376 protein-coding genes, 3 tRNA genes and 23 pseudogenes (2 of these 402 only partly in view) are annotated in these 461,373 nt (G+C 70.9%); 228 read left to right on the forward strand and 174 right to left on the reverse strand.

Annotated features, from left to right (window positions below; translation table 11 throughout):
• From OG272_RS26075 to OG272_RS26085, 3 genes are all read right to left on the reverse strand, one after another.
• Positions 1–11,296, reverse strand: the 5' portion of a protein-coding gene (locus tag OG272_RS26075; RefSeq protein ID WP_405894997.1) for an amino acid adenylation domain-containing protein. It extends 2,237 nt beyond the left edge of the window; 11,296 of the gene's 13,533 nt are visible here — the first part of the coding sequence; its start codon is at positions 11,294–11,296; its stop codon lies beyond the left edge, outside the window.
• A gap of 261 nt (positions 11,297–11,557) precedes the next feature.
• Positions 11,558–12,130 (reverse strand): hypothetical protein, encoded by a 573-nt coding sequence (locus tag OG272_RS26080; protein WP_327728657.1) that lies wholly within the window; start codon positions 12,128–12,130, stop codon positions 11,558–11,560.
• 145 nt (positions 12,131–12,275) lie between these two features.
• Positions 12,276–13,013 (reverse strand): hypothetical protein, encoded by a 738-nt coding sequence (locus tag OG272_RS26085; protein ID WP_326580245.1) that lies wholly within the window; start codon positions 13,011–13,013, stop codon positions 12,276–12,278.
• A 482-nt stretch (positions 13,014–13,495) separates the two neighbouring features.
• Between OG272_RS26085 and OG272_RS26090 the strand changes: the two genes are divergently transcribed.
• Complete coding sequence (locus OG272_RS26090) at positions 13,496–16,477, forward strand: SpoIIE family protein phosphatase (protein ID WP_405895000.1); 2,982 nt, start codon at positions 13,496–13,498, stop codon at positions 16,475–16,477.
• A 179-nt stretch (positions 16,478–16,656) separates the two neighbouring features.
• On the opposite strand, the gene OG272_RS26095 is transcribed toward OG272_RS26090, so the two are convergent.
• Complete coding sequence (locus OG272_RS26095; protein ID WP_405895002.1) at positions 16,657–18,315, reverse strand: alpha/beta hydrolase; 1,659 nt, start codon at positions 18,313–18,315, stop codon at positions 16,657–16,659.
• Positions 18,316–18,564: 249 nt separating this feature from the next.
• On the opposite strand from OG272_RS26095, the gene OG272_RS26100 reads away from it, so the two are divergent.
• From OG272_RS26100 to OG272_RS26115, 4 genes are all read left to right on the forward strand, one after another.
• Positions 18,565–19,068, forward strand: a complete 504-nt coding sequence (locus OG272_RS26100; RefSeq protein ID WP_405895003.1) for a signal peptide protein — start codon at positions 18,565–18,567, stop codon at positions 19,066–19,068.
• Between the two features lie 161 nt (positions 19,069–19,229).
• Positions 19,230–19,760 (forward strand): sigma-70 family RNA polymerase sigma factor, encoded by a 531-nt coding sequence (locus OG272_RS26105; RefSeq protein WP_327728653.1) that lies wholly within the window; start codon positions 19,230–19,232, stop codon positions 19,758–19,760.
• Positions 19,761–19,773: 13 nt separating this feature from the next.
• Positions 19,774–20,619 (forward strand): hypothetical protein, encoded by an 846-nt coding sequence (locus OG272_RS26110; protein ID WP_405895005.1) that lies wholly within the window; start codon positions 19,774–19,776, stop codon positions 20,617–20,619.
• A 253-nt stretch (positions 20,620–20,872) separates the two neighbouring features.
• Positions 20,873–21,346, forward strand: coding sequence for a carboxymuconolactone decarboxylase family protein (locus tag OG272_RS26115; protein ID WP_326580232.1), 474 nt, complete (start codon positions 20,873–20,875; stop codon positions 21,344–21,346).
• A gap of 84 nt (positions 21,347–21,430) precedes the next feature.
• Here the strand turns inward: OG272_RS26115 and OG272_RS26120 are convergent, their stop codons facing one another.
• The 6 genes from OG272_RS26120 to OG272_RS26145 form a co-directional block, all read right to left on the reverse strand.
• Positions 21,431–23,833, reverse strand: a complete 2,403-nt coding sequence (locus OG272_RS26120) for a lamin tail domain-containing protein (protein ID WP_405896077.1) — start codon at positions 23,831–23,833, stop codon at positions 21,431–21,433.
• A 249-nt stretch (positions 23,834–24,082) separates the two neighbouring features.
• Positions 24,083–24,439: a hypothetical protein gene (locus OG272_RS26125; RefSeq protein ID WP_327728651.1), complete on the reverse strand. Its 357-nt coding sequence runs from the start codon at positions 24,437–24,439 to the stop codon at positions 24,083–24,085.
• A gap of 100 nt (positions 24,440–24,539) precedes the next feature.
• On the reverse strand, positions 24,540–25,634 hold the full coding sequence (locus OG272_RS26130; RefSeq protein WP_327728650.1) for a Rieske 2Fe-2S domain-containing protein: 1,095 nt from the start codon (positions 25,632–25,634) through the stop codon (positions 24,540–24,542).
• A gap of 82 nt (positions 25,635–25,716) precedes the next feature.
• Complete coding sequence (locus OG272_RS26135; protein ID WP_327728649.1) at positions 25,717–27,000, reverse strand: serine hydrolase domain-containing protein; 1,284 nt, start codon at positions 26,998–27,000, stop codon at positions 25,717–25,719.
• Between the two features lie 87 nt (positions 27,001–27,087).
• Positions 27,088–28,095 (reverse strand): response regulator, encoded by a 1,008-nt coding sequence (locus OG272_RS26140; protein ID WP_405895007.1) that lies wholly within the window; start codon positions 28,093–28,095, stop codon positions 27,088–27,090.
• A complete protein-coding gene (locus OG272_RS26145) occupies positions 28,092–29,327 on the reverse strand; it encodes a sensor histidine kinase (RefSeq protein WP_405895008.1) in 1,236 nt (411 codons plus the stop codon). The genes OG272_RS26140 and OG272_RS26145 overlap by 4 nt, the downstream gene beginning before the upstream one ends.
• 169 nt (positions 29,328–29,496) lie before the next feature.
• Between OG272_RS26145 and OG272_RS26150 the strand changes: the two genes are divergently transcribed.
• From OG272_RS26150 to OG272_RS26160, 3 genes are all read left to right on the forward strand, one after another.
• Positions 29,497–29,895 carry an effector-associated constant component EACC1 gene (locus OG272_RS26150; protein ID WP_327728646.1) on the forward strand — a complete coding sequence of 133 codons (399 nt, stop codon included), beginning with the start codon at positions 29,497–29,499 and terminating at the stop codon, positions 29,893–29,895.
• On the forward strand, positions 29,892–32,357 hold the full coding sequence (locus OG272_RS26155; RefSeq protein ID WP_405895011.1) for a caspase family protein: 2,466 nt from the start codon (positions 29,892–29,894) through the stop codon (positions 32,355–32,357). The genes OG272_RS26150 and OG272_RS26155 overlap by 4 nt, the downstream gene beginning before the upstream one ends.
• Positions 32,358–32,498: 141 nt before the next feature.
• Positions 32,499–32,735, forward strand: coding sequence for a hypothetical protein (locus tag OG272_RS26160; RefSeq protein ID WP_405895012.1), 237 nt, complete (start codon positions 32,499–32,501; stop codon positions 32,733–32,735).
• A 4-nt stretch (positions 32,736–32,739) separates the two neighbouring features.
• On the opposite strand, the gene OG272_RS26165 is transcribed toward OG272_RS26160, so the two are convergent.
• Positions 32,740–33,852 (reverse strand): LacI family DNA-binding transcriptional regulator, encoded by a 1,113-nt coding sequence (locus tag OG272_RS26165; protein ID WP_327728643.1) that lies wholly within the window; start codon positions 33,850–33,852, stop codon positions 32,740–32,742.
• Positions 33,853–34,242: 390 nt separating this feature from the next.
• On the opposite strand from OG272_RS26165, the gene OG272_RS26170 reads away from it, so the two are divergent.
• Positions 34,243–36,324 carry an RICIN domain-containing protein gene (locus tag OG272_RS26170; RefSeq protein WP_327728642.1) on the forward strand — a complete coding sequence of 694 codons (2,082 nt, stop codon included), beginning with the start codon at positions 34,243–34,245 and terminating at the stop codon, positions 36,322–36,324.
• A gap of 121 nt (positions 36,325–36,445) precedes the next feature.
• On the opposite strand, the gene OG272_RS26175 is transcribed toward OG272_RS26170, so the two are convergent.
• Positions 36,446–36,727, reverse strand: coding sequence for a hypothetical protein (locus OG272_RS26175; RefSeq protein ID WP_327728641.1), 282 nt, complete (start codon positions 36,725–36,727; stop codon positions 36,446–36,448).
• Positions 36,728–37,224: 497 nt separating this feature from the next.
• Between OG272_RS26175 and OG272_RS26180 the strand changes: the two genes are divergently transcribed.
• Both OG272_RS26180 and OG272_RS26185 read left to right on the forward strand, forming a co-directional pair.
• On the forward strand, positions 37,225–37,755 hold the full coding sequence (locus OG272_RS26180) for a hypothetical protein (RefSeq protein ID WP_327728640.1): 531 nt from the start codon (positions 37,225–37,227) through the stop codon (positions 37,753–37,755).
• 282 nt (positions 37,756–38,037) lie between these two features.
• A pseudogene (locus OG272_RS26185) lies at positions 38,038–38,235 on the forward strand (DNA-binding protein); the annotation flags it as partial.
• A 149-nt stretch (positions 38,236–38,384) separates the two neighbouring features.
• Here the strand turns inward: OG272_RS26185 and OG272_RS26190 are convergent.
• Positions 38,385–38,645 carry a hypothetical protein gene (locus tag OG272_RS26190; RefSeq protein ID WP_327728639.1) on the reverse strand — a complete coding sequence of 87 codons (261 nt, stop codon included), beginning with the start codon at positions 38,643–38,645 and terminating at the stop codon, positions 38,385–38,387.
• On the reverse strand, positions 38,642–38,848 hold the full coding sequence (locus tag OG272_RS26195; RefSeq protein ID WP_327728638.1) for a hypothetical protein: 207 nt from the start codon (positions 38,846–38,848) through the stop codon (positions 38,642–38,644). The genes OG272_RS26190 and OG272_RS26195 overlap by 4 nt, the downstream gene beginning before the upstream one ends.
• A 576-nt stretch (positions 38,849–39,424) precedes the next feature.
• Between OG272_RS26195 and OG272_RS26200 the strand changes: the two genes are divergently transcribed.
• The 4 genes from OG272_RS26200 to OG272_RS26215 all read left to right on the forward strand — a co-directional run bounded on the left by OG272_RS26200 (position 39,425) and on the right by OG272_RS26215 (position 42,527).
• On the forward strand, positions 39,425–40,663 hold the full coding sequence (locus OG272_RS26200) for a hypothetical protein (protein ID WP_405895015.1): 1,239 nt from the start codon (positions 39,425–39,427) through the stop codon (positions 40,661–40,663).
• Positions 40,660–41,160, forward strand: a complete 501-nt coding sequence (locus OG272_RS26205; RefSeq protein WP_328223654.1) for a GNAT family N-acetyltransferase — start codon at positions 40,660–40,662, stop codon at positions 41,158–41,160. The genes OG272_RS26200 and OG272_RS26205 overlap by 4 nt, the downstream gene beginning before the upstream one ends.
• Before the next feature lie 463 nt (positions 41,161–41,623).
• Positions 41,624–41,893, forward strand: coding sequence for a hypothetical protein (locus tag OG272_RS26210; protein WP_327728635.1), 270 nt, complete (start codon positions 41,624–41,626; stop codon positions 41,891–41,893).
• 67 nt (positions 41,894–41,960) lie between these two features.
• Positions 41,961–42,527 carry a hypothetical protein gene (locus OG272_RS26215; RefSeq protein ID WP_326580200.1) on the forward strand — a complete coding sequence of 189 codons (567 nt, stop codon included), beginning with the start codon at positions 41,961–41,963 and terminating at the stop codon, positions 42,525–42,527.
• 127 nt (positions 42,528–42,654) lie between these two features.
• Here OG272_RS26215 and OG272_RS26220 read toward each other — a convergent pair whose 3' ends face one another.
• Together OG272_RS26220 and OG272_RS26225 are read right to left on the reverse strand one after the other, a co-directional pair.
• On the reverse strand, positions 42,655–43,149 hold the full coding sequence (locus tag OG272_RS26220) for a hypothetical protein (RefSeq protein ID WP_328223655.1): 495 nt from the start codon (positions 43,147–43,149) through the stop codon (positions 42,655–42,657).
• A 54-nt stretch (positions 43,150–43,203) separates the two neighbouring features.
• Positions 43,204–43,680 carry a hypothetical protein gene (locus OG272_RS26225; RefSeq protein WP_327728632.1) on the reverse strand — a complete coding sequence of 159 codons (477 nt, stop codon included), beginning with the start codon at positions 43,678–43,680 and terminating at the stop codon, positions 43,204–43,206.
• A 210-nt stretch (positions 43,681–43,890) separates the two neighbouring features.
• On the opposite strand from OG272_RS26225, the gene OG272_RS26230 reads away from it, so the two are divergent.
• Both OG272_RS26230 and OG272_RS26235 read left to right on the forward strand, forming a co-directional pair.
• On the forward strand, positions 43,891–44,382 hold the full coding sequence (locus OG272_RS26230; protein ID WP_327728631.1) for a hypothetical protein: 492 nt from the start codon (positions 43,891–43,893) through the stop codon (positions 44,380–44,382).
• Positions 44,383–44,604: 222 nt separating this feature from the next.
• A complete protein-coding gene (locus tag OG272_RS26235) occupies positions 44,605–44,808 on the forward strand; it encodes a hypothetical protein (protein WP_327728630.1) in 204 nt (67 codons plus the stop codon).
• Positions 44,809–44,926: 118 nt separating this feature from the next.
• Here OG272_RS26235 and helR read toward each other — a convergent pair whose 3' ends face one another.
• A complete protein-coding gene (gene helR / locus OG272_RS26240) occupies positions 44,927–47,167 on the reverse strand; it encodes an RNA polymerase recycling motor ATPase HelR (protein WP_405895016.1) in 2,241 nt (746 codons plus the stop codon).
• A gap of 258 nt (positions 47,168–47,425) precedes the next feature.
• The gene (locus OG272_RS26245; RefSeq protein WP_405895018.1) at positions 47,426–49,003 is read right to left on the reverse strand and encodes a glycosyltransferase; all 1,578 of its coding nucleotides are present in this window, start codon (positions 49,001–49,003) and stop codon (positions 47,426–47,428) included.
• 434 nt (positions 49,004–49,437) lie between these two features.
• On the opposite strand from OG272_RS26245, the gene OG272_RS26250 reads away from it, so the two are divergent.
• Complete coding sequence (locus tag OG272_RS26250; RefSeq protein ID WP_327728627.1) at positions 49,438–51,015, forward strand: carbohydrate-binding protein; 1,578 nt, start codon at positions 49,438–49,440, stop codon at positions 51,013–51,015.
• A 75-nt stretch (positions 51,016–51,090) separates the two neighbouring features.
• On the opposite strand, the gene OG272_RS26255 is transcribed toward OG272_RS26250, so the two are convergent.
• Positions 51,091–51,504 carry a VOC family protein gene (locus tag OG272_RS26255; protein ID WP_326580186.1) on the reverse strand — a complete coding sequence of 138 codons (414 nt, stop codon included), beginning with the start codon at positions 51,502–51,504 and terminating at the stop codon, positions 51,091–51,093.
• A 232-nt stretch (positions 51,505–51,736) separates the two neighbouring features.
• Here OG272_RS26255 and dacB point away from each other — a divergent pair, with 232 nt between their 5' ends.
• On the forward strand, positions 51,737–53,101 hold the full coding sequence (dacB, locus tag OG272_RS26260) for a D-alanyl-D-alanine carboxypeptidase/D-alanyl-D-alanine-endopeptidase (RefSeq protein WP_405895020.1): 1,365 nt from the start codon (positions 51,737–51,739) through the stop codon (positions 53,099–53,101).
• Between the two features lie 346 nt (positions 53,102–53,447).
• Here dacB and OG272_RS26265 read toward each other — a convergent pair whose 3' ends face one another.
• The 4 genes from OG272_RS26265 to OG272_RS26280 form a co-directional block, all read right to left on the reverse strand.
• Positions 53,448–54,032, reverse strand: a complete 585-nt coding sequence (locus OG272_RS26265) for a TerB family tellurite resistance protein (RefSeq protein ID WP_327728625.1) — start codon at positions 54,030–54,032, stop codon at positions 53,448–53,450.
• A 668-nt stretch (positions 54,033–54,700) separates the two neighbouring features.
• Positions 54,701–56,326 carry a DEAD/DEAH box helicase gene (locus OG272_RS26270; protein WP_327728624.1) on the reverse strand — a complete coding sequence of 542 codons (1,626 nt, stop codon included), beginning with the start codon at positions 56,324–56,326 and terminating at the stop codon, positions 54,701–54,703.
• Between the two features lie 93 nt (positions 56,327–56,419).
• On the reverse strand, positions 56,420–56,623 hold the full coding sequence (locus OG272_RS26275) for a cold-shock protein (RefSeq protein WP_005483357.1): 204 nt from the start codon (positions 56,621–56,623) through the stop codon (positions 56,420–56,422).
• A 236-nt stretch (positions 56,624–56,859) separates the two neighbouring features.
• Entirely contained in the window at positions 56,860–57,618 is a 759-nt protein-coding gene (locus OG272_RS26280) for a hypothetical protein (protein ID WP_405895023.1), read from the reverse strand.
• A 175-nt stretch (positions 57,619–57,793) separates the two neighbouring features.
• On the opposite strand from OG272_RS26280, the gene OG272_RS26285 reads away from it, so the two are divergent.
• Positions 57,794–58,741: a hypothetical protein gene (locus OG272_RS26285; protein WP_327728622.1), complete on the forward strand. Its 948-nt coding sequence runs from the start codon at positions 57,794–57,796 to the stop codon at positions 58,739–58,741.
• A gap of 205 nt (positions 58,742–58,946) precedes the next feature.
• Here the strand turns inward: OG272_RS26285 and OG272_RS26290 are convergent, their stop codons facing one another.
• On the reverse strand, positions 58,947–60,383 hold the full coding sequence (locus OG272_RS26290; RefSeq protein WP_327732165.1) for an APC family permease: 1,437 nt from the start codon (positions 60,381–60,383) through the stop codon (positions 58,947–58,949).
• Positions 60,384–60,588: 205 nt separating this feature from the next.
• Here OG272_RS26290 and OG272_RS26295 point away from each other — a divergent pair, with 205 nt between their 5' ends.
• Together OG272_RS26295 and OG272_RS26300 are read left to right on the forward strand one after the other, a co-directional pair.
• The gene (locus OG272_RS26295; RefSeq protein WP_405895025.1) at positions 60,589–60,795 is read left to right on the forward strand and encodes a hypothetical protein; all 207 of its coding nucleotides are present in this window, start codon (positions 60,589–60,591) and stop codon (positions 60,793–60,795) included.
• Positions 60,796–60,990: 195 nt separating this feature from the next.
• Positions 60,991–63,708, forward strand: coding sequence for a SpoIIE family protein phosphatase (locus OG272_RS26300; RefSeq protein ID WP_327728620.1), 2,718 nt, complete (start codon positions 60,991–60,993; stop codon positions 63,706–63,708).
• 1 nt (position 63,709) lies between these two features.
• On the opposite strand, the gene OG272_RS26305 is transcribed toward OG272_RS26300, so the two are convergent.
• Positions 63,710–64,402 (reverse strand): DUF2637 domain-containing protein, encoded by a 693-nt coding sequence (locus OG272_RS26305; protein ID WP_326580160.1) that lies wholly within the window; start codon positions 64,400–64,402, stop codon positions 63,710–63,712.
• A gap of 261 nt (positions 64,403–64,663) precedes the next feature.
• On the opposite strand from OG272_RS26305, the pseudogene OG272_RS26310 reads away from it, so the two are divergent.
• The 5 genes and pseudogenes from OG272_RS26310 to OG272_RS26330 all read left to right on the forward strand — a co-directional run bounded on the left by OG272_RS26310 (position 64,664) and on the right by OG272_RS26330 (position 69,537).
• Positions 64,664–65,870 (forward strand): annotated as a pseudogene (locus tag OG272_RS26310) (serine hydrolase domain-containing protein).
• A gap of 54 nt (positions 65,871–65,924) precedes the next feature.
• Complete coding sequence (locus tag OG272_RS26315; protein WP_405895028.1) at positions 65,925–67,076, forward strand: YihY/virulence factor BrkB family protein; 1,152 nt, start codon at positions 65,925–65,927, stop codon at positions 67,074–67,076.
• Position 67,077: 1 nt separating this feature from the next.
• Positions 67,078–67,175, forward strand: a pseudogene (locus OG272_RS26320) (DUF4235 domain-containing protein); the annotation flags it as partial.
• Between the two features lie 157 nt (positions 67,176–67,332).
• Complete coding sequence (locus OG272_RS26325) at positions 67,333–68,397, forward strand: right-handed parallel beta-helix repeat-containing protein (RefSeq protein WP_327728618.1); 1,065 nt, start codon at positions 67,333–67,335, stop codon at positions 68,395–68,397.
• Between the two features lie 42 nt (positions 68,398–68,439).
• A complete protein-coding gene (locus tag OG272_RS26330) occupies positions 68,440–69,537 on the forward strand; it encodes a methyltransferase (RefSeq protein WP_405895030.1) in 1,098 nt (365 codons plus the stop codon).
• Between the two features lie 138 nt (positions 69,538–69,675).
• On the opposite strand, the gene OG272_RS26335 is transcribed toward OG272_RS26330, so the two are convergent.
• The 9 genes from OG272_RS26335 to OG272_RS26375 form a co-directional block, all read right to left on the reverse strand.
• Complete coding sequence (locus tag OG272_RS26335) at positions 69,676–70,008, reverse strand: TcmI family type II polyketide cyclase (protein ID WP_326580154.1); 333 nt, start codon at positions 70,006–70,008, stop codon at positions 69,676–69,678.
• A gap of 20 nt (positions 70,009–70,028) precedes the next feature.
• Positions 70,029–70,508: an SRPBCC family protein gene (locus tag OG272_RS26340; RefSeq protein ID WP_326580152.1), complete on the reverse strand. Its 480-nt coding sequence runs from the start codon at positions 70,506–70,508 to the stop codon at positions 70,029–70,031.
• Between the two features lies 1 nt (position 70,509).
• Positions 70,510–70,767 (reverse strand): acyl carrier protein, encoded by a 258-nt coding sequence (locus OG272_RS26345; RefSeq protein WP_326580150.1) that lies wholly within the window; start codon positions 70,765–70,767, stop codon positions 70,510–70,512.
• A gap of 24 nt (positions 70,768–70,791) precedes the next feature.
• Positions 70,792–72,042, reverse strand: coding sequence for a beta-ketoacyl synthase N-terminal-like domain-containing protein (locus OG272_RS26350; RefSeq protein ID WP_327728617.1), 1,251 nt, complete (start codon positions 72,040–72,042; stop codon positions 70,792–70,794).
• The gene (locus OG272_RS26355; protein ID WP_328506612.1) at positions 72,039–73,307 is read right to left on the reverse strand and encodes a beta-ketoacyl-[acyl-carrier-protein] synthase family protein; all 1,269 of its coding nucleotides are present in this window, start codon (positions 73,305–73,307) and stop codon (positions 72,039–72,041) included. Before OG272_RS26355 ends, OG272_RS26350 begins: the two co-directional genes overlap by 4 nt.
• A complete protein-coding gene (locus OG272_RS26360; protein ID WP_328506611.1) occupies positions 73,304–73,765 on the reverse strand; it encodes a cupin domain-containing protein in 462 nt (153 codons plus the stop codon). Before OG272_RS26360 ends, OG272_RS26355 begins: the two co-directional genes overlap by 4 nt.
• A 114-nt stretch (positions 73,766–73,879) precedes the next feature.
• Positions 73,880–75,034: a SchA/CurD-like domain-containing protein gene (locus OG272_RS26365; RefSeq protein WP_326580142.1), complete on the reverse strand. Its 1,155-nt coding sequence runs from the start codon at positions 75,032–75,034 to the stop codon at positions 73,880–73,882.
• A gap of 254 nt (positions 75,035–75,288) precedes the next feature.
• Positions 75,289–75,855 carry a hypothetical protein gene (locus OG272_RS26370; RefSeq protein WP_327728614.1) on the reverse strand — a complete coding sequence of 189 codons (567 nt, stop codon included), beginning with the start codon at positions 75,853–75,855 and terminating at the stop codon, positions 75,289–75,291.
• A gap of 295 nt (positions 75,856–76,150) precedes the next feature.
• Positions 76,151–77,854 carry an FAD-dependent oxidoreductase gene (locus OG272_RS26375; protein ID WP_405895034.1) on the reverse strand — a complete coding sequence of 568 codons (1,704 nt, stop codon included), beginning with the start codon at positions 77,852–77,854 and terminating at the stop codon, positions 76,151–76,153.
• 187 nt (positions 77,855–78,041) lie between these two features.
• Here OG272_RS26375 and OG272_RS26380 point away from each other — a divergent pair, with 187 nt between their 5' ends.
• Complete coding sequence (locus OG272_RS26380) at positions 78,042–78,455, forward strand: hypothetical protein (RefSeq protein ID WP_328223661.1); 414 nt, start codon at positions 78,042–78,044, stop codon at positions 78,453–78,455.
• Here the strand turns inward: OG272_RS26380 and OG272_RS26385 are convergent.
• Together OG272_RS26385 and OG272_RS26390 are read right to left on the reverse strand one after the other, a co-directional pair.
• On the reverse strand, positions 78,428–79,969 hold the full coding sequence (locus OG272_RS26385; RefSeq protein WP_328223662.1) for an NAD(P)/FAD-dependent oxidoreductase: 1,542 nt from the start codon (positions 79,967–79,969) through the stop codon (positions 78,428–78,430). The two genes, OG272_RS26380 and OG272_RS26385, sit on opposite strands and share 28 nt — an antisense overlap.
• 1 nt (position 79,970) lies before the next feature.
• The gene (locus OG272_RS26390) at positions 79,971–81,008 is read right to left on the reverse strand and encodes a patatin-like phospholipase family protein (RefSeq protein WP_405895036.1); all 1,038 of its coding nucleotides are present in this window, start codon (positions 81,006–81,008) and stop codon (positions 79,971–79,973) included.
• 235 nt (positions 81,009–81,243) lie between these two features.
• Between OG272_RS26390 and OG272_RS26395 the strand changes: the two genes are divergently transcribed.
• On the forward strand, positions 81,244–81,852 hold the full coding sequence (locus OG272_RS26395) for a TetR/AcrR family transcriptional regulator (protein ID WP_328223664.1): 609 nt from the start codon (positions 81,244–81,246) through the stop codon (positions 81,850–81,852).
• Between the two features lie 309 nt (positions 81,853–82,161).
• Here OG272_RS26395 and OG272_RS26400 read toward each other — a convergent pair whose 3' ends face one another.
• Genes OG272_RS26400 through OG272_RS26410 form a run of 3 tightly spaced genes read right to left on the reverse strand, consistent with a single transcriptional unit; the run spans position 82,162 to position 85,358 of the window.
• Positions 82,162–83,424: a sugar ABC transporter permease gene (locus OG272_RS26400; protein WP_405895037.1), complete on the reverse strand. Its 1,263-nt coding sequence runs from the start codon at positions 83,422–83,424 to the stop codon at positions 82,162–82,164.
• Complete coding sequence (locus OG272_RS26405; protein ID WP_326580130.1) at positions 83,415–84,191, reverse strand: ATP-binding cassette domain-containing protein; 777 nt, start codon at positions 84,189–84,191, stop codon at positions 83,415–83,417. Before OG272_RS26405 ends, OG272_RS26400 begins: the two co-directional genes overlap by 10 nt.
• 48 nt (positions 84,192–84,239) lie before the next feature.
• Positions 84,240–85,358 (reverse strand): sugar ABC transporter substrate-binding protein, encoded by a 1,119-nt coding sequence (locus tag OG272_RS26410; RefSeq protein ID WP_405895039.1) that lies wholly within the window; start codon positions 85,356–85,358, stop codon positions 84,240–84,242.
• 239 nt (positions 85,359–85,597) lie between these two features.
• On the opposite strand from OG272_RS26410, the gene OG272_RS26415 reads away from it, so the two are divergent.
• Positions 85,598–87,112 (forward strand): SDR family oxidoreductase, encoded by a 1,515-nt coding sequence (locus tag OG272_RS26415; RefSeq protein ID WP_405895040.1) that lies wholly within the window; start codon positions 85,598–85,600, stop codon positions 87,110–87,112.
• Between the two features lie 180 nt (positions 87,113–87,292).
• Here OG272_RS26415 and OG272_RS26420 read toward each other — a convergent pair whose 3' ends face one another.
• The gene (locus OG272_RS26420; protein ID WP_327728605.1) at positions 87,293–87,481 is read right to left on the reverse strand and encodes a hypothetical protein; all 189 of its coding nucleotides are present in this window, start codon (positions 87,479–87,481) and stop codon (positions 87,293–87,295) included.
• A gap of 710 nt (positions 87,482–88,191) precedes the next feature.
• Here OG272_RS26420 and OG272_RS26425 point away from each other — a divergent pair.
• The gene (locus tag OG272_RS26425) at positions 88,192–88,908 is read left to right on the forward strand and encodes a polysaccharide deacetylase family protein (protein ID WP_327728604.1); all 717 of its coding nucleotides are present in this window, start codon (positions 88,192–88,194) and stop codon (positions 88,906–88,908) included.
• 103 nt (positions 88,909–89,011) lie between these two features.
• On the opposite strand, the gene OG272_RS26430 is transcribed toward OG272_RS26425, so the two are convergent.
• The 6 genes from OG272_RS26430 to OG272_RS26455 all read right to left on the reverse strand — a co-directional run bounded on the left by OG272_RS26430 (position 89,012) and on the right by OG272_RS26455 (position 93,616).
• Positions 89,012–89,365, reverse strand: a complete 354-nt coding sequence (locus OG272_RS26430; RefSeq protein ID WP_326580121.1) for a helix-turn-helix domain-containing protein — start codon at positions 89,363–89,365, stop codon at positions 89,012–89,014.
• Between the two features lie 573 nt (positions 89,366–89,938).
• Positions 89,939–90,250, reverse strand: a complete 312-nt coding sequence (locus OG272_RS26435) for an SCO5918 family protein (protein WP_326580119.1) — start codon at positions 90,248–90,250, stop codon at positions 89,939–89,941.
• Positions 90,251–90,299: 49 nt separating this feature from the next.
• Positions 90,300–90,602: a hypothetical protein gene (locus tag OG272_RS26440; protein WP_327728603.1), complete on the reverse strand. Its 303-nt coding sequence runs from the start codon at positions 90,600–90,602 to the stop codon at positions 90,300–90,302.
• 136 nt (positions 90,603–90,738) lie between these two features.
• Entirely contained in the window at positions 90,739–92,292 is a 1,554-nt protein-coding gene (locus OG272_RS26445; RefSeq protein WP_326580115.1) for a DEAD/DEAH box helicase, read from the reverse strand.
• Between the two features lie 242 nt (positions 92,293–92,534).
• Complete coding sequence (locus OG272_RS26450) at positions 92,535–92,738, reverse strand: cold-shock protein (protein WP_189725621.1); 204 nt, start codon at positions 92,736–92,738, stop codon at positions 92,535–92,537.
• Positions 92,739–93,109: 371 nt separating this feature from the next.
• On the reverse strand, positions 93,110–93,616 hold the full coding sequence (locus tag OG272_RS26455) for a DUF5990 family protein (RefSeq protein ID WP_326580109.1): 507 nt from the start codon (positions 93,614–93,616) through the stop codon (positions 93,110–93,112).
• A 514-nt stretch (positions 93,617–94,130) separates the two neighbouring features.
• On the opposite strand from OG272_RS26455, the gene chvE reads away from it, so the two are divergent.
• The 3 genes and pseudogenes from chvE to OG272_RS26470 form a co-directional block, all read left to right on the forward strand.
• Positions 94,131–95,219 carry a multiple monosaccharide ABC transporter substrate-binding protein gene (gene chvE / locus OG272_RS26460; protein ID WP_327728602.1) on the forward strand — a complete coding sequence of 363 codons (1,089 nt, stop codon included), beginning with the start codon at positions 94,131–94,133 and terminating at the stop codon, positions 95,217–95,219.
• 133 nt (positions 95,220–95,352) lie between these two features.
• The gene (locus tag OG272_RS26465; protein WP_327728601.1) at positions 95,353–95,565 is read left to right on the forward strand and encodes a DUF4287 domain-containing protein; all 213 of its coding nucleotides are present in this window, start codon (positions 95,353–95,355) and stop codon (positions 95,563–95,565) included.
• 164 nt (positions 95,566–95,729) lie between these two features.
• Positions 95,730–96,191, forward strand: a pseudogene (locus OG272_RS26470) (MSMEG_6728 family protein); the annotation flags it as partial.
• A gap of 263 nt (positions 96,192–96,454) precedes the next feature.
• On the opposite strand, the pseudogene OG272_RS26475 reads toward OG272_RS26470, so the two are convergent.
• Positions 96,455–96,712: pseudogene (locus OG272_RS26475) on the reverse strand (DUF2945 domain-containing protein); the annotation flags it as partial.
• Positions 96,713–96,837: 125 nt separating this feature from the next.
• On the opposite strand from OG272_RS26475, the gene OG272_RS26480 reads away from it, so the two are divergent.
• A complete protein-coding gene (locus OG272_RS26480) occupies positions 96,838–97,542 on the forward strand; it encodes an RNA polymerase sigma factor (RefSeq protein WP_327728600.1) in 705 nt (234 codons plus the stop codon).
• Positions 97,539–98,645, forward strand: coding sequence for a CU044_5270 family protein (locus OG272_RS26485; RefSeq protein ID WP_326580096.1), 1,107 nt, complete (start codon positions 97,539–97,541; stop codon positions 98,643–98,645). The genes OG272_RS26480 and OG272_RS26485 overlap by 4 nt, the downstream gene beginning before the upstream one ends.
• Positions 98,646–98,832: 187 nt before the next feature.
• Here OG272_RS26485 and OG272_RS26490 read toward each other — a convergent pair whose 3' ends face one another.
• Together OG272_RS26490 and OG272_RS26495 are read right to left on the reverse strand one after the other, a co-directional pair.
• Entirely contained in the window at positions 98,833–100,278 is a 1,446-nt protein-coding gene (locus tag OG272_RS26490; protein WP_327728599.1) for a HAMP domain-containing sensor histidine kinase, read from the reverse strand.
• Positions 100,275–101,051 (reverse strand): response regulator transcription factor, encoded by a 777-nt coding sequence (locus OG272_RS26495; RefSeq protein WP_328223672.1) that lies wholly within the window; start codon positions 101,049–101,051, stop codon positions 100,275–100,277. Before OG272_RS26495 ends, OG272_RS26490 begins: the two co-directional genes overlap by 4 nt.
• Positions 101,052–101,174: 123 nt before the next feature.
• Here OG272_RS26495 and OG272_RS26500 point away from each other — a divergent pair, with 123 nt between their 5' ends.
• The 9 genes from OG272_RS26500 (at position 101,175) to OG272_RS26540 (ending at position 115,567) form a co-directional block, all read left to right on the forward strand.
• Positions 101,175–102,380: a DUF3500 domain-containing protein gene (locus OG272_RS26500; RefSeq protein ID WP_328223673.1), complete on the forward strand. Its 1,206-nt coding sequence runs from the start codon at positions 101,175–101,177 to the stop codon at positions 102,378–102,380.
• Positions 102,377–103,660, forward strand: coding sequence for a HupE/UreJ family protein (locus OG272_RS26505; protein WP_405895043.1), 1,284 nt, complete (start codon positions 102,377–102,379; stop codon positions 103,658–103,660). The genes OG272_RS26500 and OG272_RS26505 overlap by 4 nt, the downstream gene beginning before the upstream one ends.
• A gap of 777 nt (positions 103,661–104,437) precedes the next feature.
• Positions 104,438–105,520, forward strand: coding sequence for a PEP/pyruvate-binding domain-containing protein (locus OG272_RS26510; RefSeq protein WP_327728595.1), 1,083 nt, complete (start codon positions 104,438–104,440; stop codon positions 105,518–105,520).
• Between the two features lie 70 nt (positions 105,521–105,590).
• A complete protein-coding gene (locus tag OG272_RS26515; protein ID WP_405895045.1) occupies positions 105,591–107,444 on the forward strand; it encodes a PEP-utilizing enzyme in 1,854 nt (617 codons plus the stop codon).
• 27 nt (positions 107,445–107,471) lie between these two features.
• Positions 107,472–108,182 (forward strand): hypothetical protein, encoded by a 711-nt coding sequence (locus OG272_RS26520; protein WP_405895047.1) that lies wholly within the window; start codon positions 107,472–107,474, stop codon positions 108,180–108,182.
• A gap of 32 nt (positions 108,183–108,214) precedes the next feature.
• Positions 108,215–110,638 carry a SpoIIE family protein phosphatase gene (locus OG272_RS26525; RefSeq protein ID WP_405895049.1) on the forward strand — a complete coding sequence of 808 codons (2,424 nt, stop codon included), beginning with the start codon at positions 108,215–108,217 and terminating at the stop codon, positions 110,636–110,638.
• A gap of 560 nt (positions 110,639–111,198) precedes the next feature.
• Positions 111,199–112,866 (forward strand): serine/threonine-protein kinase, encoded by a 1,668-nt coding sequence (locus OG272_RS26530; RefSeq protein WP_327728591.1) that lies wholly within the window; start codon positions 111,199–111,201, stop codon positions 112,864–112,866.
• Positions 112,863–113,963 (forward strand): hypothetical protein, encoded by a 1,101-nt coding sequence (locus tag OG272_RS26535; RefSeq protein ID WP_328223678.1) that lies wholly within the window; start codon positions 112,863–112,865, stop codon positions 113,961–113,963. The genes OG272_RS26530 and OG272_RS26535 overlap by 4 nt, the downstream gene beginning before the upstream one ends.
• 245 nt (positions 113,964–114,208) lie before the next feature.
• Complete coding sequence (locus OG272_RS26540) at positions 114,209–115,567, forward strand: chloride channel protein (RefSeq protein WP_326580074.1); 1,359 nt, start codon at positions 114,209–114,211, stop codon at positions 115,565–115,567.
• Between the two features lie 115 nt (positions 115,568–115,682).
• Here the strand turns inward: OG272_RS26540 and OG272_RS26545 are convergent, their stop codons facing one another.
• From OG272_RS26545 to OG272_RS26555, 3 genes and pseudogenes are all read right to left on the reverse strand, one after another.
• Positions 115,683–116,507: a hypothetical protein gene (locus OG272_RS26545; RefSeq protein ID WP_327728588.1), complete on the reverse strand. Its 825-nt coding sequence runs from the start codon at positions 116,505–116,507 to the stop codon at positions 115,683–115,685.
• Positions 116,508–116,824: 317 nt separating this feature from the next.
• Positions 116,825–116,974: pseudogene (locus OG272_RS26550) on the reverse strand (sensor histidine kinase); the annotation flags it as partial.
• An 81-nt stretch (positions 116,975–117,055) separates the two neighbouring features.
• Positions 117,056–118,006 (reverse strand): transcriptional regulator, encoded by a 951-nt coding sequence (locus OG272_RS26555; protein ID WP_328223679.1) that lies wholly within the window; start codon positions 118,004–118,006, stop codon positions 117,056–117,058.
• Positions 118,007–118,077: 71 nt separating this feature from the next.
• Here OG272_RS26555 and OG272_RS26560 point away from each other — a divergent pair, with 71 nt between their 5' ends.
• The 9 genes and pseudogenes from OG272_RS26560 (at position 118,078) to OG272_RS26600 (ending at position 127,318) form a co-directional block, all read left to right on the forward strand.
• On the forward strand, positions 118,078–118,887 hold the full coding sequence (locus OG272_RS26560; RefSeq protein WP_405895050.1) for an IS607 family transposase: 810 nt from the start codon (positions 118,078–118,080) through the stop codon (positions 118,885–118,887).
• Positions 118,880–121,012, forward strand: a complete 2,133-nt coding sequence (locus tag OG272_RS26565) for a zinc ribbon domain-containing protein (protein WP_405895051.1) — start codon at positions 118,880–118,882, stop codon at positions 121,010–121,012. Before OG272_RS26560 ends, OG272_RS26565 begins: the two co-directional genes overlap by 8 nt.
• A gap of 56 nt (positions 121,013–121,068) precedes the next feature.
• Positions 121,069–121,278 carry a hypothetical protein gene (locus OG272_RS26570; RefSeq protein WP_327728584.1) on the forward strand — a complete coding sequence of 70 codons (210 nt, stop codon included), beginning with the start codon at positions 121,069–121,071 and terminating at the stop codon, positions 121,276–121,278.
• Positions 121,279–121,591: 313 nt separating this feature from the next.
• Complete coding sequence (locus OG272_RS26575) at positions 121,592–122,896, forward strand: FAD-dependent oxidoreductase (RefSeq protein ID WP_327728583.1); 1,305 nt, start codon at positions 121,592–121,594, stop codon at positions 122,894–122,896.
• Positions 122,893–123,765, forward strand: coding sequence for a DUF1365 domain-containing protein (locus OG272_RS26580; RefSeq protein WP_405895054.1), 873 nt, complete (start codon positions 122,893–122,895; stop codon positions 123,763–123,765). The genes OG272_RS26575 and OG272_RS26580 overlap by 4 nt, the downstream gene beginning before the upstream one ends.
• The gene (locus OG272_RS26585; RefSeq protein WP_405895056.1) at positions 123,762–125,153 is read left to right on the forward strand and encodes a class I SAM-dependent methyltransferase; all 1,392 of its coding nucleotides are present in this window, start codon (positions 123,762–123,764) and stop codon (positions 125,151–125,153) included. The genes OG272_RS26580 and OG272_RS26585 overlap by 4 nt, the downstream gene beginning before the upstream one ends.
• 47 nt (positions 125,154–125,200) lie before the next feature.
• Positions 125,201–125,701: pseudogene (locus OG272_RS26590) on the forward strand (class I SAM-dependent methyltransferase); the annotation flags it as partial.
• Entirely contained in the window at positions 125,698–126,498 is an 801-nt protein-coding gene (locus OG272_RS26595; protein WP_328223684.1) for a DUF1295 domain-containing protein, read from the forward strand. The pseudogene OG272_RS26590 and the gene OG272_RS26595, both read left to right, overlap by 4 nt.
• 106 nt (positions 126,499–126,604) lie before the next feature.
• Positions 126,605–127,318, forward strand: a complete 714-nt coding sequence (locus OG272_RS26600) for an alpha/beta fold hydrolase (protein WP_328506587.1) — start codon at positions 126,605–126,607, stop codon at positions 127,316–127,318.
• A gap of 81 nt (positions 127,319–127,399) precedes the next feature.
• On the opposite strand, the gene OG272_RS26605 is transcribed toward OG272_RS26600, so the two are convergent.
• From OG272_RS26605 to OG272_RS26620, 4 genes are all read right to left on the reverse strand, one after another.
• Complete coding sequence (locus tag OG272_RS26605; protein ID WP_405895058.1) at positions 127,400–128,152, reverse strand: anti-sigma factor domain-containing protein; 753 nt, start codon at positions 128,150–128,152, stop codon at positions 127,400–127,402.
• Positions 128,149–128,733 (reverse strand): sigma-70 family RNA polymerase sigma factor, encoded by a 585-nt coding sequence (locus OG272_RS26610; RefSeq protein WP_326580051.1) that lies wholly within the window; start codon positions 128,731–128,733, stop codon positions 128,149–128,151. The genes OG272_RS26605 and OG272_RS26610 overlap by 4 nt, the downstream gene beginning before the upstream one ends.
• A gap of 734 nt (positions 128,734–129,467) precedes the next feature.
• Entirely contained in the window at positions 129,468–129,959 is a 492-nt protein-coding gene (locus OG272_RS26615; RefSeq protein ID WP_328223686.1) for an FMN-binding protein, read from the reverse strand.
• 7 nt (positions 129,960–129,966) lie between these two features.
• Positions 129,967–131,319 (reverse strand): ferric reductase-like transmembrane domain-containing protein, encoded by a 1,353-nt coding sequence (locus OG272_RS26620; RefSeq protein WP_327728575.1) that lies wholly within the window; start codon positions 131,317–131,319, stop codon positions 129,967–129,969.
• A 219-nt stretch (positions 131,320–131,538) separates the two neighbouring features.
• Between OG272_RS26620 and OG272_RS26625 the strand changes: the two genes are divergently transcribed.
• Positions 131,539–132,288, forward strand: a complete 750-nt coding sequence (locus tag OG272_RS26625) for a response regulator transcription factor (RefSeq protein ID WP_326580045.1) — start codon at positions 131,539–131,541, stop codon at positions 132,286–132,288.
• 71 nt (positions 132,289–132,359) lie between these two features.
• Positions 132,360–133,862, forward strand: coding sequence for a HAMP domain-containing sensor histidine kinase (locus OG272_RS26630; RefSeq protein ID WP_328223688.1), 1,503 nt, complete (start codon positions 132,360–132,362; stop codon positions 133,860–133,862).
• Between the two features lie 256 nt (positions 133,863–134,118).
• On the opposite strand, the gene OG272_RS26635 is transcribed toward OG272_RS26630, so the two are convergent.
• The 3 genes from OG272_RS26635 to OG272_RS26645 form a co-directional block, all read right to left on the reverse strand.
• Positions 134,119–135,387, reverse strand: coding sequence for a bifunctional GNAT family N-acetyltransferase/ATP-binding protein (locus OG272_RS26635; protein ID WP_327728573.1), 1,269 nt, complete (start codon positions 135,385–135,387; stop codon positions 134,119–134,121).
• Positions 135,388–135,926: 539 nt separating this feature from the next.
• On the reverse strand, positions 135,927–136,835 hold the full coding sequence (locus OG272_RS26640) for a hypothetical protein (protein WP_405895061.1): 909 nt from the start codon (positions 136,833–136,835) through the stop codon (positions 135,927–135,929).
• Positions 136,836–136,934: 99 nt separating this feature from the next.
• Complete coding sequence (locus OG272_RS26645; protein WP_326580037.1) at positions 136,935–137,567, reverse strand: RNA polymerase sigma factor; 633 nt, start codon at positions 137,565–137,567, stop codon at positions 136,935–136,937.
• 715 nt (positions 137,568–138,282) lie between these two features.
• Between OG272_RS26645 and OG272_RS26650 the strand changes: the two genes are divergently transcribed.
• The gene (locus OG272_RS26650; RefSeq protein WP_327728571.1) at positions 138,283–138,774 is read left to right on the forward strand and encodes a DUF1877 family protein; all 492 of its coding nucleotides are present in this window, start codon (positions 138,283–138,285) and stop codon (positions 138,772–138,774) included.
• A gap of 276 nt (positions 138,775–139,050) precedes the next feature.
• Here the strand turns inward: OG272_RS26650 and OG272_RS26655 are convergent, their stop codons facing one another.
• Together OG272_RS26655 and OG272_RS26660 are read right to left on the reverse strand one after the other, a co-directional pair.
• Positions 139,051–139,338 (reverse strand): SHOCT domain-containing protein, encoded by a 288-nt coding sequence (locus tag OG272_RS26655; protein WP_326580033.1) that lies wholly within the window; start codon positions 139,336–139,338, stop codon positions 139,051–139,053.
• Positions 139,339–139,410: 72 nt separating this feature from the next.
• Positions 139,411–139,833 (reverse strand): DUF6325 family protein, encoded by a 423-nt coding sequence (locus tag OG272_RS26660; protein ID WP_327732164.1) that lies wholly within the window; start codon positions 139,831–139,833, stop codon positions 139,411–139,413.
• A 184-nt stretch (positions 139,834–140,017) separates the two neighbouring features.
• Here OG272_RS26660 and OG272_RS26665 point away from each other — a divergent pair, with 184 nt between their 5' ends.
• Positions 140,018–141,355 carry a hypothetical protein gene (locus OG272_RS26665; RefSeq protein WP_327728570.1) on the forward strand — a complete coding sequence of 446 codons (1,338 nt, stop codon included), beginning with the start codon at positions 140,018–140,020 and terminating at the stop codon, positions 141,353–141,355.
• 224 nt (positions 141,356–141,579) lie between these two features.
• Here OG272_RS26665 and OG272_RS26670 read toward each other — a convergent pair whose 3' ends face one another.
• The 4 genes from OG272_RS26670 to OG272_RS26685 all read right to left on the reverse strand — a co-directional run bounded on the left by OG272_RS26670 (position 141,580) and on the right by OG272_RS26685 (position 144,777).
• Positions 141,580–142,068 (reverse strand): hypothetical protein, encoded by a 489-nt coding sequence (locus tag OG272_RS26670; RefSeq protein ID WP_327728569.1) that lies wholly within the window; start codon positions 142,066–142,068, stop codon positions 141,580–141,582.
• A 31-nt stretch (positions 142,069–142,099) separates the two neighbouring features.
• Positions 142,100–142,567 (reverse strand): SHOCT domain-containing protein, encoded by a 468-nt coding sequence (locus OG272_RS26675; protein ID WP_327728568.1) that lies wholly within the window; start codon positions 142,565–142,567, stop codon positions 142,100–142,102.
• A gap of 340 nt (positions 142,568–142,907) precedes the next feature.
• The gene (locus OG272_RS26680) at positions 142,908–143,156 is read right to left on the reverse strand and encodes a hypothetical protein (protein WP_405895065.1); all 249 of its coding nucleotides are present in this window, start codon (positions 143,154–143,156) and stop codon (positions 142,908–142,910) included.
• A 76-nt stretch (positions 143,157–143,232) separates the two neighbouring features.
• Positions 143,233–144,777, reverse strand: coding sequence for a fused MFS/spermidine synthase (locus OG272_RS26685; protein ID WP_405895066.1), 1,545 nt, complete (start codon positions 144,775–144,777; stop codon positions 143,233–143,235).
• 95 nt (positions 144,778–144,872) lie between these two features.
• Here OG272_RS26685 and OG272_RS26690 point away from each other — a divergent pair.
• From OG272_RS26690 to OG272_RS26700, 3 genes and pseudogenes are all read left to right on the forward strand, one after another.
• A pseudogene (locus OG272_RS26690) lies at positions 144,873–145,133 on the forward strand (glycoside hydrolase); the annotation flags it as partial.
• Positions 145,134–145,489: 356 nt separating this feature from the next.
• Complete coding sequence (locus OG272_RS26695) at positions 145,490–146,824, forward strand: diacylglycerol kinase family protein (RefSeq protein WP_328223692.1); 1,335 nt, start codon at positions 145,490–145,492, stop codon at positions 146,822–146,824.
• Complete coding sequence (locus tag OG272_RS26700) at positions 146,814–147,341, forward strand: potassium channel family protein (RefSeq protein WP_327728565.1); 528 nt, start codon at positions 146,814–146,816, stop codon at positions 147,339–147,341. The genes OG272_RS26695 and OG272_RS26700 overlap by 11 nt, the downstream gene beginning before the upstream one ends.
• 121 nt (positions 147,342–147,462) lie before the next feature.
• On the opposite strand, the gene OG272_RS26705 is transcribed toward OG272_RS26700, so the two are convergent.
• Entirely contained in the window at positions 147,463–149,127 is a 1,665-nt protein-coding gene (locus OG272_RS26705) for an MFS transporter (RefSeq protein WP_328223693.1), read from the reverse strand.
• A gap of 381 nt (positions 149,128–149,508) precedes the next feature.
• On the opposite strand from OG272_RS26705, the gene OG272_RS26710 reads away from it, so the two are divergent.
• The 5 genes and pseudogenes from OG272_RS26710 (at position 149,509) to OG272_RS26730 (ending at position 154,087) form a co-directional block, all read left to right on the forward strand.
• A complete protein-coding gene (locus tag OG272_RS26710) occupies positions 149,509–149,877 on the forward strand; it encodes an amphi-Trp domain-containing protein (RefSeq protein WP_327728563.1) in 369 nt (122 codons plus the stop codon).
• A gap of 447 nt (positions 149,878–150,324) precedes the next feature.
• Positions 150,325–150,816, forward strand: a pseudogene (locus tag OG272_RS26715) (hypothetical protein); the annotation flags it as partial.
• A gap of 95 nt (positions 150,817–150,911) precedes the next feature.
• Entirely contained in the window at positions 150,912–151,586 is a 675-nt protein-coding gene (locus OG272_RS26720) for a vitamin K epoxide reductase family protein (RefSeq protein WP_328223694.1), read from the forward strand.
• Positions 151,587–151,822: 236 nt separating this feature from the next.
• The gene (gene ctaD, locus OG272_RS26725; RefSeq protein WP_326580012.1) at positions 151,823–153,523 is read left to right on the forward strand and encodes a cytochrome c oxidase subunit I; all 1,701 of its coding nucleotides are present in this window, start codon (positions 151,823–151,825) and stop codon (positions 153,521–153,523) included.
• A 3-nt stretch (positions 153,524–153,526) separates the two neighbouring features.
• Positions 153,527–154,087 (forward strand): hypothetical protein, encoded by a 561-nt coding sequence (locus OG272_RS26730; protein WP_326580010.1) that lies wholly within the window; start codon positions 153,527–153,529, stop codon positions 154,085–154,087.
• Between the two features lie 251 nt (positions 154,088–154,338).
• On the opposite strand, the gene OG272_RS26735 is transcribed toward OG272_RS26730, so the two are convergent.
• Positions 154,339–155,088 (reverse strand): hypothetical protein, encoded by a 750-nt coding sequence (locus OG272_RS26735; protein ID WP_327728560.1) that lies wholly within the window; start codon positions 155,086–155,088, stop codon positions 154,339–154,341.
• Between the two features lie 377 nt (positions 155,089–155,465).
• Between OG272_RS26735 and OG272_RS26740 the strand changes: the two genes are divergently transcribed.
• Positions 155,466–158,048 carry a SpoIIE family protein phosphatase gene (locus OG272_RS26740; RefSeq protein ID WP_405895070.1) on the forward strand — a complete coding sequence of 861 codons (2,583 nt, stop codon included), beginning with the start codon at positions 155,466–155,468 and terminating at the stop codon, positions 158,046–158,048.
• 571 nt (positions 158,049–158,619) lie between these two features.
• On the opposite strand, the gene OG272_RS26745 is transcribed toward OG272_RS26740, so the two are convergent.
• Entirely contained in the window at positions 158,620–159,462 is an 843-nt protein-coding gene (locus tag OG272_RS26745; RefSeq protein WP_405895071.1) for a helix-turn-helix transcriptional regulator, read from the reverse strand.
• A gap of 153 nt (positions 159,463–159,615) precedes the next feature.
• On the opposite strand from OG272_RS26745, the gene OG272_RS26750 reads away from it, so the two are divergent.
• The 7 genes from OG272_RS26750 to OG272_RS26780 all read left to right on the forward strand — a co-directional run bounded on the left by OG272_RS26750 (position 159,616) and on the right by OG272_RS26780 (position 166,321).
• On the forward strand, positions 159,616–160,368 hold the full coding sequence (locus tag OG272_RS26750) for an SDR family NAD(P)-dependent oxidoreductase (RefSeq protein WP_327728556.1): 753 nt from the start codon (positions 159,616–159,618) through the stop codon (positions 160,366–160,368).
• Between the two features lie 74 nt (positions 160,369–160,442).
• Positions 160,443–160,871 (forward strand): hypothetical protein, encoded by a 429-nt coding sequence (locus OG272_RS26755; protein WP_327728555.1) that lies wholly within the window; start codon positions 160,443–160,445, stop codon positions 160,869–160,871.
• 190 nt (positions 160,872–161,061) lie between these two features.
• Positions 161,062–161,241, forward strand: a complete 180-nt coding sequence (locus OG272_RS26760; protein WP_327728554.1) for a hypothetical protein — start codon at positions 161,062–161,064, stop codon at positions 161,239–161,241.
• 430 nt (positions 161,242–161,671) lie between these two features.
• Positions 161,672–161,998 carry a carboxymuconolactone decarboxylase family protein gene (locus tag OG272_RS26765; protein WP_327728553.1) on the forward strand — a complete coding sequence of 109 codons (327 nt, stop codon included), beginning with the start codon at positions 161,672–161,674 and terminating at the stop codon, positions 161,996–161,998.
• 942 nt (positions 161,999–162,940) lie between these two features.
• Entirely contained in the window at positions 162,941–164,287 is a 1,347-nt protein-coding gene (locus OG272_RS26770) for an ice-binding family protein (protein WP_405895074.1), read from the forward strand.
• A 161-nt stretch (positions 164,288–164,448) separates the two neighbouring features.
• Positions 164,449–165,141, forward strand: a complete 693-nt coding sequence (locus tag OG272_RS26775; RefSeq protein WP_327728551.1) for a DUF5819 family protein — start codon at positions 164,449–164,451, stop codon at positions 165,139–165,141.
• Positions 165,131–166,321, forward strand: a complete 1,191-nt coding sequence (locus OG272_RS26780) for an HTTM domain-containing protein (protein WP_327728550.1) — start codon at positions 165,131–165,133, stop codon at positions 166,319–166,321. Before OG272_RS26775 ends, OG272_RS26780 begins: the two co-directional genes overlap by 11 nt.
• 84 nt (positions 166,322–166,405) lie before the next feature.
• On the opposite strand, the pseudogene OG272_RS26785 reads toward OG272_RS26780, so the two are convergent.
• Positions 166,406–166,525 (reverse strand): annotated as a pseudogene (locus tag OG272_RS26785) (VapC toxin family PIN domain ribonuclease); the annotation flags it as partial.
• Positions 166,526–167,359: 834 nt separating this feature from the next.
• Here OG272_RS26785 and OG272_RS26790 point away from each other — a divergent pair.
• Positions 167,360–167,682 (forward strand): annotated as a pseudogene (locus OG272_RS26790) (MerR family DNA-binding transcriptional regulator).
• Positions 167,683–168,170: 488 nt separating this feature from the next.
• On the opposite strand, the gene OG272_RS26795 reads toward OG272_RS26790, so the two are convergent.
• From OG272_RS26795 to OG272_RS26815, 5 genes and pseudogenes are all read right to left on the reverse strand, one after another.
• Positions 168,171–169,412 (reverse strand): PP2C family protein-serine/threonine phosphatase, encoded by a 1,242-nt coding sequence (locus tag OG272_RS26795; RefSeq protein WP_405895075.1) that lies wholly within the window; start codon positions 169,410–169,412, stop codon positions 168,171–168,173.
• A gap of 422 nt (positions 169,413–169,834) precedes the next feature.
• A pseudogene (locus OG272_RS26800) lies at positions 169,835–169,918 on the reverse strand (PRC-barrel domain containing protein); the annotation flags it as partial.
• Between the two features lie 435 nt (positions 169,919–170,353).
• The gene (locus OG272_RS26805; RefSeq protein WP_405895076.1) at positions 170,354–170,716 is read right to left on the reverse strand and encodes a hypothetical protein; all 363 of its coding nucleotides are present in this window, start codon (positions 170,714–170,716) and stop codon (positions 170,354–170,356) included.
• 24 nt (positions 170,717–170,740) lie between these two features.
• Entirely contained in the window at positions 170,741–171,238 is a 498-nt protein-coding gene (locus OG272_RS26810) for a hypothetical protein (protein WP_328506570.1), read from the reverse strand.
• A 488-nt stretch (positions 171,239–171,726) separates the two neighbouring features.
• Positions 171,727–173,682 (reverse strand): amino acid transporter, encoded by a 1,956-nt coding sequence (locus OG272_RS26815; RefSeq protein ID WP_405895077.1) that lies wholly within the window; start codon positions 173,680–173,682, stop codon positions 171,727–171,729.
• Positions 173,683–174,284: 602 nt separating this feature from the next.
• Here OG272_RS26815 and OG272_RS26820 point away from each other — a divergent pair.
• The 9 genes and pseudogenes from OG272_RS26820 to OG272_RS26860 all read left to right on the forward strand — a co-directional run bounded on the left by OG272_RS26820 (position 174,285) and on the right by OG272_RS26860 (position 183,084).
• Positions 174,285–174,383: a hypothetical protein gene (locus tag OG272_RS26820; protein ID WP_326579971.1), complete on the forward strand. Its 99-nt coding sequence runs from the start codon at positions 174,285–174,287 to the stop codon at positions 174,381–174,383.
• A pseudogene (locus OG272_RS26825) lies at positions 174,365–174,645 on the forward strand (histidine kinase); the annotation flags it as partial. The gene OG272_RS26820 and the pseudogene OG272_RS26825, both read left to right, overlap by 19 nt.
• Positions 174,619–174,834, forward strand: a pseudogene (locus OG272_RS26830) (amino acid permease); the annotation flags it as partial. The pseudogenes OG272_RS26825 and OG272_RS26830, both read left to right, overlap by 27 nt.
• 258 nt (positions 174,835–175,092) lie before the next feature.
• Positions 175,093–175,182, forward strand: a complete 90-nt coding sequence (gene kdpF / locus OG272_RS26835; RefSeq protein WP_086749276.1) for a K(+)-transporting ATPase subunit F — start codon at positions 175,093–175,095, stop codon at positions 175,180–175,182.
• An 8-nt stretch (positions 175,183–175,190) separates the two neighbouring features.
• A complete protein-coding gene (kdpA, locus tag OG272_RS26840) occupies positions 175,191–176,870 on the forward strand; it encodes a potassium-transporting ATPase subunit KdpA (RefSeq protein WP_405895078.1) in 1,680 nt (559 codons plus the stop codon).
• The gene (gene kdpB / locus OG272_RS26845) at positions 176,867–178,999 is read left to right on the forward strand and encodes a potassium-transporting ATPase subunit KdpB (RefSeq protein WP_405895079.1); all 2,133 of its coding nucleotides are present in this window, start codon (positions 176,867–176,869) and stop codon (positions 178,997–178,999) included. Before kdpA ends, kdpB begins: the two co-directional genes overlap by 4 nt.
• 5 nt (positions 179,000–179,004) lie before the next feature.
• Positions 179,005–179,676, forward strand: a complete 672-nt coding sequence (locus OG272_RS26850; RefSeq protein ID WP_327728542.1) for a potassium-transporting ATPase subunit C — start codon at positions 179,005–179,007, stop codon at positions 179,674–179,676.
• A 133-nt stretch (positions 179,677–179,809) separates the two neighbouring features.
• The gene (locus tag OG272_RS26855) at positions 179,810–180,493 is read left to right on the forward strand and encodes a response regulator transcription factor (protein WP_326579960.1); all 684 of its coding nucleotides are present in this window, start codon (positions 179,810–179,812) and stop codon (positions 180,491–180,493) included.
• Between the two features lie 2 nt (positions 180,494–180,495).
• Positions 180,496–183,084: a DUF4118 domain-containing protein gene (locus tag OG272_RS26860; RefSeq protein WP_405895080.1), complete on the forward strand. Its 2,589-nt coding sequence runs from the start codon at positions 180,496–180,498 to the stop codon at positions 183,082–183,084.
• 15 nt (positions 183,085–183,099) lie between these two features.
• Here the strand turns inward: OG272_RS26860 and OG272_RS26865 are convergent, their stop codons facing one another.
• Entirely contained in the window at positions 183,100–183,810 is a 711-nt protein-coding gene (locus OG272_RS26865) for a hypothetical protein (RefSeq protein WP_326579956.1), read from the reverse strand.
• An 834-nt stretch (positions 183,811–184,644) separates the two neighbouring features.
• Between OG272_RS26865 and OG272_RS26870 the strand changes: the two are divergent.
• Positions 184,645–185,163 (forward strand): annotated as a pseudogene (locus tag OG272_RS26870) (sensor histidine kinase); the annotation flags it as partial.
• A gap of 452 nt (positions 185,164–185,615) precedes the next feature.
• Positions 185,616–187,346: a DUF4157 domain-containing protein gene (locus OG272_RS26875; protein ID WP_405895081.1), complete on the forward strand. Its 1,731-nt coding sequence runs from the start codon at positions 185,616–185,618 to the stop codon at positions 187,344–187,346.
• 177 nt (positions 187,347–187,523) lie between these two features.
• Here OG272_RS26875 and OG272_RS26880 read toward each other — a convergent pair whose 3' ends face one another.
• The gene (locus OG272_RS26880; protein WP_327728538.1) at positions 187,524–188,969 is read right to left on the reverse strand and encodes an MFS transporter; all 1,446 of its coding nucleotides are present in this window, start codon (positions 188,967–188,969) and stop codon (positions 187,524–187,526) included.
• A gap of 250 nt (positions 188,970–189,219) precedes the next feature.
• Between OG272_RS26880 and OG272_RS26885 the strand changes: the two genes are divergently transcribed.
• The gene (locus tag OG272_RS26885) at positions 189,220–190,191 is read left to right on the forward strand and encodes a helix-turn-helix transcriptional regulator (RefSeq protein WP_405896078.1); all 972 of its coding nucleotides are present in this window, start codon (positions 189,220–189,222) and stop codon (positions 190,189–190,191) included.
• On the opposite strand, the pseudogene OG272_RS26890 reads toward OG272_RS26885, so the two are convergent.
• Positions 190,188–190,634 (reverse strand): annotated as a pseudogene (locus OG272_RS26890) (transposase); the annotation flags it as partial. The gene OG272_RS26885 and the pseudogene OG272_RS26890 overlap by 4 nt on opposite strands.
• Positions 190,635–191,497: 863 nt before the next feature.
• On the opposite strand from OG272_RS26890, the gene OG272_RS26895 reads away from it, so the two are divergent.
• The 3 genes from OG272_RS26895 to OG272_RS26905 all read left to right on the forward strand — a co-directional run bounded on the left by OG272_RS26895 (position 191,498) and on the right by OG272_RS26905 (position 194,155).
• Positions 191,498–192,364 (forward strand): alpha/beta hydrolase, encoded by an 867-nt coding sequence (locus tag OG272_RS26895; RefSeq protein WP_327728537.1) that lies wholly within the window; start codon positions 191,498–191,500, stop codon positions 192,362–192,364.
• A 32-nt stretch (positions 192,365–192,396) separates the two neighbouring features.
• Positions 192,397–193,203 carry a strictosidine synthase gene (locus OG272_RS26900; RefSeq protein ID WP_405895082.1) on the forward strand — a complete coding sequence of 269 codons (807 nt, stop codon included), beginning with the start codon at positions 192,397–192,399 and terminating at the stop codon, positions 193,201–193,203.
• Positions 193,204–193,324: 121 nt separating this feature from the next.
• Positions 193,325–194,155 carry an enoyl-CoA hydratase/isomerase family protein gene (locus OG272_RS26905; protein ID WP_405895083.1) on the forward strand — a complete coding sequence of 277 codons (831 nt, stop codon included), beginning with the start codon at positions 193,325–193,327 and terminating at the stop codon, positions 194,153–194,155.
• Between the two features lie 137 nt (positions 194,156–194,292).
• Here the strand turns inward: OG272_RS26905 and OG272_RS26910 are convergent, their stop codons facing one another.
• Positions 194,293–195,267, reverse strand: coding sequence for an NmrA family NAD(P)-binding protein (locus OG272_RS26910; protein ID WP_327728534.1), 975 nt, complete (start codon positions 195,265–195,267; stop codon positions 194,293–194,295).
• A 63-nt stretch (positions 195,268–195,330) separates the two neighbouring features.
• On the reverse strand, positions 195,331–196,146 hold the full coding sequence (locus OG272_RS26915) for an oxidoreductase (RefSeq protein WP_327732162.1): 816 nt from the start codon (positions 196,144–196,146) through the stop codon (positions 195,331–195,333).
• A gap of 129 nt (positions 196,147–196,275) precedes the next feature.
• On the opposite strand from OG272_RS26915, the gene OG272_RS26920 reads away from it, so the two are divergent.
• A complete protein-coding gene (locus OG272_RS26920) occupies positions 196,276–196,461 on the forward strand; it encodes a hypothetical protein (RefSeq protein ID WP_405896079.1) in 186 nt (61 codons plus the stop codon).
• On the forward strand, positions 196,407–196,754 hold the full coding sequence (locus OG272_RS26925) for a hypothetical protein (RefSeq protein WP_405895084.1): 348 nt from the start codon (positions 196,407–196,409) through the stop codon (positions 196,752–196,754). Before OG272_RS26920 ends, OG272_RS26925 begins: the two co-directional genes overlap by 55 nt.
• Positions 196,755–196,779: 25 nt before the next feature.
• On the opposite strand, the gene OG272_RS26930 is transcribed toward OG272_RS26925, so the two are convergent.
• The 4 genes from OG272_RS26930 to OG272_RS26945 all read right to left on the reverse strand — a co-directional run bounded on the left by OG272_RS26930 (position 196,780) and on the right by OG272_RS26945 (position 200,960).
• The gene (locus OG272_RS26930; RefSeq protein WP_327728533.1) at positions 196,780–197,349 is read right to left on the reverse strand and encodes a TetR/AcrR family transcriptional regulator; all 570 of its coding nucleotides are present in this window, start codon (positions 197,347–197,349) and stop codon (positions 196,780–196,782) included.
• Between the two features lie 196 nt (positions 197,350–197,545).
• On the reverse strand, positions 197,546–198,844 hold the full coding sequence (locus OG272_RS26935) for an SNG1 family protein (protein WP_405895085.1): 1,299 nt from the start codon (positions 198,842–198,844) through the stop codon (positions 197,546–197,548).
• Positions 198,841–199,971, reverse strand: a complete 1,131-nt coding sequence (locus OG272_RS26940; protein WP_405895086.1) for a 4Fe-4S binding protein — start codon at positions 199,969–199,971, stop codon at positions 198,841–198,843. The genes OG272_RS26935 and OG272_RS26940 overlap by 4 nt, the downstream gene beginning before the upstream one ends.
• A gap of 347 nt (positions 199,972–200,318) precedes the next feature.
• The gene (locus tag OG272_RS26945; RefSeq protein WP_405895087.1) at positions 200,319–200,960 is read right to left on the reverse strand and encodes a TetR/AcrR family transcriptional regulator; all 642 of its coding nucleotides are present in this window, start codon (positions 200,958–200,960) and stop codon (positions 200,319–200,321) included.
• 152 nt (positions 200,961–201,112) lie between these two features.
• Here OG272_RS26945 and OG272_RS26950 point away from each other — a divergent pair, with 152 nt between their 5' ends.
• From OG272_RS26950 to OG272_RS26970, 5 genes are all read left to right on the forward strand, one after another.
• A complete protein-coding gene (locus OG272_RS26950; RefSeq protein WP_405895088.1) occupies positions 201,113–202,024 on the forward strand; it encodes an SDR family oxidoreductase in 912 nt (303 codons plus the stop codon).
• A gap of 4 nt (positions 202,025–202,028) precedes the next feature.
• Entirely contained in the window at positions 202,029–203,174 is a 1,146-nt protein-coding gene (locus tag OG272_RS26955; protein ID WP_326579929.1) for a hypothetical protein, read from the forward strand.
• Entirely contained in the window at positions 203,171–204,109 is a 939-nt protein-coding gene (locus tag OG272_RS26960) for an alpha/beta fold hydrolase (protein ID WP_405895089.1), read from the forward strand. Before OG272_RS26955 ends, OG272_RS26960 begins: the two co-directional genes overlap by 4 nt.
• A gap of 88 nt (positions 204,110–204,197) precedes the next feature.
• Positions 204,198–205,109: a metal-dependent hydrolase gene (locus OG272_RS26965; protein ID WP_326579925.1), complete on the forward strand. Its 912-nt coding sequence runs from the start codon at positions 204,198–204,200 to the stop codon at positions 205,107–205,109.
• 23 nt (positions 205,110–205,132) lie between these two features.
• A complete protein-coding gene (locus OG272_RS26970) occupies positions 205,133–206,260 on the forward strand; it encodes a PDR/VanB family oxidoreductase (RefSeq protein WP_405895090.1) in 1,128 nt (375 codons plus the stop codon).
• Here OG272_RS26970 and OG272_RS26975 read toward each other — a convergent pair.
• The 6 genes and pseudogenes from OG272_RS26975 to istB all read right to left on the reverse strand — a co-directional run.
• Positions 206,237–206,554: pseudogene (locus OG272_RS26975) on the reverse strand (IS1380 family transposase); the annotation flags it as partial. The gene OG272_RS26970 and the pseudogene OG272_RS26975 sit on opposite strands and share 24 nt — an antisense overlap.
• Positions 206,555–206,716: 162 nt before the next feature.
• Positions 206,717–207,235 carry a nuclear transport factor 2 family protein gene (locus OG272_RS26980; RefSeq protein WP_326579922.1) on the reverse strand — a complete coding sequence of 173 codons (519 nt, stop codon included), beginning with the start codon at positions 207,233–207,235 and terminating at the stop codon, positions 206,717–206,719.
• A 50-nt stretch (positions 207,236–207,285) separates the two neighbouring features.
• The gene (locus OG272_RS26985) at positions 207,286–207,933 is read right to left on the reverse strand and encodes an SDR family NAD(P)-dependent oxidoreductase (RefSeq protein ID WP_405895091.1); all 648 of its coding nucleotides are present in this window, start codon (positions 207,931–207,933) and stop codon (positions 207,286–207,288) included.
• A gap of 382 nt (positions 207,934–208,315) precedes the next feature.
• The gene (locus OG272_RS26990; protein WP_328223712.1) at positions 208,316–208,708 is read right to left on the reverse strand and encodes a nuclear transport factor 2 family protein; all 393 of its coding nucleotides are present in this window, start codon (positions 208,706–208,708) and stop codon (positions 208,316–208,318) included.
• 30 nt (positions 208,709–208,738) lie between these two features.
• A complete protein-coding gene (locus OG272_RS26995) occupies positions 208,739–208,879 on the reverse strand; it encodes a hypothetical protein (protein WP_328224801.1) in 141 nt (46 codons plus the stop codon).
• A 244-nt stretch (positions 208,880–209,123) separates the two neighbouring features.
• A complete protein-coding gene (gene istB, locus OG272_RS27000) occupies positions 209,124–209,714 on the reverse strand; it encodes an IS21-like element helper ATPase IstB (RefSeq protein WP_405896080.1) in 591 nt (196 codons plus the stop codon).
• Positions 209,715–210,244: 530 nt separating this feature from the next.
• On the opposite strand from istB, the gene OG272_RS27005 reads away from it, so the two are divergent.
• Both OG272_RS27005 and OG272_RS27010 read left to right on the forward strand, forming a co-directional pair.
• Complete coding sequence (locus tag OG272_RS27005) at positions 210,245–213,649, forward strand: PIN domain-containing protein (protein ID WP_405895092.1); 3,405 nt, start codon at positions 210,245–210,247, stop codon at positions 213,647–213,649.
• A gap of 125 nt (positions 213,650–213,774) precedes the next feature.
• Positions 213,775–214,326, forward strand: a complete 552-nt coding sequence (locus OG272_RS27010) for a hypothetical protein (protein ID WP_405895093.1) — start codon at positions 213,775–213,777, stop codon at positions 214,324–214,326.
• On the opposite strand, the gene OG272_RS27015 is transcribed toward OG272_RS27010, so the two are convergent.
• Together OG272_RS27015 and OG272_RS27020 are read right to left on the reverse strand one after the other, a co-directional pair.
• Entirely contained in the window at positions 214,283–215,128 is an 846-nt protein-coding gene (locus OG272_RS27015; RefSeq protein WP_405895094.1) for an IS5 family transposase, read from the reverse strand. The genes OG272_RS27010 and OG272_RS27015 overlap by 44 nt on opposite strands.
• A gap of 519 nt (positions 215,129–215,647) precedes the next feature.
• A complete protein-coding gene (locus OG272_RS27020) occupies positions 215,648–216,217 on the reverse strand; it encodes a hypothetical protein (protein ID WP_405895095.1) in 570 nt (189 codons plus the stop codon).
• A 592-nt stretch (positions 216,218–216,809) separates the two neighbouring features.
• Here OG272_RS27020 and OG272_RS27025 point away from each other — a divergent pair.
• Entirely contained in the window at positions 216,810–218,615 is a 1,806-nt protein-coding gene (locus OG272_RS27025; protein WP_405896081.1) for an IS481 family transposase, read from the forward strand.
• A 33-nt stretch (positions 218,616–218,648) separates the two neighbouring features.
• Here the strand turns inward: OG272_RS27025 and OG272_RS27030 are convergent, their stop codons facing one another.
• A complete protein-coding gene (locus OG272_RS27030) occupies positions 218,649–219,761 on the reverse strand; it encodes a DUF1152 domain-containing protein (protein WP_405895096.1) in 1,113 nt (370 codons plus the stop codon).
• Between the two features lie 92 nt (positions 219,762–219,853).
• Between OG272_RS27030 and OG272_RS27035 the strand changes: the two genes are divergently transcribed.
• The 3 genes from OG272_RS27035 (at position 219,854) to OG272_RS27045 (ending at position 222,132) form a co-directional block, all read left to right on the forward strand.
• The gene (locus OG272_RS27035) at positions 219,854–220,594 is read left to right on the forward strand and encodes a GntR family transcriptional regulator (protein ID WP_405895097.1); all 741 of its coding nucleotides are present in this window, start codon (positions 219,854–219,856) and stop codon (positions 220,592–220,594) included.
• A 279-nt stretch (positions 220,595–220,873) separates the two neighbouring features.
• Positions 220,874–221,338 carry an ATP-binding protein gene (locus tag OG272_RS27040; RefSeq protein ID WP_405895098.1) on the forward strand — a complete coding sequence of 155 codons (465 nt, stop codon included), beginning with the start codon at positions 220,874–220,876 and terminating at the stop codon, positions 221,336–221,338.
• A 65-nt stretch (positions 221,339–221,403) separates the two neighbouring features.
• A complete protein-coding gene (locus OG272_RS27045; RefSeq protein ID WP_405896082.1) occupies positions 221,404–222,132 on the forward strand; it encodes a GntR family transcriptional regulator in 729 nt (242 codons plus the stop codon).
• A gap of 46 nt (positions 222,133–222,178) precedes the next feature.
• Here the strand turns inward: OG272_RS27045 and OG272_RS27050 are convergent, their stop codons facing one another.
• Positions 222,179–222,589 (reverse strand): hypothetical protein, encoded by a 411-nt coding sequence (locus tag OG272_RS27050; protein WP_405895099.1) that lies wholly within the window; start codon positions 222,587–222,589, stop codon positions 222,179–222,181.
• 168 nt (positions 222,590–222,757) lie between these two features.
• On the opposite strand from OG272_RS27050, the gene OG272_RS27055 reads away from it, so the two are divergent.
• From OG272_RS27055 to OG272_RS27100, 10 genes are all read left to right on the forward strand, one after another.
• Positions 222,758–223,108 carry a hypothetical protein gene (locus OG272_RS27055; protein ID WP_319318709.1) on the forward strand — a complete coding sequence of 117 codons (351 nt, stop codon included), beginning with the start codon at positions 222,758–222,760 and terminating at the stop codon, positions 223,106–223,108.
• A gap of 5 nt (positions 223,109–223,113) precedes the next feature.
• Positions 223,114–224,493: an FtsK/SpoIIIE domain-containing protein gene (locus OG272_RS27060; protein WP_405895100.1), complete on the forward strand. Its 1,380-nt coding sequence runs from the start codon at positions 223,114–223,116 to the stop codon at positions 224,491–224,493.
• A gap of 83 nt (positions 224,494–224,576) precedes the next feature.
• Positions 224,577–225,236, forward strand: a complete 660-nt coding sequence (locus OG272_RS27065; RefSeq protein WP_405895101.1) for a DUF2637 domain-containing protein — start codon at positions 224,577–224,579, stop codon at positions 225,234–225,236.
• Between the two features lie 19 nt (positions 225,237–225,255).
• Positions 225,256–225,456 carry a hypothetical protein gene (locus tag OG272_RS27070; protein ID WP_316726842.1) on the forward strand — a complete coding sequence of 67 codons (201 nt, stop codon included), beginning with the start codon at positions 225,256–225,258 and terminating at the stop codon, positions 225,454–225,456.
• The gene (locus OG272_RS27075) at positions 225,456–225,647 is read left to right on the forward strand and encodes a mobile element transfer protein (RefSeq protein ID WP_033530338.1); all 192 of its coding nucleotides are present in this window, start codon (positions 225,456–225,458) and stop codon (positions 225,645–225,647) included. The genes OG272_RS27070 and OG272_RS27075 overlap by 1 nt, the downstream gene beginning before the upstream one ends.
• Positions 225,648–225,675: 28 nt before the next feature.
• Positions 225,676–225,870, forward strand: coding sequence for a hypothetical protein (locus tag OG272_RS27080; protein WP_316726841.1), 195 nt, complete (start codon positions 225,676–225,678; stop codon positions 225,868–225,870).
• A 36-nt stretch (positions 225,871–225,906) separates the two neighbouring features.
• Positions 225,907–226,170, forward strand: coding sequence for a SpdD protein (locus OG272_RS27085; RefSeq protein WP_316726840.1), 264 nt, complete (start codon positions 225,907–225,909; stop codon positions 226,168–226,170).
• Between the two features lie 131 nt (positions 226,171–226,301).
• Positions 226,302–227,603: a replication initiator gene (locus OG272_RS27090; protein WP_405895102.1), complete on the forward strand. Its 1,302-nt coding sequence runs from the start codon at positions 226,302–226,304 to the stop codon at positions 227,601–227,603.
• Positions 227,600–227,815 carry an excisionase family DNA-binding protein gene (locus OG272_RS27095; protein ID WP_319065605.1) on the forward strand — a complete coding sequence of 72 codons (216 nt, stop codon included), beginning with the start codon at positions 227,600–227,602 and terminating at the stop codon, positions 227,813–227,815. The genes OG272_RS27090 and OG272_RS27095 overlap by 4 nt, the downstream gene beginning before the upstream one ends.
• 205 nt (positions 227,816–228,020) lie before the next feature.
• Positions 228,021–228,983: a tyrosine-type recombinase/integrase gene (locus tag OG272_RS27100; protein ID WP_405895103.1), complete on the forward strand. Its 963-nt coding sequence runs from the start codon at positions 228,021–228,023 to the stop codon at positions 228,981–228,983.
• A gap of 49 nt (positions 228,984–229,032) precedes the next feature.
• Here the strand turns inward: OG272_RS27100 and OG272_RS27105 are convergent.
• Positions 229,033–229,106: transfer RNA gene (locus OG272_RS27105), tRNA-Gly, on the reverse strand.
• A 555-nt stretch (positions 229,107–229,661) separates the two neighbouring features.
• Here OG272_RS27105 and dcd point away from each other — a divergent pair.
• Positions 229,662–230,237, forward strand: a complete 576-nt coding sequence (gene dcd / locus OG272_RS27110) for a dCTP deaminase (protein ID WP_171141551.1) — start codon at positions 229,662–229,664, stop codon at positions 230,235–230,237.
• Positions 230,234–230,776: a phosphoribosyltransferase gene (locus OG272_RS27115; protein ID WP_326579908.1), complete on the forward strand. Its 543-nt coding sequence runs from the start codon at positions 230,234–230,236 to the stop codon at positions 230,774–230,776. The genes dcd and OG272_RS27115 overlap by 4 nt, the downstream gene beginning before the upstream one ends.
• Before the next feature lie 108 nt (positions 230,777–230,884).
• Here the strand turns inward: OG272_RS27115 and OG272_RS27120 are convergent, their stop codons facing one another.
• From OG272_RS27120 to OG272_RS27145, 6 genes are all read right to left on the reverse strand, one after another.
• Entirely contained in the window at positions 230,885–231,982 is a 1,098-nt protein-coding gene (locus OG272_RS27120; protein WP_405895104.1) for a hypothetical protein, read from the reverse strand.
• Between the two features lie 359 nt (positions 231,983–232,341).
• Positions 232,342–233,373 carry a Yip1 family protein gene (locus OG272_RS27125; protein WP_327728522.1) on the reverse strand — a complete coding sequence of 344 codons (1,032 nt, stop codon included), beginning with the start codon at positions 233,371–233,373 and terminating at the stop codon, positions 232,342–232,344.
• A 114-nt stretch (positions 233,374–233,487) separates the two neighbouring features.
• Positions 233,488–234,957, reverse strand: coding sequence for an integrin-like protein (locus OG272_RS27130; RefSeq protein WP_405895105.1), 1,470 nt, complete (start codon positions 234,955–234,957; stop codon positions 233,488–233,490).
• A 115-nt stretch (positions 234,958–235,072) separates the two neighbouring features.
• On the reverse strand, positions 235,073–235,468 hold the full coding sequence (locus OG272_RS27135) for a nuclear transport factor 2 family protein (protein ID WP_326579896.1): 396 nt from the start codon (positions 235,466–235,468) through the stop codon (positions 235,073–235,075).
• Positions 235,469–235,568: 100 nt separating this feature from the next.
• The gene (locus OG272_RS27140) at positions 235,569–238,934 is read right to left on the reverse strand and encodes an NACHT domain-containing protein (RefSeq protein WP_328223721.1); all 3,366 of its coding nucleotides are present in this window, start codon (positions 238,932–238,934) and stop codon (positions 235,569–235,571) included.
• 23 nt (positions 238,935–238,957) lie between these two features.
• The gene (locus OG272_RS27145) at positions 238,958–239,356 is read right to left on the reverse strand and encodes an ATP-binding protein (RefSeq protein ID WP_326579892.1); all 399 of its coding nucleotides are present in this window, start codon (positions 239,354–239,356) and stop codon (positions 238,958–238,960) included.
• A gap of 208 nt (positions 239,357–239,564) precedes the next feature.
• Here OG272_RS27145 and OG272_RS27150 point away from each other — a divergent pair, with 208 nt between their 5' ends.
• Together OG272_RS27150 and OG272_RS27155 are read left to right on the forward strand one after the other, a co-directional pair.
• Positions 239,565–240,407 carry a helix-turn-helix transcriptional regulator gene (locus tag OG272_RS27150; RefSeq protein ID WP_326579890.1) on the forward strand — a complete coding sequence of 281 codons (843 nt, stop codon included), beginning with the start codon at positions 239,565–239,567 and terminating at the stop codon, positions 240,405–240,407.
• An 11-nt stretch (positions 240,408–240,418) separates the two neighbouring features.
• Positions 240,419–240,604 (forward strand): DUF397 domain-containing protein, encoded by a 186-nt coding sequence (locus OG272_RS27155; protein ID WP_326579888.1) that lies wholly within the window; start codon positions 240,419–240,421, stop codon positions 240,602–240,604.
• Here the strand turns inward: OG272_RS27155 and OG272_RS27160 are convergent.
• The 3 genes from OG272_RS27160 to OG272_RS27170 form a co-directional block, all read right to left on the reverse strand.
• Entirely contained in the window at positions 240,598–241,986 is a 1,389-nt protein-coding gene (locus tag OG272_RS27160) for a hypothetical protein (protein WP_327728519.1), read from the reverse strand. The two genes, OG272_RS27155 and OG272_RS27160, sit on opposite strands and share 7 nt — an antisense overlap.
• A gap of 40 nt (positions 241,987–242,026) precedes the next feature.
• Positions 242,027–243,451 (reverse strand): FG-GAP-like repeat-containing protein, encoded by a 1,425-nt coding sequence (locus OG272_RS27165; RefSeq protein ID WP_327728518.1) that lies wholly within the window; start codon positions 243,449–243,451, stop codon positions 242,027–242,029.
• Positions 243,452–243,689: 238 nt separating this feature from the next.
• The gene (locus OG272_RS27170) at positions 243,690–245,165 is read right to left on the reverse strand and encodes a VCBS repeat-containing protein (RefSeq protein WP_405895106.1); all 1,476 of its coding nucleotides are present in this window, start codon (positions 245,163–245,165) and stop codon (positions 243,690–243,692) included.
• Positions 245,166–245,579: 414 nt separating this feature from the next.
• On the opposite strand from OG272_RS27170, the gene OG272_RS27175 reads away from it, so the two are divergent.
• On the forward strand, positions 245,580–246,008 hold the full coding sequence (locus OG272_RS27175) for a DUF6281 family protein (RefSeq protein WP_326579878.1): 429 nt from the start codon (positions 245,580–245,582) through the stop codon (positions 246,006–246,008).
• 44 nt (positions 246,009–246,052) lie between these two features.
• Here OG272_RS27175 and OG272_RS27180 read toward each other — a convergent pair whose 3' ends face one another.
• Complete coding sequence (locus OG272_RS27180; RefSeq protein ID WP_405895107.1) at positions 246,053–248,347, reverse strand: heterodisulfide reductase-related iron-sulfur binding cluster; 2,295 nt, start codon at positions 248,345–248,347, stop codon at positions 246,053–246,055.
• Positions 248,348–248,604: 257 nt separating this feature from the next.
• Between OG272_RS27180 and OG272_RS27185 the strand changes: the two genes are divergently transcribed.
• The 5 genes from OG272_RS27185 to OG272_RS27205 all read left to right on the forward strand — a co-directional run bounded on the left by OG272_RS27185 (position 248,605) and on the right by OG272_RS27205 (position 254,480).
• Positions 248,605–249,804: an undecaprenyl/decaprenyl-phosphate alpha-N-acetylglucosaminyl 1-phosphate transferase gene (locus OG272_RS27185; RefSeq protein ID WP_405895108.1), complete on the forward strand. Its 1,200-nt coding sequence runs from the start codon at positions 248,605–248,607 to the stop codon at positions 249,802–249,804.
• A gap of 436 nt (positions 249,805–250,240) precedes the next feature.
• Positions 250,241–252,094: a molecular chaperone DnaK gene (gene dnaK, locus OG272_RS27190; protein WP_326579872.1), complete on the forward strand. Its 1,854-nt coding sequence runs from the start codon at positions 250,241–250,243 to the stop codon at positions 252,092–252,094.
• On the forward strand, positions 252,091–252,780 hold the full coding sequence (gene grpE, locus OG272_RS27195; protein ID WP_326579870.1) for a nucleotide exchange factor GrpE: 690 nt from the start codon (positions 252,091–252,093) through the stop codon (positions 252,778–252,780). The genes dnaK and grpE overlap by 4 nt, the downstream gene beginning before the upstream one ends.
• Before the next feature lie 42 nt (positions 252,781–252,822).
• Positions 252,823–254,001, forward strand: a complete 1,179-nt coding sequence (dnaJ, locus tag OG272_RS27200; RefSeq protein ID WP_327728514.1) for a molecular chaperone DnaJ — start codon at positions 252,823–252,825, stop codon at positions 253,999–254,001.
• 5 nt (positions 254,002–254,006) lie between these two features.
• The gene (locus OG272_RS27205) at positions 254,007–254,480 is read left to right on the forward strand and encodes a heat shock protein transcriptional repressor HspR (protein WP_326585696.1); all 474 of its coding nucleotides are present in this window, start codon (positions 254,007–254,009) and stop codon (positions 254,478–254,480) included.
• An 84-nt stretch (positions 254,481–254,564) separates the two neighbouring features.
• On the opposite strand, the gene OG272_RS27210 is transcribed toward OG272_RS27205, so the two are convergent.
• Both OG272_RS27210 and OG272_RS27215 read right to left on the reverse strand, forming a co-directional pair.
• Positions 254,565–256,991, reverse strand: a complete 2,427-nt coding sequence (locus tag OG272_RS27210; protein ID WP_405895109.1) for a PA14 domain-containing protein — start codon at positions 256,989–256,991, stop codon at positions 254,565–254,567.
• A 195-nt stretch (positions 256,992–257,186) separates the two neighbouring features.
• Entirely contained in the window at positions 257,187–259,586 is a 2,400-nt protein-coding gene (locus OG272_RS27215) for a pectinesterase family protein (protein ID WP_405895110.1), read from the reverse strand.
• Positions 259,587–260,397: 811 nt separating this feature from the next.
• Between OG272_RS27215 and OG272_RS27220 the strand changes: the two genes are divergently transcribed.
• On the forward strand, positions 260,398–261,054 hold the full coding sequence (locus OG272_RS27220) for a Uma2 family endonuclease (protein ID WP_327728511.1): 657 nt from the start codon (positions 260,398–260,400) through the stop codon (positions 261,052–261,054).
• A 35-nt stretch (positions 261,055–261,089) separates the two neighbouring features.
• Here the strand turns inward: OG272_RS27220 and OG272_RS27225 are convergent, their stop codons facing one another.
• Positions 261,090–263,855, reverse strand: a complete 2,766-nt coding sequence (locus tag OG272_RS27225; protein ID WP_405895111.1) for a hypothetical protein — start codon at positions 263,853–263,855, stop codon at positions 261,090–261,092.
• A 60-nt stretch (positions 263,856–263,915) separates the two neighbouring features.
• Between OG272_RS27225 and OG272_RS27230 the strand changes: the two genes are divergently transcribed.
• Positions 263,916–264,488: a hypothetical protein gene (locus OG272_RS27230; protein ID WP_405895112.1), complete on the forward strand. Its 573-nt coding sequence runs from the start codon at positions 263,916–263,918 to the stop codon at positions 264,486–264,488.
• A gap of 82 nt (positions 264,489–264,570) precedes the next feature.
• Here OG272_RS27230 and OG272_RS27235 read toward each other — a convergent pair whose 3' ends face one another.
• Positions 264,571–264,834, reverse strand: coding sequence for a GntR family transcriptional regulator (locus tag OG272_RS27235; protein ID WP_405895113.1), 264 nt, complete (start codon positions 264,832–264,834; stop codon positions 264,571–264,573).
• Positions 264,835–265,048: 214 nt separating this feature from the next.
• On the opposite strand from OG272_RS27235, the gene OG272_RS27240 reads away from it, so the two are divergent.
• The 4 genes from OG272_RS27240 to OG272_RS27255 all read left to right on the forward strand — a co-directional run bounded on the left by OG272_RS27240 (position 265,049) and on the right by OG272_RS27255 (position 267,009).
• On the forward strand, positions 265,049–265,291 hold the full coding sequence (locus OG272_RS27240) for a hypothetical protein (protein ID WP_405895114.1): 243 nt from the start codon (positions 265,049–265,051) through the stop codon (positions 265,289–265,291).
• Positions 265,288–265,551, forward strand: coding sequence for a hypothetical protein (locus OG272_RS27245; RefSeq protein ID WP_405895115.1), 264 nt, complete (start codon positions 265,288–265,290; stop codon positions 265,549–265,551). The genes OG272_RS27240 and OG272_RS27245 overlap by 4 nt, the downstream gene beginning before the upstream one ends.
• Positions 265,552–265,836: 285 nt before the next feature.
• Positions 265,837–266,625: a hypothetical protein gene (locus OG272_RS27250; protein ID WP_326579849.1), complete on the forward strand. Its 789-nt coding sequence runs from the start codon at positions 265,837–265,839 to the stop codon at positions 266,623–266,625.
• A gap of 78 nt (positions 266,626–266,703) precedes the next feature.
• Positions 266,704–267,009 carry a DUF6406 domain-containing protein gene (locus OG272_RS27255; protein ID WP_327728507.1) on the forward strand — a complete coding sequence of 102 codons (306 nt, stop codon included), beginning with the start codon at positions 266,704–266,706 and terminating at the stop codon, positions 267,007–267,009.
• Positions 267,010–267,198: 189 nt separating this feature from the next.
• Here the strand turns inward: OG272_RS27255 and OG272_RS27260 are convergent, their stop codons facing one another.
• The 10 genes from OG272_RS27260 to OG272_RS27305 all read right to left on the reverse strand — a co-directional run bounded on the left by OG272_RS27260 (position 267,199) and on the right by OG272_RS27305 (position 279,001).
• Positions 267,199–267,480: a hypothetical protein gene (locus OG272_RS27260; protein WP_328223730.1), complete on the reverse strand. Its 282-nt coding sequence runs from the start codon at positions 267,478–267,480 to the stop codon at positions 267,199–267,201.
• A 28-nt stretch (positions 267,481–267,508) separates the two neighbouring features.
• Positions 267,509–269,110 carry a WhiB family transcriptional regulator gene (locus tag OG272_RS27265; protein ID WP_405895116.1) on the reverse strand — a complete coding sequence of 534 codons (1,602 nt, stop codon included), beginning with the start codon at positions 269,108–269,110 and terminating at the stop codon, positions 267,509–267,511.
• 127 nt (positions 269,111–269,237) lie between these two features.
• Positions 269,238–269,924: a hypothetical protein gene (locus OG272_RS27270; RefSeq protein ID WP_327728504.1), complete on the reverse strand. Its 687-nt coding sequence runs from the start codon at positions 269,922–269,924 to the stop codon at positions 269,238–269,240.
• Positions 269,921–270,337, reverse strand: coding sequence for a hypothetical protein (locus OG272_RS27275; protein ID WP_327728503.1), 417 nt, complete (start codon positions 270,335–270,337; stop codon positions 269,921–269,923). The genes OG272_RS27270 and OG272_RS27275 overlap by 4 nt, the downstream gene beginning before the upstream one ends.
• Positions 270,338–270,388: 51 nt before the next feature.
• Positions 270,389–272,593 (reverse strand): hypothetical protein, encoded by a 2,205-nt coding sequence (locus OG272_RS27280; RefSeq protein ID WP_405895117.1) that lies wholly within the window; start codon positions 272,591–272,593, stop codon positions 270,389–270,391.
• 20 nt (positions 272,594–272,613) lie between these two features.
• On the reverse strand, positions 272,614–273,228 hold the full coding sequence (locus OG272_RS27285; RefSeq protein ID WP_327728501.1) for a hypothetical protein: 615 nt from the start codon (positions 273,226–273,228) through the stop codon (positions 272,614–272,616).
• Positions 273,229–273,287: 59 nt separating this feature from the next.
• Positions 273,288–276,284 (reverse strand): ATP-binding protein, encoded by a 2,997-nt coding sequence (locus OG272_RS27290; protein ID WP_405895118.1) that lies wholly within the window; start codon positions 276,282–276,284, stop codon positions 273,288–273,290.
• Between the two features lie 108 nt (positions 276,285–276,392).
• Positions 276,393–276,875 (reverse strand): hypothetical protein, encoded by a 483-nt coding sequence (locus OG272_RS27295; protein WP_327728499.1) that lies wholly within the window; start codon positions 276,873–276,875, stop codon positions 276,393–276,395.
• A gap of 48 nt (positions 276,876–276,923) precedes the next feature.
• Positions 276,924–277,196: a TrbC/VirB2 family protein gene (locus OG272_RS27300; protein ID WP_327728498.1), complete on the reverse strand. Its 273-nt coding sequence runs from the start codon at positions 277,194–277,196 to the stop codon at positions 276,924–276,926.
• Positions 277,197–277,255: 59 nt separating this feature from the next.
• On the reverse strand, positions 277,256–279,001 hold the full coding sequence (locus tag OG272_RS27305) for a conjugal transfer protein (RefSeq protein WP_327728497.1): 1,746 nt from the start codon (positions 278,999–279,001) through the stop codon (positions 277,256–277,258).
• A gap of 322 nt (positions 279,002–279,323) precedes the next feature.
• On the opposite strand from OG272_RS27305, the gene OG272_RS27310 reads away from it, so the two are divergent.
• From OG272_RS27310 to OG272_RS27335, 6 genes are all read left to right on the forward strand, one after another.
• Positions 279,324–279,902, forward strand: coding sequence for a hypothetical protein (locus OG272_RS27310; RefSeq protein WP_328223734.1), 579 nt, complete (start codon positions 279,324–279,326; stop codon positions 279,900–279,902).
• Between the two features lie 44 nt (positions 279,903–279,946).
• On the forward strand, positions 279,947–280,309 hold the full coding sequence (locus OG272_RS27315; protein WP_327728495.1) for a DUF4913 domain-containing protein: 363 nt from the start codon (positions 279,947–279,949) through the stop codon (positions 280,307–280,309).
• A gap of 334 nt (positions 280,310–280,643) precedes the next feature.
• Positions 280,644–281,336, forward strand: a complete 693-nt coding sequence (locus OG272_RS27320) for a hypothetical protein (RefSeq protein WP_327728494.1) — start codon at positions 280,644–280,646, stop codon at positions 281,334–281,336.
• Positions 281,337–281,342: 6 nt separating this feature from the next.
• Positions 281,343–283,412, forward strand: a complete 2,070-nt coding sequence (locus OG272_RS27325; protein ID WP_328223736.1) for a peptidoglycan DD-metalloendopeptidase family protein — start codon at positions 281,343–281,345, stop codon at positions 283,410–283,412.
• A 74-nt stretch (positions 283,413–283,486) separates the two neighbouring features.
• Entirely contained in the window at positions 283,487–284,920 is a 1,434-nt protein-coding gene (locus tag OG272_RS27330) for a PQQ-binding-like beta-propeller repeat protein (RefSeq protein ID WP_327728492.1), read from the forward strand.
• An 83-nt stretch (positions 284,921–285,003) separates the two neighbouring features.
• Positions 285,004–286,734, forward strand: a complete 1,731-nt coding sequence (locus OG272_RS27335) for a TraM recognition domain-containing protein (RefSeq protein WP_327728491.1) — start codon at positions 285,004–285,006, stop codon at positions 286,732–286,734.
• Between the two features lie 166 nt (positions 286,735–286,900).
• On the opposite strand, the gene OG272_RS27340 is transcribed toward OG272_RS27335, so the two are convergent.
• Together OG272_RS27340 and OG272_RS27345 are read right to left on the reverse strand one after the other, a co-directional pair.
• Positions 286,901–288,664 carry a glycosyltransferase gene (locus tag OG272_RS27340; RefSeq protein ID WP_328223738.1) on the reverse strand — a complete coding sequence of 588 codons (1,764 nt, stop codon included), beginning with the start codon at positions 288,662–288,664 and terminating at the stop codon, positions 286,901–286,903.
• 37 nt (positions 288,665–288,701) lie between these two features.
• Positions 288,702–289,853 carry a hypothetical protein gene (locus OG272_RS27345; RefSeq protein WP_326579805.1) on the reverse strand — a complete coding sequence of 384 codons (1,152 nt, stop codon included), beginning with the start codon at positions 289,851–289,853 and terminating at the stop codon, positions 288,702–288,704.
• A 335-nt stretch (positions 289,854–290,188) separates the two neighbouring features.
• Between OG272_RS27345 and OG272_RS27350 the strand changes: the two genes are divergently transcribed.
• From OG272_RS27350 to OG272_RS27370, 5 genes are all read left to right on the forward strand, one after another.
• Positions 290,189–290,695 (forward strand): hypothetical protein, encoded by a 507-nt coding sequence (locus OG272_RS27350; protein WP_326579803.1) that lies wholly within the window; start codon positions 290,189–290,191, stop codon positions 290,693–290,695.
• Positions 290,696–290,810: 115 nt separating this feature from the next.
• Positions 290,811–291,170, forward strand: a complete 360-nt coding sequence (locus tag OG272_RS27355; protein WP_326579802.1) for a hypothetical protein — start codon at positions 290,811–290,813, stop codon at positions 291,168–291,170.
• Positions 291,167–292,489, forward strand: coding sequence for a zeta toxin family protein (locus tag OG272_RS27360; protein ID WP_405895120.1), 1,323 nt, complete (start codon positions 291,167–291,169; stop codon positions 292,487–292,489). Before OG272_RS27355 ends, OG272_RS27360 begins: the two co-directional genes overlap by 4 nt.
• Positions 292,490–293,113: 624 nt before the next feature.
• Positions 293,114–294,271, forward strand: a complete 1,158-nt coding sequence (locus tag OG272_RS27365) for a substrate-binding domain-containing protein (RefSeq protein ID WP_326579798.1) — start codon at positions 293,114–293,116, stop codon at positions 294,269–294,271.
• 535 nt (positions 294,272–294,806) lie between these two features.
• Positions 294,807–295,358 (forward strand): hypothetical protein, encoded by a 552-nt coding sequence (locus OG272_RS27370; protein ID WP_405895121.1) that lies wholly within the window; start codon positions 294,807–294,809, stop codon positions 295,356–295,358.
• 90 nt (positions 295,359–295,448) lie between these two features.
• On the opposite strand, the gene OG272_RS27375 is transcribed toward OG272_RS27370, so the two are convergent.
• The 3 genes from OG272_RS27375 to OG272_RS27385 are packed head-to-tail and all read right to left on the reverse strand — an operon-like array spanning position 295,449 to position 298,813.
• Complete coding sequence (locus OG272_RS27375; RefSeq protein WP_405895122.1) at positions 295,449–296,330, reverse strand: transglutaminase N-terminal domain-containing protein; 882 nt, start codon at positions 296,328–296,330, stop codon at positions 295,449–295,451.
• 9 nt (positions 296,331–296,339) lie between these two features.
• Positions 296,340–297,275 (reverse strand): alpha-E domain-containing protein, encoded by a 936-nt coding sequence (locus OG272_RS27380; protein ID WP_326579792.1) that lies wholly within the window; start codon positions 297,273–297,275, stop codon positions 296,340–296,342.
• Complete coding sequence (locus OG272_RS27385) at positions 297,272–298,813, reverse strand: circularly permuted type 2 ATP-grasp protein (RefSeq protein ID WP_326579790.1); 1,542 nt, start codon at positions 298,811–298,813, stop codon at positions 297,272–297,274. The genes OG272_RS27380 and OG272_RS27385 overlap by 4 nt, the downstream gene beginning before the upstream one ends.
• Positions 298,814–299,231: 418 nt before the next feature.
• On the opposite strand from OG272_RS27385, the gene OG272_RS27390 reads away from it, so the two are divergent.
• Positions 299,232–300,305 (forward strand): LuxR C-terminal-related transcriptional regulator, encoded by a 1,074-nt coding sequence (locus OG272_RS27390; protein ID WP_327728484.1) that lies wholly within the window; start codon positions 299,232–299,234, stop codon positions 300,303–300,305.
• On the opposite strand, the gene OG272_RS27395 is transcribed toward OG272_RS27390, so the two are convergent.
• Together OG272_RS27395 and OG272_RS27400 are read right to left on the reverse strand one after the other, a co-directional pair.
• Positions 300,262–301,278, reverse strand: coding sequence for a helix-turn-helix transcriptional regulator (locus OG272_RS27395; RefSeq protein WP_327728483.1), 1,017 nt, complete (start codon positions 301,276–301,278; stop codon positions 300,262–300,264). The two genes, OG272_RS27390 and OG272_RS27395, sit on opposite strands and share 44 nt — an antisense overlap.
• A gap of 5 nt (positions 301,279–301,283) precedes the next feature.
• Positions 301,284–302,291 carry a helix-turn-helix transcriptional regulator gene (locus OG272_RS27400; RefSeq protein WP_327728482.1) on the reverse strand — a complete coding sequence of 336 codons (1,008 nt, stop codon included), beginning with the start codon at positions 302,289–302,291 and terminating at the stop codon, positions 301,284–301,286.
• A 318-nt stretch (positions 302,292–302,609) separates the two neighbouring features.
• Between OG272_RS27400 and OG272_RS27405 the strand changes: the two genes are divergently transcribed.
• Positions 302,610–302,945, forward strand: coding sequence for a hypothetical protein (locus OG272_RS27405; protein WP_327728481.1), 336 nt, complete (start codon positions 302,610–302,612; stop codon positions 302,943–302,945).
• A 186-nt stretch (positions 302,946–303,131) separates the two neighbouring features.
• On the opposite strand, the gene OG272_RS27410 is transcribed toward OG272_RS27405, so the two are convergent.
• Positions 303,132–303,545 carry a TIGR03618 family F420-dependent PPOX class oxidoreductase gene (locus tag OG272_RS27410; RefSeq protein ID WP_326579776.1) on the reverse strand — a complete coding sequence of 138 codons (414 nt, stop codon included), beginning with the start codon at positions 303,543–303,545 and terminating at the stop codon, positions 303,132–303,134.
• 274 nt (positions 303,546–303,819) lie between these two features.
• Here OG272_RS27410 and clpB point away from each other — a divergent pair, with 274 nt between their 5' ends.
• Both clpB and OG272_RS27420 read left to right on the forward strand, forming a co-directional pair.
• Positions 303,820–306,477 (forward strand): ATP-dependent chaperone ClpB, encoded by a 2,658-nt coding sequence (gene clpB, locus OG272_RS27415; RefSeq protein WP_327728480.1) that lies wholly within the window; start codon positions 303,820–303,822, stop codon positions 306,475–306,477.
• 149 nt (positions 306,478–306,626) lie between these two features.
• Positions 306,627–307,166, forward strand: a complete 540-nt coding sequence (locus tag OG272_RS27420) for a YbjN domain-containing protein (protein ID WP_326579772.1) — start codon at positions 306,627–306,629, stop codon at positions 307,164–307,166.
• A gap of 252 nt (positions 307,167–307,418) precedes the next feature.
• On the opposite strand, the pseudogene OG272_RS27425 reads toward OG272_RS27420, so the two are convergent.
• Positions 307,419–307,853 (reverse strand): annotated as a pseudogene (locus OG272_RS27425) (aminotransferase class I/II-fold pyridoxal phosphate-dependent enzyme); the annotation flags it as partial.
• A gap of 172 nt (positions 307,854–308,025) precedes the next feature.
• Here OG272_RS27425 and OG272_RS27430 point away from each other — a divergent pair.
• The 3 genes from OG272_RS27430 (at position 308,026) to OG272_RS27440 (ending at position 311,862) form a co-directional block, all read left to right on the forward strand.
• Positions 308,026–308,580 carry a Uma2 family endonuclease gene (locus tag OG272_RS27430; protein WP_228968564.1) on the forward strand — a complete coding sequence of 185 codons (555 nt, stop codon included), beginning with the start codon at positions 308,026–308,028 and terminating at the stop codon, positions 308,578–308,580.
• A gap of 323 nt (positions 308,581–308,903) precedes the next feature.
• A complete protein-coding gene (locus tag OG272_RS27435; protein WP_405895123.1) occupies positions 308,904–310,997 on the forward strand; it encodes a hypothetical protein in 2,094 nt (697 codons plus the stop codon).
• A 118-nt stretch (positions 310,998–311,115) separates the two neighbouring features.
• Positions 311,116–311,862 carry a UPF0158 family protein gene (locus tag OG272_RS27440; RefSeq protein ID WP_405895124.1) on the forward strand — a complete coding sequence of 249 codons (747 nt, stop codon included), beginning with the start codon at positions 311,116–311,118 and terminating at the stop codon, positions 311,860–311,862.
• 225 nt (positions 311,863–312,087) lie between these two features.
• Here OG272_RS27440 and OG272_RS27445 read toward each other — a convergent pair.
• Positions 312,088–312,431, reverse strand: a pseudogene (locus tag OG272_RS27445) (aminotransferase class I/II-fold pyridoxal phosphate-dependent enzyme); the annotation flags it as partial.
• A gap of 477 nt (positions 312,432–312,908) precedes the next feature.
• On the reverse strand, positions 312,909–314,141 hold the full coding sequence (locus OG272_RS27450) for a pyridoxal phosphate-dependent aminotransferase (protein ID WP_328223741.1): 1,233 nt from the start codon (positions 314,139–314,141) through the stop codon (positions 312,909–312,911).
• A gap of 120 nt (positions 314,142–314,261) precedes the next feature.
• Here OG272_RS27450 and OG272_RS27455 point away from each other — a divergent pair, with 120 nt between their 5' ends.
• The 11 genes and pseudogenes from OG272_RS27455 to OG272_RS27505 form a co-directional block, all read left to right on the forward strand.
• Positions 314,262–314,489 (forward strand): hypothetical protein, encoded by a 228-nt coding sequence (locus OG272_RS27455; RefSeq protein WP_328223742.1) that lies wholly within the window; start codon positions 314,262–314,264, stop codon positions 314,487–314,489.
• A gap of 347 nt (positions 314,490–314,836) precedes the next feature.
• Positions 314,837–315,142 (forward strand): hypothetical protein, encoded by a 306-nt coding sequence (locus OG272_RS27460; RefSeq protein ID WP_327728476.1) that lies wholly within the window; start codon positions 314,837–314,839, stop codon positions 315,140–315,142.
• A gap of 168 nt (positions 315,143–315,310) precedes the next feature.
• Positions 315,311–315,697, forward strand: coding sequence for a hypothetical protein (locus OG272_RS27465; RefSeq protein ID WP_327728475.1), 387 nt, complete (start codon positions 315,311–315,313; stop codon positions 315,695–315,697).
• Between the two features lie 577 nt (positions 315,698–316,274).
• Positions 316,275–316,796, forward strand: a complete 522-nt coding sequence (locus OG272_RS27470; protein WP_326579752.1) for a DUF2617 family protein — start codon at positions 316,275–316,277, stop codon at positions 316,794–316,796.
• A 222-nt stretch (positions 316,797–317,018) separates the two neighbouring features.
• Positions 317,019–318,653, forward strand: a complete 1,635-nt coding sequence (locus tag OG272_RS27475) for a polyamine aminopropyltransferase (RefSeq protein WP_328506516.1) — start codon at positions 317,019–317,021, stop codon at positions 318,651–318,653.
• A 237-nt stretch (positions 318,654–318,890) separates the two neighbouring features.
• Positions 318,891–319,814: an SRPBCC family protein gene (locus OG272_RS27480; RefSeq protein ID WP_326579748.1), complete on the forward strand. Its 924-nt coding sequence runs from the start codon at positions 318,891–318,893 to the stop codon at positions 319,812–319,814.
• A 204-nt stretch (positions 319,815–320,018) separates the two neighbouring features.
• Positions 320,019–320,813 (forward strand): aldose 1-epimerase, encoded by a 795-nt coding sequence (locus OG272_RS27485; RefSeq protein ID WP_405895125.1) that lies wholly within the window; start codon positions 320,019–320,021, stop codon positions 320,811–320,813.
• A 91-nt stretch (positions 320,814–320,904) separates the two neighbouring features.
• The gene (pyrE, locus tag OG272_RS27490) at positions 320,905–321,459 is read left to right on the forward strand and encodes an orotate phosphoribosyltransferase (RefSeq protein WP_326579744.1); all 555 of its coding nucleotides are present in this window, start codon (positions 320,905–320,907) and stop codon (positions 321,457–321,459) included.
• Positions 321,460–321,668: 209 nt separating this feature from the next.
• On the forward strand, positions 321,669–322,691 hold the full coding sequence (fbaA, locus tag OG272_RS27495) for a class II fructose-bisphosphate aldolase (RefSeq protein ID WP_326579742.1): 1,023 nt from the start codon (positions 321,669–321,671) through the stop codon (positions 322,689–322,691).
• 208 nt (positions 322,692–322,899) lie between these two features.
• Positions 322,900–324,408 carry an MFS transporter gene (locus OG272_RS27500; protein ID WP_405895126.1) on the forward strand — a complete coding sequence of 503 codons (1,509 nt, stop codon included), beginning with the start codon at positions 322,900–322,902 and terminating at the stop codon, positions 324,406–324,408.
• Between the two features lie 118 nt (positions 324,409–324,526).
• Positions 324,527–324,601: pseudogene (locus tag OG272_RS27505) on the forward strand (DUF3151 family protein); the annotation flags it as partial.
• Positions 324,602–324,690: 89 nt separating this feature from the next.
• On the opposite strand, the gene OG272_RS27510 reads toward OG272_RS27505, so the two are convergent.
• Positions 324,691–325,110 carry a DUF3151 domain-containing protein gene (locus OG272_RS27510; RefSeq protein WP_326579737.1) on the reverse strand — a complete coding sequence of 140 codons (420 nt, stop codon included), beginning with the start codon at positions 325,108–325,110 and terminating at the stop codon, positions 324,691–324,693.
• Between the two features lie 122 nt (positions 325,111–325,232).
• On the opposite strand from OG272_RS27510, the gene OG272_RS27515 reads away from it, so the two are divergent.
• From OG272_RS27515 to OG272_RS27575, 13 genes and pseudogenes are all read left to right on the forward strand, one after another.
• Positions 325,233–326,681: a recombinase family protein gene (locus OG272_RS27515; protein WP_327728470.1), complete on the forward strand. Its 1,449-nt coding sequence runs from the start codon at positions 325,233–325,235 to the stop codon at positions 326,679–326,681.
• A gap of 21 nt (positions 326,682–326,702) precedes the next feature.
• Complete coding sequence (locus OG272_RS27520) at positions 326,703–326,984, forward strand: hypothetical protein (RefSeq protein ID WP_327728469.1); 282 nt, start codon at positions 326,703–326,705, stop codon at positions 326,982–326,984.
• A gap of 643 nt (positions 326,985–327,627) precedes the next feature.
• Positions 327,628–327,789: pseudogene (locus OG272_RS27525) on the forward strand (DUF3151 family protein); the annotation flags it as partial.
• Positions 327,790–327,948: 159 nt separating this feature from the next.
• Positions 327,949–328,794 carry a tryptophan 2,3-dioxygenase family protein gene (locus OG272_RS27530; RefSeq protein ID WP_326579733.1) on the forward strand — a complete coding sequence of 282 codons (846 nt, stop codon included), beginning with the start codon at positions 327,949–327,951 and terminating at the stop codon, positions 328,792–328,794.
• Positions 328,787–330,046 (forward strand): kynureninase, encoded by a 1,260-nt coding sequence (gene kynU / locus OG272_RS27535; protein WP_327728468.1) that lies wholly within the window; start codon positions 328,787–328,789, stop codon positions 330,044–330,046. The genes OG272_RS27530 and kynU overlap by 8 nt, the downstream gene beginning before the upstream one ends.
• A gap of 447 nt (positions 330,047–330,493) precedes the next feature.
• Positions 330,494–331,447: an alpha/beta hydrolase gene (locus tag OG272_RS27540; protein WP_327728467.1), complete on the forward strand. Its 954-nt coding sequence runs from the start codon at positions 330,494–330,496 to the stop codon at positions 331,445–331,447.
• A 406-nt stretch (positions 331,448–331,853) separates the two neighbouring features.
• On the forward strand, positions 331,854–332,756 hold the full coding sequence (locus tag OG272_RS27545) for an alpha/beta hydrolase (RefSeq protein ID WP_405896083.1): 903 nt from the start codon (positions 331,854–331,856) through the stop codon (positions 332,754–332,756).
• A gap of 274 nt (positions 332,757–333,030) precedes the next feature.
• Positions 333,031–334,278, forward strand: coding sequence for an acyltransferase (locus tag OG272_RS27550; RefSeq protein ID WP_327732160.1), 1,248 nt, complete (start codon positions 333,031–333,033; stop codon positions 334,276–334,278).
• 10 nt (positions 334,279–334,288) lie between these two features.
• A complete protein-coding gene (locus OG272_RS27555; RefSeq protein ID WP_327728466.1) occupies positions 334,289–335,725 on the forward strand; it encodes a sensor histidine kinase in 1,437 nt (478 codons plus the stop codon).
• On the forward strand, positions 335,722–336,396 hold the full coding sequence (locus OG272_RS27560; protein ID WP_327728465.1) for a response regulator transcription factor: 675 nt from the start codon (positions 335,722–335,724) through the stop codon (positions 336,394–336,396). The genes OG272_RS27555 and OG272_RS27560 overlap by 4 nt, the downstream gene beginning before the upstream one ends.
• Positions 336,397–336,520: 124 nt before the next feature.
• Positions 336,521–337,873, forward strand: coding sequence for a histidine kinase (locus OG272_RS27565; protein WP_326579724.1), 1,353 nt, complete (start codon positions 336,521–336,523; stop codon positions 337,871–337,873).
• Positions 337,870–338,535 carry a response regulator transcription factor gene (locus tag OG272_RS27570; RefSeq protein ID WP_326579722.1) on the forward strand — a complete coding sequence of 222 codons (666 nt, stop codon included), beginning with the start codon at positions 337,870–337,872 and terminating at the stop codon, positions 338,533–338,535. Before OG272_RS27565 ends, OG272_RS27570 begins: the two co-directional genes overlap by 4 nt.
• An 83-nt stretch (positions 338,536–338,618) precedes the next feature.
• Positions 338,619–339,836 (forward strand): cytochrome P450, encoded by a 1,218-nt coding sequence (locus OG272_RS27575; RefSeq protein ID WP_327728464.1) that lies wholly within the window; start codon positions 338,619–338,621, stop codon positions 339,834–339,836.
• On the opposite strand, the gene OG272_RS27580 is transcribed toward OG272_RS27575, so the two are convergent.
• From OG272_RS27580 to OG272_RS27590, 3 genes are all read right to left on the reverse strand, one after another.
• Positions 339,819–340,046: a hypothetical protein gene (locus tag OG272_RS27580; RefSeq protein WP_326579719.1), complete on the reverse strand. Its 228-nt coding sequence runs from the start codon at positions 340,044–340,046 to the stop codon at positions 339,819–339,821. The genes OG272_RS27575 and OG272_RS27580 overlap by 18 nt on opposite strands.
• Before the next feature lie 339 nt (positions 340,047–340,385).
• Positions 340,386–342,023, reverse strand: coding sequence for an ABC transporter permease (locus OG272_RS27585; protein ID WP_405895127.1), 1,638 nt, complete (start codon positions 342,021–342,023; stop codon positions 340,386–340,388).
• The gene (locus OG272_RS27590; RefSeq protein ID WP_326579716.1) at positions 342,020–342,928 is read right to left on the reverse strand and encodes an ABC transporter ATP-binding protein; all 909 of its coding nucleotides are present in this window, start codon (positions 342,926–342,928) and stop codon (positions 342,020–342,022) included. Before OG272_RS27590 ends, OG272_RS27585 begins: the two co-directional genes overlap by 4 nt.
• A gap of 124 nt (positions 342,929–343,052) precedes the next feature.
• Here OG272_RS27590 and OG272_RS27595 point away from each other — a divergent pair, with 124 nt between their 5' ends.
• Positions 343,053–343,598, forward strand: a complete 546-nt coding sequence (locus tag OG272_RS27595; RefSeq protein WP_327728461.1) for a MarR family transcriptional regulator — start codon at positions 343,053–343,055, stop codon at positions 343,596–343,598.
• Positions 343,599–343,700: 102 nt separating this feature from the next.
• Here OG272_RS27595 and OG272_RS27600 read toward each other — a convergent pair whose 3' ends face one another.
• Positions 343,701–344,186, reverse strand: a complete 486-nt coding sequence (locus tag OG272_RS27600; protein WP_327728460.1) for a DNA-binding protein — start codon at positions 344,184–344,186, stop codon at positions 343,701–343,703.
• Positions 344,187–344,315: 129 nt separating this feature from the next.
• On the opposite strand from OG272_RS27600, the gene OG272_RS27605 reads away from it, so the two are divergent.
• Positions 344,316–344,711 carry a maleylpyruvate isomerase family mycothiol-dependent enzyme gene (locus tag OG272_RS27605; protein WP_328223746.1) on the forward strand — a complete coding sequence of 132 codons (396 nt, stop codon included), beginning with the start codon at positions 344,316–344,318 and terminating at the stop codon, positions 344,709–344,711.
• Between the two features lie 202 nt (positions 344,712–344,913).
• Here the strand turns inward: OG272_RS27605 and OG272_RS27610 are convergent, their stop codons facing one another.
• On the reverse strand, positions 344,914–345,126 hold the full coding sequence (locus OG272_RS27610) for a hypothetical protein (protein WP_327728458.1): 213 nt from the start codon (positions 345,124–345,126) through the stop codon (positions 344,914–344,916).
• Between the two features lie 244 nt (positions 345,127–345,370).
• Complete coding sequence (locus tag OG272_RS27615; RefSeq protein WP_327728457.1) at positions 345,371–345,784, reverse strand: ATP-binding protein; 414 nt, start codon at positions 345,782–345,784, stop codon at positions 345,371–345,373.
• A gap of 179 nt (positions 345,785–345,963) precedes the next feature.
• Between OG272_RS27615 and OG272_RS27620 the strand changes: the two genes are divergently transcribed.
• Positions 345,964–346,833 carry a helix-turn-helix transcriptional regulator gene (locus OG272_RS27620; RefSeq protein WP_326579704.1) on the forward strand — a complete coding sequence of 290 codons (870 nt, stop codon included), beginning with the start codon at positions 345,964–345,966 and terminating at the stop codon, positions 346,831–346,833.
• Entirely contained in the window at positions 346,830–347,030 is a 201-nt protein-coding gene (locus OG272_RS27625) for a DUF397 domain-containing protein (protein WP_327728456.1), read from the forward strand. Before OG272_RS27620 ends, OG272_RS27625 begins: the two co-directional genes overlap by 4 nt.
• Before the next feature lie 119 nt (positions 347,031–347,149).
• On the opposite strand, the gene OG272_RS27630 is transcribed toward OG272_RS27625, so the two are convergent.
• Positions 347,150–347,749: a hypothetical protein gene (locus OG272_RS27630; protein WP_326579700.1), complete on the reverse strand. Its 600-nt coding sequence runs from the start codon at positions 347,747–347,749 to the stop codon at positions 347,150–347,152.
• 460 nt (positions 347,750–348,209) lie between these two features.
• Positions 348,210–349,274, reverse strand: coding sequence for a diacylglycerol kinase (locus tag OG272_RS27635; RefSeq protein WP_405895128.1), 1,065 nt, complete (start codon positions 349,272–349,274; stop codon positions 348,210–348,212).
• 197 nt (positions 349,275–349,471) lie between these two features.
• Between OG272_RS27635 and OG272_RS27640 the strand changes: the two genes are divergently transcribed.
• Both OG272_RS27640 and OG272_RS27645 read left to right on the forward strand, forming a co-directional pair.
• Positions 349,472–350,755, forward strand: a complete 1,284-nt coding sequence (locus OG272_RS27640) for an adenylosuccinate synthase (protein WP_326579696.1) — start codon at positions 349,472–349,474, stop codon at positions 350,753–350,755.
• Positions 350,756–350,953: 198 nt separating this feature from the next.
• Positions 350,954–351,247, forward strand: coding sequence for a DUF3303 family protein (locus tag OG272_RS27645; RefSeq protein ID WP_326579694.1), 294 nt, complete (start codon positions 350,954–350,956; stop codon positions 351,245–351,247).
• Positions 351,248–351,260: 13 nt separating this feature from the next.
• Here OG272_RS27645 and OG272_RS27650 read toward each other — a convergent pair whose 3' ends face one another.
• The 4 genes from OG272_RS27650 to OG272_RS27665 all read right to left on the reverse strand — a co-directional run bounded on the left by OG272_RS27650 (position 351,261) and on the right by OG272_RS27665 (position 356,741).
• Positions 351,261–351,911, reverse strand: a complete 651-nt coding sequence (locus OG272_RS27650; protein WP_326579693.1) for a hypothetical protein — start codon at positions 351,909–351,911, stop codon at positions 351,261–351,263.
• 98 nt (positions 351,912–352,009) lie between these two features.
• Complete coding sequence (locus OG272_RS27655) at positions 352,010–354,496, reverse strand: dolichyl-phosphate beta-glucosyltransferase (protein ID WP_405895129.1); 2,487 nt, start codon at positions 354,494–354,496, stop codon at positions 352,010–352,012.
• Positions 354,493–355,191 carry a GntR family transcriptional regulator gene (locus OG272_RS27660; RefSeq protein WP_326579690.1) on the reverse strand — a complete coding sequence of 233 codons (699 nt, stop codon included), beginning with the start codon at positions 355,189–355,191 and terminating at the stop codon, positions 354,493–354,495. Before OG272_RS27660 ends, OG272_RS27655 begins: the two co-directional genes overlap by 4 nt.
• A gap of 194 nt (positions 355,192–355,385) precedes the next feature.
• Positions 355,386–356,741: an aspartate aminotransferase family protein gene (locus OG272_RS27665; protein WP_327728453.1), complete on the reverse strand. Its 1,356-nt coding sequence runs from the start codon at positions 356,739–356,741 to the stop codon at positions 355,386–355,388.
• Positions 356,742–357,205: 464 nt separating this feature from the next.
• On the opposite strand from OG272_RS27665, the gene OG272_RS27670 reads away from it, so the two are divergent.
• The gene (locus OG272_RS27670; protein WP_405895130.1) at positions 357,206–359,551 is read left to right on the forward strand and encodes a serine/threonine-protein kinase; all 2,346 of its coding nucleotides are present in this window, start codon (positions 357,206–357,208) and stop codon (positions 359,549–359,551) included.
• A gap of 41 nt (positions 359,552–359,592) precedes the next feature.
• On the opposite strand, the pseudogene OG272_RS27675 reads toward OG272_RS27670, so the two are convergent.
• Positions 359,593–359,766 (reverse strand): annotated as a pseudogene (locus tag OG272_RS27675) (SGNH/GDSL hydrolase family protein); the annotation flags it as partial.
• A gap of 145 nt (positions 359,767–359,911) precedes the next feature.
• Positions 359,912–360,679: an SLATT domain-containing protein gene (locus tag OG272_RS27680; protein ID WP_327728451.1), complete on the reverse strand. Its 768-nt coding sequence runs from the start codon at positions 360,677–360,679 to the stop codon at positions 359,912–359,914.
• Positions 360,680–360,974: 295 nt separating this feature from the next.
• Between OG272_RS27680 and OG272_RS27685 the strand changes: the two genes are divergently transcribed.
• The 5 genes from OG272_RS27685 to OG272_RS27705 all read left to right on the forward strand — a co-directional run bounded on the left by OG272_RS27685 (position 360,975) and on the right by OG272_RS27705 (position 365,337).
• Entirely contained in the window at positions 360,975–361,322 is a 348-nt protein-coding gene (locus OG272_RS27685) for a YbaB/EbfC family nucleoid-associated protein (RefSeq protein WP_326579682.1), read from the forward strand.
• Between the two features lie 144 nt (positions 361,323–361,466).
• Positions 361,467–362,066 (forward strand): recombination mediator RecR, encoded by a 600-nt coding sequence (recR, locus tag OG272_RS27690; RefSeq protein WP_326579680.1) that lies wholly within the window; start codon positions 361,467–361,469, stop codon positions 362,064–362,066.
• Complete coding sequence (locus OG272_RS27695; RefSeq protein WP_327728450.1) at positions 362,059–362,721, forward strand: DUF5063 domain-containing protein; 663 nt, start codon at positions 362,059–362,061, stop codon at positions 362,719–362,721. Before recR ends, OG272_RS27695 begins: the two co-directional genes overlap by 8 nt.
• Positions 362,722–363,301: 580 nt before the next feature.
• Positions 363,302–363,877, forward strand: a complete 576-nt coding sequence (locus OG272_RS27700) for a hypothetical protein (RefSeq protein ID WP_405895131.1) — start codon at positions 363,302–363,304, stop codon at positions 363,875–363,877.
• 524 nt (positions 363,878–364,401) lie between these two features.
• The gene (locus OG272_RS27705) at positions 364,402–365,337 is read left to right on the forward strand and encodes a M56 family metallopeptidase (RefSeq protein WP_327728448.1); all 936 of its coding nucleotides are present in this window, start codon (positions 364,402–364,404) and stop codon (positions 365,335–365,337) included.
• Here the strand turns inward: OG272_RS27705 and OG272_RS27710 are convergent.
• Complete coding sequence (locus OG272_RS27710) at positions 365,334–366,176, reverse strand: alpha/beta hydrolase (RefSeq protein ID WP_327728447.1); 843 nt, start codon at positions 366,174–366,176, stop codon at positions 365,334–365,336. The genes OG272_RS27705 and OG272_RS27710 overlap by 4 nt on opposite strands.
• A 427-nt stretch (positions 366,177–366,603) precedes the next feature.
• Here OG272_RS27710 and OG272_RS27715 point away from each other — a divergent pair, with 427 nt between their 5' ends.
• Positions 366,604–368,724 carry a tetratricopeptide repeat protein gene (locus tag OG272_RS27715; RefSeq protein WP_405895133.1) on the forward strand — a complete coding sequence of 707 codons (2,121 nt, stop codon included), beginning with the start codon at positions 366,604–366,606 and terminating at the stop codon, positions 368,722–368,724.
• A gap of 158 nt (positions 368,725–368,882) precedes the next feature.
• Complete coding sequence (locus tag OG272_RS27720; RefSeq protein WP_405895134.1) at positions 368,883–369,383, forward strand: SgcJ/EcaC family oxidoreductase; 501 nt, start codon at positions 368,883–368,885, stop codon at positions 369,381–369,383.
• A 63-nt stretch (positions 369,384–369,446) separates the two neighbouring features.
• Here OG272_RS27720 and OG272_RS27725 read toward each other — a convergent pair whose 3' ends face one another.
• Positions 369,447–370,817, reverse strand: coding sequence for an ATP-binding protein (locus tag OG272_RS27725; protein WP_405895135.1), 1,371 nt, complete (start codon positions 370,815–370,817; stop codon positions 369,447–369,449).
• Positions 370,814–371,608, reverse strand: a complete 795-nt coding sequence (locus OG272_RS27730; protein ID WP_405895136.1) for a response regulator transcription factor — start codon at positions 371,606–371,608, stop codon at positions 370,814–370,816. The genes OG272_RS27725 and OG272_RS27730 overlap by 4 nt, the downstream gene beginning before the upstream one ends.
• A gap of 342 nt (positions 371,609–371,950) precedes the next feature.
• Here OG272_RS27730 and OG272_RS27735 point away from each other — a divergent pair, with 342 nt between their 5' ends.
• From OG272_RS27735 to OG272_RS27750, 4 genes are all read left to right on the forward strand, one after another.
• A complete protein-coding gene (locus OG272_RS27735; RefSeq protein ID WP_326579663.1) occupies positions 371,951–373,231 on the forward strand; it encodes an aspartate kinase in 1,281 nt (426 codons plus the stop codon).
• A 67-nt stretch (positions 373,232–373,298) separates the two neighbouring features.
• Entirely contained in the window at positions 373,299–374,381 is a 1,083-nt protein-coding gene (locus OG272_RS27740) for an aspartate-semialdehyde dehydrogenase (RefSeq protein WP_326579661.1), read from the forward strand.
• A gap of 565 nt (positions 374,382–374,946) precedes the next feature.
• Positions 374,947–375,624 (forward strand): SigE family RNA polymerase sigma factor, encoded by a 678-nt coding sequence (locus tag OG272_RS27745; protein WP_383999219.1) that lies wholly within the window; start codon positions 374,947–374,949, stop codon positions 375,622–375,624.
• A 584-nt stretch (positions 375,625–376,208) separates the two neighbouring features.
• Positions 376,209–377,285 (forward strand): hypothetical protein, encoded by a 1,077-nt coding sequence (locus OG272_RS27750; RefSeq protein WP_328223758.1) that lies wholly within the window; start codon positions 376,209–376,211, stop codon positions 377,283–377,285.
• Between the two features lie 127 nt (positions 377,286–377,412).
• On the opposite strand, the gene OG272_RS27755 is transcribed toward OG272_RS27750, so the two are convergent.
• Both OG272_RS27755 and OG272_RS27760 read right to left on the reverse strand, forming a co-directional pair.
• Positions 377,413–378,327, reverse strand: a complete 915-nt coding sequence (locus tag OG272_RS27755; RefSeq protein ID WP_326579657.1) for an SURF1 family protein — start codon at positions 378,325–378,327, stop codon at positions 377,413–377,415.
• Positions 378,328–378,402: 75 nt separating this feature from the next.
• Entirely contained in the window at positions 378,403–378,795 is a 393-nt protein-coding gene (locus OG272_RS27760; RefSeq protein WP_326579655.1) for a nuclear transport factor 2 family protein, read from the reverse strand.
• Positions 378,796–378,974: 179 nt separating this feature from the next.
• Between OG272_RS27760 and OG272_RS27765 the strand changes: the two genes are divergently transcribed.
• Complete coding sequence (locus OG272_RS27765) at positions 378,975–380,804, forward strand: prolyl oligopeptidase family serine peptidase (protein ID WP_326579653.1); 1,830 nt, start codon at positions 378,975–378,977, stop codon at positions 380,802–380,804.
• A gap of 181 nt (positions 380,805–380,985) precedes the next feature.
• Here OG272_RS27765 and OG272_RS27770 read toward each other — a convergent pair whose 3' ends face one another.
• Both OG272_RS27770 and OG272_RS27775 read right to left on the reverse strand, forming a co-directional pair.
• A complete protein-coding gene (locus OG272_RS27770; RefSeq protein ID WP_405895137.1) occupies positions 380,986–381,609 on the reverse strand; it encodes a sigma-70 family RNA polymerase sigma factor in 624 nt (207 codons plus the stop codon).
• Positions 381,610–381,896: 287 nt separating this feature from the next.
• Positions 381,897–382,628 carry a hypothetical protein gene (locus OG272_RS27775; RefSeq protein ID WP_328506490.1) on the reverse strand — a complete coding sequence of 244 codons (732 nt, stop codon included), beginning with the start codon at positions 382,626–382,628 and terminating at the stop codon, positions 381,897–381,899.
• Between the two features lie 310 nt (positions 382,629–382,938).
• Between OG272_RS27775 and OG272_RS27780 the strand changes: the two genes are divergently transcribed.
• Positions 382,939–384,888 (forward strand): NAD-binding protein, encoded by a 1,950-nt coding sequence (locus OG272_RS27780; RefSeq protein WP_327732158.1) that lies wholly within the window; start codon positions 382,939–382,941, stop codon positions 384,886–384,888.
• Positions 384,889–384,937: 49 nt separating this feature from the next.
• Here OG272_RS27780 and OG272_RS27785 read toward each other — a convergent pair whose 3' ends face one another.
• Together OG272_RS27785 and rpmF are read right to left on the reverse strand one after the other, a co-directional pair.
• The gene (locus tag OG272_RS27785) at positions 384,938–386,083 is read right to left on the reverse strand and encodes a GTP-binding protein (protein ID WP_327728438.1); all 1,146 of its coding nucleotides are present in this window, start codon (positions 386,081–386,083) and stop codon (positions 384,938–384,940) included.
• Positions 386,084–386,093: 10 nt separating this feature from the next.
• Positions 386,094–386,264 (reverse strand): 50S ribosomal protein L32, encoded by a 171-nt coding sequence (gene rpmF, locus OG272_RS27790; protein WP_326579645.1) that lies wholly within the window; start codon positions 386,262–386,264, stop codon positions 386,094–386,096.
• 176 nt (positions 386,265–386,440) lie between these two features.
• Between rpmF and OG272_RS27795 the strand changes: the two genes are divergently transcribed.
• Complete coding sequence (locus OG272_RS27795) at positions 386,441–387,424, forward strand: permease (protein WP_326579642.1); 984 nt, start codon at positions 386,441–386,443, stop codon at positions 387,422–387,424.
• Complete coding sequence (locus tag OG272_RS27800) at positions 387,421–388,146, forward strand: TIGR03943 family putative permease subunit (RefSeq protein WP_328223761.1); 726 nt, start codon at positions 387,421–387,423, stop codon at positions 388,144–388,146. The genes OG272_RS27795 and OG272_RS27800 overlap by 4 nt, the downstream gene beginning before the upstream one ends.
• Positions 388,147–388,632: 486 nt before the next feature.
• Here OG272_RS27800 and OG272_RS27805 read toward each other — a convergent pair.
• A pseudogene (locus OG272_RS27805) lies at positions 388,633–389,290 on the reverse strand (WD40 repeat domain-containing protein); the annotation flags it as partial.
• 607 nt (positions 389,291–389,897) lie between these two features.
• Between OG272_RS27805 and OG272_RS27810 the strand changes: the two are divergent.
• Positions 389,898–390,830, forward strand: coding sequence for a hypothetical protein (locus OG272_RS27810; protein WP_328223762.1), 933 nt, complete (start codon positions 389,898–389,900; stop codon positions 390,828–390,830).
• 34 nt (positions 390,831–390,864) lie between these two features.
• Here the strand turns inward: OG272_RS27810 and OG272_RS27815 are convergent, their stop codons facing one another.
• The 4 genes from OG272_RS27815 to OG272_RS27830 form a co-directional block, all read right to left on the reverse strand.
• Positions 390,865–392,151 carry a helix-turn-helix domain-containing protein gene (locus tag OG272_RS27815; protein ID WP_328223763.1) on the reverse strand — a complete coding sequence of 429 codons (1,287 nt, stop codon included), beginning with the start codon at positions 392,149–392,151 and terminating at the stop codon, positions 390,865–390,867.
• A gap of 403 nt (positions 392,152–392,554) precedes the next feature.
• Positions 392,555–392,628 (reverse strand) — tRNA-Pro (locus OG272_RS27820).
• Between the two features lie 29 nt (positions 392,629–392,657).
• On the reverse strand, positions 392,658–393,491 hold the full coding sequence (locus OG272_RS27825) for a Pr6Pr family membrane protein (RefSeq protein ID WP_327728434.1): 834 nt from the start codon (positions 393,489–393,491) through the stop codon (positions 392,658–392,660).
• A gap of 229 nt (positions 393,492–393,720) precedes the next feature.
• Complete coding sequence (locus OG272_RS27830) at positions 393,721–394,650, reverse strand: metallophosphoesterase (protein ID WP_326579632.1); 930 nt, start codon at positions 394,648–394,650, stop codon at positions 393,721–393,723.
• Positions 394,651–394,971: 321 nt separating this feature from the next.
• Between OG272_RS27830 and OG272_RS27835 the strand changes: the two genes are divergently transcribed.
• Positions 394,972–395,439 carry a GatB/YqeY domain-containing protein gene (locus OG272_RS27835; protein WP_326579630.1) on the forward strand — a complete coding sequence of 156 codons (468 nt, stop codon included), beginning with the start codon at positions 394,972–394,974 and terminating at the stop codon, positions 395,437–395,439.
• 199 nt (positions 395,440–395,638) lie between these two features.
• Here OG272_RS27835 and OG272_RS27840 read toward each other — a convergent pair whose 3' ends face one another.
• Entirely contained in the window at positions 395,639–397,927 is a 2,289-nt protein-coding gene (locus OG272_RS27840) for a transglycosylase domain-containing protein (protein ID WP_328223765.1), read from the reverse strand.
• Between the two features lie 120 nt (positions 397,928–398,047).
• Here OG272_RS27840 and OG272_RS27845 point away from each other — a divergent pair, with 120 nt between their 5' ends.
• Complete coding sequence (locus OG272_RS27845; RefSeq protein WP_326579626.1) at positions 398,048–398,371, forward strand: hypothetical protein; 324 nt, start codon at positions 398,048–398,050, stop codon at positions 398,369–398,371.
• 417 nt (positions 398,372–398,788) lie between these two features.
• Positions 398,789–399,127, forward strand: coding sequence for a transcriptional regulator WblA (gene wblA, locus OG272_RS27850; protein ID WP_326585690.1), 339 nt, complete (start codon positions 398,789–398,791; stop codon positions 399,125–399,127).
• Between the two features lie 239 nt (positions 399,128–399,366).
• Here wblA and OG272_RS27855 read toward each other — a convergent pair whose 3' ends face one another.
• Together OG272_RS27855 and OG272_RS27860 are read right to left on the reverse strand one after the other, a co-directional pair.
• The gene (locus tag OG272_RS27855; protein WP_326579624.1) at positions 399,367–400,770 is read right to left on the reverse strand and encodes an ArsA family ATPase; all 1,404 of its coding nucleotides are present in this window, start codon (positions 400,768–400,770) and stop codon (positions 399,367–399,369) included.
• On the reverse strand, positions 400,767–401,744 hold the full coding sequence (locus OG272_RS27860; RefSeq protein ID WP_326579622.1) for an ArsA-related P-loop ATPase: 978 nt from the start codon (positions 401,742–401,744) through the stop codon (positions 400,767–400,769). Before OG272_RS27860 ends, OG272_RS27855 begins: the two co-directional genes overlap by 4 nt.
• A 163-nt stretch (positions 401,745–401,907) precedes the next feature.
• Here OG272_RS27860 and OG272_RS27865 point away from each other — a divergent pair, with 163 nt between their 5' ends.
• From OG272_RS27865 to OG272_RS27880, 4 genes are all read left to right on the forward strand, one after another.
• A complete protein-coding gene (locus tag OG272_RS27865) occupies positions 401,908–402,066 on the forward strand; it encodes a DUF4177 domain-containing protein (RefSeq protein ID WP_086785308.1) in 159 nt (52 codons plus the stop codon).
• Positions 402,063–402,530 (forward strand): RidA family protein, encoded by a 468-nt coding sequence (locus tag OG272_RS27870; protein ID WP_326579615.1) that lies wholly within the window; start codon positions 402,063–402,065, stop codon positions 402,528–402,530. Before OG272_RS27865 ends, OG272_RS27870 begins: the two co-directional genes overlap by 4 nt.
• 62 nt (positions 402,531–402,592) lie before the next feature.
• Positions 402,593–403,462, forward strand: coding sequence for an NUDIX hydrolase (locus OG272_RS27875; RefSeq protein ID WP_327728430.1), 870 nt, complete (start codon positions 402,593–402,595; stop codon positions 403,460–403,462).
• 148 nt (positions 403,463–403,610) lie between these two features.
• The gene (locus OG272_RS27880) at positions 403,611–404,441 is read left to right on the forward strand and encodes an MBL fold metallo-hydrolase (RefSeq protein WP_327728429.1); all 831 of its coding nucleotides are present in this window, start codon (positions 403,611–403,613) and stop codon (positions 404,439–404,441) included.
• A gap of 216 nt (positions 404,442–404,657) precedes the next feature.
• On the opposite strand, the gene OG272_RS27885 is transcribed toward OG272_RS27880, so the two are convergent.
• Both OG272_RS27885 and OG272_RS27890 read right to left on the reverse strand, forming a co-directional pair.
• The gene (locus OG272_RS27885) at positions 404,658–405,554 is read right to left on the reverse strand and encodes a nucleotidyltransferase domain-containing protein (protein WP_328223767.1); all 897 of its coding nucleotides are present in this window, start codon (positions 405,552–405,554) and stop codon (positions 404,658–404,660) included.
• Positions 405,555–405,969: 415 nt separating this feature from the next.
• A complete protein-coding gene (locus tag OG272_RS27890) occupies positions 405,970–406,644 on the reverse strand; it encodes a Crp/Fnr family transcriptional regulator (RefSeq protein ID WP_005476003.1) in 675 nt (224 codons plus the stop codon).
• Between the two features lie 251 nt (positions 406,645–406,895).
• Between OG272_RS27890 and nth the strand changes: the two genes are divergently transcribed.
• The 3 genes from nth to OG272_RS27905 all read left to right on the forward strand — a co-directional run bounded on the left by nth (position 406,896) and on the right by OG272_RS27905 (position 410,093).
• Positions 406,896–407,879 (forward strand): endonuclease III, encoded by a 984-nt coding sequence (nth, locus tag OG272_RS27895; RefSeq protein WP_405895139.1) that lies wholly within the window; start codon positions 406,896–406,898, stop codon positions 407,877–407,879.
• A 163-nt stretch (positions 407,880–408,042) separates the two neighbouring features.
• The gene (locus OG272_RS27900) at positions 408,043–408,774 is read left to right on the forward strand and encodes a CoA pyrophosphatase (protein WP_326579603.1); all 732 of its coding nucleotides are present in this window, start codon (positions 408,043–408,045) and stop codon (positions 408,772–408,774) included.
• Positions 408,775–408,893: 119 nt separating this feature from the next.
• Entirely contained in the window at positions 408,894–410,093 is a 1,200-nt protein-coding gene (locus OG272_RS27905) for a MarP family serine protease (protein WP_326579601.1), read from the forward strand.
• A 52-nt stretch (positions 410,094–410,145) separates the two neighbouring features.
• Here the strand turns inward: OG272_RS27905 and OG272_RS27910 are convergent, their stop codons facing one another.
• The 6 genes from OG272_RS27910 to OG272_RS27935 form a co-directional block, all read right to left on the reverse strand.
• Entirely contained in the window at positions 410,146–410,325 is a 180-nt protein-coding gene (locus OG272_RS27910) for a hypothetical protein (RefSeq protein WP_326579599.1), read from the reverse strand.
• A 128-nt stretch (positions 410,326–410,453) separates the two neighbouring features.
• Positions 410,454–411,416: an alpha/beta hydrolase gene (locus tag OG272_RS27915; protein ID WP_327728425.1), complete on the reverse strand. Its 963-nt coding sequence runs from the start codon at positions 411,414–411,416 to the stop codon at positions 410,454–410,456.
• On the reverse strand, positions 411,413–411,892 hold the full coding sequence (locus tag OG272_RS27920; protein WP_326579594.1) for a phage holin family protein: 480 nt from the start codon (positions 411,890–411,892) through the stop codon (positions 411,413–411,415). The genes OG272_RS27915 and OG272_RS27920 overlap by 4 nt, the downstream gene beginning before the upstream one ends.
• A gap of 51 nt (positions 411,893–411,943) precedes the next feature.
• Positions 411,944–413,347 (reverse strand): Na+/H+ antiporter NhaA, encoded by a 1,404-nt coding sequence (gene nhaA / locus OG272_RS27925; protein ID WP_328223768.1) that lies wholly within the window; start codon positions 413,345–413,347, stop codon positions 411,944–411,946.
• Between the two features lie 156 nt (positions 413,348–413,503).
• Entirely contained in the window at positions 413,504–415,462 is a 1,959-nt protein-coding gene (gene acs, locus OG272_RS27930) for an acetate--CoA ligase (protein ID WP_326579590.1), read from the reverse strand.
• Positions 415,463–415,632: 170 nt separating this feature from the next.
• Positions 415,633–418,008, reverse strand: coding sequence for a SulP family inorganic anion transporter (locus OG272_RS27935; RefSeq protein WP_327728423.1), 2,376 nt, complete (start codon positions 418,006–418,008; stop codon positions 415,633–415,635).
• Positions 418,009–418,272: 264 nt separating this feature from the next.
• Here OG272_RS27935 and OG272_RS27940 point away from each other — a divergent pair, with 264 nt between their 5' ends.
• Positions 418,273–419,580, forward strand: coding sequence for a hypothetical protein (locus OG272_RS27940; RefSeq protein WP_327728422.1), 1,308 nt, complete (start codon positions 418,273–418,275; stop codon positions 419,578–419,580).
• 6 nt (positions 419,581–419,586) lie between these two features.
• Here OG272_RS27940 and OG272_RS27945 read toward each other — a convergent pair whose 3' ends face one another.
• Positions 419,587–420,567 carry an ATP-binding protein gene (locus tag OG272_RS27945; RefSeq protein ID WP_327728421.1) on the reverse strand — a complete coding sequence of 327 codons (981 nt, stop codon included), beginning with the start codon at positions 420,565–420,567 and terminating at the stop codon, positions 419,587–419,589.
• Between the two features lie 100 nt (positions 420,568–420,667).
• Between OG272_RS27945 and OG272_RS27950 the strand changes: the two genes are divergently transcribed.
• Positions 420,668–421,501: an oxidoreductase gene (locus OG272_RS27950; protein ID WP_326579584.1), complete on the forward strand. Its 834-nt coding sequence runs from the start codon at positions 420,668–420,670 to the stop codon at positions 421,499–421,501.
• 370 nt (positions 421,502–421,871) lie between these two features.
• Here OG272_RS27950 and OG272_RS27955 read toward each other — a convergent pair whose 3' ends face one another.
• The gene (locus tag OG272_RS27955) at positions 421,872–422,696 is read right to left on the reverse strand and encodes an HAD-IB family hydrolase (protein WP_326579582.1); all 825 of its coding nucleotides are present in this window, start codon (positions 422,694–422,696) and stop codon (positions 421,872–421,874) included.
• Positions 422,697–423,269: 573 nt separating this feature from the next.
• Between OG272_RS27955 and ssd the strand changes: the two genes are divergently transcribed.
• The 7 genes from ssd to OG272_RS27990 all read left to right on the forward strand — a co-directional run bounded on the left by ssd (position 423,270) and on the right by OG272_RS27990 (position 428,507).
• A complete protein-coding gene (ssd, locus tag OG272_RS27960; RefSeq protein ID WP_326579580.1) occupies positions 423,270–424,364 on the forward strand; it encodes a septum site-determining protein Ssd in 1,095 nt (364 codons plus the stop codon).
• An 85-nt stretch (positions 424,365–424,449) separates the two neighbouring features.
• The gene (locus tag OG272_RS27965; RefSeq protein WP_327728420.1) at positions 424,450–425,652 is read left to right on the forward strand and encodes a TadA family conjugal transfer-associated ATPase; all 1,203 of its coding nucleotides are present in this window, start codon (positions 424,450–424,452) and stop codon (positions 425,650–425,652) included.
• A 62-nt stretch (positions 425,653–425,714) separates the two neighbouring features.
• Positions 425,715–426,506, forward strand: coding sequence for a type II secretion system F family protein (locus OG272_RS27970; RefSeq protein WP_405896084.1), 792 nt, complete (start codon positions 425,715–425,717; stop codon positions 426,504–426,506).
• Positions 426,503–427,294, forward strand: a complete 792-nt coding sequence (locus tag OG272_RS27975; RefSeq protein ID WP_326579574.1) for a type II secretion system F family protein — start codon at positions 426,503–426,505, stop codon at positions 427,292–427,294. Before OG272_RS27970 ends, OG272_RS27975 begins: the two co-directional genes overlap by 4 nt.
• A 109-nt stretch (positions 427,295–427,403) precedes the next feature.
• On the forward strand, positions 427,404–427,673 hold the full coding sequence (locus tag OG272_RS27980; RefSeq protein ID WP_405895140.1) for a DUF4244 domain-containing protein: 270 nt from the start codon (positions 427,404–427,406) through the stop codon (positions 427,671–427,673).
• The gene (locus OG272_RS27985; RefSeq protein ID WP_327728418.1) at positions 427,660–428,058 is read left to right on the forward strand and encodes a TadE family type IV pilus minor pilin; all 399 of its coding nucleotides are present in this window, start codon (positions 427,660–427,662) and stop codon (positions 428,056–428,058) included. Before OG272_RS27980 ends, OG272_RS27985 begins: the two co-directional genes overlap by 14 nt.
• Positions 428,055–428,507, forward strand: coding sequence for an Rv3654c family TadE-like protein (locus tag OG272_RS27990; protein ID WP_405895141.1), 453 nt, complete (start codon positions 428,055–428,057; stop codon positions 428,505–428,507). Before OG272_RS27985 ends, OG272_RS27990 begins: the two co-directional genes overlap by 4 nt.
• 54 nt (positions 428,508–428,561) lie before the next feature.
• On the opposite strand, the gene OG272_RS27995 is transcribed toward OG272_RS27990, so the two are convergent.
• Positions 428,562–431,036: a DEAD/DEAH box helicase gene (locus OG272_RS27995; protein WP_327728417.1), complete on the reverse strand. Its 2,475-nt coding sequence runs from the start codon at positions 431,034–431,036 to the stop codon at positions 428,562–428,564.
• 83 nt (positions 431,037–431,119) lie between these two features.
• On the opposite strand from OG272_RS27995, the gene bldG reads away from it, so the two are divergent.
• The 13 genes from bldG (at position 431,120) to OG272_RS28060 (ending at position 453,860) form a co-directional block, all read left to right on the forward strand.
• The gene (bldG, locus tag OG272_RS28000) at positions 431,120–431,461 is read left to right on the forward strand and encodes an anti-sigma factor antagonist BldG (RefSeq protein WP_005475923.1); all 342 of its coding nucleotides are present in this window, start codon (positions 431,120–431,122) and stop codon (positions 431,459–431,461) included.
• Positions 431,462–431,569: 108 nt separating this feature from the next.
• Positions 431,570–432,004: an ATP-binding protein gene (locus OG272_RS28005; RefSeq protein WP_326579541.1), complete on the forward strand. Its 435-nt coding sequence runs from the start codon at positions 431,570–431,572 to the stop codon at positions 432,002–432,004.
• A gap of 312 nt (positions 432,005–432,316) precedes the next feature.
• On the forward strand, positions 432,317–434,722 hold the full coding sequence (locus OG272_RS28010; protein ID WP_405895142.1) for a sodium-translocating pyrophosphatase: 2,406 nt from the start codon (positions 432,317–432,319) through the stop codon (positions 434,720–434,722).
• A gap of 206 nt (positions 434,723–434,928) precedes the next feature.
• The gene (locus OG272_RS28015) at positions 434,929–435,540 is read left to right on the forward strand and encodes a small secreted protein (RefSeq protein WP_326579537.1); all 612 of its coding nucleotides are present in this window, start codon (positions 434,929–434,931) and stop codon (positions 435,538–435,540) included.
• Between the two features lie 139 nt (positions 435,541–435,679).
• Positions 435,680–437,212, forward strand: coding sequence for a methyltransferase (locus OG272_RS28020; protein ID WP_405895143.1), 1,533 nt, complete (start codon positions 435,680–435,682; stop codon positions 437,210–437,212).
• Between the two features lie 442 nt (positions 437,213–437,654).
• Positions 437,655–440,012 carry a protein kinase domain-containing protein gene (locus OG272_RS28025; protein WP_405895144.1) on the forward strand — a complete coding sequence of 786 codons (2,358 nt, stop codon included), beginning with the start codon at positions 437,655–437,657 and terminating at the stop codon, positions 440,010–440,012.
• 107 nt (positions 440,013–440,119) lie between these two features.
• Entirely contained in the window at positions 440,120–440,317 is a 198-nt protein-coding gene (locus tag OG272_RS28030) for a hypothetical protein (RefSeq protein ID WP_326579531.1), read from the forward strand.
• Positions 440,318–440,624: 307 nt separating this feature from the next.
• Complete coding sequence (gene topA / locus OG272_RS28035) at positions 440,625–443,471, forward strand: type I DNA topoisomerase (protein ID WP_326579529.1); 2,847 nt, start codon at positions 440,625–440,627, stop codon at positions 443,469–443,471.
• A 212-nt stretch (positions 443,472–443,683) separates the two neighbouring features.
• Positions 443,684–446,986, forward strand: a complete 3,303-nt coding sequence (tmk, locus tag OG272_RS28040; protein WP_328223775.1) for a dTMP kinase — start codon at positions 443,684–443,686, stop codon at positions 446,984–446,986.
• A gap of 777 nt (positions 446,987–447,763) precedes the next feature.
• Positions 447,764–448,969, forward strand: a complete 1,206-nt coding sequence (locus OG272_RS28045) for a DNA polymerase III subunit delta' (RefSeq protein ID WP_326579525.1) — start codon at positions 447,764–447,766, stop codon at positions 448,967–448,969.
• Positions 448,970–449,130: 161 nt separating this feature from the next.
• Complete coding sequence (locus OG272_RS28050; RefSeq protein WP_327728412.1) at positions 449,131–450,741, forward strand: alpha/beta hydrolase; 1,611 nt, start codon at positions 449,131–449,133, stop codon at positions 450,739–450,741.
• Between the two features lie 123 nt (positions 450,742–450,864).
• Positions 450,865–450,938, forward strand: a tRNA-Thr gene (locus OG272_RS28055).
• Between the two features lie 936 nt (positions 450,939–451,874).
• Positions 451,875–453,860 (forward strand): hypothetical protein, encoded by a 1,986-nt coding sequence (locus OG272_RS28060; RefSeq protein ID WP_405895146.1) that lies wholly within the window; start codon positions 451,875–451,877, stop codon positions 453,858–453,860.
• Here the strand turns inward: OG272_RS28060 and OG272_RS28065 are convergent.
• Positions 453,746–454,636, reverse strand: a complete 891-nt coding sequence (locus tag OG272_RS28065) for an IS3 family transposase (RefSeq protein ID WP_405896085.1) — start codon at positions 454,634–454,636, stop codon at positions 453,746–453,748. The two genes, OG272_RS28060 and OG272_RS28065, sit on opposite strands and share 115 nt — an antisense overlap.
• 23 nt (positions 454,637–454,659) lie before the next feature.
• Positions 454,660–454,947 carry a transposase gene (locus tag OG272_RS28070; protein WP_326584620.1) on the reverse strand — a complete coding sequence of 96 codons (288 nt, stop codon included), beginning with the start codon at positions 454,945–454,947 and terminating at the stop codon, positions 454,660–454,662.
• Between the two features lie 170 nt (positions 454,948–455,117).
• Here OG272_RS28070 and OG272_RS28075 point away from each other — a divergent pair, with 170 nt between their 5' ends.
• The gene (locus OG272_RS28075) at positions 455,118–456,797 is read left to right on the forward strand and encodes a LamG domain-containing protein (protein ID WP_405895147.1); all 1,680 of its coding nucleotides are present in this window, start codon (positions 455,118–455,120) and stop codon (positions 456,795–456,797) included.
• A gap of 171 nt (positions 456,798–456,968) precedes the next feature.
• Positions 456,969–461,373 carry the 5' portion of a polymorphic toxin-type HINT domain-containing protein gene (locus OG272_RS28080; protein ID WP_327728406.1) on the forward strand. 2,438 nt of this gene lie beyond the right edge of the window, so the window shows 4,405 of its 6,843 coding nt (coding positions 1–4,405); its start codon is at positions 456,969–456,971; its stop codon lies off the right edge, out of view.

A 461,373-nucleotide genomic window follows, 5' to 3' on the forward strand; every position in this document is an offset into this window, starting at 1 on the left:
GAGTGAAGAGGCGCAGACGCAGCAGGGGCCAGGCCCAGGGTTCGAAGCGGCGGCCCGCCTCCTCGGCGGCCCGTTCCTCCAGCAGGCCGGGGTGGGCCAGGGTCTCCGTCTCGACGGGGAGCCTTAGGGAGGCGGGGAGTTCCTGCTGCACGGGCGGGCGGGCGCCGGCCGGGAAGACCGTGCGGAGCATGGGGTGCCGGGCCATGAGGACGTCGACGGCGCGTTGGAACAGGTCGGGGTCCAGGGGGCCGCGGATACGGAAACGGGCCAGCCAGGCGGGGTTGGCACCGTGAGTGCCGTGAGTGCCGCGAGTGCCGTGAATACCGCGAGTACCGGGGACGTCGGGGGTGTTGGGGGCGTCGGGTGTACGAGGGCGGCCCGACGCGAGGGCGTCGGCGAGGAGGAAGCCCTGTTGGGAGGGCGTGAGGGGGTAGGGGGTTACGGGGTCGACCGCCTGTCGGCTCTCGGCCGGAGCGACTGCGGTGGTGTCGGCGGTGGTGTCGTCTGTGGTGGCGTCGATGGCTGCCGCCAGGGCGGTCAGGGTGCGGTGCGTGTAGACGGCGGTCGGGCGGGGCAGTGCGGGGCGTTCGTGGCGTAGGCGGGAGAACAGTTCCAGCACGGTGATGGAGTCGCCGCCGAGGGTGAAGAAGTCGTCCTGGCGGCTGATCTCGGACTCCGGCACGTCCAGCAGGGCGGACCAGGCGCGTGCCAGCAGGTGCTCGGTGGGGGTCGCGGGGGGCGTGCGCGGCGGGTCGGGGCGCGTGGCTTCGCTTCGGGGAGCGAGGCCGTTGCGGTCGATCTTGCCTGTGCCGGTCAGGGGGAGGGCCGGGAGGGAGTGGACACGGGCGGGGAGCATGTACGGGGGGAGGGTGCGGGAGAGGAAGGCGCGCACCTCGCGGGGGTCGAGCCGGCGGGGGTCGAGTCGGCGGGGGTCGGGGGTGTGCGTGCCGGTCCTGGGCTCGACGTACGCCTCCAGCCGACCGTCGCGCAGCAGGACGGCCGCGCGGGCCACGCCCGGGTGGGTGAGCAGGGCGGCCTCGATCTCGCCGAGTTCCACGCGGTGACCGCGGACCTTGACCTGGTCGTCGAGCCGTCCCAGGAACTCCAGAGTCCCGTCGGCCGTACGGCGGACGCGGTCGCCGCTGCGGTACCAGCGGCGGCCGTCCCGTTCGGTGAAGGCGGCGGCCGTGAGGTGGGGGTCGCCCAGGTAGCCGGGGGTGAGGCCGGTGCCGGCGATGAGGAGTTCGCCGGGTTCGCCCGGGGCGCGTTCGCGTCCGTCCTCGTCGACCACGGTCAGTTCCGTGCCGGAGATCGGGCGGCCGATGGGGAGGTGGCGTGCGTCGTCGCCCGGGCGGGTGTCGATGATGTGGCAGGTGGCGTTGATGGTGGCTTCGGTGGGGCCGTAGAGGTTGGCGATGCGGTGAGGACCTGGGCCGCCGCCGGTGCCGGTGCCGGTGCCGTCGAGGGTGTCCAGGAGGTCGAACCACCGGCGTACGTGGGCGGCGGGCAGGGCCTCGCCGCCCACGTGGACCCAGCGCAGGGCGGAGAGGTCGGGGGGCGTGCCGTTGTCGCGGGTGCGGTCCTCGGCGGCGGTGAGCAGGCGTTCCCACAGCGTCGGGACCGAGCTCCACACCGTGATCCGGTCCGCCACGACGCGGTCGAGCAGGGCGTCGGGGTCGCGCAGCAGGTCGCGGGAGAGGGGGTGCACCGTGGCGCCGGCCAGCAGCGGGGCCAGCAACTGCCGTACGGAGGCGTCGAAACAGACCGAGGCGGTCTGCGCGAGCCGGTCGCCGGGGCCGTAGCCGAAGGTGGTCAGCGACCAGTCGAGGTAGTTCGTCATCGACCGGTGGGTGATGGGGACGGCCTTGGGGCGGCCCGTCGAACCGGAGGTGAAGATGACGTAGGCGATGGCTTCGGGGGAGGCGGAGGGGGAGAGTTCGGGGGAGGCGGAGAGGGAGGGTTCGGGGGTGTCGATCGGTGGGGTGTCGGCCGGCTCGGACACCGGGACCGGGGTGACGCCCTCCAGACCGGTGGCCGCTTCGTGGGTCGCCGGGTCGCAGACCAGTACGCGAACTCCCGTACGGGACAACTGGTCCCGGTGCCGGGCGGTCGGGTGGGTGGCGTCCAGCGGTACCCAGCCGGCACCCGCCCGCAGGATGCCGACGACTCCGGTGACCGTGGCCGTGCCGCCCGGTTCGGTGAGGAGCCCGACCAGGTCGCCGGGGCGTACGCCGTGGGCGCGCAGCCGGGCGGCGAGGGCGGCGGAGGCGGTGTCGAGCGCGGCATAGGTGAGCGTGTTCCGGCCGCCGGCGGTGGCGACGGCGATGGACCGGGGGGTGGCGCGGAACCGGGCGCGGAGACGGTCCACGATCCCGCCGGTGCCGGTGCCGGTGCCGGTGCCGGTGGTGGTGGTGTTCGTGGAGGACGTGCTGTCCGTGCTGTCCGCGCTCTCCGCGTCCTCCGCGTCCTCCGCGTCCTCCGCGTCCTCCGTGCCGGTCGTGTCGTTCGTGTTGTTCGTGACGGAGGGCGGGGTGGCTGAGGGGACCGCGACGGTGGCGTGCAGTTCCGTGACGTACTCGTCGGCGAGGCGGCGGACGGTCTCGGGGCGGAAGAGGCGGGCGGGGTAGTTCCACGACAGGCGCAGGGCGGCGTCGGCTTCCCAGCAGAGGAGGCCGAGCCGGGTGGCGGCGGAGGCGGTGGCCGCCGCCGTCGGGGTGACGGTGACCGGCCAGTCGGGGCCGTGGACCACGGGGAAGCGGGAGAAGCTGAACCCCGCTTCGGCCGCCGTGCGGGGTGCCGGGCCGGTGGTGGCCCGTACCTCGGACAGCAGCCGGGCGACGTCGGTGCTGCTCAGGGTCGCGTGCGCCTCGGCCTCCCGCCAGATCCGGCGCAGCCGGTCGGCGAGCGCGGTGACCGGTTCCTCGGGGTCGACGTCCACGAACACCGGCAGCGTGTCGGCCAGCGGCCCCACCAGACGGTCGATGCCGGCGATCGGCGACTCCCGCCGGGCCCGCGCCACGTTGACCGCCACGGCCCGCCGCCCGCTCCACCGCGCCAGACAACGGCCGTACACCGCCAGCAACAGGTGGAACAACGAGACCCCGTGCCGCGCGGCGGTCTCGCGGAGTGCGGCGGTCAGCGCCTCGTCGATACCGGTGCGGTGGTGGGTGAGGGGCGGGGCGGGCGGTGCTTCGGGGTCGCCGTCGTACGGCAGGGAGGGGGCTGCGGCCGGGGTGGCGGGGATGTGCGCGGCCAGCCGGTCGCGCCAGTAGTTCTGGTCCTGTGCGTACGCCGGGGACCGGCGCTCGGCGGTCATCGCGGCCGCGTAGTCACCGAACTCGCCCTTGAGGAGCGGGAGTTGGGTACTTTCGTCGCCGCGTGCCAGGGACGTGTAGAGCGTCCAGAGCTCCTCGGCGAGGAGCTTGAGGCTGAAGCCGTCGGCGGCGGCGTGGTGGACGACCAGGAGCAGGTGGGCGAGGTGCGCGTCGTCACGGTCGTGGACGAGGACGGCTCGTACCGGGTCCTCCCTCGTCAGGTCGAACGGGCGGTTGCAGAGGTCGTGTTCGAGCCGGTGGAGGTCGGGGTGCTCCCGTACCTCGTACCAGCGAGGCGCCGTGTACACGGGGCCGGCGGGGGCGGCGTACTGGCGTGGGCGGGCGTCATCGTCGTCGGTGATCCGCATCCGCAGCATGGGGTGGCGGGCGGCGAGGTGGGCGAGTGCCCGGCCCAGGAGGACGGTGTCGAGGGGGCCGCTGACGCTCTGGCGTACGTAGCCGTAGGCGGTGATGCCCTCGTGGAGGGTTTCGGTGGTGTGGAAGGCGAGTTGGAGGGGGGTGAGGGGGAGTGGGAGGGGCGGGCGGTCGTCGGCTGTGGCCGTCGATGAGGGGTCGTTCGGAACGACGCTCGACGTCGGCATCGGAGTTGGAGTTTCGATCGCTGTCGGCATCGGGGTCGGTGGGGTGGTGGTGGCCAGGTGGGTGGCCAGCTCGCCGATCGTGCGGTGTTCGAAGAGGAGGGTGGCCGGGAGGGGACGGTCGAGTTCGCGTTCCAGGCGGCGGGCGAGGTCGACGGCGCTGAGGGAGTCCAGGCCGAGGGTGAGGAACTGTTCGTCGTCGCCGATGTCCTGCGGGGCACGGTGCAGGGCCTCGGCGAGGAGACGGCGTATGAGGGTGGCGACGTGGGACGTCCCGGCCGGGCCGGGAGGCCGCCGAACGACAGGCTGGGGGTGGGCCGTTGCGGGGCGGGGCGTGGCGGGGCGGGGCGTGGCGGAGTCGGCGTCCGGGGGAAGGGGCGCCGGGGCTGCGGCGCCCACGCCCGTCACCAGCACGTGCGCCGCGTCCAGGCGGAGCGCCGCGTGAAGGCCTGCCAGGGCGGCCCGTGCGGTCATGGGGGCGAGCGTGAGTGCGTGTGCGTGGGTGGGGCCGTGTGCGTGGGTGGGCCCGTGTGACCGGAGCCGGGGTTGGGGGGCTGTTCCGTGCGCGAGGCCCGTGTCGGTGACGGGGCCGAAGGCGATCGACTGCCAGGGGCGGCCGGCGGCACGTTCGGCGGTGGCGAAGGCGTCGAGGAAGGAGTTGGCGGCGGCGTAGTCGCCGAGGGCGCCGGCGAGGCCGGGCAGGACGGCGGACACGGAGGAGAAGGCGACGCGTACGGCGCCCTCCTGGCCGTGCCGGCGCAGTGCTTCGGCGAGGAGTGTCGTGCCGCGCACCTTCGCGGCGAGTACGGCCTCGATCTCGTCGTCGGGCTTGCCGCGCAGGCTGCCGGGGCGGGCCGTGCCGGCCGCGTGGAACACGGCGTCCAGGGGCGGCAGGCCGGCGACGAGTTCGTCGATGTCGGCCGCGTCGGTGACGTCGGCTGCTTGATAGCGGGCGTGGGCGCCGAGGGCGCGGAGTTCGGTGAGCAGAGCGCGGGGCGGGGTGGTCGTGCGACCGGTCAGGACGAGGGTGGGGGTGCCGCGTTCCGCGAGGTCACGGGCGAGCGCGGAGCCGAGGCCGCCCGCGCCGCCGGTGATCAGATAGGTGCCGTTCGGGGGCAGCGGGGTGAGGGAGGGGGCCGGGGCGGGGGGCACGGCCGTACGGGCGAGACGGCGGCCGGTCCGCCAGGCGACGGTACCGCCCGCGCCGGAGCCGGGAGGGGCGGTGGGGCGGGCGTCCAACTCGCGTTCCAGCGCGTCGAGTCGGGCGTCGAGGGTGTCCTGGGCGGACAGGTCGACGCTCAGGGAGGAGAGGCCCGGGTGTTCCTCGGGGAGGGCCAGGGCGAAGCCGTGGAGGAGGGCCTGCGTGGGGCGGGGGCGGTGCTGGGGGGAGGGGTCGCCGGTGACGGTGACGGTGCCGGTGTCCGTGCCTGCGCCCGTGCCCGTGCCTGCGCCCGTGCCCGTGCCCGTGCCCGTGCCCGTGCCCGTGCTTGTGCCGGTGCTGTACGCGTTCTCCGTGACGAGCAGCAGGCGGGTGGGGGACGTGCCGAGCGAGGGCAGCACCTCGCGCAGGGCGGAGACGGCCGTGCTGGTCTCCGACTCCGGGCCCGTGGTGTCATCGGCGAACCACAGCACGGCTTCCGGGGCGACCGACCGCTCCTCGGCTTCCGCCGGGGCTGCGGACGGGCCCGGCGTCGGCGTCGGTCCCAGCACGGTCACTCCGCGCCCGGTGAGCCGTTCGGCCAGGGAGCGGCGGAGTGGTGTGTCGGCCCCGGTCAGGCGCACGACGCGGGGGCCGGGGGCGGCGGTCAGCGGGGCGTCGCGCCAGAGGAGGGGCCGCGGGGTGGGTATGTCGTCGGGCGCGGGGAGTGCCGTACGCGGCGCGGTCGTCGTGACGGGCTCGGGTGCCGGGGCGAGGCGCTCCGGCCAGTGGTGGCCGCGTTGGAAGGGGTAGGTGGGGACGGGCACCCGTCGCCGTCCCGTGCTCCGGGCCGGGGCCGTCGGGGCGGTCGGGGACAGCGGTGACAGCGGTGACAGCGGTGACAGCGGTGACAGCGGGGTCCCGCGGGTCCAGAGCCGACCGACCGTTTCGAGCAGTGCCTCGGCGCCCGCGACCGGCAGCCTGATGGATTCCTCCTCCGGTCCCCTTCTCGTCCCCGTCGCCGCTCCTCTCCCGTACCCCCGGCGGTCCGAGGCGGCAGCGGCCAGCGCGGGCAGGACCTCCACCTCGGAGGGTGTGACGCCGGGATGTGCGGCGGCCACCGCGTGGATCGGGGCGGAGAGGGAGGCACCGGGGCCGAGTTCGACGAACGTGTCGTAGCCCTCGTCGAGGAGCCGGGCGACGGCGGGGCCGAAGCGGACGGGGCGGACGGCGTGGTCGCGCCAGTGGCCGGAGCCGGGAGTCAGGTCGGGGGCCCACTCGCCGGTGACGGTGCTCAGCATGGGCACGGTGGCCGGGTGCACGGTCAGGGCCTTCGCCGCGTTGTGGAGGGGGGCGAGTACGGGGTTCAGCATCGGGGAGTGGAAGGCGTGCGAGACGCGGAGGCGCCGCGCGGCCACGCCACGGGCGGTGAGCGCCGCGACCGCCCGGTCGACGGCCTCCGCCCCACCCGCCAGCACCACCTGCGTGGGCGAGTTGACGGCGGCCACGCAGAGCGTGCCGCCGGACTCGGCGACCACGGCGGCGACGGTGCCCTCGTCACCCCGTACGGCCGCCATGGCGCCCGGCGCGGCGAGCTCGCCCACCAGGCGTCCGCGTTCGGCGGCGAAGCCGACCGCCTCGGCCAGGGGCAGGGCCCCCGCGACGCACGCGGCGGCGATCTCACCGACGCTGTGCCCCACGACCGCGTCCGGCGTCACCCCCCACGCGGCCAGTTGCCCGGCCAACGCCACCGCGAACGCGACCAGCAACGGCTGCGTCACCTCCGTCCGGGCCAGGGCGGCGGGGTCGGCGTCCTCGTCCAGACACCAGGCGGCCAGGGTGCGGCCGAGTACCGGCCCCGTGAGGGACGAGGCCTCCTCCAGGACGTCACGGAACACGGGCGCCGAGCGGTACAACTCCCGCCCGAGACCGGGCCGTTGGGCTCCCTGACCGGGCAGAACGAACACCGTGCGGGGCCGGCCTCGAACAGGCCCCGTAGCCGCGCCCACGGAACCCGCCCGCCGAAGCGCATCGACCGCTCCGGCGGCAGCGGCCTCTTCCACTGCTCCGGCGGCAGCGGCCTCTTCCACCGCTCCGGCGGCAGCGGCTTCTCCCACCGCTTCGAGCCGCTCCGCGAGGTCGCCGTCCGCCACCACGGCCAGCCGGTACGGTCCCTCGTCCCGGGCGGTGTTGACGGTGGCGCACACGTCGCCCTCGTCCAGTTCGGGGTGGGCCCGCAGATGTGCGGCCAACTCGGCGGCGGCGACGCGTAGTGCGCCATCGGTACGCGCGGACAGGGTCAGGAGGTGCGGACCGTCGGTGGTACGGGGTGCCGTGGTGGCCGGTGGTGTCGCGGGCGCGTCGGCCGACGCGCGGGCGACGGCGGGCGTCGCGCTGAGCGGGACGGCGGACGTCGGCCCCGCCGCCCCGCCCCTCGCCGCCCCACCCGTCATTGCCCCACCTGTCATCGCCCCGCCTCTGGTCTCCCCGCCCCTGATCTCCCCGCCCCTGATCTCCCCGCGCCTGGTCTCCCCGCCCCAACCGCTCGGCGCCTCCTCCAGGACGGCGTGCGCGTTGGTGCCGCCGAAGCCGAAGGAGTTGACGCCGGCGGTCAGCGGGCGGCCCTCCGTGTCGGTCCAGTCCTCGGGTGCGGTGACGAGGCGGAAGCCGGGGGCGGTGTGTTCGAGGAAGGGGGCGGGTGGGGTGGTGTGGGGGGAGGGCGGGAGCCGGCGGTGGGAGAGGGCGAGGGCGACCTTGACGAGGGCGGGCATGCCGGCCGCGTTGAGGAGGTGCCCGAGGTTCGCCTTGACCGAGCCGAGCCGTCGCGGGACCCCGTCGGCGCGGGGCGGGAACGCCTGGCCGAGCGACCGGGCCTCGACGGGGTCGCCGATGGGCGTACCCGTGCCGTGCGCCTCGACGTACGACACCACGTCCGGATCGACGCCGCACTCCTCGTACGCCCGGCCGATCACCTCGCGCTGCCCGCGTGGCGTGGGGGCGAGGAGGCCGAGCGAGCGGCCGTCGTTGTTGACGGCCGTCCCGCGTACGAGGGCGAGGACCGGGTCACCGGCGGTGCGGGCGTCGGCGGGGCGGGCGAGGACGATCACCGCGCCGCCCTCCCCCGGTACGAAGCCGTCCGCGTCGGCGGCGAACGCCCGGCACCGGCCCGTCGGCGACAGCGCGCCCGTCGCTTCGAGGAGGCGGTGGCCGGTCGGGGTCAGGCCGAGGTTGACGCCGCCGACCACGGCGAGGTCGCACTCGCCGGACAGCAGGCTGCGGCGGGCCAGGTGCAGGGCGACGAGGGCGGAGGAACAGGCCGTGTCGACGGCGAGGGCGGGGCCGTTCAGGTCCAGTACCTGGGAGACGCGGGCGGCGATCAGGTTGGGGAGGTTGCCGGTGAGGGCGGCCGGGTGGCGGGCGAGGTCCCCGTCGGCGGCCTCGGCGAGGATCTCGCGGTACCCGCTGTCACCGGCCGCCGCGAAGACCCCGACCCTGCGGCCGGCCCGCCGGGGGCCCGCGTACCCGGCACGCTCCAGCGCCTCATGGGCCAGCTCCAGGAAGATCCGCGCCTGCGGGTCGGTCGCCCGTGCCTCCGCCTCGTCCATACCGAAGAAGCCGGCGTCGAAGGCCGCGGGGTCGAGGAGGAAGCCCCCGGAGCGGGAAACCGGGCGGACTCCGTTCCCCCACCGGCCCTCGGGCACCTCGCCCACCGTCTCGCCCCCGGCCACGAGCAACTCCCAGAAACCCTCAGGCGTCCCGACCCCGGGAAACCGACAGGCCACAGCCAGTACGGCGACAGCCCCGGGAGGCCCGGCGTCGGCGCGCGGGCGGGGGTGGGCCTCGGCAGCGGCACGGGGACCCGCGTGAGCAAGGTGACCAGCGTCGGTGTCGGCGTCGCCCTCGGGAGCGGCGTGACCTTGGGCACCGGCGTCGCCCTCGGGCCTGGCGGCGGCATCGGGACCGGCGGAGGCGTCGGGACCGGCGGAGGCGTCGGGACCGGCGGAGGCGTCGGGACCGGCGGAGGCGTCGGGACCGGCATCGGGTCTCGTCTTCGCCTCACCCTCGCTCAGCGAACCCGCAACCCCCTCAAGGGCCGCAGGCCCTTGAGGGGCGCGGGGCTCTGACCTGTGCGGCTCCGCCGCGTGGGCGCGACCAGCCACGACGTGCCCGCACCCGCCATCGGACAGCTCCCCCCGACCCATGAGGCGCCCACCGGCAACCGCACCCGCACCCCTCTCCCCCAACGGCCCCAACGGCCCCAACAACCCCACCACATGCCCGGCCAGCCCCACCACCGTGTCGTGGTCCCGCAGCGCGCCCGGTTCCACCGTCACCGAGAAGACGTCCTCCAACCCGGCGAGCACGGCCATCGCCTTGAGCGAGGACCCCCCGAGGTCGAAGAACCGCTCCCGGAGCCCGACTTCGGACGCGGGCACCTCAAGAACACGCGCCCACACCCCCCGTACCGCCTCCTGGACCTCACGCAGCGAACGGGGGACGACCCCTCCCACCCCGGCCGCACTCCCCACCGCCGTACGCGGGGCGTCGGCCCAGCGCCCCTCGACCGCCGCGTACTCCCCGGCCTCGAACCGCCCCCGCAGCACCCCCCGCCGCAGTTTCCCGCTGGTCGTCCGCGCGAACGCCCCCGGCGGCAACGGCAGCACCCGCACGTCGTCGTGGCCGAGAGCCTCCCGCAGCCGCCCGGCGGCGGCACGGAGCACCGGCGCGGCGACCGAGGGCTCGGGCCGCGCCCACTGCACGAACGCGACGACCCGCTCGCCCCCGCCGTCCGGATCGGTGGACCCCACGACCGCCGCCACACCCGTGGGCAGCCCCGGCGTCGCGGCGACCGTCTCCTCCAGGTCCGCCGCGTGGAACGTACGGCCGTTGACGAACACCACGTCCTTGTGGCGCCCGGTGACGCACAGCCGACCCTCCCGCAGGAAGCCGAGGTCACCGGTACGCAGCCAGCCGTCACCCCCGAACGCCTCCGCGCTCGCCCCGGGCGCCCGGTGGTACCCGCGCCCCAACTGCGGCCCCCGCACCTCCACATGGCCGACCCGCAGTTCACCCAGCACGCCCCCGGACGCACCGGTGATCCGGACCTCGCAGCCCTCCACCGGCCGCCCCAGGTCCATCAACTCCACGGCGTGCGGCCCCGGTTCGGCCTCCTCCACCCGACCCCGGCCGAGCGCCTCCCGGTCCAGCGACAGCGGCGTCGCGGTCTCGCCCAGCGGCGGTACGGTCACCGCCAGCGTCGCCTCGGCCAGCCCGTACACCGGCAGCGGCGCGCGTGGGTCCAGCCCCGCCGCGGCCGTACGGGCCGTGAACTCCCGCCAGACGCGCGGCGCGATCGGCTCGGCGCCGACGAGCAGCAGACGTACGCAGCCGAGGTCGAGGCCGCCGAGCGTGGTGGCCGGGACGCGGCGGACCGCGAGGGCGAGGGCGAAGTTCGCGGCCGAGAGGAGGGTCGCGCGGTGGCGGGCCACGGCCTCGAACCACAGCGCGGGCCGCTTGGCGAAGGACAGCGGCTCTATGCGTATCTGCTTCAGGCGCGCGGCCATGGGGACGAGGTGCGTGCCGATGAGCCCCATGTCGTGGAAGTACGGCATCCAGGTCGCGAGCACGTCGTCCGGGGTGATCGCCATCGCGGAGCGGATCTGGCGCAGGTTGGCGAGGATGCCGGCGTGGGTCAGCTCCACGCCCTTCGGGGCGCCGGTGCTGCCGGAGGAGAACTGGAGGAAGGCGATGTCGTCGGGGGAGGGGCGGGGGAGGCGCCGCGGCGGGCGCCCGCGACGGAGCTCGTCGAGCTTCAACACGCTTATGTGTCCGCCGAGTTGGGCGCTTCCTCCGATCACGCCGGTGACGACGGCGGCCGTCGACTCGTCCACCACCACGGGGGGCCTGCCGAGAAGTTCCCACACCGGGCCGATCCGGCGCGGCTCCGGGGCGAGGGGGACGGGTACGGCTCCCGCCGCCAGGGCGCCCCAGAACATCGGCTGGAAGGCGTCGCCCCGGTCGGCGACCAGCGGCAGCGGGGTGCCCGGTGTCACGCCCGCGGCGAGCAGGCCGCCCGCCACGCGCAGCGCGTCGTCGTGGAGTTCGGCGAAGGTGACCGTGTGCTCGCCGCCGTCCCCCCGGACGTGCACGACGGTCTGGCCGGGGGCCTCCCGCGCCGCCCCGAGCAGCACGTCCAGCAGCGTCGACGCCGCTCCGCCGTTCACACGTTCATTCGATCTCTCCACCGTCCGGACCCTACAAGTCGGTTCGTACGGAGCATCGTCGCCGCCGAGCGCCCGCGTGTCCGAGCCGCTGGGGTCGCCGAACTGCTGGACCACCTCGCCGAGGGGACCCGCATCCGGACGTCAGGGAGGCCGTGGAAGCGGTACGGGAGGGGGTAGTCCGCCGCGTCGGACGCACCGCGCGACCGTACGGCGTCCGCCCCCACCCCCCCGTCCGAGCCCTCAAGCCCCGAGCCCCCGAGCCTCGAACTCCCGAGCCCCCTGCTACGTCCAGCTGTGCGCCACGTCCACGACCAGGCGGTCGGGGAGTTGGAGCACCCGGAACGGCAGGCGGGCGCGGACACCGACGCCGATCTGGGTCTCGCCCTCGAAGCTGCCGGCGAAGCGGGTGTCACGGAAGGTGCGGTAGCCGGTGAGGTTCACGCCGGGCAGGGGCTTGGCCACCTTGCCCGGGTACGCGACGCCGCCGGTCTCGGGGTCGTAGCTCGGCGCGGCGATCCGGATTTCGAGGATGGCCCCGCCGGTCACCGGGATGAGCGCGCCGGAGGCGGACTGGTGGAGCTGGTCGACGTACTGGACCCAGTAGCCGAGGCTGTCCCCGCCGCCGGGGACGTCGAACACGATGCGGTCGAAGCAGTCGTGCCGGCCGGTCCTGATGTCCGACAGCGGCACCGCGCCGCTGTCGGGGCTGCCCTTGACGCCACTGCCCCAGCCCGTCGGACAGGCCGCTGCGGCACGCGCGGCGCCCCCCGGCGCGGCGCTCGCGGTGACCGCCGTCGTCGCTATCGCGGTTCCCGCGAGCGCGAGTGCCACGACCACTGCTCCGATTCGTCGCATGATGCCCCCCTTGGTGACGCAACGCTGAGGTGGCGCTGGTATCGGGTGAGACGACCGGATATGGCGGAAGGTTGTACTCCGGGGCCCGCGGAAGTGTCCCAGGGATGTAACAGCGGGCCCGGCCGCCCCACGGCTCCCGGGCCGGCTACTTCTGGGCCACGGGCGAGCCGCTGCGCTCCGGATGGCGGCGGCGGGCCGTCGGGGTGGGGGACGGGACCGTGTGGAGGAGGGGAGCGGTGGCGGGGCGTCCGGGCCCGGTGCCGGGCGGGCGGCTCACGTACTGGCTGTGCAGGCTGTCGTCGATCCGCCAGAGGATGCCCGTGGTGCGGCCCGTGGGGGCCGCCGGGTCGAGTTTGGCCGTGAAGGACGCCAGGCGGTCGTAGAGGGTCCTGGCGCGGGCCCCGGTGGCGGTGAGCTCCGAGGCCGTGGCCTCGCGGAGGGCGTCGAGCACGAGGACCAGGTTGTGGCCGGAGAGCTGGACGTCCTGCATGCCGCCGTCGGCCTTGGTGATGCGGCCCGCGGGCAGATTGGGGTCCGCCGTGAAGTGGGCCGCCCTGGTCGCGGTCGGGCCGACCCGGTCGTACGGGTCGCGGGTGCTCTGGGTCCAGCCGGGCTCCCAGACGCCGAACGCCGTGCGGGCCAGGAAGGTCCAGGTGTCCTCGTGGCAGCGCAGGGTCAGGTAGGAGACGCCGGCCGCGCGCCGGAGTGTGTCGTTGTGCTGTTCGAGGGCGACCCGGTTCGCGGCGAGGGCGGCCTGGAGGATGACGCGGTCCTCCTCCCGCCAGCGCGTCTCCTGCTCACCGCGCTGAGCCTTCAGATCTCGTTTGAGCTGCTGGTTCTTCGCGTACTGCTCGACGAACGTCTTGACCAACGTCTGGAACATGGCGCCTGCTGAGGTCGGGCCGGACATGCTGGGGTCGCGACAGCCTGGTGTCGCAGCGGCCCAACGACGGTCGGCGGATCCTGGTCACGCCGACCGCCCTGTTTATGTATCAATGGGCTTGTGTGTCAATGGGCCCGCCTTCCCGCCTCCCCGCCCGACGGGCTCGTAGGAGCCGACCGGGGGTCCCCATGGTGAAGTTGACCGCGCCCTCGGGGAGGACGAGCGTGCGGGCGGTTGAGGAGCCGTCGGCGGTGGTGTCCGGATCGGATGCGCCGGCCGTCTGCGCGAGCGCCGCGCGGTACCGCCCGTGATCCATGATCCATGATCCATGTGTCAACTGGCTCTGGAATATGCGCAGTTGACGTGCATGTCGGACCGCAGTCGACGTGCGTGTCGGACCGTGGGGGACGGGCCGGGGGAGTCGCTGTGGAATTCCTGTGGCGGTCTGCCTTACGTGTGGGTAGAACGTTAGGGTCTGCCGTATGAACGCACGGCTGGCCCTGCTCGGCACGGTGGATCCCGGCCTCGCGGAGAGCGAGGTCTTCCGGCTGGCGCTCCAGCACGCGGTCGGCGAACTCGGCGCCCTCGGGGGGATGATCCACCTGAGGGGCCCCATGTCCGCCCTGCGTCTGGTGTCGGTCACCGGCCTGCCACCCGCCCTCACCCGCCCCTGGGAGATCATCGACCAGGAGGGCCCGCTGCCCCCGGCCCGCGCCCTGCACACGGGCAGCGGAGTGTGGTCGCCGCTGGGCTCCATGGCCATCGCCTGGCCCGGCACCGGTCTCGCCGCCTTACCCGTGTCCGGCTGCGACCGCACGATAGGCGCGCTCACCGTCCTCACCGGCGACGGGGGCGAACCCACCGGCCCGCAATGGGACTTCCTGCGGGCGGTCGTCGACTGGACCCAGGAGCGCATGGCGCAGGCGCCGCCGCCGTCCCGCCCCGCGCAGACCGAGCTGAACGGCGAGCGGCTGCGGCAGGCGCTGAAGGAGGTCAGCGTCGGCTCCTGGGACTGGGACATCCGCACCGGCGACCTGATCTGGGACGAGGCCGCCCTGGAGCTCTACGGCACCCGGCCCGCCGAGTTCACCGGAAAAATCGAGAACTGGATGCGGATCGTCCACCCCGACGACCTGGCACCCACCCTGGCGGCGGCACAGCGGGCGATCCGCGACCGCACGGTGTACGAGGCGGAGTACCGCGTACGGCGCCTGGACGGCACCTGGGGCTGGACGCAGGCCCGCGGCCGGGCCACCTACGACGAGCACGGCGAACCCCACCGGATGATCGGCGTCGGCTGGGAGAGCAACGAGTCGCGGTCCGCCCGGGACGCGCTCAGCCGGGCCCTGCGGCACATGAGCGACAGCTTCCTCGCCGTGGACGACGACTGGCGGATCACCTTCGCCAACCTGGAGGCGGAACGCACCCTCGGCCTCTCCGAGGAGGAACTGTTCGGGCGGCTGCTGTGGGACCTGCCCTCCGTGCGCGAGACCCCCGGCCTGGAGAACCGCTGCCGGGAGGCCGCCGCCGAGGAGAAACCCGCCGGGTTCGACGTCTACATGCCGGGCCACGACCGCGTCTGCCACCTGCGGCTGGTCCCCGGCCCCGACGGCCGCACCATCTACTTCACCGACGTCACCGAGATACGACGGCACGAGGAGGAGCGCCGTGACGCCGAGCGCGCGGCCTCCGAACGGGCCCACCGCATCGCCGCGTTGACCACCGCGCTCGCCAAGGCGACCACCTCCGAGGACGTCGTCGACGCGGTCGCCCTGCGGGTGCTGCCGCCGTTCGCCGCCACCGGCCTCCTCGTCCAGGCCGTCGAGGGCGGCCGGCTCCACAACGTCGGCGCCGTCGGCTACTCGGCCGACTTCATCGCCCTCGTCAACCACCGCCCCAGGACCCCGTACGGCCCCGCCTGGGACGCGATCAACACCGGCACCCCGATCTTCATCTCCTCACCGCAGGAGTACGCCGCCTACGTCCCCCAGCACGCCGACCTGCCCGGCCGGGCCGGGAAACAGGCCTGGGCGTTCCTGCCGCTGACCGCGTCCGACCACACCTTCGGCGTGTGCGTCGTCTCCTTCGACCGGCCGCGCCGCCTCACCGACGAGGAACGCACACTCCTCACCGCGATCAGCGCCCTCCTCGCCCAGGCACTGGAACGCGCGCGCCTCTACGACCTCGAACACACCCGGTCCCGCGAACTCCAGCGCGCCCTGCTCCCCCAGGACCTGCCCGACCTCGCCGCCTGCGAGTCCGCCGCCCGCTACCTCCCGGCCGGGCAGGGCATGGACGTCGGCGGCGACTGGTACGACGTCATCCCGCTCTCCAGCGGCCAGGTCGCCCTCGTCGTCGGCGACGTCATGGGCCACGGCCTGTCCGAGGCCGCCACCATGGGCCGCCTCCGCACGGCCGTCCACACCCTCGCCGACCTCGAACTGCCCCCCGACGAGATCATGAGCCACCTCAACGACATCGTCGGCTCCCTGGGCGAGGACTCGTACGTCACCTGCCTCTACGCCCTCTACGACTCCACCACCCAGGTCTGCTCCATCGCCCGCGCCGGGCACCCGCCCCCCGCCCTGGTCCTCCCCGACGGCACGGTGCGCTTCCCGGAGTGGACCGCCGACCCGCCGCTCGGCGCGGCCGAGCCGCCGTTCGAGACGGTCGAGCTGTCGGTGCCCGACGGCAGCCTGCTGGTGCTCTACACCGACGGCCTGGTCGAGTCGGCGAAACGGGGCATCGACGACGGCATGGCCGATCTGGCCCGGCTGCTGCGCACCGCCCACGAGGACGGCACCGCCGCCGACCTGGAACGCCTCTGCGACACCCTCACGCACGGCCTGCTCCCCGCCGAGCTCGCGGCGGCCGACGACGCGGCCTTCCTCGTCGCCCGACTGCACGCCCTGACCGCGGACCGGATGGCCTCCTGGCCCCTCCTCGACGACCCGAAGGCCGCCGGACAGGCCCGCCGCCACGTCCGCGACCAGCTCGCCGCCTGGGGCCTGGACGACCTCGCCCCCACCACCGAACTCCTCGCCAGCGAACTCGTCGGCAACGTCGTACGCCACGCCAAGGGACCCGTCCGCCTGCGTCTCCTCCATGACTCCGCGCTGGTCTGCGAGGTCTTCGACGGCAGCCTCACCATGCCCCGCATACGCCGGGCCACCGACACCGACGAGGGCGGCCGGGGCCTCCAGCTCATCACCGCCCTCTCCCAGCGGTGGGGCACCCGCTACACCGCCACCGGCAAGTGCATCTGGACCGAACAGTCCCTCACCGGCCCCGACCTCCACCGCGCCCCGCCGGCCGACCCGCTGGAGCACCTGTTCCTGGTCCCGGAGGACTTCGACGGGGACCTGGACGCGCTCCCCTTCGACGACCTGGACATCGACCCGGACCCGGACCCGGAGAAGGACCCGGACCCGGAGAAGGAGCAGGAGCAGGAGAAGGAGCGGTGACGGAGGACGGCGTCGAGGTGGGGCGGGCCCCGTAGACGTGCCGTGGACGTGCCGCGGACGTGCGGAACCCCGGGGCGCCCGCCGTGGAGGGGCGGGCGCCCCGGGGTTCGTGTCGGTCGATCGGTTCGGCGAGCAGATCTGCTCGCCGAACCGATCTGTTCACCGAACGGGTCAGCCGGTCAGCTCACGTCGCCGATGCGGTCGACGCGCTCGTTGACGCCGTTGCGCAGTTCGCCCAGGGTCGTGCCGGGCGGCGCGACCTTCGGGGTGGAGGACGGCGGCTGGGTCTCGTCCGCGCAGGTCGCGCCGGAGGCCGGGACCTTCAGGTCGACGAGGTAGTTGATCACCGCGTCCGTCGCGCAGGCGCTGCGGCCGAACGCGGTGTGGCCCTCGGCGTCGAACGTCAGCAGCGCGGCGTTGTCGAGCTGCCGCGACAGGGCGATCGCGTCCCTGTACGGGGTGTCCGGGTCACCGGTGGTGCCGAGGACCAGGATGGGCGCCGAGCCCCTGGCCCGGAAGGAGCCGTCGTAGCGGCTGACCTTCTCGGCGGGCCACTGGACACACGCGGTGGCGTGCTGGTGGTCGTAGGTCGGCGGGCCGAACGCCATGGCCGGGCCCAGCAGCGGCGCCGCCTTCGCGTTGGCCGTGACGTTCCGCTGCAGCTTGCGCAGGCTCTTCGGGTAGTCCTTGTCGACGCACTCGACGACCACGTTCGGGCCGAGGAAGTCGAAGCTGGCCGGGGACGGCGGACGCAGCAGGAAGGAGGTGTTGTCCCGCAGCTGCGCCTTCTTCAGCGCCGCGCCCAGCGAGGGCCAGATGACCTTGCCCTCGTTGATGTTGAACATCAGCCGGTAGACCAGGGTGTAGCCGTTGGCCTTGCCGCCGCTCGCGGTCGTCACGGGGTTCGCGTCGAGGTCGCTCTTCAGCTGCTCGAACGCCCCGCGCGGGTCGCCGTCGCCGAAGCCGCAGATCGCCTGGTCGGCGGCGCACCAGTCGAGGAAGCGGCTCATCGCGCCGTCCAGCGCCAGGTACTGCGACCGGTCGTAGGCGTAGGGGCGGTTGGCGTAGTGGTCGGGGTCGTACGCCCCGTCGAGCGTCAGGGCCCGCACCCGCTTCGGGAACATCGCGGCGTAGACGGTGCCGATGTACGAGCCGAACGACCGCCCGTAGTAGGTCAGTTGCTCCTCGCCGAGGGCCTGGCGCAGCAGGTCGATGTCGCGGGCGACGTACTCGGTACCGACGTAGGGCAGCAGCGCGCCCGAGTTGGTCTGGCAGGCCTGGTCGAACTCGGCGGCCTCGCTCAGCGCCGGACCGTAGGCGTCCGGGCCCGGGACGCCCTTGGCGTCGGTGACGGCCTTGGTGTAGCGGGCGTCGTCGAAGCAGGTGAGCGCCGAACTGCGGCCGACGCCGCGGACGTCGTAGCCGAAGACGTCGAACGAGTCGCGCAGCGCGGCCGGGAGGCCCGCGTAGTTGTTGCGGACGAAGTCCACCCCGGAGTTGCCCGGTCCGCCGGGCTGCATGAAGAGCGTGCCCTTGCGCTTCGTCTGGTCGGCGGCCTTCTTGCGGACCACCGCGAGGGTGATCTTGGTGCCCTGCGGCTCCCGGTAGTCCAGCGGCACGTCGGCGTTGGCGCACTCGAAGCCGCCCTGGCAGTCGGACCAGGTGAGCGTCGGCACGGGCGGCGGCGGTGTCTTCGTCGACTGGGCCTGCCGCGTCGTGTCCGGCGCGGCCATCGCCTGCGTCGCCGTCCCCGTCGCGGCGAGGACGAGCGCGGTCAGCGCGGCCCCGGCGAGTCTGAGACGCGAGAAGCGTCTCGTCGCGTGGTGATACGTGGTCATGGGTGTTGCCCCCCTGGGCTGTTGAGTCCCCTGGACCCCACTGGTCGAGGTGGGGTCGGAGACTGTCTAGCTCAAGAGAGGGGAAATTGGCCAGGCGGGTGCCACGGTGGCCGACATTCCACGGTATCTCTCCACTACCCGACGGTAGTTACCGTCTTCGGGCATCCCTTCGTAATCTTGGAAACGTCCCCGGCCGGTGTCCAGCGATGGGGCCGGCCGGACCCCCCACCTCACGAAGGATCCGCGCACGTGTCATCAAAGAACAGCCGTCTGAGGGTCGCCTTCCTCGCCGTGGCCCTGGCGGCCGCCGGTCTCGCCCTCGCGGGCCCCGCCGCGGCGGCCACGCCGCAGGCCGCCACCACAGTCGCCATGACCCAGCAGACGTCCGCCATACCCGTCGACTTCGTCGACCTCGCCACCGGCCCGCTCGCGGCGGACGGCGAGAGCCACGAGGTCACCCTCACCTACCGCAACGACTCGGCGGCGGACCGGACCGTCGCCCCGCAGCTCCTGGTGGAGTCGCCGGACGCCGGCCCGTTCCTCGACCCGTCGGACGTCAAGGTCGAGCGCCGCACCGCCGGCGGCTGCTGGAAGGCCGTCGACCTCGGCAGCCAGACCGGCACCCTCTTCACCGACCTGACCACCGCCCGGCGCACCCTGCCGGCCGGCGCCACCCTCACCGAGGTCTACCGCGTCACCGTCACCGACCCGGCGGCCCAGGGCACCGTCCACCCGAGGATCGCCCTCTACTGACGGCCCGCCACACTCCCGCACCGCCCATGAACAGGGCCGGGCCCAGCTCCTCGGAGCGGGCCCGGCCCTTTCGCGTGGGCCGGGGCGGCTTTCGCTCGAACTCTCCTGTTGCACCTGTGGCCGTCGTGGACACGTAGGGGCAGAAGCTACGGAAGGAAGCCATGCCCATCGACACCGAGGCCCAGTTCACGGACGTGTACCGGGCCCACTACGAGGACGTGCTGAGGTTCGTGCGCCGACGCGCCCATCCCATGAACGTCGACGACATCGTCGGCGAGACGTTCCTCGCGGCGTGGCGCAGGCGCCGCGAACTCCCCGAGGACCCGCGCCCCTGGCTGTTCGGCACGGCCCGCAAGGTGATGCTGAACGCCAACCGCGGCATGCGCCGGCACACCGCGCTCGCCGTGCGCGTCCAGCAGGCCGCCGAGACCGGCGGCCACACCCGGGCCGCCGACCCGGCCGCGCTGGTGGACGGCCGGACCGACCTCGCCGCCGCCTGGCAGGCACTCGCCCCGGCCGACCAGGAAGTCCTCGCCCTGCACGTGTGGGAACAGCTCTCCGCCAAGGACGCGGCGAAGGTCCTCGGCTGCACGCGCGCCGCGTACGCCATGCGCCTGACCCGCGCCAAACGCCGTCTCGCCGCCCGCCTCGGGCCCACCGCCACCACGCCCGCCCTCGCCACGACGTTCTGACAGGAGCCCCGCGATGAACCACCACACGGCCATGAACGACGGCACCGCCAAGCCCGGAGACACCGCCACGAACGACACCCTGCTGTCCCGCCTCGCCCCCCTCGACGCCGCGCCCCGCACCGAGCCGACCGCCGCCGAACTCGACCGCGAGGAGACGCTGCTGCGCACGATCCTCGACGACACCGAGCCCGCGCGCCGTTCGGTCCGCCCCGCCTCCCGCGCCCCCCTCGTACGCCGCGTCTCCTTCACCCTGGCCGGCGCGCTCGCGGCGGGCCTCGCCGTGCTCACCGCCACGGGCGGACTGTCCGGCCTCCCCGGTGTCGGCCCCCAAGGCCCCCTGTCCTCGGCGGAGTTGGCGAGCTGGACCGGCACGCCCCGCAGCCTGGACTCCGCCGGTGCCGAGGGCTCGGCCGCCGAGAAGGCGTGCCTGGACCTGACGAAGGACTACGGCTCCGGACCCGCCGACGTCAGCAACGCGGACATCCGGGGCAGCGTCGCCTCGATGGTGGTCAGCCGCGGCGGTGACGCGGCGTACTGCCTGGCCGCCTCGGACGGAAACGGGATCACGATGTCCGTCTCCCCGGCCCTGGACCTCCCCGCCGACGGCATCGAGCTGGACACCTACGGCGCTCGGGGCGAGGGCTCCGGCCAGGTCAACTACGCCGTCGGGTCCGTCGGTTCGGACGTCGAGAAGGTCACCGTCCGCGACCGCGGCCACACCGTCCACGCCACCCTCCAGGACGGCCGCTGGACCGCCTGGTGGCCCGAGGGCGACCGCTACGGCCTGCTCACCGGCACGGTCACCCTCACCTTCACCGACGGCGCGACCCGCACGATCCAGAGCCCGGACCTGCCGTAGCCGCCCGGGACCGACCGAGCTCGGGGCCCCGCCGGACCGGGCGCTCCCGGCGCCCAGGCCCTCGAACCGCTGGGCTCCCTCCATGCGACCGTCCGGCGACGGCGACGGTGACGGTGACGGCGACGGTGACGGTGACGGCGACGGGGACGGCGACGCCAGAGGTGACGGGGGTCACACCCGCCCTCTGTCACATCCGCCCGGGGTCCTTCCGTCCTTGTGTTGTCACCGCATACGACGACACAAGGAGCCCGCCATGGAAGCGCGTCTGAACCTGCTCGCCAACCCCATCACCGGCAAGCTCGTCAAGCACCTCGTCGGGGCCGACAAGGTGATTACCGGGACGGAACTGCCCCGCTCCACACAGGAGTTGGTGAAGATTCGCGCCAGCCAGATCAATGGCTGCGGGTACTGCCTCGACATGCACACCAAGGAGGCCGCGCACGCCGGGGAGACCGCCCAGCGACTGCACATGGTGGCCGGCTGGCGGGAGGCCAAGGTCTTCACCGACGCCGAGCGCGCCGCGCTGGAGCTGACCGAGCAGGGCACCCGGATCGCCGACGCGGCGGGCGGTGTTCCCGACGAGGTCTGGGAGAACGCGGCCAAGCACTACGACGAGGACCAACTCCTCGCCCTGGTGGCGCTGATCGCCCTCATCAACACCTTCAACCGGCTGAACGTCATGGTGCAGCAGCCGGCCGGTGACTACCAGGTCGGCATGCTCGGCTGACCGGGGCCACCCACCCCTCGACGACACACGACGAACCCCCGGGCCGTTCCACGGAACGGCCCGGGGGCTCGACATCGCTGGAGGTCAGTTCCGGCGGCACCTGCCCACGTCGATCCGCACGATCTGCGGGTCGTGGTCGCTCGCCTGGTCCGCGAACTCGGCGTTGATGTGCACGACGTCGTAGTCGAAGTGCGTGACGGCCGGGCTGGTCAGGATGTGGTCCAGGGTCTGCGAGTTGCCCTCGTAGACGTAGGTGTAGCGCTCGGCGGCCGGGAGCGTGCTGATCAGCGGCTTCAGGACCTTGCCGGCGGTGAGCGCGGTCATCGTCTGCGAGAACTCGAAGTCGTTGAGGTCGCCGAGGACGACGGCCTTGGCGTTCCGGTCGGCCTTGAGCAGGGACGTGACGAAGGTGTTGACCTCGGCGGCCTGCTCGTGGCGCTTGGCCTCGGAGCCGCGGGCCGGCTCCTGGTAGCGGCCGTGCAGGGGCTGGTCGCCACCCTTGGAGCCGAAGTGGTTGGCGATGACGAAGACCTGCTCGCCGTGGAAGACGAACTCGCCGACCAGCGGCTTGCGGCTGCTGCCCCAGGCGTCGCTGGTGGGATTGATCCGGCCCGGGGAGTAGCTGAGCCGGACGCCCTTGCGGGTCTTCACGACACTCGTGGCCGTGGTCGGCGTCGCGGCGTCAGCGCCGGTCCGGTCGGTGAAGGAGACCCGCTTGGGGTTGAACAGGAAGACCTGGCGGATGTTGCCGCCGGGCTCGCCGCCGTCCTTGTTGTTCTCGGGGGCGAGGTAACGCCACTGGTAGCGGGGGCCGCCGGCCGCGCGGATGGCGTCGGTGAACCGGGTGAGCGTGGCCTCGGAGGTGACCGTGCCGTCGTTCGTCGCGCCGTTGTCGTCCTGGATCTCCTCCAGGGCGACGATGTCGGGCGAGCTGAGGCCGTCCGCGACGCCCTCGGCGAGCCGGTCGAACTTCTCCTGGGCGTCGAGCGCGTCCAGGTTCTCCACGTTGTACGTGGCGACCGCCAGCTCGTCGCCCTTCTGGCGCCGGGTCCGCTCGGCCTTCAGCCCGTTGTCGACGAGCGTGCCGAGCTGGGTGGCCTGGAGGTTGTAGCCGCCGAAGGAGGCGTAGTCGAGCGGCCCGCTGGTCGTGCCGGACAGCTCGTCACCGACGTTCGCCCGGGGGAAGGCGGTCGTCGTGTCGAGCGACATCACCTTCATCCGGCCGGTGCCCGGCATGTCGTAGGAGGAGTAGAGCGAGCCGCCGCGCACGGTCGGGCTCTCCTGCGGCTTCACCGTCACCCACACCTCGTCGTACTCCGTCGTCGCGCCGACCACCCGGGTGTCGGAGGCCTGCACCCGCGAGCCCTCCAGCGCCTCGTAGAAGTCGAGGGCGTAGACGGCCGGTTCGAGCGGCAGCGCGTCGATGCTGCCACCGCCGGCGGTGGGCACGTACGCGTCCGGCACGGTCGACGCGTCCAGCGTCACGGCCGCGGGCAGCGCGTTGCCGGCGGACAGCACGGTCGTGGTCGGCCCGGTGATCTCCGTGACCGACTGGCTGGTGCTGCTCGGGTAGTACTCGGTGACCTTGCCGCTCACCAGCACCGAGTCACCGACCGCCACGGCCGGTTCGGCCGACCCGGTGTACACGAAGACACCTTCACCGGTACGGGGATCGCTGTCGGCCTGCGGGTCCTGGATCCAGTACCCCTTCGAACCGGACTTCCGTACGCCGGTGACGATGCCGGGAACACGGGTGACCGTCTGCCCGGTGAGCGGCGACAGCCGGGTGGTGCCCTGGATGTCGTGCACGCGGAGGGGGCCGGGCTCGGTGGAGCCACCGCCGCCGTCCCCATCCCCGTCTCCGCCACCGTCGCCCGAACCGGGCGTCTGACCGGCCGAGTTGACGGGGGAGGGCGTACCGGAGGCGAGGTCGGCCGCGTTGTCGTCGGTGTCCGCGAGGGAGGCGGCGCGGGCGACGGAGGCGGTGTTGGAGGCGCCGGTGGCCGGGCCGCTGCCCTCCCGGACGAGCGCGCTGCCGTACCCGACGAGGTCGACGACCCTGCCGTCCGCCGCGCAGTCCGCCGCGGTCTTGCAGGTCAGCGGGGTGGTACCGGCGACCAGGGCGATGGTCCCGCTGCTCGCGCCCATCGCGATCGACCCGGTGGCGTCGGCGGTCGGCAGGGCCGTCGTACCGCCGGTGCCCGCCGCCTCGGCGATCAGATACCGGCCGCCGGGCGCGATCGCACCGCTGAGCGCGGTCACCTGCCACTGCGAGGACGCCGACGGCGACCCCGGCAGATACTGCACGCTGTAGCCCGACAGGTCATAGGCGCCGGCCCCGGCGTTCCCCAGCTCGACGAAGTCCCTGACCAGGGTCGCCCCCGAGTTCCCTCCGCCGCCGTACACCTCCCCGATCACCGCACTCGCCGACGGCGCGGCGAACGCGGCGGGCAGCACACCGAACGCGAGAGCGCCGGCCGCGCCCACGGATATCAGCGGATAGGCGACGCGGCGCGCACGGGCGCCGCTTCCTGCGGGTCTGTCGGACCGGTCGGATATGGACACGCTGGCGGTCTCCTCGTACGTCGGGTACGTCGAAGGGTGGTGTGGGGGAGTCGGCTCAAGTTACGCGCGTAGAGGGGGAGTCGCCAAGGGGTCGCAGGTTAAATCCCGGGAACGAAGGGGTGGGTGGGCCTGCGCGGGGTCGGCCGGGCCCGGTCGGCCCTGGGTGGTCCTCTACTCCTCCTCCCCGTCCCGCCGTGCGAACTGCAGGGAGAGGGACCGCAGGACATCGGTCGTCGTCGTATCGGGCCGCCCCTGGTCGTGCACCTCGGCAAGGTGGACGAAGGCGTAGGAGAAGCAGTTGGCGAGGCTCACGATGGCCGGTCCCAGGGCTTCCGTGATGATGCCCGCGGCTTCCTGGGCGCTTGCCTCGGCGGGCAGTTCGATCTTGGGCAGGGTCTCCGCGAGCAGCGCGGAGATGGCCCCCGTCAACGCCACTTCGGCGCCGGGGTTCTCGCGAGCCTGCCGCCGCATCTCGATCGCTTCGGTGAGGATGCCGACGACTCGCTGCATGATCTCGGATTGCTCCATGAGTGGAGCCTAGAAGGCCCATGAAGATCTTGGGCCTTCTAGGAGTGGTCGCGTCGACGGGTACGGTGAATACGCCGGGTTCGCCTGCCCGAACGGGTTCTCAGTGAGCCCGGCTCGCCTCCTCGAACCCCGCCGCCCCGGCCGCGCCCTCCGCCGGCCGTACCGACCGGGCCGGCAGCGGGACATCGCCCGTGCCCCCCGCCGGATAGAACTGCGCGTACCACCGCCGCAACGCCCTGATCCCCTTCTCGTGCGGAAGCAGCACCGGCCGTGCCTGGTGGATCTTGTGGTCCCAGATCCGGACCTCCTCGCGCACCTCACCCAGCGCCTCGGCGCGGAACACGAGCTTGAACAAGGGCGTGAGGAACGGGAGTCGGGCCGGTTTGCGGAGGTAGTACAGCATCCGCAGCTCACTCGTGCGGTCGTCGACGGGCGTGCTGAGCGCGACGGCGGTCACCGACAGCACCGGCCCATGGGCCCGGACGACCATCACCCCCGGCCCGTACATGTACGCGTCGAACGTGTTGTGGATGTCCCACCCGAACACCCGCCGGCTGATCGTCCCCCGCGCCTCGGCGAACGGCCCGTCCTCCCGCCACTCCTGGACCGGCGGTTCGCTCTGGCCGTGAATGAAGTGGAAGTGGGACTCGTCGACGATGTTCTCGCGCATCTCCTGGATGTGAATACGCGCCCGGCAGACGTCGTCGATCGGCGAGGCGAAGTCCCGGGACCCCGTCTCCTCGATCTCCGGGACCTCCCACGAGGGTTCGCCCGGCCCCACGTACACGAAGACGAGCCCGCTGTGCTCGCGCACCGGGAGGCCGCCGATCGACACCTTGGGGGTCCGGACGGCGAACGGTGCCTCCACACACCGCCCGTCCGGCCCGAACCTCCAGCCGTGGAACGGGCACTCCACCGTCCCGTCCACGACCTTCCCGCCGACGCCCAGATGCGCGCCGTAGTGCGGACAGTGCGCGTCCCGCACGGCCGCCCGCCCGTCCGTCCCGCGGAACGCGATCAGCGCCCGCCCGAAGTAGTGCAGACTGACGACCTTCCCCGCCCGCAACTCCCTGCTCCGCAGCACCGCGTACCACCCGTACGGCACGGCCGGCATCGGATACTCGTCGGCGCGTGGATCCCGTGGCGGGGCCGTCGGATCGAGGTTCCGGTTGCCATCGCGCCGTCGCATTCGCATGGCGCCGATGCTAACGGCGGCGACGATCTACGGACCCCAACGTGCTCTCATACAATGGTAGTTGGCGTGCGATTCCCACCCGTTACGACGGCAGGCCGTACGCCGCCACCATCACCTTCAGGGCCACCTTGCTCACGTCCTTGCCCTTGGCGTCAGTCGAGTTGACGCTGTAGACGAGGGTGCGGGAGCTGTCGCGGGTGGAGGCGATGACCGTGTTGTAGCCCCAGCGGCCACCCGTCTTCCCCCAGACCTCCCGCCCGCCGAGCACCTTCCTCGCGAGCCCGACGGCGTACTCGGCCGGCTTGCCCGTCGTGAAGTCCGCCACCTCCGGCACGGTGAACATCTCCTCCAGCACCGGCCCCCGCGGCACGATCCGCCCCCGGAACAGCGCGTTCGTGAACCGCTCCAGGTCCGCCGTGGTCGAGATGAGGGAACCGGCCGCCCACGCGTCCGTCGTCCCCCACACGGTCACGTCCCGCAGCCCGGTCGTCCCGTCGTCCAGCGTCATCCGCTGGTAGCCGTGGTTGTGCGGGCCGACGATCCGCGGGTCGGTCCCCGGGAAGTACGTGCCCCGCAGCCCGAGCGGCTTCAGCACCCGCCGGGCGACCTGGTCCTCGTACGCGTCCCCGGTCACCCGCTCCACCAGCAACCCGGCGATCGTGTAGCCGATGTTGAGGTAGTGCTGCTTCTCGCCCGGCGCGAACTCCGGCTCCTTCGCCGTCGCCGACCGGACCATCTCCTCCGGGTCGTGGATGCGGAAACGGTTCGCGTACGCCCCCTCGACGGTCGTCCACGGGAAGTCGGGCGCCGGGATGCCGTGCGTGTGGTTGAGCAACTGCCGCACGGTGACACCGCCGTACGATGCCGGAACCAGCTCCGGCAGGTACGAGCGGGCGCTCCGGTCGAGGTCGACCCTGCCCTCGGCGGCCAGCTGCAGCACCACGGCCGCCGTGAACACCTTGGTCACGGAACCGGCTCGGAAGCGGGCGTTCGGATCGGCGGCCCGGCCGGTGGCGAGATCGTGCACGCCCGAACTGCCGCGCCACACGCCCTCGCTCCCCCCGACTCGAACGAGGGCGGCGGTGGCGTCGGCGGAGGGCAGGCCGGCGATGGCGGCCTCCATGGCGGCGGCGAGGTCGGGGTCCGCCTGCGGCGGTGACTGCGCCTGTGACTGCGACCGTGCGGAGGCGGTGTCGGCGGTCGCGGTCGCCGCGGTCGCCGTGGTCGCCGTGGTGGCGGGCAGGACCGTCGGCCCCGCGGACACCCCCAGGAGGAGGGCCGCGGCGATCAGCACACGGCGGGTGTTCTTCGGACTCTTCGGACTCTTCGCGTTCTTCGCGTTCGTCGGGTGCTTCGCGCTCGGCATGATCAACTCCGTGGATGCGAGCCGGTGTTCTGGTCGACTCCATCCTTCTGACCGGCGGCTCCGCACGGATCGCCCGAGCGAGCGGTCCTAGCGGCGCCGTTTCCTCGCCGACACGGGGGAGGACCAGGCCCGGGAGACTCCCCCGGGCGGGCGACGGTCGGCCCCGCGCGGGGGACCCGTGTCTCCGGGCAGGGGTCCCGTGGCCGCGTCGAGCGACGTGCCGCCCGTCCCGAGCGACGCCTCACCCACCGCGATCAGCCCCGTCTCGTAAGCGCAGATCACCGCCTGGATACGGTCCCGCAGCCCGAGCTTGGAGAGCACGTTGCCGACATGGGTCTTGACGGTGTGATCGCTGACGACCAGCTCCGCGGCGATCTCGGCGTTCGACAGCCCCCGCGCGAGCAGCAACAGAGTCTCCCGCTCCCTCACGGTCAGCGCGTCGAGCCGGGGATCGGGCCGCCGGGGCCGGGCGGCGGCGGGCCGGGTGTACTGCTCCACCAGCCGCCGCGCCACGGACGGCGCGAGCAGCGAGTCGCCGCGCGCCACGACCCGTACGGCATGCACGAGGTCGTCCCGCCGGACGTCCTTGAGCAGAAACCCGCTCGCGCCGGCGTGCAGCGCCTCGTAGACGTACTCGTCGGAGTCGAAGGTGGTCAGCATCACGACACGGCAGGCGTCACGCCCGCCGGGCGCGCCGACCGTACCCGGCGCGCTGCCCTCGCCCGGTGCGCTGCCCTCGCCCGGTGCGCTGCCCTCGCCGGGTGTGCTGCCTCTGCCCGGTGCGCTGCCCTCGCCGGGTGTGCTGCCTCTGCCCGGTGCGCTGCCCTCGCCGGGGACGCTGCGTCCGCCGGGTGTGCTGCGTCCGCCCCGTGTGATGTCCGCGCTGATCGTCCGGCACGCCTCGATCCCGTCCATCCGGGGCATCCGGACGTCGAGCAGCGCCACGTGGGCCCCGTACCGCCGCACCGCCGCCACGGCCTCGGCCCCGTCACCCACCTCCGCGACCACCTCGATGTCCGGCTGGGCATCGAGGATCATCGCGAACCCGCTGCGGACCAGCTCCTGGTCATCGGCCACGACCACCCGGATCGTCAACGCCCCACCTCCGCCGTCGGCACCACAGCCGGTACGGGTATCCGCACCCGCACCTCGAACCCGCGCCCGCCCGGCCCCGCCCCGGCGACGGCCGTGCCCCCCTGCGCCGCCGCCCGCTCCCGCACCCCGATGAGCCCGTGCCCACCGCCGTACCCGGCCTGCGGACCGCGCCCGTCGTCCGTCACCTCGATGTGCAAGTCGGCCTCCCCGTAGCGGAGTTGCACGGAGGCGGTGCGGGCGGACGCGTGCTTGACCGTGTTCGTCAACGCCTCCTGGACGATCCGGAAAGCGGCCGCCCCGACCGCACCCGGCAACTCCCGCTCCCGCCCCACCACTTCGTACCCGACCTCGATCCCGCTGCCCCGCACCCGATCGAGCAGCGCGGGCAGATCCCCGACCCCCGGCTGCGGCTCACGAGGCGCGAGCCCGGGCGCGTACCCCTCGGACATGGCGTACCCCTCGGACCGCTCAGACCCCTTGGGTCCCTCGTGGCCGTCGTCCCCGTCCCGCAGCACACCCAACATCCGCCGCAGCTGGACCATGGCGTCCCGCCCCGTCTCGGAGATCGCGTCGAAGGCGGCCTCCGCCCGCTCCGGGGCGGTGCGCACCGCGACCGGCCCCGCCTCCGCCTGCACGATCATCAGGCTCACCGCGTGGGAGAGGATGTCGTGCATCTCCCGTGCGATGCGGGCCCGTTCACGCGCGGCGACCTGCTCGGCCTCGACGCGATGGGCGCGCTGGCGGGCGTCGGTGAGCCGCCCGAAGACGTACGCCGCCGCGAACACGAAGGCGGAGAAGGTCAGTTCACGCGCGCTCCGGGTGTTGAGCCACACCCCCACCGGCACCGCGACCAGCACCAGCAGCCCGGTGACCAGCCGCTTCCACGGTGGCGACAGCACGGCGACCGTGTAGACGATCACGAGCCCGTGGTACGGCAACGGCTGCCCGGGCCCGTCCACCGCCAGCTTGTAGACCATGCTGGTCACCAGGATCCCCAGCAGCACGGCGAGCGGAGCCCGCCGCCGCCACACCAGCGGCACGACCGTGAGCGTCATCAGCCCGTACGCAGCCCATGTCGCCGGCGCCAGCCCGGCCGCCCTCGGCACCACGAACGGCATCGTCATGGCCCCCTGCACCAGCAGCGCGACCCCGACGTCGACCACCCACGGATGGGCACCCGCGAGCACCCGCCCCCGCTCCCACCACCCCCGCGCACCCCGTATGCCACCCACGACCCCACACCGTAACGGGCTTGGAGAAGTGGGCGACCGTGATCGCCCAACTGCCCTGCGCGCACACACTCCTGAGCCGCCCTCACCCACCGCACAGGTCTGGGCCGGACCACGTCCCGTACTGCACACTGTCCTCCACAAGATCGAGGCACAACGGACGGGGGACCACATGAGCGACATGCTGGACGTCACGCTGACACTGCTCACCGACGAGGCCACCGACGACACCCTCGCCAACGCCCCCACCACCCCGGACGACGACCTCTCCGTCCTCCGCCGAGGCCTCGTCGCCGAGCCCGAACTGCGCGGCCGGGTACGCCTGGTGACCCGGGCCCCGGAGGAGGGCCAGATGGGATCCGGCATCGAACTGCTGGCGATAGCCATCGGCAGCAGCGGTGCCGTCACCGCCCTCGTCCGTTCGCTCCCGGCGCTGATCAAGGCCCGGCGGGCGGCGGCCGCGGTCGAACTGACCCTCCCCGACGGCCGCACCGTGAAGGTCACCGCCGACTCCGCCGACGACGCCCACACCCTCCTCGACGCGGCACTGCGCGACCACCGCCAGCCGTGACGCTTCGACTGCCCGACCCCCGGGGTTCCCGCGCGGTCCTCATCGGCACCTCCCGGTACGACAGCGACCTGCCGGACCTCCTCGCCGTACGCAACAACCTGGAGGTCCTGCAGGAACTGCTGACGTCCGACGCGTCCGGCGGGTTTCCGCGCGAGCGCTGCGAGGTGGTCCAGGACGCTCCGGACCCGCGTGCGGTCTGCGCGACGATCCGCGAGGCGGCCATGACCGCCACCGACACCCTGCTCGTCTACTTCTCCGGCCACGGCGTCCTCAACGACGACCTGACCCTCCACCTGGCGCTGACCGGCACGGACGAGAGCGATCTGCGCTGGACGTCCATCCCGTTCGAGGCGATCCGGGAGATCCTCGAAGCGTCGCCCTGCCCCAACAAGATCCTCATCCTCGACTGCTGCAACAGCGGCCGGGTCCTGGACACGCTCATGGGTAACGATCCCGAGCCGACCGAAGCCCTCACCATCCGCGGCACCTACATCCTCACGTCCTCCGCGAACGCCCCCTCCTACGCCCCCGTCGGCGAGCGCTACACCGCCTTCACCGGCGAGTTCATCCGCCTCCTCCGCGACGGCCTCCCCGGCGGCCCCGACCTCCTCACCCTCAGCACCCTCTACGACCCCCTCACCAAGTCCCTGACCCGCCGCGGCTACCCGACCCCGCGCCAGCAGAGTTCGGACGGGCACGCGCGGTTGGGGCTGGTGCGGAACCGGGGGGCGGGGGTGGCGGCCGAGGCGGTGGCCGATGACGGCACCGGGCCCGAGGAGGGGACGCCGGACGGCCGCCCCCGGAGCGGCGAGATCCGGTTCGTGCCGAGCCGCGTCTTTCATCGCCTCCGTAACTGGGGGATCGGCCTGCCGCTCTCCCTCGGCCTGCTGCTGGTCGCCGGCCCGCTGCTACCGGCCAAGGACAAGGACATCGACCCGACCAACTGGCGCCACTGGGCCGCGATGCTCTCGCTCTTGGGCATCGTGGTGGTGCTCTCGGCCCTCGGAAAGCGGAATCCCGGCGGTTATTCGCTGGTCCTGAGCGCCGATGGGGTCGAGGTGCAGTACGGGGGGTCAGAGCACTTCTCCTACCCGTGGCACCGGATCAGTCGGGCCTGGATACGGCAGCGACCGCCGAGCCGACTGCGCGGTCCCCGGTACGACCTGATGGTCCGTCCCATGCCCGGCGCCTACCCGCACACGGCGAGCCGTCGTACCCCGGGGCCCCACCAGCACGACACCGAGGGCACCCTCCGCTTCGCGGACCTGCACAGGCTCCGTACGACCCCGGAGGCCGTCGAGGCCGCGCTCGCCCTGTACGCAGGCGCGGCATGGACCCCGAGCGCCGATCTTGCCGCCGACCCGGCCCAGGCCACCCAGGCGGAACGGGTCTTCACCGCCGACCGCCGCCTGCTCACGGTCCTGGCGGTGGTGTGCGCGGTCCTGGGCTGCCGCGCCGTTCCGCTCAACGTGCTCGTCCGGCCCGCAGAGATCCTCTTGGCACCTGTGCCCCTGGTCACGTGCGTCCTGTTCCTCGGTACGGCCTGGTTCGCCGGGTCCCGTGCCGTCCGACCCGTACGGTTGAGGGTCGGGGCCGCAGGGCTGCTCCTGACCCGGGGGGACCTGGAGATGGCCTACGCCTGGTCGGAGATCGAGCACATCGGCGTCGTGAACTGGCCCAGCGGAGCCCGCTATTTCGGGCTCCTGGTGATCCGGCCCGCCGGGAGTCCGGTGGGCCGGATCGACCGTACGAACGTGCTCCTGCCGAAGCTGGCGCCGGGCGCCTTGACCCTGTGCGCCCTCCCGGAGATCACGCTTGACCGCAGCCGTCTGGAGGCCGCGCTCGCACGGTTCGCGGACGAGAGCCAACTCGCTCTGCCCGGCGAGGCCTGGCTGCGGACGGCGCCCGGAGGGCCGGCCCTCCCCAGGACCGGTCTCACGTTCCGGGGCCGTCAGTCGGCCGATGTCTCCGCACTCGTGGGTGGGGCGCTCCTCGCACCCTTCGTGCTCGCCGGGCAGGTGGCCGACCTGGACTGGGCTCCCGACTGGCTTCCCGTCCTGGAGGACCTGCTGGCATCCGTCTTCGTCTTCGGCCTCTGCGCGTACTTCCTCACCGGCCGCCACCACGTCCACGTCCACGTAGGCCCCGCAGGGCTGACCCTCAGAGCCTTCGGAAGCCACCAGCTCCACATCCCCTGGGGCGACGTGGACCGCATCGGCATCGTCGTCCGCGCCGACCCCGAGCAGCACGCCCTCGTTCTGTGGCCACGCCACGGAGCCACCATCCCCCGGGCGCTGTGGCTGCCCACCCAGAAGACCCATGGCGGCCTGCGCATCCTGACCCTGGAGGACTACCGCGTCGAGACCTCCCCCGAAGCCCTCGACCAGGCCATAGCCCGCTACGCCGGCCGCCGCCACACCCGCATGGCACAACTGCGCCAGTCGGCTCGGAAGAAGAACTGAGCGGTTGTGAAGATACGTGGCGCAGCCTTCGCCGACCCTCGCGAACCCGTCGCCCCGAAGGCATCATGGCGAGGATGAGGCCAAGGGGGGCCGCACATGAGATCGCGCTGACCGCGGATCCATGGCAGGGGAGGGCACATCATGGTCGAACGCAATCAGCCGTACACAGCCATCCTGTTCAAGTTCGGTGTCCTGGTCGGCCTGTTGTACATGCCGGTGCTCCTCTTCCACCTGGGCACCTGGTTCCCGTTCGCCGGAGCCAGCGGTTACCTGCTCTGGGAGCTCGGCCGCCTCCACCGGGCGTTCGGCGAACACACCGGCCCCGGGAACGAGCAGCGGTCCGAGCAGCGACGGGAGCCGACGACGAGCGCCCGCTGAGCGCTCAGCGGGCGGACGCCGACGGCGGTGCCGTACTCTGCGCCGGCGGCGGTGCCGTACTGCGCCGCCGTACGAGCCGGGTAGGCACGAGAGTCGTCCCGTGCTCCTCGCCCTCCCGCGCTTCTCCCCGCCCGTTCCCCTGCCCGTCCCCCCGCCCGTCCCCCCGCCCGTTCCCCTGCCCGTCCTCCGGTCCTTCTCCCGCGCCCTCCCGCATCTTGCGGAGCACCCCCTCCACACACAGCCGCCCCACCTCCGCGAAGTCCTGGTGGACGGTGGTCAGGGGCGGCAGGAAGGACGCGGCCTCGGGAATGTCGTCGAAGCCGACGACACTGACGTCCTCGGGGACCCGACGCCCGCGCTCGTTCAGGGCCCGCAACAACCCCAGCGCCATCTGGTCGTTCGCGACGAACACGGCCGTGCAGTCCGCCTCCTCGGCGATCCGCAGCCCGGCCCGGTACCCGGACTCGGCCGACCAGTCGCCCCGCACGAGGGGCGGCGCGTCCAGGACACCCGCCTCGGCGAGGGTGGCCCGCCACGCGTTCGCCCGCCGCTGCGCCGCGAACGAGTCCTCGGGCCCGCCCAGATGCCACACCGTCCCGTGCCCGAGGTCCAGCAGATGCCGTACGGCGTCCCGCGCGCCGCCCGCCTGGTCGGTGTCGACGACGGTGTACCGGTCCCCGGCGTCGGAGTCGGCGACCACGACCTGCACCCCGGGCGGCACGGACACGGTCGCCGCGTCGAGCAGATGGACCTCCATGATCACGATCACGGCGTCCACGGCCAGCTCACCGAGCCGCGAGAACGCCCCGTTCACCTCGTCCTGCGTCGGCACGGCGACGGGCAGCAGCGTGACGGCGTACCCCTCCCGCGCGGCGGACGTGGCGATCGCGTCGAGCGTACGTATGTTCCCCAGGGTGGAGAGGGAGAAGGTGATCACGCCGAGCGTCCGGAACTCCCCGCGCCGCAGCGCCCGCGCCGCGCTGTTGGGCCGGTACCCCAGCTCCCGCATCGCGGCGAGCACCTGCTGCCGGGTGTCCGCGTTGACCCCGGCGAACCCGTTGGACACCCGGGAGACGGTCTGGGAGGAGACCCCGGCGAGCCGCGCGACGTCACCCATGGAGGGCCCCTGCCGGGGCCGGGCGCTCCGTCTCCTCGTACGACCGTCGGTCGTGTCCACCTGATTCCCCCGACTCTTCCGAAATCTTCCGAACTCTTTCGACTCTTCCGGCTGCTCCGGCCCTCGCGACTCCCGCGCCGCTGCCGGAACGGCTCATCGATGTCTTACGAATCCTTGACCGCCGAGATTCGGACAGTGTAGACATCCGCTTCAGTGATGTTTACGTAAACATTCACTGAGACAAACCATATGAGAGCGCATCGAACCGCCTTAGAACGCGCCGCACCGCACCACGCTGAACCGCACAGCACCGCACCGCACCACGCTGAACGCCGACCCCGATCTCCGTGTCTCGCCGGGACGCGCACACGGAAGAGTTGGAGTACTCGAATGGCACACCGCACCCGTACGAGACGGCTCCTCGGGGCCATCGGCATCACGGCCCTGGCCACGGGAACCGCCATGGCCACGACCTCCCTGCCGATGGCGCACGCCGACCCGGCGGCCCCCGCCGCGGTGACGGTCCGCCCCGACCCCTCCTACAAGGGTCAGAGCTTCGAGGGCTGGGGCACCAGCCTGGTCTGGTTCGCCAACGCCACCGGCGACTACCCCAAGCCGATACGCGAGAAGCTCGCCAAGCTCCTCTTCGGCGAGGACGGCCTCAACCTCAACATCGCCCGCTACAACATCGGCGGCGGCAACGCCCCCGACGTCAAGGACTACCTGCGCGCCGGCGGCGCGGTGGAGGGCTGGTGGAAGGCCCCGGCGGGCACCACCCGCGAGGACGTCGACTGGTGGAGCGCCGACGACAAGAAGGACTGGAACAACAAGGCCGACGCCACCCAGCGCTGGTGGGTGGACCGCATCAAGAAGGACATCGACCGCTGGGAGACCTTCAGCAACTCCCCGCCGTGGTTCATGACGGAGAGCGGCTACGTCTCCGGCAACTTCGACGCGTCCAAGGACCAGTTGAAGGCCGACTCGGTCGACGCCTTCGCCCAGTACCTGGTCGGCGCCACCGAGCGCCTGGAGAAGGCCCACGGGATCAAGGTCGACACCCTCGACCCCTTCAACGAGCCCAACACCAACTACTGGGGCACCAAGCTCGGCGCCGACGGCCAGCCCACCGGAGGCCGCCAGGAGGGCGCCCACATCGGCCCCGAGCTCCAGCAGAAGGTCATCAAGGCGCTCGGCCCGACCCTGGCGAAGTCCCGTACGAAAGCGGAGATCTCCGCGATGGACGAGACCAACCCGGGCATCTTCGCCACGAACTGGAACTCCTACCCCCAGGAAGTCCGCGACCTCGTCGGCCAGATGAACGTCCACACCTACGGCACCAGCCAGCGCACCACGGTCCGCGACCTCGCCAAGGCCGCCGACAAGCCGCTGTGGATGAGCGAGGTCGAGGGCGACTGGGGCGACGGCCAGAGCTTCACCGACATGCGCCCCGGCCTGGGCCTCGCCCAGCGCATGGTCGACGACCTGCGCGAACTGGAGCCCCAGGCCTGGGTCTTCTGGCAGCCGGTCGAGGACTACGACAACATGAAGCCGGGAGGAGAGTCGGAGAAGGGCGGCAACTGGGGCTCCATCCAGCTCTCGTTCTCCTGCACCTCCGCGGACACCCTGAAGTCGTGCCCCATCTACACCAACACCAAGTTCGACACGGCACGTAACTTCACCCACTACATCAAGCCGGGCGACCGCCTCATCAAGACGAACGACACGTCGAGCACGGCCGCGGTGGCGAAGAAGGGCGACAAGGCGACGGTCGTCCACGTCAACAGCACCACGGAGTCCCGCGCGGTGACGGTGGACCTGTCCAAGTTCGGCAAGGTCTCGAAGAAGGCGACGGTCACCCCGGTGATCACGGACGCCGCCGGCAAGCTGATCCGCAAGAAGGCCGTCAAGGTCACGGGCAAGCAGGCCACGATCACGGTCCCGGCCCAGTCGGTGACGTCGTTCCTGGTCAAGGGCGTCTCGGGCGTGGCCAAGTCGCAGGCCGAACTCCAGGACAACCACACGTACACCCTGACGGGCGTCCAGAGCAGCAAGAACCTCTCCGTCGGCCCCGACGGCAAGAGCCTGGTCATCAAGACCCCGAGCACCGCGGCCGGCAACACCCAGCAGTGGACCCTGGACCGCATCGGCAAGGGCAAGACCGACAACCGCACGCGCTACGCCCTGACGGAGACGACGTCGCACAAGCGCCTGGCCATCCGCTTCGGCTCCCTGGTGGCCGAACGCGACACGGCCACCCGCGACGAGGCCGCCCAGTGGATCCTGTCCTCGACGGGCGACAGCACGTGGACCCTGGTGAACGTGGCCACCGGCGAACTCCCGGACGTCTACGGCCAGTCGACGACGGACGGCGCGGGAATCGGAGTCTGGACCCCGAACTCGGGCCTGAACCAGCGCTGGAAGCTGACGGACGTGACGGGTACGACGGCGACGAAGTCCGCGACGGATTCGTAACCGAGCCGACGGGAGGGACAGGTAACTCTCCTCGACAGAACAACAGACAACTTAACAACTGAGGCCCTACGGCCCACAGGAAGCCCCAGGCAGCGACCTGGGGCTTCCTCATGCCCGCGCCCTACAACTCCACACGCGATCCGTTGTCGTCGCCGCCCCGCCTCAGAACGACGTACACGGGCCGTAGCGGCAAGCGACGCAGGGCCGGTTCCATGACCTTGAAGAGAGCATCGGCATCCGGCCCATAGGCGAACACGACAGCCTCACCACCCCCGAACTCATTGCCGTCGACCTCGCCGACGCGGGCATCCTCGACCGCGGCGGCCATCACCCGCCCGGCTTCGTAGACCAACGCACGCTGGTCATCCGTCCCATAGCCCTCACCGGCCAGCCGAATGTGCACGACGACGGATTGCTCCTCCCCAAGACCTGCCATCCCGCGTCCGTCCCTTCTCTGCGGGGTGTCCAGGGAGCGTAGCCATCGTGTGAGCCTCAGCCGACGACAGTCAGCCACGATGGCGGGTGCGTCAACCGATCGGACGCGCGTGTGCCTCGGCTCCACCCCACCAGCCTCAGCCAAGTTGTCGGGTGTGTTTGGCCTGTCACCCGGAGGCTGGGCTGTCACACGGCTCCGGAGGCCACTTGAGTCCTGGACAACGGAGCAGGTCGCAGCCCTGGCCATGGCACAGGAGGGACGAGGCCACGGATAGTTCACGGCCGGGCCAGCACCGCTTTGGTTAGGAGCCGGGCCCGGCGTGCAGTTGGTTGTGCCAATCAAGGGATGCACCCCAGGGACGTTGAGGACGCCAGGGGCTTCCGCGTCGCTTGGCGTGGGTAGTCCAGAACTGCTACTCCTACTGCTCGGCTCGCCGAACGTAGAGCGCCGGAAGGGAAGCCGACGTGAAAGACTTCTTGCTGCTGATCGCGGGTGTCCCATTCGGTATTTTGGCGAGTTACAGTTACGAATTCTTTAAATCCAAAACGGACAGGATGTTCGACCCCATCGAGATGGAAGGTAAATGGGGAGAACTGGCCAGTATTCCAGGCGAGCAGCGGTGCAGCATGGGTGAGATTAGATTCGACAAGCGTCGAGGCATGTGGGCATTTGACGGAACTAACTATCACAATGACGGTAGGCCGTTCTGTCACTGGATCACCGAGGCCAGCTACTTAGACAAAACGACCCGGACATTTCATTACATTTTTTCTAGCACGCTGGTTGAATCAGGCGAGAAGGCGTATATCGGTTTCGGGATCGTCCGTTTCCGCCGAGAAGAGCGAGTTTGGTTGCCTGACCGAGGATTCTTCATCTCTGGCAATCAAGGGGAGCAGTATCGTACGCATAGCATGGTGCCGCTGGACACGATTCCTACGGACCGGGCTGCCATTCGAGACGTGTTTCGATCGCAGCTGGGTCTTGATCATGCGTGATCTGCCCCTGTGGTCTGGGGCTTGATACCTGGCGAGACACCCGGCACCTTGACTGCAGGGCATTGCGCGGCTGAACTCAACACGTAGCGCGATTGTGGCACGAACCTCGACCGAGGAAAGTCGGCTTCTGGCTCATCGTCGACCAGAGGAAGCCGCGACGGGTGGCCATCCAGTACTTTTTCGTTGAAATGTTGCAGGTGGTCGGAGTTCCAGAAACTTAAGATTTTCTGGTGTCCAGTACGTCGATAGAAGGATCGTTCGACGTGTACTAGCGGGACTCGGGTGACCCAGGCTCTGGCTCAGTCGGCTGCCGCGTTGCTTCGTGATGCGGGTCTACGCGGTCATAAGTACGCCATCGACGCCATGCTGTGCGCGACCGCTCTGCAGCAGCCGGGCCGGGTGACGATCCTGACTTCCGACGTCGAAGACGTTGGTCTGCTGACTGCGGAGCATCCGCGAGTGATGGCGGAGAAGGTCTGATTCCGTTGTGCCGGCGGGCGGTGGATTTCTTGCGCGGCCTGCGTTGAGCGTGGGGACTACTCGTTCACTCTGCGCCACGACTACACCCGGCAGGCCCGCTGAGGGGTCTGCCGGGCGTAGTCCGACGACCTACCTGTGCTGTGGGCGTGCTACGCGCGCCCCACGATGTGCGCAGCGCCGGGCGAGGCCTGAACCGGCTGGCGGCAGTCCGGTGCGGCTGGAGGCGGGGGTTCGCCGTCGAGGGCCCGGCACAGCGCGGCGTGCAGATGCTCGGCTTCGGCGAGGGTGAGGGGCAGCTCGGTGTCCGTGGAGTGGCCGTCAGTACGGGACAGGCGGAGCGGTACGGCGAGGCGGTTGTCGTCGGTGCGGCGTACCGGGCAGCCGGGCGGGCGCTCGATGGTCCAGTTCATGACGTCATCCCGCCCTTCCCGATGCGCGTGAGGCGGTACGTGCCCCACAGTTGCCGTCCGTTCTCGCAGCCGTCCTGGGCCTTGGGGATGCCCTTGCAGCCGAGGGTGCACTTGCGGGTGTGCTCGAACCACAGACGGTAGGCGCGCAGCATGGGGATCTCGGGGTGGGGTGTGGCGGGCCGGTCGTTCTGTACGGCGGTCATCGGCATGACTCCTCTGCCAACCGGGCCGCAGCCCGTGCGCGTTGGCGTACCACGGGCGGGAGTAGATAGGCGCCCACGAGGGTGCTGGTGATGTCTTCGGCGGTGATGGCGGGCACGTCGGTTGGTGGCCAGGGGCATGAGGCTCTGCGGCGCCGGGCGCCGGCGAGGATCGCGGCCCACAACTCGGGTGAGGGGTTGGGGAGGGAGGGTGCCAGGATCATCTTCAGAACCGCGGTCGTTTCCCGGGGTGTGCGCCAGTCTGGCGGGGACGGTCCGAAGAGGACCTTCCTCACCCACACAAGCGCCCGTGATGCACACTGCATTGTCGACCCATCGCAGTCGGCCGTGCCCCGGGAGGTTGCAGCCTCGCCGGGGTCTGGCGTTGATCGGTGCGGAGTCCACGGTCTCGCCCCCGTGAAGCGGGAGAAAAGGAAAGTTCGGGACGGGCAACTTCGCAGAAGCGGGAAACTTCTGTTTCACGGTGTGCTGTCGCGTCACTACGGTGGATTCGGTCACCGCAGGGGCGGAGGACTCATGTCGGCTCACCAACAGCCGAATCTCACGCTGCGACGGCTCATGGCCGAGTACGGGTTCACCAGGGAAGGTCTCGCGGAGGCCGTGAACGAGGCGGCCGAGCAGACCACCGGTGAGCCCGGCCATTGCAGCGCGCGCCTCGTCGGCTACTGGTTGAGCGGGCGGGTCTCCTGGCTGAGGGAACGCAGCCGTATCCCACGGGAGACGGTGTTCGGCCGTACCGCCGAAGAACTCGGTTTCCGGGCTCCCGCCCCTCGGGGAGAGGGCGTTACCGTGCGGAGGAGAACCCGCACCTCGCCCCAGGATGTGCCTGTGCGACGCCGTCAGTTCATCATCGGCCTGACCGGAAGCCTGCTTGCCCTGCCTCCGCTGCCGGAGTCGGGGCGGCTCGGTGTGAGCGACGTGGACCGTGTGCAGGCCGCCGCCGCGAGGCTTCACCAGATCGACGACCTGCACGGGGGAGCGCAGCTGTCGGACGTCGCAGCGCGGTACATCAAGTACGTCGAAGACGCTGCCCGTCGGTGTACGTACGGCGGGAACGTGGAGGCGCGTCTTCATCGGGCACTCGGTGAAATGGCCACCAGCGCCGGGTGGTTCGCGTTCGATGCGGGGCAGCAGGACAAGGCCCGTCGCCGGTGGGACGCAGGGTTGCGCTACGCGCTGCTGGGTCGGGACAAGCCGCTCCAGGCCCGGATCTGGTCGTCGATGTCGCACCAGGCATGGCAGTTGGGACACGGAGGCGAGGCTGTCTCGATCGCTCGCGCGGCGCTGGAGGAGACCCGGGGCCGCCGGGACGGGCAGCTCTCGTCGCTGCTGCATTCGAGGGTTGCCCAAGGACACGCTCTCCAGGGTGAGTCCGGCTGGTGTGCTCGGTCTCTGTTACGCGTGGAGAAGGAGTTCGACCGGGAGCCGGTCGAACCGCAGAGATGGCTGGCGTTCTACAGCGTCGGCGAGCTGTCAGCCACGGCGGCCCTGTGCTTCATGGACCTGCGGCAGTACGACAAGGCTGTCGGCGCTGCCCGCGAGTCCCTGTGCGCCGTGCAGTCGGGCCCGTTCCGCCGTAATCAGCTCGCCTCGCAGGTACGTCTTGGGCGCGCCCTGTCAGCGGCAGGCGAGTTGGAAGAGGCTGTGGCCGTCGGCAACGAGGCACTCGCGCTTCTGCCGGAGGTGCACAGTCCCCGGATCGGAGGACGCCTGAAGCAGCTGCGGGACGAACTGGTCGACCGGGTCGCACCCGACGCAATGGACTTTTCCGAACGATACGAGGCGGTGGCCACATGACCGTAGACCTGCTGACGACCAGCTACTACACCGGCGGGCGGCTGGACGAGATCCGGGGCACCCTCCTGGATGTCTACGCCGACGTGTACGCGGAGGACATCGCCGCCAACCCCTTCTTCTCCATCAAGCGCTTCGAGGAACGTCTGGAGGCCCATGTCTCAGCCGGCGGCTGGGGCTGTGTCGTCGCCGAGATCAGTGGTGAAGTGGCCGGCTTCACCTACGGATTCACGGCACGCGATGACGCGACGACGTTCAAGCTGTGCGAGAACATGCTCCGCGAGACGTGGCGCGGGCGCGGGATTTCGCGGGTCATGCACGACGAGTTGGTGAGTCAGCGGCGCGAAGAGCGCGCCGAACTGCTTGTACGCCGGGAGCGGCCGCGGTTGCGGGCCATGTACGAGACCTGGGGGTACGAGCAGGCGGGGGAGAAACTGCCGTTCCCTGACGCTCCGCTGTATGACGTCATGGTCCTCGCCCTGCACCGCAGCCCTGAGTGAGCCCCACCAGGCCCTTCCGCGCGCCTCTTCGGTTGAACCAATCTCCATGAGCCACCCGCCCACGAACATGTCGAGGCCTGCGCGAGTTTGCTCATGTCGAAGTATCGGCGCAGACCGGGGTGTCCGCCACCTATTCGATGCTGCGGTGGCTGCGGTGGCTGCGGTGGGTGTGCACGGTCACGTTCCGCGCGACGCGGGTCACCCTGGTGGCGTAGCCGGTTCGGTCTCTCGGACCGGTGAGCACCGTGGCGCGATTCGTCGGACGGACCTGTGCGTGGCGGGTCATGGGCGGGGGCCGGACGGGCGCCGTCGCGGGTGACGGGCCCACACGCGGCGACCCTTTCACTGGAATGTCGCCGACGAGAGGCCTGATTACGGGGACCGGCTTACCGTTGAGCCCATGTGTCAGGTCCAATGCCCGATAGCACAGTCGGGTACGCACCGTGAAGGGCGGCACAACCGGATGGATGACTACCTTCGACGGATCGCCGAGTGCAAGGTCGATACGCGTGAACTAAATCTGAGTCTTCAGCGCGATCCGAAGATCACCCTCACTGGCCTCGACGGAGTTGCCGAGACGTCGAAAGCGGAGAAGCCACAGCGGTATTCGGCCGTCCGGCGCGCGTCGCTGTACGACGCGATACGCGAGATGCACGGGTACGAATCGGCGGTCGGAGAGAGGAAGCGGCGGAATGACGGTGAGGGTCTCTTGCGCAAGCCGCGAGAAGGGTGAAGGCGACCGAGGCGGGGTCGTGGAAGCACGGCTCGATGAGAGTGGCTGCCGCTGAGCGGGAGTGGCTGTGATCAACACGGAGATGGGTGAGGGATCTGACCCGTACCCGGACGAGCCCAGAGGGCGGACCCTGGGGGACAAGTACTTCTCGGAGTTCGCGAGGCTGGTGCATGTGAGCCTGAGAAGCTTCTGGTGGGGGGAGCCACTGGGCGCCGTCCTGGGAGCCATGGGCGGTGCCTGGCTCGGCCATGACGACGACCTGCCGGTGGAGCCGGTGCTCGGAGTCGCCGCCTCCATGATCGGTGTCATCATCGGGGCTGTGTTCGCCGTACTGGCGATGATCACGAGAGCCTGTGACACGGCTTTCCTGAAGAAAGCGAAAAAGGCGCGCATCCTCCCCATGACCGACTACCTGTGGCCGTTCTTCACCATCGTGGCCATGGGTATTCTTGCCACGACTTCACTGCTGGTGCTGGCGGGAGTTTCGGAGGAAGCCCCGGATGAATTGCGCATGATCGCCGGGGCGTTGGCGGGATTCTTTGTTCTCTGGACGCTGGCCAGCCTCCCTCCCGCCCTGGGAGTTCTCATTGTATTCACGCGCCTCATCGAGAAAACCGCGAACATCGGCGATTGAGCGCAGCGGAAGGCAGCGGAAGGCAGTGGACGGCAGCGGAGGACAGCGGAGGACAACGGAGGACAGCGGAAGGCTCCCGGTGCGGCAGCGCGAACGGTGGCCGTACCGGGAGCCGTGTCCTCATGCGTTATTCGTCGACGTTCAGTTTCAGGTGGGTGTGAGGGCCGTGCAGGGTGATGTAGCCGTCACCGTAGGCGGAACGGTAGTGGCCGGTGCCGCCGATGATGCCGGTCTTGGCGGTCACCGGCTCGTGCGGCCTGTAGGTGATCATGTCGCTGAGGGTCAGCGTCCCCTTCTTCAGACGCAGTACACGCGTGCACTGTGTGGTCACTTCGCCGTCGGCCAACCGCACCGCGCTGCACTCCGCCTCGCCGTCACCGGCGTACGCGACCTTCCCCTTCCCCTTCCCCTTCGCCGTGTACAGATTCAGATGGGTCACCCAGCTGTCGCCGGTGTGGATGTGTTCGGGTGTCGTGTCCACCACGTTGACGCCGGTCAGCACGACCTTCTCGATGTCGTTGTCCTTGTCGGACTGCTCGGCCTGTGCGGTCGCGGCGGGCAGAAGGGCCAACGCGGTGGTGAGGGCGGCGACGACGGCGCCACGGGCAGCTGAATTGATCACGGGATCTCCAGGGGAACGACCGGCCTGTGAGGGGACGAGGGAGCGCGCTCGACGTCAGTCATCGACGTGGAGGTCGAAGTGGACCCAGTCGCGCTTCAGGGTGATGTAGCCCTCTCCCTCGGCGTCGTTGTAGATGCCGGTGCCGCCCGCGATGGCCGTCTTGGCGGTGATGGGCGAGTCGTCCACGCGGGTGATCACGTCGTGGAGGGTGATCTCCCCCTTCTTCAGACGCAGTACGCGCGTGCACTGGGTGGTCACCCGCTGATGAGTCGCCTCGACGGCGCTGCACCGCGCGCTGGCGTCCCCGGCGAACCGCTTCTTCGTGTCGTACAGATTCAGGTAGGTGACCCAGCTGTCGCCGGTCTCGACCAACCAGGGCTTCGTGTCGGTCGAGGGGACCCCCGTGAGCTGGACTCGCACGATGTCCTCGTCCCCGACATCCGCCGTCGCCAGGGCGGACGTGGACGGAAGGGTGAAGACGGCGGTCAGGGCGGCGGCGGTCACGGCGCGACGGACATGGGCAGCGGGCATGGATCCTCCCAGGGGTCGGACGGGGCGTGCCCCGGTTTCCGGAGCACAGACGGGTCATTTCATGCGACAAGATCCCGTTGATCAACGCACCTCGCGCGTGCGGAACCCACCTACACTCGTGCAGGTCAACGTGCCGCCTTCCATAGGGGTGGTGGCATCGGACAGCCGCTCCACGCCGTCCGACGGCGATTGGCGAGGGGGGAGTACGCCGTGACGACCATCGCGGTGACCGGGCACCTGGACCTGACCGAGGGCACCGTTCCGCTGGTTCGACTCGCCCTGGAGGAGCTGCTCGGGCCGTACGCCGGGGACGGGCGACTCGTCGGGGTCTCCTGTATCGCCAAGGGGGCCGACACCCTGTTCGCCGAGGTCGCCCTTGCACTCGGCGGGCGACTCATCGTCGTCACACCCTCCCGGGACTACCGGCGGAACATGGTCGAGCCCGAGCACGGAGCCGCCTACGACCGGCTCGTCGAGGCTGCCGAGGAGGTCGTCGTCCTTCCCTACGAGACCGCCGACCGGCATGCGTACGAGGCCGCGAACGCCGTACTCATCGAGCGCGCCGATCGTCTCGTCGCCGTATGGAACGGCGCACCGCCCACCGGCAAGGGCGGCGGCACCGCCGATGCCGTGCTCGGAGCGCGGGCGGCCGGTGTCCCCGTGGACGTGGTGTGGCCGGACGGGGCCGCTCGGCGGGGCTGAGGGTACGGGGAGAAGGGGTACGGGGAGAGGCGTGCGGGGGAGAGGGGTGCGGGGGAGAGCGGTCCCGGCCGGGTGCAGGTAGCTCCACCCCCGGTTCGGTAGGAGACCGCATGGTTCGGGGAACCCGGATGCGGGACCGTTGAGTTAGTAAGGATGCGGGACCGTTGAGGTAAGCGAGTCGGATTCCGGACGCGCAGGGTTCCCGGACGGAGGGAGATTCCCATGAAGTCGAAGCGGCCTCCAGCGAAGAGTGCGGGCGAGGTGCGGGACGAGGGCGGGTTCGCTCCGCTGCTTGCCGCGTGGGACCTGGCGCATCCCGCCCCCGTCGCCGACCCCGACTGGCGGCATCTGCTGGACGAGATGGCCCACCCCGGTACTACGCGAGCCTTCCACCGACTGGCCGAGGCCCGGGCTTCCCGGGCTTGAGGTCGGTCGCGCGCGGCTCGCGGCCAGGTCCCGTCCGGCCTCAGCCGGCGGTCGTTCCCGCCCGGCCTCAGCTGGCCGGCGCTCCCGTCCGGCCTCGGATGACCGTTCCCGTCCGGCCTCAGATGGCCGTCGTCGTGAGGACGACCAGCTGCCGCGTCGCCCGGGTCATCGCGACGTAGTGGTCCACCGCTCCCTCGATGCCCTCGCCGAGGTTCTCCGGGTCGATGAGGACCACCAGGTCGAATTCGAGGCCCTTCGACAGTTCGGGGGTCAGGGAGCGGACCCGGGGTGTCGGGCGGAAGGGCGCGGCGGAGCCCGGGGCGGAGATCACGCAGGCGATTCCGTCGGCGTCGGCGGCCAGCCAGGTGTCCAGGGTCGCGTCCAGGTCCGACGTCGAGCCGTGGACGACCGGGATGCCGCCGCTGCGGATGGAGGTGGGGACGTTCGCGTCGGGGAGCGCGGCTCGGATGACCGGTTCGGCCTCCGTCATGATCTCTTCCGGCGTGCGGTAGTTGATGGTCAGGGAAGACTGGGTGATCCGGTCCAGGCCCACCCGCTTCAGGCGTTCCTGCCAGGACTCCGTGAAACCGTGCCTGGCCTGGGCGCGGTCGCCGACGATCGTGAAGCTTCGGGACGGGCAGCGCTGCAGCAGCATCTGCCACTCCGCGTCCGTCAGCTCCTGCGCCTCGTCCACGACGACGTGGGCGAACGGGCCGGCCAGGAGGTCCGGGGCGAGGGCGGGCAGTTCGGCGTTGTCGACCAGGCTGACCTGGGCGTCCTCGCCGCGGAGCATCGTCACCAGACCCTCGCCGTCGTCGGCGTCGGCGCCTGAGTTGGACACCGCCTCGATCAGGTTGTCCACGACCTGGGTCATGCGCTCGCGCTGAGCGGCGAGGGTGGCCTCGTGCCGACGCTTGCGGCGGGCCGTCTCCGGGTCGCCGAGGCGTTGGCGGGCCGCGTCGAGGAGGGGGAGGTCGGACGTCGTCCAGGCCCGGGGGTCGTCACGCTGGAGGCGCTGGACTTCCTCGCGGCTCAGCCAGGGGGCGCACATGCGGAGGTACGCCGGTACGGTCCACAGGTCTCCGACCAGGTCCGCCGCCTCCAGGAGGGGCCAGGCACGGTTGAAGGTCGTGACGAGGTCCCTGTTCTGCAGGAGGGCCCTGCGCAGGAGGGCGGGGGAGACGGCGGTGTCGGCGTCCGGGTCGGGGTCGGCCTCGGCTTCGTGTTTGTCCGTCAGGATCGTGAGGAGTTCTTCCCAGACCTGGTGACGGGCCTCGTTGTGGGGCGTGCCGGGTTCCGCCGCGTCGAAGGCCGCGGTCCAGTCGTCGGGGCTCAGCCGGATGTCGGACCAGGGGGTCGTGACCGTCATGCCCTGGGTGGGGGGTTCCTCGTAGAAGCGGACGGCCTTCTCGATGCCGCCCACCAAGGCCGCGGACGACTTCAGGCGGGCCACCTCCGGGTCGGGCTCGACCCCGGCCCCTGCCCCCTCCGTGACCAGGTCGCGCAGGATGCACGTCTGTACGCCCTCCTCGCCGAGGCTGGGCAGGACGTCGGCGACGTAGGAGAGGTACGGGCGGTGGGGGCCCACGAAGAGGACGCCGCCCCGGCGGTGGCCCAGGCGGGGGTCGGAGTGGAGCAGATAGGCGGAGCGGTGGAGGGCCACGACGGTCTTGCCGGTGCCGGGGCCGCCGTCCACGACCAGGGCGCCCCGGGAGCTCGCGCGGATGATGGCGTCCTGGTCGGCCTGGATGGTGCCGAGGACGTCCCGCATGCGCTCCGACCTGGTGGTGCCCAGGCTGGCGATGAACGCGGACTGGTCGTCGAGGGCGGCGGCATGGTGGTCGGTGAGGCCGTCCAGTTCGTCGGGGGAGAAGACCTCGTCCCAGTAGTCGCTGATGCGGGCGTTGGTCCAGCGGTAGCGGCGGCGGCTCGTCAGGCCCATCGGGTTGGCGTGGGTGGCGCCGAAGAACGGCTCGGCCGCCGGGGAACGCCAGTCGATCAGCAGACGGCGGCCCGTCGCGCTGTCCGTGAGGCCCAGGCGGCCGACGTAGACGGGGTTCTCCGGATCGTCAGTGCTCACCATGTGGCCGAGGCACAGGTCCAGGCCGAAGCGGCGCAGGGTCCGCAGGCGGGCGGTCAGGCGGTGGATCTCCGTGTCCCGGTCCATCGCGTGCCGGCCCAGGCCGCCGGGGGCTCTGCGCGCGGCGTCGAGTTGGGCGGACACCTCGGCGATCGACTGTTCGAGGCACTGCGCGAGCGCCGTGAAGTGCCGCTGGTCGGCGGCGATCAGGGCCGGGTCGGCCTTGGCGGAGAGGCGGTCGGGGAGGTCGAACGCGCTGGTGGTGGTCGGGGGGTTCATGTCAATCGCTCCGAACGCTCCGAAGATGAGGTCGCTTGCGACCATCGGTCCCTGCTCGATGGTCCCTGCTCGATGGGTCCTGCTCGATGGGTTCTGCTCACGGGGTCCTGCTGGGTGGGACTCCTGGGTGGGACTCCTGGGTGGGACTGTTGGGTGGGGCTGGTCGGTGGGACCGTTGGCTGGGACTGCTGTGACGAGGGGGATCGATCCTTTCTCGACTCTCGACGGGCTCGCCTCGTTCACGCGGACACTTGCCGTCTATCCCGCCGCCTGTGTTGCCGCCTGTCCCGCCGCCTGTGCCGCCTGTGCCGGCTGCCGCCGTCCGTCCTGGCCGATCGTGTCAAGAAGCAGCTGCGCCGCCACCATCGCCCCGTCCGTCCGGACCATCCCGGCCACCTCGGCCGCCCGCGCTCGCGTCTCCGGGGCCAGAGCCACCTCCAGCGCCGCCGACAAGGACTCGTACGTCGGGGTCGGGCCGTCGTGCGCCGCGCCGATGCCGAGCGCGGCGACGCGGCCCGCGAAGTACGGCTGGTCCCCGCCCTGGGGCACCACCACCTGGGGCGCGCCCGCCCACGTCGCCGTGGTCGTCGTGCCCGAGCCGCCGTGGTGGATGACGGCGGCGACCCGGCGGAACAGCGCGTGATGGTTGGTCTCGCCTACGACGAAGCAGTCGTCCCGGTCGTCGACGAGAGCCAGCTCGGCCCAGCCCTGGGAGACGATCGCGCGGCGCCCCTGCGCACGGATGGCTTCGATGGACACCCGGGCGACACCCTCGGAGCCGCCGATGGCGATACTGCCGAAGCCGACGTACACCGGCGGCGTACCGCCATCCAGGAACGCCGTCAGCTCGGCCGGCAGCGGCCGTTCATCCGGCACGATCCACGTGCCGGTCTGTACGACGCCGTGGTCGGAGGACCCCTGCCGCGGGTCCGACGCCGGGTGGCCCGGTTCCTGCCGTAGGTCCGGGGTGGGGGCGGCCAGTTCCTGCTTCGGGTCCGATGCGGCGCCCGACGGTTCCTGCCGCAGGTTCGGGGCGAGGTCTCCCGGTTCCTGCCGGCCCGACGCGGGGCCCGACGGTTCCTGCCGACCCGACGAGGCGCCCGACCGTTCCTGCCACAGCCCCGACGCGGGGCCCGACGGCGCCTGCCACAGCCCCGACGCGGAGCCTGACGCAAAGCCCGACGCGGAGCCCGACGCGGAGCGCGCCCGCTCCCCCCACGGATCCAGCACCGGATCCGTCGCCAGCCACGGCCGGTCGGTGAAGACGTGGTCGCGCACATCCTTCACCGGCGGCAGCCCCACCGACGCCCGATGCGTGTTGATCACCTCGCCGAACAGGTCGTTCGCGCTCCAGGCGTCGAAATCCCACAGCGCCCGGTTGTCGCTCACGTCCGACGGCAACGGCCGCCCCGGCCGCTGCATGGGCGGATGGTGCGGCGACGGCAGGGAGACGGACTGGAAGCTGGCGTACACGTACGGGATGCCCAGTTTGTCGGCCACCGACCGGACGCAGGCCGCGGCCGGGAGCAGGCCCGTCGCCACCAGTACATCGCACCCCTCGGCCGCCTCGGCGACCGTGTCGAACTGCGCGAGCAGCTCGGCCGCGCGCCGGGGCACGCCGTCCGCGCCCGGTGGCGTCGCCGCGGTCATCAACGCGCGCACCGACCGGCCGAACGGCACCAGCGGTACGCCGACACCGGCCAGCCGCCGCGCGAACTCCTCGTCCGGCGGCGCGCACACCCGCACCTCCGCGCCGAGCTCGCGCAGTCGGACCGCGAGTCCCACCAGCGGCTCGACGCCCCCGCGCGAGTCGTAGTTCGCCAACAGCACACGCATGAAGCGCCCCGGTTTCCGTCGATACTGGCTCAGGCCGGAGATTCTGCGGCACGACGGGGGCCTTGCCGCAAGCCCCCCGGTGCGCTATACGTTGAGAGTGGCAAGGAGTGGTTTACCTCCTTGCCTTTCTTCTTGCCCTCTCCCGCTTCCTGCCTGACCGGCTCCCTCTTCCTGCCCGGCGGCCCGGCACCCGGAGGCGGTTCGGCGCCAGGTCGCCGGGGGCGCCGTATGTCACCCGGCGTTCACGTACTCGAATGAGTTTCAGGTCTCAGGGTGCTTTCCGGGGGTTATATCCCCCTTCCCTCACCCTCAGTTCATCCATGTGAACAGAATCTACGTCCCACTCTATTGACGTGCCCAGGTCACCCCCCGACACTCGCCCACAGGGAAAGCGCTTTCTGGATCGTTCTGGACCTCATCCCTGGAGACCGACGATGCAAACGACGCACGTGAGACCCGTCATGGCGACGGCGAGCGCAGGTCTGGTGGCAGGCCTGCTGGTCGCGTTGTCCGGTACGGCGGCGCAGGCCGCGACCACCCGGTACGAGGCCGAGGCGTCACCGGCCGTCTGCACGGGCACGATCGACTCCGACTGGGCCGGATTCTCGGGCAGCGGATTCTGCAACGGCACCAACGCCACAGGCGCGTACGCCCAGTTCACCGTGACCGCACCCGCATCGGGCACGGCGACACTGTCCGTCCGGTTCGCCAACGGCACCACCGGAGCGCGGGCCGCGAGCGTTCTCGTGAACGGTACGACGGCCGCGACGGCGTCCTTCGAGAGCACCGGCACCTGGGCGGGGTGGACCACCAAGACGCTGACCGTGCCGGTGACTTCGGGCAGCAACGTCATCCGGATCAACCCGACCTCGTCCACCGGTCTGCCCAACATCGACTACCTCGACGCGAACGTGCCCGACGGCACCACCACACCGCCGCCGTCCAGTTCCGCGCTGTACGTCTCGCCGACCGGGACGGACTCCGCGGCCGGTACGGTCTCGTCCCCCACCACCCTCACCTCGGCGATCAGCCGGATCGCCGCCGGCGGGACGATTTATCTGCGCGGCGGTACGTACGCCCAGGCCTCGACCGTCACCATCCCGGCCGGCAGCTCCGGGACCGCCTCCGCCCGGACGACCCTGTCCGCCTATCCGGGCGAGAAGCCGATCCTCAACTTCTCGGCCCAGAGCGAGAGTTCGTCGAACCGGGGGCTTCAGCTCAACGCCTCGTACTGGCATGTGTACGGGATCGTCGTCGAGCGTGCCGGGGACAACGGGATCTACGTCGGCGGCAGCGACAACGTCATCGAGCGGACCGTGACGCGGTTCAACCGGGACACGGGGCTGCAGTTGGGGCGGATGGCCTCCACCACACCCACCGCCGACTGGCCGTCGGACAACCTGATCCTGAGCGCCGAGTCGCACGACAACGCCGACTCCGACGGGGAGGACGCGGACGGGTTCGCGGCGAAGCTGACGACCGGGACCGGGAACGTGTTCCGGTACGCCGTGGCCCACAACAACATCGACGACGGCTGGGACCTCTACACCAAGCCGGACACCGGACCCATCGGACCGGTGACCATCGAGGACTCGCTCGCCTACGAGAACGGCACACTCACCGACGGTTCGCAGGCGGGGAACGGCGACCGCAACGGCTACAAGCTCGGCGGCGACGACATCGCCGTGAACCACGTCGTCCGGCGCAGCATCGCCTACGACAACGGCAAGCACGGTTTCACGTGGAACAGCAACCCGGGCACGATGGCGGTCTCCGGGAACGTGAGCATCGACAACACCGAGCGGAACTTCAACTTCGACGGCGGTACGTCGGTGTTCCGCGACAACACCTCGTGCCGCAGCGGCAGTGGTACGAACGACCGGATCATCGGCAGCTCCGACAGCTCCAACCAGTTCTGGTCCGGGTCGAACGGGTCCCGGTGCTCCTCGTACTCCGGCGGCCTCAACTGGTCGTTCGGCAGCGACGGCAGCCTCGACGTCACCTTCGGATGAGAAGCGGGTGACGTGGCGCCCCCGCCCGGGACGGTTCGCCGTTACGGGCGGGGGTTTTCGCCGACGCGCCGCCGCTCAGCCCTGCGGCTCGCTGATGTTGACCATCCAGGGGATGCCGAAGCGGTCCGTGCACATGCCGAAGACATCGCCCCACATCTGCTTGTCGAGGGGGACGGAGACGGTGCCGTCGGCGGAGAGCTGCTCCCAGTAGCCGCGCAGTTCGGTGTCGTCGTCGCCGCTGAGGCTGACGGAGAAGCTGCCGCCGGGGGTGTATTCCATGCCGGGCGGGGTGTCGGCGCCCATGAGGGTGAAGCCGCTGGGGGTTTCCAGCATGCCGTGCATGATCTTGTCGGATTCCGGGGTGCCGGGCTGGCCGAGATTGCCGAAGGTGTGCAGCGACAGCTCGCCGCCGAAGACCTCCTTGTAGAACTCCATCGCCTGCCGGGCGTCGCCGTCGAAGCTGAGGTAGGGGTTGAGTCGCGAGACCACGAGAACCTCCTGAAACTGCTGAAACTCCTGGAAAAGGAGCAAACGGTCAGTTGTCCGGAGCGTAGCCCTCGCCACTGACAACGGCATGCCGTGGTCGCCGTCATCCGCGGCGGACGGTGCGTCAAGTCTTCACAAAGTACCCATCGGTAGCGGGAGTCCCGACTGTTACTTTCACTTTCAAGATTTAGTGAAGCTCCCTGTACCCCCACGAACCTCCCCCACCGAGGCCCGCATGCCCAGCTCCCTGTCCTCCTCCTCACCCTCCCCCTCCACCTCCTCTGGTCTTCGCGCCGGCGGCCGGCACCGTAAGGCCAAGGCTCCGAACCCGGCGTTCCGGCGGGCGGCCGTGATCGCCGTGGTCGCCCCCGTCGCCGGGACGATCCTGGCCGGGACGTCCGCCTTCGCCGCCGACGAGACGACCGCGAAGGCCGGTGCCACCGAACTCGACGCCGCCGAGCAGAAGATCGCGGACAACCTGAACACACGCAGCCAGGACACCCGCCTCGGCAGCACGCTCAGCGGTGTCGTCATCGACGCCAAGTCCGACAAGGTGGTGTGGGGGCACGACGCGGACACCGCGCTGATGGCCGCGTCCAACACGAAGCTCGCCACCTCCACCGCCGCGCTGACGGTGCTCGGCCCGGACCACCGGCTCACCACGAAGGTCGTGTACGGCGACGGCACGCTGACCCTCGTCGGCGGCGGCGACCGCACCCTGACGACCGACGACCTCGACGCGCTCGCCAAGACCGCCGTCGCCGGGCTGCGGAACGCCGGGCTCACCTCGGTGAAGGTCCGCGTCGACGACAGCCTCTTCCCCGAGCCGACCCTCGCGAACGGCTGGAACACCGGCTACTACCCCGACTCCATCGCCCCCGTACGCGCGCTGGTCGTCGACTCCCACAACGTCGACGACACCTCCCTCGACGCGGGCGGCGTCTTCGCGGGGCTCCTCGCCGAGCGGGGTGTGACGGTCGACGGCGAGGTCACGCGCGGGGTCGTCGGCAACGCGGACGTGCCGGTCGCCTCGCACACGTCCGACAAACTGTCCACGATCGTCAAGCGGATGCTCAAGGTCAGCGACAACGACATCGCCGAGTCGCTGCTGCGGCTCACCGCCCTCGGCGCCGACCGCTCCGCCACCTTCGAGGACGGGACCGCCGTCGTACGCGACGTCCTCACCCGGTACGGCATCTCGCTCGACAACTTCGCGATGTACGACGGCAGCGGACTGTCCCGCGCGACCCGCATCCCGGCTCGGACCATCGCCGACATCGTCGACCTGGCCGCCGACCCCCGGTATGCCCAGACGCTGAAGTACATCATCGACGGGCTGCCCGTCTCGGGTGAGGCGGGCGCCACGCTGGGCCCGGAGTTCGGCCGCTTCGACACCGCCGACTCCCAGTGCGCCGTCGGCCAGGTCAAGGCCAAGACCGGCACCCTCACCGGCGCCGTCGCCCTCAGCGGCCTCACCAAGGCCCAGGACGGCCAGTGGAAGGTCTTCTCCTTCATCGAGAACGACTCCGCCGCCGGCCCGTCCGACATCAAGGACGCCCTGGACGGCCTCGCGGCCACGGTCAACGGCTGCTGGGCGTAGCACGCCCGCACCCGAAGGCTCACGGACGCCGGCAGTGGGGACGGCCGGCGTCCGTGGGGTACGGCGACGTCCGCGAGCGCCCAATCGTCCCGCACCGGTGCCGCCCGGCGTGAGCCGCCGAGAGGACGGGCATCCACAGCCTGTGGACGGCGCGACCGCGACGACCGGCCGGGTCTCGCACTCCACTCCGCCCGCTCCTCCGCCTGCCCCTCCGGCCGCGCGTGCGCCTGCCCGCGGCGGGGCTCAGCGGAACGGCCGGCGACAGCGGGAGAAGGGCCGCGACCAGCTGCCCGGCACGGCGGCCCACGACTCGCGAGCCGCCGCTGTCAGGGGCGAGCCCCCGCTGTCAGAGGCCGAACTCCTGCGGGGACAGGCCGAGGGTCGCGCACGCCTCGCGGAGGACTTGCTCCTCGCTCTGGGCGATGTAGCCGTCCGCGCCCGCCACCACGAAGCCGGTCTGGATGACCGCCCGGGCCTCCGTCGGCTTCTTCGCGGCCTTGGCGATCTCCTGCAGGGCCTCGGTCTTGCCCTGCTGGAAGTTGAACGACAGCTGGTCGACGTGCTTGTTGAAGCGCTGCCGCAGCTGGTCGGCCGGGAAGTTCTGCAGGACGTCGTTGTTCAGGATCAGCGACTCCACGTGCTGCCGCTCGTGCTGGTCCACGTTCCCGTCGGCGGCGGCGACCAGGGCGCACATGGCCATGCTGGCGTCCCGGTAGGCCCCGCTCTTCAGCTCCGTCTTGAGGGAAGTGAGCTGGGACTTGAGCGCGCTCACCAGTTGAGCCTTCGATCCGCCGGCGGACCGACCGGACCCCGAGGACCCGGTGGAGCCCATGGGCCCCGTGCCCGGCCGCCCGTGCGTGCTGCCGCCCCGCGCCGCCTGCGCCTGCTGCAGACCCTTGGCCTGGTCCTTGATCCGATCCCACATCGCCATGCGTGCCACCTCGGCTAGAGCCCGTGTCGTGCCGGTCGTTCCGGTCGTCCGCGTGCGTTCCGCACGTCCCCCCGTGAACGGCTGCCGCCCCCTCCAGAGTTCCGCGACCGGTGCGTCCGGTGCGTCCGGTGGGTGGGCCGGGTCGAGGACGGTCGTCAACACGTCCGGCGACGGCCGCGTAGCCATCATCCCGTGTGGACCGACCGTGGAGCGTGGGGAGTTGGGTTCGTGGCGGTGGTGGGGCCGTCGGGACAGGGAGTGGGGAAGTCGACGTTCCTCGATGGCGCGGGGCTGTTGGACGGCGGGACCGGCGGGACGTATCCGCGCGGGACGGGATCGACACGGATGCCCTCGCGGACGCGGATGCCGACGGGAACGCGGACGCTGCCACGGACCGTACCGCGTGCGCGTGCGCGTGCGGGGTATCGGGTTCGCGCGACTGGACGCCGGTGATCCACCCGGCCACGGTCGCGGCGGCCCCGGCCGATCGGCCTGACCACCGGCCTTACCACCGGTCCGACCACCCGTCTGATCGCCTGCCCGGGGCCACCGGTCTGGTCGTGGGCCCGGGCCATCAGCCTGATCGTCGGTCTCCGCCGGCCTGGCGGGCCTCCCGCATCCAGTCGGCGGAGGCCCTGCGCCGCTGAGCGCGGCTCACGCGCCCGTCGTCAGCGGCCGTTCCCCTTCGCGGGGGCGCGGCGGCGGCCCTGGGAAGGACGGCTCCGGCGGCCGCGTGACGCGGAGGCCGGACGGGCGGCCGGTTGCTCGGTGACCGGCGGGGTGAGGACGACCGGGACGCCCGAGGGGGCCTGGGCGCCGGTGATGCGGTTCAGTTCGGTGCCGCCCGAGCGGACCCTCGTGGTCGTCGGGGTGATGCCGGCGACGGCCATCAGCCGGGTCATGTCACGGCGCTGGTGCGGCAGGACGAGCGTGACGACCGTGCCGGACTCGCCGGCCCGGGCCGTACGGCCGCCCCGGTGCAGATAGTCCTTGTGGTCGCCCGGCGGGTCGACGTTGACGACGAGGTCGAGGTCGTCGACGTGGATGCCGCGTGCCGCGACGTTCGTGGCGACCAGGGCCGTCACGTCACCGTCCTTGAACTGGCTCAGGGCCCGGTTGCGCTGGGACTGCGACTTGCCGCCGTGCAGGGCGGCGGCGCGCACGCCGACCGCCAGCAGCTTCTTGACCAGCCGGTCCGTCGCGTGCTTGCTGTCCAGGAACATGATCACCCGGCCGTCACGGGCGGCGATCTCGGTCGTGGTGGCGTGCTTGTCGTCGTCCTCGATGTGCAGCACGTGGTGGTCCATCGTCGTGACCGCGCCCGCGGACGGGTCGACGGAGTGGACGACGGGGTCGTGGAGGTAGTCGCGGACCAGCCGGTCGACGTTGCGGTCCAGGGTGGCCGAGAACAGCATCCGCTGGCCGTCGGGACGCACCTGGTCGAGCAGCGCGGTCACCTGCGGCATGAAGCCCATGTCGGCCATCTGGTCGGCCTCGTCCAGGACGGTGATCGCGACACGGTCCAGCCGGCAGTCGTCACGGTCTATGAGGTCCTTGAGCCGGCCGGGTGTCGCGACGACCACCTCGGCGCCGCCGCGCAGCGCGCTGGCCTGACGTCCGAGGGACATGCCGCCGACCACCGTGGTGAGCCGCAGGCGCAGCGCACGGGCGTAGGGGGTGAGGGCGTCGGTGACCTGCTGGGCCAGTTCACGGGTGGGGACGAGGACGAGGGCCAGCGGCTGCCGGGGCTCGGCCCGCTGCCCCGCCGTACGGGCCAGCAGGGCGAGACCGAAGGCGAGCGTCTTGCCCGACCCGGTGCGGCCCCGGCCCAGGACGTCCCGCCCGGCCAGTGAGTTCGGCAGGGTCGCGGCCTGGATGGGGAACGGGGCGGTCACCCCTTCGGCGCGGAGCGTCTCCAGCAGCCGTGCGGGCAGGTCCAGTTCATCGAACGCGTCGACCGCCGGCAGCGCGGGCGTGACCGTGACCGGCAGAGCGAACTCCCCACCGGCGGCGGCCACGGCGGGTCCACCGCCACGCCGGCTCCGACCGTTCCTGGGCGCACCGTTCTTGGGGGCACCGTTCTTCGCCGCACCGGCCTTGGCCGCACCGTTCTTCGCCGCACGGGAGGGAGCGCCCGGGTTGCCCGCCGCCGCGCCCGTCCCCTGCGAGCGGGCACGGTTGCCCCGGGACGTGCCGGTGCCGGCGGAGTTCTTGTCCGTGCGGGCGGCAGAGCCCTTCTCCGTACGGGGGCGGGAGGAGGAGCTGCTGCTGTTCGTACGAGCCGTGCGGTTCATGGGGACCTTCCTCGATGCGGCGGCGCCTGTCGCACACGAGCCGGGGCCCGCACCTTTCGGGCGCGGGCCCCGGCTCATGCGTACGCGTCAGAGTCAGGCGGGAACGATGTTCTCGGCCTGGGGGCCCTTCTGGCCCTGCGTGACGTCGAAGGTCACCTTCTGGCCTTCCTGAAGCTCACGGAAGCCGGAGGTGGCGATGTTCGAGTAGTGGGCGAAGACGTCCGGGCCGCCACCCTCCTGCTCGATGAAGCCGAAGCCCTTTTCCGAGTTGAACCACTTCACGGTGCCGGATGCCATGCTGAAACTCCCTTGATGCAGTGCCCGGAGCCGCACTTTGCGGACCCGGTGTCGCAGCACGGTTCGACCCACGGGAAGATCTGACCCGGAAAGTCCCGGAAACAACAAAGAGTGCTCGTCGACGGAAGGTCGAAGAGCACTCAGAAGCCTCTGGTAACCAAAACTGCCACTTCATGGCAAGGTAGCACAGGCTCGGGGTGAGTGGTGTGAGACACCGGACACCCCGAGCAAAAACTTCAGCCCTGGGGCGGTGCGGGCGGGGCCGGAGGCCGGTCCGGCGGGTACGGCTGGGGGGCGGGCGCGGCCTGCCAGGGCTGCGCGGGCTGCGGCTGCGGGGTCTGCCAGGGCTGCGGCGGCTGCGGCGGCTGCGGCGGCTGCGGGGACTGCCAGGACCGTGCGGGCCCGGGGGAGGTCGCGGCGGGGCGGCGGGTGGCCAGGACGGTCGTCACGGTCGCGCCGAGTGCCGGCAGACAGGCGACGGTCAGGAGATAGAAACCGGCGCCGTAGGTCGTGGTCCGCTCGCCCGTGTCCCACTGGGTGTCGTTGAACGCGTCCGTCACCACCATGAGCGTCGTGCCGAGGAGCAGCACCGCGCTCCCGACGGCGAGTGCGGGGCCCAGCGGGAGCCGGCGGCTGCGGCCGGTCAGCAGGAGTACGGCCGCGGCGACGGCCAGCAGACCGCCGATGAGCAGCGGGATCCCGGAGAACTGCGTGACCGTGGTCGTCTCCTCCCCGGTTGCCCAGCTGGAGTAGGACCACGCCTTCGCGACGTTGTGGTAGATCGGCTCATCCCGTTCCTCGCTGAGGTACTGGACCGATGTGTCCAGCGTGGCGAACGAACCGCCGATGGCGAGGAGGGCGCCGAGCACCAGCAGCGAGCCGGACACCCGGTCCAGGACCGCCGCCGGGTCGCCCGGCGGGGCGGTCGGTCTGTAGCCGGGGTGCGGAGGTGCGGGGTGACCCGCGTACGGGCCGGACTGCGTCGGTTCCGTCATCTTCCGATGATAGGGAGCGGAGATCGCGTGCATAAGGTGAAATACCCTGCCGGATAGGCGAGTTGGGGCTACAGTGCTCGCCCTCGTTCATGGTTGGTCCGTGGTCGGGATATCGGATCGGCATACGTCCACCTCGAACCATCACTGTGCGACCGAAATTCGTTACTCTCCGGGCATGTCTCTCCTCGGTCGCCGACGAAGCACGACCAGACTCGCCCCCGAACTCGACGACACGGACCTCGGGAAGGTGCGCAAGCGTCTTGTGGAGAGGGGGAGTTCGGGCGGTCGCAGCCTCGCGGTGGCCATGATCGAGCAGCTGCTGCGCGACACCGGCCGGGACTGGGACCGCAGGGCCCACCGGCTGAGCGTCCTCGCGGAGTCGACGTCACCGGCCCTGCAGCGCTCCTGGGCCGAGGAGCAGCCACAGGACCCGGACGCGCGACTGCTGTTCGCCTGGGGTGTCCTGCTGCGGGCGCGGTACGAGGAGCAGCCGGTCCCGGGGGAGACCCGGGAGGCGCTCGACGCCTGCGAGCGGGCCGCCGGGCTGCGGCCCGAGGATCCCACCCCCTGGGTGGTGCGGCTCGGTCTGCTGCGGCTGTGGCGCCGGCCGGGCGCGGAGGTCTTCCCGCTCTGGGACGAGATCGTCCGACGCGACCCCTGGCATCGCGAGGCGCACTTCCAGATGCTCGGCTATCTGTCGCCGTGGGAGTGCGGTTCGCACGCGCAGACCGTCGACTTCCTCGACCGGGTGCGCGCGGGAACGGCGCCCACGGCCCCGACGGCGGGCCTGGAGATCGCCGCCCTCGTCGACCTCTACCAGGGCACCGTCGACCAGGGCGGGCTGGAAGCCCTCACCGCCGTCCAGCTGTGGAGCCGCCCGAACGCGGTGGCGGCCCTGGGCCGCGCGCTGGCCGACTGGCCCCGCCCCGGCTATCTGACCCATGCCGCGGCGGTCGCCGACCTCAACCTGCTGGCGTACGCGCTGGTGCAGGCGAAGCGGGCCGGGGAGGCGGGCGAGGTGTTCCGCGCGATCGGCGGCATGGTCACGCCGTACCCCTGGGCCCTGGAGAGCGGTGACCCCCTGCTGTCCTTCGGCGGCTGGCAGCAGCGCGCGACGGGCTGACCGGACGCGGGTCCCCTGCGGGGGGCTGGGGGCTGGGGGCGAGGGGGGTGCGGTTGCGTCGGTGGGTGCGGGGCCGGTGGGGCTTCTCGCGCAGTTCCCCGCGCCCCTGAAAGGCAGGCCCCGGCTCTTCAGGGGCGCGGGGAACTGCGCGACCAGCCCCCACGCGCCCGCACCCGCGCCCGCAGCCGCAAACGACCCTCCGCTCCTACCGTCGGCTGGGTGTACCGGCCAGTAGGGGCATCGTTATGCCCGCCAGCAGCGCGCCCGGCACGGCCAGGGCGAGCCAGACCGCCGTGGTGGTGTCACCGCCGATGAGGGTGGTGAAGTTGGAGATGATCAGCCAGATGGCCCCGGCGATGCCAACGGCGCCCAGGGCGGGGGCGATCAGGGTGTTCCAGAGCCGGGTGTCGCCGGACCGCTCCTGGCGGAAGTACACGATGACCGACACGGAGGTCAGCAAATACAGCAGCATGATCGCCAGTACGGCGAGACCGCTGAGCCAGGAGAAGAGGGTGAGGACGGGGTCCTCGCCCGCGAGGGCGAAGGGGAAGACCAGCAGGGCGGCGATCGCGGTCTGCACGACACCCGCGAGCCACGGCGACTGGCGGCCGTTGAGCGAGCTCAGCCCGCGCGGCAGCAGGCCCTCCCGGCCGAGGGAGAACAGGTAGCGGTTGGCGGAGTTGTGGAAGGCCAGGATGCTGGCGAACAGCGAGGTGGCCAGCAGGATCGGCAGCGCGTCGCCCGCCCACGCGCCCAGCTCCGCGGAGACCGGCGCGGCGACGAACGCGGCGCCGTCCCCGGCCTCCAGGGCCTTGCCCGCGGCCGCCGCACTCGCGGACGCGCCGTGGGCCGAGATCAGCATCCAGGACGTGAAGGCGAAGAACGCGGTGACCAGGACGACCGCGAGATAGGTGGCCCGGGGGACCGTGCGGTGCGGCTCGCGCGCCTCCTCGCCGTAGATCGCGGTCGCCTCGAAGCCGAACATCGACGCCACCGCGAACATCAGCGCCACCCCGGGCGCGCCGTCGAGCGCCGCCGACAGGGAGAAGGAGGCACCGGGGGCCAGTCCTTCGGGGCCGCCGCCCTTGAGGAGCATCACCACGCCGAAGACCAGCAGCAGGCTGATCTCGGCCAGCACGAACACCGCGAGCACCTTGGCGCCCACGTCGACGCCGGTCGCGCCGAGGCCCTGGACGACCACCATCGTGCCGAGCGCGAACAGCCACCAGGGCACGTCCAGTTCCAGGTACTGGAGGGCCAGTCCGTTCATGACGGCACCGAACAGGCCGTACACCGCCGCCTGGATGGCGTGGTAGGCGAGCAGCGCCACGCCCGCGCTGCCCGCGGCGGCCGTCCCACCGAGACCCTTGCCGACGTAGGAGTAGAAGGCGCCCGCGTCGACCACGTGGCGGCCCATCGCGACATAGCCGACGGAGAAGAGCAGGACGACCACCCCGGCCACCACGTACATCGCGGGGACGCCGGGGCCGTTGCCGATGGCTATCGCGACCGGTGCCGCTCCGGCGACACCGGTCAGCGGCGCCTGTGCGGAGAGCACGAAGAAGAGGATGCCCAGGACGCCGAGCGCGTTCTGTTTGAGGGAGCCGGTGGACGCGTAGCCGTCGCCGGCCGCGTGCCGCATTCTGGACGCACTTGTAGACATGCCTCACCTGTCGGGCGGAAGAGAAGGATGTGGTTTCGGCTCAAACGAGCTGCCCCATGTTTGCCTCAACGCGCCTGCCTGGCAAGGGAGTGACACGTGTAGGGCCACAGATTGTTCGGGTGCGTACGACCGTCCGTGTCCGCGCGGCGCCCGGCTCCGGTCAGCTGCCCGGTCGGCGCCGTCAATGCGGTCGGCGCAGGCCCGCGACGAGGGCTCCGGCGAGTCGGCGGGCGTCGTGGTGGGGATTGTTCTCGGCGCTGATGCCCCCCGCGCCGCCATCGGCCAGGCCCTCGCCGCCGGCTTCCCCCACATCGTCCTCGGCCTGCCGGTGCCCTACCCCGCCGACGTCGCGCGATGGCTGACCGGCGAGGTCATCTCCGAGTCCGTGTAGTCGGCCGGTCCCAGGGGTCCGCCTCCCCGTGGGGGCGGCGGACGGCCCGGCGTCCCGGGGTGACCTCGGGGGCGCCCCGGGGGTCTGATGCTCACGCGACGGTCGCGAAATAGATTGAAAGGGATGCGAGGGGACATACCGAAGGTAGCGATCGGAACATGGGTGGAGAGCTCGGTGAGAGCGAGATGAGCGGACATGGAACGTCGGGTCGTCGGCGAATCGGGAGCGGGCCCCGGCCCGGACGCGGTCGGTGAAGCGCTCACCGCGCGGGCCACCGTCGACGAACACGGCACCGTGACCGGCTGGAGCGCCGGCGCCGAACACCTCCTCGGATACACGCCGACGCAGATCCTGGGCAGGCCGGCCGCCTCCCTGCTCGCCGAGGATCCCCCGGCGGGCGACCTCCCCTCCTTCGCCGACCTGCCGAGGTGGCACGGCACCCTCGTCCTCCGGCACCGCGACGGCCGCCGGGTGGAGGTCAAGGTCCTCGCGCATCACCGCACGTCGTACTGCGGGACCCGTGACTGGTTCCTGGTCTCCGCGCTGACCGGGACGCGGCCCCGCCCCGCCGACGACGCGCTCGCGCTGCACGGTTTCCTCGACTCCCCGTCCTGCGCGACCTCGGTGCACGACATGGACCTGCGCTGGCGCCGGTCCAACCGGGGCTCGCGCGGCGCCCTGGGCCTGAGCGACGACGACCTGCGCGGGCTGCGGATGGCCGAGGCGGTGGACGACCCCGCCATCGCGGAGGTCGAGCGGCTGATGCGGCGGGCCCTGGAGACCGGCGAACCGCAGTACATGGAGAACCACGCGCGCGCCCCCGGCGAGACCCGCGAGCACGCCTGGTCGGTCCACCTCTACCGGCTGGAGGACGACAACGGCCGCGTGCTCGGCGTGGCCACCACCGGGCACGACATGACGGAGCAGTACTGGGCACGCAAACGCCTCCAGCTGATCGCCGAGGCCGGCCGGCGCATCGGCAGCACCCTGGACGTGACACGGACGGCGCAGGAACTGGCGGACATCGCGGTCCCGGACCTCGCCGACTTCATCAGCGTCGACCTGCTGGCGTCCCTCGACGACCTGCGCGAACCGCCTCCGCACGTCCCCGCGGCCGGCCGCGCCCTGGCCCTGCGGCGCGTCGCGCACCGGTCCGTGTATCCGGGGAGTCCCGAGGCGGTCGTCGCGCCCGGCGAGGTGGACGAGTACCCGGACGGCTCGCCGCCGGTGGAGAGCCTGCGCTCGGGGCGCGCCGTGCTGTACCGGGTGACCGAGCCGGCGATCGCCGACTGGGTGGCCCAGGACCCGGTCCGGACCTCCCGTATCCGTGAGTACGGGTTCCACTCGGCGATGACCGTGCCCCTGTCGGCACGCGGGACCACCCTGGGGGTCGCCGTCTTCGCCCGCCACCGGCACCCCGACCCCTTCCAGCAGGACGACCTCGTCCTGGCCGAGGAACTGGCGGCCCGGGCGGCGGTCAGCATCGACAACGCGCTGCGCTACACGCGCGAACGGGGCACGGCCGTCACCCTGCAGCGCAGCCTGCTCCCGCAGAGCCTGCCCGAGCAGACGGCGGTCGAAGTCGCCTCCCGCTACCTCCCGGCCGGCGCCCGGGCCGGGGTGGGCGGCGACTGGTTCGACGTGATCCCGCTGTCCGGGGCGAGGGTGGCGCTGGTCGTCGGCGACGTCGTGGGGCACGGCATCCACGCCTCCGCGACCATGGGCCGACTGCGCACCGCCGTCCGCACCCTCGCGGACATCGACCTGCCCCCCGACGAACTCCTCACCCACCTCGACGACCTCGTGGCCCGCCTGGCCACCGAGGCGGAGGGCGCGGAACGGGCCGCGGGGGGAGGGGGGACCGCTGAGGGAGTGGCCATGGGTGGGGGGAGGGGGAGTACGGGAGAGGCGAGCCCGGGCGGGACGAGCGGAGGCGGGACGAGCGCGGGAGGGTTGGGCGCGGGGGTCCCGACCAAGGGAGACGCGGGTGCGGGAGGCGTGGGCGCGGGAGACGTGGGTGTGGGTGGCCTGAGCGCGGGAGGCGTGGGTGTGGGTGGCCTGGGGGCGGGTGCGGGCCTCGGCATGGGAGACGTGACCGCCGGTGTCGTCGGGGCGACGTGTCTGTACGCCGTGTACGACCCCGTCTCGCGCCGGTGCACGCTCGCCCGGGCGGGGCATCCGCTGCCGGTCGTGGTGAGCCCGGACGGCGCCGCCGAACTGCTCGACCTTCCGGCGGGGCCCCCGCTGGGTCTGGGCGGTCTGCCCTTCGAGTCGCTGGAGACCGAGCTGCCGGAGGGCGGCCTGCTCGCCCTCTACACCGACGGTCTGATCCAATCCCGGAACACCGCGACCGGAAACGGCGACAGCGCCGGCCTCGATGACATCGACGACGGCATCACCCGGCTGCGTCGGACCCTCGTCGGCCCCGCCGCCTCCCTGGACGCGTTGTGCGACCGGGTCCTGGGCGCCGTACTGCCCGAGCGGCCCACCGACGACGTGGCCCTGCTCATCGCCCGCCCCCGGGCACTCGACCCCGACCTGGTCGCCACCTGGGACGTGTCCCCCGACCCCTCCGCCGTCGCCGAGGCCCGCAAGAACGCCCTCGGCCGGCTGGAGAGCTGGGGCCTGAACGACGCGGCCTTCGTCACCGAGCTGGTCGTCAGCGAACTGGTCACCAACGCCATCCGGCACGCCGAGCCGCCCGTCCAACTGCGTCTCATCCACGACCGAAGCCTCATCTGCGAGGTCTCGGACGCCAGCAGCACGGCACCCCACATGCGCCGCGCCCGCACCTACGACGAAGGCGGCCGGGGCCTGCTCCTGGTCGCCCAGCTGACCCAGCGCTGGGGCACCCGCCCCACCCCCACGGGCAAGACGATCTGGACGGAACAGACCCTCGGGACCCCGTGGTGAGTCACGGCCTGCCCTGCTTGGGCCCGTTGAGGGTGTCGGCGGCATGCCGGGGGCCGCGCCCGGACGAGAACTGGCCGACGAGCTCACGGAAACAGACCAGCGCGGTGATCGGTGGAATTCCGACGATCACCATGGCCAGCATCGAACTCGGTGACTGACCGATGCACAGGGCCACCGCCGTGCCGGAGGAGAGCAGTATCACCGCCCAGGACCGCCGAGCGGTCCGGTGCTGAACGGATGCCCGGATAATGGACAGACCCGCCAGGAGCCACGGCCCGTACACGGTCAGCGGCCACCAGCGCGCCAGATTCTCCGACACCACCAGCACGGCGATGCCGCGTAGCTGACTGTACGAATAAGAGAGGGACCAGTACAACATAATCATTGCGCACAGGGCGATCGTCGTGATTAAGATCGCCACAGGAATGATTTTCTGGTTCCCGGAAAAGATGTGAGCACCCGGGCGTGGCCGCCGTCGGCTGACCGGGCGGCGCGGACGATCGCGGACGCCCTGCAGGGTAGGGGCGGGTCCCATGGTGTGCGCCGTGTACGGCATGTGGATCAGCTCGTCGATCGGATCCCATACGCCGGACGAGGCCCTCGGGCCAGGGAGCCAGATGGACTGCGTCTCGAGCGTCTCGAGCGGCTGGGTCCCGTCAAGGTTTTGGTCTACCGCATCATAATCGGTTCGCATGATGACACCTGTCCATTCGGGATCCGCTTTTCCGACCGGCACGAGAGGGGTCGACGCCCGCTTTTTGGCATTCGGGAGAATAGCGATCAGCGGGGATTTTCGCGAGTTTCGAATCCCGGTGAATTGCCGATGAAATGGTGAACGTGCGCGTGCCTCCGAACGGGTGGACTCGCCGGACCGCGTACCGGCCGGGCGTCTCCGCCCGGGCCCGGCTGGTGAGCCTGGCCCCTCTGGTCCCTGATCCGGAAGAGGCGTCCCGGCATGCGACGTACCCCCTCCCGCCGTCCGTTCGCCGCCGCCCTGCTGGTGGCGTCCGTGCTGACCCCGACGGCGGTGGCGCCCGCCACGGCCGTCCACGCCGCGCCCCCCACGGCCGTCGACCGGTACGACAGGGACGAGTGCCCGCCGGACGGCCTCGGCCCCGAACTGACCGCGCGGCTGGACGAGGCCGTCGTGGGCGTCCGCCGGGAGGCCGGCATCCCCGGCGCCGCCGTCGGGCTGTGGATGCCGGGCCAGGGGTGCTGCGTCCGGGCGACCGGGGTCGCCGACACCGCCACCCGCAGGCCGATGACCACCGACCTGTTCATGCGGATCGGCAGCGAGACCAAGACCTTCACGGTCACCGCGCTGCTCGAACTCCTCGACGACCGCCGGATCCGGCTGGACGACCCGATCTCCCGCTATATGCGCGGCGTGCCGGGCGGTGACCGCATCACGTTGCGTCAGCTCGCGGAGATGCGCAGCGGCCTGTTCCCGTACAGCGCCGACCCGGACTTCACTAAGGCCCTGTTGAGCGACCCGACCCGCTCGTTCACGCCCCGGGGACTGCTCGCGTACGGCTTCCGGCACGCGAACCCCTTCGCTCCGGGCGAGCGGTTCCAGTACTCCAACACCAACCTCACCCTGCTCGGCCTGGTGATCGAGAAGGTCAGTGGTCAGCGCCTGGCCGACTTCATCCACCAGCGAGTGCTCCGCCCCGCCCACCTGCGTCACACGCTGTTCCCCCAGGGGCGCGAGTTCCCCGAGCCGCGCGCACGGATACACCAACCAGACGCTGAGCGGTGAGATCGCGGACGCCACGGACTGGAACCCCAGCTGGGCCTGGGCGGCCGGGGCGATGATCTCGGACCTGCGCGATCTGCGCCGCTGGGCCAGGATCGTCGCCACCGGGACGCTGCTCAGCCCGCAGACCCAGCGGGAGCGGCTCACGATGCTGCCGACCGGCTTCCCCGGCACCAGCTACGGCCTCGGCATCTTCGACTCCGACGGCTGGATCGGGCACAACGGCTCCATCCCGGGCTAACAGAGCGTCACCGTCCACCTGCCGTCGCGGAAGGCCACCCTGGTGCTCCTGCTCAACACCGACGTCACCTACGAGGGCCAGGAGCCGTCCTCGCTGCTCGCCCGTGCGATCACGGAGATCGTCACCCCGGACAACGTCTACGACGGCCCGGCGCCCCCGCGTTGAGCAAAATGCCGCAAATATGCGTATAAGCCGCTCCGGGTCGGATACCCGCACGGCATGATGCGGACATTGAGGCGGCACGGAAGGCACGCCGAACACGCCGAACACGCCGAACACGCCGAACACGCCGAACACGCCGAACACGCCGAACATGGCGGGCACGCCGAACATGGCGGGCAGGGCGGAACCGTCACGGACGGCGAGGTCACCGAGACCGCGCGTGCGTCGGACGCCGGGCCGGACGAGCAGGTGGAGCGGCGGGCGCCGGACAGCCCCACGGACCTGCCCAAGGGCTCCTGGCGATCGGTGCTGAAGGGCACCCTGAAGGAGTTCAAGAAGGACGAGCTGACCGACCGGGCGGCGGGGCTGACCTACTACGGGATCCTGGCCCTGTTCCCGGCTCTGCTGGCGCTCGTGTCCCTGCTGGGGATCGTCGGGCAGTCGGCCACGCAGCAGGTGCTGGACAACATCCAGACGCTCGCCCCCGGCGCGGCACGGGACGTCCTCACCAACGCCGTCCAGCAGATGCAGGGCAACGCCGGGCTCGGCTCCGTCATGGCGATCGTGGGTCTGGCGCTCGCGGTGTGGTCGGCCTCCGGCTACGTCGCGGCGTTCATCAGGAGCGCGAACGCGGTGTACGACATCCCCGAGGGCCGCCCGGTGTGGAAGGTGCTGCCGGTCCGGGTCGGCGTGACGGTGGTGCTGATGGTCATGGCCGTGATCAGCGCCCTGATCGTGGTGTTCACCGGCGGCCTCGCCCGGGAGGTGGGCACCGCGCTCGGGGTGGGCGACACGGCGCTCACCGTGTGGTCGATCGCGAAGTGGCCGGTACTGGTCCTCCTGGTCACGATCATGATCGCGGTCCTCTACTGGGCCACCCCGAACGCGCGGATCCGTGGCTTCCGCTGGATCACACCGGGCAGTTTCCTCGCGCTGGTGATCTGGATGATCGCCTCGGCCGGTTTCGCCTTCTACGTGGCGAACTTCGGCTCGTACAACAAGACGTACGGTGCGATCGCCGGCGTGATCATCTTCCTGGTGTGGCTGTGGATCACGAATCTGGCGATCCTCGTGGGCCTGGAGTTCGACGCGGAACTGGCCCGCCGGCGCGCCATCGCGGGCGGCCACCCGCCGGACGAGGAGCCGTACGTCCGGCCGCGCGACACCCGCACGTGGGACGACGAGGACCGCCGCCGCCTCGGATCCTGAGGCGGCTGTCCTCCAGGGCGCGATATTCGCCGTCGTCGAAGCCGTCGTCGACCGAGGCGGCGCCGCCGCGACCCTCGCCTGACCGGGGCCTGGCCCGGCTGTCCCCCTCACGGACCGTGGCCGATTCGCGGACGGCGGTCGTGCCGAGGGCGGCGGTTGTGTCGAGGGCGGCGGTTGTGTCGAGGGCGGGCGCGGGACACGCCGTCGGATGGACTATCCGCCTGTTTGTGAGGTCTCTGGTCATATCTTGCGGAATATGAAGAAATGGCATATTGGCTATCTGGCATGCATCGTGGCGGTCATCGGGGTGGGGCTCGGGGCCGCCCCGCAGGCCGTCGCCGACCATCAGACCCATGTGGTCTTCCCGGGGGAGTCGATCCAGAAGGCGGTGGACGCCGCCGGGGCGGGCGACACCGTGCTCGTGACCTCCGGCACGTACCGCGAGAGCGTCAAGGTGAGCACACCCGGGATCACCCTGCGCGGCATGGGCCCCGGCACCGTCGTCGCACCGGCCGTGAAGAAGGCCGCCGACGGCTGCGGCGACAGCGGCAACGGCATCTGCGTGATCGGGACCAAGGATCGCAAGGTCGAGGACGTCACCGTCGCCTCCCTGACCGTGACCGGCTTCGCCGGGTCCGGGGTGTTCGCCCTGGACACGGACAGGCTGACCGTGCGGCGCGTGGTCGCCGTGAAGAACGGCGTGTGGGGCATCGCCCAGGAGCGCTCGGTGCGCGGTGTGTTCCACAAGAACACCGCCCGCGACAACGGCGACGCCGGTCTGTTCCTCGCGAACACCATCAAGGCCGAGCAGGGCGCCACGGACACCGGCGGAACCGTGGTCGCGCACAACCGCCTGGAGGGCAACCGGATCGGCCTCACCGTCCGGCGCCTGCGCAACCTCATCGTCGCGGACAACCACCTCACCGGAAACTGCGCGGGCATCTTCGTCGTGGGCGACGAGAACAAGCCGAGAGCCGGCGCCCTGACCGTGCGCGACAACCACATCGCGCGCAACAACAAGTCCTGCCCCAAGACCGCGCGACTGGACGCGCTGCAGGGCACCGGCATCGTGCTCACCGGCGCCGAGGACACCCTGGTGACACGGAACCGGATCATCGGGAACGCCGGTACCTCCCCGCTGTCGGGCGGCATCGTCGTGTGGAAGAGCTTCGTCGGCACCACCAGCGAGCGGAACCGGATCACCGACAACGTGCTGGAGGGCAACGCCCCGGCGGACATCGTCAACACGGACACCGCCGGCAAGGGCAACACCTTCACGGGCAACACCTGCCGGGCGTCCAAGCCCGCGGGACTGTGCTGACCGGCCGTGGTCGCTCATGAACTCGAAGAAGGAAGGCGTCACATGACGACCGCCCGGACCGCGAAAGCGGTACCCACGGCACAGGCCGCACAGGCCGCGCAGACCCAACAGGCCGTACCCGCGGCACCGGTGCCACCGGCGCCCATGCGGTTCAGGGAGCTCGTGTTCGGGGCGGCCGTCGCCGCCGCCCTCCGCGCGGCCGCCCGGCTGGGGGTCGCCGACGCCCTCGGCGACACCCCGCTGTCCGTGGAGAACCTCGCCGCGGCGGTGAAGACCGAACCGAAGCCGCTGCGGCGGCTGTTGCGGGCCCTGTCCTGCCACGGCGTCTTCGCCGAGCGGCCGGACGGGACGTTCACGCACACCGACATGTCCCGGCTGCTGCGCGAGGACGATCCGCACAGCCTGCGCGCCATCGCCCTGTGGTGCACCGAGCCGTGGACCTGGGACGCCTGGCCGAGGCTGGACGAGGCGGTGCGCTCCGGCCGTAACGTCGTCGAGGACCTGTACGGCAAGGAGTTCTTCGTCTACCTCAACGAGGACGCCCCGGAGTCGGCCGACGTCTTCAACCGCGCCATGACCACGTCCAGTGTGCAGTCCGCGCGGGACGTCGCCGAGTTCCTCGACCTGTCGGGGAGTTCGTCCGTCGCCGACATCGGCGGTGGTCAGGGGCATGTGGTGGCGAGCCTGCTGGAGAAGCACCCGGCGCTGCACGGCACCCTGCTCGATCTGCCGCGCGTGGTGGAGAAGGCCGACCCCCGGCTGCGTCCGGGCGGCGCGCTCGCGGACCGGATGCGGGTCGTCCCCGGCGACTGCCGCGAGGCCGTCCCGGTCCGGGCCGACGTGTACGTCATCAAGAACATCCTGGAGTGGGACGACGACAGCACGGCCCGGCTGCTGCGCAACGTCATCGGGGCGGGCGGTCCCGGCACGCGGGTCGTGGTCATCGAGAACCTCGTCGACGACACGCCCTCGATGCGGTTCAGCACCGCCATGGACCTGCTGCTGCTCCTCAACGTCGGAGGGGCCAAGCACACCACCGAGAGCATGACCCGCAGACTGACGGACGCGGGGCTGGTCATCGACGACGTACGGCCGGTCAACGCCTATCTCCACGCGTTCGACTGCCACGTGCCGGGCTGAGCACCGGAACCCCGGAACCCCGGAAGCCCGGAACCCCGGAAACCCGGAACCCCGGAAACCCGGGAAGAACTGACCGCCGGGCCCGCGCCATCGCGGGCCCGGCGGCCGGTGTTCGGTGTGCGGTGTTCGGCCGGCGGGTCAGCCGGCCGGGTCGCGCTCCCAGAGGTAGAAGCGCCGCGCCATCGCGTCCTTCGGGGAACGCCAGGTCGCCGGGTCGTACGCGCTGACATGGGCGGTCAGCCGGTCGCTGATGTCCCGGAACTCCGGGTGCCCGGCCGCCTTGGCGATGGCGGGGCCGGGGTCGCGCTCGGACTCGATGAGGTGCAGGTACACATCGTCGAACTGGAAGAGGCTGCGCCGGGAGACCCCGATGAGGTGCGGCAGCTCCCCCCGGTCGGACTCCTCGAAGATCTTGGCGATGTCGGGGGCGGCACCCGGGGCCATCCGGGCGACGATCAGGGTCTGGTGCATGGGGGTGTTCTCCGTCCGGCTCAGTCGGTCAGGCCCGGCGCGGCACCGCGTTCGGCGGCGGCCTTCTCGATGCGGTCCCGGATCAAGGCCATCTGGACCTTGGAGTTCCGGTTGATGTTGTTCGTCATCCAGTCGTCGTCGACCGGCGCGTCCGGCTTCATCGCGAAGTCCTGCGTCCACACCATCCGGGTGCCGCCCTGGACCTTCTCGTACTCCCACACGATGTTCATGTGGGCGAAGGGTCCGGTCTCGACGCGACGGGCCCGCACGCGGAGCGCGTCGCGGTCCGTCTCCCGTTCCGAGACCCAGCTCCACACCTTGCCGTTCTCGTCGGGGTGCATGGTCAGCCGGAACGTCACCTTGTTCCCCTCCTGGGAGAGGATCTCGGCGGTGGCGTACTCGCTGAACAGCCGGGGCCAGTTCGCGACGTCGTTGGTCATGTCCCAGACCAGGTCGACCGGCGCGCCGATGACGATCTCGTTCCGCGTGTGCCCGGCCATGTCAGGCACCCGCCAGAAGCGCGCTGTTGACCTGTTCGAGGAACTCCCGGGGACTCTTGCTCTTCTCCGCGTCCGGCGGCATCGGCGTCCCGTACCGGTTCTCCAGCTCGCCCACGATGCCGAGCAGACCGAGCGAGTCGATACCGAGGGCGTCGAAGCCGGACTCGTACCGCTGCCGGAGTTCCTCCGGGCCGACGGTGACTCCGGCGGCCTTCTTCATGAGCTCGGACAGCTCTTCCACGGTGATGCGGTCACTCATGCGATTTCTCCCTTGTTGGTGGTGCTACGGGGCGTCGCCGGTGCCGAGCCGGAGCACCAGCGCCGAGTTCGACCCCATGAGTCCTCGGCTGAGGACCAGCGCCGTGCGCGATTCGACGGCGCGGGCGCGGGTGGTGACGAGGTCGAGGTCGTGACAGACGTCGAAGACGTTGGGGGTCGGCGGGATCACGCCGTGCTCCATCGAGAGCACCGCCGCCGCGACGTCCAGCACGGCCGCCGCGCCGTTGCCCCGGCCGATGGCCGTCTTCGGCGCGGTGACGGGGACGCGGGTGCCGTGCGCGCCGAGGGCGTCCGCGATCGCCAGCGCCTCGGCACGGTCCGCCGCCGGTACGCCGAGGGCGTCGGCGAAGACCACGTCGATCTCCTCGGGGGCGCAGCCGGCCTCGTCCAGGGCGACCCGGATCGCCTCGGCGAGTCCCGCCCGGGACTCCTCCCAGCGGGAGGCGCCGGTGAACGTCGCCCCGTGGCCCGCCAGCAGGGCCCGTACGGGCGCGCCCCGTTCCCGGGCCGTGCCCTCGGCCTCCACGACCAGCATGGCGCCGCCCTCGGCGGGCACGAATCCGCAGGCCGCCGCGGTGAACGGGCGGTAGGCGCGGTCCGGGTCGTCGACGGCGCTCAGCTCCTCGTAGCCGAGCTGGCAGACCACCGAGTAGGGGGCGAGCGGCGCCTCGGTCGCGCCGGCCACCATCACGTCGGTGCCGCGCCGCACGGCCCGCGCCGCGTGCGCCAGGGCGTCCAGGCCGCCCGCCTCGTCGGAGGCGATCACCCCGCAGGGGCCCTTGAAGCCGCGCCGGATGGAGATCTGGCCGGTGCTCGCGGCGTAGAACCAGGCGATCGACTGGTACGGCCCGACGAAGCGGCTGCCCTTGGACCACAGCTGCTGCAGCTCCCGCTGCCCGAACTCGCCGCCGCCGGAGCCGGCCGCGGTGACCACGCCCACGGAGAACGGCGCGGCGTCGGTCTCGGGCCGGTGCAGGCGGGCGTCGTCGAGCGCCTGGTCGGCGGCGGCCATCGCGAAGTGCGTGAACCGGTCGGTCTGGACGAGGTAGCGCTCCTCGACCGCCGACGGCGGGTCGAAGTCGCGGACCTCGCCCGCCACCCGCAGCGGCAGGTGCTCGCACCCTTCGCGGGTGACCCGGTCCAGGACGCTGATGCCTTCCCTGGTGGACTTCCAGAACGTCGCGGTGCTGGTTCCGTTGGGCGCGACCACGCCGATTCCGGTGACGGCCGCGCGCCGAGGACGCCGTTCGCTCATCGTGTCTTCTCCCTCGGCAGGCTCAGGACCACCGCGGACTGGAACCCGCCGAACCCGCTGCCCACGGAGAGCACATGGGTCAGCCGCCGCTCGCGGGCGACGCGCGGGACGTAGTCCAGGTCGCACTCGGGGTCCGGGGTCTCGTAGTTCGCGGTGGGCGGGACGACCTGGTGGGTCAGGGCCAGCGCACAGGCGACGACCTCGATCGCGCCGATCGCGCCCAGGGAGTGGCCCACCATGGACTTGATGGAGCTCATGGGGGTGTCGTAGGCGTGCGCGCGGAGCGTCCGTTTGACGGCGGCCGTCTCGTGCCGGTCGTTCTGCTTGGTGCCCGACCCGTGCGCGTTGACGTAGTCGACGGCCGTACGGTCGAGCCGGGCGTGGTCGAGGGCGTCCTCGATGGCCCGGGCCATCTCCAGGCCCTCGGTGGTCAGACCGGTCATGTGGTAGGCGTTGCCGAAGGTGGCGTAGCCGCCGATCTCGCAGTACACGTGCGCGCCCCGGGCCCGGGCGTGTTCCAGCTCCTCCAGGACGAGTACGGCGCCGCCCTCGCCCATGACGAACCCGTTGCGGTCGGCGTCGAAGGGGCGGGAGGCGTGGGCCGGGTCGTCGTTGTTGGGGGAGGTGGCCTTGATCGCGTCGAAGCAGGCCATGGTGATCGGGGAGATCGGCGAGTCCGAGGCACCGGTTATGCAGATGTCGGCCCGGCCCTCCTCGATCGTGTGGAAGGCGTACCCGACGGCGTCGAGACCCGAGGTGCAGCCGGTGGAGACGGTCTGCACCGGCCCGCGGGCCTCGAAGCGTTCCGCGACCGTCGAGGCGAGGGTGCTGGGCGCGAACGCCCGGTGCAGATGCGCCCCGGCCTCCCGGTGATCCACGTCCCAGCGCTGCCCGCGATGGCTGACCAGGACGTAGTCGTGCTCCAGTCGGGTGGTGCCGCCGACCGCGGTGCCCAGGGAGACCCCGACCCGCCACGGGTTCTCCGTGGCGAGGTCGAGCCCGGAGTCGCGTACCGCCTCCTCGCCCGCGACCAGGGCGAACTGGATGTACCGGTCGCAGCGGGCGGTCTGCTCCGCGTCCAGTCCGTGGGCCGCCGGGTCGAAGTCGCACTCGGCGGCGATCCGCGAACGCAGCCCGGACGGGTCGAAGAAGGTGATGCCGCGCGTCGCCGTACGGCCGCCTGCCAGCAGGTCCCAGAACGCCGGGACCCCGATGCCGCCCGGGGCGACGATGCCTATGCCGGTGACCGCCACGCGCCTGGTCATGAGCGGACCTGGGCTCGTTCGGCCGCCCGTCCCGCACTCTTGTGGGCCACCTCCACCGGGATCGGTACGCCGTTCGCGTCCTCCGTGTCGACGTGGCCGAGCGGCGGGCTCGGGGCCAGCGGACCGAGGTGGAAGACCATACGGGCCTCCACGTTGCCCACGTTGCGGAAGCGGTGCCGCATGTGGGCGGGGATCAGGAGCCCCTGTTCCGGCCGCAGCTCGTGGGGCTCGCCGTCCAGGTCCACCTCCAGCTGCCCGCAGATGACGTAGATGAACTCCTCGGAGTACGGGTGGTAGTGCTCGGCGATGCGGTCGCCGGGCGCCACGATGGCCACGCCCATGAAACCGCTGGTGGAGCCGACTGTGGTGGGGGTGAGCATGGCGCGCAGATCGCCGCCGCGCCGGGTGTTGGGCTCGACCTCGCTGACATCCACGATTCCGGGATGGCGTTTGATCACGACGTTCCTCCGAACATGAGCTGCATCGGACAGGTGCTGCATCGGCATGGGGCGGGGCCGGCATGGGGCGGGGCCGGCATGGGGCGGGACCGGTACGGCCCGGCTGCCGGGGGGTCAGGCGTCGGGCGCCCGGCGGTCGGTGACGAGGTCCATGCGGGCGACCGTGAGCAGGCGGGCGGGGGCGCTGTCCTTCGGCGAGCCGTCCATGCCGAGGGCGGTGCCGTCGAGGAGCGCCGTCAGTTCGGCCGCCCGGGCGCGGTCGGTGAGACCGAGCACGGGGCCGGGGTCGGCGTCGAGCCCGCCGCGTACGTCGACCAGTCGCACCACGATGTCGTCGCGCTGGAAGATCGTGCTGCGCAGCACCGGGCCCTGCGGGTCGTCCGCCGCCGCCTCGTCCTGCCGGGCGAGCAGCTCGGCCAGCCGCAGACCGCAGCCCTCGCGGGCCGGGTAGTACAGCGCGTGCCGTACGGCGTCCGGGCTCTCCTGGCCTGCCGTCACATGATGGACGGCGGGCAGCGCCGCACGGGTGAAGAAGACCCGGGCCGAGTCGGGGTCGTCGAGGTCCCGGTCCTGCTCCAGATAGGGGTTGAGGGCCTCCTCCACGGCCCGTACCTCGGGCTGCCGGGCGACGTGCCGCAGCGCGGCGAGCAGGTCGCCCCGTACCTCGACGGCCCGGACCACCCGGTTGCCGTGCATGAACAGGGAGGTGCGGCACAGCCGGGTGGTGTCGTCGACCCTCGGCTCCGGTGCGGCGTAGTCGGCGAGGATCTTCGCGACCTTCTCCTCGCTGCCCGGCTTGACCGTGAAGGTGAGCGCGTGCCGGATCAGGCCGTCACCGATCCGGGGCGAGGTCTGCAGCCGGCGCTTGCCGGGCGCGGCGTCCTGCGCCGGGCCGCCGGTCTCGCGGACGATGTGGAAGCGGAGCGAGCGGGTGTCCCGCACACAGTCGTGCAGGGGCCTCACCATCTGCACGTGTTCCTCGCTGTTCACCCAGGTGAGGAAGGGCGGGGCGCTCTCCCACTCGCTGGTGATGAGCCACTGGGAGGGGTTCTCGATGGACTGGCACAGCTGGTCGCTGACATGCCCGGGAACGGACGCGACCTGGTTGCACAGCTGCTCGTACGCCTCCAGGAACTGCTGCTGGGCACCGTCGTAGACGTCCACCAGCAGGACGACACGGAGCCGGGAGCCGTCGAAGACGGACTGGGAGACACGCTGCGACACCTGTCGCTTCGGGGTCTTCGATACACGTTCGGACGTGGTGGTCATCCTGCGCACATCTCCTCGGTGGGGGGCGAAGACGGACGGACGTCGGCCGGATCGGCGCGACGTCGGCGTGACGTCGGCGTGCCTCGATCCTGAGCCCGGCCCCTCGGGCGCGCGACTCGTATGCACTACGCGGGTGACCGGTGCACCAGGCGGGTGACCGTTGCATCACGTGGGTGACCGGTGCATCAGGCGGGTGACCGGCCGGGCCGTCACGCGGCACGGCCGGTCACGGCGGCTATCGCGCCCGGCACGGGTCAGGCCACGCTTCCGGCCGTCTTCTTGCGGCGCGCCGCGTACAGGCCGGTCGCGGCGACGGCCAGGACGGCCAGCCCGCCGGCGGTCACCGCGGGCGAGGCCAGGCCACCGCCACCGGTGTGCACCCCGCCGCTGGGCTTCTCGTGGCCGCCGCCCCAGGACTCCTTGTCCTGCTTCCCGCTCCAGGAGCCGCCGTCCTGCTTCGCGGTGCCGGAGCCCTTGCTCTGCCCGGCGGTGCCGGAGGTCGCGTCCGGCTGCCCGGTCGGGTAGCCGCCGTCCTGCTTGCCGCTCCAGCTGTCCTCGGTCACCGAGGACAGGGCGCCGCCACCGGCGTGCACGCCACCGCGCGGCGCGTCGTGACCCTTCTCGCCGTGCTCCGAGCCGTACTCCTTCTTGCCGTGCTCCGAGCCGTACTCCTTCTTCTCGTCCTTCCCCTTGTCGTGCTCCTTGCCGTAGGAGGAGTCCGTGTGGTCCCAGTCGTCCCCGGCCGCGTACGCGCCGGGCGCGCCGAGCGCGAGGACGGCCGAAGCCGCCGCCGTGGCCATGAGCATGCGAGCAGAGCGCATCTGACGATCCTTCCGTCGACGGGCGGGCAGCTGGCGCTTCGTCAGCTGTGGTGACCCGCCCCCGACGTGATCCACCGTCAGCCAGTCGCCCTTCCGCCACCACTCAAGGCGTTCACTCGGGTGACCGCCGCGCCTTCCGGTGGTCGGCGGCCGATCCGCCCGGCCACCGTGGGCGCTCCTCAACAGGCCTTCCCGGCAAGCGGGTTCACGTTCTCGGCGGGACGCCTGGGCGCACGAAGCAGCCGGCCGGCCCCCGGAGTGTGCGGGGGCCGGCCGGCTGTGTGGGCTGCGGGGATCAGGCCGTCGTCAGCAGTGTGGTCAGGACGTCGCGCAGGGCGGACTCGGCGTCCGGGACCGGCCCGGGCGACCGCCAGGCCACGAACCCGTCGGGCCGGACGAGTACGGCGCCACCGGGCGTCGTCCCGTGGGCGGCCGCCCAGTCCGCGTCGCCCTCGGGGGTCAGTTCGGCAGCGGATGCCCTGCCGAACCGGTACGGGACCAGGGGGACGGACATCGCCTCGGCCAGGCGCAGGGCGGCCTCGTGCCAGCCGCCCGGCCCCTCGGCGTCGGCCTCGGCATCGGCGTCGGCGTCGCTGAGCAGGACGAGCGAGCGTTCGTAGAGGTCCAGCGTGGAGATGCGTTCGCCCCGGTGCCGTACCGCCATGTGGGGCGCCCTGCTGCCGGGTTCGCCGGACAGGTCGAGGCGTTCCGGGACGACCGGGGTCGCGGGGTCGGTGCCGAGGACGGCGCCCTGCGGATAGCGGTAGCCGAGGGCCACGTTGAGGATGCCGCGCTGCGGGCCGCCGCCACCGCCGACGCCCGGAGCCGGGGCGAACCCGGGGTGGCTGTGCTCCACCGACCGGGCGGCGGCGCGGGCGCTGGTCGCCTCCGCCACCGGGCGGCGCTCGGCGTCGTACGTGTCCAGCAGGCCCGCGCCGGCCCAGCCGCCGAGCACCGCCGCCAGCTTCCAGGCGAGGTTGTGCGCGTCCTGGATACCGGTGTTGGAGCCGAAGGCCCCGGTGGGGGACATCTCGTGGGCCGAGTCGCCGGCCAGGAAGACGCGTCCCGACCGGTAGCTGCGGGCGACCCGCTGGGCGGCGTGCCAGGGGGCCTTGCCGGTGATCCGGACGTCGAGGTCGGCGACCCCGGTCGCGCGGCGGATGTGCTCGGCGCACCGCTCCTCGGTGAACTCCTCCAGGGTTTCGCCGTGTTCGGGGTGCCACGGGGCGTGGAAGACCCAGTTCTCCCGGTTGTCCACGGGCAGCAGCGCCCCGTCGGCGTCCGGGTTCGTCAGGTAGCAGACGATGAAGCGGCGGTCGCCCACGACCTCGGCGAGGCCTCGGGAGCGGAAGGTGACGCTGACGTTGTGGAACAGGTCGCCGGGGCCGCTCTGGCTGATGCCGAGCTGTTCGCGGACGGGGCTGCGGGGGCCGTCGGCGGCGACGAGGTAGTCCGCGCGGAGGGTGGTGTGCTCGCCGGTCTCCCGGCTCTTGACGATCGCGGTGACGCCGGAGGCGTCGCTGTCGAACGACAGCAGTTCGGTGCCGTACCGCAGATCGCCGCCGAGTCGTTCGGCGTGCTCGAACAGCACCGGCTCCAGGTCGTTCTGGCTGCACAGGCACCACGAACTGGGGCTGAACCGGGCCAGTCCGCCGCCCGCGTCGATCTCCTTGAAGAGCCACTCGCCCGCGTCGCCGACCAGGGTGGGCGTCTGCAGGATGCCGTGGTTGTCCGCCAGCGTGGCGGCGGCCTGCCGGATGCCGCCCTCGACGCCGGCCGCCCGGAACAGCTCCATCGTGCGGACGTTGTTGCCCCGGCCGCGCGGATGGATGGAGGTGCCGGAGTGCCGCTCCACGAGTGTGTGCCGCACCCCCAGCCGGCCCAGGAACACCGAGGTCGACAGGCCCACGAGGGACCCGCCGACGATGAGGACCGGAACGTGGTGGGCCGGGTTGCCGGTGGGATCGGTCCGATCAGGGCTCTGTTTCATCGCTTGCATCGCTCAACTCCAGCGCGTCGTGTCCGCCGACTCGGCCGCATAGGGCCGGGGGCTTCATCCATGCCCCGCGCCACGAACCCGGGACCGGGCTTCACCCGCTTAGGGGCCCTGATTCGCTCAGGTACTCGGGTGGAAGTGAGTACACGCGCTCTGGTCGGCGAAGGGGCGTGCCGAGAGGCTGGGGGGCATGCGACCAGGACTCCTGAAATCCCTTCCTCAGCCGCTGTCGACGCTGGTGACGGCCGTGGCATCACTGACCCTGTGGGCCGTCTGGCTGGGCTGGGACCAGCACCGCGACGTGCATCCTGACGGTTCGTCGACCGGCCCGTACGAGGCGTGGCAGGTGATCGGCCTGGTGCTGACCCTGCTGCCGTCGGTGTACTGGGCGGCGTCCCGGCGGCACATCACGGGCGCCGTCGTCGGCACCACGGCCGGCCTGACCGTCGCCTCCTTCTACGACTGGTCGGACGACGCCAGCGGCCTCTACGGCGTCGGTGTCACGCTGGTCATGCTGGGGACGGCCGCCGTGACCACGGGCCTCTCCTTCCTGATCGCGTCCATCGGGCGGCGGCCTCAGCCGGCGGCACCCGTCACGGCGTAGGCCTCGGGGTCGAACCGCGCCAGCCGCCGGCGCATCCGGCCCGTCGACCAGGGCCAGCTGAAGCTGTTGAGGCCGTTGTCGTCGAGGTAGTAGCTGGAGCAGCCGCCCGCGTTGTAGACCGTGGACGGCAGCGCCTGCTGGACCTCGGCGCGGAAGGCGGCCTGCACCTCGGGCCGTACGTCCATGCCGGCCCAGCCGGCCGAGCGGACGTGCCGCACCGCCCCTGCCACATACTCCAGTTGCGCTTCGAGGACCGCGTACGCGGAGGAGTGCCCGGTGCCCAGGTGCGGCCCGAGGAGGACGAACGCGTTGGGGAAGCCGCTGACGGTGGTGCCGAGATAGGCGTCCGGGCTGCCCTTCCAGTGGCCGTCGAGGCTGGTGCCGTCGGCGTCGAACACGCGTTGGGCGATGGGCATGTCGAGGATGTGGAAGCCGGTGCCCAGGATGATCGTGTCGACGTCCGCGCCGCTGCCGTCGGCGCCGATGACCCGACCGCCCTCGACGGCCTTCACCGCCGTGGCGTGCACGGTGACGTTGGACCTGGTCAGGGCGGGATAGTAGGTGTTGGAGAGCAGGAGCCGCTTGCAGCCCAGGGTGTAGTCGGGGGTCAGCGCCCGCCTCAGGTGGGGGTTCTTGATGGTGGCTCGGAGATGGAGGGTGCCCACCTTCTGCACCGCCCGCAGGAGAGCCGGGTGGCGGAAGCCCACGCCGAGGGCCTCCAGCGCCGCGTACTCCGTTTTCCGCAGCGCCCGTTGAGCACCGGGGACGTTCCGCAGCAGCCACCGTTCGGCACGCGGCACCGGGTGGTCCGGCTTGGGCAGCACCCACTGGGCGGTGCGCTGGAACAGGTGCAGCCGGCCGACGCGGGGCTGTATCGCCGGCACGAACTGCACGGCCGAGGCGCCGCTGCCGACGACGGCCACGCGGGCGCCGGTGAGGTCGTGGTCGTGGCGCCAGCGCGAGGAGTGGAAGATCTCGCCGGGGAAGTCGGCGAGGCCCGGTATGTCGGGCAGCAGCGGTTCGTGCCAGGGGCCGGCCGCCGAGATCAGGAACCGGGCCGTGTAGTGGTCGCGGCTGGTCTCGACGTGCCAGCGGGCGTCGGCGGGGTGCCACCGCGCCCGGGTGACCTCGGTGCCGAAGCGGATGAGCGGGGTGATGCCGTACGCGGTCGCCGTGTCGCGGAGGTAGGCGCGGATCTCCGGCTGGCCGGCGAAGGCCCGCGTCCACTCCGGGTTGGGTGCGAACGAGTAGGAGTACAGGGCGGAGGGCACGTCGCAGGCGCAGCCCGGGTAGGTGTTGTCCCGCCAGGTGCCGCCCAGGTCGTCCGCCTTCTCGACGAGGACCAGGTCGCGCACCCCCGCCTCGCGCAGCTTGACGGCCGCCCCGATCCCGGAGAGACCGCTGCCGATGATCAGCGCCTCGACGTGGTGGGTCTCGCGGGTGACGGTCCCGGTCGGGCTCTCGGGGCTCTCGGGGCGGCTTTCGGGACTGTCGGCGCTTTCGAGGGGCGGCATCTCAGGCTCCTGACCGGGCGTCGGCGGTGGCGTCGGGGGTGTCGGTGGCGTCGGTGGCGTCGGTGGTGTCGGGGGTGTCCACGGCCTCGCGGACGAGGGCGCGTGTGGTGCGCAGGGAGGTCTCCAGGACCGTCAGGCGACGCCGGGGGTCCATGAAGTTGCCGCCCAGCACCTCCAGGTCGGCGGCGGCGGGCTCGATCCGGACGACCCGGGTGCCCGCCGCCCGCAGCGCGGCGCACTCCGCGTCGAGCGTGCGGGTCATGACGCGGCGCAGCAGCGCCTCCGCGCGGCCGAGTCCTCGGCGCGGTCCGGGGGAGCGGGAGCTCATCGGCGCGATGACGTACACCTCGTCGAGTCCGCTCGGGATCAGGAGGTCGGCGGACGCGGTGGAGAGGATGCCGCCGTCGGCGTAACGCCGGCCCCCGACGCGTACGGGCGGGAACCAGCCCGGCACCGCCCAGGACGCCCGGAGCGCGTCCCGCAGGGCGGCCGGCCGGGTGTCGGGGTGTCCGAAGACCGTACGGCGGCCCGTGTCGAAGTCCGTGGCCACCAGCCAGGTCGCGGGATGCCGGACCCACTGTCCGGGAGGCGTCAGAGCGTCCGCGAGGGTCGCCAGCCGGCGCGCGTCGCCGCGGCCTTGGGGCAACAGGCCGGACAGCCCGGCCAGGGCGGGAGCGGTACGGCCCAGCGCGTGGCGCGCCAGCCGGGGTGATCCGGGGAAGGCCGCGGGCCGGGGCGGAAGCGGCCGGGGCGGGGAGGCGAAGTGCCGGAGGAGTTCCGGACGGGCGTCCCGTTGCCCCAGCTGCGCGGCCAGCAGCTCCGCCACGCCGAGGCCGGCACCGAGCATCGCCGCCACCTCCGCTCCGGCGGAGGTGCCCACCAGGACCTCGGCCTCGCGCGGGTCCCATCCCGTGGCCCGCTGGAGCGAGTGCAGGGCGCCGATCGTCCAGGCCGCGCCGAGCGTTCCGCCGCAGCCCAGGACGAGTCCTCGGGAAGGGGGCCTTCGGGAAGGGGCCGTTCGCGTGCCCGTCGCGGTCACTGGGGGTCTCCGCCCATTCGGGGTACCGGCGAGATCCGGATACCGAAGAGATCCGGATACTAGCGGTATCCGAAATCCTTGGACAGGGCCTGCCGGAGATAAGATCCGAGGACCCCGAGGACCCCGAGAACGCCCGGAACCCCGAGAACGCCCGGAACCCTCGAGAACTCAGGGAACTCAGGGAACTCCGGGAACCCCCGAGAACTGCGACCGCGAACGGGAGAGGGAGCGAGACATGGCCCGCCTCAGCCGCGTCGAGAGTCAGGAGCGCACGCGCGAGCGGCTCGTCGCCACCGCGCGGCAGCTGTTCCTCTCCCACGGGTACGCCGCCACCTCGCTCAGCGACGTCGCGGAGACGGCCGGCTTCTCCAAGGGCGCCGTCTACTCCAACTTCCGCGGCAAGGGCCATCTGTGCCTCGCCGCTCTCGACGACATCCGGGCCGAACAGCTGACGCTGCTCACGGACGCCGTCATGGGCGAGGCCGGGATCGACGACCGCCTGGCGGCCTTCGCCGCGTGGGCCGAGGCGCACATCGGCGACGAGGCGTGGACCACGCTGGAGGTCGAGTTCCTCACCAGCGCGCGTCACGACGACGAGCTGCGGAGCGAGATCACGGTTCGTGTGGCCGCGATCCGCGAGGTCCTGGCCCAGCTGCTCGACGCGCTGGCCCGGGAGCTGGGCGTTGCCCCGGCCATGCCCGCAGACCGGGCCGCGATGACGCTGCTCAGCCTGGGGATCGGCCTCGGCGTCCAGCGCGTCGCCGACCCGACCGTGCCCACCGCCGTCCTGACCGAGACCCTGCGGCTCGTCCTGCGGATGAGTGACGCGGGGACCCCGGTGTGACCCCGCGACGCCAAGGTCACGCCTCAGGCGCCTGACACCCGGGTCAGGCCCGTCCGTGCGGGTCAGGCCCGTCCGTGCGGGTCAGGCCCGTCCGTGCGGGTCAGGCCCGTCCGTGCGGGTCAGGCCCGTCCGTGCGGGTCAGGCCCGTCCGTGCGGGTCAGGCCCGTCCGTGCGGGTCAGGCCCGTCCGTGCGGGTCAGGCCCGTCCGTGCGGGTCAGGCCCGTCCGTGCGGGTCAGGCCCGTCCGTGCGGGTCAGGCCCGTCCGTGCGGGTCAGGCCCGTCCGCGCGGGTCAGCTCCGTCCGCGCGCGTCAGGCCCGTCCGCGCGACTCCGCCGCGCGGCGCGCCAGCGAGTCGAAGACCACCGCGACGAGCAGCACCCCACCGGTGATCATGAACTGGACGGCGGGCTGGACCCCCAGCAGCGCCATGCCCGAGGCGATCGACTGGATGATGAGCACCCCCAGCAGCGCGGACCAGGCCGAGCCACGGCCGCCGAACAGGCTGGTGCCCCCGATGACGGCGGCGGCGATGGCGTTGATCAGCAGCATGCCGGAGCCCGGGACCTGGGTCGCCGAGGTGAGCCGCGACGCGACGAACAGACCGCCCACCGCGGCCAGGGTCCCGGACACCAGGAACACCGAGATCCGTACGCGCGCCACGTCGACACCGGACCGCCGGGCCGCCTCCGCACCGCTGCCCAGCGCCAGGACCTGCCGGCCGGCCACCGTGCGGCGCAGCAGGAGGTCGGAGGCGACGATGACCCCGAGGAAGATCAGCAGCGCCAGCGGCAGGCCCTCGAACCGGTCCAGCACATAGACCGTGGCGACCGCGACCACCGCGAGGAGTGCCGTACGCACCCAGATCTCGCCCCTCGCCCGGTACGGCATCCCGGCGGCGGCGCGACGCCTGCGGTCGCGCCGGCACAGGAGGAGGTACGCGGCCGGCCCGAGCGCGGCCAGGCCGTAGGTGAGGAGGGGGGCGCTGAAGTAGCGGCTGGTCAGCTCGGCGACGAGCCCGTCGTCGCTGAAGCTGATGGAGCTCTCCGGCCCCAGCAGATAGAGCATCAGGCCGTTCCAGGCCAGCAGGCCCGAGAGGGTGACGACGAAGGCGGGTACGCCGATCTTGGTGAAGATGAACCCGTGGGCCGCCCCGGCCGCCGCGCCGCAGAGCACCGCGATGAACACGGCGAGCCCTTCCGGCATGCCGTGGTTGACGTTCAGTGCCGCGAACATGGCGCCGGAGAGGCCGGCCAGCGAGCCCACCGACAGGTCGATCTCGCCGATCAGCAGCACGAAGACGACGCCGACGGCGACCATGCCGGTCCCGACGATCTCCACGCTGAGGACGGACAGGTTGCGCGGCGAGAGGAAGTTCTCGTTGAGGCTCTGGAAGACGATCCAGGTCACGGCGAGGGCGAGCAGGGCCGGGGCCGGGCCCAGCTCACCTTCGTGCAGTCTGCGGCGCGCGGCCTGCGCGTACGCCCTGAGGCGCTCGTCGTGCCATGGGTGCCCGCCTTCCCGCGGGCTCCCCGTCTCCTTCGCCTTCCGCCACCGCCCCCACCTCACGGCCATGTCTCCTCCGGGTCGGTCGGGCGGTGGTTGGCGGCGTTGTCCACCGCGCCGGTGATGGAGGAGATGATCTGTTCCTGCGAGGTGGTGCTCACGTCGAAGAGGCCGTTGTTGCGGCCCAGGCGCAGAACGGCGATCCGGTCGGCCACGGCCTTGATGTCCCCCATGTTGTGGCTGATGAGGAGCACCCCGGTGCCCCGGTCGCGCAGCTCCTCGATGAGGTCGAGGAGCTGGTTGGTCTGTTCGAGGCCGAGGGAGGCGGTGGGCTCGTCGAGCAGGAGCAGCCGGGGCGCGCTGACGAACGAGCGGGTGATCGCGACGACCTGGCGCTGTCCGCCGGAGAGGGTGGCGAGCGGCACCCGTACGTCGGGGATGCGGATGGACAGGGTGCGCAGCAGCTCACGGGTGCGGCGCTCCATCTCCACCTCGTCGAGGATGCCGTACCGGTGGATCTCCCGGCCGAGGAAGAGGTTGCCGACGACGTCGAGGTTGCCGCACATCGCGAGGTCCTGGTAGACGGCGGCGATCCCGAGGAGCTGGGCGTCCTGGGGGCGCCGGATCTGGACGGCGGCGCCCTCCCACTCGATGACGCCCCGGTCGGCGGGGCCCACCCCGGAGATCACCTTGACCAGGGTGGACTTCCCGGCGGCGTTGTCGCCCACCAGGGCGACCACCTCCCCGGCCCTGATCTCCAGTTCGACGTCCACCAGGGCCTGGACGGCGGCGAAGCGTTTGGAGACGCCGCGCAACGCCAGCAAGGGCTGAACCACCGGGCCACCTCCTGATGGGGCTCAGGGTGCTGATGAAGCTCATGAGCCTCATGGGCTGAGTCCGGCCTTGTCGCAGGCGGGCCGGAGCTTCGGGGTGCAGATCTGGTCGATCGTGTACATACCGTCCTTGACCAGAGTGTCCTCGATGTTGTCGGCCGTCACCGAGATCGACGGGAGCAGGACCGCCGGAACGTCCTTCGTGGTGGGGCTGTCGACGGTGCCGGTGGCGATGGAGTCGATCGGCTCGTCGCGTCCCAGGGCGACCGCCATCTCCGCGGCGGCGTCGGCCGCGGGCTTGAACGGCTTGTAGATGGTCATGTACTGGCTGCCCTGGACGATGCGCTGCACGGCCGCGAGGTCGGCGTCCTGTCCGGTGACCGGGGGCAGTGGCCGCACCGCGCTGGCGTTGAGGGCGGAGACGACGGCGCCGGCGAGGCTGTCGTTGGCGGCCAGCACGCCGTCGATGTTGTTCGCGCCCAGGGCGGCGATGGCGCCGGCCATGTTGACGTAGCCGTTCTCCGGCCGCCAGCCGACCGTGTCGTAGGACTTGCCGATCTTCACCTTGCCCTCCAGGACGGAGAGCGCCCCGCGCTTGTACCAGCCGGCGTTGGGGTCGGTCGTGGCGCCGTTCATCATGACGATCTGGCCGCCGTCCGCCTTCGTGCCCATGGCCTTCAGCAGGGCCTCGGCCTGGAGCTTGCCGACGGTCTCCCCGTCGAAGGTGACGTAACCGGAGATGGGTCCCTCGGCGAGCCGGTCATAGGCGACGACCGGGATGCCGGCCCGGTCCGCGGCCTCGACCGACGAGCGCAGCGCCTTGGCGTCGACGGCGGCGACGATCAGGACGTCCACGCCTTTGGTGATCATGGCGTCGAGCTGCTGCCGCTGGACCGCCGGTTCGGACGTGGCGGCGACGGTCGCCGCCGGACAGTCCGGGCAGAACTCCTTCAGCTTCTTCTCGATCAGGGGTCTGTCGAACTGCCCGAAGCGAGAGGCTCCGCCACCCGGGAGCAGCACGCCGACGGTGAGGCTGTCACCCCCGCTCCCGCCGTCCCCGCCACCACCACACGCTCCGGTCAGGACCAGACCGACGGCCACCACGACCGCCGCCCCCGCCCGACCGAGAGACCTACGCTTCACGGCCCGAAGGCCCACGCCGAGACCCATTTTCGGTTCCTTAGGGAAATTTGACCGATCTTATCCCGCTATGGACGACTCTCGTCCAGCGTAGCCAAGCGGCCGGTGGCCGGTCGTCTCCGAGGTTGCGGTGCTCGGTTCCGGCCCTGAGCATGGGCTCGGGGGAGCGGTGACAGAGCCCTTCGGAGGGCAGCCATGATGTTTTCCGCGGTCCGGTCCGCCGGTCGTCGTCGGACGAGGCGCACGCGACCGGTGCGCGGGCGACCGGCATGACCGCCGCCGACCACCCCCCGCGCTGCCTGGTCACCGGTGCCACCGGCTACCTGGGGGGCAGGCTGGTGCCGGAGTTGGTGGGCGCCGGGTTCTCGGTGCGCTGTCTGGCCCGTTCGCCCGGGAAGCTGCGGGACCATCCGTGGGCCGGGCAGGTGGAGGTCGTGCGCGGGGACGTGACGGACGCGGAGTCCGTGCGCGCGGCCATGGAGGGCGTCGACATCGCGTACTACCTCGTACACGCGCTGGGCACCGGGCGGGGTTTCGAGGAGACCGACCGGCGCGCCGCGAGGATCTTCGGCGAGCAGGCGCGTGCCGCCGGAATCCGGAGGATCGTCTACCTCGGCGGGCTGACCCCTGCCGGCGTACCCGAGGACGAGCTCTCCCCCCATCTGCGGTCCCGCGCCGAAGTGGGCCGCATCCTCCTGGCCTCGGGTGTGCCGACCGCCGTGCTGCGGGCAGCCGTGATCATCGGGTCGGGTTCGGCCTCGTTCGAGATGCTGCGCCATCTGACCGAGCGGCTCCCCGCCATGGTGACGCCGAGCTGGGTGCGCACCCGCATCCAGCCCATCGCCGTCCGCGACGTGCTCCGCCTCCTCGTGGGGTGCGCGCGGCTGCCGGACGACGTGAACCGGACCTTCGACATCGGCGGACCGGATGTCGTCACGTACGAGGAGATGATGCGGCGGTACGCCGTCGTCGCCGGGCTGCGGAAGCGTGCCATCGTCCCCGTTCCGCTGCTCACCCCCCGGTTGTCCAGCCTCTGGGTCGGTCTGGTCACCCCGGTGCCGGGCGCCCTCGCGCGCCCGCTGGTCGAGTCACTGAAACACGAGGTGGTCTGCGCGGAGCGGGACATCGTCCGTTACGTGCCGGACCCGCCGGAGGGCCCGGTCACCCTCGACCGGGCGATCCGGCTGGCCCTGCGGCGCGTACAGGACGCGGACGTGGCCACCAGGTGGTCCTCGGCCTCGGCTCCCCGCGCCCCCAGCGACCCGCTGCCGACCGACCCGGACTGGGCGGGCGGCAGCCTCTACACGGATCACCGCGAGCGCACGGTGGCGGCGTCGCCGGAGGCGCTGTGGCGGGTGGTGGAGGCGATCGGCGGCGAGAACGGCTGGTACTCCGCGCCGCTGGCCTGGTCCCTGCGGGGCTGGCTGGACATGCTGGTGGGCGGTGTCGGTCTGCGCCGGGGCCGCCGGGACGCCACCCGGCTGCGGGTCGGCGACAGCCTGGACTTCTGGCGGGTGGAGGAGATCGAGCCGGGCCGGCTGCTCCGGCTGCGCGCGGAGATGCGGCTGCCCGGCCTGGCCTGGCTGGAGATGACCGTCGACCGGGATCCACAGGGACGCACGGTCTACCGGCAGCGGGCCCTGTTCCATCCGCACGGCCTGGCCGGACACGCCTACTGGTGGAGCGTGGCCCCCTTCCACGCCGCGGTCTTCGGCGGCATGGCCCGCAACATCGCCACCGCGGCGGAATCGACCGCCCCCGAACCGACCCGTACGCCCCACTGACCGGGCGCGAACCGGTACGAACGGATGAACGAGCGAGTGGACTGGCGAACGAACGAACGAACGAACGGACGAACGGCCGGGCCCCGCGTCCGGCAGTGACACCGTGAGGTGCTCCCACGCCGCGTGCGCGTGTTCCCCGACGACGCGCAACCGGGTGATGACCGCGACGCAGCGCCCCTGCTAGTCGTCGAGTTCGAGTTCTCGTTCGGGTGCCGAGGCCGGGCCGTGGGCGGCGGCCGTGGAGCGGGCGAGGTGGCAGGTCCGTACACCCGCGAGGCCGATCCCCACGGAGCCGCCCGCGCCCGCCGCGAACACGCGACCGCCGACGGTCCGGCCGGTGACGTGGACGGGGCCGCCGCATGCCCGCATGCCCGCACGGCCGCCGGGCCGCCGGGCCGAACACCGCGACGTCGATGGGCGGTCCGACGGAGCGGGCGTGGTCGAGGACCGCGGGCACGACAGCGGCCTCGATCGGCCGGTGCCCGCCGCCGTAACGCTCGGACGCCTCACGCCGGGCGGCCCCGCCGTCCGCCAGGACCGCGTCGAGCCAGGCGAGTTGGTCGCCGTCCTCCCACGCCGACACCTGAGGGCCGCCGGGGCGGCGGGCCCCGGTCCGGACCGTCCGCGCCAGTCCGGCCGACAGGCGGCCCCCTCGGAGAACAGCCGCCCCTGGTGCACGGTCCGGCCGACCCGTCGATCAGCCGCGCGATGCCGTTCCGCCGCCCGTGGTATCCCTCGAAACGCGTGACCGCGAACGGCGTGATGGTCCGTCATGCTCAGCGGTCCGCGCCAGCCGGTGAAGCGCTCGCGGCAGGTCTGACTTCCACCGCCCCTGTGTGCCCGGTACGTATGCGCTCCGCTGTGCCCCGCACGTATGCGCTCCGCTGTGCCCTGCACGTTTGCGCTCCGCCGTGGTCACGAGGCCGCACCCCCGACTCCGTATACCGAACCGCCTATACGGAGCGCACATATATGGAACGCACATATCCGGATCGTACGTACATCCAAGCCCGTGTCGAGTGCGTCTTACAGGCAAGTCCGCTGCCGGCAAAGGCAGTTCACCGCGCCTGGAGGATCCGATGCACCGACGCCTCGTCATCTCCGTCATCACGGCCGCCCTGTGCGGCACCACGCTCGCCGGCACCGCCACGTCCGCCTCCGCCGCACCTCAGGCCGTCGACTGTCGCAAGGTGAAGTGCGTCGCCCTCACCTTCGACGACGGGCCGGTCGCCGACACCCAGCGGCTGCTGCGCATCCTGAACGACCACAAGGTCAGAGCGACTTTCTACGCCGTCGGCACGAACGTCCAGAGGAACCCGTCGACGGTGCGTGCCGCGGCGCTCGCCGGCCACCAGATAGGCAACCACAGCTGGGACCACGCCAATCTGACCAAGCTCAGCGCCGCGAAGATCAAGTCGCAGCTCGCCCGCACGGACACGGCGATCAAGCAGGCGACCGGCAAGAAGCCCACCACCGTCCGCGCCCCCTACGGCGCCCACAACGCGACGGTTCGCTCGGCCGCCGGGCGACCGCTGGTGCACTGGAGCGTCGACACCCTCGACTGGAAGTACCGCGATTCCGCCCGGATCATCAAGTACGTCAACGCGGAGACCAGGCCCGGGGACATCGTCCTCCTGCACGACATCCACCGGACGACGGTCGACGCCGTGCCGGGCATCATCAAGGCCCTCACGGCACGCGGCTTCCATTTCGTGACCGTCGACCAGCTCTTCGCCCCGGCCAAGCTGCCCACCGGAAAGGTCACGTACCACAACCGCGGCGCCTACCGGCCGTGACCGGCGCGATGGCAGTCCTTACGCGGCAGGCCGCCTGAACCCCCGGTCGCGTCAGCCCGTGTGCACGGCTCGCCGGGGTCGCGGGCCGGCCCGCGCCACATGATCAGCTGGAACCGGCGACGGAACTGCCGGGCGCTTCGTGTCCGGCACGGCGGCGGTACTCGGCGTTGATCCGCTGGGCTTCCTCGAGCTGGTCCTCGAGGATGACGATGCGGCAGGCGGCCTCGATGGGGGTGCCCTTGTCGACGAGTTCGCGGGCGCGCGCCGCGACCCGCAGCTGGTAGCGGGAGTACCGGCGGTGTCCGCCCTCCGAGCGCAGCGGAGTGATCAGCCGGGCCTCGCCGAGGGCTCTGAGGAAGGCCGGGGTGGTGCCGAGCATCTCGGCGGCCCGCCCCATCGTGTATGCGGGGTAGTCGTCGTCGTCCAGACGATTACCGAGGGGGTTATCTGCTGTCATGTCACCTCGTAGTACAACGCGTCGAGGGGCCCTGGCGCCGTACGGCACCAGGGCCCCGAAGGAAATTCAACACCATCTGTCGGCTCTCGTGCTCTGCCGACCTTCTGCTTCCGCTACCAGCCCTTCAGAAGGGGGGTGCGGGGATCGCGGCTGCCTGACCGGGGACCACCTTCCAATCCGGGGTCTTGCGGTACCCGGGCCGAGCGCATTCGGGCCGGGCGATCCTGATGGCGTCTGCTCCTCCGTCCTTCTCTGAACCAACGGCTCCAGAGCCGTACTGACCTGTGTGTTTCGTGTACTGCAACCCCGCCAGTTCGTGTCTGCCGGGTTTCGCTCGACTCGTTTCGACGAGAAGAAGACTAACCGCGCTGCCGCCCAATGTCTACTGTGGCGAGAACAGATTTCAGCCCTCTGGGGGACCAGATAGCCTGTGACCTGCGACAACGGGTGGCGGAACCCGTCACGGTCGGTGGTCCTGAAGGGACGGGCACACGACGGAAGGGCCCTGCCGACGCGCGTCGGCAGGGCCCTTCCGGGATCTTGATGGCGGCTGAGCGCCTGATCTCTCTACGTCTACGCGTCCAGAGCGGCGCCGCCGAGCAGTGCCGACGCGGTCTGGAGCGCGGTGGCCGCAGGCGCGGGCGCGGCCCTGAGGTGGTCGTGACAGGTGAAGCCGAGGCGGGTCATGGCCCGGACGACTTCGCCGCTGGTGAAGTCGCGGCTGTCCTGTCGGGTGATGACCTGCCCCACCTGCTTGACGGGATAGCGGCGGCGGCCGATGGTCACGGACTCACCCGTGATCAGTCCGGGCGTGACGCCCTTCATCAGGGCCAGCACTCCGTCCTTGGTCAGGTCGAACGGGTACCGGGCGATGACACAGCGCATGATGCCCCCACAGGGAGAAGGAGAACGGGCTGATCCGGGCGGAGAGGGATCAGCGGGAGAGGGCGAGGACGCCCGGGGCCCGGAGGCGCCCCCCGGCCGCGACGGGCCGGGGGACGGGCGGGGTGAAGGAGCCGTCGAGGACGTCCCGGAGACGCAGCCGGTCCGTGTACGCGGAACTGGTGCGGTGAACGCCGAGTTCGGCCCGGGTGATCGAGCCCGTGCGCTGGTCGTCGCCGTCGCACAGGAGGAGGTACTCGACACGGGCACCGGCCATGACGGCCAGGGCGACCTCGATGGTCATGTCGTCCCGGACCCGGAGGCCGGACGCGTCCATGTCGTCGACCACGGTCATGTGGGAGAGGTCCGCCTGGTGTCGCAGTGGCCGAACCGGTGTCAAATCTGCCTCCTCGGAGATGGGTGAGCTTCTTGCGGCGCCCAGACGACGCCTGGGCGATGCCCAGGCTGCCCGGGCAGCCTGGGCGACGCCTCTAGGCCGCGGTGTCGAAGGCGGGCCGTCGCGCGCTGCGCCGCCGCCCCGCCTGCGCCTGTCCGGTGGTGCGCCCCTGGGAGGGGTTGCCGCGGCGGCCCCGGGACGAGGAGGCCGCGGAGCGGCGGGCGGGTGCCGCGGGGGGCGCCGTGACGACGACCGGGACACCGGAAGGGGCCTGGGCGCCGGTGATGCGGGTCAGCTCTTCCTCACCGGACCGCACGGAGGTGATCTGCGGCGCGATGCCGGCCGAGGCCATCAGCCGGCTCATGCCGCGGCGCTGGCCGGGTGTCACGAGGGTCACGACGCTGCCGGACTCGCCGGCACGGGCGGTACGGCCGCCGCGGTGCAGGTAGTCCTTGTGGTCGGCCGGCGGGTCCACGTTGACGACCAGGTCGAGGTTGTCGACGTGGATGCCACGGGCGGCGACGTTGGTCGCCACCAGGACCGTCACATGGCCGGTCTTGAACTGCGCGAGGGTTCGGGTGCGCTGCGGCTGGGACTTGCCGCCGTGCAGAGCCGCGGCGCGGACGCCGCTGTTCAGCAGGTGCTGGGTCAGCCGGTCCACGGCGTGCTTGGTGTCCAGGAACATGATCACCCGGCCGTCCCGCGCCGCGATCTCGGTGGTCGTCCGGTGCTTGTCCGCTTCGTGCACGTGGAGCACGTGGTGCTCCATCGTGGTGACCGCACCCGCCGACGGGTCGACGGAGTGGACCACCGGGTCGGTCAGGTAGCGGCGGACGAGCAGGTCGACGTTGCGGTCCAGGGTGGCCGAGAAGAGCATCCGCTGCCCGTCGGGGCGCACCTGGTCGAGCAGGGCGGTGACCTGGGGCATGAAGCCCATGTCGGCCATCTGGTCGGCCTCGTCCAGGACGGTGATGTCGACCTGGTCCAGTCGGCAGTCGCCGCGGTCGATGAGGTCCTTGAGCCGCCCGGGCGTCGCGACGACGATCTCGGCCCCGGTGCGCAGCGCCCCGGCCTGCCTGCCGAGGGACATGCCGCCGACCACGGTGGCCAGCCGCAGCCGCACGGAGCGGGCGTACGGGGTGAGGGCGTCGGTCACCTGCTGGGCGAGCTCGCGGGTGGGGACGAGGACCAGGGCGAGCGGCTGTCGCGGTTCCGCGCGCCGGCCGACCGTACGGGCCAGCGTCGCGAGGCCGAAGGCGAGGGTCTTGCCCGACCCGGTACGGCCGCGGCCGAGCACGTCACGTCCGGCGAGGGAGTTCGGCAGGGTGGCGCCCTGAATGGGGAACGGCGTGGTCACGCCCTGCTGGCCGAGCGCGGCCAGCAGCGGGGCCGGCAGGGCGAGGTCGGCGAACGACTCGACGGCGGGCAGCGCGGGCGTGGTCGTCACCGGCAGCGCGAACTCGCCCTGGGGCGCGGTCGGGCGGCGGTCGTAGCCCTTGGAACGCCGCGGAGCCGACGAGCGCTGGGGGGCGGAGCCCCGGGAGCGGTCGTAGCCACCGCCGGAACGGTCGTAGCCACCGCCGGAGCGGGTGGAGCCACCGGTGGGGCGGTTGGAGCGGGTGGAGCGGGGGGTGCGTGCGCGGTTCAAGCGGAACCTTCCTCGATGTGAGCACGTGGGCACGTAGCAAGGAATGTCCGCAGCTGAAATGAACGGCGCAGAGAATCGCGAGAACGAGCCGGATGAAGATGGGCGCCGATTCGGATCGACGGGGAATGCGTCACCGTGCGTGTGCTGGTGGGGCTGTCCCGTCGTGCGCCCTGAAAAGCAGCGAGCCGGGGCCCGCACCCCTAGGTGCGGGCCCCAGCTGCGATGTATGCGTTGCTGCGGTGTCAGGCGGGAACGATGTTCTCGGCCGTCGGGCCCTTCTGGCCCTGAGCGATGTCGAAGGACACCTTCTGGCCTTCCTGCAGCTCGCGGAAGCCCTGGGTGGCGATGTTCGAGTAGTGGGCGAAGACGTCGGCGCCGCCGCCGTCCTGCTCGATGAAGCCGAAGCCCTTTTCCGCGTTGAACCACTTCACGGTGCCAGTAGCCATGTCATTTCTCCTTCGGAGACGATTTCCGGAATTCGCCCTGTGCGGATTCCGCGTCGCCGTGCTGATTAACCGTCGGAAAAATGAACCTTCTGGCAACCACACCTGCAACTGAGATCGACATTAGCACGGTGTCATCGGCCCCGTGCGGTCAACAATTCCGATCCGCTCGGCGGTCCAGGAATACTCGCCGCGCACCGCCTCTATTTCTCATCCCGCGACCACAGATATTGATCCGCGCCCGTACGGTGTTCCCGCCGGGCGGTTCCGGCCGCAGCGCCATGACCTCCGCCGATGGGCCGTGCGCCACCGTCGTCGGCACCGGCGCACGGGACGGCGGCGCACGCGCCGAGACCTCACTACGGCGATTAAGGTCACACAGGCCCGAAGGGGCGACGCGAGGCCGGCGAGCCTGGGGCCTGTCGTTCGGCGGTCCAGGTGATGTGCGGGGGCTCGACCCGTGCGCACAGGGGCCCGCCCTGCGCGTCGGTCAGGCCGAGGCGTCCGACCAGCAGCCCGTCGCGAGCGGCGGTGGCGAGGATGTCGGCGGGGACGACGTCGAGCATGAGTTTGGCGCGGCGGAACATCGTGAAGGTGCCCGACTCGTCGACCGTGCCCCACGACAGGTAGATGAACCGCCGGCCCAGACGGTCCTGCACATGGGGGCCGGTGACCTCGGTGCCGGTCGGCGAGGTGCTCGTGGCGCACTCCAGGGTCCAGGTCGCGGACGGTGCGTCGCCGGGCTGTGGGTCGAGGAGTTCGGCCGGGCGGTCGCGGCGTTGCACGGCGACGTGGATGTTGCCGTACGCGGGGGCTCTGCCGTCCGCGGAGGCGGGGCGGGTGAGGCCGGGCAGGTCGACGGCGTCGATGCGGATGCGCATGACGCCCATCATCCCGCCGTCGCGGCCCGGTGGTCGTCGCGGACGGTGGCCGTGATGCCGCCGTCGAGATGCCGCCCGCGACCGGAGCGAGCTTCGCCACTTTCTGGAACCGATTGTGTTCGCCCCGTTGACACTCCGCACATCCCCTCTTACTGTCGCGCAGACATTCCGACCGTGTGACGAGATTTCGAACGATGGGAAAGCCGAGTGCCCTGCGTATCACCGGAACCAGCGCACACGCGGCCGGGACGCCGTGGCGCGGCCTGACCCACGTCCAGGGGTCGAGCAACGTGCCGGGCGAGCTGGTTCGCGATGAGCTCGGAGAGTGCCGTCCGCTGTTCACCGCCGCTGAAGCGGGTGCGCCGCGCCCCGACGACCTCGGCGCCGCGCGCGCGTCCACGAGGCCGCTGAGCGGATTCCCCGCGGGCTCACCCCGCCCGCTCCACCGCTTTCCCCAGCGACGTCTGGTTCGCCGTCATCCTCTCAACGACGACAGGAACAGGGAACGATCACCATGCTCAGTCGAAGAGCCGCCCTCGCCGCAATCGCCGGAGCGGTGTCCCTCGCCCTCACCACGACCGCCTGCGGCGGCCAGGAGAGCGAGGCCAGTTCCGAGCGCGGCACGATCGGTATCGCCATGCCGACCCGTGCCTCCGAGCGGTGGCTCACCGACGGCAAGAGTGTCGTGGACGACCTGCAGGACAAGGGGTACAAGACCGAGCTGCTCTACGGCGACGACAGCCCGAAGACCCAGGTCTCGCAGATCGAGAAACTGATCAAGCAGGGCGTCGACGCACTGATCATCGCGGCCATCGACAACAAGTCGCTGAACGGTGTGCTCCAGCAGGCCGCCGCCGCGGAGATCCCGGTGATCTCCTACGACCGGCTCATCCTCGGCTCCAAGAACGTCGACTACTACGTCTCGTTCGACAACGAGCAGGTCGGCCGGCTCCAGGCCCGCCACATCATCGACAAGCTCGGCCTGGAGGACGGCGAGGGGCCGTTCAACATCGAGCTGTTCGCCGGCTCCCCCGACGACAACAACACCAAGTTCTTCTTCGACGGCGCGATGCACCTTCTGCAGCCGTACATCGACAGCGAGCAACTGGTCGTCCGGTCCGGTCAGACCGCGCTCGACGAGATCACCACGCTGCGCTGGGACGGGCCCACCGCGCAGAAGCGCATGACCGAGGTCCTCGCCAAGTCGTACGGGAGCGCGCAGGTCGACGCGGTCCTGTCGCCGTACGACGGCATCTCCATCGGCATCCTGAACGCGCTGAAGGCGGACGGCTACGGCTCGGCCGGCAAGCCCCTCCCGGTGATCACCGGCCAGGACGCCGAACTGGCCTCGGTGAAGTCGATCATCGCGGGCGAGCAGTCGCAGACCGTCTACAAGGACCTCCGTCAGCTCGCCGAGCGGGCCGCGTACATGGCCGACGACATACTCAACGACAAGACGCCGGAGCTGAACAACAGAAGGGCCTACAAGAACGGCGTCAAGGCCGTGCCCGCCTACCTGCTCCAGCCGATCAGCGTCGACAAGAGCAACTACGAGTACATCCTGCTCGGGAGCGACTACTACACAGCCGAGGACCTCAAGTAACCGCCCCTCACGGGCGCCCCCCGGCGAGTGACCCGGATCACTTCCGAAGGCCGATCACTTCTCCCGCCTCCACCGGTCATGACCACGGAGTCGACGGAGTCGTTCGACCGGCCGAGGAAAGGACGCGACCGACATGACCGCACCTGTGAAGGGCCCCGCCGGCTACTTCCCTTCGATCGAGAAGAAGTACGGCCGTCCGGTGGCGGAGTGGAAGGACCTGATCCGGGCCTCGTCGCTGACCAGGCACATGGAGCTCGTCTCCTGGCTCAAGAACGAGCACGGCCTCGGACACGGCCACGCCAACGCGCTCGTGGCCCACACGCTCGCCGAACAAGCCGGCAGGTGAACCGCTCACGGTCGGGTTCGAGCGGGAGCCTCGGCGCGCCGGGCGGGCGGAGCGCCTGAGGGAACCTGAGGGAATGGGTGCCGTACGCGGGGTACCCGGCGCGTTGTCCGGCCGGCTCGGCGAGGCCGACGTGGGGAACTCCGTGCGGAGAGGGGCGACGACGCGTGCAGACCTTCCTGCCCTATCCAGGTTTCCGGGCCTCGGCGCTGGTCCTGGACCCTCGCCGGCTGGGCAAGCAGCGGGTCGAGGCCCTGCAGGTCCTTCGCGGCCTCATCCTGCCGGGCTACGGGTGGCGTCGGCATCCGGCCGTGCGCATGTGGGCGGGATACGAGGAGGCGCTGGTCCGGTACGGCCTGGAGGTCTGCCAGGTGTGGTCCGAGCAGGGCCATCGGGACAGCTGCGCGGCCACGCTGGTCGCCGACCTCGCGGAGTTCCGCCCCGACGCGCCGATACGTGACCAGCCGCGACTGGCGGCCGCCGGGGAACTGCCTCCCTGGCTCGGCGACGACACCTTTCACCGCAGCCACCGGTCGGCGCTGGTACGCAAGGACCCGGTCACCTACACACCGGCCTTCCCAGGCGTGCCGGACGATCTGCCGTACGTCTGGCCGGCATCCGACCGGAGCGGGGACTCGCCTTCCGGCCGGAGAGGCGACTCACGTGCCGACCGGAGCGGCGACTTACGTGCCGACCGGGGAGGTGACTCGCGTGCCGGCCGGGGAGGCGACTCGCCTTCCGACCGGAGCGGTGACTCACCTACCGGCGGGAGCCACAGCCCCGCGCGGTAGGCCGGCACCGCTCCCGTCGGCCATCGAACGGCCCTCCGGTCTCGTGGGCGGGACGCGTCCGGGTGGACGCGGCACCCTTTCTTCTTCACGTCCCTCGTCACGCGAAGCGCCTGCGGTGTGTGTACGGCCCTGCGCCCGGACTTCTCGCTGCGGACCTGGTACTGCGGGTCCTGGGCGGAGGCGTCGACGGTGCGTCCGGCCGCCGCGGTCCTCTCGGTGATCTTCTTCTCGACCCTGCCCGTGGCCTCGGCCCCGTGACTCCTCCACGACACCCGGTCGCCCCTGCGCGGTCGCTGTTTCCCGGACACGGGACACCTCCCGTCGCTCACGCTCACCTCGCGAGTGCCCGGGCGAACCATGCGGAAACGAACGCCCGAAAGCGGAGGTGCTTCGATGGGCCGATCACGCGTGTCGGGTCGAGTGTGGCGCAGGTCACGGGAAGTCGGTGCGGTGTGCCGGACAGCTCATGGGTGTGAGCACTCATATGCGAACCCGGGTACGGGCCGGGGATTCGAGCGCGTTCGCCGAGCTCTTCGACGACTACGCCCGCGCTGTCTACAACCATGCCTTCCGGCTGACCGCGGACTGGTCGACGGCCGAGGACGTGATGGCCGCGACCTTCATGGAGGCGTGGCGCCTGCGGGACAGGGTCGACCCGGAGGGCGGTTCCCTGCGGCCGTGGCTGCTGGGCATCGCCACCAACACCGCGCGCAACCAGTACCGGAGCAACCGGCGGTACCGGGCGGCGGCGCAGGCGGCCGCGGCGGCCGAACTGTCGGTGCCCGACCACGCCGAGGAGGTGGCGGACCGCCTCGACGGCCGGCAGCGCCTCGCGCAGGCGCTCACGGCCCTGGCGTCACTGCGCCGTCCGGAGCGCGAGGTCATCGTGCTCTGCCTGGGGGAGGGCCTGGACTACGAGGCCGCGGCGGAGGCGCTCGGCATTCCGGTCGGTACGGTCGCCTCCCGCCTCTCCCGTGCCCGCAAGAAGCTCCGCAGGAAGGCCGAGGCCGCCCTGGCCCTACCTCAACTGCCAAGCCGTAGAAGGCACTTGGGAGGGGAGGCCGCGGCGACAGCGCTTGAGAGAAATCTCGGGGAAAGTCCCGGGAAACGGGAAGTCGGCAGCCCCCGCAGACAGACAAGAGGCGATCACGCACACGCGATCCGGCCCGCACAGGAAGGAAACCGATGACCGCGAACACGTCCCGGCAGAACGCTGCCGAGTCTGCAGAGGGCGCACAGCTCTTCGACCGGACGACGCGCGACCTGCCGCCGGGCCGTCACCAGTTCCACAAGGAGCGCATGATGGCCCAGATTCACGAGACCCAGGCGGACGAGCGCGCGGCGACGAAGCCGGCCGCCCCGGCGAAGACCCGGCGCTTCCGGCTGCCGCGCCCCGCGATCGCCCTGCCCGCACTGGCCGCGGCCCTCGCCGGGGTGGTCGTCGTCGGGGTGGCCGCGTCCGGTGGCGGCACCGGGGTCGAGGACGGCGGCCTCGCCAGCGGACCGGCCCTGACCACCACCGTCGGCACCGCCACGACCAAGGGCGTACCGCAGCTGCTCGACCAGATCGCGCTCACGGCGGCCGAGGGGGAGCACCCGGCCGTCAAGCCCGGCCAGTACATCTACATCGAGTCCAAGACGTCCAGCATCTTCCTGAAGACCGTCGACGACAGGACCACCCTGGCCAGCCACGCGCTGCACACCCGCCAGGTGTGGGAGTCGCCGGACGGCACCAAGGGCTGGCTGATCGACCCCGCGGTCAACGACAGCCCCGAGGGCGAGACCCTGAGCCTCCCCGACGAGCAGGGCAACACCCCGCAGGCGTACCTGAACGCCCCGTCGTACGACTACCTGGCCAAGCTGACCACCGACCCCGACGCCCTGCTGGCCAAGATCTACAAGGAGACCGAGGGGGCCGGCAACTCCCCCGACCAGCAGGCGTTCACCACCATCGGTGACCTGCTCGGCGAAAGCTATCCCCCGGCGGAGCTGTCCTCGGCCCTGTTCAAGGCCGCCGCGAAGATTCCCGGTGTCGTCGTGGTCGACGACGCGGTGGACGCGGCGGGCCGGCACGGGGTGGCCGTGGCCCGGCTGGACGAGACCAGCGGTCAGCGCGAGGAGTGGATCTTCGACAGGAAGACCCACGTCTACCTGGGCGACCGCACGGTTCAGGTGAACAGGACCACCGAGGAGGGCGGTTTGATCAAGCCCGGCACGGTGGTCTTCACCAGCGCCATCATGAACCGCGCCATCGTCGACGGCATCAAGCAGACCCCGTCGCAGGACGGCTGACCTCAGGCGGTCTGTCGTCGGGGGTGATGGGGGCGGTCGGTCCGTCGGCGGGGCGGACGGGTGCGGTCGGTCCCGTCGGCGGGGCAGACGGGTGCGGTCGGTCCGTCGGCGGGGTGATGGGTGCGGTCGGTCCCGTCGGCGGGGCGGACGGGTGCGGTCGGTCCGTCGGCGGGGCGGACGGGTGCGGTCAGTCCGTCGCGGTGGTCGGGGTGCGCGGGCCGGGGCCGGGGCCGGGCAGAAGACGTGACCGGCTCACGGTGAAGCCCACGGTGGCGCCGCCGCCGGGCCGCGTACCCGCCGAGACGGTTCCGCCGTGGGCCTCCGCGACGTCGTGGACGATGGCGAGGCCGAGTCCGGACCCGGGCAGACCGCGCGTGCCGTCGGCCCGGTAGAAGCGGTCGAAGACACGGTTGATGTCGGCGGCGGCGATGCCGGGGCCCCGGTCGCGGACGGTGATCGCTCCCCGGCGGACGCGCACCTCGATGGGCTCGTCGCCGTCGGCGTCGAACTTGGCGGCGTTCTCCAGCAGGTTGCCCACCGCGCGTTCGAGGCCCTGGGGGCGGCCGCGGACCACGCAGTCGTCGGCGTCGATGTGGACCAGGCGTCCGGTGCGCCGGTACACGCGCCGCGCCGCGCGGCGGGCGACCTCGGCCAGGGCGACGGGTTCCTCGGCCTCCTCGCGGCCGCCCGCCAGGGCCAGTTCGACGAGTTCGTCGACGAGGTGACCGAGTTCGCGCGTCTCGTCCTGGACGTCGTCGAGGAGCCGGTCGCGGGAGTCGGGGGACAGTTCGGTGACGCGGTGCAGCACGGTGGCGTTGGCCAGCAGGCTGGTCAGCGGGGTCCGCAGCTCGTGGGCGGCGTCGTGCACCAGCCGTTCCTGGGCCTCACGGGCGGCGGCGATGCGGCCGAGCATCCTGCTGAACGACGCGGACAGCCGCCCGACTTCGTCGCGGCCGCCCGTCAACTCCGGTGCGTCGCCGCCGACACGGCCGTCCGTGCTGACCTCCTCGGCGACCTCGGCCAGCCGCGCGAGACGACGGGTGATGCGTCCGGCCAGCAGCCGGCCCGTGCCCGCCGCGACGAGCATGACCGCCAGGCTGGCCGCGGCGATCTGCCTCTTCATGCCGCCCAGTACGTAGTGGGTCTGGTCGACCTGGACGGCCACCTGCAGGGCGCCGCGATCGCCGCCGAGCGCGGTCGTCAGCAGCCGGTAGGTGTGGCCGCCCACGTCGGTCTCGGTGGTGTCCGACCGGCCGGCCGGGCCGGAGGCGGCGAGGGCGCGCGCGGTCCGGGACACCGGCAGTTCGTCGAGCGGGCCGCCCAGGAGGGTGGGCGTGCCGTCCCGGGCCACGGCCTGCAGGACCGGCCGCCGCTCCTCCTCGTCCCCCGGGCCGGGCAGGTCCGGTCCGGGATAGAGGTCGGGGCCGGTGCCGTGGGTGACCGCGTCGGCCACGGCCTGCTCCTGCTGTTCCTCCGCCGCGTGCGCCAGGGCCGTGGTGGTCGACCTCAGCGACCGGTCGATCTCCGCGAGGACGCGGTCGGAGGCGGCGCGGTAGCTCAGCGCGCCGACCGCCACCGCCACGGCGGCACCGACGGCGGCGAAGGCGAGCGCGAACCGCGAGCGCAGACTCATGGCCGCCGCGCCGCGTAACCCACGCCGCGTACCGTGCGGATGAGGTCGGGTGCTCCGGTCTCGGCGAGCTTGCGCCGCAGATAGCCGACGTAACCGGCGAGGTTCTTCGCGTCCACGGCGGCGTCGGAGCCCCACACCGTCCGGTAGATCTCCGCGTGGTCCAGGACGAGGCCCTCGTTGCGCACCAGCAGCTCCAGCAGGTCGAACTCGGTTCTCGTCAGCCGGAGTTCGGCCGCGCCCCACCACGCGCGTCGGGTGCCCGGGGAGACGCGCAGGGACGCCATTCGCAGCAGGTCACCCGCGCGCTCGCCCTGCCCGGCCCGCGAGGCGGGCGAGGCCGGGGAGGCTGAAGAGGCCGGCCAAGTCGGCGAGGTGGGTGACGTCGATGCGGCGGGTGGCGCCGTCAGCGCGGCCCGGCGCAGCAACGCCCGTAGCCGCGCGAGCAGTTCGGGCACCTCGAAGGGCTTGGGCAGATAGTCGTCGGCGCCGGCGTCCAGCCCGTCCGCCCGGTCCGGGACGCCGGCCCGTGCGGTGAGCAGCAGTACGGGGGTGCGGTCGCCGTCGGCGCGCAGCACCCGGCAGACGGCCACGCCGTCGATGTGCGGCATCATCACGTCGAGGATGAGCGCGCTGAAGGAGTCCCGGCGGGCCAGGACAAGGGTCTCCACACCGTCGCCGGCGGTGACGACGTCGTAGCCCTCCAACTCCAGTGCCCGCTCGACGGCTTCGCGGACGGCTCGATCGTCGTCGGCGACGAGGACACGTTCCGGCATGCGCGCATCGTCGCACAGCGTTCTGTCAGCCGCTTCTCATCCAATTCCCGACTCGCTCCCGCCGGGCGCTGAGACCGCTCTTCCACGATGAGGGCTCCACCACCCTCACACCACAGGAGCGTCATGCCGTCCCACACCCGCCCCGTACTGCGCCGGTCCGTGGTACTCGCCGCGTGCCTGAGCATCGCCCTCGGCACCGTCGGCTATCTCGCCTTCGACCCCGGGTCCGCCTCGGCGACGGTCGCCGAGCAGGCCATCCCGGCCGCCGCGGCCCGCACCGGAGCCGGTGGCGCCAACACCGCCCAGGTCGTGAAGGCCGCGGACGCCTTCCTCGCCACGCTGTCCGACGAGCAGAAGGAGACCGCCCTCTACGACTTCGGCGACGAGGTGAAGAAGACCGGCTGGTCGAACTTCCCGGACGGCGTCGTCGACCGCAACGGCCTGAAGCTGGGCGACCTCACCGCCGAGCAGGACGCGGCGGCCATGAAGGTCATGGAGGCCGCACTCAGCAAGCAGGGCTACCAGGAGCTCGTCGAGATCCGCGAGGCCGACGACTACCTCGCCGCGCAGGAGGAAAGCGAGGAAGACGAGGACGAGACGACGCCCACGCCTCCCTCCGGATCTCCGACCGGCACCCCCACCGGCGGCCCCGGCGGCGGTCCCGGCGGTGGCGGAGGTGGCGGTGGCGGCGCCGACTTCGGCTCGGAGGGGTACTACATCGCCTTCTTCGGACAGCCCAGCAAGACAGGCGAGTTCATGGTCCAGTACGGCGGCCACCACGCGGCGTACAACATCACCTACGCCGGCAAGAACGTGACCATGTCGCCGACTCTGACCGCCGTCGAGCCGATGGCATTCACCTGGGAGGACAAGGAGTACGCCCCGCTCGCGGACAAGCGGGCCGCCACCATCGGCGCCGTCCAGTCGCTCACCGTCGACGAACTGGCCGCCGCCGAGATCGACGGCAGCTTCGACGACCTGCTGCTCGGCCCCGGCGACGACGGCCCCTTCCCGGCCGAACCCGAGGGCGTCCTCGTCAGCAGCCTCACCAAGAAGCAGCGGGCCAAGGTGACCGCGATGCTGCGCACCTGGGTCGACGACCTGGACGAGAAGGCCGCGGGACGGCTGCTGAAGAAGTACGTCTCCGAGTACGACGAGACGTACATCGGCTGGAGCGGCGGGAACACCATCGACAACAACGAGACGTACGTCCGTCTCGACGGGCCGTCCGCCTGGATCGAGTTCTCCAACCAGGCCGGCGACACGCCCGAACAGATCCACCAGCACACGGTCTTCCGGGACGAGACCTCCGACTACGGCTGGGAATGACGTCCGTGCGCCGTGTCTGCCACACCCTCCTGCTCGCGGCGTTCCTGCTGGTCGGCGGCCTCGTGTCGCCGGCCGGCGCCCACCCGATGAGCACCTCGGCCGTCCTGCTCGACATCCGGGACGACCACGTCGAGGGCGAGGTCCAACTCCCCGTCGACCGCCTGGCGGTCGCCGTCGACCGTGACCTCACCCGCACCGGTGTGCTCGGCGAGGACCGGTCCTTCCTCAAGCGCTACACGGCCCAGCACATCGGCGCCGTCGGCGAGGACGGCGACGCGTGGACCGTCACGCTCGCCACCGGCTCGGTGCGGACGATCGACGGGACGGCGCACCTCGTCTACCCGCTCACCATCCGCCCGCCGGACGGACAGGTCACCGACTTCCGGCTGCGCTACGACGTCATCGTGGAGGAACTCCTCACCCACAAGGTCCTCGCCACCGTCCGCTACGACTTCGACCGGGGCATCCTCAGGGCGGACGACGCCGAGACCCTGGGCGTCCTCGACCGGGACACCGGGAGCCTGCGGGTCCCGGCCGGTGAGGGCTCCTGGCTGACGGGTCTCGCCACCACGGCGGGGCTCGGCATCGAGCATGTCGGTGAGGGCGCCGACCACCTGCTGTTCCTGCTGATGCTGCTCATCCCCGCCCCGCTGGTGGCGGCCGGCGGCCGGTGGCGCGCCTCGGACACCTCGCCGCGCCGCGCCGTCGTACGCGTCGTGCACGTCGTGTCGGCGTTCGCCGTGGGCCACTCGCTCACCCTGGCCCTCGCGGCCTCGGGAGCGGTCCAGGTGCCGTCCCGGCCGGTCGAGACGCTCATCGCCGTCTCGATCGCGGTGTCCGCGGTCCATGCGGTACGGCCGCTGGTGGCCCGCGGAGAGGTGCTGATCGCCGCCGGGTTCGGCCTCGTCCACGGGCTGGCGTTCGCCTCGCTCATCGGCGACCTCGGCCTCGACCGGGGATCGCTCGTGACCACGCTGCTGGGCTTCAACCTGGGCATCGAACTGACGCAGTTGCTCGTCGTCGCCCTGATGATGCCGTCGCTGGTCGTGCTGGCCCGCACCCCGCTCTATCCCGCGTTCCGCGTCGGGGTGGCCGTCATCGGCCTCGTCTTCTCGGTGTCCTGGACGCTGGAGCGCGCGACGCTGACCGCCGTCGACCCGTTCGAGGGCGTCCAGACCTGGCTGGTCGGGCACCCCCTGCTGGTCGCGGGGACGCTGGCGGCGTTCGCCGCCGCGGCCCGTCTCCGGGGCCGGGTGCCCTGGGCTCCGGCGGGACAGTGACCCGCGCGCCCGGCGGACCCGCTCCGCCGGACGCGCCCCAGCGCCGCGCGACCGCCCCGTGGGCCCGGCGGCACCTGTACCCCCGCGGGCGGTCCGGCGTGCGCGGCCGCGGGCCCGCGGGCGTTCCGGCGTGAGCGGCCGCGCGGCTGCGGCCGGGCCGCTTCGGCCGGGCTGGACGGCGCCTGCCGTCGCTGCCCGGGGCCGTCGGCGGCCTTCTCCGAGGCCGGGTGCCCTGGGCTCCGGCCGGAACGTGAGCCGCGCGTCCGGCGGATCCGTACGCCGGACGCACCCCTGGCGCTGCGTGCGACCGTCTCGGGTGGTACCCGTACCCCGCGAAGGCGTTCCGGCGGCCGCGGCCGCGCGGCCGCGGTCGGGCCGCTTCGGTCGGGCCGCTGCGGTCGGGCTGGTACGGCGCCTGCCGTCGTTGCCCGGGGCCGTCGGTGGTGGCTCCGAGGCCGGGTGCCCCGGACTCCGGCCGGAACGTGAGCCGCGCGTCCGGCGCATCGGTCCGTCGGCCCCGCCTCACGGCGGCGTACGACCGCCCCGCAGGCCCGTGCCTGTGCTCCCCGAACCCCTACCCCGCAGGCGTTCCGGCGGCCGCGGCCGCGCGGCTGCGGCCGGGCCGCTCCGGTCGGTCGGGCTGGTGCGGCGGCTGCCGGGCCGCTCCGGTCGGGCGGGCGCGGCGTCTGCCGGGTCGCCGAATGCCGTGGTCGCCCGGGACGCCGTAAGCTCGGTGGGGGGATGCCGTGCAGCCCTGCCCGTGCGGAGAGCCCTTCCATGGCCGACCAGTACACCGTCGCATTCGATTCCGGCGCCGCTCCGTTCACCGCCCGGGTCGGGGGCAAATGCGCCGCTCTGCTGACGATGACCGGCCGCGGGGTCCCGGTGCCGCCCGGGTTCGCGGTGACCACCGACGCCTTCGACGCCGCGCTCGACGGCGGCGGCCTTCGTGCGCGGATCGGCTCCCTCCTCGCCGGGCTCGACCTCTCCGACACGGCCGACACCGAGAGACGTGCCGCCGAGGTCCGTGGACTGGTCACCGACCGGCCCGTGCCGCCCCCGGTCGCGACGGCCGTCACCGCGGCCTACCGGGTCCTCGGGGCGGCCCAGGACGTCCCGGTGGCCGTACGGTCGAGCGCCGGGACGGAGGACCTGCCGGCGGCCAGCTTCGCCGGGCAGTACGACACGTACCTGGGGGTGCGCGGGGCCGACGCCGTCGTCGACGCCGTACGCCGCTGCTGGGCGAGCCTGTGGACGGCGCGGGCGATCACCTACCGCGCTGCGGGCGGGATGCCCGAGCGGGGGCTGAGCATGGCGGTGGGTGTGCAGAGCATGGTCGACGCGCGCACCGCCGGGGTGGCCATGACCGTGAACCCGGCCGACGGCGACCCGTCGAAGATCGTCATCGACGCCGCCTGGGGACTCGGCGAACCGGTGATGTCCGGCGAGACGACCCCCGACCACTACGTCGTGGACAAGGTGCTGCTCGTCCCCTTGAAGACGACCCTGTCGCCGCAGCACCACGAGCTGGTCGTCGCGCCGGACGGGCACGGCCTCCTCCGGCGCGCGGTCGAGGACGCCCGCCGCGGGAGGGCGTGCCTGGAGCCCGCCGAGGTCACCGCCGTCGCCGAGCTGGCCAAGCGCGTCGAGCGGCACTACGGCTGCCCGCAGGACGTCGAGTGGGTCATCGCCCGTGACGCGGCCCCGCTCCCGGACAGTGGCCCCCGCGTGCTGCTGCTCCAGGCGCGGCCCGAGACGTTCTGGAGCCGTCGACCACGCGCGCGAGCCGAGGTGGTGCCCGGGGCGGGCGTCTCCAGCATCGCCGACACCATGCTCGGACTCGGGACCCTCCCGACCTGAGCGACCCGAGCGACCCGAGCCCCGGGCCCGGCCCGGCCCGGCCCGCACGGGCCCGACGAAGGGACCTCGCATGGCGACCCAGCAGCGCACCCCGACCCGGCGGCACACGTCGTCCGCACGGCGCACGAGCTTCCCCAGCCCCTACGAGCAGCGGGCGCCCGAGGGGGCCGAGGACTGGCGGAGCATGTACCCGTACAACGTGCTCTTCCAGCCCGAGCGGCGGGCTGTGGAGGAGGCGAAGTTCTGGTTCTGCGACAGCCAGCACTGGCCCACGGTGCTCAAACCGTTCGAGACGATCGGCCCGGAGCTGTCGACGAAGTGCCTGGGGCAGTTCAACACCCGGTACTTCCTCGTGCCGCCCGCAGGCGGCCTGGAATGCCGCGTCCACCAGGGATACGTCTACCACCACCCGGTGACGGTGGAGCGGGACGAGGCGGCGGCGAGGGTGCCGGAGTTCCTCCGGCGCGCCGGGTACTACTTCGCGCACTGGGACGCGCTGCTGGACACCTGGAAGGGCAAGGTCCTCGCCACGATCGGGGAGCTGGAGGCGCTCCGGTTCACCGAACTGCCCGACGTCCAGCCGTACGAGGAGGTCGAGCGCGGCGTCGGGCTGGACGCGGCCGACACTTTGCTCGGCGGGTACGACAGGCTCCTGGCGCTGTGCCACCGGGCCTGGCAGCACCACTTCGAGTTCCTCAACCTCGGCTACGCGGCCTACCTGGACCTCTTCCAGGCGTGCGGACAGTGGTTCCCCGGTATCCCCGACCAGGCGGTCGCGGCCATGGTCCAGGGCGTGGACATGGAACTGTTCCGCCCGGACGACGAGTTGAAGCGACTGGCGAAGCTCGCCGTCGAACTGGACCTGGACCACCTGCTGACCGTCCCCGGCCCCGGACGGCACACCCTCGACTCCGTCGCGTCGGCGCCCGGGGGCCGGGACTGGCTGGACGCCTGGGAGACGGCCCGCGACCCGTGGTTCAACTTCACCTCCGGCAACGGCTTCTACGCCGAGGACCGGTACTGGCGGGACGAACCCGCGCTGCCCCTGGGCTACATCGGCGACTACGTCCGGCGGCTGCGCCGGGGCGAGCACATCGACCGGCGGGTGAGCGAACTCGTCGCCGAACGGGACCGGATCACCGGCGAGTACGCCGCCCTGCTCGACCCCGCTCAGCGCACGGACTTCGACGCCAAACTGCGGCTCGCCCGACAGGTCTACCCGTACGTGGAGAACCACAACTTCTACATCGAGCACTGGTCCATGGGCGTCTTCTGGCGCAAGACCCGTGAGCTGTCGGCGCTGTTGCACCGGGCGGGTTTCTGGCCCGGCGAGAACGACATGCTGTACCTCACGCGCGACGAGGCCCGCGGCGCGCTGTTCGACTTCGCGTCCGGCTGGGCGCGGGGCAGTGCGCCCATCGGCCCCGACCACTGGCCGCCCGAGGTGGCACGGCGGCGGCGGATGGTCCGCGCCCTCGCGTCCCGGCGCCCGGAACCGGCGCTGAACCGGCCGCCCGCCGCCGTCACGGAACCCTTCAGCATCATGCTGTGGGGCATCACCAGCGAACGCGTCCGGTCCTGGCTGGCCGACCTCGACACCACCGGCGACCTGATCGGCCTGGCCGCCTCACCCGGACGTGCGGAAGGCCCGGCCCGGATCGTCCACAGCCCCGCCGAACTGGACCTCGTACAGGACGGGGAGATCCTCGTCGCGCCGGTCACCGCGCCCAGCTGGGCCCCGGTGTTCGGGCGGGTGCGGGCCACCGTGACCGACATAGGCGGGGTGATGTCGCACGCCGCCATCGTCTGCCGCGAGTACTCCCTGCCCGCGGTGACCGGGACCGGGTCGGCGTCCACCCGTATCAGGACGGGGCAGCGGATCCGCGTCGACGGCACGGCCGGCACCGTCACTCTCCTCGACTGAGCGCGCTCGCGCCGAAAGGAGACCGGCATGCCTCCCACACCGCTTCCCGTCCTCCCGCTCGCCCCGTCGATGATCCCCCCGGCGGACGAGGTGCCCGCGCTGGTGCGCCTGACCGGGGTCGAACGGGAGATCTGGGACCGGGCCCTGCCGTATCTCGACGTGCGGGACAACGCCACGCACTCGCTCCACGCCTACGGCCTCGCGGACGTGCTGCTGGCCGCGGTGCCGCTGGCCCGCGCCGACGTGGTGCTCCCCGCGATCCTGCTGCACGACACCGGCTGGAAGACCGTCGACCCGGCACGCATCCTGCCCGCCATCGCCCCCGGCTCCCACGACCCCGGGACCGTCCGCAGACACGAGACCGAGGGTGCCGTCATCGCCCACCGCATCCTCACCGACCTCGGGTACCCGCCGGACGTCACCGCGCGGATCACGGAGATCGTCGACGGCCACGACACCCGGCGGCACGCCCTCAACGCCGACGACGCGGTGGTCAAGGACGCCGACAAGCTGTGGCGGCTCACCCCGCACGGGCTGCGGACGGTCGGCTCCTGGTTCTGCCTCGACGCCGAGCAGACGCTGCGCCTGGTCCTGTCCGTCACCTACGACCGGCTCCTCACCGGGACGGGCCGCGCGATCGGCCGGGCGCTGGCCGCCTGCGCGGGGCTCGACCCCGGCCCGCGGCGGCCGGGACCCACAGGCCGGGCCCCCTCGGCCGACGGCGGCCATACGGGTTGATTATGGGCATCACGGGCACCACGCTGGACGCTATGGACACGTCGCGCGTCCTCGGGCTGGTCGTGACCGACCGGCGCGGTCTGATCACCGGGTGGAGCCCCGGGGCGGAACGCCTGCTGGGCCACACGGCCGCGGAGGCCGTGGGGCAGCCGGTCGCGGAACTGCTGGGGCCGAACGTGTACGACGCCGCGGGCTCCGAGGAACGCCACAGGGCGCTCCCGGTGCGGCACAGGGACGGCAGCCTGCTGACGCTGCCGGTCTCCGGCTACCCGCTGGCCACCGACGTGGCCGGGCGTGCGACGGGGCCCGGTTCGATCCTGGTGATCGGCCCGCCGCCGGCCGGGTTCGCGGTGGGGGAGCGGGAGCGGGAGGCGTTGTCCACGTGGACCCTCGAAGCCTCGCCGCTGGCGCTCACGGTCTACGACACCGATCTGCGCTGCGTGTGGCAGAGCGAGCGGATGCGCCGCCTGAGCGGACTCTCCGACGAGGAACGGCGCGGGCGCCGCCTCACCGACGTCCTGGTCGGCCCGGACGCGGCGGAGTGGGAGGAGCGGACCCGGCGGGCTCTGCTGACGGGTGAGGAGCAGGCCGGCGAGGTCAGAGGCAGCCTCCCGGCGGGGTCCTCCTCCCGGGTCTTCGACGTGTCCGCGACACCGTTGCGGGACGAACGGGGCCGGACGCTCGGCGTCTGCACCACCGTCACGGACGTCACCCGCGCCAGCCGCGACCGGGAACGCCTGGCCCTGCTGAACGACGCGAGCGTCCGCATCGGCAGCACCCTGGACGTGACCCGGACCGGCCGGGAGCTGACCGAGGTGGTGGTGCCCCGGTTCGCCGACTTCGCCCGTGTCGACCTGCTGGAGGTCCTGCTCCGGGGGGACGAGCCCGCTCCCGGGCCCATCGCCGGGGCCGTCCGGCTGCGCCGGATCGCGGAGCTGAACCTGTTCGAGGGTGTCCTGGAGGCGCAGACCACCGCCGGCGACTCCGACGTGTATCTCGCCGACTCTCCCGCGGCGCTGTGCCTGGCCAGCGGACGCTCGGCGATGTACCTGACCGAGGACCCGGTGATCCGCGCCTGGGCGGCCCTGAGCCCGGCCCGGCAGGCGAAGATCGCCCGGTTCGGGACGCACTCGTGGATGCTGTTGCCGGTCAGGGCCCGGGGCACGACGCTCGGCGTGGTCATGCTCACCCGAACCCGCGAGACCCCCGAGCCCTTCGAGTCCGACGACCTCTCCCTGGCCGAGGACCTGGTGGCCCGGGCGGCGGTGTGCCTGGACAACGCGCGGCGGTTCACCCGGGAGCGGACGGCGGCACTCGCGCTGCAGCGGAGCCTGCTTCCGCAGCGGCTGCCGTACCAGTCGGCGGTGCAGGTGGCCTCGCGCTATCTGCCCGCGTCACCGAGCATCGGGGTGGGGGGCGACTGGTACGACGTGATCCGTCTGTCGGGCGAGCGGGTGGCCCTGGTGGTCGGGGACGTGGTGGGACACGGGATCCACGCGGCGGCGGCGATGGGGCGGCTGCGGACCGCCGTACGCACGCTCGCGGACGTCGATCCGACCCCGGACGAACTGCTGACCCGACTGGACGACCTGGTGATCCAGCTGGCCGCGGAGTCGGGGGCCGGCCGGGACGCCGATACGGCGGCGGACATCGGTGCGACCTGTCTGTACGCGGTGTACGACCCGGTGTCGCGGCGGTGTTCGCTGGCCCGGGCCGGACATCCGGCACCCGTCCTGGTGGCACCCGACGGGGCGGCCGGCTTCCTGGAACTCCCGGCCGGGCCGCCGCTCGGCCTGGGAGGGGTGCCGTTCGAGTCGGTGGAGGTGGCGCTGGCGCCGGGGAGTCTGCTGGCGCTGTACACCGACGGCCTGGTCGAGTCCCGGCAGCGCGACCTGGACGCGGGCCTGGAGGCGCTGCGCACGGCACTGACCGCGCCCGCCGGCTCGCTGGAGGACGTGTGCGAACACGTGGTGAGGACGGCGCTGCCGGACGGACCCGTCGATGACGCCGCGCTGTTGCTGGTGCGGACTCGGGCGCTGGACGGGCGGCGGGTCGCGGCGTGGGATGTGACGGCGGACGCGGCGGCCGTGTCGCGGGTGCGTTCGGAGAGCGTGCGCAGGATGGTGTCCTGGGGCCTGGAGGAGGCCGCGTTCGTGACCGAACTGGTCGTCAGCGAGCTGGTGACGAACGCCATCCGGTACGGCGTGCCCCCGATCCAGCTGCGGCTGATCCATGACCACGTGCTGACCTGTGAGGTCTCGGACGCGAACAGCACCGCGCCGCATCTGCGGCGGGCACGGGTGTTCGACGAGGGGGGCCGGGGCCTGCTGCTCGTCGCCCAGCTGACGCAGCGGTGGGGGACACGGCAGACCGCGACGGGCAAGACGATCTGGTGCGAGCAGGCCCTGCCGGCCGAGGTGGCTTCGACCGGGCCGAAGCCGGTCGAGGCGGCCTGACCGCCACGGCCTGACCACGGCCGGACCGACACGGCCTGACCACGGCCGGACCGACACGGCCGGACTCTCCGGCTGCTCCGACCGTCGGCCGCTCTGGCTCCGGCTGCTCCGGTCGGCCGGGCGCTCTGGTCCGTCGGCCGCTCTGGCTCTCCGGCTGCTCCGACCGTCGGCCGCTCTGGCTCCGGCTGCTCCGGTCGGCCGGGCGCTCTGGTCCGTCGGCCGCTCTGGCTCTCCGGCTGCTCCGACCGTCGGCCGCTCTGGCTCTCCGGCCGCTCCTGTCCGCAGGCCGCTCCTGTCCGCAGGCTGCTCCGGTCCGTCGGGCGGCTGTGGATCGGTCACTTTTCGGCCCGGCGCCCCCCAGGACCGGATGTGCAGGATGGCGCCGGCCTGGCCGTTTTCGGCCGGAGCGTCCGGATGGTCCGGCCGTGGAATCCCCGGAGCGGGGCTCCTGGGGGTGGCGCACCGCAACCACCGTGGCCGAAAGTGTGTCTCTGGGGGCGTGGTCCGAAGCTCCGGGGCGAGTGAGGTTTCCGGCAGCACTGCAGCCTTGGGGGGCTGGAATGAACACATGGGCGGTGCCTGGATACACCGAGTCGTCGGAACTGGGAGCGGGGGCGAGCGGGCGGGTCGTCCTCGCCGTGCACCAGGAGACCGGCGTGCCGGTCGCGATGAAGTACCTCAGCGAGTCACTGCGCACCCGGCCCGGCTTCGTCCGCGATTTCAGGGCGGAGGCGCGGCTGCTCGGCGGCCTGGAGAGCCCGTACGTCGCCGGGCTGTACGAATACGTCGAGAGCCCGGACGGCGCGGCCATCGTGATGGAGCTGGTGGACGGTGTCTCGTTGCGGGCCCTGCTGAACGGTCAGGGCCCGCTCGATCCCGAGGCCGCCCTCCTGGTCCTCAAGGGCTCGTTGCTCGGTCTGGCCGACGCGCACCGCATCGGTGTCGTCCACCGCGACTACAAGCCGGCGAACGTCCTGGTCATGCCGGACGGAGCGTCCAAGCTCGTCGACTTCGGGATCGCGGCGGACGTCGGCACCAGCGCCGGAGCGGCGGGCACCCCCTCCTACATGGCCCCGGAGCAGTGGACCGGCGCGCCCGCCTCGCCCGCCGCCGACGTGTACGCGGCCACGGCCACGTTCTTCGAGTGCCTCACCGGCCACAAGCCGTACCCGGCCGACAATCTCGCCGCCCTCGCGCTGCAGCACGCCGACGCGCCCGTCCCCGTCGAGGAGGTCCCCGAGGGGGTGCGGGACCTGGTGCGGCGCGGACTGGCCAAGGACCCGCGGGAACGGCCCACGCACGCCGAGGCGTTCGTCACGGACCTGGAGACGGCCGCCGGCGCCGCCTACGGGCCCGACTGGGAGGAACGCGGCCGCGGTCGGCTCGCCGCGCTGGTGGCCCTGCTGCCGCTGCTGCTGCCCTCGGCCCGCAGCGCCCCGCACACCACCACGGACACCGCGCGCACGCTGCTGAGCCCGGAACGGGGAGACGGCTGGGCGCGGTCGTGGCGGCCCGGCCGGCCGGGGATGCTGGTGTCCGGTGCGGCCGCGCTTCTGGGCGTCCTCCTGACCTACGGCATCCAGCACACGCCCGGAGCGGCTCCGCAGCAGGCGGCGCAGGCCCTGGCCACCACCAGTGCCCAGCCCGGCGGGGCGTCGGCGGGGCCCACGGCTCCGACCCCGACGACCACCGAATCGTCGACGTCGTCCCCGTCGTCCTCGCCGTCCCCGACCTCCACCGGGTCGGCCGGCCCGTCGGCCTCGGACCCGGCGACCGCCGACACCGGCACGCCCTCGGCATCCGGCACCACGGACCCGGACCCGGCCCCGGAGACGACGACGCCCGGCGAGGCGACACCCGAGACGACGCCGACGACCACTCCCCCCGCCTCGCCGGCCGCCCCCGCAATCAAGGACGTCGTGGTGTCGGGCTTCCGGCAGACGGGTCCGACGACCGCCACGGCGACGATCGGCATCACCACGGACGGCACCGGGCCGCTCTCCCTCACCGTCTCGTGGTTCGCGGGCGACACCGGCGGACAGCTCGGCACCCAGGACGGTGCGGTCCAGACGCTGGAGCGCAGCGGCGCCACCCAGTACACGCTCACCGTCGACCACACCTTCCGGAACCTCGGCTGTTACTGGGCGGTCCGGGCCACGACCACTCCGGCCTCCGCCGACGGCGGCGCCTCGCAGCAGCTTCTGACCAGGCGGTGTGACCTCAGATGACCACTCACGACGACCGCACTCCCGCGTCCGCTTCCACATCCGCGTCCACATCCGCGTCCGCACCTGCCGAGGGCGGGGAGCCGAGCCGGGTGTTGGGTTCCGCCGAGGGCGGGGAGCCGACCCAGGTCCTCGATGTCCCTCGGGCGCTCGATGCTGCCGAGGGCGGGGAGCCGAGCCGGGTGTTGGGTTCCGCCGAGGGCGGGGAGCCGACCCAGGTCCTCGATGTCACTCGGGCGCTCGATGCTGCCGAGGGCGGGGAGCCGAGCCGGGTGTTGGGTTCCGCCGAGGACGGGGACCCCGCCCAGGTCCTCGACCCCACCCAGGTCCTCGACCCCACCCAGGTCCTCGACCCCACCCAGGTCCTCGACCCCACCCAGGACCTCGACCCCACCCAGGACCTCGACCGCGCCGACGAACGCGCCCCGAGCGTCGAACGCGCCCCGAGCGGCGAACCCGGCTCCGTCGACGCCGAGTACAGCGCCACCGTGCTGGACAGCCACTGGATCCAGAGACCCGAGCCGGACGCCACCCTCGTCGGTCCGTTCTCCACGGAGGGCCTGCCGTTCTCCCCGGAGAACCTGCCGACGCCGCCGGACCGCACCGAAGGCACGATGCTGCGTTTCGGCCCGGGGGTGACGGCCGCCCTCGCGCACCGCACCCACCGGACGCTGCCCGCGCTGCCGCCGCCGCCCCCCGTGCCCCGACGCCGACGACTGCGCCGGCACGCCCTGCCCGCGCTGGTGCTGATCTCCGTCATGGCCCTCCTCGCCTGGCAGCGCCTCGGGCCGTCCGTCGCGGTGCGGACGGCGGCGGTCACGGCCCGGCCGACGGTCCTGGGCTGCGGTGACACAGCGGACATCGTCGGTCTCGTCACCACGAACGGCAGGCCGGGCACGTTCTCCTACCGCTGGATCCGAAGCGACGGCACCGCCTCGGGCGTGCTGCGCGAAGTGGTGGTCCGGGGCCAGAGACAGGCGCGTCTGCACCTGCTGTGGACCTTCCAGGGCCAGGGCCGGTACGCGGCGCAGGTCGAGTTGCGCATCCTTTCCCCCACCGACCGCACCTTCACCACCCACCTCACCTACCGATGCCCCTGACCGGACCGGACTCGCCGTGGAAGGCCCCAAAAGGGTTGTAGGAGGGGCGTTGGACGGGGTCCGGAGACGTATCGCAGTGACACGCAGACACGCATGGGCGGCGTCGACGTGCCCGCGTGAGAACGGCGTGCCAGGCTCGAATCCGTGCCGCCGGACCAGGCGGCGGCGTCTTCCGGATTTCCGGGTTCGCCGAAAGCAGCCGGTGAGACCCCGACGGGGTCCGCATTCGCGAGGAGGCAATGCGCATGCCGGTTGCCACGACCGGGTCCGAGGCCCCGTCGCCGCTCCCGGACCCGATGACGCTGCTTCGGAGCCGCGCGTACCTGGTGCTTCTGCTGATGGCCGCGCTGATCGGCGGGCCGGTGTCCGCGGCGGCGTTCGGCTTCCTCGCGCTGGTCGGGGAGGTCCAGCCGCTGCTCTACACGGATCTGCCCAAGTCGCTGGGGTTCGACGGAACGCCCTCCTGGTGGCCGCTGCCGCTGCTCGCCGTAGGGGGGCTGCTCGTGGCACTGACGATCCAGTACCTGCCGGGACACGGCGGCCATGAACCGACGGACGGGTTCAAGCCCGGCGGCACGCCCACCCCCATCGAGCTGCCCGGCATCTTCGCCGCCGCCCTGGCGACGCTCTGTTTCGCCGCCGTCCTCGGACCCGAGGCACCTCTGCTGGCGCTCGGCGGCGGGCTCGCCGCCGGCGCCGTGCGGATGGTCAAGCGCGACCCCCCGAAGCAGATGATCGAGGTGCTGGGCGCGGCGGGCAGCTTCGCGGCCGTCAGCTCGTTGCTGGGATCCCCCCTGCTGGGAGCGTTCCTCCTGATGGAGGCCTCGGGGTTGGGCGGGCCGATGATGGCGCTGGTGTTGGTGCCCGGCCTGCTGGCCGCGGGCATCGGCGCGCTCATCTTCGTCGGGCTGGGATCCTGGACCGGGCTGGGCACCTACTCGCTGACCCTGCACGACGTACCCGAGGCCACGTCCCCGACCGTGGCGGAATTCGGGTGGGCTCTGGTCATCGGAGTGTCGGCCGCACTCGCCGGTGCGGGAATCCGGTGGCTCGCCGTCCGGCTCAGGACGCACGTCGAGAGGCGACGGGTGCCGGCCACGGTGGTCATCGGCCTGGTCGTGGCGGGGCTGGCGATCGGTTACGCGGAGGGCACCGGCAAAGCGGCGAGCGACGTGTTGTACTCGGGGCAGTCGGCGCTGGATCCGCTCCTCACGCACCACGCCGCGTACTCGGTGGGAGCGTTGTCGCTGCTGGTGGTGTGCAAGGGCCTGGCCTACTGCACCTCGCTCAGCGCTTTCAGGGGAGGCCCGATCTTTCCCGCGATGTTCGTGGGAGCGGCGGGCGGCATCCTGTTCTCCCACCTGCCGGGGCTCAGCCTGGTAGCGGGGTTCGCGATGGGTATCGGAGCGATGGGCACGGCGATGCTGAGACTTCCGCTGGTCTCCGTCCTGCTGGCCACCCTCCTGCTCGGGGCACAGGGGCTGACCGTCATGCCGCTGGTGATCGTCGCGGTCGTGGTCTCGTACGTCACGACGGCGAGACTCACCGTTCCTCCGGCCCCCGGAGCCGGGGCGACGACCGAGGCCGGGCCACGGCAGCCGTGAGCCCGACGGGAGCCTCCCTCCGCCGCCATGACTCGGCTCCGCGCCCGTCCGGCAGGGTGGTGGACGGCCCCGCATCGGGCGCGGGGCCATCCACCGGCTCGCCGTGGGGTGTGGCTCAGTGGTCGTCGCGGATGGTGGTCGCGATGCCGTTGCTGATCACGACCTCGGCGCTGAAGCCCTTCTTGGCGGCCGTCTCCAGTTGGGCCTCGGTGCACTCGATGCCACCCTCGCCGCCCTGACCCGTGTTCACGGCGTCGCAGATGTCGTCGTAACCCCAGATCTCGGTGTCCTCGGCGACGAGGAACTGCTGCTCGACGCCCTTCATGTCGGAGACGGTGTACTTGCCCGGTGCCAGGTAGGAGACGTTGCCGAACCAGGTGCCGTTGACGCCCTTGCCCTTGTTGATGTCCTCGACGACGGTCTCGCGGGAGCCGGAGTCGTCGCCGGAGCCACTGTCGGAGTCGCTGCCGGAGCCCGAGCCCGAGCCGGTGCCGGTGTCCTGCTGCGCGCTACGGCGTTCGGTCACGAGGGTCGCGATGCCCTTCTTCATCTCCACGTCGGCGTTCACGGCGTTCTTCTTGACGGCCGACTCCAGCTGGTCCAGCGTGCAGGGCGCGTCCACCTTGGCCCCCGCCTCGCCGCATATCGTGCCGGCGCCGTAGACCTCGGTGTCCTCGGCGACCCAGAACTGCTGGTCCTGCTTGCCCGGCACGGACACGATGTACTTGCCCGGGGCGAGATAGGTGACCTCGCCGTTCTTGAACGTGCCGCTGACGCCCTTGGAGTTCTTGGAGTCCGCTGCCTTCTCCGCGACGGCCGCCTTGTCCGCTCCGCTCGTGCCGGACGAGTCGGTGTCGGTGCCGTTCTGGCACGCCGTCATCAGCAGCCCGGCGGTGATCGCGGCGGTGGCGACGACGGCCCTGCGCAGGTGGCGGTTCATCAGAGGAGGTTCCTTCCGAGGTGGGGGTGGTGCGGGTAGGAGGGAGTCGGCGGCGTTTCCACCGGCTCCCCGGTCCTGCACTGCGTAAGACACTGATGAGGAGGGGCCCCAGAGCCCCGAGGTCACGCCCGTCCGTCCTTCAGGACACCGCCGTAGCGACACCGTTACACGGCAACACATCGGCTGTGGACGGCGGTTCGTCGACGCGCCGCCTTGCGCCACGGCCGGCACCGGGGAGTGGACCGGGGGCCGGCGAGCCGCTCTCCCGCCTCCTCGTCCGCTTTCCCGTGCGCGGCGTTCGCCGAAGCGCCGCCGTGCGTGGGGCCGCCGGGCGGGCCGGCCAGGGAGAGGGTGCCGTCGTGCGCCGCGATCCGGCGGCGGATGCCGGTGAGTCCGGAGCCGCCGTCCGCGTCCGCGTCCGCGCCGCCCCGGCCGTCGTCCTCGACGCACAGGCGAAGGCGCCCGCCACTGCTCCACGGCGGTCTGCGCCAGCGGCTGCGCGGTGACGGCGACGGTGGCGGTCGCGGTCGCGGCGCCGTTGACCCCGCTCAGCTCGCGATCGGGGTCCAGCCGTCGTGCGCGTACCAGTAGTGGGGCAGGCCCTTGGTGCCGCTGGTGCGGAACGGCAGGCCGTGGTCGTCGATGCGCTCGGTGCCGGTACGCCCCTGCGAGGACCAGTCGAGCTCCAGATACCAGCGGCAGTCGCAGTCGACGGTCCGGGCGTCGACCATCAGCACCTCGGGATCCTTCGCGGACACCTGGTAGGGCATGCGCTTCGCCGGGGTGCCCGTTCCGTCCTCGGGGCCCTGGACCGAGCGGGCGATCGGCCGGTCCATGTCCAGATCCACGGCGAACGAGCGGGGGTCCAGGTCGCCGCCGCAGCCCTGGCCCGTGAAATAGACGGTGCCCTTCACCGGGGCGGCCCGTCCCACGACGCGGACCCGCAGCGCCTTCAGGACGACGGCCGCGTCCGTCCGCCCCTGCACGGAGATGTCCACGAGTGTCTGGCCGCCGTGTACCGCGCCCTGTGTACGCGCCCACGGGGTGGCGTCCTGCGGGGCCGGGGGAGGCGGTACCCGCTGGGGCGCCTTGTCGATGACGTAGTCGTGATCGCAACCGGACGCCCAGAGCTGGGAGTTCACGGTCCAGGTGAGGGGCGGGACGGCGGGGACGGCCTTGGCGGAGGGGCTCTTGGACGGGCTCGACGAGTGGTCGTCCGCGGCGGGAGCCTTCGCCGAGGGCGAGCCGGTCGGCCTGCTGTGCGTGGCGGAGGCGGAGGTGGGTGCGGACGGTGACGGGGAGCCGTGCCGTGCGCCCGCGGTCGTCGTGCCGGACACCTGGTCGGTGCCGTTGGCCGAGGAGCGCCCGGACGGCAGGGCCGACAGGCTGCCCAGGGTGGCGACCAGCGCGGTCACCAGAGCCGCCGTGACCGCGACGCGGTGTCTGTACCAGGGCTTTCGCGAGGCGGGGCGCGACGCCTCGTCGTGCTCGCGCGACAAGCCGGGGAGGGTCTTCAACTGTCGGGGTTTTTGCTTAGGGATCCTTGTGGATGCTGCATAGCAGAGCGTGTATGGATCTGTGGGTGATTCCCCCCTGCTTCCAGCGATGGTGTGATGTCGTGCCGGTTTGGGGTGGTGGGTGTGTGTGGGGCCGTAGGTTCCTCGGCATGGAACTTCTTCGGTTGGCGGTGGCTGCGCGGCGGGTGGGTGTGCATCCGGGCACGCTGCGGCTATGGGCCAACGAGGGCAGGGTTGCGGTGGTGTGGGTGGGGCGTGAACGGCGCTTCTCCAGTGAGGCGTTGGACGCTCTGACCGGCTGCCCGGATACGGCCGGGCGGCGTGAGGCTCTGTATGTGCGGGTTTCGGGCAGCAGCGGGCAGGGGTCTTCGCTGGCCGCGCAGGAGGCCGAACTGCGGGCAACCGCTTCGGGGGTGGTGGTCGCGGTCTTCAAAGACCGTGCTTCGGGGCTGCGGGAGTCACGGCCGGGGCTTGACCGGCTGGTGAAACGGGCCGCGAAGGGGGAGTTCACCCATGTGCGGGTCACGCACGGGGACCGGTTGGCCCGGTTCGGTGCGGGCTGGTTGATCCAGGTTCTGGCTCATCACCGCGTTACGGTCGAGGTGTTGCATTCCAAGGGAGCGGCCGGGGGGATGGAGGAACTGCTGGACGATTTCATGTCGCTGGTGGCCACCTTCGCCGGCCGCATGTACGGGATGCGCTCGCGTGAGGCGCGTCGACGGCTTCTGGACGAAGCCGGGCGCCGCATGAAGCAGCCTGTCCTCGGAGCCGGAGCCGGAGCCGGAGCCGGAGCCGGAGCGGGAGCCGGAGCGGGAGCGGGAGCGGGAGCGGGAGCCGGTGTTGCGGGTGAGGTGCGTGGCTAGGTTGATGGCGACGGCGACATGTACCGCCTTCTCGGGGGTGCTGGAGGCCACGGGTGAGCGGGTCGGGCAGCGGGTGCTGCTGGAACGGGTGGGTTTTCTGGCCGAGTTGAGCCGGGAGCTGACGGGTGCTCTGGTGGCCGCGCGGTGGGACGAGGATTCCTTTGACGTGCTGGCTGCGGGGGTGGACGGGCAGGGTCAGGCGTTGCCGTCCAAGGGCTGGATGGCGCTGCGTCGCTTGAACTGGCCGCAGGATGTTGTGCTCCCGGCGGGGGTGTATGTCCCGGACCGGGTGCGGCGGGGCGCTCAGGAGTACGCCGCGCGCACCCTGCGTCTGGCCCTGCACCGGCGCAGCATCGTGGCCGCCGTCCTGGCCGCCTGGCCCGCCGATCCCCGGCGGCGCACCGTGGCGGAGTGGACGGCCCTGAGGGCGGTACTGCCCGCCGGGGTGACGGGTGCCGAAATCCGCAACCGCACCCGCCAGATCCGCGCCCACGTGGCCGAGCACGGGCAGCTGCCCGCCGGGCTGTGCGCCCTGGAGGGCCCGCCACAGGTGGCCGGCCAGGTACTCCTGGCCGCGATGGACCGCCAGCAGGTCACCCTGACCCGGGTGGATGCGGCCACCGCCCGGCTGCGGGTCAAACTCCCCCTGCGGGCCGCCCCCGCCACGGGGCGTGACTGGGCCTGGCACATGCTCGACATCCGGCTGCCCGGTACCGTCGCGCCTGATGCGGTGCTGCACACCCCGACCCTGCGCCCCACCCCGGCCGGGAGGATCGCCGTCGACCTGCCGCACTCACGGCCCACCCCGGCCACCAAGCCGACCGGGCATCGGGGGGCGGTCGGTTTCGACTGGGGTGTCAACACCCTCCTCACCGGCACACTCGGCCGCCTGGCCGGGAAAGGGCAGACCTCCCGGGTCGTCACCGACGGCCGTCCCCTGGTCTTTGACGCCACGGTGATCAGCACCGCTCTGCACCGGCTGCGCGGTGTGCGCGAGCGTCTCGCGGCCAAGCGCGACCACTACCGGGCGCTGGCCGACGGGCTCGGCTCCCCGCACCTGGCCTGGGGCGGACACCTGGAGCGGGCCCGGGCACTTCAGGCGGAACATGTCCGGGTGTGTGCCCGGATCCGGCAGCTGAACGCCGCGCTGGCCCGGGCGGCGGCCCGCTGGGCCGTCGACCAGGCCGCCGCGCTCGGCGCGAGCGTCATCTACCTGGAGGATCTCGCCACCCTGGAAGCCCGCGGCCACCGCAAGGGCAACGCCCGCCTGTCCGGGCAGGTCCGCGGCGCTGTCGCCCAGGCAATCCGGCACCTGGGCGCGAAGGCCGGGATCACCGTGGTCACCGTTCCCGCCCGGGGCACCTCCAAACTCTGCCCCGGCTGCCTGACCACACTCACCCACCACCCGGCCCCCGACCGACTCGGTGAGCGGGGCTGGAAGTGGGCGCACTGCACCGGGTGCGGGCTGTCCATGGACCGCGACCACGCCGCCGCCCGACGCATCGTCTCCCGCGGCCTGCTCGCCCAAACCCACACCACCACCGACCGCACCACAGGCACCCGGACCATCCGCACCACCATCGAGGGCACCGTGACCATGGTCCGGCGTCCGAAGAAGACCACCCGCCGCCTGCACCGACAGCGCCACGCGCAAACGGCCCCGCCCCGCCCCCGCGGGCCGAAAACCACCCCGGGCAAGGGACGCCCCACCCCTGCCAGGCCGAGCCCTCGCCACGCTGCCACAGGCCCCGGCCCCGCCCACACGACTTCCCGCCGTACGCCCGATGTGCGTACGGTCCCCGCCACCACCCCCACCCCGGGGGCAGTCCAGCGTCCGGCGGGGCATGACACCACGACACCAGCCGCCACACCCGGGCCGGTGCCAGGTCATGGAGTACCCGCACCCCACCGAACCGAGGAAGACCTTCCACGATCCGGCCGGGTGCGGCTCTCACGCAGAACCTGTCGACGACGCACCCGCGCCGCCCAGCGGACCGGCTTCCACCACCTGCACGCCACCGAAGTCCACCCCCTCACCCCGAGGTTCGGACCACCGGACGGCAACCGCACACGGCCACGCCGCGCCCGAAAAGCCTGGAAACCACAGGCACACACAGAGTTCTAGAGACGCTGACCACCGAACTCCGTGAGTTCTACGTCCGGGCCGACTCCCTCCGTGAGGTGGAGAAGTGGGAGGACCGCAACCACTCGGACGGCATCCTGCGCGCCCAGAACGTCCCGCTGAAGTGGACGGTCAAGAACAGCGCCACCGCCGGCCAGGTCGGCATCACCCTCACCTGGGGTCAGGGGGTCACCACCAAGCTCGTCGTCGGCCTGGACCGCAACCACAAGATCACCCACATCGGCACCCCACGCGCCGGCGGCAAGTGACCACATCCATCCTCCGGGGCCGGGAAGGCCGGGCACGCACACCGCATGCCCGGCCTCCCCGGCCGTAGCTGTCGTCAGACCCACCCAGTCCACCCAGTCCACCCAGCCCAACCGGTGCAAGCCTTCGTGCCGCCGCCGACCGCCGACCGCCGCCGGCTCCCGTACGCCGCACCCCGCGCGGCCCACGTACGCCGTACGTGGGCCGCGCGGGTCACGTCCGTCGGCAAGTGATCCGTCGTACGGCCAATCCGATGCCCGAGCAGATCCGGATTACGCGCGACAGCACAGATCGCGGCCGACGGGAGGAAGGGCGATGGAGCGGACGTCGAGGGAGGCGTCGCGGAGCCCGGAACGCGCGGGGCGGCGTACCGCCGTGGTGGGCGCGGGGGTGGCGGGACTGACCGCCGCGTACGTCCTGGGACTGAATCGTCACGTCACGCTGTACGAGGCCGACGACCGGCTCGGCGGACACGCGCACACGCATGAGCTGACCTCGCCGCAGGACGGGCGGGTGCACCGCGTCGACTCCGGTTTCATCGTGCACAACCGGCGCACCTACCCGTATCTGCTGCGGCTGTTCGACGAGCTCGGCGTCGCCACGCAGGAGTCGGAGATGAGTATGTCCGTGCGGTGCGAGGGGTGCGGACTAGAGTACGCCGGCGCCCGCGGCCCGGCCGGACTGCTCGCGCGGCCACGCACCCTCCTGCGCGGCTCCTACCTGCGGCTGCTGGCCGAGGTTCCCGCGTTCCACCGGGCGGCACGCCGGCTGCTGGCCGAAAGCCCGGAGGATCCGCTCACTCTCGGCGCGTTCTTGGACCGGGAAGGCTTCTCCGGCTACTTCCGCGCCCACTTCATGACACCGGTGGTGTCCGCCGTGTGGTCCTGCGACGCCGCCACCGCGCAGCTCTACCCGGCCGCCTACCTGTTCCGCTTCCTGGCCCACCACGGGATGCTCTCGGTGGGCGGTTCGCCGGTGTGGCGCACGGTGACCGGCGGTTCGCGCGAGTATGTCGACCGGATCGCCAAGCACATCGGCGACGTCCGCACCGCCACCCCCGTCCGGTCCGTGCGACGCCACGCCGACGGGGTGGACGTCACCGCCGCGGACGGCACGACCGAGCCGTACGACGCCGTGGTGATCGCCGTCCACCCGGACCAGGCGCTGCGGCTGCTGGCCGACGCGACCGAGCGGGAGCGGGCGGTGCTGGGCGCGTTCCGGTACTCCCGCAACACCACGCTCCTGCACACCGACACCGGGCTGCTGCCACGCGCGCGCGGCGCCCGGGCCTCGTGGAACTATCTGATGCCGTCGTGCACGGCGGGCGCCGACCGGGTACGGGTCAGCTATGACATGAACCGGCTGCAACGCCTCGACGCCGCCGAGACGTTCGTGGTCACGCTGGGCGGCGAGGACCGAGTCGATCCCGGGCGGGTGCTGGCCCGCATGGTCTACGAACACCCCGTCTACACAGCGGAGTCGGTGGCCGCCCAGCGGCGCCTGCACGAACTGAACGGCCCCGTCACCGCGTTCGCGGGCGCCTACCACGGCTGGGGGTTCCACGAGGACGGCTGCCGCTCCGGCGTCGAGGCCGCCGCCGCGTTCGGGGTCCGCTGGTGAGCACCGTACCGGCCCTGTATCCCTGCACGATCGCGCACGTGCGGACCACGCCCTGGCGGTACGCGCTGCGCCACCGCACGTACATGTGGCTCGTCGACCCCGACCGCCCGCCCCGGCTCCCGCCCCTGCTGCGGCCGTTCGCCCGGTTCGACCCGCGCGACCACTTCACCGGCGACCGGCCCACGCTCCGGGCGGGCCTGGACGCCTTCCTGGCCGCGCACGGCGTGGACCTGGACGGCGGGAGCGTGCTGATGCTCACCCACGCACGCGTGCTGGGCTACGTGTTCAACCCGCTCACCCTGTACTGGTGCCACGGCCCGGAAGGGGAAACGCGCTGCGTGGTCGCGGAGGTGCACAACACCTACGGCGGCCGGCACGCCTACCTGCTGCGACCGGACACGACCGGGGCCGCGCGTACCAAGGACGCACGGACCGAGCAGGGCTTCCACGCCGAGAAGCAGTTCCACGCCGAGAAGCAGTTCCATGCCGAGAAGCAGTTCCATGCCGAGAAGCAGTTCCATGCCGAGCAGGAGTTCCACGCCGAGACGCAGTTCCATGCCGAGAAGGAGTTCTACGTCTCGCCGTTCTTCCCCGTCGACGGCCGCTACCGCATGCGCCTGCCGCCTCCCGGAGCACGGCTCGACCTGACCGTGCACCTGGACCGCGAGGGCGGCCGGGCCTTCACCGCGACCGTACGCGGCACCCGGCGCGCGGTGAGCACGGCGTCCCTGCTGCGGCTGGTGCTGCGGTACCCCTGGTCCACCCTCGCCGTGGCGGCCGCGATCCGCGCCCACGGCATCCGCCTGTACCTGCGGGGGCTGCCCGTCCAGCCCCGCCCCGGACACCGCACCACGGAGAAAGCCATATGACGACAGCGAGGACGACAGAACCCCGCACCGCCCCCGGAGGGGAGAGCATCCCCGGCGGGCAGACCACCGCTCCCGTCGAGACGGTGGGCGCGGATGCCGCTCCGGTCGCCACGCCGGACAGGCACACCGCTCCCGTCGACACCACCACCCGTCGGCCGGATGTCGACACCACCACCCGCGGGCCGGATGTCGCCGCCGTACCGCGGGCCTCGTGGCCCCGGACCGCAGTGACGCGGGCCGTCGTGCGGCACGCCCTGCGGGAGCTGCCCCTGCGGGCCCGGTTCGGCGGCGCGGAGCCGGTCGGCCGGGGAGGGCCGCTGCTGGAGGTGCGCGATCCGGGAGGTTTCCACGCCCGCGTGGGCACCCACGGGCTGGTCGGGTTCGGCGAGTCCTACATGGCGGGCGAGTGGGACGCCCCCGACCTGGTCGCCGTACTCACCGTGCTCGCCGGGCACGCCGCCGACCTGGTCCCGGCCCCCCTGCAACGGCTGCGCGCCCTGTGGGCGCCGCGGCACCCGCACGAGGAGCGCAACACGCCCGACGGTTCCCGGGCCAACATCAGCCGCCACTACGACCTGTCCAACGACCTGTTCGCTCTGTTCCTCGACGACACCCTCACCTACTCCTCGGCCCTCTTCCGCGGCTTCCCGGCCAACTGGGACCTGCTCGCCGCGGCCCAGCACCGCAAGATCGACCGGCTGCTCGACCTCGCCGACGTGGGCGAGGGCACCCGGCTGCTGGAGATCGGCACCGGCTGGGGCGAACTGGCCCTGCGGGCCGCCGCCCGCGGCGCCCGCGTCACCTCGCTCACCCTGTCCCGGGAACAGCGGGCCCTGGCACGGGAACGGGTGCGCGCGGCGGGGCTCGACGAACGGGTCTCGATCGAGCTGTGCGACTACCGCGAGGCCCGTGGGACATACGACGCCGTGGTCAGCGTGGAGATGATCGAGGCGGTCGGCGCGGAGTTCTGGCCGGTGTACTTCCGTGCCCTGGACGCACGGCTGGCGCCGGGGGGCCGCGCGGCGTTGCAGGCCATCACCATGCCGCACGAGCGGATGGTCGCCACCCGCTCCACCTTCACGTGGATCCACAAGTACGTCTTCCCCGGCGGGCTGATCCCGTCCACCCGGGCGATCGAGGAGACCGTCCGCGACCACACCCGGCTGCGCCCGGCCCGCCGCGACGGCTTCGGCGCCCACTACGCCGAGACGCTGCGCCTGTGGCGGGAGCGGTTCACCGAGCGCGCCGAGGAGGTGGAGGCGCTCGGCTTCGACGAGACCTTCCGCCGCCTGTGGACCTTCTACCTGGCCTACTCCGAGGCGGGGTTCCGCTCCGGCTACCTCGATGTCCAGCAGTACCTGTTCACCAAAGGGAACCCCGCCCGATGACCGGCACCCGCGCCTCTGCCCGGCCCGGTGCCGCCCACCGGCTCACCGCCCGCGCCACCGTCGGGATGGGCGAGCACGTGGGCGACGCCGCGTACCCGGCGTTCGCCGCCGCCCCGCACCGGCCGGTCCGGCGGGGAGGGCGGGTGCTCGTGCACCAGATGCCGCGCGGCCGTAACGCCCACGGCGGCGGCCCGTTCATCGAGGCGGGCACGGCTCCCGACCTGCGTATGCGGCCGCTCGGCGAGACGGTGGGTCTGCTGGAGGAGGCGGGTCCGGAGGCTCGGCACGTCGAGTCCCCGCGTGAGTACTACGTCCGTACGGTCACCGCCCGGCACCGCGCCCCGGAGGAGCGCCGGGAGCGGTTCGTGGGGCCGGTGGGCGAGGAGACCGCGCGTGGGTGGCGGCTGTACCTGGTCGGCGGGGCGCCGGCCTTCGAGGAGGGACGGATGGGTGTCGACCAGATCCTGAGCGCGCGGCCCGGCCCCGGCGGCGACCGGGGCACACCGGCGGCCATGCCCGCCTGGAACGAGGGGGTGGACCGGCTGTGAGCGGCTTTCCGTGGAGCGCGTTCGCGCTCAACCTGGCCTGGGCCGCCGGCGCGGCCCTCGCCGTCATGCTCGTCACCTTCGCCCTCGCGGTGCGTGCGGGCGTGCACCGGATCGTCGACATCGCCTGGGGGATCGGCTTCACCGCCGTCGCCGCCGTGACCTTCGCCGCATCCGCCGGGTACGGGGATCCGACGCGGCGGGTGCTGGTGACCGTCCTGACCGCGGTGTGGGGGCTGCGGCTCGCCGCGCACATCGCCCGCCGCGCCCGGGGGCACGGCGAGGACCCCCGCTACGAGGCGATGCTCGCCAAGGCGCCCGGTGACCGGAACCTGTACGCCCTGCGCATGGTCTACCTGCTGCAGGGCGCCCTGGTCTGGCTGGTGTCCCTGCCCGTCCAGGCGGCGCAGTACGTGCCCGGCCCGCCGTCCTTCCTCGCCTGGGTCGGGGGAGCGGTGTGGGCGGTGGGGCTCTGCTTCGAGGCGGTCGGGGACGCCCAGCTCGCCCGGTTCAAGGCCGATCCCGCCAACCGGGGCCGGATCATGGACCGGGGGCTGTGGTCCTGGACCCGGCACCCCAACTACTTCGGGGACTTCTGTGTGTGGTGGGGTCTGTTCCTGCTCGCCTGCGACGCGCCGGAGGCGGCGGTCGTGTCGGTCGTCTCCCCGCTGGTGATGAGCCTGCTGCTGGTGCGGGGGAGCGGGAAGCGGCTGCTGGAACGGCACATGTCGGACCGTCCCGGCTACGCCGAGTACGTGGCGCGCACCAGTGGCTTCTTCCCGCGCCCTCCGCGTCGGTGAGGGGCGGAGACGACCGTGCCGACACGACCGTGCCGACATGGCCGTGACAAGGCCTGTGAGGCCTGTGAGGTCTGTGAGGTCTGTGAGGAAGTCAGGAGCGCCCGCTGTGCCCCACCAGGACGACGCCGGGTATCCGCCCCGGCCCGGAGAAGCGCTCGTGCCGCGACGACTTCCGACACGCCCACGTGCCGCCGTGCTGGTCCTGCACGGAGGGCGGGAGACCGACCGCCGTCTCTCCCGGCCGTGGCAACTCGCCGCCCTGCGCATGCACCCGTTCCTGTGGTCGCTGTCGGCGGAACTGCCCGGCCAGGACGTCCTGCTGGCCTGCGTGCGCTACCGCCTCCGGGGCTGGAACGGCACCCGCGCCGACCCGGTGGCCGACACCCGTCGCGCGCTGGACCGCCTCACCGAGCTGGCCGGCCCGGTGCCCACCGTGCTGGTCGGTCACTCCATGGGCGCCCGGGCCGCACTGCGCGCCGCCGGCCACCCGCGGGTGAGCGCCGTACTCGCCCTGGCGCCCTGGTGTCCGCCGGGCGAGCCGGTGCGGCAACTGGCGGGCCGTCACCTCGTCGTCCTGCACGGCGAACGGGACCGCGTCACCTCGCCCGCCGACTCCGCCGCCTACGTGCGCCTGGCGCGGGGCGCGGGGGCACGGACGGGTATGGCCCTCGTCGGCGGCGGCGACCACGCGATGCTGCGCCGCCACGGCTTCTGGCACCGCACGGCCGCGGCCACCGTCGCCCACCTCCTCGACCCCGACGCCCCCGACCCGCTGCCCGCACGGTGCTACGGGCCGGGGGCCGACTCCCCCGTGCTCTGACCGGCGGCCCGGTGAATTCCGGGGGCGCACCGCCCCCGTCCGGCAGGGCGAGGTGATGTGCGTGAAGTGCACCCGCACGGCTCAGGACGGGAAGTCCATCAGGGCGACCGGGGCGGAGGTGGGCCGCTTCGAGCCGCCGCTGGGTTCGATGGTGATGCCCATGCCCGAGGCCGTGTCCACGGCACCTCGCATCAGGACGGCCTGATCGGCGCGGGCGGGGTCCATCAGGCCGGCCGACCGCATGGCGCCGGCGTCGTCGAACCACAGCTGGTAGACCTTTCCGCCCGGGGGGCTCGTCATCCCGGAGACGAGGAAGACGGCCTTGTCCCGGCTCCGGGAGACCACGACCGTGCCGGTGGCGCCCCCGGCCAGTGCGGCGGCCCGGGTCCTGGCGTCCGGTGCGGCCAGTATGGCGGCGATCTCTTCCGTTCCCCGCTCGGCCTGGCGCGCCCGGCTCAGCGCGTCCTCGGCCCGCTCGTGCTGCCACACCGTCGTCCCGCCGAGCGCGGCGGCGGCCGCGAGGCAGGCGGCCAGCGTCCACCGCGACAGGCGTCGCGCCCGCAGCCCTGTACGGCCCCGGCGGGACTCGGCCGGTCCGCCGGGTTGCTCCTGCCGGACGGTGGTGATCCGCCGCAGTACCCGCTCGCGCAGTGCCGCGGGCGGCGTCACCGAGACGGCGAGTCCCAGCCGGACCGCGGTGGCGACCAGCTCGTCCGTCTCCTGCGCGCACGCCTCGCAGCCCGCGAGGTGCCGCTCGAACGCGTCGCGTTCCCCGTCGGGCAGGGCGTGCAGGGCGTAGGCGCCCGTCATCCGGTGCAGGTCGGTGGCCGTCATGCCGTCACTCCCAGGCAGTCGCGCAGCCGGATCAGTCCGTCCCGCAGCCGGGTCTTGACCGTGCCCAGCGGAAGCGCCAGCGCCTCCGCCACCTGCCGGTAGGACAGTCCGCGGTAGTAGGCCAGCGTGACGGCCTGGTGCTGGATCTCGGTCAGCGTGCGCAGACAGCGCCGTACCTGTTCCCGCTCCAGCCGCGCCTCGACCCGCTCGGCCACGTCGTCGTACTCGGGCGTCCGCTCCAGCAGGGCGGCCTTGTGGTCCCGGACGGCCGCGGCCTCCACCGAGCGCACCCGGTCCACCGCCCGGCGGTGCGCCAGTGTGAGGATCCAGTTGATGGCGGTCCCCCGGTCGCGGCGGTAGCGGGGCGCGGTGCGCCACACCTCCACCAGGACCTCCTGGGTCACTTCCTCCGACTGGGCATGGTCACGCAGTACGGCGCGCACGACCCCCAGGACCGGACTCGCGACGGCGTCGTAGACCGAGGCGAACGCCTGGTCGTCGCCCAGGGCCACACAGCCCACGAGCTCCTCCAGGTCCGGCTCGGTCGACGGGTTTCTGCCGATGTGTACTACTTCTTTCACCGGGGGCCTCCGCGGTTGGGACATCTCCGGACGTAATCCGATTCCGGTGAGGTGGCGGATTGGTTCTGATGACGATGAAAGCGCAGGTGAAGGGGGATGGCGCGGACACCGCCCCCGTCCGTCCGTGCCCCGAGGGGTTCGAGCCGACGAGGGAAGCAGGCGGCCTCCCCCAGCGCGCGCACCTCGTCGATGTCCGTCAGGTGCGGGTTCACGTCACCGCTGGGCGGGTGTGTGTGCCTCCCTTCCCGAGGGGCCGGATGGCCAGGCCGTGCAGCTGTGACCACGCCTTCTCCTTCCGTCGTGCCGTCTGACGACTCTGGAGTGGATTCCTGTCGGCGACCGGTTGCGGATGCGGTCCGCCACGACGGAAACGGGCGGGAAGCTCCGGGCCAAGGCAGGGACGGCCTCTCCCGGTGCGGCGGCCCCGCCGCGGCCACCGGCACGCGACGGACGGGTGCGGGCCATGAGCGCGGGCCATGGGCGCGGACGATGAAGGCGGACGACGAAGACCGACGACGAAGACCGACGATGAAGACGGACGACGAAGACGGACGATGAAGGAGGCGGAGCAACAGGTCCGCCCAGCCCAGGGGCGCCGGCGAACCGGCTTACCCGGGAGTGGCCGATCCGGGCCGGTGCGCGATCGTCGCCCGGTTCCGGCGTCACCACGGCACGGGTCGGCGCCCTCCGGGGCACGGACCGGTGCCCTCACGCGGGCTCCGGCCGGGCCGGCGTCAGCGGCTCGCGGAGTCCAGCGCCGACTGGAGCGACTGACGGTAGCCCTCACTGGTGTAGGTGGCTCCGGAGACGGTGTCGATGTCGGCGCTCTGGGCGGTGAGCGCCTCCCTGGTCAGCTGCGGGATGGCGTAGCTGTTGATCCGCTGGTCCCTCGGGTTCTCCTGCGGATAGGTGACCGCGGTGACGTCGGTGAGTCTGCCGTCCTTCAGGGTGACGCGGACCTGGACGGGGCCGTAGCGGGTCTGGACCGAGTCCCCGGTGAGGGTCCGGGTGCCCGTGGACGAGCCGCTCGATCCGCCCGACCCGGTCGTTCCGCTCGTTCCGCTCGACGTGCTGGAACTGCTGGAGGGCACGGGAGTGGTCGCGAGCCCGGCGACGCCCGGCGTCGTGTGCGGCTTGAGCGAGAGCAGCAGCACCATCCCGGAGACGGTCGCGGCACTCGCCAGCACGATGCGGCGGAGCGGACGGTTCTTCCTCAACGTGTGCAAGTCGGCCTCACAGCTCGAAGGACTCGTGGTGGATGCGGCGGTCGGGAACCCCGGCGGTGCGCAGCGCCTCGTACAGGTCCCGCGCGAACCCGTGCGGGCCGCACAGGTACACGTCGTGGGCGTCCAGGTCGGGCACGGCCGTGCGCAGGGAGTGGGCCGTGAGGTCCGGACGCCGGCCGTGTGGACCGTTGAGCGCGTACAGCACCTTCGCTCCGCGCCACCGCGCGACCGCTTCCAGTTCGCCTCCCAGGGCGAGGTCCTCGGCCGTGCGGGCGCGGTAGAGGAGGGTGACGTCGCCGGGCAGCGTCTCGAACAGGGCCCGCAGCGGGGTGACGCCGACACCGCCCGCGATCAGCAGCGACTTGTGCGAGGTCTGCCGTTCGGCGGTCAGCGCCCCGTAGGGGCCCTCCGCCCACACACGGGTGCCCGGCCGCAGCAGGGAGACGGCGGCGCTGTGGTCGCCGAGCGCCTTGACGGTGATGCGCAGCAGGTCCGGGCGCGGTGGCGCCGACAGGGAGTACGGCGTGGAGGTCCAGCGCATGCCCTCGGTGAGGAACCGCCAGCGCAGGAACTGTCCCGGCCGCGCACCCATCTCGTCCAGCCGCCGGCCGCGTACGACGACGGAGTACACGCCCGGCGCCTCCTTGCGCACGGAGTCGACCCGCAGCCGGTGACGCAGGTTGAGCCGGATCGGAGCGAGGATCCGGAACCACCCCACCAGGGCCGCGACGCCCAGGTACAGCACGTACCAGGCGGCCTGAGCCGGCCGGTTGCCGGTGAAGTCGGATCCCAGGGCGAGCTGGTGGCCGAAGGAGAGGAAGACCGCGGCGTACGTGAGCAGGTGCGCGTAGTACCAGAATTCATGGCTGACCCGGCGGCGCACCGCGCGGGCGGAGACGAGTCCGACCGCGAACAGGATGGCGGTACCGGCGGTGGCCTTGAGCATCTCCGGGTAGTCCAGGACCACGGTGAGCGTCTCGTCCAGGATCGAGGAGCCGTCCTGGGCGGCGTACCCGAGCAGTATCAGCACGACGTGTGCCACCAGCAGACAGATCGTGTAGCGGCCCGCCATCGCGTGCCAGCGAGCCACCCGGTCCGACCCGATCCGCCGCTCCAGGAGCGGGACGCGGGCCATCAGACCGACGAGGACCGCGCAGGCGTACCCGCTCAGCAGTCCCGTGATCCGCCCGGCGCCGGTCAGCCAGCCCGCGGTGCCCACGACCGACCCCGTGTCGTGCCACCACAGGGCGGTCACGGCGACGGCCCCGCCCCACAGGACGGCGAGCACGGGGCCCGCGGGAGAGCGCCGTGGCGCGGGAGGCGCGGGGGCGACCCTTCGTTGTGCGTACGCCGTCGTCATCCGTATGTCCCTCTCGCCATCCGTACGTCCGTCGCCGTGCGGGACGCCACAGTGCCGACACAACCTCTGAGCCCGCTCTCAGCCGCGTGGCCTGCGGTGCGGCCCCGCCGCAGGTGGGGAGGGCGGCCGGGGTGGTCCAACGCCACGGCGGACTCAGAGCGAACTCAGAGGTCGAGGGAGCGGCCCGGAACGCGGCGAGGCCGCATCCTGGTACGTGAGATGAACGCTCCCCGACCCCGCGGCTCGGCCCGCCCCGTGCTGACCCGAACCGACGGCGCCCCGCTCCGGGTCCTCGTCGTCGACGACGACCCCGACCTCGCGGAGGTCCTCTCCGGGGCCCTGCGATACGAGGGCTGGGAGGTACGCACGGCGGGCGACGGCGTCTCGGCCGTCGCCGAGGCACGTGAGCTGCTGCCCGACGCCGTCGTCCTCGACGTCATGCTCCCGGACACCGACGGCTTCGCCGTACTGCGCTCGCTGCACGCCCTGCGGCCCGACGTGTGCGTGCTCTTCCTGACCGCACGGGACGCGGTCGAGGACCGTATCGCGGGCATCACGGCGGGCGGCGACGACTACGTGACGAAACCGTTCAGCCTGGAGGAGGTCGTCGCCCGCCTGCGCGGACTGTTGCGCCGCGCCGGCATGGCCCGGCAGACGGAGGACGGTCCGCGGCTGACCGTCGGCGACCTGGTCATGGACGAGGAGGCCCGCGAGGTGACCCGCGGCGGCGACCTGATCGAGCTGTCCCCGACGGAGTTCGAACTGCTGCGCCTGCTCATGCGCAACCCGCGACGCGTCCTCAGCAAGGCGCAGATCCTCGACCGCGTCTGGTCCTACGACTTCGGCGGGCAGGCACATGTCGTCGAGCTGTACATCTCCTACCTGCGCAAGAAGGTGGACGTGGGCCGCCCGTCCATGATCCACACGGTGCGGGGCGCCGGATACGTGCTCAAGCCGGTGACCAGGTGAGGCCCCAGGTGAGGCCCCGTGGGTGGCTGCCTCGTCTGCCTCGTCTGCCTCGTCTGCCTCGTCTGCCGCGCATGCACACGCTGCGGGCGCGGCTCACCGTCGGCCTCGTCGTACTGCTCGCGGTCAGCTGCGCGGCCGTCGGGGTGGCGGCGGTGGTGGAGCTGAACGGCTTCCTCACCGGCCGGCTCGACCAGCAGTTGCGCGATGCGGGTGTGCGGTTCCCGGCGAGCCTGGAACACGGCGGGAGCCTGCCGTCGGACCTCCCCCGGTCTCGAAAGGGCTCGACCGGGGGGACCCCCATGGGCGACGAGGACGGCGACGAGGACGGCGACGAGGACGGTGACACCCGCCGTCAGGCCGTCGGAACCTTCGGCTGCCGGCTCGTCGGCGACACGGTCACCGACGCCGCGGTGGTGGGATCCAGCAGCGGCACGGGTGCGGTGCCCGTTCCGCTCGGCGCCGCGGACCGGAGAAAGCTCGCCGCGGTGCCGGCCGATGGCGACGGACACACGATCGATCTCTCGTCGCTGGACGACTACCGCGTGATGGCGGCCGAGGGCCGGGACGGCGACGTCCTGATCACCGGGCTGCCCATGGAGCCCGTCGAGGCCACCGTCCACCGGCTGGAACTGGTCGCCGGAATCGTCTTCGGCGCGGCGCTCGCCGTCGCCGGCGTCGCGGGAGCCCTGTGGGTGCGCTGGTCGCTGCGACCGCTCAGCAGTGTGGCCGCGACCGCCACCCGGGTCAGCGAACTACCGCTCTCCAGCGGCGAGGTGGCGCTCCCGCCACGCGCGCCCGAGAGCGACCCGCGCAGCGAGGTGGGACGCGTTGCCAGCGCCTTCGACATGATGCTCGGCCATGTCGGGGAGGCGCTGACCAAACGGCACACGAGCGAGGAACGGCTGCGCAGTTTCGCCGCCGACGCCAGCCACGAACTGCGCACACCCGTGGCATCGATCAGGGGGCACGCGGAACTGGCGCTGCTGCACCCGGACCCGGTGCCCCAGAAGGTCGTGCGGGCCCTGGAGCGTATCGAGGCCGAAGCGGCCCGCATGGGCGAGATGGTCGACGACCTCCTGCTCCTCGCCCGCCTCGACGCGGGCCGCCCCCTGGAACGCCGTCCCGTCGACCTGACCCGCCTCGTCCTGGACGCCGTGACGGACGCGCAGGCCGCGGGCCCCGGACACCGCTGGGCCCTGGAGCTGCCCGAGGAGCCGGTGACGGTGCCGGGCGACGCCCACCGCCTCCATCAGGTACTGGCCAACCTGCTCGCCAACGCCCGTCTGCACACACCCGTCGGAAGCACGGTGACCATCTCCCTGCGGACCGACGCCGGCACGGCGGTACTGACGGTCCACGACGACGGGCCGGGCGTTGCCGAGGACATCCGGCCCAAGGTCTTCGAACGCTTCACCCGCGCGGACCGCCGCCGCACCGAGGGCGCGGGAACCGGCGCCGGCCTCGGCCTGTCGATCGTGGCGGCGGTGGCGGAGGCCCACGACGGAAGCGTCACACTCGACAGCGGCCCCGGATCGACCACGTTCACCGTCCGGCTCCCCACCGGTGAAGAGTGACGGAAACCGCGGCATCCTCCCGGCAGCCCGGCAGCCCGGCAGCCCGGCAGCCCGGCAGCCCGGCAGCCCGGCAGCCCGGTCTTGCGAGCGTCCCGCGCACGCCGTGTCCGCACGGGCCGTCCGCGGCGGCAACCTCACCGAGGGCGGACGGACACGCGTCGACACCGCCGCAGGCGGGGCCCATCCGCCGGCCGGGTACATCGGCTGCCGACCGAGTCCGGGGGCGCCGAGCAGGCCGCGCTTCCCGGGAAGGGCCCTAGAGGCGGGCGTACTGCCTCGTCTGTTCGGCGAACTCCTGGGACATGGCGGCGCCGACCGTGGGCTGGGTGTCGCGGATCGTGTCCAGGTAGTCGTCCGTCGTGGGGAAGACACGGGTTCCGGTGTCGAACGTGCGCTCGAATCCGGCCTGGGAGACGGTGCGCGCCACGTGGGCGATGTCGGCGGGTGTGAAGCCCTCGCTGGCGGATGCGAGTACCTCGCTGTCGGCCTTCGCGGCCGCTCGGGCCAGGTAGCTCTCCCACAGCGCGGTCCTGGCAAGGTGGTCGGGAGGACCGATCGGCAGTACGTAGTCGAAGCGGCCGTGCCGCAGGAACGCGGAGTCGAGCGTGGTCACGTTGTTCGTGGCACAGACGAGGAGTCGCCCGTCCTGGCTGCGGAACCGGACGATCGCCTTGAGCAGCTCGTTGACGACGCCGACCGCGGTCGCGTCCGCGCCGCCGCGCGCGCCGGCGACCTCCTCGACCTCGTCGATGAACACCAGAACGTGGTCGAGCCGGGAGATCTCGTCGAAGCGCCGGCTCAGCCCGCTCGCCAGGCCGTACTCGGCGGCCAGCCGCGCGGGGAACAGCTCCAGGAACGGCCATCCCAGGCGGCCGGCGATGGCGTGCGCGAAGGTGCTCTTGCCGGTCCCGGGCGGACCGAACAGCATCACCGCGCGCGGCAGCTCCACACCATGTTCCGCGGCGAGTCCGGGACGGGCCAGTGGCAGGACCAGACGGCGCTCGATGAGCTGTTTCTCCTTCTGCATACCCGCGACCTTCTGCCACAGTCCGTCGGGCGGCAGCTCCGCTCCGAGCGAGGAGAGCATGTCGGCCGACGGCGGGGGCACTGGTCTGCGCTTCTCGAACAGGACCAGGTCCGACCGGGCGCCGAAGTCGCGGTTGCGCAGCGCGGCGGCACCGGTCTCGCCCTCGGGCAGGGCGGCGTGCAACGTGCGGACGCCGTCGGTGAAGAGCCGTCGCTCAAGGGCCGAGATCAGGGCGCTGCCCAGCCCCTGGTGCCGCCAGGCGGGCGCCATGCAGATGCGTACGATCCACGCCCGGTCACCCTCCACCCTGCTCACCGCGGCGCCGACGACCACGTTGTCCGCCGTGGCCACCACAGCGGGGTGGAGGGCCTGGAGGGCCGTCACGGTGTCCGCGAGCGGGAAGAGAGGCGGCTCTTCGGTCGTGCCGCTTTCCATGTCGACACGGAGCACTCCCTCGAGATCGTCCGGGGAGTAGTCCCGGACCCGCCATCCCGTCATGACCAGCTCCGCGTGTTCGGCCGGGTTCCCATCGTGGGCTGCCGCGTGGGGTACGCGCGCGATCGGCATGCCACGACGCCGCCGACCGGCACAGGCTTGCATCGCCGACCGGTGCGACGAGTCGATTACGCCGCAGGCGGCATGTCGCTTCCCCACGCCTGTCACCCCAAGAGGCCTGGGTCGACGGGGGCATGGGCACGCCGCCGGTGTGGACACCGCGACGGCGCCGCGGGTGGCACGCGACTCGTGGTCGAGCGGGCCAACGCACCGCTGGTGACCGTGGTTGTCCGGTCCTACGGGCACGGATGGGGCACTGCCTCGGCCTGTGCCGTTCCGCGGCGCTTCCATGAGGGGGCGAGAGGCGCACCGGCCTCCGACCACGACCGCAGCGTGTCCCGGTCGGAGTGCGGGCGCCGAGACGGTGGCCGGCTCATGAGGGCGGGCACCACGAGGGGGCGAAGGAGGCCACCGGAACCCGAACGGTGAGCGGCCCGGCCGAGGGGCGCGGGAGTTACTCGCCCGGCCGAAGGGCTCGGGAGTTACTCGCCCTTCCCGCCGCTTGCCTGGCCGTTGCCGGCCCCGTTGTCCGCTCCGCCGGCGTCGTTGCCGGGATTCCCGTTGCCCGACGTGCCGCTGTTCCCGGATGTGCCGCTGTTCCCGGAACTGCCGGTGTTCCCGGATGTGCCGGTGTTCCCGGATGTGCCGGTGTTCCCGGACGTGCCGGTGTTCCCGGATGTGCCCGCCGTGCCCGCCGTGCCCGTGCCGGCTCCCGCAGCGCCCTCGCCCGGTTTGCCCGTGTCGCCGGACCCGTTCGGTCCGGCTGTCGCCCGCGCCAGCTGCTCGGCGCAGTACGCGGCGACCTTGCCCTCGCCGCCCGCCGCCGCGGCGAGTTGCTGCCAGGCCGTGGCGTCGAGTGCCTTGCCGTTGTCCTTGACCTGCTCGTAGGCGCGGCAGTGGGCCTCGGTGTCCTGGGCGGTGGCCGGGCCGTCCGTCGGTCCGGCGCCGCCGGAGGAGGCCGACGAGGTCTCACCGCCCGGCCGGGTCGGGGCGGAGGCCGACGGGTGCTCGGGCCTCCGGTCGGTACCGGCGCCGTCCGTGGACGAGCCGGCCGAACCGATGGCCGCGACCGCGACACCGCCCAGGGTGAGGCTGGCGAACACGGCGGCGAACGTCGCCTTCACAGGGCGCCCGGTGCGCCGCCCCGCAGGCAGCCGCCAGTCGTCCCGGCGCCGGGTACGCGCCCGGGGCGCGCCCGCGGAGCGGGCGGCCCGGAAGGCGCTCACGGCCCGCTGTTCGGCCTCGGCGGTGCGATCGCCTTCGCGCAGAACCGCGGCCAGCACCGTCTCCAGCGCGGAGCCGTCACGCGGCTCCCACGGGCCGGACGCGGCGTCGTCAGGGTGCACACGCCGACGGCCCGGCACTCCGTCGCCGCTCAGCCGTTCACCCATGTTCGTTTCCGTTCCTGTCCGATTCTGTCCGACATGCTCGATTCACCTGGCGTTCCGGGCCCTGATGCCTGTCCGCCGGCCCACTGCCGCGGGCGTCGTTCATTTCGACTCCCCCAGCGTCCGGGAAGCCTCATCCGTCACACCCTCCGCCGCCTGGCCCCCGACGCCCAGCTGGTGGGCGAGGCGTTTCAGGCCTCGGTGGGCGGCGGTGCGGACCGCTCCCGGGCGCTTGCCGAGGACGCGCGCGGCGGCGGTACCGTCCAGGCCGACCACGACCCGCAGGAGCACGGCCTCGGCCTGGTCCTTCGGCAGCCCGCGGACCAGTTCCAGGGCCCGCTCGGTGGAGAGGGTCTCCAGCGCCTGGACATCGGTGCTGTGCGGGCCGGGCATGTCCAGTACGTCCTGTTCGGTCCCCGCCGACCGGGGCCGCACGCGCTGGCGGCGCAGATGGTCCAGTGCCCGGTGCCGGGCGATGGTCGCCGTCCAGCCGCGGAAACCGGCCCCGTCCCCCTTGAACCGTCCGAGGTCACGGGCGATCTCCAGCCAGGCGTCGGACGCCACGTCCTCCGCGTCCTCGCCCACGAATCCGCGCAGATAGCCGAGCAGGCCCGGTTGCACGATCCGGTAGGCGACCGCGAAGGCGGCCTCGTCCCCGTCCTGGGCCCGCGCGACTGCCGCGCCCAATTCCCCGTCGTACGTCTGTACGCGGCGGGGTTGCCGTGCCTGGCCCAAGACTGTCCTCGTTCGCACCTGGTTCAAAAGCGAGTCCGTTTCGTCCGACGAGCCCCGATGGCATCGACGGCCCCATGGAGACCAGCGTGCGTGCTCACGGAAGTGTCACCACGCATCAGGCGTCCCTCACGTCGTCGTCGGGGCCCCTGTCGCGTGGCCGGTGAAGCCGCGAGGGCCGTCGGCAGGTCCAAGGAAAGGGCGGCGTACGGACGTTGAGCCGATCCGTACGCCGAGGCCGGACGGCGTTACGGCTCGGCGGCGCCCGGCGGATCCGGTGTTCGGGCACCTGCACGTGACCCGCGCCGTCCCGACCGGGTGACGTTGCGCGCCGGCCGTGCGCTGTGTGAGTACCGAGTCCGCTCCGGACAGGTCGACGGTGATCGGTGATCCATGATCGGTGATCGGTGATCGCCAGGCCCGCCGTCGATGCCACGACCACTCCCGGACCTCTCTCCGCGCCGCTCCGACTCCCCCCGGGAGCGACAAGGAGAGGGACGGGGGCGGCCGGACCCCGACCACCGCACGGGGTCCGGCCGCCCCACACACCCGTTCGGACCAGCGGCGGGCGGGCGCGCGACCACGACCACTGGTGCGCAGCCGCCTCCCGCCTCCCGCCAGCCGCCTCCCGCCTCTCCGCACGACGGCCGTGGGCGTCCGGAACGCGGCGTCCGCCGGGCGGAGTGATGCTCCGGCGCCCCCGTGCGCTCCTTCTGTGATGAGCGACTACTTCCATCTGCGAGCGGTGCCGCCCCCGGCACTGCGCAACAGCGCGACCTGGCTGGAACGACTGTTCGGGGACGACCGGGACACCGTCCGGCACCGCGTCGACCGGCATCGAGAGGAGGTGCTGGACAAGCGATATCTGGATCAGGAACTCCTCTACGTCGGTGCTCCCCCGCATCGCGCGGGGGAGCGACCCCAGGCCCAGGTGGTGCTCGGTGGCCGGCCGGTGTTCCACCCCGATCGGTACAAGCCGCCGTTCCTGGTGCTGACGGCGGGCCAGGCGCACCGGGTGGCCCGCTTCCTGATGACGGCCGACTTCGACGCGCTGTGGGTTTTCGCTCGCGACGAACTGCTGTCGCGCTACGGCGGCGCCGCGGAGCCCGACACACGGGGCACTTTCGCGGCGGCGCACCGGGAGCTGACGGAGTTCTACGCGCAGACGGCCGAGTGCGGAGACGCGGTGGTGAAGTGGCTGCCGAGCTGAGGCACGCGGCACGCGAAACCCGCTGATCCTCAGCCGGTCGGGACGTGTGAGGCGCCGCGCCAGGCCTGTCGTCCCTTCCCGTCGTCCGCCCGAGGGGCGGGCCCCGCGGACTGGTTGGTTGCGGGGAAGTGTGTCCTCACGCCCTCCCCTTACGGAGTGGATCTCCGCCGGAGCCGCGCCTCCTCCGCACTACGGTGAGTGCCGGCGGTGAGTGCCGACGGTGAGTGCCGACGGTGAGTGCCGACGGTGGTGATCACGGAGCACCGCCGGAGCGGGTCAGGAACCGAGGAGTTTGCGCTTCTGGTCCTCGAACTCCGCTTCCGTGAGGACGCCCTGGGTCTTGAGCTCGCCCAACTGCTTCAGCTGTTCGATCCTGCTGGTCATGTCGGGGGCGGCCGGAGCGGACCGCTCGGCAGGAGGCGCCGGCTGCGGTGCGGGGGGCGCCTGGTACTCCTGCTGGGCCGCCCATCGCCCCTGCTGTCGGCGGGATACACGGTTCGACACGGCGGTCGCCGTTCCGGCGACGACGGCCGTACGGGCGACCCCTCGGATGAGTCCCGGCATGGCGATCTCCCTTCTCGCTTCCCCTTGCCCTTGCCCTTGCCCTTGCCCTTGCCCTTGCCCTTGCCCTTCAGGTCAGGGCGCGGTCTCGGTCGCGTCGAGCGCGGCCAGAACCGCGGGCACCGGGATGCGCCCGGAGGCGACCAGCTCGGCACCGCCGCGTCGCAGGGCGGCGGCGAACGGCGCGGCCCAGAGGTTCTCGTAGACCAGGACGCCGGCGGAGTTGCCGGGTGCCAGGGCGGCGGCTGCCTCTTCGAGGTCGTCCTGGCCCAGCAGGCCGGAGGACGCTCCCTCGAAGACGGTCAGGTCGAGTTCGCCGTCGCCGGTGAGATCGCCGATCTCCAGCCCGGTCACGGTGCCGTCGGCGTCCTTCCGGATGAACGTCAGGTCGAGGATCCGGATGAGACCGCGGTCCACCAGATCGACCAGGAGGGGGAAGCCCTCGCCGGTCATTCGGTTGCCGGGGAACTCGACGACCAGATAGTCGATCGGTCCCATCTCGCCGGATGTGTCGACTCCGTCGTCTTCGTCGAATGCGTCGCTCACGGCGTCACCTCTGGGCTCGTGGCTGCTTCCCCATGTCATTGCATCACCGCACCGGGGCGGCCGCACGTCGTACGCGGTTCACTCGTCGGGCGCACCCGGGTCGCGCGGTCGGCGTCGCACGGATCTTCTGGTGCCCATGGCCCACACAGGCGACGAGCCGCTCTCGAACCGGGAGCGCGGCGAACTGGATGAACTGCGGCACCGCGTCGGTGCCCTGGAGAGTGGCGCGCGTCCGCGGGCGGCCCGGCACCACCCCTTCCGGTCCACGGGCTCCGTCCTGCTGATCCTCTGCGCGGCCCTGCTGTCGCTGCTGTCCGTCATCGCGGTCTGGGCGAACAGCATCGTGCGGGACACGGACCGCTACGTCGCCACGGTGGGGCCGCTGGCGTCCGATCCGGATGTGCAGAAGGCGGTCACCAACCGGGTCACCGACGTGGTGCTGGCACAGATCGACGTGAACGCGTTGGTCAAACAGCTGCAGGACGTCGTGTCGGAGCAGGGCGTCCCGCCGAAGGCGGCCCAGCTGGTCGGCAACCTGGACGCGCCGATCACGAGCGGTCTGAAGCAGCTGGTCAGCGGCACCGTGGAGCGGGTGGTCACCAGCAGTGCCTTCGAGACGGTCTGGGTGGAGGCCAACCGCAAGGTGCACTCGGCCGTCGACAAGGCCCTGACGGGCGAGGCCGACAGCGCGGTCTCGCTGGAGAACGACCAGGTGGCCATCGACGTGGCACCGATCGTGGCCCAGGTCAAGGAGCGGCTGGTCGACGCCGGTCTCGGAGTGGCCGCGAACATCCCGGACGTCCACACGGACTTCGTGGTGGTCCAGTCGAAGGACATCGGCAAGATCAAGACCTATATGAGGGTCCTGGAGATCATGGGCACCTGGCTGCCCGTCATCGCTCTGCTGGTGGCCGCGGCGGGGGTGTACACGGCGTTCAACCGCCGGCACGCGCTGATCGGGGCCGCGTTGGCGGTGTTCGCGGCCATGCTGGTTCTCGGGATCACCCTCACCGTCTTCCGTGACGTCTACCTAGACCATCTGCCCTCCGGTGCGTCGCCGGCCGCCGCCGGAGCGGTGTACGACGCGCTGATCAAGTTCCTGCGCGCCGGTGTACGGGCGCTCGGTGCCGTAGCCCTCATCACCGCCGTCGGCGCCTTCCTCAGCGGTCCGTCCCGGATCGCCGTTCTCGTCCGCAACGGCTGCCGCAGGAGCATCGGCGCCCTGCGCGACGTGGCGGTCTCCGGAGGGCTTCGACTGGGGGCGGTCGGGCGGTTCGTACACCGCTTCAAGCGCTGGATCGGGGCCGCGATCGTGGTGGTCGCCGCGATCGTCCTGTTCACCTGGGACTACCCGACCACGATGGTCGTGGTGTGGACCACGGTCATCGTGCTGGTGGGCTTCGCGATCCGTGAGTTCCTCGACACCGGATCCGCCCCGGCCGCCACCGAATCCAGGGCCACCACCGCTCCCTGAGGTGTCGCCACGCGCCGTCGCGACGGCCGACACCCCCAGGGCGGGGCGGGCAGGCCGCCCCACGGCATGCCGGACGTCGCGTCCGGGGCGAGGCGAGCCCGTCCGGGACCGACCTCGCGCAGCGGTTGCGGCCCCTGCCTCACCCGGTGCCCTCATGGGCCCGCCGCCGTGTGGTCCCACCTGGGGGCCCTTGTCCTACGCCGCACACCGCGACCGCGGTGTGCTCAAGCGGGCCCGCGCGGATACGAGATCCTCTCCGGCGGGCGCTCCTCGGCCACCGGGCGCTCCTCGGGCAGGTCGGAGATGTTGTCGCGCCGGACCACGCACAGCGCCCAGATGATGAAGCCCGAGATCGCGATCATCACGACCGACCACACCGGGTAGTACGGCAGGGAGAGGAAGTTGGCGATGATGACGAGTCCGGCGATGGCCACGCCGCCGACGCGCGCCCACATCGCGATCCGGAGCAGCCCCATGCTGACGATCACGGCGACCGCGCCCAGCGCGAGGTGGACCCAGCCCCAGCCCGTCAGGTCGAACTCGAACACGTACTGCCGCGTCGTGACGAAGATGTCGTCCTCGGCGATGGCCATGACGCCCCGGAAGATGTCGAGCAGGCCGACGAGGAAGAGCATCACCGCCGCGAAGGCGGTCAGGCCGGTCGCCCATTCCTGCTTCGCCGTGTGCGCCGGCCGGGTGTGTGTCGCGGTCATCTTGTACCTCGATTCGTGGGGTCCGGCATGCTCAGCGGGCGGGAGTGCGGGTGGTGGAGCCGGCGTGCTCCGCCGGGCCGGAGCCGCTCAGGACCAGTTCCTTGGCCCGGCGGAACTCCTCGTCCGTGATGTCGCCGCGGGCGCGGATCTCCGACAGCCTGGCGAGCTCGTCGGTGCTGCTGGGCCGGCTCATACCGCCTGCGGCCTCCCTGATGTGGGCGTCGAAGGCTTCCTGCTGTGCTCGGGCCTGGGATATTTCCCGGCGGCCCATGTTCCTGCCACGGGCGACCACGTAGACGAAGACGCCCAGGAAGGGCAGCAGGACGGTGAACACCAGCCAGCCGGCCTTCGCCCAGCCGCTCAGGTCGTCGTCACGGAAGATGTCGACGACGACGCGGAAGAGCAGGACGAACCACATGATCCACAGGAAGAACACGAGCATGCTCCAGAAGACGCTCAGCAGGGGATAGTCGTACGCGAGGTACGTCTGCACGCCCATGTCTCTCCTCCGTCCCGGGCGCTCGCCCGGCCGCCGTTGCCTGCTGCCTTCAGCGTGGACACGGCCGGGGCCGGGTGGCCTCACCCGGCGCGGGTGAGGCCACCCGGCGGCCGGCACGCGATGGACGCGCTCCTGCGCGGCGGCATCAGGGTTCGGCCCGCGTACGGCGGGGCGCGGCGGCCGTCCGGTACCAGGGGGAGGAGGCTACGTACTGGCCGTCGCGGCCGATTCGTTCTGACCACGGGCACGATGAAGCACTCCGCTTTCTCGTGCACCGGATGTCGGCGGCCGAGTCACCGGGTCACCGTGTTGGCGCCTGCGGTACGCGACCAGCCCGCACTCATCGGTGCACCTCCAGGCGCAGGTGGGCGACGCGGTCCGTTGCGGTCTGCATCCACCGCGGGTCGGCGTCGAGGTGAACGATCGCCAGGTCGGCGGCGGGGTGAACGATCGCCAGGTCGGCGGCGAGTACGTCGGCGACCGTCGAGCCCGGGGCCGTCTTCACGGCCGTGAGTTCGCGCATCCGCGCGAGGTGGGCGGCCCGTTGGTCGGAGAGCTGCCGCCGGGCTCCCGCCTCGTCGGCGACCACCGGGGCAACCACCGTCTCGGTGAGCGGGATGTTCGACGGATTCAGGTGCGTCGGCAGGATGGGGGCGTGTGTCCTGTCACTGGCTGCCCCGCGTGGCGGACGGCTGGAGGAGCTGGTCGACGGGCGCGAAGTCGTCGGTGAGCGGCCGGGCGTCGCCGATCCAGGAGGTGAGGTCGTCGCCGGTGGCGATCCTCCAGCCGGTCTGCCGGGCGTCCAGCGCTTCCTGGGCCGCGCCCAGGTCGACCGGTCGGTCGGAGGCGAGCACCACGAGATTGCCGCCCTCGGCGGTGGCGGTCGGGTCGAGGCCGAGAGCGGCGGGTTCGCCGACGAGGGCGACGTGCTCGAACGTCCTGCCGAGGGTGGCCACTTCGGCACGTGCGAAGGCCAGAGCACCGTGGTCGATGAGGTTGGCGACGTACAGGCCGTCCTCGTCGAGGACCCGCCGTACGTCAGTCATCGCTTCCACCGTGGTGAGGTGCCACGGCACGCTGACGCCTCCGAAGGCGTCGCCGACGACGAGGTCACGGCTGCCGGTGTCCAGTCGCCGCAGGCCGAGCCTGCCGTCCTCGGCGCGCACGTCGATACCGGCTCCCGACCGCAGACCGAGCCGGTCGCGGTCGATGCGTACGACCCCGCTGTCGATCTCGGACACGACGCTGTGCGTCCCGGGCCGCGTGGCCGCGAGGTAACGGGGAAAGGTGAGCCCGCCGCCGCCCACGTGGTGGGCGGCAAGTGGCTCGCCTTCGGGAAAGGCGGCGTCGACCACCGACGCCAGGGCGCGCACGTACGCGAACTCCAGGAAGGTCGGATCGTCGATGTCGACGTAGGAGTGCCGCAGGCCGTCCAGAACGAGTGTGCGGCCGCTGCCCCGGTCGGGGTCTGCGACGACCCGTGCGCAGTGGTACTTGGTCTCCGCGTCGCAGCCACCGGGCGCGACCGTGGTGGCGAGGCCGCCGGCCACGACCGCGAGGGTCAGGGCAGGGGTGCCGCTCCACCCGCGCGTTCGCCACTCCAGTAGCCCCGCGCCGACCACCAGCAGTGTTCCGAGGCCGATCAGGATGCCGCTGACCGGCAACCGGGATACGAGGACGAAGCCGGTGAGGACGGTGCCGACGATGGCGCCGACGGTGCCGACGCCGGAAAGGCGGCCGACCACCGTTCCGGTCTCGGCGAGGCTGGTGAGACGCAACTTGGTGACGATCGGCGTCACCGCGGAGAGCAGCGCGCCCGGCACGAGGATGGTCAGCGACGCGATCAGCAAGAGCATCACCGGCGCCCACTCCGCGGTGGTGCGCAGCAGGGCGGGGGTGAGCGCCACGACCGCTCCCGACACCCCGAGCGAGGGGCCTATGAGCCGGCGTGGCTCGACCTGGTCGGCGAGGCGCCCACCCAGCCAGGAGCCGAGGGCGATCGCGGTGAGGGCGATGCCGATCACCATGGTGCTGGTCTCGAGGGTGAGGCCGAGATACGGAGCCAGCAGCCGCAGAGCGACGATCTCGACCACCAGGACCGCGGCCGAGGACCCGAACACGAGCGCGGCGGCGGCGCGGGGACCCAGGCCGTGGTCGCGAGGCGTGCCCTCGGGGGCAGGCGAGGATGACGATCCGGTCACGGGCGACATCCTCGCATGCGGTTCATCGACCCTTGAGGCGTCTGCGAGCCGTTGATTGACCGTGGCTGTCCGCTTTTCGAGGACACGCGCCCGTCAAGTTCGCCGTGTCCGTCGCATTCGCCGTGTCCGCCGTGTCCGCCGCAGCGGACTGGACGCCACCGCTCAGCACGCGGGGCCGCTGGACCGTCGGCGCGGACGGAGACCACTTCAAGCTGCGGTCCGGCAACTGGCAGGAAGCCAGCGGCACTTGGAGCGGTTCAGGAGGTGCTGACGAGGACGCCGACCACCACGCGAGCGAGAACTCCGGGCGGATACCGCTCGGCCCGGACCGCGCCCCCATGGCCGAGATCGTCGCCGGATTCCGGCCCTCGGTCCCCCACGGTGCCCTCGGCTCGGACACGCCCCCCTGAGCACGCTCACTTGGCGCCGACGAGCCGGACATCACTTCGGCCGGGTGGACACCACTTCGGCCGGGTGGACACCACTTCGGCCGGGTGGACACCACTTCGGCCGGGTGGACACCACTTCGGCCGGGTGGACACCACTTCGGCCGGGTGGACATCACTTCGGCCGGGTGGACATCACTTCGGCCGGGTGGACCCGTGCCGAACCGGACCGCACGGCGGCCGTGGTTCCGGAGAATCCCCCGGAGCGGGTGATGCCGGACCCGGTGGAGGCACGGTGACATGAACCGAGGGCACCCCGCCCGCGGGAGGTCGATATGGCCGGAAGCCGTTCCGCGCCCGCTCCACGCTGGGCCGCACGTGCGGCTCTGGCCGCGGGCTTCGGGGCGATCGTCGTGCTGCTGCTGTTCGCCGGGCTCGACAGCCTGCTGCTCGTCCTCGTGGGGGCCGCAGGGCTGGCGGTGACGGCGGCGGGCGTGTGGTGGGCGCTCGTCCTCACGGGCCTGGGCCGGGTGCTGGCCGGGGTCCTGGCCTTCGCCGCCCCCGCCGCCGTCGTCGTGCTCTACGTGGCGTCCGGGCTGCTGTGGGTGGTGCTCGTCTCGCTCGCGCTGTGGGTCCTGGCCGGCTTCTGCGGCAGGGTCGCGCTGGCAGGCGCCGAGACCACCCCGGCACGGACCCCGGAACGCGCACTGGCGCCGCCGCGCCGCCCGTACCTGATCATGAACCCGCTCTCGGGTGGCGGCAGGGTCGGCCGGTTCCGGCTGCGGGAGAAGGCCGAGGCACTCGGCGCCGAGGTCTGCGTCCTGGACGTGGCCCGCCGGCAGGACGTGGCCGCGCTCGCCCGCCGGGCCGCCGACACGGGCGCCGACCTGCTCGGCGTCGCGGGAGGCGACGGCACACAGGCTCTCGTCGCGGCCGTGGCCGCGGAGCGCGACCTGCCGTTCATGGTGATCTCCGCCGGTACCCGCAACCACTTCGCCCTGGACCTCGGGCTGGACAGGGACGACCCGTCGACGTGTCTCGACGCACTCACCGACGGCGTCGAACTCCGCATCGACCTGGGTGTCATCAACGACCGGGTGTTCGTCAACAACGCGTCGTTCGGCGCCTACGCGTCCGTCGTGCAGAGCCCCGCCTACCGAGACGACAAGGTCCGCACCACCCTGCAGATGCTGCCCGACCTGCTCACGCACCAGTACGGCCCGCACCTCGCCGTACGCGCCGAGGGCGTGACCGTCGACCAGCCGCAGGCCGTACTGGTCAGCAACAACCCGTACCGGACGGACGACCCGGCGGGACTGGGCCGCCGGGAACGGCTGGACTCCGGCGTCCTCGGGGTGCTGGGCGTGACGGTGGACAGCGCGGCACAGGCAGCGGGGATGCTCCGCGGGCACCGGGCGACCGGGCTCGCGCAACTGACCGCTCGGGAGGTCGTCGTCGATGCCGATGCCGACGCGATCCCGGTCGGCGTGGACGGCGAGGCCCTCACCCTGCCGACCCCGGTCCGGTGCCGGATCCACCCGCGCGCCCTGCGCGTGCGGGTCCCCCGCGACCGGCCCGGCGTGCCGCGCGGCAGACCCCCGATGGACTGGCGCCGGGTGCGGCGGCTGGCCATGACGACGATCCGGAGGGCCGCGGGACATGGAGGATGACCGCGCGGGACCCGGCCCTCGCACGACCCTCTCGGCCGCGGCGCGGGCGATCGGTCTGTCGGCCGGACTGGTCCTCGCCTACTACCTGTTGCCCATGGACATACTGGTCGACGCCGGAACGGTGGCCGGTCTCGTCCTCGGTCTGATCGCGGTGACGGCGCTGTTCCTCTGGCAGGTTCGTGCGATCGTCCGTTCCCCGTACCCCGTACTGCGGGCCGTGGAGGCGCTCGCCGCCGTCGTCCCCCTGTTCGTCCTGCTCTTCGCCACCTCGTACTTCCTGCTGGAGCGGTCCGCACCCGGCAGCTTCACCGAGCCCCTCACCCGCACCGACGCCCTGTACTTCGCGCTCACCGTGATCAGCACCGTCGGCTTCGGCGACATCACCGCCCACACCGAAACGGCACGCGTCATGACGATGATCCAGATGACCGGCGGGATCCTGCTTGTCGGGGTCGCGGCCCGGGTGGTGGTCAAGGCCGTCGATACCGGGCGGCGACGGGACCCGAAGAGCGGGTGACCGGGCTCCGTCGGCTGACGCTCCGAGCCTGCCCCGGCCGCAGCGGTGCGACGGCCCCACGGAGCCGTGCGTTCGCGCGGAGCCGCGGCCGCAGGACGGCTCGCACCCAGCCGTCCTGCGGCTACGGCTCCGCCTCCGCCTCCGCCTCCGCCTCCGCCTCCGCCTCCGCCTCCGCCTCCGGCGAACGGGGCTGGGTCTTCGGGATCCGTGAGGTGAAGAACATCGCGAGGAGCGCGACGAAGGCCAGAACGGCGACTGCGGCGCGCAGACCGTCGATCCTGGCGTCTTCGTTCGCGTCGAGTGCCGCTTCGGTCACCTTCTCGCTCGTGCCCGCTTCGTCGAGCGCGGACTTGAGCTGGGCGTCCGACAAGAACGGTACGCCGCTTTGGAGTTCGACAGTCGCCTGGCTCTTGACCTCGGCCGGGACCGCCGGATTCTGTTCCACGCTGGTGAGGAAGGACGTCGTCATCGCGGCGATCAGGATCGACCCGGCGAGCGCCGTACCGATCGAGGCGCCGAGGTTGGTGACGGAGTTCTGGACGCCGCCGACTTCCGCGCTCTGGGCTTCCGGCACCGCGGACACGGTGACCGACCCGAGCTGGGACGCCAGCGCGCCCATGCCCAGCCCGATCAACAGCAGGGGGATGGTGACGATTTCCGCACCGGCGTCCGCGTCGAGCGCGGCCATCAGCACCACCGCGCCCGCGAACAGCGCGAGGGTTCCCAGCCGTACCACCCGGCGCGGCGAGACGTCCGGAAAGTAGCGGGGGATCAGGACGGCGGCCGCCAACAGCGTGACCGAGAGCGGCAGGATGCGGGCGCCGGTCTTGAGCGCGGACAGACCCAGGGCGACCGACAGATAGAGCGGGACGAGGAAGAAGACACCCATCTGAACGAGGTACTGGAAGAAGAACATCGTCAGTCCGCCGGTGAGCTGCCTGTTCTGCAGCATCGCCGGGTCGACGAGTGGCTCCCCGTGCCGCTCCACCACGCGGGCCTCCCAGCGCAGGAAGAGCCAGATCAGCAGAAGACCGGCCAGCATCAGCCACACGGTCAGCGAGACTCCGAGCCATGAGGGCGCGTCGGGCTTCGGCAGGAACCAGCCCCATTCGTCCGAGCGGAGCACGCCGTAGACGAAGATTCCCAGCCCGAGCGCGGACAGTACGGTGCCGACGAGGTCGATGCGAGGGCGTTCGCCGACCGGGGCGTCGGCGATGCGGCGGGCGAGCACCAGGATGCCGAGCACCACCAGGACCTCTCCGGCGAAGACCCACCGCCAGGAGAAGTACGTGGTCGCGACGCCGCCGATGAGGGGCCCGACCGCGATCGCCACGGCGCCTGCGGCCGCGACGAGACCGTAGGCGGCGGGACGGCGTTCCGTGGCGAAGTTGCCGGCCACGAGCGCCACGATCGCGGGCAGGATGAGAGCCGCACCGATCCCTTCGAGGAACGACCAGCCGAGCAGCAGCACGGGCAGGTTCGGTGCGAGCGCCGTGGTGAGGGAGCCGCAGCCGTAGATGACGCAGCCGATCATGAACGCGCGTTTGCGGCCGATCAGCGCCCCCACCTTGCCGCCGGGGATCATGAACATCGCCATCACGAGGGTGTAGGCCGTGATGGCGCCCTGGACACCCGTCACCGTCGTGCCGACGTCTTCGGCCACCGTCGCGATCGAGACGTTCATGACCGAGCTGTCGAGCGCCATCAGGAACTGACCGGACGCGAGTGTCAGCAGGACGATTCGCGCCTTTGCCGCACTCTCGGCGGTTTTTGTCCTGGGTGCCATCCGCGCATCGTCCCAGCCGCCCTGAAGCGCGGACCCCGACCTGCCCCGGAGGTCGACCGGTTGGCGCAGTGACGGGTGCTCGGTCGAACGAGTCGCCGCCACTCCGGTATGGCGATCGGCCGCTACTCCGGTATGGCGATCCCTCCCGGTTGCGCGACCGGCGGACGGAGTCGTCGCGCTGCCTCCCGACGACGGCGTCCGCGACGACACCGTTCCGTTATGTGCGGACGGGCATGGAACTGCTCGTCGAGCGTTGCCGGTCGGACACCCCGAAGTGCGGAGTGGCCTTGGTGGGCCGAGATTGGAAGTAGCCCGACCGGCCGAACGCGACCGCGCGATCGCGCGCACGCGCGGGGCGGCACGACACGAAGGAGCCGGCGCATGAAGGACCTCAAGTTCGAGCAGAAGCGCTCGCTGTCACGCCTTGAGGCGGCTGACCAGCTCACAGAACTCGCAGCCGCGCTGAGGGAAGGTGGGGAAGCCGAACTGGAACTCGGCCCGGGAACCCTGAGCCTGCGGATCCCCGACGACCTGCGCAGCGAGATCGAGGTCGAGATCGGCGAGGGGGAGATCGAGCTGGAGATCGAGTTCACGTGGCCGACCGCGCCGACCCGGACACCGTCATCGCGGACGGTCGCAGGCACGGAGGAGACCACAAGGCGAAAGAGCGCGCCCGCGAAGCCAGGACACGGCAGCACAGGCACCAGGGGAACCAAGAGCGCGAAGCGGTCCGCCACGAAGACGTCGTGAGTCATCGTGAGTCGTGCGGGGACCTCGGACCGACGCTGCGGATCTTGTCGACGCCTTTCCGCGCGACGGCTGCGGCGCCGAGCACAGGCAGGTCACGGTGACGAAGCGGCAGAGTTGCCCGCGGAGCCACATCGGGAGTGACTCCGCTCCATACCTTCCGCCCCGGCGTGGGCCTGGCTGAGGAGGGCGTCGGCCAGGAGGGCATCGGCCAGGAGGGCGTCGGCCAGGGCCTCGGGGCCGGACCGCCCCACCTTCTTCGGCGGGCCGTTCGGCGGGGCCGTTCGGCCCTTGTCGCCCCTTGGGCGTACTGACTTCACTGATCCCGCCGTCCCGTCACGTGGGCTCGGTCCACGGTCCCACCTGCGGGCGACGCGGGCGACGCGGGCGGGGCCGCGCGGTGCGAGGACGAAGCGGAGAGCGTCGTATGGCGGGAAGGGAAGTGGGGAGATGATCGCGGCCGTGGGGCATGCCGACCTGACCCGGGACACGCTGGAGCTCGTGGAGTCCGAGCTGCGAGAACGGCTGGAGCGGCTGTTCGTCAGGGCGTCGGGGGTGGTGCGCGTGGGTGCTGGTGTGCCGGTGGCGTTCGGGCGGGCCGTGCGGACGGCGGGGCGGCAGCTGGTCGTGGTGATCCCCACGCAGGCGGCGGTTCCCGTGGTGCCGCCGGAGCGTGATCGGGCGGCGGCCGGCGAACTGCTGTCCCTGGCCCGGCAGGTGCGCCTGCTGGCGTACGACCCGGCCGACCGGGACGCGTGCGTCGGCGCGGACGAGCGGCTGATCGCGGGATGCCGGAAGGTGCTGGCCGTGTGGGACGGCTCGCCGTCCAACGGTCGCGATGCCACGGCGCATCTGGTGGCGTACGCCCGTGCCCGCGGCGTCCCGGTGGAGGTGCTGTGGCCGGAGGGGGCCGCCCGCGAGGCCGTACCCGGCGCACCGGAGCGGGACGGCGGGCGCGGTCCGCGCGGTGGCGGTCACCCGTTGCTCACCGTGGGCCCGGAGCCCATCCGGAACTCCAGCGAGGCGGAACAACCCCGATGACGAGCAACATCGCCGCCGTGCACCACCTCACCACCACGGCTCAGGGGGTGACGGGGGACGGAGGCCGGCGGGAGACGACGTCGGTGGGCTCGACCGGCGCCTCCCGCGCCTTCGCCTGGCTGCTCGTCATCACCGGTGGCCTCGGTATCCTCGCCTCCTTCGTGATCACCCTCGACAAGTTCGAACTGCTGCGGGACCCGAGCTTCTCGCCCTCGTGCAACCTCAGCCCGGTGTTGTCCTGTTCGAACGTGATGCGCAGCGACCAGGCGGGCGTGTTCGGGTTTCCGAACCCGCTGCTGGGCCTGCTCACGTACCCGGTCGTCGTCGCGATCGGCGCGGCGCTGCTGGCCGGGGCCCGGTTTCGCCGCTGGTTCTGGCTCGGGCTCAACGCCGGCACGCTGTTCGGCGCGGCCTTCTGCATGTGGCTGATGACCCAGGCGCTGTACGAGATCGGTGCGCTGTGCCTGTGGTGCTGTCTGGCCTGGGCGGTCACCATCGCCGTGTTCTGGTACACCACCGTGCACAACCTGCGGCACGGGATCATCCGTGCCCCGCGGGGGCTGGTCGCCGGGGTGCTGGAGTTCCACTGGGCGGTGCCGGTCACGTGGTACCTGACCATCGTCATGCTGGTCGCCACCCGCTGGTGGAGTTACTGGCACACGTTGTGGTGAGAGCCGGGCCTCCCGTGTCCTGGCCGCCGCACGGAGAGAAGAGGGGGCCGTTCGACCCCCTTCATCGGCCCCGCGGGGGCTGTTCGGCCCTATGCGGCCCTGGTACCCCGGAGCCGATCATGTGGCGGCGGCCGGGAAACGCTGAGTCCGCCCCCATGCGCACGGCACTTCCCGGCTCGTCGACGGCATGAGCGGAGACATGCACAGCGCATGAGCCGACAGGGAGGGAGCGTCCGGTGGACGAGGCACGGATACACCAGAGGGGGACCGCGCGACCGCGCGCCGTGGTCCCCGCGGCCGACGAGGTCGCCGGACGGACCGGAGGGACGGCCGCCCGTCCGTCGTGGGTGGAGTGGCTGACGACCACCGATCACAAGAGAATCGGGACGCTGTACCTGGTCACCGCGTTCGTGTTCTTCGTCCTCGGCGGTGTCATGGCGCTGTTGATGCGCGCCGAACTGGCCCGTCCCGGCACGCAGATCCTGTCGAACGAGCAGTTCAACCAGGCGTTCACGATGCACGGCTCGATCATGCTGCTGATGTTCGCGATGCCGCTGTTCACCGGCTTCGCCAACTGGATCATGCCGCTGCAGATCGGCGCCCCCGACGTGGCCTTTCCCCGGCTGAACATGCTCGCCTACTGGCTGTTCCTGTTCGGCTCGTCGATCGCGGCGTTCGGCTTCCTCACGCCGGGCGGCGCCGCCGACTTCGGGTGGTTCCTGTACGCGCCGTTGTCCGACGCGGTGCACTCGCCGGGGCTCGGCGCCGACATGTGGATCATGGGTGTGGCCCTGTCCGGGTTCGGCAGCATCCTCGGCGCGGTCAACTTCATCACCACCATCATCTGCATGCGTGCCCCGGGCCTGACCATGTTCCGCATGTCGATCTTCACCTGGAACGTGCTGCTGACCGCCGTGCTGATCCTGATCGTCTTCCCGGTGCTGGCGGCCGCGCTGTTCGCCCTGGAGGTGGATCGCAAGTTCGGCGCCCATGTCTTCGACGCGGCGAACGGCGGCGCGCTTCTCTGGCAGCACCTGTTCTGGTTCTTCGGCCATCCCGAGGTGTACATCCTGGCGCTGCCGTTCTTCGGCATCGTCTCCGAGGTCATCCCGGTGTTCTCGCGCAAGCCGATGTTCGGCTACATGGGGCTGATCGGAGCCACGATCGCGATCGCCGGTCTGTCGGTGACGGTGTGGGCGCACCACATGTACGTCACCGGTGGCGTGCTGCTGCCGTTCTTCTCGTTCATGACGTTCCTGATCGCGGTGCCCACCGGGGTGAAGTTCTTCAACTGGATCGGCACGATGTGGAAGGGCTCCCTGTCCTTCGAGACCCCGATGCTGTGGACCACCGGATTCCTGATCACCTTCACCTTCGGTGGTCTGACCGGTGTCATCCTGGCCTCGCCGCCGATGGACTTCCACGTCTCCGACTCGTACTTCGTCGTGGCTCACTTCCACTACACGGTCTTCGGCACGGTCGTGTACGCGATGTTCGCCGGATTCCACTTCTGGTGGCCGAAGTTCACCGGCAAGATGCTCGACGAGCGGCTGGGGAAGATCACCTTCTGGACGCTCACGGTGGGCTTCCACCTCACCTTCCTCGTCCAGCACTGGCTGGGCGCCGAGGGCATGCCCCGTCGCTACGCCGACTACCTCGCGGCCGACGGCTTCACCGCCCTCAACACCCTCTCCTCGATCGGGTCGTTCCTGCTGGGCCTGTCGATCCTGCCGTTCTTCTACAACGTCTGGCGGACGGCCAAGTACGGAAAGCCGGTCGAGGTCGACGACCCGTGGGGCTACGGCCGTTCGCTGGAGTGGGCCACGTCCTGCCCGCCGCCCCGGCACAACTTCGTCTCCCTGCCGCGGATCCGGTCCGAGTCGCCGGCGTTCGACCTGCACCATCCGGAGATCGCCGCGACCGAGGCGGTGAGGTGAGCCGTGTCGCAGCCCGTCCTCGCGCTGGGTGCCGCGCTGCTGACCGTGTCCGGTGGTGTCTGGTACGTTCCGGCCCTCGCCGATCTGCGCGCGGGAACCGACCGCCCGCTGTCCCGCCGTACCGCGGCGACGGCCTGCCTGAGCGGCTGGAGCACGGCCGGGATCATCGCGGCCCTGCTCATGGTGAGCGAGGCGTGGTGGATCCCCTGCGCCGCCGCCGTGGCGGGTACCGCCGTCACGGTCGGCTTCCGGATACGTGCGGCCGCGCAGCACCGACGTGAGGCGCGGGAGGCGGCCCGCCACTGGGCACAGCTGGGTCGGTGCCGGCCCCCGGCGCCCGACCGCTCCCGAAGCGCCGTCGCCCTGCTCGTCGGCTCCGGACTGGCCACCGCCGTGGCCACTGCGACACTCCTGCCGACCATCGGCCCTGGGAACGGCCCGGACTGGCTGACGGCCGCAGCTCCCGCCGCACTCGTCGGCCTGTCCCTCGCGATCGCGGTCACGTACACACGGATGGCCCGTCGCCGTACCGCACCGGCGGACCCCGCGCGGCCCTCACGCTAGGGAGTGCCCGGGTACGCGCTGTCCCCGCGCGGGTGAGGGCCTCCACGCCACGGTCCACAAGGCCCAGGTCGATGACCTGGGCCTTCGTCATGGAGAGCGGGTGACGAGAGCGGTGAGGCGGCGTGCCCGGCACGTCGTCGACGGGTGTCCTTCGCGTACGGCGCGGAGATTCGTACGATCGCGGCGGAAGCGCGCCACCCGGCCCGGGACGCTGGGTGTATCGGGCCCTCACCCTGTCCCGGCCGTGCGGTTCAGCCGCTCGTGCCGAGGCTGCTCATGACGTCCTTCATGTCCTTGATCAGGAGTGGTTCGATTTCCTTGGGAGTGGGAGGCGGGGACACGTCTCCCAGGGCCCTGGTGGTCAGCCCCAGCGTGAACTCGGCTCTGCCGTCGAGCACGTTCAGCTGCATCCAGTGGGAGCCGTTTCCGAAGTCGTTGGTCACCAGATAGGCATGGTCCGCGAGGCCGGGAACACGGTGCACCTCGGTCACTCCGCCACCGCCGCCCGCCGCGAAACGCTTCCTGGTGCCCGCCCGCCGGGCCTCGAACTCGGCTGTCAGGTCGGTCTGCTTGTGCAGGACGACCGAGAAGTGAAGCTGGCCGCTGTGCATGCCCCCTCCGAAGGTCCGCAGCTCACCGAAGCAGTCCGCCGTGTCCATGGCAGGGTGCTTCGTCACCGAGGACAGCCAGTCCGTGCCCTTGACGAACCGGGTACTCAGCCCCGGCCAGAGGGTCTTGGCGCACAGCTTGTCCGCGACGCGATAGCCGACCGTGCCGGGTGTGCCGGGCAGCCCGAACGCGTAGAGCCCCGAACCCCACACGATCGACGCCGCCACGACGCCTCCCAGCCCGCCCCGCATCCAGGCCTTGACCCGGCGTGTGCCGGGCGCCGACGGGGCTTCGTCGCCCGCGGCGTCCGGACCCGGCGCCGGCGCCGGCGCCTCAGGGAAGCCCTCGATGACCTCGGGCTCACCGATCGCGTTCCGCTGGGGGCTGTCCATGGCCGTGAACCTATGCTGATCAGCGGATTCCCAGGATGGATCGCCGATAACGATGTGATGTCCTCGCGGGTCGGCGATCTCCCCCTGCCTGCTGGTCGCCATCGCCGTCCGGGCCGTGCGAACCGGAGAAGACCGAACGAAGGAGACGGTGGCCGCGCCGCAACTGAAGTGACTGAAGTGACTGAAGTGGCTACAGAGGCGATGGATTGGCGGGCGGGCGGGGACGGTTTCGAGGGCAGGCCCGTGACTGCACGGAGGATGGATGCTAGAAAGGCCAGATGAAAGACCGCTTTGTCCGAGTTGGTCACATATCGCCACTGTGGTCACTGGCACGAAGGAACATACGAAGCGTCGCGGGGCAGATATTCCTCCTGCAGGTGGCGCTGGTGGTGCTGCTCGTGGCATTCGCCGTCTTCGCCCTCGTCCTTCAGTCGCAGCGGCACACCAACGCCGAGGCCAAACGGCGATCCATAGCCGTCGCGCAGACTTTCGCGCATTCCCCGGGCGTGCTGTCCGCACTGGAGGCCCCCGAGCCCGCGAAGGTCCTGCAGCCGCTGACCGAAGCGGGACGCAAGTCCGCGGGCGTCGACTTCGTCGTGGTGATGGACACGAAAGGGATCCGCTACACCCATCCCCTGCCGGACCGGATCGGCAAGCGGTTCGTAGGAGAGATCGAGCCGTCGCTGGCGGGGAAGGTCTATACCGAAAGCGTGCAGGGCCCCCTCGGCGACGAGGTGCAGGCGACCGTGCCCATCCGGGACACGAGGGGCCAGGTGGTGGCCCTCGTTTCCGCCGGGCTGAAGGTCAAGAACGTGACCAGTCTGGTGGACCGGCAGATACCGATCATCCTGACCGCCGGGGCGGGCGCACTCGGAGTGGCCACCGCCGCCACCGTGCTGGTGGGCAGGCGGCTGCGACGGCAGACTCACAGCCTGGCCCCGAACGAGATGTCCCGCATGTATGAGCACCACGACGCGGTACTGCACTCCGTACGCGAAGGGGTGCTCATCGTCAGCGGTGAGGGGCGACTGCTGCTGGCGAACGACGAGGCCAGGCGCCTCCTGGAGCTGGCCCCGGACGCGGAGGGGAAGCAGGTGTCCCGGATGCCGGCCCTCGAACCCGAGATGGCGTCGTTGCTCAGCTCCGGCCGCGAGGCCACGGACGAGGTGCACCTGGCCGGGCCGCGGCTGCTGGTGGTCAACCAGAGGCCCACGGATCGCGGCGGAGGTCCCCGGGGCACCGTCGTGACGCTGCGCGACTCCACGGAGCTGCGGGCCGTGTCCGGCCGGGCCGAGATCACCGGTGAGCGGCTGAAGCTCCTCTACGACGCCGGACTGGGCATCGGCACCACCCTGGACGTGATCCAGACGGCCGACGAACTCGCCCGGATCGCCGTCCCCCGCTTCGCCGACTTCGTCACCGTGGACCTGGCCGACGCCGTACTGCACGGCGAGGAACCGGCGGCCACAGCCAAGGGAATGCGACGGGTTGCCGTATGCGGTATCCGCGACGACCAACCGCTCTACGAGAAGGGCCGGCTGATCGACTTCCTGCCCTCCACGCCCCAGGCGCGCGGCTACGGCTCCGGCCGCTCGGAACTGGTGGCCGACCTGTCCACCGCGACGGGCTGGCATCTGCAGGACCCGGAGCGCACGGAGCAGATCGTGGACTTCGGCATCCACTCGCTCATCGCCGCTCCGATCCAGGCCCGCGGTGTCGTGCTGGGCATGGTCAACTTCTGGCGCTCCAAGGAGCACGATCCCTTCGACCAGGAGGAGCTCTCGCTGGCGGAGGAGCTGGTGGCCCGTGCCGCGGTCAGCATCGACAACGCCCGCCGCTACACGCGTGAGCACGCCCTGGCGGTCACCCTCCAGCGCAGCCTGCTGCCGCGGGCCCTGCCCGAGCAGAGCGCCCTCGACGTCGGCTACCGGTACCTCCCGGCGCAGTCGGGTGTGAGCGGGGACTGGTTCGACGTGATTCCCCTGCCGGGCAGCCGCGTGGCGCTGGTCGTCGGTGACGTGGTCGGCCACGGCCTGCACGCCGCTGCGACCATGGGGCGGCTGCGCACCGCGGTGCACAACTTCTCCACGCTCGATCTGCCCCCCGACGAGCTGCTGAGTCATCTGGACGAGCTGGTCGGGCGTATCGACCAGGACGAGGCGTGCACGGACAGCCCCGCCGCCGTCGTGGGTGCCACCTGCCTGTACGCGATCTACGACCCCGCGACGTGCCGCTGCACCATGGCGAGCGCGGGGCACCTGGCTCCCGCGCTGGTCCAGCCTGACGGGAAGGTCATCTTTCCCGACCTGCCGCCGGGTCCGCCCCTGGGCCTCGGCGGCATGCCCTTCCAGACCGCCGAGCTGGACATCGCCGAAGGCTCCCAGCTCGTCCTGTACACCGACGGCCTCATCGAGGACCGGACCCGTGACCTCGACGAGGGAATGGAACTCCTGCGCAAAGCCCTGACGGATCACACGGATCGCGCGCCGGAGGAGAGCTGCCAGGCGGTGCTGGATGCGCTGTTGCCCGAACGCCCCACGGATGACGTGGCGTTGCTCATCGCCCGTACCCATGCGCTGCCACCGGATCGGATCGCCGAGTGGGACGTGCCCCCCGATCCGGCCGCCGTCGCCGGGGTGCGCGCCGCGGCGACCGGCAAGCTCGACGAGTGGGGGCTGTCCGAACTGGGCTTCAGCATGGAACTGGTGCTGAGCGAGCTCGTCACCAACGCCGTCCGCTACGGCGGCGAGCCGATCCACCTCAGACTGATCTACGACCGCTCGCTGATCTGCGAGGTGGCTGACGGCAGCAGCACCTCGCCCCACTTGCGGTATGCCGCGACGACCGACGAAGGCGGCCGTGGCCTGTTCCTGGTGTCGCAGCTGACCGAGCGCTGGGGAACCCGGTACACGCCTCAGGGCAAGGTGATCTGGGCCGAGCAGGCACTACCGAACGCCTGAGACGCCCTTCGCTTCCCGAACCGCGATCCGAGTGCACGTCCCGATCGCGCCCGGTTCGGCTACGGCGCCGACGACGTCGTACGGCCCGTCGTCTGCTGCTGACCGGTCCGGCTGTCTGCTGCTGGCCGTTCCGGCCGTCGGCTGCTGACCGGACCCGCCCCCCTCACAGCGCTCGCCCAGCGCTCGCTGCGGGACCCCACGACGCTCGCCCAGCGCTCGCCCTGACGCTTCACGACCCCCGGTTGCGTCCGCGAGCGAGGTGTACGGGCTCCGGCGTGACGTCGTGACCTCGTGCCCTGGTGACCTCGTGACCTGGTACGGGCAGCGGTGTCCGGGCTCGGTGGACGCGCTCTGGCTCCCCGCGACTCCAAGCCGACAGGCTCCCTTCGTCGCCGAGGCGGTCGAGGATCTGCCGGATGAAGTCCGCGCGCCCGACCGGGACTTGGGAGCACCGGCCGGGAAGTCGGGTGGCTCTCTCCGGGGATGCTGCCGCTTTCGACGCGCGCGTTCCTTCCAGCGGGGCACATGGATGTCCCGCCGGTCGGGGCCGTCACCCCCGGCTCGCGACTGCTCAGGGGGTGAGCTGCTGGTGTCCTATGACGGAGAGCAGTTCCAGCTTTCCCTGGCTTTCCGTGCCGGGGCGGGCGGTCATGACCACCAGGGTCTGGGCGCGGTTCTCGGTGAACAGGACCTGGGCGTCGACGTCGATACGGCCGAGGTCGGGGTCGAGGATCGTCTTGCTGTCGCCGTAGCGCTGGGCGACTTCCCGGAGTTCCCACAGGCCGGCGAACTCGGGGCTGTGTTCCTGGAGTTCGGCGACGATCCGGGCTGCCCGGGGGTCCGAGCTGCCGGCTGTGAGCGCGGCTCGCAGGCGGGCTGCCTGGGCGCGGCTGTGGCGGGGGTGGTCCTCCTCGGGGTACACCAGCCGCTCGGCGGGGTCGGTGAACCAGCGGTAGTAGGCGCTGCGGGCCAGGCCGGTGTGACGCATCTGGTCGCCGAGCAGCGCGATGGCGATCGGGTTCATCGCGAGGGTGTCGGCCATGTCGGACAGCACCAGGGCCGGGGTGTCGTCGTTCAGGCGCTCCAGGACCCGCATGAGGGCCGGGCTGACGTGCTCGGAGCGCTGGAAGCGGGCCGGCGCGTTGTGGCCGATGAGGGCGAAGAGGTGGTCGCGTTCGTCCGGTGTCAGGCGCAGGGCCCGGGCGAGGGAGGTGGTGATCTGGAGGGACGGTTGCGGGGCGCGCCGCTGTTCCAGGCGGGCGTAGTAGTCGGTGGACATGCCGGCGAGCTGGGCGACCTCCTCGCGGCGCAGCCCCCGGGTACGCCGGCGCGGGCCCTCGACCAGCCCGACATCGCGTGGGCGCAGCGCCTCGCGCCGCCGACGCAGGAACTCCGCCAGCTCTTTCCTGTCCATGCCCTTCATGGTCGCCGCTTTCCGTAGTCCCAGCCAGGGACCGCCGATCCATGGATAAACCCTCCTCTCCCGCCTGCGCGCCGCCGCTCCTACGGTCGAGGCCGCGGGCGGGGCGTTCACCGGCCCGCGGCCAGCGAAGGAGAGAAGACCCCCATGAAGATGACCGGCAACACCATCCTGATCACCGGCGGAACCTCGGGTATCGGGCTGGGCCTGGCCCTGCGCCTGCACGAGGCCGGCAACAAGGTGATCGTCGCGGGCCGGCGCAAGGAACTGCTCGACGAGATCACCGCCGGGAACCCGGGCATCGAGGCGCTCTTCCTCGATGTCGCGGACCCCGCGTCGATCGCCCACGCCGCCGAGACGGTGGCGGCGAGCCATCCGGAGCTGAACGTGCTCGTCAACAACGCGGGCATCATGCTGCCGGAGAACCTCCTCGACCCGGCCTCCCTTCCGGTCGCCGAGGATCACGTCACGGTCAACCTGCTCGGCACGATCCGGATGACGTACGCCTTCCTGCCGCTCCTGGTGGGCAAGGCCGACGCGGCCGTCCTGAACGTCACGTCCGCGCTGGCCTGGGTACCGCTGCCGATCACCCCGACCTACAACGCGACCAAGGCCGCACTGCACTCCTTCTCCGAGAGCCTGCGCGTCCAGCTCGCGGGCGCCGACGCCGGCGTCCAGGTGATCGAGGTGGCCCCGCCGGCCGTGCGCACGACCCTGCTGGGCCAGCAGGACAGCGAGACGTCCATGCCGCTGGACGACTTCCTCTCCGAGACCCTGACTCTCCTGCGCGAGAAGCCCGACGCCAAGGAGAACATCGTCGAGCAGGCCAGGTTCGTACGCGACGCGGAGGCCAACGGCACGTACGACGACGTCCTGGCCATGCTCAGCAAGATCGGCTGAGCCGGTCTCCGGCAGCCGCACTCCGGCCGCTACGGCGATGGCGGACGCCACCCGTCCGCCCGGCCGACCACATCGTGCTGGTCCGGCGACGCCCCACGGTCATTGACGGCGGAGCGGCCCTGTCCGCGGCCGGGGTGTCGTCCGGTTTCGAGCAGGTCTACGCCGCGCCCGCGCCCCGTGGCGAGACGGTCGTCGTCACGGTGGCGGTGGCGGCCGCGCACGGCTGGCGGAAGGCCCAGGTCGCCCCACTCACCCTCGAGGACGGCCGTACGCGGAAGTTGCGTGTGACGGCCGTGGTGGACGACTCGATGCCGTATCAGGTGCTCCTCCCACGCGACCTGGTACGCGATCACGACCCGTCCGCACTGGCGGACGTCGCCTACCGCACAACCCACGCCCCCACGCGCCTCCCGGCCGGGCTCGGCGCCGACGAGATCTCCGTGGAGGCGTACGCGGCCTCGGACGACGCCGAGAGGACCGGCTTGTGTGGGTCTTCACCCTGATGCTCGTCGCCGTATCGGCGGGCTACACGGCGATCGCCGTCGCCTCCACCTTGCTGACGGCCACCGCGGGCCGGGTGCGCGACTTCCGCGTACTGCGCCTGTCCGGTGCGACGCCCCGCCAGGTGCTGCTGGGCCCTCACCGCCGAAACGTGCTGTGTCGTCACCCTGGGCGCGGCCCTGGGCCTGGCGGGTGGCAGCCCCGGCCCTGTTCGGTACGGTCCACGGCCTTCGCGAGGAGCTGGGCCTGCCAGTGGAGTTGTCGCCGGCCCGGCCCTGGCTCACGGGCGTGGTGACAGGCCTACTGCTGCTCGGCACGGCGGCCACCGTCCTCCCGGCCCGCGTCGCCCTGCGGCGTATGCGGCGGGCGTGAACTACGTGAGCAACCGTCCGCAGGGCCCGCAGGAAGCTGCGGCCCTGCCCGATGAGGACATCGGCGACCCAGACGATCAGCGTGCCGGCCCGAATCTGGCACGCGAGCGCTGATCACGGCGGACAGCGAAAGGCCCGGCTCGATGACCTGGGCCTTGGTCGTTGCACGGGACCGCGGAGCGGGCGGGGGACGCGGTGCTGTTGTCGCTTCCGCGAGCGAGGTGTACGGGCTCCGGTGGCTCCGGCGTGACCTCGTGCCCTGGTACGCGCAGCGGTGTCCGGGCTCGGTGGATGCGCTCCGGCTCCCCCGCGCGTCCAGCCCGGAGTGCTTCTAGGGTTGAAGGACAGCGTGGCGCCCGTGGATGCCCGTTCTGTCCGCCTCCGCCGCACCCCATCTCCATGCCGTCAACGGCTGAAGGAGGTCACTCGGCATGTCCACAGCATCCGACACCCCTGTGCTGGACACCCTCGCCGCCATGACCGTCGACTCTCTCGAGCGCTGCGGTCTGCCCCCGGACACCCTCATCCTCACGCGCATTGCCGCGCTCGCTGCCTCGGACGCGCCCCCCATCTCCTACCTCGCCCACATCGACCCCGCCCTCCGGGCCGACCTGACCGCCGCCCAGCTGCAGGATGTCCTGGTGGCCGTCGCCCCCATCGTGGGCACAGCACGTGTGATGACGGCGGCGGGCAACATCGCCGAGGCGATGGGCATCGCGATCGCGGTCGCCGACGCCGAGGCCGAGGCCAAGGGCTGAGAAGAGACACACACCACAGCGGCCACCGTGCGTCCGACGTCCCGACGCTCTGGCCCTCGGCCGCTGAGCGGTCCCGGCGCGTTCTGTGAGAGATTTCCGCCGAGCCTTCGTCAGGCGAGGGTGGCGGCCCGCGTCGTCATACCGGAGAGGGCGGAGCATCACCTCGGTGCCGCCGGGTCCGTCCGTGTCCACCGCGGTGCACTCGCTGAAGTCCTGTCTCCTCGGCAGGAGTTGGGCAACCAATAGTGCTGCGGCGTCCGCGCCGGAGCCGGGGAGCCTGCCACGGCCGCCGGGAACTCGTGCCCTCCACGTGCCCCCTCTTCGTGCGCCCGGAGGGCGGATCCTGCGGGAAAATCCCCGCCCATGCACAAGCCCCAGGCCATTGACCTGGGGCTTCTGGAAGCGCGGGTGACGAGAATGTTCCCCGCTCGATTGCGGGCCTCGGCCTCGTCTGAACGGCCGTGAACGGCCGTGAACGGCGCTGAATGAGACGGAAAGTGAGACGCGAGCGCGGCCCCTCAGCCTCAAGGCCTCAGCCGGTTCTCCTGAGGGGCGAAGTAGACCGGTCCCATGGAGTGTGCGAGGGCCGCCGCACAGGTTGAGGCCTCCGGTTCGGGCCGCCCGGAACCACCAACTCGGTCGGCTCGCCCACGAGAACCGCACCCAGCCGCCCGGTTGACCAACCGCGTCTGTGCGGTGCCTGGCGAGGGTTCGGTTGTCGGCGACACCGCCCATTCGAGGGTATGGCCAATAGCCGGAAGCGTAATCAAAGTATTTACTTAGCATTGTGCGCTGTTTGAATGATCGGCATTTTTCCTCTGCCCCGCTTAAGGCTGATGAGCGCATATCGCTGCGTAATATGCAGCGACATAAACGGCAACAAGGCTCGCCGAATGTTCGGTAGGTCCGGTTCGCGCGGCCCCCACAGGAAATGGCCTTTCGATGAAGCTGAAAATCCCTCGAGCGGCTGACCGCCGTTCTTTGTCCGGAGTTGTGACCTCGGCCCTTGCCGCGACGGTTGCCGCCGTGTTGGTCGCCCTGATGCCGACTCAGGCGCTGGCCATCGCTACGCCTGTGCCTCTGGCCACGGCCGCGAGCTTCTCCGTTCTGGCAGGTCAGGGAGTCACCAATACCGGCCCCTCGCTGATCAGCCACGACCTTGGGACGCACCCGAATCCGTCCATCACCGGATTCCCGCCCGGCCAGGTACTCGGCGCCGTGCACGCGGCGGACGCTGTCGCGCTTCAGGCCAAGTCCGACCTGGTCACGGCGTACAACAACGCGGCCGGCCAGGCCACGGACTTCGCGCTCGCGTCGGCAATCGGCAGCGGACAGACTCTGCTTCCGGGCGTCCACACCGCTGTCTTCGGTGTCGGACTCACCGGTGACCTGATCCTGGACGCCGCGGGGAACCCGAACGCCGTCTGGGTGTTCCAGATCCCTGAAGCTCTGACGACTGCCTCCTCCAGCCGAGTGCTCCTCACCAACGGGGCTTCGCCGTGCAACGTCTACTGGCAGATCGGGAGTTCGGCCACGCTCGGCACCAACTCCACATTCGTGGGCACCCTCATGGCTCTGACCTCGATCAGCGTGACGACAGGGACGAACATCGAGGGGCGGGCGCTGGCCCGTAACGGCGCCGTGACGCTCGACAACAACAGGATCTTCCTCGGCGGCTGCGCTACCTCCACCACTGGTGGAACTACCACGGGCACCACGACCGGAACGACCACCGGCACCACGACCGGAACGATCGCAGGCGCCACGACCGGCGGGCTGCTCAGCGGCGGCCTCGTCACCGGTGGCGTCCTGGGCGGGCCGATCCTCTCGCCCGGTGCCTCTTCGGGCAACGTCGCCGGCACCACGTCCGGGAACACCGAAGGCAACACCGCTGGTAACACTGCGGGCAACACAGCCGGGAACACCACCTCCGGGAACACCTCGGGCAACACGGCCGGGAACACCTCCGGCGGTGACGGCGGCGGCGGGCACGACAACGCGCCGGGCCGGCCGGACCACGACAACGCGCCAGGCCGGCCGGACCACGGTGGCAGGCCTGGAGGACCGGACCACGGTGGCAGGCCTGGAGGACCGGACCACGGTGGCAGGCCTGGAGGACCGGACCACGGTGGCAAGCCCGGAGGGCCGGACCACGGTGGCAAGCCCGACCACGGCAAGCCCGACCACGGCAAGCCCGACCACGGCAAGCAGTCCGCCGAGAACTACGGCTACGACGAGATTCCCAAGGGCTACGAGGGCGACGACCACTCCAAGGGCTACGAGAGCTAGGCACCGTACTGCGGTCAGTCCGCTCACCTGATGACGGCGCGCGGCGGAATTCCTATCGAATCCGCTGTGCGCCGTCGGTGGCAGTCAGCGATAAAGCCAGGTGCGAGCAGCCGTTAGAGAAAGACAGGTAGGCGGTGTCGAGTGGAATCGACTCAGCGGACGTGGAGGAAATCCAACAGTCCCACTCCGGTCCGGCCACGCAGGAAATTCCTGACGCCACGGCCGCGCCGCACAAGGAGCCGAGGGGTGGTGCCCGTGCGCTGAAATCAGGACTGCGCGCCGCCCTGGTCCTGTGCCTGGCGGCGAGTGTCGTCCACGTGCTTCTCGTGTTCCTTCACGTGGCACCGGCCAACACCGTCTCCAAGCGATACAGCCCACTGATCAATGCATGGGTGTACCCCTTCTTCGAACAGAACTGGCGGCTCTTCGCCCCGGACCCCGAATCCGTCAACCGGCAGATTCTGGCCAGAACCGCACGCGCTGGCTCCGACGGATCGGTTCAAGTGGGCCCCTGGTTCGACCTGACGGCCGTGGATGGTTCCGCAGTCGAACATCAGCCGTTCCCGAGCCACACGGCGCAGAACATGCTGCGCCGTGCCTGGACCGGCTACGTCGACACGCACGGAGGAGACGACAAGGCGCGCACGGAACGCGCCCTGATGATGCAGAAGTACCTGACCAACATTGCCGCGGACCGCGTTGCCGCCCACAGGAGTGGCACCTTCGACTTCATTCAGCTCCGCGTCGTCACACTGCCCATCGACGCGCCCGGCTCCGCCGCCGACAAGCGCCCGCCGACGCCGGTCGAGAACCGGCTCCTGCCCTGGTGGAAGGTGACCCGCCATGGAAAATGAGGCCCAGAGGACCGCGTCCGCCGGCGTCGGCCCGTGGCTCGCCGCCCGGATCACAACCGCATGGGACCTCCTGACCGGCCACCCGGTGTCTCTGTACGCCGCGTCGGTGCTGCGCATCGGCTACGGACTGCTCTACCTGCTCTTTCTGCTGCGAGAGTTCCCGCATCGTGCCGAGATCTGGGGTCCCGGGTCCGCGTGGACGCCCGCCTTGGCACGCCAACTCTTCGAGCAGACAGGCTGGTTCAGCATCCTGACCCTGTCCGACAGCCGCACCTACTTCGAGCTCTGCTACGTGCTGGCCCTCGTCACGTCCGCGCTGTTCATGCTGGGCTGGCGGACCCGCGTCCTGTCCGTCCTCTTCGCCTTCGTGGTGACCTCGTTCCATGCCCGGGCGATCTTCATGACGGACGGGGGTGACAACCTGATCCTGCTGATGGCCTTCTACCTGGCCCTGACGGCCTGCGGTCGGCGCTGGTCGCTGGACGCGCGCAGGAACAGGCTGAAGACGGTGCGCGCGGGGACCGCGCCGGAATCGGCGAGGAGTCCCTTCACGCCGCAACTCCGCGACGCCCGCACCACCTTGATCACGGTGGTGCACAACTGCGGCATGCTCCTCATCGCGGCACAGGTCTGCTTCCTCTACGGATCGGCCGGCCTGTACAAGGTCCAGGGACCTTCCTGGAGCAGCGGCACCGCGCTTCACTACGTCCTCAACCTCGAACTCTTCCGGCCCTGGCCCGCGCTCTCCCACTTCGTGGACGAGCACACACTCGCTGTCGCCATCGCCGGCTACATGACCGTGCTCTTGCAGGTGGCCTTCCCGTTCGTCCTCTTCGGCAGGCTCAAGTACCCCGTTCTCGCGCTGCTGTTGGGCATGCACATCGGCATCGCCGCACTCATGGGGCTGCCTCTGTTTTCCGGCGCGATGATCGTTGCGGACGCCGCGTTCCTTCCCGACCGCTTCTACACCTTCCTGTCCCACCTCTGCCGACGCGCGATGCGGCGGCCGGACGGACGGCATCCGGCACCCGGACGAGCGGCAGGAGCCGGAACGGTACCCGCGCAAGGCAGGCCCGGCGTGCTCGGCTCGAAGCATCGAGTCGTACTCCCCGAAGGGCGAACGGACGACATGCTCGCCACCGAGCCCGCGTCCCCCCAGGCGCCCCCGAAGAGCAGGTGAGTCGGCTGCCGACTCGTTTGCACTCTCGGCTCGGGAAACCTTCGCCCGTGCACAGCCTTACGGTGCAGTGGTCCCTTGCCTGACTCACTTGCCGGTTTCTGGGCCGTACCACTGGAGTGCCTGTCCGGTGACGGCGGCGATGAACTCGAAGTCCCGGTCGCGGTGCAGGAGGGTAAGTCCCTGCAGTTCCGCCGTGGCGGCCACGCATCAGGTCACCCCGGTCTCTCATCGTCTGCGCCCAGTCCTCCATCGCCGTTCGAGGTGGATTACCTCACCGTCGAACGCGCGAAAATCTATAGTGGCTGAAGTAGACATTGGGTGGTCCCATGGTTATGGTTTCTCTCGTAGCCCAGAGAGGCGGAAGGGCCCGGCAGACACGAACTGCCGGGCAGCATTACGCAGTTACGCAGTTGCAGTTCGCAGGACGGTGCGGTGGTGGAGTTCCGAAGCCAGGGTTGTCGCAGGACGGCGACGGGGCTGACGGCCGGACCGGGTGGCCCGCAGTGATCAGGGGCCGCCATGAGCAGTACCGCAGTGGCAGTACCCGTAAGTGAAAGTTCGCAGTACCCAGCAGTGAAGTCAGTGAGCAGCACCTCGGTGAAGGCGTCGGCTGCGGGCGCGCGCATCGGGAGGTTCGGCAGTGGGGTTCCAAGCCAGGGCAGACGCAGGACGGGCGACGGGGCTGGCTGCCGAAGAGTGGCCCTTCGCGAGGCCACCAGCGGTTCGCAGTATCAGCAGTGCAAGCAGTACGCAGTACCCGTTCGGCAAGTGATTGGTTCAGAGGGAAGAACGGAGGAGCCGAGCGCCATCAGGATCGCCCGGGCGGAGGTGTTGAGCCCGGGTACCGCAGGACATCGATAGTGAGGTGGTCTCCGGTCGAGCAACCGCGATCCCCGCGCCCCCGACAGCGTCACGTTCGGGTCAGCGGACACAGAAGGCCGGCGCAGTACTAGGGCCGGCAGATGGTGTAGCAGTTCCTTCGGGGCCCTGGTGCCGTAAGGCACCAGGGCCCCTCCACGCGTTCCGCAGAGAGGTGAGATGACAGCAGACGGTTCCTTCGGCCGTCTCGACGACGACGATTACCCCGCCTGCACCACGGGTCGAGCTGCCGAGATGCTCGGCACCACCCCCAGCTTCCTCCGCGCCCTCGGCGAAGCCCGCCTCATCACCACGCTCCGCTCCGAGGGCGGACATCGCCGCTACTCCCACTACCGGCTGCGAATCGCCGCCCGCGCCCGGGAACTCGTCGACCCAACAAGGCCGCCTGCCGCGTCATCATCCTCGAAGACCAGCTCGACGAAGCCCAGCGCATCAACGCCGAGTACCGCCGCGCCGCCTCCCGGCACACGGTCGGCATCTGACCCGCAGCCCGCAGCGACGGGCCAGGCCGCACTGATCCGCCGATTTCAGAAGACGAGCGCATGATCGCCGAAGACACTCAGCCCAAGTCTCCGTCACAGATGCCAGGGGCCCGACCCGTTCCTCACGTCACTGGCTGACCTCGAACGGTTCGACGACCATGAAGTCCTGCCCGGCCACGCTACCGACCGCGGCCTGACGGCCAGGCCAGGGTGCGTCTCATCCGCCGCCACCGCCTTTCCCACACTCAGGAGATCGCCGCGTCTGACCGTTCGATCGCCCTCACACCGGGTTCCCGCCGCCTCGGTCGGTGCGTCGTGACGGCCCCCCGATTCCGCCATCGGCTCGGCGCCCCGAGGGAGCGCTTCCCGGGCTGGAGGCGCGGCCCGCTCGACCGGGCGAGGGTTGTCGCCCGCGGTACTTGCGACCTTGGGCGCGAAACCCCAGGTCGGCGGCAGGCTTCAGCGAGGGAGCCGGTGCATCGTCGCGCTCAGTCGAGGGTGGTGAGGTGATCGGCGTCGCCGCCTCGCCACTCGACGAGGAAGATGGTCGCGTCGTCGGTCGTGGTGCCGCCGCGTTCGTGTTTCAGGGCGTGGGAGAGGGCTCGCACCACCGCCCGTACCTCGGTGCGCTCGCGGAGGATCCGGTTGGTCCATTCGATGAGCTGTTCCTCTCCGAACTGTTCCCCGCCGGTGTGGTGCTCCTCGATCAGGCCGTCGGTGAAGCACAGCAACCGGTCGCCGGGGCGCAGCGTCCGCTCGCTGACCGACGGCTCCTCACCGCCGAAGCCGACCGGCAGCGTGGTCGGGCTCTCCAGCCGGTCCACCACGGCGCGGTCCCGGATCAGGAACGGGGCCGGGTGGCCCGCGTTGACCCACTGCAGTCGGCCGGTGGTGATGTCCAGAATCATCATCTGTGCGGTGACGAAGTGGTCGGGGCCGAACTGCTCGTTGATGGCCCTGTCCATGAACGCGTACACCTGGGACAGATCGGTGTGGGCCCGCCGTGTGTGGCGGTAGGCGCCGATGGCCACGGTCGCCATGGTCGCCGCGTCCAGCCCGTGGCCCATCGCGTCGATCATGGCCATGTGCAGGACGTCGCCGTTGAGGGCGTAGTCGAAGCTGTCGCCGGCCACGTCGTAGGCGGGCTCCAGGATCCCGGCCACCTCGACCTGCGGAATCGTCATCGACAGTGGGGGCAGCAACGACCACTGGATCTCCGCGGCCACGCTCATCGGGGCGCTGCGGCGGGCCTGGAAGAACTGGTCGGTGTAGGCGTCCTTGGTGACGATCATGTCCGCGACCAGACCGCCGAGTCTGCGCAGCAGCCGCCGGTCGTCGTCATCGACACGGTCCAGGGTGACGGCCATCACCCCGATCTGGTCGCTTCCGTCCAGCAGCGGCAGGTACATCCGCACACTGCCGTCCTTCGGCACCTCCACCGTTCTGCGGCTCAGGAACGCCTCGCCGGCGGGGGAGTCCTCGACCGGCTCGGGGCCGCCGACCTTCAGTCTCCGGCCCGGCAGCGGCACCAGGAGCACCTGTTCGTAGTCCTGCAGGAGGATGGAGACATCCCGCCCTCCGACCCTGGCCACCTCTTCCGCGACGAGCGGGGCGATCAACTCCGGCGGCATCTCGTGAGCGCGGTCCAGCAGCACCCCGAGCAGCCGTTCGCCGAACCCCTCGGACCGGTCCACCCCGACCCTGTCCGGCCTACGCCCACCGTCCGTCATCGCTGTCTGCTTCCCTTCGTCCCCTGACATGGGGAACTCAGCGGGGTGGCTGCGTCCACGCGGTGTTCGCCAGGCGGCCCGGTGCCCCGGCTGCGGCGCACGGGCTGCCGGTGTGGGGGCGGCGCCGGCCGGAACGGCGCCGGCGCCTTAGCACCCCGACCACGTTTCCGGATGCGGTGCCCCGACGCAACGCACACCCCGTTCCTCTCGGATCCACCAGCGGGCAACCGCGATCAGCGTGGGACGACGCCGTCGACCGGCACAGGCTCGCATCGCCGACCGGTCCGACGAGCCGATTGCGCCATGGGCAGCATGTCGCCCCCGAATGCCGTTCACCACAAGGGGATCGGGTCGACGGGGACATGGGGAGGCCGGTCGGTCAGCGGGCCGGGTCTGGGCTGCCGGTCTTGATCGACGGGGCCGACGGTGGCCATCGCCGGCTGGTCGGTAGCGGTGTTCGGGTAGACCGTTTCCAGAGTGCCGATCCTGCGCCCCTTCGGGTCCACGACGTCGTGGTCGCGCCACTCCGGACATCGGCGGAACGATCACGCCGTGCTGGGCCGCCCGCGTCCGCCGTGCTACAACGACCCCGGCGTATGCACACCGGGGTCGCCCTTCCGGGCCGGTCGCACGTGAGAGTGTGCCGACCCGCTTTCATGCTATGCCTGATGCACATTTCGGGCATCCGGTGTTTCGCGGTTCTCGCGGCACAGTGCGCACATCACGGCCTCCACCACGGCCGTTCCTGGACAACCGTGCAGGGATTCCTGCTTCGCGCGTCCATGCCGCCTGCTGAGCCTCATGGTTCATGGATGCCTTGCCGCCGGACACGCCTGGGCAGTCGGCACACTTCACACCGGCCGGTCTGGTCTGCTCATGGTGTCCGGCGCGGTCACCGCACTCGGAGAGGTCGCGATCGGCAGGCGGCTGTCACTCGGCTGTCACCCGGCGGTCAGTTCCGCGAATTGCTCGGCCGCGGTGGCGTTACCCCGGTCGGCGAGGCGTCGTAGCTCGTCCAGGTTGTCCTGTTCGGTGGCGAGTTCGATCAGCTGGTCGGTGGCTGTGGCGTTGCCGCCGTCCGAAAGGCGCCGAAGTTCTGCGAGGTCGCCTTGTTCCGCGGCGAGTTGGATGAGCTCATCGGCCGCGTCGGAGTTGCCCGCGTCCGCGAGGCGGCGCAGTTCGTTCAGGTCACCGAGTTCGGCGGCGAGCTCGATCAGCTCGTCGACCGCGCTGTGGTCGCCGTGCTCCGCCCGCTCCCGTAGGGCGGAGAGGGCCGACAGGGTGGTCGGGTCATGCTCGGTCATCAGGGACAACCTCTCTGTGCGGGGCTATTCGCGGGGGTCGGTCAGTTGTCCCGAGGTGCGCAGGTCGTCGCGGTGTGCCTGCCACTCGTCGACCAGCCGGGGCAGGCGTTCGGCGAGGAACTCGGCCAGCGCGACCATCTCCTCCAGCGGGGCGCGGCGCTCCGGCGGGGCATCGGCGAGGAGCGCCAGGCCCTCCCGGAACAGCGCGGCGTGTTCATGGTGGAGCGCACCGTCGAAGTTCTGCGGCTGCCGGCTGTCCGGGTTCAGGCTCACCCGGTCCATGCGCTCACCGGCGGTACGGGTGCGCCGGGCCATCCCGTAGTTCTCCAGTAGCTTGACCGCGCCCGTGACGGCGCTGCGGCTTGCCAGCAGTGCCTCGCCCAGCTCGTCGATCGACTGTTGCGGGGGATCGCAGACGAACAGGTAGCCCAGTAGGCGTCCGGCCATGGGTGGGAAGCCGTACTGGCGGGCGTAGAAGCGGCCGACGTGGTCGGCGAAGAGTAGGTCAGCGTCGTTCGGCACGCTTCGAAGGTATCACTTTCAGCTGAGATGACAATTATTTGTGTCATCTTGGTGCGTGCTGCCACCAAGGCGTCCGTCCATACCGTGTGCTCGCGCCAGGGGCTGGTGACCGTCAGCCGGCCCGGGCCCGCGGTCACCCGGGGTGGCAGCAGGATCGTGAGGACGACGGCGGACAGGGTGATCCACAGCAGGGCGCGGGGGAGTGTCAGGCTTCCCGCGTCCCAGCCGACCAGCAGGGACATGGCGCAGAACAGCAGGGCGCAGGTCGTCGCGAACCGGGCGCTGCCGCGCCGGTGGCGGTCACCGGCGAGCTCGGAGGTCTGTTCCGCTGCATGCCGCCGACGCTAGGCGGCCGGGCGGGGCAGGCGACTGCCGCTGACGGGATTCTGACGGCGTACAGGTGAATCCTGACGGGGTCCTGACGGGGCCCTGGCGAGATCTTGACGGGCTTGAGGGGGCCGAGAGAGGGCCGAGAGGGCGCGCCGGTGTCAGCCCACGTGGATGCGTGGGCGGCGGGCGCGGTCCGGTTCCGCCTCGCGCAGGACCTCGCGGGTGACGGGGGCGACCTCGCCCTGGCCGAAGAGGAAGAAGCGGAGGAAGTTGGCGAAGGGGTTGCCCTCGGTCCACTCGAAGTAGATGTGCGGGGTGCGGCCCGTGGTGTCGCGGCAGTGGAGGAGGAGGGCGGCGAGGGAGTTGGGGACGGAGGAGGACTCCAGGGTCAGGACCCGGTAGCGGTCGTGCAGGACCTCGCCGCGTACGGTCAGGCCCGCCTCGAACTCGGAGGGGTCCGTGACCGTCACCTCGACGAAGACGAAGTCCTCCTGCTCAGGCATGTCGTTGTCCTGCCGGATCTGTTCGATCTTGTCGCGGTACTCGGCCTTGTCGCGCTGGTCGGGCTCGTTGGCGATGAAGCGGATACGGCGGTGGGACATGTCACGGACGAATCGTTCCGCCATGTCGTCCAGCTCGACGCTGGTCACACGCAGTTCGAAGGCGCGGGCGAGGCGGGAGAGGAGGGAGACGAGGATGATGCCCGCGATGAAGCAGGCGCCGATCTTCACGCCGTCGGGGCGTTCGATGACGTTGAGGATGGTGGTGTACAGGAACACCGCCGAGATCACTCCGAAGGCGATCCTCCAGTTCCGCTGGCCGGCCTTGTGCGCGGCTATCGTCACCGCGATCGCCGCCGAGCTGATCAGGACCAGGACGCCGGTGGCGTACGCGCCGCCCTGGGCGTCGACGTCCGCGTCGAAGATCCAGGTGACCAGGAAGCCGACGAGGGTGAAGACGATGACCATGGGGCGGACCGCGCGGGCCCAGTGGGGGGCCATGCCGTAGCGGGGGAGGTAGCGCGGCATGAGGTTGAGCAGGCCCGCCATGGCGGAGGCGCCGGCGAACCAGAGGATGGCGATCGTCGAGACGTCGTAGAGGGTGCCGAAGACGTTGCCCAGGTACTCGTGTGCGAGGTAGGCGAGGGCGCGGCCGTTGGCGTCGCCGCCGTCCTCGAACTCCTTCTCCGGGATGAGGAGGGTGGTGATGAAGCTGGTGGTGACCAGGAAGACGCTCATGATGACGGCGGCGGCGGTGAGCAGCTTCTTCGTGTCCCGGATACGGCCCTTGGGGTTCTCCTCCGTGTCGCCCTCGTCGCCCTGCACATGGGGCATGACGGCGACACCGGTCTCGAAGCCGGAGAGGCCGAGCGCGAGTTTGGGGAAGACGATCAGTGCCACGCCGACCATGACGAAGACGTTGCCGTGTTCGGCGGTCAGCGCGGTCGACCAGTCGGTGATCACGTGGCCCTCGGTGATCACATGCCACAGGCCGACCACGACGACCACGACGTTCAGGGCGAGGTAGGCGCCCACCAGGGCCACCGCGACACCGATCGCCTCCAGGAAGCCCTTGAGGAAGACCGCGCCGAGCAGGGCGATCAGGATCAGGGTGATCAGGAGCTGCTTGTCGTGCAGGGCCTCGGACAGGTGGGGGTTCTCCACGAGGTGGGTGGAGGCGTCCGCGGCCGAGAGGGTGATCGTGATCAGGAAGTCCGTCGCCGCGAAGCCCAGCAGGGTCAGGACGAAGAGCTTGCCCTTCCAGAACGTCAGCAGGCGTTCCAGCATGGAGATCGAGCCCTGGCCGTGGGGGCTCTCCTCGGCCACCCGGCGGTAGACGGGGAGCGCGCCGGCGAGGGTGACGATCACGAGGACGATGGTCGCGACCGGGGAGAGGAGGCCGGCGGCGAGGGCGGCGATGCCGGGCTGGTAGCCGAGGGTGGAGAAGTAGTCGACGCCGGTCAGGCACATCACCCGCCACCAGCGCTGGCCCTTGTGCGGCGGTTCCGGTTCGGCGTGCGGACCCTTGTGGCCGCCGGGTTTGCCCATGTCGGACAGGCCCTGAAGCATCCAGGTCCGCAGTCGGCTCGGCGGTGGGTGCTCGGTGGTGGCCATCGGCGTGCTCTCCCGTTGTGCGGCTCAGGATGGGTTTCGAGCCATCACGGCGGACGGCCGCATCAGCGTAAGCAGAGCGTGACGTCAGGGCCCATGGGATGCGTCACGTGAGCGCGTCAAGCTTCCGTTAAGACCTACCGTGAGAACGCCGGGGGCGCATCATGATGAGGGCGTTTGCACGGCACGAGCGGAAACTGGCCCGTACGGGGGACGCATGCCGGCAGGTCTCGGCGGCGGACACCCAGCGTCATGCCGTACGCGGCTCCCCGGCTGCTCCGTGTGAAAGCGAGGCCGCGCCCGGAGCGCGTCTGTTTCCGGAGCTGTGCCGTCCCCGGGGCTTCGATGGAGCCGCGGCGGGCTCCCCGCCGGCCGGGCTTTCCGACGCACCGCTTTCACCCTGTCCGGCCCGGAGGTGTCAAGACCGTGTCAAGGTCCCGGGCCCAGGCGCCAAGGAAGCGCTCACACGCGCCCGTTCCGTCCCCGGAAGCGGTTCCGTGGGGATCCAGGGGATCCAAGGGATCCAAGGGATCCAAGGGATCCAGGGGGAGAAGTAACCCGCCTCCTGAGGGAGTTGAACCAGTGAGCGGAGCGCGTCGGCGGCGATGAGTGACGTACGGTCCGGACGACTGAAGGTCTACCTGGGGGCGGCCCCGGGAGTGGGCAAGACCTACCGGATGCTCGACGGGTCGTCGTGGCGCTGACCGGCGGGCCGGAGGGCGACACCCTGATCCGGCGGGCCGCCCGGATCGCCGCCCGGTCGGCCGGCGGTGCGCTGCTGGCCGTGCACATGGCCCGCAGCGACTGGCTCGCGGCCGGGGTCTCGCCCGGCAGCGCAGGCTGGTGGAGGACCTGGGCGGCAGCTACCACTCAGTCGTTGGCGACGACACCGCCACCACGCTGGTGGAGTTCGCCCGGGCCGAACGCGGTGCGGGGCCTCCGTCCGAGCGCCGCAGCCTGGGCCGCCCCATCGCCGCGTACGTCCGTGAGGTGGCGGCGGAGCCGGCCACGCGGGTCACCGTCCTGATCCCGGAGGCCGAGCCCGAGCGGCTGTGGCAGCGGCTGCTGCAGAACCAGCGGGGCGCGGTCGTCGCCCACGCCGTACGACGCGAGACCGACGCGGTGATCTGCCGGCTGCGCTTCCGGCTGCTGTGAGCGGGACGCTCCGCACCGTCACGTGAGCTCCGCCACCGATGCCGACCAGGGCCGTATGGATCCCGTCAAAGGTGTGCGGGCCGCCGTATGAGAGCCGTCAACGGGTGACCGAATCCGGCCAGAGTCGCGGTTTCCTCTAACTGTCCGTTCTTCCCGAACCTCACTCCAGGAGTTCGCGATGGCCGATCTGGCCTTCGTCGTCACCACGATCGCCGTGTTCGCGCTGGTGGCCTTCGTCGCCAAGGGGGTGACGAAGCTGTGACCGTCGAGAACATCGTCGGCCTGATCGTGGCCGTCTCCCTGCTGGGCTATCTCGTCCTCGCCCTGATCTTCCCGGAGAGGTTCTGAGATCTGACATGGGTCCCGTACTCGCCGGCGTGCTCCAACTGCTGGCCCTCATCGCGGCGTTGGCGCTCGCCTACGTTCCCCTCGGCACCTACATGGCCAAGGTCTACTCCACCGACAAGCACTGGCGCGTCGAGAAGTGGATCTACAAGGGCATCGGCGCCAACCCCGACACCGAGATGCGCTGGCCCGCGTACCTGCGCGGCGTGCTCGCCTTCTCGGCGGCCGGTGTCCTGTTCCTGTACCTCCTCCAGCGGCTGCAGGGCGTGCTGCCCGGCTCGCTGGGCTTCTCCTCCATCGACGCGGACCAGGCGTTCAACACCGCCGCGTCCTTCGTCACCAACACCAACTGGCAGTCGTACTACGGCGAACAGGCCATGGGCCACGTCGTCCAGGTCGGCGGGCTCGCCGTGCAGAACTTCGTCTCGGCCGCCGTGGGCATCGCGGTCGCGGTCGCGCTCGTACGCGGCTTCGCACGCTCCCGCTCCGGTGAGCTGGGCAACTTCTGGTCGGACATGGTGCGCGGGGTGACCCGGATCCTGCTGCCGCTCGCGTTCGTCGCGGCGATCGTGCTGGTCGCGTGCGGTGCGATCCAGAACTTCTCCGGCATCCACGAGGTCGGCCAATTCTTTAATGGGCACAGCATGGGCGGCGCCCAGCAGTGGAACGGCGGCGCGGTCGCCTCGACGGAGGCCATCAAGGAGGTCGGCACGAACGGCGGCGGCGTCTTCAACGCCAACTCCGCCCACCCGTTCGAGAACCCGACCCCCTTCACCAACCTCTTCGAGATCTTCCTGCTGCTGGTCATCCCGTTCGCCCTCACCCGCACGTTCGGTGTCATGGTCGGCTCGGTCAAGCAGGGCTACGCGATCCTCGCCACGATGGCCACCATCTGGCTCGGGTTCACCGCCCTGATGATGTGGACCGAGTTCGCCCACCACGGCCCGGCGCTCGACATCGCCGGCGGAGCCATGGAGGGCAAGGAGAACCGCTTCGGTGTCGGCGCCTCCTCGATCTTCGCGGTGGCGACCACGCTCACCTCGACCGGCGCGGTGAACTCCTTCCACTCCTCCTTCACCGGTCTCGGCGGCGGGATCACGATGCTGGGCATGCAGTTGGGCGAGATCGCGCCCGGCGGTGTCGGCTCCGGCCTCTACGGCATGCTGATCATGGCGATCATCGCGGTGTTCATCGCCGGGCTGATGGTCGGCCGCACCCCCGAGTACCTGGGCAAGAAGATCGGCACCCGCGAGATCAAGTTCGCGGCCTGCTACATCCTCATCACCCCGGCACTGGTGCTCGTCCTCACCGCCGCGGCGATGGCCCTGCCCACCCCGGGCAACTCGATGACGAACTCCGGCGCGCACGGGTTCTCCGAGATCCTGTACGCCTACACCTCGGCGTCCAACAACAACGGCTCGGCCTTCGCCGGGCTGAACGCTGACACCCAGTGGTTCAACAGCACGCTCGGCATCGCGATGCTGCTCGGGCGGTTCCTGCCGATGGTGTTCGTGCTGGCGCTGGCCGGCTCGCTCGCCGAGCAGAAGCCGGTCCCGGCCACCGCGGGCACCCTGCGCACCGAAAAGCCGCTGTTCACCGGGCTGTTGGTGGGCGCGATCCTGATCATCACCGGGCTGACGTACTTCCCGGCGCTCGCGCTGGGTCCGCTGGCCGAGGGGCTGGCGTCATGACCACCGACGTAACGAAGCAAGAGGACGCGATGTCCACAGCCACCCCGACCCGGGCGCCGCACAGCGACGTCCCCACCGGGCACAAGCCCGCCGAGGGCCGCGTGGGAGCGGGCCTCTTCGACCCCAAGCAGCTGGTCAAGTCGCTGCCGGACGCCTGCCGCAAGCTCGACCCCCGGGTGATGATCAAGTCGCCGGTGATGTTCGTGGTGCTGGTCGGGTCCGTGCTGACGACGGTCTTCTCCTTCAAGGACCCGACCGACTGGTTCGGCTGGACCATCAGCGCCTGGCTCTGGCTGACGGTGATCTTCGCCAACCTGGCGGAGGCCGTCGCCGAGGGGCGGGGCAAGGCGCAGGCCGACACCCTGCGCAAGGCCAAGACCGACACCGTGGCCCGGCGGCTCGCCGGGGACGCCGAAGAGAGCGTCCCCGGTACCGAACTGCGGATCGGTGACCTGGTCGTCTGCGAGGCCGGCGACATCATCCCCGGCGACGGTGACGTCGTCGAGGGCGTCGCCTCCGTGGACGAGTCGGCGATCACCGGCGAGTCGGCCCCGGTCATCCGGGAGTCCGGCGGGGACCGCTCGGCCGTCACCGGTGGCACGAAGGTCCTCTCCGACCGGATCGTCATCAAGATCACGACGAAGCCCGGCGAGACCTTCATCGACCGGATGATCAACCTGGTCGAGGGCGCGGCCCGGCAGAAGACACCGAACGAGATCGCGCTGAACATCCTGCTCGCCTCGCTGACGATCGTGTTCCTGCTGGCGGTGGCGACCCTGCCGCCGTTCGCGGACTACGCGGGCACCCATCTCACGATGGTCGTGCTGGTGGCCCTGCTGGTCTGCCTGATCCCGACGACGATCGGCGCGCTCCTGTCGGCGATCGGCATCGCGGGCATGGACCGGCTGGTCCAGCGCAACGTGCTCGCCATGTCGGGGCGGGCGGTCGAGGCGGCCGGGGACGTGTCGACCCTGCTCCTCGACAAGACCGGCACGATCACGCTCGGCAACCGGCAGGCTGCCGAGTTCGTGCCGGTCGAGGGCACCACCGAGGCCGAGGTCGCGGACGCCGCCCAGCTCTCCTCACTGGCCGACGAGACGCCCGAGGGCCGCTCCATCGTCGTACTGGCGAAGGAGAAGTACGGCCTGCGCGAGCGCGTGCAGGGCGAGCTGTCCGGCGCCGAGTGGATCGCCTTCACCGCCCAGACCCGGATGTCGGGTGTGGACGTCGACGGGCGCAAGGTCCGCAAGGGGGCGGCCGGGTCCGTCATCGCCTGGGTGCGGGAGCGGGGCGGAACGGTCGCAGACGACGCGGACACGCTCTCCAACCGGATCTCCGAGGCCGGTGGCACCCCGCTGCTGGTCGCGATCGAGGACTCCGAGGGCGCCCGGGTGCTGGGCGTCATCCACCTCAAGGACGTCGTCAAGGAGGGCATGCGCGAGCGGTTCGACGAACTGCGCCGCATGGGCATCAAGACCGTCATGATCACGGGCGACAACCCGCTGACGGCCAAGGCGATCGCCGAGGAGGCGGGCGTCGACGACTTCCTCGCCGAGGCCACCCCCGAGGACAAGATGGCTCTCATCAAGCGGGAGCAGGCGGGCGGCAAGCTCGTCGCGATGACCGGTGACGGCACGAACGACGCGCCCGCGCTCGCCCAGGCGGATGTCGGCGTGGCCATGAACACGGGTACGTCGGCCGCGAAGGAGGCCGGCAACATGGTCGACCTCGACTCCAACCCGACCAAGCTCATCGAGATCGTCGAGATCGGCAAGCAACTCCTCATCACCCGGGGCGCGTTGACGACGTTCTCCATCGCCAACGACGTCGCCAAGTACTTCGCGATCATCCCGGCGCTGTTCGCGGCCGTCTACCCGGGCCTGGACAAGCTCAACATCATGGGCCTGTCCTCGCCGGACTCCGCGATCCTGTCGGCCGTCGTCTTCAACGCGCTGATCATCATCGCGCTGGTGCCGCTCTCCCTGAAGGGCGTGCAGTACCGGCCGGTCAGCGCCGACAAGCTGCTCCGCCGCAACCTCACCGTCTACGGCCTCGGCGGACTGATCGCCCCCTTCATCGGCATCAAGCTCATCGACCTGCTCATCTCCCTCATCCCCGGAATCGGCTGAGCGCCATGAAAAACACGGTCATCAACACCGCCCGGCTGTTCGGAGCGGGCCTGCGCGCCCTCCTCGTCCTGACCCTGGTGACGGGCGTCATCTACCCGCTCGTCGTCACCGGCTTCGCCCAGGCGCTGTTCAGCGACAAGGCGAACGGCTCGGAGATCAAGGACCACGCCGGCAAGGTCGTCGGGTCCTCGCTGATCGGGCAGTCGTACAACCTGCCGCTGAAGAAGGGCCAGGAGACCCCGGAGCCCGACCTGAAGTGGTTCCAGGGCCGCCCCCAGAACGGTCTCGGCACCAACAGCGTCAACACCCAGTACAAGCTGATCCTGTCCGGCGCCACCAACCGGTCCGCCGACAACGCGGACCTGATCGACTGGGTGAAGGCAGCCAAGGCCGCCGTCGTCAAGGACAACTCGACCGCCGACCACAAGGTCAAGCCCTCCGAGGTGCCGGCCGACGCGGTGACGTCCTCCGGCTCCGGCCTGGACCCGGACATCTCCCCGGACTACGCCGACCTCCAGGTCCACCGGGTCGCCGAGCAGAACGGCCTCTCCGCCGATCAGGTGCAGAAACTCGTCGACGACCACACCGAGGGCCGCACCCTCGGCTTCATCGGTGAGCCCCGCGTCAACGTCCTCGAACTCAACATCGCGCTCAAGGACCTGCTGGCCAAGAGCTGACGGCAGCGCACGGTCCACAGGGGAGTCGGCGGTCGGGGCGGGAGCCGGGAACCGCCGACTCCCGCCCGCATGAGTGCCGGTCGCACGGCTCCCGGCGTTCATGGCCCGACGTACGACAGGAAGGCGCACACCCATGACACGGGTGCTGGTGGTGGAGGACGACCCGCAGCTCGTACGGGCCCTCATCATCAATCTCCAGGCACGTCAGTACGGGGTCGACGCGGCCCCCGACGGTGCCACCGCGCTCCGGCTGGCCGCCGCGCGGCAGCCCGACGTGGTTCTGCTCGACCTCGGGCTGCCCGACATGGACGGGGTCGAGGTCATCAAGGCGCTGCGGGCCTGGACCCGGGTGCCGATCATGGTGCTGTCCGCCCGCCAGGCGTCCGAGGAGAAGGTCGCCGCGCTCGACGTCGGCGCCGACGACTACATCACCAAACCGTTCAGCATGGACGAACTCCTCGCCCGGCTCCGGGCCGCCGTCCGCCGCACCGAGGACATCGGGCTCGCGCCCGAGACGACGCTCGTCGAGACGGACGCCTTCACCATCGACCTGCTGGCCAAGAAGGCCGTACGGGACGGTCACGACGTACGCCTCACCCCGACCGAGTGGCATCTGCTGGAGATCCTGGTCACCAGCCCGGGACGGCTGATCACACAGAAGCACCTGCTCCAGGAGGTCTGGGGCGTTACCCAGAGCAACAAGACCAACTACCTGCGGGTGTACATGGCCCAGCTGCGGCGCAAGCTGGAAACGGACCCCGCCCACCCCCGGTATCTCATCACCGAGCCCGGTATGGGCTATCGCTTCGAAGGATGAACATGGCACGCGGCAAGCTCCGGATCTACCTCGGCGCGGCCCCCGGCGTCGGCAAGACCTACGCCATGCTGTCCGAGGCGCACCGCCGCGTGGAGCGGGGCACCGACTGCGTGGTGGCCTTCGTCGAGCATCACGGCCGTCCGCGTACCGAGGTGATGCTGCACGGTCTGGAGCAGACCGCGCGCAGGGAACTGGAGTACCGGGACACCGTCTTCACGGAGATGGACGTGGACGCCGTCCTCGCCCGGCACCCGCAGGTGGTGCTCGTGGACGAACTCGCCCACACCAACGTTCCCGGCTCCCGCAACGACAAGCGCTGGCAGGACGTGGAGGAACTGCTGGCCGCCGGGATCAACGTGATATCGACCGTGAACATCCAGCACCTGGAGTCGCTCGGCGACGTCGTCGAGTCGATAACCGGCGTACGGCAGCGGGAGACCGTGCCGGACGAGGTCGTACGGCGGGCCGACCAGATCGAGCTGGTCGACATGTCCCCGCAGGCGCTGCGGCGGCGGATGGCCCACGGCAACATCTACAAGCCGGACAAGGTCGACGCGGCCCTGTCGAACTACTTCCGGCCAGGGAACCTGACCGCGCTGCGCGAGCTGGCGCTGCTGTGGGTGGCGGACCGGGTGGACGCCTATCTCACCGAGTACCGCAGCGAGCACCGGGTGTCGAAGATCTGGGGCTCGCGAGAGCGGATCGTCGTCGGGCTGACCGGCGGACCGGAGGGCCGGACGCTGATCCGCCGGGCCGTGCGGCTCGCGGAGAAGGGCGCGGGCGGTGAGGTGATGGCCGTCTACATCTCCCGCAGCGACGGCCTGACCGCGGCCTCGCCGAAGGAGCTGGCCGTCCAGCGCACCCTTGTCGAGGACCTCGGCGGCACCTTCCACCAGGTCGTCGGGGAGGACATACCGGTCGCGCTGCTCGACTTCGCGCGCGGGGTCAACGCCACCCAGATCGTGCTGGGCGTCTCCCGCCGCAAGGGCTGGCAGTACGTCTTCGGACCGGGCGTCGGCGCGACCGTCGCCCGGGACTCCGGACCCGACCTCGACGTCCACCTCATCACCCACGACGAGGCCGGCAAGGGGCGCGGACTCCCGGTCAGCCGGGGCGCCCGCCTCGGCCGGGCCCGCCTGATCTGGGGCTGGCTCGTCGGCCTCGGCGGGCCCGTGCTGCTGACCTGGCTGCTGAGCGGCGTCCTCCCGGACGTCGGGCTCGCCAACGACATGCTGCTGTTGCTGACGACGACGGTGGCGGCGGCCCTGCTGGGCGGGCTCTTCCCGGCACTGGCCTCGGCGGTGGCCGCGTCCCTGCTCCTGAACTGGTACTTCACTCCACCCGTCCACACCCTCACCATCGCCGACCCGAAGAACATCGTCGCCATCGCGATCTTCGTCGGTGTCGCGGTGTCCGTCGCCTCCGTCGTCGACCTCGCCGCCCGCCGCACCCATCAGGCCGCCCGGCTGCGGGCGGAGTCGGAGATCCTCTCCTTCCTGGCCGGCAACGTCCTGCGCGGCGAGACCAGTCTGGAGGCCCTGCTGGAGCGGGTCCGCGAGACCTTCTCCATGGAGTCGGCGGCCCTGCTCGAACGCGCGAGCGACGTGGACCCGTGGACCTGCGCCGGCAGCGTGGGCCCTGGGCCCTGTGCCACCCCCGAGGAGGCGGACGTCGACGTGCCGGTCGGCGACCACATGACCCTCGCGCTGACCGGACGGGTCCCACCCGCCGAGGACCGCCGCGTTCTCGCGGCCTTCGCCGCCCAGGCCGCCGTCGTACTGGACCGCCGACGCCTGAAGCAGGAGGCCGACCAGGCCAAGGAACTCGCCGAGGGCAACCGCATCCGCACCGCCCTGCTGGCCGCCGTCAGCCACGACCTGCGCACCCCGCTCGCCGCCATCAAGGCGGCCGTCACCTCCCTGCGCTCGGACGACGTCGAGTGGTCGGAGGAGGACCATGCGGAACTGCTGGAGGCCATCGAGGAGGGCGCCGACCGCCTCGACCTCCTCGTCGGCAACCTCCTCGACATGTCCCGTCTCCAGACCGGCACCGTCACCCCGATCATCCGCGAGACCGACGTCGACGAGGTCATCCCGATGGCACTCGGCGGCGTCCCCGAGGGCAGCGTCGACCTGGACATCCCCGAGACGCTGCCCATGGTCGCCGTCGACCGGGGCCTCATGGAGCGGTCCGTCGCCAACATCGTCGAGAACGCGGTGAAGTACAGCCCCGCGGGCACCCCGGTCCTGGTCTCGGCGAGCGCCATCGCGAACCGGGTGGAGGTACGCGTCGTGGACCGCGGCCCGGGCGTCCCCGACGAGGCCAAGGACCGCATCTTCGAACCCTTCCAGCGCTATGGCGACGCCCCGCGTGGTGCCGGTGTGGGGCTGGGGCTGGCCGTGGCCCGCGGCTTCGCCGAGGCCATCGGCGGCACCCTCCACGCCGAGGACACACCGGGCGGCGGCCTCACGATGGTGCTGAGCCTGCCGATGGCGGCGGCCCACCGGCCGTCGCCTGAGTCCGAGTCGGAGTCCGAGTCGGAGCCGGAGCCGGAGTCGGAGCCGGACATGCCCGTGACCGCCACGTCATAGCCTCACGGCCACGCCTCACGGGATTCGGATACGTGTGCAGGTCGGCCCGCGTTGGCTGCGTGATTCACACAGATCGTCGGTTCCGTTACTCGCGTTGAGGGCCGTGATGCTGATGCCCCCCGCCTGTGGTGGAAGGGTCATCGGCATGCTGACTCGCTGCTCGACCGTGCCCGTTTCGTCAGGTCTGAGTTCACTTGAGTAGTCGTCGACCGAGCCCCGGATGGGCGTGTCCAAGTCAGCCTTGGTGGCGGTCACGTACACCTGGATGGTCGCCGACATCTCTACGCCGTCGGCATGCACGTCGAAGCTGAGTTGCAGATGGGACCGAGGGCCTTCGATCTTGACGTCGGTGATGTTGGGTCGTCCGTTCCCGCCGGCAGCCTTGGCCGCGCCGATCACCGCCACGCTGAGAGCCACCATGTAGAAGACCACTCCAAGGATGAGAACGCAGGTCTCCCACAGATTGCCCCGCCGGGTGGGGTGGATGAGTAGGGCGACGATGCTGCAGACGATGGCGAGGATGGCGCAGAGCGAGGCCACGTAGATCGGCCATGACTTGTTGTTGAGAGCGACGAACACGACGTCGCTGGACAGCCCGAGAGCCGTCATGATCCCGGCAACGGTGATCAGCGCACCGGCCAGGATCTTGGCGACGTCGTCCAGGCGCTTTCCGACCCTGGCCTGGATCTCGTCGGGCGTCGGCGCAGCCTCTTTGTCGTCGCCCATGTTCGGCACCCTCATCGCGGCCCTCCACGCCGTCGGCCCGCGCAGGCAAGGCCATACACGCTTGGTGCGCCCAACCAAGAGGCACCCGGCCCGTGGCACCCGCTCGACCTACTCGCCGTCGGGTGGGTAAGGCTGCCGGCCCGAGTCCGGCCGTCGCCTGTGAGCAGGTTGCCGCAACCTATCGGCTGGCAGCCGTGACCGTGCTCCGGACACTCCCACCCCACACATCTTCTCCGAGCGAAGTCACCCCATCGAGGCGGCTCCCATTCCCGGCTTCCGGATGTTGTGGGTCTGCCGTGGCCGCGGCATCATCCGCCTCAACCCACCACTGTACGAACGACCTGGACGCCAGGAGCCGCGTCTGGTCGGCTCTGCTCGGGTCGGCGGCAGACGGGATGGGAGCCCCCGCATCAGCCACTCACGGCCGGCACTCGCGTACCGGGCCCCCTGCCGTCTCGGAGCCTGAGCGCTCGGGAGTTCTTGTCCTGCCCGGTGACGACGACGACCTGCCGGGCGTTGTCGGGGATCTCGGCGAGAGTCCTCGGGCCGAGGCCCGGAAGGTCGGCCGGTGCGGAAGGGCTCGGGTCCGCGGTTTTGGCGTCCGGGGCCCTTTCGCCGGCCGCGTTCGTTTCGCCGGCCGCGCTCGGCCGGGATCGGGCGCGAGCCGTGCTGGACGTGACGGGCCGGGTGTCCTGCGCACTGGTGGTGGCCGAGGTGGCGTCCCCCGGCGTCCCGGTACCGGGGCCGCCGCACCCGGCCAGGGTGAGGGCCAGGGCCAGGGCCAGGACCGCGGCGGGAACCGGCACGCGGGAGCCCACGGAGGAGGAGAGGTGCGACCTCGCCGCGGGTGACGCCGGCACCCTGCGGCTGCACCGGGAACCGCTGGCCGCGGACGAGCTGATCGGCCAGGTCGCCGCCGCCCATCGCAGCCGCGCCGAAGCCGCGGTCGTACACCTGCGGGCGGAGGCCGACCCAGGGCTCTGGATGGACGCCGACCCGGTGCGCATGCGCCAGGTCCTGGGCAACCTCGTCTCCAACGCGCTGCGGCACACTCCCACGCAGGGCACGGTCACCCTCAGCGCCCGGCGGACGGCGAACGAGGCCGTCCTGACCGTGCGCGACACGGGAGACGGCATCTCCCCCGAAGACCTGCCCCATGTCTTCGAACGGTTCTGGCGCGCCGAGAAATCCCGCAGCAGACGCACCGGGGGCAGCGGTCTCGGCCTGTCCATCGTGCGCCAGTTCGTCGAGGCACACGGCGGAACCGTCACCGTCGGCAACACCCCCGGCAGCGGAGCGGTGTTCACCGTCCGGCTGCCCCGTGTGTCCGGGCCGGAGGAACCTCAACTGTGAGGGGTCGTCAGACACCCGTGGAAAGGGCGCCCCAGGGCACACAAGGGCACGACACTGGCCGCGCAGCACTGCTGTACGTCGACCACAAGCGCACGCTTTCCAGCTGTGGTGGTGGGGTATCGGGCCGGTGTGTAGTTGGCCACGCCGTTTCGGCATGAGCCCGGTGCGGCCGGTTCAGGAGAACAAGGGACACGCCCCCGCGATCGGCGGTGATGCGCGAGCCCGCCGCGGAACGTGGAGCACGCCCTAGGGAGCCAGGGCTCTGGGAGCACGGCCCCGGCGACGGCCGGACGCCGGATCTGCTCCCGCCCTCACCGATGCCCGGGGACCCGGGGACCCGGACGTTCCCTCCGTCACGGCTGCCCCGGGAACTGCCCTCGCGGACCTGTGGCCGGCGGCGCGGCTCCGGTAAGGATGGACGGTCAGCCGTCCGGGGTGTCGAAGGGAACGTCATGTACGCGCGGGGAAAGCGGAACCTGTCGTCGGGCGAACTGGACACTGCCCACCGCGTGATCCAGCCCAGTGCGCCGGTCCAGCGGATGCTGGACCTCCAGCGGACGGCGGGGAACACCGCGGTGGCCCGCATGGTCGAGCGGGAGCGGCACCAGCACGGCCCGGGATGCGAGCACGCGGACCCGGCCGTCCAGCGCCGGGAGACCACAGGCCACAGCCGCGGGCACGACGTCGCCGAGGACACCCACCCGACAGACCATCGCAGCCTCATCGAGGCCGCGATGGCAACGCCGAGCAGCCCGCTGCCGGGCCCCTTCCTCACCAAGGCGAAGGCGTTCTACGGCAACGACGCCCTCTCCGCGGGCCGGGTCCACGACAACGCGACCGCCCAGCGCGCCACCGCGGCGCTGGGCGCGCGGGCCATGACGATCGGAAGCCACATCTTCCTCGGCTCGTCGGCCGTCGGCGACACCGAGACCCTCGCCCACGAGACCAGCCACCTCGACAAGAACCTCCGGGGAATCCGCGAGACGGGCAACGACAACGGCGCCGGTGTCACGGTGACCGACCCGGGGCAGGGCTCGGAGCGCGCGGCCGTCGCCGACGGCGCCGCCTTCACGGCGGGAGCGGCCACCGCGCCGTCGGTCGTCGCGCGGCACGCGGTCGCTCAGGAGGCGGACGGCGCGGAGCGGACGGCCCAGCGGGTCCCGGCCGCCGGGACGGTCGAGGCGCTGGACGGTGGGCCCCACGGCGGCCCGGCGGTCCAGCGAACGGTCTGGGAGTTCGACCAGGGCGCCAGCTTCAACGACCCCCGCTCCGGCCGGGAGACCCGCTGGCGCAACAGGAGCAACCCCGGTGAGTTCCGCACCTCCACACAGCTGGGCATCAACGGCCAGGGCACACCGCGGCACGGGGACATCTACGACGACGCGACCCAGCAGGTGCACAGCAGCGCGAACGCGAAGTTCTCCAAGAACGGCACCATCCCGGATCACCAGTACCCGAAGCGCGAGTCCCAGACTCGCCGGGCCCTGGTGGAGGCCAAGCAGGCCATCTCGACGGCCCTCGCCATGCTGCAGGCGGCGGGAGGCGCTCCGGGCGGCCCGCTGCTGACGGGACTCCAATCGGGCTTCCCGGCGTTCCGGGCCGCGACCCCCGAGCAGATCGCCACCTTCCTGCCGCGGATCGTCGAGGTCGTGCGGCGCATCCAGGCAGGGCTGAACGCCCAGGGGGCGGAGATCGCCCTGGTCGGCGACGGCAACGTCCCCCGCGGAGTCGCGGGCTGGGTCGCCCCCAGCATGAGCGACATGTACAACCGCGTGACCAACCCGAACCAGCAGAAGAGCGAGGCCCTTCCGACCCTGGACGCCGGCCGCAGCGGCCCGATCAACCTGACCGACGAGGGCCAGAACGCCTGGTACATCATCCACGAGGCGACCCACCGGTTCGCCGGCACGCTGGACTACCAGTACAGCGCGCGCGATTCGGAGTTGCAGGAGGAGGACTTCAACGCCGAGATGGCGTCGGTCATGCCCGACACGGCGGCGGCGAGCGAAGCGGCCATGCTCGGCAAGCGCGCCCTGCGGGACCCCTCCGAGTACAGCGGCCAGAACAAGGACTCCGACCGGCAGCCGAACTGGTACGCCATGGGCCGGCGCGCCCTGATGAACGCCGACTCCTACGCCCAGTTCATCCTGATCGCGACGGGGGCACGGGCCCCGCGGTTCTGACCCACGACCACCCTCCGGCGAGATGAGGAGCTCGGCCCGCACCGGGAAGACGTGGACCTCGACGAGGGGGACGTCCGCATCTGTATTCGGCGGTACTTCAAGGCACCGGACGCGTTCTGGCTGCGGCTGCGGTGCGCGGCTCTGGGCACGGTGCCGGGGAACGGGGGAGGATCGCCGTTACCGCGTACTCGACCGGGTGCGCACGAACAGAGCACTGGTGAGGGTGCCGAGGAGCACGATGGCGGCGTTCACCGCGATCGCGACCTTCAGACCGCCGAGGAGGGCCGAGGATCCGGTACCGGTCACGGCGGCGGTGACGACGGCGCTCATGAGCGGCGTGCCCATGGTGATGCCGACCTGCTGGGTCATGGTGGCGAGGCCGGTGGCCAGACCCTGTTCGTGATCGGCGAGGCCCGAGGTGGCGGTGACCATGAAGCCCACGATGACGAGCATGTTGCCGACCCCGCCGACGAAGGTGCCGATCAGCAGCAGCCACATCCATGAGCGGTCGTCGCCGAGGCCGAGCAGCGCGGCCGTGAAGGCGGTCTGCAGAATGCCGCCGGTGATCAGCGTCGACCTGCTGCCGATCCGCCCGATGACCTTCGGGGCGATCGTGCCGCCGACGACCGTGCCGACGCCCAGCACGCCGAAGGACAGGCCGGCGGCGAGCGGCGAGAAGCCGAGCACTTCCTGGAGGTAGAGGGTCAGCAGGAAGACCAGGGAGGTCTCGGTGAGGAACGCGATCAGTCCGGCGATGTTTCCCCAGGTCACCGACCGTTTGCCGAGCACTGCGAGCGGTACGAGCGGCGCGGACACCTTGCGCTCGACGGCGTAGAACACCAGCAACAGGGCCGCACCCACGGTCAGCGACAACAGGGCCTCGGCCGAGCCCCACCCCTTCTCGCCCGCCTGGGTGAGGCCGAAGACGATGGCCAGCAGACCGAGCGTGACGCTGACGGCGCCGGGCAGGTCCAGCTTGGGGCGCTCGTCGGGGCGGGACTCCTTGATGACCGTCGGGGCGATGACGAGCACGGCGAGGGCGACGGGCACATTGATGAAGAACGCCCAGCGCCACGACAGCAGGTCGGTCAGCAGGCCGCCGAGTATGGCGCCGGTGGTGAAGCCGGCCGACATCAGCGCCCCGTTGAGGCCGAGCGCCTTCTCGCGCAGCGGGCCCTCCGGGAACGAGGTCGTCAGGAGCGACAGTCCGGCGGGGGTGACGGCGGCGGTGGCCAGGCCCTGGAGGACGCGGGCCGCGATCAGTACCTCGGGGTTCTGCGCCAGGCCGCCCACGAGCGAGGCCGCGCCCAGGACGACGAGGCCGCCGAGGAACAGCCGGCGGCGGCCGAACAGGTCCGCGACGCGGCCGAACAGCAGGGTGAAGCCCGCGGCGCACAGCGCGAACGATGTGGCGATCCACTGCAGATGTGACAGCGAGAAGCCCAGTCCCTCACCGATCACCGGCAGCGCCACGTTCAGGATGGAGAAGTCCACGGCCAGCATGAACTGGGCTGCGAGCAACAGCACCAGCATCAGCCGGAGCCGGGGGGTGAGCGCGGCCGGGGCCGTGCCGGCGGCGGTGCCGGAGACGGTACGGGCCGCCTCCGAATCAGTGACAGACATGACGTCGAGTCCCTTTCTTCACGGTTTCCTCACGTTTCCTGACATCCGGCGCGCTCGGTCGCGTCACGCGCGGTTACGGAGGAAGAGGCTCGTCGACACCCGGAATCCCAGCCAGCACCCTGTCGCGCACAGCCGGCGTGAGGGTAGTCATCACATGACCACCTTTACGGCCTCCGGCCTTCGGGAGGGGCGGGCATCATGGGACGTCAGTGGCCACGGCCTGTCGCACACCGCCGACCTGGAGGCATGGATGGACGCCCGGTCCGAGCTGGGAGACTTCCTCAAGTCGCGTCGCGCCGCACTGCGCCCCGAGGACGTCGGCATCACCCCGCACCCGACCCGCCGCCGCGTCAGCGGTTTGCGCCGTGAGGAGTTGGCGATGCTGGCCGGGGTCAGCATCACCCACTACACCCGTCTCGAACAGAGCCGTGCCACCAGCGCCTCCGACGGTGTGCTGGAGGCGATAGCGCGTACGCTGCGCCTCTCCGAGGACGAGACGGCCCATCTGAAGGACCTCGCCCGCCCCGCTGCCGCTTCGTCCCGGCCGACTCCGCCCCGGGTGGCCCACGCCGGCGCCTCGGCCCGGCAGTTGCTGGCGGCCATGAGCGACGTGCCGGCCCTGGTCCTGAACCGGCACAACGACGTCCTCGCCTGGAACCGTATGGGGCACGCGCTGCTCGCCGGACATCTGGCGCCCGAGAGCCCCGACACCCCGGCCACCCGCCCCAACCTGACCCGGATGCTCTTTCTGGACGAGCGGTACCGGGAGCTGTTCACGAACTGGAACGAGGAGGCCCAACTCGGCGTGGCCTCCCTGCGCCTGGTCGCCGGCCGCTACCGCCATGACCGCGCCCTCGCCGAGCTCGTCGGCCAACTCGCTTTGAACAGCGCAGAGTTCGCCTCTCGCTGGGCCCGGCACCCGGTGCGCACCTGCACGTCCGGGGTGAAGCACCTGCGTCATCCGCTGGTCGGCGCGATGGACCTCAGCTTCGAGAACCTCGTCATACCCGGCGCCTCCGGCCAGCGCCTCATCGCCTACACGGCCGAGCCCGACTCGCCGTCGGATGCCGCTCTGCGGCTCCTCGGCAGCGTGACGGCCCCTGTGGCACAGGACCCGACGGCGTACGGGCCGGCTCATCGGATCCCCGGAATGCGACAGCACGAGCAACTGTCAGATCCTGTGGATCATCGCGGAGAATCTCAAGCCGGCAGTAGCCATTGATCGAATGCCTTCTTCGCTCCGGGCTGGGCCGACTTCGGCAGGGCGTTGACCACGTTCCGGGTTTTGTGAACCCAGCATCTTTGGTGCCTGGCCTGCGGAAACACCTCCGTGAGAGCTCGCCACAGGCCCATCGCGCCGTCACCGACCACGAGCTCGGGGGCCTGCATGCCGCGCCGCCGGCAGTCACGTAGTAGGTCGGCCCAGGACTCGATGGACTCGCGCAGTCCTTCGGCGAGCGCGATGAGCTCCTTGCAGCCATCGGTGCGCACTCCCATGAGGACCAGGACGCAGGAGCGGGCCTGACCGAGGCGGATCTTGGGGTGGACGCCGTCGGCCCACACGTAGACGTAGTCGGATTCCGACAGGTCGCGGGCTTGGAAGACGGCGTGGTCATCGCTCCATTGCTTGGTCAGCCGGGTCACGGTGGCCGGCGAGAGCCCGGCCTCCGTGACCGATATGGTGACGGATTCGCTGCCATCCCTTCATCAGTAGTGTCGGAAACGTGATCAGCGCATTCGCGAAACTGCCCTACGCCCTCGGCCCGACAAGCCGGAGGCATCAGCACGCCCCGCCATGTCGTTCCCGCCCGGGACTTCGACAGGCGACTCCGCACACTCAACGGGCCGGCCGACTGTCGACCGTGAAGCAATCACCAAGATCTCAGCGGGTGTTCGATGTCGATTCGCGCCGGCTGTTTCAGCACGCTTTGCCGCATCTGTCGCCGGCGCGCATGGCCTGAAATGCTTGGAAGCTCCCTGCCGGAGGAGAGCTTCCACACCCGCCCAGTCCACTCAGTGGGCGGTTCGTCGGGGTGATGTCCGTTTCTCGGTGACGTTGAGGCAGGGCGCTGGTCGCGGCGGTCCGGGCCGGGAGGCGGTCCGCGAGAGCAGTGACGGTCTTCCGGGTGATCCTCAAGCGTTCGCCGTCGCCGTCGCCGTCGCCGTCGCCGTCGCCGCGCGCTCGCCTGCCGCACACGCTGCACCCCGTTCTCCGTCGTGACGTTTCCGGCTGACGGCATGCGCTGGAGCTCGACCGGTAGGCCGCCACACGATCCGACTCACCTCGGAACTTGCTTGCGGCCTCCCGGTCACCCCGATAACATTACGATCGTACGCCAATGAGATTCACCCTCCCGGTGATGGCACTCGTGACCTGCGAGTCCGGGCTCGGAAGGGGTGGCCGCACACTCCCTGCCCCATGGGGGCGTCCGCCGCGAAGCACGTCATCACCGGCGACTACTGATCCCGCCCGACCGCGACGGGCGGCCCGAACCGCACCGGTACAGAACAAGCAAGGAGAAGCCACCATGAACACCAACGCCACCCCGAACGAACCCGTCATCACCTCCTACGCGAATGCCCCGGCCCGCACCGTCACCGCCGGCGGCGTCACCTACGCGTACCGCGAGCTGGGGCCCAAGGGCGGCATCCCCGTCGTCTTCTTCGTCCACCTCGCCGGGACCCTGGACAACTGGGACCCGCGCATCATCGACCCCATCGCCAAGGGCCGTCATGTCATCGCCTTCGACAACCGAGGTATCGGAGCCTCCACCGGCCAGGTGCCGGACAGCGTCGAGGCGATGGCCGACGACGCCCACACCTTCATCTCGGCGCTCGGCTTCGACAAGATCGACATCTTCTCCTTCTCGCTCGGCGGCATGGTCGCCCAGGCCCTGGTGGTGAAGCACCCCGAACTCGTCCGCAAACTCGTCCTCACCGGCACCGGACCCAAGGGCGGCAAGGACATCGACAAGGTGGTCGCCACCACGTACTGGGACACGCTGCGTGCCACCTTGACCCGGTCGGACCCCAAGGAGTTCCTGTTCTTCAACCGCGACCCCGCCGGCAAGGCCGCCGCGCACGCGTTCGTCGACCGGCTGGAGGAGCGCACCGTCGACCGCGACGCGGAGATCAAGGTCAAGGCGTTCCAGACGCAGCTGAAGGCGATCAAGAAGTGGGGACTCTCCGCCCCCGACGACCTGTCGAAGATCACCCAGCCCACGCTGATCGCCAACGGCGACAACGACCGCATGGTCCCCTCGGTCCTCTCCGAGGACCTGCACCGGCGCATCAAGAACAGCGAGCTGATCATCTACCCCGACTCCGGCCACGGCGGCATCTTCCAGTACTACGAGGAGTTCGCCCCGGTCGCGGTCGAGTTCCTCGCCCGATGACCACCGCCTGACCAGGAAGAAGAGGCAACACCATGAGCATGCCACCGGCCGCCGCGCCACCGGCCGTGAAGAAGCACCTCACCTCATCGATCCTGTTGTGGGTGCGCAACGACCAGCCCCGCCAGACCGGCATGGACTACTGGAAGGGCCCGCACTCAGGGATCATCTCCGCCACCCCGGGCCTGGAGGAGTACCGCCAGATCCACCTCGCCGAGCACAACCCCGGCCGGTGGCCGGCGACCGACGGAGTGGAGACCTCGATCCCCGTCGACCGGAAGATCGACGGCGTCGCGGAAGTCACCTTCAAGTCGGTGCTCGCGCCCTCGCAGGGGCGCAAACAGACGAAGCTCGCCTACCAGGACGAGATCAACGTGTTCCGCCGCACCCTGCTCTACGCCGGCCCGCCGAACTCATCCCGCTGGTACGACGTCGCAGGCCCGGGAGAGAAGGTCGGTTCCCGCGTCATGGTCTACCTGCGCCGCAGGGACGGGGCCGGCGCAGGTGAGTTCCGGAAGTTCGTCAAGACGCAGCTCGTCCCCGCACTCGCCGGCACCGGAGTGCTGAAGGAGCTGCGCACGCAGACGTTCCTGCCCTGGATCGAAAAGCTCTGGGACACCCCGAACGTCGCCCACGACAACCCCCACGACCAGCGCTTCCACGCCTCCCTCATCCTCGGGTTCACCGACACCGCGGCACGGGACGCCTTCTTCACCGGCAACGTGATCCAGGACATGTCCCACCAGCTGGCACCGCCGGTCTCCGCGATCCACGCCTACGACGTCACCGCCGCCCTCACCTACGTCAAGAACGGCGACATCCTCCCGCACTACCAGGAGTGAGCGGCAACGGCCGGGAGCAGGTCCGCCGGACCTGCTCGGCACATCCATCCGCCCCAGGCGTCCCCGCCCCACTTCACGCCCCGTCGCCATCCGATATCCCTCACGCATCTGGAACCAGGCCATGAGCGAACAAAGCACCCTCCACTACGAGCGCACCTCACCCCAGGTCGCGAAGATCACCTTCGCCAACCCGCCCGTCAACCTCATCGTCGGCGAGACCGTCCTGCGCCTCATCCAGATCGTGGAAGAACTGGCCACCGACCCTGACATCCAGGTCGTGGTGTTCGACAGCGCCACCCCCGACTTCTTCTACAACCACTTCGACCTGGCCGCCGCCGCCGACTTCCCCGCCCCCGAGGACGAGAACGAGGTGCCGGTCTGGACGGATCTGGTCCTACAACTTTCCAAGGCGCCCTACATCACCATCGCGGCCATCCGCGGACGCACCCGCGGCGGCGGGAACGAACTCGCCCTCGCCCTCGATCTGCGGTACGCCAGCCGGGAGAAGGCGATCTTCGGGCAGCCGGAGGTCGGCAGCGGACTGCTCCCCGGCGGTGGCGGCACCGAGCGCCTCCCACGCGCCATCGGACGCGACCGCGCCCTGGAAGCCATCCTCACCAGCGACGACTACGACGCCGACACCGCCGAACGCTGGGGCTGGATCACCCGTGCCCTCCCCGACAGCGAACTCGACGCCTTCGTCGACACGATCGTCGGCCGGCTCGCCTCCTTCGACCGCACCTCACTCGCCTCGGCCAAAGCCCAGATCAACCGGGCCTCCCTGCCCCCGGACGCGGATCTGGTCGCCGCCTACGGCGAGTTCGCCCACTCCCTCACCCTCCCCGGGTTCCTCGCCCGAGCCGCCGGCACGCAGGCCGTCGTCGAGCAGGCCGGCATCGACTTCGAGTACCGCCTCGGGCATTACATCGGCATCGCCAACCAGCAACGCTGACACACCAGCACTGCGGAAGTGCCTGGGCGGTCGCTGGACGAACTACACCGGATGAGGCTCGACGAAGTGCTCATCGAAGTGTGCGGTTCGAGGACTCCGGTGTGGTGTTCTCGTTCTGCCCCGGACCGGTCAGCGGCTCAGGCAGCCGCCAGCTTCCGGATGCGCGGATGATTCTCCAACGCCCAGCGCACGGTCTTCGGCGGGCGTCCGAGGAGGGTTTCCAGTTGGTCGGTGGCACCGCGGTAGCCCCCGCCGCCCATCAGCCGGGTCAGGGTCTTCAGGTGCTCCGCCGTGTGCGGGAACGCGGCCAGGGCGGTGTCGACGTAGGTCTCGTTCCAGGTTTCCACGTCCTCGGGGACGTAGGTGACCGGGCGTCCCAGCACGGCCGCGTAGTCCTCGGCGAACCCGTGCATGTCCTTCAACTCCGGGCCGTTGAGGTCGTAGGACTTCGAGATGTGCGGCACTGGGTCGGTCAGGATCTTCGCGCACAGCTCCGCCACGTCGTACCCCGCGATGGGCGCGAGCCGGTGGTCGCCGAAGGGCAGGCGCAGTTCACCCTTGCTCAGGGGCTCCAGTGCCAGCCAGGTCATCAGCGGGTTCTCGACGAACATGGCCCCCCGGATGTTGACGGTCGGGAGGCCGGACCAGTCCAGCACCTGCTCGGCGACCCAGTGGGCACGCTGCTGCGGCGACCAGTTGGCAATGAGTCCGCCGAGCCACGCGCGCCGTTCCTCCTCCGGCGCGGTCATCTTGTCGAACGTCATGAACGACTGCTCGTACTCGGAGATGTTGACGAACACCTCGATGTCGCCCTGGGCCCGCGCCGCCGCGGCCATGAGGCTGACGGCGTCGGTGTAGTACGGCGACAGGCTCATGCTGAAGTAGATGCGGCGGACGCCCTTCAGCGCGGCGGTCACGTCGGCGATGGTGAGCAGGTCACCGACGAAGACCTCGGCCCCTGCCTGGCGGAGCGAGTGGGCGCGTTCGTCGTCCTGGCGCACGAATGCCCGTACCGGGTGCCCTTGTTCAAGCAGCATGGCGACGATCGTCCGGCTCACACCACCGATCTCGCCGGCGGCACCGGTGATCAGGATGGGATTGCGCTCTGGCATCAAGGCGTCCTCTGTCTGGTGGGGGTGGGGCAACTGCTCGGAAAGCCCGGCAGCGCCTGCGCGTCAGCCGGCCAGCTGGTTCATCTTGCGGATCTGCTTGTCGAAGACCCCGGCGGGAGCGAGGCGGCGCAGTACGCGTGCGCGTCCGGCCAGGGGGCCGGCGGTGTAGCGCGGCTTCGGCCTGGTGTCGGTCGCTGCCGCGACGACCGCCTTGGCGACGACGGCCGGGGCGTCGCCACCCCTGATCGCCTCCGTCATCACGCGGTCGACGGTCTGTCGCTGCTTCGCGTACGCATGTAGGGGGGTGTCGGGCTTCGCGCTGTTGGCCTCGAACCCGGTCCTGGTGTAGGCGGGTTCGACGATGAGCGCCCGGACGCCGTGGTCACGTACCTCGTGGTCCAGGGATTCGGTGTAGCCCTCGATCGCGTGCTTGGAGGCGGCGTAGGCGGCCATGTAGGGCTGGGGCAGGAACCCGAGCACGGACGAGATGTTGATGATGCGCCCGCGTCGTTGAGCACGCATGTGCGGCAGGACCTCGTTCACCATGCGCATGACCCCGAAGACATTGGTGTCGAACATGCCCTGGGTCTGCGCGAGGGGGGTTTCCTCGGCAGCGCCCATCGAGCCGACGCCGGCGTTGTTGACCAGGACGTCGATCCGCCCGAACCGCTCGCTCACCTCCTGGACCGCTGCGGTGACCGAGGTGTCGCTGACCACGTCGAGGCCGAGGAACGTCACACCGCCGAGCGGGGTGACGCGGGAGGTGTCGCGGCTTGTGCCGACCACGTTGAATCCGGCTGCGACCAGGGCGAGCGCGGTTTCCTTCCCGATGCCGGATGACGCACCCGTCACCAGGGCCACCGGCCGATCTGTCGCCATCATGGACTCCCACACTCTCTCGAAACCGATCAGTTTCCGCTACAGTAAACCGATCGTTTTCCGCATGCAAGTTCAAGCAGGGAGAATGAGTTCGCGATCGCCGGCTAGCACGGCACCACCACCGCGGCAATCGCCAAGCGGGTCGGTGTCACGCAGCCGTACCTCTTCCGGCTCTTCCCGGACAAGAAGGCGATCTTCGTCGCCGCTTTGATGCGGAGTATGGAAGACACCCGCCTGGCTTCGAGAGGGCGGCCGACGGTGTGGAGGGCGGCGAGCGGGTTCTTCAGGCCATCACGAACGCTTACGCGCAGCTGATCTCGACGCGCCCCGAAACGCTCCTGATGCGGATGCAGGGGTACGTCACCGTGGCGGCCGCCGAGGTGCGGGGCGATGACGTGATCGGGGAGGTCGTCCGGGCCGGCTGGATGAGGATCTGGGAAACCGTGCACCAGTCGCTGGGCGCTGATGCCGACAAGACCGCAAGCTTCCTCGCCTGCGGCGTGCTCGGCAACACGCTTGCGGCCATCGGGCTTCCCTCGGTCATCGAGCTTCCCTCGGGTGTCGGGCTTCCCTCAGGTGTTGGGCTTCCCTCGGGTGTCGGGCGGTGAGGGAGTGTTCTGGACGAGTGATGCGTCAGCGCACCCCTGCCGCGTCGAGCAGGGTGGTCACCGTGGGAGCGACGAGCCCGGTCAGTTTGTCGGCCTGAATTCCCGCGCGGGCGCTTGCGCCGTCGAAGACCAGGATGAGCTGCCGGGCCAGCAGGTCGGGATCGCTCGCGCCGCCCTGCTCGGCCTCGGCACGGAAGAAGGCCGTCAGATTCGCTTTGATCTGATGGGCCACCCGGCTGGCGGGGTGGGTCTGGGCCTTGAGTTCGATCTGCACGGCCAGGTACCGGCAGCCTCGGAACTCGGGCGCCCCTGCCTGCGATTCCACCTGCGCGAAGACGTACAGGATCCGTTCGCGGTGTGACCGGCCGTCGCCCGCCGGGGGTAGGAGGCTCGCCACGAAGGCGGCGGCGCGCTCCTTCAGGCTCGCCGCCAGCAGTTCGTCCTTGCTCTCGAACAGCTGGTACATGGAGCGCTTGGACACCCCTGCCGCCTTGCACAGTGCCTCGACGCCGATGCCGACACCGTCTCGGTAGGTGAGCGTGGCCGCAGCCTCCAGCAGTCGCTCCCTGGGGCTTGGTTTCACTTCGGTGGTCATATCGCGAGGTTAACCTGAAGCGGACGAAATGAAAACCGATCGGTTTCTGGGGGGTTCCGGGTAGAGGCATGGGCATGGCGGGCCTGGGGGAAAGACCGTCGCCGAGCCATGATGGTGTGCGCGCCTGTCGTTCCCGGCAGGGCGACACACACACCGGGGCCACTTCGAGTAGTGGCCCGTCCTGGGTGGCCTGCCGTTACGCCGGGGCGGCGGTTTTCCCGGGCTTCGTCTCCTCCGGGATGCGGTGCAGTCCCTTGCGGTCGTACCACCCCAGTACGCCGAAGCCGAACAGTCCGGCCGCGACGAGGCCGACCGCCATCATGACCCAGCCCCGGGTCAGACCCGCGTCGCCCTGGGCGTCGTAGTAGAGGATCGAGCGGATGCCGCCGGTGATCTGCCGCAGCGGCTCGAACTCCGCGAGGAAGCGGTAGAAGCCGGGCAGCGCCTCGATCGGGGTGGTGGCCCCGGACGTGGGCACCGCCATCCCGATGAAGACCAGTGTGACCACCAGCATGCCGGGCGTGCCGAAGACCGCGAGGAGGGTGAGCGCGCCGATCCCGGTGACGGCGATGGCGCACACCGAGTACAGCCACAACAGCGGCAGGTGGGCGGCGTCCATGCCCATGATGCCGACCGCGCCGACCATGACCAGGGTGCCCATCGGCAGGGACAGGGCGGCCATGAGGGTGCTGCTGATGGTGAGGGTCTGGACCCGGGTGGCCCGGATGAGCGGGCGGTGCAGGCGCAGGGGGCCCATGTCGTTGTGGGTGTAGCCGAGGGCGTGGTCGACCTGGCCGCTGATGACGTTGGCGGAGAGCATGCCGACGACCACGAGGGTGAGCGCGTAGTAGAACGCCGTCAGGCCCAGGCCGCTGTGCGAGTCGAGGGGGTGGCCGTCCTCGACCGTGACGGCGGCCGGGTCGGTGAGCAGGACGCGTGCCGCGGCGGGCAGCTTCGCCTGCCCGGGTCCGATCTGGGCGGCCAGTTCCCTGCCCACCTGGAGCGAGGCGTTCTCGGCCGCCTGGGTCGTCGCCGTCCGGGCCAGGCCGGAGCCCAGACTGCCGGCGGACTGGTTGGTCAGCACTGTCAGGGTCGGGCGGGCCGGGGTCCCGGTGGGCGCGGTGCCGGTCAGTGCGGTGGCGGAGGTGGTGAAGTCGGCGGGCACGACGAGCGCGCCGAACAGTTTGCCCTTGCCGAGCTCGTCCTTCATCTCCTTCTCGTCCATCACCTTCCAGTCGATCCTGTCCCCGCTCGCGGTCGACTTCTTGATCGACTCGGTGATCTGCGCCCCGAGGTTGACCTGCTTGCCGCCGACGGCGGCTCCCTCGTCGGCGTTGACCAGGCCGACGGGCAGGTTCTTCATGTGATCTACGGGGTCGATGTTCGCGCCGACGTAGAACACGGCGAACAGCAGCGCGAGTACGCCTGTGATGACGCCGTTCGCGATCCACAGAGGCTTGGCGCGCAGGACGCGGAAGGGGTGAGTGCCACTCATGACGTACGTGTCTCTCGGTCGGTGGACGCGGGGCGTTTCGCCGGGGGCTGCCAGCCGCCGGTGACTTCCTTGACGGGCTTGTGGGGGAAGCGGCGACGGGCGTACTCCTGGGCGTGCGAGCCCGGCAGGACGTAGAGGGTTTCCTTCTTGTCCTGGAGGGGGCGCAGGACGGTGTCCATGAAGTTCTTGCGGTCGTCCAGGTAGGGGCCCAGGACGTCCTCGCCGGCGGGGCAGACGGCGAGGCAGTAGCCGGACTTGTAGCCGGGGGGTGAGGACAGGCTCTGCCACATGGAGGCGCTCTCGGAGTCGGTGACCCGGGAGCGGTAGTCGGCGGCGTCCTCGCTGTCGGCCACGGTCTGCGCCCAGTCGGTGAACCCGCTCATGAACTCGCGGTAGTTGTGCGTGGTGCAGGCCAGCCCGTCGAAGGCGCCGTCCTTGGCGATGGCGCCGACCGGGCAGGCGGCGACGCACAACTTGCAGTCGATGCAGGGGTTGTAGTCCAGCGCCTGCCCGTACTCGCTCACCTCCGCGTCCACCAGGACGGTGGCCAGCAGAACGAAGCTGCCGAACTTCGGGTGGATGACGTTGCGGTGCAGGCCCATCACGCCGAGCCCGGCGGCCACCGCGACCGTCTTGTGCGCCACGACCCAGATCCGCTCGCTGGGGAAGTGGTCCATCTCCTGGGGGAAGCCGACGGACGGATTGAGTGCGCGGTGTCCGGCGTCCTGGAGGGCCCGGGTGACGCTGCGGGCGGCGTGGTTGGCCTGTTCGTCGGTCTGGTGGAACTCCTGGTTGGCCACACTGCGGGCCGGGGAGCGGCAGTTGTCGCGGTTCATCCGGACCGCCATCGCGATCAGGGTGCGGGTGCCGGGCAGCGCGGACTGTGCGTGCTCGCGCTCGCCGGCCAGGTCGGGGTGGTCCAGGCTGACCGCGGCCGCGTCGTCCGCACCGGCCGCCAGGCACAGCTCGCGCAGCCAGGCCGCGTCGATCACCGGCGCCGGGCTCACCGTGTCACCGGTCCCGCGCCGGGCGAGTACGGCCTGCACCGACGGGTGGGCGGCCAGCTTCGCCGGAAGCCTGGGAGCCGGGGCCGTCGGTTGCCCCTCGGCGTCGCGCGCGGCAGTCATCCGTACTCCTGGGGACTCGGGGGTCGAGACTCGCCCTCACGGCGAGAAACCGATCAGTTTCGTCACTGTAAACTGATCGGTTTCCGCATGCAAGCCCGAGTCGAGAGGTGCGACCCGGCCGGGATCACGTCACCTGCGCGAGCCCGGCGACCGGCTCCTCGATGTCCCGCCACCCCGTCACCAGCGCTGTCGGGGAGGGCCGGATGGCTCGTCGCGTCGGCAGGCGAGGGCGACGAGTCATACCGGCCCAGGAGGTCACGAGCCCGAACCGGGCTCTACTGGGAAGGTGATGGGCGTGGGCCGCCGTCCGGTACGGAGAGCTCCTGATGGAATCGGGGCCCGTGTGATCAGGGCTGATCGCTGATGGCTCGGTAGGCCGCGATGTACAGGGTGTGGCACAGGTCGATCAGTTCTTCGACCGTGGCGTTCTGGTGGCCGAGCGTCCAGTCCACGAGGAGTTCGTTGACTCCGCCGACCAGGCTCATCGCGGTCATGGTGAGCCGGCTGGAGGAGGCTTCCGGGCCAGGGAGCGGTGCGACGACGGCGGCGACCATCGCGGCGAATTCGTGCAGGACCTCACGGCGGCGCACTTCGAGGCGGGGGCTGGCGCCCACGACCTCGATGAGCACCAGGCGGGCCTTGCGGGCGTCGCCGGCCAGTGTGCGGATGAACACCTCGAGGCCGGCCCGCAGTTGGGCGTCCACATCGGGTGCGGCAGCGGCGGCGGCCTGCGCGGTTTCCGCGCTGATGGTGGCGATCAGTTCGTTGTAGACCCCGGCGAGCAGGTCTTCGCGGTCGCGGAACGACTCGTAGAAGTAGCGCTCGGTCAGTCCGGCGTGCGAGCAGACCTGCTTGACGGAGACCGAGGCGTATCCGGCCGTGCCGAACAGGTCGAGGCCCGCCTGGATGAGGCGGGTGCGGCGCTCCTGCTGTCGTTGCGCCGCGTCGCGTCCGCCGTAGCGCCGCCCGGCGGTCTGTGTGCCGGTCATTTTTCCCCTTCGCAGAGGTGTTGACACCGGTGTGCTCCGAACTGACACTCTAGCTTGTCAGTTCATCTGACATGGTCTCGTGTCAGAAATGTGTGGGGACCGCCTGCCGCTCGGCGGTCCGCTCGTGCTCAGGGCAAGGAAGGGGCTCGACCGTGGCAGCACCGCCCAAATCCCCGTACACGTTCAGCCGGAGAGACCGCGACAGGCTCTCCGGCACACAACCGCTGACCGGCCGGGTGATCGCGGTCACCGGGGCGGGCCGCGGCATCGGGCGTGCCGTCGCGGCCCGGCTCGCCGCGGCCGGAGCCGCCGTGGCGATCGGCGATCTCGACGCGGAGCTCGCCAGGGAGACGGCCGACGCCATCGGCGCGCGTCCCGGTGGCCGACTGCTCGGGCTGTCTCTCGACGTCACCGACACACCTTCCTTCGATGACTTCCTGCGCACCGTCGAGACCGAGCTGGGGCCGATCGACGTACTGATCAACAACGCCGGAATCATGTGGGTGGGCCCCTTCGAGGAGGAACCGGAGGAAGCCGCCCTGCGCCAGTTCGACGTCAACGTCCACGGCGTACTGCGCGGGATGAAACTCGTGATCCCGGGGATGCGGAAACGCGGTCACGGCCACGTGGTGAACATCGCCTCCGCCGCCAGCAAGGTCGCCCCGGCCGGGGAGGCGACCTACGCGGCGACGAAGCACGCCGTCCACGGCTACAGCACAGCCGTCCGCGCCGAACTGCGCGGCACCGGCGTGCACGTGTCCCTGGTGATGCCCGGCGTCGTGGAGACCGAGCTGGCCGTGGGCACCGCGACCGGCCCCACCCGACGCCTGACGACGGATCAGGTGGCCGACGCGGTGCTCGACGTCGTACTGCGCCCGCGGTTCGAGGTCTTCGTTCCACGCCGGATAGCCGCCCTGACCCGGTTGGCCGCGCTGCTGCCGGGCCGTGCCCGCGACGCCCTGCATCACCTCCTTGTCCCCGACCAGCTCGCCGCCCTGTCCGACCGGACGGTCCGCGCGGCCTACGAGCAGCGCACCCGGACCGCCCGCCTGCCCGAAGGATGAGCCCGTGACCACCACGCCCAAGCCGGCGCCCAGCACGAAGAAGGCCCAGAAGGTCGAGGACGCCGCCGCTCCGCGTCCCATCCCCGAATTCGAGGGTGTCCACGACGTATGGCCCCGCGGTGACCGGCTGCGCGCCGTGCGCGGCGCCGCGGCCGCCTACCGTGAGCGGTTCGTCCAGCAGGGCCGCATCCACGCCGTCCGCAGTTTCGACATCGCCGCCGCCCCGTACCCCACCCGGTTCGGCTTCCACGGCGCCGCGCTCGCCGTCAACCCGTTCGTGAGCATCGTCAACCGGATGCTCGTCGTGCAGTTCGACGGCTTCGACGGTGAGCCGAAAACACTGGTGTGGGAGCCGACCGTCGCCGCCGGAACGGCTCAAGCGCCGTTCTACTCCCAGCTCAAGCGGCTGGCCGGGGACTTTCTCACCGAGCACGTCTTCGCCCGCTACTACCACGACCCGAACACCGTCCTGCCCTCCTGCGGGCTGCGCCCCGAGGACGTGGACTTCGTCAGCTTCGACCACCTGCACGTCCAGGACGTACGCATGATCATGGGAAGTACCCGCACCATTCCCGGCGAACGGGCGCCCCGCGAAGCGCTGTTCCCGCGCGCCCGGTTGTTGGTGCACCGCAGGGAGCTGGGCACCTTCCAATCCGTGCATCCGATGCAGTGGGCCTGGTACGTCGACGGAGGCATGGACGGGGTACCGGACGAGCGCGTCACCGCCTTCGACGGCGATGTCGAACTCGGTGTCGGCGTCAGCCTGCTGTGGACCCCCGGCCACACGGACGGCAACCACTCCCTGGTGCTGAACACCCCCGACGGCGTGTGGGTCTCCTCCGAGAACGGCATCTCGGCCGACAACTGGCAGCCCGAGCTCTCCCGCATCCCCGGGGTACGCCGCCACGCCGCGTTCTACGGCCATGAGGTGGTGCCCAACGCCAACACCCTGGAGGACTCCCTCGACCAGTACGACTCCATGGTCAAGGAGAAGACCCTCGCCGACCCCAGCCGGCGCGATCCGCGCTGGCTGCAGATCCTGCCCTCCTCCGAGCTGGCCCGCTTCAAGCGGCAGTGGCCGGTGCTGCCCAGCTTCTTCCACGGCGGTCTGAACTACGGCGAACTGACCCCTGCCGGTGGTGGCCGGTGACCGGCCCGGCCGCCCGCCGAATCACCGTGGACGCCGCGGACGGCGTGGAGTTGGCCGCCTACCAATGGGGAGCGTCCACGGCTCCTGCGGTGGTGCTGGTCCACGGCTATCCGGACACCAGCGCCGTGTGGCGCCCGGTCGCCGAGCGACTGGCCGACCGCTTCCACGTCACCGCCTTCGACGTGCGGGGAGCCGGTGCCTCCCACCGGCCCAGAGGTCCGCGCGCCTACCGGATGTCCCGCCTGGAAGCCGACCTGGAGGCGGTTCTCGACGCCGTGAGCCCCGACCGCCCGGTGCACCTGGTCGGACACGACTGGGGATCGATCCACTCCTGGGAGTCCGTCACCGGCACCCGCCTGGCCGGGCGGATCGCCTCGTTCACCTCCATCTCCGGACCCTGTCTGGACCATGTCGGCCACCTGATCCGGGACCGCCTCCGACCGGGGCATCCGGATCTGCCGAAGCTGCTGAGGCAGGCCGCACGGTCCTGGTACATCGCCTACTTCCATGTCCCGCTCCTGCCCGCCCTGACCTGGAGAGCACTGGGACACCGCTGGCGTACCTTCCTCACCGGCTCCCAAGGTGTGCCCGGGCACACCTCCTACCCCGCGCCGACGCTGGCCCGCGACGCCGTGTCCGGCACCGCGCTGTACCGCGCCAACATGCTGCCCCGCCTGCTGCGTCCCCGGGACCGGCCGACCACCGTCCCGGTTCAACTCATCATCCCCACCCGCGACTTCTGCGTCACCCCGGTGCTGTCGTACGGAGTGGAGCACTGGACGGGCCAGATGCGACGGCGCCCGATCGACGCCGGGCACTGGGTACAGCTCAGCCACCCCGAGGAGGTCGCGTCCCGGATCGCGGAATTCGCCCACCGCGTCGAAAACGGCTCCCGCCGCACTCACACTCCGGACCACACCGCGCACCCGATCTGACGGACCGGCAGTAACAGACCGGCAGTACTGGACGACTGCCTGACCGCCCCTTCCCACACACCGATCGCCGACGGAGGAGGAACCTGTCATGTTCCGAGCCGCACATGCCCACCCGGAGCGTCCGTCCGAGCCCATCGACCACCACGACCTGGTGCTGCAACCGCGGGACGTCACCTTCGACTGGAGCACCACGCCGCTGCACTGGGTGCCGGGTGAGCCCTTCGCGACCCACACCTTCGATGTGCTCCACCTCATGCTCCCCGAGCTCGAACGCTGGTTCGTGCGCACCTTCGAGCAGGCACTGCCACTGATCACCGACGACCGACTGCGCGAGGACGTACGCGGCTTCATCGGCCAGGAAGCGATGCACGCCGAGGCGCACCAGGAGGTCCTGGAGCACCTGCTCGCCAAGGGGTTGGACCCGACTCCGTACACCCTGCAGTCCGAATGGATCTTCCGAAGGGTGCTCGGAGACAGGCCGGAGCTGACGCCGGCCGCCGCGCACGCGCACCTCCTCCAACGGCTCGCCCTCATAGCGGCCTTCGAGCACTTCACCGCGTACATGGGTCACTGGATTCTCAGCAACGGGGACCTGGACCACACCGGCGTGGACCCCGCGATGCTCGACCTGTTCCGCTGGCACGGCGCGGAGGAGGTCGAACACCGTTCGGTCGCGTTCGACCTGCTGGTGCACCTCGATCCCCGGTACCGGCGCCGCGTGGTCGGCATGCTCGTCACCGCTCCGGTGCTGACCCGGCTGTGGATCCGCGGAGTCCGCTTCCTGATGAACGCGGACCCCGAACTCGACGACCGGGTCGAGGTCCGCTTCCGCGACTACCTGGCCGCGGCCCGCAAGGACCTGTTGCCCCGGCCGGGAGCGTTCGCCCGCTCGGTGCTGCGCTACTTCCGCCCCGGCTACCACCCGACCCAGGAGGGCTCGACCCAGCTGGCGGTCGCCTACCTGGCGGTGTCTCCTGCTGCCCGAGCGGCTGCCCGATGACCCGGAAACCAGTGAGGCATCCCATGGACATCGGCACACCCGGCACCCCGCCGCCGGACCTCTACGGCAGACTGCGCGGCGACTCCTACATGCGGAAGCTGGCGGCTTTCAGCGACAAGGCGGTCACGCGCCTCGCGCGGCGCAGCACTCCTCCCAAGCGCCCGCCGGCCACCGGGACGCCCGTGATCCGGGAACTGGTGGTCGCCGCCAGGCACCAGGAGGCCGAGGATGTCGTCTCCCTGCGGCTGGCAGCACCCGACGGGGCATCCGACGGGGCATCCGACGGGGGAGTGCTCCCGCCCTGGCAGCCCGGCGCCCACATCGAGCTGCGCCTGCCCTCCGGCCGCAGGCGGCAGTACTCCCTGTGCGGCGACCCCGCCGACCGGTACGGGTACCGCATAGCGGTGCGCCGCATCGCCGACGGCAAAGGCGGTTCGGCCGAGGTGCACGACACCCTCGGAGTCGGTACGCGGGTCGCCGTCACCGGGCGGCCCCGGAACGCCTTCCCCTTCGCCGCCGAAGCATCCGTCCTGCTCGTCGCGGGCGGCATCGGCATCACCCCGATCCTGCCGATGGCCCGGGAAGCAGCCCGGCGCGGGCTGGACTGGAGGCTCGTGCACACCGGCCGCAGCCGCGGCTCGATGCCCTTCGCGGCAGAGCTGGCCGAACTCGCGGCCGCGGCCCCCGGCCGGGTCTCCATCCGTCCTGACGACGAGTCCGGGGTGCCCGAAGCCGCCGATCTGTTGCGCTCGATCCCGGCGACGGGTGCGGTGTACTGCTGCGGGCCCGCGCCCATGATCGACGGCGTTCGGCGCGCGTTCGGTGGCAGCCGCGCGTCGGCCCTGCACTTCGAGCGGTTCGCTCCGCCCCCGATCACGGACGGCCGCCCCTTCGAACTCCAGCTGGGCGACACCGGACGGGTTCTGCCGGTGCCGTACGACCGCTCCGCCCTGGACGTTCTCCACGAGGCCCTGCCGGACCTGCCGTTCTCCTGCCGCCAGGGGTTCTGCGGCACCTGCCGGGTACGGGTTGCCGATGGCCAGGTCGATCACCGTGACCGTCGGCTCACCGCCACCGAACGTGCGGCCGGCGCCATGCTGCCCTGCGTCTCGCGTGCACCGGAAGGAGAGCGGCTGGTGCTGGAGGTGTGAACCGGCCGAGCGCCCGTCAATCCGGTCCTCGGCCCGGGCCCGCAGCCGGTGACGGAGCTCGAGTGCGGCGATCGGCCGGTCAGGGGTGTTGGTCGCGAAGCACGTGATCCGAATGCCGTCCGCGTCCGTGAACCTCAACTGGGCGCCAGGATAGGGCCGTTCCTTTCGGATGATCAGCCGCACGCCCTTGAGCAGGCCGTCCAGGAGCTTGCCGGTGAGCTCGGCGACCCAGGCCCCGTCACGGGCCTCACCGTCGGTCTCGACGGCCGGGGTCCAGGCTGAGGCGGGGACCTTCAGCAGGTGTTCGTGGACGCGGCCGGCTCGCCGACCACGAGTACGCTCGCCGGGCCCGTACGGGGCGGATGCGACCCGAAGCTGTCCGCCGAGGACATCGCCTGCGGCTACCGCCATTCCTGGAAGGGGAACGGGGCCAAACGGCCGGTGGACCTGGTGCGATCAGGTCCGCGGGGCTGTCGGCCGGGTCAGCGGGACCAAGCGGCGGTCCCCGAAGGTGACCATCGCGTGTACGGGCGCGGCGCCGGCGCGCATGAGCGCCGCGACACCCCGGCGGCCCTGCCTGCGGGCGAGCTCCGACCCCGCGCCGATCATCAGGGCGGTGAGGGCCGGCATCGGACGCCCGAAGAGCGTGATCTCCTTGACGCGTGCCTCGTCGTCGAGCCGCAGCAGTTGCGCTTCCTCGAACGGCTGGGATCCCACCCTCGCCCGGTAGAACAGCGCGTACGTGTCGCCCTCGCCGGTCTGGGTGTGGAAGCGGATGTCCTCGACCGCCGTGAACGCCGAGGTCAGGAAATCGCGCAGCTGGGCAGGTCCCTCGAAGCGGAACTGTTCGGTGAGTGGCGAGCTGAGCACGACGTCCTGGCTCAGGCACGCGACTGCGGCGTCGACGTCACCGCGTTCTGAGGCGGCGCGCCAGCTCGCGACGGTAGCGGCGGCGGAGTGCGGGGTCTCGGACATGAGTCTCTCCCGGTATCAACGGCGCGACGGAGTGCGTGGGGTGGCGGGGGTCAGCCGGCCAGCTTGTTCATCGTGCGGATCTGCTTGTCCAGGACCCAGGCAGGAACGAAGCGGAGCATGCGTGCGCGTCCGGCCATGGGGCCGGCGGCGTAGCGAAGTTTCGGCTTCTTGTCGGTGGCGGCCGTGACGATCGCCTTGGCGACCACGGCGGGGTCGTCACCGCCCCTGATCGCCTCCGTCATCAGACGGTCGAAGACGTGCCGCTGGTCCGCGTAGACCTGCAGGGGCGTGTCGGGCTTCGCGCTGTTGGCCTCGAATCCGGTCCTGGTGTAGGCGGGTTCGACGAGGAGCGACCGGACGCCGTACTGCCGCACCTCGTGGTCCAGGGACTGGGAGTAGCCCTCGATCGCGTGCTTGGACGCGCCGTAGACGGCCATGTAGGGAGCGGGGATGAACCCCTGCACCGACGAGAGGTTGATGATGCGCCCGCGTCCCCGGGAGCGCATGTGCGGCAGGACCTCCTGCACCATGCGCATGACACCGAAGACGTTGATGTCGAAGACGCCCTGGGCCTGCGCGAGGGAGGTTTCCTCGGCCGCGCCTATCGAGCCGACGCCGGCGTTGTTGACCAGGACGTCGATCCGCCCGAACCGGTCGTCTTCGCCGTCGGAGTACTCATCACCGGAGTACGCGAGCACAATCGGCGCGACGGCTGAGCCGATCGGTGCGCCAGTATCGGCCGGACACTCATTCCCGAGAATGAACGGCTGCCCCGTCGCACAGCAACGGCACAAGAAGCCGACGCCGTGAGACTTGCTGGTGTCTCCATGACCAAGCGGACCGCTGGGCTTCGAAGTACCCGATCTGCCCAGTCCTCGTAGAGGTGAGCCAAGGAGCGCCCCAGAGCAGGTGCGCGGGCTTGTGTAGTTCATTCACCTGGCCGGACGGTCAAAGCCCATCTCGCAGCACTTCTGACCGGCTTGCCTGGTCATGACTACGGCTCCGTTACCGCTTCGCAGCTGGTTGGCGCGGTTTTGTCCCGAAGGTGACCAGGGCGGCGAGTCCGGCGATGAGTGCTAGCTAGCGGCGACGTGGCCAAGTGAGATGGATGACCCGCTTGGAAATGCGCCAGCCGTCATCGGTGCGTCGCAGGTCGTCGGCGTAGACGACGCTGGCGACACCGCCGCCCTCCAGCAGGCTCAGACCTTTGGATCGGGCCCGCACCTCGTCGCCCGGGCCTTCCGACACGACGATGTTCGTCGTGTGGTGGGCTTTCGCGTGTCCGGGGGCGTTCATGAAGGTCACGATCGCGTCCAGCCCGACGACCGGGTCGCCGCCGAAGACGCTGCCGTCCCACACCGCGTCTTCGGTGAGGCATTCGCCGAGACGGTCCAGTTCGTGGTCGTCCATGATGTGCGCCCACAGCGCCACGGCCCTGCTGATTTCGACGGTGTCTTCATTCGTGGGTTTCACGTTCAGCTCTCCGTTTTCTGCGTTGCTGGATCAGGTCTTGGCGCCGCTCGGCATGGCCAGCACCTGGTCGTAGGCGCCGTTGGCCTCGGCGATGCTCTCCTTCGCCGCAGTGGCCGGGCGCCCGGCAGCTTCGACTATGGGGGTGTATCGGCGGGGGCGGGAGAGGACCACATATCCATGGACCGACGATCCTCCCCAGCCGGCCACCATCGAGTCGCCAGGACTTGAGGCGGGCGAAGGTGTGTTTGCCTGGAGCGCGGAGACGGGCGTGGGCGCGGTTGTACTGCTGGTAGAGCTCCGGAAGTTCGCGGTGGCCGTAAGGGGTGCGGACGGCGGCGCAGGCGCTGTCGGCGGCGGCTGAAATCTGACCCAGTTTGGCCGGTTGAATTCTGACCCGCTGGGTGGTTGTTGTTGGTCAGTCGTCGTTGGTGGGGGCGGGGACGCGTCCGAGGTTGCGTCCGCGCATGCGGTAGGAGTCGCCTTTGAGGGAGTGGACCTCGGCGTGGTGGACGAGTCGGTCGATCATGGCGGCGGCCACGGTCTCGTCGCCGAAGACCTCTCCCCAGCGTCCGAAGGGCTTGTTGCTGGTGACGATCACGCTCGCTCTCTCGTAGCGGTTGGAGATCAGCTGGAAGAACAGGTTGGCGGCCTCGGCCTCGAAGGGGATGTACCCGACTTCGTCGATCACGATCAAGGGGTAGCGTCCGAGCTTGGTGAGCTCGGTCTGCAGGCGTCCGGTGTGGTGGGTGTCGGCGAGGCGGTCGACCCACTGTGCGGCGGTGGCGAAGGCCACGCGGTGGCCTGCCTGGCAGGCGCGGATGGCCAGGCCGGTGGCCAGGTGTGTCTTTCCGGTGCCCGGCGGCCCGAGGAAAACGACGTTGTCCTTGGCCGTGATGAAGTCCAATGTTCCCAGATGGGACAGCTGGATCGAGGTTAGAGGTTGCTGTGGTTGCGGTGCTTCGCTACCTAGCCAGCGCGTAACTGCTGCTTTTCCACTGTTACTGATTTGACTACTTGATCAGGCGTCTTGCCGCTATCTTCTCATTAGAGGGCTGATGAAGGCACTCACCGTTCTTCGGTACAGAACGGGCGTTGACGAAGGATCGGTGAGTAGGTGGCTATGGCGGGGACTGGGCGCATTTGGATAGCGGTGACGGTTGCGCTGACCAGCGTGGCGACTGTTGGGCTGGTCCTGGTCGCCGTTTTCGCGGACCCTGACACGACAGAGCGGACCGTAGGGGTGGCAGGTGCGGTTGTCTCGATGCTCGGCTTGCTGGTCTCTCTGATTGCCTTGTTCCGCAGTCCAGGAGGCGGGACCGCGGGTGGGCGGCGCGTGCGGGGTGGCCGCCGATCGGTCGTGGCTGGCGGTGACATCACTGGCTCCGCGATCGGGAAGAACTCAAAGGTGACCGGCCCCCAGTCGTCGCCCAGTCGTACTGCGGCGAGGCGGAACGCGGATGACGTGCGAGCGGGTCGGGACGGGATCGCCGCTGGTGGTGACATCACAGACAGCGCTCTCGGGGAAGGCAGTGAACGGTGACGCCGTTCCCCTGGATTCGACGCAAGGGCAAAACCTCTTCTCTGGGAAGTGAAGAAGCACCCGTCGAGGTCGCGCAGACGGTTCTTGCTGGCCCCGGCGCGGTGGCGGCTGGCGGAGCAATCATCGGTTCTGCGGTGGGTGACAACAACAACGTCACATACATCGATAAGCAGTACGTGACCGACGGCGGCACCTCGCTAAAGGCGGCTCATGCCGCTTTCGAGCAGGCGCTAGCCACGTTGCCACCGTTGCTCCAAGAGGAAGCTCGCCAGTTGTGTGATCACTGGCCTGACGTGGAAGCAGCCGTCAACAACCTTCCCTCTGGTAGGTCTGCGCGGAACGACATACTCGAGCAATGGGCCAAGCATGAGCCACGCTGGCTCTCCAGCGCCCCTATCCGCGCGCTTCCGTGGCTTGGCCAATTGGCCTCGGCTTACGATGCCGAGAGTGCCTCATTCTCGTTCTATGACCGGGCCGTACGCGAGGGGGGCTATCCTCGCGACCTCTTGATCGTCCAGGCTGCCCTAAAGGCAGAAACATTGACCGAGGGCAGCGCTCGTTCATACCTAGCGGCCCATGTAGACCTCGACTCGCCGTTGGTCCACTCCGTGCGATCCGCCCTCGAAAAGGACTGGGACGCAGCCCTGGATCAACTGAACCGGTGGACTGCTCCTGCTGGCAGCGGACAGGCTCTGCAACGTCTCCTACGGGCGCGGATCCTCCTGGCACAGGATCAAATCGACCAAGCTCTGCCAGCTCTGCGTGAAGCAGATTTCGCACGTTTTCCTCAGCTTGGGCTGGAACTCGCACAGGCTCTGCTCCAGCGAGCCAGGCGCCGTGCCACTCGCAATAGGCTCGCTGACGCGCAGGAAGCTCTGGCTGTTGCACTCCGAGTGCGTAACGCACGTCGAGAATGGTTCGGTGACAGCGCGGAGGCAGTCGTCCTTGCAATGCGGGCCGCATTGTCCTGCCAGGATCTGGCAACCGCGTGGGCGATCTGCCAGCCGGCTCCAGAAGGGGATGCTAACGCACAAGAAGCGGATGATCCTCGAGTATTGGGGGAAAGTGCCCTGATTGCGGCGCTGACGGGCCGCGAACAGCGTGCGCATGAATTGTTGGCCGTGGTGACTAGCCGGTTTACACGCGCACAGGTGCTAGCTGTGCTCGAGGAACGCCGTGCCGACAGCAGCGAGGATGAGCGGGTAGCGGAGGCTTGGCAACGCACTTGGGACGCAGCGAGATCGGGACCCGACCAGCTGATGGCGGCCATGGGGCTGGTGGAGTCCGGGCAGGCCCTGCCTGATCTCTCTCACCTGAAGGACGACTATCCCGAGGCGGTAGCTGATCTAGAGAAGCTCGCCCACGTCGTCAGCGGCACAGAAGGCGCCGGCCTGTCGCTTCTGCGTGCCAACGCGAACCAGAACCCGACCATCGCCGTGAAACTGGCGCAGCGCTACCAGCAACTCGGCGACCTGGAGAAGGCTGCGGTCACCCTGCAGGAGTCCGCGACACACTGGCGTGATCCGCAGCTGATGACATTGGCCGCTCGTGGCTTCCAACGCGCCAGGAACTACGAGAAGGCCAAAGAATGCGCTGATAGTGCCCTGCGGATTGCCGGCCCGGGTTGGGCTGCGCAGGGTGCCATGTACGAGTTGCTTGTTGAGACGGAATCCGCCACAGGAAACTGGGAGCAGGCCACAGACGCGGCCATCACACTCCTACGTCTGGACCCGCACAACCTCGACGCACGCTGGGCCCTAGTGAAGTGCTATGTCACACGGGCACAGCCCGACGAAGCGTGGCAGACACTCACCGAACTGGGCGAAGCGGCCGCGCCACGACGCCGCGACGAAGCGATCCTATGGGTCCAACTCGGCGCCCGTTTTTCTGCTGATCCGCAATTTGTGGGCCGTGCGTTGGAGCTGATGCAGAACTGGCCACAGGATGAAGAGTTGCTGGGGCGCTTCCTGGCAGCTCTCCTTTGGCGAACAACTACGACGCAACCCATGACCGCCGAGGCGGCTGAACTTCTGCGTGAGGCGAGCTCCGATTACTTGGAACGCTTCCCCGATAGTGTGTATTTCCGCGCTCTCGATGCCAGCGATCCGGGCGTGTTACTCGAAGAACTTGGCCGGAGTCTGCGTCGCGAGTACGAAGATGAGGACCGCCGCGAGCTCCGAGAACGCATCGCGCAGGGCCAGTCCCCTGTAGGGATGCTGGCCTTGATGAACGGCCGATCTTACGCCGAGGTGTGTGTGCGGCTCACCGAGGAACCTCCCGGCCTCTTCGCATCCGACCCGACGTCGGCCGCGTGGGAAGCAAATGCCGTCCAGGCTGCGCTGACCGGGCGGGTGGTCATGGATTCGAGCGCAGCGGTGTCTCTCGCCCTGTTGGAGCCGGGTGCCGCCGAACGGCTCCTTGGCTCCTGCCAGAGCATTGTGACAACTGACCAGATCGTTGGCGACGCTTTCCACGCCCTCGAGTCCTTCGCCCTGCGGTCCGATGCCATGGTGGTTTGGAATGAGGACGAGGCACAGGCAACTCTTCATGTTGCTCCAGAGGAACAGATGAGTGCCCTGCGCAGGACACTCGAGCGTGCCGCTGACCTAGTTCGACGACTACCGCGGGTGGCCCGGCCGGAGCTGCGCGCGTTGCCGGGGATGCCTGCGGACCGGGCCCCGCAAGCATGGCTTACGGCCTTGGACCACGCCAAGGAGCACAACTTGGTGTTGTGGTGCGACGACCGAGCTCTGCGCACAGTTGCCCGGTCGGTGGGCGTGGCCGCATTCGGAACGCTTGCCTTGATCGACGCTTGCCAGCGCGAGGAGACCGTGGCACCGCAGGAGGCAATGGTTCTGAGGGCCGAACTCCTCCGGCACTATTACATGGACATACCCTTCTCCAGCGAGCTGTATGGGTTCGCCGCACAAGCCGACGGGTGGCAGGCGCGAGCCGTAGCTGCAGCGATCGCACGGCCGACGGCTTGGGCTGATGCCCAGGCCGTGGTGCGGCTGGTCCTCAAGGCGGCCGCACAGGTCATCGTTCCTGAACCGAACCATGCTGCTGCCTGGCTGGCAGCTGCGTATGTGGGCCTTTGGCGAGCAACGCTCCCCTCTCACAGGGCTGCCAACCTGCAAACGCTCTCCATCCAAGCCGTGACCCAGCCGTGGGTCTCCGCTTCATCATTGCCCTTCCTTCTTACGGGTCTGCGCAACGGTGCCGCAGAGGTCCAAAGCGGTGACGGGCCCCTGATGGCCGCTCTGGCTCGCTACTACGGCCAGCTAGTCGGACAAATGGGTCATCCTGAGGCAGGCACAGAATTCATGAGCCTCTTCAGTCAAGCTGTCGCAGCCGACAAGTCCGCAGCGGCACGCATCGTGATTACCCACCGCGACAACTAAGATTCTTGACTTAGAAGCTGTTGCCTTTCCGGCCTTGAGGACAACGTTTCCGCTGGTCAGGCATAGGGTCGGCGGTCCTGTGGGAGTGGTGGCCTGTTGTGTCGCCGCTGCTGTGGAGGTCATGGATGCCGTCGGTCGTGGGGCTGCTGGAACAGCGCGAGCTCGTCGCTCGCCGTCGCGTGGACGAGCTGCGGGAGGAGGCCGACCGGGTCCAGGCTGAACTGGCCGTGGCGGAGCGGGACTGGAAGGAATGGGCCATCGCCCGCTCACGGGTGGGCGAGGTGCTTGCCCCGGCGGATGAGACCGGGCATGGCCACGACCAGGCCGACCGGACAGCAGCGGCTGCCGACGGGCAGGCCGGGGAGGTATCGCCGACGCCGGAAGCGGCGAAGACGAAATCGCAGGTGCCGGTGTGGCGTGACGGGCTTGGGTGGTCGGCGTTGTCGGTGGACTACCAGCGCATCCTCACCGCGCTCGCGGACCGGGCCCGGCTCGGGCAGGGGCCGATGACCTGCCAGGAGATGGCCGCTTCGTTCGGCATGGACGTGGTTCCGGCGCGGGTGGAGGCGCTGAGGTCGAAGGCGAAACGCCTGGTCGCGCGCGGCTGGCTGGCCGAGCCGGCGCCGGGCCGGTTCACGCCCGCCCGTGGCGTGAGCGGGCCAGGCGGCGGGTCATGAGCAGGGTCATCGACCAGTAGATCATCGCCTCGGCGCTGGTGGTGCGGCGTTCGAAGTCGCGGGCCAGGCGGCGGGTGCGCATGAGGTGGGCGAAAAGACGCTCGACGATCCACCGCTTGGGCAGCACCACGAAGCCACGCATGTCGTCGCTGCGTTTGACGATCGCCAGGACCAGGGCGAACGTGGCCAGGCAGTACTCGACGAGGCTGCCGGTGTAGCCGCCGTCGGCCCAGATCAGCTCCAATTGGTGGTGGGCGTCAGCGACTTGGCGCAGGAGGAACTGGGCGGCGGCTCGATCGCCGACATGCGCGCTCGTGACCATCACGCCCAGCAGCAGGCCGAGAGTGTCGACCACGACGTGCCGCTTGCGGCCGTTGATCTGTTTGCCGCCGTCGAAGCCGCGGCTGTCGGTGCCGACGATGGCGTCAGCCTTGACCGACTGCGAGTCGATCACGCCGGCCGTCGGCTCCGCGTCCCGGCCCAGCCGCTCGCGGACCCGGGCGCGCAGCCGGTCATGGAACTCTCTGACCAGGGCGTGGTCGCGCCAGCGGCGGAAGAACGCATACGTTCGGTCCCACGGCGGGAAGTCGGCCGGCATCGCCCGCCACTTGATGCCGTTGTCCACGAGGTACCGGATCGCGTCCAGCAGCGCGCGGTGGCAGTATCCCTCCGGCCGACCGCCCCGCCCGCGCATCCAGCCCGGCACCGGCAGCAGTGGCCGGACCTCGGCCCACTCCGCGTCCGTCATGTCCGTCGGGTACCGGCGCTGCCGTTCGGGCCGGTCGGCCGCGTTGCCGTACACGTGCGCGAGGCAATCACACGTTGGAGCGGCCGAGTTGGACCGCCCGGCCATCGACACGGAAGACTGCAGCACAGGGGCCTCCTGTTGCTCTATGGATTCGACACCCACGAGCTGTTCAGGAGGCCCCGTTTTCATGCTCTGGCCACAACAGGATCACCCGACAGGGAATCCCCGTTCGACCGCCACCGCTCAAGATCGAAAAGACAACAGCTTCTTAGATCACCTGGCGGGATCGGAGGAAGATGCCCAGGATGCGCAGTCCGGCCTGGGAAATGGTGCGGTCTTCTCATAGCGAGTTGCCATGCCTCTCCAAGGCTTGAGGTGGTTGCTGTGAGGTGAGCCGGTTGCAGTCTCGGTTCAGCCACAACTGATCACCGGCGGCCGTGACCTGCGGCCATCTGAACGGTCAGCGCCCTGACCTGCTGCTGAGCTGTCGGCAGTTGTCGGCGTTGGTCACCATTGAGCGCCCTTCCGCGGCCCGAGGACGGCCCGGAGGGCGCTCACATGTTCCGTCCTTGACTACTGGTTACCGGAGAGAATTCCGCCTAGCTCAGCCTGGCGCTTCTTCAACTGTTCGTAAGTTGAAATTACATCGCGCTCGAACGCCATGGGCCAATTTTGCCTGGCGCGCCACCTGTAGGATACGCCCTGCTCTTTCCAGCGCTGGTGACTTATATGCCAAGAATTATGGTGATCAATGAACTGAATGTAAGAGTCAGGCATGCGAGAACCCTCAATGAGGTGCGCGTTCGATGCCAGAAGCTCTTGAATCGCCGTGTTTCGTGGCATGAAATCGTTATCCACCCAGAAGAGCCAGGTTTCTAGATCTTCTGGGCTAATTTCATCATTCTCCGCGAATACGTGGTTGCGGCCTAGGGTCAGACAGAAATCTCGAAAGGATGACGTTCCTTCGTGCAATAGAAAGAACAGCGGCCCGTATAGCTGCTCCAGCTGTTTTTCAACATGAGCGAGTCGTGTCTGATGTCGCTGCCTGTTTCGCTCAGCTGCCTGGCTTAGAACGTGATTAATTGCCCATCCGGTGACAGAAACGCTCGCAGCTACAATTGCCGCAATCAATGTTGTGTCCATGGGTCAACCTTGCCTTGGTTGGAAAGCCGTGCCGGATCTCTGTGAGCTTATTGCATGAGTGCCGTGGTTTCACTTGTCTCTTCCTGCTCTCCCCGGAACACGTCGTACCGGCCGCAGACGAGGTCGGCGTAGCGGCTTTGGGCTGGAGCTGATTTGGCGCGAGTGATCATGGCCCATTACGCTAGCCAGCGGATCGGGCAGGTTTGTGAGCCTGCCCGTTAGTGCCCGATCTTGGGCCATGATCTTCGAGGCTCGCGCCAAATTGGCTGCCTAAAGCCGTGGAGCCGACCGCCCCAGCCACAGAGGGTTTCTCCCATGATGTGCCCGCAGCCGCCGAGCGCGCCGCCGGGCGCGGCCAGCCGGGGCGAAGACAGGAGGCAGGCCGCGCCGCAGAGGCGGCGCGCGCCCGCGCCGTGCGCGGGCCTTGAACCCGTGAAGAAGGTTGTTACTCAGCAGTGGATGCGATTCGTGTCCGATCCCGGGTGATGCTTGACAGTTCGATCCCAGCTGATGGTTGACGGTGGCCGTGATCGGCTTTTCTGTGCACGTCGTTGCGGCGTGTGGCAGGAGGCCGGGATTGGCGCTGGTGGAGTTGTCGGTTGTCGAGCAGAGATACCGGGCTGTGTTGGCAGTGCTGGCGGGCGCGACGGTGACCGAGGTCGCTGCGTCGCTCGGGGTGTCGCGGCAGACGGTCAGCGGGTGGAAGTCCCGGTATGAGGCCGAGGGGCTGGCGGGTCTGGCGGACCGGTCACGCAGGCCGGCGTCGTGTCCGCATCAGGCATCCGCCGAGGTGGAGACGGCGGTGTGTGAGCTGCGGCGTCAACATCCTCGGTGGGGTCCGCGGCGGATCGCTCATGTGCTGGAGCGGTCCGGGGCGGTGGCGCCGGTGCCGTCGCGGATGACGGTGTATCGGATCCTGGTCCGTCATGGTCTGGTGGAGCCGGGGGTGCGGCGCCGGAAGCGGTCGGATTACAAGCGCTGGCAGCGCGATCGAGCGATGCAGTTGTGGCAGATGGACATCGTCGGTGGGGTGATGCTGGTCAACCCGGTCACTGGCGAGCTGACCGAGGCGAAGATCGTGACCGGTGTGGACGATCATTCCCGGTTCTGCGTGATCGCGTCGGTGGTGGAGCGGGCGACCGGGCGGGCGGTCTGCGCGGCCTTCGTCCGGGCCTTGCAGGCGTTCGGGGTGCCGGAGGAGGTGCTCACCGACAACGGCAAGCAGTTCACCGACCGGTTCGGGCATGGCGGTGAGGTGTTGTTCGACCGGATCTGCCGGGAGAACGGGATCGCGCACCGGCTCACCCAGCCGGCCTCGCCGACCACGACGGGCAAGGTCGAGCGGTTCCATCAGACGCTGCGACGTGAACTTCTCGACGATTGCGGTGCGTTCGAGAGCATCCAGGCGGCGCAGTCGGCGCTGGACGCGTGGGTGCAGGAGTACAACTCCGTCCGGCCGCATCAGGCGCTGGACATGCACTCTCCGGGTGATCGGTTCACGCCGGTTCCCGAGGAGGAGCGGGATGTGCTGGGGCTGAGGGTGCCGGGGGTGCTGGCTCTGGTGCCGCAGCAGCGGACTGCGCCTGCGGAGCGGGGTCCGGCTGAGGCGATGGCCGTCCGTGCCGGGCTGCCCGAGGAGGTCCCGGCATCGGCGGCGATGGAGCCCGGTGGGCCGGTGGAGTTCGAGCGGGTGGTGCCTGCGAGTGGAAATCTGCAGGTCGCGGGGAAGCAGTTCTGGCTGGGGCCGTCCCGTTCGGGGCTGACGGTGACGTTCTGGGCGGACACATCGGTGATCCATCTGCTGGTCGCCGGGGCGCGGATCAAGAGTGTGCGGTCGCACCTGTCGGTGGCGGATCTCGTGCAGCTGGCCGCCCGGGGAGGTCGCGCGGCCGGTCCCTCTCCACTGCCTGCCGGGGACGGGGAGGCGTTCGAGGTGGACCGGGTGGTGAACAACAGCGGGCTGGTGAACCTGGGCGGGCGCCAGGTGCTTGCGGCGGAGATCCTCGGCGGCCGTCAGGTGGGCATCCGGATCGACGAGGAGACGCTGTCGTTCTTCGATCCCTCGTCGCGGGAGCTGCTGCGGGTGCGGCCCAACCCGCTCACCAGCGAGAAGGTGCAGCGGTTGCACGGCCTGCGGCCCGCGGGTCCGCCGCCCCGGCCCCGGGTGGAGCCGGTCCGCGTGCAGCGGCGGGTCAGCGCGGTGGGCACGGTCATGGTCTGCCGCCAGACTGTCTCCCTCGGCCGCCCCTACGCAGGCCAGACGGTGACCGTGCATGTGTCGGACACGACGATCACCGTCGAGCTGGACGGGCAGATCCGGGTCATCCGGCGCACGACCGACGTCCCGGTCCGTAACGTGAAAGCGAACAAGCCCCACGGGGCTTCCCAAGTTGTCTAGGCCCACCGTCAAACAACAGCTGGGACCAGAACGTCAGCCATCAACTGGGACCCGACAAGTGGATGCGATTCGCCACAAGGGTGCGTCGTACTTCTCCGGACGACTGCTGATGAGCAGTTGGCGCAGGTCCTCGCGTAGGGAGCCGTTGAAGTTCAGCGCCTCGGTGATGCGGCGGAACGTCGTGTGGGTGACTCCGCGGTTCCGGGCGTCGGCCTCGAACTGTTCGAGTTGGGACAGGACTGCCTCGGGGTCGAGTGGCACTGGTGGCTGGTCCTTGAGCCATGCGGCCTTGTTGCGCTCGTAGTCGATCTCTGAGTATCCGCAGATCTTGCGGCTGTGTGCCTCCACCTCGTCCAGGGTGGCGGTCGTCGAGATGGCGCGGGCCAGTTGGTTGCGGCTCAGTGCTTCGTCCAGGTCGACCTCATGGACGGTCGCACCGCTGTCGGTGAGAGGGACGGGAAGGCCGGCGTCCCGCATCTCGCACGTTCCGCGGAGGCCTCGGGCTGTCGCCGCGAGCATCCCGGTTGCCTCGGAGGGGTGCCACTCCAGGACCGAGCTGATCGGCTCCACATCCATTGCTGTGAAGGTGTGAACGAGCGGGCCGAGCATGCCGTGCAGGTCATCAGGAGGTAGTTCGCCGTCCAGGCCGGGGCCTGCCACCAGGAGGCGGATCGGTGCGTTCACTTGGCAGCACGCGGCGAGCGTGACGGCGTCGGCGAGCGGGCTCTTGAGGGTCGGCTCATCGCCTCGGGCGAGGATGTCTCCGCCGACGTCCAGGAGGTCGATCGACTCCGGTGAGAAGTGGCTTACCAATTCTTCGAGTTGGCGGGTGATGCCCTCGACTCCGTGGTGTGGGTCGATCAGGGCGAAGGTGTGCGGGAGCTCTGCCGCGAGGCGGGGGAGGGTGGAGCCTGCTGGAGCGATCGGTTGGGCTTCGGCCGGCACTGCCCGGACTGCTGGGGTGAGGTGCTGGAGGCCGGTGAAGTTGTTCGGTCTTCGGGGGCCCGGTACCGGGTCGATCAAGAGGCGGTCCCACGCATACGTGAGGATCACCGCCGGGTCCTCGTCGCCGTAGAGGGCGGCGTGAAGCATTGCGGCGGCGACTGCGTCGCCCCCTCCTCCTGCTGCGACGATCAACCGCTTCATGCGGTTCAGCCTACGGGGTCGGGGGTTGACCACTCATCCTATAGTGGCTACTGGCCATAGCCACTTGGCTACGGGAAAGGTAAGGAGGAGGCATGCCACAGATCGAGGAGGCTCAGCCGAAGTATCTCCAGATCGCGCACTACATCCGTGATCAGATTCTTCGAGGTGACCTGCGGCCGGGGGACGAGGTTCCCTCGGAGCGGCAGTTGGCCGCGAGCTGGAACGTGTCCCGTCCGACTGCCGCGCGGTCGTTGGAGGCACTGAGCCATCAAGGGCTCGTTGAGAAGCGTCAGGGGTCGGGCACGTACGTGCGGAGCCTGGAGGTCAACCGGCGGGCGCGTGAGTTGTACGGGCGGGCTCGGCAGACCGGGAAGATCTACACGACTGGTGAGTACGCCGTGATCACCTCGGCCGGTTGGATGGAGGCGCCGGATCACGTCGTTGAGGCTTTGGGCCTGGTCAAGGACCGCCGGGCCGTGCATCGGCGGCGGGTGACGAACAACCAGGACGGGCCGATCACGCTGTCCACTTCGTGGTTCGCTCCGGACGTCGGCCAGCGTGCGCCAAAGCTCCTGGAGCCGGAGCGGATTCAGGAAGGGACGCTCATGTACGTCGAGAACATGACGGGGCGTCAGGGTAGTTATGCCGAAGATCGTATGTGCGCTCGCGATGCGACGGAGGAGGAGGCTGCGGATCTTCAACTGCAACCCGGATCCGCTGCCCTGATCGTTCATCACGTCGTCTTCGACCTCCAGGACCGGCCGTTGGAGTTCGCCGAAGCCACTTACCCGCCGCATCGTTGGGCGTTCGAGCAGGGCTACCCGCTCACCTGATGGCCTGGGAGTTGCGTCGAACCGCTTGCACAGTCCAAGTGGCTAATGCCACTATCCAGGAAGTGGCTAATGCCACTTGGATTTGGAAGGGGGCGCGGAGTGACGAGTCGGCGGCCGGACCAGGGCGCGCGTGCAACTTGCCGGGGATGTCGGGGGCGCGGTTGGAAGCGCGTCGGCTCCCGTACGGCTCTGGCGCTCTCGACGGCCAATGACCGCGTCCGTGCCACGTCGAAACGACGCTGCCTCGACTGCGACGGCAGCGGCAAGGAGTGAGTGCGGATGGCCTACTCGATCGACCGCTATCCCTCTGCGGACTCGCCGCGACTCGGTGCCATGACCTTGCACCCCGTCGCGGAGTCCGTGCCTCGGGCCCGGCGCTGGTTCCGGAAGTTCATCGCCCCGTACAACCCGGCCTGCTCGGTCGACGACTGCGTGTTGATGATCTCGGAGCTGGTGACCAACGCGATTCTCTACGGGCGGGCTGACGAGACCTGGATGGTGCGCGTTGCGTGGTACCGCGTGGAGACGTCGCTTCGGGTGGAGGTGCACAATTCGGGGTTCCCGGCGAGTGTGCGCATGCGGCAACCGGAGGCCAGCGACGCCCACGGGCGCGGGCTGCTCCTCGTCGACTCCATCGCCGACTCGTGGCACTCCGGTCCTAGCCGCTTCGGCGGGACGGTTGTCTCGTTCACCATGGCCGACGCTTGGTCGCCCGATGAGGTCTTCGGGCCCGTTCTGTTCTGACGGCCCAGTTGTCGCTAGTCTGGTTGACCAGTTGACTTGGCCAATCTCGACAGGTGGCGGCGTTCATGGCGTATGAAGTGGAGGCACCGAAGTACGTACGCCTCGCGCAGACGATCCAGCGCCGCATCCAGGACGGCACGTATCCGCCTGGCACACGGGTGCCCAGTGAGAACCAGCTGGTTCAGTCCTTCGGGATGTCCCGTCCGACCGTCGTAAGAGCGCTAGAGCTGCTGAAGCGCGATGGCTGGCTGGAGTCCAGGCAGGGGTACGGCACGATCGTCCGGGGGCGTCCGGAAGTTGTTGAGGGACAGGACCGGCGGGGGCGAGAGGCCCTGAATCGCGATGAGTCGCAAGCCTCGGGGCGCCTGGTCGAAGTCGCTGAAGTTCCTGTTCCCGCGAGGGTCGCCTCCGCGCTCGGGCTCCCGAAGCGAGCCAAGGTCCTCATGCGCCGCTTCCTGGTGGAGGAGGACGGCGAAGCGGTCGAGTTGGTATCGACGTACTTCCCCGCCGGCCTGGTGGAGGGTACGGAGTTGGCGAGCGCTGAGGTCCTGAGCGGCAGTGTGCGCGAGCATGTGGAGGCTAGGAAGAAGGTCCGCTACGACCACGTGACGGAACGGATCTCGGCTCGACTGCCTGAGAGTGGTGAAGCCGAGCTTCTGGAACTGCCCGACGGCGTGCCCGTTCTCAGTGTCCTGGTCGTCGCGTGCGACGCTTCCGGTCAAGCTCTGCAAGTCGCTGATGTGCTGCTGCCCGCTGATCGGCAGGAACTCGAAGACACTTACCGGCTCACCTGAACCTTGAACCTGCGGGCCGCCTGCTGCTCGGCTGCGATGGCCTGTCTCAAGTGCGGCGGCTGGCGAGTCGGTAGACCACGTAGGAGAAGCCGAGGATGACGTCGACGGCTGCCCACAGGCCGATGATGAGTCCCACGCCGATGGTGGTTCCGACGTCGTTCGCGTCCTCGCACAGCTTCAAGGCGTCACCGGTCTGGCCTTGGCACTCTTCGGGTGTGCCGCTGCCGGTCGACGCGCCCATGATCACCCCGATCAGGAACAAGATCTGGACTGCAAGAAAGATCCACAGGAAGACGCGGCGTCGCTTCTTCGGCCGGGGTGGCGTCACGCCCTGGTAGGGGCCGCTTGGCAGGGGGCCTTGTGGTGGCGCGGACCACGCGTTCGGTGGTGGCGCGGATCCCTGCGAGTTGCGGGGACCCCATGACTGCGGCTCCTGAGCGCGGTTTTGTTCGTCCATGGCGCGCCCTCCTCTGTGCTGCCTGGGTTCATGGTGCGCTTGCGTTGACGATCCCGCTCGTTGGTCGCCAGCAAACCGCTTGACAAGTCAACTTGGCATCTCTAACTTCGAACTTGCTAAGTCAACTTGTCAGGTGGCGAGTTGGTCGACTCAGAAGGAGAAACCTCTGTGCGTGTGATCCGCATTGACGCCTCGTCCGCCACGATCCTGCTCACCGAAGCACCGGCGCCGAAGGTGCGTGACCGGCAGACCGGTGAGATCGCCAAGGACGCCGTGAGCGGTGAGGCACTGATGACGGTCGGCGTCGTCTTCATCGACGAAGGCGAGTCGTCTCTGATCCAGGTCACCATCCCCGAGAGCGGGGTGACCGATGGGCTGACGGTCGGTGCTCCCGTCTCGCTGCCGGGGCTCATCGCCCGGCCGTGGGAGAGCGTGTTCAACGGTCAGCAGCGGCACGGGATCGCTTACCGGGCCACTGCCGTGGCTCCGGGCGCCTTCCCGATGGCACAGGCGGGCTGATCACCGTGACCGACCTGGTGACGCTGGCCGAGTGGGGTGCGCCGCTCGCTGCGATAGGCGGCGGCGCGCTCTACGCCCGGCACGCCCACCCTGCGGCGTACTGGTCCACAGTCGGGCTGCCGGTCTCGGTGGCCCGGCTGCTGGCCTCGTACTCCTCGACCATGGACGCGTGCGGCCTGACGGTCCCGCCCTCCCGGTGGCGGGCGCTGGCCGTCAAGGCGACCACCCGGCGGGAGATCCGGCCGGTACCGCCTCGGCGGGGCATGATCCGGCCCACCTCGACCGGCATGCGGCTCCGGCTGCGGCTCGCTCCGGGGCAGGAACCCGCGGATGTGGCGGCCTCGGCCGAACGGCTGCGGCACGCCTGGGGCGTTCACGCCGTGTACGTGCGGGACGTCAAGCCCGGGGTCGTGGAACTGCGGCTCGTCGGCTTCGACGTCCTGCGGAAGGTGCGGATGCCTCGCAGGACCGGATCCGGGCCGCTTCGGGTGCCGGTGGCTCTGCGCGAGGACGCGACGGCCTTCGTACGGGACTACCGCGCCGTTCCGCATCAACTCGTCCTCGGCGCCACGCTGTCGGGCAAGTCCATGTTCCTGCGCAACCTGCTCACCGGCCTGGCCGCTCAGCCGGTCGTCCTCGTCGGGATCGACTGCAAGCGCGGCGTCGAGCTGGCGCCGTTCGCGGCCCGGCTCTCCGCCCTGGCCACCGACCCGGTACAGGCGGCCGAGCTGCTGCCCGTGCTGGTGAAGGAAATGGAGGACCGCTACGACCTGATCAAGGCACGGCAGGGCATCGGCCCCGGGACCCCGGATGAGCTGATCACCTCGGACATCTGGGGCCTGCCGGACGACGAACGCCCGGCTCCCATCGTGCTGTTCATCGACGAGGTGGCGGAACTCTTCCTCGTCGCCACCAGGAAGGAGGAGGAACGGCGGGACGAGATGGTCACCCAGCTCATCCGCCTCGCTCAGCTGGGCCGGGCGGCCGGCATCTATCTGGAGGTGTGTGGGCAGCGCTTCGGCGCCGAGCTGGGTAAGGGCGCCACCATGCTGCGGGCCCAGCTGACCGGCCGGGTCTGCCACCGCGTCAACGACGAAGCCTCCGCCAAGATGGCCCTCGGCGACATCGCCCCTGAGGCGGTATACGCGGCCTGCGGCATCGCGCCCGAGCTGCCCGGCCTCGCCGTCGTCGGCGACACGTCCGGCGGCTGGTCCCGCATCCGCACGCCTCACCTCTCCCTCGCCGAAGCGGCGGCCATCTGCCGCGAGACGGCCCACCTCGCACCCGACGTGCCCGCGCTCGTGCCCTTCCGCCCCTACGTTCCGCCCGCGCCCGTGGAGGCGTCCGGGCCGCCCGTAGCCACTCCTCGCCCTGTCGCCGAGTAGCCGCACTCGCTCCCACGGTCGGCGCGACCGTCCCGCGCCACGTCCCTACCCCACCCATGCCTGAAACCGGAAGGAGTCGCGCCGTGCGTGCCCTGCCCGTCCGTGTGGACGCCGTACTCGTCCAGGCGCTCATCGCCGCCGCGCTGTCCTTCGCCCACCTGCACGACCTTGCCTCCGCCGCCGGACAGGACGGCTGGAAGGCGTGGGCCTACCCGGTCTCAGTCGACCTGCTGATGGTGGCGGCCTGGCGGCGGCTCCGCTCGGGGGAGGCGAAAGCCGCCGGGTGGTGCTGGTTCCTCGTCGCGCTGGTCGCCTCCCTCGGTGCCAACGTTGCCACCGCCGGGCTGCTCGACCTGGAGAACGTGCCTGCCTGGCTGCGCATCGTCGTCGCCGGGTGGCCTGCGGTGGCCTTCCTCGGAGGGACGCTCCTCGCCCACGGCGCACCGAAGACACCCCGCGCCATGGCCGACACCGAACCGCCCTCGACGGTCACGGACTCGGCACCCCGACCGCCCTCCACAGAGGTGGATCCGCCCGTGGCGGTGGCCGAGCTGCCATCCGTCGAAGCCGGATCGGCTCCGCCCTCACCCGCCCCCGTACCGCCCGCCCTCGTCGCCCTCGCCCGGAAGGTCGCCGACGAACACCACGCCCGGACCGGCACCCCCATCGACACCTCGACCCTTCGCGCCCGGCTCGGCGTCCCCATGCCGCTGGCCGAAGCCATCGCCGCTCAACTCACCTGACCCCGGAGGACTTTCCACCTTGCGACCGTCCACGCTCCGCGCGCTCAAGCGTGCCGCCGAGCTGACCCGACAGAACCGCCTCACCGAAGCCGTGCTCATCGCCGAACCGGTGATCCTCGCCGCCGACAGCTACGAGGGCGACGAGATCTTGCGCTGGCTCGCCGACCACGTCACCGACTTCACCGGCGAGACCCCCAACGACCAGAAGGAGAACCCCTGATGCCCGCCAACCGCCGCTTCCGCAACCTCGTCCGCATCGGTCCCGTCCAGGTCGGCACGTACTACGACGGACGTGGCCGTGAGAAGCACACCGCCGCCTGCACGGCCCCGCGCTGCGGCTTCTCGACCGACTACGACAGCCGGGCCGCCGCCGAGCTGGCCGCGCGCACCCACCGCTGCGCCGTCCGCTGATCCAAGACGACCCACCCGAGGAGATCCCGTGACCATCTCGCTGCCGCTCGTCTTCGTCCTGGGCGTCATCGCCTGGGCCGCGATCAAGTTCCTCGGCGTCCGCCTGTGGGTCGCCGCCGTGATCGCGCTGTTCGGCTTCTGGCTCTCGCACACCGTCCTCGCCCCGGCCATCGAGTCCGGCACCCGCTCCGGGGTCGACGTCGTCAACGGCACCCGCGACTGAGCCAACGACCGCAAGCAACCGCAAAGGAGACCTGCCGTGTTCCGTCCCAAGCTGCCCGACACTCCGCACGTCCCGAGCATCACCACACACATCCCGCAGAACCACGCCCCGGTTCCGGCTCACTCCGCCGGCCGCCCGATCGCCCCGTTCATGAGCGTCGGTGTCGGCGCGGTCGCCGCCGTGGTCGTCGTGGGCGTCGTCCTCACCGCGCTCCTGGCGGCGGTCGCCGTCTCGGCCATCTCCGTGGCCATCGCCGCCGTCGTCCTGCGCTCCCTCGTCAGCAGCACGAACAAGCGCTGACCGGCCGCCGGGGCGGCAACAAGCCGCCAAGCATCCCGCCGCCCCGGGGCCGTCCCTCCCAACCGCCGAAACAGCCGAAGGGAAGACCCATCATCACCCGGCAGACTCCGCCCCCGCTGGCGGAACTCTCCATGCTCGCCTCACTCGGCACCCTGCCCGAACTGGCCCGCCAACTCTCCGGCCTGGGCGGCTGCACCCACCCCGTACGCCTCGACGGCCACCGCACCGAGTACGCCGTCGACACGACAACCGGTGAGGTCGGGCGCGTCCTGCACCACCTCGACTCGACCGCCCTCCCCGCCGGAAACCTCCTCGTCCGCTGCAACAACCGCCGTGCCACCCGCTGCGCGGCCTGCGCGGAGGTCTACCGCCGCGACACCTTCCACCTGATCACCGCCGGACTCCGCGGCGGCAAGGGCACCCCTGAGCAGGTCGGCACGCACCCGCGCGTCTTCGCCACCTTCACCGCGCCGAGCTTCGGCCCGGTCCACAACCGCCCCTCCAGCGGGCGGCCCTGCCGCTGCGGTGTCCGGCACGAGGACACAGCCCCGGTCCTCGGTACGCCCCTCGATCCGGACAGGTACGACTACGAAGCGGCCGTGCTCTGGAACGCACACGCCGGGGCCCTGTGGCGGCGCTTCTCCATCTACCTCCGCCGTGAGGTCGCCAAGCGCGCCGGCCTCACGCAACGGGCCTTCCGCGATCACGCCCGCATCTCCTTCGCCAAGGTCGCCGAGTACCAGAAGCGCGGGGCTGTCCATTTCCACGCGGTCATCCGCCTCGACGGCCCCGAGGGCGGCGACACCTCGCCCCCGGCCTGGGCCACGGCCGAGCTGCTGAGCGACGCCATCCACGCCGCTGCCACCGCCGCTCGCGTCGGCGGTCCGACTGTCGACGGACGGGCCCACACCTTCACCTTCGGCCGTCAGCTCGACGTCCGCCCGATCCGCTCGGCCGACTTCGACGGCGGCCAGGAGCTGACCGAGCGGGCCGTAGCGGCGTACATCGCCAAGTACGCCACCAAGGGCGCCGAGACGACGACCGGCACCCTTGACCGGCCGATCCGCTTCCTCGCCGAGCTGGCCGGGGCCCGGATCACCGACCACGCCCGCCGCATGATCCGAACTGCCTGGACCCTCGGCGCACGCCCCGAGCTGGCAGACCTCCGCCTGCGGGCCTGGGCGCACATGCTCGGCTTCCGCGGCCACTTCTCCACCAAGTCCCGCCGCTACTCCACCACCCTCGGCGCCCTCCGCGACGCCCGCGCCGAATGGCGCCGCGCGCAAGCCGCCCCGCCGGCCCCGCAGGACGGCGAAACCACGCTCGTCCTCGCCCACTGGGTGTTCGCCGGCACGGGCCTCAGCGCGGGCGAGACCTGGCTGGCCGCATCCCTCGAACCTGCTCCCGGAACGGAAGGAGAGCCGACCACATGAACGACCGCTACCTGTCCGTCGACCAGGTCGCCGAGCTGCTGGGCACGACCGCCCGCTTTCCCCGGCGGCTCATCGAGGAGCGGCGCATTCGATATGTGAAGGTCGGCCGGTACGTCCGCATCCCGGAGAGCGCCCTTCGCGAGTACCTCGCCGCTCGCACCGTAGAGCCGCTGAGGCGGCCTCGTTCCCGCTTCGGAAGGGCTGCTGCCTGATGGCCAACAACAGGGGCAGGCGACGCCGTTTCGGCGCGATCAGACGGCTTCCCTCCGGCCGGTACCAGGCTCGCTACCCGGGCCCTGACGGCGTGATGCGTCCGGCCCCGTCACCTTCGAGACGACCGCTGATGCCGACGACTGGCTTGCAGAACGTCAGACGGAGATCCGCCGGGGCGAGTGGCGCGACCCAGAGGCGGGCGCGGTGAGCTTCCGGGCCTACGCCGACAAGTGGGTCGACGAACGGGAACTCGCGCCGCTCACCCGCGACCTCTACCGCTACCTCCTCGACAAGCACCTGTTCGCCTTCGCCGAGTTGGACTTGGACGAGATCACCGCGCCGCGCGTCCGTGAGTGGCGGGCCGGTCGACTGCGGACCACGAACGCCAAGACGATGACGGCCAAGGCGTACCGACTCCTCAAAGCCATCATGGAAACGGCCGTGGACGACGAGCTGATCACGCGCAATCCCTGCCGGATCAAGGGCGCGGGGAAGGAGAGGGCGGCTGAGCGTCGCATTGCCACCGTCGCCCAGGTCGATGCCCTCGCCGAAGCGGTGGGGATGCGGTGGCGGCTCATGGTCTACCTCGGCGCGTACGGTCCGATGCGACCCGAGGAACTGGCCGGCCTCCGCCGCCGAGACGTCGACCTCGACAACCTGCGCGTCCGCGTCCGTCTCGCCGAGCCGGAGCGGATGAACGGGCGGCGCGTCCAGGGCGACACCAAATCCGAGGCGGGCACCCGGACTGTGATTCTTCCCGCGTTCCTCCGCCGGGAGCTCCGCTGGCACCTGGAGAGCTACGCCGAGCCGGGCCCGGACGGACTGATCTTCGTAGGGGAGAAAGGCGCTCCCTTCCGGCGCAGCACCTTCGGGCGGAAGTGGCGGAAGGCGCGTGAGGCCGTCGGGATGTCGGAGGGCTTCCGGTTCTACGACCTCCGGCACACCGGGCACACGCTCTCCACGCGCTCCGGGGCCACGCTCAAAGACACCATGGTCCGTGCCGGTCAGTCCTCGGAGAAGGCGGCGCTGATCTATCAGCACTCCGACGACGAGCGGCAGGAGGAGGTCGCCGCCGGGCTGGACGCCACCGTACGGAAGGCGCGGGCCGCTGCCAGGGAGAAAGAGCCCGACAGGCGTTCTGGCACGAATCTGGCACGCGGCGAGTGATCGCAGCGGACAGCAAAACGGCCCAGGTCTGTGACCTGGGCCTTCTTCGTGGAGCGGGTGACGAGAATCGAACTCGCGCTCTCAGCTTGGGAAGCTGATGTTCTACCATTAAACTACACCCGCGTAAGACGCCGGTCGGTGCCGGTGTCGGAACGCGTCGTCACTTTACCTCATGTCGGGCCCCGCGCGCTGAAGGCGTGGGGTCCGGTGGTGTTTCCGGGGTGGGGATGGGGCTGCGGGGCGCGGGAGTTGGGGCGTACGGTGGGGGCGCGGAAGAGGGTCTGGGTGGGCCTTCGACGGGATCGGAGTGCCGCCTGGAGAGCCGTCCCAATGATCCCGTAATGTGGCTTTCGTCGTCAGGTCGACGTAGCACGTAGGTCGACAGCCAGACGCGGCTCTTGGGGAAGGGACTCTTGGACTTGATGGAGCGCACCGTCGTCCGTTGTGCCGATGGGCACGTGTTCAGCACCGCTACATTCCCGATGCAGCAGGCCGAACGCCTCGGCCCCGGTCGGCTCATGCGCTGCCCACGCTGCGCCCGGTTGCGCAGTGTCGTGCCGGTGGCGTTGGAGAAGCGGTAGCAGTAGCGGTAGCAGAGGCAGCTATAGCAGGGACCGAGGCGCGCGGGTCCGCCCATCTGGTTAGGGGCGGTCCGCGCGTCTTGCGTATCCTCGGGGCGTGCTTCTCTCAGACAAGGACATCCGGGCCGAGATCGACGCCGGTCGGGTGCGGATCGATCCGTACGACGAATCCATGGTGCAGCCGTCGAGTGTCGACGTGCGTCTCGACCGCTTCTTCCGGGTGTTCGAGAACCACCGCTATCCGCACATCGACCCCTCCATCGAACAGGCGGACCTCACACGGCTCGTCGAACCGGAGGGGGACGAGCCGTTCATCCTGCATCCGGGCGAGTTCGTGCTCGCGAGTACGTACGAGGTCATCTCGCTCCCCGACGATCTCGCCTCGCGGCTGGAAGGGAAGAGCTCCCTGGGCAGACTCGGGCTCGTCACCCACTCCACCGCCGGGTTCATCGACCCCGGTTTCTCCGGGCACGTGACGCTCGAACTGTCGAACCTCGCCACCCTCCCCATCAAGCTCTGGCCGGGCATGAAGATCGGGCAGCTGTGTCTGTTCCGGCTCAGTTCGCCGGCCGAGTTCCCGTACGGCAGCGAGCGGTACGGGTCCCGCTACCAGGGGCAGCGCGGCCCGACCGCCTCCCGGTCCTTCCTCAACTTCCACCGGACCCAGGTGTGAGCGCGGAGACGGCCGGGACGAGCGGCGGCGACGCGGCCGTCCGCGAGAACCTCACCTACGAGGCGTTCGGCACCGCCGTCCGTGAGCTCGCGCAGACCATCGCCGACGACGGGTACGAGCCCGACATCGTGCTGTCCATCGCCCGGGGCGGCGTCTTCGTGGCCGGCGGCCTCGCCTACGCCCTCGACTGCAAGAACATCCACCTCGTGAACGTCGAGTTCTACACCGGCGTGGGCACGACCCTCGACATGCCCGTCATGCTCGCCCCCGTCCCGAACACGATCGACTTCTCCGACAAGAAGGTCCTGATCACGGACGACGTCGCCGACACGGGCAAGACGCTCAAGCTCGTCCACGACTTCTGCCTCGACGCCGTGGCGGAGGTCCGGTCCGCCGTGATCTATGAGAAGTCCCACTCCCTCGTGAAGTGCGAGTACGTGTGGAAGCGGACGGACGACTGGATCAACTTCCCGTGGAGTGTCCTGCCTCCCGTGCACAGGTCGGGAGAGGCAGCCAAGGTGAACAGGGAAGCGCTCTGACCCGCCGGCCACCACGATGGCCCCTCGACTGATCATCGAGGGGCCGTCACCCGCGACGCCTGAGGCTCCCGACCATGCGGTTACCGGGGAATTTCCCGCGACTGCCGGTCACGACCGTGTGGCAGTCCCGCACCCCGCACCGTCGGCCTCCCGCATGCGCGCTTCCATCGAGGTGCTCCGGTCGTACGGGTCGACCTCCGGGCCGTCTCCCGGGGACGACGTCGCGCGCTCTGCGCCGAACTCGGGGGTGAGGTAGCCGGTGAAGGTGTCGCAGCCACCGTTGGTGGTGTCCACCTTGTAGGAGACGAGGGAGAACGTGCCCGGATCGATGACGATCTTCGCCGGGTCGTCCCAGCTCATCACGACCTCGCGGCGCACGATGGTGCGCGCGACTTCGTCGCTTCCCGCTGCGGCGCGTACGGACGGATAGACGTACGTGACATCGGTGGTCACCTCGACCGCACCGCGCTTGCCTTCTCGGTACGTGATCCGCCCCCGTGTCTTGACCACATCCCCGACAAGCCGGACCTTCGTGTTCTCGAACCGGCTGAACAGCAGCAGAGGATCGTTCTCGCGGCTGGGTGCACGGAACGCGGTCGCCAGGTAGTCCTGGACATCCTGCTGATGAGGATTGATCAACGCGATCGCCTTCTTCGGCCGCTCCCCACGCAGCACACCAGGATCCAGACTGGACGCGGCGAGGAAGTCCCGGGTCTTCTTCACCGCCTGCGCGACCTGCCCCTTGCTCATCCAGCCGGTCGCCCGTGCCTCGGGCACGCCGATCCCAGCCGTCCCGTCACCCCACCGTGCCGCGGGCGACCCCCTGAACGGCTCCTCCACGGTCGCAGGTTGGGCCGCCGCTTCCGCCGGCGGCGGTTGATCCGGACGGTCCGACTCCACGGCGAGCGGCGTGCTCTCGCCACCCCCGCCGCCGAACCATCCAGCTACCCGCCCCGGAGCCAGCGCCACGACCAGCACGGCGACCGCGACCAGCAGACCGATCGCGTACCAGCCCTTGCCTCCCCGCCGCCGGGCCGGTTGGTGACTCCGCCACGGCTCCGGCCGGGCGGTCCCCTCCCGCAGCCGCCCCGCCACCATGCGGGCCCGCGCCGACGGCTCCTCGGGCGCGTCCTCGGTCCCCGCCTCGGCTTCGCGAAGGAAGCGCTCCCACTCCTCGTCCGGTATGGACTCCCCGCCCTTGCCCACGACGGCCCCCGTTCCCTTCTCCCGTACCCGGCCCCTCCCCGGGGCCGGAAATTTTCGTGCATCATCACACGGCTCAAGATGGCTCCGTGATCGCCGCCGGTGGATCCATGGTGATCCACGGTGATCCACGGGAACTCCGTGCGGCTGCGCCGAGCCGAGCACCGCTCAAGGAGTTCGCTCCGAGCGCGGTCCGGCTGCTGTCGTCGACTGGTTCCCTGGTCGACACAGGGCCGGGCAGGTTGTCGACGCCTGACATGCCGGCTGCCCTTGCTCCACAGTGCCCGAGTCCGGCCGCCTACGGACCTACGCGTGAGGGGCTCCCGGCGACAAGCCGGGAGCCCCTCACGCGTCGTCAGCGACTAGAACGTGCCCAGCTTGATCAGCGACAGGATCGCCACCAGCTGGATCGCCGAGGCGCCCAGGGCCTTCGGCCAGGGCAGGTCGTGGGACTTGGAGACCATCATCGTCAGGAGGGCGCCGGCGGCCACCCAGGTGATCCAGCCGAGGATCTGGACGAAGGAGGCGTCGCCGCCCGCGAACATCGCGACGACCAGGCGGGGCGCGTCCGTGAGGCACATGATCAGCATGGAGAGGCCGACCGTGGGCTGCCAGGCGCCGTCGCCGCCGAGCTGGCGGGCCAGGGTGTGGGTGACCACGCCCAGGATGAAGGTGCTCACCACCATCGTCACGGCCGTGACGAGGACGATCGGTACGGCGTTCGAGAGCGTCGCGTTGATCGCGTCTTCGCGGGCGGTGTCGAAGCCGAAGACGGCCAGCAGGCCGTACAGGAACGTCACGATCAGGGCGGGGACCCACACCGCGTAGTCGCGCATCACCAGGAAGGTCTGGTTCGGGCTGGTGAAGATGCCCTTGAGGAGGGCCTTCCAGGGCAGCCGCGGGCCGAGCGGGGCCGCCGGGGCGTTGCCCGCGCGATAGGTGTCGCCCTGCTGGTACGGGTCCTCGCCGACGGCGAACATCTGCGTGCTCCCCGGGTTGTTGGCCGCGTACGGGTCCGCGCCGCCGTGGGGGTGCCCGCCGTCGTCGCCGAAGTACTCCGGCTCGCCGTGGTTGCCATGCCCCCCGTGGTTGCCGCGGGTCCCGTGATTGCCGGGGTGCCCGCCGCCGTGCGTCTGGGGCCAGCCGCCCTGACCGCCGCTCCTCCCGCCGCCGTACGGCGGCCCGGGGGGCGTCTGGGGGTAGCCGTACGACGGGCCGCCGGGCTGCGGGGCCTGCTGTCCGTACGGAGGGTTGTGCGGTCGCGCTTGAGGAGCGCCGTTGTCCCGGCCGCGTCCGATCCTGAATCCAGCCACGTCATCGAACGTACCTGTTCCCGGGCGGCCGCGTGCCGGGCCGGGGCCAACCGGCCCGGCTTTGCTGCCGAGCTGTGACATCCCCTAAGGGATCGTCAGGGGTTCGTCAGGGAGATCGTCCCGCAGTCGTCCCGCAGTCGTCCCGCAGTCGTCCCGCAGTCATCTCGCAGGTCATCCCACGGGCCGGACCCGGTCTCAGTGGCTGCTCACGTACCTGCCGTACGCCAGTGCCGTCGTCGGGGACGGGAGGGCGAGGTTTTTCGGGGTGAGGGCGTAGGAGTTCGTCACGGAGGTCTTCGGGAAGATCCAGACGCCGCCGGAGTTCGCGTTCTCGCCCGGGGTGCCGACGGCCGCGTCCGGGGTGCCGTCCTTGTCGTAGTCGCCGGTGGCGACGGCCGCGCCGAAGGCGTCGTTCGGCTCCGCCGCGCCGGGGACCCGGGGACGGTCCTGGTGGTACTGCACGGACGTGGCCTCGCCGAACGGGTCGACGATGCCGCTGGTGTGGCCCAGCAGGAGTGTCGCCGCGCCGGCCGCCCCGCGGGTGCCGATGGCCTCGCCGGGGGCGCCCGCGATCAGGTCGTCGCGGCCGTCGCGGTTCCAGTCCAGTACGGCGAGGGAGGCGCCGAAACGGTCGCCGTCCTCGGCGACGCCGTACACGCCGACCGTGTCCTGGTTGAGGGTCTGGGAGCGGTAGCCGAAGGAGCCGTTCTCGTCGCCGTACTCGATGTGGATGCCGCCGCCCTTGGCGTACGACTCCGGGCCGCACGGGTCGTCGATGTTCTCGTCGGCTATCTCACGGCACTCGCCGAGGGCCAGGTCGTCCAGGCCGTCGCCGTCGAAGTCGCCGGCGGCGAGGGCGGAGGCGGCGCCGTTGTCGGAGTTCCAGGTGTTGGCCATGCGTTGCTCGGCCGGGTCCCACGACCACAGCCGGACGTGCGACCGGGTGTAGGGGGCGTTGATCGTGTGGTACGCGAGGGCGAGGTCGTCCGTGCCGTCGGCGGTGAAGTCGCCGGTGGCGAGGAGCGGGGCGCGGCCGCCCATCGGGGTGGCGAGGACCGTGGTGACGACCAGATCCTCGCCGTTGTTGACGGCGGCGCGCACGACGACCTTGTCCCGGCCGCCGACCACGAGGTCCCGGCCGCCGTCGCCGGTGAGGTCCGCCGCCGCGACCGACCAGCCGTACGCCGACTTCGCCGACGGGCCGGTGAGGGCCGTGGACCCGGGGCCCGTGCCGCTCTTCGCACCGCCGACGACGGTGACCGCGCCGGAGTCCGTGCCACGCCCGTCGACGTCCTCACCGGGTGCGCCGACGATCAGTTCCGCGTCGCCGTCGCCGCTCAGGTCCTCCAGCGCGACGGACGCGCCGAAGCGGTCGCCCGCCTCGGGGGTGCCGGGGACCTCGGCGGTGGCCTGGCTGACCCGGATGCTTCCGTGCCTGCCCAGGCCCTTCGGGCCGCCCCAGAGGAGGTTCACATAGCCGGCCTTCGCCTTGCCGTTCACGGTCGCGTCGGGGACGCCGACGGCGAGGTCCGCGTAACCGTCGGCGTTGAAGTCGCTGGTCACGGGGGTGGGCTGGGCGGCGGCCGGGTGGGGTACGAGGGCGAGCGTCAGTGCCGCCGCCGTGGCGGCGGTGGCGGCGGCCAGGGCGTACGTCCGTCTGTGCACGGGGGGCTCCAGGTGGGTGGCCGGATGTCGGGGGTGTGGCTGGTTCACCTGTGTGACACCTGGAAGCCGTATGGGGTTGTGCGGGCGCGAACGAAAGCGCCTCGCCTCGGCGGGGCTACGACCAGAACTCGCTCTCCTTGTCCAGGTCCTCCTGGCATTCGTCGATGTCCGTGAACTTCTCTCCGACGATCCGGAAGACGAGGCAGCCGTTCTGCTCGATCCGCTTGCCGCCCCGCTCGGCGGTGTAACGGTGCACGGAGACCGCGTGGCCCCGGCCGTCCACGCAGACATGGCTGAGGTCGACGCTGAAGGTCCCGCCGGTCTCCTCGAAGAGCCGCTGGTACAGGCCGATGATCGAGTCCTGGCCCTTGTAGTCGCCCGACAGGAGGTGGCTGCCGGGGACGTGGTGCGTACAGTCCGAGGCCATCAGGCCACGGAGGGTGTCCATGTCGCCGCGCATGAAGGCGTCGTAGCCCTTGCGGACGAGGGTTGCGTTCGGGTGTTCGGCCATGGGGATCGCCGGCTTTCAACCTTTGTAGGGCGTTTCGGACTGTACGGGCAATTATCCCCGTCGGCGGGTGCCTTCGCGAGCGCGCTGCCCGGGGCAGGGGCTACGGCTGGGTGCGGGCGAGGACGAGGAGTTGGTTGGGGTGGGGTCGGCGCGAGGCAGGGGTGTCGAACGTGGTGAGGCTCAGCCATGCGAGTTCCAGGAGACGAATGGCTGCGCGGTCACGCAGGTCCGCCTCGGTCAGGACCGTGATGGCGATGAGAAGGGCGGTGCGGGCACTGGAGAGAGTCCGGGAGTCGGTGGGCGTGTTCCGGGAGCGCATGGAGGTGAGCAACTGCCCGATGCTGTCCGTCAGATGCCGTACTTCGGTGATCGGATGGTCCGGGACGGGTGCCTGCGTGGTTCTGAGGATGTCGTGGGCGTGGCGCACGGCGGTGGCCGGATCGGACAAGGTCCTCTGGTGGGCGGGGATCGCGGCCGCTGTGCGGGTCAGGACGTGGTCGAGGCGACTGAGAGCGGAGGGCGACGCGATGACGGCGGTCGAGTGGGTGAACAGGAGGCGGAAGGCGTCGAGGGACAGCATCAGCGCTTCGGTGTGGACGGAAGCGGTGAGGTCGTGGGACAGATCCAGAGCGAGGTCGAGGCTGGAGACGAAGCCGGAATCGGTGTCCTGTTCACGTTCGGCTGTGAGGGTGTAGAGGGAGTCGAGTCGGTGGGCCAGATCACCGGCCAGATCAGGAGGGAGCGGGGCGGTGCCGAAGACGAGGTCGAGGCCGTCGGGGTGAAGGGGTGGGTCGAGGTCGCGGGCGAGGCCGAGGGCTGGGCCGAGGTCGAGGTGGCGAGCGAGGTCGACGGCGTTGCCGAGGGTGAGTTCGATGAGGATGCTGCGGGCCAGGAGGAGGCTGGTGTCGGAGTCCGTGAGGCCGGCACGGGTATCCCGATTCGGATCGAGGGTTTGGGTCATCCAGTCGCGGAGGTCGCCGACGGTGCCGAGGGCCTCGCCCAGCATCGTGGCGAGACCGGCGTCCAGGTCGCGGGCGAGACCTGTGGCCCGTGCGACGTCGAGGTGCCGTGCGAAGCCCAACGCGCGGACGATCAGGCGTTCGAGGCTGGCCCGGGAAACGACGTCGGCGTCGCTGTCGAAGGCGCGGGCATGGACACGGGCAATGTGAAGGCCGACGGACAGGGCGAGGACCAGGGGGAGTTCCAGTGGAGCGAACTCGGGTGTTCCGTGTGACTCGGGTGCGTGGGCCAGGGCGGCGCTGAGCACCCTGGTCCAGGGTTCCACCTGGCTGCGCTGGGTCGCAGGGGTGGTCAGCAGTCGCAGGTAGGGGTTGAGTTGCAGGCGGTCGGCTGCGGGGATGCCGGGAAGGTGTTCCGTGTCCGTGGCGTAGGGCCAAGGGGCGTCTCCAGGCTGATGGAGAACGGTGTGAGCGCCGTCGTGGGCCCATACCGTGTGACGGCCGAGGCCGGTGATCGATGCGGCGGCCGGGTCTTTGACCTCGGCCAAGGTGGGCAGCCGGTAGACGGCGTCCCCCGTAACGGTGTTGAGCCATTCAACGAAGCGTTCGACGTCTCCGACCCGCATGCCCACTGCCGCGTCGACGTCGTGCCCGAGCCTGTCGAAAGGGTCGGGATGATGAAGTCCGGCCGCCTTTTCCTCGTGAACGAACGACAGGTACAGGCTCAAGGGGACGGGCTGTGCGCACAGGGTGGTGTTGTCCTGGAGCCGGACGGTCTCACGCAGGATGCGCGTGCCATGGATTCCGTCCAGGAGGTGCTGCCGGGCGGGGTCGTGGGGTGCGTTCGGCGCGGGCGGGCCCAGCAGTTCCTCCAGACGGTCCCGGGTCTCGGGCTCGACGGTTCTGGCCTGGTCGGCGCAGTCGAAGGCCAGGGCCAGGGCGGGGACCGTGGCCCGGTCCAGACAGGCGGTGATGATGTCCGTGGCGTCGTTCGCCGCGCACCAGAGCAGGATGGCCTCGCGCCACCACGGGTCTTCGACGTGGTCGATCAGTACGCTCGTGTCGGCGCGCGGAGTGCCCAGTTGGGCGGCGGCGAGGTACTCCTGCAGGGTGAGGTGGGCGAAGCCGTACACCTCGTGTTCGCGTTCGACCAACAGGCCGCTCGCGCAGGCCACTTCCAGGAAGACCTTGGGGGTCACACTGCCGGGGACCTGGCGCAGGGATCTGCGGATCGCCCTGGCGGCGTCGCGTACGGGCCAGTCCTTGACCTCGGCCTTCATCATGGCAAGGGCGAGGTGCTGTGCGACGTGCTGTTTGTGAGGACCGGTCAGGCCGGTCGCGTCCACCAGCCCGCGAGCCTCGGAGCGGCGATGCAGCAGCACGTCGCACATCTCGTCGTACAACTCAGCTCTGCTTGCCGGTAGTTGGCCTCGATAGCGGTGTACGTTCGCCGTCATCGTCAGCAGGAGAGGGTTGGCCGCGAGGTCGTACAGAGCTCCCTGTGTCTGCAGCCGGGTCAGGAGATTCGCCGCGTTGCGGTCCGCCGCTGCCCGTACCTCCCGGCCGCCGCCGCCCCGCGCCCGGCTCTCGGTCGCATACGACCACCGTCGCAGGAACCGGTCGATCTGTTCCCAGGTGAAGCGACGCACCTGGAGCACCTCCGCACCCGGCAACGGGTTGGACTTGTAGCCGTGGGGACGCGACGTCACCACGTAGATGTTGCGGGGGTAGCGCTGGATCTGCCTGCCGACCCAGTCCACGACCCGGCCCCGCTCCGCGGGGTCGGCGACCTCGTCCAAGCCGTCGAGCAGGACCACACACCCGCCGCGATCGAGTCTGTGGTCCAACCACCGGGCCGAGACCTTCCCGTCCAGCCAGGCGGCCCTGACCGCGGACTCGGCCAACGTCGGGGGATCACCGGCCAGTAGGTCCGCAGCGTGGCGGCGAAGGTACAGCAGCACCGGCAACCGTCGCTTCCACGGGCGCCAGCGGTGTCCACACAGTTCCAGGGCGGTGTTGCGGGCCAGCGTCGTCTTGCCCGACCCCGGCCCTCCCAGCACGGCCAGGATCCGGGATCCCCCGTTGCGTCCGGCCTTCCGCAGCACCGACTCCAGACTTCGACGCTCCTCCCCGGACACCGAACCGAGGTAGGGCTCTCTGGCGGCGTCGTGGAGCACTTTCGGTACGACGCTGACATCGACGTACACCTGGCGCATCCGGAACACGAACTCGCTCTGGGTGGCGATGCCGACGGTCTCCATGTCCCGTACGCTCGCGCGGAGTTGGCGGAGGTAGATCCTGCGGCGGCCTCGGGGGGAGGGGTCGGTGGTGGGCGGGGACGGGCCGAGCTCCGCGTACAGGAGGCTGACGACGGCCACGGCGTACGAGACGTACGACCAGGTCCAGCTGAGCTTTCCCTCGGACAGGACCTGGTTCGCCGTCACGCTGAGGCCCAGTGTCAGCGCCGCCCCGCCCAGGGTTCGGAGCACTCCGCGTACGCCCGTCATCCCCACCCCCGTGTCGTCCACCGTCAGTCCGGTTTCAGCTCCGTACCCAGTTCGCACCAGACGTACTTGCCGAGGTTTCCGTTCACCGTGAACCAACCCCAGTCGGCCGCGTAGGCGTTGACGAGGTGGAGGCCTCGGCCCGAGGTGGCGGTGTCGGTGGGGGCGGTGATCGTCGGGGGTGTGGGGTCCGTGTCCCAGGCGCCTACGCGGAAGGAGGGGCCGGACTGTCTGAGTTTCAGGGCCGCCGGGCCGGTGGTGTGGCGGAGGGCGTTGGTGAGGAGTTCGGAGGCCAGTAGCTCCGCCGGTTCGATGAGGGCGGGGAGGGTGTGGGTGGTCAGGATGTCGCGGAGGGTGCGGCGGCCGATGGCTACGGCTCGGGGGTCGTGGGGGATGTAGAGGGTGTACTCCCAGTCGTTGCGCATGGGGTCTCCCGGTACGGAGGGGTGGGGGCGCTGGGGCGTCGGGCGGTGGCCTTGTCGCCGCCGCCGTGGCAGGGCGGGGCGGTGCGCTTCCAGGGTCCCGGTGTTCCGCAGCGTGTGCGTCGCGTCACTGACGGTAGAGGTAAAACTTTCCCTCGGTCAACCCGAACTGGGATACTCGGGTTCACAACTCCTGCGAGAGAAGGGGCGCATGGCATCCAGGGCTGTCATCACCGCGCGTCAGGAACGGCTCGGCGCCGAGCTGCGCAAGCTTCGGGAACGGGCGGGGCTGACGCTGCGCGCTGCTGCGCAGACAGTGGGGATCGCGGAGAGCAAGCTGTCCAGCGCGGAGGCGGGACGTGTGGGGGTGAGCGCCGAACGGGTACGGCACCTGGCCAACCGCTACGTGTGTGACGATGCCGCTCTCGTCGACGCACTGGTGGCCATGGCGACCGAGCGTGGGCAAGGCTGGTGGGAGGAGTACCGGGAGGTCGTGCCGGGCGGCTATCTACGGGTGGCCGAACTGGAGCACCATGCGGCCGAGTTGAAGACCTTCCAGCCCGTGCACGTCCCAGGGCTGTTGCAGACTGAGGAGCAGATGCGGGGCACGTTCGCCTCGTCGGTGCCGTCGCTCTCCGAGGAGCAGCGCGAAGCCCGGGTGCGGTTTCGGCTGCGGCGTCAGGAGATCTTGGGCAAGGTCGGCTACAAGGCCGTCATTCACGAAGCGGCACTGCGGATCCGCGCGGCGGACAGCGAGGTCGCGCGGGAGCAGTTGCTGCACATCCTTGAGCGGTCGGAGTCGCCCGGAGTGGCCGTGCGCGTAGTGCCTTTCGACGTGGACGGCTTCGCCGGCATCAGCGCTCCACTGGTGTACGCGCGTGGCCCGGTTCCGCAGTTGGACACCGTTCTGGCAGACAGCACGCATGGTGGGGCCTATCTGGACGGGGAGTCACAGCTCGGCCGCTATCGGGCGCTCCTCCGCACGATCGAAAAGATGGCCCTGGGCGCCGTAGAGTCGAGGGACTTCATCCACCACCTCGTGCGGCAGATGTGAGAGGCCTCGACATGGCACAGGACGCCTGGCAGAAGTCCACCTTCTCCGGCGGAGGTGACCATGACGACTGCGTGCAAATCGCGGCCCACCCGCGCACTGTCCTCCTCCGCGAAAGCGAGGAGCCCGGCCAGGTTGTTCGCACAACCCCCGCCGGGCTCGCCGCCCTCATACGTGCGATACGCGCTCCGCGTTACTGAAGCATCCCCCGGACCGTGTCGCCGTCCACCACCGTCGCGCCGGTGGTGGTCACGCCCTTTGACGAACCCCGCAGTACCAGCGAACCGTTCTCGGCCAGCACGTACAGGTCGGCCTTGCCGTCGCGGTCGGTGTCGCGGAGGCGGATCGTGTGGCCGAAGTACTCGCCGGCCGTCAAGTCACCCGGTACGCCAGCCGTGTTGCGGGTGAGGAACTGGGAACCCTTGGCCGTCAGGCCCGACTTGCCGCCGTAGAGGACGTGGACGGCGCCTGCCTCGCCCTTGCCGTTCAGGCTCTCGCCCGGTGCGGCTACCGCGAGGTCGCGGTAGCCGTCGCCGTTCACGTCACCGGAGGTGATCGCGTCGCCGAAGGCGTCGTACGACTCCGGGGTGTCGGCGATGCCGGACGTGGACTGGGTGAAGCGGGCCGACTTCGACGGGCCGGAGGACGCGCCGTACCAGACCGTCACGCGGCCCTTGGTCTTGTCGTAGACCGGTGTGCCGATGGCGATGTCGCCGTAGCCGTCCTTGTCGAAGTCGGCAATGACGCCGTCGCCGCCGCGTTCGGCCTGGCCGCCGTCGGACTTCACGGACTCGATGCGGAGGGTCTTGCCGGGGTAGAGCTTGGCCTTGCCGCCGGAGACGAACCAGGCGTCGGAGGCGAGGGTCGTGTCGGTGACGACGTCGCCGATGACGACGAGGTCGGTCTTGCCGTCCTTGTCGACCTTGCCGGAGATCAGGGCGGTGGAGTAGAAGCTCGAATCGGCCTTGTCCAGGACCGTCACCGTGCCCTTCACACCCGACTTGGCGATCGCGCCCCGGTAGACGTACGTCTTGCCGGCGCGGACGAGGGCGAGGTCCGGCTCGGCGTCGCCGTTGAAGTCGCCGGTGGCGAAGTCGGTGGCCTCGCCGGACGCGCCCTTCGGGCCCTTGAACGGGACGGTCGTGCCGCCGGACAGGCCCTTCTTGCCGCCCCAGAGGACGGTCACCGTGCCGTTGTTCTTGTACGTGCCGACGTTCTCGCCGTTGGCGGAGACCGCGAGGTCGCCGTAGCCGTCCTTGTTGAAGTCGGCGGCCGTGCGGTTCTCGCCGAAGAAGTCGTCGGTCTCGTCGGCGCCGGGGACGCCGGGGCTCGCCTGGTCGATGAACTGGGTCTTCGTGCCGGGGCCGGTCGCCGTGCCGAAGGTGACGAGGATGCCGCCGCCCTTGCTGGCGCCGTCCGGGCCGTACGACGACACCGCGTAGTCGCGGTGGCCGTCGCCGTTGAAGTCGTCCGCGTACTTGGCGGCCGCCGCGGCGGCCGGGCCGATGGAGAGGGAGAAGGCGAGGGGGGTCACGGTCGCCGCCACGAGCGTCGCGGCCATCGTGGCGCTACGGAATCGCATGAATGTCCTTCGAAGTGGGAGGGGAGGGCGCAGCTACCAGCTACTGGGCGAGCTGCGCGCCGAAGCTGTACGCCGTCTCCTTGAGCCCGGCGTTCGCCGCCGAGATGCTCTTCGCGCCCTTCGTGGTCAGGCCGGAGGCCGTGCCGCCCAGGACGAAGAGCGCGCCCTTGGCGTCCTCGCCGGGGGCGGCGGTGACCAGTTCGGCCTTGCCGTTCTTGTCGAGGTCGATCAGGCGTACGGCGCCGCCGAAGCCGTCCTGGGTCTCGGCGGTGCCGGGGACGCCCGCGGTGTCCTGGCTGTAGGCCTTGGCACCCTTGGTGGTGAGGCCGGCGGCCGAGCCGTACAGGACGGTGACCGTGCCGGCGTACCGCTTGCCGTTCCAGCCCTCGTTCTGCGCGCCGACCGCGAGGTCGGCGTACGTGTCGCCGTTGATGTCGCCGATGGAGAGCGCGCCGCCGAAGTAGTCGCCCTCCTCGCCCGTGCCGGGGACGCCGGCGGTGTCCTGGCTGACGACCGTCGGGGTCTGGGTGAGGTCGGGGCCGCCCTTGCCGCCGTACCAGATCTCCAGCTGGCCACCCAGGTGACCGGCGCCGCCCTGGTTGGCCGGGTCCTCGGGGTTGGCGAGGACGAGGTCGCCGTAGCCGTCGCCGTTGATGTCGCCCACGACGACGCGCCCGTCGCCCTCGGCCTGCGGCATGTCGACGACGGAGGTCTTCGTGCCGGTGTACGTGTGGTACCTGACCTGGCCGCCGGGGTCGGAGGTCGTCGCGTACGTGTAGACGCGCTCGGCGGCCTTGTCCCCGTTGATGTCGCCCGCGCCGACGTCGAGCGTGGAGCCGACGGTGCCGACGTAGCTCGCGCTCGCCGCGTCGCCGGTGCTCTTCTTGAACGGGCCGTTGTAGAGGCGGGTCTGGGCCTGGCCGGTGACCGTCAGGTCGGGCGAACCGTCGCCGTTGAAGTCGGCCGCCGCGAGGCCCTGGCCGTAGCCGCGCTCCGCGGCGATCTTGGCCGGCTGCGGGAGGGCGGTGCCGCCGGACAGGCCCTTCTTGCCGCCCCACAGGATGGTGACCTGGCCGACGTACGACCGGCCGCCGAGGCCCTCGCCGGTCGCGCCGACGGCAAGGTCCGCGTAGCCGTCCTTGTTGAAGTCGGCGGAGGCGAGGCTGGCGCCGAAGGAGTCCTGGTCCTCGGCCGAACCGGCGACCCCGCTCGTGTTCTGCGTGATCACGCTCCGGTTGGCGGCCGAGACGCCGGACTTCGAGCCGTAGAGCACGACCACCGCGCCGGCCGACGACGCGCTGCCGACATCGGTGCCCGGCGCGCCGACCGCGAGGTCGCGGTAGCCGTCGCCGTTGAAGTCGTCCGCGTACTTGGCGACCGCCGCGCCGGCGGGTGTGGCCAGGGCGAGCGGCGTCAGACCGGAGGCGAGAAGGCCTGCGGCCAGGAGGAAGGAGCGAGTGCGCAAGGGGACTCCAGGAGGGAGAGGGCTCGCACCGAGTGGGGCGGACCCAACTGCCGTCGTAAGGGTGTGCGAGCAGGAGACCGGTGACGGGGCGGGAGGGTTGCTCGGGAGGTCGGTGAATTCTTGGGATTGCCGGGACACGGGACACGGGACACGGTGGACGGGCCCCAGCCGGAGAGGGGCCCGCATCCGGCATGGATGCGGGCCCGATTCGGGATGTGCGTAAGGCTGTCGGCCGTCGTCAGTTGGCCGCGTTCCCGCCGAGGACCGGCTGGCCGGAGGTGGAGACACCGACCGCGGACGGGGCGAGGGAGCGCGAGCCGGCCGTGGTGATCTTCGTGCCGTCGGAGGGCAGGTAGACCACGGAGCCGTTGAAGTCGTTCTCGCCGTACGCGCCGACCGTGAGGTCCGCCTTGCCGTCGCCGGTGACGTCGGTGAGCTTCACCTCGGAGCCGAAGAAGTCGTCCGTCTCGTCGGAGCCGGGGACACCGGCCGTGGACTGGGCGAAGTACTGGGTGCCGGAGGAGGTGTTGAGGCCGGCGGCCGAGCCGTAGAGGACCGTCACCGCGCCCGTGTTGACGACGCCGCCGAGGTTCTCGCCGGCCGCGCCCACCACCAGGTCCTGGAAACCGTCGCCGTTGATGTCGCCGAGCGACAGTTCGTTGCCGAAGAAGTCGCCGCGCTCGGAGGAGCCGGGCACGTTGCCGGTGTTCTGGGTGATGGAGGTGGCCCCGGCCGGGCCGGAGGCGGAGCCCTTGATGAGGTGGACCTTGCCGCCGGTGGCGGACTCGGGCACGGACGGCTCGCTGCCGTCCTTGGACGGGTCCCACTCCTCGCCGGTCACGATGTCGCCGTAGCCGTCGCCGTTGACGTCGCCGATGCCGGTGATGATGCCGGGCTTCAGCTTCTGCGCGGACGCGGCGCTCAGGCCGGAGGCCGTGCCCGGCACGTAGTAGTTGGCGTTCCAGCCGTACTCGCTGTCCGTCTCGAAACCGTCGACGATCAGGTCGGTCCGCGTGTCGCCGTTCACGTCGCCCGCGGTGAGGTTGAACGGGCCCGTGCCGTCGCCGGAAATGATGGGAGGCTTGACGGTGTAGCGGCCGCCCGTCGTGCCGGACTTGGTGATGCCGCCCTTGAAGACGTGGATCGTGCTCGACGTGGCACCGACCGCGAGGTCCTCCTTGCCGTCGCCGTCGAAGTCACCGGCGGCCAGGGTCTTGCCCCACCTGTCGTGGGAGGAGGGCGCCGGGTCGTTGATCGTCGTGGCGCCGGACAGGCCGCTCGCCGAACCCCACACGATCACGACCGTGCCGCCGTCCGCGTCGCCGGAGACGTCCTCCAGGAGCGCGGAGACGGCGAGGTCGTCGTAGCCGTCGCCGTTGAAGTCGCCGTACGCGCTGACCCAGCCGAAGCCGTCGCCGGTCTCGGCGCTGCCGGGGACGCCGGTGGTGTTCTGGCTGATCGTGGTGCGCTTCGTCGAGGTCACACCGCTGGCCGAGCCGTACAGGGCGACGATCTGGCCGGCGCCGGCCTTGCCGCCGACGGTGGCGTTGCCGGCCGCGTACGCGACGTCGCCGTACCCGTCGTTGTTGAAGTCCGCCACGGGGTGGTGGACCGAGTCGGCCGCCGTCGCCGTCGCGGCCGAGAAGGTGAGCAGACCGCCGGTCAGCGCGGCCGCGGAGGCCGTCGCGAGGGCGAGTCGCAGATGCTTGTGCATGCGGGAATCTCCTGCTGCATGCGGGACGCCCGGTACGGACGTCCACAGTCAATGGGGTGCCCTTCCTGTCCGTGTTCGCCCAGGGTTGGCCGGGCGTTCACAGGGAAGTTGGCGAACAGGAGACCGATGGAGGTGGGGGAGGGTTGTACGGGACTCCAGGGAATTCGAAGAATTTTCGGGGCCGGTGGGGCCAGCGGGGCGGGTAGGGCTGGCTGGGCCGGTGGAGCGGGTGGCGCGGGTGGGGCGCGGCACCCGGCGTACGAAGGGATGGGTGCGGTCGGCCGGGAGGCGGCCGAACGTTTCGCTGGGGTCGGGCGTCCAGGGTGCGAGGGGGCCGGCGGCCGAGGGCCGCCGCAGCCCGACCGCCGACGGCCGGTCCGGTGGCAGCCGGACCGGTGGCAAGGAGACGTGACGATGATCGGTTCCCGTGTGCGGACCGTCCTGGCCGCTCTCGCGCTGACCCCGTTCGCCGCCGGCTGTACGGCGGTGTCGATGGACGGCGGCGGGGAGGGCTCTGCCTCATGCGCGTTCGTGGTGGAGTACGAGGGCCGCCAGTACAACGGCATGGACAGCGGCGCGTTCGAGGTCGGCGCCAAGGTGGGGACGGCGCTCTCGCCGCCCTGCCAGGACACCGGCGGGGACGGCTGGGACGACACCCGGACCGAGGAGCCGACCCGGTACGAGGTCTACGAGATCGAGGGCGTCGACGTCGCGGACGCCTTCTCGGTCCACCCCGACTTCGAGGAGTCGCCGTTCATGATGGTGCGCGACGGGGGCGACCTGCCCGAGGAGGTCATGGAGATCGCCGCGAGACGCGAGACACCCCCGGAGGACTCGCGATGAGCTCCGGGGGTGTCGGTCGTACGCGCAGGTGAGCGGCGGCGGGGCTACTTCACCGGCTGCGGCTCCGGCTCGTTCTCCGTCTCGGCCGTGCCCGCCGGGGGCTCGTCGTCCGGGACCGGGGTCTTGACGGACTCCAGGAGCAGCTGGGCGACGTCGACGACCGTGATGGACTCCTTGGCCTTGCCGTCGTTCTTCTTGCCGTTCACGGAGTCCGTGAGCATGACGAGGCAGAACGGGCAGGCGGTGGAGACGATGTCCGGGTTGAGGGAGAGGGCTTCGTCGACGCGCTCGTTGTTGATGCGCTTGCCGATCCGTTCCTCCATCCACATCCGCGCGCCGCCGGCGCCACAGCAGAAGCCGCGTTCCTTGTGGCGGTGCATCTCCTGCTGGCGCAGGCCCGGGACGGCGGTCATGATCTCGCGCGGGGGCGTGTAGATCTTGTTGTGGCGGCCCAGGTAGCAGGGGTCGTGGTAGGTGATGAGGCCCTCGACCGGGGTCACCGGGATCAGCTTGCCCTCGTCGATGAGGTGCTGGAGCAGCTGGGTGTGGTGGATGACCTCGTAGTCGCCGCCGAGCTGCGGGTACTCGTTGCCGATGGTGTTGAGGCAGTGCGGGCAGGTGGCGACGATCTTCTTGGCCGACTTGGGCTTGCGGGACTCCTCGGTCACCTTGCCGTCGTCGTCCATCTCCTCGCCGAACGCCATGTTCAGTGCCATGACGTTCTCCATGCCGAGCTCCTGGAACAGGGGCTCGTTGCCGAGGCGGCGGGCGGAGTCGCCGGTGCACTTCTCGTCGCCGCCCATGATGGCGAACTTGACGCCCGCCATGTGGAGCAGCTCCGCGAAGGCCTTGGTGGTCTTCTTGGCCCGGTCCTCCAGGGCGCCGGCGCAGCCGACCCAGTACAGGTACTCGACCTCGGAGAGGTCCTCGATGTCCTTGCCGACGACCGGGACCTCGAAGTCGACCTCCTTGAGCCACTCCAGGCGCTGCTTCTTCGCCAGGCCCCAGGGGTTGCCCTTCTTCTCCAGGTTCTTGAGCATCGTGCCCGCCTCGGACGGGAACGCGGACTCGATCATCACCTGGTAGCGGCGCATGTCGACGATGTGGTCGACGTGCTCGATGTCGACGGGGCACTGCTCCACGCAGGCACCGCAGGTGGTGCAGGACCACAGGACGTCCGGGTCGATGACGCCGTTCTCCTCGACGGTCCCGATCAGCGGCCGCTCGGCCTCGGCGAGAGCCGAAGCGGGCACGGAGGCCAGCTGCTCCTCGGACGCCTTCTCCTCGCCCTCCATGGTCTTGCCGCCACCGGCGAGGAGGTAGGGGGCCTTGGCGTGCGCGTGGTCCCGCAGCGACATGATCAGCAGCTTGGGGGAGAGCGGCTTGCCGGTGTTCCAGGCCGGGCACTGCGACTGACAGCGGCCGCACTCGGTGCAGGTCGAGAAGTCGAGGATGCCCTTCCAGGAGAACTGCTCCACCTGGCTGACACCGAAGACGTCGTCGTCACCGGGGTCGGTGAAGTCGATCGGCTTGCCGCCCGACGTCATGGGCTGCAGACCGCCCAGCGCCGTCGCGCCGTCGGCGTTGCGCTTGAACCAGATGTTCGGGAAGCCGAGGAAGCGGTGCCAGGCGACACCCATGTTGGTGTTCAGCGAGACCGTGATCATCCAGATCAGCGAGGTGCCGATCTTGATCATCGCGACGAAGTACACCAGGTTCTGCAGGGTGGAGGGGTCCAGGTCCTTGAAGGCGAGGACCAGCGGGTACGAGGCGAAGTACCCGGCCTCGTAGTGGTCCACGTGGTGGATGGCGCCCTCGAGGCCGCGCAGCACGTAGATCGCGAGACCGATGGTGAGGATGACGTACTCGACGAAGTACGCCTGCCAGGCCTTGGAGCCCGCGAAACGCGACTTGCGGCCGGCCCGGGAGGGCAGGTTGAGCAGCCGGATGGCGATCAGCACCAGGATGCCGAGGATCGTCATCACACCGATGAACTCGATGTACATCTCGAACGGCAGGAAGCCGCCGATCACCGGCAGCGTCCAGTCCGCCTGGAACAGCTGGCCGTACGCCTGGGCGAGAGTCGGCGGCAGCGTCAGGAAGCCGATCGCGACGAACCAGTGGGCGAAGCCGACGATCCCCCACCGGTTCATCCGGGTGTGCCCGAGGAACTCCCGGGCCAGGGTGATCGAGCGCGCCTTCGGGTCATCCGTACGGCTGCCCGCCGGTACGGGCTGACCGAGCTTCACGAACCGGTAGATCTGCGCCACGGCCCGCGAGATCAGCGCAACGCCGACCACGGTCAGGACCAACGACACGATGATCGCGGCGAGTTGCATTGGGGGCTCCTCGGGCCTGCGAGGGTTTTCCTCCGGGTGCCTGCCGGGGCCCCTCGGAGAGATCATTACTAAGCGGTAACTTATGCAGTCCGTCTGAGACTACCCAGTTCTCCTGCCGCACTGTAGCCAGGGGGGCGGTGATCTGCGTCGCTGAGGGTTGCCTGAGTGCGTCCCTGTCGCATCCCGGACGATCGTGCTATTTCAAAACGATCGTGTTATTCATCAGAAATTGTGACACTCGCGCCTAACTTGGATCCGTGCTGTACGGAATCCTCGCCGCCGCCTCCGCCCTGTTGCTGACCGCCGTGCTCTCGGCGGCCGTCCGCGTGCCCGCGCTGCGGCTGGGGATCGTGGAGCGGCGTCGGGGGCGGCGGGTGCCGTTGCTCGGGGGTGTCGCGGTGATGGGCGGGGTGGGCGCCGTGGCGTGGGTGGGGGAGTGGAGCGGGGTCGCTCCGTTGGGACGTGAGGCCGGATGGCTGATCGTCGTCGGGGCCGGGCTCGGGGTCTTCGGGCTGGTCGGTGATGTGTGGCGGCTTCCGGCGGTGGTGCGGGCGGCGGGGGTGGTCGTCGCCGCCGCGCTGGTCGTGCCGTACCGCGAACTGGGCGTGCCGGCAGGGGTGTTGGGGGTCGTCTGGATCGCTCTCGTGGTGCACGGCTTCAAGGGGATGGGCCGTTCCGACGGGGTGCTCGGGGTGGTCGGGGCCGTCACGGCGTTCGCGTTGAGCGGGTGTGCGGCGGCCGAGGTCATGGATGGTCTGGCGACGCTGTTCAGCGTGGTGGCGGCCGCGCTCACCGGGTTCCTGATGCACAACTGGCCGCCCGCGCGGGTCGTGACCGGCACCAGCGGGGCCCTGTTCGTGGGGTTCCTGCTCGCGGGGGGTGTGCTGCACGTGTACGCCGTCGGGTACGGCGCCGGTGTCGGGGCGCCCTTCGCCCTCACGGCCGTGGCGACCGCCGACGCCGTCCTCGTCCTCGTCTCGCGGAAGCGGGCGGGGCGGGAGCTGTGGCGCGGCGGGCCCGACCATCTCGCCCACCGGCTGCGGCGGATCGGTCTCACGCCGCCGGGGGTGGTGGTCGTGCTGGGGGGTGCCGCGGCGGGCTCCGCCGGGGTGGGTCTCGCCATCCACATGCTGTGGACACAGCCTCGCTCCGCGTGGTGGGTGGCGGGGGCGGCCGGGCTGGTCGTCCTGGGGATGCTCTTCGTGCCGACCGGCCCGCCCCGCCCGGCCGCCTCCGCCCCTGCCCCTCGTTCCGCCACCGGCCCCGCCACCCGCTCGGCTCCCGCCACCGCCGCCGGCCGCCCCCTGCCCACCGCCGCCCGGCCCGCCCCGACCGGCGTCCACCGCGCCCCCACCCGCCCCATCCCGGGAGGCCGCGCCCCCGGCCCCGCGTCCCGGCCGAGCCGCATCCACGAGCAGGAGGCGGCGGAGCTGGGGCGGCGGGGGCGGGTGGGGTAGGGCGCGGTAACCCCGGCGCCCCGCCTCGGGCCGTCCCGCCTCGGGCCGTCCCGCCTCGGGCCGTCCCGCCTCGGGCCGTCCCGCCTCGGACCGTCCCGCCCCGGACCGTCCCGCCCCGGACCGTCCCGCCCCGGACCGTCCCGCCCCGGACCGTCCGGCCCCGGACCGTCCGGCCCCGGACCGTCCGGCCCCGGACCGTCCGGCCCCGGACCGTCCGGCCCCGGACCGTCCGGCCCCGGACCGTCCGGCCCCGGACCGTCCCACGATTTCGACGCCGTACAGAGGGCCGGGCAGTAGTATTTTCGCAGGTCAGGCCCGCCTTGCGTATAAGGAAAACATAAGAGTTGAGCCCCCTCGACTCAGCTCTGTTGACCCATCGGTGGGCGTCATGCACACTTGAGTCCGTTCCACTCAAGTCATTGCTGGAGGAATTGAAATGGCACGTGCGGTCGGCATCGACCTGGGCACGACTAACTCCGTCGTCAGCGTTCTTGAAGGCGGCGAGCCCACCGTCATCACCAACGCAGAGGGCGCCAGGACCACGCCGTCCGTCGTCGCCTTCGCCAAGAACGGTGAGGTGCTCGTCGGCGAGGTCGCCAAGCGCCAGGCGGTCACGAACGTGGACCGGACGATCCGGTCCGTCAAGCGGCACATGGGCACGGACTGGAAGATCGAGCTCGACGGGAAGCACTTCAACCCGCAGCAGATGAGCGCCTTCATCCTGCAGAAGCTGAAGCGCGACGCCGAGGCGTACCTGGGCGAGAAGGTCGCGGACGCGGTCATCACCGTCCCGGCCTACTTCAACGACTCCGAGCGTCAGGCGACGAAGGAGGCCGGTGAGATCGCGGGTCTGAACGTCCTGCGCATCGTCAACGAGCCCACCGCCGCCGCCCTCGCCTACGGCCTCGACAAGGACGACCAGACGATCCTCGTCTTCGACCTCGGTGGCGGCACCTTCGACGTGTCGCTCCTGGAGATCGGTGACGGCGTCGTCGAGGTGAAGGCCACCAACGGCGACAACCACCTCGGTGGTGACGACTGGGACCAGCGTGTCGTCGACTACCTGGTGCAGCAGTTCCGCGCCGGCCACGGTGTGGACCTCGCCAAGGACAAGATGGCGCTGCAGCGTCTGCGTGAGGCCGCCGAGAAGGCCAAGATCGAGCTGTCCTCGTCCACCGAGACCTCGATCAACCTGCCCTACATCACCGCCTCCGCCGAGGGCCCGCTGCACCTGGACGAGAAGCTCACCCGGGCTCAGTTCCAGCAGCTGACGGCCGACCTGCTGGAGCGCTGCAAGACCCCGTTCCACAACGTCATCAAGGACGCCGGGATCGCCCTCTCCGAGATCGACCACGTCGTTCTCGTCGGTGGCTCCACCCGTATGCCCGCCGTCGCCGAGCTCGTCCGCGAGCTGACCGGCGGCAAGGACGCCAACAAGGGCGTCAACCCGGACGAGGTCGTCGCCATCGGCGCCGCCCTCCAGGCCGGTGTCCTCAAGGGTGAGGTCAAGGACGTCCTGCTCCTCGACGTGACCCCGCTGTCCCTGGGTATCGAGACCAAGGGCGGCATCATGACCAAGCTCATCGAGCGGAACACGACGATCCCGACCAAGCGGTCCGAGATCTTCACCACCGCCGAGGACAACCAGCCGTCCGTGCAGATCCAGGTCTACCAGGGCGAGCGCGAGATCGCGGCGTACAACAAGAAGCTCGGGATGTTCGAGCTGACCGGTCTGCCGCCGGCCCCGCGCGGTGTCCCGCAGATCGAGGTCGCCTTCGACATCGACGCCAACGGCATCATGCACGTGACCGCGAAGGACCTCGGCACGGGCAAGGAACAGAAGATGACCGTCACCGGCGGCTCCTCGCTGCCGAAGGACGAGGTCGACCGGATGCGCCAGGAGGCCGAGAAGTACGCGGAGGAGGACCACGCCCGCCGCGAGGCCGCCGAGAGCCGCAACCAGGGCGAGCAGCTCGTCTACCAGACCGAGAAGTTCCTCAAGGACAACGAGGACAAGGTCCCGGGCGACATCAAGACCGAGGTCGAGGCCTCCGTCGAGGAGCTCAAGGCCGCGCTCAAGGGCGAGGACACCGCCGAGATCCGCACGGCCACCGAGAAGGTCGCCGCCGTCTCGCAGAAGCTCGGCCAGGCCCTGTACGCGGACGCCCAGGCCGCGCAGGCCGCGGGCGGCGAGGCCGGCGCCGGCGCCGGTGAAGCCAAGGCCGACGACGACGTCGTCGACGCCGAGATCGTCGACGAGGACCGTGAGCGCAAGGACGGTGCCGCGTGACGGAGGAGACCCCGGGCTTCGACGAGCAGCAGCCGCAAGGTCAGCCGCAGCAGCCCGACGTCCCCTCCGGCTCTGACGACGCCGAGCCGAAGGCCGCCCCCCAGGAGGGGGCGGCCCCGGCCGGGGACGCGGCAGCGACGGCCCAGGTGGCCGGTCTGACGGCGCAGCTGGACCAGGTGCGTACGGCGCTCGGTGAGCGCACGGCGGACCTCCAGCGCCTCCAGGCCGAGTACCAGAACTACCGTCGCCGGGTGGAGCGCGACCGGATCACGGTCAAGGAGATCGCCATCGCGAACCTCCTGACCGAACTCCTGCCGGTGCTCGACGACATCGGCCGCGCGCGGGAGCACGGCGAACTCGTCGGCGGATTCAAGTCCGTCGCGGAGTCGCTGGAAACCGTCGCGGCGAAGATGGGCCTTCAGCAGTTCGGCAAGGAGGGCGAGCCCTTCGACCCGACGATCCACGAGGCCCTGATGCACAGTTACGCGCCCGACGTCACCGAGACGACGTGCGTGGCGATTCTCCAGCCGGGGTATCGCATCGGCGAGCGCACCATCCGCCCCGCGCGGGTGGCCGTGGCCGAGCCCCAGCCGGGGGCGCAGCCCGCCAAGGCGGACTCCGCGGAGACCGCGGAAGGCGCCTCCGGTGCCGACGACAAGGAGAGCGGTGGCCCGGACGAGGGCTGACGCCGACGGCGTGCAGGGTGAGTGGAAGGAGGGACGTCGCGGATGAGTACCAAGGACTTCATCGAGAAGGACTACTACAAGGTCCTCGGCGTCCCCAAGGACGCCACCGAGGCCGAGATCAAGAAGGCGTACCGCAAGCTCGCCCGCGAGTTCCACCCGGACGCCAACAAGGGGAACGCCAAGGCCGAGGAGCGCTTCAAGGAGATCTCCGAGGCGAACGACATCCTCGGTGACCCCAAGAAGCGCAAGGAGTACGACGAGGCCCGCACCCTCTTCGGCAACGGCGGCTTCCGCCCGGGGCCCGGCGCCGGCGGCGGCTCGTTCAACTTCGATTTGGGCGACCTCTTCGGAGGCGGCGCCCAGGGCGGCCAGGGGGCGGGCGGCTTCGGCGGGGGCATCGGCGATGTCTTCGGGGGCCTGTTCAACCGCGGCAGCTCCGGCACCACGCGGGTGCAGCCCCGGCGCGGCCAGGACATCGAGTCCGAGGTCACGCTGAGCTTCACCGAGGCCATCGAGGGCGCGACCGTACCGCTGAGGATGTCCTCGCAGTCGCCCTGCAAGGTCTGTTCGGGCACCGGCGACGCCAACGGCACCCCCCGGGTGTGCCCGACGTGTGTCGGCACCGGCCAGGTCGCGCGGGGCTCCGGCGGCGGCTTCTCCCTGACGGACCCCTGCCCGGACTGCAAGGGCCGGGGCCTGATCGCCGAGCACCCCTGCGACATCTGCAAGGGCTCGGGCCGTGCCAAGTCGTCCCGCACCATGCAGGTCAGGATCCCGGCGGGCGTCCTGGACGGCCAGCGGATCCGACTGCGCGGCAAGGGCGCCCCCGGCGAACGGGGCGGACCGGCAGGCGACCTGTACGTCGTCGTGCACGTCGACCCGCACCCGGTGTTCGGCCGCAAGGACGACAACCTCACGGTGACCGTGCCGGTGACGTATCCCGAGGCGGCACTCGGCGGCGAGGTCCGGGTCCCGACCCTGGGCGGACCGCCGGTCACCCTGAAACTGCCTCCCGGCACCCCCAACGGCCGTACGATGCGAGCCCGGGGCAAGGGCGCCTTCCGTAAGGACGGCACCCGAGGGGACCTGCTGATCACCGTCGAGGTGAGTGTTCCGAAGGACCTGTCGGGGAAGGCTCGTGACGCCCTGGAGGCGTATCGCGAGGCGACCGCGGGCGAGGACCCGCGAGCGGAGCTGTTCCAGGCCGCGAAGGGAGCATGAATGTGATGGACGGCCGCCGACGGCAGAACGCATTTGGCAACAGGGCCTATGAGCTGACGGAAGAGACACCGGTGTACGTCATCTCGGTGGCCGCCCAGCTCTCCGGCCTGCATCCGCAGACCCTGCGCCAGTACGACCGTCTCGGCCTGGTCTCCCCGGACCGCACCGCCGGGCGCGGCCGCCGTTACTCGGCCCGCGACATCGAACTGCTGCGCACCGTCCAGCAGTTGTCGCAGAACGAGGGCATCAACCTGGCCGGCATCAAGCGCATCATCGAGCTGGAGAACCAGGTCGCCGCGCTCCAGGCGCGGGTGGTCGAGATGGAAGCCGCCCTCGACGGCGCCGCCGCGACCATGCGCCAGCGCGAGGCCGCGGTCCACGCCTCCTATCGCCGCGACCTGGTGCCGTACCAGGAGGTGCAGCAGAGCAGCGCGTTGGTGGTGTGGCGGCCGAAGGGGCGGCAGCCGTCGTCGGACTGATGCCGACATCACGCACCTGCGCGAAAGGGGCCCGGTGGTTCGTCTCCGAACCACCGGGCCCCTTTCGTGTGTGAGGCGGAGGGCTCAGAACCAGGACTCCCAGATGCCGTACGCCCGCGACGTGACCGCGGCCTCGGCGCCGGTGGAGTCCAGGCGGACGACGCGGTAGTAGTACAGGCCGCGTTCGTCCTCGTGGACCGTGGTGTCCATGGAGAACGTGGCGTCGCCCGCCGTCCCCTCGGTCAGGGTGACGTAGGCGGCCGAGACCGGGTCCCAGCGCTCGACGCGGTAGCCCGTGAACCGGGCACAGTCGCCGAGGCCGGAGCTCGCGGAGCAGCCGACGTAGAGGTTCGGGTAGCTGTCGTCGATGATCTCGGTGCCCGTCCAGCCGGGCGGACGGGTGTCGGGCAGGGTGACGGAGACGTCGGCCGTGTGGAAGAACTCCGGGCCCTCGTCGTAGAGGGCGTCGGTGGCGGCCACCCGGTAGACGTGGGTCGCGCCGTCGGGAACGGTCGGGCAGAGGATCTCGGTCTCGGCGAGCGAATCGCCCTTCCAGCAGTTCCGCTTCCAGACGGTTTCGCCGGTGTCCGGGTCGGTGACGCCCTGCCACACGTAGTACGTGAGGACGTCGTCGTCGGCGGGCGGCGTCCAGGACAGGCGCACGCCGAGCGGGATCTGTTCGGCGGTCAGGTCCTGGACCGGGTCCGGGCGCTTGGTGTCCGGGGTGGTCTCGGTGGCCGCCGGGCCGGGCCGCGAGGCATGCCCGTGGGGATCGACGGTCACGACCCGGTACTCGTACCTCGTCTCGGAGGCGCCGGAGACGTCGTGGCAGCTGCCGCGCAGCACCTGGCGGCCGGCGTACGACGGGGCGTCGTCGCCCGCCCACCACCAGTCCACGGTGGGATCCGTCAGCGGCCCGTCGGAAGAGCTGCCCGGCTTGCACTTGTCCACGACGACGGTCTCGCCGGTCGCCGGGTCGGTCCGCTCGATCCGGTACGTGAGCAGCGGGGCGGTGTCGTGGGTCCACGGGTCGGCGCTCGCCCAGGAGACGTACACGCCCTCACCGGAGCGGGTCGCCGTGGTCTCGTACGGCGCGATCGCCTCCGGCCGGTCCGCCATCCTCAGGGTGACCTCCACCGGCGCGGAGGCGTTGCCCTTCGTGTCCTGGGTGCGCACCGCGTACCGGTAGGAGTCGGCGGCGGCGAGCAGCTGGCGCGGCACGACGTCGGTCTGCGTGGTGGTGCCGACGGCGCCGGGCAGCGCGTCGAGCCAGCCGCCGGTCGCCGGGTCGTACTGCAGGAGCTCGTACCTCGCGGCCCCGTCGACGGCCGACCACACCAGGTGCGGGACGCCCGAGCGGTAGTCCAGCCGGGCGTCGGCGGCGGTCGCCGACGGGGTCATGTCGAACGTGGTGAACGTGGTGGCCGCCGAGTACACGGACCAGTTCCCGGCGGCGTCCCGGGCGCGGCCCCGGTAGGTGACCTTGCTGCCGTCGGCGGGGTGGCCGGTGTCGCAGGCCGCGCCCTTGGCGCCGGTGTGCACGGTCTTCCAGGTGCCGGAGTCCAGCCGCTGCAGCTCGTACCACGCGATGTCGGCGGCGTTCGCGGCGGTGGTGACCAGCTCCGGCGCGGAGTAGGGCTGGTCGTCCGGGCACACGTCCATCTCCAGGAACGGTGCGGCGGGCGGGGTCCTGTCCACGGTGGTGACACTCTGGTCCGCCGACCCTGTGGAGGTGTTGCCGGCCTTGTCGTAGGCGCGGACCTCGTAGGCGTACGTCCCTCCGGTCGGCGGCGGGGTGTCGGTGTACGAGGTGGTGGCGGACGCGACCGTGGAGAGGGCCTTGGCCCCGAAGGAGTCGCTCTTCAGCCGCCGGTAGACCCGGTAGCCCGCGAGGTCCATCTCCTTGTTGGCGGACCAGGTCAGCTTGGCCTTGCCCGTCGCGCTGTCGTACGTCGCCTCCGCGGCGGCCGGGGCGAGCGGCTTGGTCTTGTCGACCGTGGCCGAGGTCCGGGGGGCGTAGGCGAACTCGACCTTGGCGGATCCGGTCCAGTTGACGTAGTCGACGCGGAGGGTGTGCTTGCCGGAGGGGATGGTGACGTTGACGGTCTTGGAGACGGTCGACGTGCCGTTCTTCCAGAGGCTGATCTTGCGGGCGTCGGTCGTGCCCGGGTCCAGATGGACGCGGATGCCGTCCAGGCCGGAGACGGAGAGCGTGAAGGGGCCGCCGGAGCCGAAGTCGCGGGTGACGGTCCAGCGGACGCCGAAGTTGTTGGACGGCAGGCCGGTGGCGGGCGCGCCGGTGCCCCAGTTCTGGTCGACGGCGCTGTCGCAGTCCGTCTTCTTCGGCGTACCGGAGAAGGAGGTGTTCGCGAAGAACTGCCGCTTGAAGACGGGCGAGGCGCACGTCACGGCGGCGGACGCGGGTGCGGCGGTCGCGGCGAGCAGACCGCCGGCGGTCGCGAGCACGACGACGGCCGCGGTGGCGGCCGTCGTACGTCTGGGTGGGGTCACTGAGGTCCTCGGAGGTCCTGGGCTGCTGATGCCTGTGCCCGGGCTGGTGTCTGTGCCGGGCCGATGTCTGGGCCCGGGCTGGTGTCTGTGCCGGGCCGATGTTTGTGCCCGGGCTGGTGCCTGTCTGATCGTCGGCGGCCGGGGACGTGTGCCGCCGACGATCAGACCGTCGGGGTGGGGGTTTGGTTGTACGGGTCAGTCCATGACCGGTGCCCAGTCCCCCAGGTAGTCGGCCTTCTCGTACGAGGCGGCCTCCTCGGCGGTGAGCTGCGGGCGGTCCGCCGTGGCCGAGGCGACCGATCCCGCACCGGTGTTGGCGTACTCGCGGAAGAAGGAGTCCTTCCAGGGGTACGTCGTGGAGCCGGAGGTCCAGTCCTGGTAGGGCGCGGCCTTGATCGCCGCCGGGAGGGACGAGTCACGGATCACCAGGCTGCCCTTCGCGCCGCCGAAGGCGGTGACCCAGGGACGGCCGAGGTGGAACGTGCCGACGGGGGCGTCGCTGGTCAGCGTCGAGTCGGTGATCAGGAAGCCGTAGGTGGTGGAGGCGTCCGTCGACGGGGCGGCCACATAGCCGTTGTTGCTGTTCGAGCCCCGGCTGAGGAGCTTGAAGGTGGAGGTGTCGAAGACGGCGGTGGCGTAGCCGCAGACGAAGTCGACGTCACCCTCGACGTACGAGTCGGTGAAGTAGACCCGGTTGGGGGTCGTGGTCGTCGTCGACTTCAGGAAGAGCGTGTCCTGGTTTCCGAGGAAGCGGACGTTGTCGAAGACGAGCCGGTCGGCCTGGGTGAGCAGCGCGACGGCCTGCTCGCTCGCGTAGCTGTGGGCCGCCTCGTCGAAGGAGTTCTCGACGGTGAGGTTGCGGGCCAGGAAGTCCGAGCCCTTCACGTACATGGTCCGGCTGTTCTGCGTGCCCAGCGTGCCGGTGCCGTCGGCGGTCGGGGTGCCGGCGGCGTTGTCGTACGTGATGACGGTCTGGGACGGGTCGTCGCCGGCCCCGACGAGCCGGACGTACTTGTTGGTGACCTGGACCAGTTCCCTGTACGTCCCCGGGTTCACCTGGATGACCTTCGGGTCGGCGGCCGTGCCCGCGCCGAGCGCGTCCAGTGCCGCCTGCACGCTCGTGTGGTCCCCGTCGCCGTCCGCGTCCACGACCGCGTCGGCGCCCGGGACGGGGGCGACCTTGTGCGGCCGGGTCGCGGACGCGGGGGCCGAGTCGGCGGAGACGTTGCCCGCCTCGTCGACGGCACGGAGGAGGTAGGCGGACTCGGTGCCGGGGGTGGCGGAGGTGTCGAGGTGGCCGGTGGTGGCGCCGCCCGTGGCGGAGTCGAGGTAGGCGAAGGCGGTGGCGCCGGGGCGCCTGACGAATATCTGGTAGGCCGTGGCGTCGTCCGCGTTGGCCGTCCAGGTCAGCAGGTTGCCGTCGGCGGTGCCCTCGGCGGCCAGGCCGGTGGGCGCGGCCGGGGCGGTGCGGTCGGCGCGGGTGGAGACGACGGGGGCGGTGCGCTCGCTGACGTTGCCCGCGGTGTCGACGGACGCGATCGCGTAGTGGTACGTCGACTTCTCGGCGGCGGTGTCGTCGTAGAAGGAGGTCCCGAGGGAGGAACCGATCTTGGCGTAGGTCCCGTCGGCGGCCGTCGCCCGGTAGACGAGGTGGCTCTCGGCTTCGCCGTCGCCCTTCCAGGTCAGCCTGTTGCCGTCGGTGGCGTCGGCGACGGCGAGGTCGTACGGCAGGGCGGGGGCGGTCTCGTCGACGGTGGTGACGGGCTTGGCGGCCGAGCCGGTGGAGGTGTTGCCGGCCTTGTCGTGGGCGCGGAGCTGGTACTCGTACGTGTCGCCGGTCTTGGGGAGGGTGGTGTCGGTGTACGAGGGGGAGGTGGCGCTGGCCGTGGTCGTGGCGAGCGGGGTGGTCCCGAACTCGCCGCCCTGCGGCCGCCGGTAGACGCGGTAACCGGCGAGGTCCATCTCCTTGTTGGCCGGCCAGGTGAGCTTGGCGTGCCCACTGCTCTCGTCGTACGACACCTTCGGGCTCGCGGGCGTCAGGGGGGCGGTCTTGTCGACGGTCGCGGGGGTGCGGGGGGCGTAGGCGAAGGAGACGTTCGCCGCGCCGGTCCAGTTGACGTAGTCGACGCGGAGGGTGTGCTGGCCGGACGGGATGGTGAGGTCGACGGTCTTCCGCCGGGTGGAGGACACGTTCTTCCAGATACTCACCTCGCGTTCGCCGTCCACGTAGACGCGGATGCCGTCGCGGGCGGTGACGGTGAGGGTGAAGGGGCCGCCCGAGCCGAAGTCCCGGGTGAGGGTCCAGCGGACGCCGAAGTTGTTCGCCGGCAGCGACTTGGCCGGCGCCGACGTCCCCCAGTTCTCGCTGATCCTCGCGTCGCAGTCCGTCTTCCTCGGCGTACCGGAGAAGGTGGTGTTCGCGTACAACTGCCGCTTGAACGTGGGGGAGTTGCAGGTCACGGCCGCTTCGGCGGTCAGGGCGTAGACGGTGCCGGTGGTGGCGGCGATCGCGGTGGCGACGGCGGTGGTGCGCAGACGACCACGGCCGCGACGGCGACGGTGTCGCACCGGCCGGGGAGAGGAACCCTCGGTCATCAGTGGCAACCCTTTCGGCCCATGGAGACAGGACGAACGACGAACGACGAACGACGAACGACGTCGGCATGGGGATGTGAGAGATGAGGTGCAACAGCGCAGGTGGGGCTGCTGAGGGAGCTGTGTGCGTGCGGGGAGGATAAGGGATGAGGCTGTTGGGTGGGAACCAGGGGCCCGGATGGTGAGAAGGGAGCGGGGCGCGGGCGTGACCGGCCGGGAGCCGGGAAGCGCGACGGCCCGCTACCGTCCGGCGGTGGCTATGTAGGGGCAGTTGCCTTGGGGGCCGTCGCTGAACGTCGACTTCTGGCAGGTGTGTTCAGGCATTCGGACCTCCTCAGAGGGTTGCAGCACGTGCTGGATGAGAGTCGGCGAGTCCTTCACGGAGTGCGCGTCCGCGGCCGACGAGGCGTCGACGGGGGGAGAGGGCGTACGAGGCGTACGTGGTGAGGCCGTCGAACAGCGCCGCGTATGGGGCGTGGCTGTCGCGGTCGCTCAAGTACTGGACTCCGGAGGGGTATTCGAGCACCACGATGCCTGGTGCGGTCGGCGAACGGGGGTGCCGCCTGCTGGGGGCGGGGGGCCGGCCCTGGTGGGCGAGGTGGCGGACGGGTGGGGGCGCGGAGGGGCGGGCGGGCGGTTCGCGAAGGGGGGTGTGGTTCGAGTCGGGGCTTCCTGGGAGAGTCGTTCCTGCGTCACCAGTTTGAGTGAACTGAGGACGTTTCCGCAGGTGAGCCCGTATGGGCGCCTAGCGTGACGATGTTGCTTGTGCCCTGGGCACGCCAAGCCCACACTTGAGAGGAGGTTCCACACCATGACCGCGCTCATGCACGAGAGGCCGGAGGCCATGCCTGAGATCAGGACCGAGTCCGCGCCCGTCTCGTCCCTTTCCGAGCTGGACGAGGTCGTGTGGCAGGCATGGAAGGCCATCGAACTCCCCGAGGGCTACCACGCCGAGATCATCGAGGGAGCCATCGAGTTGTCGCCCACTGGACGTCACTCGCACAGCCAGACCGCCAACCTCTTCCGGGACGACCTGGCCGACCATCTGAGAGGCGGGGACTTCGCCGCGAGACAGGACGGGAACATCATCCACGAAGGCCGCGCATGGGTGCCTGATGTGTTCGTCGTGCCCAGGGACATCGAGCGGTTCGTGACAGCTGACGGCCTCGGTATCGTCGCGTCGGCTGTTCGGCTTATTGCCGAGGTCGTCTCGCCCGGCAAGCGCAATCAAGACCGCGACCGCCTGAAGAAGCGCCGCGAGTACGCCCGTGCGGGCATTCCGGTGTACGTCATCATCGACGACTACGACGGTGGGGGTGCCGTCACGCTCTTCACCAAGCCCCGCCTCGACGAGGCCGACTGGGAGGACATCCACCGCGTGCCCTACGGCACCGAGGTCGTCATCCCCGAAGGGCCCGCCAAGGGCTTCGTCATCGGTGAGGCGGTCACGGGGCCGAAGCGGGGCTGAAGCGAGGCTGAAGCGGAGTCGAGGCGCGCGGGCCGTCAGTCGCCCATGCCGAGCCCCGGCTCCGGTCGTTGGTGGCCCGGCGGCGGTTGATGCGGCTGCTGTCTGGGGCCGGGCGGTCGGCTTGGGCGGCCCTGGGGCACGCCCAACTGCCACAGATCCGAACCGGGTACGCCTTTGTCGGGTGCGGGCTTGGGCGTGGCGGGCGGTGTCGCATCCTGCTCTGCCTCGGCGGCCTTTGCCCGTGGTGGGGCGTGTTCCGAAAGGGGCACCTTCTCCCGGAGGGGGATGGTGTTTCCGGGGCCTGCGCCCGGTGGTTCCGTGCCCGTTCCTGCTTCTGTCCGTGTCTCCGGGCCCCGTTCCGGGCGCTGCCAGCGTGCCGGGACGGCCGACAGGCGGCGTATGGCGTTCACGTCGCCCGCCTCGGCCGCCGCGACGGCCCGGGCGCGCAGGGCGCTCTGACGGGCGATCGGGGCGAAGCCGGGAGCGGCGTTGCCGGTCTCGGCGGGCAGGCCTCGGGCGCCCATCGTGTTCAACTGCCGTTGGAGGCCCGACTCCGGGGCGAAGATCTCGCGCGGCAGCTGCCAGGAGGCGGCGCCGTCCACGTCGACCTGGTGTTCCTTGTCGCCCACGGTGAAGGTGAGGCCGTAGCCGATGTACTGGTCGTCCTTGTCGAACTGCAGGGCCCCGGAGATCTCCCCGCCCCGGTCCCGTACCTCGTTCGCGAGGACCTGGAGGGCGGGCGGGAGGGGGTTGGTGCGGCCGAGGCTGGTGACGTAGCCGTCGGCCCGGAGCACCTGCTGCCGCTCGTTCTCCCCTGCTCCATCGACGTACGGGATCTGGAAGCAGGTCTTGCGCTTCTGCTCGTCGAAGTAGGTCTCGATGGCGCCGACCCGTGCCTGGATGAAGGTCAGGCGCCCTTCACCGCCCTCGCCGTACTTCTTCTGCATCTCCGGGAACTGGACCTGGTGCTCCAGCGCCGGTGGCGGCGGCGAGCCGATGATCGTGACGCGGGCATCGAGGTTCTGCGTCAGGATGATCTCCGCGTTGGCGACTCCGGTGCCGCCGGAGCCCGCGACGACCCAGTGCTCGGCCTGGTGCGCGTCGAAGCGGTTCTCGGCGACCTCGTCGCCGAGCAGCACCCGTCCGGGAGCCTCATTGCGGGCCGACTCCCATTTCGCCGTCGAGTCGAGGGCGCCGAAGCAGTTGCCGATGCGGGCCTTGTCGGGGCCAAGGCCGGCCGTGAGGGCGTCCATCAGCGGCGAGGACTTCAGGGCGCCGAGCACGGTACGGGCATCCGCGCCGCCCCGTTCGGCCTGGGTCAGCCAGGCGCGCATCTCGCCCGCGCCGGTCAGACCCTGCCCCTCCAGTTCCCGCAGCCGGTCACCGATCAGGCGTACGGCCTCGGCGCGGCTCTCCACGGCGAAGTCCCCTCGTGGCATGCCGGGCACGACCTCCGGGGTCAGACCGGTCGCGATGCTCGGGGTGCCCTGGCACGCTACCCACAGCGGAGGTGCGGCCTCCTTGCCGTCCTCGCCCAACCGTTGTATCTCGGTGAGGAGTTCGCCGTTGCGGCCGAGCCGCAGCCGGGCGTGGCCGTTCACCACGTCGCCCCGGGTGGCGAGTTGGTCCTCCCAGACCCGTACGGCGTGGATGGGCAGCCGGTCTCCGGGCCTCTCGACCGTGGAGTGCGGGTCGACGCCCATCCACTCGGCGAGGTCCCGGTCCTGGTCCGCCGACTGCACGATGCCCCGGCCGGGGTCCAGATGCCACCGGCCCGCCCCGTCGATCAACAGCGCGTCCGGGTCCCGGCCGGTCAGGCTCGCCCCGCCGCCGATCACCACGCGGCGCGACGGGAACTGCCCCTGCGCGAGGTGTCCTTCGACCGCCTGCGCGGTGCGTGCGCTGACCTGGGCGCGGTACTCGGCCCACTGCGAGGCCGCCGCCTCCAGCTGATCGCGGGGGAGGGGGAGCCCGTTCTGGTCGTAGCCGGGCATGGGCATGGTGACTTCGCGCCGGCCGATGAAGGCTTCGACCTGGCGCTCGGCGCGTAGGGCGGCGTCGCGGGAGGCCTGGAGGACGGCGGCGTCGGTGGGGTCGAGGTGTTCTATGGGGCGGGCGAGGGTGGCGACCAGGTGCTTGGCCTCGTAGGAGAAAAAGTCCCACGACACATAGCGTCGGGTGTCGGCTGCTTCCGATTCGGCTTCGTACGACTCTGTCTCGGCCGTCGTGGACACCGGCCGCATACCGCACTGGTCGATCAGAGCCGAGAGGTCGGCACGTGCCTCGGTCCGCTGGGGCTCCGGAAGTTCCGCGGCGGAAGCGCGGGCGGCGAGCCAGTTCAGCTCAGCGATGCGTCCATGGTCCTGGCTCGACAGTTCTCGCCGGTCGCCTATGTCTGCCTCCTGGTTCAGGAGGTTCTCGCGTATCGGTGCCAGCCCCTGGCTCGACCGGTCGCGCGCGGCGATGAGTTCACCCACCTCGTGCGCGAGGACACGGGTCAGGAATTCGCTGGGAAGGCGGTCGGATATCTGCACGACGTACTGATCCGTCGTCGTGTTCGTCATCGTGTTGGCGATCATTCCCGACACCATGGGAATGGCGTCCAGCCAGAGATTCGCCGAGCCGCCCTGGGTGTCCTGCAGGGCGAAGTGCTCTCTTCCGTCCTCCGACAGTCTCTCGTCGATCGACCTGAATCGCTCGCCGAGGACGACGGACGTCACCGTGCGCAGCTCACGCTTCACTGTCGCGATCAGCGTCGCCTGCTGGGCTCGCCACTGAGCGTCGGTGACCGTCGTGTCCACGTGATGTTCCTCCCCGTCTTCGCTCAGACGAATGCGCCGAACAACCTTTAGGATCATGTCATGTTGACAGCGCGCTCATCGGCCGAAGCACATCTGTACATGGACCTGCATGGCTGCGACTGTGGATCCGGCGAGTTCGACCGCCAACACCGGCTGGAACTGCACGGTGACGATCTGGTCGCGGTGTACGAGGGTGCGTGCGCGCAGTGCGACACGACGCGTCGCTTCACCTTCCGTATGACTGCGGATATTCCGCCGCCCGCGCCGGCGTTCGGTGGTGCGGAGCCGTCGCAGATCATCGATCCCGGGGAATTCGCCGAGGTCGCCTTCCGTATCTCCGAGTCCGCCGGAATCCAGATCCTCAACACACCGAAGTCGGAGCATCACAAAATGCGGGGCGCGGTGGCCTACACCGTCGCGGCATTCGAGGAGATCCCCAAGTTCATTCCCCCGGGGGAGAATGCCGTTCCGGCCAGTGCCTTCGTCTCCGAAGTGGGCAAGGCCCGCTACCGGCGCGAGCCGCGTGACTTCGAGCGGGAGATTCTCGAGATGAACATCGCGAACGCCCGCGCGGTGCTCGCGAACATCGACAAGCACAGCACCCCACCCGGTGGCACCGGACCCGGAGCCTGACCGGTCGCCTCCGTCAGGGAGGGAAGACGTGAACCTGGACGTCCTGTCCGGGCATGTCGCCCGTGAACCGGGCCGTGCCCGGCTAAGCCGGGGGCCGGGGGACTTCGGAGGAGGGCGGCAGGGTGTCGGCCACGAACGTCCCCAGCCCGACTTCGCCCCGCGTCCAGCCCTGCTCCCGGACATGCCGCATGGCCTTTGCCGCCGTCGCGTTCACCACGCCGAACTCCTGGGCGATCTCCAGAGTGGACGGCACGCGGCTTCCCGGTGGGTATGTGCCGTCCTCGATGCGCCGGATGATCTCCGCTGCGATCTGCCGCCACAGTGGGCGCGTACGGTCAAGATCCATGGGCTCAGCGTGGGTGACCATGGCATTCCGTGCATCCGTGGTTATCTGCGGTTATCCACGGGTATGGTGGACTCCGCACGTACAGCGGCCCCGACGGGAAGCGGCTACTTCCGTGTCGGGGCCTGAGCCGACTGATAGGAGTCGACCTATGCGCAGCCTACTGGCCGCGGTCCTGAGTCTTTTCCTGCCTGGTCGCGGAGCGCACCGCGCGGTCATGGCACCCTCTGCACCCGTCCCCTCCGGCCCGGCCGGGCCATCCCACCGGCCTGCACCTCCGTGTCCGTTCCTCGGCGACATCATCAGGGTCGATGGGTCGCCCCTGGTCCGGCCGTACGTCGTCGTGTGGGAGCGCGAGCGGGACGAACTCGATCGTCGGCGCCTGCAGCGGGCGCGGCGTCGAGCGGCCGTCCTGGCGACGCTGGGCCAGGACTACTGCCCCTGGGAGGCCGCCGTATGAGCGGGCCGCGTCTCCGTAGCCTCGGCGTGGACCAGGCGACCGGCCGGGAGGCCTTCGCGGACACGCGCCCCGGTGGTCTCCTCGAAGTGCTGGCCGGCGCACAGGCGTTGAAGGCCGCCGCCGTGCTGGTGACGGTCGTGGGTGCGGTACTGGAGGCAGGGAAGGCATCGGACGCCGAGCTCGCCGCCTTCGTACCGGCGTTGTACGCGGCGCTCGAAGAATGCGTCGGCATGATGACCGCGGACATGGACGGGGGGTGATGGCGGAGGAGCGTGGGGCCGTAGGGCCGTAGGGCCGTAGGGCCGTAACGGCGGTGGGTGGTTAGGGGTTCCTCCTGGGCACCCACCGCTCGATCCTCCGCCGTGTCTCGGCGAGCGTTTGTCCGAACCGCCGCACGGTGAGCGGTGCCCGTGGACAGCCCCAGATGTATGACGTGGCCATGATCGAATAGGGTCGGGTGGCGTCGCGCGTACCTGCGGCAGTTTGGGCCGACTCGGGGGAGGACACACGTGAGCACTGGCTTGAGGACGCGGGGACTCGTCCGCATGGCGATCTCTGCCCCGGCGTTGTGGGCCACCCCGATCCGCCCCGACCGCATCGCGGACCCCGTCATCGACCGGCTCCAGCAGGCCCGGACCATTCTGGGGCTGCTGGCCGGCGTCTGGCTGGTGATGGTCTACCCGATGCGGAAGGGCCGAGAGGACTTCGTCCTGGGCAAGGTGGAGAACCTGATGATCGGCTGTGCCGTTCTGGTGACCGCCGGAGCCGTCGGGATCACGGTCTTCATCCTCGCGGCGCGCCCGCCGCTGCGCCGCGTGTACGCACGTCGCCTTGTGAGTCCGCTGGCAGTGCTTGGCGTAATAGCCCTGGAGATGGGCATGTTCTGGCTCATGCTCCAGGCGGTGCACGGCAACATCCTTTCCTTCGATGACCTCAATTCCCGTTACTACGAATCCAGAAGTTCCGAAACGGGGACCGGTACCTTGATGGTCGGGGTGGCGCTCGGCCTGCTGGCGTTCGTCGCTCCCATCGCCTATTTCCTCCTGATGCTCGCCGCCGCGTTCTTCACTTTGATGACCACGTTCAAGGCGCTGAACTCGTGCTTCCGCGTCGGTGATGTGCACGAGCTGCTGCCCGGACTCCTCTCACCGCTGCTGGTCTGGTCGTTGTTCTTCATCAGCCTCTCCGACGGCCCCGACGTCGCGGCTCCGCCGGCCGTGCTGTACTCCTTCCTGCTCGGCGGGCCGCTGTCGGTGACGGCACTGTCCGTGTGGGAGATACGACGTCTGCGCACGAAGTACGGGATGAACTTGCGGACGGCGTTGGCCCGTTAGGGGTCGCTTCCGGCAGCGTGTGCAGGGCCTCTGCATCGCAGGGCTCGACCTAGGGAGAAATGCCGACCTGGAGTCCGGTTGGACGACGGGACGACGGGACGACGGGACGAAGTGACCGAAATGGCGACTCAGGAAATCGCGCTCGCGCCCAACACGCAGGCGAACAGGCCTATCGGGAGTTTCAGCGTCACCCATGTCCACGCACCTCCGGGACAGGCCACGACGGTCCGGCTCGCCGTCGAATCCGCCGGTGAGGAGGCGCGCCACTCGCTGACAGCGGGAGACGTTTTCCCGGTCCAGGAGCAGCAGTGGAAGCTTGACCGTATCGAAAACCTCTACTCCCCGACGGGCGACTGGACGGTCGTTCTCTCCCGGGTGGAGTGAGCGGCGGGGCCGTTCGGGCATCGGTCGGAGCGGCGTGACATGGCACCCGTCGCCGAGGCGCGGACGGTGCCTTCGCCGCTCGACTCCCCGGACGGGCCGGCGGACCCCCGACGCCAGAACTCGGCGCCGGGCATCACCTTCAGGGCAGGTTCCCTCCGCGACGCCCGTCCGTTCCGGAGCCGCCGGACCTCAGTCCAGCTGTTCCGTCGTCCCGTCCGGGTGGATCAGCAGGCGGATGGCGCCGCCGTAGCGGTTGTCCGTGATCGTCGCCGGGGTGGGGGCGCCGAGTTGCTGGGCGCGCTGCTGGAGGATCGACAGGACGACGTCCTGGATGTCGCCGTAGGGCGGGGCGGTGACGGGGACGCCGTCGATGAGGCCGGCGTTGGGGGAGAAGACGTGCACCTGGGCGTCCGAGGCGTGGGGGTTCGCGGCGGGCGGGGGCGGACCCTGGCTCGGCATCGGTTCGGTCATCGGGGTCGGGGGTTCCTTCCGGCTCGGGTCAGGCGCTCTTCGCCTCTCCCCGCTCGGGGAGGAGGGTGTCGTCGATGTCCTCGGCGTTCAGGACGTCCAGGACGCGAGCGTACGTGCCGCGCGAAAGCCGTTGCAGGCGGCCCGACTTCACCAGTGCGGACAGGACGTTGCTGATGGTCTTCGACGGGTCGCCGTAGACGCCCGCGGGCAGTGCGCGCAGCACGTCGCGGGCTGAGAACGCGCCGGGGAAGGTGGCCACGGCCTTCTCGACGGCGGCGCGGATGCTGGGGGCGGAGGGGGTCCGGCGCGCGGGTCCCGCTCCTGTGCCCACGGCCGGGTGGTCGGCGTGCAGGGGGTGGGCCGCCGGGCGGGGCGTGGGGGTGACGGATCGTGGGAGGCGGTCGTGGATCTCACGCAGGGCCGTGCGGATGGTCTCCAGGGGGGCATCGCCTGCGTCGTCCGAGGTGGCCGCCAGCATGGTGGCGACCTTCTCTATGTTCCCCAGGGTGGCGGCCAGTTCGCGCAGCAGCGGCTCCAGGAAGTCGCGGCGCAGCGCGGCCACCGGGTCGGTGGTGGCGAGTTCGACGGAGACGGAGCCGGTGAGCGGGCGCCCGGGAGGAAGGGGTGCGCCCTCGGCGTCCTCGGGGGCGTCGGCGCCGTCCGGGAGCAGCGACTCGACGGCCTCCCGTACGGCCGGGAGGTTCCGCGGGGATTCGGGGGCCGTGTCCGCGCCGCCGGGCATGCACGTCAGCAGGGCGACGAGCTGTTCGAGGCTGGTGAGCGCGGGGAGGGCGGAGCGCACCAGCGGGCCGAGCACGGCCTGCCGTACGGCCAGGGCGGGATCCTCGTACGAGAAGGTGATCCGTTGCCCGGCCTCGGCCGCTGCCATGGGTTCCTCGCTCCTGTCGTTCGACGGTCCGGGCATGTGCGACGACGCACCCGGTCCGGGCGCCTGTCTGTGAGTTGTCTGTGGGTCGATGTGCGAGTGCAACTGCGGTGTCAACGCGGCGCGCCGCGCCTGCTCCCTCAACGCACCCTGATCATGGGCGAGTTGAGCTTGAAGCAGATCGAACGCATCCAGGATCCGCTCCAGTTCGGGAAGGTCCGGTGCGAGCGGGCGGCGGGCTCCGGAGTGCGTCGCCGAGGAGTCGTCGGCGCGAGACCTGAGCCGGGTCAGCCGCCGGGGTACGGAGCCGGAGTCGAAGCGGACCGCGGCGTGGGCCGGCAGGTCGCCGTTCTCGTCGCCGATGTCGAGCATGCGGCGCAGCGCACGCCGGTCCTCCCGGGTGGTGGCCGCCGTGTAGGCGTACGGCTCGGCGTACGCGACGGCATCCTGCAGGCATTCCGCCCAGAGCGGGCAGGAGGCGCACAGGTCGCGGGCGGTGCGGAGCAGGACGAGGTACTGCCGGCGCTGGTCGGGCGAGACGCCCGTGACTGCGGCTGCCGCTGTACCTTCGGGGCCGTAAAGGCCGTGCGGGTTCTCCGAGTTGTCCAGAAGCGGGTGCTGGAAGACGTCCGGCCGACGCCGGCACGGCAGGGCCGCGTCGGGTATGTGGGCTTCCCGTACGACCGCCTTGTGGGCAGGTCGGGCGGGCAGCCTGGCCAGCGTCGTATGGCTCGCCATACGCATGAGTAATATCCCCCGTGATGATCTGTGATCGCGGGGGACTCTAGAACAAATTGTCAAACTGGTGCAACGCATGTGCAAAGTACTGGCCGGAAACGAACAGTGCCGCGACGAACCATTCACAAGAGCCTCAACTGTCCGCCGTTTCCCGGGAGTCGCGCCGACGTACCCGGCCGATGACCTGCCGAACCCTGTTGAACCTGGCCCGCACGGCCTTCGCACCCGAGCCGCGTACCGCGAGCACCGCGAACACGCCGAGGAATCCGATCGGCACACCCGCCTCCGGCACGAACATGCCGATGAGCGAGCCGATGACCAGGATCACATCGGCGATCACGACCGTGACCCCGCGCCGGCCCGGGTGCTCCTTCACCATCCAGGCGCCGAGCAAGGCCATTCCGGCCAGGGCCCAGTACCCGAACGCTGCGGTTCCGGTGACGGCCGTACTCGTGGTCATCCGGGCCGATTCACCCACCGCCGAGAAGTAGCCGGTGAAGGCGGTGGCGAGGATCGTCGAGGCGAGGGCGAGGAGGAGTTGGGTGCGGCGGCGGAGCAGCCAGACGGCTCCGCCGAGCAGCAGCACGGCGCAGACCATCACGAAGGATGAGCCGCTCTGCGAGGCGATCGCGAACAGGGTGTAGGCGGCGGCCAAGGCGAACACGATGCGGGGGAGGAGGCGGACGGCCCAGGGGTCGTTCTTGTCCTGGCGGACGAGACGGAGGAGGGACCGCGCCCTGGAGGTGGTGCCGGTGGCGGAGGTCCGCGCCTGTCGGGTGGCACTGGCCTCGGGGCGGGGAGGGAGCGGAGCGCGGCTCATGGGTTGGGGCACACCTCCACGCCCGCGTCGCGCGACTGCGCAAAGGCTGGATGGGATTGCGGGGGCGTCGCGGGAGCGTCGTGCCCGTCAAGGGTGGCGACCTGCTTCGTCGGCGGGTTGACGCAGGGCAGGGCGTCCCACATGCCGTTCCCGTACGGGTCCGTGTGCTCGACCCGGGTCGCTGGCTGCCCCGGCGCGGTCGAGGCCGGACGCGGGTGGCTTCCCAGGGCCGTACGTACCCGTGGCCCTGCCTCGGACCACAGCGGGCGCCCACCGAAGCCCGCGCATGAGTGGGCACGCTTGCCCTCGTCCTCCGGGACGCCCGCCCCCACCGTGGGCCGGTCCACGCCGAAGAACCGCTGCGTTTCCCCGACCAGTTGGTCGGGGGTGCGGTCGGCGGTCAGGGCGGGCATGGGGCGGCTCCTCGGTGTGGGGCGGTGCGTCAGATGGTCGGCGGCGGTTTGTCAGACGCGGCCGCTCGGCCCACGGGGGTCCCGCGGGGGAGGGGTCGGCGCTGCCGGCGGGGTCGGGTCGGCCGGTGTGGGCCGGGGAGGTGTCGGCTGGGGCCGCGGTGCGGGGGCGGGGGGCGTCGCAGCGGGCGCGGGCGCGGGCGCGGGCGTGGGTGTGGGTGTGGGTGTGGGCGTCGGCTGGGTGGTGGTCTGTGTGCCACTTGAGCCGCTGACGCGCCCGCTGCGCCTGGGGGCGGTGGACGTCTGACCCTCCGGTTCCGGCTGTGCGCCGTCGCCACTGTCCCGGGCCCTGCTCTCGCGGAGATCGCGTGCGTCCGCCCTCGCCAGGTAGGCGTCCTTTCGCTGCTCGCGCTTCGACTGGCCGAGCCAGCCCCTCTGCTGCATCTTGTCCCGGTACTTGCCCTTGGCGAAGACCTTGTCCACGGCCCAGGCGCCACCGCGTGCCGTGCTGCCGGCCGTCCTGCCCACGCCCTTGGCGGTGCTGCCCGCGACACGGCCGGTGGTACGGGCCGTGGAAACGGCGAGGCCGGGGGCCACGGCGGCCGCCTTGTTGAACGTCGCGTTCGCGGCGTCCCCGACGCCCAGCGCGTCCTCCGCCCCGGCGACCTGCGGCGAGAACTTCCCGGACAGCAGGTTCTTCAGCAGCATGACGACGGAGATCGTGACCAGCAACAGCATCAGCAGCTGCATGCCCAGCGGGACCGACAGCGGCAGGATCAGCTGGTAGAAGAGCAGCAGGATGGTGAGGATCACGCCGAATCCGGCGCGCAGGACGAAACTGTGGACGAAGGTCTGCCACCAGCCCCTGAGCAGCTTCTGCTGGGTCGGATGGATCGAGATGATCGCGACCAGGGGCAGCAGGATGATCATGATGAGCGTGACCGAGTGCCACAACAGCGTCAGCGCGCTGAGCACGACCACCATGATGCCGACGATGAGGGAGGCGATGAGCGCGTAGATCCCCATGGTGATGCGGTTACCGGGTTTGTGACCGCTCCACTGCTCGTACACGCGGGACTTCTCGTTCTTGGCGATGTAGTTGCGCAGTTCCCCGTACTGGTTCTCCTTGTGCTTCATGACACCGCCGTCCACCCCCGACCAGTCCTTGTAGTAGTCGAAGTTCGTCACAGACTGGACGTTGACCTGCTTGGCTCGCAGATCGGTGCACCGCGCCTTGTCTCCGAAATCGCAGGTATCGGAGCCCTTGTATTCCATGCGCTTCTTGCCCGGGTCGCCGAACTGGCCGATGGCCCACGGGCGGAACGCCAGGGTGTCGTACATGGCGCAGCTGGATATCCGCATGCCGCGTTGCGGCGCGTTGGCGGCCAGGTCGCACGGCGGATCGATGTCGTCCACCGCGCCGCCCAGTACCGCCTCGGTCAACGCGGCGTTACCTTGGGCGATTCCGGAGTCGGCGGTCTCGACCACGCGTGTGTAGTTGTTGTCGACCAGGAAGGCCGATACGGCGATCACGACGAACGCGGCCCATCCCACACCCGCCCAGACCTCACGCATGTCCCCCTTGCGCCACTTGCCGAACACCCAGATCCCGGTGAGCATGATCATGGTCGGTACGGCCAGCTTGAACACGTTGTCGTTCAGACGGTCGACGACACTGTTGTCGCCCTCGACGGTGCCTTCGTACAGCGCGGCCAGCGGGCTCGGGTTGGAGGAGATCTCCTTGATGCTGATCGAGGCGCGGGTGATGAACTTGCTGAGGTCGAACACCATCTGGGCGATGGAGTTGTAGATCTCGTTCTGGACGCTGCAGTCGTCGTCGTCCGCGTTCTCGCCGCGCTCGCCCTCCTTCGCCTGGTCCTGACTCTGCTGGGTCGAGGCCCAGTTGAGACCACGCATGGCGCCGAGTTCGTAGACGGTGTAGTCCCCCGGGTCGCCTGGCAGGCGTACGGCACCGGAGACGAGCTCACGCTTGCCACTCCACTGCTGCACCGAGGGGAAGATGTTCTCCGCGGCGCCCGGCATGTCGGCTTTTTGGTTGATGCTGTCGGACGTCCAGTCGCAGGTGTCGAAGATGGCGTTCGCCGACTGCGGGGTGGAGAGCGAGAGTGCGATCACGCCGAGTGCCACGAACAGTGCGGCGCGTGCCGCGACACCGGCATTGATCAGCGCCTTGAGGAGGGAGCGCCTCGGCCGGCTCCGTGCCGGGCGGTCGGCGCGGGGCCGGCTGAGGGTCAGCATGAGAAGTCCTTCGGGGCCGATCAGGAGGGGAAGTGGTCGGTCAGGAGACATCCGTCGACCAGTGCGGGCTCCTGCTTGTAACCGCTGGGGATCTCGAATTCCGGATCGCACGACAGGTACACGAGGCCGGAGGTCTTGAGGTCCTGGGTTGTCTGGCCATCGTCCGGGTCCACCGCGAAGTCCTTGCCGACCAGAATGCCGCTGTAGCCCTTTTCCTTCATGGTGGTTTGGAACTGCTTCATGTCCGATGTCAGGACCAGCGTGACGATGTCGTCGTACTTGTCCTTGCAGACAGCGCGTTCCTTGATGGCCCATGCAGGATTTTTGAGCATGTCCGAGTCACCCCAAGCGGGCTCCCTTTCCGCCAGGGAGGAATTGTCGTAATCCCTGCCTGTCATCAGGTCCAAGCAGCCCACGGACTGGTTGAGGAAGTACTCGATCGACGCCATGTCCGAAGCCGAAGGCAGGCCCCCGCTCGGCTCCTCGCCGCTCGTCTCCCCGCCGCCCGCCTCCTTGCCCGCCCCAGCGCTCGCCTTCTCGGAAGACTGGCTCTTGTCGTCGTCGCCGTTGCATGCCGTGACCGACGCCGACATCAGGAGGAGGGCGCCGATGGTAAGTGCTCGTTTGATTCGCATGGTCCTTCTTCGACTGGGGGGCATCGGGTGGGGGGATCGGCGGACGGGGTGGCGGGAGGTCACACGGTGGCTGTCTCCGGGGCGGCCGTCTCCGGCGCGGTCGGCCGTGCCGGGTCGTCCTCCACCTCCTGCAGGAACGTCCAGTCCCACACGCTGAGCGGCGGGTTGATGCCCTGTCGGGCCGGCCGGGTCGTGCCGTTGGTGTCCGTGGCCGCGAGGATCTCCTTGAAGACCAGGTCGACGGCGACCGTGCCGACACGTTTGTCGGCGTCCCGCTGGAGGCAGACACCGGTACGGAGTTCCTGGAGGGCCGCGATGACCTTCTGGTCGTTCTCGGGGCGGCCCAGCAGCGGGGCCACCAGGGAGGCCTCCTGTGCGGACTTCTGCTTGAAGGCGAAGACCGTGTGGATCTGGTTGGCGCCACCGCTGCGGGCCTCGGAGTCCTCGATCTGCACGAGGTCGATGGCCTGCTGGGTGATCAGGACGGTGACCGCGAGATACGAGCGACCCTGCTTCAGGGCGCGGCGCATCAGGTCGCGGCCCGACTCCGTGGCCGTGACGACGTACGCCTCGTCCACGAACAGCGCCTTGGGGCGCAGGCCGATCTCGCCCGTCACCGGGTTCTTCTCGTAGCCGACGTCGAGCATCTGGCTGCCCAGCTCCACGACCGCCATCAGGGCCGTCGCCGCGAGGCGTTCCGCCGGGTTCCAGCTGCGCGGGTCGGAGGCCGCGGGCGACTGGAAGCCGCGGAGGGTGATGACCGTACGGCGCTTGCGCATGCTGGACAGCGACTGCGGGCGCTCGGCGAAGGCGAGCCGGGCGTAGGGGAGCGTGCGCAGCTCGGTGAGGAGCATCTGCGCGAGCTTCAGATCCTTCGCCGCCTCACGGTCGTTCGTCGCGATGGCGTGGTCGTACGCCGCCACGACCTCGTCGACCACCTGCCACAGCGTCGGCCGCGGTACCTGCGCGTCGGCGTCGCGTGCCGTCAGGCCCTGGTCGACCGCCTGGCGGATCGCGGAGTTGTAGCGGCCGATGACCGTGGCCATCCCCTCGATGACGGGGAGGCGTACGCGCTGGTAGTCCTCGTCGCCGAGGAAGCCGCGCAGCATCGACTCGGCGAGCAGGCGGCCCGCCGGGACGTCACGGGCGATGACCCAGGGGTCCAGCACGCCCGCCTGGCCCTTCAGGAGGTCGACGACCTCCGTCTCCGCCCAGAACTCCGGGTTGACCGGCTGGAACTTGCTCTGCGGAGTGCCGAGGAGGCCCTGTTCCGCGTCGCTCGCGAAGGCCGGGTCGTTCACCTGGGAGCCGAAGGCCAGGTAGTAGCAGAGCTGGGCGAAGTCGGTCTTGGGGTCGATGACCAGGCAACGGACGCCGGACTCGGACTCCTCGTAGAACTTCTGGAGGGCCAACGACGACTTTCCCCCACCCGAGGCGCCTACGATCGCCAGCCCACCGCCGTCATTCCGCGCCGGGCCCACGTGCAGCGAGTAGTGGACCGGCATCTTGCCCGCCCAGCCCACCAGGTTGCCGACCCAGCCGAGGCGCTTGCCGGAGCGATGCTCCGGGTTGTCACCCAACTCGGTGCCCGCCGTGGGGAGTCCGGCGCCGAGCTGCTCGACCTCCTGGAGGCGGATGTACGGCGCGATGGGCAACTTGGGTGCGTCGCCCGGAAGCTGGGACTGGAGCAGACGCCACTGCTGACGGGTCGGACGCAGCAGGGTGACCTTCAGGTCCTGCTTGAACTGCATCTCCAGGACGCGGCGGCGGCGTTCCAGCTCCTTGAGGTCCGGAGCCGAGATCGTGAAGCGGATCTGCGCCTCCATCCCCGGCATCTTGTGCTCCTCGATGTCGTCGACGAGTTCCTGGGCGCGGGTGACCTGGTGGGCCAGCTTGGTGTCCGGGCTGCGCCCGGAGTTGGCCATGTCGTTCATCTCGTCGACGAGGTTGCCGCGGATCTTGTCGGCGCGGTCCTTGAACTTCAGATACGGGATGAGCGTGAACCGCATGTCGATCTCGACGGGGAAGTCGACGTGCTGGGCCGCGTAGCGCGCCCACGCCGTCGACTGGCGGAAGCGGGTCTCCGCGGGCCAGTTGGCGGCGACGAGAGTGGTGGTGTAGCTGGTCTGCTGCTCGCCGGTGACCTCGTCGTACTGGTTGAGGACGATGTGTGTCTTGCGGTTCTCGCCGGAGAAGTCGACGACCAGGTCGAACGCGTTGGGGCCCCACGCGCGGGAGCCGAGCACCGGCTCGGGCGGCACGGGTAGGTCGCCGTGGAGGGGCTTGCGGATCAGCCAGACGAGTTCCTCGCGGGTGAGGGGGGTGCCGTGGAGGTTCTCCAGGCTCTCGTGAACCTCGGCCGCCACCTGCGTCCACTCGGCGACCACGGTCGGGGACAGGTACTCGTCCGCGACACCGGTGGCGGTGGCGGTCACCTGGTCGGCGGCGCCGCTCACGCCCTTGAGCAGACCGGCGTCGTCGTGCGGCTCGTCGTCCTGGGACATCACGCCCGTACCACCACCGGTGCGCTTCACCGAACCCAGCTTCACCAGCAGGATGTTGCGTTCCCGCTTGGCGCCGATGCGCTCCTGGTACTCGGCCTTGCGCAGGTTGTACGCCTTGTAGTTGTCGGTCGGGTCCCAGGCGACCGCGTTGAGGTCCTCCGCCCAGGTGAGCGCCGTGATCGGCTGGTACACCTTGCGGTAGTGGCACTCGACGTTGCGGTCGCCGCGGGCGAGGTTGAGCAGACCGCGGGGCGGGCCCTCGGCCATCGCCTGGAGTTCGCCGGCGTTCAGGTACTCGTCGATGGCGGTGGGCAGGACGAGGCCCGTCCACACCGAGTCGCCGTGGACGAAGATCATGTCGTCGGCGTAGCGGTAGGGGAGGCGGAGGTCCTCGCGGCGGGCGGAGGCCGAGGAGCCGGACGACTTGGAGCGGGAGGACGACGCACGATTGCCGCCCCCGCCCTGGCCCTGCTTCTTGCCCGACGAGGCGGCCATGATCATGGCGACCACGAAGAAGGCGGCCGCCCCGCCCAGAAGGATCATCATGAACATGGAGGAGTCACCCTGCGGTAATCGAGGTCGGTTTGCGGTGAGTCAGGGGCTGACCGGGGTGGTCAGCGGTGATGCGGCGGCGGTGGAGTCGGGTGGGGTGGTGCGGGCTCAGCGGTGCGCGGAGAACGCAGTGCCGCGTTCCGCCGCCGCCTGGCGTGCGGCGTCGTAACGGGCCTGCCAGCGTGGTGAACCCGGGGCCCAGAGGATGACCTGCCAGCGCAGTTCCTCCGGTTCCTGGTCGGCGGAGAGCCCCTGCAACCGCTTGGGCTGGAACCACCAGTCGGTCCACACCACCAGTTGCTGGCTCAGCGTGAGCGCCGAGGGAAGTGGCCGGCCCCAGACGAAGTAGACGGCGAACGGCGGCCCGAAGTAGAGGATCGACGTCCACATCGACATGCCGAGGAACGGCAGGAACGCGGACAGCGTGAACAGCGCGATGAGCCAGACCAGGCCGAAGCCGAAGGCCGCCCCCAGCGCGGGCAGCAACAGGCCGGGCAGCGGGATGTTGCCCCAGTTCCAGATCCGCTTGGGGCGGTTGACCAGATCGGTGTGGTCGTATGCGACCAGCGGCTCGGGTGCATCCTGGGCCATCGCGGCTGACTCCCCTCGTTACTAAGGCGGCTGACGGTGCGTCGGGCGTCAGTTGCCCTGGCCGCCCTCCCCGCCGCCGATCTGGCTGCCGAGGTCGATGAGCACGCCGGCGAGGCCGCTGGCACCACCGATGATCAGGGCGGCGAGCGCGATCATGCCGAAGCCCTGGAAGGCCTCGCGCATACCGTCGCCGCGCTTCATCGACAGCAGCATGCGGATGCCGAGGACGAGGAGGGCGATGACGGCGACCATCGTGCCCACGTTGGTGAGGATGTCCTGGATCTCTCCGAACATCGAATCCAGGGTGGCTGCCAGGTACACGGGTGGTTCCTCTCGATCAGGGAGTGCGAAGCGTTGTGGAGCGAGGGACGTGGTGCCGGTCAGGACTTGTCGGACTGCTTGTCCTTCGAGGACTGAGGAGACTTGGAGGCGGACGGTGAACCCGACGGCGAGACGGCATCGCCCTCGTCGGGCGCGGTGTCGTCGTCGGACGCCGCGTCCTCGTCCTCGTCGGGCGCGGCGGTCTCCTCGTCGACGTCGGCCCGGCCGCCCTCCGCGTCCAGCACACCGCCGCGGACGTCCTTGATGAACCAGCCCTGTGCCGTGCTCACCACGGTCATCCGGTACGAGCGGTTCACGGCCCCGCCCGCCGGGCCGGTCCACGCGACGACCACCCGGAGCTGTACGGCCTGTCCGTTGCCGTAGGTGTACGGGTCGGTGCCCTGGACGTTCGACGGCACCAGTGCGTCGACCTCGCTGACGGTGGGGTCGGTCAGCTCGCCGGACAGACCGGTGGTCGCGGCCTGCGAGGCGTCGGACGTGGTGAAACGGGCCATCGCCGTGGTGTCGGACGCGCCCCACGCCTCGAAGTAACCCGGCAGCACCTGCTCCCGCAGCTGGTCGGACAAGGTGTCGTCGACGACCTCGGCGTCCTGGTCGACCGGCGGCACGTCCGCGCGGGGCGGCAACGGCATCTGGCCGACGTCGCCCGCGACGCGCATGCCCTCGCCGGTCGCGAGGTCCTTCACATAGACGGGCACGGTGAGGGTGGTGAGCTTGCCGCCCTCGCTGCGGACCTGGACCCCCAGGTAGCGGCCGTTGTCGCCGTACTCGGGCAGCGTCTCGGCGGTTCCGTCCCAGGTGGCGGAGACGGCCTTGCTCGTTCCCTTGCCGTCCCAGCCGCACTCGCCGTCGACGCCGGCGGAGGTGTAACGGGCGAGGTCGTCGCGGCGCGCGGACGCGGTCTCGGGGGAGTACGTCATGCACAGCATCGCGTACTGCTCCGCGAACGTCGCCGCCTGCCGGGTCGGGAACTCGGTGAGTCGGTACTTGGCCGCGTCGGCGGGGTCGAGCCCGGCGGTCGCAGGAGTCGAGGACTTGCCGATGACCAGGCCCATCACACCGCAGGAGCCCAGCGCGAACACACAGGTGGTGATCAGCAGGGTGGCGCGGAGCGCGACATGCGTACTGCGCCCACCGGCGGGGATCCGGCCGCCGGGCTTGGGGACGTTGAAGTCGCGGGCGGGTGCGGGCCTGCCGGAGCCCTGGGCGGAAGTGGAAGGCCCGGCCGCGAGGGTGGCCGGGGCCGAGGCGGGGGCGGCGGCCGCGCCGGCGGCCCCGGTCCTGAGCGTCAGCGTGGAGTTGCCGGGAGTGGGAGCCTGGGGTGCGGTCGCAGGGCCGGGGGCGTGGGGCGCGGACGGGGCGACCGCGGCGGGTGCCGATGCCGAGCCGCCCTTCTTGCGCTGCTCCTTCGCCGCCTTCTTCTGCTCGTACGCGGCCTTGCGGGCCGCCCGCTCCCGCTCGCGCTTCTCCTTCTTCGACTCGCTCGCGGGGCGCGTCTCGCGCGGCGGCAGCGCCGGTACGGCGGCCTGCCCGGCCTGGGGCGTGTTGCGCACCCAGGCGGCGGCGACCTGCGCGCGGGCCGCGTCGGAGGGAAGCTGCTGCGGCTGGGGGTGGGAGGCCTGCGGGGTCGCCGGCTGGGCCTGGTGCGGGGCAGGGGGGTGCTGCCCCTGACCCTGCGCCTGCCATGCCTGCTGCTGGGGCTGTTGGGGAGGACCGAAGGACCCGGGCTGGCCGGAAGGCTGGCCTCCGCCGACCGCGCCAGCAGGGCTGTTGTGGTCTGTCATCGAGTCGGTTACTCCAGCGAGTCGGTTCCCCGTCCGCCTGGGCGGGTCACGACCGCACCGCACGACGGGCCCTGGCCCAGCCAGGTGCGCAGGCAGTGTGACAAAGACCTGTCACGGGACCGCCGCCACTTTCCTCGTCGGGAGACCAGGAATTCCCGCCGGTGCCGAGTTCGGGAAACCGGCCGGGAGAACCGTCAGGGACATGACGGGAAAGCGGGCTCGCTGTCCTGCCCCGCCTTGGGCCCACAATGCGCTGGGCACGTCTGCCGTACGCACGACGCCCGGAACCCCTGCATCCGATGGACCCGGCGAAGGACGAGAGTTGACCGACCACAACGGGCACCCGCAGCAGCCGCAGCCCGACCCGCGCACGTGGGACGTTCCCCAGCAGAGCGCCCCGGCCCAGCAGAACCCGCCGGTCCAGCAGGCGCCCGCTCCGGCTCCAGCCCCGGTACCGGCTCCCCAGGTCCCGCAGCCCCCTCAAGCCCCGCAGACTCCCCAGGTCTTCCAGGCCGACCAGGCCTGGGTCGACGGTTACGAGCCCGGCAACCCCTGGCAGGCGCGGCTGTGCATGGAGACGCCGTACGGCACCTTCACCTACCCCCTCACCCCGCACACGATCCCCGAACTCCTTGAGCAGATGGTCCTGGTGGCCCAGGAGCAGCAGGGGCTGCCGGTCGGTTTCGACGCCGACCCCGAGACCGGGGCGCCCGCGGAAGACGGCGTGGACGCCGACGAGGAGCAGCACGGGCAGGCCGCCGGTCTCCACGGCGGTCGCGCCGCCCGGCTGACCGGCTGGGCCCTCGTCCACGACCTGTGGGAACGAGAGGATCCGACGGCGCGGATCGTGATGGGCGCGGTGGTGGTCGTGCTGCTGTTCCTCGGCATCATCCTGACCTGACCGTCCGTCGCCCGGCCCCCACAGCAGCCCGCAGGAGTGGAGCGATGAGCGGTACCGAAACACCTTCCGAGCAGCCGGAGTTCTACTTCGCGGATGTCTACGTCTTCGTCTCCGACTACCTCGCCCAGATGGTCCGCCGCCGGGTCAACGGCTCGTCGGCGACCTGGTGCCCCAAGTGGTGGGAGCACCCAGAGGCCGGCGCCCGGCTCTCCGCGCTCTGGCTGGCCTGGGAACACCTGCGTCAGGACCCGGCGCTCGGCATGTCGACGTGGTGGCTCCACCACGCCGACCCGCATCTACGAGTGCTGATGGACGCCGACTCGGGCCCGTTCGCGGCGTGTTCACCCAAGGACGGGCACACGGCTTATCCGTTCGATCCGCTGCCGGTGGATCCGCGGCCGGAGTGACGGCCCCGCACACGTACTCGCGTGCCCTCGGCGCCCACGGAGAGATGGGTGTCTCGATACATCCGGTGACCTGGCCCATTGGGGATCCCCGCTACATCGCGTACGGCACCGCCGTGTAGTGGGCTCAGCCCGTCGAGGAGGAGTGACGCAGGGGCGTCGGCCGGGGCGGGTGCACCCGCCCGGTCCACCGGCCGGATTCCCACGCTGTCCCGACGCCGCCCCGTGGTTTCCCCGCCGGGAATTCCCCCGACACCCCTCCCCACACCTCCCCCTACCGTGTCCCGGTCACCCGTCGACCGCCGTACCGGCTCAGCACAAGGGGAGGCGCGGGAGCGTGGAGTTGCCTGAGGAGAACAAGCGCACAGGGCTGTTGGCCCTGGGAGTGCTCGGCGTTCTCCTGATCGCCGTCCTGACTGTGTTCACCGTGTTCGACGGAGACGACGGAAGCGACGAGAACGGTGGTTCGGCGGCCCCCACCGCCACTGCGGGCCAGAGCGGCGGGACGGGGGCGGGTGGACAGGACACCTCCGACTCCGACGAGGACACGGCGGGCGGGGGCAAAAGCGCGGCGACCGTCCCGATCGTCTCGGTCGCCGAAGCCGCCGAGGCCCACGAGGTCATGACGCGGTACATGGCCGGCATCAACACCTACGACCACACCGCCAAGTCGGCTGCCTGGCAGGCCCCGCTCCTCGACCTCACCGTGAAAGACGCGCGGATGAAGGAGCTGACCGTGCTGCCCACCGGCAAGGCGTGGGCCACCTGCCAGGCCGGACAGTGCACCTCGAAGGGCACCGCCGTCGTGGAGCGCGACGCGGTGATCTCGGACGACCTGGTGCGCGACAGCGGCCGTTCCATCTCCAGCCTGGTCGAGGTGAAGGCCACGCGCACCGAGGGCGGCGAGACCACCACTGAGTCGAACCAGTGGCTGGTCAGCGTCCAGGAGGTCAACGGCAAGTGGGTCGTCTCGGGATTCGACATCTTCGGCCTCGGTGACGTGGGCGCCTCCGACGACTCGGGGGCGTGACGCGCGATGGTTGCTCCGGCGGTACTGGCCGCCGCCGCCAAGGCGGCGAAGGTCGCCAAGGCGGCCAAGGCGGTGGCCCAGGCCAAGAACGGCTCGGGCGGCGGCAAGAAGAACGGCAACAAGAAGTGGCTGTGGATAGCCGCCGGCGTCGGTTTTCTGCCCCTGGCCGGGGTCGGCACCCTCGTCCTGGTCCTTCTCGGGTCGCTCCTCGGAGGTATGGGCGCGGGAGCCGCGGCGGCGGCCTGCGACGACTACGCCGACAACGCCGAGGCCGGTAACACCGACGACGCGGCGGCCACCAACCCGGTGATGCCGGCGGGCAAGATGTACATGCCGAGCACGACCGCGCGCAACGAGATCCCGCCGAAGATGATCCTCGCCTCGATGCGCGCCGCCGCCCGCTACGACGGCCTCGACTGGACGATGATCGCCGGGCAGATGTACCAGGAGACCAAGTACGGCCAGGACCCGTCGGCCGCGCCCGGCGGCGCCAACTCCCTCGGCTACATGGGCATCCTGCAGTTCGGGAAGCCGGCCTGGACGGACTACGGCGACGACGGCAACGGCGACGGCAAGAAGGACCTGTACAACATCGACGACGCGGCCTACGCAGCGGCCAACTTCCTGCACGCCAAGAAGGCGGAGACCCAGCCCTTCAAAGCCCTGCAGATCTACTCCGGTTCGTCCTCCTCCAACAGCATCTACCCGCGCGTCGTCCTCACCCAGTCCGCGCGCTACCGCGGGGTGCTCACCGGCGACAAGGACCTCATCAAGCGCTGGTACGCCCACCTGGCGGAGACGATCGAGAAGAACCCCGGCTTCCCCACCCTGGGCAAGCAGTCGGACATCCCGGAGCCGGTCGGCAACGGCGCCCAGCCCAGCCGGGCCCTCAGCATCGCCGCGACCCCGGCCCGCTCGTGGTCGACACCGCCGCTGGACGACGTCGGCGACGACACCACCACCGCGATGTCCCTGGCCGCGTACTCCACCGGTACGACGACCCTCGCCCTCCCCGCCGCCAAGCCCATACCCGGTGGCAAGGACTGGCAGTGGCCCATGAAGCAGGGCACGTACCAAATGGGTACGCCTTACCACAAGCAGGGCAATATGTGGAGCCTCGGCTACCACACCGGCCTCGACCTGACGGCCCCCACCGGCACTCCGATCTACGCCCCGGCCGACGGCAAGGTGGTGACCGCGGGCCCCGGCGGGTCGTACGGGAACATGACGAAGCTTCAGCACGCGGGCGGCGTCATCACGCTCTACGCTCACCAGACCTCGATCAAGGTGTCCGTCGGTCAGTCCGTCAAGCGCGGTGACCAGATCGGCACCATCGGCGCGACCGGCAACGTCACCGGCCCCCACCTGCACTGGGAGGTCCTCGTCCCGGGTGTCGACAACCCGTTCGTCGGGGGTCAGGACCAGGGCCCCGGCATGGTTGACCCCGCGGCGTGGATGGCGGGCCGGGTCGCCGCCAACCCCGACTACGGCACCGTCCCCGGCGACAGCGGCAGCGAGGGCCGGAACGCGCAGTACGAGGAGTGCGCCGAGGACAACGGCGGCGCCGCCGTCGCCCCCGACGGCGCCGGCGCCTCCGGTGTCCTCCCCGACTCCGACGACCCGGTCATCCGGGCGGTCCTCGGCTGGGCGCAGCGCGGCATCGGCGTCCCGTACGTGTACGGCGCGCCGCGTCTCCAGGGCCGCAACCCGACCAGCTTCGACTGCTCCAGCCTCACGCAGTGGGCGTACTACATGGCCAGCGACGGAAAGATCAACATCGGTGCCACGACCCGTGATCAGGAACCCCGGCTCCGCAAGTACGAGGTGTCGCTGTCCGAGGCGCAGCCCGGTGACCTGATCTTCTTCCGGCCCGAGGGCGGCGGCTTCTCCGGGCACGTGGGCATCGTCTGGGACCCCAAGACCAAGAAGATCATCCACGCCCCGCGTCCCGGCAAGTCCGTCTCCTTCAGTACCTGGGACGTCCAGGACGAGATCACCGGCGTCTACCGCGTGCCGATCCCGGCCGGCACGAACGCGGTCGAGGGCGACGGCAAGACCGGCACGGAGGACGCGTGAGACGCACCCCGTACACCCCGTACACCCCGTACTCATCCTCTCCCAGGCATCAAGGACCCCACGGAGCAAGCAAGTTGACGAAGACCCGTACGTTCCTGGTCGCCGGGACGATCCTGTCCCTCGGGCTCGTCACCGCCTGCGGCGCAGACACCGAGCCCGAGGACGCGGACGCCACCGGCAAGGCGAAGCCCAAGGCGTCCTCCTCCGCGAAGAAGGGGACGGGCCCGGCCTACGAGGGCGCCGAACTGCCCGGCCTGTCCGCGGAACCGGCATGGAGTCTGAACGGCCGAGGTCTCAAGGGCTGCGCCGACGACCCGGCCGAGGCCGCCGCCACCGAGGTCGTCAACTTCGACGCGCAGACCTGTGTGCTCGGGGACGCCGTGGTCCTGACCGAAGACCTGTCGGAGTCGTCCCCGGCAGAGACGACGGAGAGCCGCTTCCGGGCCCGCCTCTACAACCCGGCGACCGGCGAGGTCCGCCGGACCGTCGATGTCACGGTCCCGGCCGAGTGGCAGGGCGATCGCGACCGTGCCCTTGACCAGTTCATGCAGATCTCCGAGTGGAAGGACGGCTCCCCTGCGCTCCTGGTCGTCTCCGGTGACGTGGTCGAGGGCGACGGTCTGAAGAAGGCCTCGATCACCACGACGTACACCATGTACGCGCCGTCCGGGAAGGAACTGGGCAGCTCCACCCTCAGCGGTGAGGACGGCTCCGGTCTGACCGTCGAGGCGGGCCATCTGCTGACGAAGGAGGCGTACAAGAGCGACACATACACCCCCATCGGCGGCGGCGCCCCCGTCGAGGTCCGCGACCGGGGCATCGATCAGGCGCCGCTGGGTGCCGGGTTCGGCTACCGTGCCGTCTCGACCTGGTCCGTGGTCGACGGCAGCGGCAGCCGGCTGTCCGTCAGCGACCGCCTCACCGGCAAGGAACTGTGGAACCTGGAGGATGTCGACCGCCCGGCCGCCCTCACCGATGTCGAGGACTCCGACGATCTGAAGGTGCGACTCCTCCCGCTCACCGACGACAAGGGCATCCTCGCCTGGGAGCAGCCGGGCGACGACGCGGACGACGAGATCCTGACCGTCGTCGATCTCGGGACCGGCCGGCTGATCGCCGAAGGGCCGGAGCAGGACCTCGACCAGAAGTCCCGTGGCTGGGGCAGCACCGTCCTGTCTCCGGACGGCGGCACCGTGGTCACCCAGTTCGGCGGCGGTGCGGTCGCCTGGAACACGGAGACGGGCGCCGAGCTGTGGCGGCAGGAAGAGGACGAGCACATCATCACGCCCCTGGGGCTGACCGCCGGGGGCGTCCTCTACGGCTCCGTCGACACCATGGGGATCACCGCGCTGGAGCTGAAGACCAAGAAGGTCCTGGCCTCCGACCTCGCCCCGGATCCTGTTGCCAACCTGACCGCGGACGCCGAACCCCTCCAGTTCACGACGGACGGTTACGCGGTGCTGGCGCAGGCGGACCTCTTCGTCTTCGCCCCGGAAGGCAAGCAGTAGCCGCGGAAGAGAAGCCGTAGACGCGGCAGGCGCCGGGGCGACCGCAGCCCCGACCCCCACCCCCAGAAAGGACGGACCCGCGGGTGACCGCAGAACAGCAGAAGAAGCCCCGCGCCGAGGACGACTGGACGATGGAGATCGTCATCGTGGTCGCGATCGTGCTCCTGGGGGTCGTCGGGGCCTGGCTCGCGGCGAGGATCGGCGCGCCGTTCGCGGACGCGCCGGCGCCGGCGTCGAACCCGCTGACGTTCGTCGTCGCCATGGTCAAGGGCGACTACAACTGGCCGGGTTCACCGGCCAGCGCCGTCGCCGCGGGCGAGGCCGTGCTGCTCGGCATCCTGGGGACCGCCGCGTACCGGGTCGTCCAGCGGTTCAAGAAGAAGCCGAAGGTGGACGGGGCGGCGCGGCACCTCGCCAAGGGGGAGGAGCTGGGCAAGCTGACGATGAAGGGCGCGGCGGCCACGGCCGAGCGGCTCGGGGTGATGGCGCGGACCCCGGGCGTCTTCATCGGACGGTCCGTCAAGGGCAGGCAGCCGCTGTTCGGTTCGTACGAGGACATGCACGTCGACATCTGGGGGCCCAGGACCGGTAAGACGACCCGGCGGGCGGTCCCCGCCATCCTCGACGGGCCCGGCGCCGTCCTCGTCACCTCCAACAAGCGGGACATCGTGGACTCCACCCGCGGCCCCCGCTCCGCGCGCGGACCCGTCTGGGTCTTCGACCCGCAGCAGGTCGCCGCCGAGACACCGAGCTGGTGGTGGAACCCGCTGTCGTACGTCACCGACGTGGCCAAGGCCCGGAAGATGGCCGACCACTTCGCCAGCGGGTCCCGGGACGCGAACGCCTCCACGGACGCCTTCTTCGATCCGGCCGGCCAGGACCTGCTCGCCAACCTGCTGCTCGCCGCCGCCTGCGGCAAGATGCCGATCACGCAGCTCTACACCTGGCTGTCCAACCCCAAGGACGACACCCCCGAGCGGATCCTGCGCGGCGCCGGGCACGTCATGGCCGCCGACGGCCTGAACGGTGTCCTCACCGCCCCCGACAAGCAGCGCAGCGGCATCTACGGTGTCGCCCAGCAGATGGCGTCCTGCCTGGTCAACCCGGAGGTCAACCGCTGGGTGACGCCGCCCGCCGACCCGAACGCGCCCGAGTTCGACCCGCACGCGTTCGTCCGCACCGCCGGCACCCTGTACTCCCTCTCCCGCGAGGGCCGCGACTCCGCCGGGCCGCTCGTCACCGCGCTCACCGTCGCCGTCGTCGAGGCGGCCGAGGAGTACGCCACCACCCAGCGCGGCGGCCGCCTCGCGCTCCCCCTCGTCGGCGTCCTCGACGAGGCCGCCAACGTCTGCCGCTGGCGCACCCTGCCCGACCTGTACTCCCACTACGGCTCGCGCGGCATCATCCTCATGACCATCCTCCAGTCCTGGGCGCAGGGCATCGAGGTGTGGGGCGAGCGCGGCATGGAGAAGCTGTGGTCCGCCGCGAACATCCGGGTCTACGGCGGCGGTGTCTCCGACACCCGCTTCCTGGGCGACCTCAGCGAGCTGGCCGGCGAGTACGACCAGCGCGAGTACCAGGCGAGCCGCGAGTCGGAGTTCGGCGGCTGGAGCGGCAACCGCACGGTCAGTGAGTCCGTCAGCCGCCAACGCGTCCTCGGCGTCTCCGACCTCGGCGCCATGCCCCCGGGCCGCGCCCTCGTCCTCGCCTCCGGCACCAAGCCGGTCCTCGTCGAGACCATCCCGTGGTGGGAGGGCCCGTACGCCCGCGAGGTCCAGGAGTCGCTGCGGAAGTACGACCCCGGGGCGCGGTGAGTACGGCCCTGGCGCGCTGAGCGACCGGGCCCGGAGCACCCTGGCGGTGGTCCGGGCCCGGGAGTGTTTCCGCCCCCGAGGAGTACCTCGGCGACAACGCCTCTCCCGGGCCCATACGTTCACCTACACGCTGGGCCGGGGCAGCACCTCCGCCCCGGCCCGCACCTCACACTTCGATTCCGCCGTCACGGGGACCCGACAGATCCGGTGGCGGCTGCCGCACGCCCCCGGGCCGTCCCGGATCACCCTCCCCGGCACCGCGCCCCGGGGAAGCCGCATCGTGTCGACTCCCGGCGGCGGGCGGATCCTGGGAGACGCCCACCTGCCACAAGGGCGTCGCGTTCTCGGCCGGGGCGGCTGTACGAGGGCCCCCGGTGCCGGGCTGATTCTGGGGAAGGCCGACCTGCCACAGGGGTGTCTGGCTCCCGGGCGGGGCGGTAGCGCGGGCACTCTCGGCCCCGGCCTGGTTCTGCGCCAAACCCGCTTGCCACACAGGGACCGGAGTCCCGGTCGTCCGATGCTCATGCTGGGGCCCGTCGCGCCGCACACCGACCTCGGTCTGCGCCGGCCCCGGCGCCCGCGGTGACTGTTCCGGAGCATCGGGCCTGAGCAACTGCCCGTTCGGCCCCTGCACCGTGCGGACCAGATCCCGCTCCTGCGCCGTGAGCAGGGCCCTGGGGTCCCGGCGCGGCAGCGGCGTCTGACCCATTGCCACCTGGACCGTGGCCTCGGCGGCGTGCTCCCAGGTGTATTGCTGGAGAGTCTCCCGTAGGTGCAGCGCACCGGCCTGGCGCTGCGGGAGGTCCTGTTTGAGCTGAGCGATCGCCGTCATCCACGCCTGGACGCGGCTACTGCCGTCGGTCGGCTCGGCCACCACGCACGGCCCGCCGATCCGCGGCGGGACCCGATCGGGATCCTGAAGGAATTGCGCGGCGCCGCTCTCCTCGTTCACCAGGACGGGAACACCATGAGCCAGCCCCTCGGGCGCCACCATGCCGAACCCCTCGTGCTTCGAGGGCATGATCACCGCATGCGAGCCTCTGATGTCCTCGTCGAGCTCGGTCGCGCTGCTCGTACGGGGCTTGACCGTGACGTTGCCACCGGTGAGTCTCCGTAGCTCGTCCCACGCCTTCTGCACCTGCTCGTCGGGGATACCGCGGACGGTGAGATGGACGGAGGTGCCGGCCCTGTTCAGCAGCTTCACTGCCTCTGCGGCGTCGTCCACACCCTTGAGGGGGTCATCCACCCGCCCCATGACCAAGAGGTTCAGTGTCTCCGGCGCGGGGTCGTGCTGGACCGGATCGTGAACCCGGGTTCCCGGGATGACTTCGTGGGAATGCGGAACGTTCACGCCCTGTGCGGAAAGCCCCCTGCTCACTTCCGACAGGAGTGGACCGACTCCGGCCACGACGTCCGCACGCCCCATGGCGGCACGTTCGATCGCGGAGTCCCTGGCAGCCTTGTATTCAGCCTTCTCGGGCGCGAAACCCTTGACGAAGGGAAGCCGCTCGGGGCTTGTGTGCAGGAAGTGCACCAGACGCGCGTCCTGGTACCAGTTCTCACGCAGTTCGGCAGCGGCCGGCCCGGAGAAGCGCGAGTGCGCGATGATGATGTCGTACGGTCGGCTCGCCGGATCCTGCAACCCGTACTGCCTTGGCTCCTGACCGGCGAGATACTTGATCCAGTCCCGCCGCTCCATTTCGGTCGCTGTACCTTCCGCCCCGGACCCGAAGTCGAGAACGGGCGGGCGCGTCGTCACCACCTGCTGTATGCCGTCATGCCGGGGCATGTCGGGGTTGGCCGTGAACAGAGTGACGTTGTGCCGACGAGCGAGAGCCTCGGACAACTCCTGGTTGAATACCTCCACACCTCCCTCGCCTCTGCCGCTGTTGTCCGACACAACGAGAATGTTGTAACGCGCTTCAGCCACCGATCCCCCGTAATCTCCAGCCATCAATGATCTCGTGTCAGAAGCCGACGGTTTCGCGCAGTTCGCGGCCGATTTCCGAGGTGATGAAATCCGTCAAGTCGTAGGCGGAGAAGTGCATGATGCCGGAGTGCGCGCCCGGGTGAATCCTCGCCGCGTACTCGTCCAGAATCTCCGCGAGGATCTGCGCGCGGACAGCGGAGATCGCGACGTACTCCAACTCTCCCTTCTCGCGGTAGAAACGGCGCTCGCCGGCGTGCGGAGCCCTCGGCCGCAGCCGCTGTCCCGCCGACGCGCTGCGCTCGAAGTCCTTGGCCTCTTCCGCGATCAGCCGGGCGACCGGCCGGTCGTCGGGCCAGTCCACTCCGGAAGTCACATGCACGTTCGGATCGATCGACTCGTGCTCCTCCCGCCAGAACAGGCCCGACCTCCCCGCCAGCAGGTTCTGGAGGTCCTCAGCGGCGATCGACGTATCGGGACTCACCGAGAAATCCATGGATTCCCGCATGTACTTCAGGCTGGGCAGGCTCTCCGACGCACGCCAGGCCGCCCGGGCCAGTACCTCGTACCGAGCCTGCAAGTCGTTCACGTCGGACGGCCGACGGGACACCCGTGCCACGCCAACCGCACCGACAGGGTGCGGAGTCGGCACCCGTTCGCCGACCGCCGCGCGCAGTTCGTCGGCCGCGAGGTGCACCAGCCGGCTCAGCTCCGCAGTCTCTCCGGCGATCGTCACCGCAGGCCGGCCCGGCGCCATCCGGTGGACAAGGTCCCTCAGCGGGCCGGTCAGCACCAGCATGTGCCCCTCCTGAACGACCACCGCCCGCCCCGGCACCAGGTAGTCGTCCGGATAGGGCTCCATCCGGGGCTCGTAGGGACCCGGATCCTCGACCATCCGGGTCGTCCACTCCGCGACCGCCTCCGCGAAAGTGATCGGCCGGTCGACAGGGCCCGCGGCCCGACGGGAGATCAAATGACGTACGGGATCGGACGGTTCGCCGGCCTGCGGCTCGGGTCCCTCGGAGACGGTCAGCGCCGCCTCCAGCTCCCGCCACGCCTCCCGGCGCTCCTCCGGCCACCCGCCCCCGGGGCTGTCCAGGCGCCACACACGGCTCTTCTGCATCCACATCATCCGCGCCGCCGCCGAATACACGATGTCGTAAGCGTCGGCAAGCTGCATCTGGCCGCTCATCCCGGCTCTCCTTCACGACTGATCAAGTAACTCACATTCTCACACCGCGCTTTAGGGAACCGGACAAGGCGGAATCGGTGCGAGCAGGTCCTTCGGTGAGCATGGAGCGAAAGCCGAAGGCGGCTCGGCGTACTAACCCACCCACACACCGGCCGTTCCGTATTCCTTTATCCTCGGCGGCCCGCTGACGGTGACGGCCCTGTCCGTGTGGGAGGTACGGCGTCTGCGGGTCCGGCACGGGGTGACCCTGCGGACGGCGTTGGGGCGCTGAACCGTCCGGTGCGGGATGACGTCTCATCAGGAGAAACACGTACGCAGCTGTCGGGGAGGCACTCATGGCCATGGTCGGACTGTTCTGGATCGCCGAGGACGGTGGGGTGTACGTCGGGGCGCAGCCGGAGGGGTACGGGGATGGGGTGCGGCTGACGCGGGACTGGGTGGAGGGGCTCGGGACCGGCCAGAGCGCCGTGTGGGGCTGGTCGGAGATCCGGTCGGTCGCCGTGCGGTACGTACGGATCCGGTCCGGCGCCCGACTGCTCGCCACCACGGCCGTCGACCTCGTCCTCAACGCCGTCGCGGGCGGCGGTGACGCCGCGGCCGCGTTCGAGGTGCACCTGGAGACCGCCGACAGGACCGTCGAACTGAACGCACAGTCGGCCGCTTCCCTCGGCGGCTATGTCGAGTCCGAGTACGACCTCTCCGTCGCCCTGCTGGAGCGCCTGGTGGCGGGTACGGCGCAGGTCGACACCCTCGCGGAGTGGGGCCGCGCCCACGCCGCCGAGGGCACCCCACGTCGCGAGGAGCGGGAGGCCCTGCTGCGGGCGTGGGCGACCGAGGGCTGAGCCGCCGGGGACCCCCTCAACCCCGCGCGTCGCCCTCCGAGTTCCCGGGAACCCGACTCCCCTCGTCCACCGTCCCCCACAATGACCACTGGACACCGGGACACCGGAGGGACACATGACCGCACGGGACACTCCACAGGGCGCTCCACGGAACACCGCACGTGACACCACCCCGAACAACGGCATCTCGGTGACCCACGACCTGGAGCCGCACGACTGGTCGAACGAGGAGACCGCGGCGTACGAGGCGGCGATCGAGGCCGTCAACGGGGCGGTCGGCGCCTACAGCGCGCGGATCGCGGCGGAGGAGGCGAAGGACGCACCCGACCCCGCCGTCATCGAGGCCGCGCGCACCGAGCAGGGACGGCTGGCGAAGGAGCGTGAGCGGCTGCGTTCGGCCGACCGGGAGCAGATCGCCGAGGCCCGCTCACGCTACGCACAGCTCGCCCGCGAGATCCTGGCGAGCCTCACATGACCGACCCGTCCGAGCGCCTGCCCGACCCGTCCGAGCGCGTGCCCGGCCCCTCCGGGCGCGCGCCCAACCCGTCCGGGGGTGCGATCGACCCCGCCGAGGTGGAGCGGCACCGGCTGTCCGACGCCGAGAACCAGCGGATCTTCCGCGAGCGGATCGTCCCCGACCTCCTGGCGGGCCGCGTCGGGCAGGAGACGCCCACCGTGGTGTTCCTGGTCGGCCAGCCCGGCGCGGGCAAGAGCAGGGTCACCGAGATGGTGGCCGGTGTACTCGACCGGCACGGCGGCTTCGCGGACGTCGACAGCGACCTCTACAAGCCCTACCACCCCGAGTACGCCCGGCTGATGGCCCAGGACGACACCCTGATGGCCGCCTACACCCGCGCCGACGGGCGGGCCTGGATGGCCCAGGCCGAGGCGTACGTCCGCGAGCACGGGCTGCACGCGATCATCCAGGAGACCTCGCAGAACGCGCGGGCCGTGGAGGAGAAGATGCGGGCCTACCGGGACTCCGGCGCGCGGGTCGAGGCCCTGTTCATGGGGGTGCCGCAGGCGATGAGCAACCAGGGCATCGTCAACCGGTACTTCGAGCAGCTCGCCGACCGGGGCCAGGGGCGGCTGACCGTGCAGTCCAACGCCGACGAGTCCTACGCCGGCATCCTCGAACTCGCCGACCGCGTCGACCGGGGAGCCCTCGCCGACCTCGCGAGCGTCTACCGCCGGGGCGAGAGCAAGCCCCGCTACAGCAACTCCCTCGACGACACGGGCAACTGGACCGGCCCGCCGGATCTGCGCCAGGCCCTCGCCACGGAACGCGGCCGGCCGTGGACGACCGCCGAGAGCGACTCCTTCGTCACCACCCAACTGCGCCTGCGCGAGACCGCCCGGACACTGGGCCCCGAGTGGCCGGACAGACTCACCCGCATCGAGGACCAGGCCCGCCCCCTGCTGACGCCGGCCGCCGCCGTCCAGCTGGGCCCCACGGCACCATCGCCCACTCCGCCGACGACTCCCTCGACGTCGCCCCAGGCGCCCCAGGCGCCCCCGACGACCCCGTCGGCTCCCACGACCCCGTCGGCTCCCACGACCCCGTCGGCTCCCACGACCCCGTCGGCAACGCAGCCACCCTCTCCGTCGGCCTCACCCCCTCCGTCGGCCTCACCGTCCCCCTCGGCCGCAGCCGCGCGCTCCCGCAGCACCCCCCGCACCGGCAGGCCCACCACCCCGCAGACGCCGGGGGCCGAGGGACCGCGCCCCGGTCCCGGCCGGGCGACGCCTCCGCAGGGACCGAGCGGCCCCGAACCCAACCGGCGCGGCAGATAGCGGACGGCAGACGCCAGACGCCAGACGCCAGACGCCAGACGGCAGACGCCAGACGCCAGACGGCGGACGCCAGACGCCAGACGGCAGGCGCCAGACGCCAGACGGCAGACGGCAGAGGCAGACGGTGGGCCGAGGCGGGGCCGAGGAGAGTGGGCCGAGGAGAGCGGGCCGAGGACAGTGGGCCGGCCGCCCGCGTGAGGTCCGCCACCCGCCGGTCCCCGGGTCATGGACCGGAGGGACGACATCGGGACGCCGGGATCGGAAGTGATCCCGGTCTCCGTCGGCATGATCGCGTCCGCTCCGGCGGTGCCAGGTCATGGCGCTGACCTGGCACCCCGTACCCGTCGACCTCGACCACCGACGCCCCCGGCCCTCATCGCCCCCAACGTCCGGCCGTACGACGGTCATGGGGGCGATGAGGGCCGGGGCGGCGGCCGTTGGCTCGTGTCAGGTGAAGGCGAGCGGCGACACCCATGGTCCCTTGCTTTACCCTCTTCACACCGAGACCACACAAGGCTGTTGTCATCTCGTTAAGTGATTAGTCCTTGACGCTGAGGTGATCACCGCGTTGGCTTTCAGCCATATGGGACGCATTGCTGCGTCCACGCCCGGAAGGCCCTTGATGTGAACGCCCGTACCACCAGCAATACCCCCAGCACTCGTATACGTCGTCGCACCACCGCTCTGCGCCGTACCGCCACCGCCCTCGCCGCCTCGGCCGCGGCCCTCTCCCTCGCCTCCTGCGGGGTCATGGACGCCGGCGGCAGCGTGGAGGCGAGCCCCACGAAGGGCGACGACATCACGGTGGGCGTGCTGTTCCCCGACAAGGACACGAAGCGTTACGAGCAGTTCGACTACCCGAACATCAAGAAGAAGATCGCCGAGCTGACCGACAACAAGGGCGTCACCAAGTACGCCAACGCGGAGAAGGACCCGGAGACCCAGAACAGCCAGCTCGAGCAGATGGTGGAGGACAAGGTCGACATCATCATCGTCGACGCCGTGGACTCCAAGACCATCGCGCCCGCCGTGCAGACGGCGGACGACGCGGGCATCCCCGTCATCGCCTACGACCGCCTGGCCGAGGGCCCGATCGACGGCTACGTCTCCTTCGACAACGAGCTCGTCGGGCAGGTGCAGGGCCGCTCGCTGGTGGAGGATCTGGGTGACAGTGCCGCCAACAAGATCGTCATGATGAACGGGTCTCCCACCGACCCGAACGCCGCCATGTTCAAGGACGGCGCGCTCTCCGAGCTCCAGGACAAGGTGACGATCTCCGAGTCGTTCGACACCAAGGACTGGGACCCGGTCGTCGCCAAGGCGAACATGGAGAAGGCCGTCGCCAAGCTCGGGGCCGACAACATCGACGCCGTGTACGCCGCGAACGACGGTATCGCCGGTGCCGTCATCGACGTGCTGAAGACCGCCGGTGTCTCCAAGGTGCCGCCGGTCACCGGGCAGGACGCCGACCTCGACGCCGTGCAGCGGATCCTCGCGGGCGACCAGTACATGACCGTGTACAAGTCGTTCCCGCTGCAGGCGAGCGCCGCCGCCGAGATGGCCGTCGCCAAGGTCCAGGGCCGCGGCATCGAGTTCGACGCCCTCGCCAAGGACAGCGTCGACTCCCCGACCACCAAGAAGATCCCCGCCCAGCTGGTGCCCCCGGTCGCGCTGACCAAGAACAACATCAAGGACACGGTCATCGCCGACGGCATCTACACCGTCAAGCAGATCTGCACGTCCGCCTTCAGGGCCGACTGCGACGCGGTCAACCTGGACTAGTCCCGGCCACCCCACGTTCCCCGGCCCGGCAGGGCCACCGCCAGTGCTTCGGCCGGGCGGTGGGCCTGCCGGGCCGTGCTTTTTCGCGGCCGGGCGGGGCCGTCCGTGCGAGGCGGCCCTCGACTGCCGTGCGGATGTCCCATGGTCTAGGGTTACTGCTTGTCATGTCGTGATCACGGGGGACGACTGTCACATGCCTCAGAGCAGTGGGGACACACCTACGTCGCGTGCGCGAACAGCCGCCGCGCGACGCACCGGCTCGGTGCCTGCCGCCACGCGACGCACCGGCTCGGTGCCTGCGGCCACGCGACGCACCGGCTCGGTGCCTGCCGCCGCGCGACGCACCGGCTCGGTGCCTGCCGCCACGCGGCCCACCGGAAGGGCGCCGGCGCTCTCGGCCGCGCCGCCCACCGGACACGGCGACACCCGGCAGACGGCCCTCCTCGCCCCCGCCCCCGTGCCGGCCTCCTGATCCCCACCCCCCACCCCCCACACCCTCCCTTCCGCTCACTCAGAACCCCAGAGGACCCCTCCCTTGCGCACCCCTGCCCGTACCCGCCGTACCCGCCGTACGCCCTCCGCGCTGGCCGCGTCCGCGTGCGCCCTGCTGCTCGCCGTCACCGTCTCCGCCTGTGGCGACGACGGCGAGATGCTTCCCGTCGCCAAGGACAGGGAGGCGGTCGCCCTCTTCCTGGAGAAGCACGTCGGGTGCCAGGACACCGACTACTACGTGGGCGACGAGCTGCTGGAGTTCCGCGCCCAGGTCAGCTACGCGGTCGACAGTGCCGGCGACTGCGACGTCAATGACGACAGCGACATCGACTTCCTGCACTTCACCAGTCTGGGCGACTTCCAGAAGGACGTGGCGAACTCCGAGATCGCCGACGACACCGGCCTGATGGTCGGCATGACCTTCGCCGTCGACGCCGACGACGAGGAGAACGCCAAGGCCCTCCTCGACGCGGGCCTCCTCTACCTCGTCTGCGAACCGGGCGTGGACATACCGAGCACCTACCGGCAGGACGAGGGCGAGGCCGGCTGCGTACTGACGGACTACGCGCGGGAGGACCAGGAGGAGGACTACTAGGCCACTACTGGGCCGGGATCACCCCGCCCCGCGGTGTGTCAGGGTCCAGGAACCCCAGAAACCCCAGGGGCCACCAGGGCCCCTCAGGCCTCAGGCCACCCGAGTGAACTCGATCGTCACCTCCGGCGGCCCCCCGGCCACCCCCCGGTAGATGCCCTTGTGGGGCGTCACGTCGTCGTAGTCGCGGCCTCGGCCGACGACGACGTGGGACTCGTCGGCGGGGACCCGGTTGGTGGGGTCGTAGCCGGTCCAGTCGCCGGCCCAGTACTCGATCCAGGCGTGGCTCTGCCCGGCGACGGGGCGGTGGAGTTCGGCCTCGCGCTCCGGGTGGAGGTAGCCGGAGACGTAGCGGGCGGGCAGGCCGAGGCCGCGGAGCATGCCGAGGGTGAGGTGGGCGAGGTCCTGGCAGACGCCCGCCCCCTGCTCCCAAGCCTCGTCCGCGCTGGTGTGCACGCCGGTCGCGCCCGGCACGTACGAGACGTGGTCGGCGACCATCGCCGACACCGCGGTCGCCGTGCCGTGCACGTCGAGCCCGGCGGACACCTCACGGGCCCGGTCCAGGAGCTCGACCGGGAGCGTCGTGCGGCCCGTCGCGGTCAGGTACTCCAGGAGGCGGGAGTCGGCGGTGGCCCGGTGGATCTCCGTCCAGTCCGGCGCGTCCGGGAGCGGCTCCGGCGGGGCCGTCTCCACCAGGCTGGTCGCGGTGATCGTCAGGTCGGAGTGGGGTTCGATGAGGTCGAAGCCGGTGACCTGGGTGCCCCAGTAGTCCCAGTACGACCAGGTGGGGGTGGAAGGGTTCACCAGGACGCGGGCGTCCAGGGTGGTCTGGCCCGGGAGCGTCAGCGGGGTCATGCGGACCTCGTTGTGGGAGGAGGCCGCGGGCTGGGCGTACGAGACGCGGGTGGTGTGCCGGATGCGCAGCCGCCGGGTCGCCGTCGTGGCGGGGGCCGGGGGTGGGGGTGGAGGTGTCATCGGGATCGCTCACGCGCCTTCCTGGGCCCACTCGACGGGGCCTTGGTACGGGAAGAACTTCTCGGCCACCGCCTCCGCCGAGGCCATGCACGCCTGCTGCAGGTCGCGCAGCAGCGTGGGCAGCCCGGCTTCCAGGGACTCGGAGTCGAGATATTCGAGGTGGGTGCGCAGGGCGCCGATCGGGCGGCGGGCCGGGTCCTGGCGGGGACGGCCGAGCGCCGCCAGGCACTCCTCCGCCGTGGTCAGCGCGTGCAGCGCCGAGCGCGGGAAGTCCCGGTCCAGCAGCAGGAACTCGGCGACCTTGGGGCTGTCGCCGAAGCCGCCGTGCACCCGCGCGTACGCCTCGTCGGCGCCGCTCGCGCTCAGCAGGGTCGGCCAGTCCGGCGCGTGCGCCGCGTCCAGCACTCGCACCGACAGCAGCCGTACGGTCATGTCCACCCGCTCCAGGCTGCGGCCCAGCACCACGAAACGCCAGCTGTCGTCGCGGCTCATCGTCGAGTCGGCGAGCCCGAAGAAGAGGGCCGCGCGCCGGCGTACCAGCTCCAGGTACGCGTACGGGCCGCCCGTCCGGCGCGCTGCCGTCCGCTGGTCGGCGAGCGCGTGCCAGGTGGAGTTGAGGCACTCCCACATCTCGGAGGAGACGGCCTCACGGGCGCTGCGGGCGTTGAGCCGGGCCGCCCCGAGCGCGCCCTCGATCGAGCCCGTCGAGCGGGCGTCGAACGCCAGCTGGTCCAGCACCTGCTGCATGTCGCAGTGCTGGTCGGGCGCGTCCACACCGAGGATCGCGTACAGCGAGCGGCAGGCCACGTCCTCGTCGCGCCAGGGGTCTTCGAGCAGGCGGTGGAGGTAGGCGTCGAGGATGCGGCCCGTCGCGTCGGCCCGTTCCACGTACCGTCCCGTCCAGGTCAGGGCCTCGGCTATCCGGGAGAGGATCACGTCGTTCACTGCTGTGCCCCTTCCTGGACGACGGTCCGGACGCCGTCGGGCCCGAGCTGGCGCGGTGCCTTCTCCGGCAGCGGGCCACCGGTCTCCTCGGACCGCTGCTCGGCGGGCCCCTCGGCGAGGACCCAGGTGTCCTTGGAGCCGCCGCCCTGGCTGGAGTTGACGATGAGATTTCCCTCCTGGAGGGCGACCCGGGTCAGCCCGCCGGGCAGCACCCACACGTCACTCCCGTCGTTCACGGCGAAGGGCCGCAGATCGATGTGGCGCGGGGCCATGCGTTCGCCCGCGAGGGTGGGGGAGGTGGACAGCGCCACCGGCCGCTGCGCGATCCAGCCGCGCGGATCGGCGAGCACGGCCTCCCGGGTGCGCTCCAGCGTCTCCCGGTCCGCCTTCGGCCCGATGACGATGCCCTGCCCGCCGGCCCCGTCGACCGGCTTGATCACCAGCTGGTCGATCTGGTCGAGGACCGCCTCCAACTGCCCCGGCTCGTCCGGCCGGAAGGACTCCACGTTCGGCAGAATCGGTTCCTCTGAGAGGTAGTAGCGGATGAGGTCGGGAACGTACGTGTACAGGAGCTTGTCGTCGGCGATGCCGTTGCCGACCGCGTTGGCGAGCGTCACGTTGCCCGCCATCGCGGCGCCCATGATCCCCGGGCAGCCGATCACCGAGTCGGGCCGGAAGTGGAGGGGATCGAGGAAGTCGTCGTCGAGGCGCCGGTATACGACGTGGACGGGCATCTCCCCGCGGGTCGTCCGCATCCACACCCGGTTCCCCCGGCAGACGAGATCGTGCCCCTCCACCAACTGCACGCCCATCAGCCGGGCCAGCAGGGCGTGTTCGAAGTAGGCGGCGTTGCTGGGGCCGGGGGTGAGGACGACGACACGCGGGTCACCGATGCCGCCGGGCGCGGCGGCCCGGAGCGCGGCGAGCAGCTTCTGGGCGTAGCCGTCGACCGGCACGACGTGCTGCTCGGCGAAGAGGGACGGGAAGACGCGGGTCATCGCCCGCCGGTTCTCGATGACGTACGAGACCCCGGACGGCACCCGGACGTTGTCCTCCAGCACCCGGAAGTCGCCCGCCTCGTCCCGGACGAGGTCGATGCCGGCGACATGGATACGGACCCCGCCCGGAGGCTCCACACCGTGCGCGGCCCGGTGGAAGTGGGCGGAGTTGAGGAGCAGCCGCCACGGCACGACCCCGTCCTCGAAGGCCCGGCACGGCCCGTACGCGTCCGCGAGGTACGCCTCCAACGCCCGTACGCGCTGGGCCACTCCGCGCTGGATCAGATCCCACTCCAGGGCGTCCAGGATGCGCGGCACCAGATCCAGCGGCCAGGGTCTCTCCTCGCCCGCGAAGGCGTACGTCACACCGCGGTCCGTGAACGCGCGGGCCATCTGGTCGGCCCTGAACCGCAGTTCGGCCGGCTCGATGGGCTGCAGGGCCGCCAGCACCGGCTCATAGGCGGCCCTGACCTCACCCGGCCGCGCAAACATCTCGTCCCACGCGTCGGCCAACGCGTACGCGTCAAATATGTCCGCCATGGCCCGACGGTAAGCGCGCTCCGTAACACCCTGATCACCAGCACATTTCGGGCAGCTTGCGGGGACGATCGCGACCTGCGGAAACGGAAGGTTTGAAGTACGGCCGGGCGGGGGACGCGGGGCTGCGACCGCCGCGCTGACCGGCCCGGCGCACGACCGGGGAACCGGCCGTTTCCGTGGCCGTCTTCGTCGCTGTTTCCGTGGCCGTCCCGGCGGCCGGGCGAGGGGACCCGCCGGGTCGTGCGGAGGCTTCCGTCGCCGATTTCAGCTTGTTGCAGAGCGCACTGCCTGAGGGGTGGAGGAGGCGGGCACAACGGATGTTATCGGGGCGGAAACATGGCAGAGCCGTGTTGCGGTGCCGGTGCGGGCCGCGCATAGTTGCGCTCCGAAGAGGCTGGAACCGGGGGTGAATTGGGTGATGGCCGGGCACGCGACCGAGGAGCATCCACACGGTGCCGACCGGCTCTGCGCCGCCGGGGACCGCGTGTACTCCAGAGCCGTACGGCGGGGCCGCGTCCCGCGCGCGGACGCCGACGCCGTGCCCTGCCTCCTCGAACTCGCCCTGCTGCACCCCGACCCCGACGACATGGGCTGGCTGGTGCCCACCTCCCCGCAGGAGGTCATGACCCGGCTGCTGCGCGGCGTCCACGCGGAGGTCAGCGCCAGTCAGGCCCGGATGGGCGCGGCGGTCGACGCCGTCGAGTGGTACGCGGGCCTCGGCAGCTCCCGGGCCCGGGATTCGGCGGAGAGCACGGCGATCCGGGTGCTCGACGGGCTGGCCCGGATCCGGGCGGCGATCGACGAGGCCACCGACCGCTGCACCACGGAGGTGCTGACCGTGCAGCCGGGCGGGATCCGGCGCGAGGACGAGCTGCGCGAGGGGCTGCACCGGGCGCTGGCGATGTGCCGGCGGGGTGTGCGGATGCGGGACCTGTACACGCATGTGGCCCGGCACGGGCAGGGCCTGCACAACTACATGGAGCTGATGGGGGAGTCGGCGGAGGCCCGCACCCTGGACGAGGTCGTGGAGCGCCTCATCGTCTTCGACCGCACGGTGGCGTTCATCCCGGCCAACGCCGACCGGAGCATGGCCCTGGAGATCCGCCATCCGGCGCTGGTGGAGTACCTGGTCACCGTCTTCGAACGGCTGTGGCGGCTCGGCGTCCCGCTGGCCGCGTCGCTCCCGTCGACCGGGGTCGCGGGCATCACCCACCGCGAGCGGTCCATCGCGGCGCTGCTCGCGGAGGGACACCAGGACGCGGTGGTCGCCGAACGGCTCGGCATCAGCGTGCGCACCTGCCGGGCCCACATCGCCCGCCTCTCCGAACGGCTCGGCGCGGCCAGCCGTACCCAGCTCGGCGTCCGCATCGCCGAGGCCGGCCTCGACGGCACGCCGCGTGCCACCCCATCGGACGACCTCCCCGCCGTCCCCTCCCCGGCCCCCGCCCCTACGGCCCCTCTTCCCGCTCCAGAATCCCCGACTGCCCGATGAGATAGCCGAGTTGGGCTCGACTCTCACTGCCCAGGTGGGCGGCGAGCTTGGCGATGTGGGCGCGGGTGGTGCGGACGTTGAGGCCGAGACGGTCGGCGATGGCGGTGTCGGTGTGGCCCTCCACCAGGAGACGGGCGATGGCGCGTTGGCGGGGCGTGACACCGTCGACCACGGGGAGCTGGACGGCCTCGGGGTACATGGGCGTCGCCAGCTGCCAGAGGCGGTCGAAGGTCGTGGCGAAGAACGAGATCAGCGTGGGATGGCGGATCTCCAGGGCCAAGGTCCGTTCGGCGTCGGCGGGAATGAAGGCCACCGTGCGGTCGACGAGGATGAGGCGGTCGGTGACCTCGTCCAGGGTGCGCGCCTCGGCGTCGCCCCGCAGTTGTTCGTAGCGGGCCAGGATGAGGGGGGAGTGCCTGAGGGTGTGCGGGTAGAGCGTACAGATGCGGGCGCCACGGGCCAGCAGGGCCTGGTCGCGGCCGAGGGCGCCGGCCTGGCCCTCCTGGCCGCGCGGGCCGTGTTGGTGGGTGTGCGGCTGGATACAGAGCATTTCCCGGGTCGCCTCGGCCATGGCCTCGGTGATGGCGGCGTTGATCCGCTCGACGCCGCTGAGCAGGGTGATGGCCGGGGTGCCGGTGTCGCCCGGTGCCGTCCGCCGCTCCGCGATCCGCAGCAGCGGCTCGAAGGCCGCGGCCAGCCGTTCCTCTCGGCGCCGCTCCTCGGCGACCCGGTCCGCGATGCCGCGCAGGAGCCGGTGCAGGGCGGTCGCGGGAGCCGCCGGCTCCAGCCGGAGCGGGTCGCCGATCACCGGGTGCAGCAGCCCGGCGGCGATCAGGCACGGTGCCGCGGCGGCGTCCTCGCCGGGCACGGCCCCCTCCTCCAGCGCCCGCGCGTACAACTCGGTGCCGGCCTCGCACAGTTCGTCGGCTCCGTGCCCGTGGGCTTCGGCGATCGCGTGTAACTCGTCTCCCACGGCGGTCAGCTCTCCTGGTTCAGCATCCCGGACTGGGCTATGAGGTAGCCGAGTTGGGCCCTGCTGCCGCTGCCCAGCGCCGTCGCCAGCTTGGCGATGTGGGCGCGGCAGGTACGGACGTTCATGCCGAGGCGGCGGGCTATTGCCTCATCGACGTGGCCCTCGACCAGGAGTTTGGCTATGGAGTGCTGGATCTCAGTGATGCCGTCGGAGGCGGTCTCGTAGGGGGCGCCGGCGTTCAGCGGGACGGCGCGGGACCACATGAACTCGAAGACTTTGATCAGATAGCGGACCAGGCCGGGGTGGCGGAGTTCCAGGGCGACCTGCCGGTCGTCACGGGTGGGGATGAAGGCGACCGTCTCGTCGCAGACGATGAGGCGTTCGACCAGTTCGTCGATGGTCCGTATCTCTACCTTGCCGGACACCTGGTCCACGTACGCCAGGTTCGCGGGACTGTAGCGGGCGGTGTGCTGGTAGAGCGTACGGATGCTCACACCGCGTTCGAGCAGAGGCCTGTCGCGCTCCAGCCCCTGAACGATCCTGCGCTCGGGGCGGCTGGTGCTCGGCTGGACCGTGAGCATCTGGCTCTGGCACTGGGACGTGGCCAGGTCGAGCGCGGCGTTGATCCGGTCGCTGCCCTCCAGCACCGTGATCGAGTGCGTGTCGCTGGTTGCCCGGGCACTGAGCGCCATGAACGGCTCGAAGGTCTCGGCCAGTTCGGTGGTCAGCCGCCGACGCTCGGTGATCTCGCGTTCCAGTGGGTGCAGCCGCTGGGCCAGGGCGGCCGACGGGGGAACCGGGCGCAGCCAGTTCGCGTCGTCGAGATCTGGCTGGAGCAGACCGAACTCCATCAAACAGGGAGTCGTCTCCACATCCGTACGGGCGATACGTCCCGCGCGAAGAGCATTCGCGTAGAGACGGCTGCCGTCCTCACACAGTTCGGTCACCGCGTGGGGATGTGTCTCTTTCGTCCAGCTATTTGCCAAATCTCCACCCCCCAGGGTCCTGAACATGCAGGAACATGATGCACCGATTATGTGGCCATGACGTGCCCGAATGAGCCATCGTCGTAGGCGACGGGGGAAGAGGGGACCTTCAAGTGAGGACGAAGCCGACTATGCGTAACGGATTGCTTCGCTCGGTGCTTGTCGCCGCCTTCTCCGCCGTTATGGCCTTCGGAGTGGTGAGTGCTCACTCCGCTGCGAGAGGCGACTCGCCTGAGGACAGCTTCTGGGGTGGTGCGGCGGTGGGTGCGGTGAACACCACCGTGCTCGCCGACAGTATCTGGCCGGTGGCGCCACAGGGCTCGGACGAGACTGTGCAGGTCTGACATGACGACTCCACCCGACGACCGCTCTTTCCGCCGAGAAATGGCCACCGCCTACCGCTCCGGTTGGCACTTCATCGACCTGGCCACCGCCATCCCCCACAGCGGTGACTCGTTGATGGTGACCGTGTTCGGCGAACCGGTGGTGGTGACCCGGGACGAGGACGAGGACATCCGGGCGTACCGGTGTCTGCGGCGACCGCGCGGCGCGCCGCAGCCAGTGCGGTGTGCCATTCGGTACGGGATGGTCTTCGTCAATCTCGACCAGCGCGACCACCGGCTCGCCGAGCCGGAGACCCCGGCCTCCACGGCCGTATCAGCCACCCCCCGCAGTGCCTGAAGCGATTCCCCCGTCGTTTCAAATCGCTCAGGCGCTTCCCCCCAGCAGCGGCGTCACCGTGACCTGAACACGGTGACGCCGCTGCAGGTTTACGGGGACATTTCAGGATGTCCGGCGGTATCGGAACCAACCCGTCCGCCCGCTCATCTGTCTGAAAAATGGTCAACCGGAAATGGTCGGCGACCGTCAGCCGCGCCCCAGTGCCCGCGTCAGCTCGATCTCGATGACGACGCGGAGCGGGTTGGGCTGCGGTTCCCTGCCGTACCGCTCCGCATACCGCCGCTCCGCCTCCGCGACCCGCTCCCGGTCCTCGTGGACCCGGGCGAGCCCCTCCAGCGTGGCCCAGCGCCGGCCCTCCATCTGGCACACCGCGACCCGGGCGCCCTCGGCCCCCGCGGCGCGCACGTTCCGTGCCTTCGTGCTCCCCGTTCGGGTGATCACTCGAGCGAGCCGGGCCCCGGGATCGTATGTGACCCCGACGGGCACCACATGGGGGCTGCCGTCGGCGCGGAGGGTGGTCAGGGTGCAGAGGTGGCGCTCCCGCCAGAAGGCGAGGTACGCGGCGTCCGGGTCTCCCGGATCCACTCGATAGGTGCTCACGGTCCTGGAATCTAGCGGGGAATCCGGCTCCCGGGCCCCTCCCGGCCCCTCCCGGGCCCCTCTCGCACCCCTCTCGGGTGCGGCCCCCGACCGGTTGGCGGGATCCCTCCCCGGCTCCACCTTGAGTGGAATAGACTCAACTTTGTGTACGTTGCTCAAGTCACTGTGACCGGGACCGGCGCCGACACCGGGACCGGGACCGGCGCCGACACCGGTGACCGGTGACCGACGCGATGACCGACGCAACGGCTGACGCAAGGAGGGAAACGCGAACGTGGATGCCGAGCTGACCAACAGGAGCCGGGACGCGATCAACGCGGCCAGCAACCGGGCCGTGTCCGAGGGACACGCCGACTTCACCCCCGCCCACCTGCTGCTGGCTCTGCTCCAGGGCCAGGACAACGAGAACATCACCGATCTGCTCGCCGCGGTCGACGCCGACCAGGCGGTCGTGCGCGCCGGCGCCGAGAAGATCCTGGCCGGCCTGCCCAGCGTGACCGGCTCCACCGTGTCGCCGCCCCAGCCCAACCGCGAGCTGCTCGGCGTGGTCGCCGAGGCCCAGGCCAAGGCGAAGGAGCTGGGCGACGAGTACGTCTCCACCGAGCACCTCCTGCTCGGGATCGCGGAGAAGGGCGGCCAGGCCGGGGACGTACTCTCCCGGCAGGGGGCGAACGCCGGGAAGTTGCGGGAGGCGTTCCAGAAAGCCAGGGGAGGACGCCGGGTGACCACAGCCGATCCGGAGGGGCAGTACAAGGCCCTGGAGAAGTTCGGGACCGACTTCACCGCCGCCGCGCGGGAGGGGAAGCTCGATCCCGTCATCGGCCGGGACCAGGAGATCCGGCGGGTCGTGCAGGTGCTGTCCCGCCGGACCAAGAACAACCCGGTCCTCATCGGTGAGCCCGGTGTCGGCAAGACCGCCGTCGTCGAGGGGCTGGCCCAGCGGATCGTGAAGGGCGACGTGCCCGAGTCGCTGAAGAACAAGCGGCTGGTCGCGCTCGACCTCGGCGCCATGGTCGCCGGGGCCAAGTACCGGGGCGAGTTCGAGGAGCGGCTGAAGACCGTGCTCGCGGAGATCAAGGACTCCGACGGGCAGATCATCACCTTCATCGACGAGCTGCACACGGTCGTCGGCGCGGGCGCCGGCGGCGACTCCGCCATGGACGCCGGCAACATGCTGAAGCCGATGCTCGCCCGCGGCGAGCTGCGCATGGTCGGCGCCACCACCCTCGACGAGTACCGCGAGCGCATCGAGAAGGACCCGGCGCTGGAGCGCCGCTTCCAGCAGGTGCTGGTCGCCGAGCCGACCGTCGAGGACACCATCGCCATCCTGCGCGGACTCAAGGGCCGCTACGAGGCCCACCACAAGGTCGTGATCGCGGACGCGGCGCTGGTCGCCGCCGCCACCCTCTCCGACCGGTACATCACCTCCCGCTTCCTGCCCGACAAGGCCATCGACCTCGTCGACGAGTCCGCCTCCCGGCTCCGGATGGAGATCGACTCCTCGCCCGTCGAGATCGACGAGCTCCAGCGGTCCGTGGACCGGCTCCGCATGGAGGAGATGGCCCTCGTCAAGGAGACCGACGCCGCCTCCCGCGAGCGCCTGGAGAAGCTGCGCCGCGACCTCGCCAACAAGGAGGAGGACCTGCGCAACCTCACCGCCCGCTGGGAGAAGGAGAAGCAGTCCCTCAACGCCGTCGGTGAACTCAAGGAGAAGCTCGACGAGTTGCGCGGCCAGGCCGAACGCGCCCAGCGCGACGGCGACTTCGACACCGCCTCCAAGCTCCTCTACGGCGAGATCCCCACCCTGGAGCGGGCGTTGGAGGAGGCCTCCGAGGCCGAGGAGGAGGCCGCCGCCTCCAAGAACACCATGGTCAAGGACGAGGTCGGCGCCGACGACATCGCGGACGTCGTCGCCTCCTGGACCGGTATCCCGGCGGGCCGCCTGCTGGAGGGCGAGACCCAGAAGCTGCTCCGCATGGAGGACGAGCTGGGCCGCCGCCTCATCGGCCAGACCGAGGCCGTACGGGCCGTGAGCGACGCCGTACGCCGTTCCCGCGCGGGTATCGCCGACCCGGACCGCCCGACCGGTTCCTTCGTCTTCCTGGGCCCGACGGGTGTGGGCAAGACGGAACTCGCGAAGGCGCTGGCCGACTTCCTCTTCGACGACGAGCGGGCCATGATCCGCATCGACATGTCGGAGTACGGCGAGAAGCACAGCGTGGCCCGCCTGGTCGGCGCGCCTCCCGGCTACATCGGCTACGAGGAGGGCGGCCAGCTGACGGAGTCCGTCCGCAGGCGTCCCTACTCGGTCGTGCTGCTGGACGAGGTGGAGAAGGCGCACCCCGAGGTCTTCGACATCCTCCTGCAGGTGCTGGACGACGGCCGGCTCACGGACGGACAGGGCCGCACGGTCGACTTCCGCAACACGATCCTGATCCTCACCTCGAACCTGGGCAGCCAGTACCTGGTCGACCCGGTCACCAGCGCGGCGGAGAAGAAGCAGCAGGTCATGGACGTGGTGCGGGCCTCCTTCAAGCCGGAGTTCCTCAACCGCCTCGACGACCTCGTGGTCTTCTCCGCGCTGGACAAGGCGGAGCTGGAGCGCATCGCGAAGCTCCAGATCGACCGCCTGTCCAAGCGTCTCGCCGAGCGCCGCCTCACCCTGGAGATCACCCCCGAGGCCCTGGCCTGGCTCGCCGAAGAGGGCAACGATCCGGCCTACGGCGCCCGCCCGCTGCGCCGCCTCGTCCAGACCGCCATCGGCGACCGTCTGGCCAAGGAGATCCTGGCCGGCGAGGTCAAGGACGGCGACACGGTCCGGGTGGCCACGTTCGGCGAAGGAGAGGGGCTGATCGTGGGACCGGTGACGGGCGCGACGACGGCACCCGACACGGACGCCCCGGTGCCCCCGTCGATGGAGAAGAAGCCGTGATCGGGGGTACCCGAAAGGTTCCCGGCCACGCTCGTAGCTGAATCCCCCGGAGGATCCGGCCAAGGGCGACGAACCACGCGGGGCGGGGGTTGCCACTCCCCGCCCCGCATGGGGGAGGATGGCGGAATCCGTACGAAGGGAAAATCACGGTGAGCATCGACCCGTCCTCGATTCCGAACTTCGGGGGCCAGCCCGAGCCGCAGCCCCAAGGGCCGGCGGGCCCCGTCGTCCCGGATCAGGACCTCGTGAAGCAGCTCCTGGACCAGATGGAGCTGAAGTACGTCGTCGACGACGAGGGTGACCTCGCGGCGCCGTGGGAGGAATTCCGTACGTACTTCATGTTCCGTGGAGAGGGTGACCAGCAGGTCTTCTCGGTGCGCACGTTCTACGACCGCCCGCACCAGATCGACGAGAAGCCGGCTCTGCTGGAGACCATCGACGACTGGAACCGGCGCACCCTGTGGCCCAAGGTCTACAGCCACACGCATGACGACGGCACGGTTCGTCTCATCGGCGAGGCGCAGCTGCTGATCGGCACCGGCGTCAGCCTGGAGCACTTCGTCTCGTCGACGGTCAGCTGGGTGCGCGCGGCCATCGAGTTCGACAAGTGGCTCGTCGAGCAGCTCGGCCTGGCCGAGGACGTCGACGAGACCGACAAGCCCGAGAAGCCCGAGGACGACGGCGAGTAGTCGCCCTGCGCGCTTCCGTGGCCACCGGCGGTCATCGACCCCGGCGGCTACAGGGGGACTGGGTTCACGACGACCCGAAACACCCCGTCAGACGTACGAGAGCCCGGCCAGGACGCCCCACCCGCATGGTGGAGTGCCACGGCCGGGCTCTCGCCGTCCGCGCCGACGTCGAGGAAATCCACGCCGACGTCGACGGGAAATCCGCGCCGACGTCGACGGGAATGCGGCGATCCCGCCGGTGGCGTCGCGTCGTCAGAACGCCGCCTTCAGCCGCTTCGCCTCCTCCTCCAACACCTCGGTGCGCTTGCAGAAGGCGAACCGCACGAAGGGCGCGCCGGCCTCGCGGTGGTCGTAGAAGACGGCGTTGGGGATGGCCACCACGCCCGCCCGCTCGGGTAGCGCGCGGCAGAAGGCGAAGCCGTCGGTCTCGCCGAGGGGCCGGATGTCGGTGGTGATGAAGTACGTGCCCGCCGTCCGGAACACCTCGAACCCGGTGTCGGAGAGCCCCGCCGCCAGCACGTCCCGCTTGGTCGGCATGTCCGTGCGGAACGCCTCGAAGTAGCTGTCGGGCAGCGCGAGCACCTCGGCGACGGCGTACTGGAACGGCCCCGACGCCACGTACGTCAGGTACTGCTTCGCCGAACGCACGGCCGTCACCAGCGCGGGCGCGGCCGTCACCCAGGCGACACCTCGTTGGTCTATCTATTCCTCTGTCGTGCGACAGGCCCGGCTGTGGCCTCCGGCACCGGCGGTGGGCTGGCCGCAGGGTCTGTTCGGACCGGTCTGCCGACCGTCCCGACGGGCTCGGTGACGCGGCACTGTCCGTCGTATCCTGACCACACACGGGAAGGAGCCGTTGATGAGCGTCGACGCGATCGTGCACACCGAGTTCCCCAAGGGATACACGGTTCTGTTCGGGGCCGACGGAAAGGTGATCATGACCCCGCAGAGCGAAGAGCACTCCAGCACCATCAGGTCGATGCAGATCGACTCCGCTCTTGCCCTCGGCCGTCACGCGAAGGTCACCTCCGACGTCTACATCGACTTCCCCGCCGACGAGAACTCCGCCCCCGATCTGGCGATCCTTCGCGAGGACGCCCGCCGGGAGGGCAAGCGCTACAGCTTCGAGGACGTCCTGCTGATCTCCGAGGTCGTCTCGACCTCCTCCGCGCGCAAGGACTACGACGACTGCACCGCGAAGTACGGCCGCTACGGAATCCCGATCTACCTGGTCGTGGACCCCTACGCCCAGGAAGTCGTCCTCCACACCCAGCCGACCGCCACGGGTTACATCGCGGCCCACACCCACAAGTACGGCACGGGCAAGCTCCCCATCCCCCTGGCCGACGGCCGCACCTTCACCCTCGACCTCGACGAGCTCCCGCGCCCGGAGCCCGAGGCGGACGGCCGCTGACGAAGGACCTCCGGTGCGGCCAGGCCCGTACCGTCGGCACCGCTGCCGTCGGACGTGGTCGTTCCTGGTCGCGGCAGTCGGCTGCGCTTGCCCGGCCCTTCGTCGATCGGTATCGGCAGGGGGGCGTGCCGTTCTGCGCAGTGAGTCCGTGCGACGAAGTCCGGTTCGCCGCAAGGAGGTTCGAAGCCGCGTTCGCTGCGGGCGACCACCACCACGTGCTGCCCTGAGGTAGCGGGCCCGCTCGTCCTCGGCCGAGTTGCCGGCGCCGGTTCGCCGATAGCGTGGCACGGCAACGACTACTGCTGACAGGTTGGACGGATTTCATGCGGACGCGGTTCGAACCCGAGGCCGAGGATGAGTTCGAGGCGGCGTGCGGGCTGCTGGTCGACCGCCTGGTCCGGTGGGCCGGAGAGCAGGGGCTGCCGGTGGACGGATTCACTGCCGAGACGGCCCTGGACTACCGACACCGGGCGACTGCCGACGGCCGGCTGGGGCTGTGGGAGCCGCGCCATGTGGAGGAACTGCTGCTCTCCTGGCTTCCCCAGCAGGTCACCGAGCTTCCCGGGGAGGAACGCGGTGACGCCCCGGGCACCCTGCGCACGCTGCTGCGCTATCTGCACGCCGCGCAGTTGGCGGACCCGCGCGGCCCCTCACTCCAGGATTCCCTTGCCGCGGTCGACAGGGTCGCGGACCGGCATCTGGCGGCGATGACGGACCGCACGCGCTGGGGATTGGCGAAGTTCTGGGCGATGACGGCCGCGGAGCAGGGCGTGGACGTCCAGGACGGGGCGGCGTTTCAGCGCTTCGCGGACCGGGCGCAGCGCGGGGAGGTCGCCTACGATCAGCAGGCTCTCGCCACGATCATGGAACGGCGGCTGACCGGCCGCGCGCTGTCCGACGTGGCCCGGGCCGAGCCGCAACTGCCCGTGATGCTTCCCCCGGACGACGAACTGCGCCGACGGGCCGAGGCGTCGACGACCGTGGCGCAGTTGCGCGGACTCGCCGAATGGGCGGGGCAGGGCGGCCGACCGGTGACGGCGACGGGACGGCTGCGGATGGCGGAGGCCCGCGAGCTGGTGGACGTACTCGGCACCGGCGACAAGATCGAGGGGGTGCGCTCCTCGGCCGACCTGCCGCGGCTGGGACTGCTGGTGGAGTGGGCGAAGAAGGCGCGTCTGGTCCGGGTGGTCAAGGGGCGGTTGTACGCGGTGGCCAAGGCCCGGCCGGTGCTGGCCGACCCGCTCCAGCTGTGGCTGCGCGCCTTCGACGCGTGCTTCGAACTGCGGCAGGCTCTGATCGGGGCGCGCAGCGGCCGGCACGTCGAGTCGATGTTCTTCGACGTCTACGAGGACGTCCTGGACGACGTGCTGAACACGCTCTACAGCCTGCCGTACCCGATGCCCTGGCCGCGGCTGCGCGACACGGTACACCTGGCCTATCGGACCTCCTTGCAGCTCGACGCCGGGTCGGACCTTCAGCACCGGATGTGGTTCGAGCACGCCGACCGGGACCTGCGCGCGGTGCTCGACCTGCTGGACGACCTGGGCGCGATCGAGCGTGACCGTGGGATGGCCGATCCGGTGTTCCTGGACATCGACCTCTCCGATGCCGGTCCCGAGCTGCTCGCGGACATGCCGCCGGAGCTCGCGGAGCTGCTGGGCGTCGCGGGGGCGGCAACGGACCCGGCGGCCCGGGAGCGTGCCGATGCCCGGCGAGAGGAGCTGGCCGCCGGGCCGGTCGAGCTCATCCGTCTCACCGAGCTCGGTACCCGGGCCGTACGGCAGCGGTTGCTGGCGGCCGGCAGGGACGCACCGTTGGTCGGTGAACTGGCCCAGGCGCCGGCGGCCGGCCTGCTGGGGGTGCTGGCCGAGCACTACGACCCGGACGCCGCCCGCACGGAGCTGGCCGACTGGATCACGGCCCGCGGTGAGCGGGAAGGTGCCCTGCGCCAACTGACCGACGCCGTAAGGACCATGACCTTCCGCACGCGTGCGCAGGCGATGCTCGACGTGCTGTCGGCGGCGTTGCCGGACGGTGAGGGCGAGCGGCTGCTGCGCACGCTGCGGCGAGACACACAGCTGGCGCCGCCGGCGCTGAACGCGCTGGCACACCGTGAGTTGCTGTCCCCCGAGGACATGACCGATGCCGAGCAGCTGCTGGTGCTCGCCGAGAGCCTGCTCCAGCTCGTGGAGTTGGCGGGCGGCGGGGACGGCGCCGAGGAGATGCTGCGCGCCCAGGGTCCCCAGGCCAGGGACGCGGTTGCCGCCGCGTTGGACTCCGCGCACCCGGACCGGGCCGGACTGGACGAGCTCAGGCAGCTGGCGGCCCGGGCGCTGGGTACCCACGGCGCCCGCATCGGCCGCGTGCGGAAGGCCCGGCGCTCGTCAGGCAAGAGCGGCCGCAAGCGGCGCAGCTGACCGGGCAACACCGCCTGCCCCCAGGCGCCGGGTGCGCCGGCACTGGCACGGAGCCGGGCGGAGGGAAACCGATGGGTCCCGGCGTCGTACTCCTCGGTGGCGCGTTACCGTCGGGGTCGTGGATGAGGGGTGGGGCGAGGACGGGCTGCGGGCCCTGCGTGGCGCGCTCCACGCGCAGGACGGAGTGGCGTTGTTTGCGGCGTTGCGTCGTGGACCCGTGCGTGAGGTGCTGCAGCTGGCCGGCGATGGTGTGGCCGGGGCCGCGGCGCAGGGCCTGCCGGGGACTGCGGAGCTGGCGGCCTTGTTTCTCGGCGCGCTCCAGGAGCGCGGCTTCCGGGGCGATGAGGAGCTGGCGGACCGGTTGCGCGCGGCCACGGGAGACGCGGCGGTGCCCCTCCTGCGTCCGCTCGCGGTCGATCTGGAGATGCTCGCCATGCTGCTGGAGGGCGACCCGGCCGAGTCCGGTGGCCGGATCGATCTGTCCACCGGGGAGTGCCGGCCTGCGTTCACCGACGAGCTGGGGCCTGGGCCCGAGGCTGAGGAGGACGACGATCCCGAGCGATGGCTGTACGTTCCGGCTCTGGGGTCCCGGGCCGGTTACCGGGACATGGAGCTGTTCATCGAAGAGGTCGAGGACGTCGCCCTTGCCGACAGGCTGCGGATCGCCATGGGCGGGCGGGGTACCTTCCGGCGCTTCAGGGACGTCCTCGCTGGTGACGAGCGCTTCTGGAGCCGGTACCACCGGTTCCGCGATGAGCGACAGCGCGGACGGGCCCGCGCCTGGCTGGCCGAGGAGGGCTACTGCCCGCACATCACCTTCTTCGTAGGGCCCAGCTCGACTTCGTACCCTTCGGGGCCGGTATGACTCGTTGCTGCCCCTGTCCTGCATGATCCGGGGGCGCTGTCAGCGGGCCTGGCGGCGCCGGTTGGTCGCTGATGGAAGCGTGTCCGCCGACAGGCGGGTTGCGTGACATGACTGCCGAGCACCGGTGTCCCGACTCGACCAGGCGGCAGTCGGGTGCGGGTGCGCGGCGGCTCGGAGCAACCAGGCCGCGTGTGGCCGGTACATACGCTGGTACGTCTGTGGCTGTCAGGCGGCCGGCGTCTTGAGTCGGGAGGCCGCCTCCTCCAACACGCCTGTCCACTTGCAGAACGCGAAGCGGACAAAGGGGGCGCGCCCTGCTCGCGGTGGTCGTAGAAGACCGCGTTGGGGATGGCGACCACCCCGCAGCGCTCCGGCAGGGCGCGGCAGAAGGCGAAGCCGTCGGTCTCGCCGAGGGGTCGGATGTCGGCGGTGATGAAGTACGTGCCGGCCGGGCGGAAGACCTTGAAGCCCGCCTGCTCCAGGCCGCCCGCCGGCAGTTCGCGCTTGGCCCGCATGTCGGCGCGGAACTCCTCGAAGTACGAGTCGGGCAGGCTCAGGGCCTCGGCGACCGTGTCCTCCCACACCTCGACACCCACATCGAATGTTCTTCTGCCCAGTACGACCGCACCTGTCGAGTCCGAGACCTCTCGTGCGACGCGGCATCCACCTCGCTCCCTGACGTGTCAAAGATCCATTCATGCAGACGAAGACCACCCCGGCCCATGGGGTGCTCGGCGCTGATGTCCGGACCAGCCATGAAGCCGTCGAGCGACATGGTGACGTTCCACCTTGCTCATGAGACAACTACCTCTCCACGCGGTGTGTGGTCGACCAGCCAGACGGTCAGACCGGGCGGCGAGGCCGAACTCATCGGTCTTCCGCCATGCGCGGGTGGACATAGCTGTACTTCACTGGGGCGACGCCATGGGGCGCTGTCCGCTGCCGAGGTTGATCGGCCGCTCTGCACTCGATCGAGTGCAGACCACCCGGCACCCACGCCGGTGATGATCTCGCCTCGACCTCACTCGCGAGGGAGGAGCGCGAGTTCAGGACGCCAATCGTTGCAGGCGGCTGGTGGCTTCGGCGAGGACGTCGTCCTTCTTGCAGAAGGTGAAGCGGACCTGGCTGCGGCCGGCGTCGGGGTCGTCGTAGAAGACGGAGTTGGGGATGGCGACGACGCCGCAGCGTTCGGGGAGGGCGCGGCAGAAGGCGTGGGCGTCCTTCTCGCCGAGGGGGGTGATGTCGGTGGTGATGAAGTACGTGCCCTGGGGTTGGTAGACCTTGAACCCGGCCGCGCGCAGGCCGTCGCCGAGCAGGTCGCGCTTGCGCTGGAGATCGGCGCGGAAGCCGTCGAAGTACGTGTCCGGCAGGCGCAGCGCCTCGGCGACCGCGTACTGGAACGGGCCCGCGCTGACGTAGGTCAGGTACTGCTTGGCCGTCCGGACGGCGGTCACGAGTTCCTGGGTACCGGTCACCCAGCCCACCTTCCAGCCCGTGAAGGAGAACGTCTTGCCCGCGGACCCGATGGTGACGGTCCGCTCCCGCATCCCCGGGAAGGTCGCGAGCGGCAGGTGCTCGGCGTCGTCGAAGACGAGGTGTTCGTACACCTCGTCCGTGACCACCAGCAGATCCCGCTCGACGGCCAGCTCGGCGATCGCCGTCAGCTCCTCACGGGTGAGGACCGTGCCGGTCGGGTTGTGCGGGGTGTTGATCAGCAGCAGCCGCGTCCGGTCGGTGACGGCGGCCCGCAGCTCGTCGAGGTCCAGCCGGAAGCGCCGATCCGCGACTCCGTCGCGGGTTCCCTCGGACGGCCGCAGCGTCACCGGTACGCGCGTCCCGCCCGCCATCGCGATACAGGCCGCGTACGAGTCGTAGTACGGCTCCAGGGCGACCACCTCGTCGCCGGGCTCCAGCAGCCCCAGCAGCGCGGCCGCGATGGCCTCCGTGGCGCCCGCCGTGACCAGCACCTCCGTGTCCGGGTCGAAGGACAGCCCGTACCGCCGCCGCTGGTGGTCGACGATCGCGGTGCGCAGCTCCGGGACGCCCGGCCCCGGCGGGTACTGGTTGCCCAGGCCGTCACGCAGCGCCCGTACGGCGGCCTCGCGGATCTCCTCGGGGCCGTCGGTGTCCGGGAAGCCCTGCCCCAGGTTGATCGCCCCGGTCCGCAGGGCGAGCGCCGACATCTCGGCGAAGATCGTCGTCCCGAACTCGGCGAGCCGCCGGTTGAGCGGAGGGCGAGGGGTGCGGGCGGGGCTTGCGCTGGAGGTCATGGCCGTCATCCTGCGCCGAACCTCTGGACTTCCTCAACTCGGCTTTGACCGGTGAGGCGCGAGGGCATCCCCACGTCACGCACGGCCCACGGGGGGCCTGCAAGGGGGGAACGAAAGGCAGGTGCCGAGATGGAGGTCTTCTTCGTCTTCATGGGCGTCGTCGTCCTGGTCGGTGTCGTGTCGGCGCTCGGCCGTCACTCGGGGGTGGGCCGTCGGCGCTCGCACAGCTGGTGGGCGGGCGGCGGGTCGTCCCACGGGAGCGGCGGTTCGTCGTCCTGCGGGGGTGGCTCGTCGTGCGGCGGCTCCTCCTCCTGCGGTGGCGGCGGAGGCGGCTGCGGCGGTGGCGGCGGCAGCTGACGCGACGAAGCTCTGGACCCGACCGACTCGGCTTGGAGCGGTCGGCGGCGGGGGGATCCCCGCGACATGTGAGCGAGGCACCCACGGGGGCGCTTCGGGGGACACAAGCAAGGAAGAGGGGAGGGTGGGCCATGGCGGACGTCGGCTTCATCCTGGTACTCGTGGCCATCGGTCTGGCCATCGTCGTCGGAGCCGTCAGGAGCTCCAGGCGGCGCGGACGGCGCCGCAGCTGGTGGGCGGACGGCGGTGGCTCGTCCGGGGGGTCGTCGTGCGGGAGCGGCTCGTCCTGCGGAGGCGGGTCCTCCTGCGGCGGTGGCTGCGGTGGCGGCGGCGGAGGGGACTGACCGATGACCGTGGCACTCCTCACGCTCGGCGTCCTGCTGTTCGTCGCCCTCGTGGTGGTGGTGGCGTCGCTGGTGGTGCCCATCGTCGTGGTGATCAAGTGGGGCGGCATCGGCGACGGGCCCGGCCTGGGCCCGCCCCGTACGCCCCGGCGGCACGACAGCTGGTGGGCGAACGCCGCGCGGGCGCCGTGGCCCGACGGTGAGGGCGACAGCCACGGACACGGCGACTCCTCGTCGTGCGGCGGCGGCAGCGGCGGCGGCTCGTCCTGCGGAGGTGGTTCGTCCTCCTCCTGCGGCAGCAGCGGCTGACCGCGCACGCGCAGGCTCCGGATTCGTCACGCGTACGACAAGCTCTGGACTTGCTCAACTCGGCTTTGAGCGGTCACCGGCGGGGGCATCCCCGCCACACGCAAGTGAGCGAGGCGCCCACGGGGGGCCGCTTCGGGGGACTCAGGAGAAAGAGGGGAGGGTGGCGCCATGAACGCGATCGCGGTGATCGGCATCATCCTGGCGGTGATCTTTGTGGGGACGTTGACCATGGTGGCCGTCAACAACCGCAGCAGGGGGAACGCGGCACGACGGCGTCGGTCGTCCGGCCGCGGCGGCAACGCGTACCGGAGCAGCCGGGGCGGCAGCAGCTCCGACAACAGCGGCTCCGACAACAGCTGGTGGGTGCTGGGGGCCGCGGGCGTCGGCGACAGCGGTTCGTCGCACTCCTCGTCGAACGACGACCGGGGTTCGTCGTCCGGGGGTGGCGGCTCGTCCTGCGGCAGCAGCTCGTCGTCGTGCGGCAGCAGCAGCGGCTCGTCCTGTGGTGGCGGGTCCTCCTGCGGAGGCGGGGGCGGATGCGGTGGAGGCAGCTGACACGGGGCAGCTGAGCTCCACGACACGAGCGCCCGCCGGGACGAACTCCCGGCGGGCGCTCGCGTGTGCAGGGCCGCTCGGACCGGGCAGGCGCCCAAGAGGACATGCTCGCCCCGCACCCGCACCCGCACCCGCACCCGCCCCGCACCCGCCCCGCACCCGCTCCACGCCCGGGCGGCGCACGGAGGCGACTTCTGATTCACGCCTGAGTACGCCGGGTGGGCCCGGTTGTCCGGTGGGCGCTCCCCGGGGTTTGCACGCCCGGCTCGGCGAGCGCGCGGGGAGCACGTCGGCCGACGGGGCGTACGCCCGGTTGAACAGTTGAGCTGGGCAGCCCTCGGGGGGATGGAAAGCACGTCAAGTTGGGTAAAAACGCTGTGGTGGCGCCACAGTTCATGATTCCCTATAAATCGCCGACGCAGCCCCCGGACGTCCCTCCCGGCAGGCCTGACACGGCTGACCGGACCGACGGGGACGTCGTCCTCACCCGACCTGGCTGACCGGGCCACGATCCCGGTGCCGACCGGGGTGCGCCGGACCCACTCCTCTTCTCTTTGCGTCGCTGCGGAGCCGACCCATGCTCACGACCCTGAACACCGCCTACACCGACACGCGCGCGGCAGACCTCGCCTGGGCCCTGGGGCGCGAACCGCTGCCCGCCCTCGCCACGCTCGACCTCGAACTCACCGGCGCGAAGCTGCAGTTGCGGCTGCTCGGCGCGTCCCACCAGGTACTCCTGGAGGAGGAGCAGGGCAGCCACTGTTCGGAGACGGTCGCGTGCATCCCGGGATCCAGCACGCCCCTCCCGCTCGGCGTGGCCAAACGTGCGGGCGACTGGGAGTACGAATTCGCCGCCCGCGTCGAGGTCCTGTCACCGGGTTCCTTCGCCGGCCGCGCCCAGGAGCTCCTGGCCCTCGTCTCCGACCACCCCCACGGTCTGGCGGGCGTCTTCCCCGGCAGTCCCTACGCCTTCACGGCGATGCTCGCGCAGCGCCACGAGGGGCAGGTGCACTGGCGTACGTGGCACGCGTATCCCCAGGACGGCCAACTGGTGGCCACAAGAACGAGGGTGGGGGTCAGAGTGTCGGTGACGCTGTGAGCGACGGGTGCGACGGGTGCGACGGGAGCGACGGGAGCGACGGGAGCGACGGGAGCGACGGGAGCGACGGGGTGGGTGGGACTGACTGGTCGCGCGGTTCCCCGCGCACCCGCACCCACCAACGCACCCGAACCCCCGAGCTATTAGGCACCCGGCGAAGCGTCGCAGACCACCCGTGTGGGTGACCCAGCGCAGCGCGACCGTGACGGTAGCGTGCCTGGAGTGATCGAGCCGCACGCCCCCGCACCCCCCGGCGCCCCACCCCCCTGGCGCGGCCACGGCGGCCCGGGCGCCCAGGCGTGGCTGCCGGTCCGCCCGGGAATCGGCCGCTTCCTCGTCCTCGCCGGCGTCTTCGTCTGCGCGGCCTGCGGACTCGTGTACGAACTCGAACTCGTCGCCCTCGCCGCGTACTTGATCGGTGACTCCGTCACCCAGGCCTCCGTGGTCCTCTCGGTCATGGTCTTCGCCATGGGCATCGGCTCCCTCGCCGCCAAAGGCCTGCGCCCCCGCGCGGCCCTCGGCTTCGGCGCCATCGAGGCCGCCCTCGCCCTCGTCGGCGGCTGCAGCGCCCTCGCGCTGTACGCGGCGTTCGCCTGGACCGGCGACTGGGGCGGCATGTGGGCGAGTGGCTCCCGCTACCTCCTCGTCGCGTTCTCCCTGGCCATCGGCCTGCTCATCGGCGCCGAGGTCCCGCTGCTGTTGGAGCTGATCCAGCGCATCCGCCGCCAGGACGCGGCCGGCGCGGTCGCCGACCTGTTCGCGGCCGACTACGTGGGCGCGCTGGTCGGCGGCCTCGCCTTCCCCTTCCTCCTCCTGCCCTGGCTCGGCCAGCTGACCGGCGCCCTGCTCACCGGCACGGTCAACGCCCTCGTCGGCGGCGCCCTCGTCCTCGGCCTGTTCCGCCACGACCTGACCCGCCGCGCCCGCTGGCTGCTGCTGGTCACCAACCTCGTCGTCCTCGGCCTCCTCGCCACCGCCGCCGTACACGTGGACGACTTCGAACGCGCCGCCAGGCGCGCGGTGTACGGCAAGGACGTACGGGTGGCGCTGCGGACCGGCGTCCAGGAGGTCGTCCTCACCGGCGGCCGGGACGGCCGTCCGCTCTCCCTCTTCCTCGACGGCCGGCTGCGCATCAGCGGCCGTGACGAACACCGCTACCACCGGGCCCTCGTCCACCCCGCCCTGCACGCCGGCCCGCACGCCCGCGTCCTCGTCCTCGGCGGCGGTGACGGCCTCGCCGCCCGCGAAGTGCTCCGCCACGAGGACGTACGGCAGGTGGACATCGTCGAACTCGACCCGGGCGTGGTGCGTCTGGCCCGCACGGACCCGGCCCTCTCCGCCCTCAACGGCCACGCCTACGACGACGACCGCGTCCGCGTCTTCACCGAGGACTCCTTCGCCTGGCTGCGCGGCGTCCGCCCGACCCAGAGGTACGACGTCGTGATCTCGGACCTCCCCGACCCCGAGATCACGGCGAGCACCAAGCTCTACTCGCAGGAGTTCTACGGCCTGGCCCGCGAGGTCCTCGCCCCCGACGGCCGCATGGTCGTGCACGCGGGCCCGGTGTCGTCCCGTCGGCACGTGTTCTGGACGGTCGACGCCACCGTCCGTGCCACCGGCCTGCGCACCACGCCCTACCGTGTCACCGCCGCCGACCCCGGCTTCGTCACGGGCCCCGACCGTACGGCCCACACCTCCCGGTCCCCCCACGACTGGGGCTTCGTCCTGGCGACCCGGCCCGAGGGCGGCCGACGCCCACCGCCGGCCCTCGGCACCGGGGCCGCGCGACTCGACGCCGCCGACCGCGTACGGGACCTGCCACCGTCGACGCTGGTGCACCCGAGGTACGTCGGGTGAGTCGTGTGTGGCCGGTTGAGCTGACTGCGGCCGAGGGTGACGCATGGGTCGGGTGGCGCGCATGGGGTCGGTGGCGCGCACTGGGTCGGGGCGGCGCGGATGGCGCCGCGTGGGGCGGACAGGGCCGCGCGGGGTGGATGAGGCCGCGGGGGCGGATGGGGCCGCGTGGGGCGGAATACGAGCAATAACGCGTATGTACGGGTGCGGTGCGGTGCCACCTGGGTAGGCTCGGATTCCATGGAGCATGAGGTGTTCGTTCCGGTTCCCGTCGGCCGCCTCCGGGAGGCGCTGTCCGACCCCGAGCGGGTGGCCCGAGCGGTCCCCGGGCTCCAGCAGGACGCGGGCACCCCACCCGTCGCCGGCCGCCTGAAGGTACGGGTCGCCGGCCACACCATCACCTACCGCGGCACCCTCCGGATCACCGCCCGGGACGACGGCTCCTACGCCGTGGAGGGCGACGCCGCCGAGGTCCGAGGCACCGGCACCGTAGAACTCGCCCTCACCCTCCGCCTCAGCCCGGCCCTTGAGGGCACCACCCTCACCTACACCGCCACGGCCACCGCCGATGGCCGTATCACCGAACTCCCGGCCGACTCGGTGTCCTCGGCGGTGACGCGACTGCTGGGCAAGTTCGCGGAGAACCTGGGGACGGCGACCGAGACCGAGTCAGAACCCGCTCCCGAGCCAAGTCCCACTCCCGAAGCAGAGAGTGCCGCAGCGGAGAGCGCGGCAGCCGAGGGTGGCGAAGCCGAGGGTGGGGCTGACACGGGTGGAGCGGCAGAAGCCGCGGACGCCGCGGACGCCGCGGACGCCACGGAAGCCGAGGAAGCCGCGGAAGCGGTTGACGAGCAAGGCGCGGGGGACGAAGCCGCGGCCTCCGTCTTCGACGCCGACGTTCCGCCGTCCGCGCTGGACCCCTTCACCGAGGGGGACTTCGTCGCCGGGGGTGAGCCGCCGGCGGAGGCCGCGCATGCGCGGCGGACGATGATCGGCCGCAGCGCGGAGGAGGTCGACCACGCCCCGCCCCGCGGCCGCTACGCCCCGGTCCCGGCCCCCGAAACCGTCTCCGCGCGCGCCACCCTCCGCTGGGCGGCCCCGGCGGCGGCCCTCGCCGTCGCCTCCGCCATCGTCGTGAGCCGCGCTCTGCGCAAACGCCGCTGACGTCGTGGCCCGCGGGGCGAAGGAAACCGCCCCCGCCCCCGCCCCCGTCGTCTGCGTCTGCATCTGTCTGTATCTGCATCTGCGGTGTGGCCGGTGGGTTTTCGCCCTGGCCCTCTTCGTCGGCGTCGCCCGCCGCCGGGCGGCCCCGTCGGGCGAGGCGCGGTCCGGCAACTGCCCGAGTCGTGGGCCCAGTAGGGTCGAGGGGTGAGTAGCGAAGAGATCACGTTGGCCGCGGGTGACGCGGAGGTCGTGCTGGCGCCGGGGAACGGTGGCCGGGTGGCGGGGCTGCGGGTCGGTGGGGTCGAACTGCTGCGTCAGGGCGAGCGGTTCGGGTGCTTCCCGATGGTGCCCTGGTGCGGACGGATCAGGGACGGACGGTTCCGCGACGGCGGCAGCGTGCAGCAGATGCCCCTCAACGCCCCGCCCCACGCCATCCACGGCACGACCCGCGAGGGTGCCTGGCGCGTCGCGAGCCACGGTGACACCGAGGCCGTCCTCACGTACGACCTCGTCGAGCCCTGGCCCTACCCCGGCCGCGTCACCCAGGTGGCCACCCTCAGCCCGGACGCCCTCACCCTCACCATGTCCGTGGAGGCGTACGACTCCTCCTTCCCGGCGCAGATCGGCTGGCACCCCTGGTTCAACCGGAACCTGGCCGGCGGCGGCGAGGACGTACGGATCGACTTCACGCCCGCGTGGCAGGAGGAGCGCGGCGCGGACCACCTCCCCACCGGCAAGCGCCTCGACCCCGGGCCCGGCCCCTGGGACGACTGCTTCGGCATGCCCGACGGCGTCGACGTCACCCTCACCTGGCCGGAGCGGCTGGAACTGAAGGTCGCCTCCCGAGAGCAATGGGTCGTGATCTACGACGAACAGGCGGAGGCCGTGTGTGTCGAACCCCAGACCGGGCCGCCCAACGGCCTCAACACCCACCCCCGCCTCGTCACCCCCATCGACCCCCTCGAAGCCACGACCACATGGACCTGGCGGCGCCTGTAGAGCGACCTGGCGGCGCCCGGAGAGGGATCTGGCGGCGCCCGGAGGCGGACAGCCTGTAAGCGGACATAAGGGCCCCCTTAAGCTGGCTGCCATGACTGACGTGGACGTACGTGGATCTCTGCTGCGGCAGATCAAGGACAAGGCCGTGGTGCACGGCAAGGTGACCCTGTCGTCGGGTCTGGAGGCGGACTACTACGTCGACCTGCGCCGCGTCACCCTCGACGGCGAGGCCGCCCCGCTGGTCGGTCAGGTGCTGCTCGACCTGACCGCCGACCTCGACTTCGACGCGGTCGGCGGTCTCACGATGGGCGCCGACCCCGTGGCCGGCGCGATGCTGCACGCGGCCGCCGCCCGGGGCCGCAGGCTGGACGCGTTCGTCGTCCGCAAGGCGGCCAAGGCGCACGGCCTGCAGCGCCGCGTCGAGGGGCCGGACATCGCCGGCCGCCGGGTCCTCGTCGTCGAGGACACCTCCACCACCGGCGGCTCCCCGCTGACCGCCGTCGAGGCCGTGCGCGAGGCCGGCGCGGAGGTCGTCGCCGTCGCCACCATCGTCGACCGGGCGACCGGCGCCGCCGAGAAGATCGAGCAGGGCGCCGGGGTCCCGTACCTCTTCGCGTTCTCGAAGGACGAGCTGGGCCTCGACTGAGGACCGAGGCTCGTCCGACGGTAGGAAGAACCGGTAGGAAGAACCGGTAGAAACACCGGCGAACACCAAGGTCAGGGGTTACCGAACAGTTCTGGACACCCTGGCCGGAGCATCGGGTCCCGTCTGGAAGGATGGGGCCGACGATGATGTCGCAACCCTAGGTCAGGGCTCGTAAGCACAACGCCACCCGCACATACAAGGAGCGGACCATGCCCATCGCAACCCCCGAGGTCTACAACGAGATGCTCGACCGGGCGAAGGCAGGCAAGTTCGCCTACCCGGCCATCAATGTGACCTCGACCCAGACGCTGCACGCCGCGCTGCGGGGCTTCGCGGAGGCGGAGAGCGACGGCATCGTCCAGATCTCGACCGGCGGCGCCGAGTTCCTGGGCGGCCAGTACAGCAAGGACATGGTGACGGGCTCCGTCGCCCTGGCCGAGTTCGCGCACATCGTGGCCGAGAAGTACCCCGTCACGGTCGCCCTGCACACGGACCACTGCCCGAAGGACAAGCTGGACGGCTACGTACGTCCGCTGCTCGCGGTGTCCGAGGAGCGGGTCGCGCGCGGCGAGAACCCCCTGTTCCAGTCCCACATGTGGGACGGCTCGGCGGAGACCCTCGCCGACAACCTCTCCATCGCCCAGGAGCTCCTCGCCCGCGCCGCCGCCGCGAAGATCATCCTTGAGGTCGAGATCACCCCGACCGGTGGCGAGGAGGACGGCGTCTCCCACGAGATCAACGACTCCCTCTACACGACGGTCGACGACGCGATCCGCACGGCCGAGGCGCTGGGCCTGGGCGAGAAGGGCCGGTACCTCCTCGCCGCGTCCTTCGGCAACGTCCACGGTGTGTACAAGCCGGGCAACGTCGTCCTGCGCCCCGACCTCCTCAAGGAGCTGAACGAGGGCGTGGCCTCCCGCTTCGGCAAGGAGTCCCCCTTCGACTTCGTCTTCCACGGCGGCTCCGGCTCCACCGAGGAGGAGATCCGCACCGCCCTGGAGAACGGCGTCGTCAAGATGAACATCGACACCGACACCCAGTACGCGTTCACGCGTCCGGTCGCGGCCCACATGTTCCAGAACTACGACGGCGTCCTGAAGATCGACGGCGAGGTCGGCAACAAGAAGACCTACGACCCCCGCACCTGGGGCAAGCTCGCGGAGGCCTCCATGGCCGCCCGCGTCGTCGAGGCCTGCGGCAACCTGCGCTCCGCGGGCACGAAGATCAAGTAAGCGGAAGCGGTACGCGGCGGCCGCACCGCCCACACCTGCCCGCAGCCGCACCAGCGGCTGCGGGCAGCCGTGTTTCGGGGCACGGTCCCAGCCGGACGCCGGCGGCACGCGGGCCGCCTCGCGCCGCAGGGTGATGCCACCGGCCCTCACGGTGGTAAGCGCCCCCGCACATCTGGCCCAATCGCCCTCCGCACGGGATGATCCCTCCATGGCCGACGTACGCATGGCCTCCTCCCAGGGCAAGTGGATCCTGCTGACCACGGTGCTCGGCTCCAGCATGGCCTTGCTGGACTCGACGGTCGTGAACGTCGCCCTGCCCCGCATCGGCCTGGACCTGGACGCCGACCTCGCGAGCCTCCAGTGGATCGTCAACGCGTACACGCTCACCCTCGCGGGCCTGATCCTCCTCGGCGGCGCGTTGGGCGACCGTTTCGGCCGCCGCAAGGTGTTCGTCGTGGGTGTGGTGTGGTTCGCCGCGGCCTCCCTCCTGTGCGGCATCGCCCCGACCGGCGGCGTGCTGATCGCCGCCCGAGCCCTCCAGGGCGTCGGCGGCGCACTCCTCACCCCCGGCTCCCTCGCCCTCATCCAGGCGTCGTTCCACCCCGACGACCGAGCGAAGGCCGTAGGCCTGTGGTCGGGTTTCGGCGGCATCGGCGCGGCCGTCGGCCCGTTCCTCGGCGGCTGGCTGGTGGACGGCCCGGGCTGGCGCTGGGTCTTCCTCCTGAACGTCCCCCTCGCCCTCCTCTGCGTCCCGATCGCCCTCCGCCACGTACCGGAATCGGCCGGGGGCACCTCCCGGCCGGTCGAAGCCGCGAGTGGGGGAGGCCGCGGCCACGAGCGGGGCTTCGACATCCTCGGCGCCACGCTCGGCGCCGCCTCCCTCGCGTTCATCACGTACGCGCTGGTCGAGGCCAGAGCGGGCACGGTCGCGGTCGTGGTCACGGCCGTCGCAGGCGTGGTGACGGCCGTGGCCTTCGTCCACGTCGAACGCCACCGCCCCGACCCGATGATGCCGCCGGAGATCTTCGCGTCCCGCCAGTTCACGGCGGTCAACATCGTCACGCTGTTCGTGTACGCGGCCTTCAGCGGCTTCTTCTTCCTCGCCGCCCTCCAGCTGCAGGTGGTCTCCGGCTACTCCGCCCTCGGCGCGGGTACGGCCCTCCTGCCCATCACCGTCCTGATGCTGCTCCTCTCCGCCCGCGCGGGCGCCCTCGGCGAACGCATCGGCCCCCGCATCCCCCTCACCGTCGGCCCCCTGCTGTGCGCGGCGGGTGTCCTGCTGATGCTCCGCGTGGGCCCCGACGCCTCGTACCCCACCGACGTCCTGCCCGCCCTCCTCGTCATGGGTCTCGGCATGGTCGCCCTCGTGGCCCCCCTGACCGCCACCGTCCTCGCCTCGGTCTCCACCGACCACGCCGGTCTGGCCAGCGGCATCAACAACGCCGCCGCCCGGGCGGCGGGCCTCCTGGCGGTGGCCGCGCTCCCGCTCATCGCGGGCATGGGCCCGGAGGCCTACCGTTCGCCCACCCAGTTCGACGACGCCTTCGACACGGCCATGCTCGTCTGCGCGGCAGCCCTCCTGGTCGCCTCGGTCCTCTCCTACACCACCGTCCGCCGCCCCGCCCCCGACTGCCACCACCCCGAATGCCGCACACACGGCTGCGTGACGGCTCCGCCACTGGAGGGGGAGCAACGGGGCGAGGCGGCGAAGGACTAGCGGAGCCCCGAAAGGGGCGCGGGGAACTGCGTGAGCAACCACCCACGACCCGCACCCGCCCGATCACGCTGCTCCCCGAGCCATGAGGCGCCTTTCAACCCGGCCGGACACCCGCCGACGAAACCCCACCCACCGCGGCCTGGACTCCCTGCGCCGCAACGGCTGGAAGGGCCATGGCCCCGTCCCCCGGGAGAAGAGTGCTACATGTAATCGTTCAGTTTCTGTATTCCGTGCCGCCGTCACTTCTGAGTGACGGCGGCACTTGCGGTTCAACTGCGGTGACTACCGCTTCAGCTCCGTGTACGCCTCGGCACTGCTGTCCTTGAGGAACTGCCAGCAACGCTCCGTCTCGTCCTTCTCGTTGATCTCGCCCGCGGCACGAGCGAGGGCGGCGAGGCAGCGCAGGAACCCGCGATTGGCCCGGTGGTCCCAAGGGATGGGGCCATGCCCCTTCCACCCGGCCCGGCGCAGCGAGTCCAGACCGCGGTGATAGCCGGTGCGTGCGTAGGCGTAGGACTCGACAACTCGCCCCGCCTCGAAGGCGTCGTCGGCGAGCATCGCCCAGGCGAGCGAGAACGTGGGGTGGTGCGCCGCGACCTCGACCGGGGGCTGGGACTCCTCGCCCAGCAGGCGGTACGCCTCTTCGTTCTCCGGCAGGTAGGTCGGATCCGGGCCGCCGAGCAGGTTCTTGTGCGTCGTCATGTAAGCAGTCTGCCACTTAGGGGTGGGCGTCCGGGACGCCTCCGCGGAACATCGGCCGTGGACCAGGTGGATATGAGAATGGCGCTTGATGTACCTGATCGCGATGTGCGACGATCCGGCGCATGGCGGCACGGCGGGGGTCCTCCGGGGCCATTCAGGTGGGCATCTACACCCGGATCAGCAAGGACGACGAAGCCGAGGGGCTGGGCGTCGCACGGCAGGAAGAGGACTGCCGACTGCACTGCGCTGCCCGGGGGTGGGAGGTCGCCAAGGTCTACGAGGACAATGACCTCTCCGCGTACAAGCGCAAGACGGTCCGCCCGGAGTTCCGGCAGATGTTGGAAGACCTCAAGGCCGGGCGGATCGACGGGGTCGTCGCCTGGGACATCGACCGCTTCACGCGTCAGCCGCGTGAACTGGAGGCGTGGATCGACGAGTACGAGGATGCCGAGCGCCGGAAGCGCCACCTCGTCTTCGACTCGGTATCCGCGTCGGATATCGATCTTTCCACGGAGAACGGCCGGGTCATCGCGCGGATCAAGGTCACCATCGCCAACAAGTCCTCGGCGGACACCTCGCGGCGTACGAAGCGCAAACATCTGGAACTGGCGGCGCAGGGCAAGCTCCCCGGTGGCAGGGCGCCGTACGGATGGAACCGCGAGGACCGCAGGACGCTGGTGCCGGAAGAGGCCGAGAACCTCCGCAAGGCGGTGAAGGACTTCCTGGGCGGCATCCGCTGGGCGTCGATCGCGCGTGAGTGGCGGGAGAAGGGGGTGAGGTCGCACAGCGGCGGTCTCTTCGACGACTCCAAGATCAAGCGGATGCTGATGAACCCGCGGATCTGCGGATATCGGATGCACCAGGGTGAGTTGTTCCTGGACGAGAGTGGTGAGCCTGTCGTCGGCGACTGGGAGCCGATCGTCACCCCCGATGACTGGTACCTGCTCAAGGAGAAGGTTCGGCGGGAAGGGGAGGGGCGGGACGTACGGGACTACGCCACCAAGTACCTTCTCTCCGGCATCGCTCGCTGCGGAAGGTGCGGTGCCAAGATGCGGGCCTTCCCGTCGTACCGGAAGTCGAAGACGTCATCGCAGTTCAGGTACGCGTGCCCCGGTAAGAACGACGGGGGATGCGGGGGAGTGGCCAGGGCCGGCGAACCGGTCGACCGTCTCATCAGGAACGCCGTGTTCCTGAGCTCGGACAAGGCGCTGGCGAACGTCCGCGAACGTGCGCCGGAATGGACCAAGGAGGAACAACTGGCCTCCCTGGAACGGGATATGGCCGAGTTCAAGCAGGCGTGGCAGGAGAAGCGCATGTCTGCCGCTCGCTACATCGTGCTCACCGAGGACCTGGAGAAGCAGATCGCGGAGCTGCACCGGGAGCGATCTCTGCACCGAGCCGAGGCGGCGACCTTTGCGACCGGTCCCATCGACATACGAGAGCGGTGGGAGAAGCTGACGATCGAGCAGCAGCGCGCCGCCGTCCTCAAGGTCTTCCGTGCGGTCGTCATCAGGCCCGCGTCCAACGGACCGATCTTCGACCCGGCGGACATCGAGCCGGTGCTCAGATGACAAACGCAAGCCGGGTCCCCAGTGCGGCACGAGAAGGCGTATACCGGGCCCAGCCACGTCAAGCCGTTCGGCGGAGAGGCCCTCATCACCTGGCGCGCGGAGGAAGGAACCTGGTGGTGGATCGCGACCGCAGCCAGCGGGCGGGGTGACGAGGCTCCCGAGCATGTCACCTATGACTCCAGCGAGGAGGCCGCAGCCGCAGCCGGCGCGTTCCTTGCCGCCAACGCCACCACCGCCCAGAAGACAACCGAGCCTTCAGAGTTGAACGGCGCGGAGGTGCACGTCTCGGGTACGTCGGCATAGCCTCGGTCTATCGGGACGATCCGCCGGTTTCTCAGTGGACGTACGTTTCGGTTGGCCGTGGATTTCCACTGGTGACTTCCGCAATCTCCGCGAACTCTGGCTCCGTGGCAAGGGCGATCGAAGAGCCTGCCGTACGTGGCCGGTCTCCAAGAACTGCGCCACCGGGGCCCGCGCGAAAACGCCTTCGTCGAACTGCCTGAAGCGCTGGCCGGCCTTGCCATCTGTGCAAGCTCGACAGCCGTCTCGCACGGTAGCCGGACTGGGTGGTGGGCATGCGCTGGAACGCCCACGAACCTTCCTCGTCTCTGCCGACCGCGCTGGAGCGGCGAGGGCGACGCGCGAGCGGACGAAGCCGCACGGGGCATCAGCGAAAAGACCGCGCATCGCGCCGCACGTGCCCTGACCGATTGGTTCCGGACACTGAAGAAGCGTCCGGAATCACCGCGCAAGATCACGCCGGGACCTCAATCCGTTTGTTGTGGAGGAGTCTCCCCTGTCGGAGCCTTGTTCCCCGTCCACTCCGTGGAGCAAATCCTGGCAAGCTCCACCACCCACTCCAGGTCCCGCTCAGGCAGCTGGGCCGCGAGGCTGTCCAGCCACTCCTGTTCGGTCATACCGTGCCCCCTCACGTTCTCGTGTACATCATCCACCATTTTCCTTGGAGCACGAGCCGAACCGGGGCTTCCTGCGCGCCCTGCACGCCCTCGCCCGTGCCGCGGGAGAGATCGGCGAGCAGGAGGAGTACGAGCGCTGCTCCCAGTTCCTGAAGGACTCCTCCCCGACGGCGGCGCAGACACTGGGCTGAGCTGACCCGAGGGGTTGTTCGTGCAGGTCCGCCTGGTGTGACCAGGCGGACCTTGCGGTGCGGGGGGATATCGCCGAACATGCGAGTGGGGACCGGGGCCCCCGTGTCGGAATTCGGCAGGGGCGGACCGCTACCCGGAGTACACAACAGGAGACAGCGATGTCCCTTACGGCTCAGCCCCACGAGGCTTCGGAGCCCGAGACCCCGCATCTCGACTTCCAGGGAACGACCCCGTACGAGGATTACGTCCAGGCGGACGTCCTCACCCACCTCCAGCACCCCCTCTCCGACGACCCCGGGGAGATGGTCTTCCTGGTGACCACCCAGGTCATGGAGCTGTGGTTCACCGTCATCGTGCACGAGTGGGAGACCGCGACCTCGGCGATCCGGGGCGACGACGTGGCGACCGCGAGGGACGCGCTGAAGCGTTCCGTACGCGAACTGGAGGCCCTGAACGCCTCCTGGCGCCCGCTCGCCCAGCTCACCCCGGGCCAGTTCAACTCCTACCGTGCCGCTCTCGGCGAGGGCTCCGGATTCCAGTCGGCGATGTACCGCCGGATGGAGTTCCTGCTCGGTGAGAAGTCCGCCTCCATGCTCGTACCGCACCGGGGCGCCCCCCGCGTCCACGCCGAACTGGAGAAGGCGCTGCACGAGCCCAGCCTCTACGACGAGGTGCTGCGGCTCCTGGCCCGCCGCGGTTACGCGATCCCCGAGTCCGTCGTAGGCCGTGACGTCTCCCAGCGGTACGAGCCCTCCGCCGAGGTCGAGGAGGTGTGGACCGAGCTGTATTCCGGCGACCCGGACCACGAACTCGCCCGTCTCGGCGAGGCGTTGACCGATGTCGCCGAACTCGTCTGGCGCTGGCGCAACGACCACCTCGTCTCCACCCGCCGCGCGATGGGCTCCAAGGCCGGCACGGGCGGTTCCGCCGGCGTGGCCTGGCTGGAGAAGCGCGCCCGGAAGAACGTCTTCCCCGAGCTGTGGACGGCGCGCTCCCATGTCTGAAACCACCGCACTCGGCACTGAACTGACCTCCCTCGCAAGGGAGTTGGACGCGGCCGACGAACTGTCCGGCCTGCGCACCCGCTTCGTCCTCGACGACGCCGTGTACCTCGACGGCAACTCGCTCGGCGCGCTGCCGGTGTCCGTTCCCGGCCGGCTCACGGACGTCGTGTACCGCGAGTGGGGCGAACTGCGCATCCGTTCCTGGGACGAGAGCGGCTGGTGGACCGCGCCCGAGCGGATCGGTGACCGCATCGCTCCGCTGGTGGGCGCGGCGCCAGGCCAGATCGTGGTCGGCGACTCCACGAGCGTCAACGTCTTCAAGGCGGTCGTGGCGGCGGTACGCATGGCGGACGAGGCCGGCGACGGCCGCCGTGACGAGATCCTGGTCGACGCGACGACGTTCCCGACGGACGGCTACATCGCCGAGTCCGCGGCCCGTATGACGGGCCGCACGCTGCGTCCGGTGACCCCGGCGGAGGTGCCGGCCGCCCTGAGCGACCGTACGGCCGCCGTCCTGCTCAACCACGTCGACTACCGCACCGGCCGCCTCCACGACCTCCCCGCCCTGACGGCGGCGGTCCACGGGGTCGGCGCCCGCGTCGTCTGGGACCTCTGCCACAGCGCGGGCGCCCTCCCTGTCGGCCTCGACGAACACGGGGTCGACCTGGCGGTCGGTTGCACCTACAAATATCTCAACGGCGGCCCCGGTTCCCCGGCCTACCTCTACGTCCGCCACGACCTCCAGCCGCACTTCGACTCCCCCCTCCCCGGCTGGACCTCCCACGCCCGGCCTTTCGCCATGCACCCGTCGTACGAGCCGGCCACGGGCGCGCCGCGGGGCCGCGTCGGCACACCTGACATCCTGTCCATGCTGGCGCTGGAGGCGGCACTTGACGTCTGGTACGGGGGGAGGGGCGGGGGCGCCGCCGAAGAGGTGGGGGTGACGATCGAGTCGGTCCGCGCCAAGTCCCTGGCCCTGACGGACTTCTTCCTGCGCTGCGTGTCGGCGTACGCCCCCGAAGGCCGTGTCGAGTCCCTCACGCCGACCGCCCACGCGGAACGCGGCAGCCAGGTCGCCCTCCGCTGCGACGACGCCGGCGACGTCATGAAACGCCTCATCCACCAGGGCGTCATCGGCGACTTCCGCCACCCCGACGTCCTCCGCTTCGGCTTCACCCCGCTCTACGTCGGCTTCGCGGACGCGGAGCGAGCGGCTCGGGTGCTGGGGGAGACGTTGAAGTCGATGGGGTAGGGGCACGGGGGGAGAGAGAGGGAGATCTTGTGGCCCGGTCGTCCCAGCCGCGGGCAGTCGTGCCGCTGCGGCGGCACACCGTCCCCACCTGCGGGCAGTCGTGCCGCTGGGGGCGGCAGGGGTGGGCGCAGGCGGCACCCGGCAAGCGCCGGTGAGCGAAACCCGCCCCCGCCCAGCCCCAGTCTCGGCGCCGGGCCCCTTCCCTCCCTTCCCTCCCTCCCTCCCTCCCTCCCGTCCCTTCCCGTCCCGCTCCGTTTCCGTCCCGTCCCGGACCCGTTCCCACCCCGCCCCCGCTACCCCGCCCCGCCTCTCTGACCCGGCGTCACATCCCCGTGTCAGCGCACGTCACCCGCCTGATACCGTCCCCGCCAACGGCAGGCGTCCCCCTCCCAGGGACCCGCCCACCCAAACCCTTCCAAATCCGTTTCACCCCCGAGAGGTTGGCGCATGCCGGACGACGACGCCGCAGCCCGCGATGCCGCCGAAGAGGCATCCGCCTTCTCGCACCCCCCGATCGCCCCCGACATCACGGCCGCCTACGGCGACCACCCGGACCAGGTGATCGACTTCTACGCCCCCCGCACCGCCCCGGGTACGGCCATACCCTCCGAGCCCGACGCGGCCGCATTCGCATCCACAGCCGCCACCGCGGCCACCGGCACCGCCCCCCTCGTCGTAGTCCTGCACGGCGGCGCCTGGCGCGCCCCCTACGACCGCCACCACATCACCCCCTTCGCCGACTTCCTGGCCCGCCACGGCTTCGCGGTAGCCAACGTCGAGTACAGAAGGGGAAGCTCACTTCCCACCCGGACCGGACCCACCGGCACCCCGGGCCCGATCGCAGGACGCTGGCCGGAGACGTTCGACGACATCGCCGCAGCCCTCGACGCCCTCCCCGCCCTCGTAGGCCGGGCCCTGCCCCAGGCGGACCCCCGCCGCACGGTCCTCACCGGCCACTCCGCCGGTGGTCACCTCGCCCTGTGGGCCGCCGGCCGCCACGTGCTCCCGGCCGACGCTCCGTGGCGTACCCCCCGTCCCGCCCCCCTCCGCGGCGTCGTCGCCCTGGCCCCGATCGCCGACTTCGCCGTCGCCGAGAAGCTCGACGTCTGTGGTGGCGCGACCGCCCAACTCCTCGGCGGGCAGGACAAGTTCACCGAGCGCCGCCCCTACGCCGACCCCGCGCTCCTGCTCCCGACCGGCATCGCCACCACCCTCGTACAGGGCCGCGCCGACATCGTCGTCCCCCAGGCCGTCGCCGAGGCGTACGCCGACGCCGCGGCCAAGGCGGGCGAGGTCGTGGGTCTGACCCTGCTGGAGGAGGTGGGCCACTTCCCCCTCATCGATCCGGCGGCGGACGCGTGCGCGGTGGTGGTGGAGGAAATCGCACAACTGGCCTGGTGAACGGCGCCCCGGCGAGCCCCCGCACCACGGCCCTCACCCCTCCCCGCTGATACCCGTAGTACCTGAGAGCTACATCCCAGGTGAGCTCCCTGGCGTGACGCCGACCACGACCTCCGATCCATAACTTCCTTCCCAGAGCGGCCCGACGGACGGGCGGCGCGAACGGGAAGGGGCGGGTGGCATGGGGGTCGCGACATGGCCGGAGGCAGAGCTCCGGCCACCCACGGAACGCCGCCCCTCGCACCCGCAAGCACAGCCCGGGCCACCCCCACCCCCACCCCCACCTGCGAGCGCACCCGCACCCGCACTCTCATCGGCCGCCACACCGACAGGCCCTCGCCGCTCCACCCCCTGGTCTCGAACCCCTTGGTCGGCCCGGCTACGCCGAACGTTCCTCGCCCTGTTGGTGGCCACGGCCGTCATCGTTCCCCTCTCCGCCGCGGCCAGGCCGCGGATCCCCGCCCCACCCCCGGCATCACTCGCCCCGCCGACCCCGACGACACTCCGGTCGACGTACGAGGCCAACCGCGTGAACGCCGCGGAGGCGGCCCGCATGGCCGACGCCCACGGCGACCGAAGCCGAGCTGCGACGGACCGCTGGATGGCGGAACCCGGCCGGCAACTCCTGACGTTCGACGGCCGGGGCCCGGGCCAGGCCGTGGAAGTCCTGGGCGACCTGCTGAAAGCCGACCGCATAGCGATCCTGGTTCCTGGTTCGGACACGAGCCTGGACACCTACGGCCGCCTCCACAAAGCCGCGCTGGCCCTGCACGACCGCACGGGCCCGGACACGGCGGTGATCGCCTGGCTCGGCTACGAAACACCCGGAACCATCAGCACGACGGCCCTCACCCCCACCCGAGCCGACCGGGCGGCGCCCCACCTCCGCACGTTCATCCGCGAACTACGAGGCCTGGTGGGCGACTCCACCGGCATAGCTCTCCTGTGCCACTCCTACGGCTCGGTCGTGTGCGCCCGCGCCGCCACCGATCTCGACGACATCGACGACATGGCCCTGATCGGCAGCCCCGGCACAGGCGCGGACAGCGCGGCCGCCCTGCACACCTCGGCACGCGTGTGGGCGGCCCGAGGCGCGGACGACTGGATCGGCATGGTCCCCCACACCCGAGCCGACCTCTTCGGCACCACCCTCGGCTTCGGCCCCGACCCCACCTCCCCCTCCTTCGGCGCCCACGTCTTCACCGCGGGCCCCGCCGGCCACAGCGACTACTTCACCCCCCACTCCACCTCCCTCAACAACCTCGCCCACATAGCCCAGGGCGCCCCTTCGGAGGTATCCCATGCGTGACAACACCCCCATGCCAACGGCTGCACACACTCCGGGAACGGGAGCGGGAGCGGGAGCAGGGGCAGGAGTCGGGAGCCGAGCCGGAGTCCGGGATGCGGCCGAAGTGCGAGCCGCAGTCGCCGACGGCGCTCGACCCCCACAGGGGCCACCCGCACCCGACCACGATTCCCGCACGGGCGGTGCGGGTGGGAAACCAAACCCGGCCGAAGGCCGACGGCACCCCCACGCACCCGCACGAACCCCACGCAACGCCCTACGCCGAGCCACCCACCACATCAACACCGCCACCCCACCCCACCGAGACCGCGCAGTGGACGCCCTCCGAGCCCTCGCCATACTCGGCATAATCCTGGGCCACTGGCTGGTAACCGCCCTGGTCGCGGACGGCAACACCCTCCACACCACCAGCCCCCTCCAACACATGCCCCAACTGGCCCCCATCTCCTGGCTCTTCCAGACCCTCGCCGTCTTCTTCCTGGTAGGCGGCCACGTAGCCACGAAGAGCTACACCTCGGCCCGAGCCCACGGCACCACGTACACCCCATGGCTCCGCACCCGCCTGACCCGCCTGTTCCTCCCGGTCGCCGCCCTCCTGACCCTCTGGACCGCGATCACGATCACCCTCCTGGCCACAGGCACCCGCATCGACACGGTCCACACCCTGCTGAAACTGGCCCTGTCCCCGCTGTGGTTCCTCCTGGTCTTCGCAGCCCTGACGGCGGCAACCCCACTCCTGACCCGCCTCAACCCGCTCTGGCCGCTGGCCGTCGTCCTCCACGTGGACCTCATCCGCTTCGGCCTCGGCGGCCCCGAGGGCCTCGGCTGGATCAATCTGGCCGCCGGCTGGATGGTCCCGTACACCCTGGGCGCGGCCTGGACCCGGGGCGAACTGGAGCGCCTCCGCGCGGGCTGGACCCTGCTGGTGTCCGGCACGGCGGCGACGGCGGCCCTGATCCTCTGGGCCGGTTATCCGGCGTCGATGGTCGGTGTCCCCGGCGCACGGATCTCCAACCTGAACCCACCCACCCTGGCCGCTGTCACCTTCGGCCTGGCCCAGTGCGGCCTGGCCCTCCTGCTGCGCGGCCCCCTCCGCCGCACCCTGCGGCGCAGGCCGATGGCCTGGGCGGCGGTGGCCCTGGTCAACCTCTCCGCGATGACCGTGTTCCTCTGGCACCAGACGGCGATGATGGCGACGACCGCCACCGGCCTGTCGGCGGGCCGCCTCCCCGGCCTGCACACCCTCCCCGACGACCTGACCTGGGTGGCGGCCCGCCTCGCCTGGCTCCCGGTCTTCACCCTCGCCCTCCTGCTCTGCCGGTCAGCGTTCCACGGCTACGAGAACCACCGCCCGAGGAAAACCCCACGACCGAAGCCCTCACGACAGAAGCCCTTGCGACCGAAGACCTCACCACCGCAGGCTTCACGACCGAAGGCCTCACCACCGAAGGCCTCTTGGCCGATACGCCCCCGAACCAGCCCCCAACAGCCGAACACGCCAACCCCGTCGGCACGCCATGCCTAGGCTGATGCGAATGAGTGCGGTGGAGAAGCGGCTGACCAGAGGACTACGGCTGCTGCGCGAGGACCTGTGGAGCGCCAAGCCCCACCCGCTGCCACCCTCCGCCCGGCTGCGCCGACTCCCGCACGGCCTGGTCGTCCTCGTCGCGGGCCTCACCATGCTCGGAAACCTCGACGAGATGGGTGAGACCTATCAACTGGGCGCGCAGTACGGGCTGTTGTGCTCGCTGGCGCAGGCGGCAGCGGTGGTGCTCGCTCTCTGGTGGCCGGTACCGGCGTGGTGGGCCTCCACGGTCGTCACGACCGTCGTGGCTCTCGGTGTCCGAGCCCGGCTGTTCACCGAGCAGACCGTCCGTGACTCCCGCTCCGTGCACCCCGAAGTCACCGACGGCCTCACCACACCCCTTCCCCAGGGCACGATCGACACCAACGTGCCCTGGCCATGGAGCCCGATGGGGCTGATCGCCCACGCGACCATCCTCTTCCTTCTCGCCCTGCGGCTGCCCAACCGCGTGGTGATCGCGGTGCTGGTGCTGACCACGCTGGGCACCTTCGCCCTGCAGGGTCTCGCCGGCTCCCATGCGTACGCGTCGACGAGCCCGCTGGCCCTCGCCTTCTTCGTCGGTGCCGTCCTCCTCGGCAGCGCCCTGCGCGGCCGCCGCGAGGCCCGTACCCAACTCGTCGAGCAGACCAGCATCACCGCCGAGGAGCGCGCCCGCCGCACCCTCCTGGAGGAGCGCAGCCGCATCGCCCGCGAGCTGCACGACGTGGTCGCCCACCACATGTCGGTGATCTCCATCCAGGCCCAGGTCGCCCCGCACCTGGTGGAAAACCCGTCCGAGGAGTTGAAGGAGAACCTCCACGGCATCCGGCAGAACGCGCTGGAGGCCCTCACCGAACTCCGCCGCGTCCTCGGCGTACTGCGCTCCGAGAACCCACCGGACGCGGACCCCGACGACCCGCACGGGATAGCGGCCGCGGCCGAGGGCACCGCCCCGCACGCCCCGCAGCCCACCCTGGACCGTCTCGACGCGCTCATCGACAACACCCGCGCGGCCGGCCTGGCCGTCGTCACCGAGATCCACGGGGAGGAGAGGCCGCTGCCGCCGGGCGTGGAGCTGTCGGCGTACCGGATAGTGCAGGAGGCCCTCAGCAACGCCCTGCGGCACGCGCCCGGGTCGACCGTTCGGGTGGAGCTCACCCACTTCCCGCGCGGTCTGCAGGTACGGGTCATCAACTCCCGTCCCGCCCGCGAGGCCCCGCCGTCCCTGGGCGCCGGCCACGGGCTCCTCGGCATGCGTGAGCGTGCCGCGATGCTGGGTGGCACGCTCATGGCGACCGAGACCTCCCACGGCGGTTTCGCCGTCGTGGCCTTCCTCCCCCGCAACGGCGACCCCGGCGGCGAGCCCTCGGAGCTCGCACCGGACACGACAGGAGAACAGAGTCCATGACGAGCAGCACCATCCGCGTACTGATCGCCGACGACCAGCAGATGGTCCGGCAGGGCTTCTCGGTGCTGCTCAACACCCAGCCCGACATCGACGTCGTCGGCCAGGCGGTGCACGGCCTCGACGCGATCGACAAGGTCACCGAACTCGCCCCGGACGTCGTCCTGATGGACATCCGCATGCCCGAGCTCGGCGGCATCGAGGCCACCCACCGCATCACCACCGAGCACCCGCACATCAGAGTCCTCGTCCTCACCACCTTCGACCTCGACGAGTACGTCTACGAGGCCCTGCGCGCCGGCGCGTCCGGCTTCCTCCTCAAGGACGCCTCCGCCGACCAGCTCGCCGAGGCGGTACGGGTCATCGCGGCGGGCGACGCGCTGCTCGCACCCGGCATCACCCGCCGCCTCATCGCCGAGTTCTCCCGCCTCGGCACCACACCCCGTGCCCCCCTCAAGGCTCGCGTCGGTGATCTGACGGAGCGGGAGACCGAGGTGCTCAGCCTGATCGCGCAGGGCCTGTCCAACGCCGAGATCGCCCAGCGTCTCGTCGTCGCCGAACAGACCGTGAAGACCCACGTGGGCCGCATCCTGGTCAAACTGGGCCTCCGCGACCGCACCCAGGCCGCGGTCTTCGCCTACGAATCGGGCCTGGTCCGCCCCACGGGCTACTGAACGGACGCCACCGGCGGATCCACGGACGCCGCCCACGCCCTACCCGTAGTACCTGAGACGGACCCGGGCAGACCCTCCTCACAGGTGACGACGGCGCACCCGCCCTCCGCCTACCGTTTTCAACGTGACCGAGACGACCCAGACGCAGACGATGACGATGCCCTCGCGCGGCGGGGGCAAGCCGAGCAGCCCGGAATTCCGGGTGGCGATGGACGCGTGGCGCAGGCTGCGGCAGGACCTGTTCCACGACGCGTTCGCCTACCTGCCGATGCCCCCGATGAAGATGGACGGCCTGTTCACCAGCCGGCTGTCCGGCCGCCTCCGCGAGTACGTGGCCTGGGCCCCGCACGCGGCGGTGGTGGCCGCCGGTCTGCTGTCGATGGCCATCGCCGCGTCCTCCAGCGACGACGGCGGGTCCGCCGCGACGGTGTCCGCCGTCTTCGCCCTGATCCCGGTCCTGCTGACCTTGGTCAGGCCCGTGGCGGCCTTCTGGGCGTCCATGATCGCGACCCCCCTGACAGGGGCGTTCAGCGACATGTGGGACGACTGGCCGTGGGCAGCCGGCAGCTTCGCGGCCCACCTCGTGGTGATGACGGTCGTGGCACTGCGCACCCGGCCGCGCATAGCCGCCTGGATGTGGGGCCTGACCGCGGCGTACGGGATGTTCGTGGAAAGCACCCTCGGCATGGGCCACTACTCGTCGAACTCGGGCCCGCTCCTCGTCATCTCCGCCATGACCCTGCTGGCCGCCTCCGCCCTGACCATACGCCGCACGGCCCAGCGCGAGGTGACCGCGCAGCAGACGGTGACCGAGCACGAGCGCTCCAAGCGCACCCTCCTCGAAGAGCGCACCACGATCGCCCGCGAGCTGCACGACGTGGTCGCCCACCACATGTCGGTCGTCGCCATCCAGGCCGAGGCCGCGCCCTACCGCGTGGAGAACCCGCCGCCGGAGCTGGAGCAGGCCTTCGCCACGATCCGGGAGAACGCGGTGGCGGCGCTCACCGAGCTGCGCCGCGTCCTCGGAGTGGTCCGCGCCGAGGACTACGAGGCCCCGGACGCCCCGCAGCCCACCCTCGCCGACCTCGACGGCCTGCTCGCCAACGTGCGGGAGGCAGGTCTCACGGTCGACAAGGCGGTCACCGGAGCGGTCCGCGAACTCCCGCAGGGCGTGGAACTGTCGGCGTACCGCATAGTGCAGGAAGCCCTCAGCAACACCCTGCGGCACGCACCGGGAGCGACGGCCCGCGTGGAGATCGGCTACGTCCTGGGCGGTCTCGGCCTGCGCATAGTCAACGGCCCGCGCCCGGAGGCGACCCTGGTGAAGACCACCCACGGAGCCGGTCACGGCCTCACCGGCATGCGCGAGCGCGTCACGATGCTGAACGGCGAGATGACGACGGGCGAGACGGAGGACGGAGGATACGAGGTGACGGTGTTCCTGCCGGTGTCCAGCGCGAGCGAGGCCGACGCATGACGATCCGCGTGCTGATCGCCGACGACCAGATGATGGTCCGCGAGGGCTTCTCCGTGCTGCTCGGCGCCATGCCGGACATCGAGGTGGTCGGCGAGGCGGTGAACGGCCGGGACGCGGTCGACCGGGTCCGGGAGCTGTCGCCGGACGTCGTCCTGATGGACATCCGGATGCCCGAGCTGAACGGCATCGAGGCCACCCGGGAGATCGTGGCGTCGGACGGCGGGGCGAAGGTGCTGGTCCTGACCACGTTCGACCTCGACGAGTACGTGTACCAGGCGCTGCGCGCGGGAGCCTCCGGCTTCCTCCTCAAGGACGCTTCCGCCCGCCAACTGGCCGACGGTGTCAGGGTGGTGGCCGCCGGCGAGGCACTTCTCGCCCCGTCCGTCACCAAGCGTCTGATCACGGAGTTCTCCAAGCTGGCCCAGTCTCCCCGCCCCTCGGCGGCCACCCAGCTGGCATACGGCGAACTCACCGACCGCGAGACCGAGGTCCTGGTCCTCATCGCCCAGGGCCTGTCCAACTCGGAGATGGCCGAGCGTCTGGTGGTCGCCGAGTCCACGATCAAGACCCATGTGAGCCGGGTCCTGGTGAAGCTGGGCCTGCGCGACCGTACCCAGGCGGCCGTGTTCGCCTACGAGGCCCGGCTGGTCACGCCCGGCTGACGGGAGCCGCGGCAGCCGCTTTGCCGAGGTCACGCGCCGGTCCCCCCTGTTCAGGCGGTCCGCTCGCGGGTTAGCGTCCGGTCATGGCACCTGCTTCCGACCTCGCTTTCGACCCGTGGGACCCCGACTTCGTGGCCGACCCGTACCCGGCGTACGCGGAGCTGCGGGCCCGGGGCCGAGTGCAGTACTACGAGCCCACGAACCAGTGGCTCGTCCCGCACCACGCGGACGTCTCGGCGTTGCTGCGGGACCGGCGGCTCGGGCGGACGTACCAGCACAGGTTCACGCACGAGGACTTCGCCCGCAGCGCACCGCCGGCGGAGCACGAGCCCTTCCACACGCTGAACGACCACGGGATGCTCGACCTGGAGCCCCCGGACCACACGCGCATCCGGCGGCTGGTGTCGAAGGCGTTCACCCCACGCACCGTGGAGCGGCTGAAGCCGTACGTGGAGGAGCTGGCCGGTGACCTGGTGGCCGGGCTGGTGGAAGCCGGCGGGGGTGACCTGCTGACGGATGTCGCCGAGCCGCTTCCGGTGGCGGTGATCGCCGAGATGCTCGGTGTCCCCGAGTCGGACCGGGCACCGCTGCGGCCCTGGTCGGCGGACATCTGCGGGATGTACGAGCTGAGCCCGTCGGAGGAGACGGCGAAGCGGGCGGTGCGGGCGTCGGTGGAGTTCTCGGAGTATCTGCGGGAGCTGATCGCGCACCGTCGGGCGGAGCCCGGCGAGGACCTGATCTCGGGCCTGATCGCCGCGTACGACGAGGGCGAACGTCTCACCGAGCAGGAGATGATCTCGACCTGTGTGCTACTGCTGAACGCGGGCCACGAGGCGACGGTGAACGCCACGGTGAACGGCTGGTGGGCGCTGTTCCGGAACCCGGAGCAGTTGGCGTCCCTGCGGGCGGACCACTCGCTGGTGCCTGCGGCGGTGGAGGAGCTGATGCGGTACGACACCCCGCTGCAGCTCTTCGAGCGCTGGGTGCTGGACGACATCGAGATCGACGGGACGACGGTTCCGCGGGGCGCGGAGATCGCGATGCTGTTCGGCTCCGCGAACCATGACCCGGCCGTGTTCACCGACCCCGGGAAGCTGGACCTCACCCGCGAGGAGAACCCGCACATCTCCTTCAGCGCGGGCATCCACTACTGCATCGGCGCCCCCCTCGCCCGGATCGAACTGGCGGCCTCGATGACGGCGCTCCTGGACCAGGCACCCACCCTCGCCCTCGCCACCGAGCCGACCCGGAAGCCGAACTTCGTGATCCGGGGCCTCGACGGCCTATCCGTCCAGATCTGAGGAGCCCTCCCCGCCCGGCCCCGGCCCCCTTCGCCGGGCCGACAGCAGCGCGATCAGCAGGCAGACGGCGGCCGGGAGGGCGGCTCCGGCCAGGGCGACGAAGGGGAGCTCGGTGGCGAGGACGGTGTAGTCCATGCCCTCACCCTCGAAGCCGCCCTGGAGATGGCGTTGGGTGCGGTCAGAGGTGCTCCACGCGAGCGTCGCGGCCACCGCACCCACCCCGGACAGCGCACACCCACCACACCCCAACGCACTCTCCCGATCCAACCCCCGCCCCCTCGTCCCGCCCCGCCCTGCCATCCCGGGCTACTCCGGTCGACCCATGACCGCAGGGACGCGCCCGAGTCCCGCCATGGTTCTCCCGCCCGGAGAGACACGGCCCGGCTTCGGGCAACGGGCCGCCACGTCTCGGCGCCACCAACCGCCCCTCGCCGCCCAGCACCCCGCGCCCCGCCGTCCCCCTGATCCTCCGAAGCCGCTCCGCCGCTCCGCCGCTCCGCCGCTCCGCCGCTCCGCCGACCCCCAGCCCACCGGCCCCCCACCCCACCCTCAGCTGCTCACATCCCGCCGCCGCAGCCCCGCCAGACCGCCTGCCACCAGCACCATCGCGAGCCCGGTCAGTACCAGCACCGGCGTCCACTCCATCTCCCCGCCCGGCAGCTTCGGGAGGTGGCCGAAGGGGGAGAGGTCGAGGAGGGCTTGGGGGGCGTTGAGCGCGGGGCCGATCCAGCCGATGAGGAGGACCGCGCCGGCGAGGCCCCAGGCAGCACCCGCCGCTCGGGGGGTGAGCCCGTAGAGCAGGACGGCCGTGCCGCCGATGACCCACACCCCGGCGACCTGGACGAGGCACGCGCCCAGGATCGGGCCGGCCTCCTTGCCGTAGCCGAGGGTGAAGCCGAGACCGGCGAGGAGCATGATCCACACCGTGCCGCCGAAGGCGACGACCAGGTGTCCGGCGGCCCAGCGGAGCCGGCCCACGGCGTTCGCGAGGAGCGGTTCGGCGCGCCCGGAGGTCTCCTCGCCGTGCAGGCGTAGGACAGCGCTGACGATGTACAGCGCGGCGACCAGGCCGAGCATGCCGATCATCGAGGCGAGGAAGGCGTTCGTCAGGCCGGACTGGCCGCCCATGCGTTCGAAGATCTCGCGGGCGCCCTCGTTGTCGCCGACGAAGTCGGCCGTGCCCTCGGTCAGGCCGCCGTAGACGACCCCGGCGAGGAAGAAGCCGATGCTCCAGCCGAGGACGCTGCCGCGCTGGAGCCGCCAGGCCAGGGCGCCGGCCGTACCCAGTCGGCCGGCCGCGGGGCCGGGCCGGGTCGGCAGGAAGCTCATGCCGACATCGCGGCGCCCGGCGAGTTCGTACGCCACCGCGCCCTGGATCGCCGTCGCCGCCACGAACAGCAGCAGCACCCACCACCGCTCATCCGCGAAGGAACGCTCGTTCTCCAGCCACCCCAGCGGTGACGCCCACGTCAAGAAAGACGAACCGTCGTTCTCGGAAGCGTCGCCCGCCGCCCGCAGCACGAACGCCGCCCCCAGCACCCCCGCCGTCAGCCCCCGCGCCAGCCGAGCGCTCTCCGTCAGCTGCGCGACGACCGCCGCCATCGTCGCGAACACCATCCCGACACCCGCGATCCCCAGCCCGAAGGCCAGCGCACTGACCGCGCCCTCCCCGGCCAGTCCGAGCGTGACGAGCGATGCCAGCCCGCCGTTCGCGATCGCCGCCGTCAGCAGAGCGGCGGTCAAGGACGCCCGGCGCCCCACCATCCCCGAGGCGACCAGTTCCTGACGGCCGCTCTCCTCCTCGTCGCGGGTGTGGCGGATGACGACGAGGAGGCTCATGACGGCGGCGAGGAGACCGGCGTAGACGCCGACGCGCCAGGCGGTCAGGGCGCCGAGGGAGTCGTCGAAGACGGGGCCGACCAGGGCGCGCAGCGACGAGTTCGTGGTCATCTGGCGCATGAGGTCGGCGCGTTCGGCGGCGGTGCCGTACAGGCTCTTCAGGCTGTTCGGCATGGAGAGGACCATCAGCCCGGTCACCGCGACCCAGACCGGGACCATCACGCGGTCGCGGCGCAGGGCGAACCGCAACAGGGTTCCCGTACCGGCCAGTTGACGGGTCCCGCCGGACCGTACGGCGAAGGCGTTCGTGGCGGCGGGGCCGGTGTCCGTGTCGGCGGTGGTGGTCATCGCGCGACCACCTCTCCCGCCTGGTAGTGCCGCAGGAACAGCTCTTCCAGGGTCGGGGGCGTGGAGGTCAGGGACCGTACGCCGGACCCGGTCAGGGAGAGCAGGACGGCGTTGAGTTTGTCGGTGTCGACCTGGAGGCGGACGCGGTTGCCCTGGACGTCGAGGTCGTGGACGCCGGGGAGACCGGCCAGGCCGCCCGGCGGGCCGGCGAGTTCGGCGGTGACGGTGGTGCGGGTCAGGTGGCGCAGGTCGGCGAGCGAGCCGCTCTCGACGGTCACGCCCTTGCGGATGATGCTCACCCGGTCGCACAGTTCCTCGACCTCGCTGAGGATGTGGGACGACAGCAGGACTGTACGGCCCCGGTCGCGCTCCTCGCGTACGCAGCGCTGGAAGACCTCCTCCATCAGCGGATCCAGACCGGAGGTCGGTTCGTCCAGGATGAGGAGGTCCACGTCGGAGGCGAAGGCGGCGACGAGGGCGACCTTCTGGCGGTTGCCCTTCGAGTAGGTGCGGCCCTTCTTGGTGGGGTCCAGTTCGAACCGTTCGATCAGCTCCGCGCGGCGCCCGGCGTCCAGCCCTCCCCGCAGCCGGCCGTACAGGTCGATGACCTCGCCGCCGGAGAGGTTGCGCCACAGGGTCACGTCGCCCGGTACGTACGCGATCCGGCGGTGCACCTCCACCGCGTCCGTCCACGGGTCGCGGCCCAGTACCCGCGCGGCGCCCGAGTCGGCGCGCAGCAGGCCGAGCAGGACGCGGATGGTGGTGGACTTCCCGGCGCCGTTGGGGCCGAGGAAGCCGTGGACCTCGCCGGTCTCGACGGTCAGGTCGAGGCCGTCCAGCGCGTGGGTCCGTCCGAAGGACTTGTGCAGTCCGGATACCTCAAGGGCGGGGTGGGCCTTCGTCATGCTTCAGAAAGTACGCTTGCTTCAGAAATTTGTGAAGTTAAGGAAGCGTATGAATCGCCGGTAGACTCGGCGGTGGTGTCTGACCAGGGGATATCGCGGGGATACCGAGGGAGTTGATCCAGGGATGACGGATTCGAAGGCCGGAGCGAAGGCCGGGGCGAAGGCCGAAGCGAAGGCCGGAGCGGCGACCGTGGGACGCGACCCGGAGTCGGTCTCCCGTTTCGTCGAGGGCTTCGCGGCGCAGCTCGTCGAGGCCGGGGTGCCGCGCATGCCGGCCCGCGTCTTCGCCGCGCTCCTCGCCTCCGACACCGGCGCGCTGACCTCCGTCGAGCTGGGCGAACAGCTCCGGATCAGCCCGGCGGCCGTCTCCGGCGCGGTCCGCTATCTCGCCCAGGTGCACCTGGTGTCACGCGAACGCGAGCCCGGTTCGCGCCGCGAGCGCTACCGCGTCCACAGCGACCAGTGGTACGAGGCGCTCACCAACCGCGAGGCCATCATCAAGCGCTGGGAGGAAGCGTTGCGTGAGGGCGTCACCAGCCTGGGCGCCGACAGCCCGGCGGGCCGCCGACTCTCCGAGACCCTCGCCTTCTTCGAGTTCATCGAGAAAGAGGTCGAGGCGATGATGGGCCGCTGGCGCGTCCACCGCGAGGAGCTGTTCGGCGGGGGCTGACCGGCGACCGCGGACCGCTGACCGCTGACCGCGGACCGGCGACCGCGGACCGGCGACCGCTGACCGGTGGCCGTGGACCGGCGACCGGCCGCCGGGGATGCGCTACTCGCCGGCTCCCTCCGCCCCCTCCGCCCCCTCTGCCTTCTCCGTCTTCTCCGTCTTTTCGGTCCCCGGCTCCGTGCGGCTCGCCAGGCGCTCGTAGCGCTGCCTCGCCGCCTGGGGAGTTTGGAGGCCGAGTCCGAAGGCGATCTCCGGCCAGGTCATGCCGCGACCTCGGGCCATGTCGAGGAGGCCGACCTCCAGTTCGTCCATCTCGCCACGGGCGAGGGGGATGAGGGTCAGCGCGGCGGTGATGTCGGCGCGGTCGATCTCCGGTTCGCCGTCGTCGAGGAGGGCGGCACCGCTGAGCAGATACGAGACCAGCCTGATCGCCTCGTGCGGACCGAGCACATGGGGGTGGACCTGGCGGCGACGCTGCCCGTCCGTGGCCGCGTGCCGCTCGGCGATGCGGAAGAGGGACGTGTAGACGCGCTGGGCGCGCGCCTCGTCCGCGCTCGGGGGCGTGAAGGGATCGGTGGGTGAGGGCATGCAGCCAGCATGTGGATGCAAACACTTTGTTGTCAACGAATTATTCACAGCCGTCCTGATCTTCTCGGTGGACACGGCTCGACGCCCTGACCCATGATCCCCGCATGATCCGTACCGCCACCGTGAACGATGTCGCCGACATCAGCGACGTACGACGGCGGCGTCGCCGAGCGCAACGCGATCATCGAGACCACGGCCGGCCGTAGCGCCGCCGAACACCGGGCCGAACTCGCCGCGAACACCGCCCGGTTGGAGGCGGCCTGGGCGGAGGCGGGCGAGACGGACCGGAGCCGCCCGGTCACCTTCCGGGACGCGGACCTCGCCGCGACGGTCCGGGCACGGTGGCGCGAGGTGTGGATCCACATGGTCGACCTGGAACTCGGCGTACGGCCGGACGACTGGCCCGAGGAACTGGCCGCTGACGTCATCGACTTCCTCCTCTGCCGTTTGCCTGCGGGCACCCGCCTGCGCCCCGAGGACGTGCCTCACCAGTGGACCGCCGGTGACGGCGCAGCCGTCCGGTGATCACCGGACGGCTGCGCGACCTTGCGGCATGGCTCGCCGGACGCGTGCCCTCGGTCCCACCCGTGGCGCCGGGGGGACTCCCCGCGCTCGGCCCCTGGCCGCCCCACCCGCCACAGCGAGCGGACCGGCCCTGATCCCGGCGGCCTACCGACGGCCGCTCTCGTCCCGATGTCCCGCCCGGCCGACGCGATAGGGCAAGGGCTCAGTCCGAGGCGTTCCGCCGCGCCGCTCCCGCCGCCTTCCTGGCCGCGCGGTGCCGCTTGGCCAGCCGCATCGAGTGCAGGCACGAGACACCGTCCCTCCGGCACGCGTCCACGCAGGCCACGGCATGGTCCAGCCAGTCGCTGAACGTCGCCAGGACGGCGTCGGAGGGCGGGGCGGAGCCCCCTGCTCGTTTCGTCGATTCGTCGGTCATGCCGTACGTCCCTCCCCCAGGTACGCCGTGACATACGCCCGCACGAGGCCTCCCTCGTCTCCTTCATCCACGTGTGGACCATCCATGAATACGGAGCGTACGGGCGCCGCTCTCATCGACCGCCTCTCCCAGCAGGGTTCGCGTGGCGGGAACGGCAACCACCGGCCGTACGTGGCCCGATACCGTTCCGCCCGGGCAGCCCAACGCCGCCACCGCCCGCGGTACGGGCTCAGCACCGCCGAGCTCACCGTGCCCGCCCCGGGATCACGAAGTACGCCCACACACACTTGGTGAACGGCCGTGCTTCGTGGCCCCACCGTTCGGAGAGCGCGTCGACCATCACGAGTCCGCGACCGCCGTCCCGTTCGGCGTCCCCGCCCCGCAACGCCGGCACCTTTCCCTTGTCCGGGTCCGACACCTCGACCAGTAAGCCGCATCCCCGGACCGACATCACCACCTCCACCTCCGCGAGCGTCACCCGACAGTGCCGGACCGCGTTCGTCACCAACTCCGTGGCCACGGTGGCGACGTCATGGGCGAGTTCACCGTCGAGCGCCCAGTCCTTGAGGATCCGCCGCACGCGGGCGCGGGCCTCGGGGACGTGTCTTCCGTGCTTGGGGATACGGAAGGAGTCGCGACGTGGGGTGAGAGCGGGCATGGCGAATAGACCCCCTGACATGCGGCCAAGTTCACGCCCTGTAGCGGTGCGTGCACAGAGAGATTAGATCCTCAATCGCGGAAGGTTGCAACTGGAAGAACCTCATGCATGCGATTTTTTCTTCGTGAGGTAGACGGCGCACCCTAGAGTTGAAGCGGTTCAGACCGAGAGGGGATGCGATGCCCGCAGGGGGACGGCCGACGGTGCGCAGTAGGCGGCTCGGTGCCGCGCTCAAGCGGTACCGACAGGCCGCCAAGCTCGACCAGTTGGCGGCGGCTGAGGTGCTCGGGGTGGATCCGGCCCGCGTCAGCCGCATAGAGAGCGGGCTCGTGACGGCGCGCATCCTGGAGATCCGCGTGCTGCTGAACGCCTACGGCGAGGACGATCCGGAAGTCCGCAGCAAGCTGGAGGACTTGGCCAAGAGGTCGAAGCACCGTGGCTGGTGGCTCGAACACGCGGCTCACCTGCGGCCGGACTACCTCGACCACATCTCGCTTGAGGATGACGCGACTTACATCCGGACGTGGGCGCAGGCGCTGATTCCTGGACTCCTGCAGACGTCGGCCTATGCGGAGGCCGTCATCACGTCGGGGCCCAACTACGTTGCTCCGGAACGAGTGGCGCAACTGGTCAAGGTGCGCGAGGCTCGGCAGGCGAAGATCGAGGAGGGTGGGGCGGCGTACACGGCCATCATCTGGGAGCCGGTGATCATTCACCCGCTGGTGAGCGTCGGCATTCACCAGGAGCAACTGGCCAAGATTCTCGAAGTCGGCCGGCGGAAGAACGTGACCGTGCAAGTCCTGCCCTTGAGTGCCGGAACACTCGCGGGGGAGATCTCCGCTTTCGCGTCCTTCAGTTTCGACGCGGAGCCGATTGTGGAAGCCGTGACGCTGGAGAACCTGCGGGGGACCTCGATCCTCGAAGCCCCCGAAGACCTCGCGGCTTACACGCTCGCCTTCGACCAACTACGATCGGCAGCGCTGGCACCGGACGCGAGCGCGCAGCTCATTCGGCGCGCAGGCGAGAGAATCAAGGACGATGCGTCGTGACCCCTGAGCTCATAGGCCCCTTCCGGAAGTCCTCGTACTCCGGACAGCAGGGTGACTGCGTCGAGGTCGGCGCAACAAGCACCGGCGGCCGAGTCATCCGCGACAGCAAGAACCCGCACGGCCCTCTCCTGTACATCTCGCCCGCCGGATGGCGCGCTTTTCTCGGCGCCGTCGCCGGGACGGCCGTGCCGCGCTGACTAACATGGAAAAGGTCATCCCGTAGGGATACCCCCATGCCGGAACCCCGGCTCGATTACGGCGAGCCGGGGTTTCCGATACGTGGGTATTCCGGGGTGTGCGCTTGCCCTCTCGGTTATCACCAGTGGCCGTTTTCGACGACGCGGAAGCTGCCGATGAGGAGCTGTCCCTCCCGGTCCCCTTCGACCGCGCTGCTGGAACTGTGCGGTCCGACCGTGGCGACGGGAGCCCCGTTGTCGCAGGTGATTCCGTTGAAGAATTCGACGGTCTTGTCGCTGTCGTTCCGGATGTTGAAGCTGCTGGCGCCCTGCTGACCTCGGCCCTGGTTCTGGTTCTGGTTCGGGTTCTGGCCCTGCCCGCGGCGCACGTTGACCACGGCGATGCAGGACCCCGGCTCGGCGCCGTACACGCGCTCGTTGACCTGAATCTGGCCCTCGTCCCGGCGGTGCTCGCCACGACCCGCGCCGCGGCCCTCGTTGCCCTTCCGGGGACCGTTGTAGCTGTCCGACGAACCCGCGTCGGCCGGGGCGTTGGCGACGTTCGAGCCGGCGCTGGTGCCCGTGCCGTTGCCGCCGCGGGGTGCCGGGGCGGCGTCGGTGATGGCCGAAGCGGACTTGGGGGCCGACTCCAGGGCGGAGCTGGCGTAGGTGACACCGGTGGCGGCCGCGACTGCCACGCCGACGGAGGCGGCGATCACTGTGATCTTACGAGTGCGCAATGCACTTCCCCTTCTCTTCGTTCTCGTCGACAGGACCTGCCGACGAGAACGAACGTAATGACGGCCATTTCCGCTGTCATTTCGAGGAGGTTCGGAGCAGTGTGAAAATAGGTCCGAACGGCCGCATGAATTGTCGCCCCGGAGAGTGACGATCGGCGCGCCTGACGCCTCATCAAAATACGTCAATGAGCTGGTACTTTGATTCGAGGAGAGCGCCCGTTCGGAACGCGCTGACATATCGTCACCCTGTTGGACGTGCCGTGAGCGGCCTCAGGTCTGAGCGACCGTCAGATCGACGCGCGGTCAAGAGGGGCTGACGGCGCCTCAAGAATCCCTCGACCGCGACGAATACGCGATGCGTGCCGATGCGTCCCGTCGCGTGAATTCCGCGCCGGGAAATGATCGACAGCGGCGTGTCGCGTGCTGCCACGGGCTCCGCCGGGTCTACCGTGGTCGGCCCTCACCTCGGCAGCGTCAGCCCCCAGGCACCCGCCCGTACCGTCCACGTCCGCGTTCGTACCGGTCCCGACACCAGGGAGTCCGCCCGGTAGCGGAAGTCCGCGCCGGACACGGTCACCCGGTGGCCGACCGCGTGCAGCGTGGCCGCCTCGGCGCCCACGCACACCGGCCGGATCTCGACGTCGGCGCCGCCGTCGAGGCCGGGCGTGATGGACACGGTCTCCACGGGCTGGTCGAGGTCGACGAGCATCACCCCGTCCACCTCCACCCGCAGCCGTGAGGGCCCGGCGCCGCCCCCGGCGGCGACGCGTATGCGTGACGGACGCAGCGGACGGGACATCCGGGCGGGCCGCGCCGGCCGCGTCGACAGCGTACGGGCGAGGGACTGCGGCCAGGCGCGCAGCCAGAAGTGCTGGCCGGGCGACCCGCCGTCGTCGGCCGACGCGCCCCCGGCCCGCGCTTTCCGGCCCGTTGCCCTGCCATCGCCCCTGCCGTCGCCCGTGCCGTCGCCCGTGCCGTCGCCCGTGCCGTCGCCCGTGCCGTCGTGCGTCCCCGGGCCCGTTCCTCCGTCCAGCCCCGGGTGGGCGTCCGCCGCCATCCCCGGCTCGTCCGCCGGATCGGGCGGAGGAGCACCCGGCAGGGCCGGGATGCGCAGCGCGCCCAGCACCACCCCGTCGCTGTCGTCGACGAGCAGATCCAGCCGTCGCTCGACACCGTCGAGGGCGGCGCGGGCCGCCGCGACCGCGCCGGTGGGCACGCCGAGGGAGTGGGCGAGACCCAGGGCGGAGCCCACGGGGATCATGGAGAGGGGGCAGGAGGCCAGCTCCCGCTGCCGATGCAGAAGAGCCACCGCCCGCAGCAGCGCGCGGTCGTCGCCGATCACCACCGGCCGCCGCGAACCGCGCCGCGAGAGCGCTCGCGCGAATTCCTCGGGCCCGGCGGGAAGGCATACTTTCGTACTTGCCGCACCCGCGCTGAGCACGTCTTTCGCGATCCGTACGGCCTCGCCGTCCGTGTGACGGGCGAGGGGGTCGATGACCACGAGGAGCTGGTCGGGAGTCGCCACCTCGGTCCTGCCTCGCTTCCTCGGGTAGCATCTTTGTGCAAGAGCCCCTTGCGCTATTGCGCCAGGGGCTTCGTCTATTCCGGGGCATCCGGGTCCTACAGGTGCGACCAACGGCGGTCGCGGTGCACGCGGCGGATATGAGCCACCGCGTACGCCCCCGACCTTGGACATGCCCCGCCCGGAAGGGGTGTACGCGCGTGCCCGCACTTGTGCTGCTCGGTGCTCAGTGGGGTGACGAAGGCAAGGGAAAGGCGACGGACCTGCTAGGTGGGTCCGTCGACTATGTGGTGCGCTACCAGGGCGGCAACAACGCCGGCCACACGGTAGTCGTGGGCGATCAGAAGTACGCCCTGCACCTCCTCCCTTCCGGAATCCTCACACCTGAATGCACTCCGGTCATCGGCAACGGCGTCGTCGTCGACCCGTCGGTCCTGTTCTCCGAGCTGAACGGGCTGAACGAGCGAGGCGTCGACACGTCCAAGCTCCTGATCAGCGGCAACGCTCACATCATCACGCCGTACAACGTGACCCTCGACAAGGTCACCGAGCGCTTCCTCGGCAAGCGCAAGATCGGCACGACGGGGCGGGGCATCGGCCCGACCTACGCGGACAAGATCAACCGTGTCGGTATCCGCGTCCAGGACCTGTACGACGAGTCGATCCTGACGCAGAAGGTCGAGGCGGCCCTCGACGTCAAGAACCAGGTCCTCACCAAGCTCTTCAACCGCCGGGCCATCTCCACCGACCAGGTCGTCGAGGAACTGCTCGTCTACGCCGACAGGCTGGCGCCGTACGTCGCCGACACGGTCCTGGTCCTCAACCAGGCCCTCGAAGACGACAAGGTGGTCCTCTTCGAGGGCGGCCAGGGCACCCTGCTGGACATCGACCACGGCACGTATCCCTTCGTGACGTCGTCGAACCCGACCGCCGGTGGTGCCTGCACCGGTGCGGGCGTCGGTCCGACGAAGATCAGCCGGGTCATCGGCATCCTCAAGGCGTACACGACCCGTGTCGGCGCCGGCCCGTTCCCCACCGAGCTCTTCGACGAGGACGGCGAGGCGCTGCGCCGTATCGGCCACGAGAGGGGCGTCACCACCGGCCGCGACCGCCGCTGCGGCTGGTTCGACGCGGTCATCGCCCGCTACGCGACCCGCGTGAACGGCCTGACGGACTTCTTCCTCACCAAGCTCGACGTCCTCACCGGCTGGGAGCAGATCCCGGTCTGTGTCGCGTACGAGATCGACGGCAAGCGTGTCGAGGAACTTCCGTACTCGCAGTCCGACTTCCACCACGCGAAGCCGATCTACGAGACCCTGCCGGGCTGGTCCGAGGACATCACGTCGGCGAAGTCCTTCTCCGACCTGCCGAAGAACGCCCAGGCGTACGTCAAGGCGCTGGAGGAGATGTCCGGCGCCCCGATCTCCGCGATCGGCGTGGGCCCGGGCCGCGACGAGACGATCGAGATCAACTCGTTCGTCTAGCGGTTCGGACAGGTGGCGACGTACAACGGGCACCGTACAAAACGGGCAACGTACAACGGGCCGGGCGCGCGCAGGCGTGCCCGGCCCGGTCCGGTCCGTGCCGGGCGTCGGGCTCGCCGGGTCGAGCGCGACCACCGGGCCTATCCTGAGAGGGTGCGCGATCTGCGCATATCGGACGATCCGAGGAAGGTGAGTGCGATGCGCGTTCTGTTCAAAGCACGCTTCGACACGGAGAAGTCGAACGAGGCCATCCGCAACGGCACCCTGGGGAAGCTGATGCAGGCCTCCATGGAGCAGATCAAGCCGGAGGCGGCCTACTTCACCACCGACAACGGGCAGCGCACCTGTTACATGGTCTTCGACATGCAGGACAGCTCGCAGATGCCGGTGATCGCCGAACCGTTCTTCCTCGACATGGGCGCCGACGTCACCTACACCCCGGTCATGAACCCCGAGGAGCTGCAGAAGGGCCTCTCGGCGCTGGGCCGCTGAGCGCCGAAGGTCCTCAGCTGAACACGATCATCGAACCCTGCGCCAGACTTCGGGTCGCCGCCGCGTGCAGGCCCAGCCAGACATGGCGTTCGCGGGCGAAGGGGCTCGGATCGTAGGGCGCCGGGACGGCCGGTTCCTCCAACTCCGTGGGTGCGACCGGTGCTTCGGGGGGCGCCGGCGGGTTCGCCGGGTCGATGCCGATGGCCGGGGCCACGAACTCCAGTTCCCTCAGCAGCCCTTGGGCGGAGCCCAGGGGGCCGCCCCCGGCGAGCAGTTCGTCGCTGGAGAGGGGCTGCGGGAAGTCGACGGGGACGTAGGCGCCCGCGTGGTCGTAGTGCCAGACCAGGTGCGACTGCTGGGCCGTGCCCTCGAACATCTCCAGCAACTGCTCGTAGTCGCCGCCCAGCGCGTCCACCGGGGTCACCTCCAGACCGCACACCTGGAGCAGATAGGCCCGGCGCAGGAAGTGCAGCGCGTCGTAGTCGAAGCCCGCGACCGGGGCGACCTCCCCGGTCAGCCCCGGCATGTACTGGTACACCGGAACCGGTGGCAGCCCGGCCTCACCCAGCAGCTTGTTGTAGAGCGCGAGTTCCTCGGCGAAGGGGTTGTCGGGCGTGTGGCACAGCACGTCGACGAGCGGGACCAGCCAGAGGTCACAGGCCAAAGGAGAACTCCTCGGTCATCCGGCACGCACACGCACGGTAGGGATACGTTCGCGTACGGCACACAGTGGTCAGGGAAGCGTAGTCGCTGAGGGCGCCTTCAGTCCCCCTCGTGCAGGTCCCATACCCACACACCGCCCACCCACTTACCGGGTCGCCCGACCAGCTTGTCCACGGCCTCCCGCAACTGCTGGTCGTACGGCTGCGGACGCAGGACCAGGGCGCCCGCGTGCCAGTACGCGAAGTCCTTCTGGGCCTGGGCCCGCCAGTTCACGCCGATCACCGGGACCTTGCCGGTGTAGCGGACGTCACGCAGCAGGTTGGAGGTGTGGCGGGGGACGGCGCCGTAGATGCCGACGCGGTCCTCGCCGAACGGGCCGTTGAAGTAGCCGCCGGGCATCCGGAAGCCGAAGCCGGCCGTGGTCTGCCAGCGCAGCGCCTCCGCGTTGCCCGGGTCCGGCAGCGGCACGGGCACCAGGGTCTCGCCGGCCCCGACCCCGGTGTCGGTGTCGGTGTCGGTGTCGGTGTTGATGTACGACTTCCACGTGCCGTCCGCGATGAACGCCGGGACCTCGGCGCGCTCCACCGACTTCAGCGGGGCCGGGACGATCGGCAGCAGGGCGAGGGTGACGGCCATGAAGCCGACGTACCGCGTGCCGAGGCCCGGCACGGCGGCGAGCCGTTCGCAGGCGATCGCCAGCAGCATGCCGAGGACCGGGGCGCAGACCATCGCCACCCGGCCCTCGATGACCGACTCGAACAGCGGCTTCTCGGCGAGCAGCGCCCACGGGCCGGGCAGCACCAGATCCGTCTGCGGAAGACGGAACTCCGGGCCGAGGGAGAGCAGTGCCGCGCCGAACGCGGTGACGGCGAGCGCCTTCACCAGGGGGCGCTCCCACAGGCGTACGACGATGCCGAGGGCCAGGAGGACCAGGGGCCAGCCGTAGAAGGCGTTCTGCTCGGTGGGGTTGAGGGAGAGCGCGTCCGCCCGGTCGTGGTCGCCCGCGAGGAGCGAGCGCTCGGCGAAGGACAGCAGGGCGAGCGGACTGTTGCCCGCGTTGTCGCCGTGCGCGATGTTCCCGTAGCTCTGCGGGCCGAAGAACTGCCAGGAGAGGGGTAAGGCGACCAGGGGGAGGGCCACGAGGGTCGCGATGCCCAGCCCTCTGAGGAGCGGGCGCCAGACGTCGCGGGCCACGTCCCGGCGCAGGAGGCCGTAGGCGGCGGCGAACATCAGCATGCCCATCGCGGCGAGAAGGAGTGGTTCCTCGCCGAGGAAGATCTGGTAGGCCGCCATCAGGCCGAGGACGATCCCGTCCCGCCGGGTCCGGGCGCCCGTGCACAGGCGCAGCGCCCGGTCGACGATCAGCGGAATCATGAACAGGACGACGAAGTTCGGGTGCGCGTTGGCGTGGCTGACCATCGGCGGCGCGAAGGCCGCGAGGGCCGCTCCGGCGAAGGCCGCGCCCCGGTGCCGTACCACTCTTCTGACGATCAGCCAGTACCAGGCGGCGGCTGTGGCGGCGAGGCCCAGGGTCATCACGAGGGCGAGTGTGACGGCGGGTCCCAGGGCGAGCGTGACGGGCGCGAAGGGGACCGACAGGCCCAGCATGACCGTGTTGGCCATCAGGTTCACGCCGTCGGGGAAGCCCTGGAAGGTGGTGAAGAGCGGGTTGCGGAGGTGGACGAGGTTGTCGGCCGTGACCGCGAAGAACCACTCCCACTGGTTCTGGTCCTGGAGGGAGTCGGGGAGGTAGCGGCCGTTCGGGTCGAGCCAGCGGCCGATATGGAGGGCCACCGACATCAGCAGGAAGAAGGTGACGGCGAAGGCGTCGGCGGGGCGGACGGACCGGGCCCGCAGGACGGCGAGTTCGCCCAGGACCCGGGCGTAGTCGTGCGGCCGGATCTTGGAGCCGGGCTGGTGGGACCAGCGGACGGGGACCTCGACGACGGGCCAGCCGCTGCGCCGGAAGTACCGCAGTATCTCCACGTCGATGCCGAACCCGTTGAGGCGGGAGGCGGCGAAGGCCTCGCGGGCGCGGTCGCCGTCGAACAGCTTGAAGCCGCACTGGGTGTCGCGGATGCCGGGCACCGCGACCCCGCGTATCAGGAAGTTCCCCGCCCGCCCGAGCGCCTCGCGCAGCCGGTGCTGATGGCGCTCGATGAGCGCGCCGGGCGCCTCGCGCGAGCCGATCGCGGCCGTGTGCCCGTCGGACAGCGCCTTGTCGAGCCGCTCCAACTCGTCGATGGGCGCGGCGAGATCGGCGTCCGTGAGCAGGACCCGGCGGCCGTGGGAGGCGAGGACGCCGAGCCGCAGGGCGTGGCCCTTGCCCCGGTTGCGGGGCCCGCCGGAGACGAGCTGGACCCGGGCGTCGCGGGCGGTGACGGCGGCCACCACCTCGGCCGTACCGTCCGTCGACCCGTCGTCGACGACGATGACCTCCCAGCGCGCGGCGGCCTCGGTCGCCGCGAGGTGATCGATGATCGCGTCGAGCGTCGGAGCGAGACGGTCCTCCTCGTTGTAGGCGGGGACGACGACGGAGAGGTCGACGCTCAACTTCGCGCCGCCCGCCTTCGGGGTCGTGCTCATCCGTCCGCCAGGCGTTCCACCAGGCTCAGGGACCGCTCGTCGTAACCGGCGATGATCTCCTGCGCGGTCTGCGCGTCCCGGCGGGAGAGGGCGTCGACGAGCTCGGTGTGGTCGGCCCACAGCCGGCCCTTGAGATCGTCGGCCGCGTCGTCCTCCTGGCGCAGGTGCTGGACCGCGCACACCCAGGCCTGCACCCGCAGCCGGTGCAGGAAGTCGGTGAGGTACGGGTTGCCGAACAGGGCGCTCAGCTCGCGCCAGAACCGCAGGTCGTAGCCGATCAGGATGTCCAGGTCCCCGGCGGTGGCGGCCCGCCGCGCCTCCTCGCCGCGCCGCCGGACCCCGGCGAGCGCGGCGGCCGTACGGGGGTCGACCTTGCGGTCGCCGAGCTGCCGGAACATGCCGTGGGTGACCAGGACGCGGGCCTCGACCATGTTCCGGTAGTCGGCCACCGAGTACGCGTGGACCTCGAAACCCCGGTGCTGCACGGCGTCCAGCAGCCCCTGCGCGGACAGATCGACCAGGGCCTCACGCACGGGCGTCGCCGAGACCCCGTACTGCTCGGCGATCTCCTTGACCGTGAACTCCTGCCCCGGCTTGAGTCTGCCGGCCAGCACCTCGTCACGGAGCGCGTCCGCGAGCTGCTGCCGCAGGGTGCTGCGGGTCACGGCGCCATTGCCGCCGCCGGTGCCGGGCATCGTGGTCTGGGTCCCCCATCCGCGTACGCGTACGCATCCTGTGCGTGCTCTCCGATGTCTCTTACGAGCACGTCACCTTACGCGTTCGGGTTCCGGAGAGGTTTTCGCCCTTCTGCTCGGCACGGCGGCGGGTCCCGCGGGGAAAACGCGGGGAAATAGCGGGGGGACCGGGGGGCACGGGGAGGACTACGGCCTCATACCGTGTGTTCGTCCGCGACGGACAGGGCCGCGTCCAGGGCGGCGAGGCCCTCCTTGGCCTCGGCCTCCGTGATGGTGCACGGGGGGACGACGTGGGTCCGGTTCATGTTGATGAAGGGCCAGAGACCGTTCGCCTTGGCGGCGGCGCCGAAGGCGAGCATGGGCGCGTTGGCCTCGCCGGCCGCGTTGTAGGGGACGAGGGGCTCGCGGGTCTCCTTGTCCTTCACCAGCTCCAGCGCCCAGAACATGCCCGTGCCGCGCACCTCGCCCACGCAGGGGTGCCGCTCGGCCAGTTCGCGCAGGGCGGGCTCGATGACCGAGGCGCCGAGGGTGGCCGCGTTCTCGACGACCCCCTCCTCCGCCATGACGCCGATCGTCGCGACGGCGGCGGCGCAGGCCAGCGGGTGGCCGGAGTACGTGAGACCGCCGGGGTAGGGGCGCCGGGCGAAGGTCTCGGCGATGGCCGGGGAGATGGCCACGCCGCCGAGGGGGACGTAACCGGAGTTCACGCCCTTGGCGAAGGTCATCAGGTCGGGCACGACGTCGAAGAGGTCGGCGGCGAACCAGGTGCCCGTCCGTCCGAAGCCCGCCATCACCTCGTCCAGGACGAAGACGATCCCGTACTTGTCGCAGAGCTCCCGGACCCCGGCCAGATAGCCCGGCGGCGGAACCATGATCCCGGCCGTGCCCGGGACGCTCTCCAGGATGATCGCGGCGATCGTCGACGGCCCCTCGAAGGTGATCGTCGTCTCCAGGTGCTCCAGCGCGCGGGCGCACTCCTGCTCCTGCGTCTCCGCGTGGAAGCGGGACCGGTAGAGGAAGGGCGCCCAGAAGCGCACGACCCCGGCCGTGCCGGTGTCGGAGGCCCAGCGGCGCGGGTCGCCCGTGAGGTTGACGGCCTGCTGGGTGCCGCCGTGGTACGAGCGGTACGCGGCCAGCACCTTGGGACGGCCGGTGTGCAGCCGGGCCATGCGGACGGCGTGCTCGACCGCGTCGGCGCCGCCGTTGGTGAAGAAGATCTTGTCCAGGTCGCCGGGGGTGCGCTCCGCGATCAGCCGGGCCGCCTCCGAGCGGGCCTCGATCGCGAACGCCGGGGCGAACGTCGTCATCGTCGCCGCCTGCGCCTGGATCGCCGCGACGACCTTCGGGTGCTGGTAGCCGATGTTCGTGTAGACGAGGCCGCTGGAGAAGTCGAGGTAGCGGTTGCCGTCGTAGTCCCAGAAGTACGAGCCCTCCGCACCGGCGACGGCGAGCGGGTCGATGAGTTCCTGCGCGGACCAGGAGTGGAACACGTGCGCACGGTCCGCGGCCTTCACCGCGGCGCCGGCCTGGGGGTTTGGCTGAGGGGTCATGGAGTGAGGCTAGGGGGTGGCTGTGGGGGGAGGGCACGGGCGATTTGTATGCGTGCGGCCGTCCGAGCACGACAGTGTGTCGCCCCCGCGAGGGGCTGCGCCGCTGCGTGGGGCGCCTGCGAGCTCGGGGATGCGTGTGGTCTGGCGGGTGCGGGTCCGGTGGGGGCCGGTCGCGCAGTTCCCCGCGCCCCTGAAAAGCGGGGGCTGCGCCCCGGGCTTTCGGCCCGCAGGGGCCGTGTCTTTCAGGGGCGCGGGGAACTGCGCGAGCAGGCGCTGTCGGGCGCTCTGGACCACCTCGCGGCGGATCCGGAGGCCGGCACGGCACCGGCCGCTGTTACGGAACCGTAGACACCGCTCCATCCGCCTCCCCGTACGGCCGCACTACGATCGGTCCGTTGCGCACGTACGCGACGTACCCGTACGTACGCGTACACATATGCAGGGGGAGACGGGGGACGGTGGCCATGGAGAAGCTCGGGCCGGGGGATCCGCAACGCATCGGGGCGTACCGACTGCTCGCGCGGCTGGGGTCGGGCGGCATGGGGAACGTGTACCTGGCCCGGTCCGAGCGGGGCCGTACCGTCGCCGTGAAACTGGTCCGGCAGGAACTGGCGGAGCAGGAGGAGTTCCGGGCCCGGTTCCGGCAGGAGGTGCAGGCCGCGCGGCAGGTGGGCGGGTACTGGACCGCGCCGGTGCTGGACGCGGACACCGAGGCGGCCATCCCGTGGGTCGCCACCGGGTACGTCGCCGGGCCGTCGCTGCAGGCCGTGGTCGGGCGGGATCACGGGGCGCTGCCCGAGCGGTCCGTACGGATCCTCGCGGCGGGGCTCGCACACGCGCTGGAGGACATCCACGCGGCCGGGCTCATCCACCGGGACCTCAAGCCCTCCAACGTGCTGGTGACCATCGACGGGCCGCGCGTCATCGACTTCGGTATCGCGCGGGCGCTGGAGACCGTCACGGACGGCGGGCTCACGCGCACCGGCGCGCTCGTCGGTTCGCCCGGGTTCATGGCCCCCGAGCAGGTGCGCGGCGACCGCATCACCCCCGCCTGCGACGTCTTCTGCCTCGGCTCCGTCCTCTCCTACGCCGCCACCGGCAACCTCCCCTTCGGCGCCGCCCACTCCGGCGTCCACGCCCTGATGTTCCGCATCGCCCAGGAGGAACCGGATCTGGAGGGGCTGCCCGAAGGCCTCTACGACATCGTCCGCGACTGCCTGAAGAAGGACCCGGCCGCCCGCCCCACCCTGGCCCAGATCCTCCAGCGCACGGGCGCCGAGGACACGGTCTTCGCGGGGCGGTCGCGCGATCCGTGGCTGCCGAGTGCCCTCGTGGCCCAACTGGGGCGGCACGCGGTGCAGTTGCTGGACGCCGAGGATCCGGAGGAGTCGGCGGGCGCGGGAGCGCCGGGGGCGGGTGCCCCGGGGGCCGCAGGGGGTTCGGCGGCTGCCGGAGGTCGGGGCGGGTCGGCGGTTCCGGGGGGTGCGGCGGCCGGGGCGGGTGCGGCGGCCGCGGGTGGCCCGGGTGGGTCGGGCGGTCCCGGTGGGTCGGGAGGTCCGGCGGATCCAGGTCGCTCAGAGGTGTCCGGTCCCGCCGGGCAGCCGGCCGCGGCGGCTTCCTCGGCACCGGCCCGGCCCACCGCCGCGCCGCGGTCCGGTCCCGCGGACCAGCCCTCGGCTCCGGCGGCGCCCGCTTCCGCGACCCCGCCCGCTCCCGCAGGTCCGCCGTCGGCTCCGCCCGTGTACCCGCTCGGCGCCCCCCATTCTCCGTACGGTGGCTCGGGCGCCCCGTCCGGCGTCCCCGCGTCCCCGCCCGAGCATCCGGCCGCCGCGTCCGGGGGCGCCGTACCGCCTCCGCCGGGGGCGCCGGGTGCCGCGCCCCTGGACCGGATGCCGACGCGGATCGCGGGGACGGGCTCGCAGCCGCCTCCGCCGACCGCCCCGCCCGGGCCGGCGCCCGCCGGGTACGGCTTCCCGCAGCAGTACACCCAGCAACCCGCCCACGGCTACGGGCAGCAGCCCGGCGCCGCCCCCGGTTACGGCTATCCACAGGGTGCGCCGCAGGCTCCGTACGGGGCGTACGGGCAGGGGCCCTACGAGGGGCCCTACGGGGGAGGGCAGGGACCCGGCGCCGCCGCCGGGCCGGGCCTGGGCTCGACGCCGCCGTACGGGCCGAATCCCCTCTACGGGGCCGGGGCGGGCCCGGGCGGGCAGCCCGAGGACCCGCGCGGGAGCCGGCGCTCCTCCGTGCTCCTCGTCGTGGTCGCGCTGGTGGTCGCGCTCGGGGCGGGCGGCTCGGTGTACGCCCTGATGAAGAAGGGGGACGACGGCGGTAAGGAGGACGACGCGAAGGGCGGGCCGGCGACGAGCGCGCCTCCGACGCCGGGGCCCGAGACCGACCGGCCGACGGACCCGGGGGTCTCCCCGGAGGAGACCACCGAGTCGCCCGACGCCGGCACGATCCCGGAGGCGTTCCTCGGCACCTGGAACGCCACCCTCGCCGGCTCCGACGGCGCGGACACCCGGCAACTCGTCATCCAGCAGGGCGAGGTCGGCGACACCGTGCTCTCCCTCACGGCGGACGGCCCGCTCGAAGGCGGCGGCACGTACCACTGCGTGTTCGAGGCCGCGCTGACGGACGAGCCCGCCGACGACGGCCCCCTGCGGATCGGCCCCTCCACCGTCACCACCGGCGAACCGGCCGCCTCCTGCTCCCCGGGCGCCGCCACCACCGTCACCCTCCTGCCCGACGGACAGCTGCGACGGGTCGACTCGGCGGGGAAGTCGGTGACGTACGCGAAGGCCGACTGAGTGTTGTCTTATCAGGGGCGCGGGGAACTGCGCGACCGGCCCCCGTGACGCTCGGAGAGAGCGTGCACGACCGTGTTGACGGCCCGCTGTCGCCGGGCGAGGGGGCGGGCGAGCGCCCCGGGCAGGCCGAGCATCGCCCCGGGGTCGGGCGGACACGCGGTGAGCAGCACCGCGCCCCGCTCCCGGAAGGCCGCGTAGATCTCGTCGAGGCGGGCGAGCCCCCACCCACCGGCAGCCGAACAACGCACCCGATGACACCCCCGGGCGTCGAAGGGCCAGCGCCCCTGGGGGATGGGAACGCCGGATGGGAACGGGTAGGGGCGGCGGGGGCGAGAAAAGGCCCCCCGCACCCCCCGGCGGCTACCGAGCCTCCGGCGGCCGCTGACGAGGCATGTTCGGTCGAGACCCCGGCGGCATCGGCACCCGCCCGTTGGCGCTCCCCTCGGGCCGGGAGACGGAACCCCCCGTCTGCGCACCCAGCGGTGCGGCGCCCGTCCGGAACTCCACCATCCAGTCCGCCGTCTCCGCCCGCACCAGCTCCGTGATGTCCTCGGAGAACCGCCGCAGCACCCCGAGGCACCGCTCGGCGGCCTCCCCGGCCGTCCCCTCCGCCGGTCCCAGCACCTCCCGCGCACTCTCGGACGCCCAGTCGAACCGCAGCACCTGGAGCCGCCGCTGCACCGCCTGGGCCGTGGCGACGTCCCGCATCCACCCGGAGGTGACGCCGAAGAACCGGTCCACCGCGACGCACGCGACGCAGGACAGCAGCGCGAGATACCCCCAGGGAGCCACCCCGCCCACCGCCCCGGTGAGATCGAGCAACGGCAGCGCGGCCCCGGCGAGCGCCCCCGTCGCCGCCCCGACCCGCAGCACGCGGGCCGCCAGCCGTTTCCACACCCGGTCCGCGAGATACCACGCGGCGGTCTCCAGAGCCGCCCGCTCCACCCAGTGGTACAGCTCCTCCAGCCGCTCCGCCGGCGCCCCCCAGTCCCCCCGGGGAAACGGCCGCCCGGCCAGATCCCCCACCCACGGCCCGGTCACCGCCGCCCACGGCTCCGCCCACAGCCCGGACCCCTCACCCCGCCCGTCCTGGGGTCCCCCCTCGGGCTGCATCTCCGGCTGGCTCACCCGGCACTCCCTACTGACGACGCTGCTGACGACAGTGCGAGACACACGTACAGGCACTCACAGGCACGTACAGGCACCCCGACGCGGCCGGACCCTTCCTACCTCCCAATGGGTGGCGAAGACCCCGTTTTCACCGCTTTTCCCCCTGGAAGAGGACCTTGATCAGGTATACGAATTCCCGCCGGCTCACTCGAAAGAGTGGCGCGGCACAGGCCGTGCCGACCACGTAGGCTCGTGGCGACCGAAAGAACGTCCACGGCGACGTCCGTGAGAGAACTCGTGCGAGGAGCTGAACGTGATCCCCGGTGGTGGCCAGCCCAACATGCAGCAGCTGCTCCAGCAGGCTCAGAAGATGCAGCAGGACCTGGCGAGGGCGCAGGAGGAGCTCGCGCAGACGGAGGTGGACGGTCAGTCGGGCGGCGGCCTGGTGCGGGCCACCGTCACCGGCTCCGGAGAACTGCGCGCCCTGAAGATCGACCCCAAGGCGGTGGACCCGGAGGACACCGAGACGCTCGCCGACCTGGTCGTCGCGGCCGTCCAGGCGGCCAACGAGAACGCCCAGACCCTCCAGCAGCAGAAACTGGGCCCCCTCGCCCAGGGCCTCGGCGGCGGTGGCGCGGGCATCCCCGGCCTGCCCTTCTGAAGCCGCTCGGCAAGCCGTCCGTAACCCCCTCCGGACTCCCACGCGACCCCCCTCCGAGCCCATCCGTGCCCCGTACCGCCTTCCTCGGAACGGCGGCGGCCGACTACGGTACGTACTGAAAGACACCAGGAAGGACGGCAGTCCGTGTACGAAGGCGTGGTCCAGGACCTCATCGACGAACTGGGGCGGTTGCCCGGCGTCGGTCCCAAGAGCGCGCAGCGGATCGCCTTCCACATCCTGCAGGCGGAGCCGACGGACGTACGGCGGCTCGCGCAGACCCTCCTCGAAGTGAAGGCGAGGGTCCGTTTCTGCGCGACCTGCGGCAATGTCGCGCAGGAGGAGCTGTGCAACATCTGCCGCGACCCGCGCCGCGACCCGACGGTCATCTGTGTCGTCGAGGAGCCGAAGGACGTCGTGGCGATCGAACGCACTCGCGAATTCCGGGGCCGGTACCACGTCCTCGGCGGCGCGATCAGCCCGATCGAGGGCGTCGGCCCGGACGACCTGCGGATACGGGAGCTGCTGACCCGTCTGGCCGACGGGACGGTCACCGAGCTGATCCTGGCCACGGACCCGAATCTCGAAGGCGAGGCCACGGCCACGTACCTCGCCCGCATGATCAAACCCATGGGCCTCAAGGTCACCCGCCTGGCCAGCGGCCTCCCGGTGGGCGGCGACCTGGAATACGCGGACGAGGTGACCCTCGGCCGCGCCTTCGAGGGGAGACGATTGCTCGATGTCTGACGCCACGCTGCACGCGACGGACCTGAACCCGGACGACTTCGCGGTCCAGATCGCGGACCAGATCGAGAGCTTCCTGGTCGCCGTCACCGAGGTGGCCAAGGGCGACGAGCCTGACTCGGCCGTCCCTTTCCTCCTCCTGGAGGTCTCCCAGCTGCTCCTGGCCGGCGGCCGGCTCGGCGCGCACGAGGACATCGTGCCGGACGAGCGCTACGAGCCCGACCCGGGCCCCGAGCCGGACGTCGACGAGCTGCGCGAGCGCCTCGCCGTCATGCTCGACCCGGTCGACGTCTACTCCGAGGTCTTCGACCCCTACGAGCCCCGCAAGGCGCCGGTCCCGGCCCGTATCTCCGACGACCTCGCCGACGTCATCGCCGACCTCCGTCACGGTATGGCCCACTACCGCGCGGGCCGCACCAGCGAGGCCCTCTGGTGGTGGCAGTTCTCCTACTTCTCCAACTGGGGCTCCACGGCCTCGGCGACGCTCAGGGCCCTTCAGTCCCTGGTCGCCCACGTCCGTCTCAACCAGCCCCTCGCCGAGCTGGACGGTCTCGACACCGACCAGGAAATGATGGGCGACGAGACCCTGGAGTTCGAGGCGGGCGCGGTCATGGAGGAGGAGATCGCGGGCCCGCTGGGCCTGCGGAAGGTGAAGTAGCCGCTCACCGTCCGTGCGACGGGGCACGGGCACGGGCACGCTTCACGCTTCACGGCGAGGTGCGGCTCTCACGGCGGGACACGTCGCGCGGCGGGGGCGGGCGCGAGAGCGCGGCGCGTCCAACTCCCGCCGTACGCATGACGGTTTACGCCACGGGCGGTCATCATGTGACGTATGAGTGCCTTGTTCGAGGGTCGCCCCGGCGTGGAAGCCTCCGGCGCGGATGCCATCGCCGCCGGTGGAAACATCGCGCAGGCGTTCACCGGTGCCGGTTCGGTGGGCCTGCACATCAACAGCGTCGGCGTGCTGGCGCCGCACGCGTGCCCTCCGGCCGAGTCGGTCGACTGCCACTCTGGACGACGACCACCCCGTGGTGACCATGCTGACCGCCGGGCTGGATGCCCCGGCCGTCCTGGAGGCGGGCGTGGACGAACGTCCCGAACCCCTTGACCCGCCTGGGCTTTCCGGGCCTCACGAATCCGCCGGGCCCCCGCCCCCGGGCCGGTAGCGACCGGCCCTGCCGGGTACCGACTTGGACCTTTCCCGCCCATACGTCCCAGGTGCACGCCATAATTCCCCCATGACACTGAAGCCATGGGCATGGGCCGGTCTTGCGATCGCCGGGCTGGGTGTGGTCTCGCTGGTCGGGTTCGCCTTCGTCGACCTGGGATCGGCCGATCAGATCGCGAGCGTGGCGGGAGGGTCCGTCGGTGTCATCGGGCTCATGCTCGCCGCCATCGCGCAGTTCGGCGGCTCGTCGCCGTCGACGCCCCCCGCCCCCACGCCGCCCGCGCGGAACGTCGACGCATCCGGTGCCGGGGCGATCGCCGCGGGCGGCAACATCGACAGCGCGTCGACCGGCGGTGCCTCGACCGTGCCCCCGGCCCCGGCCCCCGCCCCGGTTCCCGCTCCGGCCCCCGACCCGGGCGCCCCCGGCAACCGTGTGGCCGCCTCCGGTCAGGGCGCCATCGCGGCCGGTGGCAACATCGCCTCGGCCTCCACCGGGGGCACGGCCCCGCCCGCCGCGCCACCGCAGACCTCGCAGACCGCCCCGTCCGCCGCTCCCGGCCCCGGCCCCGGCACGAACGTGACCGCCTCCGGCCACGGCTCCATCGCGGCGGGCGGTGACATCGGTTCGGCGTCCACGGGCACCTGACGGGCGCGGACACGGGGGCGACGGCGGAGTCGTCGGGCGAGAGACCGATCGCGGCGAGCGGGTCGATCGGCACGGTTCACCGGGGACCACGCGGCTCCGATGTTCGTCGGCCGACATCGGCAAGTCGACCCTGGCCGCTCATGGGGCCTCGGAGCGGGCGCACGCGTACAACCCCGTTCGGTGGATCAGGGCGGAGACCGAGGGGTCTGCTGGAGAGCGGACAGGCCGCCCAGGCTCGGGTACTTCGGGATCGGCGCCGTGAGGAGTGGGAGCGCCTGGTCGAAGACCCCCGCCTACCCCAGCCGGTGCGCAGGTCGCTGAGCGATCCGCTCCGAACACCGGGTCCGTCACCGGGTCCGTCACCGGGGGCCGTGACGCTTCGCTCACGGCTTGCTTCCGCCGATGGCATCCGCCGTGTTCCCGGGTAGCGTGTCCTCTCGGCTGCGGAGGCCGTAGCCGCATACGCATACGTACGTCAGCGACCCGCACGCCCTCGCCCCCCGACAGGAACCGGACCCATTGACGTGACCGTTCTCCTGCTGCTTCTCGCCGCCGTGGCCCTGACCGCCGCAGTGCTGGGCCCCCGAGCCCTGCTGAAGGCGGTGTGGCCCGAGCGGGAACCCGTGGTCGCGCTGTGGGCGTGGCAGTGCCTGGTGGCGGCGGCGCTGCTGAGCTGCCTCGCGGCGCTGGTGCTGGGCGCGGCGGCGGTCTTCGAGACGGTCCGCACGCACGCCTTCGCCCCGGCACCCCCGGCCGTGACCGCCGCGTACGACCTCACGGCCGCGCCGCCCTGGACGGCCGTACTGACGCTGGCGCTGGCCTGTGGGGCGGCGTGGAGCGGCGCGATGCTCGCCCGGGAGCTGGTCGAGGCCCGGCGTCGCCGTCACGTCCGCCGCGCGCATCTGCGGGAGCGCGCCCCCGACCTCCCGGCGGGCCTGCCGCAGGCGAAGGGCCCGTTGCTGGTCCTGGAGGACGAGTACCCGGACGCGTGGCTGATGCCGGGCTCGCCGCCCCAACTGGTCGTCACCACAGGCGCGTTGGGCAAGCTGAGTGATCGCCAGCTGGACGCCGTGCTCGCCCACGAACTCGGTCACGCCCGCGCCCGTCACGACTGGCTGCTCCACCTCTCCACCGCCCTCGCCACGGGCTTCCCGCGCGTCCCCCTCTTCGCGCACTTCGCCGACCAGACCCACCGGCTGGTCGAACTGGCCGCCGACGACACGGCGTCCCGCCGCTGCGGCCACCTCACCACGGCCCTCGCCCTCATCGAACTCAACCAGCACCGGGGCGTGTTGAGCTGCTCCAACACCCGCCGTCTGCTGGGCGACCGGGTGGAGCGGCTGCTGGAACCGCCGCCGCGCCTGGACCGCGCCCGCCGCGCCGCCACCACGACGGCCGCCGCGCTCCTGGCCCTCCTCCCCCTCCTCATCGCCTTCGCACCGGCTCTGGGGACCCTCTAGTCAGTCTTCGCCCGCAGGAAGTCCAGGAGCAGGGCCGTGAGTTCGGCGGGCGCGTCCTCCTGGACGAGGTGCCCCGCACCGGCGATCGGCTCGAATCGGGCGTCCGGGATGCGTTCGGCGAGCTCCCGCCCCTTGGCCAGCGGAATCCAGCCGTCGTCCTCGCCCCAGCACACCAGCGCCGGGATGCCGATCTCCCCGTACCGGTCCTGGATCTCGTCGGTGTGGGCCTGGTCCGCCTGGGCGATCTGCCGGTAGAAGGCGGGCTGCCCGTGTTCGCCGAGCCACGGCTGTACGAGCCGGTCGAGGACCGCCGGCTGCAGCCCGGGGCTGCTCGCGGAACCCACGTACTCACGCACCAGGGCCCGGTGCAGCGCGGGCGGCAGCTGTTCGAAGACCTCGGCGTGCCGGCCGAGCAACCGGAAGGACGGGGACCCCCACGGAGCCAGCGCCACCGGGTCGACGAGGGCGAGCGCGCGGTACCGGGCCCCGTGCAGCAGATGCGCCCGCAGCGACACGGCCCCGCCGAAGTCATGGGCCACCACCAGGGGTTCCTCCAGAGCCCAGTGCTTCAGCAGCTCGGCGAAGACCCGGCCCTGGGCGGCCAGGGAGACGTCCTGACCGGTGTGCATGTCCGACTCGCCGTAGCCGGGCATGTCCCACACGAAGACCTGGTACCGGCCGGTGCCGACCAGTGCGCTGGCGACGCCCCGCCAGACGTACGACGAGAAGGGCGTGCCGTGGAGGAGGACGACCGGATCCAGTCCGGGATCCCCGAGGCTGCCCCACCGCACGTCCCCCGACGCACTGGGGAAGGTCTCGGTCAGTCGCACTTCACTCACGGTGGGGTTCCTCTCGGTCGGCTTGAGCCGTGCGCACGGCGGTCAGCAGCAACTCAGGGGCCAGGTACGGAGTTTGCGGGGTCGGTTCGGAGTTCCGGTGCGGTGGAATGGTGTCGCCGTCGAGGGTCGGGGTGCCGACGTGGGTCACCGTCCACATGCCCCTCGCGGCCGACCCGAACCGCCGCACACCCGGCGAGGGGCGGGCCAGGCTCGATGGTGACCGAGGTGATGCACGCCGGGGTGTATCGGCTCCGGCGCGCCGTGGATGTCGCGCGGAATGTGAAGCGGACGGGCCGATGCCGGGGTACGTGCCGGAGTACGTGGACCGAGCCGCCTCGTCCCGTCCGGGCGTCCCGGCACCTCCACTCGCCGCGCCACAGCCGTCATGATGTGACCCACGGGTCGCGCGCGCGGACGGGGGCGAACGGTGAGTGGTGGATCGGCGGGGGAGGCGTCCGGCGGGCGTTCGGTCGAGGCCTCGGGGGAGCGGGCCGTCGCGGCCGGGCGGGACATCCGGCAGGTGGCCACCGGGGACTTCGTCACGCAGGTCGAGCGGGCGACCGTACTGCCCGCCGAGGCGCTCGCACCCGGAGCGGTGACCGGGCCGGTGCGGTATCTGCCCCGGCGGACCGTGCAGTTCGTCGGGCGGGAACGTGAACTCGCCCTGCTGGAAGAGGCGTTCGAGGCGCCCGGCGGGGTCGTGGTGCACGCCGTGCACGGGCTCGGTGGCGTCGGAAAGTCCACCCTGGCGGTGGAGTGGGCCGCAGGTCGGGGCGTCGACGTCAACCCCGTCTGGTGGATCGCCGCCGAGTCCCCGGCCCAGCTGGACGCGGGCCTCGCCGACCTCGGCCGGGCCCTGACGCCCGCGCTGGCCGGCACGCTCCCGGAGGCCGCCCTCCGGGAACGTACGCTCCAGTGGCTGTCCGCCCATGGCGGCTGGCTTCTCGTCCTCGACAACGTCGACGACCCCGCCGACATCGAGCCGCTGCTCGCGCGGGCGGCGAACGGCCGGTTCCTCGTCACCACCCGCCGGGGAGCGACAAGTTGGCGCGGGATCGGGCGGACGCTGGACCTGGATGTTCTGCGACTCGACGAGGCCGTGGAGCTGTTCACCCGCATCCACGCCGGACCGGCCGACGGGGTCGAGGAGTTGTGCGCCGAACTGGGCTGTCTGCCGCTGGCGATCGACCAGGCCGCCGCGTACTGCCGCGAGGCGGGGATCACGCCCCGGACGTACCTGGGTCTCCTCGCCCGGCGCCCGGCGACCCTGTACGCCACCGGCCCGGAGGGCGGTGACGCGCAGCGGACCCTCGCACGGGTCTGGCGGGTGACCCTCGACCGGCTCGCGGACACGCCGAGGGTGGCGATGCTGCTGCAGATCCTCTCCTGGTGGGGTTCGGAAGGGATCCCCCGCGAGTACGTCGAGCTGCCCGGCGACCCGCTGGACGCCACCGAGGCGATCCGGCGGCTGGCCGCACACAGCATGATCACCCTGGGGGACGGGACGATCTCGGTGCACCGACTGGTGCAGGCGGTGACCCGCACGACGGATCCCGGGGATCCGCACCGGGTGGAGGCCCAGACCGCCGGGGGGCGCCGGGTCGCCGTCCAACTGCTGAACCTGGCCGCGTCCCGGTGGGATCAGGCAGTCGACGAGCGCGACATGAGGGGCCTGCTCGGACCCGGGAGACGGGTCTGGGCGACGCATGTGGAGGCTTTGGCCGCGCGGTATCCGGCGGAGCGGGACACGGCGGACACCGCGATGCTCTTCGCCAGAGCCGGCATGCTGCTCGCGCTGAGCGAACCCGGTCCGCGCGCCGTGGCGCTGTGCGAGCGGGCGCTCGGCGCCGCGCTGCACGCCAACGGACCGGACGACGAAGAGACCAGGATCGCGCGGGAGGCCCTGGCCGAGGTCTGCTTGATGACCGGGAACGTCGACCGGGCCCTGGAACTGAGGATCCGGACGTTGGCCGACTGCGAGCGTCTCTTCGGCCCCGACCACCAGGACACGGTCGGAGCGCGGAGCAATCTGGCCGGCACGCTGGCGGAGGCGGACGAACAGACGCGCGCTCTCGGGGCGACCTTCGCGCACGCCCGGGAGGCGGAGCGTGCCCTGGGCGAGGACCGATCGCGTGCGGATGACGCGCGCGGGGTGCCCCGCGCGACGCCGACGACCAACTCCTCCGCCGACGGGGCAGGACACGCGGTCTGGTCCCTCAGCGGGTCCCCGGACCACGATCCGGAAGACCCCGTGCAGGTGCTGGCTCTGGCCCGCACCGCAGCCGAGGAAGGTTACTCCCAGCGGGCCGTCGCCCTGGCCGAAGCCGCCGTCGCGCTGTCCCGCCGTCAGCTGGGCGTCACCTCGCCCGTGACCCTCCTCGTCCGCGCCTACCAGGTCGTGCTGCTGCGCGGGGCCGGGGAGGACGAACGCGCCGAGGAACTGGCGGCCGGCGTGAGCGACGACGCCCTGCGTTCGCTCGGCAACTCGAAACTCGGCAGGAACGTGCGTCGGCTCGTTGCCGGGCCCCCTCCGGACGAAGCGCCCTGACCCCGCCCCGCCCACCCTCCGGGACACCTTGTACGAACCTTGCCCCGGGCCTGTACGTCCACTGCACGGCCCCTAACCGGCGTCACGCGAATCTTGAGTCACTTCCACCGCACAGGAAGCGGAGGCAGTAACACCCCAACCTCGCACGGGAGATCGCGATGACCCGCAAGAACCGCATACGCGCCGCCATCGTCACAGCCGCCGCCGTCGTCACCGTAGGCACCGTCACCGCCGGAGTCAGCACGGCCGGTGCCGAGGCCACGCCGAAGAAGCCCTCCAAGAAGGAGATCGCGGCGCTCTTCGACGGCTGGAACAAGTCGCTGCGGACCGGCGACGCGAAGAAGGTGGCGGATCGCTACGCGAAGGACGCGGTGCTCCTGCCGACCGTCTCCAACAAGGTCCGCACCAACCGTGCCGGCATCGTCGACTACTTCGACCACTTCCTGGAGAACAAGCCCCAGGGCAAGAAGATCCAGACGATCATCAACGTGCTCGACAGCAACTCCGCGATCGACACCGGTACGTACGCTTTCACGCTCACCGACCCGAAGACCGGCAAGAAGCGTGTCGTCGAGGCCCGCTACACGTACGAGTACGAGAAGCGGAACGGCGTGTGGAAGATCGTGAACCACCACTCGTCGGCGATGCCCGAGGGCTGAGCGGCAGCCCCCGCCGGCCACAGCCGGGGCTGAGCCGACCACCCCCCGGCTCAGCCCTCCCGCTCAGCCACCCCCGGGCCGCGCCGCACGCAGCGTGAGCGCGACGCGCAGCCCGCCCCCGGGCGCGTCCTTGAGGGCCACGGTTCCGCCGTCGTCGGTGACGAGTTGCTTGACGACGGCGAGGCCGAGGCCCGAACCGGACCTCCCGGTGAGGCCCTGACCGCGCCAGAAGCGGTCGAAGGCGCGGGACTTCTCGGCGTCCGACATACCGGGCCCCTCGTCCAGCACCGACAGCACCACCTCATCGCCCCGCGGCTCCACCAGGACCGTGATGGCCGCACCGTCCGGTGAGACCTCCAGGGCGTTGGACAGCACGTTGTCCAGGACCTGGTCCAGATGACCGGGACTGGCCAGCACAAGCGGCCGGCCGTCGGCACTCCCCCTGAGCGTGATGGTGACTCCGCGCTCGTCGGCGGCCGGTCTCCACACGTCGAGGCGTTCCTGGATGACGTCGCGCAGGGACAGCGGTTCCGCCGCCGTCACCTTCGCCTCGGCCCGCGCCAGCACCAGCAGGCCGTTGACCAGGCGGCTCATCCGGACCACCTCGGCGGTGGCCTGCTCCACGTCCTCCCGTACGAACTCGTCGTCCGTGCCGTCCGCGATGTTGTCCAGGGACAGCCGCAACGCCGTCAGGGGGGTACGCAGTTGGTGCGAGGCGTCCGCGACGAAGATGCGCTGCGACGCGATCAGCGTGTCCAGTCGTTCGCCCGCCTGGTTCAGCGTGCGCGCCAGGGTCTGCGTCTCCTGGGGGCCCGTCACGGGGGAGCGTGCCGTCAGGTCGCCGTCGCTGAGCTTGCTCGCCATCTCGTTGAGCTGGAGGAGGGGGCGGGTCAGCCGGCGGGCCACGAAGACACCGATGACCGCCGCCGCCCCGAGGACGAGCACGGCCAGCCCCGCCCGGAAGCCCCAGATCTGCCAGAGACGGGACGTGAGGTGGTCGGTGGAGAAGACGACGCGTACGGCGCCGACCACATCGCCCGTCGTCGCGTCGCGGGCGGGAACGGTGACCACCAGGTGCTTGCCCCAGATGAAGTCCGAACCCCAGTCCTCCGTCTTCTCGCCGTCCCGCAGCGCCCTGGTCAGCGCCGTGTCGCGGGCGGGAGCGGTCAGGCCCTCGGGCGTGCACCCGTTGGTGGTGGCCACCTGGACCTTGACCTCGGCGGGTTCGTACGCCTTGGCCAGCCGTTTCAGCGCCTCGCAGGAGGCGTCGTCGCCGTTGCCCAGCAGACGGGCCATGGTCTCGGCCTCGCGCCCGACGGAACTGACGGTGTCGCCCCGCAACTGCGAGGTGAGCGTGAACGCCACCGGGACGGTGAACAGCGCGATCGCGACGGCGACGAGAACGACGTAACTGCGAAGCAGCTGACGGATCATGAGGCGCCGGAGCCCTCAGCGCCCTTGACGGCAGCGTCCTTGACGGCAGCGTCCTCGACGTCGGCGTCCTTGACGGCAGCGCCCTTGACGTCAGCGTCCTTGACGTCCTTGACGGTCTCGCCCTCGTTCACGATCAGCCGGAACCCCACACCCCGCACCGCCTCGATCGTGATCGCCCCCGCCAGCTTCCGCCGCAGCGCGGCCACGTGGACGTCCAGCGTCTTCGTCGGCCCGAACCAGTTCGCGTCCCAGACCGCCTCCATGATCTGCTCGCGCGACATCAGCGCCCCCGGCTCCTCGGTGAGGAAGGCGAGGAGGTCGTATTCCTTGGGGGCGAGCCCCACCTCCGTACCGTCGAGGTGGACGCGCGCGGCCTTGCGGTCGACGGTGAGACGGGTGCCGTAGCGGTCGGGCCCGGCGGGCGCGTCCGCGGCGCGCGGCTGCACGCGGCGCATCACCGCCCTTATGCGGGCGATCACCTCGCGTACGCCGAACGGCTTGGAGACGTAGTCGTCGGCGCCGAGCTCCAGGCCGACCACGCGGTCCGTCTCGTCGCTGCGGGCGCTGATCACGATGATCGGCACCTGGCTGCGGTCCCGCAGGGCCTTGCAGACGTCGAGGCCGTCGGTGTCGGGCAGGCCGAGGTCGAGGAGGACGACGTCGTACGGGCCGTCGTACGACAGCGCCGCCCCGCCCGTGTTGACCCACTCCACCGCGAAGCCGTACCGCAGGAGCCCACGCCGCAGCGACTCGGCGACCGGCTCGTCGTCTTCCACCAGAAGTACGCGCACGGCCATGACCTTAGTGCTTGAAAGTTGGGGTTCCGCCGTCGCAGGGGGCTCTCGGTGTGACTCCAGGCACTTTTCCCCGTCCGCGCCGACTGTTCGGCGACGACCTGGGCAGAGACGTTCCCGGAGCGGTCGAAGGTCCGGACGAGAAGCCGGGTGAAACCGGTGGAAGGTCCGGAGAAAACCCAGGTGATCAAAGGGTGAGCGGGACATCTCACCATGCGATACCAGGGAAGGGATATTCGGCCGCTCGATAGACTGAGCCGACCGCCGCAGCACGTGTCCATACGAATGAGTACGTGTGTATGTGCGGATATAGGGACCGAAACGGAGCGAGGAGCGCACGTGGGCCTTGTCGTGCAGAAGTACGGAGGCTCCTCCGTAGCCGATGCCGAGGGCATCAAGCGCGTCGCCAAGCGGATCGTGGAAGCGAAGAAGAACGGCCACCAGGTGGTCGTCGTCGTTTCCGCGATGGGCGACACGACGGACGAGCTGATCGATCTCGCCGAGCAGGTGTCACCGATGCCTGCCGGGCGTGAGTTCGACATGCTGCTGACCGCCGGAGAGCGTATCTCCATGGCACTGCTGGCCATGGCGATCAAAAACCTGGGTCACGAGGCCCAGTCGTTCACCGGCAGCCAGGCAGGCGTCATCACCGACTCGGTCCACAACAAAGCCCGGATCATCGACGTCACGCCCGGCCGGATCCGTACGGCGCTGGACGAGGGCAACATCGCCATCGTCGCCGGATTCCAGGGCGTCAGCGCGGACAAGAAGGACATCACCACCCTCGGCCGCGGCGGGTCGGACACGACCGCCGTCGCGCTGGCCGCCGCGCTGGACGCGGAGGTCTGTGAGATCTACACCGACGTCGACGGCGTCTTCACCGCCGACCCGCGGGTCGTGAAGAAGGCGAAGAAGATCGACTGGATCTCCTCCGAGGACATGCTCGAACTGGCCGCGTCCGGTTCGAAGGTGCTGCTCCACCGCTGCGTCGAGTACGCCCGCCGCTACAACATCCCGATCCACGTCCGCTCGTCCTTCTCCGGACTGCCGGGCACCTGGGTCAGCAACGAGAAGCCAGAGTCGCAAGGGGACCACAAGGTGGAGCACGCCATCATCTCCGGAGTCGCCCACGACGTCTCCGAGGCCAAGGTCACGGTCGTCGGCGTCCCGGACAAGCCGGGCGAGGCCGCCGCGATCTTCCGCGCCATCGCGGACGCCGAGGTCAACATCGACATGGTGGTCCAGAACGTCTCCGCCGTGACGACCGGTCTGACGGACATCTCCTTCACCCTCCCCAAGACCGAGGGCCGCAAGGCCATCGACGCCCTGGAGAAGAACAAGGCGGGCATCGGCTTCGACTCGCTGCGCTACGACGACCAGATCGGCAAGATCTCCCTGGTCGGCGCGGGGATGAAGACCAACCCGGGCGTCACCGCCTCCTTCTTCGAGGCGCTCAGCGACGCGGGCGTGAACATCGAGCTCATCTCGACCTCCGAGATCCGCATCTCGGTCGTCACCCGCGCCGACGACGTCCCCGAGGCCGTGCGCGCTGTGCACACCGCCTTCGGACTCGACTCCGACAGCGACGAGGCCGTCGTCTACGGGGGTACCGGACGATGACGGTCCGCTCGTACGGCTCGTATGGCTCGTACGGTGCGCGCTGCTGGTGCGACGGCGGCTTCGGTCGTTGAGGGCCGTCGATGCCGGGCGCACCGGCAGGCCGACGCTCGCGGTCGTGGGCGCGACCGGTGCCGTCGGCACGGTCATGCTCCAGATCCTGTCCCACCGGGCCGACATCTGGGGCGAGATCCGTCTGATCGCCTCCCCGCGCTCGGCCGGCCGCAAGCTGGCCGTGCGCGGGGAGCAGGTCGAGGTGACGGGTCTGACCGAGGGCGCCGAGGACGTCTTCGACGGGGTCGACGTCGCCCTGTTCGACGTACCGGACGAGGTGGCGGCGCACTGGGCGCCGATCGCCGCCTCCAAGGGCGCGGTCGTGGTGGACAACTCGGGCGCCTTCCGAATGGACCCGGAGGTGCCCCTCGTCGTCCCCGAGGTCAATGCGCACGCCGCCCGGGTCCGGCCGCGCGGGATCATCGCCAACCCCAACTGCACGACCCTCTCCATGATCGTGGCGCTCGGCGCGCTGCACGCCGAGTTCGGGCTGCGCGAGCTGGTGGCCTCCTCGTACCAGGCGGTCAGCGGCGCGGGCCGGGCCGGCGTGGAGACCCTGCGGCAGCAGATCGCCCTGGTCGCCGGTACGGAACTGGGGACCAGGCCCGGTGACGTACGGCGGGCCGTGGGCGACAACACCGGGCCGTTCCCCGAGCCGGTGGCGCTGAACGTGGTGCCGTGGGCCGGGTCGCTCCGCGCGGACGGCTGGTCGTCGGAGGAGATGAAGGTGCGGGACGAGACCCGCAAGATCCTCGGACTGCCGAAGCTGCCCGTCGCCGTGACCTGCGTACGGGTGCCGGTCGTCACCGCGCACTCCCTCACCCTGCACGCCCGCTTCGAGAGCGAGGTCACGGTCGCCAAGGCGCGTGAGATCCTCGCCACCGCCCCCGGGGTCGTCCTCTTCGACGAACCGGGCGCGGGGGAGTTCCCCACCCCCGCGGATGTGGTCGGCACCGACCCGACCTGGGTCGGACGCGTACGCCGGGCCCTCGACGACCCGACCGCCCTCGAACTCTTCGTCTGCGGCGACAACCTGCGCAAGGGCTCCGCCCTGAACACGGCCCAGATCGCGGAACTGGTGGCGGCGGAGCGGGCGTAGTGCCTGCCGCCGCTGCCCGGGGCGTCCTGTTCGTTGCCTGAGGGTGCACTGTCCGTTGCCTCTGAGTGCACTGTCCGTCGTTTCGGCTGCGGGCCGCCCGGAGCCGTGCGTAGATCGACTGTCGCCGCGCGTAGACGCGGCGACAGTGGCGTGGGCCGTTGTCGGTAGTGGCGTGTAAGTTCTTCGAGTCGACGGTTCGGCGGGCGGAGAATTTCCGGCCGTGCCGTCGCGGAGTTTTCCCGGGTTGATTCAGGCCTCCCGGGGATCGAGGATTTTTCTCCCCGTCCGCCGCAACCGCGCGGCGGACGGGGAGCGTCTTTAACGGGCGCCCTTCGGCGGGGCTGGGCGCCAACACTTGGGGCATAGGGGAAGAGCTGGTACGCATGAGGGCGTTCGACGCGCTGTCCGGTGTTCGGTGGGTCGTACCGACGGTCGCGCGCAGCGTGCCGACCGTCGCGGCTGCCGTACCGATCAGCGCACATGCCGTACGGACACGTGTGCGGTCTGACGCAAAAGAGATGCCTGTCGCGTACAACCCCGACGGGGGGTCGCGGGTCCAACAGGCGTGGCAGAGGTACTCGATTTCACCGCGGTACAGACGAGGGGCACCGCCCTTCGTCCACCCCGCCGTCCCCGCTTGCCCGGTTCGGCCGGCGGCATGCCGGTGATCGCGCCGATGCCCGCGGCGCGGCCGACCCGCATACCCAATCAGCGCGACGGCGCGGACGACACGTCGACGGTGCCGGCCTCCGGTACGACGGTCGACCATCTCACCGAGACCTATCGCGCTCACTACCGCTCGCTTCTCGGCCTCGCGGCGCTCCTCCTCGACGACACCGCCTCCTGCGAGGACGTCGTCCAGGAGGCGTTCATCCGCGTGCACTCGGCGCGCAAGCGCGTCCGTGACCCGGAGAAGACGCTCGCCTATCTCCGCCAGACGGTCGTGAACCTCTCGCGCTCCGCACTGCGCCGCCGCATTCTCGGTCTGAAGCTGCTGTCGAAGCCGATGCCCGACATGGCGAGCGCGGAGGAGGGCGCGTACGACCTGCTGGAGCGCGACTCCCTCATCAAGGCGATGAAGGGGCTCCAGCGTCGGCAGCGCGAGGTCCTCGTGCTGCGCTACTTCGCCGACATGACCGAGGCCCAGGTCGCCGAGACCCTCGGCATATCGCTGGGTTCGGTCAAGGCGTACGGCTCCCGGGGCATCGCGGCACTGCGCGTCGCCATGGAGGCGCCGGCATGAGCACGCACGGCAAGGACGACGGGCGCGACGGACCCGAGGGACGGGACGGTCGCGACGGGCTCGGTGCCCGCAGGCGCGCCTCCTGGGGCCGCCGGGACGACGAGGAACGCGCCGAGGGGCGCGAGGACGAACGCGCGGAACAGCGCGGGCGGGACGGGCGCGCCGGGGGGCGCGTGCTCGAAGAGCACGAAGAAACGCAATCGCACGCTGGGAACGGAACTGTGAATCACGGCCGTGAAGAACAAGGCCCCCACCCCAAGGGCCAGGATCTCGAAGGCCGCGCTCCGGACGAATCGGGTTCGGACGAATCGGGTTCGGACGACTTGGGCTCGGACGACTTGGGCTCGGACGACTTGGGCTCGGACCACTTGGGTTCGGATGATCCGGGGTCGGACGGCTCAGGGTCGGGCGACTCAGGGTCGGGTGACTCAGGGCCAGACGGCTCAGGGTCGGGCGGCTCGGGTGCGGACGACTCGGGTGTGGACGACTCGCGGTCTGCCGACCTGAATTCGGCTGACCCGGGTACGGACAACCCGAGTTCGAACGGCTCGAGTTTGAACGGCCCGAGTTTGAACGGCCCGAGTTTGAACGGCCCGAGTTCGAACGGCTCGAGTTCGAACGGCTCGGGTCTGAACGGCTCCGAGGCGAAGGGGATCGGCGGGTTCGAGTCGGACGAGCTGCTGCTGCGCAATCTGCTGCACCACGCGGTGTCGGAGATCGAGCCCAAGGACGGCACGCTGGAGCATCTGCGGCGGGCGGTACCGGCGAGGCGGGCGCGCAAGCGGCAGGCCGTCGTCGGCATGGCCGCCGCCGCGCTCTTCATCGGCACGGCGATCCCGGCCCTCGTCCACGTCTCCAACTCCACCGGCTCCGACGTCAACCCCTCCATCATGGGCAACGGCTCGCAGACGCAGGGGACCGCCGGCCAGTCCAAGGGGCAGACCGGCGGTGGCGGCTCGTCGGGCGGCTCCTCCGGCGGCTCCAAGGAGTCCGGCAAGAACAAGGACGAGGACAAGGGCGACAAGGGCAAGGGCGAGAACAGCGGTTCCACGGGCGGCGCCCAGGCGACGCCCACGACCGCTGCCTCCGCCCTGTGCACGGCGGCCCAGCTCGGCGGCGGCGCCAGCGTGGGCGCACCGGACTCCAGCGGCGCCGTCTACGGCACGTTCCGCGTCTCCAACGTCTCCGGCACGAGCTGTACGGTCACCGGCGCGGGCGGGGTGAGCACCACCGCGCAGGGTGCCGCGGACGGGGCGAAGATCACCGTGGCGAACCACGTCGCCGGGGACGTGGCGGCCGGACTGCCCGATCCTTCGCTGTCCCCGACCCAGCTGGTGCTGGCGCCGGGAGCGGCGTACGAGGTGCGGTTCGCCTGGGTGCCTTCCGAGCCCTGCCCCACCACCAGCGGTGGTACGACCGATGGCGGCACCGGCGGCACGGACCCCTCGACGGAACCGACGCCCACGGGGGAGGCGACCCCCGGCACCACCACCGACGGCTCCAACTCCGTCTCCACCCAGCTCTTCACCGAGGACGGGCCCGTCGACGGCAGCGTCCTCGTCTCCCACACCGCCGAGGGCGGCATCGCCACCTTCACGACAGCCGTCACCAACGCCTGCGCGGGTGTGGTCTACCGAACGGGCCTCCTGGCGGGCGCCTGAACGAGGAGCCCGCCGGGCCTGGACGGGGGATCCGCCGGGCCTGGACGGGAGACCCACTGGGCCTGGACGGGGACGGCCCGACGGTGACCGAGGTTCTTTGCCGGACCACGGGGCCGAGCCCTCGGTCCTACTGGGCCGGCTCGGCTTCCCGGGAGCGGTTCTCGTCCGGGTGGCCTTCGCTCGCGGCTTCCTCGTCCGGAAGGTTCTCGTCCGTGCGGTTCTCTTCCGTTCGGCTCTCTTCCGCGCGGCTCTCGTCCGTGCGGTTGTCGTCCGACTGGTCGGTGGCCGGGAGCAGGCCCAGTTCCGCGTCGCGGAGGAACTCGACCTCGCGGCGGACCAGGCGGAACCACATGAAGACGACGAAGCCGGCGAAGACGAACCACTCGCCGGTGTAGCCGAGGTTCTGGAAGGCCTTGAGGTCGAGCCCGGAGCCCTGCGGGGTGGTCGCCGGGACGGCCTTCATGCCCGAGTCGGCCTTGTCGAGGGTGATCCAGGCGTCGTACAGATCGTCCGGCACCAGGTTCACCAGCGTCGCCGCGCTGATCGCCGAGGTCTGCCCGGCCGGGAGCCCGCCCTGGACCGGCACGCCGTTCGACCCCGGGGTCTCGGACGCCTGCAGCGAACCGGTGACGGTGACCTCGCCGGACGGCGCCGCCGGGGCCCGGTCGGGGTCGGCGGTGCCGGGCAGCCAGCCCCGTACGACGGGCAGGGCCTTGCCCTCGTCGGTGCGCAGCAGCGTCAGCACGTAGTAGCCGGTCCTGCCGTCCACCTCACGGTTGGGCACCAGGAGCTGCTCGCCGTACCGCCCGGTCACGGTGGCCGGCTCGCCCGAGGTCTCCTTGTCCACCGGCAGCAGCTCGTCCAGCGGCCGCGCCGGGGCCCGGTCCGCCGGGTCGATCCGCTCGGTCGCCGCGCGATGGTCCTGCATCCGGTCCTCGAACCGGCTCAGCTGCCACGACCCCATGAACACGCAGAAGGGGATGGCGAGCAGCACGAAGACGTGGATCCCCCACCATCGGGGCGTCAGCAGAAACCGGTACACGCCTTCCACCGTACGGTGCCCGCGCCGGGTGCCCGGTCGCGGGGTCGGCCCCCACGGCCCCGGTGGGCCCGCCCCTCAGTACCGCTCGACGAGGTGCTCACGCCCGGCCGGCGGCTCGTACGACTCGGGCCAGAAGTCGGTGACGGTCGCTATCCGGCCGTCCTCGTCCCCCGTGAAGAAGGAGATCGCGTACATCTCCTCCAGCCCCACGGTGACGTGCACCCGGCTGACGACCTGCCCCGGCTCCGCGACGATCCGTTCGATCCGGGCGTGCCAGTCGCCCGGATACTCCCGGTTGAACTCCACGTACCGCTCCCTGCCGCGTATCCGTTCCCGTGTCTGCGGCAGCTCGTACACGACGTCCTCCGCCAGTGTCTCGGCGAACGCGGCCCAGTCCCGCCCCTCGGCGGCGGCCCAGAAACTCTCGACGGTCCTGCGCAGATCGGCCCTTGGGGTCGTTGAGGTCATGGAGCGAGTCTGCACCCGACCACTGACAGTCCGGCTGACCACTGACCACTGACCACTGACCACTCACGGTCCGGCTGACCACTGACGGTCGGCCCGGGTGAACCCGTCGGGAGCCGAAGTTATCCACAGGCTGGGGACCTCGGCGGCACATTGCCGCGCGGGCGGGGCAGTATGGGGCCATGACTGAGAGCAACGGGGCCACCCCGCAGGAGCAGAGCGGGTCCATGCCCGACTGGGAGAAGAGGTTCCGGGCACCGAGGGTGTCCCTGCCGGACTGGGCGGAGGACGCGCCGCACCGCTCGCTGTTCGTCTCCAACGCCACGGGCACGTACGAGTTGTACGCGTGGGACCGCGCCACCGGCGAGCAGCGCCAGGCCACGAACCGGGCCAACGGCACGACGGACGGTGTGCTCTCGCCCGACGGTGAGTGGATCTGGTGGTTCGACGACAAGGACGGGGACGAGTTCGGTGTCTGGCGGTGCCAGCCGTTCCACGGCGGCCCGGACGAGGAGGCCGCCCCGGGCCTGGACCCGTCGTATCCGGCGGGCCTGGCCCTCGGCCGTGACGGCCGTACGGCGATCGTCGGCCGCTCCACGGACGAGGACGGCTCCACGATCCATCTGTCCCGGCGGGGCGAGGCACCCGTCGAGATCTACCGCCACCGTGAGTCGGCCGGCGTCGGCGACCTCTCGCACGACGGCTCGCTGATCGCGATCGAGCACACCGAGCACGGCGACGCGATGCACTCGGCGCTGCGTGTGGTCCGGCCGGACGGCACGACGGTCGCCGAGCTCGACGACACCAAGGGCGGCACGATCGAGCTGGGCCTGGAGGTGCTGGGCTTCGCCCCCGTCGACGGCGACACCCGGCTGCTCATCGGCCACCAGCGGGGCGGTCGTTGGGAGCCGCTCGTCTGGGACGTGGCGTCCGGCGAGGAGACCGACCTGGGACTCTCCGACCGGCTGGAGGGCGACCTGAGCGCCGAGTGGTATCCGGACGGCTCCGCGCTGCTCGTCGCCCACAGCTTCGAGGCCCGCAGCGAGCTGTTCCGCTACGACCTGGTGTCCCGCGGCCTGGAGCGGGTGGACACCCCGCGAGGCACGGTCTCCGGGGCCACGGTCCGTCCCGACGGCAGCGTCGAGTACCTGTGGTCCTCGGCCGCCGAACCGCCGGTCGTCCGTTCCACGACCGGCGAGGTGGTGCTGGATCCGCCGGGCCTGAAGTCCCCCGGCTCGGTGCCGGTGGAGGACGTCTGGGTGGACACACCCGGCGGCCGGGTGCACGCCCTCGTCCAGCGCCCGGCCGGGGTGTCCGGCCCGTACCCCACCGTCTTCGACATCCACGGCGGCCCGACCTGGCACGACAGCGACTCCTTCGCGGCAGGACCGGCCGCCTGGCTGGACCACGGGTACGCGGTGATCCGCATCAACTACCGGGGCTCCACCGGTTACGGCCGCGCCTGGACCGACGCCCTCAAGCACCGGGTCGGCCTGATCGAGCTGGAGGACATCGCGGCGGTTCGGGAGTGGGCGGTGGGCTCCGGCTTCGCCGACCCCGACCGGCTCGTCCTGACCGGCGGTTCCTGGGGCGGTTACCTCACGCTCCTCGGCGTCGGCACCGAGCCGGACGCGTGGACGCTCGGCATCGCCGCCGTTCCCGTCGCGGACTACGTCACCGCGTACCACGACGAGATGGAGGCGCTCAAGGCCATGGACCGCACGCTCCTCGGGGGCACGCCCGAGGAGGTCCCCGAGCGCTTCGAGGCCTCGTCCCCGCTGACCTACGTCGACTCCGTCAAGGCTCCGGTCTACATCTCCGCCGGTGTCAACGACCCCCGCTGTCCCATCCGCCAGATCGACAACTACGTCGACCGGCTCGCCGCCCGCTCCGCCGTCCACGAGGTCTACCGCTACGACGCCGGCCACGGCTCCCTGGTCGTCGACGAGCGCATCAAACAGCTCCGCCTGGAACTGGACTTCGCCGAACGCCACCTGGGGGTACGTGCCTGACGCCCCCGACACCCCGCGCCCCGAAGGGGCGCGGGGAACTGCGCGATCAACCACACACAACCCGCACCCGCCCACCCACAGTCCTGCCCGAGTCATCAGGCGCTCAAGGGGGTCGAAGGGGCACAGCCCCTGGGGACGGGACGGGTAGGGGCGGCGGGGGCGAGGAATACCCGGGGCACCCTCAGGCAGCCACCACAACCTCCTCTTCCCGAGGCCCCTCCGCCGCCGCCAGCAGCCGTACGAGCGTGGTCCGCGCCCGGGCCACGCGGGACCGCACCGTCCCGATGGGGCAACCGGTCAGCTCCGCCGCGTCCTCGTAGGACAGCCCCAGCATCTGGGTGAGGACGAACGCCTCACGCCGTTCCTCGGGCAGCGCGCCCAGCAGATCGGCGAGCGCGACGCCGTCGTCGAAGCCGGGCAGCCCACGCGGCTGGGCGTGCTCGACGGCCAGCCGCCAGTCCGGTACGTCGGACAGCCGGGGCCGGGCCGCCGCGTACCGGAAGCTGTCGGTCACCGCCCGCCGGGCGATCGACAGCAGCCACGTACGGGCGGAGCAGCGCCCCTCGAACCGGTGCAGGCTGCCGAGCGCCCGCAGAAAGGTGTCCTGGGCGAGGTCGTCCACCGCCTGGGGGTCCGCGCAGAGGTGGGCGACGAACCGCTGGACGTCACGGTGGAGCGCTCCGACGAACCGTTCGACGGCCTCCGGGTCCCCGCCGCGGGCGGCGAGCGCCCACGCGGTGATGGACTCGTCGGTCGTGGACCTGGCCTGCGGGATCGACGCGGGCGGGGGAGTAAGGGTGATCACCTTGGTGTCCTTCTCGGGTCATCCGGGATCCGGACCACCGACACGAGCACGGGAGCGCACACAGCCGCGCAGACCGACAGACCGACAGACCGACAGACCGAAACCCCGAAAGACAGGCAGACAGGCAGACAGGCAGACGGACAGGCAGACGGGCGGGCGGCGCGTACGTGGGAACGCGTCGGCGGTCCGGTGAGGAGGGAAGCCGGCCGTACGGCACGCGCGTGGGCGGCGTACGGCCGAAGCCCGAGGCGCGAGCCGCGACGGCTGCCTCGGGTCACCGGCTGTCGTCAGATGACAGCGGTCCCGGCGGGTGGACCCCGAGAGGTGATCGCATGGACGAGAAGGAGCCCGCGCGGCGAACGGTCCGAACGGCCGCGACGCACCCGGGGGCGCGGCCGCTCCGCCGCGACGGGCAGCGCGAGCGGCAGCCGCAGCGGAGCGGCGAGCCGGCCGGCCACGGCCCGCAGCAGGGCGAAGGCGGCGCGTTCGCCGTACGCCAGCCACAGACCGCACAGCAGCGCGGCCAGCAGATGCGCGGCGAGCATGCCGGACGAGGACGCGTACAGGGACGCGAGCGAGGACAGGAGCGACGAGGAGGACGCGGACGAGCCGTCCAGGAGGTACCCGGTGTGGTCCACATGGTCCATGTGACCGGCCGCACCCGTGCGGACCGTGTGAATCATGTGGGCGGAACCCATGTCCACGAGGTTCGCCGAGTCCGACGAACTCGTCGCCCCCGTATGGCTGTTGGCGGCCGTCGCGGCCGATGACTGCGCCAACTCGAAGCCCGAGTGGAGGGCCGTCTGGGCGGCGACCACGACGGACGTGATCAGCGGCAGCCCGCGCTCACGTCCGGCCAGGCACCAGCCGACGGCACCGGTCGCGGCGGCCCCGGCGGCCATCGCCCACCAGGGGACATGGCTGCCGGACATCATCACGTGGCCCAGGGCGGCAAGCAGCACACAGACGGCCGCGAACATCGCGGCGCGTGTCGTGCGCGAACCCCACCCTGCGGTCATGGCGCCCCATCCTCGCATCCGGACACCGTCGTCATCCCGTCCCTCCTGAGTACGGATGTCCACCCGCCGTCGCACTCACACCGTCGAGTGTGATCCGGATCACCGAGGAACCGGCCGCGTCGATGAGGCAGTCTTCTGCCTCGTGGGGAGCCCTTCGCAGCAGAACAGCCGTACCGGTCCGGGCAGACAGGCGGGTCCGACCGACCCGCCCGGGACGACCGGACCGGGCACGCCGTCCGGTCCGCTCGGAGCGGGCCGGCAGCCCGTGCCGAGCGGGCGGAGCGGGCCGGCCGCCGACTCCGGCGCGCACATGGTCGTCTGCGGGGACGACGGGCTGGCGCACCGCCTCGCCGCCGAACTGCGGACCGTGTACGGGGAACAGGTGACACTCGTCGTGCCGCCCACCGCGCGGATCGCGCGGCGGCCGGTCGTCGGGCGCGCCCGGACCGCCGCCGCGCTCCTCGACCGGGTCACGGCGGCCGTCAACCGGGCAGCGGGCACCGGAGATCCGGCCACCGCCGACCGTGGCGAGAGAAACAGCCGGGCCGGCGAGGCGAACACCCGGGACGGCGGCGAGCGGGTCCTGGAGGCCACCGAAGCCGGCGAGGCGGTGCTCGCCGAGGCCGGGGTGGAGCGGGCCGCCGCGCTGGCGCTCGTGTACGACGACGACGAGACCAACATCCGCGCGGCCCTCACCGCCCGGCGCCTCAACCCGCGTCTGCGGCTCGTCCTGCGGCTCTACAACCGCCGGTTGGGCCAGCACATCGAGGAACTCCTCGACCAGGCCTCGGCGTTGGCGGCGGGCGGTGCCGCCGACGACGGGGTCGACGGCTTCGGTGCCTCGACGACGGTCCTGTCCGACGCCGACACCGCCGCGCCCGCGCTGGCCGCGACCGCCGTCGCCGGGACCAGCAAGGTCGTCCAGACGGACGGACTGATGCTGCGGGCCGTGGAACGCCCGCCGGGCCGGGGAGGCCAGAGTCCGGGAGGCCTGTGCACGCTCGCGCTCCTGTCGGCCACCACCAACGACCCGGCCGGAACCGAGGGTTCCGAGGGCAGCGGGGAACGCGGCCCCCAACTCCTGCCCGACGAGCGGGCGGTGGCCGAGGCCACCGGACGCGGAACCGTCGTCCTCGACACCGTGCGCTACGCGGGACCCGCGCTGCCGCCCGGCCGGGCGAGCGGCGGATCGCTGGGCGCCTTCGGGGCGTTCGGATCGCTGCTCTCGCGCCGGCTGCGGTGGTCCCTCGCGGGGATGATCGGGTGTGTGTTCGCCCTGGCCGTGGCCCAGATGGTGATCACCGGAGAGCACCCGCTCCAGGCGACCTACGCGACCCTCCTCGACCTCTTCGGGATCGCCGACCCGGCGACCGACCAGAGCGACTCCCGCCAGATCCTCCAACTCCTCTCCGGCCTGATGGGCTTACTCCTCCTGCCCGTGCTCCTGGCCGCCGTGCTGGAGGCCCTCGGCACGTTCCGCAGCGGCACCGCCCTGCGCAGGCCGCCGCGCGGCCTCTCCGGACACGTCGTCCTGCTCGGCCTCGGCAAGATCGGCACCCGGGTGCTCGCCCGTCTGCGCGAACTCCACATCCCGGTCGTCTGCGTCGAGGAGGATCCCGAGGCGCGCGGCCTCGCGGAGGCCCGTCGCCTGCGGGTGCCGGTCATCCTGGGCGACGTCACCCAGGAGGGCGTCCTGGAGGCCGCCAAGATCCACCGCGCCCACGCCCTCCTCGCCGTCACCAGCTCCGACACGACGAACCTCGAAGCCGGCCTGTACGCCCGTTCCGTCCGCCCCGACCTGCGCGTCGTCCTGCGCCTCTACGACGACGACTTCGCCACCGCCGTCTACCGCACCCTCCGCGCCGCCCACCCGGGCGCCCTCACCCGCAGCCGCAGCGTCACCCACCTCGCGGCCCCCGCCTTCGCCGGCGCGATGATGGGCCGCCAGATCCTGGGCGCGATCCCCGTCGAACGCCGCGTCCTCCTCTTCGCCGCCGTCGAGGTCCGCGGCCACCCCCGCCTGGAGGGCCGCACCGTCGCCGAGGCCTTCCGGGCGGGGGCCTGGCGTGTGCTGGCGCTCGACACGGCCGCGCCCGGAGAGTCGCGGACCGAGCGGGCACCGGGGGCGGCGGCGGGGTCGGGCCTCGTCTGGGACCTGCCGCCCACCTACGTCCTGCGCGCCGAGGACCGCGTGGTCCTGGCGGCCACGCGACGGGGGTTGGCGGAGCTGTTGGGAAGACGGACGAGGACGGGGGCGTAACCCCCTGCCTTTCAGGGGCGCGGGGAAGGAACCGCGCGACCAGTCCCCCTCACTCGCAGACGACCCCGTACGTGTCCCACGCCGGGAACGGGTCATCGAGGGCCGACGTGGCAGCAGCCTCGTCCTCCCTCACCAGGCAACCCGCCAAGGCCGAGCGCAGCGCATCCGCCCGCAGCCCCGTCCCGATGAAGACCAGCTCCTGCGCGTACGGGGCGTCCTCGTCGTGGACGGCGGACGGCTCGAAGCGGGCGACGGACCCGGCCTGGGACCACAGCCCGAGGACACGCGGCCGGCTGCCGAGCGTGAAGAACCCCTTCGAGCGCAGCACATGCCCGAAGGAACCGCTGTCGAGCGCCTCGGTCACGAAGGTCCACAACCGCCCGGGATGGAAGGGCAGTTCGGACCGGAAGACGGTCGAGGAGATGCCGTACTCCTCGGTCTCCGGCACATGCTCCCCGTTCAGCTCCCGCACCCACCCCGGCGCCCGTTGGGCCCGTTCGAGGTCGAACGCCCCCGTGCCGAGCACCTCCGCGACCCGCACCCGGCCCTGGCTGACCGGCACGATCCGCGCCGCCGGGTTGAGCCGCGCCAGCGTCGCCGCGAGCCGCTCGGCGGTCGCCGTGTCGACGAGGTCGAGCTTGTTCAGCACGATCACATCGGCGAACTCGACCTGGTCCATCAGCAGATCGCTGACGGTGCGCTCGTCGTCCTCGTACTGGTCGAGCCCCCGCGCCACGAGCTCGTCACCGCCCGCCAGCTCCGGCAGGAAGTTCACCGCGTCGACGACCGTGACCATGGTGTCGAGCCGGGCGAGATCCCCGAGCGTGGCCCCGTCGTCGCGCGCGAAGGCGAAGGTCGCGGCGACGGGCATCGGCTCGGAGATCCCCGAACTCTCGATGAGGAGATAGTCGAAACGCCCCTCCCGCGCCAGCCGGTCCACCTCCTCCAGCAGGTCGTCGCGCAGGGTGCAGCAGATGCACCCGTTGGTCATCTCGACCAGTCGCTCCTCCGTGCGCGACAACGCCGCCTCGCCGCCGCGCACGAGGGCGGCGTCGATGTTGATCTCGCTCATGTCGTTGACGATGACCGCCACGCGAAGCCCCTCGCGGTTGGCGAGGACATGGTTGAGCAAGGTGGTCTTGCCCGCGCCGAGAAACCCGGAGAGGACCGTGACGGGCAGCCGTTCGTACGCCATGGCCGCGCTCTCAGCCTTCGGGGTGGATCAGCCCGCGCTCGTACGCCTTCAGCAGCCGCTGCGGTACGAGGTGGGTGGCGCCGTCGACCGTGAACGGCACCAGGTGCGGTGTGCTCGCCTTCCACTGGGCGCGACGGTGACGGGTGTTGCTGCGGGACATCTTCCGCTTGGGTACGGCCATGGGGTCCTCCTCCACAGGTGGTGGACCGGAACGCTACATGAAAATGGATCCCATTACTAAAAGAGCTTTTCGGTGGCCGTGAGCAACCCCGCTTCGAGCGACGTATGGGGAGGGAGGGGGCCGAACCGGCCCACTCGGCACAGCCGTTCCCTACGGAGGTAGAGGTACCGTCCCCCGTGGCCACAACCAAGGAAGAAGCCCCCCACCGCGGTCGGCACCTCGACCCACCCCTCCTCCTCACCATGCTGCTGGTCCTGGCCGTCGTGGCACAGGGCCCCCTGCGCGGTCTGCTGTCCGCGCCCGTGACGCAGAGCTGGATGACGGTGTTCGTCGCGGTGGTCGTGCAGGCCCTGCCGTTCCTGGTCATCGGCGTGCTCTTGTCGGCGGCCATCGCGGTGTTCGTGCCGGCGTCGTTCTTCGCCCGCGCGCTGCCGAAGCGGCCCGCGCTGGCGGTACCGGCGGCAGGCATGGCCGGGGTGGTGCTGCCGGGGTGCGAGTGCGCCTCGGTGCCGGTGGCGGGCGCCCTCGTGCGCCGGGGCGTGACGCCTGCGGCGGCGCTCGCCTTCCTCCTCTCCGCCCCCGCGATCAACCCGATCGTGCTCACGGCGACCGCCGTGGCCTTCCCGGGGAACCCCGAGATGGTGCTGGCCAGGTTCGTGGCGAGCCTGCTGGTCGCCTGCCTGATGGGCTGGCTGTGGCAACGGCTGGGGCGCGGCGAGTGGATGAACCCGCCGGAGCGGCCGTCCTACGAGGGCCAGAGCAAGGGCGCGGCCTTCTGGGGCTCGGTGCGGCACGACGTGATGCACGCGGGCGGGTTCCTGGTCGTCGGCGCGATGGCGGCGGCCACGCTCAAGGCGGTCGTCCCGGCGAGCTGGCTGAACGCCGCCGCCGACCACCCCGTCATCGCGATCCTCGCCCTGGCGGTGCTGGCCGTCCTCCTCTCGATCTGCTCCGAGGCGGACGCGTTCGTGGCAGCCTCCCTGACCCAGTTCTCCCTGACCTCCCGGCTGGCCTTCCTGGTCGTCGGCCCGATGATCGACCTGAAACTCTTCGCCATGCAGACCGCCACCTTCGGCCGCGCCTTCGCGCTCCGCTTCGCCCCCGCCACCTTCGCCCTCGCGATCCTGGTGTCGGCCCTCGTCGGGGCGGTGCTCCTGTGAACCGTCAGGCCCAGACCGTCATCCTCTTCCTCACCGGCGGCGCCCTCCTCCACGCCGGTTTCACCGACCTCTACCTCCGCTACGTCAAGGCCGGCCTCCGCCCCCTCCTCATCGGCGCGGGCATCGTCCTCATAGCCGCCGCCGTCGCCACGGTCTGGTACGAACGCCGGGCGCGGCGACACGAGCAACAGGCCCACGAGCCGCACACCCCTCACGAACCCCGGGTCTCCTGGCTACTCGTCCTCCCGCTGCTCGCCCTCGTCCTGGTCGCCCCGCCCGCCGCCGGGTCCTACACCGCCATGCGCACCGGCACGGCACTCCAGCAGCAGCCCTGGGGCTACCCCACCCTCCCCGCCGACGGCCCCCTCCGGCTGAGCGTCGCCGACTACGCGGGCCGCGCGGTCTACGACAAGGGCCGCGCCCTCGCCGGCCGCCCGCTCAAGGTCACCGGCTTCCTCGCGTTCGACGAGTCCGGCAGGCCGTACCTCGTCCGCATGGCCCTCAACTGCTGTGCCGCCGACGCCCAGCCCGTCAAGGTCGCCCTCACCGGCGAACTCCCCGCCGTCCTCCAGCCCGACACCTGGATCGAGGTCACCGGCACCTACACCCCGCAGCGGACCAAGGACCCCCTCAACGGCACCGCCGTCCCCTACCTCCACGTCACCACCACCAAGCCGGTCAAGGCCCCCCAGGACCCTTACGACGAGGCCTGGAACGGCTGAGGGCGGCGGCGCCCCTTCGCCGGGCTGCGTCGGGAGGCGGGCGGACCGCGCCCTGATTGGCTGAGGGGCCGTCAGTTGGGGTCGCCCGCAACGCCGCATTCGACGGGGTGGGCATGAGCGCCGTGCAGACGCGTCCCGAGAGCCCGTGGCCGGCCGGTACGCCGTGGGGCGAGACGACCCAGACGACCCTGCCGTCGGAGGTGTGAAAGACGACCGTGCCGTCGGAGGTATGAAAGACGACCCTGCCGTCGGAGGTGTGAAAGGCCCGTCCGAGGTATGAAACGTCCCGTCGGAGGCATGAAAGGGCCCGGTCGCTGGCGACGGGGGATGCACCAGCGACCGGGCTATGGCCAAGGCTAACAAGGCTGGTCCCTGGACGGGAGCCGACTGCTCGACTGCGTTGACAAGTTGTGATCGGGATCACGTGCGAGATGCTGATCCGCCAAACGTTTGTTAGGCGGCCGTTGAGAGCCGCCCAAACGTTGGTCAGACACCCTCACACGGCGGCTCGTACGACAGCCGAGGCAGGTACTCGTCCCACTTCTCCCGCGTGAGCACCCCGCGTGTCGACGAGCAGATGTGCCGTACGGCGTCGTCGACGGCCAGATTCCACAGCCGTACGGTGTCGGCGCCGCTGGACACCCCGAGCATGTGGCTGTCGGGGCTGAACGACAGGAACTGGCCGGTCTTGGCGTTGGGGCTCATCGCCTGGCCGATGGGGGAGGCGTCGGCGGGGTGCGCGACGTCCCGGAGATGGACGGTGCTGTCGTCGCCGCCGCTGGCCAGGGTCCGGCCGTCCGGGCTGAAGGTCAGGGAGACGACCGCCTCGGTGTGGCCGATGAGCGGGGACCCCAGCCGGGTCGCCTCGCGCGGGTCGGAGACGTCCCAGAGCCGGACCGTGTCGTCGCCGCCACCGCTGGCCAGCGTCCTGCCGTCCGGACTGTAGACGAGGTCGCTGACCGAGCCGCGGTGGGCGGTGAGCGGCCCGCCGAGCCGGGTGGACCGGGCCGGGTCGGCCACGTTCCACAGGCGGATGGTGCCGTCCGCGCTGCCGCTGGCGAGCGTGCGGCCGTCCGGACTGAGGACGAGGGCGAATGTAGCCCTTGTGTCCGGTGAGGGGCTTGCCGAGCGGAACGACGTGGGACGCGACCCCCGCGCCGTCCGGCACCGGTCCCCACGAGGGGAGGGACCGGTGCCGGACGAAGCGCTTCCCGCCGCGTCCGGCAACGGCCTTTCCGCACCGCTGCCGACTGTCGGCGTGCCGGAACCGGAACCCACGGCCTCTCGGTCCGGCCGAGACGGCACGGGGTCGTCTCCGCGTCCCAGGAAGGCGTCTCAGCCAGTGCTTGTTTGCGCAGCTCAGAGTGGGTGGGACGGTTGCGTCGTCGCGGGTTGGGCGACGGTGATTGCGGTGGGTCCCCGGTGTCTTCGAAGCTATGGGTGTCGCACCGGCCGGGGTGGATCGAAACTCCGGTGGCGCCTGGTGACGACTCCCGCCCTGTGCCTGCGTACCGGGCATCCGTGTGCCCTGGTGCCCGACGCGTGGCGTTCGGCATCCTTCGGCGCCCGCCCCCCACGAATTCTCGGGGGCGGGGACATTCGGCCGGCTCCTGCCCGCTCGGGCGGTCGGGCCGTCATGTCCTCGGAGCGGACGCGGACGGGTGGCGAGACGTCGGCGGGCGCATTCGGCGGGAGAGCCGACGCGGACCGGGAGCGACCCATACGGACCACGATGAGAAGGAAGACACGACATGAGCAGGAACAGCAGGAACACCTACGCACTCCGTCGTCCGGGACGCCGTACGGCCGTCGCCGCCGGGCTCGTCCTCGCCCTCGGGCTCGCTGTCTCGGCGCAGGCGGTGGCACACGCCGCCGTCCCCGCCGCCCCCGCCAAGGCATCCGCGAAGGCGTCCGCCGCGGTGCGGTCGATCAGTGGCTTCAACGGTGACGTGGTGACCCAGGTCGCCGACTTCTACGGCGCGTACATCGACGCGAAGGACGCGCCCCGGGGCCCGGACAAGGCACTTGCCAAGGCGCTGCGCGCCCACTACCTGACGCCCACCCTCGCCAAGAAGCTGACGGCCTGGGAGAAGAAGAACAAGGCGGACGGGCTCCTGCGTGCCCAGAACGTCCCGACGCGGTGGACGGTGAGCGAGGGCAGCAAGGGCCTGGAGGTCGTCGTCACCCTGACCTTCGGCGGCGCCGGGGAATCACCGACGACGAAGACCCGGTTCGTCGTGGAGCTGGAGCCGGTCGACGGCATCAAGGCCATCCGCACCACGAGCACCGCCCCCGCCAAGGCGTCCGCCGCGGTGCGGTCGGTCAGTGGCAGGACCGGTGACTCGGTGACCCAGGTCGCCGACTTCTACGGCGCGTACGTCGACGCGAAGGACGCGCCCCGGGGCCCGGACAAGGCACTTGCCAAGGCGCTGCGCGCCCACTACCTGACGCCCACCCTCGCCAAGAAGCTGACGGCCTGGGAGAAGAAGAACAAGATGGACGGTGTGCTCCGCGCCCGCAACGTTCCGGTGGACTGGACGGTGACCGGCGACGGCGAAAGCCGTGAGATCGCCGTCACCCACAGCTTCGGCGGCGGGGAGTCGCCGACGACGACCACCCACCTCGTCGTGAAGGCGGACGCGTTCAAGGGCGTCACCGACATCCGCACCACGAGCGCCCGCTGACGACGCATCCGCTCAGCGAGGGCCCGTTGATGCGTCAGCCGCCGCTCCCCGCTGTCATGTTGGCGGCGGGGAGCGGGACCCAGCGACCGGGTTGGTGATAGATGCGGTCGTACCGGTAGCCCGGCAGCCCCTTGGTGCCGATGGTGCGGAAGGGCCGGCCGTTGTCGTCGATGCGGACCGTGCCGGTGCGGCCTTGTGAGGACCAGGCGAGGTTGAGGTACCAGTCGCAGTCGCAGGACTCGTTCAGCGCGGAGACCACCAGGACTTCGGGTTCCTGCAAGGACACCTGGTAGGGGAAGTCGATCGCGGGGATCGACTTGCCCGCCCCGTCGTCGCCGGGCATCGAACGGACCCGGGGCTGCTGCGCGTCGAGGTTCACGGAGAAGAAGCGGGGGATGAGGGCGGCGCCGCAGCCGTCGCTCAAGGAGTAGACGGAGCCCCGGCCGGCGGCAGGGGTGGCGTGGCTGACCACGCGCACGTACAGGGCTTCCAGCACGACAGCGGCGGAGCCGCGTCCCTGCACCGTGATCCGCACGGTCGTGGAGCCCCCGTGCACCGCCCGCTGGGAGGTGGCCCACGCCGCGATGTCCTCGGGGTGCGGGGGCGGCGGGACCTGTTGTGGAGGCTTGGCGAGGACATAGTCCTCGCCGCACCCGTTGAGTCCGCGCGTGTGCGAGTCGGCCGTCCAGGTGAGAGGGGCCGCCTGCGGGGCCGTGCCGACGCTTGCCCGGTTCGGCTCGCCGTCGCCCTTGGCCGTGGCCGAGGCGGAGGGGGGACCGTCGGCGGACGTGGTGAGACCGAGGAGCGCGGCGACGAGCGAGGCTGCCAGCGTCATCGATCGCCAGGCTCGCCGTCGAGGGCGCCCGCCGTGGAGCCGAGGCGAGGGCGGTGAGGCCGACCCGGGGCGCTGGCCGGCCGGCGAGATCGGCTCGGGAGCCTCCACGGCCGACCTGCTGCCGCCCGCAGAGACGGCCGATGCGGCCTCGCTCACGGGCGTGACCGAGGCCACCGCACTTGTGGTGGTGTGGGGCGCTGGTGCCTGCCGGGCAGGGGACGGGCGTGGCCGTTGCCGCGGGGCGGCGGCCAGGATCCACCGGCGGTACAGCTCCATGCGTTCCGCGGGGGAGGCACCGCAGAGCGCGGCGAACCGCTCGATTCCAGCGAAGTCGTGCGGGACTGCCTCTCCGGCGCAGTAGCGGTGCAAGGTGGAGGCGTGAATGCCCAGGGGGCGGGCCAGCGCCGCGTAGCTGCGGTCGGTGCGCTCCTTCAGACGCGTCAGGAGCAACGCGAACTCCGCTACGTCGTCGTGGATCGAATCCATGTAATCCGTACTCGTATCCGCTCGTCGGCCCATGCAGGCCTGTCCCGATGGGGCACGGCACCCACGCGCTTCCCCCTGTCTGCACGTCCATACGCCCGGGACGGTTCCAGCGTTGCAAGGCGTGACCTTGATCACGACCAGCCGCAGAACCCTGAGCCCTCCCCGGGACCGGGATGACCGCCTTCCGCACCGTGCCGAGCGGACCCCGCACCGCGCAGAGGGGCACGCCGACGCGTGACACAACCTGCCGTACCCGCCACGCGACACAACCTGAGGTGACTGCTGACCCCGGGTCTCAACGAGGGCTTCGGGCGGCACCGGCGACTCGTCTCTCCACGCCTCTCGGCAACGCCAGAGGGCCCTTACCGATTCGGTAAGGGCCCTCTGACCTGCTGCTTAGCTGTCGGGGTGGCGGGATTTGAACCCACGACCTCTTCGTCCCGAACGAAGCGCGCTGCCAAGCTGCGCTACACCCCGATTGTCGCTGCTTGTCGCGGCGACGTCGTTTACTTTAGCCCACCGGTGGCTTGAGACGAAATCCGGTTTTCGGGGCGGCGGTCGTGGCGGTCGGGGCGGCCACGGCGGGGGTGTACGAGGTCGGGGCGGACGTGGTCGACGACGATGAGGAGGAGGGCGAGGGCGTAGAAGGCGAGGCCCAGGAGGAGGGCGTTGCCGAGGGTGCTCCTGTAGCCGTGGCGGTCGACATCCAGGAACGGGTAGAGGTACGGGGCCGGCCAGTCGGGGGTCACCAGAGCGGCTCGGCCGAGCGTGTACGCCAGGTACGCCAGGGGGTAGAGCAGCCAGGCCGCCGCGTGGGTCAGGCGTGGCGGGGCCGGGCGGGTCAACAGCAGCCAGTCCGCCACCACCACGAGGGGGATCACCGTGTGGAAGGCGAGGTTCGTCAAGGCGAGCCAGCCGGTGGGGGTGGCCGGGGCGCCCGTCGGCGTCATCGTCAGGGAGAAGGCCGTCGGGTCCTTCATCAGGATCAGGTGGTACACCAGGGCCGCGATCACGGCGTAGAGAACCGTGCCGCCTGTCACCGGGGACGGCAGGGGGCGGCGGGCCGACCAGGCGCGGCGGGCCGAGGCGGCGAAGACCAGTGCCACCAGGACCGTGCTCTGGACCGAGAAATGGTTGAGGGCGCGCAGGGGGCTGCCCAGCGTCATCTCGGTCACCACGGCCGCTGCCGCCGCCAGCGCTACCAGGGCGCGGCACGTCGCTGCCAGTGGGCGTCGGGTCGGTTCAACCACCGCCGTCGCGGGCACGACGGACGTCACCGGCGCGGGAATGCCCGAGATCGCGGGCAGGTCGGGGATGTCCCTGGGTATCGGTGCGGTCATGCGCTCACGCTAAGACGCCCGGATGAAACGGGCTATTCGGGGCGATCCGTACGGGTCACGCCCCGGCGCCAACCCGAACCGAACCACCAGGACCTCAGCGGAAGCCTGAACCATCAGGCCTTACCGGCAGGCCTTACCGCCAGGCCCTACCGGCGATCCTCGCCAAGACGCATGCACCCACACCCCTCGGCACCCGCACCCCCTCAGCCCCCACAATCCCGCCGCAGCCCTATTCCTCCCGCCCCACCAGCGTCAGCAGTGAAGCTTCCGGCGGGCAGGCGAACCTCACCGGGGTGTAGCGGTTCGTGCCGCAGCCGGCGGAGACGTGCATGTAGGCGGTCCGGCCCTCGGCCGTGTGCGTGGAGAGGCCCTTCACGCGGTCCGTGTCGAGGTCGCAGTTGGTGACGAGGGCGCCGTAGAAGGGGACGCAGAGCTGGCCGCCGTGGGTGTGGCCGGCGAGCACGAGGGGGTAGCCGTCGGCCGTGAAGGCGTCGAGGGTGCGGAGGTAGGGGGCGTGGACGACGCCCAGCGAGAGGTCGGCGGAGTCGGACGGGCCGCCGGCCACGCGGGCGTAGCGGTCCCGCTTGATGTGCGGGTCGTCGAGGCCGGTGAGCTCGACCGACATGCCCTCGATCTTGAGCGTGCCGCGGGTGTTGGTGAGGTTGAGCCAGCCCGCCCCGTCGAAGCCGTCCCGGAGGTCCTCCCACGGGTTGTGGATGGCGCCCACCACCGGCTTGTTGCCGTTCAGGCCGTGGCGGCCCTGGACCTTCTCCAGGAGATAGCGGGCGGGGTTGCGCAGCTTCGGGCCGTAGTAGTCGTTCGAGCCGAAGACGTACGCGCCCGGGAACTCCATCAGCGGACCCAGCGCGTCCAGCACCTCGGGGACGCCCTCCGGGTCGGAGAGGTTGTCCCCGGTGTTGATCACGAAGTCGGGGCGCAGCCCGGCCAGGGACCGCAGCCAGCGCTGCTTCTTGCGCTGCCCGCTCACCATGTGGATGTCGGAGACCTGGAGTATGCGCAGTGGCCGCATGCCCGGTGGTAGCACCGGCACCGTCACCCGCCGCAGCCGGAAGGAGCGGGCCTCGAAACCCGCCGCGTACACCACACCGGCGGCACCGACCGCCGCGATCCCCAGAGGTACTCCGTATCGCGCTCGCATGCGTCCATCGTGTCAGACCCCGCCGAACCCGAGCGCCGCCTGTGGACAACCACCGGCCATCACGGCCGATCGCCAACTCCCGCTGTGGACAACTCACTCCGGCCCACGCATCCGATCAGCAACGACCACGCATCCGATGAGCAACCGACACGCATCCGATGACCAACCGACCACGGATCCCATGACCAACCGACCACGGATCCCATGACCAGCCGATCAGCCCGAGCGGCGACCAGCCGATCAGCCCGAGCGGCGACCGATCCGCACGTACCAGCGAAATCAAGGCGCGCTTCCCGCACCACACCTGCGACAATCGGCGCCATGACCACGCTCAAGTCGAAGCTGCAGGAAGACCTCAACGCGGCGATCAAGGGGCGCGACGAGCTCCGCTCCTCGACGCTCCGGCTGACGCTCACCGCGATCACCAAGGAAGAGGTCGCGGGCAAGGAGAAGCGCGAGCTCTCCGACGACGAGGTGCTCAAAGTGATCACCAAGGAGGCGAAGAAGCGCCGCGAGGCCGCGGACGCCTTCGCCCAGGGTGGTCGTACCGAGTCGGCCGAGCGGGAGAAGGCGGAGGGCGAGATCCTCGCCGACTACCTGCCCAAGCAGCTGTCCGAGGAGGAGCTGAAGCAGATCGTGGTCCAGGCCGTTGAGGAGGCACGGGCCGCCGGCGCCGAGGGCCCGCGCGCGATGGGCCAGGTCATGAAGATCGTCAACCCGAAGGTGGCCGGGCTCGCCGAGGGCGGCCGGGTCGCCGCCCTCGTCAAGCAGCAGCTCGCGGGCGGCTGAGCAGCCTTCCGGCTGACGCCGCTCTCCAGCACAACGGCGGTGGGGGCGCCCCTTCTCCAGGGGCGCCCCCACCGCCGTATCCATTCAACCGCTCAGTGACCGTCGGCCGAGCCTGTCACCGTAGCTGTCGGGCCACCCGTCACCGTGACCGTCGGCCGACCCGTCACCGCGGCTGTCAGCCGACCCGTCACCGCGGCTGTCAGCCGAACCCACCGTTGCCGTTCCCGTTGTTCCCGCCGTTGGTCTGGCCCTGGATCCAGTTCTCCGGGATGGAGAACTCCGGGGTCGGGAAGGTGGTGCCGCCGTCGGTGCCGCCGATGAACCCGTCGTCGTCACCATTGCCGTTGTCGTCGTTGTTCCCGTTGCCGTTCCCATTGTCGTTGTCGTCGTCCCCGCGGCCGCGGTCCGGCCGCTCGTCGGGGATGTAGACGCGGTTGAAGTCGGGATTGGGCTTGCCCTCCAGCGCGCCGGTCATCATGTCGCGCCAGATCGGGCCGGGGACCTTTCCACCGAAGACCTTGGCGTACCACTGGCCGCCGATGGGGATGTTCACCATGCGGCGCTTGTGCGCGGGGTCGCCCACCCAGACGGCACCGGCCATGTTCGGGGTGTAGCCCACGAACCAGGCCGCGTAACGCTCGTCCGTCGTACCGGTCTTACCGGCGCTGGGACGGCCGCTGCCGAGGCCCGCCTCCGTACCCGTACCGTCCTCGACCACGCCCTTGAGCAGGGCGCTGATGGTGTCGGCGGTGTTCTCGGACATGGCGCGCGAGCACGTCGACTTCGGGACCTCCAGCGACTTCGACTTCTCGCCGACCCGCTGGGTGATGGACTCGATGGCGACCGGCGTGCAGTACATGCCGCGCGAGGCGAAGGTCGCGTACGCGTTCGCCATGGTCAGCGGTGACATCTCCTGGGTGCCCAGGGCGATCGACGGGTTCTGGCCGATCTTGTCGCCGTCGGCCCGCTCGACGCCCATCTTCTTGGCCATCTTCGTCACCGGACAGATGCCGATGTCCGCGATCATCTGCACGAAGTAGGTGTTGACCGACAGCGCGGTCGCCTTCTTCATCGAGTACGGGCCGACCTCGGACTCGCTCTCGTTGCTGAGGTCCGCGCCGTCGGTGTTCACCCAGTTCTTGCCACCGCAGACCGAGATCGGGCTCGGGTACTCCATCTTGTACGGCGCGGAGTACGACTTCGTCGGGGCCATGCCGTCCTCGAGGGCGGCCGCGGCGACGATCGGCTTGAACGTCGAACCGGGCTGGTAACCCGCTCCGCCGCCCATGGACTCGTCGACCGAGAGGTTGATCGACGTCTCGTTCTTCTTGGTGTCGAGGCCGTACGGCCTCGACTGCCCCATGGCGAGGATCTTGCCGGTGCCGGGCTCCACGATGGTGGCGGCGGTGGCCACCTCGTCCTTCTGCCTGACGTGCTTCTTGACGGAGGCCTGGACCGACTTCTGGGCCTTCGGGTCCATGGTCGTCCGGATCGTCAGACCGCCCTGGTTCCAGATCTTGGCCCGGTCCTCCTTGGACTTGCCGAAGATCGGGTCGTTCAGGAACACCTCGCGCACGTAGTCGCAGAAGAAGCCCGCGCCCTTGACGGCCGTGATGCAGCCGTTCTTCGGCTTTCTGATGTGCAGGCCGAGCGGCTTCTCCTTGGCCTTGTCGGCCTCCGTCTGCGAGATGTCACCGAGATCGGCCATGCGCTGCAGCACGGTGTTGCGCCGCTTGGTGGCTTCCTGCGGGTCGTTCACCGGGTCGTACCGGCTGGGCGACTGCACGATGCCGGCCAGGAGCGCGGCCTCCTCGACCTTCAGGTTCTTGGCGGACTTGGAGAAGTAGCGCTGGGAGCCGGCCTCGACACCGTAGGCCTGCTGGCCGAAGAACGTGATGTTCAGGTAGTTCTCGAGGATCTTCTTCTTGCCGAGTTCCTCCTCGATCTGGATCGCTTTCTTCAGCTCGTTGATCTTCCGGCCGAGGGTCTGCTGGGTGGCCTGGGCGACCAGCGTCGGGTCGTCACCGGCCTCCTCCACCGCCACGTTCTTCACCAGCTGCTGCGTCAGCGTGGACGCGCCCTGGGCGACACCGCCCTCCCGCGCGTTCCGGTTCAGCGCGCGCAGGATGCCCTTCAGGTCGATCGCGCCGTGTTGGTAGAACCGGGCGTCCTCGATGGCGATGATCGCCTGCTGCATGTACGGCGAGATCTCCTTGAGGTCGACCACCGTACGGTCGCGGCTGTACACCGTGGCGATCGAGTCGCCCTTGCTGTCGAGGATCGTGGTGCGCTGGCTCAGCGGCGGCTGCTTGAGATTGGCGGGGAGCTCGTCGAACCCCTCGACGGAACCCTTGGCCGCCAGCCCGAGTGCGCCGACCGCGGGCAGGGCGATGCCCGCCATCACGGCACCGGCGAGCACGCTGACACCTAGGAACTTGGCGGCCTGCTGTGTGGGGGACAGACCACCACCCGAGCGCTTGTTTGGCATGAGGGCAGCCTAATCCGTAGCGACGACCGTTCCGAAGGAGCAGGTGGGTCCAGAGGGGTACGGGTGCCGGATCGTGACATCCGTTGCCGCTCACGGGGGCGGCCGTCGATGATCCGGCGCATGAGACCTGAAGTCCGTACGTTCGTCGCCGACGGCCCCCTGCCCGACTGGGACGCGAGCGAGGACGAGATCGACAGACGGGTGGCGCAACTGAACGCCGTACACGGGCCGGTGTCGCACGAAGAGGCGGCGGCGCTGGCCGGCTGTTTCGGGCCGGACGACTGCTACGGCGTCGCCTGGAGCCTGCTGCACCTCATCGAGACCGGCCCGAACCCCGTGCTGACGACGCGGCCCGCGGCGGACGCGGGGGAGTGGTCCCACCGGCTCTACGACCGGGCCGTGCGCGCCGGGCTGGTCGAGGGGGTGGGCGGCGCGGAGGCGTGAACGAACATGAACGGTTGTCTACGTTCTCATTCGCCGGACACGCGCACAGGCGTTGGCCTAAGCTGCTCTCAACTGTCACAGCCGTAGGCCCTTGTATCAAGTACGTCCAGCGAGCCCGAATCGTTCTGACGTTCTTACGGTTTTTTTCCGGAGCCGTGTCCGAATCCACCTCGTGTGTCATTCGGTGTCCGTTGTGACGCATGTCAACTGTCCCGTTCTGTCGGGATAGTCATGTATGTCCTCAGGTCACTCCCGCGGGTGATCTGCCGCTTACGCATAGTCCGTTCGGGCCATTCAAGATTGGGCCCGAAGGGGGTGTTGCGCTGTGCCCACCTTCCGTAACGTCCTCAACTGGCGGCGGTGAATATGCCGCTGCCGCCGTGGGGGAGCCTCGATTCGGGAGAGGACGGCGCCGGTATGGGCTGGGTAACCGACTGGAGTGCGCAGGCCGCCTGCCGCACTACCGATCCGGATGAACTGTTCGTTCAAGGAGCAGCGCAGAACAGGGCCAAGGCAGTGTGCACCGGATGCCCGGTACGCACGGAGTGCCTGGCGGACGCGTTGGACAACCGCGTCGAGTTCGGCGTGTGGGGAGGCATGACGGAGCGCGAGCGCCGCGCATTGCTGCGCAGGCGTCCGACCGTCACGTCGTGGCGCAGGCTGCTGGAGACCGCGCGCACGGAGTACGAGCGTGGCGCGGGCATTCTGCCGCTCGACGATGACGAGATGTACGAGAACTACGCGGCGGTGGGCTGAGGACGAGGCCCTTCCGGGTCACGTCGGTCGAGGGCGCCCTTGAGGTGTCGGCGCGTCGGGCAGGTGTGCCGGCTCTCGGGTGCCCCGAGACGTGGATCGGCGGTCGGGCATGGTTCGGTGCTCGGACGGGCGTACGGTTCTCGGACGGTCGAAGGTCTTCGGGTCGTTGTCGAAAGTCTCGGTCGTCCGGCAGGAGTTCGCCGGCAGGAGTTCGCCGGTGGGGTTCGGTCGGCAGAGGTTCAGTTGTCGGAGGTAGGCAGCTCCGGCCCGATGGCCGCGAGCCGGTCCCCGATGTCCCGCAGACCCGCCAGGTCGTGGACATCACCGGGCAGTGCGGCCACTTCGACCACGGGCACCTCGGGGTGCAGCGCGGTGAAGCGGTCGCGCGTGCGCTGCTCCCGGGAGAGCAGTCGCATCCGCTCGGCGTGCAGCCTGAGCAGGCCTGCCGTGAGCTGTTCCACGGTCAGGTCCGGAGTGACGTCCTGGTCGGTGACGTTCTGGTCGGCAACGGCCTGGTTCTGCTCGTCCGGGGCGGGGGAGCCGTCCTCGGTGCCGGTCGTCGCGGGAGAGTCGGGACTGGCTGAACTGTCTGAACTGCCGTACGTGTCGGGAGAGTTACGAACTGCTTTCCCGTCCATATGATCCACAATGCGGGGCTCGTCAAGATTTTCCGCAGCGGCGAGCGCGCGCTCGGCGGACAGCTGAGCCGCGCCGCTGCCATGCACGCGGTTCAGCACCAGCCCGGCCAGCGGCATGTCCTCGGCGGCCAGCCGCTCCACGAAGTACGCCGCCTCGCGCAGCGCGTCCCGCTCGGGCGCCGCCACCACCAGGAAGGCGGTGCCGGGCGCCTGGAGCAGCTTGTACGTGGCGTCCGCGCGCGTACGGAAGCCGCCGAACATCGAGTCCATGGCGGCCACGAACGTCTGGACGTCCTTCAGCAGTTGACCGCCGAGCAGCTTGCCCAGGGCGCCCGTCATCATCGACATGCCGACGTTCAGGAACTTCATGCCGGCCCGCCCGCCGACCTTCGCCGGCGCCAGCAGTACCCGGATCAGCTTGCCGTCGAGGAACGAGCCGAGCCGCTTGGGGGCATCCAGGAAGTCCAGCGCCGAACGGGACGGCGGAGTGTCGACGATGATGAGATCCCAGTCGTCCCGGGCCCGCAGCTGGCCCAGCTTCTCCATCGCCATGTACTCCTGCGTGCCCGCGAAGCCCGCCGAGAGGGACTGGTAGAACGGGTTGCTCAGGATCGCGGAGGCCCGGCCGGGGTCCGAGTGCGCCTCGACGATCTCGTCGAAGGTGCGCTTCATGTCGAGCATCATGGCGTGCAGTTCGCCGTCCCCGTCGATGCCCTTCACCCGCCGCGGGGTGTTGTCCAGCGAGTCGATGCCCATGGACTGGGCGAGCCGCCGGGCCGGGTCGATGGTGAGCACGACCACCTTGCGGCCACGCTCCGCGGCCCGCAGCCCGAGGGCCGCCGCCGTGGTCGTCTTGCCCACACCGCCGGCGCCGCAGCACACCACGATGCGGGTCTCCGGGGCGTCGAGCAGCGGATCGACCGCGAGGGGGCGGGTCGAGCTGACCACGCGGTGTCCGTCGGGGGAGTGCGCCGAATCGTGCGCGGCGGCCGGGTCCGGAGTCATGAGATCCCTTGCTGACGCAGTTCCGTGGCCAGTTCGTACAGGCCCGCCAGGTCCATTCCCTCGGCGAGCAACGGCAGTTCGTGCAGCGGCAGGTCCAGCTCGCCCAGTACGCCCCGCTGTTCGTGCTCCAGGGTGTACCGCTCGGCGTACTCCTCGGCCTGGGTGAGCAGCGGCTCCACCAGCCGCTCGGCGTTGCCGCCGCGCCGCGCGCCGCCCAGGCCCGCTGTGGACAGGGACTTGGCGACGGCCGTCCGCGGTACCGCGCGCGCGAACTCGAGCTCGTCGGCGTCCAGCACCTCCGGCCGCACCATGTTGACGATGATCCGTCCCACCGGCAGCTTCGCGCCCCGCAGCTCGGCGATGCCGTCCGCCGTCTCCTGGACGGGCATCTCCTCCAGCAGCGTCACCAGATGCACGGCCGTCTCGGGTGACTTCAGGACCCGCATGACGGCCTGGGCCTGATTGTGTATCGGGCCGATCTTCGCGAGGCCCGCCACCTCGTCGTTGACGTTCAGGAAGCGGGTGATGCGCCCGGTGGGTGGCGCGTCCATCACCACGTAGTCGTACGCGAACCGCCCGCTCTTCTCCTTGCGGCGCACCGCCTCGCAGGCCTTGCCGGTCAGCAGCACGTCCCTCAGGCCGGGCGCGACGGTGGTCGCGAAGTCGATGGCGCCGAGCTTCTTCAGGGCCCGGCCCGCCCCGCCCAGCTTGTAGAACATCTGGAGGTAGTCCAACAGGGCCAGTTCGGGGTCGATGGCCAGCGCGTACACCTCCCCGCCCCCGGGTGCCACCGCGATCTTCCGCTCCTCGTACGGCAGTGCCTCTGCCTCGAAGAGCTGCGCGATGCCCTGTCTGCCCTCGACCTCGACCAGGAGGGTGCGCTTCCCCTCGGTCGCGAGGGCGAGCGCGAGTGCGGCGGCGACCGTGGTCTTTCCGGTCCCGCCCTTGCCGCTGACGACCTGGAGCCTGCTCACGTATTCGAGCCTAACCAGTCCGCGCGCGGCGTACGCGGGAGGCTGTGGACAACTTGTGCCCTCCCCGTCTGTCGGCCCCCACCTGTCCGGGCCGCCGAGCCGACCGGGGACAGCGGCGGAACCCGTGCCGGACAGCGGCCGGGCAGCGGATAAAGTCGGCCACATGACCAAGTGGGAATACGCAACCGTGCCGCTGCTCGTCCATGCCACGAAGCAGATTCTGGACACCTGGGGCGAGGACGGCTGGGAGCTCGTCCAGGTCGTGCCCGGGCCGAACAACCCCGAGCAGTTGGTGGCCTACCTGAAGCGGCCCAAGCCGTGAGCGCCGTCGAGGCCAAGCTCGTGGAACTCGGGCTGAGGCTGCCCGAGGTCGTCCCGCCGCTCGCCGCGTACCAGCCGGCCGTCCAGTCCGGCGTGTACGTGTACACCGCCGGCCAGCTCCCCATGGTGGACGGCAAGCTGCCCGTGACCGGCAAGGTCGGCGCGGAGGTCACCCCCGAGGAGGCCAAGGAACTCGCCCGCACCTGCGCGCTGAACGCACTCGCCGCCGTCAAGTCCGTGGCCGGAGACCTGGACCGTGTCGCGCGCGTGGTGAAGGTCGTCGGTTTCGTGGCCTCGGCCTCCGACTTCACGGGCCAGCCCGCCGTGCTGAACGGTGCGAGCGAACTCCTGGGCGCCGTCTTCGGCGACAAGGGCGTCCACGCGCGCAGCGCGGTCGGCGTGGCGGTACTGCCGCTGGACGCGCCGGTCGAGGTGGAGCTCCAGGTGGAACTCACCGTCGCGTAGCCGACACCAAGATCGCGGAGGCTCACTCGAACATCAGCCCGTGACGAGTTAGCCTCCGCACCATGGCAAACGGGCAGTGGTACCCAGCCGAGTGGCCCGACCGCATCCGCGCACTCGCGGCCGGCACGCTGACACCGGTGACCCCCAGGCGGGCCGCCACCGTCATGCTGCTCAAGGACACGGCCGACACTCCGGTCGTGCACATGCTGCGCAGACGCGCCTCCATGGCTTTCGCCGGGGGCGCGTACGCGTATCCGGGCGGCGGAGTGGACCCGCGCGACGACGACCACCAGATCCGCTGGGCGGGCCCCACGCGCGCGTGGTGGGCGTCCAGGCTCGGCGTCGACGAGACCGACGCCCAGGCGATCGTCTGCGCGGCCGTCCGGGAGACGTACGAGGAGGCGGGCGTCCTGCTCGCCGGCCCCAGCTCCGACACGGTGGTCGGCGACACCACGGGCGACGACTGGGAGACGGACCGCGCGGCGGTGGCCGCCCGGGAGCTGTCCTTCGCGGAGTTCCTGGAGCGCAGGGGGCTGGTCCTGCGGTCCGACCTGCTGGGCGCCTGGGCCCGCTGGATCACCCCCGAGTTCGAGTCCCGTCGCTACGACACCTGGTTCTTCGTGGCCGCCCTCCCACAGGGCCAGCGCACCCGCAACGCCTCCACGGAGGCCGACCGCACGGTGTGGATCCGCCCCCGGGACGCGGCGGCCGGCTACGACAAGGGCGAGCTGCTGATGATGCCGCCCACCATCGCGACCCTGCGCCGGCTCGCGGAGTACGACACGGCCGCCGCCGCGCTCGCCGCCGCACCCGCCCGCGACCTGACCCCCGTCCTCGCCCGAGCCCGCCTGGAGAACGACGACGTGGTGCTCTCCTGGCCCGGCCACGACGAGTTCACCAAGCGCATCGCGGCCGCCGGAGACTCCCCATGACGGACGCGACAGCCCTCCCGGGCAGGCCGGGAGCCGCGGCCCCGCTCCCTCACCGGCCCCTCGCGCCACCACACGGGCGTCGAGACGGGTCGCGGGCCCGCGACCGGCACCGTGACACTCCGCCCATCCCGCTGGAAGGCACCCCCGTATGACCGACGCAGCAGCCCTCCCCGGCCAGCCCAGGGGCGGAGTCCTGTCGGGGCCCGCCACCGCGCGCGCGGTCAACGTGCTCGCGCCGAACGCGTCCGTGATGACGCTGGACGGAACCAACACCTGGATCGTGTCCGAGCCGGACTCCGACTCGGCGGTCGTGATCGACCCGGGCCCGCTCGACGACGCCCACCTGCGCAACGTCGTCGACACGGCGGAGAAGGCCGGCAAGCGGATCGCGCTGACCCTGCTCACGCACGGGCACCCGGACCACGCGGAGGGCGCCGCCCGCTTCGCCGGGCTGACCAGGACGAACGTACGGGCCCTGGACCCGGCGCTGCGGCTCGGCGACGAAGGGCTGGGCGCCGGCGACGTCGTCGCGGTCGGCGGCCTGGAACTCCGCGTCGTGCCCACCCCAGGCCACACCGCCGACTCGCTCTGCTTCCACCTCCCGGCGGACGGGGCCGTCCTGACCGGCGACACCGTCCTCGGGCGCGGTACGACGGTCGTGGCCCACCCCGACGGGCGTCTCGGCGACTATCTCGACTCCCTCCGCCGCCTCAGGTCCCTCACGGTCGACGACGGCGTCCACACCGTCCTCCCCGGCCACGGTCCCGTCCTGGAGGACGCCCAGGGCGTCGTCGAGTTCTACCTCGCCCACCGCGCCCACCGGCTCGCCCAGGTCGAAACGGCCGTCGAGAACGGCTACCGCACCCCCGGCGAGGTCGTCGCCCACGTCTACGCGGACGTCGACCGCTCCCTGTGGCCGGCCGCGGAACTCTCGGTACGGGCCCAGATCGAGTACCTGACCGAGCACGGCCTGATCTGACCCGATCCGAGGCGGGCCTGAGCGGCCGTCTCCGGGCCCGGACCGCCCGGGGGACCTGAGCGGCCGTCTCCGGGCCCGGACCGCCCGGGGGGCGCCACGGCCGCCCGCGGGGCGCCACAGGGCCTCAGAGCCCTCTCAGGCCCCAGCAGCCCCTCTCAGAGGCGCCAGGCAGGCCTCCGGTGTGCCCCCAGCGCCTCACCAGGCGCCCCGGGGCCCTCACCGGTCCCCGGGGCGCGGCGCTTTGACCCCGTGCACGCGCGCGTACTCCCCGGCCAGCCAGGGCCCGAGATCCTCCACGTACGACCGCAGTACGACGTCATGAGCACCCGGGCCACCCGGGAGGCTCGGGCCACCTGGGCCACCCGGGTGGCCCCGTCCGCCCGGCCCGGCATCCGGCTCGTATCCCGCTCCCGCCACCGCCGCCGCGCGCATCTGGGCAGCACGTTCGGGGTAGTACTCGCCGAACGCCTCCGCCATCTCGTGCAGATCACTGGTCCAGCCGTTCCAGCGGGGCATGACAAGCGTGAACCCGGTCCGGACGAGCCGACGTGAGCAACCGCGGACGAGCGACCGCCGGGCGTCGTCCGTGTCGGCTTCCGCGATCCGTTCACGCCAGCGCGGCAGAAGCAGCGCGAGGTCGCCGTTGGTCTCGCGCGCGAGGAGCGAGTCCGGCCGATAGCGGGGCAGGTCCTCCGCCAGGTCCTCACCCAGCAGTGGGGTGCACAGACAGGCCACGAACCAGCCCAGGTCGTACCGCTCCAGGTCGCTGAGCACCTGCGCCCTGCTGACCAGCAGCGTCCCGGCCCCGTCGATCTGCGGGAACTCCTCGTCCAACGTCTCGTCCAGCACCCGCGCCCTCGCCCGGTCGGCCTCCGTGGGCTCCTCCCGCAACACCAGCAGCAGATCGAGGTCACTGCGCCCCGGGCGAGCCGTTCCCCGGGGAATCGACCCATAGAGGTACGCACTGTGCAGCCGCGCCCCGAACCCGTTCAGAACCCGATCCCGAGCAACTGCCACCACGGGCCGAAACACCCCACCCACCCGCCCCAACGCCCCCTCCCGCTCGATATACCCCCGACTGTCCAGCCCTCTACGACGCCCGATTTCGGCCATGGGACCACTGTGACCGGAGGGGTCCGCGGGGGCAGGTTATTTATGCGGGAGGGGGCGACTGGCAGATGGAGAGGGCGCCCCGAATCGGTTGGGGACCTCGAGAAGGGATCCGTGGAACCCCATGAATCACTCGGGGGTTCAGGGGGCGCAGCGCGCCCCTGGCGGGGTCGGGGGCGGAGCCCCGTGAGGGCGGGGTCGAAGGGGCGGCAGCCCCTGGGGAGGGGATCGGGTAAGGGCGGCGGGGCGAAGACAATGGGGCCCGCCCCGCGAACGAGACGAACCCCATCGACGTACGAACCGACCCTACGGACCGGACCGGAGCCGGACCGGCACCCGAGCCGAAGGGAGCCCCAGCCGAACGGAGCCCCAGCCGAACCGGCACCCGAGCCGAGCCGACGTGCAACCGCTCCCCGCGTCAGCGCGACCGCTTGGCCAGCCGCTCCACATCCAGCAGGATCACCGCGCGAGCCTCCAACCGCAGCCACCCCCGCTGCGCGAAGTCCGCCAGCGCCTTGTTCACGGTCTCCCGCGACGCACCCACCAGCTGCGCCAGCTCCTCCTGCGTGAGGTCGTGCACCACGTGGATGCCCTCCTCCGACTGCACACCGAACCGCCGGGAAAGGTCCAGCAGCGCCCGAGCGACCCGCCCGGGAACGTCCGAGAACACGAGGTCGGACATCTGGTCGTTGGTCTTGCGCAGCCGCCGCGCGACGGCACGCAGCAGCGCCGCGGCCACCTCGGGCCGCGCGTTCAGCCACGGCTGCAGGTCGCCGTGGCCGAGGCCGAGCAGCTTGACCTCGGTCAGCGCGGTGGCCGTCGCCGTCCGCGGGCCCGGGTCGAACAGCGACAGCTCGCCGATCAGCTCACCGGGACCGAGCACGGCCAGCATGTTCTCGCGGCCGTCGGGCGACGCGCGGTGCAGCTTCACCTTGCCTTCGGTGACCACATAAAGGCGGTCACCCGGGTCGCCCTCGTGGAAGAGAGCGTCACCGCGCGCGAGGGTCACCTCACTCATGGAGGCGCGGAGCTCCGCGGCCTGCTCGTCATCGAGCGCCGCGAAGAGCGGGGCGCGCCGCAGAACGTCGTCCACGAGTTCTCTCCTTGTCGACCTGCTCAGGGGATCTTGCTCCCCGTACTACCAGGGGACCGTGTTCCCCATCTTGCCGGACGGACCAAACAGTGTGATCTGTCACAAGGATGCCGCACACATGTCCCGGGGTAAGCGTCAGGGGTCCAATTGGGGGCCGATCTTCTGGGCCCGGGGCGGATGTCGGTGCCGGGCTTTAGGCTGGCCGGGTGTCCAAATCGCCGGTGAGAGCACAGGCCAAGGGGGCTGGGCGGGTGGTTGTACGGCGCGATTCCGCTGTGGGCGAACAGGGCCCCACGGGAGCGAACAAAACGGCAAAGGCGACGAAGGTGTCCGATCCATCAGCGGCGGAGAACCCCGCCCAGAAGACCACGGCTCCGGCGAAGAGGACCACGGCTCCGGCGAAGAGGACCACGGCTCCGGCGAAGAGGACCACGGCTCCGGCGAGGAGGCCCGCCAAGCCCGAGTCCCGGACGGCTCTCGTCCGCCGTGCCCGTCGCATCAACCGCGAACTCGCCGAGGTGTACCCGTACGCGCACCCGGAGTTGGACTTCGAGAACTCCTTCCAGCTGGTCGTCGCGACGGTCCTGTCCGCGCAGACGACCGATCTGCGGGTCAACCAGACGACACCGGCGCTCTTCGCGAAGTACCCCACCCCCGAGGACCTGGCCGCCGCCGACCCGCAGGAGGTCGAGGAGATCCTGCGGCCGTGCGGGTTCTTCCGGGCCAAGACGAAGTCGGTGATGGGTCTGTCGAAGGCCCTGGTGGAGAACCACGGGGGAGAGGTCCCCGGCCGTCTCGAGGACCTCGTCAAGCTGCCCGGCGTCGGCCGCAAGACCGCCTTCGTCGTGCTGGGCAACGCCTTCGGCCGGCCCGGAATCACCGTGGACACGCACTTCCAGCGGCTCGTCCGGCGCTGGAAGTGGACCGAGGCGACCGACCCGGACAAGATCGAGGCGGCCATCGGCGCGCTCTTCCCGAAGAGCGAGTGGACGATGCTGTCGCACCACGTGATCTTCCACGGCCGCCGTATCTGCCACGCCCGCAAACCGGCCTGCGGCGCCTGCCCCATCGCCCCGCTCTGCCCGGCGTTCGGCGAGGGCGAGACGGACCCGGAGAAGGCCAGGAAGCTCCTGAAGTACGAGAAGGGCGGCTTCCCCGGCCAGCGCCTCAAGCCCCCACAGTCCTACCTGGACGCGGGCGGCATCCCGGCCCCGCCCCTGGGAGCCGCCGGATGACGGCCCGCACGAAGCGACCGGGCGCGCACGCCACCGCGCGCCTCCACTCCGGCACGCGCCCTGCCCGCTCCGGCTCCCACCACCCTCAAGAGGGACGCGAAGCCCACGAGGAACGATCAGCGGTCCTCCGGGCGTTGGGACCGGAAGAACGACGGGGGTGGCTATGACACGCGCGAGCCGGACAGACGGCGGCACGGACACCGACAGCGGGCACCACACGCGCGACGGACGCGTGGCCCTGGACAAGACGGGCCTGCCCACCTGGCTGGACCCGGTGGTGCGCGCCGGTGAGACGGTCGAGCCACTGCAGCTGAGCCGCTTCCTGCCACCGGAGAACGGCTCGGGGCGGCAGTCGGCGGTCCTGATCCTGTTCGGCGAGGGGCCGAGCGGGCCCGAGCTGCTGCTCATGGAGCGCGCCGGCTCACTCCGGTCGCACGCCGGCCAGCCGTCGTTCCCCGGCGGCGCCCTCGACCCCGAGGACGGCGACCCGCGGACCGACGGCCCGCTGCGCGCCGCCCTGCGCGAGGCCGAGGAGGAGACCGGCCTCGACCCCGCCGGCGTCCAGCTCTTCGGCGTGCTGCCCAAGCTGTACATCCCGGTGAGCGGCTTCGTCGTGACCCCCGTCCTGGGCTGGTGGCGACAGCCGACCCCGGTCAGGGCCGTCGACCCGAACGAGACGGCGCGCGTCTTCACCGTCCCCGTGGCGGATCTCACGGATCCGGCCAACAGAGCCACCGCCATTCACCCCCGCGGCTACGCAGGCCCGGCATTTCTGGTCGAATCGGCCCTGGTGTGGGGTTTCACGGCCGGAGTGATCGACCGTCTGCTGCACTACTCGGGCTGGGAGCGGCCTTGGGACCGCGAGAAGCAGGTCCCGCTCGACTGGCGCTCATGACAGGGTGTCTGCCGTGCTGCGTCTCCCGGGGCCTGTCGGGTCCCCCTGTCGCCGCGCGGCGGACCGGTCCCCCGGTCGGCATGTAGTGATCGCGAAGCGACGAGGCGAGGCTTGAAGCGGTGAACGTGCTGGACATCCTGTTGCTGGTCGCCGCTGTCTGGTTCGCGATCGTGGGCTACCGACAGGGCTTCGTCGTCGGCATCCTCTCGGTGATCGGCTTCCTCGGCGGCGGCCTCGTCGCGGTCTACGCCCTGCCCGTCATCTGGGACTGGATGACCGACAACTCCGAGGTGAGCACGGCCGCCGCCGTCGTCGCGGTGGTCGTCGTGATCGTCTGCGCCTCGGTCGGCCAGGCCCTGACCACCCACCTCGGCAACAAACTGCGCCGGTACATCACCTGGTCGCCGGCCCGCGCCCTGGACGCCACCGGCGGCGCCTTCGTCAACGTCGTGGCGATGCTCCTGGTCGCCTGGCTGATCGGTTCCGCACTCGCCGGGACGACACTGCCGACGCTCGGCAAGGAGGTCCGCAACTCCAAGGTGCTCCAGGGCGTGGCCGGGGCCCTGCCCCACCAGGCGGACACCTGGTTCGCGGACTTCTCCTCGGTCCTCACGCAGAACGGCTTCCCGCAGGTCTTCAGCCCCTTCTCGAACGAACCGATCACCGAGGTCCAGCCCCCCGACCCGGCGCTCGCGAACAGCCCGGTCGCCCAGCGTGCCAAGCGATCCATCGTCAAGGTCATGGGCACGGCCCAGAGTTGCGGCAAGGTCCTCGAAGGCACCGGCTTCGTCTTCGGCGAGCGCCGGGTGATGACCAACGCGCACGTGGTCGGCGGGGTCGACGAACCCACCGTCCAGATCGGCGGCGAGGGCCGCAAGTACGACGCCAAGGTCGTCCTCTACGACTGGGAGCGCGACATCGCCGTACTGGACGTGCCGAGCCTGAAGGCGCCCGTGCTGAAGTTCACCACCAAGGACGCCGCGAGCAGCGACGACGCGATCGTGGCGGGCTTCCCGGAGAACGGCTCGTACGACATCCGCCCCGCGCGCGTGCGCGGCCGCATCACGGCCAACGGCGCCGACATCTACAAGCGCGGCACCGTCCACCGCGACGTGTACTCGCTCTACGCGACGGTCCGTCAGGGCAACTCCGGCGGCCCGCTGCTCACGCCCGACGGCAAGGTCTACGGCGTGGTCTTCGCGAAGTCCCTCGACGACCCGGACACGGGTTACGCCCTCACCGCGGACGAGGTCGAGGAGGACATCACCAAGGGCCGTACGGCCAACCAGCAGGTGGACAGCGACAGCTGCGCGCTCTGAGGCCGGGTGGGGCCGGTGTCCTTGAGGTCCTGTGCGGGTCGCCCCGAACGGGTCAGGGACGAGGATGGCGCAGCCGGGCCGAGACCCAGCGGGCCCGGCGGCGCAGGATGCGCGGAATGCCCAGCCGGGGATCCGTGCCCGGCATTTGCGGGGCGCCCCTCTGGTGGGAGCTCAGGCCCGCGGCCGAGCGGCGGTTGCGTGCTGCGTCACTGTAGTCGTGCGTCCAGCCCATACCCCGACGTGTGCCCCCGCCCCAAGGTCGATAACCACCCCCACGCCCCTCAATTGGCCTATGCGCCGGGCAAGTAGCTGTTCGTGGAACAGGTGTTCACGTCCGGATAGCGGGCGACCTGGCCGGACTCACCGGTCGGGCTCGGGGTCCTTCAGCCAGTTGATGAGTTCGGCCGAGAACGCCACCGGGTCCTCCTCGTGCGGGAAGTGTCCCAGACCGTCGAACAGCCGCCAACGGTAAGGCGCTTCGACGTACTCCCCGGACCCGGCCGCGCTGCGGGTGCGCATCACCGGGTCGAGTGAACCGTGCAGGTGAAGGGTGGGGACACGCACCGGGCGCTTCATCCGGCGGTTGAACTGGATGCCGTCCGGGCGGGCCATGGACCGCACCATCCACCGGTACGGCTCGATCGAGCAGTGCGCCGTCGACGGGATGCACATCGCCCGCTGATACGCCTCCACGGCCTCGTCGTCCGGCAGCCGCGGCCCCGACCACTCCCGGATCAGCCGGCCGACCAGGGCGCCGTCGTCGGCGGTGAGCTGCCGCTCGGGGATCCAGGGGCGCTGGAAGCCCCAGATGTAGGAGCCCGCGGACGTCTGCTTGACGTCGGAGAGCATGGCCGAGCGCCAGCGCCGCGGGTGCGGCATCGAGGAGACCGCGAGCCGCCGTACGAGCTTGGGGCGCATCACGGCCGCCGTCCACGCCAGATAGCCGCCGAGGTCGTGGCCGACCAGCGCGGCGTCGGGCTCGCCGAGAGACCGTACGACCCCGGTGATGTCGAGGGCGAGGTTCGCGGGGTCGTAACCCCGGGGTGTGCGGTCGCTGCCACCGACCCCGCGCAGGTCCATGGCCACGGCCCGGAAGCCCGCGTCGGCGAGGGCGACCAGCTGGTGCCGCCAGGTCCACCAGAACTGCGGGAAGCCGTGCAGCAGCAGCACCAGCGGCCCGTCGCCCACCTCGGCGATGTGGAAGCGCGCGCCGTTGGCGGCCACGTCCCGGTGGATCAGCTCCTTGGCTCCGGGCACGTCGAGCCGTACGGGAGACGCGGGCTGATTCGAGGGGGCGGCCGGGGTGGTCGCGGGGTCGGTCATGACGTCGAGCGTGCCACAGCCTCGACGGCGTCGTCGGCCGGGGCGGGCCGGCGGGGGTGGGGCTTGGCGTTCTGCAGCACGCCCGCCGTCTGCTTCATGGAGGCCGCGACCTTCTGCGGGCCCTTCCCCTTCTTGGCCTTCTTCGAGAAGGCGACGCCGATGACCGTCAGTACGAGGGCGACCACCACGTTCGCCGCGAACGACAGCAGGAAGCAGATCGCCAGGTTCCAGTCGCTCCAGGTGCGAATGCCGTAGGCCAGGGCGAAGCTGAGCATCGGCAGGGAGAAGAGCAGCACCGCGCCGGCCGCGGTGAACGCCCCGCCGCCGACCACGCCTCGCTTGACGTCCTGCCTGAGTTGGGCCTTGGCCAGCGCGATCTCGTCGTGCACCAGCGCGGACATCTCGGCCGTCGCCGAGGCGAACAACTGGCCGACACTGCGTTCGGCTCCGACCGGGCTGCCGTCGGGTGCGCTCATCGGGGTCTCCCTCATATGCGTTTGTACGGTCCTGTGTACGGTCCTGTCAGATCATGCCGGACCGTCGTCGCCGACGCCTGCCCCGCCCGCGACTTCGGCAAGCCTGCGATGTTCCGCGGCCTTGCGTTCGTAGATCTCGGCCATGCGCAGGTGGTACGCCGGGTCGTCCTGTTCGTAGATGTCGGGGATGCCGTCGAGGTCGTCGTCACGCTCCTCGGCGGCCCACAGAGCCTGGTACTTGGCGTTCCTCAGCTTCAACAGGACGGTCGCCAGGACCGCCGCGACGAGCGAACCGGTGAGGACGGCCGCCTTGACGCCGTCGGTGAGCACCCGGTCGCCCTCGAAGGCCAGTTCGCCGATGAGCAGCGACACGGTGAAGCCGATCCCGGCGAGGGAGGAGACCGCGAAGACGTCCGGCCAGGACAGGTCCTCGGAGAGCGAGGCCCGGGTGAAGCGGGCGGTCAGCCACGTCCCGCCGAAGATCCCGATCGCCTTGCCGACGACCAGTCCGAGCACCACTCCGAGCGTCTCCGGCTGTGTGAACACCCTTTCCAGCGAGCCGGCCGACACCGCGACACCCGCGCTGAAGAGGGCGAACAGTGGCACCGCGAGACCGGCCGACAGGGGCCGCACAAGGTGCTCGACGCGCTCGCCGGGGGAGTGCTCCTCGCCTGCGCGCCGGGTGCAGCGCAGCATCAGCCCCATCGCGACACCGGCGATGGTGGCGTGCACGCCGCTGTTGTACATGAGCCCCCAGACGACGAGCGCCAGCGGCACGTACACGTACCAGCCGCGCACGCCCTTCCTCAGCAGCAGCCAGAAGACGGCGAGACCGGCGAACGCGCCGCCGAGCGCGGCGAAGTCGAGGTCGTCGGTGAAGAACACCGCGATGATCAGGATCGCGCACAGGTCGTCGACGACGGCGAGGGTGAGCAGGAAGGCCCGCAGCGCGTTCGGCAGGGAGGTGCCGATGACGGCGAGCACCGCCAGCGCGAAGGCGATGTCGGTCGCGGTGGGCACCGCCCAGCCGGACAGGGAGCCGCCGCCGGTGAGGTTGGTGAGCACGTAGACGAGCGCCGGTACGGCCATGCCGCACAGCGCGGCCACCACGGGCAGCGCGGCCGTCCTGGGGTCCCGGAGGTCACCGGCGACCAGCTCGCGCTTGAGTTCGATGCCGGCGACGAAGAAGAACACCGCGAGGAGGCCGTCCGCCGCCCAGTGCGCCACGGACAGGTCGAGGCCGAGCGCTTCGGGGCCGAAGCGGAAGTGGCTGACGCTCTCGTAGCTGTCGTGCAGTGCGGGGACGTTGACCCAGACCAGCGCGGTGACGGCGGCCAGGAGCAGCAGCACACCGCCGACGGTCTCCGTGCGCAGCGCGTCCGCCACGAAGGTCCGCTCGGGCAGGGAGAGCCGGTCGAGAACCTTGCGGGTGGGGGTGGTGCGGGACGCGGCCACGATGGGGACCTCCGGTCGGTGGGCAGCATGGATCGCTTGCCGACCAGACTTCCCGGCGCACCTTTTTCTCACTTTAGCCAAGGGGCGCCCGGCGTGCTTCCCGCCGGGTGCCCCTTCACGGACGTACGCCCTCCCCTGGGGGGGACGTACCCGATCTCAGTCCTCGCTCGGCGCCGCCGGCAGTTTGGCCTGGATCAGGTCCATCACCGTGGAGTCGGTCAGGGTCGTGACGTCACCGAGCTGCCGGTTCTCCGCCACGTCCCGCAGCAGTCGCCGCATGATCTTTCCGGAGCGGGTCTTCGGCAGTTCCTGCACCGGCAGGATCCGCTTCGGCTTGGCGATCGGGCCGAGGGTGGCGCCGACGTGGTTGCGGAGGTCGGCGACGAGGTTCTCGTCCTCGGCGTTCGCCGTACCACGCAGGATCACGAACGCGACGATCGCCTGACCGGTGGTCTCGTCGGCCGCGCCGACCACGGCCGCCTCTGCCACGGACGGGTGCGAGACGAGCGCGGACTCCACCTCGGTCGTCGAGATGTTGTGGCCCGACACGAGCATCACGTCGTCGACGCGCCCGAGGAGCCAGATGTCCCCGTCGTCGTCCTTCTTCGCCCCGTCACCGGCGAAGTACTTGCCCGCGAACCGCGACCAGTAGGTGTCCAGGAACCGCTGGTCGTCGCCCCAGATGGTGCGCAGCATCGACGGCCACGGCTCGGTGAGGACGAGATAGCCACCGCCGCCGTTCGGCACCTCGTTCGCCTCGTCGTCGACGACGGTCGCGCAGATGCCCGGCAGCGGAGTCTGCGCGGACCCCGGCTTGGTCGCCGTCACGCCCGGCAGTGGCGAGATCATCATCGCGCCGGTCTCGGTCTGCCACCAGGTGTCCACGATCGGCGTCGCGTCGGCCCCGATGTGCTTGCGGTACCAGATCCACGCCTCGGGGTTGATGGGCTCACCGACGGAGCCGAGGACGCGCAGGGAGGACAGGTCGAACTTCGCGGGGATGTCGTCGCCCCACTTCATGAACGTACGGATCGCCGTGGGTGCCGTGTAGAGGATCGTCACCCCGTACTTCTGCACGATCTCCCAGAACCGCCCCTGGTGCGGGGTGTCCGGCGTGCCCTCGTACATGACCTGCGTCGCGCCGTTCGCCAGCGGCCCGTAGACGATGTACGAGTGGCCGGTGACCCAGCCGACGTCGGCCGTGCACCAGTAGACGTCCGACTCCGGCTTGAGGTCGAAGACGGCGTGGTGGGTGTACGACGTCTGGGTGAGGTAGCCGCCGGAGGTGTGCAGGATGCCCTTGGGCTTACCCGTCGTGCCGGACGTGTACAGGATGAACAGCGGGTGCTCGGCCCCGAACGCCTGTGGGGTGTGCTCGGCGCTCTGCCGGTCGACGATCTCGTGCCACCACACGTCACGCGAGTCGTTCCACGCGACGTCCTGGCCGGTACGGCGGACGACGAGGACGTGCTCGACATTGCCGGCGCGGTCGGCCGCGTCGTCCACGGCCGGCTTGAGCGCGGACGGCTTGCCACGCCGGTAGCCGCCGTCGGAGGTGATGACCACCTTGGCGTCGGCGTCCTGGATACGGGTCGCGAGCGCGTCCGCGGAGAAGCCGCCGAACACGACGGAGTGCGCGGCGCCGATCCGGGCGCAGGCCAGCATCGCCACGGCCGTCTCCGGGATCATCGGCATATAGACCGCGACCCGGTCACCGGCCTGGACCCCCAACTCCAGCAGCGCGTTCGCGGCCTTGCTCACCTCGTCCTTCAACTCGGCGTAGGTGATGGCCCGGCTGTCCCCGGGCTCGCCCTCGAAGTGGATGGCGACCCGGTCGCCGTTCCCGGCCTCGACATGTCGGTCGACGCAGTTGTACGCGACGTTGAGCTCGCCGTCCTCGAACCATTTGGCGAACGGCGGGTTCGACCAGTCCAGCGTCTCGGTCGGCTCCTTGGCCCAGGTCAGCCGTCGGGCCTGAGCCGCCCAGAAGCCGAGCCTGTCAGCCCTGGCCTGCTCGTACGCCTCGGCCGTGACGTTGGCGTTCTCGGCCAGGTCAGCGGGCGGCGCGAAGCGGCGCTCCTCCTTCAAGAGGTTGGCCAGGCTTTCGTTGCTCACGACATCTCCCTTGCGGTGCTTTGCCGGGGCGACCGTTGTGTCCCAGGCCACAGCTCATCAGACCCGGACCCTCGATGACAAGGGCCTTCCTCGGATTGGTGTAGACCTGTGGGCGGGTGGCCCTGCGGGCAGGACGCCACCCGTTTCCACGGACCGGGACGGAGATCGGTTCACGCGCGCGTGTCGTGCAGGACCGTCCCGGTCGGGTCGGCCGCCCCGGCCGTACCGGAGACCTGATCGAAGACTCCGCTCTCGGGGGATCCCCCCGTGAGCAGGTACGCCTGTGCCTCGCCCACGTGGAAGTACATCCCGTGCAGTTCGAGCGCGCCCTCGCGCAGGGCGCGGGAGACGGACTCGTGGGCTCTCAGGTGTTCCAGCTGCTGGATGACGTTGGTCAGGCACAGCTGTTCGACGGCGTCGGCGGGTTCGCGGCCGGCGAGACGGGCCCAGGGGCGGTTCTTGTCGGTCGCGCGGTCCAGGCTGGGCCGGCCGTGCCGCAACCAGCGCTTGAGGGGGGTCTGCGCGCCGTGCGGGTCGGCCTTGAGCAGGGCCTGCATCGCTCCGCATCCGGAGTGCCCGCAGACCGTGATGGACCGCACGTGCAGCACGTCCACCGCGTACTCGATCGCGGCCGCCACCGAGTCGTCGCCGCTCTCCTCACCGGGCGGCGGCACGAGGTTGCCGACGTTGCGTACGACGAAGAGGTCACCGGGACCGCTGGAGGTGATCATCGATGTGACGAGCCGGGAGTCGGCGCAGGTCAGGAAGAGCTGCGAGGGCTGCTGCCCCTCGCGCGCGAGCCGGGCCAGCTCACCGCGGACCAGCGGAGCGGTGTTGCGCTGGAACGCGCTGATGCCGCGCGCCAGTTGATGGCTGTTCGGACCTTCGGCCGCCTCTTCCTGCGGGGTGCCCGCGGTCGGGGTGGCCGGGGCCTCGCACTGGTGGTTGCGCCACGGTGTCCAGGGCCGGCAGCGACAGCCGGCCGCCGAGGTGCTGGCGGGCTCGGCGATACGGGTGCCGGATCGGCCGGTGATCTCCACGGAGCCGCCGTGCGCGTGGTGCGCGTGCTGCCAGTCCTGCAGCGACTCGTATGCCGCGTGATCCATGAACGAGCCGTCCAGCTCCACCACGGCGGCGGCGCCTTGGGGGATCTGGTGCAGGGCGCGACTGAGACGGGGCACGGCGAGGAACGTCAACTGTCCTCGTACGTGGACGTGGTGGACTCCTTCCCTCTCCTCGTGGGTGATGCGGGTACGGGTGAGGCGGTGCAGGGCGACGCCGACCGCCACGGCGATGCCGAGCGCGACGCCTTCCAGGACGCCGAGGACGATGACACCCAGGGTGGTGACGGCGTAGACCAGCACCTCGCGGTGGCGGGTGACCGTACGGATGTGGTGCAGGGACACCATCTGGATCCCGACGGCCATCACCAGGGCGGCGAGTGAGGCGAGGGGGATCAGCTCCAGGACGGGGACCAGGAGCAGTGCGGCCGCTACCACCCAAACGCCGTGCAGCATCGTGGAGTTCCGGCTGGTGGCGCCGGCTCGGACATTGGCCGTACTGCGGACGGCGACGCCGGCGATCGGCAGGCCGCCGAGGACGCCGGAGACGACATTGGCCGCGCCCTGGCCGCGCAGCTCGCGGTCGAGGTCGGAACGCCCCACGTCGGTCCGTCCCGCCGCCAGCTTGTCCATGGCGACGGCTCCGAGGAGCGACTGCACGCTGCACACCAGCGTGGTGGTGAGGACGGCCGCGACCAGGCCGAGCGCCGGCCCCTCGGGCACTCCGGCCAGGGCGTGGCTCCGCCACGACGGAAGGTCGACCCTGGGCAGGCTCAGCGCGGCGAGCACGGCCGCCGCGGTGGCGCCCGCGACGGCGACGAGGGCTGCCGGGATGATGCGCAGCTGTCGGCCGACGCGGCCGGGGAGCCGGGGCCAGGCGAGCAGCAGGACGAGGGTGAGCACGCTCACGGAGACGGCGGCGGGGTGCAGGTGCGCCAGCAGGGCGGGCAGGGCGCTGACGTTGGCGCTGACCGAGCTCTGCGGGGTGCCGCCGAGCACGATGTGGAGTTGGGCGACGGCGATGGTGACGCCGATGCCGGCGAGCATGCCGTGCACGATCGCCGGGCTGACGGCGAGCGCCGAGCGGGCCACGCGCAGGTGGGCCAGGCCCAGTTGGGCGAGGCCGGCGAGCACGGTGATGGCGCAGGTGGTGCGCCAGCCGTACTGGTGGATGAGGTCGGCGGTGACCACGGTGAGGCCGGCTGCCGGGCCGCTGACCTGGAGGGGGGAGCCGCCCAGGCGCCCGGCGACGAGGCCTCCGACGGCGGCGGCGACGAGGCCGGCCTGGAGCGGGGCGTCGGTGGCGAGGGCGATGCCCAGGGACAGGGGGAGGGCGATCAGGAAGACCGCGAGGGAAGCGGACAGATCGGCGGCCGAGACACGGAACCGGCGACGCGGTCCCTTCGGCGGACTGTGCGGCTGGTGATCACCCTCCGTCCGGTTCGAGTCCGGGTCGATGGCATGGGTGGGGACGCAGGCGGACATGTTCTCCCGTCTCCTCCGGGGCTGCGCGGTCGCGTCGGTTCGCGGCCGTGGGGCACGGCGTACAGCGGCGGGATTTCTCAACGCTCAGTAAACGAATCGTAATGCAGGGTAAAGGATGTGCAAGAACATAAGCCGCAAATAGGTCATTAGATCACTCGTGGGGGTGAATGAAGCTTTTCATCGGCTTGTCGTATTAATCATGATCGGAACTCTGTGTGACCTTGGCCGCTCTGCCCCTGAGCGAAGGAAGAAGGTGGGCGGAACATGGCCGTCACCCAGAGGATCGCCGTCGGTGCCGCACTCGCCGCGACCTGCGCCGCGGCGCTCGCCGGATGCGGGATCGGTGAGCCGACCGGAACCGTCGGCCCGCCCGGCGCGAACAAGACGGAGAAAGCGGGCGGGCGGGGCGTGGCCGCCACGAAAGGGGGCGCGCCGGCGCCGCCCAAGACCGCGGTCCGCGTGATCGGCGACGGCTCCACCGCGTACACCGGTGTGCAGCCGCACCTGCCCCGGCCCGAACGGTTGAAGCCCGGTCAGAAACCCCCGCAGTTCGTTGTCTTCTCCTGGGACGGCGCCGGGGAGGACGGTCAGCGGCTCTTCTCGCACTTCCGCAAGGTGGCACGGGCCAACGACGCGACCATGACGTACTTCCTGAGCGGCGTGTACCTGCTGCCGGAGGAGAAGCGGGACCTGTACCGCCCGCCCCAGCACTCACCGGGCCGCTCGGACATCGGCTTCAACGACATCCGTGGAATCGAGGACACCGTGGACCAGCTGCGCGGCGCGTGGCTGGAGGGCGACGAGATCGGCACGCACTTCAACGGTCACTTCTGCGGCCCCGGCGGCGGGGTCGGCGAGTGGTCGGTCGAGGAGTGGAAGAGCGAGATCGCCCAGGCCAAGTCGTTCGTGAAGGCGTGGAAGACCAACATCGGCACGGAGAAGGCCGAGCCGCTGCCCTTCGACTACGACAAGGAGCTGATCGGCGCCCGCACACCCTGCCTGGAAGGCCGGCCGAACTTCCTGCGGGCCGCCCGCGAACTGGGCTTCCGCTACGACACCAGCGGCGTCAGGAACCAGGTCTGGCCCGAGAAGCAGGACGGGCTGTGGGACCTGTCGATGCAGCTCGTCCCCGTCCCCGGGCGGGACTTCGAGACGCTGACCATGGACTACAACTTCTACGTGAACCAGTCCGGGGCCCGGGCGGGTGCTTCGGCCAAGCGGGAGCACTGGGGCGACCAGTTCCGTGACGGTCTGCTCGCGGGCTTCGAGCGCGCCTACGAGGGCAACCGTGCGCCCCTGATCATCGGCAACCACTTCGAGTCCTGGAACGGCGGCGTCTACATGCGTGCCGTCGAGGAGACCGTCGAGGCGGTCTGTGGCAAGGCCGAGGTGCGCTGCGTCTCCTTCCGGCAACTCGCCGACTGGCTCGACGCCCAGGACCCGAAGGTCCTGGACAGGCTGCGCACCCTGGGGGTCGGTGAGTCCCCGAAGACGGGATGGGGGTCCTTCCTCTCCGGCGGACCGGCACCGGCCCCGAAGGGAGTCCCCGGGGCTCCGGCGGCCAAGCCGTAGCCGCTCTCACACGGCGGCGGTGGTCCTTTCGCCGAGCACGAACTCGGGGTCGATCTGCGCGGCCAGATCGGCCCCGGTCCGTTCGTTGCCCCAACTGGTCGCGTTCTTCAGGTGGAAGTGCGCCATCTGGCGGGTGTAACGCTCCCAGTCGCGCAGCTCGTACGTGGCGTCGGCGGCGTCGTGAAGGGCGCGCAGGGACTGGCGGTTGGTCTCCTCCAGGTGCTCGAAGCGGGGCGGACGGCCCTTCTCCAGGGCGCGTACCCAGTCCGAGTGCCCGATGGTGACCAGTAGGTCGTCCCCGACCTCGGCGTGGAGGAAGTCGAGGTCGTCGTCGCCCCGCACCTTGTTGCCGACGACCTTCAGGGCGACGCCGTAGTCACTGGCGTACTCCTTGTACTGGCGGTAGACGGAGACCCCCCTCCGGGTGGGCTCGGCGACGAGGAACGTCATGTCGAAGCGGGTGAACATGCCGGACGCGAAGGAGTCGGAACCGGCCGTCATGTCGACCACCACGTACTCGTCGCGGCCGTCCACCAGATGGTTCAGGAACAGCTCCACCGCTCCCGTCTTGGAGTGGTAGCAGGCGACGCCCAGGTCGGCGTCGGTGAAGGGGCCGGTGACCATCAGACGGACGGCGCCGCCGTCGAGTTCCACCGGGCGGGCGCAGGCGTCGTAGATCGCGTTGGGCTCGCAGATCCGCACCAGGCGGGAGCCGTCGCCGGGCGGGGTGGTCTTGATCATCGTCTCGGCGGAGGTGATCCGCGGGTTGGAGCCGCGCAGATGGTTCTTGATCAGCGGCAACCGGTCGCCCATCGCGGGCAGCTCGGCGGCCTCCGACTCGTCGAGGCCGAGAGCGGCGCCCAGGTGCTGGTTGATGTCGGCGTCGACGGCGACGACCGGCCTTCCGGAGGCGGCGAGATGGCGGATGAACAGGGAGGACAGCGTGGTCTTGCCACTCCCGCCCTTCCCGACGAAAGCAATTTTCATGTTCACTAACGGTAGTGGGGTGAGCGCCAAGGGTGCTCACGCGACGGTGGAAGACCACTCCTTCGAGGGGTTGGCCGCTGGTGCGCGTAGGGTCGTACTCATGAGTACGACAGGTGCGGCCGCCGATCCGCTCGCGGCCCTGGGAGAGCTTCCCGGTGTGGCCGAGTCCGTGGAGTCCGTGCGCAAGGCCGTGGACCGGGTCTACGGCCACCGCGTCATGCGGCGCCGCAGCCACGCGGTCACCTCCGAGGCGGCCCTGCGCGGCGCACGCGGCTCGGCGGCGCTCTCCGGTGCGGACTGGGCCCTGGAAGAGGTGCGTCGTCGTACGGACTTCAGCGGCCAGGACGGCGACGACGAGGCCCGCGCCGTGGGTGCCGCGCTGAGACTCACCGCCGAGGCGGGCCAGTTGCTGTCCATCTGGCGGCAGTCGCCCCTGCGGGTGCTGGCCCGGCTGCATCTGGTGGCGGCCGGTCGTGACGACGCGCGCGTGGGACGGCCCCGACAGGACGGGGAGCCCGTCGACGAGCCCCTCGTAGAGCTGCCTCTGCCGGGCGCCACCGAGGTCGCCGGCCGTCTCGACGGCCTTTCCGAGCTGATCATCAAGGGCAGTTCGGCCCCCGCCCTGGTGACCGCGGCCGTCGTCCACGGCGAACTGCTCGCCCTGCGCCCCTTCGGTTTCCACAACGGCCTCGTCGCGCGCGCGGCCGAACGGATCGTCCTGATCGGCAGCGGTCTCGACCCCAAGTCGGTCTGCCCGGCGGAGGTCGGTCACGCGGAACTCGGCCGCGCCGGCTACCTTGCCGCCCTCGACGGCTATGTCTCCGGCACTCCGGAGGGCATGGCCGCCTGGATCGCCCACTGCGGCCGGGCGATCGAACTGGGCGCACGCGAGTCGACGGCGGTGTGCGAGGCGCTGCAGCGCGGGGCGGCGTAGAGGCCCTGGATTCGGGCGGCGGACAACCCCCGGAAAAGGGATGCGGCGGTACGAGAATTCGTACCGCCGCTGGCATGTTCACCCGGTTACCAAGCGTCCTCGATATATGCCCATCAGGCCGGGAACTTGGCCCGTGACCTGGTGCGGCTGGCCCGTAATCGACGGGTCGACGTCGCGTGGGTGCCCGGTGTTCATGCTAGGTCCGTGGGGCCAAAATGAGTTATTAAAGGTGATCCTCTCGGATGTCCTTTGGTCTCGCGGGCCTTGAATCCTTTCTACTCCAGGACCGGGGCAAGCGGAACCCCTCGTTGTGCTTCTTTACTTTTAGGTTCAAAGAGGGTGAATCGGCTGCCGGTGTGCGGACCGCAGGTCAGGCGGTCGCCACCCGGCGTCGGCTCGTGTACCAGACGAGCCCCGCGGTGGCCGCCGCGGCGCCTATCGCCGCGGCCGCGAGGAGGGCGGGCCGCGGCCGCACGGCCAGGCGCTGCTTGAGGCGCACCGGTCGGTGGAAGTCGAGGATGGGCCACCCGCGCGCGAGGGCCTCCTTGCGCAGTGTCCGGTCCGGGTTCACCGCGTGCGGGTGGCCCACGGCCTCCAGCATCGGCAGGTCGGTCGCCGAGTCGCTGTACGCGTAGCAGTTCGCGAGGTCGTACTCCTCGGACTCGGCCAGCTCCCGGATCGCCTCGGCCTTCGTCGGTCCGTAGGCGTAGTACTCCACCTCGCCGGTGAAGCAGCCGTCGTCGCCGACGACCATCCGGGTCGCCACCACCCGGTCCGCGCCGAGGAGTTCACCGATGGGTTCGACCACCTCGGCTCCGGAGGTGGAGACGATGACGACGTCCCGCCCGGCGACGTGGTGCTCCTCGATGAGGGAGGCGGCCTCGTCGTAGATGATCGGGTCGATCAGGTCGTGCAGGGTCTCGGCGACGATGTCCTTCACCTGTTGGACGTTCCAGCCCCGGCACAGCGCGGACAGATACTTCCGCATCCGTTCCATCTGGTCGTGGTCGGCGCCGCCCGCGAGGAACACGAACTGGGTGTACGCCGTCCGCAAGGCGGCCCTGCGGTTGATCAGGCCGCCTTGGTAGAACGACTTGCTGAACGTGAGCGTGCTCGACTTCGCAATGACCGTCTTGTCCAGGTCAAAGAAGGCCGCTGTGCGGGGCAGGGAGTGGTTTTCCACGGGCCCGAGCATATGCGCCCGCCATTCGGGCTAGTGTGGGGCGCGTGGGTTTGCCTGAGAGGCCTCTCGGGTACACCATGGAAGTCACGGATCGTTCGCGACCGTGCTAACGCGGTCCGGCTCCTCCCCCCCGAGTCGGCCGTGAAGACGACCCCCACTCTCCCCCCCGGTGGGGGTCGTCGCATGTCCGGGTGCGTTTTCCCCTCTCCTCCCCAGCCCGCGAGGCGCTTTCGCGCCCTCGTGGGCTTTCCTCTGCCCCGGCACAGGATCCGTCACCGTCCGTAGCCGCCGGGCTGCGCTGCGGGAGTCGCACAGGAGTCGCCTGTTCGGGTGATGGCGATATTCACAAGCGCCGAGTTGTCCACAGTTATCGACCAAGATCCACACGATTTCCGAGATCGCCGCACCGTGATTCCAGCGCGTCCCGACGGCGGCCGGTTCATGGCCGGTTCCGTTTCCGGGACGCGTACGACCGGTTTCCGTCGGCGCCCCTATGGCGGCCGATCGCCGGTTCTACACACAGGACTTGAACAGGGGCGCCCGGAGCCGGGCGCCCCTGGGGAAGCAGCGAGGGGGCTGGAGATCGTGGCGGGAGCCATCACCAACGACCGGCCGTCCGCCGCCGAGGGGCGGCAGGGCAGGCCGTTGATCGTCACCGAGAACGTGGAACTGCTGGACGACCTGCTGCGCCTGTGCGCCGCCGCGGGCGCCCGGCCGGAGGTCCACCACGGCGTGCCGGAGGGCCGGGGCCGGTGGGAGACGGCGCCGCTCGTGCTCGTCGGGGACGACGCGGCGCGGCGGCTGCGCGGGGCCGCGCGCAGACGAGGAGTGGTGCTCGTCGGCAAGGACCAGGACGACTCCGGGGTGTGGCAGCGGGCCGTGGAGATCGGCGCCGACCACGTCCTGATGCTGCCGGACGGCGAGCAGTGGCTCGTCGACCGCATCGCCGACGTGGCGGAAGGCGTCGGCAGGCCCGCGCTCACCGTCGGCGTGATCGGCGGCCGAGGCGGCGCGGGGGCGTCCACACTGGCCTGCGCGCTCGCCGTCACCTCCGCGCGACAGGGCACGCGCACGCTCCTCGTGGACGCCGATCCCCTGGGCGGCGGCCTGGACGTGCTCCTCGGCGGCGAAAGCGCCGACGGGCTGCGCTGGCCTGCCTTCGCCGCCTCGCGTGGCCGGGTCGGCGGGGGCGCCCTGGAGGAGTCGCTCCCCGAGCTGCACTCCCTGCGCGTCCTCAGCTGGGACCGGGGCGATGCCGTGGCCGTCCCGCCCCAGGCCGTCCGCGCGGTCCTCGCGGCGGGCCGGCGGCGCGGCGGCGCGGTCGTCGTGGACCTGCCGCGCCGTATCGACGAAGGCGTCGCCGAGGCCCTCGCCCAGCTGGACCTGGGTCTCCTGGTCGTCCCCGCCGAGCTGCGCGCCGTCGCCGCCGCCTCCCGGGTCGCCTCCGCCTTCGGCATGGTCCTGCGCGACCTCCGCGTCGCGGTCCGCGGTCCGTACGCCCCCGGCCTCGACGACCACGAGGTGGCCCGTCTGCTGGGGCTGCCGCTCGCGGGCGAAGTACCCACCGAGGCCGGGCTGCCGGACGGCGGCAAACCACCGGGAGGCATCCCACGCGGACCACTCGCCCGGTTCTGCGAAGGCTTCTGGGAGCGGGTCGCGGTCAGGGGTGAGGCGGCGTGAACCGGGTGCCTCAGGACGGGCTGCCGGGCGGGCAGCCGTTGGGCCCCGGGAGCAGCGGGCGGTCCCTGAACGGGGGCGGGGCCGCATGAACGGGATGCCCCATGACGGTCTGTTGGACGGGGTGCGCCAGTGGCTCGTCGAGAGCGGGGCCGAGCCGACGCCCGCGCGGGTGGCGCAGGCGCTGCGGGAGCGGGGGCGGGTGCTCGGGGACGCCGAGGTGCTCGGGGCGGCCGAGCGGTTGCGGTCGGAGTTGGTGGGGAGCGGGCCGCTGGAGCCACTGCTCGCCGACCCGTCGGTCACCGATGTGCTGGTGTCGGCGCCCGACCGGGTGTGGGTGGACCGGGGCGGTGGCCTGGAACTGACCGGGATCTCCTTCCCCGACGCGGCCGCCGTACGACGGCTCGCGCAGCGCCTGGCGGCCGTCGCCGGACGCCGGCTGGACGACGCCCGGCCGTGGGTGGACGCCCGGCTCCCGGACGGCACCCGGCTCCACGCGGTGCTCCCACCGGTGGCCGTCGGCTCCACCTGCCTGTCCCTGCGGGTCGTACGGCCCCGTGCCTTCACCCTCGCCGAACTGGCGGCGGCGGGCACGGTGCCGCCCGGCGGCGACCGCGTCCTGCGAGCACTGATCCGCTCCCGGTCGTCGTACGTCATCAGCGGCGGGACCGGGACCGGCAAGACCACGCTTCTGAGCGCGCTGCTCGGCCTGGTCGACCCCGGCGAACGGATCGTGCTGGCCGAGGACTCGGCGGAGCTGCGGCCCGACCACCCACATGTGGTGCGGCTGGAGGGCAGACCGGCCAACCAGGAGGGCGTGGGTCTCGTGGAGCTCCAGGACCTGGTGCGCCAGGCGCTGCGGATGCGCCCGGACCGGCTGGTGGTCGGAGAGGTGCGGGGACCCGAGGTCGTGTCGTTGCTGGCCGCGCTGAACACCGGCCACGAGGGCGGCTGCGGGACGCTCCACGCCAACGCCGCGGGACAGGTGCCGGCCCGTCTGGAGGCCCTCGGTACGGCCGCGGGGCTCGACCGGGCCGCGCTGCACAGCCAGTTGGCGGCCGCGCTGTCGGTGGTCCTGCACCTCGTACGGGATCGGGACGGACGACGGCGGATCGCCGAGGTGCATGTGCTGGAACGGGACGGGTCGGGGCTGGTGGTGACCGTGCCGGCGCTCCGCTGGGGCGAGGCGGCGTTCGTGTACGAGCGGGGCTGGGAGCGGCTGCGGGGGCTGCTTCGGGACGGGCTGCAGAGCCGGGGCGACAGCCTTCTGGAAGGGAGTGAGCGGCGGTGACGGGGGTCGGAGAGGTGTCGGTCGGGGTGGTGGCCGTGACATGCGCCGGGGCGGCGGCCTGGATGGCGGGTGACGGGCGGGGCGCCGGGGTTCGGCGGGCGCGGTTGTTGCTGGCCGGTGGCGGGGCTGTGGGGCCGCCCCGCTGGGAACGGGTGGTCGGCAGGGTGCGGGGGCTGGGAGCCGAGTGGTGGGCGCCCGTGGCCGGGTCGGTGATCGCGGTGCTGGGGGCGTCGGTGCTGCCGGCCCTCGCGGGAGCGGCCGGGGTGCCGTTGCTGAGGCGGGTTCGGCGGGCGGCGGAGGAGCGCGGGGCCCGGGAGCGGCGGGGCGACGCCGTGGTCGCGCTGTGCGCGGCGCTCGCCGGGGAGGCACGGGCCGGGCGGCAGCCGGGTGAGGCGTTGTCGCGGGCCGCGAGGGACTCCGGCGGGCTCGGCGAGGCGCGAGCCGTGGTGCTGGCGGCGGCGCGGTTCGGCGGGGACGTACCGGGGGCCCTGGCGGCCGCGGCACGGCAGCCGGGCGCCGACGGGCTGCTGGGGCTCGCCGCGTGCTGGCGGGTGGCCGTGGACCGGGGTGCGGGCCTCGCCGCCGGGCTCGACCGGCTGGAGGGCGCCCTGCGCGCCGAGCGGGATCAGCGGGCCGACCTGCGCGCCCAGTTGGCCGGCGCCCGGTCGACGGCGGTGATGCTCGCCGGCCTGCCGGTCCTGGGGCTCCTGCTGGGCACCGCGCTCGGCGCGAACCCCCTGCACGTGGTGCTGCACAGCACGGCGGGGCTGGGCTGTCTGCTCGTCGGCGCGGTGCTGGAGGGTGCCGGGCTGTGGTGGGCGCTGCGGATCGTGCGGGGAGCTGAGGCGGCGTGAGCGGGGAGGTTGTCCACAGGCTGGGGGTGGCCCTCTGCGTGGTCGTGGGACTGTGGTGGCCGGCCCGGTCGCTCGACACCGCGCGACGCCGACGAAGGCTGCGCGCCCGGCTGGCCACCGTGCTCGTCCTGGCGGCCGAGCCGCCCCGGCGGAACCTCGTGTCACGGGGCGCCGTACGGCGATGGCTGCCGGTCGCCGGGGTGGTCGGCGCCGGGTGGGTGCTCGTCGGTGGCCTTCCGGGCCTGCTGCTGGGGCTGGCCGTCGGCGTCGGGGCCTGGCAGTGGCTCCGGAGGGCCCGGCGCCTGGGCGGCGACCCGGCAGAGGCGTACGACGTCGCGGCAGCCGCACGCCAGCTGCCTCTCGCCGCCGATCTGCTCGCCGCCTGCATCACGGCCGGGGCGAGCCCCGTGGCGGCCGCGCAGGCCGTGGGCGAGGCCCTGGGCGGCCCGGTGGGCGAGAGGCTGGCCAGGGGCGCGGCAGAGGCCCGGCTCGGAGGTGAACCGGCCGAGGCTTGGCGCTCGTTGGCGGCCCTCCCCGGAGCCGGAGCGCTGGCAAGGCTCCTGGAACGCGCCGACGAGTCCGGCGTACCGGCCGCCTCCCCTGTCGCCCGCCTCGCCGCCGAGGCCCGCGCCGAATGGGGCCGTTCGGCGACGGAGCGGGCCCGCCGGGCCGCCGTGATGGTCACCGCACCGGTCGGCCTGTGCTTTCTGCCCGCCTTCATCGCCGTGGGCGTGCTGCCGGTGGTCATCGGGCTGGCGGACGGGTTGTTGGGAGGGGGTGGGGGATGACGGGGCGGACTTGAGCGGGCGGTGAGCGGGCCGACCGGCGGTGAAGAGCAAGTAGTGATCAGTGATCAGTGATCGACAGTCGATGCAACAGAGCCTCACGGGGGTTGAGATGTCCAAGGCAGTGCAGGCAGTGCAGGCAGTGCAGGCAGTAACGGCAGTGCAGGCAGCGCGGGAAGCGGTGCGGGTTCGGGTGGTGCGGGCCGTGGTGTGCCGGGCGCGGGCGGCGCGGAGGGACGCGGGGATGGTGACCTCCGAGTACGCGGTGGGGATCATCGCGGCGGTGGCCTTCGCCGCGGTGCTCTACAAGGTGGTGACCAGCGGGCAGGTCCAGGCGGAGCTGCAGCAGATCGTCGGGCGGGCCCTCAATGGCGGGGCGTGAGCCAGGCCGGCCACGGCGGCGGCGCAGGGTGCTGGGCGGCGACGGTGGGTTCGTGACGGCCGAGGCGGCCATGGTCCTGCCCGTGCTGCTCCTGTTCGCGACGGCGCTGGTGTGGGCCCTGTTCGCCGCCTGCGCGCAGATCCAGGTCGTGGACGCCGCCCGGGCCGGGGCCCGTGCGGCAGCCCGGCAGGACCCGCCTGCCGCGGTCGTGGCGGCGGCCCGGAAGACGGCGCCGGACGGGGCGGAGGTGAGCGTGGGCCGGGAGGGTGACTTCGTACGCGTCGTGGTCTCGGCCCCGGCGCCGGGCCCGGACGGACTGGGCCTCGATCTCGGTCATACGGCCGTGGCGCTGGCGGAGGAGACGGTCGGGGAGGGGGCCGGGTGACCGCGTTCTCGTGGTCCGGCGGGCGGCTGCGGGTCACCCGTTCGGCCAGCGCGGCCAACTCGGCCAGCGCGGCTGGTTCGGCTGGTTCGGACAGAGGGTCCGCGACCGTCTGGGCCGTCGGGGCGATCGCGGTGTTGTGCGCCGTGTTCGGGGCCGTACTCGCGCTGGGGCAGGTCGTCGTGATCCGGCATCAGGCGGAGGCGACGGCCGACCTCGCGGCTCTCGCCGCCGCCGATCACTGGATGAAGGGCGACGAGGGGGCCTGTGCGACGGCGGAACGGGTGGCAAGGGCACAGGGCGGCCGCCTCGTGCTCTGCGAGGTCGAGGGAGAGATCTCCGATGTCACGGCGGCCTCGGGCATGGGCCCACTGACCGCCGAGTCCAGGGCACGGGCGGGCCCGCCGGGGCCGGCGGCCGTCCCCGAACCCCGAGATGCCTTCGGGCCCTAGTGAGCTGGTCCGGAGATCCTGCCGCTACTGCGACAGGATCTCCGGACCAGCTCACTAGGCCGCCCGGTCCGCCGGCGGAGCGTCGGGTGCTGTCCGCAACAGCTCGGTCAGCAGCCGCACGGCCCCCCGTTTGTGCAGCGGGTCGTTGCCGTTGCCGCACTTGGGGGACTGGATGCAGGACGGGCAGCCGGCGTCGCACTCGCAGGAGGCGATGGCCTGGCGGGTGGCGGTGAGCCAGGCGCGGGCGGTGTGGAAGGCGCGCTCGGCGAAGCCCGCACCGCCGGGGTGGCCGTCGTAGACGAAGACCGTCGGGAGCAGTGTGTCCGGGTGGAGCGGGACCGAGACGCCGCCGATGTCCCAGCGGTCGCAGGTCGCGAAGAGGGGCAGCATGCCGATCGAGGCGTGTTCGGCGGCGTGCAGGGCGCCGCCGAGGATCTCGGGGTTGATCCGGGCCGTGTCCAGCTGGTCCTCGGTGACGGTCCACCACACGGCGCGGGTGCGCAGCGTACGAGGGGGGAGATCGAGTTTGGACTCGCCGAGCACCTCTCCGGTGATGAGGCGGCGGCGGAGGAAGGAGACGACCTGGTTGGTGACTTCGACGGAGCCGTAGCACAACCGGCCGTCGCCCCAGGGGACTTCGGTGTCGGTCTCCAGGACGGAGATGGAGGTGGTGTCGCGGGCGACCGTGGAGTAGGGCGGGTCGGCCTGTTCGACGAGGGCGACGGAGTCCTCCAGGTCCAGTTCGCGCACCAGGTACGTACGGCCCTGGTGCAGATGGACCGCGCCCTCGTGGACGGAGGTGTGGGCGGCGCCCGCGTCGACCGTGCCGAGGAGCCGGCCCGTGCCGGTCTCGACGATCTGGACGGGGCGGCCGCCCTGGCCCCGGATGTCGGTCAGGTCGGCGGCCCGCTCGCGGCGCGTCCAATGCCAGGCTTTGGCCCGGCGGCGGAGCAGCTTCGCGGCCTCCAGTTGTGGCAGCAGTTCCTCGCAGGCCGGGCCGAACAGGCCGAGGTCCTCGTCCGTCAGGGGCAGTTCCGCGGCGGCGGCGCAGAGGTGCGGGGCGAGGACGTACGGGTTGTCGGGGTCGAGGACGGTCGATTCCACCGGCTGGTCGAACAGGGCCTCCGGATGGTGGACCAGGAAGGTGTCCAGCGGGTCGTCGCGGGCCACGAGGATGGCGAGGGCGCCCTGGCCGGAGCGTCCGGCGCGGCCGGCCTGCTGCCACAGGGAGGCGCGGGTGCCCGGGTAGCCGGCGATGAGGACGGCGTCCAGGCCGGAGATGTCGACGCCGAGTTCGAGGGCGGTGGTGGCGGCGAGGCCGAGGAGTTCGCCGGAGTGGAGGGCGCGTTCGAGGGCGCGGCGTTCCTCGGGGAGGTAGCCGCCGCGGTAGGCGGCGACACGCCGGGCGAGGGAGCGGTCGACCTCGGCCAGACGTTCCTGGGCGATCACGGAGATCAGCTCGGCGCCGCGCCGGGAGCGTACGAAGGCGACCGAGCGGACGCCCTGGACGGTCAGGTCGGTGAGGAGGTCGGCGGTCTCGGCGGTGGCCGTGCGGCGGACGGGGGCGCCCTTCTCGCCGTGCAGATCGGTGAGCGGGGGCTCCCAGAGGGCGAACACCAGTTCGCCGCGGGGTGAGGCGTCGTCCGCGACCTCGGTGACGGGGACGCCGGTGAGGCGGCGGGCGGCGACCGAGGGTTCGGCGGCGGTGGCGGAGGCGAGCAGGAAGACGGGTTCGGCGCCGTAGCGGGCGCACAGGCGGCGCAGGCGCCGGAGCACCTGGGCGACATGGGAGCCGAAGACGCCGCGGTAGGTGTGGCACTCATCGATGACGACGTACTTGAGGGCGCGCAGGAAGGAGGCCCAGCGGGGGTGGGAGGGGAGGATGCCGCGGTGCAGCATGTCGGGGTTGGTGAGGACGTAGTTGGCGTACTGGCGGACCCACTCGCGTTCCTCGACGGGGGTGTCGCCGTCGTACACGGCCGGGCGTACGGCGTTTCCGAGAGGTTGTGAAAGTTCCTTCACGGATCGGCGCTGATCCGCTGCGAGGGCCTTGGTGGGGGCCAGGTAGAGCGTGGTCGCCCCACGGCCGTTCGGGGCCTCGGAGCCGTCCAGGAGGCGCGACAGGACCGGGACGAGATACGCCAGGGACTTGCCGGAGGCGGTTCCGGTGGAGACGACGACCGATTCGCCGTCCAGCGCGTGCTCGGCGACGCGTGCCTGGTGGGCCCAGGGATGTTCGATTCCCGCGGCCTGCACGGCGGCGACGACCTCCGACCGGATCCGGTCGGGCCAGACGGCATGGCGGCCCGCGCGCGGGGGCACATGCTCCGTATGAGTGATGCGCGAAGCCCGGCTCGGCCCCGAGGCGAGCCGGTCCAGGACCGTGCTCGGCGAGGGGCTGGAAGCGGTGTCCGTCGGGGATCGATCGGATCGGTGATTCTTGGCCATCGGCATCGAGTGTGTCACCGGCGTGACGGACAATGGAGCCAAGGCGTCGTGCACGCCTGCCGGTAAGTGATTGAATGCCATCGCGGCTGGCGAACCGTCCCGGGGGCTTTCAAGCCGAGGTGTCCCGAGGGGCGAACGCTCGATAGCAAGGTGCTGGAGGATCCGTGGACCTGTCCCTGTCGACCCGTACCGTCGGCGATCGTACGGTCGTCGAGGTCGGTGGCGAAATCGACGTTTATACCGCGCCCAAGCTGCGTGAGCAGCTGGTCGAGCTGGTCAACGACGGGAGTTTTCACCTCGTCGTGGACATGGAGGGCGTCGACTTCCTCGACTCCACCGGGCTCGGCGTGCTGGTGGGCGGCCTGAAGCGCGTACGGGCCCATGAGGGCTCGCTGCGTCTGGTGTGCAACCAGGAGCGGATTTTGAAGATCTTCCGCATCACCGGTCTGACCAAGGTGTTCCCGATTCACACCTCGGTCGACGAAGCGGTGGCAGCCACCGACTGATCGCGCCCGCCCGGGCCCAGCGTCCGGAACGGCGAGAGACAAGTGAGGGGGGACCGGGCCCGTGGGCCCGGCCCTTCGACAGCACGCCCGTAGTTCCGAGGGGGATGCATGGCCACCGTTGAACTCCGCTTCAGCGCGCTGCCCGAGCACGTCCGGACCGCCCGACTGGTGGCGGCAGCGGTGGCGCGCAGGGCCGGAGTGGACGAGGCCGTCCTCGACGAGGTCAGGTTGGCCGTCGGCGAGGCGTGCACCCGTGCCGTCGGACTGCATCAGAGCAGTGGCATCTCGGCGCCGGTGCGGGTGTTGCTGATCGAGGAGGAGAAGCAGTTCTCCATCGAGGTCGGCGACGAGGCGCCGCACGCCGTCCCCGGTGGCGATCCATCGGGCGCCGGCGGTGAGGCGGACGCCGAGATCGAGGAGGACGACATGGGCCTCGCGGTCATCAGCGGCCTCGTCGACGACGTGGAGGTCACCGCCGGGGAGAACGGCGGACTGATCCGCATGACCTGGCCGACGACGCCGTCGATCGTGGTCGTGCCCTGATCCTCACAACTTCAAGTAGTACCGCGAGGGCCCTGCTGAGCAGGGCCCTTCGTGTTTGTTGGGCATTTATTCCGATCACCGTCCATCGGACCACCGGAATTCGTGAAGGAATTCACGATCAATCGCGCGATAATTTGATCAAGCGTCAATGCCTTTGAGGCGTTACTTCTTTCGAGTAATGTGTCCGTGCGTGGATCATTTGCTGAGAAGCATGTGAAGGCCAATTCCGTTTGCCGTGCACTGTTTTGATCAGGTTCCGCTCCCTACAATCCGTCCACATCTTGAGCTCAGCCCAAGCGTCAAGGAGGACGAATGGCGGGGCTTTCTACCCCTCAAAGGTTTGACCACACCGCGAACTTCGCAGCCGCGGTGCTGACCGACGACAACCGGATCATCATCATGGTGATCGGCGTCGTGGCACTGGCCGCGCTCGCCGTCGCCGGGGTCCTGGTGCGCCAGGTGCTCGCGGCGGGCGAGGGCACCGAGAGCATGAAGAAGATCGCGACGGCGATCCAGGAAGGTGCGAACGCCTACCTGGCACGGCAGTTGCGCACGCTCGGCGTATTCGCCGTCGTCGTGTTCTTCCTGCTCATGCTGCTGCCCGCGGACGACTGGAATCAGCGCGCCGGACGGTCGGTGTTCTTCTTGATCGGCGCGGCGTTCTCGGCGGCCACCGGTTATATCGGTATGTGGCTCGCCGTGCGCAGCAACGTGCGCGTCGCCGCGGCGGCCCGGGAAGCGACACCGGCGGAAGGAGAGCCCGAAAAAGATCTCACCGCCGTCTCGCACAAGGCGATGAAGATCGCATTTCGCACCGGCGGCGTCGTCGGCATGTTCACGGTGGGGCTCGGCCTCCTCGGCGCGTCCTGCGTGGTCCTCGTGTACGCGGCCGACGCGCCGAAGGTGCTGGAGGGCTTCGGCCTCGGGGCCGCGCTCATCGCCATGTTCATGCGGGTCGGCGGCGGCATCTTCACCAAGGCCGCCGACGTCGGCGCCGACCTGGTCGGCAAGGTCGAGCAGGGCATTCCGGAGGACGATCCGCGCAATGCCGCGACCATCGCCGACAACGTGGGCGACAACGTCGGCGACTGCGCGGGCATGGCGGCCGACCTCTTCGAGTCGTACGCCGTCACGCTCGTCGCCGCGTTGATCCTCGGCAAGGCGGCGTTCGGCGACGCCGGGCTCGCGTTCCCGCTGATCGTGCCCGCGATCGGCGTACTCACCGCGATGATCGGTATCTTCGCGGTGGCACCCCGTCGCACCGACCGCAGCGGCATGTCCGCCATCAACCGCGGTTTCTTCATCTCCGCGGTGGTCTCGCTGGTACTGGTCGCCATCGCCGTCTACGCCTACCTGCCGTCGTCGTACGCCGACCTCGAAGGCGTCACGGACACGGCGATCCAGGGCCATGCCGGCGATCCGCGGTTCCTCGCGGTCGTCGCGGTGGCCATCGGCATCGTGCTGGCCGCGCTGATCCAGCAACTGACCGGCTACTTCACCGAGACCACCCGGCGTCCCGTACGGGACATCGGCAAGAGCTCGCTGACCGGCGCGGCCACCGTCGTCCTCGCCGGTATCTCCATCGGTCTCGAATCGGCCGTCTACACCGCCCTGTTGATCGGCCTCGGCGTGTACGGGGCGTTCCTGCTCGGCGGTACGTCGATCATGCTCGCGCTGTTCGCGGTGGCGCTGGCCGGCACCGGTCTGCTCACCACGGTCGGCGTCATCGTCGCCATGGACACGTTCGGGCCGGTCTCCGACAACGCGCAGGGCATCGCCGAGATGTCCGGCGACGTCGAGGGCGCGGGCGCGCAGGTGCTCACCGACCTGGACGCCGTCGGCAACACCACCAAGGCCATCACCAAGGGCATCGCCATCGCCACGGCCGTCCTCGCGGCCGCCGCGCTCTTCGGCTCGTACCGCGACGCGATCCTCACGGCCGCGAACGACGTCGGCGAGAAGGTCTCCGGCGAAGACGCGCCGATGAACCTGATGATGGACATCTCGCAGCCCAACAACCTCGTCGGGCTCATCGCGGGCGCCGCGGTCGTCTTCCTCTTCTCGGGGCTGGCGATCAACGCGGTCTCGCGGTCGGCGGGCGCGGTGGTCTACGAGGTGCGGCGGCAGTTCCGCGAGCACCCCGGGATCATGGACTACAGCGAGAAGCCCGAGTACGGCCGGGTCGTCGACATCTGCACCAAGGACGCCCTGCGAGAGCTGGCCACGCCCGGTCTGCTCGCCGTCATGGCGCCCATCGCGATCGGGTTCACGCTCGGGGTCGGAGCGCTCGGCGCGTACCTCGCCGGGGCGATCGGCACCGGGACGCTGATGGCGGTGTTCCTCGCCAACTCCGGTGGCGCGTGGGACAACGCCAAGAAGCTCGTCGAGGACGGTCATCACGGTGGCAAGGGCAGCGAGGCCCATGCCGCGACCGTCATCGGTGACACGGTGGGCGACCCGTTCAAGGACACCGCGGGACCGGCCATCAACCCGCTGCTGAAGGTGATGAACCTCGTCGCGCTGCTCATCGCGCCCGCGGTCGTCCAGTTCAGCTACGGCGAGGACAAGAGCGTCGGGTTGCGCGTCGCGATCGCCGCGGCCTCGATCGCCGTGATCGTCGGGGCGGTGTACGTGTCCAAGCGGCGCGGGATCGCCGTGGGTGACGAAGACAACTCCGAGCGGGTGGCCAAGTCGGCGGATCCAGCGGTGGTTTCGTAGGCGGTCTTACGGCCGGGCCTGCGAGGGTCCAGCTCAAGGGGCGGGCGGGCGGCGCGTGTTGACGCGCCGCCCGCCCGCCCTCGTATGTGCCGACGGTCTCCGTGAGCCTTCTCTCTCTTGGTGCAAACGGTTACAAAAGGGTGCACTGGGGGTGCTCGGCACACAGGTGTCGCCCATGTGCCGTGTATGTTCCGGGGCCGAGAGCCATGGAAGGGACCAATCCGGTGAACAAGAAGCTCGCGGCCGCACTGTCCGGCGGTGCGGTACTGGTACTGGCGCTGTCCGGCTGCAGCGGCGACGACGAGACGAACGACAAGCTGAACTCCTGGGCCAAGGAGGTCTGCGACTCCGTGCAGCCGCAGATCAAGAAGATCGCGGCGGCCAACGCCTCGATCCAGCAGGAGACCTCGGACGACAGCGCACCGGCGGACGTGCAGAAGGCCGACTCCCAGGGCTTCCAGGACATCTCCGACGCGTACAAGGCGATGGCGACGGCCATTCAGAAGGCCGGGGCGCCGGATGTCGAGGACGGCGCGAAGAAGCAGAAGGCCGCGGTCGCCGAGCTGAACCAGCTGTCGACGGCGTACGGCGAGCTGAAGAAGAAGTCGGACGCGCTGAACACGAAGGACCAGGCGAAGTTCGCGGACGGGCTCGAAGGGGTTGCCACCGAGCTGGAGAAGCTGAGCAAGACCGGGAGTGACGCGCTGAAGGAGCTGGAGAAGGGGGAGGTCGGGCAGGCGATGGCCGAGCAGAAGAGCTGCACGTCCGCGACCACCCCCGGGTCGGCGTCCGCGCCGGCTTCTTCGACCAAGAGCTGAGCGGGGTTTCGCCGGGCGGCGGGTGACTGGGCCGTCGGTCCGGCGTCCGGCGTCCGGCGCTGGGCGGGGATGGTCGTTGCCCTGCGGCGCGGTTGTCCGCAGCCGAGTGGGGTCACCCCGCGCGGCTACGCTGAGCGGTGTGAGTGACTCCAGGTTGTCTTCGCTGCCCTCTGTTGACCGGTCCGATGTCGCTGTGCGGCTGCGGGAGGCGCTGATCGGTGCCGAATTCACCGCTGATGGGCTGCTCGAGCTGCTCGGCGCCTCCGCGTACGCGGCGCTGGCGCGGAGTGAGGTCGTGCCAGCGCTGAGGGCGACGCGCGGGGAGACGGCGCTGGAGGCGCTGGTGCGGCTGTTTCTGTTGCAGCAGCCGGTCGCAGGCGCGCGCGTGGACGGTGTGCTGCCCCTCGACGCGTGCGTGGAGAGCGGGTGGCTCCTTCGCGTCGGTGAGGACGGGGACGAGGTCGCCGCCGCCGTCGATGTGCGGCCGTACGGCGGGCCCGACGGTGAGGACTGGTTCATCGTGTCCGACCTGGGGTGCGCGGTCGGTGGGGCCGGGGGGATCGGGAGCCGGGACGAGGGTGTCGTGCTGGGGGTGGGCGGGGCGTCCACGACCCTCGCCGGGATCACCGTGCGGACGGCCGTCGGATCCGCCCTCGATCTGGGGACCGGCTCCGGCATCCAGGCGCTGCACGCCGCGCACCACGCCACGCGCGTGACGGCGACCGACCTCAACCCGCGCGCGCTGCACATCACGGCGCTCACGCTGGCGCTCTCCGGAGCACCGGCGGCCGATCTGCGCCAGGGCTCGCTCTTCGAGCCGGTCCGGTCGGACGAGACGTACGACCTCATCGTGTCCAATCCACCGTTCGTGATCTCGCCCGGCGCCCGGCTGACGTATCGCGACGGCGGGATGGCGGGGGACGACCTCTGCCGCACGCTCGTTTCGCAGGCGGGGGAGCGGCTGAACGAGGGCGGGTTCGCGCAGTTCCTCGCCAACTGGCAGCACGTGGAGGGGGAGGACTGGCAGGAGCGGCTCAGGTCGTGGGTGCCGCGCGGGTGCGACGCGTGGATCGTCCAGCGGGAGGTCCAGGACGTCACGCAGTACGCGGAGTTGTGGCTGCGGGACGCGGGTGACCACCGCGGTGACGTGGCCGAGTACCGGGCGCGGTACGACGCCTGGCTCGACGAGTTCGAGGCGCGGAAGGTGAAGGGCGTCGGGTTCGGGTGGATCACGCTGCGGAAGTCGGCCGCCGCGGACTCCGAGCCCTCGATCACCGTCGAGGAGTGGCCGCATCCGGTCGAACAACCGCTCGGCGATACCGTGCGGCAGCACTTCGCGCGCGTCGACTACCTGCGGGCGAACGACGACGCGGCGCTTCTCGCCGCGCACTTCCGGCTCACCGCCGAGGTCGTCCAGGAGCAGGTCGGGCTGCCCGGCGCCGAGGACCCCGAGCATGTGGTGCTGCGTCAGAACCGGGGCATGCGCCGGGCCACGAAGGTGGACACGGTCGGCGCGGGATTCGCCGGTGTGTGCGACGGCAGGCTCAGCGCGGGGCGGATTCTGGACGCCATCGCCCAGCTCGTCGGCGAGGACCCCGTCGCTCTGCGGGACCGTACGCCGGTCCAGATCCGGCTCCTTGTCGAACAGGGGTTCCTCGAACCGGCTCCGTGAGCGGCTGATGCCGACCTGAGCGGCTGATGCCGACCTGAGCGGCCGTGCCGACCTGAGCGGCCGTGCCGACCTGAGCGGCCGTGCCGACCTGAGCGGCCGTGCCGACCTGAGCGGCCGTGCCGAACGAGCGGCCGTGCCGACGTGAGGGGCCGGCCCGGAGAGCGGTTCCCAGCACCCGGCACCCGGTGAGAAAGCCGCGCCAGGGCTTCGTGCCCGGTGACGATTTCCGTACCGTCCGGTGACGGTCCTGGTACCCCGTGCGGCGCCCGTCCCCGTGACGTGCGGGGCGTGTTCGTACTCCTGGGGCGCAAGTGTCCCCTCTGCCTGGATTGGTCCGTAAAAGGGCTCCTGTCAGTGGTGCGTGCGAAGCTATTTTCAAGAGACGGATGCGACGTGTCCTCGGGGGAGGCACGCGCTGTCTCTGGGGGATCGGGGGATCGCGATGGCGGGGGCTTCGCCGGAGCAGGGCCAGGGAAGGACCATCAACGGCCGGTACCGACTGCTGCGCACCCTGGGCGCGGGCGGCATGGGCCGGGTCTGGCTCGCGTACGACGAGGAGTTGGCCTGCGAGGTCTCCATGAAGGAGATCTCCCTGCCCGACGTTCCGACGGACGCGACCGAGCCCGCCCAGCGCATCGCCCGGGCCCGCAGCGAGGCCCGGCACGCCGCGCGGCTGCGCGGCCATCCGCATGTGGCCACGGTCCACGACGTGGTGATCCACGACGGCCTGCCGTGGATCGTCATGGAGTACGTGCCGGACGCGATCGACCTCCAGGCGGTCGTACGGCAGCGGGGGCCGCTCCCGCCCGAGCAGGTCGCCCGGATCGGGATCGCCGTCCTCGACGCGCTCACGGCGGGGCACCGGATCGGCATACTCCACCGGGATGTGAAACCGGCCAACATCCTGCTGGCCGCCGACGCCTCGGGCGACCCCTACGCCCGCGTGCTGCTCACCGACTACGGCATCGCGCTCCAGCCGGAGTCCCGCGAGCCCCGGCTCACCGCCACCGCCGGCATCCTCGGCACGCCCGGGTATCTGGCGCCCGAGCGGGCGCGGGGCGAGCCGCCGACACCGGCCGCCGACCTGTTCTCGCTCGGCGCCACGCTGTACGCCGCGGTCGAGGGGCGCGGGCCCTTCGACCGCCACGGCGAGTACGCGACGCTCACGGCGCTGCTCGGCGAGGAGCCGACGCCGCCCGTCCGCGCCGGGGAACTGGCCTCCGTTCTGCACGGCCTGCTCATCAAGGACCCGGTGCGCCGGCTGTCACCGGAGGCGGTGGCGCGCGGCCTGGAGCGGGTCGCCGACGCGGGCGGCGCAGCCACCCCGCCGGGCTGGGGAGCCACCCCCGCTTCGGCGCCCGGCGGCTTCGGACCGGCTCCAGGCACTCCTGCCACGCCCGGTACGCCCGGCGGTCACGCGAGCGCCGGTGCGCCACCGGGATACGTGGGGAGCGCGCCGCCCGGGTACGTGGCCGCCGGGCAGCACGGTCTGGGAGGCACGCCGAACACGCCGGGCGCACCCCACACGCCGTACGCACCGCACACTCCGGGGGCCCCGCACACACCCGGTGCACCCTCCGCGCCGAACACCCCGAACACCCCGGCGGGCGGCCCGCCCACGCCGGGCGGGCCGTCACCGTACGACCCGTGGCAGCAGGGGCAGCAGGGGCAGCAGCCTCGGAGTCCCTACGACAGCTACAACCCGTACGGGGGCGGCCCGTCCACGCCCTATGGAGGCACACCGGGCGGCCGGCCCACGCCGTACGGCGGCGGTCAGGCGTCGGCGTACAGCGGCACCGTGGGCAGTCAGTCGCTGCCGTACGCGGCCAACCCGTCGACGCCGTACGGGGGCGGCGGGGCTCAACCGCCGGGGTACGCCGGGCTCCCGACCCTCACGGCCGGGGGCCCGCCGCCCGGCGCGCCGAAGCGGAAGATGCCCGCGGCGGCGATCCTCGCGATCGTGGTCGCCGTGCTGCTGGTGGCGGGCGGCGGGACCTGGGCCGCGGTGAACCTGACGGGCGGTCCGGACCCCAAGCCCTCCGACACCCCGGAGGTGCTCGTGTCGCCGCCGGGGTCGGAGTATCCCTACGGCGAGCAGGCGGCCCTCAAGAAGGCGCTGGAGGTGGGGGACTGCGTCAAGGCGGTCTGGACGGGGACGGCCTTCAAGTCGGTGCCCGACCTCGGCGTGGTGGACTGCGACGAGGACTGGCCGGACGGCCAGGTGGTGGCGGTGGAGACGGCGTCGGACCACGCGGACGCCAGGGCCGACGGATCGCGGCGCTGCGCGGGCCAGGCCGGCCGGTTGGCCGAGGCCCTGCCCGACGCGGGGGTCTACGCGCTCGTCCCGACGAAGGAGGGCTTCACCGCGGCCAAGGGCGGTACGGCATGTCTCGTACTCGGCCGGCATGTCCCGATCGGCGGCGAGGTGGGCCGACTCCGTGACGTGGGCATGAATCTGTGGCCCACTCAGATGGCCGTCGGCGACTGCTGGGACTACACCACCAGGGACGAGGGGTACGACGCCCCGCTGACCGACTGTGCCGAAGCGCACACCGACCAGGTCGTCGGCTCGGTCCAGGCGCCCGCCAACATGACCTTCGACGGAGCCCTCGCCGAAGGGGGAAAGCTGTGCACCAACAGGTTCGAGACGAGTTGGGCCCCCGGCGCTGACCTGATCGTGTCGGGATGGGTGTCCGACGAAGAGGAATGGAAGAAGGGTTTCAGCAAGGTGGTGTGCACGGTGCGCAACGCCGATGTGTCGAAGACGACCGGGAAGATACCCACGCCCGGCTCGGTCTGAGGCCCCGGCCGCGCCCGGACGCCTCGCGTTCACCTCGGGTTCGCACGCCCGCTTCCCGTCCGTGCCAGCCTCCCGTCCCGGGGAACCGAGGGGTGGGAGGACGGGACATGGAGAGCGGACCGGCGATCTTCGTGGGAGTGGTGTTCGCCCTGTTCGGGGGCGGGCTGCTGCTGTGGACCGCGAGGCGGCTGCGCCAGGGCGAGCCGGTCGCCCAAGGGGTGCGTCCCGTGATGTCGGCGACGTTCGCGAGCGTCACGGCGGTCACCGCCCTCGCGCTCGGCGCGTGGTGCTTCACACGGATCTGAGCGGGCCGGGGGAGCCGGGGCCGGAGAGCCTGCGGGTAACCGGGATGTGACGCTCCGCATCGGCCCGAACGGATCGCTGAAGACGCCGGGCGGCAGGAATGGCGGTAGTCGGGTTACCGTTCGAGTGGCCGTTGCGGGCTTTTCCCGTTTGACACGGGGGCGGGATGTACCGTCACACTCCGCAGCGTCAGCATGACCCGACCCCGGGCCGACCGCCGAGCCCCGTGCGAGGCAACGGCTTCCGGGGGCGCCCGCCCCGGGAAGCAAGCCTGGGGAAACCCAGCGTCGACCGGAGAGAAGAGCGAAGTTGTCCCCGACCAGCGAGACCGCGAAGGGCGGCCGCCGACTCGTCATCGTCGAGTCGCCTGCCAAGGCGAAGACGATCAAGGGCTATCTCGGCCCCGGCTACATCGTCGAGGCGAGCGTGGGGCACATCCGCGACCTTCCCAACGGCGCCGCGGAGGTGCCCGAGCAGTACACCGGCGAGGTGCGCCGGCTCGGCGTGGACGTCGAGCACGACTTCGCGCCCATCTATGTGGTCAACGCGGACAAGAAGGCCCAGGTCAGGAAGCTCAAGGATCTGCTGAAGGAATCCGACGAGCTCTTCCTCGCCACCGATGAGGACCGCGAGGGCGAGGCCATCGCCTGGCACCTCCAGGAGGTGCTCAAGCCCAAGGTCCCGGTCAAGCGGATGGTCTTCCACGAGATCACCAAGGCCGCGATCCAGGCCGCCGTCGCCAACCCGCGCGAGCTGAACCAGAAGCTGGTCGACGCCCAGGAGACCCGCCGCATCCTCGACCGCCTCTACGGCTACGAGGTCTCGCCGGTCCTGTGGAAGAAGGTCATGCCGCGGCTGTCGGCGGGCCGCGTCCAGTCCGTCGCCACCCGGCTCGTCGTGGAGCGGGAGCGCGAGCGGATCGCCTTCCGCTCGGCCGAGTACTGGGACCTGACCGGCACCTTCGCGACCGGCCGCGCCGGCGACGCCTCCGACCCGTCGGCGCTGGTCGCCCGCCTGCAGTCCGTCGACGGCCGCCGCGTCGCCCAGGGCCGCGACTTCGACTCCGTCGGGCAGCTCAAGGGCGCGAACATCCTGCACCTGGACGAGGGAGACGCCCGCGCGCTGGCCGCCGCCCTGGAGAACACCCGCTTCTCGGTCCGCTCCGTCGAGTCCAAGCCGTACCGCCGCTCGCCGTACGCCCCCTTCCGTACGACCACGCTCCAGCAGGAGGCCTCGCGCAAGCTCGGCTTCGGGGCCAAGGCGACGATGCAGGTGGCGCAGAAGCTGTACGAGAACGGCTTCATCACCTATATGCGTACGGACTCCACGACGCTCAGCGAGACCGCCGTCGCCGCCGCCCGCGCCCAGGTCACCCAGCTGTACGGCGCCGACTACCTGCCGGCGCAGCCGCGCACGTACGCCGGGAAGGTCAAGAACGCGCAGGAGGCGCACGAGGCGATCCGTCCCTCGGGCGATCGTTTCCGCACGCCCGCCGAGACCGGCCTGACCGGCGACCAGTTCAAGCTCTACGAGCTGATCTGGAAGCGGACGGTCGCCTCCCAGATGAAGGACGCGACGGGCAACAGCGTCACGGTGAAGATCGGTGGCACCGCCTCCGACGGCCGGGACGCCGAGTTCAGCGCCTCCGGCAAGACGATCACGTTCCACGGCTTCCTCAAGGCCTACGTCGAGGGCGCCGACGACCCGAACGCCGAGCTGGACGACCGCGAGCGCAGGCTGCCGCAGGTCGCCGAGGGGGACGCGCTCTCCGCCCAGGAGATCACGGTCGACGGGCACGCCACCAAGCCCCCGGCCCGCTACACCGAGGCGTCGCTGGTCAAGGAGCTCGAAGAGCGCGAGATCGGTCGCCCGTCGACGTACGCGTCGATCATCGGCACGATCCTCGACCGGGGATACGTCTTCAAGAAGGGCACGGCCCTGGTGCCGTCCTTCCTGAGCTTCGCCGTGGTCAATCTGCTGGAGAAGCACTTCGGGCGGCTCGTCGACTACGACTTCACCGCCAAGATGGAGGACGACCTCGACCGCATCGCGCGCGGTGAGGCCCAGGCGGTGCCGTGGCTCAAGCGGTTCTACTTCGGCGAGAGCACGGGTGCGAACGGCACGGCGGCCGAGGCCGGCAACGGTGACGGGGACCACCTCGGCGGTCTGAAGGAACTGGTCACCGACCTGGGCGCGATCGACGCCCGCGAGGTCTCGTCGTTCCCCGTAGGCGACGGCATCATGCTGCGCGTCGGCCGCTACGGCCCGTACGTCGAGCGCGGCGAGAAGGACTCCGAGGGGCACCAGCGGGCGGACGTGCCCGAGGACCTGGCCCCGGACGAGCTGAGCATCGAGCTCGCGGAGGAGCTGCTCGCCAAGCCGAGCGGTGACTTCGAGCTCGGTGCCGACCCGGCGACGGGTCACCAGATCATCGCCCGGGACGGCCGCTACGGCCCGTACGTCACCGAGGTGCTCCCCGAGGGCACCCCGAAGACCGGCAAGAACGCGGTCAAGCCGCGCACGGCCTCGCTGTTCAAGTCGATGTCGTTGGACACGGTGACGCTGGCCGACGCGCTGAAGCTGATGTCGCTGCCGCGGATCGTCGGCGCCGACGCCGAGGGGCAGGAGATCACCGCGCAGAACGGCCGCTACGGGCCGTATCTGAAGAAGGGCACGGACTCGCGGTCGCTGCAGACCGAGGACCAGCTCTTCACGATCACCCTCGAAGAGGCGCTGGCGATCTATGCCCAGCCCAAGCAGCGCGGGCGGGCCGCCGCCAAGCCGCCGCTGAAGGAGCTGGGCGAGGACCCGGTCAGCGCGAAGCCGGTCGTGGTGAAGGACGGCCGCTTCGGGCCGTACGTCACCGACGGCGAGACCAACGCGACGCTGCGGTCCGGGGACAGCGTGGAGACGATCACGCCCGAGCGTGGGTTCGAGCTGCTCGCGGAGAAGCGGGCGAAGGCTCCCGCCAAGAAGACGGCCAAGAAGGCGCCCGCGAAGAAGACGGCGACGAAGGCCGCCGCGAAGAAGGCCGCGCCGGCCAAGAAGACCGCCGCGAAGAAGACGGCGACTTCGAAGACCGCCGCGGCCAAGAAGGCGGCTCCTGCGAAGAAGGTGGCCGCGAAGAAGGCGACGGCGGCTGGGGAAGGCTCCTAGTAGCTCGGGGGTGCGGGTGCTCTCGCGGCTGCTGGTTGGTTGTGGCTGGTCGCGCAGTGCCCCGTGCCCCTTGCTCGGCCGCACTTCGACGTGGCTGAAATCTTCGCCCTGGATTTGCTGAATGTGTGCGGGTTTTGTGTGACTTCGTGGTGCGGCGTGCGTGCGTTCGGGCGCTGCTTCGGAGTGTCGGTGGGTGCCGATAGGCTGAAAGCATGATGCGAGCCGAGCAGCCTACGGCCCACAACCCGGCCTCCGATGACGCCCTGGCGGCCGATTCCAGGGAGCGCGCCGTGCGGGCGCTCCTGCGCAGGCCGCAGCTGAAACGGTTGTGGAGCGCACAACTCGTGGGCGGTGTGGGCGATGTCCTCGCGCTGTTCGTGCTGGTGCTCCTCGCCTTCCAGGCGGCGATCGCCGAGGGCTCCTTCGGGGGCGGATACCGGGGCGTCGCCCTGACGGTCGCGGCCGTCTTCGGTACACGCGCCCTCGCGACACTGCTCTTCGGGGCCGTACTCCTCGGGCCGCTCACGTCGCTGACCGCGCAGGAGGGCCCGCTCGACCGCCGCTGGACCATGGTCGGCGCGGACGGGCTGCGGGTCCTGCTGCTGATCGTCGCGCCCCTGTGGATCGACTGGACGCCGGACAACGCGCTCGCGGTGCTGCTGGTCACCGCGTTCGTGGCCGGTGTCGCCGAGCGGTTCTGGACGGTCTGCCGGGAGAGCGCGGCGCCCGCGCTGCTGCCCGCGCCGCCGCCGGAGGGCGCGACCGTACGGCCGCTGCCGGACCACATGGACGCGCTGCGGCGCCTGGCGCTGCGTACCGGATTCGTGGCCGTGCCCCTCGCGGCCGCCGTTCTCGTCGTCGCCGCGCTGCTCAACAATCTGCTGGGCGCGGGCATCGACTGGTTCGGGCAGCACCAGGCCGCGCTCGCCTCGTACGTCGCCGCCGGGCTCTTCGCCGCCTCGCTGTCCCTGGTGACCTTCCTCGAACTGCCCAAGACACGCACCCCGCGCGCGCGGTCGCCGCTCGAGGGGCTGCGCCGGCCCAAGACCGGCACCGGTGTGGACAAGGGGCGTACGGGTGCGATCCCGCTCCTGGTGCCCGCGTGCGGGGCTGTCGCCGGAGCGGTCGCCGCCGCTGTCGCCGTGGCCGTGCTGCATGCCAAGGACCTGGGCGGCGGGCCGGTGATGTACGGGCTGTTCGTCGCCGCGCTGACGGGCGGTGTGGTCGTCGGGATCCGTCGGGCGCCGTCCGTGCTGCCCTCGCTGTCACGGCGCCGGCTGCTCGCTCTCGCGATCGCCTTCACCGGCGTCGCGCTGCTCGCCGCCGGGCTGACCCCGGACGTCACGAGCGTGCTGCTGATCCTGGGGCTGGCCGGCGTCGGTGCGGGAATCGCCGCGAACACCGGGCACACGCTGCTCGACCAGGAGGCCGAGGACTTCCGGCGGGCGCGGACCACCGAGCATCTGCACGCCGTCGTACGGGTGTTCGTGGCGCTGGCGGTGCTCGTCGCTCCGCTGGTCGCCGCGGTCATCGGGCCGCACCGGCTGGAGAGCGGCAAGTTCGTGTTCGCGCACGGCGGTGCGGCCTTCACGTTGATGCTGGTGGGAGCGTTGCTGCTGCCGGTGGCCGCGTGGGTGCTCGCCAAGGCCGACGACCGGTCCGGGGTCCCGCTTCGGCAGGATCTGCGGGATGCCTTGCTGGGGGGCGACGATCCCGTTCAGGCTCCCGCCGAGACCGGGTTCTTCATCGCCCTGGAGGGCGGCGACGGGGCCGGGAAGTCGACCCAGGTCGAGGCGCTCGCCGAGTGGATCCGGGCCAAGGGACACGAGGTCGTGGTGACGCGGGAGCCGGGGGCCACTCCGGTGGGCAAGCGGCTGCGGTCGATTTTGCTGGATGTGTCGAGCGCCGGGTTGTCGAATCGGGCCGAGGCGCTGTTGTACGCGGCGGATCGTGCCGAGCATGTGGACACCGTGGTGCGGCCCGCGCTGGAGCGGGGCGCGGTCGTCATCTCGGATCGGTACATCGATTCGTCCGTGGCCTATCAGGGGGCCGGGCGGGACCTTTCTCCCACGGAGATCGCTCGGATCTCGCGGTGGGCGACCGATGGGCTCGTGCCGCATCTGACGGTGCTGCTGGACGTCTCGCCCGAGGCGGCGCGCGAGCGGTTCACCGAGGCGCCGGACCGGCTGGAGTCGGAGCCGGCGGAGTTCCACGAGCGGGTGCGTGCGGGATTCCTGACCCTCGCCGCCGCGGATGCCGGGCGGTATCTCGTCGTTGACGCCGCGCAGGACCCCGAGGCGGTCACCACTGTTGTCCGGCACCGGCTCGATGTGATGCTGCCGCTGTCCGAGGCCGAGGTGAAGGCGCAGGAGGAGGCCCGGCGCAAGGCCGAGGAGGAAGCGCGGCGCAAGGCCGAGGAAGAGGCCGCGCGGAAGGCCGAGGAAGAGCGGCTGGAGCGGGAGCGTCAGGAGGAACTCGCGCGGCTGCGGGCCGAGGAGGAGGAGCGCAAGCGGCGCGAGCTGGAGGAGGCTCAGCGGCGCGAGGCGGAGCGGCAGGCGGAGGAGGCCCGGCAGCGGGCCGAGGAAGCGCGTCGCCGTGCCGAGGAGGAGCAGGCGCGGCTCCTCGCGGAGGAGAAGGCCCGGGCCGAGCAGGAGGAACGGCGGCGGGTCGAGGAGGAACGGCGTCGTCAGCAGGCCGCGGAGGAGCAGCGGTTGCGGGCGGAGGCGGAGGCCCTGCGCCTGGAGAAGCAGCGGAAGGCCGAGGAGGCGTTGCTCCGGGCCGAGGAGGCTCGGAGGGTGGCCGCCGCGGCGGAGGCCGAGCGGGCGGCCGCGATTGCGGCGGAGGCTGAGAGGGCGGCGGCTGAGCGGGCGGCCGCGGCGGCGGCTGAGGCGGAGCGCGCCGCCGAGGCTGAGCGGGGTGCGGAAGCCGAGCGGGGAGCTCGGGCCGAGGCTGCGCGGAGCGGTAGGGCTGCGCGGGGTGGGCCTTCGACGGCTGACGACGCGGCGACTGTGACGACGCCGTTCGTGACGCCGACGAACGCGTCGGGCGGGCCTGTGGATGAGACGGCTGTGCTTCCGCCGGTGCGGGCGGATGGGCCGGGTGGGGCTGGTTCGTCGGGTTCGCCCCGTGGGGCGGGTGCGGACTCGGAGACGACGGCGAAGTTGCCGAAGCCGCCGGTGCCGTCCTCGGGGGCGGCTCCGGAGGATGAGACCACGGTGTTGCCGCAGGTGCCTTCGGGGGCGGCCGATGAGACGGCCGTGCTGCCGCCGGTGCGTGAGGACCGGGTGCCGCCGGGGTACTTCCGCGACGAGCGCTCCGGGCCGGACGGGGCGGAGGGCCGGACACGGGAGCTTCCGCAGGTCGATGAGGAGGGGACGCCGCGGCGGCGGCCTCGGTCGGACTGGGCCGAGGAGACGCCGTTGGACGATCTTCCTACGCTCGCGGACGAGCTGTTGGGCCCGCACGGCGAGGACGACACCGATGGCAGGCGGGGCTGGGGGCGGCGCCGCCGCTGAGTTGGCGGGAGCCGGGCGGTGGGCGGCCGGGTTCGCGTGCGGTGGGTGGGTCGGCTGGGGGCGGGTGCCCCGGTGGTGAGGTGAGTCGGCGTCGCGTGCCGGTCGTGGGTCGGGTCGGGGCTGTACTCGTACGCGTCAGCCTGTTGCTTGGTGCGGTGCGCCCTCGGTGGTGGGCCGGGCCGGGCCGGGGTGGGGCCGTGCCGGTGGCACGGCCCCTTTTGCGTGTGGGCGGCGCGGCGCGGCGGGGCGAACGACGGCGGCGCGGGTCGCGGCCCCGCATGCTGGTGCCGTCCGAGTCTCGGGCGGCGGATCTGCCGCCGGATGACTACCGATGACTACCGATGCCACCGCTCTGTCCGACGGCCCGGACTGTGCGCGGCTCAGGCTCTGTCCGGCGGCCCGGATGGTGCGCGGCTCAGGCTCTGTCCGGCGGCCCGGATGGTGCGCGGCTCAGGCTCCGTCCGGCCGCTTCCTGTACTCAGCTGCGGGCAGTCGTAGTCGTGCCATCGGGGAGGCACGGGAGGGCGCAGCGGCACCCCTGGGCGCGCCGGTAAGCGGAACGGTCGTCCCCTCGACGTCGCCTTTCGTCCAAGCCTTCACCGCATTCCGAGTCCCCCAACCCCCTTGGCTCCCGTTCTCCCCGGTTCTCGGCGGGCCCGGTGTGGCGGGCAGGGACGCGGGCCGGGTGGGGCCAGGAGGCACGGGGCGGGGTTGGTTGTCGGTGGGGGCGCGCACAATGGGGGACCGAGAGGCTTTGTGGGACGGAGGCGGTGCGGCGTGGCCGTGTGGGACGACCTGGTGGGGCAGGAGCGGCTGATCGGGCAGCTTGACGCGGCCGCTCGGGACGCGGACGGGATCGTCACGGCGGCGGAGCAGGGGATCGCGCCTCCGGAGGCGTCGAAGATGACGCATGCGTGGCTGTTCACCGGGCCGCCGGGGGCGGGGCGGACGACGGCGGCGCGGGCGTTCGCGGCGGCGTTGCAGTGCGTGAGTCCCGACCGGGCGCTCGGGGGGAGCCCGGGATGCGGGTTCTGTGACGGGTGTCATACGGCGCTCGTGGGGACGCACGCGGATGTCAGCACGGTGGCGGCGGTGGGCGCGCAGATCCTCGCCGATGACATGCGGGACACGGTGCGGAAGTCGTTCACGTCGCCGGCGACCGGGCGCTGGCAGGTGATTCTCGTCGAGGACGCCGAGCGGTTGAACGAGAAGTCGGCGAACGCGGTGTTGAAGGCGGTGGAGGAACCCGCCCCGAGGACGGTATGGCTGCTGTGCGCGCCCTCGCTGGAGGACGTGCTGCCGACCATTCGGTCCCGGTGCCGGCATGTCGGGCTGCTCACGCCGTCGGTGGACGCGGTGGCGGACATGCTCGTACGGCGGGAGGGGATCGAGCCGGGGGCGGCCGCGCTGGCTGCCCGGGCCACTCAGGGACACATCGAGCGGGCGCGGCGGCTGGCCACCGATCCGCGGGCCCGGGAGCGGCGGGCCGCCGTGCTGAAGCTGCCGTTGCGGGTCGATGACATCGGGGGGTGTCTCAGGGCCGCGCAGGAGCTGGTGGACGCGGCGTCGGAGGAGTCGAAGCAGCTTGCCGAGGAGGTCGACACCAAGGAGACCGAGGAGCTGAAGACGGCGATGGGCGCGGTGCAGGGCGGGCGTATGCCGCGCGGTACGGCGGGGGTGATGAAGGACCTGGAGGACAAGCAGAAGCGGCGGCGCACGCGGGCGCAGCGGGACAGCCTGGACGTGGCTCTGACCGAGCTCACCGGGTTCTACCGGGACGTGCTGGCCCTGCAGTTGGGGGCACGGGTCGCGCTCGCCAACGTCGAGGTGCAGGACGCCCTGGAGCGGATGGCGCGGGGCGGCACGCCGGAGTCGACGTTGCGGCGGATCGACGCGGTCGCGGCCTGCCGGGAGGCGCTGGACCGGAATGTGTCGCCCTTGCTGGCCGTGGAGGCGATGACGATGGCCCTGCGGGCCGGGTGAGCCGCTCGGAGAGTGGGTGGGTGGGTGGGTGGGTGGGCCGCTCGGAGTGGGGGGCGGTGGGCGGCGGGGGCGGGTGGCGCGTTCGGTTGACTCCGTCACTCGTACGAGGAGCATTCGTCGCCGTTCGTGATCGATTGGGTGCTTCTGGTTACGCTCGCGAGATGCACACCAGGCGTACTTCTCGGCCGAACCGGTCCCTGCGGGTCGGCGGCGCGTTGCTCGCTGCCGCCGCGCTGCTCGTCGCGGGCTGCTCCTCCGGCGCTTCCAGTACGGCGGCCGGTACGGCGGCCAGAGCGGTGGACGGCACGGTGGACGGGGGGCCCGTCCTCGGCGCGCTGCCGCGTGCGACCCCGTCGGTGCTGGCCCCGTACTACGAGCAGAAGCTGAGCTGGCGCACCTGCGAGATCCCCGGTTTCCAGTGCGCCACGATGAAGGCCCCCCTCGACTACGCGAAGCCGAGCGAGGGCGACATCAAGCTGGCCGTCTCGCGGAGGAAGGCGACCGGCCCTGGTGAGCGGCTCGGCTCGCTGCTGGTCAACCCGGGCGGGCCGGGCGGGTCGGCGGTCGGCTATGTGCAGAGGTACGCCGGCATCGGCTACCCGGCCAAGGTGCGGGCGCGGTACGACATGGTGGCCGTCGACCCCCGGGGCGTGGCCGGCAGTGAGCCGGTGGAGTGTCTCACCGGGCGCCAGATGGACAGGTACACGCAGACGGATCTCACCCCGGACGACAGGGGGGAGACGGCTGAACTGGCCACCGCGTACAAGCGGTTCGCAGAGGGGTGCGGGGCGCGTGCGCCGAAGCTGCTGCGGCATGTCTCCACCGTCGAGGCGGCCCGGGACATGGACGTCCTGCGGGCCGTACTGGGCGACGAGAAGCTGACGTACGTCGGAGCCTCGTACGGGACGTTCCTCGGCGCGACGTACGCGGGGCTGTTCCCCGAGCGGGTCGGCCGGCTGGTGCTGGACGGCGCGCTGGACCCGTCGCTGCCCGCCCACCGGCTCAACCAGGAGCAGACGGCGGGCTTCGAGACCGCCTTCCAGTCCTTCGCGAAGGACTGTGTGAGGCGGAAGGACTGCGCGCTGGGGAGCACGCCCGCGCAGGTCGCCGAGAATCTGCGCGGGCTCTTCGAGCGGCTGGACGTGCGGCCGCTGCCGACCGGTGACGCCGACGGGCGACGGCTCGGCGAGTCCCTGGCCACGACGGGCGTGATCGCGGCGATGTACGACGAGGGTGCCTGGCCCCAACTGCGCCAGGCACTCACCGAGGCGGTCAGGAAGAACGACGGCGCCGGCCTGCTGGCCCTCTCGGACAGCTACTTCGAACGCGACCCCGACGGCACCTACTCCAACCTGATGTACGCCAACGCCGCCGTGAACTGCCTCGACCTCCCGGCCGCCTATGACACCCCCGAGGAGGTCGAACGGGCCCTGCCCGCGTTCGAGAAGACCTCCCCGGTCTTCGGCCGGGCCCTCGCGTGGGCCTCCCTGAACTGCGCGTACTGGCCGGTGAAGCCGACGGGCGCGCCACACCGTATCGAGGCCAGGGGAGCCGCCCCGATCGTGGTCGTCGGCACCACCCGCGACCCCGCCACCCCCTACCGCTGGGCCCAGGCCCTCGCCTCCCAGCTTTCCTCCGCCCGCCTCCTCACCTACGACGGCGACGGCCACACCGCCTACGGCCGCGGCAGCTCCTGCGTCGACTCCGCGATCAACGCCTACCTCCTGCGCGGCACACCCCCGACCGACGGAAAGCGCTGCTCAGCGTCCTGATCGCCGGCCTGGGCGATGACCGCCCGGGCCCGCCCCCGGGGTGCTCCGGCCCTTGGTTCGGAGCACCCCGGAAAATGTGTAGACTTACCGTCGTTGCCGATCGCACCATAGTGCGGACAGCACGCCGCCTTAGCTCAGATGGCCAGAGCAACGCACTCGTAATGCGTAGGTCTCGGGTTCGAATCCCGAAGGCGGCTCTATGGTGAACCCCAGGTCAGGCCTTTGACCTGGGGTTTTCTGTTTTCGTTGACCTTGGATATCCGACGAATCGGGCACTGCTGGTCTGCGCATCGAAATGCGTAGGTCTCCGGTTCACAGCTTGTATCCGTTTTTCGGTGCGCCGCTGTGACCTGCGAGTTCATGGTCCTGAGGGCTTCTGCATCGAATTTCGGAGTGATCGCCGGTGGCCATCCGGTGGCCATTTGTGCAGCGTGCGTGCAGGGAGCATCCGATCTCGGCACCGCAGGTGCTGTCCCAGGTGCCCCTTCTTTTGTGCGGTCTGCATAGTGCAGAGACTTGCCGTGGAGTCCTCAGCCCGGTGTGAAGTGGCCCGAACTGGAGCCGTGCCCCGGCGTACGCGATCCCGATCTCCTGCAGGTCAAGAACGGCACCGGCACCGGTTCCGGCCCGCGGAACACCCAGGGGCGCGATGGCCAGGTCGGCGCATGACGGGCCGTCATCGCGTAGCCGAGCACGCTACGGGAGGAGGACAGGTCGATGACCGTCGCCAAGCTCAGCTTGCCCTCGCTGGCTCGGCCACCGGCCAGTCCTACGACGGCGACCTGTTGCGCGCGTCTGCGACACCCAGCTGCGCAACGTCCTCGGGTGGAGGCCCAGATCCTCAGCCACTTCCGGGTTTGGCTTACCGGTCTCCGCCGCGATTCCACACCGCGCCCTGGCGGAACTCGGCGTCGTAGATGCGCTTCCTGGATGCCATGACCCCAACTATCCCGCCGGTCACGGTCTCCACGATAGGAGGGGGGCCCGGGGTGAGTGGTGGCTGCTTGCCAGGCGGCGCGCCGTAAGCGGAGTGTGAGATGACCGTCACCGAGCACTCTTGGTAAAGATCTCCTCACCAGCTACCCTCCCTTCGTTCAACAAATAATCAAAAAATAAAGAACGCAGGGGGGAAGGTGCGACCAACCAGTCGCAACAGAGCCGTGCGCGGGGCGATGACCGTCGCCTCGGCCGTGCTGGTACTAGCGGGCGGCTTACAGGCCGTCCCGGTCCAGGCGGCGGGCATGGACACGGGGGGTTCTAGCACTCCGGCTGACGAGGGGGCGCGGGGCAAGGAGTTCTGGGAGGACGACGCGCTTCCGGCCGCCACACCCGAGCAACGGGCCTCCAAGAAGGCCGTCGCCTCCGGCAAAAGCGTGGAGATCGGCGAGTTGACGTCGTCGACCAGCCGGGTGGTAGCCAATCCCGACGGGACATTCACCGCCGAAACGGCGGCCTCGCCCGAGCGGGTTCTCAAGGCCGGTGAGTGGACGGATGTCGACACCACGCTCGTCACCCGGCCGGACGGCGGCCTCGCGCCGCGCGCCGCCGAGGACATCCGTTTCTCCGGCGGCGGTACCGGCGAACCGCTGGCCCGGATGGTGACGGCCGGCAAGAAGTACGCGGTGTCGTCCCCGTGGGCGCTGCCGAAGCCGGAGGTCGACGGTTCGTCGGCCGTGTACCGGTCGGTGCTTCCCGACGTGGACCTCGCTGTGCAGGCCCACCCGGACGGATTTACGTACCACTTGGTGGTCCACAGCCGCGAGGCCGCCGCCAACCCGGCCCTGGAGAAGGTGAGTTTCCCGGTCGAGGCCAAGGGGCTGTCCGTGCGCACGGACGACTCCGGCGCGGCCACCTTTGTGGATGGTTCGGGACATGCCGTGATCTCCAGTGGATCGGCTCTTATGTGGGACGCAGGCACGACCACAGCGAAGGTCGGCAGTGCGGCGCAGAGCGCCTCCACGGTTTCCGGGTTCGCCGCGGAGAGCGCAGCCGACACCCTCGGCGCGAGTCCCCGGTCGCGTACGGCTGTCATGGACACAGACGTCACCAACGACGCCCTCTCCATCGTTCCGGATCAGGACTTCCTTGCCAGCAGCGCGACTGCGTACCCCGTCGTTCTCGATCCACCGGCGGTCAAAGCGACCCTGACAGGGTGGACGGCTCTGTGGTCCAACTCGCCGGGCACCAGCCTCTGGAAGACCAAGCACGCGCTGGGCGTGGGCTATGACGCGTTTGTGGACAACAAGAAGTCGCGTTCGCTCTTCCAGTTCGACACCCGGAGGGTGGCTGGCAAGAAGATCGTGAACGCGACCTTCACGCCGTATGCGATCTGGTCGGCGAACTGTGTGAAGCATGACGTCGACCTCTATCGCACGAGCCAGATCTTCTCCTCGACGACGTGGAACAAGCCGCCGAAGTGGCTTGCGAAGGTCGACACGGTCTCCGCTGCCAAGGGCCACTCCTCCGACTGTCCGGACGGGGACATCGAGTTCGACGCCACGGCGGCCGTCGCGCACACCGCGAAGGCGAAGGACACTCTCACCACGCTTGGACTGCGGGCCGACGAGGACGATCCGATCGCGTGGAAGCAGTTCCTGTCTCCGCTGGACCCCGACGCCACGTCCTCCCGGAAGCCCCGGCTGTCGATCACCTACGTGACTCCGCCGAACAGCAAGCCCTCTTCGGTGAAGATGTCCGATCCCAAGGTCTCCTGCTCGGCTTCTTCCGCCCCGGCACAGATTCGGGACACCACTCCGCGGTTGACCGCGACACCGACATCAAGCGATGCCTCCAACGCCTCGCTGCGCCCCAACTTCGAGTTGTACAAGGGCAGCAGCACCACGGAGACCTCGCTGAAGCCGTCCACATGGACGGACAGCGGCACGGCCGGAACAGTGGTCACGGCCGCCTTGGACCAAGCTGTCACCTACAAGTTCCGCGCCCGTACTGAGTACAAGTACACGTGGCAGGGTGAAGTTCCCCCCGGGCCCTGGACAGCGGGTGTTTACGCTGCGGGGGTGAGGTCTTGCCTGAGCAAGGTTCTCGTTTCGAGTGGGGTGACGTACCCATGCTCGGGGTGTCTGCGGAGTCGGCTGCGGTTGTACTCGATCTCGATGTAGCGGAAGACGTCGGCCCGGGCGGCCTCGCGGGTCTCCCAGACGGTGGTTCCGATCTCCGCTTTCAGGACGGCGAACCAGCTTTCCGCAGCAGCGTTATCGTAACAAGAGCCGACACGTCCCATCGACTGTCGCATGCGCAACTTGCGTATCTCGGTGCGGAATTCATCACTCGTGTATTCGCTGCCGCGGTCGGTGTGCATGATGCAGCCGTCCTCCAGACCACCGCGTCCGGCCGCCATCCGCAGGGCGGCGACCGGCAGCTCGGCGCGGTGGTGGTCGGCCATCGCCCAGCCGATCACCTCCCGCGTCGCGAGATCAATGCAGGTCGCCAGATACAACTTCCCTTCCCGTGTGACGAGTTCGGTCATGTCACCGACCAGCCGCATCCCGGGACGGGGGGCGGTGAAGTCCCGGCCGATCAGGTCGGCGGCGAACACCGCCCGCCTGGCCTGCCTGGTCAGGCCCCGACGCCGGCGGCGGGTGATCCCGACGATCCGGTACTTGCGCATCAGCCGCTCGACCCTCTTCGGGTTCACCGCCCGCCCGGCCCGCCGCAGGGCGGCGTGGATCCGCGGGGCCCCGTAGGCGCCGCGCGATCCGGCGTGGAGCACCCGGATCTCGTCCACCAGGCGTTCCTCCTCGCGCCGCGCGACCCGGCGCGCTGACGCGGCCGCCCGGTGCGCGTAGTAGGTAGAGCGCGGCACTCCGAGCGCACGGCACAGCAGCGCGACGCTGTGACCTGCGTGATTGTCGTCCGATGTCTTCTCCGCGTCGATGAAGCGGCACCGCGTGGCGGTGTCTACCTCATCTTGTCCTGCGCGAAGAAGGCGGTCGCTTTTCCCAGGATGTCGACCGTCTTCTCCAGCTCGCGGACCTTACGCCGCAGCTGGGCGAGTTCTTCCCGCTCGGCGCTGGTCAGAGTCCCGGCGGGCCCCTCGCCCCGGTCGGCCTTGGCCTGCTTCACCCAGCCACGCAGACCCTCCGGGCTCACCCCCAGGTCCCGGGCGACCTCGGTGACCGTCTTGTCCGACGACAGCGCCAGCGCGACGGCGTCGCGTTTGAACTCGGCCGTGTACCGCTTGCTCATGTTGCTCTTCTTGCTCACTACCTGTGACTGCTTCCTCCGGGACCTTCCGTCCCAGTATCAGGCTGTCCAGGTCAAGGGGGGAGCTTCAGGGTGACACCCACTCTCTGTTCGGGCCCTGGTCGAGCTACTGCTACTTCAGGGTGGACTCCAAGGGGCCGCCGGTCCCGAAGGTGTCCTCGACCGTGTACAAGGAGTGCGGCGGCACGGTCTGTGAGGCCGCCGACCCGGAACTGGGCAGCGTCGGCATGACTGCTGGATTCAAGATCGACGCGGGTGCCAGTGACGTGCGCCGTTACGACTGGTGGCTCAACGGGGCGAAGCTCGGCAGCAAGACGTTCACGGCCAACACCTCGACGTACGGGATCGAGGCGGCGCCCGACAAACGGCTGACCAACACCCTGCGGGTGCAGACCTACGACGGGGCGGGGAACCCGAGCGCCCACTACGACTACCTGTTCAAGGTGGCAAAGGGATCTGATCCCGTGGCGAGCTGGAAACTGGACGACGGCAGCGGCGCCACTGCTGCCGACAGTTCGGGCAAGAACCGGCCGCTGGCACTGACCTCAGCGTCCTGGACGGACAAGGCCCGGCTCGGTGGCGGCTTGCGAGCCAACGGCACAAGCAGTGCGGGCTCCAGTACATCAGTTCTGGACACCACCAACAGCTTCACCGTCTCCGCCTGGGCCCGGCTGACCGCGAAGGATCACATCTCCACCGTGGTCTCACAGAGCGGTTCCCGCGTTGGCACCTTCCAGATCTACTACTCGCAGACGTATGACCGTTGGATCTTCAACCGGTACTCGGCCGACAACGATGATCCGACGATCGTCCGCGCGGTGGCCAAGAAGCCGCCGGTTGTGGGTGCGTGGACCCATCTGATGGGTGTGTACGACCACAACAAGAAGCAGATCCGTCTGTATGTCAACGGACAGCTCCAGGCGGCCACGGAGTTCACCACACCGTGGGCGGCGAAGGGCTCCTTCGAGGTCGGCCGTATGAAGGGATCGGGTACGTACACGGACTACTTTGAGGGTGACCTGGACCAGGTCCAGGTCTGGGACCGTGTGGTCTTCGAGAACGAGATGTGGTCGATTGCCAACACCCTGAACCCGGCGACCGGCAGGACAGAGCCCGCGCTCCTCGCCAACTGGGGCTTCGACGAGGCATCCGGCGCCACGGCGGCGGACGCCACCGGCCGGGGCAACCCGCTCCAACTCCAGACGGGCGCAGCCTTCGCCGCAACTGAGGATCCGGCCCACGGCAACGTCCTGGAACTCGACGCCGAGAAACTGGGCAGGGCCACCTCCACCGTCTCACTGGACGAGTCCGGCAGCTTCAGTCTGGCCGGCTGGGTCAACCTGGCCGCTCAGTCGAAGCTCGACGACACCACCGTCGCGCATTCCCCGAGCGTCTTCTCGCACCCGGGCGCCGAGCGGAACTCGTTGCGCCTCTGGTACCGCCAAGAGGCGGGCCAGGTCATCGGTGACTGGAACTTCGGACGGTACGAGACGGACGTTCTGGGCGGCCCCGCCGTCGCGGCTGTCTCGGACGAGGTCAACTCGCCCGGTGGCTGGGTGCACGTCGTCGCCGTCTTCGACTCGGTGAACAAGTCCATCCATCTCTATGTGTCCGGGCAACGACAGGGCGACGAGGACGGCGTCCTGAGCGAGGAAGCCTTCCAGCCCACAGGCCCTCTGATGGTCGGCGGCGCACGCCGTCACGACAACGGAGAGTGGGGCAACGCCCTGCCCGGCCAGCTCGACGACCTACGTGTGTACGCCGGTGTCCTGTCCGACGACGAGATCACGCAGCTCGCGACGGTTGACGAGCCGCCCGTTCCGGTCGAGTAACCCCTCCCTTCCTCCTCTCCAGAGGCGTACCGGGCCACGGGCCCGGTACGCCCTCACAACTCAGAATCCAGGAGCACCCCCCAAGTGTTGTCCAGGAACAGCTCACTGCTGCCCAAAAGATGGGCATGGAGCAGAGCGAGCCGGCATCGTCTGGCCGCCGTTGTCCTGCCTTTGTCATCAGCGGTCGTCGCTGGTCTGCTGAGTGCCGCACCGGCGCAGGCAGCCGCGGCGGACCGCGATCACACAGCCCTGCAGAAGGCCAAGTACGGCAAGGCCGAGCCCTTCGACCCGAAGGTCACCAAGGTCAAGGACCCGACGGAGGCCGCCACCCGCAGAACGCTTGCCAAGGCTCGCGCGAAGGTGACGTGGCCGGGGGCATCGGCGGTGACGGTCGACCTGCCGCCGGAGAACAGCAAGAAGTCGGTCAAGGCCGCCGGGCTGCCCATCACGCTCGCCCAGCCCAACGACAAGACCGCTGGGGTCACAAAGACCGCCGAGGCCCCCGATGAGGCCAAGGTCCGCGTTCTCGACCGGAAGACCACCGACCGGCTCGGCATCGACGGCGTGGTCTTCACGGTCGCCCGCGCTGACGGAGACACCGGCGCCGCAAGTCTCGGCGCCACGATCGACTACAGCTCCTTCGCCGACGCCTACAGCGGCAACTGGTCCTCACGCCTGCGTCTCGTGCAGCTCCCCGCGTGCGCCCTGACCACGCCGGAGAAGGCGGAGTGCCGTAAAACCATCCCGGTGGCGTCGGAGAACGACGGCGAGGCCGAGACGGTCACCGCGCAGATCACCACTCCGAAGGCGACCACGGCCGGTACGAAGACCCGGACCGCGATGGCCGCCAAGCCCGCCGCCATGGTCATGGCCCTGTCCGCCGCGGCCGGCTCCGACCAGGGCACCTACGAGGCCACCCCGCTGGCGGCCTCCTCCACCTGGTCCGCCGGCGGTTCCAACGGCGACTTCACCTGGAACTACCCGCTGGAGACGCCGCCGGCCCCGGCGGGCCCGGCGCCGAACCTGTCCATCGGCTACTCCGCGCAGAGCGTGGACGGCCGCACCTCCTCCACCAGCGCGCAGCCGTCCTGGGTCGGCGAGGGCTTCGACCTGTCGACCTCGTACGTCGAGCGGGCGTACGGCAGTTGTGAGGACGACGGCCAGGACAAGAAGTACGACCAGTGCTGGAAGGAGGACAACGCCTCCCTCGTCCTCAACGGCAAGTCGACGCCCCTGGTGAAGGAGGGCGGCAAGTGGCGGCCCAAGAGCGACGACGGCGAGCGGGTCGTCCACGACACCGGCGCCGTCAACGGCGACGACGGTGACACCGGGGAGAACGGCGACAAGGGCGAGTTCTGGACGGTCACCTCGACCGACGGAACCCAGTACGTCTTCGGCAAGAACCGGCTGCCCGGCTGGAGTTCGGGCAAGGCCGAGACCAACTCCGTATGGACGCTCCCCGTCTTCGGCGACGACTCCGGCGAGCCCGGATACTCCTCCGGCGACTCCTTCTCCGGCCGCGCCAAGACACAGGCCTGGCGGTGGAACCTCGACTACGTCGTGGACCCCCACGGCAACGTCATGACGTACTGGTACGACAAGGAACTCAACCACTACGCCAAGAACGGCACCACCGGCAACGGCACCGAATACGTCCGCAACGGCTGGCTCAAGCGCATCGACTACGGCCAGCGCACCGACACGATCTTCTCCACCACCCAGCCCGCCGCAGCCCGTGTCAAGTTCACGGTCGCCGAGCGCTGTCTGCCGGTCTCCGGCGGCGAGACGTGCGGCTCGCTCACCTCGTCCAACCGCAACGCCTGGCCGGACGTCCCGTTCGACCAGATCTGCGCGGCCGACAAGCCCTGCACCGACCAGCCCAGCCCGTCGTTCTTCACCCGCAAGCGCCTCACCGACGTCACCACCCAGGTGCACGACGGCTCCGGCAGCGCCGACACCGACTACCGCGCCGTCAACGCCTGGCACCTGGGGCAGACCTTCCCCGACCCGGGCGACGGCTCGGACGCCGGTCTGTGGCTGGACTCGATCAAGCGCACCGGTAAGGCGGGCACCGACGCCTCCCTGCCCGCCGTGACCTTCAGCGGCATCCAGCTGCACAACCGCGTCGACCGCACCGGCGACGACGTCGCCCCCTTCATCAAGTGGCGAGTCCGTACGGTCACTTCGGAGACCGGCTCCAAGCTGACGGTGAATTACTCCAAAGAGGACTGCGTCGCCGGCAGCGACGTCCCCCCCAAGCTGGACGCGAACACCCGGCGCTGCTACCCGGTCAAGTGGATCCCACCGTCCAACCCGACCCCGGGCACCGACCCCAAGCCGCGCACCGACTTCTTCCACAAGTACGTCGTCACCCAGGTCACCGAGTCCGACCCGACCGGCGATGCCCCGCTGAAGCAGACGGACTACACCTACAGCGGCGGCGGTGCTTGGGCGTACGACGACGAGTCGCCCATCACCCAGGCCAAATACCGGACCTGGGGCATCTGGCGCGGCTACCAGAAGGTGACCACGACCACCGGTGAACCTTCCGGCACCCAGTCGAAGTCCATATCCCTCTACTACCGGGGCATGGACGGCGACAAGCAGTCCGACGACACCACCCGCAAGGAGACGGTCACCGACTCCAAGGGTGTGGTGAAGACGGACGCGGAACAGTTCGCGGGCCAGCTGCGCGAGCAGATCACCTACAACGGCGTGAACGGTCCCGAGGTCTCCGCGACCGTCAATACCCCCTGGTCCCGCACGACGGCCACGGACAAGCACTCCTACGGCACGGTCAACGCGTACATGGTCCGCACCGAGACCTCGGTCTCCCGTACCGCGCTGTCGGGCGGCGGAGAGGTGACGACGGCCAAGACGACGACGTACGACCCGACCAGCGGCCTGCCGCTGAAGGTGGAGACGGACGCGGCAGGGGAAAAGGACTGCACCGTCACGGAGTACGCCACCAACACCTCGGCGTGGATTCTCGCCCTGCCCAAGCGGGTGGAGAAGGTGTCCACCGGATGTGCCGCGACCCCGAAGCGGACCGCAGATCCGAAGACAACCGACGTGATCTCGGATGTGCGGACGTCGTACGACGACCAGGACTGGGGGAAGTCGCCCACGAAGGGTGATGTGACCCGGGTCGAGAGGGTGACTGGCTACGACGGTTCCACGGCCAAACTCCAGACCGTCAACACCACCAAGTACGACGCGCTCGGCCGTGTGACGGACTCGTACGACACCAGAGGCACCCGGGTCTCGCACATCGAGTACACCCCGGCCGCGGGAGGGCCGCTCACCGAGACCGTCGAGACCAACGCGCTCGACCACGCCACTACCACCGAGATCGCCCCTGACTGGGGAGTGCGTACCTCGACCACCGACCCCAACGGCAACCGCACAGAGTTGGCGTACGACAGCTTTGGTCAGCTCACCGATGTGTGGCTCGCCAACCGGGACCGCGCCGCCGGTCAGACGGCCAGCTACCAGTTCGAGTACAAGTTGCAGAACACGGCCGCGTCGTGGGTGGCGACCAAGTCCCTGAACAACGACGGCGCCACATACCAGACCACCTACGAGATCTACGACGCTCTGCTCAGGCTGCGGCAGACACAAGCACCCGCCGCGTCCGGTGCCGGACGGATGATCACGGAGGCCAAGTACGACACCCGTGGTCTGACTGTCGAGACCTCGACCGACTACGTCGACACCACCGCGCCCTCCGGCAAGCTCGCCACGCTGCTCACCGCGGCGCCAGCGGGTACGGAGACGGTGATCGACGGCGCCGGGAGGGTGACGATCGAAAAGGTCCTCGCCAACGGCAAGGAGTTCTCACGGACCAAGCACACCCATGACGGCGATTCCACGATTGTGGAGCCCCCGGCGGGTGCCTCGGCCATTCGGGAGAAGGTCGATGCCCGGGGTCGTACGGTCGAGAAGCTGGAGTACGACGGCAACGCGGTGAGCACGAAGTTTGCCCGGTTCACCTATGGATACGACCACGCCGACCGGTTGACCAGTGTCAGGGACGACGACGGCAATACCTGGGCGTACGGATACGACTTCCTGGGCCGCAAGGACAGCACCACGGACCCCGACGCTGGTGGAAGCTCGTCCGAGTTCAACGATCTCGACCAGGTCGTCTCCACGACCGACGCACGGGGCAAGTCGATCGGGCTCACGTATGACGTGCTCGGCCGCCCGACCGGCAGACTCGACGGCAAGATTCCCGTGGTCAACGGCCAGCCGGCGCCCGAGGACTCCAAGTACCTGGCGCGCTGGACCTACGACTCCATCGCCAAGGGCGAGTTGACGTCAGCGATCAGGTACGTCGGGGGCAAGGGCGGCAGCGTCTACGCCCAGACCAACGCCAAGTACAGCAAGATCTATCAGGTCCTCAGCGAGCAGTACACGATCAGCAAGACCGAGGGGGCTCTGGCCGGTTCCAACGGAACGTGGACCATCGCCAACGCCTACAACCTCGACGGCACGCTGCAGAAGCGGACCATCCCCGCGATGGGCGGCCTCGCGCAGGAGGTGCTGACGTACGGCTACACCGAGCAGCGCATGC

Origin of the sequence: Streptomyces sp. NBC_00104, assembly GCF_045160825.1 — a bacterium.
Taxonomy (GTDB): domain Bacteria; phylum Actinomycetota; class Actinomycetes; order Streptomycetales; family Streptomycetaceae; genus Streptomyces.

Bases quoted from the DNA above. Each gene is read 5' to 3' on its own strand.
- OG272_RS26815 (WP_405895077.1), bottom strand. From the start codon at position 173,682: ATGGCCACCACCGAGCACCCACCGCCGAGCCGACTGCGGACCTGGATG.
- OG272_RS27295 (WP_327728499.1), bottom strand. From the start codon at position 276,875: ATGGCCCAGGATGCACCCGAGCCGCTGGTCGCATACGACCACACCGAT.
- OG272_RS26205 (WP_328223654.1), top strand. From the start codon at position 40,660: ATGACCGTAGACCTGCTGACGACCAGCTACTACACCGGCGGGCGGCTG.
- OG272_RS27720 (WP_405895134.1), top strand. From the start codon at position 368,883: ATGACCCGCAAGAACCGCATACGCGCCGCCATCGTCACAGCCGCCGCC.
- OG272_RS27880 (WP_327728429.1), top strand. From the start codon at position 403,611: ATGACCGACGCAGCAGCCCTCCCCGGCCAGCCCAGGGGCGGAGTCCTG.
- OG272_RS27875 (WP_327728430.1), top strand. From the start codon at position 402,593: ATGGCAAACGGGCAGTGGTACCCAGCCGAGTGGCCCGACCGCATCCGC.
- OG272_RS27600 (WP_327728460.1), bottom strand. From the start codon at position 344,186: ATGCCCTCACCCACCGATCCCTTCACGCCCCCGAGCGCGGACGAGGCG.
- OG272_RS27970 (WP_405896084.1), top strand. From the start codon at position 425,715: ATGGCGGGTGACGGGCGGGGCGCCGGGGTTCGGCGGGCGCGGTTGTTG.
- OG272_RS27515 (WP_327728470.1), top strand. From the start codon at position 325,233: ATGGCGGCACGGCGGGGGTCCTCCGGGGCCATTCAGGTGGGCATCTAC.
- OG272_RS26875 (WP_405895081.1), top strand. From the start codon at position 185,616: ATGTACGCGCGGGGAAAGCGGAACCTGTCGTCGGGCGAACTGGACACT.
- OG272_RS27290 (WP_405895118.1), bottom strand. From the start codon at position 276,284: ATGTTCATGATGATCCTTCTGGGCGGGGCGGCCGCCTTCTTCGTGGTC.
- OG272_RS27840 (WP_328223765.1), bottom strand. From the start codon at position 397,927: ATGCCAAACAAGCGCTCGGGTGGTGGTCTGTCCCCCACACAGCAGGCC.
- OG272_RS26805 (WP_405895076.1), bottom strand. From the start codon at position 170,716: ATGACCGAGCATGACCCGACCACCCTGTCGGCCCTCTCCGCCCTACGG.
- OG272_RS26235 (WP_327728630.1), top strand. From the start codon at position 44,605: ATGAAGTCGAAGCGGCCTCCAGCGAAGAGTGCGGGCGAGGTGCGGGAC.
- fbaA (WP_326579742.1), top strand. From the start codon at position 321,669: ATGCCCATCGCAACCCCCGAGGTCTACAACGAGATGCTCGACCGGGCG.
- OG272_RS26370 (WP_327728614.1), bottom strand. From the start codon at position 75,855: ATGCGCTCTGCTCGCATGCTCATGGCCACGGCGGCGGCTTCGGCCGTC.
- OG272_RS26355 (WP_328506612.1), bottom strand. From the start codon at position 73,307: ATGACCAGGCGCGTGGCGGTCACCGGCATAGGCATCGTCGCCCCGGGC.
- OG272_RS27825 (WP_327728434.1), bottom strand. From the start codon at position 393,491: ATGACCGCACCGATACCCAGGGACATCCCCGACCTGCCCGCGATCTCG.
- OG272_RS27780 (WP_327732158.1), top strand. From the start codon at position 382,939: ATGGTCGTCTGCGGGGACGACGGGCTGGCGCACCGCCTCGCCGCCGAA.
- OG272_RS27590 (WP_326579716.1), bottom strand. From the start codon at position 342,928: ATGACGAAGGCCCACCCCGCCCTTGAGGTATCCGGACTGCACAAGTCC.
- OG272_RS26685 (WP_405895066.1), bottom strand. From the start codon at position 144,777: ATGTCGCCCGTGACCGGATCGTCATCCTCGCCTGCCCCCGAGGGCACG.
- OG272_RS26090 (WP_405895000.1), top strand. From the start codon at position 13,496: ATGAACGCACGGCTGGCCCTGCTCGGCACGGTGGATCCCGGCCTCGCG.
- OG272_RS26110 (WP_405895005.1), top strand. From the start codon at position 19,774: ATGAACCACCACACGGCCATGAACGACGGCACCGCCAAGCCCGGAGAC.
- OG272_RS27360 (WP_405895120.1), top strand. From the start codon at position 291,167: ATGACCGACCCGTCCGAGCGCCTGCCCGACCCGTCCGAGCGCGTGCCC.
- OG272_RS26780 (WP_327728550.1), top strand. From the start codon at position 165,131: ATGGAAAATGAGGCCCAGAGGACCGCGTCCGCCGGCGTCGGCCCGTGG.
- OG272_RS27660 (WP_326579690.1), bottom strand. From the start codon at position 355,191: ATGCCCGGCACCGGCGGCGGCAATGGCGCCGTGACCCGCAGCACCCTG.
- OG272_RS26980 (WP_326579922.1), bottom strand. From the start codon at position 207,235: ATGTCCGAGACCCCGCACTCCGCCGCCGCTACCGTCGCGAGCTGGCGC.
- OG272_RS26795 (WP_405895075.1), bottom strand. From the start codon at position 169,412: ATGACGGACGGTGGGCGTAGGCCGGACAGGGTCGGGGTGGACCGGTCC.
- OG272_RS26245 (WP_405895018.1), bottom strand. From the start codon at position 49,003: ATGCGTGTGCTGTTGGCGAACTACGACTCGCGCGGGGGCGTCGAGCCG.
- rpmF (WP_326579645.1), bottom strand. From the start codon at position 386,264: ATGGCCGTACCCAAGCGGAAGATGTCCCGCAGCAACACCCGTCACCGT.
- OG272_RS27700 (WP_405895131.1), top strand. From the start codon at position 363,302: ATGACACTGAAGCCATGGGCATGGGCCGGTCTTGCGATCGCCGGGCTG.
- OG272_RS26635 (WP_327728573.1), bottom strand. From the start codon at position 135,387: ATGACGGGATGGCGGGTCCGGGACTACTCCCCGGACGATCTCGAGGGA.
- OG272_RS26435 (WP_326580119.1), bottom strand. From the start codon at position 90,250: ATGCGCTGTGTCATCGCCCGGTACCCGTTCGACCTGACCAAGGACGGA.
- OG272_RS27175 (WP_326579878.1), top strand. From the start codon at position 245,580: ATGATCGGTTCCCGTGTGCGGACCGTCCTGGCCGCTCTCGCGCTGACC.
- tmk (WP_328223775.1), top strand. From the start codon at position 443,684: ATGATGCGAGCCGAGCAGCCTACGGCCCACAACCCGGCCTCCGATGAC.
- OG272_RS27235 (WP_405895113.1), bottom strand. From the start codon at position 264,834: ATGGATCTTGACCGTACGCGCCCACTGTGGCGGCAGATCGCAGCGGAG.
- OG272_RS26765 (WP_327728553.1), top strand. From the start codon at position 161,672: ATGTCCACAGCATCCGACACCCCTGTGCTGGACACCCTCGCCGCCATG.
- OG272_RS26675 (WP_327728568.1), bottom strand. From the start codon at position 142,567: ATGGGCGTGCAGACGTACCTCGCGTACGACTATCCCCTGCTGAGCGTC.
- OG272_RS26290 (WP_327732165.1), bottom strand. From the start codon at position 60,383: ATGCGGCACGCGGCCGGCGACGGCTACGCGTCCACCGGCTCCCTCAAA.
- OG272_RS27355 (WP_326579802.1), top strand. From the start codon at position 290,811: ATGACCGCACGGGACACTCCACAGGGCGCTCCACGGAACACCGCACGT.
- dnaJ (WP_327728514.1), top strand. From the start codon at position 252,823: ATGAGTACCAAGGACTTCATCGAGAAGGACTACTACAAGGTCCTCGGC.
- OG272_RS28015 (WP_326579537.1), top strand. From the start codon at position 434,929: ATGGAAGGGACCAATCCGGTGAACAAGAAGCTCGCGGCCGCACTGTCC.
- OG272_RS26630 (WP_328223688.1), top strand. From the start codon at position 132,360: ATGCACACGCTGCGGGCGCGGCTCACCGTCGGCCTCGTCGTACTGCTC.
- OG272_RS26250 (WP_327728627.1), top strand. From the start codon at position 49,438: ATGCAAACGACGCACGTGAGACCCGTCATGGCGACGGCGAGCGCAGGT.
- OG272_RS26820 (WP_326579971.1), top strand. From the start codon at position 174,285: ATGAGTGACGTACGGTCCGGACGACTGAAGGTCTACCTGGGGGCGGCC.
- OG272_RS27240 (WP_405895114.1), top strand. From the start codon at position 265,049: ATGGCACCCTCTGCACCCGTCCCCTCCGGCCCGGCCGGGCCATCCCAC.
- OG272_RS27845 (WP_326579626.1), top strand. From the start codon at position 398,048: ATGAGACCTGAAGTCCGTACGTTCGTCGCCGACGGCCCCCTGCCCGAC.
- OG272_RS27010 (WP_405895093.1), top strand. From the start codon at position 213,775: ATGCCGTCGGTCGTGGGGCTGCTGGAACAGCGCGAGCTCGTCGCTCGC.
- OG272_RS27910 (WP_326579599.1), bottom strand. From the start codon at position 410,325: ATGGGCTGGACGCACGACTACAGTGACGCAGCACGCAACCGCCGCTCG.
- OG272_RS26865 (WP_326579956.1), bottom strand. From the start codon at position 183,810: ATGGGCGACGACAAAGAGGCTGCGCCGACGCCCGACGAGATCCAGGCC.
- OG272_RS27945 (WP_327728421.1), bottom strand. From the start codon at position 420,567: ATGAAAATTGCTTTCGTCGGGAAGGGCGGGAGTGGCAAGACCACGCTG.
- OG272_RS26495 (WP_328223672.1), bottom strand. From the start codon at position 101,051: ATGCCGGAACGTGTCCTCGTCGCCGACGACGATCGAGCCGTCCGCGAA.
- OG272_RS26380 (WP_328223661.1), top strand. From the start codon at position 78,042: ATGCGACCAGGACTCCTGAAATCCCTTCCTCAGCCGCTGTCGACGCTG.
- OG272_RS26520 (WP_405895047.1), top strand. From the start codon at position 107,472: ATGCCTCCCACACCGCTTCCCGTCCTCCCGCTCGCCCCGTCGATGATC.
- OG272_RS26305 (WP_326580160.1), bottom strand. From the start codon at position 64,402: ATGCGAACCGATTATGATGCGGTAGACCAAAACCTTGACGGGACCCAG.
- OG272_RS26640 (WP_405895061.1), bottom strand. From the start codon at position 136,835: ATGGGTGAACGGCTGAGCGGCGACGGAGTGCCGGGCCGTCGGCGTGTG.
- OG272_RS27030 (WP_405895096.1), bottom strand. From the start codon at position 219,761: ATGAAGCGGTTGATCGTCGCAGCAGGAGGAGGGGGCGACGCAGTCGCC.
- OG272_RS26710 (WP_327728563.1), top strand. From the start codon at position 149,509: ATGAAGGACCTCAAGTTCGAGCAGAAGCGCTCGCTGTCACGCCTTGAG.
- OG272_RS26420 (WP_327728605.1), bottom strand. From the start codon at position 87,481: ATGCGGGCATGCGGCGGCCCCGTCCACGTCACCGGCCGGACCGTCGGC.
- OG272_RS26625 (WP_326580045.1), top strand. From the start codon at position 131,539: ATGAACGCTCCCCGACCCCGCGGCTCGGCCCGCCCCGTGCTGACCCGA.
- OG272_RS26500 (WP_328223673.1), top strand. From the start codon at position 101,175: ATGCCGTCCCACACCCGCCCCGTACTGCGCCGGTCCGTGGTACTCGCC.
- OG272_RS27595 (WP_327728461.1), top strand. From the start codon at position 343,053: ATGACGGATTCGAAGGCCGGAGCGAAGGCCGGGGCGAAGGCCGAAGCG.
- OG272_RS27260 (WP_328223730.1), bottom strand. From the start codon at position 267,480: ATGACCGAACCGATGCCGAGCCAGGGTCCGCCCCCGCCCGCCGCGAAC.
- OG272_RS27250 (WP_326579849.1), top strand. From the start codon at position 265,837: ATGGCGATCTCTGCCCCGGCGTTGTGGGCCACCCCGATCCGCCCCGAC.
- OG272_RS26160 (WP_405895012.1), top strand. From the start codon at position 32,499: ATGGTCGAACGCAATCAGCCGTACACAGCCATCCTGTTCAAGTTCGGT.
- OG272_RS27285 (WP_327728501.1), bottom strand. From the start codon at position 273,228: ATGCGAATCAAACGAGCACTTACCATCGGCGCCCTCCTCCTGATGTCG.
- OG272_RS26545 (WP_327728588.1), bottom strand. From the start codon at position 116,507: ATGAACCGCCACCTGCGCAGGGCCGTCGTCGCCACCGCCGCGATCACC.
- OG272_RS27075 (WP_033530338.1), top strand. From the start codon at position 225,456: ATGCCCGCCAACCGCCGCTTCCGCAACCTCGTCCGCATCGGTCCCGTC.
- OG272_RS26505 (WP_405895043.1), top strand. From the start codon at position 102,377: ATGACGTCCGTGCGCCGTGTCTGCCACACCCTCCTGCTCGCGGCGTTC.
- OG272_RS27480 (WP_326579748.1), top strand. From the start codon at position 318,891: ATGGAGCATGAGGTGTTCGTTCCGGTTCCCGTCGGCCGCCTCCGGGAG.
- OG272_RS27020 (WP_405895095.1), bottom strand. From the start codon at position 216,217: ATGGACACAACATTGATTGCGGCAATTGTAGCTGCGAGCGTTTCTGTC.
- OG272_RS26200 (WP_405895015.1), top strand. From the start codon at position 39,425: ATGGCCGAGTACGGGTTCACCAGGGAAGGTCTCGCGGAGGCCGTGAAC.
- OG272_RS26530 (WP_327728591.1), top strand. From the start codon at position 111,199: ATGAACACATGGGCGGTGCCTGGATACACCGAGTCGTCGGAACTGGGA.
- kdpA (WP_405895078.1), top strand. From the start codon at position 175,191: ATGGGTCCCGTACTCGCCGGCGTGCTCCAACTGCTGGCCCTCATCGCG.
- OG272_RS27325 (WP_328223736.1), top strand. From the start codon at position 281,343: ATGGTTGCTCCGGCGGTACTGGCCGCCGCCGCCAAGGCGGCGAAGGTC.
- OG272_RS26150 (WP_327728646.1), top strand. From the start codon at position 29,497: ATGAGCGACATGCTGGACGTCACGCTGACACTGCTCACCGACGAGGCC.
- OG272_RS26705 (WP_328223693.1), bottom strand. From the start codon at position 149,127: ATGGCACCCAGGACAAAAACCGCCGAGAGTGCGGCAAAGGCGCGAATC.
- OG272_RS26265 (WP_327728625.1), bottom strand. From the start codon at position 54,032: ATGGCGATGTGGGATCGGATCAAGGACCAGGCCAAGGGTCTGCAGCAG.
- OG272_RS27555 (WP_327728466.1), top strand. From the start codon at position 334,289: ATGAGTGCGGTGGAGAAGCGGCTGACCAGAGGACTACGGCTGCTGCGC.
- OG272_RS27180 (WP_405895107.1), bottom strand. From the start codon at position 248,347: ATGCAACTCGCCGCGATCATCGTGTCGTTGGTCCTGACCGTGGTCGGC.
- OG272_RS26655 (WP_326580033.1), bottom strand. From the start codon at position 139,338: ATGCCGGGACTCATCCGAGGGGTCGCCCGTACGGCCGTCGTCGCCGGA.
- OG272_RS26315 (WP_405895028.1), top strand. From the start codon at position 65,925: ATGATGCGGACATTGAGGCGGCACGGAAGGCACGCCGAACACGCCGAA.
- OG272_RS26340 (WP_326580152.1), bottom strand. From the start codon at position 70,508: ATGGCCGGGCACACGCGGAACGAGATCGTCATCGGCGCGCCGGTCGAC.
- OG272_RS26280 (WP_405895023.1), bottom strand. From the start codon at position 57,618: ATGACGGAACCGACGCAGTCCGGCCCGTACGCGGGTCACCCCGCACCT.
- OG272_RS27500 (WP_405895126.1), top strand. From the start codon at position 322,900: ATGGCCGACGTACGCATGGCCTCCTCCCAGGGCAAGTGGATCCTGCTG.
- OG272_RS27160 (WP_327728519.1), bottom strand. From the start codon at position 241,986: ATGCGATTCCGTAGCGCCACGATGGCCGCGACGCTCGTGGCGGCGACC.
- OG272_RS26385 (WP_328223662.1), bottom strand. From the start codon at position 79,969: ATGCCGCCCCTCGAAAGCGCCGACAGTCCCGAAAGCCGCCCCGAGAGC.
- OG272_RS26620 (WP_327728575.1), bottom strand. From the start codon at position 131,319: ATGACGACGGCGTACGCACAACGAAGGGTCGCCCCCGCGCCTCCCGCG.
- OG272_RS26330 (WP_405895030.1), top strand. From the start codon at position 68,440: ATGACGACCGCCCGGACCGCGAAAGCGGTACCCACGGCACAGGCCGCA.
- OG272_RS27170 (WP_405895106.1), bottom strand. From the start codon at position 245,165: ATGCACAAGCATCTGCGACTCGCCCTCGCGACGGCCTCCGCGGCCGCG.
- OG272_RS26165 (WP_327728643.1), bottom strand. From the start codon at position 33,852: ATGGGTGACGTCGCGCGGCTCGCCGGGGTCTCCTCCCAGACCGTCTCC.
- OG272_RS26465 (WP_327728601.1), top strand. From the start codon at position 95,353: ATGACCGCACCTGTGAAGGGCCCCGCCGGCTACTTCCCTTCGATCGAG.
- OG272_RS27995 (WP_327728417.1), bottom strand. From the start codon at position 431,036: ATGGCATTCAATCACTTACCGGCAGGCGTGCACGACGCCTTGGCTCCA.
- OG272_RS27050 (WP_405895099.1), bottom strand. From the start codon at position 222,589: ATGGACGAACAAAACCGCGCTCAGGAGCCGCAGTCATGGGGTCCCCGC.
- OG272_RS27215 (WP_405895110.1), bottom strand. From the start codon at position 259,586: ATGACCGAGGGTTCCTCTCCCCGGCCGGTGCGACACCGTCGCCGTCGC.
- OG272_RS26130 (WP_327728650.1), bottom strand. From the start codon at position 25,634: ATGCGAATGCGACGGCGCGATGGCAACCGGAACCTCGATCCGACGGCC.
- OG272_RS26195 (WP_327728638.1), bottom strand. From the start codon at position 38,848: ATGACCGCCGTACAGAACGACCGGCCCGCCACACCCCACCCCGAGATC.
- OG272_RS26400 (WP_405895037.1), bottom strand. From the start codon at position 83,424: ATGGCCGTGAGGTGGGGGCGGTGGCGGAAGGCGAAGGAGACGGGGAGC.
- OG272_RS26720 (WP_328223694.1), top strand. From the start codon at position 150,912: ATGACGAGCAACATCGCCGCCGTGCACCACCTCACCACCACGGCTCAG.
- OG272_RS26660 (WP_327732164.1), bottom strand. From the start codon at position 139,833: ATGGGACCGATCGACTATCTGGTCGTCGAGTTCCCCGGCAACCGAATG.
- OG272_RS26415 (WP_405895040.1), top strand. From the start codon at position 85,598: ATGACCGCCGCCGACCACCCCCCGCGCTGCCTGGTCACCGGTGCCACC.
- OG272_RS27530 (WP_326579733.1), top strand. From the start codon at position 327,949: ATGTCCCTTACGGCTCAGCCCCACGAGGCTTCGGAGCCCGAGACCCCG.
- OG272_RS27980 (WP_405895140.1), top strand. From the start codon at position 427,404: ATGTCCAAGGCAGTGCAGGCAGTGCAGGCAGTGCAGGCAGTAACGGCA.
- OG272_RS27810 (WP_328223762.1), top strand. From the start codon at position 389,898: ATGAGCAGGAACAGCAGGAACACCTACGCACTCCGTCGTCCGGGACGC.
- OG272_RS27855 (WP_326579624.1), bottom strand. From the start codon at position 400,770: ATGACTCCGGACCCGGCCGCCGCGCACGATTCGGCGCACTCCCCCGAC.
- helR (WP_405895016.1), bottom strand. From the start codon at position 47,167: ATGAACCCCCCGACCACCACCAGCGCGTTCGACCTCCCCGACCGCCTC.
- OG272_RS26365 (WP_326580142.1), bottom strand. From the start codon at position 75,034: ATGACCACCACGTCCGAACGTGTATCGAAGACCCCGAAGCGACAGGTG.
- OG272_RS27230 (WP_405895112.1), top strand. From the start codon at position 263,916: ATGTTGACAGCGCGCTCATCGGCCGAAGCACATCTGTACATGGACCTG.
- OG272_RS26170 (WP_327728642.1), top strand. From the start codon at position 34,243: ATGGCACACCGCACCCGTACGAGACGGCTCCTCGGGGCCATCGGCATC.
- OG272_RS27465 (WP_327728475.1), top strand. From the start codon at position 315,311: ATGAACGCGATCGCGGTGATCGGCATCATCCTGGCGGTGATCTTTGTG.
- OG272_RS26560 (WP_405895050.1), top strand. From the start codon at position 118,078: ATGGATCTGTGGGTGATTCCCCCCTGCTTCCAGCGATGGTGTGATGTC.
- OG272_RS26745 (WP_405895071.1), bottom strand. From the start codon at position 159,462: ATGGACAGGAAAGAGCTGGCGGAGTTCCTGCGTCGGCGGCGCGAGGCG.
- OG272_RS26295 (WP_405895025.1), top strand. From the start codon at position 60,589: ATGCGGTCGGCGCAGGCCCGCGACGAGGGCTCCGGCGAGTCGGCGGGC.
- OG272_RS26540 (WP_326580074.1), top strand. From the start codon at position 114,209: ATGCCGGTTGCCACGACCGGGTCCGAGGCCCCGTCGCCGCTCCCGGAC.
- OG272_RS27390 (WP_327728484.1), top strand. From the start codon at position 299,232: ATGGCCGGGCACGCGACCGAGGAGCATCCACACGGTGCCGACCGGCTC.
- OG272_RS26850 (WP_327728542.1), top strand. From the start codon at position 179,005: ATGAAAAACACGGTCATCAACACCGCCCGGCTGTTCGGAGCGGGCCTG.
- OG272_RS27345 (WP_326579805.1), bottom strand. From the start codon at position 289,853: ATGAGCGGCCAGATGCAGCTTGCCGACGCTTACGACATCGTGTATTCG.
- OG272_RS26455 (WP_326580109.1), bottom strand. From the start codon at position 93,616: ATGCGCATCCGCATCGACGCCGTCGACCTGCCCGGCCTCACCCGCCCC.
- OG272_RS27940 (WP_327728422.1), top strand. From the start codon at position 418,273: ATGGCCGTCACCCAGAGGATCGCCGTCGGTGCCGCACTCGCCGCGACC.
- OG272_RS27265 (WP_405895116.1), bottom strand. From the start codon at position 269,110: ATGCGTATGGCGAGCCATACGACGCTGGCCAGGCTGCCCGCCCGACCT.
- OG272_RS27760 (WP_326579655.1), bottom strand. From the start codon at position 378,795: ATGACCTCAACGACCCCAAGGGCCGATCTGCGCAGGACCGTCGAGAGT.
- OG272_RS28070 (WP_326584620.1), bottom strand. From the start codon at position 454,947: ATGAGCAAGCGGTACACGGCCGAGTTCAAACGCGACGCCGTCGCGCTG.
- OG272_RS27865 (WP_086785308.1), top strand. From the start codon at position 401,908: ATGACCAAGTGGGAATACGCAACCGTGCCGCTGCTCGTCCATGCCACG.
- OG272_RS27035 (WP_405895097.1), top strand. From the start codon at position 219,854: ATGCCACAGATCGAGGAGGCTCAGCCGAAGTATCTCCAGATCGCGCAC.
- OG272_RS26395 (WP_328223664.1), top strand. From the start codon at position 81,244: ATGGCCCGCCTCAGCCGCGTCGAGAGTCAGGAGCGCACGCGCGAGCGG.
- OG272_RS28030 (WP_326579531.1), top strand. From the start codon at position 440,120: ATGGAGAGCGGACCGGCGATCTTCGTGGGAGTGGTGTTCGCCCTGTTC.
- OG272_RS26935 (WP_405895085.1), bottom strand. From the start codon at position 198,844: ATGAGTGGCACTCACCCCTTCCGCGTCCTGCGCGCCAAGCCTCTGTGG.
- OG272_RS26190 (WP_327728639.1), bottom strand. From the start codon at position 38,645: ATGAACTGGACCATCGAGCGCCCGCCCGGCTGCCCGGTACGCCGCACC.
- OG272_RS27140 (WP_328223721.1), bottom strand. From the start codon at position 238,934: ATGACGGGCGTACGCGGAGTGCTCCGAACCCTGGGCGGGGCGGCGCTG.
- OG272_RS26095 (WP_405895002.1), bottom strand. From the start codon at position 18,315: ATGACCACGTATCACCACGCGACGAGACGCTTCTCGCGTCTCAGACTC.
- OG272_RS27470 (WP_326579752.1), top strand. From the start codon at position 316,275: ATGCTCACGACCCTGAACACCGCCTACACCGACACGCGCGCGGCAGAC.
- OG272_RS26085 (WP_326580245.1), bottom strand. From the start codon at position 13,013: ATGTTCCAGACGTTGGTCAAGACGTTCGTCGAGCAGTACGCGAAGAAC.
- OG272_RS28050 (WP_327728412.1), top strand. From the start codon at position 449,131: ATGCACACCAGGCGTACTTCTCGGCCGAACCGGTCCCTGCGGGTCGGC.
- OG272_RS26510 (WP_327728595.1), top strand. From the start codon at position 104,438: ATGGCCGACCAGTACACCGTCGCATTCGATTCCGGCGCCGCTCCGTTC.
- OG272_RS27670 (WP_405895130.1), top strand. From the start codon at position 357,206: ATGGAGAAGCTCGGGCCGGGGGATCCGCAACGCATCGGGGCGTACCGA.
- OG272_RS26770 (WP_405895074.1), top strand. From the start codon at position 162,941: ATGAAGCTGAAAATCCCTCGAGCGGCTGACCGCCGTTCTTTGTCCGGA.
- kynU (WP_327728468.1), top strand. From the start codon at position 328,787: ATGTCTGAAACCACCGCACTCGGCACTGAACTGACCTCCCTCGCAAGG.
- OG272_RS27405 (WP_327728481.1), top strand. From the start codon at position 302,610: ATGACGACTCCACCCGACGACCGCTCTTTCCGCCGAGAAATGGCCACC.
- OG272_RS27915 (WP_327728425.1), bottom strand. From the start codon at position 411,416: ATGACCGACCCCGCGACCACCCCGGCCGCCCCCTCGAATCAGCCCGCG.
- OG272_RS27560 (WP_327728465.1), top strand. From the start codon at position 335,722: ATGACGAGCAGCACCATCCGCGTACTGATCGCCGACGACCAGCAGATG.
- OG272_RS26700 (WP_327728565.1), top strand. From the start codon at position 146,814: ATGGAGGATGACCGCGCGGGACCCGGCCCTCGCACGACCCTCTCGGCC.
- OG272_RS26735 (WP_327728560.1), bottom strand. From the start codon at position 155,088: ATGGACAGCCCCCAGCGGAACGCGATCGGTGAGCCCGAGGTCATCGAG.
- OG272_RS27645 (WP_326579694.1), top strand. From the start codon at position 350,954: ATGCGCGTTCTGTTCAAAGCACGCTTCGACACGGAGAAGTCGAACGAG.
- OG272_RS26915 (WP_327732162.1), bottom strand. From the start codon at position 196,146: ATGGCGACAGATCGGCCGGTGGCCCTGGTGACGGGTGCGTCATCCGGC.
- OG272_RS27450 (WP_328223741.1), bottom strand. From the start codon at position 314,141: ATGACGGCCATGACCTCCAGCGCAAGCCCCGCCCGCACCCCTCGCCCT.
- OG272_RS26270 (WP_327728624.1), bottom strand. From the start codon at position 56,326: ATGAACCGCACGGCTCGTACGAACAGCAGCAGCTCCTCCTCCCGCCCC.
- OG272_RS26080 (WP_327728657.1), bottom strand. From the start codon at position 12,130: ATGCGACGAATCGGAGCAGTGGTCGTGGCACTCGCGCTCGCGGGAACC.
- OG272_RS26285 (WP_327728622.1), top strand. From the start codon at position 57,794: ATGTCTCTCCTCGGTCGCCGACGAAGCACGACCAGACTCGCCCCCGAA.
- OG272_RS27765 (WP_326579653.1), top strand. From the start codon at position 378,975: ATGACTGAGAGCAACGGGGCCACCCCGCAGGAGCAGAGCGGGTCCATG.
- OG272_RS27125 (WP_327728522.1), bottom strand. From the start codon at position 233,373: ATGTCACAGCTCGGCAGCAAAGCCGGGCCGGTTGGCCCCGGCCCGGCA.
- OG272_RS27270 (WP_327728504.1), bottom strand. From the start codon at position 269,924: ATGAGCCGCGCTCCGCTCCCTCCCCGCCCCGAGGCCAGTGCCACCCGA.
- OG272_RS27955 (WP_326579582.1), bottom strand. From the start codon at position 422,696: ATGCTCGGGCCCGTGGAAAACCACTCCCTGCCCCGCACAGCGGCCTTC.
- OG272_RS26105 (WP_327728653.1), top strand. From the start codon at position 19,230: ATGCCCATCGACACCGAGGCCCAGTTCACGGACGTGTACCGGGCCCAC.
- OG272_RS26895 (WP_327728537.1), top strand. From the start codon at position 191,498: ATGAACACCAACGCCACCCCGAACGAACCCGTCATCACCTCCTACGCG.
- OG272_RS27655 (WP_405895129.1), bottom strand. From the start codon at position 354,496: ATGAGCACGACCCCGAAGGCGGGCGGCGCGAAGTTGAGCGTCGACCTC.
- OG272_RS26440 (WP_327728603.1), bottom strand. From the start codon at position 90,602: ATGACCGTGGTCGACGACATGGACGCGTCCGGCCTCCGGGTCCGGGAC.
- OG272_RS27965 (WP_327728420.1), top strand. From the start codon at position 424,450: ATGAACGGGATGCCCCATGACGGTCTGTTGGACGGGGTGCGCCAGTGG.
- OG272_RS27205 (WP_326585696.1), top strand. From the start codon at position 254,007: ATGGACGGCCGCCGACGGCAGAACGCATTTGGCAACAGGGCCTATGAG.
- OG272_RS27950 (WP_326579584.1), top strand. From the start codon at position 420,668: ATGAGTACGACAGGTGCGGCCGCCGATCCGCTCGCGGCCCTGGGAGAG.
- OG272_RS27785 (WP_327728438.1), bottom strand. From the start codon at position 386,083: ATGGCGTACGAACGGCTGCCCGTCACGGTCCTCTCCGGGTTTCTCGGC.
- OG272_RS27090 (WP_405895102.1), top strand. From the start codon at position 226,302: ATGCTCGCCTCACTCGGCACCCTGCCCGAACTGGCCCGCCAACTCTCC.
- OG272_RS27040 (WP_405895098.1), top strand. From the start codon at position 220,874: ATGGCCTACTCGATCGACCGCTATCCCTCTGCGGACTCGCCGCGACTC.
- OG272_RS27400 (WP_327728482.1), bottom strand. From the start codon at position 302,291: ATGTTCAGGACCCTGGGGGGTGGAGATTTGGCAAATAGCTGGACGAAA.
- OG272_RS26410 (WP_405895039.1), bottom strand. From the start codon at position 85,358: ATGGGTCTCGGCGTGGGCCTTCGGGCCGTGAAGCGTAGGTCTCTCGGT.
- OG272_RS27575 (WP_327728464.1), top strand. From the start codon at position 338,619: ATGGCACCTGCTTCCGACCTCGCTTTCGACCCGTGGGACCCCGACTTC.
- pyrE (WP_326579744.1), top strand. From the start codon at position 320,905: ATGACTGACGTGGACGTACGTGGATCTCTGCTGCGGCAGATCAAGGAC.
- dnaK (WP_326579872.1), top strand. From the start codon at position 250,241: ATGGCACGTGCGGTCGGCATCGACCTGGGCACGACTAACTCCGTCGTC.
- OG272_RS26525 (WP_405895049.1), top strand. From the start codon at position 108,215: ATGGACACGTCGCGCGTCCTCGGGCTGGTCGTGACCGACCGGCGCGGT.
- OG272_RS26430 (WP_326580121.1), bottom strand. From the start codon at position 89,365: ATGACAGCAGATAACCCCCTCGGTAATCGTCTGGACGACGACGACTAC.
- OG272_RS26695 (WP_328223692.1), top strand. From the start codon at position 145,490: ATGGCCGGAAGCCGTTCCGCGCCCGCTCCACGCTGGGCCGCACGTGCG.
- OG272_RS26860 (WP_405895080.1), top strand. From the start codon at position 180,496: ATGGCACGCGGCAAGCTCCGGATCTACCTCGGCGCGGCCCCCGGCGTC.
- OG272_RS27350 (WP_326579803.1), top strand. From the start codon at position 290,189: ATGGCCATGGTCGGACTGTTCTGGATCGCCGAGGACGGTGGGGTGTAC.
- OG272_RS26450 (WP_189725621.1), bottom strand. From the start codon at position 92,738: ATGGCTACTGGCACCGTGAAGTGGTTCAACGCGGAAAAGGGCTTCGGC.
- OG272_RS27585 (WP_405895127.1), bottom strand. From the start codon at position 342,023: ATGACCACCACCGCCGACACGGACACCGGCCCCGCCGCCACGAACGCC.
- OG272_RS26855 (WP_326579960.1), top strand. From the start codon at position 179,810: ATGACACGGGTGCTGGTGGTGGAGGACGACCCGCAGCTCGTACGGGCC.
- OG272_RS27985 (WP_327728418.1), top strand. From the start codon at position 427,660: ATGGCGGGGCGTGAGCCAGGCCGGCCACGGCGGCGGCGCAGGGTGCTG.
- OG272_RS27775 (WP_328506490.1), bottom strand. From the start codon at position 382,628: ATGACCGCAGGGTGGGGTTCGCGCACGACACGCGCCGCGATGTTCGCG.
- OG272_RS26605 (WP_405895058.1), bottom strand. From the start codon at position 128,152: ATGACGGCCACCGACCTGCACCGGATGACGGGCGCCTACGCCCTGCAC.
- OG272_RS26350 (WP_327728617.1), bottom strand. From the start codon at position 72,042: ATGAGCGAACGGCGTCCTCGGCGCGCGGCCGTCACCGGAATCGGCGTG.
- OG272_RS28025 (WP_405895144.1), top strand. From the start codon at position 437,655: ATGGCGGGGGCTTCGCCGGAGCAGGGCCAGGGAAGGACCATCAACGGC.
- OG272_RS26275 (WP_005483357.1), bottom strand. From the start codon at position 56,623: ATGGCATCCGGCACCGTGAAGTGGTTCAACTCGGAAAAGGGCTTCGGC.
- dacB (WP_405895020.1), top strand. From the start codon at position 51,737: ATGCCCAGCTCCCTGTCCTCCTCCTCACCCTCCCCCTCCACCTCCTCT.
- OG272_RS26225 (WP_327728632.1), bottom strand. From the start codon at position 43,680: ATGCCCGCTGCCCATGTCCGTCGCGCCGTGACCGCCGCCGCCCTGACC.
- OG272_RS27385 (WP_326579790.1), bottom strand. From the start codon at position 298,813: ATGGCGGACATATTTGACGCGTACGCGTTGGCCGACGCGTGGGACGAG.
- OG272_RS27885 (WP_328223767.1), bottom strand. From the start codon at position 405,554: ATGGCCGAAATCGGGCGTCGTAGAGGGCTGGACAGTCGGGGGTATATC.
- OG272_RS26300 (WP_327728620.1), top strand. From the start codon at position 60,991: ATGGAACGTCGGGTCGTCGGCGAATCGGGAGCGGGCCCCGGCCCGGAC.
- OG272_RS28005 (WP_326579541.1), top strand. From the start codon at position 431,570: ATGGCCACCGTTGAACTCCGCTTCAGCGCGCTGCCCGAGCACGTCCGG.
- OG272_RS26970 (WP_405895090.1), top strand. From the start codon at position 205,133: ATGGACATCGGCACACCCGGCACCCCGCCGCCGGACCTCTACGGCAGA.
- OG272_RS27145 (WP_326579892.1), bottom strand. From the start codon at position 239,356: ATGCGCAACGACTGGGAGTACACCCTCTACATCCCCCACGACCCCCGA.
- OG272_RS27245 (WP_405895115.1), top strand. From the start codon at position 265,288: ATGAGCGGGCCGCGTCTCCGTAGCCTCGGCGTGGACCAGGCGACCGGC.
- OG272_RS27045 (WP_405896082.1), top strand. From the start codon at position 221,404: ATGGCGTATGAAGTGGAGGCACCGAAGTACGTACGCCTCGCGCAGACG.
- OG272_RS26125 (WP_327728651.1), bottom strand. From the start codon at position 24,439: ATGGAGCAATCCGAGATCATGCAGCGAGTCGTCGGCATCCTCACCGAA.
- OG272_RS26930 (WP_327728533.1), bottom strand. From the start codon at position 197,349: ATGACCACCGAAGTGAAACCAAGCCCCAGGGAGCGACTGCTGGAGGCT.
- OG272_RS26485 (WP_326580096.1), top strand. From the start codon at position 97,539: ATGACCGCGAACACGTCCCGGCAGAACGCTGCCGAGTCTGCAGAGGGC.
- OG272_RS27610 (WP_327728458.1), bottom strand. From the start codon at position 345,126: ATGACCGACGAATCGACGAAACGAGCAGGGGGCTCCGCCCCGCCCTCC.
- chvE (WP_327728602.1), top strand. From the start codon at position 94,131: ATGCTCAGTCGAAGAGCCGCCCTCGCCGCAATCGCCGGAGCGGTGTCC.
- OG272_RS26945 (WP_405895087.1), bottom strand. From the start codon at position 200,960: ATGACCGGCACACAGACCGCCGGGCGGCGCTACGGCGGACGCGACGCG.
- OG272_RS27935 (WP_327728423.1), bottom strand. From the start codon at position 418,008: ATGTCCGCCTGCGTCCCCACCCATGCCATCGACCCGGACTCGAACCGG.
- OG272_RS27220 (WP_327728511.1), top strand. From the start codon at position 260,398: ATGACCGCGCTCATGCACGAGAGGCCGGAGGCCATGCCTGAGATCAGG.
- OG272_RS26135 (WP_327728649.1), bottom strand. From the start codon at position 27,000: ATGCCGAGCGCGAAGCACCCGACGAACGCGAAGAACGCGAAGAGTCCG.
- OG272_RS27430 (WP_228968564.1), top strand. From the start codon at position 308,026: ATGAGCGTCGACGCGATCGTGCACACCGAGTTCCCCAAGGGATACACG.
- OG272_RS27620 (WP_326579704.1), top strand. From the start codon at position 345,964: ATGCCCGCAGGGGGACGGCCGACGGTGCGCAGTAGGCGGCTCGGTGCC.
- OG272_RS27460 (WP_327728476.1), top strand. From the start codon at position 314,837: ATGACCGTGGCACTCCTCACGCTCGGCGTCCTGCTGTTCGTCGCCCTC.
- OG272_RS26750 (WP_327728556.1), top strand. From the start codon at position 159,616: ATGAAGATGACCGGCAACACCATCCTGATCACCGGCGGAACCTCGGGT.
- OG272_RS27835 (WP_326579630.1), top strand. From the start codon at position 394,972: ATGACCACGCTCAAGTCGAAGCTGCAGGAAGACCTCAACGCGGCGATC.
- OG272_RS27615 (WP_327728457.1), bottom strand. From the start codon at position 345,784: ATGCCCGCTCTCACCCCACGTCGCGACTCCTTCCGTATCCCCAAGCAC.
- OG272_RS27900 (WP_326579603.1), top strand. From the start codon at position 408,043: ATGACACGCGCGAGCCGGACAGACGGCGGCACGGACACCGACAGCGGG.
- OG272_RS26965 (WP_326579925.1), top strand. From the start codon at position 204,198: ATGTTCCGAGCCGCACATGCCCACCCGGAGCGTCCGTCCGAGCCCATC.
- OG272_RS26575 (WP_327728583.1), top strand. From the start codon at position 121,592: ATGGAGCGGACGTCGAGGGAGGCGTCGCGGAGCCCGGAACGCGCGGGG.
- OG272_RS27315 (WP_327728495.1), top strand. From the start codon at position 279,947: ATGAGCGGTACCGAAACACCTTCCGAGCAGCCGGAGTTCTACTTCGCG.
- OG272_RS27280 (WP_405895117.1), bottom strand. From the start codon at position 272,593: ATGCTGACCCTCAGCCGGCCCCGCGCCGACCGCCCGGCACGGAGCCGG.
- OG272_RS27695 (WP_327728450.1), top strand. From the start codon at position 362,059: ATGTCTGACGCCACGCTGCACGCGACGGACCTGAACCCGGACGACTTC.
- OG272_RS28010 (WP_405895142.1), top strand. From the start codon at position 432,317: ATGGCGGGGCTTTCTACCCCTCAAAGGTTTGACCACACCGCGAACTTC.
- OG272_RS26905 (WP_405895083.1), top strand. From the start codon at position 193,325: ATGAGCGAACAAAGCACCCTCCACTACGAGCGCACCTCACCCCAGGTC.
- OG272_RS26880 (WP_327728538.1), bottom strand. From the start codon at position 188,969: ATGTCTGTCACTGATTCGGAGGCGGCCCGTACCGTCTCCGGCACCGCC.
- OG272_RS27435 (WP_405895123.1), top strand. From the start codon at position 308,904: ATGCGGACGCGGTTCGAACCCGAGGCCGAGGATGAGTTCGAGGCGGCG.
- OG272_RS27455 (WP_328223742.1), top strand. From the start codon at position 314,262: ATGGAGGTCTTCTTCGTCTTCATGGGCGTCGTCGTCCTGGTCGGTGTC.
- OG272_RS26515 (WP_405895045.1), top strand. From the start codon at position 105,591: ATGGCGACCCAGCAGCGCACCCCGACCCGGCGGCACACGTCGTCCGCA.
- OG272_RS26335 (WP_326580154.1), bottom strand. From the start codon at position 70,008: ATGCACCAGACCCTGATCGTCGCCCGGATGGCCCCGGGTGCCGCCCCC.
- OG272_RS26900 (WP_405895082.1), top strand. From the start codon at position 192,397: ATGAGCATGCCACCGGCCGCCGCGCCACCGGCCGTGAAGAAGCACCTC.
- OG272_RS27605 (WP_328223746.1), top strand. From the start codon at position 344,316: ATGTCGCCGACATCAGCGACGTACGACGGCGGCGTCGCCGAGCGCAAC.
- OG272_RS26665 (WP_327728570.1), top strand. From the start codon at position 140,018: ATGGCCCACACAGGCGACGAGCCGCTCTCGAACCGGGAGCGCGGCGAA.
- OG272_RS26940 (WP_405895086.1), bottom strand. From the start codon at position 199,971: ATGACTGCCGCGCGCGACGCCGAGGGGCAACCGACGGCCCCGGCTCCC.
- OG272_RS27095 (WP_319065605.1), top strand. From the start codon at position 227,600: ATGAACGACCGCTACCTGTCCGTCGACCAGGTCGCCGAGCTGCTGGGC.
- OG272_RS27920 (WP_326579594.1), bottom strand. From the start codon at position 411,892: ATGAGCGCACCCGACGGCAGCCCGGTCGGAGCCGAACGCAGTGTCGGC.
- OG272_RS26115 (WP_326580232.1), top strand. From the start codon at position 20,873: ATGGAAGCGCGTCTGAACCTGCTCGCCAACCCCATCACCGGCAAGCTC.
- OG272_RS26885 (WP_405896078.1), top strand. From the start codon at position 189,220: ATGGACGCCCGGTCCGAGCTGGGAGACTTCCTCAAGTCGCGTCGCGCC.
- kdpB (WP_405895079.1), top strand. From the start codon at position 176,867: ATGACCACCGACGTAACGAAGCAAGAGGACGCGATGTCCACAGCCACC.
- OG272_RS26325 (WP_327728618.1), top strand. From the start codon at position 67,333: ATGAAGAAATGGCATATTGGCTATCTGGCATGCATCGTGGCGGTCATC.
- OG272_RS27570 (WP_326579722.1), top strand. From the start codon at position 337,870: ATGACGATCCGCGTGCTGATCGCCGACGACCAGATGATGGTCCGCGAG.
- OG272_RS26490 (WP_327728599.1), bottom strand. From the start codon at position 100,278: ATGAGTCTGCGCTCGCGGTTCGCGCTCGCCTTCGCCGCCGTCGGTGCC.
- OG272_RS27815 (WP_328223763.1), bottom strand. From the start codon at position 392,151: ATGGATTCGATCCACGACGACGTAGCGGAGTTCGCGTTGCTCCTGACG.
- OG272_RS26345 (WP_326580150.1), bottom strand. From the start codon at position 70,767: ATGAGTGACCGCATCACCGTGGAAGAGCTGTCCGAGCTCATGAAGAAG.
- OG272_RS27275 (WP_327728503.1), bottom strand. From the start codon at position 270,337: ATGCCCGCCCTGACCGCCGACCGCACCCCCGACCAACTGGTCGGGGAA.
- OG272_RS26425 (WP_327728604.1), top strand. From the start codon at position 88,192: ATGCACCGACGCCTCGTCATCTCCGTCATCACGGCCGCCCTGTGCGGC.
- OG272_RS27305 (WP_327728497.1), bottom strand. From the start codon at position 279,001: ATGACAGACCACAACAGCCCTGCTGGCGCGGTCGGCGGAGGCCAGCCT.
- OG272_RS26585 (WP_405895056.1), top strand. From the start codon at position 123,762: ATGACGACAGCGAGGACGACAGAACCCCGCACCGCCCCCGGAGGGGAG.
- OG272_RS26210 (WP_327728635.1), top strand. From the start codon at position 41,624: ATGGATGACTACCTTCGACGGATCGCCGAGTGCAAGGTCGATACGCGT.
- OG272_RS26535 (WP_328223678.1), top strand. From the start codon at position 112,863: ATGACCACTCACGACGACCGCACTCCCGCGTCCGCTTCCACATCCGCG.
- OG272_RS27135 (WP_326579896.1), bottom strand. From the start codon at position 235,468: ATGGCCGAACACCCGAACGCAACCCTCGTCCGCAAGGGCTACGACGCC.
- wblA (WP_326585690.1), top strand. From the start codon at position 398,789: ATGGGCTGGGTAACCGACTGGAGTGCGCAGGCCGCCTGCCGCACTACC.
- OG272_RS27375 (WP_405895122.1), bottom strand. From the start codon at position 296,330: ATGACACCTCCACCCCCACCCCCGGCCCCCGCCACGACGGCGACCCGG.
- OG272_RS27155 (WP_326579888.1), top strand. From the start codon at position 240,419: ATGGCACAGGACGCCTGGCAGAAGTCCACCTTCTCCGGCGGAGGTGAC.
- OG272_RS26650 (WP_327728571.1), top strand. From the start codon at position 138,283: ATGAGCGACTACTTCCATCTGCGAGCGGTGCCGCCCCCGGCACTGCGC.
- OG272_RS26670 (WP_327728569.1), bottom strand. From the start codon at position 142,068: ATGACCGCGACACACACCCGGCCGGCGCACACGGCGAAGCAGGAATGG.
- OG272_RS26480 (WP_327728600.1), top strand. From the start codon at position 96,838: ATGCGAACCCGGGTACGGGCCGGGGATTCGAGCGCGTTCGCCGAGCTC.
- OG272_RS26910 (WP_327728534.1), bottom strand. From the start codon at position 195,267: ATGCCAGAGCGCAATCCCATCCTGATCACCGGTGCCGCCGGCGAGATC.
- OG272_RS27830 (WP_326579632.1), bottom strand. From the start codon at position 394,650: ATGCGAGCGCGATACGGAGTACCTCTGGGGATCGCGGCGGTCGGTGCC.
- OG272_RS26375 (WP_405895034.1), bottom strand. From the start codon at position 77,854: ATGCAAGCGATGAAACAGAGCCCTGATCGGACCGATCCCACCGGCAAC.
- OG272_RS27150 (WP_326579890.1), top strand. From the start codon at position 239,565: ATGGCATCCAGGGCTGTCATCACCGCGCGTCAGGAACGGCTCGGCGCC.
- OG272_RS27725 (WP_405895135.1), bottom strand. From the start codon at position 370,817: ATGATCCGTCAGCTGCTTCGCAGTTACGTCGTTCTCGTCGCCGTCGCG.
- OG272_RS27540 (WP_327728467.1), top strand. From the start codon at position 330,494: ATGCCGGACGACGACGCCGCAGCCCGCGATGCCGCCGAAGAGGCATCC.
- OG272_RS27665 (WP_327728453.1), bottom strand. From the start codon at position 356,741: ATGACCCCTCAGCCAAACCCCCAGGCCGGCGCCGCGGTGAAGGCCGCG.
- OG272_RS27510 (WP_326579737.1), bottom strand. From the start codon at position 325,110: ATGACGACGCACAAGAACCTGCTCGGCGGCCCGGATCCGACCTACCTG.